General features: G+C 39.3%; 447 protein-coding genes, 2 tRNA genes, 1 other RNA gene, 3 pseudogenes, 3 riboswitches and 8 other annotated features (2 of these 464 cut by a window edge). Of the genes and pseudogenes, 90 read left to right on the top strand and 363 right to left on the bottom strand.

From position 1 onward, the window contains the following. Positions 1-564, bottom strand: partial view of a lipoate--protein ligase family protein gene (locus tag C0966_RS09405; protein WP_274855146.1) — the 5' portion only. It extends 273 nt beyond the left edge of the window; only the first 564 of its 837 coding nucleotides appear in the window; it begins with the start codon at positions 562-564; its stop codon lies off the left edge, out of view. A gap of 183 nt (positions 565-747) precedes the next feature. Between C0966_RS09405 and C0966_RS09410 the strand changes: the two genes are divergently transcribed. Continuing rightward, the gene (locus tag C0966_RS09410; RefSeq protein WP_274855147.1) at positions 748-1,128 is read left to right on the top strand and encodes a rhodanese-like domain-containing protein; all 381 of its coding nucleotides are present in this window, start codon (positions 748-750) and stop codon (positions 1,126-1,128) included. Positions 1,129-1,163: 35 nt separating this feature from the next. Beyond that, positions 1,164-1,739, top strand: a complete 576-nt coding sequence (locus C0966_RS09415; protein WP_274855149.1) for a nuclease-related domain-containing protein — start codon at positions 1,164-1,166, stop codon at positions 1,737-1,739. A 103-nt stretch (positions 1,740-1,842) separates the two neighbouring features. On the opposite strand, the gene gcvPB is transcribed toward C0966_RS09415, so the two are convergent. The 3 genes from gcvPB to gcvT are packed head-to-tail and all read right to left on the bottom strand — an operon-like array spanning position 1,843 to position 5,770. Then, complete coding sequence (gene gcvPB / locus C0966_RS09420; RefSeq protein ID WP_274855150.1) at positions 1,843-3,306, bottom strand: aminomethyl-transferring glycine dehydrogenase subunit GcvPB; 1,464 nt, start codon at positions 3,304-3,306, stop codon at positions 1,843-1,845. Then, complete coding sequence (gene gcvPA, locus C0966_RS09425; RefSeq protein ID WP_274855151.1) at positions 3,299-4,645, bottom strand: aminomethyl-transferring glycine dehydrogenase subunit GcvPA; 1,347 nt, start codon at positions 4,643-4,645, stop codon at positions 3,299-3,301. The genes gcvPB and gcvPA overlap by 8 nt, the downstream gene beginning before the upstream one ends. A gap of 18 nt (positions 4,646-4,663) precedes the next feature. Further along, positions 4,664-5,770, bottom strand: coding sequence for a glycine cleavage system aminomethyltransferase GcvT (gene gcvT, locus C0966_RS09430; RefSeq protein ID WP_274855152.1), 1,107 nt, complete (start codon positions 5,768-5,770; stop codon positions 4,664-4,666). 231 nt (positions 5,771-6,001) lie between these two features. Then, positions 6,002-6,094: riboswitch (glycine riboswitch) on the bottom strand. Positions 6,095-6,268: 174 nt separating this feature from the next. Between gcvT and C0966_RS09435 the strand changes: the two genes are divergently transcribed. The 9 genes and pseudogenes from C0966_RS09435 (at position 6,269) to C0966_RS09475 (ending at position 13,490) form a co-directional block, all read left to right on the top strand. Beyond that, the gene (locus C0966_RS09435) at positions 6,269-7,966 is read left to right on the top strand and encodes a DEAD/DEAH box helicase (RefSeq protein WP_274855154.1); all 1,698 of its coding nucleotides are present in this window, start codon (positions 6,269-6,271) and stop codon (positions 7,964-7,966) included. Further along, entirely contained in the window at positions 7,935-8,726 is a 792-nt protein-coding gene (locus tag C0966_RS09440) for a YqhG family protein (RefSeq protein ID WP_274855156.1), read from the top strand. Before C0966_RS09435 ends, C0966_RS09440 begins: the two co-directional genes overlap by 32 nt. Before the next feature lie 536 nt (positions 8,727-9,262). Then, positions 9,263-10,305, top strand: a pseudogene (locus tag C0966_RS09445) (protein prkA); the annotation flags it as partial. A 45-nt stretch (positions 10,306-10,350) separates the two neighbouring features. Beyond that, entirely contained in the window at positions 10,351-10,911 is a 561-nt protein-coding gene (locus tag C0966_RS09450) for a hypothetical protein (protein ID WP_274855755.1), read from the top strand. Positions 10,912-10,943: 32 nt separating this feature from the next. Further along, positions 10,944-11,087 carry a hypothetical protein gene (locus tag C0966_RS09455; protein ID WP_274855158.1) on the top strand — a complete coding sequence of 48 codons (144 nt, stop codon included), beginning with the start codon at positions 10,944-10,946 and terminating at the stop codon, positions 11,085-11,087. Between the two features lie 24 nt (positions 11,088-11,111). Further along, positions 11,112-11,531 (top strand): DUF444 family protein, encoded by a 420-nt coding sequence (locus C0966_RS09460; RefSeq protein ID WP_274855160.1) that lies wholly within the window; start codon positions 11,112-11,114, stop codon positions 11,529-11,531. 95 nt (positions 11,532-11,626) lie between these two features. Beyond that, complete coding sequence (locus C0966_RS09465) at positions 11,627-12,271, top strand: DUF444 family protein (RefSeq protein WP_274855756.1); 645 nt, start codon at positions 11,627-11,629, stop codon at positions 12,269-12,271. Beyond that, positions 12,252-12,815 carry a SpoVR family protein gene (locus C0966_RS09470; protein ID WP_274855162.1) on the top strand — a complete coding sequence of 188 codons (564 nt, stop codon included), beginning with the start codon at positions 12,252-12,254 and terminating at the stop codon, positions 12,813-12,815. The genes C0966_RS09465 and C0966_RS09470 overlap by 20 nt, the downstream gene beginning before the upstream one ends. Then, entirely contained in the window at positions 12,816-13,490 is a 675-nt protein-coding gene (locus C0966_RS09475; RefSeq protein WP_274855757.1) for a SpoVR family protein, read from the top strand. It abuts the gene before it with no gap. Positions 13,491-13,579: 89 nt separating this feature from the next. Here C0966_RS09475 and C0966_RS09480 read toward each other — a convergent pair whose 3' ends face one another. From C0966_RS09480 to comGA, 9 genes are read right to left on the bottom strand one after another with little or no spacing between them, the layout of a single operon-like run. Further along, positions 13,580-13,756: a YqzE family protein gene (locus C0966_RS09480; protein WP_274855164.1), complete on the bottom strand. Its 177-nt coding sequence runs from the start codon at positions 13,754-13,756 to the stop codon at positions 13,580-13,582. A 49-nt stretch (positions 13,757-13,805) separates the two neighbouring features. Next, positions 13,806-14,303: a shikimate kinase gene (locus C0966_RS09485; protein ID WP_274855165.1), complete on the bottom strand. Its 498-nt coding sequence runs from the start codon at positions 14,301-14,303 to the stop codon at positions 13,806-13,808. A 13-nt stretch (positions 14,304-14,316) separates the two neighbouring features. Then, positions 14,317-14,700: a competence type IV pilus minor pilin ComGG gene (comGG, locus tag C0966_RS09490; RefSeq protein ID WP_274855168.1), complete on the bottom strand. Its 384-nt coding sequence runs from the start codon at positions 14,698-14,700 to the stop codon at positions 14,317-14,319. Then, positions 14,697-15,170: a competence type IV pilus minor pilin ComGF gene (gene comGF / locus C0966_RS09495; RefSeq protein ID WP_342456728.1), complete on the bottom strand. Its 474-nt coding sequence runs from the start codon at positions 15,168-15,170 to the stop codon at positions 14,697-14,699. Before comGF ends, comGG begins: the two co-directional genes overlap by 4 nt. Then, the gene (locus C0966_RS09500) at positions 15,121-15,450 is read right to left on the bottom strand and encodes a hypothetical protein (RefSeq protein ID WP_274855169.1); all 330 of its coding nucleotides are present in this window, start codon (positions 15,448-15,450) and stop codon (positions 15,121-15,123) included. The genes comGF and C0966_RS09500 overlap by 50 nt, the downstream gene beginning before the upstream one ends. Beyond that, complete coding sequence (gene comGD / locus C0966_RS09505) at positions 15,425-15,874, bottom strand: competence type IV pilus minor pilin ComGD (RefSeq protein WP_274855170.1); 450 nt, start codon at positions 15,872-15,874, stop codon at positions 15,425-15,427. Before comGD ends, C0966_RS09500 begins: the two co-directional genes overlap by 26 nt. Further along, a complete protein-coding gene (gene comGC, locus C0966_RS09510) occupies positions 15,871-16,182 on the bottom strand; it encodes a competence type IV pilus major pilin ComGC (protein ID WP_274855171.1) in 312 nt (103 codons plus the stop codon). Before comGC ends, comGD begins: the two co-directional genes overlap by 4 nt. A gap of 16 nt (positions 16,183-16,198) precedes the next feature. Further along, on the bottom strand, positions 16,199-17,230 hold the full coding sequence (gene comGB / locus C0966_RS09515; protein ID WP_274855173.1) for a competence type IV pilus assembly protein ComGB: 1,032 nt from the start codon (positions 17,228-17,230) through the stop codon (positions 16,199-16,201). After that, a complete protein-coding gene (comGA, locus tag C0966_RS09520) occupies positions 17,217-18,287 on the bottom strand; it encodes a competence type IV pilus ATPase ComGA (RefSeq protein ID WP_274855175.1) in 1,071 nt (356 codons plus the stop codon). Before comGA ends, comGB begins: the two co-directional genes overlap by 14 nt. A gap of 153 nt (positions 18,288-18,440) precedes the next feature. Here comGA and C0966_RS09525 point away from each other — a divergent pair. From C0966_RS09525 to C0966_RS09535, 3 genes are all read left to right on the top strand, one after another. Beyond that, positions 18,441-18,512 (top strand) — tRNA-Gln (locus C0966_RS09525). 134 nt (positions 18,513-18,646) lie between these two features. Then, on the top strand, positions 18,647-19,348 hold the full coding sequence (locus C0966_RS09530; protein ID WP_274855177.1) for a helix-turn-helix transcriptional regulator: 702 nt from the start codon (positions 18,647-18,649) through the stop codon (positions 19,346-19,348). Between the two features lie 83 nt (positions 19,349-19,431). Further along, positions 19,432-19,677: a DUF2626 domain-containing protein gene (locus C0966_RS09535; RefSeq protein ID WP_274855178.1), complete on the top strand. Its 246-nt coding sequence runs from the start codon at positions 19,432-19,434 to the stop codon at positions 19,675-19,677. Positions 19,678-19,712: 35 nt separating this feature from the next. Here C0966_RS09535 and C0966_RS09540 read toward each other — a convergent pair whose 3' ends face one another. Both C0966_RS09540 and C0966_RS09545 read right to left on the bottom strand, forming a co-directional pair. Further along, complete coding sequence (locus tag C0966_RS09540; RefSeq protein ID WP_274855179.1) at positions 19,713-20,822, bottom strand: class I SAM-dependent methyltransferase; 1,110 nt, start codon at positions 20,820-20,822, stop codon at positions 19,713-19,715. A gap of 217 nt (positions 20,823-21,039) precedes the next feature. After that, a complete protein-coding gene (locus C0966_RS09545) occupies positions 21,040-21,675 on the bottom strand; it encodes an MBL fold metallo-hydrolase (protein WP_274855181.1) in 636 nt (211 codons plus the stop codon). A gap of 78 nt (positions 21,676-21,753) precedes the next feature. On the opposite strand from C0966_RS09545, the gene C0966_RS09550 reads away from it, so the two are divergent. Beyond that, positions 21,754-22,248 carry a hypothetical protein gene (locus C0966_RS09550; protein ID WP_274855182.1) on the top strand — a complete coding sequence of 165 codons (495 nt, stop codon included), beginning with the start codon at positions 21,754-21,756 and terminating at the stop codon, positions 22,246-22,248. Between the two features lie 109 nt (positions 22,249-22,357). Continuing rightward, positions 22,358-22,531, top strand: a complete 174-nt coding sequence (locus tag C0966_RS09555) for a DUF2759 domain-containing protein (RefSeq protein WP_004437837.1) — start codon at positions 22,358-22,360, stop codon at positions 22,529-22,531. A 57-nt stretch (positions 22,532-22,588) separates the two neighbouring features. Here C0966_RS09555 and C0966_RS09560 read toward each other — a convergent pair whose 3' ends face one another. The 5 genes from C0966_RS09560 to C0966_RS09580 form a co-directional block, all read right to left on the bottom strand. Continuing rightward, positions 22,589-23,737, bottom strand: a complete 1,149-nt coding sequence (locus C0966_RS09560) for a hypothetical protein (protein ID WP_274855185.1) — start codon at positions 23,735-23,737, stop codon at positions 22,589-22,591. Positions 23,738-23,987: 250 nt separating this feature from the next. Then, positions 23,988-25,175, bottom strand: coding sequence for a M14 family metallopeptidase (locus C0966_RS09565; protein ID WP_274855186.1), 1,188 nt, complete (start codon positions 25,173-25,175; stop codon positions 23,988-23,990). Between the two features lie 164 nt (positions 25,176-25,339). Beyond that, a complete protein-coding gene (locus tag C0966_RS09570) occupies positions 25,340-27,238 on the bottom strand; it encodes an LTA synthase family protein (protein ID WP_274855187.1) in 1,899 nt (632 codons plus the stop codon). 360 nt (positions 27,239-27,598) lie between these two features. Beyond that, complete coding sequence (locus C0966_RS09575; protein WP_274855188.1) at positions 27,599-28,576, bottom strand: ROK family glucokinase; 978 nt, start codon at positions 28,574-28,576, stop codon at positions 27,599-27,601. Then, positions 28,569-28,799, bottom strand: a complete 231-nt coding sequence (locus C0966_RS09580; RefSeq protein WP_004437851.1) for a YqgQ family protein — start codon at positions 28,797-28,799, stop codon at positions 28,569-28,571. Before C0966_RS09580 ends, C0966_RS09575 begins: the two co-directional genes overlap by 8 nt. Before the next feature lie 162 nt (positions 28,800-28,961). On the opposite strand from C0966_RS09580, the gene C0966_RS09585 reads away from it, so the two are divergent. Continuing rightward, positions 28,962-29,837, top strand: coding sequence for a hypothetical protein (locus C0966_RS09585; protein ID WP_274855190.1), 876 nt, complete (start codon positions 28,962-28,964; stop codon positions 29,835-29,837). On the opposite strand, the gene C0966_RS09590 is transcribed toward C0966_RS09585, so the two are convergent. The 6 genes from C0966_RS09590 to C0966_RS09615 form a co-directional block, all read right to left on the bottom strand. Continuing rightward, complete coding sequence (locus C0966_RS09590; protein WP_274855191.1) at positions 29,803-31,359, bottom strand: rhomboid family intramembrane serine protease; 1,557 nt, start codon at positions 31,357-31,359, stop codon at positions 29,803-29,805. The two genes, C0966_RS09585 and C0966_RS09590, sit on opposite strands and share 35 nt — an antisense overlap. A gap of 426 nt (positions 31,360-31,785) precedes the next feature. After that, on the bottom strand, positions 31,786-32,367 hold the full coding sequence (locus C0966_RS09595) for a 5-formyltetrahydrofolate cyclo-ligase (RefSeq protein WP_274855192.1): 582 nt from the start codon (positions 32,365-32,367) through the stop codon (positions 31,786-31,788). Between the two features lie 50 nt (positions 32,368-32,417). After that, complete coding sequence (rpmG, locus tag C0966_RS09600) at positions 32,418-32,567, bottom strand: 50S ribosomal protein L33 (protein ID WP_274855193.1); 150 nt, start codon at positions 32,565-32,567, stop codon at positions 32,418-32,420. 76 nt (positions 32,568-32,643) lie between these two features. After that, entirely contained in the window at positions 32,644-33,237 is a 594-nt protein-coding gene (locus C0966_RS09605) for a hypothetical protein (RefSeq protein ID WP_274855194.1), read from the bottom strand. Positions 33,238-33,317: 80 nt separating this feature from the next. Next, a complete protein-coding gene (locus tag C0966_RS09610) occupies positions 33,318-35,726 on the bottom strand; it encodes a glycosyltransferase (protein ID WP_274855195.1) in 2,409 nt (802 codons plus the stop codon). 1 nt (position 35,727) lies between these two features. Then, positions 35,728-36,405, bottom strand: coding sequence for a DUF4912 domain-containing protein (locus C0966_RS09615; protein ID WP_274855196.1), 678 nt, complete (start codon positions 36,403-36,405; stop codon positions 35,728-35,730). Between the two features lie 326 nt (positions 36,406-36,731). Here C0966_RS09615 and C0966_RS09620 point away from each other — a divergent pair, with 326 nt between their 5' ends. Together C0966_RS09620 and C0966_RS09625 are read left to right on the top strand one after the other, a co-directional pair. Next, positions 36,732-37,121 carry a hypothetical protein gene (locus C0966_RS09620; protein WP_274855197.1) on the top strand — a complete coding sequence of 130 codons (390 nt, stop codon included), beginning with the start codon at positions 36,732-36,734 and terminating at the stop codon, positions 37,119-37,121. Further along, entirely contained in the window at positions 37,114-37,617 is a 504-nt protein-coding gene (locus tag C0966_RS09625; RefSeq protein ID WP_274855199.1) for an aminodeoxychorismate lyase, read from the top strand. Before C0966_RS09620 ends, C0966_RS09625 begins: the two co-directional genes overlap by 8 nt. Positions 37,618-37,685: 68 nt before the next feature. Here C0966_RS09625 and phoU read toward each other — a convergent pair whose 3' ends face one another. The 15 genes from phoU to C0966_RS09700 all read right to left on the bottom strand — a co-directional run bounded on the left by phoU (position 37,686) and on the right by C0966_RS09700 (position 55,826). Next, a complete protein-coding gene (gene phoU, locus C0966_RS09630) occupies positions 37,686-38,345 on the bottom strand; it encodes a phosphate signaling complex protein PhoU (RefSeq protein WP_274855201.1) in 660 nt (219 codons plus the stop codon). A gap of 78 nt (positions 38,346-38,423) precedes the next feature. After that, positions 38,424-39,224 (bottom strand): phosphate ABC transporter ATP-binding protein PstB, encoded by an 801-nt coding sequence (gene pstB, locus C0966_RS09635; protein ID WP_274855759.1) that lies wholly within the window; start codon positions 39,222-39,224, stop codon positions 38,424-38,426. A 68-nt stretch (positions 39,225-39,292) separates the two neighbouring features. Beyond that, the gene (pstA, locus tag C0966_RS09640) at positions 39,293-40,171 is read right to left on the bottom strand and encodes a phosphate ABC transporter permease PstA (RefSeq protein WP_274855202.1); all 879 of its coding nucleotides are present in this window, start codon (positions 40,169-40,171) and stop codon (positions 39,293-39,295) included. Next, positions 40,171-41,121, bottom strand: a complete 951-nt coding sequence (gene pstC, locus C0966_RS09645; RefSeq protein WP_425535924.1) for a phosphate ABC transporter permease subunit PstC — start codon at positions 41,119-41,121, stop codon at positions 40,171-40,173. The genes pstA and pstC overlap by 1 nt, the downstream gene beginning before the upstream one ends. Positions 41,122-41,193: 72 nt before the next feature. Continuing rightward, entirely contained in the window at positions 41,194-42,171 is a 978-nt protein-coding gene (locus C0966_RS09650; RefSeq protein ID WP_274855204.1) for a PstS family phosphate ABC transporter substrate-binding protein, read from the bottom strand. Between the two features lie 262 nt (positions 42,172-42,433). Beyond that, on the bottom strand, positions 42,434-44,602 hold the full coding sequence (locus tag C0966_RS09655) for a peptidoglycan D,D-transpeptidase FtsI family protein (RefSeq protein ID WP_274855205.1): 2,169 nt from the start codon (positions 44,600-44,602) through the stop codon (positions 42,434-42,436). Between the two features lie 185 nt (positions 44,603-44,787). After that, a complete protein-coding gene (locus C0966_RS09660; RefSeq protein ID WP_274855206.1) occupies positions 44,788-46,011 on the bottom strand; it encodes an MFS transporter in 1,224 nt (407 codons plus the stop codon). A gap of 154 nt (positions 46,012-46,165) precedes the next feature. After that, on the bottom strand, positions 46,166-46,405 hold the full coding sequence (locus tag C0966_RS09665) for a hypothetical protein (protein WP_274855207.1): 240 nt from the start codon (positions 46,403-46,405) through the stop codon (positions 46,166-46,168). Between the two features lie 36 nt (positions 46,406-46,441). After that, positions 46,442-46,711: a hypothetical protein gene (locus tag C0966_RS09670; RefSeq protein WP_274855208.1), complete on the bottom strand. Its 270-nt coding sequence runs from the start codon at positions 46,709-46,711 to the stop codon at positions 46,442-46,444. Between the two features lie 63 nt (positions 46,712-46,774). After that, complete coding sequence (locus C0966_RS09675) at positions 46,775-50,029, bottom strand: cation-translocating P-type ATPase (protein WP_274855210.1); 3,255 nt, start codon at positions 50,027-50,029, stop codon at positions 46,775-46,777. Positions 50,030-50,040: 11 nt separating this feature from the next. Beyond that, positions 50,041-50,415, bottom strand: a complete 375-nt coding sequence (locus C0966_RS09680; RefSeq protein WP_274855211.1) for a glycine zipper domain-containing protein — start codon at positions 50,413-50,415, stop codon at positions 50,041-50,043. 108 nt (positions 50,416-50,523) lie between these two features. Beyond that, complete coding sequence (locus C0966_RS09685) at positions 50,524-52,653, bottom strand: RNA degradosome polyphosphate kinase (protein WP_274855212.1); 2,130 nt, start codon at positions 52,651-52,653, stop codon at positions 50,524-50,526. A gap of 36 nt (positions 52,654-52,689) precedes the next feature. Continuing rightward, positions 52,690-54,231 carry a Ppx/GppA phosphatase family protein gene (locus C0966_RS09690; protein WP_274855214.1) on the bottom strand — a complete coding sequence of 514 codons (1,542 nt, stop codon included), beginning with the start codon at positions 54,229-54,231 and terminating at the stop codon, positions 52,690-52,692. A gap of 217 nt (positions 54,232-54,448) precedes the next feature. Continuing rightward, a complete protein-coding gene (locus tag C0966_RS09695; protein ID WP_274855215.1) occupies positions 54,449-55,057 on the bottom strand; it encodes a superoxide dismutase in 609 nt (202 codons plus the stop codon). 286 nt (positions 55,058-55,343) lie between these two features. Further along, positions 55,344-55,826 carry a DUF456 domain-containing protein gene (locus C0966_RS09700; RefSeq protein WP_274855216.1) on the bottom strand — a complete coding sequence of 161 codons (483 nt, stop codon included), beginning with the start codon at positions 55,824-55,826 and terminating at the stop codon, positions 55,344-55,346. A 206-nt stretch (positions 55,827-56,032) separates the two neighbouring features. On the opposite strand from C0966_RS09700, the gene C0966_RS09705 reads away from it, so the two are divergent. After that, a complete protein-coding gene (locus C0966_RS09705) occupies positions 56,033-56,800 on the top strand; it encodes a DUF1189 domain-containing protein (RefSeq protein WP_274855217.1) in 768 nt (255 codons plus the stop codon). Positions 56,801-56,819: 19 nt separating this feature from the next. On the opposite strand, the gene C0966_RS09710 is transcribed toward C0966_RS09705, so the two are convergent. Next, complete coding sequence (locus C0966_RS09710; protein WP_274855762.1) at positions 56,820-58,532, bottom strand: methyl-accepting chemotaxis protein; 1,713 nt, start codon at positions 58,530-58,532, stop codon at positions 56,820-56,822. 98 nt (positions 58,533-58,630) lie between these two features. Then, positions 58,631-59,908: an MFS transporter gene (locus C0966_RS09715; protein ID WP_274855219.1), complete on the bottom strand. Its 1,278-nt coding sequence runs from the start codon at positions 59,906-59,908 to the stop codon at positions 58,631-58,633. Positions 59,909-59,940: 32 nt separating this feature from the next. Here C0966_RS09715 and C0966_RS09720 point away from each other — a divergent pair, with 32 nt between their 5' ends. Both C0966_RS09720 and ispG read left to right on the top strand, forming a co-directional pair. Beyond that, a complete protein-coding gene (locus C0966_RS09720; RefSeq protein ID WP_274855221.1) occupies positions 59,941-60,267 on the top strand; it encodes a hypothetical protein in 327 nt (108 codons plus the stop codon). 115 nt (positions 60,268-60,382) lie between these two features. After that, on the top strand, positions 60,383-61,492 hold the full coding sequence (ispG, locus tag C0966_RS09725) for a flavodoxin-dependent (E)-4-hydroxy-3-methylbut-2-enyl-diphosphate synthase (RefSeq protein ID WP_274855222.1): 1,110 nt from the start codon (positions 60,383-60,385) through the stop codon (positions 61,490-61,492). Between the two features lie 64 nt (positions 61,493-61,556). Here ispG and C0966_RS09730 read toward each other — a convergent pair whose 3' ends face one another. After that, positions 61,557-61,922, bottom strand: a complete 366-nt coding sequence (locus C0966_RS09730; protein ID WP_274855224.1) for a hypothetical protein — start codon at positions 61,920-61,922, stop codon at positions 61,557-61,559. 190 nt (positions 61,923-62,112) lie between these two features. Here C0966_RS09730 and C0966_RS09735 point away from each other — a divergent pair, with 190 nt between their 5' ends. After that, on the top strand, positions 62,113-62,688 hold the full coding sequence (locus C0966_RS09735) for a hypothetical protein (protein ID WP_274855225.1): 576 nt from the start codon (positions 62,113-62,115) through the stop codon (positions 62,686-62,688). A 10-nt stretch (positions 62,689-62,698) separates the two neighbouring features. Here the strand turns inward: C0966_RS09735 and C0966_RS09740 are convergent, their stop codons facing one another. The 5 genes from C0966_RS09740 to C0966_RS09760 all read right to left on the bottom strand — a co-directional run bounded on the left by C0966_RS09740 (position 62,699) and on the right by C0966_RS09760 (position 67,223). Further along, the gene (locus tag C0966_RS09740; RefSeq protein WP_274855227.1) at positions 62,699-63,121 is read right to left on the bottom strand and encodes a Fur family transcriptional regulator; all 423 of its coding nucleotides are present in this window, start codon (positions 63,119-63,121) and stop codon (positions 62,699-62,701) included. Between the two features lie 5 nt (positions 63,122-63,126). Next, positions 63,127-63,978: a metal ABC transporter permease gene (locus C0966_RS09745; RefSeq protein ID WP_274855228.1), complete on the bottom strand. Its 852-nt coding sequence runs from the start codon at positions 63,976-63,978 to the stop codon at positions 63,127-63,129. Further along, positions 63,953-64,765, bottom strand: a complete 813-nt coding sequence (locus C0966_RS09750) for a metal ABC transporter ATP-binding protein (RefSeq protein ID WP_274855230.1) — start codon at positions 64,763-64,765, stop codon at positions 63,953-63,955. Before C0966_RS09750 ends, C0966_RS09745 begins: the two co-directional genes overlap by 26 nt. A 128-nt stretch (positions 64,766-64,893) precedes the next feature. Beyond that, positions 64,894-65,775, bottom strand: a complete 882-nt coding sequence (locus tag C0966_RS09755) for a YitT family protein (RefSeq protein ID WP_274855233.1) — start codon at positions 65,773-65,775, stop codon at positions 64,894-64,896. 215 nt (positions 65,776-65,990) lie between these two features. After that, positions 65,991-67,223: an IS4 family transposase gene (locus C0966_RS09760; RefSeq protein WP_274853102.1), complete on the bottom strand. Its 1,233-nt coding sequence runs from the start codon at positions 67,221-67,223 to the stop codon at positions 65,991-65,993. A 288-nt stretch (positions 67,224-67,511) separates the two neighbouring features. Between C0966_RS09760 and C0966_RS09765 the strand changes: the two genes are divergently transcribed. Further along, positions 67,512-67,766, top strand: a complete 255-nt coding sequence (locus tag C0966_RS09765; protein WP_274855764.1) for a DUF2624 domain-containing protein — start codon at positions 67,512-67,514, stop codon at positions 67,764-67,766. 88 nt (positions 67,767-67,854) lie between these two features. Here the strand turns inward: C0966_RS09765 and C0966_RS09770 are convergent, their stop codons facing one another. Next, on the bottom strand, positions 67,855-68,748 hold the full coding sequence (locus tag C0966_RS09770; RefSeq protein ID WP_274855234.1) for a deoxyribonuclease IV: 894 nt from the start codon (positions 68,746-68,748) through the stop codon (positions 67,855-67,857). Positions 68,749-68,762: 14 nt separating this feature from the next. After that, positions 68,763-70,079 (bottom strand): DEAD/DEAH box helicase, encoded by a 1,317-nt coding sequence (locus C0966_RS09775; RefSeq protein ID WP_274855235.1) that lies wholly within the window; start codon positions 70,077-70,079, stop codon positions 68,763-68,765. A gap of 223 nt (positions 70,080-70,302) precedes the next feature. On the opposite strand from C0966_RS09775, the gene vrrA reads away from it, so the two are divergent. Together vrrA and C0966_RS09785 are read left to right on the top strand one after the other, a co-directional pair. Next, the gene (gene vrrA / locus C0966_RS09780; RefSeq protein ID WP_274855237.1) at positions 70,303-70,890 is read left to right on the top strand and encodes a VrrA/YqfQ family protein; all 588 of its coding nucleotides are present in this window, start codon (positions 70,303-70,305) and stop codon (positions 70,888-70,890) included. Between the two features lie 137 nt (positions 70,891-71,027). After that, complete coding sequence (locus tag C0966_RS09785) at positions 71,028-71,981, top strand: 4-hydroxy-3-methylbut-2-enyl diphosphate reductase (protein WP_274855238.1); 954 nt, start codon at positions 71,028-71,030, stop codon at positions 71,979-71,981. Positions 71,982-72,102: 121 nt separating this feature from the next. Here the strand turns inward: C0966_RS09785 and C0966_RS09790 are convergent, their stop codons facing one another. The 41 genes from C0966_RS09790 to gpr form a co-directional block, all read right to left on the bottom strand. Then, entirely contained in the window at positions 72,103-73,218 is a 1,116-nt protein-coding gene (locus tag C0966_RS09790) for a Nif3-like dinuclear metal center hexameric protein (RefSeq protein WP_274855239.1), read from the bottom strand. After that, entirely contained in the window at positions 73,215-73,928 is a 714-nt protein-coding gene (locus C0966_RS09795; protein WP_274855243.1) for a tRNA (adenine(22)-N(1))-methyltransferase, read from the bottom strand. Before C0966_RS09795 ends, C0966_RS09790 begins: the two co-directional genes overlap by 4 nt. Before the next feature lie 166 nt (positions 73,929-74,094). Next, entirely contained in the window at positions 74,095-74,463 is a 369-nt protein-coding gene (cccA, locus tag C0966_RS09800; RefSeq protein ID WP_274855245.1) for a cytochrome c550, read from the bottom strand. Between the two features lie 201 nt (positions 74,464-74,664). After that, positions 74,665-75,804: an acyl-CoA dehydrogenase gene (locus tag C0966_RS09805; protein WP_274855247.1), complete on the bottom strand. Its 1,140-nt coding sequence runs from the start codon at positions 75,802-75,804 to the stop codon at positions 74,665-74,667. 98 nt (positions 75,805-75,902) lie between these two features. Further along, positions 75,903-76,430 carry a hypothetical protein gene (locus tag C0966_RS09810; protein ID WP_274855248.1) on the bottom strand — a complete coding sequence of 176 codons (528 nt, stop codon included), beginning with the start codon at positions 76,428-76,430 and terminating at the stop codon, positions 75,903-75,905. A 104-nt stretch (positions 76,431-76,534) separates the two neighbouring features. Then, entirely contained in the window at positions 76,535-77,662 is a 1,128-nt protein-coding gene (gene rpoD, locus C0966_RS09815; protein WP_274855249.1) for an RNA polymerase sigma factor RpoD, read from the bottom strand. Between the two features lie 40 nt (positions 77,663-77,702). Beyond that, complete coding sequence (gene dnaG / locus C0966_RS09820; RefSeq protein WP_274855250.1) at positions 77,703-79,505, bottom strand: DNA primase; 1,803 nt, start codon at positions 79,503-79,505, stop codon at positions 77,703-77,705. A 55-nt stretch (positions 79,506-79,560) separates the two neighbouring features. Then, complete coding sequence (locus tag C0966_RS09825; RefSeq protein WP_274855251.1) at positions 79,561-79,986, bottom strand: YaiI/YqxD family protein; 426 nt, start codon at positions 79,984-79,986, stop codon at positions 79,561-79,563. A gap of 288 nt (positions 79,987-80,274) precedes the next feature. Beyond that, entirely contained in the window at positions 80,275-81,093 is an 819-nt protein-coding gene (locus C0966_RS09830; protein ID WP_274855766.1) for a pyruvate, water dikinase regulatory protein, read from the bottom strand. Positions 81,094-81,130: 37 nt separating this feature from the next. Further along, positions 81,131-81,763 (bottom strand): helix-turn-helix transcriptional regulator, encoded by a 633-nt coding sequence (locus C0966_RS09835; protein ID WP_274855252.1) that lies wholly within the window; start codon positions 81,761-81,763, stop codon positions 81,131-81,133. Between the two features lie 437 nt (positions 81,764-82,200). After that, positions 82,201-83,583: a glycine--tRNA ligase gene (locus tag C0966_RS09840; protein WP_274855254.1), complete on the bottom strand. Its 1,383-nt coding sequence runs from the start codon at positions 83,581-83,583 to the stop codon at positions 82,201-82,203. A 294-nt stretch (positions 83,584-83,877) separates the two neighbouring features. Continuing rightward, positions 83,878-84,630 (bottom strand): DNA repair protein RecO, encoded by a 753-nt coding sequence (gene recO / locus C0966_RS09845; protein WP_274855767.1) that lies wholly within the window; start codon positions 84,628-84,630, stop codon positions 83,878-83,880. Positions 84,631-84,661: 31 nt separating this feature from the next. Beyond that, positions 84,662-84,805, bottom strand: a complete 144-nt coding sequence (locus tag C0966_RS09850) for a YqzL family protein (protein ID WP_274855255.1) — start codon at positions 84,803-84,805, stop codon at positions 84,662-84,664. 163 nt (positions 84,806-84,968) lie between these two features. Beyond that, positions 84,969-85,889, bottom strand: a complete 921-nt coding sequence (gene era / locus C0966_RS09855; RefSeq protein WP_274855256.1) for a GTPase Era — start codon at positions 85,887-85,889, stop codon at positions 84,969-84,971. Next, positions 85,882-86,274, bottom strand: a complete 393-nt coding sequence (locus tag C0966_RS09860) for a cytidine deaminase (protein ID WP_425535942.1) — start codon at positions 86,272-86,274, stop codon at positions 85,882-85,884. Before C0966_RS09860 ends, era begins: the two co-directional genes overlap by 8 nt. A gap of 268 nt (positions 86,275-86,542) precedes the next feature. Further along, positions 86,543-86,935: a diacylglycerol kinase family protein gene (locus tag C0966_RS09865; protein ID WP_274855259.1), complete on the bottom strand. Its 393-nt coding sequence runs from the start codon at positions 86,933-86,935 to the stop codon at positions 86,543-86,545. Continuing rightward, positions 86,913-87,383: an rRNA maturation RNase YbeY gene (gene ybeY / locus C0966_RS09870; RefSeq protein ID WP_274855260.1), complete on the bottom strand. Its 471-nt coding sequence runs from the start codon at positions 87,381-87,383 to the stop codon at positions 86,913-86,915. Before ybeY ends, C0966_RS09865 begins: the two co-directional genes overlap by 23 nt. Then, the gene (locus C0966_RS09875; RefSeq protein WP_274855261.1) at positions 87,380-89,572 is read right to left on the bottom strand and encodes an HD family phosphohydrolase; all 2,193 of its coding nucleotides are present in this window, start codon (positions 89,570-89,572) and stop codon (positions 87,380-87,382) included. The genes ybeY and C0966_RS09875 overlap by 4 nt, the downstream gene beginning before the upstream one ends. Before the next feature lie 137 nt (positions 89,573-89,709). Beyond that, a complete protein-coding gene (locus C0966_RS09880) occupies positions 89,710-90,675 on the bottom strand; it encodes a PhoH family protein (RefSeq protein ID WP_274855262.1) in 966 nt (321 codons plus the stop codon). 2 nt (positions 90,676-90,677) lie between these two features. After that, a complete protein-coding gene (yqfD, locus tag C0966_RS09885) occupies positions 90,678-91,865 on the bottom strand; it encodes a sporulation protein YqfD (protein WP_274855263.1) in 1,188 nt (395 codons plus the stop codon). Between the two features lie 15 nt (positions 91,866-91,880). After that, complete coding sequence (gene yqfC, locus C0966_RS09890) at positions 91,881-92,165, bottom strand: sporulation protein YqfC (protein WP_274855264.1); 285 nt, start codon at positions 92,163-92,165, stop codon at positions 91,881-91,883. A 68-nt stretch (positions 92,166-92,233) separates the two neighbouring features. Beyond that, entirely contained in the window at positions 92,234-92,716 is a 483-nt protein-coding gene (locus C0966_RS09895) for a hypothetical protein (protein WP_274855265.1), read from the bottom strand. 42 nt (positions 92,717-92,758) lie between these two features. Next, complete coding sequence (floA, locus tag C0966_RS09900) at positions 92,759-93,754, bottom strand: flotillin-like protein FloA (protein ID WP_274855768.1); 996 nt, start codon at positions 93,752-93,754, stop codon at positions 92,759-92,761. A gap of 18 nt (positions 93,755-93,772) precedes the next feature. After that, positions 93,773-95,104, bottom strand: coding sequence for an NfeD family protein (locus tag C0966_RS09905; protein ID WP_274855266.1), 1,332 nt, complete (start codon positions 95,102-95,104; stop codon positions 93,773-93,775). A gap of 155 nt (positions 95,105-95,259) precedes the next feature. Continuing rightward, entirely contained in the window at positions 95,260-95,706 is a 447-nt protein-coding gene (locus C0966_RS09910) for a GatB/YqeY domain-containing protein (protein WP_274855268.1), read from the bottom strand. Positions 95,707-95,721: 15 nt separating this feature from the next. Then, positions 95,722-95,895, bottom strand: coding sequence for a 30S ribosomal protein S21 (rpsU, locus tag C0966_RS09915; protein WP_004435817.1), 174 nt, complete (start codon positions 95,893-95,895; stop codon positions 95,722-95,724). A 224-nt stretch (positions 95,896-96,119) separates the two neighbouring features. Beyond that, entirely contained in the window at positions 96,120-96,992 is an 873-nt protein-coding gene (locus C0966_RS09920; protein ID WP_274855270.1) for an IS3 family transposase, read from the bottom strand. After that, positions 96,986-97,306, bottom strand: a complete 321-nt coding sequence (locus C0966_RS09925; RefSeq protein WP_274855271.1) for a helix-turn-helix domain-containing protein — start codon at positions 97,304-97,306, stop codon at positions 96,986-96,988. The genes C0966_RS09920 and C0966_RS09925 overlap by 7 nt, the downstream gene beginning before the upstream one ends. 219 nt (positions 97,307-97,525) lie before the next feature. Next, positions 97,526-98,191, bottom strand: coding sequence for a deoxyribose-phosphate aldolase (gene deoC, locus C0966_RS09930; protein ID WP_425535943.1), 666 nt, complete (start codon positions 98,189-98,191; stop codon positions 97,526-97,528). Positions 98,192-98,354: 163 nt separating this feature from the next. Then, a complete protein-coding gene (mtaB, locus tag C0966_RS09935; protein WP_274855273.1) occupies positions 98,355-99,707 on the bottom strand; it encodes a tRNA (N(6)-L-threonylcarbamoyladenosine(37)-C(2))-methylthiotransferase MtaB in 1,353 nt (450 codons plus the stop codon). 8 nt (positions 99,708-99,715) lie between these two features. After that, the gene (locus tag C0966_RS09940) at positions 99,716-100,465 is read right to left on the bottom strand and encodes a 16S rRNA (uracil(1498)-N(3))-methyltransferase (protein WP_274855274.1); all 750 of its coding nucleotides are present in this window, start codon (positions 100,463-100,465) and stop codon (positions 99,716-99,718) included. Positions 100,466-100,559: 94 nt separating this feature from the next. Further along, a complete protein-coding gene (gene prmA, locus C0966_RS09945; protein WP_274855275.1) occupies positions 100,560-101,498 on the bottom strand; it encodes a 50S ribosomal protein L11 methyltransferase in 939 nt (312 codons plus the stop codon). A 20-nt stretch (positions 101,499-101,518) separates the two neighbouring features. Beyond that, complete coding sequence (dnaJ, locus tag C0966_RS09950; protein ID WP_274855276.1) at positions 101,519-102,655, bottom strand: molecular chaperone DnaJ; 1,137 nt, start codon at positions 102,653-102,655, stop codon at positions 101,519-101,521. A 151-nt stretch (positions 102,656-102,806) separates the two neighbouring features. Continuing rightward, the gene (gene dnaK / locus C0966_RS09955; protein ID WP_274855278.1) at positions 102,807-104,639 is read right to left on the bottom strand and encodes a molecular chaperone DnaK; all 1,833 of its coding nucleotides are present in this window, start codon (positions 104,637-104,639) and stop codon (positions 102,807-102,809) included. 35 nt (positions 104,640-104,674) lie between these two features. Further along, positions 104,675-105,289, bottom strand: coding sequence for a nucleotide exchange factor GrpE (gene grpE / locus C0966_RS09960; RefSeq protein WP_274855279.1), 615 nt, complete (start codon positions 105,287-105,289; stop codon positions 104,675-104,677). A 154-nt stretch (positions 105,290-105,443) separates the two neighbouring features. Further along, a complete protein-coding gene (hrcA, locus tag C0966_RS09965) occupies positions 105,444-106,475 on the bottom strand; it encodes a heat-inducible transcriptional repressor HrcA (protein ID WP_274855280.1) in 1,032 nt (343 codons plus the stop codon). An 86-nt stretch (positions 106,476-106,561) separates the two neighbouring features. Further along, positions 106,562-107,701 (bottom strand): radical SAM family heme chaperone HemW, encoded by a 1,140-nt coding sequence (gene hemW, locus C0966_RS09970; RefSeq protein WP_274855281.1) that lies wholly within the window; start codon positions 107,699-107,701, stop codon positions 106,562-106,564. An 88-nt stretch (positions 107,702-107,789) separates the two neighbouring features. Beyond that, entirely contained in the window at positions 107,790-109,625 is a 1,836-nt protein-coding gene (lepA, locus tag C0966_RS09975; RefSeq protein WP_274855282.1) for a translation elongation factor 4, read from the bottom strand. 255 nt (positions 109,626-109,880) lie between these two features. Next, positions 109,881-110,222: a YqxA family protein gene (locus C0966_RS09980; protein WP_274855283.1), complete on the bottom strand. Its 342-nt coding sequence runs from the start codon at positions 110,220-110,222 to the stop codon at positions 109,881-109,883. A gap of 16 nt (positions 110,223-110,238) precedes the next feature. Continuing rightward, the gene (gene spoIIP, locus C0966_RS09985) at positions 110,239-111,447 is read right to left on the bottom strand and encodes a stage II sporulation protein P (RefSeq protein WP_274855284.1); all 1,209 of its coding nucleotides are present in this window, start codon (positions 111,445-111,447) and stop codon (positions 110,239-110,241) included. 68 nt (positions 111,448-111,515) lie between these two features. Further along, entirely contained in the window at positions 111,516-112,640 is a 1,125-nt protein-coding gene (gene gpr / locus C0966_RS09990; RefSeq protein WP_274855285.1) for a GPR endopeptidase, read from the bottom strand. A 212-nt stretch (positions 112,641-112,852) separates the two neighbouring features. Between gpr and rpsT the strand changes: the two genes are divergently transcribed. Continuing rightward, complete coding sequence (rpsT, locus tag C0966_RS09995) at positions 112,853-113,119, top strand: 30S ribosomal protein S20 (protein WP_274855286.1); 267 nt, start codon at positions 112,853-112,855, stop codon at positions 113,117-113,119. A gap of 37 nt (positions 113,120-113,156) precedes the next feature. Here the strand turns inward: rpsT and holA are convergent, their stop codons facing one another. Continuing rightward, on the bottom strand, positions 113,157-114,188 hold the full coding sequence (gene holA, locus C0966_RS10000; protein ID WP_274855287.1) for a DNA polymerase III subunit delta: 1,032 nt from the start codon (positions 114,186-114,188) through the stop codon (positions 113,157-113,159). A gap of 354 nt (positions 114,189-114,542) precedes the next feature. Between holA and C0966_RS10005 the strand changes: the two genes are divergently transcribed. Further along, complete coding sequence (locus C0966_RS10005) at positions 114,543-114,677, top strand: YqzM family protein (RefSeq protein WP_274855289.1); 135 nt, start codon at positions 114,543-114,545, stop codon at positions 114,675-114,677. Between the two features lie 161 nt (positions 114,678-114,838). Here C0966_RS10005 and C0966_RS10010 read toward each other — a convergent pair whose 3' ends face one another. From C0966_RS10010 to C0966_RS10020, 3 genes and pseudogenes are all read right to left on the bottom strand, one after another. Beyond that, positions 114,839-117,151, bottom strand: a complete 2,313-nt coding sequence (locus C0966_RS10010; RefSeq protein ID WP_274855290.1) for a DNA internalization-related competence protein ComEC/Rec2 — start codon at positions 117,149-117,151, stop codon at positions 114,839-114,841. Positions 117,152-117,156: 5 nt separating this feature from the next. After that, positions 117,157-117,615: pseudogene (locus C0966_RS10015) on the bottom strand (ComE operon protein 2); the annotation flags it as partial. 135 nt (positions 117,616-117,750) lie between these two features. Beyond that, positions 117,751-118,368 carry a helix-hairpin-helix domain-containing protein gene (locus C0966_RS10020; RefSeq protein ID WP_274855291.1) on the bottom strand — a complete coding sequence of 206 codons (618 nt, stop codon included), beginning with the start codon at positions 118,366-118,368 and terminating at the stop codon, positions 117,751-117,753. A gap of 87 nt (positions 118,369-118,455) precedes the next feature. Here C0966_RS10020 and comER point away from each other — a divergent pair, with 87 nt between their 5' ends. After that, complete coding sequence (gene comER, locus C0966_RS10025; protein WP_274855293.1) at positions 118,456-119,292, top strand: late competence protein ComER; 837 nt, start codon at positions 118,456-118,458, stop codon at positions 119,290-119,292. A 108-nt stretch (positions 119,293-119,400) separates the two neighbouring features. On the opposite strand, the gene C0966_RS10030 is transcribed toward comER, so the two are convergent. The 8 genes from C0966_RS10030 to C0966_RS10065 all read right to left on the bottom strand — a co-directional run bounded on the left by C0966_RS10030 (position 119,401) and on the right by C0966_RS10065 (position 124,515). Continuing rightward, complete coding sequence (locus C0966_RS10030; RefSeq protein ID WP_274855295.1) at positions 119,401-120,150, bottom strand: class I SAM-dependent DNA methyltransferase; 750 nt, start codon at positions 120,148-120,150, stop codon at positions 119,401-119,403. Then, positions 120,147-120,503, bottom strand: coding sequence for a ribosome silencing factor (gene rsfS, locus C0966_RS10035; RefSeq protein WP_274855296.1), 357 nt, complete (start codon positions 120,501-120,503; stop codon positions 120,147-120,149). The genes C0966_RS10030 and rsfS overlap by 4 nt, the downstream gene beginning before the upstream one ends. Positions 120,504-120,507: 4 nt before the next feature. Beyond that, on the bottom strand, positions 120,508-121,074 hold the full coding sequence (yqeK, locus tag C0966_RS10040; protein ID WP_274855298.1) for a bis(5'-nucleosyl)-tetraphosphatase (symmetrical) YqeK: 567 nt from the start codon (positions 121,072-121,074) through the stop codon (positions 120,508-120,510). After that, on the bottom strand, positions 121,064-121,630 hold the full coding sequence (locus C0966_RS10045; protein ID WP_274855299.1) for a nicotinate-nucleotide adenylyltransferase: 567 nt from the start codon (positions 121,628-121,630) through the stop codon (positions 121,064-121,066). Before C0966_RS10045 ends, yqeK begins: the two co-directional genes overlap by 11 nt. A 101-nt stretch (positions 121,631-121,731) precedes the next feature. Then, positions 121,732-122,022, bottom strand: coding sequence for a ribosome assembly RNA-binding protein YhbY (gene yhbY / locus C0966_RS10050; RefSeq protein ID WP_274855300.1), 291 nt, complete (start codon positions 122,020-122,022; stop codon positions 121,732-121,734). A gap of 5 nt (positions 122,023-122,027) precedes the next feature. Further along, positions 122,028-122,861, bottom strand: a complete 834-nt coding sequence (gene aroE / locus C0966_RS10055) for a shikimate dehydrogenase (protein ID WP_274855302.1) — start codon at positions 122,859-122,861, stop codon at positions 122,028-122,030. Positions 122,862-122,889: 28 nt separating this feature from the next. After that, positions 122,890-123,996: a ribosome biogenesis GTPase YqeH gene (gene yqeH, locus C0966_RS10060; protein WP_274855303.1), complete on the bottom strand. Its 1,107-nt coding sequence runs from the start codon at positions 123,994-123,996 to the stop codon at positions 122,890-122,892. Positions 123,997-123,999: 3 nt separating this feature from the next. Next, positions 124,000-124,515 (bottom strand): YqeG family HAD IIIA-type phosphatase, encoded by a 516-nt coding sequence (locus C0966_RS10065; protein ID WP_274855304.1) that lies wholly within the window; start codon positions 124,513-124,515, stop codon positions 124,000-124,002. Positions 124,516-124,953: 438 nt separating this feature from the next. Here C0966_RS10065 and C0966_RS10070 point away from each other — a divergent pair, with 438 nt between their 5' ends. Then, positions 124,954-125,094 (top strand): sporulation histidine kinase inhibitor Sda, encoded by a 141-nt coding sequence (locus tag C0966_RS10070; RefSeq protein WP_004435887.1) that lies wholly within the window; start codon positions 124,954-124,956, stop codon positions 125,092-125,094. Between the two features lie 79 nt (positions 125,095-125,173). Here the strand turns inward: C0966_RS10070 and C0966_RS10075 are convergent, their stop codons facing one another. Then, complete coding sequence (locus C0966_RS10075) at positions 125,174-125,965, bottom strand: phosphatidylserine decarboxylase (protein ID WP_274855306.1); 792 nt, start codon at positions 125,963-125,965, stop codon at positions 125,174-125,176. A 124-nt stretch (positions 125,966-126,089) separates the two neighbouring features. On the opposite strand from C0966_RS10075, the gene pssA reads away from it, so the two are divergent. Further along, positions 126,090-126,629, top strand: a complete 540-nt coding sequence (pssA, locus tag C0966_RS10080) for a CDP-diacylglycerol--serine O-phosphatidyltransferase (protein ID WP_274855308.1) — start codon at positions 126,090-126,092, stop codon at positions 126,627-126,629. A 50-nt stretch (positions 126,630-126,679) separates the two neighbouring features. Here the strand turns inward: pssA and sigK are convergent, their stop codons facing one another. From sigK to C0966_RS10245, 33 genes are all read right to left on the bottom strand, one after another. Continuing rightward, on the bottom strand, positions 126,680-127,399 hold the full coding sequence (gene sigK / locus C0966_RS10085; RefSeq protein ID WP_274855309.1) for an RNA polymerase sporulation sigma factor SigK: 720 nt from the start codon (positions 127,397-127,399) through the stop codon (positions 126,680-126,682). Between the two features lie 396 nt (positions 127,400-127,795). Continuing rightward, entirely contained in the window at positions 127,796-128,056 is a 261-nt protein-coding gene (locus C0966_RS10090) for a YrhC family protein (protein ID WP_274855310.1), read from the bottom strand. 137 nt (positions 128,057-128,193) lie between these two features. Beyond that, entirely contained in the window at positions 128,194-129,330 is a 1,137-nt protein-coding gene (locus tag C0966_RS10095) for a bifunctional cystathionine gamma-lyase/homocysteine desulfhydrase (RefSeq protein ID WP_274855311.1), read from the bottom strand. Then, the gene (cysK, locus tag C0966_RS10100; RefSeq protein WP_274855312.1) at positions 129,331-130,254 is read right to left on the bottom strand and encodes a cysteine synthase A; all 924 of its coding nucleotides are present in this window, start codon (positions 130,252-130,254) and stop codon (positions 129,331-129,333) included. Between the two features lie 15 nt (positions 130,255-130,269). Further along, positions 130,270-130,974: a 5'-methylthioadenosine/S-adenosylhomocysteine nucleosidase gene (gene mtnN / locus C0966_RS10105; RefSeq protein WP_274855313.1), complete on the bottom strand. Its 705-nt coding sequence runs from the start codon at positions 130,972-130,974 to the stop codon at positions 130,270-130,272. 15 nt (positions 130,975-130,989) lie between these two features. Further along, positions 130,990-131,628: a class I SAM-dependent methyltransferase gene (locus tag C0966_RS10110; protein WP_274855314.1), complete on the bottom strand. Its 639-nt coding sequence runs from the start codon at positions 131,626-131,628 to the stop codon at positions 130,990-130,992. Positions 131,629-131,856: 228 nt separating this feature from the next. Further along, complete coding sequence (locus tag C0966_RS10115) at positions 131,857-132,537, bottom strand: DUF1510 family protein (RefSeq protein ID WP_274855315.1); 681 nt, start codon at positions 132,535-132,537, stop codon at positions 131,857-131,859. A gap of 112 nt (positions 132,538-132,649) precedes the next feature. Then, positions 132,650-134,407 (bottom strand): peptidoglycan D,D-transpeptidase FtsI family protein, encoded by a 1,758-nt coding sequence (locus tag C0966_RS10120; protein ID WP_274855316.1) that lies wholly within the window; start codon positions 134,405-134,407, stop codon positions 132,650-132,652. Between the two features lie 92 nt (positions 134,408-134,499). After that, positions 134,500-134,973 carry a transcription elongation factor GreA gene (gene greA / locus C0966_RS10125; RefSeq protein ID WP_274855317.1) on the bottom strand — a complete coding sequence of 158 codons (474 nt, stop codon included), beginning with the start codon at positions 134,971-134,973 and terminating at the stop codon, positions 134,500-134,502. A gap of 154 nt (positions 134,974-135,127) precedes the next feature. Next, positions 135,128-135,763, bottom strand: coding sequence for a uridine kinase (gene udk, locus C0966_RS10130; RefSeq protein ID WP_274855318.1), 636 nt, complete (start codon positions 135,761-135,763; stop codon positions 135,128-135,130). 4 nt (positions 135,764-135,767) lie between these two features. Then, the gene (locus C0966_RS10135) at positions 135,768-137,036 is read right to left on the bottom strand and encodes a peptidase U32 family protein (RefSeq protein WP_274855319.1); all 1,269 of its coding nucleotides are present in this window, start codon (positions 137,034-137,036) and stop codon (positions 135,768-135,770) included. A 17-nt stretch (positions 137,037-137,053) separates the two neighbouring features. Next, on the bottom strand, positions 137,054-137,983 hold the full coding sequence (locus tag C0966_RS10140) for a peptidase U32 family protein (RefSeq protein ID WP_274855321.1): 930 nt from the start codon (positions 137,981-137,983) through the stop codon (positions 137,054-137,056). A 4-nt stretch (positions 137,984-137,987) separates the two neighbouring features. Continuing rightward, the gene (locus C0966_RS10145; RefSeq protein WP_274855322.1) at positions 137,988-138,626 is read right to left on the bottom strand and encodes an O-methyltransferase; all 639 of its coding nucleotides are present in this window, start codon (positions 138,624-138,626) and stop codon (positions 137,988-137,990) included. Between the two features lie 468 nt (positions 138,627-139,094). Beyond that, entirely contained in the window at positions 139,095-140,228 is a 1,134-nt protein-coding gene (gene mltG, locus C0966_RS10150) for an endolytic transglycosylase MltG (RefSeq protein WP_274855323.1), read from the bottom strand. A 267-nt stretch (positions 140,229-140,495) separates the two neighbouring features. Continuing rightward, on the bottom strand, positions 140,496-140,783 hold the full coding sequence (locus C0966_RS10155) for a DUF1292 domain-containing protein (RefSeq protein WP_274855324.1): 288 nt from the start codon (positions 140,781-140,783) through the stop codon (positions 140,496-140,498). A 12-nt stretch (positions 140,784-140,795) separates the two neighbouring features. Continuing rightward, positions 140,796-141,212, bottom strand: coding sequence for a Holliday junction resolvase RuvX (gene ruvX, locus C0966_RS10160; RefSeq protein WP_274855325.1), 417 nt, complete (start codon positions 141,210-141,212; stop codon positions 140,796-140,798). A 2-nt stretch (positions 141,213-141,214) separates the two neighbouring features. Next, positions 141,215-141,481 (bottom strand): IreB family regulatory phosphoprotein, encoded by a 267-nt coding sequence (locus tag C0966_RS10165; RefSeq protein ID WP_004438128.1) that lies wholly within the window; start codon positions 141,479-141,481, stop codon positions 141,215-141,217. A gap of 92 nt (positions 141,482-141,573) precedes the next feature. Further along, positions 141,574-144,207, bottom strand: a complete 2,634-nt coding sequence (alaS, locus tag C0966_RS10170; RefSeq protein ID WP_274855326.1) for an alanine--tRNA ligase — start codon at positions 144,205-144,207, stop codon at positions 141,574-141,576. 347 nt (positions 144,208-144,554) lie between these two features. Further along, positions 144,555-145,643, bottom strand: a complete 1,089-nt coding sequence (locus tag C0966_RS10175; RefSeq protein ID WP_274855327.1) for an AI-2E family transporter — start codon at positions 145,641-145,643, stop codon at positions 144,555-144,557. A 129-nt stretch (positions 145,644-145,772) separates the two neighbouring features. Then, the gene (locus C0966_RS10180) at positions 145,773-145,907 is read right to left on the bottom strand and encodes a YrzQ family protein (RefSeq protein ID WP_274855328.1); all 135 of its coding nucleotides are present in this window, start codon (positions 145,905-145,907) and stop codon (positions 145,773-145,775) included. A gap of 31 nt (positions 145,908-145,938) precedes the next feature. Then, the gene (locus C0966_RS10185) at positions 145,939-146,130 is read right to left on the bottom strand and encodes a hypothetical protein (RefSeq protein WP_274855329.1); all 192 of its coding nucleotides are present in this window, start codon (positions 146,128-146,130) and stop codon (positions 145,939-145,941) included. Positions 146,131-146,141: 11 nt separating this feature from the next. Then, a complete protein-coding gene (locus C0966_RS10190) occupies positions 146,142-146,618 on the bottom strand; it encodes a PRC-barrel domain-containing protein (protein WP_274855330.1) in 477 nt (158 codons plus the stop codon). Positions 146,619-146,739: 121 nt separating this feature from the next. Then, positions 146,740-149,157 (bottom strand): SF1B family DNA helicase RecD2, encoded by a 2,418-nt coding sequence (gene recD2 / locus C0966_RS10195; protein ID WP_274855331.1) that lies wholly within the window; start codon positions 149,155-149,157, stop codon positions 146,740-146,742. A 33-nt stretch (positions 149,158-149,190) separates the two neighbouring features. Next, complete coding sequence (locus C0966_RS10200) at positions 149,191-149,856, bottom strand: tetratricopeptide repeat protein (RefSeq protein ID WP_274855332.1); 666 nt, start codon at positions 149,854-149,856, stop codon at positions 149,191-149,193. 119 nt (positions 149,857-149,975) lie between these two features. Further along, positions 149,976-151,091: a tRNA 2-thiouridine(34) synthase MnmA gene (gene mnmA, locus C0966_RS10205; protein WP_274855333.1), complete on the bottom strand. Its 1,116-nt coding sequence runs from the start codon at positions 151,089-151,091 to the stop codon at positions 149,976-149,978. A gap of 31 nt (positions 151,092-151,122) precedes the next feature. Next, positions 151,123-152,268, bottom strand: coding sequence for a cysteine desulfurase family protein (locus tag C0966_RS10210; protein WP_274855334.1), 1,146 nt, complete (start codon positions 152,266-152,268; stop codon positions 151,123-151,125). A 25-nt stretch (positions 152,269-152,293) separates the two neighbouring features. Further along, positions 152,294-152,713, bottom strand: coding sequence for a cysteine metabolism transcriptional regulator CymR (cymR, locus tag C0966_RS10215; RefSeq protein ID WP_274855335.1), 420 nt, complete (start codon positions 152,711-152,713; stop codon positions 152,294-152,296). Further along, positions 152,710-153,402: a YczE/YyaS/YitT family protein gene (locus C0966_RS10220; protein WP_274855336.1), complete on the bottom strand. Its 693-nt coding sequence runs from the start codon at positions 153,400-153,402 to the stop codon at positions 152,710-152,712. The genes cymR and C0966_RS10220 overlap by 4 nt, the downstream gene beginning before the upstream one ends. Positions 153,403-153,535: 133 nt before the next feature. Next, on the bottom strand, positions 153,536-154,822 hold the full coding sequence (locus tag C0966_RS10225; protein ID WP_274855337.1) for a replication-associated recombination protein A: 1,287 nt from the start codon (positions 154,820-154,822) through the stop codon (positions 153,536-153,538). Positions 154,823-154,931: 109 nt separating this feature from the next. Beyond that, positions 154,932-155,121: non-coding RNA, 6S RNA (gene ssrS / locus C0966_RS10230), on the bottom strand. Positions 155,122-155,184: 63 nt separating this feature from the next. Next, positions 155,185-156,960 (bottom strand): aspartate--tRNA ligase, encoded by a 1,776-nt coding sequence (gene aspS, locus C0966_RS10235; protein WP_274855339.1) that lies wholly within the window; start codon positions 156,958-156,960, stop codon positions 155,185-155,187. Between the two features lie 13 nt (positions 156,961-156,973). Continuing rightward, positions 156,974-158,245 carry a histidine--tRNA ligase gene (hisS, locus tag C0966_RS10240; RefSeq protein WP_274855340.1) on the bottom strand — a complete coding sequence of 424 codons (1,272 nt, stop codon included), beginning with the start codon at positions 158,243-158,245 and terminating at the stop codon, positions 156,974-156,976. A gap of 77 nt (positions 158,246-158,322) precedes the next feature. Continuing rightward, positions 158,323-158,561, bottom strand: a binding site (T-box leader). Positions 158,562-158,645: 84 nt separating this feature from the next. Then, positions 158,646-158,897, bottom strand: a complete 252-nt coding sequence (locus C0966_RS10245; RefSeq protein ID WP_274855778.1) for a hypothetical protein — start codon at positions 158,895-158,897, stop codon at positions 158,646-158,648. Positions 158,898-159,017: 120 nt separating this feature from the next. On the opposite strand from C0966_RS10245, the gene C0966_RS10250 reads away from it, so the two are divergent. Further along, entirely contained in the window at positions 159,018-160,571 is a 1,554-nt protein-coding gene (locus C0966_RS10250) for an SH3 domain-containing protein (RefSeq protein WP_274855341.1), read from the top strand. A 168-nt stretch (positions 160,572-160,739) separates the two neighbouring features. On the opposite strand, the gene dtd is transcribed toward C0966_RS10250, so the two are convergent. The 7 genes from dtd to C0966_RS10285 all read right to left on the bottom strand — a co-directional run bounded on the left by dtd (position 160,740) and on the right by C0966_RS10285 (position 170,689). Continuing rightward, positions 160,740-161,180 carry a D-aminoacyl-tRNA deacylase gene (gene dtd / locus C0966_RS10255; RefSeq protein WP_274855342.1) on the bottom strand — a complete coding sequence of 147 codons (441 nt, stop codon included), beginning with the start codon at positions 161,178-161,180 and terminating at the stop codon, positions 160,740-160,742. An 11-nt stretch (positions 161,181-161,191) separates the two neighbouring features. Next, positions 161,192-163,387, bottom strand: coding sequence for a RelA/SpoT family protein (locus tag C0966_RS10260; protein WP_274855343.1), 2,196 nt, complete (start codon positions 163,385-163,387; stop codon positions 161,192-161,194). 244 nt (positions 163,388-163,631) lie between these two features. Next, positions 163,632-164,144: an adenine phosphoribosyltransferase gene (locus tag C0966_RS10265; protein ID WP_274855344.1), complete on the bottom strand. Its 513-nt coding sequence runs from the start codon at positions 164,142-164,144 to the stop codon at positions 163,632-163,634. Further along, positions 164,135-166,501 (bottom strand): single-stranded-DNA-specific exonuclease RecJ, encoded by a 2,367-nt coding sequence (gene recJ, locus C0966_RS10270; RefSeq protein ID WP_274855345.1) that lies wholly within the window; start codon positions 166,499-166,501, stop codon positions 164,135-164,137. Before recJ ends, C0966_RS10265 begins: the two co-directional genes overlap by 10 nt. Positions 166,502-166,816: 315 nt before the next feature. Beyond that, positions 166,817-167,761 (bottom strand): cation diffusion facilitator family transporter, encoded by a 945-nt coding sequence (locus tag C0966_RS10275; RefSeq protein ID WP_274855346.1) that lies wholly within the window; start codon positions 167,759-167,761, stop codon positions 166,817-166,819. A 182-nt stretch (positions 167,762-167,943) separates the two neighbouring features. Further along, the gene (secDF, locus tag C0966_RS10280) at positions 167,944-170,211 is read right to left on the bottom strand and encodes a protein translocase subunit SecDF (protein ID WP_274855347.1); all 2,268 of its coding nucleotides are present in this window, start codon (positions 170,209-170,211) and stop codon (positions 167,944-167,946) included. A 181-nt stretch (positions 170,212-170,392) separates the two neighbouring features. Continuing rightward, positions 170,393-170,689 carry a post-transcriptional regulator gene (locus tag C0966_RS10285; protein ID WP_274855348.1) on the bottom strand — a complete coding sequence of 99 codons (297 nt, stop codon included), beginning with the start codon at positions 170,687-170,689 and terminating at the stop codon, positions 170,393-170,395. Positions 170,690-170,812: 123 nt separating this feature from the next. Between C0966_RS10285 and spoVB the strand changes: the two genes are divergently transcribed. Further along, complete coding sequence (gene spoVB, locus C0966_RS10290) at positions 170,813-172,375, top strand: stage V sporulation protein B (RefSeq protein WP_274855349.1); 1,563 nt, start codon at positions 170,813-170,815, stop codon at positions 172,373-172,375. Between the two features lie 67 nt (positions 172,376-172,442). Here the strand turns inward: spoVB and C0966_RS10295 are convergent, their stop codons facing one another. After that, positions 172,443-173,090, bottom strand: a complete 648-nt coding sequence (locus C0966_RS10295; protein WP_274855350.1) for a DUF421 domain-containing protein — start codon at positions 173,088-173,090, stop codon at positions 172,443-172,445. 190 nt (positions 173,091-173,280) lie between these two features. Between C0966_RS10295 and C0966_RS10300 the strand changes: the two genes are divergently transcribed. Next, the gene (locus C0966_RS10300) at positions 173,281-173,673 is read left to right on the top strand and encodes a TIGR04086 family membrane protein (protein ID WP_274855351.1); all 393 of its coding nucleotides are present in this window, start codon (positions 173,281-173,283) and stop codon (positions 173,671-173,673) included. 119 nt (positions 173,674-173,792) lie between these two features. Here C0966_RS10300 and C0966_RS10305 read toward each other — a convergent pair whose 3' ends face one another. The 16 genes from C0966_RS10305 to nadB all read right to left on the bottom strand — a co-directional run bounded on the left by C0966_RS10305 (position 173,793) and on the right by nadB (position 189,972). Next, positions 173,793-174,416, bottom strand: coding sequence for a TetR family transcriptional regulator (locus C0966_RS10305; protein ID WP_274855352.1), 624 nt, complete (start codon positions 174,414-174,416; stop codon positions 173,793-173,795). Beyond that, positions 174,397-175,638 (bottom strand): MFS transporter, encoded by a 1,242-nt coding sequence (locus C0966_RS10310; protein ID WP_274855353.1) that lies wholly within the window; start codon positions 175,636-175,638, stop codon positions 174,397-174,399. Before C0966_RS10310 ends, C0966_RS10305 begins: the two co-directional genes overlap by 20 nt. Before the next feature lie 282 nt (positions 175,639-175,920). Continuing rightward, positions 175,921-176,202 carry a preprotein translocase subunit YajC gene (gene yajC, locus C0966_RS10315; protein WP_274855355.1) on the bottom strand — a complete coding sequence of 94 codons (282 nt, stop codon included), beginning with the start codon at positions 176,200-176,202 and terminating at the stop codon, positions 175,921-175,923. Between the two features lie 26 nt (positions 176,203-176,228). Continuing rightward, positions 176,229-177,368 carry a tRNA guanosine(34) transglycosylase Tgt gene (gene tgt / locus C0966_RS10320; protein ID WP_274855356.1) on the bottom strand — a complete coding sequence of 380 codons (1,140 nt, stop codon included), beginning with the start codon at positions 177,366-177,368 and terminating at the stop codon, positions 176,229-176,231. A gap of 38 nt (positions 177,369-177,406) precedes the next feature. Then, a complete protein-coding gene (gene queA, locus C0966_RS10325; RefSeq protein ID WP_274855357.1) occupies positions 177,407-178,435 on the bottom strand; it encodes a tRNA preQ1(34) S-adenosylmethionine ribosyltransferase-isomerase QueA in 1,029 nt (342 codons plus the stop codon). Positions 178,436-178,474: 39 nt separating this feature from the next. Then, positions 178,475-178,681 carry a DUF2905 domain-containing protein gene (locus C0966_RS10330; protein WP_274855358.1) on the bottom strand — a complete coding sequence of 69 codons (207 nt, stop codon included), beginning with the start codon at positions 178,679-178,681 and terminating at the stop codon, positions 178,475-178,477. Beyond that, the gene (ruvB, locus tag C0966_RS10335; RefSeq protein ID WP_274855359.1) at positions 178,665-179,678 is read right to left on the bottom strand and encodes a Holliday junction branch migration DNA helicase RuvB; all 1,014 of its coding nucleotides are present in this window, start codon (positions 179,676-179,678) and stop codon (positions 178,665-178,667) included. The genes C0966_RS10330 and ruvB overlap by 17 nt, the downstream gene beginning before the upstream one ends. A gap of 67 nt (positions 179,679-179,745) precedes the next feature. Continuing rightward, complete coding sequence (ruvA, locus tag C0966_RS10340; RefSeq protein ID WP_274855360.1) at positions 179,746-180,354, bottom strand: Holliday junction branch migration protein RuvA; 609 nt, start codon at positions 180,352-180,354, stop codon at positions 179,746-179,748. Positions 180,355-180,551: 197 nt separating this feature from the next. Continuing rightward, on the bottom strand, positions 180,552-181,109 hold the full coding sequence (locus tag C0966_RS10345; protein WP_274855362.1) for an intercompartmental signaling factor BofC: 558 nt from the start codon (positions 181,107-181,109) through the stop codon (positions 180,552-180,554). A gap of 372 nt (positions 181,110-181,481) precedes the next feature. Then, positions 181,482-182,210, bottom strand: a complete 729-nt coding sequence (locus tag C0966_RS10350; protein ID WP_274855363.1) for a YebC/PmpR family DNA-binding transcriptional regulator — start codon at positions 182,208-182,210, stop codon at positions 181,482-181,484. Between the two features lie 233 nt (positions 182,211-182,443). Further along, entirely contained in the window at positions 182,444-183,211 is a 768-nt protein-coding gene (locus C0966_RS10355; protein ID WP_274855364.1) for a YhcN/YlaJ family sporulation lipoprotein, read from the bottom strand. A gap of 116 nt (positions 183,212-183,327) precedes the next feature. Beyond that, positions 183,328-184,317, bottom strand: coding sequence for a phosphotransferase (locus C0966_RS10360; RefSeq protein ID WP_274855365.1), 990 nt, complete (start codon positions 184,315-184,317; stop codon positions 183,328-183,330). Beyond that, on the bottom strand, positions 184,292-186,265 hold the full coding sequence (safA, locus tag C0966_RS10365) for a SafA/ExsA family spore coat assembly protein (RefSeq protein WP_274855366.1): 1,974 nt from the start codon (positions 186,263-186,265) through the stop codon (positions 184,292-184,294). The genes C0966_RS10360 and safA overlap by 26 nt, the downstream gene beginning before the upstream one ends. Positions 186,266-186,458: 193 nt before the next feature. Further along, a complete protein-coding gene (nadA, locus tag C0966_RS10370; protein ID WP_274855367.1) occupies positions 186,459-187,565 on the bottom strand; it encodes a quinolinate synthase NadA in 1,107 nt (368 codons plus the stop codon). 12 nt (positions 187,566-187,577) lie between these two features. Continuing rightward, positions 187,578-188,414, bottom strand: coding sequence for a carboxylating nicotinate-nucleotide diphosphorylase (gene nadC / locus C0966_RS10375; RefSeq protein WP_274855369.1), 837 nt, complete (start codon positions 188,412-188,414; stop codon positions 187,578-187,580). Beyond that, a complete protein-coding gene (gene nadB, locus C0966_RS10380) occupies positions 188,383-189,972 on the bottom strand; it encodes an L-aspartate oxidase (protein ID WP_274855370.1) in 1,590 nt (529 codons plus the stop codon). The genes nadC and nadB overlap by 32 nt, the downstream gene beginning before the upstream one ends. A gap of 108 nt (positions 189,973-190,080) precedes the next feature. On the opposite strand from nadB, the gene C0966_RS10385 reads away from it, so the two are divergent. Beyond that, the gene (locus C0966_RS10385) at positions 190,081-191,226 is read left to right on the top strand and encodes an IscS subfamily cysteine desulfurase (protein WP_274855371.1); all 1,146 of its coding nucleotides are present in this window, start codon (positions 190,081-190,083) and stop codon (positions 191,224-191,226) included. 39 nt (positions 191,227-191,265) lie between these two features. Here the strand turns inward: C0966_RS10385 and pheA are convergent, their stop codons facing one another. The 30 genes from pheA to C0966_RS10535 all read right to left on the bottom strand — a co-directional run bounded on the left by pheA (position 191,266) and on the right by C0966_RS10535 (position 218,466). After that, positions 191,266-192,138, bottom strand: coding sequence for a prephenate dehydratase (pheA, locus tag C0966_RS10390; protein WP_274855372.1), 873 nt, complete (start codon positions 192,136-192,138; stop codon positions 191,266-191,268). 177 nt (positions 192,139-192,315) lie between these two features. After that, positions 192,316-192,771 (bottom strand): ACT domain-containing protein, encoded by a 456-nt coding sequence (locus C0966_RS10395; protein WP_274855374.1) that lies wholly within the window; start codon positions 192,769-192,771, stop codon positions 192,316-192,318. A 23-nt stretch (positions 192,772-192,794) separates the two neighbouring features. Continuing rightward, complete coding sequence (gene obgE, locus C0966_RS10400; RefSeq protein WP_274855375.1) at positions 192,795-194,084, bottom strand: GTPase ObgE; 1,290 nt, start codon at positions 194,082-194,084, stop codon at positions 192,795-192,797. Between the two features lie 58 nt (positions 194,085-194,142). Next, positions 194,143-194,679, bottom strand: a complete 537-nt coding sequence (locus C0966_RS10405) for a sporulation initiation phosphotransferase B (protein WP_274855376.1) — start codon at positions 194,677-194,679, stop codon at positions 194,143-194,145. Between the two features lie 166 nt (positions 194,680-194,845). Further along, positions 194,846-195,136, bottom strand: a complete 291-nt coding sequence (rpmA, locus tag C0966_RS10410; protein ID WP_274855377.1) for a 50S ribosomal protein L27 — start codon at positions 195,134-195,136, stop codon at positions 194,846-194,848. 13 nt (positions 195,137-195,149) lie between these two features. Continuing rightward, on the bottom strand, positions 195,150-195,479 hold the full coding sequence (locus C0966_RS10415; protein WP_274855378.1) for a ribosomal-processing cysteine protease Prp: 330 nt from the start codon (positions 195,477-195,479) through the stop codon (positions 195,150-195,152). A gap of 12 nt (positions 195,480-195,491) precedes the next feature. Beyond that, positions 195,492-195,800, bottom strand: coding sequence for a 50S ribosomal protein L21 (gene rplU, locus C0966_RS10420; protein WP_274855379.1), 309 nt, complete (start codon positions 195,798-195,800; stop codon positions 195,492-195,494). Positions 195,801-195,813: 13 nt separating this feature from the next. Further along, positions 195,814-195,891: a sequence feature (ribosomal protein L21 leader region), on the bottom strand. A gap of 107 nt (positions 195,892-195,998) precedes the next feature. Next, positions 195,999-197,495 carry an Rne/Rng family ribonuclease gene (locus tag C0966_RS10425; RefSeq protein ID WP_274855380.1) on the bottom strand — a complete coding sequence of 499 codons (1,497 nt, stop codon included), beginning with the start codon at positions 197,493-197,495 and terminating at the stop codon, positions 195,999-196,001. Positions 197,496-197,537: 42 nt separating this feature from the next. After that, the gene (locus C0966_RS10430) at positions 197,538-198,410 is read right to left on the bottom strand and encodes a M50 family metallopeptidase (protein ID WP_274855381.1); all 873 of its coding nucleotides are present in this window, start codon (positions 198,408-198,410) and stop codon (positions 197,538-197,540) included. Next, on the bottom strand, positions 198,403-199,176 hold the full coding sequence (locus C0966_RS10435) for a M23 family metallopeptidase (protein WP_274855382.1): 774 nt from the start codon (positions 199,174-199,176) through the stop codon (positions 198,403-198,405). Before C0966_RS10435 ends, C0966_RS10430 begins: the two co-directional genes overlap by 8 nt. 216 nt (positions 199,177-199,392) lie before the next feature. Next, entirely contained in the window at positions 199,393-200,199 is an 807-nt protein-coding gene (gene minD, locus C0966_RS10440; RefSeq protein WP_274855383.1) for a septum site-determining protein MinD, read from the bottom strand. 1 nt (position 200,200) lies between these two features. Further along, complete coding sequence (minC, locus tag C0966_RS10445; RefSeq protein WP_274855384.1) at positions 200,201-200,881, bottom strand: septum site-determining protein MinC; 681 nt, start codon at positions 200,879-200,881, stop codon at positions 200,201-200,203. A gap of 281 nt (positions 200,882-201,162) precedes the next feature. Further along, the gene (mreD, locus tag C0966_RS10450; protein ID WP_274855385.1) at positions 201,163-201,678 is read right to left on the bottom strand and encodes a rod shape-determining protein MreD; all 516 of its coding nucleotides are present in this window, start codon (positions 201,676-201,678) and stop codon (positions 201,163-201,165) included. Then, positions 201,675-202,559 (bottom strand): rod shape-determining protein MreC, encoded by an 885-nt coding sequence (gene mreC, locus C0966_RS10455; protein WP_274855386.1) that lies wholly within the window; start codon positions 202,557-202,559, stop codon positions 201,675-201,677. The genes mreD and mreC overlap by 4 nt, the downstream gene beginning before the upstream one ends. A gap of 24 nt (positions 202,560-202,583) precedes the next feature. Next, a complete protein-coding gene (locus C0966_RS10460; protein WP_274855387.1) occupies positions 202,584-203,606 on the bottom strand; it encodes a rod shape-determining protein in 1,023 nt (340 codons plus the stop codon). Positions 203,607-203,760: 154 nt separating this feature from the next. Further along, complete coding sequence (radC, locus tag C0966_RS10465) at positions 203,761-204,432, bottom strand: RadC family protein (RefSeq protein ID WP_425535944.1); 672 nt, start codon at positions 204,430-204,432, stop codon at positions 203,761-203,763. Between the two features lie 79 nt (positions 204,433-204,511). Further along, on the bottom strand, positions 204,512-205,084 hold the full coding sequence (locus C0966_RS10470; RefSeq protein WP_274855389.1) for a Maf family protein: 573 nt from the start codon (positions 205,082-205,084) through the stop codon (positions 204,512-204,514). A 402-nt stretch (positions 205,085-205,486) separates the two neighbouring features. Beyond that, on the bottom strand, positions 205,487-206,536 hold the full coding sequence (locus C0966_RS10475) for a stage II sporulation protein B (RefSeq protein ID WP_274855390.1): 1,050 nt from the start codon (positions 206,534-206,536) through the stop codon (positions 205,487-205,489). A 117-nt stretch (positions 206,537-206,653) separates the two neighbouring features. After that, positions 206,654-207,133 carry a type II secretion system protein gene (locus C0966_RS10480; protein ID WP_274855391.1) on the bottom strand — a complete coding sequence of 160 codons (480 nt, stop codon included), beginning with the start codon at positions 207,131-207,133 and terminating at the stop codon, positions 206,654-206,656. Beyond that, positions 207,102-207,917: a type 4a pilus biogenesis protein PilO gene (pilO, locus tag C0966_RS10485; RefSeq protein ID WP_274855392.1), complete on the bottom strand. Its 816-nt coding sequence runs from the start codon at positions 207,915-207,917 to the stop codon at positions 207,102-207,104. Before pilO ends, C0966_RS10480 begins: the two co-directional genes overlap by 32 nt. Beyond that, positions 207,914-208,588, bottom strand: a complete 675-nt coding sequence (locus C0966_RS10490; protein ID WP_274855393.1) for a fimbrial assembly protein — start codon at positions 208,586-208,588, stop codon at positions 207,914-207,916. The genes pilO and C0966_RS10490 overlap by 4 nt, the downstream gene beginning before the upstream one ends. Before the next feature lie 2 nt (positions 208,589-208,590). After that, the gene (pilM, locus tag C0966_RS10495) at positions 208,591-209,580 is read right to left on the bottom strand and encodes a type IV pilus biogenesis protein PilM (RefSeq protein ID WP_274855394.1); all 990 of its coding nucleotides are present in this window, start codon (positions 209,578-209,580) and stop codon (positions 208,591-208,593) included. An 11-nt stretch (positions 209,581-209,591) separates the two neighbouring features. Further along, positions 209,592-210,344 (bottom strand): prepilin peptidase, encoded by a 753-nt coding sequence (locus C0966_RS10500; protein WP_274855395.1) that lies wholly within the window; start codon positions 210,342-210,344, stop codon positions 209,592-209,594. 8 nt (positions 210,345-210,352) lie between these two features. Then, positions 210,353-210,781 carry a type IV pilin protein gene (locus C0966_RS10505; protein ID WP_274855396.1) on the bottom strand — a complete coding sequence of 143 codons (429 nt, stop codon included), beginning with the start codon at positions 210,779-210,781 and terminating at the stop codon, positions 210,353-210,355. A 107-nt stretch (positions 210,782-210,888) separates the two neighbouring features. Then, positions 210,889-212,094 carry a type II secretion system F family protein gene (locus C0966_RS10510; RefSeq protein WP_274855397.1) on the bottom strand — a complete coding sequence of 402 codons (1,206 nt, stop codon included), beginning with the start codon at positions 212,092-212,094 and terminating at the stop codon, positions 210,889-210,891. Between the two features lies 1 nt (position 212,095). Then, positions 212,096-213,136 (bottom strand): type IV pilus twitching motility protein PilT, encoded by a 1,041-nt coding sequence (locus C0966_RS10515; protein ID WP_274855398.1) that lies wholly within the window; start codon positions 213,134-213,136, stop codon positions 212,096-212,098. Positions 213,137-213,151: 15 nt separating this feature from the next. After that, complete coding sequence (locus tag C0966_RS10520; protein ID WP_274855399.1) at positions 213,152-214,813, bottom strand: GspE/PulE family protein; 1,662 nt, start codon at positions 214,811-214,813, stop codon at positions 213,152-213,154. 21 nt (positions 214,814-214,834) lie between these two features. Beyond that, positions 214,835-216,202, bottom strand: coding sequence for a VanW family protein (locus C0966_RS10525; protein WP_274855400.1), 1,368 nt, complete (start codon positions 216,200-216,202; stop codon positions 214,835-214,837). A gap of 19 nt (positions 216,203-216,221) precedes the next feature. Further along, positions 216,222-217,010, bottom strand: coding sequence for a PRC-barrel domain-containing protein (locus tag C0966_RS10530; RefSeq protein ID WP_274855401.1), 789 nt, complete (start codon positions 217,008-217,010; stop codon positions 216,222-216,224). Positions 217,011-217,050: 40 nt separating this feature from the next. Further along, positions 217,051-218,466, bottom strand: coding sequence for a hypothetical protein (locus C0966_RS10535; RefSeq protein ID WP_274855402.1), 1,416 nt, complete (start codon positions 218,464-218,466; stop codon positions 217,051-217,053). 159 nt (positions 218,467-218,625) lie between these two features. On the opposite strand from C0966_RS10535, the gene C0966_RS10540 reads away from it, so the two are divergent. The 3 genes from C0966_RS10540 to C0966_RS10550 are packed head-to-tail and all read left to right on the top strand — an operon-like array spanning position 218,626 to position 221,919. Beyond that, positions 218,626-219,144, top strand: a complete 519-nt coding sequence (locus C0966_RS10540) for a type IV pilus modification PilV family protein (RefSeq protein WP_274855403.1) — start codon at positions 218,626-218,628, stop codon at positions 219,142-219,144. Next, entirely contained in the window at positions 219,128-219,700 is a 573-nt protein-coding gene (locus tag C0966_RS10545; protein WP_274855404.1) for a hypothetical protein, read from the top strand. Before C0966_RS10540 ends, C0966_RS10545 begins: the two co-directional genes overlap by 17 nt. 14 nt (positions 219,701-219,714) lie before the next feature. Further along, entirely contained in the window at positions 219,715-221,919 is a 2,205-nt protein-coding gene (locus tag C0966_RS10550; protein WP_274855405.1) for a hypothetical protein, read from the top strand. 35 nt (positions 221,920-221,954) lie between these two features. Here C0966_RS10550 and C0966_RS10555 read toward each other — a convergent pair whose 3' ends face one another. From C0966_RS10555 to C0966_RS10565, 3 genes are all read right to left on the bottom strand, one after another. After that, on the bottom strand, positions 221,955-224,819 hold the full coding sequence (locus tag C0966_RS10555) for a VWA domain-containing protein (RefSeq protein ID WP_274855406.1): 2,865 nt from the start codon (positions 224,817-224,819) through the stop codon (positions 221,955-221,957). Positions 224,820-225,028: 209 nt separating this feature from the next. Then, positions 225,029-226,336 (bottom strand): bifunctional folylpolyglutamate synthase/dihydrofolate synthase, encoded by a 1,308-nt coding sequence (locus C0966_RS10560; protein WP_274855408.1) that lies wholly within the window; start codon positions 226,334-226,336, stop codon positions 225,029-225,031. Between the two features lie 85 nt (positions 226,337-226,421). Next, a complete protein-coding gene (locus C0966_RS10565; protein WP_274855409.1) occupies positions 226,422-229,067 on the bottom strand; it encodes a valine--tRNA ligase in 2,646 nt (881 codons plus the stop codon). A 49-nt stretch (positions 229,068-229,116) separates the two neighbouring features. Further along, positions 229,117-229,347, bottom strand: a binding site (T-box leader). Between the two features lie 166 nt (positions 229,348-229,513). Between C0966_RS10565 and C0966_RS10570 the strand changes: the two genes are divergently transcribed. After that, entirely contained in the window at positions 229,514-229,705 is a 192-nt protein-coding gene (locus C0966_RS10570; RefSeq protein WP_274855410.1) for a hypothetical protein, read from the top strand. A gap of 20 nt (positions 229,706-229,725) precedes the next feature. On the opposite strand, the gene ysxE is transcribed toward C0966_RS10570, so the two are convergent. The 8 genes from ysxE to hemA form a co-directional block, all read right to left on the bottom strand. Continuing rightward, a complete protein-coding gene (gene ysxE, locus C0966_RS10575) occupies positions 229,726-230,760 on the bottom strand; it encodes a spore coat protein YsxE (protein WP_274855411.1) in 1,035 nt (344 codons plus the stop codon). 80 nt (positions 230,761-230,840) lie between these two features. Further along, positions 230,841-232,127: a stage VI sporulation protein D gene (gene spoVID / locus C0966_RS10580; protein WP_274855412.1), complete on the bottom strand. Its 1,287-nt coding sequence runs from the start codon at positions 232,125-232,127 to the stop codon at positions 230,841-230,843. Positions 232,128-232,261: 134 nt separating this feature from the next. Next, positions 232,262-233,551, bottom strand: coding sequence for a glutamate-1-semialdehyde 2,1-aminomutase (gene hemL, locus C0966_RS10585; RefSeq protein WP_274855413.1), 1,290 nt, complete (start codon positions 233,549-233,551; stop codon positions 232,262-232,264). Positions 233,552-233,573: 22 nt separating this feature from the next. Then, a complete protein-coding gene (gene hemB, locus C0966_RS10590) occupies positions 233,574-234,551 on the bottom strand; it encodes a porphobilinogen synthase (RefSeq protein ID WP_274855414.1) in 978 nt (325 codons plus the stop codon). Between the two features lie 19 nt (positions 234,552-234,570). Beyond that, on the bottom strand, positions 234,571-235,344 hold the full coding sequence (locus C0966_RS10595; protein WP_274855415.1) for a uroporphyrinogen-III synthase: 774 nt from the start codon (positions 235,342-235,344) through the stop codon (positions 234,571-234,573). Further along, a complete protein-coding gene (gene hemC / locus C0966_RS10600; protein ID WP_274855416.1) occupies positions 235,341-236,276 on the bottom strand; it encodes a hydroxymethylbilane synthase in 936 nt (311 codons plus the stop codon). Before hemC ends, C0966_RS10595 begins: the two co-directional genes overlap by 4 nt. 20 nt (positions 236,277-236,296) lie before the next feature. Next, entirely contained in the window at positions 236,297-237,130 is an 834-nt protein-coding gene (locus tag C0966_RS10605) for a cytochrome c biogenesis protein (protein ID WP_274855417.1), read from the bottom strand. 14 nt (positions 237,131-237,144) lie between these two features. Continuing rightward, a complete protein-coding gene (gene hemA / locus C0966_RS10610; RefSeq protein WP_274855418.1) occupies positions 237,145-238,491 on the bottom strand; it encodes a glutamyl-tRNA reductase in 1,347 nt (448 codons plus the stop codon). Positions 238,492-238,750: 259 nt separating this feature from the next. Here hemA and C0966_RS10615 point away from each other — a divergent pair, with 259 nt between their 5' ends. Continuing rightward, entirely contained in the window at positions 238,751-239,236 is a 486-nt protein-coding gene (locus C0966_RS10615; protein WP_274855419.1) for a LiaI-LiaF-like domain-containing protein, read from the top strand. 55 nt (positions 239,237-239,291) lie between these two features. On the opposite strand, the gene yihA is transcribed toward C0966_RS10615, so the two are convergent. From yihA to C0966_RS10725, 22 genes are all read right to left on the bottom strand, one after another. Next, the gene (yihA, locus tag C0966_RS10620) at positions 239,292-239,873 is read right to left on the bottom strand and encodes a ribosome biogenesis GTP-binding protein YihA/YsxC (protein WP_274855420.1); all 582 of its coding nucleotides are present in this window, start codon (positions 239,871-239,873) and stop codon (positions 239,292-239,294) included. Further along, on the bottom strand, positions 239,870-242,197 hold the full coding sequence (gene lon / locus C0966_RS10625; RefSeq protein ID WP_274855421.1) for an endopeptidase La: 2,328 nt from the start codon (positions 242,195-242,197) through the stop codon (positions 239,870-239,872). The genes yihA and lon overlap by 4 nt, the downstream gene beginning before the upstream one ends. A gap of 142 nt (positions 242,198-242,339) precedes the next feature. Continuing rightward, positions 242,340-244,010 carry an ATP-dependent protease LonB gene (gene lonB, locus C0966_RS10630; protein ID WP_274855422.1) on the bottom strand — a complete coding sequence of 557 codons (1,671 nt, stop codon included), beginning with the start codon at positions 244,008-244,010 and terminating at the stop codon, positions 242,340-242,342. Positions 244,011-244,172: 162 nt separating this feature from the next. After that, the gene (clpX, locus tag C0966_RS10635) at positions 244,173-245,438 is read right to left on the bottom strand and encodes an ATP-dependent protease ATP-binding subunit ClpX (RefSeq protein ID WP_274855423.1); all 1,266 of its coding nucleotides are present in this window, start codon (positions 245,436-245,438) and stop codon (positions 244,173-244,175) included. A 322-nt stretch (positions 245,439-245,760) separates the two neighbouring features. After that, positions 245,761-247,065 (bottom strand): trigger factor, encoded by a 1,305-nt coding sequence (gene tig / locus C0966_RS10640; protein ID WP_274855424.1) that lies wholly within the window; start codon positions 247,063-247,065, stop codon positions 245,761-245,763. A 169-nt stretch (positions 247,066-247,234) separates the two neighbouring features. Continuing rightward, entirely contained in the window at positions 247,235-248,260 is a 1,026-nt protein-coding gene (locus C0966_RS10645) for a tetratricopeptide repeat protein (RefSeq protein WP_274855425.1), read from the bottom strand. A gap of 85 nt (positions 248,261-248,345) precedes the next feature. Continuing rightward, positions 248,346-248,936: a 3-isopropylmalate dehydratase small subunit gene (leuD, locus tag C0966_RS10650; RefSeq protein ID WP_274855427.1), complete on the bottom strand. Its 591-nt coding sequence runs from the start codon at positions 248,934-248,936 to the stop codon at positions 248,346-248,348. Positions 248,937-248,951: 15 nt separating this feature from the next. Beyond that, positions 248,952-250,364, bottom strand: coding sequence for a 3-isopropylmalate dehydratase large subunit (leuC, locus tag C0966_RS10655; protein WP_274855428.1), 1,413 nt, complete (start codon positions 250,362-250,364; stop codon positions 248,952-248,954). Between the two features lie 147 nt (positions 250,365-250,511). Further along, positions 250,512-251,624 (bottom strand): 3-isopropylmalate dehydrogenase, encoded by a 1,113-nt coding sequence (gene leuB / locus C0966_RS10660; RefSeq protein WP_274855429.1) that lies wholly within the window; start codon positions 251,622-251,624, stop codon positions 250,512-250,514. 25 nt (positions 251,625-251,649) lie between these two features. Continuing rightward, positions 251,650-253,188, bottom strand: coding sequence for a 2-isopropylmalate synthase (locus C0966_RS10665; protein WP_274855430.1), 1,539 nt, complete (start codon positions 253,186-253,188; stop codon positions 251,650-251,652). After that, entirely contained in the window at positions 253,175-254,197 is a 1,023-nt protein-coding gene (gene ilvC, locus C0966_RS10670) for a ketol-acid reductoisomerase (RefSeq protein WP_274855431.1), read from the bottom strand. Before ilvC ends, C0966_RS10665 begins: the two co-directional genes overlap by 14 nt. A 35-nt stretch (positions 254,198-254,232) precedes the next feature. Next, on the bottom strand, positions 254,233-254,751 hold the full coding sequence (ilvN, locus tag C0966_RS10675) for an acetolactate synthase small subunit (RefSeq protein ID WP_274855432.1): 519 nt from the start codon (positions 254,749-254,751) through the stop codon (positions 254,233-254,235). Further along, positions 254,748-256,463: an acetolactate synthase large subunit gene (ilvB, locus tag C0966_RS10680; protein WP_274855433.1), complete on the bottom strand. Its 1,716-nt coding sequence runs from the start codon at positions 256,461-256,463 to the stop codon at positions 254,748-254,750. The genes ilvN and ilvB overlap by 4 nt, the downstream gene beginning before the upstream one ends. Before the next feature lie 84 nt (positions 256,464-256,547). Beyond that, positions 256,548-256,808: a binding site (T-box leader), on the bottom strand. Positions 256,809-256,812: 4 nt separating this feature from the next. After that, entirely contained in the window at positions 256,813-257,718 is a 906-nt protein-coding gene (ilvE, locus tag C0966_RS10685; RefSeq protein WP_274855434.1) for a branched-chain-amino-acid transaminase, read from the bottom strand. Between the two features lie 573 nt (positions 257,719-258,291). Continuing rightward, positions 258,292-258,368, bottom strand: a tRNA-Arg gene (locus tag C0966_RS10690). A gap of 133 nt (positions 258,369-258,501) precedes the next feature. Next, entirely contained in the window at positions 258,502-259,023 is a 522-nt protein-coding gene (locus tag C0966_RS10695) for a metallophosphoesterase (protein ID WP_274855436.1), read from the bottom strand. Then, positions 259,020-259,631: an XTP/dITP diphosphatase gene (locus C0966_RS10700; RefSeq protein ID WP_274855437.1), complete on the bottom strand. Its 612-nt coding sequence runs from the start codon at positions 259,629-259,631 to the stop codon at positions 259,020-259,022. Before C0966_RS10700 ends, C0966_RS10695 begins: the two co-directional genes overlap by 4 nt. Then, the gene (gene rph / locus C0966_RS10705; protein ID WP_274855438.1) at positions 259,632-260,402 is read right to left on the bottom strand and encodes a ribonuclease PH; all 771 of its coding nucleotides are present in this window, start codon (positions 260,400-260,402) and stop codon (positions 259,632-259,634) included. Between the two features lie 131 nt (positions 260,403-260,533). After that, on the bottom strand, positions 260,534-261,613 hold the full coding sequence (locus C0966_RS10710; RefSeq protein WP_274855439.1) for a GerMN domain-containing protein: 1,080 nt from the start codon (positions 261,611-261,613) through the stop codon (positions 260,534-260,536). 382 nt (positions 261,614-261,995) lie between these two features. Then, complete coding sequence (racE, locus tag C0966_RS10715; protein WP_274855440.1) at positions 261,996-262,793, bottom strand: glutamate racemase; 798 nt, start codon at positions 262,791-262,793, stop codon at positions 261,996-261,998. Between the two features lie 10 nt (positions 262,794-262,803). Further along, positions 262,804-263,262 carry a MarR family winged helix-turn-helix transcriptional regulator gene (locus C0966_RS10720; RefSeq protein ID WP_274855441.1) on the bottom strand — a complete coding sequence of 153 codons (459 nt, stop codon included), beginning with the start codon at positions 263,260-263,262 and terminating at the stop codon, positions 262,804-262,806. Between the two features lie 254 nt (positions 263,263-263,516). Next, complete coding sequence (locus C0966_RS10725) at positions 263,517-263,741, bottom strand: helix-turn-helix domain-containing protein (RefSeq protein WP_274855442.1); 225 nt, start codon at positions 263,739-263,741, stop codon at positions 263,517-263,519. 326 nt (positions 263,742-264,067) lie between these two features. Here C0966_RS10725 and C0966_RS10730 point away from each other — a divergent pair, with 326 nt between their 5' ends. Then, positions 264,068-264,388, top strand: coding sequence for a helix-turn-helix domain-containing protein (locus C0966_RS10730; RefSeq protein ID WP_274855271.1), 321 nt, complete (start codon positions 264,068-264,070; stop codon positions 264,386-264,388). Next, positions 264,382-265,254, top strand: a complete 873-nt coding sequence (locus tag C0966_RS10735; RefSeq protein WP_274855270.1) for an IS3 family transposase — start codon at positions 264,382-264,384, stop codon at positions 265,252-265,254. The genes C0966_RS10730 and C0966_RS10735 overlap by 7 nt, the downstream gene beginning before the upstream one ends. A 68-nt stretch (positions 265,255-265,322) precedes the next feature. On the opposite strand, the gene sdhB is transcribed toward C0966_RS10735, so the two are convergent. From sdhB to C0966_RS10750, 3 genes are read right to left on the bottom strand one after another with little or no spacing between them, the layout of a single operon-like run. Then, positions 265,323-266,090, bottom strand: coding sequence for a succinate dehydrogenase iron-sulfur subunit (gene sdhB / locus C0966_RS10740; RefSeq protein ID WP_274855443.1), 768 nt, complete (start codon positions 266,088-266,090; stop codon positions 265,323-265,325). Positions 266,091-266,096: 6 nt separating this feature from the next. Continuing rightward, positions 266,097-267,854, bottom strand: a complete 1,758-nt coding sequence (gene sdhA / locus C0966_RS10745) for a succinate dehydrogenase flavoprotein subunit (RefSeq protein ID WP_274855444.1) — start codon at positions 267,852-267,854, stop codon at positions 266,097-266,099. Between the two features lie 56 nt (positions 267,855-267,910). Next, positions 267,911-268,519: a succinate dehydrogenase cytochrome b558 subunit gene (locus C0966_RS10750; RefSeq protein ID WP_274855445.1), complete on the bottom strand. Its 609-nt coding sequence runs from the start codon at positions 268,517-268,519 to the stop codon at positions 267,911-267,913. Between the two features lie 357 nt (positions 268,520-268,876). Between C0966_RS10750 and C0966_RS10755 the strand changes: the two genes are divergently transcribed. Then, on the top strand, positions 268,877-269,332 hold the full coding sequence (locus C0966_RS10755; RefSeq protein ID WP_274855446.1) for a YslB family protein: 456 nt from the start codon (positions 268,877-268,879) through the stop codon (positions 269,330-269,332). Between the two features lie 70 nt (positions 269,333-269,402). Here the strand turns inward: C0966_RS10755 and C0966_RS10760 are convergent, their stop codons facing one another. From C0966_RS10760 to zapA, 21 genes are all read right to left on the bottom strand, one after another. Then, positions 269,403-270,632: an aspartate kinase gene (locus tag C0966_RS10760; RefSeq protein WP_274855448.1), complete on the bottom strand. Its 1,230-nt coding sequence runs from the start codon at positions 270,630-270,632 to the stop codon at positions 269,403-269,405. 158 nt (positions 270,633-270,790) lie between these two features. Further along, positions 270,791-270,970, bottom strand: a riboswitch (Lysine riboswitch). A gap of 69 nt (positions 270,971-271,039) precedes the next feature. Next, complete coding sequence (uvrC, locus tag C0966_RS10765; protein WP_274855449.1) at positions 271,040-272,812, bottom strand: excinuclease ABC subunit UvrC; 1,773 nt, start codon at positions 272,810-272,812, stop codon at positions 271,040-271,042. Next, a complete protein-coding gene (locus C0966_RS10770) occupies positions 272,805-273,698 on the bottom strand; it encodes a hypothetical protein (protein WP_274855450.1) in 894 nt (297 codons plus the stop codon). The genes uvrC and C0966_RS10770 overlap by 8 nt, the downstream gene beginning before the upstream one ends. Positions 273,699-274,531: 833 nt before the next feature. Beyond that, on the bottom strand, positions 274,532-275,461 hold the full coding sequence (locus tag C0966_RS10775) for an FTR1 family iron permease (RefSeq protein ID WP_274855451.1): 930 nt from the start codon (positions 275,459-275,461) through the stop codon (positions 274,532-274,534). A gap of 42 nt (positions 275,462-275,503) precedes the next feature. After that, on the bottom strand, positions 275,504-276,262 hold the full coding sequence (locus tag C0966_RS10780) for a hypothetical protein (RefSeq protein ID WP_274855452.1): 759 nt from the start codon (positions 276,260-276,262) through the stop codon (positions 275,504-275,506). Positions 276,263-276,281: 19 nt separating this feature from the next. After that, positions 276,282-277,133, bottom strand: a complete 852-nt coding sequence (locus C0966_RS10785; protein ID WP_274855453.1) for a glycosyltransferase family 2 protein — start codon at positions 277,131-277,133, stop codon at positions 276,282-276,284. Then, entirely contained in the window at positions 277,126-278,595 is a 1,470-nt protein-coding gene (locus C0966_RS10790; RefSeq protein WP_274855454.1) for an ectonucleotide pyrophosphatase/phosphodiesterase, read from the bottom strand. The genes C0966_RS10785 and C0966_RS10790 overlap by 8 nt, the downstream gene beginning before the upstream one ends. Further along, the gene (locus tag C0966_RS10795) at positions 278,592-279,521 is read right to left on the bottom strand and encodes a lysylphosphatidylglycerol synthase transmembrane domain-containing protein (RefSeq protein ID WP_274855455.1); all 930 of its coding nucleotides are present in this window, start codon (positions 279,519-279,521) and stop codon (positions 278,592-278,594) included. The genes C0966_RS10790 and C0966_RS10795 overlap by 4 nt, the downstream gene beginning before the upstream one ends. Next, on the bottom strand, positions 279,505-280,455 hold the full coding sequence (locus C0966_RS10800) for an NAD-dependent epimerase/dehydratase family protein (protein WP_274855456.1): 951 nt from the start codon (positions 280,453-280,455) through the stop codon (positions 279,505-279,507). The genes C0966_RS10795 and C0966_RS10800 overlap by 17 nt, the downstream gene beginning before the upstream one ends. Before the next feature lie 137 nt (positions 280,456-280,592). Next, the gene (locus C0966_RS10805; RefSeq protein ID WP_274855457.1) at positions 280,593-281,798 is read right to left on the bottom strand and encodes a hypothetical protein; all 1,206 of its coding nucleotides are present in this window, start codon (positions 281,796-281,798) and stop codon (positions 280,593-280,595) included. A 382-nt stretch (positions 281,799-282,180) separates the two neighbouring features. After that, positions 282,181-282,495, bottom strand: a complete 315-nt coding sequence (gene trxA, locus C0966_RS10810) for a thioredoxin (protein WP_274855458.1) — start codon at positions 282,493-282,495, stop codon at positions 282,181-282,183. 179 nt (positions 282,496-282,674) lie between these two features. Further along, complete coding sequence (locus C0966_RS10815; protein ID WP_274855459.1) at positions 282,675-283,670, bottom strand: electron transfer flavoprotein subunit alpha/FixB family protein; 996 nt, start codon at positions 283,668-283,670, stop codon at positions 282,675-282,677. Positions 283,671-283,689: 19 nt separating this feature from the next. Then, a complete protein-coding gene (locus tag C0966_RS10820; RefSeq protein ID WP_274855460.1) occupies positions 283,690-284,463 on the bottom strand; it encodes an electron transfer flavoprotein subunit beta/FixA family protein in 774 nt (257 codons plus the stop codon). Positions 284,464-284,599: 136 nt separating this feature from the next. Then, positions 284,600-285,373: an enoyl-CoA hydratase gene (locus C0966_RS10825; RefSeq protein WP_274855461.1), complete on the bottom strand. Its 774-nt coding sequence runs from the start codon at positions 285,371-285,373 to the stop codon at positions 284,600-284,602. A 50-nt stretch (positions 285,374-285,423) separates the two neighbouring features. Then, entirely contained in the window at positions 285,424-286,020 is a 597-nt protein-coding gene (locus tag C0966_RS10830; protein ID WP_274855770.1) for a TetR/AcrR family transcriptional regulator, read from the bottom strand. Between the two features lie 219 nt (positions 286,021-286,239). Beyond that, positions 286,240-287,943: an AMP-binding protein gene (locus C0966_RS10835; RefSeq protein ID WP_274855462.1), complete on the bottom strand. Its 1,704-nt coding sequence runs from the start codon at positions 287,941-287,943 to the stop codon at positions 286,240-286,242. 296 nt (positions 287,944-288,239) lie between these two features. Continuing rightward, entirely contained in the window at positions 288,240-288,644 is a 405-nt protein-coding gene (locus C0966_RS10840; RefSeq protein ID WP_274855463.1) for a DUF350 domain-containing protein, read from the bottom strand. An 18-nt stretch (positions 288,645-288,662) separates the two neighbouring features. Then, the gene (locus C0966_RS10845; RefSeq protein WP_274855464.1) at positions 288,663-291,020 is read right to left on the bottom strand and encodes an endonuclease MutS2; all 2,358 of its coding nucleotides are present in this window, start codon (positions 291,018-291,020) and stop codon (positions 288,663-288,665) included. 22 nt (positions 291,021-291,042) lie between these two features. Next, positions 291,043-292,773 (bottom strand): DNA polymerase/3'-5' exonuclease PolX, encoded by a 1,731-nt coding sequence (gene polX, locus C0966_RS10850; RefSeq protein ID WP_274855465.1) that lies wholly within the window; start codon positions 292,771-292,773, stop codon positions 291,043-291,045. Between the two features lie 73 nt (positions 292,774-292,846). Further along, a complete protein-coding gene (locus tag C0966_RS10855) occupies positions 292,847-293,389 on the bottom strand; it encodes a CvpA family protein (protein ID WP_274855466.1) in 543 nt (180 codons plus the stop codon). Between the two features lie 6 nt (positions 293,390-293,395). Then, positions 293,396-293,656 carry a cell division protein ZapA gene (zapA, locus tag C0966_RS10860; protein ID WP_004438750.1) on the bottom strand — a complete coding sequence of 87 codons (261 nt, stop codon included), beginning with the start codon at positions 293,654-293,656 and terminating at the stop codon, positions 293,396-293,398. Positions 293,657-293,874: 218 nt separating this feature from the next. Between zapA and rnhC the strand changes: the two genes are divergently transcribed. Next, positions 293,875-294,801: a ribonuclease HIII gene (gene rnhC / locus C0966_RS10865; protein ID WP_274855467.1), complete on the top strand. Its 927-nt coding sequence runs from the start codon at positions 293,875-293,877 to the stop codon at positions 294,799-294,801. A gap of 158 nt (positions 294,802-294,959) precedes the next feature. Here the strand turns inward: rnhC and pheT are convergent, their stop codons facing one another. From pheT to C0966_RS10880, 3 genes are all read right to left on the bottom strand, one after another. Beyond that, positions 294,960-297,374, bottom strand: a complete 2,415-nt coding sequence (gene pheT, locus C0966_RS10870) for a phenylalanine--tRNA ligase subunit beta (RefSeq protein ID WP_274855468.1) — start codon at positions 297,372-297,374, stop codon at positions 294,960-294,962. Between the two features lie 21 nt (positions 297,375-297,395). Then, positions 297,396-298,433, bottom strand: a complete 1,038-nt coding sequence (pheS, locus tag C0966_RS10875; RefSeq protein ID WP_274855469.1) for a phenylalanine--tRNA ligase subunit alpha — start codon at positions 298,431-298,433, stop codon at positions 297,396-297,398. Between the two features lie 60 nt (positions 298,434-298,493). Further along, positions 298,494-298,742: a binding site (T-box leader), on the bottom strand. A gap of 76 nt (positions 298,743-298,818) precedes the next feature. Beyond that, complete coding sequence (locus C0966_RS10880) at positions 298,819-299,571, bottom strand: TrmH family RNA methyltransferase (RefSeq protein ID WP_274855470.1); 753 nt, start codon at positions 299,569-299,571, stop codon at positions 298,819-298,821. A gap of 117 nt (positions 299,572-299,688) precedes the next feature. Between C0966_RS10880 and sspI the strand changes: the two genes are divergently transcribed. Beyond that, entirely contained in the window at positions 299,689-299,895 is a 207-nt protein-coding gene (gene sspI / locus C0966_RS10885) for a small acid-soluble spore protein SspI (protein ID WP_004438763.1), read from the top strand. A 72-nt stretch (positions 299,896-299,967) separates the two neighbouring features. Here the strand turns inward: sspI and C0966_RS10890 are convergent, their stop codons facing one another. Continuing rightward, positions 299,968-301,053: a M42 family metallopeptidase gene (locus tag C0966_RS10890; protein ID WP_274855471.1), complete on the bottom strand. Its 1,086-nt coding sequence runs from the start codon at positions 301,051-301,053 to the stop codon at positions 299,968-299,970. 71 nt (positions 301,054-301,124) lie between these two features. Further along, the gene (locus C0966_RS10895; protein WP_274855472.1) at positions 301,125-301,613 is read right to left on the bottom strand and encodes a dUTP diphosphatase; all 489 of its coding nucleotides are present in this window, start codon (positions 301,611-301,613) and stop codon (positions 301,125-301,127) included. Between the two features lie 119 nt (positions 301,614-301,732). Here C0966_RS10895 and C0966_RS10900 point away from each other — a divergent pair, with 119 nt between their 5' ends. Further along, on the top strand, positions 301,733-302,137 hold the full coding sequence (locus C0966_RS10900; protein WP_274855473.1) for a sigma-w pathway protein ysdB: 405 nt from the start codon (positions 301,733-301,735) through the stop codon (positions 302,135-302,137). Between the two features lie 50 nt (positions 302,138-302,187). Here the strand turns inward: C0966_RS10900 and C0966_RS10905 are convergent, their stop codons facing one another. The 24 genes from C0966_RS10905 to C0966_RS11020 all read right to left on the bottom strand — a co-directional run bounded on the left by C0966_RS10905 (position 302,188) and on the right by C0966_RS11020 (position 327,936). After that, on the bottom strand, positions 302,188-302,760 hold the full coding sequence (locus C0966_RS10905) for a TVP38/TMEM64 family protein (RefSeq protein ID WP_274855474.1): 573 nt from the start codon (positions 302,758-302,760) through the stop codon (positions 302,188-302,190). A gap of 62 nt (positions 302,761-302,822) precedes the next feature. Then, positions 302,823-303,095: a DUF1294 domain-containing protein gene (locus tag C0966_RS10910; protein WP_274855475.1), complete on the bottom strand. Its 273-nt coding sequence runs from the start codon at positions 303,093-303,095 to the stop codon at positions 302,823-302,825. Between the two features lie 71 nt (positions 303,096-303,166). Then, on the bottom strand, positions 303,167-303,526 hold the full coding sequence (gene rplT, locus C0966_RS10915; RefSeq protein WP_274855476.1) for a 50S ribosomal protein L20: 360 nt from the start codon (positions 303,524-303,526) through the stop codon (positions 303,167-303,169). A gap of 31 nt (positions 303,527-303,557) precedes the next feature. Further along, positions 303,558-303,758, bottom strand: coding sequence for a 50S ribosomal protein L35 (gene rpmI, locus C0966_RS10920; RefSeq protein ID WP_274855477.1), 201 nt, complete (start codon positions 303,756-303,758; stop codon positions 303,558-303,560). Between the two features lie 16 nt (positions 303,759-303,774). Then, on the bottom strand, positions 303,775-304,293 hold the full coding sequence (infC, locus tag C0966_RS10925; protein WP_185762590.1) for a translation initiation factor IF-3: 519 nt from the start codon (positions 304,291-304,293) through the stop codon (positions 303,775-303,777). A 53-nt stretch (positions 304,294-304,346) separates the two neighbouring features. After that, positions 304,347-304,476 (bottom strand) — a sequence feature (ribosomal protein L20 leader region). Positions 304,477-304,747: 271 nt separating this feature from the next. Next, a complete protein-coding gene (gene thrS / locus C0966_RS10930; RefSeq protein ID WP_274855479.1) occupies positions 304,748-306,682 on the bottom strand; it encodes a threonine--tRNA ligase in 1,935 nt (644 codons plus the stop codon). A 411-nt stretch (positions 306,683-307,093) separates the two neighbouring features. Beyond that, positions 307,094-307,924: a putative sporulation protein YtxC gene (gene ytxC, locus C0966_RS10935; RefSeq protein ID WP_274855480.1), complete on the bottom strand. Its 831-nt coding sequence runs from the start codon at positions 307,922-307,924 to the stop codon at positions 307,094-307,096. A gap of 323 nt (positions 307,925-308,247) precedes the next feature. Continuing rightward, complete coding sequence (gene dnaI / locus C0966_RS10940) at positions 308,248-309,177, bottom strand: primosomal protein DnaI (RefSeq protein ID WP_274855481.1); 930 nt, start codon at positions 309,175-309,177, stop codon at positions 308,248-308,250. A gap of 16 nt (positions 309,178-309,193) precedes the next feature. Continuing rightward, entirely contained in the window at positions 309,194-310,591 is a 1,398-nt protein-coding gene (locus C0966_RS10945) for a replication initiation and membrane attachment family protein (RefSeq protein ID WP_274855482.1), read from the bottom strand. A 46-nt stretch (positions 310,592-310,637) separates the two neighbouring features. Further along, entirely contained in the window at positions 310,638-311,120 is a 483-nt protein-coding gene (gene nrdR / locus C0966_RS10950; RefSeq protein ID WP_274855483.1) for a transcriptional regulator NrdR, read from the bottom strand. A 220-nt stretch (positions 311,121-311,340) separates the two neighbouring features. Beyond that, positions 311,341-311,721 (bottom strand): adenosylmethionine decarboxylase, encoded by a 381-nt coding sequence (gene speD / locus C0966_RS10955; RefSeq protein ID WP_274855484.1) that lies wholly within the window; start codon positions 311,719-311,721, stop codon positions 311,341-311,343. A 319-nt stretch (positions 311,722-312,040) separates the two neighbouring features. Then, positions 312,041-313,072 carry a glyceraldehyde-3-phosphate dehydrogenase gene (locus C0966_RS10960; RefSeq protein WP_274855485.1) on the bottom strand — a complete coding sequence of 344 codons (1,032 nt, stop codon included), beginning with the start codon at positions 313,070-313,072 and terminating at the stop codon, positions 312,041-312,043. A 248-nt stretch (positions 313,073-313,320) separates the two neighbouring features. After that, positions 313,321-313,923, bottom strand: coding sequence for a dephospho-CoA kinase (gene coaE, locus C0966_RS10965; RefSeq protein WP_274855486.1), 603 nt, complete (start codon positions 313,921-313,923; stop codon positions 313,321-313,323). A 20-nt stretch (positions 313,924-313,943) separates the two neighbouring features. Next, positions 313,944-314,579 carry a sporulation membrane protein YtaF gene (ytaF, locus tag C0966_RS10970; protein WP_274855487.1) on the bottom strand — a complete coding sequence of 212 codons (636 nt, stop codon included), beginning with the start codon at positions 314,577-314,579 and terminating at the stop codon, positions 313,944-313,946. Positions 314,580-314,685: 106 nt separating this feature from the next. Next, positions 314,686-315,510, bottom strand: coding sequence for a DNA-formamidopyrimidine glycosylase (gene mutM, locus C0966_RS10975; RefSeq protein WP_274855488.1), 825 nt, complete (start codon positions 315,508-315,510; stop codon positions 314,686-314,688). Between the two features lie 14 nt (positions 315,511-315,524). Then, on the bottom strand, positions 315,525-318,158 hold the full coding sequence (gene polA / locus C0966_RS10980) for a DNA polymerase I (RefSeq protein ID WP_274855490.1): 2,634 nt from the start codon (positions 318,156-318,158) through the stop codon (positions 315,525-315,527). A 117-nt stretch (positions 318,159-318,275) separates the two neighbouring features. After that, a complete protein-coding gene (hflC, locus tag C0966_RS10985; protein ID WP_274855491.1) occupies positions 318,276-319,211 on the bottom strand; it encodes a protease modulator HflC in 936 nt (311 codons plus the stop codon). After that, entirely contained in the window at positions 319,204-320,169 is a 966-nt protein-coding gene (hflK, locus tag C0966_RS10990; protein ID WP_274855492.1) for an FtsH protease activity modulator HflK, read from the bottom strand. The genes hflC and hflK overlap by 8 nt, the downstream gene beginning before the upstream one ends. Positions 320,170-320,416: 247 nt before the next feature. Then, on the bottom strand, positions 320,417-322,183 hold the full coding sequence (pnpS, locus tag C0966_RS10995; RefSeq protein ID WP_274855493.1) for a two-component system histidine kinase PnpS: 1,767 nt from the start codon (positions 322,181-322,183) through the stop codon (positions 320,417-320,419). After that, positions 322,180-322,896: a response regulator transcription factor gene (locus C0966_RS11000; protein WP_274855494.1), complete on the bottom strand. Its 717-nt coding sequence runs from the start codon at positions 322,894-322,896 to the stop codon at positions 322,180-322,182. The genes pnpS and C0966_RS11000 overlap by 4 nt, the downstream gene beginning before the upstream one ends. A gap of 226 nt (positions 322,897-323,122) precedes the next feature. Further along, positions 323,123-324,061: a malate dehydrogenase gene (gene mdh, locus C0966_RS11005; protein WP_274855495.1), complete on the bottom strand. Its 939-nt coding sequence runs from the start codon at positions 324,059-324,061 to the stop codon at positions 323,123-323,125. A 123-nt stretch (positions 324,062-324,184) separates the two neighbouring features. After that, positions 324,185-325,456 carry an NADP-dependent isocitrate dehydrogenase gene (gene icd / locus C0966_RS11010; protein ID WP_274855772.1) on the bottom strand — a complete coding sequence of 424 codons (1,272 nt, stop codon included), beginning with the start codon at positions 325,454-325,456 and terminating at the stop codon, positions 324,185-324,187. A 333-nt stretch (positions 325,457-325,789) separates the two neighbouring features. Then, positions 325,790-326,908, bottom strand: a complete 1,119-nt coding sequence (gene citZ, locus C0966_RS11015; RefSeq protein ID WP_274855496.1) for a citrate synthase — start codon at positions 326,906-326,908, stop codon at positions 325,790-325,792. Positions 326,909-327,474: 566 nt separating this feature from the next. Next, positions 327,475-327,936, bottom strand: a complete 462-nt coding sequence (locus C0966_RS11020) for a DUF441 domain-containing protein (RefSeq protein ID WP_274855497.1) — start codon at positions 327,934-327,936, stop codon at positions 327,475-327,477. Positions 327,937-328,135: 199 nt separating this feature from the next. Here C0966_RS11020 and ytvI point away from each other — a divergent pair, with 199 nt between their 5' ends. Further along, the gene (gene ytvI / locus C0966_RS11025) at positions 328,136-329,257 is read left to right on the top strand and encodes a sporulation integral membrane protein YtvI (RefSeq protein WP_274855498.1); all 1,122 of its coding nucleotides are present in this window, start codon (positions 328,136-328,138) and stop codon (positions 329,255-329,257) included. A 51-nt stretch (positions 329,258-329,308) separates the two neighbouring features. Here ytvI and C0966_RS11030 read toward each other — a convergent pair whose 3' ends face one another. The 8 genes from C0966_RS11030 to dnaE all read right to left on the bottom strand — a co-directional run bounded on the left by C0966_RS11030 (position 329,309) and on the right by dnaE (position 340,195). Further along, on the bottom strand, positions 329,309-329,695 hold the full coding sequence (locus C0966_RS11030) for an FxsA family protein (RefSeq protein ID WP_274855499.1): 387 nt from the start codon (positions 329,693-329,695) through the stop codon (positions 329,309-329,311). A gap of 122 nt (positions 329,696-329,817) precedes the next feature. Then, positions 329,818-331,578 carry a pyruvate kinase gene (gene pyk, locus C0966_RS11035; RefSeq protein WP_274855500.1) on the bottom strand — a complete coding sequence of 587 codons (1,761 nt, stop codon included), beginning with the start codon at positions 331,576-331,578 and terminating at the stop codon, positions 329,818-329,820. A 37-nt stretch (positions 331,579-331,615) separates the two neighbouring features. After that, on the bottom strand, positions 331,616-332,575 hold the full coding sequence (gene pfkA, locus C0966_RS11040; RefSeq protein ID WP_274855502.1) for a 6-phosphofructokinase: 960 nt from the start codon (positions 332,573-332,575) through the stop codon (positions 331,616-331,618). A gap of 234 nt (positions 332,576-332,809) precedes the next feature. Beyond that, on the bottom strand, positions 332,810-333,787 hold the full coding sequence (gene accA / locus C0966_RS11045) for an acetyl-CoA carboxylase carboxyl transferase subunit alpha (protein WP_274855503.1): 978 nt from the start codon (positions 333,785-333,787) through the stop codon (positions 332,810-332,812). Continuing rightward, positions 333,772-334,647: an acetyl-CoA carboxylase, carboxyltransferase subunit beta gene (gene accD / locus C0966_RS11050; protein WP_274855504.1), complete on the bottom strand. Its 876-nt coding sequence runs from the start codon at positions 334,645-334,647 to the stop codon at positions 333,772-333,774. The genes accA and accD overlap by 16 nt, the downstream gene beginning before the upstream one ends. A 185-nt stretch (positions 334,648-334,832) precedes the next feature. After that, entirely contained in the window at positions 334,833-335,396 is a 564-nt protein-coding gene (locus C0966_RS11055) for a FadR/GntR family transcriptional regulator (RefSeq protein ID WP_425535945.1), read from the bottom strand. Between the two features lie 69 nt (positions 335,397-335,465). Next, entirely contained in the window at positions 335,466-336,704 is a 1,239-nt protein-coding gene (locus tag C0966_RS11060; protein WP_274855507.1) for an NAD(P)-dependent malic enzyme, read from the bottom strand. 125 nt (positions 336,705-336,829) lie between these two features. After that, complete coding sequence (gene dnaE / locus C0966_RS11065) at positions 336,830-340,195, bottom strand: DNA polymerase III subunit alpha (RefSeq protein ID WP_274855508.1); 3,366 nt, start codon at positions 340,193-340,195, stop codon at positions 336,830-336,832. Positions 340,196-340,460: 265 nt separating this feature from the next. On the opposite strand from dnaE, the gene C0966_RS11070 reads away from it, so the two are divergent. Next, positions 340,461-340,799: a YtrH family sporulation protein gene (locus C0966_RS11070; RefSeq protein ID WP_274855509.1), complete on the top strand. Its 339-nt coding sequence runs from the start codon at positions 340,461-340,463 to the stop codon at positions 340,797-340,799. Further along, positions 340,796-341,299, top strand: a complete 504-nt coding sequence (gene ytrI / locus C0966_RS11075; protein WP_274855510.1) for a sporulation membrane protein YtrI — start codon at positions 340,796-340,798, stop codon at positions 341,297-341,299. Before C0966_RS11070 ends, ytrI begins: the two co-directional genes overlap by 4 nt. Positions 341,300-341,476: 177 nt before the next feature. Here ytrI and C0966_RS11080 read toward each other — a convergent pair whose 3' ends face one another. After that, positions 341,477-342,415 (bottom strand): DHH family phosphoesterase, encoded by a 939-nt coding sequence (locus C0966_RS11080; RefSeq protein ID WP_274855511.1) that lies wholly within the window; start codon positions 342,413-342,415, stop codon positions 341,477-341,479. Positions 342,416-342,654: 239 nt separating this feature from the next. Here C0966_RS11080 and C0966_RS11085 point away from each other — a divergent pair, with 239 nt between their 5' ends. Next, on the top strand, positions 342,655-342,966 hold the full coding sequence (locus tag C0966_RS11085) for a YtpI family protein (protein WP_274855512.1): 312 nt from the start codon (positions 342,655-342,657) through the stop codon (positions 342,964-342,966). Positions 342,967-343,031: 65 nt separating this feature from the next. Here the strand turns inward: C0966_RS11085 and C0966_RS11090 are convergent, their stop codons facing one another. The 3 genes from C0966_RS11090 to C0966_RS11100 all read right to left on the bottom strand — a co-directional run bounded on the left by C0966_RS11090 (position 343,032) and on the right by C0966_RS11100 (position 345,522). Then, positions 343,032-344,351, bottom strand: coding sequence for a CBS domain-containing protein (locus C0966_RS11090; RefSeq protein ID WP_274855513.1), 1,320 nt, complete (start codon positions 344,349-344,351; stop codon positions 343,032-343,034). Positions 344,352-344,458: 107 nt separating this feature from the next. Further along, on the bottom strand, positions 344,459-344,707 hold the full coding sequence (locus C0966_RS11095; protein ID WP_274855514.1) for a hypothetical protein: 249 nt from the start codon (positions 344,705-344,707) through the stop codon (positions 344,459-344,461). Positions 344,708-344,841: 134 nt separating this feature from the next. Then, positions 344,842-345,522, bottom strand: coding sequence for a metal-dependent hydrolase (locus C0966_RS11100; RefSeq protein ID WP_274855515.1), 681 nt, complete (start codon positions 345,520-345,522; stop codon positions 344,842-344,844). A gap of 163 nt (positions 345,523-345,685) precedes the next feature. Here C0966_RS11100 and C0966_RS11105 point away from each other — a divergent pair, with 163 nt between their 5' ends. Continuing rightward, positions 345,686-346,783 carry a M24 family metallopeptidase gene (locus C0966_RS11105; protein ID WP_274855516.1) on the top strand — a complete coding sequence of 366 codons (1,098 nt, stop codon included), beginning with the start codon at positions 345,686-345,688 and terminating at the stop codon, positions 346,781-346,783. Between the two features lie 230 nt (positions 346,784-347,013). Here C0966_RS11105 and ald read toward each other — a convergent pair whose 3' ends face one another. The 4 genes from ald to C0966_RS11125 form a co-directional block, all read right to left on the bottom strand. Further along, positions 347,014-348,135 (bottom strand): alanine dehydrogenase, encoded by a 1,122-nt coding sequence (gene ald / locus C0966_RS11110; RefSeq protein ID WP_274855517.1) that lies wholly within the window; start codon positions 348,133-348,135, stop codon positions 347,014-347,016. Between the two features lie 350 nt (positions 348,136-348,485). Next, positions 348,486-349,025, bottom strand: a complete 540-nt coding sequence (locus tag C0966_RS11115; RefSeq protein ID WP_274855773.1) for an HPP family protein — start codon at positions 349,023-349,025, stop codon at positions 348,486-348,488. A gap of 255 nt (positions 349,026-349,280) precedes the next feature. Next, positions 349,281-350,675, bottom strand: a complete 1,395-nt coding sequence (gene argH, locus C0966_RS11120) for an argininosuccinate lyase (protein ID WP_274855518.1) — start codon at positions 350,673-350,675, stop codon at positions 349,281-349,283. Then, positions 350,672-351,877 carry an argininosuccinate synthase gene (locus tag C0966_RS11125; RefSeq protein ID WP_425535925.1) on the bottom strand — a complete coding sequence of 402 codons (1,206 nt, stop codon included), beginning with the start codon at positions 351,875-351,877 and terminating at the stop codon, positions 350,672-350,674. The genes argH and C0966_RS11125 overlap by 4 nt, the downstream gene beginning before the upstream one ends. Positions 351,878-352,266: 389 nt before the next feature. Between C0966_RS11125 and C0966_RS11130 the strand changes: the two genes are divergently transcribed. Next, complete coding sequence (locus C0966_RS11130; RefSeq protein ID WP_274855519.1) at positions 352,267-352,578, top strand: hypothetical protein; 312 nt, start codon at positions 352,267-352,269, stop codon at positions 352,576-352,578. A gap of 38 nt (positions 352,579-352,616) precedes the next feature. Here C0966_RS11130 and C0966_RS11135 read toward each other — a convergent pair whose 3' ends face one another. The 10 genes from C0966_RS11135 to sppA form a co-directional block, all read right to left on the bottom strand. Next, a complete protein-coding gene (locus C0966_RS11135) occupies positions 352,617-353,129 on the bottom strand; it encodes a MogA/MoaB family molybdenum cofactor biosynthesis protein (protein ID WP_274855520.1) in 513 nt (170 codons plus the stop codon). Further along, on the bottom strand, positions 353,126-353,968 hold the full coding sequence (locus tag C0966_RS11140) for an EcsC family protein (protein ID WP_274855521.1): 843 nt from the start codon (positions 353,966-353,968) through the stop codon (positions 353,126-353,128). Before C0966_RS11140 ends, C0966_RS11135 begins: the two co-directional genes overlap by 4 nt. Positions 353,969-354,094: 126 nt before the next feature. Beyond that, positions 354,095-355,282: an acetate kinase gene (locus tag C0966_RS11145; RefSeq protein ID WP_274855523.1), complete on the bottom strand. Its 1,188-nt coding sequence runs from the start codon at positions 355,280-355,282 to the stop codon at positions 354,095-354,097. Positions 355,283-355,592: 310 nt separating this feature from the next. Then, entirely contained in the window at positions 355,593-356,576 is a 984-nt protein-coding gene (locus C0966_RS11150) for a class I SAM-dependent methyltransferase (RefSeq protein ID WP_274855525.1), read from the bottom strand. 473 nt (positions 356,577-357,049) lie between these two features. Then, positions 357,050-358,282, bottom strand: a complete 1,233-nt coding sequence (locus tag C0966_RS11155) for an IS4 family transposase (RefSeq protein ID WP_274853102.1) — start codon at positions 358,280-358,282, stop codon at positions 357,050-357,052. Positions 358,283-358,509: 227 nt separating this feature from the next. Next, positions 358,510-359,010, bottom strand: a complete 501-nt coding sequence (gene tpx / locus C0966_RS11160; protein WP_274855527.1) for a thiol peroxidase — start codon at positions 359,008-359,010, stop codon at positions 358,510-358,512. 318 nt (positions 359,011-359,328) lie between these two features. Beyond that, positions 359,329-359,817 carry a GerW family sporulation protein gene (gene ytfJ / locus C0966_RS11165; protein WP_274855530.1) on the bottom strand — a complete coding sequence of 163 codons (489 nt, stop codon included), beginning with the start codon at positions 359,815-359,817 and terminating at the stop codon, positions 359,329-359,331. Between the two features lie 17 nt (positions 359,818-359,834). Further along, entirely contained in the window at positions 359,835-360,530 is a 696-nt protein-coding gene (locus tag C0966_RS11170; protein WP_274855775.1) for a DUF2953 domain-containing protein, read from the bottom strand. An 87-nt stretch (positions 360,531-360,617) separates the two neighbouring features. Then, on the bottom strand, positions 360,618-361,190 hold the full coding sequence (locus tag C0966_RS11175; protein WP_425535926.1) for an RDD family protein: 573 nt from the start codon (positions 361,188-361,190) through the stop codon (positions 360,618-360,620). A 13-nt stretch (positions 361,191-361,203) separates the two neighbouring features. Next, complete coding sequence (gene sppA / locus C0966_RS11180; protein ID WP_274855531.1) at positions 361,204-362,214, bottom strand: signal peptide peptidase SppA; 1,011 nt, start codon at positions 362,212-362,214, stop codon at positions 361,204-361,206. A gap of 150 nt (positions 362,215-362,364) precedes the next feature. On the opposite strand from sppA, the gene C0966_RS11185 reads away from it, so the two are divergent. Further along, positions 362,365-363,165, top strand: coding sequence for an NAD kinase (locus C0966_RS11185; RefSeq protein ID WP_274855533.1), 801 nt, complete (start codon positions 362,365-362,367; stop codon positions 363,163-363,165). An 82-nt stretch (positions 363,166-363,247) separates the two neighbouring features. Here the strand turns inward: C0966_RS11185 and rarD are convergent, their stop codons facing one another. From rarD to ezrA, 6 genes are all read right to left on the bottom strand, one after another. Further along, the gene (gene rarD, locus C0966_RS11190) at positions 363,248-364,180 is read right to left on the bottom strand and encodes an EamA family transporter RarD (protein WP_274855534.1); all 933 of its coding nucleotides are present in this window, start codon (positions 364,178-364,180) and stop codon (positions 363,248-363,250) included. Between the two features lie 198 nt (positions 364,181-364,378). Continuing rightward, entirely contained in the window at positions 364,379-365,965 is a 1,587-nt protein-coding gene (gene mbcS / locus C0966_RS11195; RefSeq protein WP_274855535.1) for an acyl-CoA synthetase MbcS, read from the bottom strand. Between the two features lie 239 nt (positions 365,966-366,204). Continuing rightward, positions 366,205-366,411 carry an alpha/beta-type small acid-soluble spore protein gene (locus C0966_RS11200; RefSeq protein ID WP_004438929.1) on the bottom strand — a complete coding sequence of 69 codons (207 nt, stop codon included), beginning with the start codon at positions 366,409-366,411 and terminating at the stop codon, positions 366,205-366,207. Between the two features lie 105 nt (positions 366,412-366,516). Next, positions 366,517-367,725, bottom strand: a complete 1,209-nt coding sequence (gene thiI, locus C0966_RS11205) for a tRNA uracil 4-sulfurtransferase ThiI (protein ID WP_274855539.1) — start codon at positions 367,723-367,725, stop codon at positions 366,517-366,519. A 1-nt stretch (position 367,726) separates the two neighbouring features. Then, complete coding sequence (locus tag C0966_RS11210; RefSeq protein ID WP_274855540.1) at positions 367,727-368,869, bottom strand: cysteine desulfurase family protein; 1,143 nt, start codon at positions 368,867-368,869, stop codon at positions 367,727-367,729. 216 nt (positions 368,870-369,085) lie between these two features. Next, complete coding sequence (gene ezrA, locus C0966_RS11215) at positions 369,086-370,774, bottom strand: septation ring formation regulator EzrA (RefSeq protein ID WP_274855542.1); 1,689 nt, start codon at positions 370,772-370,774, stop codon at positions 369,086-369,088. Between the two features lie 186 nt (positions 370,775-370,960). Between ezrA and hisJ the strand changes: the two genes are divergently transcribed. Then, entirely contained in the window at positions 370,961-371,773 is an 813-nt protein-coding gene (gene hisJ / locus C0966_RS11220; protein WP_274855543.1) for a histidinol-phosphatase HisJ, read from the top strand. An 18-nt stretch (positions 371,774-371,791) separates the two neighbouring features. Here the strand turns inward: hisJ and refZ are convergent, their stop codons facing one another. Next, positions 371,792-372,427, bottom strand: a complete 636-nt coding sequence (gene refZ, locus C0966_RS11225; RefSeq protein WP_274855545.1) for a forespore capture DNA-binding protein RefZ — start codon at positions 372,425-372,427, stop codon at positions 371,792-371,794. A 154-nt stretch (positions 372,428-372,581) separates the two neighbouring features. Here refZ and C0966_RS11230 point away from each other — a divergent pair, with 154 nt between their 5' ends. Further along, the gene (locus C0966_RS11230; protein WP_274855546.1) at positions 372,582-373,061 is read left to right on the top strand and encodes a GAF domain-containing protein; all 480 of its coding nucleotides are present in this window, start codon (positions 372,582-372,584) and stop codon (positions 373,059-373,061) included. 195 nt (positions 373,062-373,256) lie between these two features. Here the strand turns inward: C0966_RS11230 and C0966_RS11235 are convergent, their stop codons facing one another. Beyond that, a complete protein-coding gene (locus C0966_RS11235; RefSeq protein WP_274855547.1) occupies positions 373,257-375,149 on the bottom strand; it encodes a sensor domain-containing diguanylate cyclase in 1,893 nt (630 codons plus the stop codon). Between the two features lie 502 nt (positions 375,150-375,651). Here C0966_RS11235 and rpsD point away from each other — a divergent pair. After that, a complete protein-coding gene (gene rpsD / locus C0966_RS11240) occupies positions 375,652-376,254 on the top strand; it encodes a 30S ribosomal protein S4 (RefSeq protein WP_274855548.1) in 603 nt (200 codons plus the stop codon). Between the two features lie 312 nt (positions 376,255-376,566). Further along, complete coding sequence (locus C0966_RS11245) at positions 376,567-378,027, top strand: aldehyde dehydrogenase family protein (RefSeq protein WP_274855550.1); 1,461 nt, start codon at positions 376,567-376,569, stop codon at positions 378,025-378,027. A 90-nt stretch (positions 378,028-378,117) separates the two neighbouring features. On the opposite strand, the gene tyrS is transcribed toward C0966_RS11245, so the two are convergent. Further along, the gene (gene tyrS / locus C0966_RS11250; RefSeq protein ID WP_274855551.1) at positions 378,118-379,377 is read right to left on the bottom strand and encodes a tyrosine--tRNA ligase; all 1,260 of its coding nucleotides are present in this window, start codon (positions 379,375-379,377) and stop codon (positions 378,118-378,120) included. 61 nt (positions 379,378-379,438) lie between these two features. After that, positions 379,439-379,655: a binding site (T-box leader), on the bottom strand. Positions 379,656-380,011: 356 nt separating this feature from the next. On the opposite strand from tyrS, the gene C0966_RS11255 reads away from it, so the two are divergent. Next, the gene (locus C0966_RS11255) at positions 380,012-382,894 is read left to right on the top strand and encodes a transglycosylase domain-containing protein (RefSeq protein ID WP_274855553.1); all 2,883 of its coding nucleotides are present in this window, start codon (positions 380,012-380,014) and stop codon (positions 382,892-382,894) included. Positions 382,895-382,946: 52 nt separating this feature from the next. On the opposite strand, the gene acsA is transcribed toward C0966_RS11255, so the two are convergent. Then, positions 382,947-384,665 (bottom strand): acetate--CoA ligase, encoded by a 1,719-nt coding sequence (acsA, locus tag C0966_RS11260; RefSeq protein WP_274855555.1) that lies wholly within the window; start codon positions 384,663-384,665, stop codon positions 382,947-382,949. Between the two features lie 212 nt (positions 384,666-384,877). Here acsA and C0966_RS11265 point away from each other — a divergent pair, with 212 nt between their 5' ends. From C0966_RS11265 to C0966_RS11275, 3 genes are all read left to right on the top strand, one after another. Then, positions 384,878-385,510 (top strand): GNAT family N-acetyltransferase, encoded by a 633-nt coding sequence (locus C0966_RS11265; RefSeq protein WP_274855557.1) that lies wholly within the window; start codon positions 384,878-384,880, stop codon positions 385,508-385,510. Between the two features lie 143 nt (positions 385,511-385,653). Beyond that, the gene (locus C0966_RS11270) at positions 385,654-386,301 is read left to right on the top strand and encodes an acetoin utilization AcuB family protein (RefSeq protein ID WP_274855559.1); all 648 of its coding nucleotides are present in this window, start codon (positions 385,654-385,656) and stop codon (positions 386,299-386,301) included. Then, the gene (locus C0966_RS11275) at positions 386,298-387,479 is read left to right on the top strand and encodes an acetoin utilization protein AcuC (protein ID WP_274855561.1); all 1,182 of its coding nucleotides are present in this window, start codon (positions 386,298-386,300) and stop codon (positions 387,477-387,479) included. The genes C0966_RS11270 and C0966_RS11275 overlap by 4 nt, the downstream gene beginning before the upstream one ends. Positions 387,480-387,575: 96 nt before the next feature. On the opposite strand, the gene ccpA is transcribed toward C0966_RS11275, so the two are convergent. Beyond that, entirely contained in the window at positions 387,576-388,574 is a 999-nt protein-coding gene (ccpA, locus tag C0966_RS11280; RefSeq protein WP_274855563.1) for a catabolite control protein A, read from the bottom strand. A gap of 412 nt (positions 388,575-388,986) precedes the next feature. Here ccpA and C0966_RS11285 point away from each other — a divergent pair, with 412 nt between their 5' ends. Beyond that, positions 388,987-389,307, top strand: a complete 321-nt coding sequence (locus C0966_RS11285) for a helix-turn-helix domain-containing protein (protein ID WP_274855271.1) — start codon at positions 388,987-388,989, stop codon at positions 389,305-389,307. Continuing rightward, complete coding sequence (locus C0966_RS11290) at positions 389,301-390,173, top strand: IS3 family transposase (protein WP_274855270.1); 873 nt, start codon at positions 389,301-389,303, stop codon at positions 390,171-390,173. Before C0966_RS11285 ends, C0966_RS11290 begins: the two co-directional genes overlap by 7 nt. A 79-nt stretch (positions 390,174-390,252) precedes the next feature. Here the strand turns inward: C0966_RS11290 and C0966_RS11295 are convergent, their stop codons facing one another. Beyond that, positions 390,253-391,329: a bifunctional 3-deoxy-7-phosphoheptulonate synthase/chorismate mutase gene (locus C0966_RS11295; protein ID WP_274855566.1), complete on the bottom strand. Its 1,077-nt coding sequence runs from the start codon at positions 391,327-391,329 to the stop codon at positions 390,253-390,255. Between the two features lie 219 nt (positions 391,330-391,548). Between C0966_RS11295 and C0966_RS11300 the strand changes: the two genes are divergently transcribed. Next, positions 391,549-393,735: a cell division protein FtsA gene (locus C0966_RS11300; protein ID WP_274855568.1), complete on the top strand. Its 2,187-nt coding sequence runs from the start codon at positions 391,549-391,551 to the stop codon at positions 393,733-393,735. Positions 393,736-393,818: 83 nt separating this feature from the next. Here the strand turns inward: C0966_RS11300 and C0966_RS11305 are convergent, their stop codons facing one another. The 8 genes and pseudogenes from C0966_RS11305 to C0966_RS11340 all read right to left on the bottom strand — a co-directional run bounded on the left by C0966_RS11305 (position 393,819) and on the right by C0966_RS11340 (position 402,742). After that, positions 393,819-394,385 carry a YtxH domain-containing protein gene (locus tag C0966_RS11305; protein ID WP_274855570.1) on the bottom strand — a complete coding sequence of 189 codons (567 nt, stop codon included), beginning with the start codon at positions 394,383-394,385 and terminating at the stop codon, positions 393,819-393,821. Positions 394,386-394,399: 14 nt separating this feature from the next. Then, positions 394,400-394,885 (bottom strand): DUF948 domain-containing protein, encoded by a 486-nt coding sequence (locus tag C0966_RS11310; RefSeq protein ID WP_274855571.1) that lies wholly within the window; start codon positions 394,883-394,885, stop codon positions 394,400-394,402. Positions 394,886-395,136: 251 nt separating this feature from the next. Then, entirely contained in the window at positions 395,137-396,438 is a 1,302-nt protein-coding gene (gene murC, locus C0966_RS11315) for a UDP-N-acetylmuramate--L-alanine ligase (RefSeq protein WP_274855573.1), read from the bottom strand. Between the two features lie 262 nt (positions 396,439-396,700). Then, on the bottom strand, positions 396,701-399,301 hold the full coding sequence (locus C0966_RS11320; RefSeq protein WP_274855575.1) for a DNA translocase FtsK: 2,601 nt from the start codon (positions 399,299-399,301) through the stop codon (positions 396,701-396,703). Positions 399,302-399,561: 260 nt separating this feature from the next. Next, positions 399,562-400,359 carry a DUF1444 domain-containing protein gene (locus tag C0966_RS11325; RefSeq protein ID WP_274855577.1) on the bottom strand — a complete coding sequence of 266 codons (798 nt, stop codon included), beginning with the start codon at positions 400,357-400,359 and terminating at the stop codon, positions 399,562-399,564. A gap of 99 nt (positions 400,360-400,458) precedes the next feature. Beyond that, positions 400,459-400,776, bottom strand: a pseudogene (locus tag C0966_RS11330) (thioredoxin family protein); the annotation flags it as partial. Positions 400,777-401,011: 235 nt separating this feature from the next. Continuing rightward, the gene (locus tag C0966_RS11335) at positions 401,012-401,521 is read right to left on the bottom strand and encodes a DUF84 family protein (RefSeq protein ID WP_274855579.1); all 510 of its coding nucleotides are present in this window, start codon (positions 401,519-401,521) and stop codon (positions 401,012-401,014) included. A gap of 147 nt (positions 401,522-401,668) precedes the next feature. Next, complete coding sequence (locus C0966_RS11340; RefSeq protein WP_274855581.1) at positions 401,669-402,742, bottom strand: M42 family metallopeptidase; 1,074 nt, start codon at positions 402,740-402,742, stop codon at positions 401,669-401,671. 240 nt (positions 402,743-402,982) lie between these two features. Here C0966_RS11340 and C0966_RS11345 point away from each other — a divergent pair, with 240 nt between their 5' ends. Further along, entirely contained in the window at positions 402,983-403,297 is a 315-nt protein-coding gene (locus C0966_RS11345) for a PepSY domain-containing protein (protein WP_274855583.1), read from the top strand. A 71-nt stretch (positions 403,298-403,368) separates the two neighbouring features. Here the strand turns inward: C0966_RS11345 and trmB are convergent, their stop codons facing one another. Beyond that, positions 403,369-404,007, bottom strand: coding sequence for a tRNA (guanosine(46)-N7)-methyltransferase TrmB (trmB, locus tag C0966_RS11350; RefSeq protein WP_274855586.1), 639 nt, complete (start codon positions 404,005-404,007; stop codon positions 403,369-403,371). A gap of 170 nt (positions 404,008-404,177) precedes the next feature. Here trmB and C0966_RS11355 point away from each other — a divergent pair, with 170 nt between their 5' ends. Further along, positions 404,178-404,456: a YtzH-like family protein gene (locus C0966_RS11355; RefSeq protein ID WP_274855588.1), complete on the top strand. Its 279-nt coding sequence runs from the start codon at positions 404,178-404,180 to the stop codon at positions 404,454-404,456. 5 nt (positions 404,457-404,461) lie between these two features. On the opposite strand, the gene C0966_RS11360 is transcribed toward C0966_RS11355, so the two are convergent. From C0966_RS11360 to thpR, 5 genes are all read right to left on the bottom strand, one after another. Beyond that, complete coding sequence (locus tag C0966_RS11360) at positions 404,462-405,235, bottom strand: phosphotransferase family protein (protein ID WP_274855590.1); 774 nt, start codon at positions 405,233-405,235, stop codon at positions 404,462-404,464. A 213-nt stretch (positions 405,236-405,448) separates the two neighbouring features. Beyond that, positions 405,449-407,599: a type I pullulanase gene (gene pulA, locus C0966_RS11365; RefSeq protein ID WP_274855592.1), complete on the bottom strand. Its 2,151-nt coding sequence runs from the start codon at positions 407,597-407,599 to the stop codon at positions 405,449-405,451. Beyond that, positions 407,596-407,763 carry a hypothetical protein gene (locus C0966_RS11370; protein ID WP_274855594.1) on the bottom strand — a complete coding sequence of 56 codons (168 nt, stop codon included), beginning with the start codon at positions 407,761-407,763 and terminating at the stop codon, positions 407,596-407,598. The genes pulA and C0966_RS11370 overlap by 4 nt, the downstream gene beginning before the upstream one ends. 12 nt (positions 407,764-407,775) lie before the next feature. Further along, positions 407,776-408,756 (bottom strand): nuclease-related domain-containing protein, encoded by a 981-nt coding sequence (locus tag C0966_RS11375; protein ID WP_274855596.1) that lies wholly within the window; start codon positions 408,754-408,756, stop codon positions 407,776-407,778. 51 nt (positions 408,757-408,807) lie between these two features. Further along, on the bottom strand, positions 408,808-409,380 hold the full coding sequence (gene thpR, locus C0966_RS11380) for an RNA 2',3'-cyclic phosphodiesterase (protein ID WP_274855598.1): 573 nt from the start codon (positions 409,378-409,380) through the stop codon (positions 408,808-408,810). Between the two features lie 217 nt (positions 409,381-409,597). Between thpR and cysK (C0966_RS11385) the strand changes: the two genes are divergently transcribed. Continuing rightward, complete coding sequence (gene cysK / locus C0966_RS11385) at positions 409,598-410,530, top strand: cysteine synthase A (protein WP_274855600.1); 933 nt, start codon at positions 409,598-409,600, stop codon at positions 410,528-410,530. A gap of 159 nt (positions 410,531-410,689) precedes the next feature. Here the strand turns inward: cysK (C0966_RS11385) and pepV are convergent, their stop codons facing one another. From pepV to C0966_RS11410, 5 genes are all read right to left on the bottom strand, one after another. Continuing rightward, positions 410,690-412,114, bottom strand: a complete 1,425-nt coding sequence (pepV, locus tag C0966_RS11390; RefSeq protein WP_274855601.1) for a dipeptidase PepV — start codon at positions 412,112-412,114, stop codon at positions 410,690-410,692. A gap of 116 nt (positions 412,115-412,230) precedes the next feature. After that, positions 412,231-412,773, bottom strand: coding sequence for a DUF3231 family protein (locus tag C0966_RS11395; protein ID WP_274855602.1), 543 nt, complete (start codon positions 412,771-412,773; stop codon positions 412,231-412,233). A gap of 437 nt (positions 412,774-413,210) precedes the next feature. Next, entirely contained in the window at positions 413,211-414,491 is a 1,281-nt protein-coding gene (locus C0966_RS11400) for an IS110 family transposase (RefSeq protein WP_274854009.1), read from the bottom strand. A 125-nt stretch (positions 414,492-414,616) separates the two neighbouring features. Next, complete coding sequence (locus C0966_RS11405; RefSeq protein ID WP_274855603.1) at positions 414,617-414,925, bottom strand: hypothetical protein; 309 nt, start codon at positions 414,923-414,925, stop codon at positions 414,617-414,619. 100 nt (positions 414,926-415,025) lie between these two features. Then, complete coding sequence (locus C0966_RS11410) at positions 415,026-416,297, bottom strand: M48 family metallopeptidase (RefSeq protein ID WP_274855604.1); 1,272 nt, start codon at positions 416,295-416,297, stop codon at positions 415,026-415,028. Between the two features lie 415 nt (positions 416,298-416,712). Between C0966_RS11410 and C0966_RS11415 the strand changes: the two genes are divergently transcribed. Further along, the gene (locus C0966_RS11415; RefSeq protein WP_274855605.1) at positions 416,713-416,934 is read left to right on the top strand and encodes a DeoR family transcriptional regulator; all 222 of its coding nucleotides are present in this window, start codon (positions 416,713-416,715) and stop codon (positions 416,932-416,934) included. 191 nt (positions 416,935-417,125) lie between these two features. Here the strand turns inward: C0966_RS11415 and C0966_RS11420 are convergent, their stop codons facing one another. Continuing rightward, positions 417,126-417,845 (bottom strand): pseudouridine synthase, encoded by a 720-nt coding sequence (locus tag C0966_RS11420; protein ID WP_274855606.1) that lies wholly within the window; start codon positions 417,843-417,845, stop codon positions 417,126-417,128. Positions 417,846-418,025: 180 nt separating this feature from the next. On the opposite strand from C0966_RS11420, the gene C0966_RS11425 reads away from it, so the two are divergent. Further along, positions 418,026-418,217, top strand: a complete 192-nt coding sequence (locus C0966_RS11425) for a hypothetical protein (RefSeq protein ID WP_274855607.1) — start codon at positions 418,026-418,028, stop codon at positions 418,215-418,217. A 44-nt stretch (positions 418,218-418,261) separates the two neighbouring features. On the opposite strand, the gene C0966_RS11430 is transcribed toward C0966_RS11425, so the two are convergent. Next, on the bottom strand, positions 418,262-419,896 hold the full coding sequence (locus C0966_RS11430; protein ID WP_274855608.1) for a putative polysaccharide biosynthesis protein: 1,635 nt from the start codon (positions 419,894-419,896) through the stop codon (positions 418,262-418,264). 245 nt (positions 419,897-420,141) lie between these two features. Here C0966_RS11430 and C0966_RS11435 point away from each other — a divergent pair, with 245 nt between their 5' ends. Next, complete coding sequence (locus tag C0966_RS11435; RefSeq protein ID WP_274855609.1) at positions 420,142-421,419, top strand: NAD(P)/FAD-dependent oxidoreductase; 1,278 nt, start codon at positions 420,142-420,144, stop codon at positions 421,417-421,419. 28 nt (positions 421,420-421,447) lie between these two features. Here C0966_RS11435 and C0966_RS11440 read toward each other — a convergent pair whose 3' ends face one another. Next, complete coding sequence (locus C0966_RS11440) at positions 421,448-421,630, bottom strand: sporulation protein Cse60 (RefSeq protein WP_274855610.1); 183 nt, start codon at positions 421,628-421,630, stop codon at positions 421,448-421,450. Between the two features lie 162 nt (positions 421,631-421,792). On the opposite strand from C0966_RS11440, the gene C0966_RS11445 reads away from it, so the two are divergent. Together C0966_RS11445 and C0966_RS11450 are read left to right on the top strand one after the other, a co-directional pair. Further along, positions 421,793-422,134: a DUF485 domain-containing protein gene (locus C0966_RS11445; protein ID WP_274855612.1), complete on the top strand. Its 342-nt coding sequence runs from the start codon at positions 421,793-421,795 to the stop codon at positions 422,132-422,134. Between the two features lie 23 nt (positions 422,135-422,157). Beyond that, a complete protein-coding gene (locus tag C0966_RS11450; protein ID WP_274855613.1) occupies positions 422,158-423,693 on the top strand; it encodes a solute symporter family protein in 1,536 nt (511 codons plus the stop codon). 97 nt (positions 423,694-423,790) lie between these two features. On the opposite strand, the gene C0966_RS11455 is transcribed toward C0966_RS11450, so the two are convergent. From C0966_RS11455 to leuS, 3 genes are all read right to left on the bottom strand, one after another. Continuing rightward, positions 423,791-424,105: a rhodanese-like domain-containing protein gene (locus C0966_RS11455; protein WP_425535927.1), complete on the bottom strand. Its 315-nt coding sequence runs from the start codon at positions 424,103-424,105 to the stop codon at positions 423,791-423,793. A 16-nt stretch (positions 424,106-424,121) separates the two neighbouring features. Continuing rightward, on the bottom strand, positions 424,122-424,664 hold the full coding sequence (locus tag C0966_RS11460) for a DUF3267 domain-containing protein (RefSeq protein ID WP_274855614.1): 543 nt from the start codon (positions 424,662-424,664) through the stop codon (positions 424,122-424,124). Positions 424,665-424,765: 101 nt separating this feature from the next. Continuing rightward, positions 424,766-427,183 carry a leucine--tRNA ligase gene (leuS, locus tag C0966_RS11465; RefSeq protein ID WP_274855616.1) on the bottom strand — a complete coding sequence of 806 codons (2,418 nt, stop codon included), beginning with the start codon at positions 427,181-427,183 and terminating at the stop codon, positions 424,766-424,768. Positions 427,184-427,325: 142 nt separating this feature from the next. Beyond that, positions 427,326-427,551: a binding site (T-box leader), on the bottom strand. 443 nt (positions 427,552-427,994) lie between these two features. Between leuS and C0966_RS11470 the strand changes: the two genes are divergently transcribed. Further along, positions 427,995-428,807, top strand: coding sequence for an alpha/beta fold hydrolase (locus tag C0966_RS11470; RefSeq protein ID WP_274855617.1), 813 nt, complete (start codon positions 427,995-427,997; stop codon positions 428,805-428,807). A 101-nt stretch (positions 428,808-428,908) separates the two neighbouring features. On the opposite strand, the gene C0966_RS11475 is transcribed toward C0966_RS11470, so the two are convergent. Both C0966_RS11475 and C0966_RS11480 read right to left on the bottom strand, forming a co-directional pair. Further along, a complete protein-coding gene (locus C0966_RS11475; RefSeq protein WP_274855619.1) occupies positions 428,909-429,088 on the bottom strand; it encodes a glycogen biosynthesis protein GlgD in 180 nt (59 codons plus the stop codon). Next, complete coding sequence (locus C0966_RS11480) at positions 429,072-429,362, bottom strand: YtzC family protein (RefSeq protein ID WP_274855621.1); 291 nt, start codon at positions 429,360-429,362, stop codon at positions 429,072-429,074. Before C0966_RS11480 ends, C0966_RS11475 begins: the two co-directional genes overlap by 17 nt. Positions 429,363-429,560: 198 nt before the next feature. Here C0966_RS11480 and C0966_RS11485 point away from each other — a divergent pair, with 198 nt between their 5' ends. Beyond that, positions 429,561-430,523, top strand: coding sequence for a TIGR01212 family radical SAM protein (locus C0966_RS11485; protein WP_274855622.1), 963 nt, complete (start codon positions 429,561-429,563; stop codon positions 430,521-430,523). Positions 430,524-430,526: 3 nt separating this feature from the next. Further along, entirely contained in the window at positions 430,527-431,099 is a 573-nt protein-coding gene (locus tag C0966_RS11490; protein WP_274855624.1) for a class I SAM-dependent methyltransferase, read from the top strand. 343 nt (positions 431,100-431,442) lie between these two features. Here the strand turns inward: C0966_RS11490 and C0966_RS11495 are convergent, their stop codons facing one another. Together C0966_RS11495 and C0966_RS11500 are read right to left on the bottom strand one after the other, a co-directional pair. Beyond that, the gene (locus C0966_RS11495; RefSeq protein ID WP_274855625.1) at positions 431,443-432,525 is read right to left on the bottom strand and encodes a tetraprenyl-beta-curcumene synthase family protein; all 1,083 of its coding nucleotides are present in this window, start codon (positions 432,523-432,525) and stop codon (positions 431,443-431,445) included. Between the two features lie 13 nt (positions 432,526-432,538). Next, positions 432,539-433,342, bottom strand: coding sequence for an alpha/beta hydrolase (locus C0966_RS11500; protein ID WP_274855626.1), 804 nt, complete (start codon positions 433,340-433,342; stop codon positions 432,539-432,541). Positions 433,343-433,490: 148 nt separating this feature from the next. Between C0966_RS11500 and C0966_RS11505 the strand changes: the two genes are divergently transcribed. Both C0966_RS11505 and C0966_RS11510 read left to right on the top strand, forming a co-directional pair. Further along, a complete protein-coding gene (locus C0966_RS11505) occupies positions 433,491-434,006 on the top strand; it encodes a gamma carbonic anhydrase family protein (protein ID WP_274855627.1) in 516 nt (171 codons plus the stop codon). 141 nt (positions 434,007-434,147) lie between these two features. Then, complete coding sequence (locus tag C0966_RS11510) at positions 434,148-435,017, top strand: C39 family peptidase (RefSeq protein ID WP_274855628.1); 870 nt, start codon at positions 434,148-434,150, stop codon at positions 435,015-435,017. On the opposite strand, the gene asnB is transcribed toward C0966_RS11510, so the two are convergent. The 3 genes from asnB to C0966_RS11525 form a co-directional block, all read right to left on the bottom strand. After that, a complete protein-coding gene (asnB, locus tag C0966_RS11515) occupies positions 435,014-436,918 on the bottom strand; it encodes an asparagine synthase (glutamine-hydrolyzing) (protein ID WP_274855629.1) in 1,905 nt (634 codons plus the stop codon). The genes C0966_RS11510 and asnB overlap by 4 nt on opposite strands. A gap of 304 nt (positions 436,919-437,222) precedes the next feature. Further along, entirely contained in the window at positions 437,223-438,422 is a 1,200-nt protein-coding gene (gene metK / locus C0966_RS11520) for a methionine adenosyltransferase (protein ID WP_274855631.1), read from the bottom strand. A 385-nt stretch (positions 438,423-438,807) separates the two neighbouring features. After that, a riboswitch (SAM riboswitch) is annotated at positions 438,808-438,933 on the bottom strand. 90 nt (positions 438,934-439,023) lie between these two features. Continuing rightward, positions 439,024-439,407: a thiol-disulfide oxidoreductase DCC family protein gene (locus tag C0966_RS11525; protein WP_274855632.1), complete on the bottom strand. Its 384-nt coding sequence runs from the start codon at positions 439,405-439,407 to the stop codon at positions 439,024-439,026. A 209-nt stretch (positions 439,408-439,616) separates the two neighbouring features. Here C0966_RS11525 and pckA point away from each other — a divergent pair, with 209 nt between their 5' ends. Then, positions 439,617-441,203, top strand: a complete 1,587-nt coding sequence (gene pckA / locus C0966_RS11530; protein WP_274855633.1) for a phosphoenolpyruvate carboxykinase (ATP) — start codon at positions 439,617-439,619, stop codon at positions 441,201-441,203. Between the two features lie 78 nt (positions 441,204-441,281). On the opposite strand, the gene C0966_RS11535 is transcribed toward pckA, so the two are convergent. After that, the gene (locus C0966_RS11535) at positions 441,282-441,524 is read right to left on the bottom strand and encodes a DUF2584 domain-containing protein (RefSeq protein WP_274855634.1); all 243 of its coding nucleotides are present in this window, start codon (positions 441,522-441,524) and stop codon (positions 441,282-441,284) included. A 218-nt stretch (positions 441,525-441,742) separates the two neighbouring features. Here C0966_RS11535 and C0966_RS11540 point away from each other — a divergent pair, with 218 nt between their 5' ends. From C0966_RS11540 to C0966_RS11550, 3 genes are read left to right on the top strand one after another with little or no spacing between them, the layout of a single operon-like run. After that, complete coding sequence (locus tag C0966_RS11540) at positions 441,743-442,735, top strand: ABC transporter substrate-binding protein (RefSeq protein ID WP_274855635.1); 993 nt, start codon at positions 441,743-441,745, stop codon at positions 442,733-442,735. 33 nt (positions 442,736-442,768) lie between these two features. Next, entirely contained in the window at positions 442,769-443,548 is a 780-nt protein-coding gene (locus C0966_RS11545) for an ABC transporter ATP-binding protein (RefSeq protein WP_274855636.1), read from the top strand. A gap of 13 nt (positions 443,549-443,561) precedes the next feature. After that, the gene (locus tag C0966_RS11550) at positions 443,562-444,335 is read left to right on the top strand and encodes an ABC transporter permease (RefSeq protein WP_425535946.1); all 774 of its coding nucleotides are present in this window, start codon (positions 443,562-443,564) and stop codon (positions 444,333-444,335) included. Positions 444,336-444,369: 34 nt separating this feature from the next. Here the strand turns inward: C0966_RS11550 and ytkD are convergent, their stop codons facing one another. After that, positions 444,370-444,855, bottom strand: coding sequence for an RNA deprotection pyrophosphohydrolase (ytkD, locus tag C0966_RS11555; protein ID WP_274855639.1), 486 nt, complete (start codon positions 444,853-444,855; stop codon positions 444,370-444,372). Between the two features lie 162 nt (positions 444,856-445,017). Between ytkD and C0966_RS11560 the strand changes: the two genes are divergently transcribed. Next, a complete protein-coding gene (locus C0966_RS11560; protein ID WP_274855640.1) occupies positions 445,018-445,899 on the top strand; it encodes a DUF6612 family protein in 882 nt (293 codons plus the stop codon). 160 nt (positions 445,900-446,059) lie between these two features. On the opposite strand, the gene C0966_RS11565 is transcribed toward C0966_RS11560, so the two are convergent. Then, positions 446,060-446,377 carry a hydrolase gene (locus C0966_RS11565; protein ID WP_274855642.1) on the bottom strand — a complete coding sequence of 106 codons (318 nt, stop codon included), beginning with the start codon at positions 446,375-446,377 and terminating at the stop codon, positions 446,060-446,062. A gap of 188 nt (positions 446,378-446,565) precedes the next feature. Here C0966_RS11565 and C0966_RS11570 point away from each other — a divergent pair, with 188 nt between their 5' ends. After that, positions 446,566-446,823, top strand: a complete 258-nt coding sequence (locus C0966_RS11570; RefSeq protein ID WP_274855643.1) for a DUF6154 family protein — start codon at positions 446,566-446,568, stop codon at positions 446,821-446,823. 132 nt (positions 446,824-446,955) lie between these two features. Here C0966_RS11570 and C0966_RS11575 read toward each other — a convergent pair whose 3' ends face one another. The 4 genes from C0966_RS11575 to C0966_RS11590 form a co-directional block, all read right to left on the bottom strand. Next, entirely contained in the window at positions 446,956-447,303 is a 348-nt protein-coding gene (locus tag C0966_RS11575) for a thioredoxin family protein (RefSeq protein WP_274855645.1), read from the bottom strand. A 118-nt stretch (positions 447,304-447,421) separates the two neighbouring features. Further along, positions 447,422-447,682, bottom strand: coding sequence for a metal-sensitive transcriptional regulator (locus C0966_RS11580; RefSeq protein WP_274855646.1), 261 nt, complete (start codon positions 447,680-447,682; stop codon positions 447,422-447,424). Further along, positions 447,661-448,092 carry a sulfurtransferase gene (locus C0966_RS11585; RefSeq protein WP_274855647.1) on the bottom strand — a complete coding sequence of 144 codons (432 nt, stop codon included), beginning with the start codon at positions 448,090-448,092 and terminating at the stop codon, positions 447,661-447,663. The genes C0966_RS11580 and C0966_RS11585 overlap by 22 nt, the downstream gene beginning before the upstream one ends. Positions 448,093-448,218: 126 nt before the next feature. Beyond that, entirely contained in the window at positions 448,219-448,659 is a 441-nt protein-coding gene (locus tag C0966_RS11590; RefSeq protein ID WP_274855649.1) for a Dps family protein, read from the bottom strand. A gap of 151 nt (positions 448,660-448,810) precedes the next feature. Between C0966_RS11590 and C0966_RS11595 the strand changes: the two genes are divergently transcribed. From C0966_RS11595 to cotJC, 3 genes are read left to right on the top strand one after another with little or no spacing between them, the layout of a single operon-like run. Continuing rightward, on the top strand, positions 448,811-449,059 hold the full coding sequence (locus C0966_RS11595; RefSeq protein ID WP_274855650.1) for a spore coat associated protein CotJA: 249 nt from the start codon (positions 448,811-448,813) through the stop codon (positions 449,057-449,059). Continuing rightward, complete coding sequence (locus C0966_RS11600) at positions 449,056-449,316, top strand: spore coat protein CotJB (RefSeq protein WP_274855651.1); 261 nt, start codon at positions 449,056-449,058, stop codon at positions 449,314-449,316. Before C0966_RS11595 ends, C0966_RS11600 begins: the two co-directional genes overlap by 4 nt. 18 nt (positions 449,317-449,334) lie before the next feature. Continuing rightward, positions 449,335-449,904: a spore coat protein CotJC gene (cotJC, locus tag C0966_RS11605; RefSeq protein ID WP_274855653.1), complete on the top strand. Its 570-nt coding sequence runs from the start codon at positions 449,335-449,337 to the stop codon at positions 449,902-449,904. A gap of 283 nt (positions 449,905-450,187) precedes the next feature. Here cotJC and C0966_RS11610 read toward each other — a convergent pair whose 3' ends face one another. Beyond that, positions 450,188-450,661, bottom strand: a complete 474-nt coding sequence (locus tag C0966_RS11610) for an S-ribosylhomocysteine lyase (RefSeq protein ID WP_274855655.1) — start codon at positions 450,659-450,661, stop codon at positions 450,188-450,190. A gap of 140 nt (positions 450,662-450,801) precedes the next feature. Here C0966_RS11610 and yidD point away from each other — a divergent pair, with 140 nt between their 5' ends. Next, positions 450,802-451,032: a membrane protein insertion efficiency factor YidD gene (yidD, locus tag C0966_RS11615; protein WP_274855657.1), complete on the top strand. Its 231-nt coding sequence runs from the start codon at positions 450,802-450,804 to the stop codon at positions 451,030-451,032. Here the strand turns inward: yidD and C0966_RS11620 are convergent. Then, positions 451,029-451,592 (bottom strand): beta-class carbonic anhydrase, encoded by a 564-nt coding sequence (locus tag C0966_RS11620; protein ID WP_274855659.1) that lies wholly within the window; start codon positions 451,590-451,592, stop codon positions 451,029-451,031. The genes yidD and C0966_RS11620 overlap by 4 nt on opposite strands. A gap of 223 nt (positions 451,593-451,815) precedes the next feature. On the opposite strand from C0966_RS11620, the gene C0966_RS11625 reads away from it, so the two are divergent. After that, positions 451,816-452,853 carry a metal ABC transporter solute-binding protein, Zn/Mn family gene (locus tag C0966_RS11625; RefSeq protein ID WP_274855660.1) on the top strand — a complete coding sequence of 346 codons (1,038 nt, stop codon included), beginning with the start codon at positions 451,816-451,818 and terminating at the stop codon, positions 452,851-452,853. A 153-nt stretch (positions 452,854-453,006) separates the two neighbouring features. Next, the gene (locus C0966_RS11630) at positions 453,007-453,165 is read left to right on the top strand and encodes a DUF1540 domain-containing protein (protein WP_274855661.1); all 159 of its coding nucleotides are present in this window, start codon (positions 453,007-453,009) and stop codon (positions 453,163-453,165) included. Positions 453,166-453,270: 105 nt separating this feature from the next. On the opposite strand, the gene C0966_RS11635 is transcribed toward C0966_RS11630, so the two are convergent. The 5 genes from C0966_RS11635 to C0966_RS11655 form a co-directional block, all read right to left on the bottom strand. Then, positions 453,271-454,749, bottom strand: a complete 1,479-nt coding sequence (locus tag C0966_RS11635) for an o-succinylbenzoate--CoA ligase (protein ID WP_274855663.1) — start codon at positions 454,747-454,749, stop codon at positions 453,271-453,273. A 126-nt stretch (positions 454,750-454,875) separates the two neighbouring features. After that, positions 454,876-455,694, bottom strand: coding sequence for a 1,4-dihydroxy-2-naphthoyl-CoA synthase (menB, locus tag C0966_RS11640; RefSeq protein WP_274855664.1), 819 nt, complete (start codon positions 455,692-455,694; stop codon positions 454,876-454,878). 138 nt (positions 455,695-455,832) lie between these two features. Beyond that, a complete protein-coding gene (gene menH / locus C0966_RS11645) occupies positions 455,833-456,654 on the bottom strand; it encodes a 2-succinyl-6-hydroxy-2,4-cyclohexadiene-1-carboxylate synthase (protein ID WP_274855665.1) in 822 nt (273 codons plus the stop codon). Next, positions 456,654-458,402, bottom strand: a complete 1,749-nt coding sequence (gene menD, locus C0966_RS11650) for a 2-succinyl-5-enolpyruvyl-6-hydroxy-3-cyclohexene-1-carboxylic-acid synthase (protein WP_274855666.1) — start codon at positions 458,400-458,402, stop codon at positions 456,654-456,656. Before menD ends, menH begins: the two co-directional genes overlap by 1 nt. Beyond that, on the bottom strand, positions 458,402-459,805 hold the full coding sequence (locus C0966_RS11655; RefSeq protein WP_274855667.1) for an isochorismate synthase: 1,404 nt from the start codon (positions 459,803-459,805) through the stop codon (positions 458,402-458,404). Before C0966_RS11655 ends, menD begins: the two co-directional genes overlap by 1 nt. 376 nt (positions 459,806-460,181) lie before the next feature. Between C0966_RS11655 and C0966_RS11660 the strand changes: the two genes are divergently transcribed. Continuing rightward, on the top strand, positions 460,182-461,114 hold the full coding sequence (locus C0966_RS11660) for a 1,4-dihydroxy-2-naphthoate polyprenyltransferase (protein ID WP_274855669.1): 933 nt from the start codon (positions 460,182-460,184) through the stop codon (positions 461,112-461,114). A 60-nt stretch (positions 461,115-461,174) separates the two neighbouring features. Here the strand turns inward: C0966_RS11660 and C0966_RS11665 are convergent, their stop codons facing one another. After that, positions 461,175-461,373: the final stretch of a glycogen/starch/alpha-glucan phosphorylase gene (locus tag C0966_RS11665; RefSeq protein ID WP_274855671.1), read on the bottom strand. It continues 2,213 nt past the right edge of the window; only the last 199 of its 2,412 coding nucleotides appear in the window; the start codon falls outside the window, past its right edge — the gene reads right to left on this strand; the stop codon is at positions 461,175-461,177.

The raw sequence follows: 461,373 nt of genomic DNA on the forward strand, positions 1-461,373 counted from the left end.
AAGATCCAGCAAAATCGAACCATGCTGCAGAATAACGCCTTTTTGCCTTGTCTGCGCACTTCCGGCTACTTTTCTTCCTTCGACCACAAGCTCATACCAGCTTGGTGCATCAAAGCAAACCGAAGATCTCGGATTTTTTAATGATTCTTTCTCTTCTGCCGTTTTTGGAACAGCAAAATAAGCTTCAAGCCCTAAATGATGGAACCCTTTTAAAATTCCTTCGGAAATGACCCGATAAGCTTCAGTGACCGTTTTCGGCATTTTCGGATGATCTTCAGAAACGATCACACTGTAGGTTAACTCATGCTCATGAAGAACTCCTCTGCCGCCGGTAGGCCTGCGGACAAAGCCAAGATTGTGCCTTTTAACCGCATCTAAATCAATCTCTTTTTCAACCTTTTGAAAATAACCGATTGACAATGTCGGAGGATTCCAGCCGTAAAATCTGATCACCGGAGGAATCTTTCCTTCACTGTGCCAATCAAGAAGCGCCTCGTCCAAGGCCATATTAAAAGCCGGTGATCCGTTGCCTGTATCAATAAAACGCCATACTTCTTTACTCATATGTAACCCTCTTTGTATTATTATTACTACCTTTTAAGTCTATCAAAATTCTCTCTTTAAACAAAGCAAGTCACACTTGCCTATTTTGAGTACGCAAAGATTTTTCGCCGATTTTCTTTACTCAATAGAGCCGTGGCTTATATAATTAAGAATGGCTTAGCATAGTGAAAGGAGCAAGATGGATTGGATACGCTATATTTTATTTTAATCATCGCTGGTGCTATCATTGTTTACTCAGTTATTACATGGCTTTATCAGCGAAAAATAGTTAAAACATTAACAGAAGAAGAGTTTCGCCAAGGGTATCGCAAGGCACAGCTTATTGATGTACGTGAACCGAATGAGTTTGAGGCCGGACATATTCTCGGTGCAAGAAATATTCCGCTTTCTCAGCTGAAAATGAGACTGAAGGAAATCCGTCCGGACAAGCCTGTTTATTTATATTGCCAGAACGCCATCCGCAGCGGTCGTGCTGCACAAATTTTGTATCGTAAAGGCTATAGAGATTTATACCATCTTGAAGGCGGATTCAAAAAATGGACCGGCAAGATTAAAACAAAATAATTGAGTTAAAGGAAACCGGGCTTTGCCCGGTCTTTTTGGTTAAATCCATTCTGGAAATTGACACCTTGTTTCTAACTCCCTCTTTCGCAGTTGTTTTTGAAGTGAAAAATATTGCAGGAAGCTTGAAGTTTATTGAAACCCCTCCACAATTAATCCGTACTAGTGCTGACGGACAGATAGATGGCTTTGATAGTCCGGCGGCACAAGTAGAGCGCAACGTTGAATTATTGGAGGAATGGATTCATATCCGCGGTATCCATCTTCCTGTATATGGAGTCGTTGTCTTTGCTTATCCAAAGCAGATCGTTGAATTAGCCCCTGTGAAAACAAAAGTTTTATTCCCGAAATTAATTCCTTCATATATTAAAAGCCTCTATGATAAACCTAGTAAATTGAAAAAAGATTCGTTCAACTGGTTATCCACTGAAATCATGAGCAGCCATCGAAACTATATTCCCCCACCCATTTGCGAAACGTATCATATCCCACGCAGCGACATCCGTACTGGAGTTGCATGTGAATTTTGTGGCAATCTTGGAATGATAAAAGTTTTAAGGAATTGGCGTTGTTCAAGTTGTGAAAATTATGAATACCACTTTGAACGGAAGTAAACTCCACTGAACGAGAGTAAATGCACCTTGAACGAGAGTAAACTCCACAATTCAGCCTCAAAAAATTAGGCATGGCGCGTGGCACCATGCCTAATTTTGAGTGTTATGATTGTTTTACATATCGAAGAATAGGTTTTCGGGCAGCCAATGCTTCATCTAACCGGCCGACTACTGTTGTATGCGGCGCTTCTTGTACGATTTCCGGATTTTCTTCCGCTTCTTTTGCGATTTGAATCATCGCATCAATAAACGCATCGAGCGTTTCTTTCGATTCTGTTTCAGTCGGTTCAATCATGATGCACTCTTCCACATTTAACGGGAAGTAAATGGTCGGCGGATGATAGCCGAAATCAAGCAGGCGCTTTGCAATGTCAAGCGTACGCACTCCAAGTTTCTTTTGGCGCTTCCCGCTCAATACGAATTCATGCTTGCAATGTCTATTAAACGGCAAATCATAATATTCTGCGAGTCTTCTCATCATATAGTTCGCGTTTAGCACGGCATATTCACTGACAGCTTTTAAGCCGTCCGGCCCCATTGAACGGATATATGTGTAAGCGCGAACGTTGATTCCGAAATTCCCATAAAACGGTTTGACGCGGCCAATCGAATGCGGACGGTCATAATCAAGAACATATTCCTCGCCGCGCTTCATTACTACAGGTTTTGGAAGAAACGGAATCAAATCCGCTTTTACCCCTACCGGTCCTGAACCCGGACCGCCTCCTCCGTGCGGGCCTGTAAAAGTTTTATGAAGGTTTAAATGAACAACATCAAATCCCATGTCTCCGGGACGAGCTTTCGCTAAAACGGCATTCAAGTTCGCACCGTCGTAGTATAACTTTCCGCCTGCGTTATGGACAATTTCCGCCATTTCTAAAATATTCTCTTCAAATAAACCGAGTGTATTTGGATTTGTTAACATAAGAGCAGCTGTATCTTCGCCAACTACGCGTCTTAAATCGTCCAAATCGACAAGTCCGTTTTCATTCGATTTAACGGTAATCGTTTCAAACCCGGCAACAGTAGCAGATGCGGGATTCGTTCCATGAGCGGAGTCAGGAACAATGACTTTCGTCCGCTTTGTATCCCCGTTTGCTTTATGGTATGCCCGGATCATCATCAGTCCTGTCCATTCCCCATGAGCGCCTGCGGCCGGCTGAAGCGTCACTTCATCCATGCCGGTAATCTCCTTTAAATGCTGCTGGAGGTCGTACATTAATTCCAGCGCACCCTGGACGGAACTTTCGTCCTGAAGCGGGTGAATGTGTGCAAAACCATTGAAGCGGGCAACGTTTTCATTGATTTTCGGATTGTATTTCATGGTACAAGATCCAAGCGGATAAAAACCGGAATCCACCCCGTGATTGCGCTTTGATAAAGCTGTATAATGGCGCATAATATCCAACTCGGAAACTTCCGGCAGATCAGGCTCTTCTTCACGCAAATACCCGTCCGGCAGAAGGTTGTTTACATCAATTTCCGGAACATCCATTTCAGGAAGGCTGTATCCAATGCGGCCCGGCGTGCTAATTTCAAAAATCAGCGGTTGATCTTGTTTATGCATGGAAATCCCCCAATTCTTTCACGAAAGTATCAATCTCTTCTTTTGTTCTTAATTCCGTTACAGCGATTAACATGTGATTTTCCAGATCTGAAAAATCACGGCCGAGATCATATCCGCCAATAATTCCCTTCTGTAAAAGAGCCTTGTTTACCTCTTTTACAGGCTTATTCAGCTTCACGATAAACTCATTGAAAGCAGGACCTTCAAAGACGACCTCAAAACCATTTTCTTTAAATGCCTCTTTCGCATAATACGCTTTTTGCATATTCGCTAAAGCCATCTCTTTTACGCCTTTTTTTCCTAAAGCCGTCATCGCAACAGAGGCTGCAAGTGCATTAAGGGCTTGGTTCGAACAAATGTTGGAAGTCGCTTTATCGCGGCGGATGTGCTGTTCGCGTGCTTGCAAAGTCAGAACAAAACCTCGGCGCCCTTCCTCATCCACTGTTTGGCCGACAAGACGCCCGGGCAATTTTCTCATCAGTTTGCTTGTAACGGCGAAGTAGCCGCAATGTGGACCGCCAAATGCTGTTGGTATGCCAAACGGCTGGGCATCACCGACAACGATATCGGCACCGAACTTTCCAGGAGGCGTTAATACACCGAGTGCCAACGGATTGCTCGATACGACAAACATCGCTTTTTGGCCATGAGTGATTTCCTCAATCTCTTTTAAAGGTTCTATGCGGCCGAAGAAATTTGGATACTGTACAATGACAGCCGCCACCTCATCTGTCACCATATTTTTCAGTTGCTCAATATCTGTGATCCCGTCTTTATAGGGAACTTCGACTACCTCAATATATTGTCCTTTCGCATATGTCTTTACGACTTCTTTTGCTTCTGGATGAACTGCTGAGGAAATAACTACTTTCTTTCTTCTTGTCTGGCCAGCGCTTAACATAGCGGCTTCCGCAAGAGCTGTTGCGCCGTCATACATGGATGAATTGGCTACTTCCATTCCGGTTAACTCGCAAATCATTGTTTGGAATTCAAAAATAGCCTGAAGTTCACCCTGAGAAATTTCCGGCTGATACGGAGTATACGCTGTATAAAATTCTGAACGGGAAATAACATGATCTACAATGACCGGCATGTAATGATCATAGACACCTGCTCCGAGAAAAGAAGTATTCTTCTTTAAATCTGCATTTTTCTCTGCTAAAAGAGCTAATTCCTTCATTAGGGATGATTCTGATTTTGCCGGTTTAATGTTATAGTCGCCCTTAAAGCGGACGCGTTCTGGAATATCGCTGAACAGATCATCAATAGAAGATACGCCGATTGTTTCCAACATTGCCTTTTTGTCCTGTTCTGTCATCGGTAAATAGCGATGCTTCATCGTTTGCTTTCCTCCCTGTTACTTCTTTTCCCTTTTATAAAATGGTGTTGACACGATAACTGCTTTTAGGCGCTTGCCGCGGATTTCAACTTCGACTTGATTACCAAGTTCTGCTTCCTCCGCTTTTACTAAAACAAGGCCGATATTTTTCTTCAATGTTGGGGATTGTGTACCGCTTGTTACTTCCCCAATATTTTCGTTTCCTTTATATACCTGATAACCGTGGCGCGGAATCCCTCTGTCGATCATTTCTACTCCGGCAAGCTTTCTCGGCACCCCGTTTTCTTTTTGCTGTTTTAATGCTTGTTTGCCAATAAAATCAGCTTCTTTATTAAGCTTCACGGCAAATCCGATGCCTGCTTCAAGCGGGCTTATCTCAGGGGAAAGCTCCTGCCCGTATAGTGCAAGGCTTGCTTCAAAGCGCAGCGTATCACGTGCTCCCAATCCGCATGGCATTACGCCGAATTCCTTTCCGGCCTCCAGGATCTCCTTCCAAAGAGCAGGTGCATCGATTGCATCACAATAAATTTCAAATCCGTCTTCACCGGTATATCCGGTTCTTGAGACAAGCGCTTTTTTACCGTTAATGTTCACATCCTGCTGAAATTCAAAAAAGCCGATATTGCTTAGAGTTGTTTCCGGTGTCAGCTTTTGAAGGACTTCTTCTGCAAGCGGACCTTGCAAAGCCAATTGAGCTGTTTGTTCAGACAAATTATTAATTTCAACATTTTCATCTAAATGGTCTTTGAGCCACTCGAAATCCTTTTCAATATTCGCAGCATTGACAACAAGCAAATAGCGATCTTCATCCAGCTTATAAACGAGAAGGTCGTCAACAGTGCCGCCGTTTTCATAGCACATCGCCGAATACTGGGCACCTCCGGTCTTTATTTTGGAAACATCATTCGTTAACATTTTTTGTAAATACCCAAGACTTCCAGTCCCTTTTACTTCAATTTCTCCCATGTGAGAAACATCAAATAATCCTGCCTTTGTCCGGACGGCTTCGTGTTCTTCTTTAATGCTTGAAAATTGGACAGGCAATTCCCAACCGCCAAAATCAATGGTCTTGGCACCGTATTCCTTGTACGACTCAAATAACGGTGTGCGCTTAAGCTCAGACATCATAATCCCCCTTCATCCAACAAATTAATGTTAGTTTACCCAGAATTTGATTCAATTAAGAAAAATGCAAGCGTCTTAGTCAACCCCGATGAGCGAAGGTACTAGACAAACAAAAAAGGACAGAAAACCCCCTCAAAACATGAGAAGGTCTCTGTCCTTGCACCTGAAAGTTTACCATAGCGGCTTTCCTCTTTGGTGGCTCCATTAATGGCGGAGCACTCTCCAGAGCAGCGTCAAACAAGAGTTCTTTTGCCTGAGAGATTCACAAATCAGCTTTGCTTGCTCCTTCGGCGCTACAAATGTAGTCTCTCCCCTTGTCGTCATTCGCATTTATAAAATTTTCCATTATGGCCATACTACACTTTACGGATAGCTTTTAGATGTTACATTTTAAAATGATTGTTAATATGCAAATTTCTAAACTTTCAAAGCTAATCTTATCCTACCATTAAAGAGCTTGATTGAGCAATAAAATTTTTAGTAAAGGAGCAATTTGTCATGACGGTGCAGATTGAATTCGATTCCTCGTGGCAGGATGAATTTTTGCAACGAATTACTGATGACGGCCCCTGGGGAAACTGGGAGCTATTTAAGCTGGCCGTTGAAGTGGAAAAACATACTGTCATCCCTGAATTCGAAGGTCTGCAAGCTCCGAAGCACCTGCCGAATTTAACTCCACTTCCCCATCAGCTTGAAGTGGCCAGACAAGTTGTTGAAAACATGCATGGCAAAGCCATTTTGGCTGATGAAGTAGGTCTGGGAAAAACAATTGAAGCGGGACTGATACTGAAGGAATATATGATTCGGGGACTTGTGAAAAAAGTGCTTATTCTTGTTCCGGCTTCACTTGTAACCCAATGGGCGAGTGAGCTGAATTCAAAATTCTTTATCCCGGCCATCACCCAGCGAAAAAGCTATGTATGGGACCAATGTGATGTTGTTGTATCTTCGATCGATACAGCCAAAAGAAGTCCACATAGGGAAATGATTTACGAGCAGGATTATGATTTGATTATTATCGACGAAGCTCACAAGCTCAAAAATAATAAAACAAAAAACTACGAGTTTGTTCAAAAATTAAAAAAGAAATTTTGCCTGCTATTAACAGCTACACCCATTCAAAACCGGATTGAAGAAATCTTTCATTTAGTTTCTTTATTAAAACCGGGTCATCTTGGCAATGAATCAGCATTCTTTGAAAAGTACAAACGGAACTCACGGTCTCTTAATGATGATGAACACCTTCGTGAGCTTGTAAATAAAGTTATGATTCGAAATCGGAGAGCCGACACAGGAATTGAATGGACAAAACGGCATGTAGAAACAATACCGATCGAGTTTACAAAAGAAGAACGGGAGCTTTATGAAGCAGTAACAGAATTGAAGAGTGAAGGAAACTGGGTCAACTCAAGCCAATTTTCAGTTATGACCCTGCAGCGGGAGGCTTGCAGCAGCAGGGAAGCTGTCTTTCATACATTAAGAAATATGCTTGAAAAGCAAGAATCTCCTTCAAAAGCTTTTCAAGAGCAAATACAATATTTAGTCTCAAAAGTCGAAGCTGTAAAAACGAACTCGAAAGCAGGAAAAGCTCTTGAACTTATTCAAAAAATAAATGACAAAGTCATTATTTTCACGGAGTACAGAGCCACCCAATTGTATTTGCAATGGTTTCTAAAACAACACGGCATCACCTCTGTTCCATTTAGGGGAGGCTTTAAACGCGGCAAAAAAGACTGGATGAGAGAGTTATTCCAAAATCAAGCCCAAGTGTTAATAGCGACGGAAGCAGGCGGCGAAGGTATTAATCTTCAGTTTTGCAATCACATCATTAACTTTGATCTTCCGTGGAATCCGATGAGATTAGAGCAGCGGATTGGGCGGATTCACAGGCTTGGCCAGGAAAAAGATGTGATCATATACAACTTTGCTACAAAAGATACGGTTGAAGAACATATATTAAAACTGCTATATGAAAAAATTCATTTGTTTGAAAAAGTGATTGGTGAGCTCGATGATATATTGACGAAGCTTGAGTTTGGAAATATCGAAGATCATTTAGTAGAAATATTCGGACGATCAGCTTCTGAAGGGGAAATGAGAATAAAAATGGAAAACCTTTCTTCGATGATTCAATTAGCAGAAGAAATAAAAGAGGGTGAGCTTCGTGCAGCAACAGGAAATTCATCAATTTCTTGAACGATATTTTCATGCCAATGGATGTGAAATAACAGAAAACGGCCCAGGGCACATGACCGTTCAATTAACAATTGAACTTGATAAAGAACTAATGAACAGACCTTTTTACTGGCATTATCTTGAAAAGACCGGCGGAGTTCCAAACCCGATGAAGCTTACGCTGATTACAAATCCGCAAGTAGTTCCCGAACAATTTAAAGGAGAAAACATTTATTTCGGCTCACCCCGGCTTCATCAAATTTTCAAGTCAACGAAAAATCTTGCCGGATATATCAGGCTTTACGAAAACCGAAGCATGAAACATCAGCAGCAAACACCTTTGCTTCCGTGGCTTGGCATAAATGTAAAAATATCATATCAGTGCGACCGGAAACGAGATATTTTCAAATCAATCGGTTTGCAGTTAATTAACGGACAATTGATAGAAGATTTTCATGACAAACTATTGAAAATTCCATTAACTCCAAAAATACCGGATTATTCATTTACCCTTTCCCCGCTCGTCATGCCAAAAAGCGGAATAAAAAGAATAGAAAACTATATAAGATACAATCTCGGGCAGGAAGACCATGCATGGGCAGTCGAGGCAAGACAGCGTTGGCAAAAGGATTTGGATTTATTAGATCATTTTTATGAAGGCGAAGAAGAAAGAGAAAGTTATGAAATCGAAAAAAAATCTTTGCAAGAACAATATGAACCGAAAATAAAAATATCTATAATTAACGGCGGGTTATTTTACCTTACGGATCAAGCCATTTAATAAAATAGACTGTCTATATATTGTAAAATCATATAACCAAAAACAAAAACACCATTGGTTTTACTCATACCAATGGTGTTTTCTATATAAAAACGATTATAAACAATTGAAAAATCTTATGCCTTTTATGCGAATATGATTAAAATTGGAAATGAATTGTTTTATAAAAAGATATAGTTGGCAATAATTATTAGTAAAAGAAGATAATGATGCCAAAGCATTTAAAAATTTAAACCTTATTTTTTTATTTTATCAAAAATCGACATCTATAGCAAGCACTTTTTAAGAAAATTTTGTTGATATTCTCTTTTTTAATATTTTGTTGAACTTACAAACGAACTGTTCTTTTTTCAAACATCATAACCCTAACATCTGGATTCTTAACACAACGAGAATGTTCGTTGTGTTTTCTAGTTTTCAGTTCTATCGAATATCGGTGGATTTTATCATTTCTTGAAAATTTTAAATAACAAAAAATTTTACGGCAAAATAAGGATTTGCGATTTTCTGATTAATAATTAAGGAGTTGGAAAAACATGTATTTAATAAATAAAGTAAAGAAGTATCAAGAAAATAATGATGAGTTGAAATGGAATGGTACATTTGCTGAATATTTGGAGTTAGTCAAAGAACGCCCTTACATCGCTCAAAACGCTCACTCCCGCATTTATAACATGATTATATCAAGCGGAGTATCAGAAAACAGCAAAGGTCAAAAAATATACAAATTCTTCAATGATGAAATTTATGGATTAGAACATGTTTTTGAACGCTTGGTTGAAGATTATTTCAAACCCGCCGCATTCGGTTTAGATGTAAAAAAACGCCTTCTATTATTAATGGGGCCTGTCAGCGGCGGAAAAAGCAGCATTGTAACATTATTGAAAAGAGGATTAGAAGCCTATACACGAACAGAAGAAGGTGCTGTCTATGCGATTAAAGGTTGTCCAATGAATCAAGAACCTCTTTTACTATTACCTCATCATTTACGCAAAGAATTCGAACAAGAAATGAATATGAAAATCGAAGGAGAACTAAATCCATATACCCTAGCAATGGTAAAAGAAAAATACAACGGAAATATCTTAGATGTAGAAGTCGAACGAATTTTCTTCTCTGAGCAAGAACGAGTGGGGATTGGCACTTTCTCCCCTTCTGACCCTAAGTCACAAGATATTTCCGAGTTAATTGGCAGCATTGACTTTTCAACCGTCACTACATTTGGGTCAGAATCAGACCCAAGAGCATATCGTTTTGATGGAGAATTGAATATCTCCAATCGTGGGTTGATGGAGTTTCAAGAAATTTTAAAATGCGATGAAAAATTTTTATGGCATTTATTGTCCTTGACACAAGAAGGAAACTTCAAAGCCGGACGTTTTTCTCTTATTCATGCTGATGAATTAATCATCGCACATACTAACGAAACAGAATATCGTTCGTTCATTGAAAACAAAAAAATGAAGCTCTCATCTCTCGTATGATTGTTGTGAAAGTCCCATACAACCTATCCATAAACGAAGAACAACGCATTTATCTTAAAGCGATTAAACATCCTAATTTAAATGTAGAGTTTTCGCCAAATGCATTAGAAGCCGTTTCTAGTTTCAGCATTTCAACACGGTTGGAACAAAAAAACGAAACGATTCCCACGGATGTCCGTCTACAAGTATACAATCATGAAGAAAATAAAATAACAACATTTAAAGATATCCAAAGACAATATCTTAGAGATGGAATGCTTGGCATCGACCCTCGTTATATCATCAATCGTATTTCTAGCAGCATCATTCGCCATAATGGTATTGTCGATGAATTTCATCTGTTAGAATCCATTTTGGATGGATTATACGAATTACCTGGTTTAAAAAAGGACGAAAAAGAATTCTACGAAAAATCGGCACAAAACACCATTAAAAAATATGAAGAGAAATTAAAAGAATCTTTTACTAACTTTATCTTTTCTTACAACGAAGACTTTGCTCAAACTTTTGCAACCAATTATTTCAAAGAACTCGTTAAATTTATTGAAAATGGTGAAGGCGATGAAATAATTTTAAAAGAAATCGAAGATATCATCGGCATTTCTAATGTAGAAAGAAGAGAATTTCGCGAAGAAATTTATCAAAAAACTGAAAACATGAAAAAACAAGGAAATAACGATATGGCGTATTATAATTACTAAGCCCTATTAAATCAGGCGTTGAGAAATTAGTATTGGAACAAACCATGAAATTTCTATCTACTGATTCCAACAAACTGTATGATATTGCTGAAAAATACAGCAAAGAAAATAACTGTTCATTAGATATGGCAGCGAACCTATTGAATCGTTTTTTTACCATGACCGGAATGCGTTGATTAATTTAAAAAAAGGTGAGGGAAATGATTAGTAAAAAAAGTTGGAGTCATTATCAAAATCCCTATTTCGACCAAATAAAACACGAACGTAAAATAAAAAAAGCCATTCAAGAAAACCTCTCCGACATGATCGGAGAGGAATCAATTTTGATTTCAGGAGAAAAGAGCATTAAAAAAATTCCGATTAAATACATTCAGCAACCAAAAATCCAATATGCTTTTGATACGAAAAATCAAATCGGAATGGGCAACGGAAATGCCAAAGTTAGAGATTCATTTTCAATAAACGAAAACAATCATGCAGGTTCAGGTTCAGGAGCAAGCGATAAATCAGGAATTGATTGGTATGAAATCGAAATGAATTTTGAAGAAATCGAAGAAAGTTTATTTGACGAATTGGAATTGCCTCTTATTGAAAAAAAGAACTGGTACATCAAATCTTAACCAAGTCTTACGAATTCAAAGATGTGCGTTCTCACGGGCTACAAAATAACATTGATAAAAAGCGAACATTACTGCGCAATTTAAAACGAAATGCCATGAAAGGAAATCCTGTATTCGGACAAATAACAAAGGAAGATATCGTATATAAATCATGGGTGGAAAATGTAAAAGAACTAGGAAACGCTGTAATTTTTGCGTTAATGGATATTCCTGGAAGTATGGGGGTTTTTGAAAAAAGCGTAGCTCGAAATTTCTATTTTTGGGTTAAACGTTTTTTAGAAACCAAATATAAACAGGTAGAAATCATCTACATTGGACATCACTCAGAAGCGAAAGTATTAACGGAAGAACAATTTTTTTCCAAAGGAGAATCAGGAGGAACCGTTTGTTCAAGCGCTTACCGATTAATGAATGAAATCATTCAAGAAAAGTACCCTCCTGAATCCTATAATATATTTGGATTTCATGTAAGCGATGGAGACAACTTATCCACCGATAATGCTGACTGTAAAAGACTGATTGAAAAACTTTGCAAAGACATCGTTATGTTTGGATATGTAGAAATAAACCCTAACCAACGACCCTCATCGCTTAACAATGTTTATAAAGAGCTGAAGTCGCTGGATAATTTACAACAAGTTCAAATCGTAGAAAAAAAACAAGATATATATCAAGTGTTGAAACAATTTTTTCCAAGAACAAACAAAGGGGAATCTAAAAATGAATTATTCATTGAGTGAATTGGAAACATCCAAATACGAAATTCATCAATTGGCAGATGATTTCGGTTTGGATTATTATGAGATGATTTACGAAATTGTACCAAGCGATATCATGTATGCGATTAGCTCCTACGGAATGCCTTATCGTTTTTCACATTGGAGTTTTGGAAAAAAATTTGACAGACAACAAAAAATGAGAAAGTTAGGTTTGATGAAAATTTACGAATTAGTCTTCAATACAAACCCATGTTATGCTTATTTGTTAGAAGACAATAGCTTATTAGAAAATAAATTAATTATCGCCCATGTCTTGGCACACTCCGATTTTTTTAAAAATAATTTTACATTCCAATCAACGGATAAACATATGATACACATCATGAAACGTCATGCAGAAATCATTCAAGAATATGAAAAAGAATATGGAGAAGAAATCGTAGAAAAAACATTAGATGCCGCTCTTTCCATCGAAGAACATATTCCTATATTAGAGACACTTATTAAAGATAGCCCCCATATGGATGATTGGCAACGGGATATTTTTAAAATTGTCAAATTGTAAATACAATACTTTTTTCCTCAAAAACGTACAAAAATTATCAACGAAGGGTGGGCAACCTATTGGCATACAAGAATCATGCGAGAACTAAATATTGATGCCAAGGAAATCTTAGATTACACCAAAATGCATGCAGGAGTAGTCAAAGCGAATCCAACATCATTAAATCCTTATCTTTTAGGCTACAAGATGTTCCAACGCATTGAAGAATTATATGGCATAGAAAAGTTATTTGAGGTGAGAAGCGAATGCCACGACGTATCCTTTATTCGTCAATATTTTGATGCAACAGTGGCAGAAAGATGTAATATGTATTTATATGATTCCGATTATCACGATGGAATCATTACAACTATGGATGCAGAGAAGATTAAAAATCAACTCCTAAGAGACCTTGTTAACGGCGGATTTCCTTATATCGAAGCATCATTTGAAGAAGATGGTTTTCATTTATACCATGCATACGAGGGACGACCAATAGATATTGGTAAATGCGAAAAAGTATTACATTTGTTAGATCCTTTTATTCAGCAACCTGTATTCCTTCATACGAAAAATGAAATTTTCCAAGATATCGTCTACACACGAGTAAAAGAATCCTTTGAATTTTCCTTTAATCAAAAATTTACTTCGCCAATCACAGACGATAATCAATTTAAACATACCTTCTTTTTTTAATAAAATCCTCACGCGTATCTAATCTAAAGATGCTTTTCTGATTTAACAGAGTTAAAAAAAGGAAGCAGGTCGTGTAGGCTGCTTCCTTTTTACCTTTTTCTGATTATTGACGCAAAGAGGTATGGCAAGATACCGAACCAGCGATATAAGAACGTTTCTTTCTTTTCTTTCTTTTCCGCACGAATTCGTTTCCGGTCTTCTTTTGGCTGGTCAATATATTTGACTACTGTTTGCGTAATGTATTTCACATAATCATTCGTTTTCATCGAACACACCTGCCTTCACTCTGTCGTTAACAAGTATGTCCAATCATTCTTATGTTAAACCTTTTTCTATATCTTTTATAATCTCGTTGATGTCCTTTCCGGTTGTATCAATTGTAAAATCGGCTGCTTCCATATAAAGCGGGAGGCGCGCTCGAAAAAGCTTTTCTATTGCAGCTTTTTTATTCGTCTTTAGCAATGGCCTGGAATCATCATTTTCGATCCGTTTAAAAATTTCCTCAGGTTCGGCGTACAAAAACACGACAGCCCCATTTTCCTTCATCCACCTGCGGTTTTCATCCTTTAGTACAATGCCTCCACCGGTTGTAATGATCGAACGATTTACTGGCAGCTGTTTCAATATCTCTGTCTCAAGAAGGCGGAAAAAATCCTCGCCATTTTCTTCGAAAATCTGATTAATGCTCTTTTTAACTTTTTTTACAATTTCCTCATCCGTATCAAAAACAGGCCAATTCCATTTAACACCAATCGATTTTCCAACCGTCGTTTTCCCTGAACCCATAAAACCGATTAAATAAATAGATTTCATTCTATAACCCCTGTCAGTTTTTTTCTACCCATTTTATCATTTTCATAAGGTCCTTGTCATAAAAACCAAATCCATGAAACTCTTCCCCTGAATCCAGTTTTAATTGGAAAGCCGCTTGAATGATACTGCTCGTTACATGGTTTACTTTATAATACACTTTTCCATGCGTATATTGAAAGACTCCCTCTGTATGAAGATCAGTATTTTCTTGCAGCATCGCTTCCATTTTTTTCACCGAACTCATCATGTAATATTCTTGCTTTAAAATGCTTTCTGTTTCTCGCAAAAGTTTTTTCTCAGAAAGATATTGTTCCGCATGAACGAGTAAAAAAACAGACAATACAAGAAATAAGCTATATGACAACGGAAATGTAAAACCATGCTCATTTTTGATCATTCTGCAACCTCCATTTCGATAAACGAGAGAATTGCCGTTGTTTTCTCTGTTCCTCCTTTATCCGTAACAGTAATTTGCACTCCATTTTGGAGCTTTTGAAAATGAATAGATTGAACCTGTTGAAGCAAAATTTCATGACCTAAAAAATCAACCCTTCTTCTCAAGTTCTCTCCATACATTTCATATAAAATGAGTTTTCCGTCCTTTTCCAAAAAAAGTTTGCTTCCGCTAATTTGAAGACGATCGCTCATTCTTATTTCTTTTTTTACTTGGCTGACAAAAACCTCCCATTCCATCATAGCCAAACGCCTATTCAAGCTTTCTTCATGAATGACAATCTTGAAAAAAATTGGTACGAACGAAACAATGAGGCAAAATATCGAAAAAGCGAACAGCATCTCTAGCATCGTATATCCTTTGTTATTCAATCGCCTCGCATTTTTCGACCGGATGCTGAAACCTTTCCTCAAAATTTATACACACCTCTCTATCATTCTTCCAAATAATTTCGTATTTATATCCATATCTGTTAACGGTTTTATTTCCCGGAACGGATCCATCTGCTATTTTAGCCTGAACTTCTTCATAAAGAAGATGGACAGCTCCCGTTTCCATCCTTACTTTCATAGATTGGTTCGTAAGCTTCATGATAAACGGGAGCAAAAAACCAATTGCAAGAAGCCATATCGATAAAGATAAAAAAAGCTCTCCAAGAAAAAAACCTTCACTCTTTCGTATCTTTCGCAACATAAAATCGCCCCTCGCCAAGCAAAAAAGTCATACGGTATATTTCTTTCCCGATTGTGATATAAATGGATCCAAAACGGTCAATTCTCCCGTCGTATGTGAATTTGAAAGACAGTTTTAACGACCCCTCCCGAACTTTAATTAGTTTTGAATAGGATCTATCAATGATGATCTTTCCATTTAAATAATCGTGAACAAAATAACGATGCTCATCAGCCAAAAAATGTACTTGAACTTGTCGCTGTTGGGAAATCGCATATTGCTGAGCATAATAAAGATCAGCTTTTAAGCGGGTGAAAAAAAGTGTTTTTTCGATAAAGTGATAATGGGGTTTTACCGAGAATACGGCGATGGACGAAACAATGAGAAAAATAGACAATACGAGCAATATTTCTGCCAAGGTAAAACCTTTTTCGTCTATTCTCATGAAGAGCCATCCTTCACAGCTACAACACCGTTCGTAATTGTAATATCTTTCCCGTTCGGACATTTATCTTCTTTTGGATTCAGATAACCTTTTGAAATTAGGTCATTTACAGTTTGCGGATAAGCTTTATGTTCAATTTCGTATGCCTGGACTTGGGACTGGACCATTTTTACAAATGCTTCACAGCCTTTATTGTTAATATTGTCATTGTGTTTTGTAATATTTGGGATCGTAATAAGCAGCAAAATCGAAATGACGAGCAAGACAATCAACATTTCTATTAGCGTAAAACCTTTTTCATTTTTCACTTTGTATTTCTCCTTTCTAAAATCCATCTAATAAATGAAACATTGGCAATAAGACAGCCAAATACATTGACACAATCATCAGTCCAATGAGGCTGTAAAGCAAAGGCTGAATAATTTTCATCCATCTTTCTGTTAATGACTCTAATTTTGTCAAGCAATATTGACTAAAAAAGTAAAGTTCCTGCCCGAGTTTGCCGTTATCCTGGCCGTGTTTCGCAATTCTCGATAGTTCATGCTCAAAAAACGGCAAAGAAGCCAAGATCGTTTCAAGCCTCTCTCCTGTTGTAAGCCTTTTTTTAATTTCAGTGCCGACTTCTTTATAGAACGGCTGTCTCATATTATTTTCAAATAGGTTTAATGCTTCAAAAACAGAAATGCCTCCGGTTAACAAATAACTGAATTGAACGGAAAAATAGTGAGTATAAAGAAGTCTAAATACGGGGCCGACAAGTGGAAGACGAACAATCGATCGTTTTTGTACAAGCTGATTTTTTTTGCGGAAATACGAATAATAGTAAAAAAAGGCTAGGAGAAGAAGACTGAAGAAAACGAGAAAAACAATCGGGCCGGCATCGCCTAAAAAGTATACAATTCTTGTAAAAAAATTCGTTTTCAGCTGCATTGTTTGAAAAAGAGAAGTAAACTTAGGGAGCAGTATTCGTTCGACAAAAATGAACAGAAACAGAGTAACTAGCATTAACAAAAGAGGATAATACAAGAGCCTAATAAGCCGTTTAAGATCTTTTTCTCTTTTTAAGACCATCTTACTTCCGTCAAGAAAAGCTTCCGACAACCCGCCATGCTGCTCGGCAAAATAAACATACCCTATTAAGTTTTTATTGAAATTCAGCTTTGAAAGAATTTCATATAGAGGATAGCCTTCCTTTAAATCCATAAGGCATTTCTCTATTTGTTCTTTTTTATTTCCTTGTAGATAAAAAGACATTGATTCTATTGCCTCTGATAACGGATAGCCTCTTGCGAGAAGTTCACCGATCCGTTTTAAGAACAAAGCTTGTTCTTCAACCTTCCATTTAGAGCGGTTCATCATCATACACCCATTTCTCATATTCTGATTCCTTAATATAGCCAAGAGCAATTCCTTTTCTGATAACCTCCTTTAACGTACGGTACGAAATTTCACATTCTTCTCCATTTGCTCTTCTCATAACAGAAGATAGAGCCCTGCCGTGCAAAATTTCGAAAACACTGGCTCTTTTCCACCTTCCGTATGAAAAGCAGTAAGGAGAACACTCTCCCTCGCAAAATGGACAGGTTAATTCGACAAGACGCTGGGCGGTAACCGCTACGAGCGTTTGTTCTACTTCTTGCCAATTTACACCAAATTCCATCAGCCTATATATCGCTCCCTTCGCATCCCTTGTGTGCATTGTGCTCAAGACAAGATGTCCCGTTAAGGAAGCCCGTACGGCAATTTTTGCTGTTTCCGCATCTCTTATTTCTCCTACCATGATAATGTCAGGGTCATGCCGCAATATCGCTTTTAACCCTGCAGCATAAGATACTCCCGCTTTTTCATTTACTTGCACTTGCAATACGGATTCAGCATCTTTTTCAATAGGATCCTCTAACGTAATTACATTTCGATTAAATAAATGGGAAGTTTCATTCAGGAGCGAATAAAGGGTGGTTGTCTTGCCGCTTCCGGTTGGTCCGGTGAAAATAATCAAGCCATGAGCATGTTTAAGAAGCGCCAATAGTTTTCGTGTAATACTCGGAAATAAGGATAATTGATAAAAAGGAATTTGCTTTTGCTGGGGAAGTATACGGATGACAAGACTTTCACTGCTGTTTGCAGGGAGGGTGGATAAACGAAGGCCGATTGTTTCATCATCAACTATGAAGGAAAAAGCTCCGCTCTGGGGACGCCTTCTTTCTCCGATATCCATTAAAGCCGTAAACTTAAAATGAGATATGAGTCTGTCACATTCTTCTTTCGGAAGGTAAAGTCTTGGAACTAGCCGGTTACCCATTCGCAGCTGAATGAGGGTATCTTTTTTTCTCGGGATGATGTGAATGTCTGTTGCTTGATTTCGGACAGCATCTCTTATGATTCTGTCAGCCAGACGTTTTATTGAACTCACAATGTAATGCACCACCTTTTTAATTAGTTGATTTGTACTTCGACAAGTTTCCCCGCAATTCCTTCTCAATCGGCAAATTTTTTTGAATAAATAATACCCTTTTTCAAATAATAATAACTGCACCTTGGGAAAAACGAAGAATAATAATATGATTGGGCTATAGCCAAGCGGTAAGGCAACGGACTTTGACTCCGTGATGCGCTGGTTCGAATCCAGCTAGCCCAGTACTTGTTCAATGTTTAGACATTAATTTGTGAACATTTTCTAAACTTATAGTGTTAACAGTGTTAACCTCATTCCAATGTTTTTATGGCTTTATTATAATGAAAGTAACAATATTGGTCCCGAGGTGAACAAACGTGGAACAAACATTGCGCATTACAAATGTTTTATCTGATCCAACACGATATTACATTTATCAATACATTACAAAACAGCATCAAGAAGTAACCGTTCAAGAAATTGCGGATGGCTTTAATATTCATCCAAACGTTGCAAGGCTTCACTTATCCAAGCTTGAAGATGTTAACATGCTTGTTTCCGAAACAAAAAAAACAGGTAAGGGAGGCAGGCCGAGCAGATATTACCGTATATCCGACAATGTTATTCAATTGCATTTCCCATATCGTGATTATCAGCTTTTAGCGAAAGTGGCAATACAAACAATGCTTTCTCTCGGCGAAGAAGGGAAGAAAGCACTTTATATGACCGGAAAAAAATTTGGAACAGAATTGATTGAACAGGAAATTGCAAAGGCTTCCCAAAGCGGAGCAAGCCTGGATTTTGAACAAAAGCTGAATATACTTAAAAATGCAGCAACAGTAGCTGGCTTTATTCCTGAGTTTGAAGTGAATGAAGAAAAAAAGAAAATTTATTTTCAAATTTTTAATTGTCCATTCAAAGAAATAGCGGTTAATAACACTGAGATCGTGTGCAGCATGCATTATGAATTTTTGAAGGGAATGTTTGAAACATTGTTTGATTCAGTTGAATTCGTTGAAAAAGAAAATATGTTCAACGGTTGCCAGTCATGCTCATATCAGGCACTTATCACAAACTAAATGGAAACGGTTATTTACTTTTCATTTACAGTTCATTTATAATATTGTATTGATGGACTTGTTTGGTTAAAGGAGGGATACATATGGACCGTATGTACAGAGTTCTGGGATTTTGGACTGGAATCTTCGCAGTTATGTTCTATTTAGGAGACATGTATACAACGTCTCTGATTTTCTTCGGTCAAACAGGATTTTTCTTATTGTTAAGCTACTTAAAACTGTCCGAGCGTACGTATATGTATATTTTTGGTGCATACCTGACTATTTTCTTTGCAGGGTTCACCTATTGGACAACTTTTATGATGGTGCCCGGCGCTGGCGGCCATTAATCAAGAGAAGCTGGACAGAAAAAAAGCAATGGAGGTTATCCATTGCTTTTTTTGTTGAATGGAAAAAGCTGTTCGGGTAATAAATGAAGATTCTTTTGTTGAATAATGATATGAAAGGACCCGCTCATCCCATCCGGTAAAATCAGACTTCGAATTGCTCGGTTTCGTTTGCTCGTTTCGGAGAAAGGGTTGGGATCATAACTTTCTTCAAGCTCCATTAATAATCCAATCGACAGAAGAAATTCATCCTGCCTTTGTTTTATAAGTAAATGTAAGCCTAATTCCTCTCCTTCTCTTATAAGAGCATCAAAGTGAACATGGCTGGTAATATCCATTTCTCCGGGATTCTCGAGCACATTGTAAAACATCTTATGATCGTAATATCCCCTTAAACTTCCATTCCTTCTGTATGGCTCCATCCATTCGTCGGTTGTATACCCATAATCTGCAGTTACGACTAATCCTAGTTCCATCATATTTGAAATACCGGCTAACATTCGTTCCATTTCAAGGGGGATTTCGATTCGTTGATTTTCGTTCAGAACAAGTTGATTTTTTTTGAGAAATCGATGGATTTGTTCATTTTCGAGCGGTACTTTTTTCTCTATCAATTCATTGTGTTCAGCTGCAACCATTATTTCATATAACTGTCCGTTATTTCTTTCGATCACATGCACAGGAAGAGCGTCAAATAACTCATTGGAAAATACCATGCCCTTAAAAGGTTTTATTTCCTCCAAGTTGGAAATTTGTTTTACATGTGGAAAATTTGTTAGCAAGTCTCTTTGTTTCTTTAAATGATACGGGCTTGCTTCTGCGATAAAATATTGAAGAGGCAACTGATGCTCCCGGTGCCATTCTTCCAAAAATGCCATAGCAAATCTGCCGTTTCCGGCACCAATCTCGCAGACAGAAGCTGGCAAATCATATTTTTGAACTAGTTTTTTATACCATTTAGCAATCGCTCTTCCATATATATCGGAAATATTGCTTGTTGTTATGTAATCTCCTTTTCGTCCGATTTTTTCGTCTTCTCTCATATAATAACCATGTTTATGATGATAAAGCGCCTCAGCAATATATTGTGCATAGGAAATCATTTTTTCAGGCTTGCTTTGAATCAGCTTCTTAAGATAATGAAACATACTGGCTCCTTTTTAATTTTCACTATTGACATAGTGTTTACTTTATCATATTGTTAGGATAGTAGCTTAACTATATCCCCTCCCATTATAAGAATAGAACATCCCCCAGAAAAACCCTTCTCCGGTGAGAAGGGTTTTTCTATTTTGATTGGCTTGATTAAAGAATCATATCGATTTTTCTTCCTTGAAAATACAGGCAAATGGAAAATACAGTTGATCAAAAGCCATGCAAATATGGATTCGAATCCATTTCACTTCCGATATCAGTATCAGGCCCATGCCCAGGCAATACAATGGTTTCTTCCGGCAGAGTTAACAATTTATCATGAATGCTTTTCAATAATTGTTCATAGTTTCCGCCAGGCAAATCCGTTCTTCCAATACTGCCATTAAATAGTGCATCGCCAGAAACGACAAAACCCGCATCTGCAAAATAAAAGGAAACACTACCAGGAGAATGCCCCGGAGTTTCATAAACATGAAAAGAAAAATCTCCTACACTCATCTTCCCTTCACTTGTCAGAACATGGTCTGCCGGTTTCATTCTGACCAACTTTCCTAACATAAAGATTTGTGAACCGTTGAGTGCCGGATCAATTAGCCACTTCGCCTCTTTTTCGTGAATATACGCTGGAACCTGAAATTCATCTCTTATGTCATCAAGAGCCCCGATATGGTCAAAATGAGCATGAGTAATCATAATCGCTTGCGGCTTAAGGCCTTTCTCTTTAATAAACTTTATTAGTTTTTCGGCTTCTTCTCCCGGATCAAAAATCAAACAATTTTTTTTCTCATTGTAAACAATATAGCAGTTTGTCTGCAAGGGTCCAAGAGAAAGTTGAAACCATTCCATTAGAGCACCTCCAATTGCTGGAATACAATCTCTATTTTACACTATTCATAAGATAATGAAAGAAAGGAACGCACTAAAATGAAATTTATGATCGGGATCGAAGCTAGTGCATTAATTGATGAAATACATGGTTTTCGAAGTCTGTTGATGTCAGAGACGAAAATCGTGGATGTTTATGAACTTATTTTTATTTTTGACAACCTTATCGAAGCTGAGTTAGCAAGAGAAATACTGAAAGAAGGGGAGATTTTTGAAGAATGGCACGATTTAATCGTTTTTTCCGAAGGACAGGAAGGAGAAAGCTTTTTTGATTATGGTTTTATCTCAGATAAAAACGAGAAATTCTTATTTAAGGATTTACTCTGTGCTTTTTCAATCTGTTCCAAGGATGAAAAGATGATTGAAATGGCAAACTATCAATTAGATGAGCATCTCGTTTTTAAAACGAAAACAAAAGAAGGGGAGATTTATTTTACCGACAGACAACACGATGAACTTGTTGAACGAATTTGTCAAGCATATGACATAGAAGCGTCATTTTTAGACCTCGACAAATTAGCAAAAAAAAGATAAAATATAATCGAATTGTACACTTGATGTATACATATAAGTTCCAAAAACGTTATAACAAAAATTTTATGGCATTTACCTGATGACAATACAGTAAAGGGGGCTTCTTATAATGGGACTTGTTATTATTTTTGGTTTAGTAACATTGCTTGCCGGTTATGCAACTTATAGCACACTACGAAACAAAAATTTCCTTGGATTCATTTTTGCAGGGGGTACTTTTGCTGTAATTGGCTGGTTTACAATCATGACTGCAATCCATCATGGTATTCCTGTTGCACACTAAGAATTAATTTTGAAAAAGACTGCCTTTGCCGGGCAGTCTTTTTTACTGTACGACATGTTAACCGCCGTTCTTTAAAAGCGAAAAAACAATTTTCTTTCTTACATCGATGATTTTTTCGAGATGATTGCCATACAAACACAATTTCCCATCAGCCGAACAGCTGACCGGTTCATTTTCCCCGTTTTCCAAGATGATTGTTTCTTTGCCTGTTTCGATGTCAATAGATACGAATTGAAATGTTCCTGAATACGTGTCTGCCTCACCGCCTGATAACGGACGGAAAGTATAGAAACGCTTAAGTTCAGGACTTAAATCGAAGTATGGAACAAGCCAATCGGAATATCTAGACAACAATGGAACAGTTGCACTCGATTTTAATTTCAAATTGTTAGAATAAAAAGCATAAACGCCTTTATCATCTGAATCTTGTGAGAGGCCAATTGTCATTATATATTCTTTAAAAGCTTTAGCCAAAAAGAGATCTGTTAAGATTGTATCGATTTCCCCTCTTTGATATCGAACCTTTTTTAGGGGAGCTAAAAGGGAAGGTTGATCTTCGTTCCAATCCAAATAGATTAATTCGTCTTCTGTCAGCCAGCTGGCAAATGGCTCTGCAAGCTGAATCTCGGATAACTCATTGTCTTTTATGTCTAAAATGTAAGTATGAAAATCCCACTCCTCCGTAAACGATGACACAAAAAGGATATTTTCATTATATGGGTTCCATTCAAAAGCGAGCTCATAAGATTCGATGTTTTCAGAGGCTAATTCCTCGCCTTTATCTGTCAGGATTGTAATCATTCCCTCGTATGAAGAACGGGAAGAATGGATTAATATTCGTTCACGTGAAGAACTGATATATACTGCCACAATCGGTGATTTGCTCTTATATAATAAAGTGCTGCGCCCGGTAGGGAGATGATATTTATAAACATTTGACCCTTGCTGTATATTTGAAATGTAGACAATTGTTTTATTGTCCAGCCAACCGATTGCTCTATCAAATTCACCTTCAGGAATTTCAAGAGGAATGATATCAAAGCCTCCTTCCCGTGTTTCTTTAGGCAAATTGTTGCTCGGTTTTACAGCGTTTTGCTTATTCTCTTTTTTTTCGGATGAGCATCCAAAAAGCGTTAATATGGAAATGAATACGATAAGCAATAAAACACTTCGATATCTTATTGTCTTCCTTTGCAAACTTTTCATTTCCACATCACCTTTATTAGAACTATTTATCTGTACGTAATCTTCTTTAAAATGTTTCAGTTACATTTGAATAAAAATAGGGTCAGACCCTCCCCAATACAAATATATAGACAAACTTTAATAAAACCATTCTATATATTGTCATATTGTCTTGCTTGAGGGAGTCAGACCCTTATTTGATGTTTTAAAACCGTCAGATGATTTTTGCAATGCTAATTCATTTTATTAAGTTATTTGAAGAAAAACAAGCCTACATGTATAAAGATGCAAGAAAAATTCCCAAAACATCCTCATAAATTTCATCGAATTGTGATAGAGGTAATGGGTTCACACCCTTTCCTAATTCAATCGTAAAACCGGGGCGGCGAAATTCCTGGATAAACCAATCTCTATAACCCGCATGGCTGTCAATGTAGCAAACCGCTTTATATCCACTGACCCTTTCGAATTCATCTGCCAATCTTTTCGATTCAGGAGGTTCAAAACCTTCATATCCCCAATAAAATTCTTTCCCTTGCGTATGGAAAGCAAGCATTCTGTCAAATGGAAGGCTTCGGGCCAGATTTTCCATTGCGATGGCCTCCGGTTCGGTAAGCGGGGCATCACCAGGATAATCTCTTGGTGAAGGAGCTTTTGGTTTCTTTCTCTCTTTTTCAATTTCCCATTTTGCCAAATATTGATTATTAAGGTCTATGCCGCGTATATTTGCCTTCCAATCGTTAAAATCAGTGCTGCCATTATTCATTTTGATGACACTCTCTCTGAATTCTCCCGGAGGACCGTTTAAAACTAAATTGACCCCATCCGGATTAACCATAGGAATCAGCGTTAATTCTACACTATTATAAAGAGGAAGGGTAGAAATCCCTCTAATCAAGGATGAATTTGTTAAAGAAAGGAGGTAAGTGTTTAAATAACTCATTAAAATCGAAGTCGTGATCCATTCATTCGCATGGAATGAAGCATTCATCTGAACCTTTTTCGGTCCATTCCCGAGCCTTATTTCTTGGATAGGCAATCCAAGCACGCTTTTTCCTACCGAATTTATATTAATAAATGGATATATTTTCTTTAATTGGTTTAAATCATCCTGTAAAACATGATAATCATATTCTCTCTTTCCGTTTACAATGGGAGAAGTGACCCTGACCGGCAAAAGAATGTTTTCTCCCGCCTTTAACTGATTAGGATTGACATTTTGATTTAAGAGCATCAAGGCATCAACGGACATGTTGCCGATTGCTGAAAGCTTCCAAAAAGTATCTCCTCGTTTGATTGAATAGAATTTATCAATATATCCCGGAATTTGTATTTCCTGCCCAACTTGCAAATTTGCAGGATTCAGATCAGGATTTGAATCTGTAATTAAATTTAGTGGAATTTGAAATAGCTGGCTATAATACCAGAAAGAATCACCGGAACGAACTCGAACTTTCATGTTCCCCCTCCTTCCATCATTAAGAAATTTATGATGATAAATGAAAAAAATTACCTTCTTTTCTTTTTTCGTTCAAATAATTAATTACTGCAAATAGTGCTTTGGAAATCAAAAAAAGGGGCTGACCCAAAAGTTATTTTACTTTTGGGTCAGCCCCTTCAACTTTAACTATTCGATATTTTTATTTTGTCGTTATCTTTATTTCGGTACTCTGTCTTTTCATAGAACCGCAATAAGTCTCCATAAATAATTTTATCAGAGTATTCGAGTTCATTTTTTGCTTTTTCCATATACGGTTCACATGCGTTTTGATTTGCTGCAGGTTCACCTGTTGCCTTATCATAGCATGTTTCACGCGTATACACATAGTCTTTCGTAATAAAGCTACCATCTCTTAAAACCGTAAAATCCATTTTGTTTTTAGAGAATAAATCTGAACCGAATTGAATGTCTTGTTTCGTATCAATTCCAAGCAAATGCAGAATTGTCGGCTTTAGGTCGATTTGCCCTGAAACAGTTGAAATCGTTTTGCCTTTATGTCCAGGAATATGAATAATGAGCGGAACCCTTTGCAGCTGTGTGCTGACAAATGGAGTTACCTCCTGTCCAAGGTATTCACTCATCGCCTTATTATGGTTTTCTGAAATGCCGTAATGATCTCCATAAAGAATAATAATCGAGTCTTCATAAAGCCCTTCATCTTTCAATTTTTGGATAAAGTGCTTCAATGCTTCATCTTGGTAACGTACCGTTGTAAAATAATTATTTACCGTCTTATCATTTGAAGTATACGGTTCAATTAACATATCTTCTTTTTCTAATTCAAAAGGGAAGTGATTCGTTAATGTAATCAATTTTGCATAAAAAGGCTTTGGCATTTCTTTTAGATGCTGTACGGACTGTTCGAAGAATTCCATGTCCTTTAAGCCCCAGCCAACTGTATTTTCCTCATTGATTTCATAGTCGTTCATATCATAGAAACGCTGATAGCCAAGTGATTTATACATAATATCTCTGTTCCAGAAACTTTTGTTGTTCGCATGCAATGATGCAGTAAAATAACCGTTCTTATTCAGTATTTCCGGAGTTGCTGTATATTCATTTCCCGAGTGGGTAAAGAATACAGCACCGCGGCTTAATGGATAAAGTGAGTTCTCCACAATAAACTCGGAATCCGATGTTTTCCCTTGGCCTGTTTGATGATAGAAATTTTCAAAGTAATAGCTTTCCTTAATAAAATCATTTAAAAACGGCGTAATTTCCTGGCCATTCACTGTTCGATTGATCACAAAGCTTTGGGTTGATTCCATCGATACTAAGATGACATTTTTTCCTTTCGCAATACCGAACATGTCATCGTTTGGCTGCTTATAATTAGCACGAACATAGTTGTCGATATCCGCTAATTCACTTCCGTCAGCAAATGCGCGCTGAGCAGACGATTTTGACTGAAGAAAAGCATCATAAATATGGTAATTGTAAGTTCCGATATTTTTTATAAGCATTTCACGGTCAAATGTCCGTGTCAAAAGCTGAGGGCGTTCAGTTTCTGCAAGGCCCAGATTAAAGAAAGCGATAGCAATTGAGATTAAAAAATATGCGCGTCTGTCCACCTTTGAATACTGGCGGCTTCCAACAAAATTTGGTTTGAATTTGACAATTAAAGCGAGAATAAAAAAGTCAGAGAAATACAATAAATCGCTTAAATTCAATAATTCATTTACACTGCTTCCAAGATCACTCATATTGCTTGTTTGAAACAAGACCGGAATGGTCAGAAAATCATTAAAAAACCGGTAAAACACAACGTTTGCAAACAAAACGGCAGAAACTAGAAAGCTAGTAATCAAGATATAGCGATTTTGGTTTTTTTCTTTTAAAAATAAACTTAGGCCAAAAATAAATAACAGGAAGCTTAATGGATTAATAAAGAGAATAAATTCCTGCTTCCAGTTTTCAATTTTTATTTCAAAGCTAGTTTTATAGACAATGTACGTTTTTAGCCAAAGGAGAACTGTTGCAATCGCAATCAACGATACCTTTGACCACTTTAGTTTACGCATTATTTTTACCCTCCCTGTTACATGGACAGATGTGGATCTCATTTTTTATATATTTTCAATTTCTTGGCAAACAATTATACAATATCTTAATACTTTTTTTACAAAAAATCAATTCATTCTTAAGACAATGATTATAGAATTATATATTAGCCGTATTCTCATACCCAAATAAATAGACGTTTGAAATCGAAAAAAGTTTCATGTTCGTCCATTTTTTGCATCCGTCAAAATCCTTTGAAGAATTTTGCAGTTAACAAATAAGGGCCAGATCCCTCCGATGCAACATATAGACAAACACAAAAACCATTCTATATATTGTCATTGTCGGAGGGAGTCAGACCCTTTATGAATCAGCACCATTTACATTTGGTCAATTTTATTTTTAACGAGCCAGGCTGCTCCAATAACACCTGCATCATTACCAAGTGTTGCAAGCAAAATTTCGGTGGATACAGCCACTCTTGGAAAAGCAAACTTCTTAAAATATTCTTTGACCGGTTTTAATAGGACTTCACCGGCTTTCGAAACACCGCCGCCTAAAACGATCTTTTCAGGATTAAGGGTATTTGCTGCACTGGCAAGCGCTAAACCGAGGTGATAAGCTACCTCATCGATGATTTCATTGGCAAGCGGATCGTGATTGCGCGCACAATCAAAAACATCCTTTGCAGTAATCGTACCATTTTGCGCTCTTCTTTCTGCCAATTTCCCTATATTTTCTTTCTCGGCAAGCTTTTCATTTGCAATACGGACAATGCCAGTTGCCGAAGCAATTGTTTCAAGACAACCCGTTTTTCCGCAATTACACGGAACTCCGCCTACTGGTTTTGAAGTAATATGTCCTATTTCACCGGCAGCGCCGCTGATACCGTGAACGATGTCTCCGTTGGCGATAACGCCTCCTCCAACACCGGTTCCAAGTGTTACGCAAACTAAGTCTTTTGCTCCGTTACCGGCCCCTTTCCACATTTCTCCTAGCGCAGCGCAATTAGCATCATTATCAATCACCGCCGGCAGGAATGTTTCCGTTTCCAATAAATCTTTTAAAGGATAATCATTTTCCCAGCCAAGATTTATAGCTTCGTATACGATTCCTGTTGTTAAATTAACAGGCCCTGGTGCTCCCATTCCGATTCCAATCAGCTTGCTTTTTGGGTGACCGAGTTCTTCCAGCTTTTGATCAATCGCTTTTGCAATATTCGTAGTAATTTTTTTTCCGCTGTCAGATTTGTCAGTCGGGATTTCCCATTTGTAAAGAATTTCACCATTCATTGAAATAAATGCAATTTTTGTCGTCGTTCCACCAAGATCCACCCCGACAATCCACTTTTCAGCCATGTTCCTCACCCTTTTTTCTTTTCAGCTTTTTGTCTTTTTCTCTTTCGATTTCATTTCTTAATAGCAAAAGTGCTGATTGGAACTCTTTTGTCTCAATAAGCTGCGACTGGTAAAGTTCTTTTAATTCGGTTTCCATTAATTCCAAATCAGCCAGCCTATCCCCAATATAAATCAGCGAGCCGTATTTCATTAACAACTGTTGGATATCGTAGATTGATTTCATTCTGAATACCTCTAAATCTCAAATTAAAACAATTTCTTCACGAATAAAGTATAATCCAAACAAAAAGATGGCTCAAGTAAACATATTGCGGCAGGCCTGTCACATATATTCATTATCAGGGACAAACCTTGCTTCAATTCTGTTTTTAAAGAGGGTTTTATCATGAGGAAACATCTATTTCTTTTCATTACGATATTTGTTATCGCTACATCAACTTTTCTCCTAAATCGCGGACAGCCGGTAAAAGAGAGCATTACCTTTTTTCCGATTGATCCAAATGTCGTCTTTTTGAACGCTTTTACAAAATTGAATTTATTGGATGAAAAAAAACCGGATCAGTATTCTGTCGATTGGAAGATTGGGTCAACACTTGAACGGGAAGCTTATTTACGGCAGGATATTGGCTTCTTATATGCTAACGGTCGATTAAAGGGGAAAATGGGAAAGTGGAAACAAAATACAGCACATCTTTCTCAACAACAAACGATTTATGATAAAGATAGCAGCCATTTAGAAGCAGTTTCATTTCATCATGCCGAAATCCATTATGATAACAAACAAATTTTTAGCGCCCAAACGATGTCTGCGGACCATTTGTATGTCATTCATTCATCATTCAGTCCATTGCAGTCTTTTCGTACTCCGGAAACAAAAGAAGAAACGGAATGGAAAACCACGATTGACAAAATGACAAATCAAGGGCTGGATTCAAGCTGGACAAATGCAATCGAAAATTTTTCGATAAGGCGTGATCAATATATTATGATTCCGTTGACAAATTTAATCGATTACAATAACCGTCCCTTGCCGGGATTTACGAAACATGAGTCAGAGCGAATCCTTGGCAACCTGTGGGAAGGATTGTATAAAAATTATTTCCTAGGAATTAAAAAAAGAGACGGCACAGTCGTTGAACCGGAAGACAGCATCGTCCCTCTTATTTTGCTGGCAAAGAATAAATCCCATTTACTCACCGTAACGGAAACTCGTGACGGGGAACCGATTATGCTTCGCCAGCAGATTCCCCGGAGCCGTTGATTTTTCTCAATAAGTCTTTATACTCTTTTTGATCAGGTTTTATCCTTGCGGCATTTTCGGCATGATTACGTGCAGCTTCGATATTATTTTCATCATAATAAATTAACGCAAGATTGAAATGCGCTTCATGAAAATCCGGTTTCATTTTAATGGCCTTTTGCAAATGTTCCTTGGCATCATTGAAATTTCCTAACTTTATCTCCGTATATGACAAAAGAAAATAAAGATTTTCCGTCGGTCTGTTTTCATTTGCATAATTATTTAACAGCTCAAAAGCTTTATTATAGTTTTCTGATAGGATGTACTCTTGGGCAAGGACGAGAACAGACTGCTCATCAATGTTTTGGGTCGCATCTTCATATCCATACTTTAATAAACCGGTTGCAGCAAAAAAAGCAAGTACAAGAAATAATCCTTGAAAAAGTATTTTCTTTTTTCCAGGAAAATGAACAATTCCGGCAGCCAAAAAACCGCCAATCAGACCCCCGATGTGGCCGGCATTATCAATCCCTGGAAGCGTAAACCCTAATGCCAAGTTAATCCCAAGTACAACGAGAATATTCATGCCCATTGTCCGGAAAAATAGACCGGGATGAATAACTCCAAAATAAAGCAAAGCTCCAAAACAGCCAAAAATGGCCCCGCTGGCGCCTGCTGATAAGCTTGGACTGAATACAAAGCTGGCAAGCGAACCAGCAAACCCGGCAAACAAATAAATAAGCAAAAACCGGACACTTCCATATATTCTCTCGACAACTGTTCCCAGGTAGTATAAAGAGAGCGTATTCATCACTAAATGTAGAATTCCAATATGAAGAAAAATAGGAGTAAAAAAGCGCCACCATTCTCCTTCAATGATCAACGGATTAAATTTTGCCCCAAATCGAATGAGCGTTGATGTATTTGTACTTCCTCCGTTTAGCGTCAATAACAAAAATACAGCAATTTGCAAAAGCATAAAAATATATGTAAAGAATGGCTTCCCGATATTGAAAACATCTTTTTCAGCTTTCGCATTTGCTTTTGCTGCCTCTAATGCAGATGCTTTCACTGCTTCAATTTCGCTTTCCGTATAGTCATCCTTTAAATCAAAAATTAATGAATCGTGAAAATAATGCTCAAGATTTTGTAAAGAACTTTCGGTATTATTTTTTTCAATTAAGAATGTCGTAACATTTGTTCGATCACTATGCGGACTTGTAAAAGGTTTTTCGATCCGGAACAGGTAATCGTCTACAGGCGGATAAGGGGTTACATACACATTGACAACAGAAAGATGTCTCATACCGAGCTGTTTTCTCATTCTCTCACCGTTCATTGCAGTTAATTCGATATCTCTCTGGATCCAATTGCTCCAATCAATATCATATCTTAACAATCTTATGATTTGAGCTTGTTTATTCTCCAGTTTTTCAAGCCAAAGCTCATTTTGGTCAGCGGATAATTGAATGATCCTATACTGTTTTTTCGAAATGAGGAAGTGTGCCAACCTCCAAAAAAGATAATCCTCTCTAAGACTCAACTTTCCCCCTACTTTCTGCATTTCATCTCTTATGCCTAAGAATTATGTTTTGCAAATGCGATCGTGAAAATTTGCTTTCATGCATTTTTTCCTTATTAAAATTATTATAAACGAAAAAATGCAATAACTTTAATTAGACTTTTCTAAAAAATAAAAAGACCTGTTCGGCCTTTTTAATTCTTTCCATGACTTGGAAAAACTGATTGAATGATTTTATTTCGTACGCCTGGAACATTCATAAATATCCTTAATAAGAGACGGCGAATAAAAGAGTTTCCAAAAAGCAGATTAATCAACCGATATCGGTTTTGGTAAACAAAATACACCGCAGTTCCTATCATTAATATAGATGTAAGCATTCGTATCACTTTTCATCCCTCCGTTCTTATTTTAAGAAAGAAGGGAGGTTTTTATCCTGTATACTGATTAGCACCTTTTTCCTCCATTAATCTCAATAACCTTTTTATCCGTAATTAGCTTCATGACAGGAATATCATGTTCTTCAACTTGAAAGTGATCAATCAACTGCTCTTCAAATGCGAGAGAAACCGTTTTTCCGTTGAAATTTGTTAAATAACGGTCATAATACCCCCCTCCGTGTCCAATCCTATAACAATCGTACGTAAATGCGACACCAGGAACAATCATAAGGTCAATTTCATTGGCGTTGACAGCTTCTGTTTGGTCTGCTATCGGCTCATATAAATTGAAAAAACTTGATTCAAGTTCGGAAAAACGTGTTAAAGTACGAAAAACCATCTGCTTGCTTTCGGAAATGCATTTTGGAACAGCGATCTTTTTTCCGAGTTCCCATCCTTTTCTGATAATTTGCAGTGTATCTGCTTCGGGCGGATTTGACACAGTAATGGCAATTGTTTTTGCATCTTTCCAATACGGATCGGAAAATAACCTTTGTGCAATTTGGTAAGACTTATCTTCGTATTCAGGTTTTTGCATATTTGCGAGCTTCTCTTTTACTGCTTTTCGGATCATTTGCTTCGTTTCCATTATCATCTCTCCCGAGTTAGCAACAAAAAAGCAGCAGGTATCCCCGCTGCTTATTTTGTTTCACGATGTAATGTAGAGCGTTTTTCTCTTGGGCAATATTTTTTTAGCTCAAGACGATCAGGATTATTGCGTTTATTTTTTGTAGAAATATAGTTGCGATCTCCACATTCAGTGCAAGCTAACGTAATGTTCACACGCATGTTTTACTCCCTCCAACCTGTGAAAACTAGTTCGTTCATACGACTTTTCTATAATACCACTTTTTAAAAGGAATTGCTAGTGTGTTTTTAAAAGTGCATTGTTCAAGTTAATAAGCTTTTTCCTTTCCTTGCCGCAAATAACCCATGAACTCCCATATTGTGTTTCATGTCCTTGCAAAATCAAGTTGAGAGAAAATATGCTTGCGACCGATCCTTTCGCTAAAGGCATATAGCGAAGAATGCCTTTTTTCTCACAGCTCCATATGTTTTCAGCTGGAACAGTCCTAATTGGATGAACGGTAGTTGATTCGGTTCCATTTCCGTTTGTTTTGCCGTTAATTAAATACATTCTTTTATCGACATGATGAAAGATGACTTTTTCTGACGGAGAAACAAATGCAAGTTGATCATCCGATATACTTTCATTGCTATACACCATTAGCAGCTTTACTTCCTTTACATCTAAAGAATGATTCGTGATCATGATATCATATAAACAAATTTCTGATTGAAGGTCTGTTCTCTTTATTTCAAACGATACATCTTTTTCTTGGATAAATATTCCAAAATCATGCTGCGCCCAATATGTTCTTCCTTCTATCCATAAACCTGGAATCATTCTAAGTTTTAATCTCTCTCCTTTATCCCCTGATATGATTAACCCTTTCATCCTTTTCTCCCCCGTATTTTTGTAGTCAGTTTTCTTTCTGAAAGAATTCTCCGTTGGATTTTCTTAAATCACTCTATATCTCATATCTTCATATTTAACAAAACATCCTCGTATGTTCTTTTCGTTTCTTCCGCAATTCTCGTCCAGCTGAATAGACTTTCAACAACTTTTCGTCCGTTTTCACCGATTTCTTTCGCTCTATTCCGGTCTTCAAGTACAAATTCAAGTTGTTGTATTAAACTTAACGAATTGCCCGGATCCATAAATAGACCTGTTTTATACGGCTGAATAATGCCTCTTAATCCGCCGGTTTCTGAAACAATGGTTGGTTTGCCAAAACTCATGGCCTCAAGGGCTACAATGCCAAATGGTTCATAAAGACTTGGAAAAACAGCTGCTTCACATTGCGTTAAAAGTGCATCCCTCTGTTCATCCCGGATAAACCCAATAAAATAAACAAAATTTTCCACATTGTTATCTTTTACCTTTTGCCGGTATTCTTCAAGCATAGGACCTTTTCCGGCAATCACAAAATATAGTTCATCACTTCTTGCTTTCATCTTTATTGCGGTTTCAATAAGTGTATCAAATCCTTTTTCTCTTACCATTCTTCCAATAGAAAATATCATTTTTCTTTCATGAAAAACCGGCAGGCCATCCAATAATCCATGAAAATTTAATTGGTCTTCTTGTTTGAATACACCATTAGGAATAATCGCAATCTTTTCTTCACAAGTATTAAATACATTCTTCAATTCATCCTTCATATGTTCACTGCAAACAATGATTTGATCGGACGCTTGAAGGAGAAGTTCTTCTTTCTTATGAATAAAGTGCTGCATGTCTGTATAGATACCATTATTTCTTCCGTGTTCGGTAGCATGCATTGTTGTAATTAACGTAATATTCAAAAAAGTTTTTAAAGAAATTGCAGCAGAACCAACGAGCCAGTCATGGGCATGAATAACTTTAAAATCATGAACAGCTGCAAGCTCCTTTGCTTTGTTTGCCATCGCTAAATTAAGCCCTGCCACCCATGCTAGAAAGTCATGATCCTTTTCGTTCAATGGGGCAACCCTGTGGATGAAAACCCCTTTTCGCTTTTCAAAAGAAGGAAGATCCGAAGTTTGTGCGGTGATCACATGGATTTCATAACCTAATTTTGCAAGGCTTTCCGAAAGCCCGTGTACATGTCTGGCAAGTCCTCCAACAATGTTCGGAGGAAACTCCCATGTCAGCATTAATATTTTCATGCCTTGACTTTTCGATTCCATTGATAAATTGCTTTTAGCTTCTTTGATCCATCCTTTTAACGAAAGGTTTTCTAAGATCGAAAGTGATTTTTCCATTTCATCCAGTTCATCAGCCTGCCTTTTGCCAGTCAACATTTCTTTTAATTTATAAATTGATAATATATGCTCTTTTGCCGCATCTTGTGTTTTCTCGCTGCTTGCTGCTGAACCTGATAACAAAAGCCAACGTTTAAGCATCTGTTTCAATATTCTTTTTTCAAAAGAATTCTCAATCAACCTTCCCATCTTTTTAATTTCTGTTTCGATCAAAAAGCTTTCTTCCAAAATTGTTGATTCTTCCGAAATGAGCGGTGAACAGCTTTCAGTTATTGAAAAAGACGAACAAATATGAACATTTTCCGCTGTTTTCCCGAATTCTGTTAAAAATTTTGAAACTTCCATCGAAACGGATGAGTTGATCGCCATATTTTTTGCGAAATCAAAAAAGTTTTCTATTTCATCAGATAATAGGTTTTCGGCTACCACAAACACTTGACTTGACTTATTATTAAGAAATTCATTGTCACATAGTCCGACTGAAATTCCTCCTTGCTTTACCTCTTTCTGTATCGGAAAAAATATTAGACCGTGCGGAGAGCGTATCGGTTTTTTTCCATTTCCGGAGGGTGTCGGGTCGGCAAATTTAATCGTATCTTCATTGATAAAACTGTATTGAATTCCCTCATTCATAAGAAATAGGTCAAGCCCAGGCTCAAATGCTCCTTTAGGAAACCAAAATCCTTGCGGACGAACCGAGAAACAACTTTCCAATATGGATAATCCTTCGTGAATATGGGCTTGAATGCCGGCAGAAGTTGCGATAAACGGCAAGATTGCCCCTGTTACAGGCACTGCAAGAAGATCAATTTTTTCTAGATTGATCATATTACTCACACTTTTGATAACACTTTGATCCCATTTTTTCCAAATATCAATTAAACCTGGAAACTGATCTGTTTCTTTTTCTAAAAATTCCGTCATTTTATCTTGAAATATTGCTTGTCCGGCAACTTCATAATAAATAGGAGGGATCGCCAAATATATTTTTACGTTTTGCGGTCCATTTTCAAGTTTAGACAATATTTCTATTAATTTTGCTGTAAAAACAAATAACTCATTTCGTACATTCGAGTTGATTTTTATGCTTATTGTCGGTATATCCATATATACAATGGGCAAAAAGAAAGGTTTCATCATTTTAGTCCACCATGCCTTCTTTCGTTTCATAAAAGCTGTAAGTGCTTACATGTTCAACCCACTTAGGAGCATTTCTCCGGCTGCTTTGAAACCATTCAAGTTCTTTTGCCAATTCCCCCGCCTGTTCAACATCTGATCTAGGTACATGAATTGCATTTGACCGCAGAAGCGGTAAAAAATGATGATCCGATAATTTAATGCCTAATTCGGCGCAATAACATCTGTTTGGCTTTAATCCTTTAATAAACCAGCTTTTTTTATTATCCGGCAAGAAAATTTCAAATACATCGTGTGCATTGCTCCCATTAAACAGAATGCAAGTCACGTCATATAATCTAAGCACAAGCTGAAAATCAGCGAACGGCCTCTGATAATAATGAGAAATCAGTTTTTTCTGTTCTTCTGACAAGCGCCAAAAACTGTAAAGTTTATTTGGGGAAATGAGCCAAATACAGAGGTGATCCTCTTGATGGACATGTTTATATTTGTTTGCAATAGACAATGGTTTCTCTTCCTTTTTATTTATTCGAGAGCCAGTGTCATGGCGTAAAGGTTCAGATTTCTTTTTCATATATTTCTTCCATTGATATTGAACTTTTCCGACAGTCGTATTCAGCCGGGCAGCGATTTTTCGAAATGACAGGCCTTTTCTGCGAAGCTTAACAATTTCTTCAATCATCTATACAGGCACCTCATTTCTATAAACTATATTTTATATGAAAATAAACCGTTAAGATTCTTTATATTTATGTTAGCATTGACCGAATGGCTAAACAATGAACGCATTTTGTCGGAATTTGTTTATATCTGTTCTGACAAGTGTAATGGAAGAAAATAATTTGATTTCAACAATAATAGAGCAATCTTTTCATATTTCGACAGTATCATTTTATGAAAATCTGATTTTTTACGACCATTTCCTTTAATCAAAAATCCTCGAAATTTGTCACATGTATGGTAAAATAATATTGCAGTTGCTACGTCTATTATTTCGAGGTGTAATTCATGGAGTGGATTTTTGCAGGACTCCTGACATTTTCAGTTCTTCTCTTATTCATATCATTCTTTATCAGTGATCCATATGAAAAGGTCCGTGAAGAGATCGATGAGCTTTCCATGCATCAAATGAAAGAGCTTTATCAAATCAAAAAGAAATTAAAAATTTTAGAAGAGGAATTGCTGATCAGCGACGAAGATATCAAAAAGACATTTACAAGACCTAAATTTCCTAAAAAAAAGAAAGAGATACATGCCATCATTCGCAATCAAGTTCTTCTATTGGCACAACAAGGTCTTTCTGTAGAACAAATCGCAAAGCAATCTTCGTTAACCATTGATGATGTAAACAGAATCTTGCACGATTTTTTTAAAAACCGGGGAGAAAACGATGAATAAAAGAACGGTCAGAGCGTTTGCCTTAGGAATACTTTTTTCTGTAAGTCTGATTGGAACGTATTATTATTTTTTTCAAAATGAAAATGGGTCGATAAGTAAAGCAAAGCAAACACTTGAAGATAAAGGATTTATTGTGCTGTCACAATCTGAATTTACAAAATTACAGAAACATTCACATCGAAAAAGCGAAGCGGAACAATATCAGGAAACCGCCGAAAATGCTGAGAAAAGTATACATACAAATAATGATCATGTACAAGCTTCATCAGTTGCTGAGGAAAATAAAATAATTTCTTACGAGTTAAAAATAACGGACGGGATGAATACCGAACAAATCGCTACCATTCTGGCAAATGTTCGGATTATCGAAGATGCCGAAGATTTTGAGGAATATTTAAGTAAAAACGGCTACAGCACGAGAATACAACTTGGAACTTTTCTTTTAACAAATGAAATGGATTACAGCCAAATTGCCAAGATTCTGACAAAAAGTTAACAGGGTCAGACCCATCCAATATTGTCATTGATGGATGGTGTCAGACCCTTATAAGACAGCCTTTTCATTTAATTATTTAAGTCAAAGCGTCTGCCTTTTACAAGGTAAAAAATACTTTCAGCAATATTGGTGATATGGTCTGCCGACCTTTCCAAATACCGGGATATAAAAGATAACTGGGTTATTTGCGGGAGAAATTCAGGCTTTTGCTGGTTTAACTGTAATAAATCTCGAATTGTTTGACCATATAAATCATCTACTTCATCATCCATTTCAGCCACCTTTTTTGCTTTCACAACGTCCTCCTCATTAAAAGCTTCCAGCGACATCCTTAACATTTCAGTAGTAATTTCATGCATTCTCTTGATATGTTCAATTGGCTTCACTAACGGCTCGTTTCCGATTCGAATGGCTGATTTTGCGATGTTGACCGCGTAATCAGCTATTCTTTCAATATCAGTTGCAATTTTGATTGCTACAATAATGCGCCTTAAATCGATGGCAACAGGCTGTTGTTTTGCAATGAGCAGTATGGCCAAGTCATTGATTTCTTCATCCAAAATATCGGCTTCTGTATCATCTTCCATTACTTTGATTGCTAATTCAATGTTCTTTTCTTCCAAAGCCTTAACTGCTCGCGCCAACGCTTTATTTGCAAATTCTCCTAATTCAATAAGTTTGTTTTGCATTTCTTTTAAATCATATTCAAATCGTTCCCTAACTACCATGTTAAAAACTCCCTTCGTCCTCTTGATATTGAAGAAAAATCGTGCGAAACGTGAAATTTCGCACGATTGATCCGATAATTAGCCAAAACGACCTGTAATATAATCTTCCGTACGCTTATCAGAAGGGTTAGAGAAAATTTTATTTGTATCAGAATATTCAACTACTTCACCATTTAAGAAGAATGCAGTCTTATCGGAAATTCGGGCAGCCTGCTGCATGTTGTGTGTAACGATAATGATGCTGAAATCTTTTTTCAATTCTTGGACAAGCTCCTCCACCTTTAAAGTTGAGATTGGGTCTAAAGCAGAGGTAGGTTCATCCATTAAAATAACATCCGGCTCAATCGCGAGACAGCGTGCAATGCAAAGGCGCTGCTGCTGGCCGCCAGATAAATCGTATGCATTTGTATGAAGTCGGTCCTTTACCTCATCCCAAATCGCAGCTCCTCTAAGACTCTTTTCAACGATTTGATCAAGAATCTTTTTGTCGCGGATTCCATGAATCTTTGGGCCATAAGCAACATTTTCGTAAATTGACTTAGGAAACGGATTTGGTTTCTGGAATACCATTCCTACTTTCGTACGAAGCTCTTCTACACGATAATCGCTATCAAATATATTTCGGCCGCGGTAAGAAATTTCTCCGGAAGTTCTCACCCCGGGCACGAGTTCAATCATTCGGTTTAATGTCTTAATATACGTCGATTTTCCGCAACCAGACGGACCGATAATAGCTGTTACTTCATTTTCGTATATATCAAGATCAATATTCTTTAATGCGTGATTGTCACCGTACCATAAGTTTAGTTGTTTTGTTTGATAAACAGCCATTTTTTCCTTTTTTGGCATGTTTACTGACTCTTCCTTGCGAATTGTCATTTTTTCTTTTTCAATAGTTATGTTCATTTTGGAAGCCTCCTTCATTATGAAAAGCAAAAATGCCGTCTCTAAAATCTTTTTTGAAACTTATTGCGAATCAATACCGCAACAGAATTCATTAAGATCAATAATGCAAGCAATACGATGATCCCTGCGGCCGCCAATGCATGAAACTCTTCCTGCGGGCGGCTGGTCCAGTTATAAATTTGCATCGGAAGGACTGTAAACATGTCAAAAACCGTTTTTGGCAAAAAGGCCAAGAAAAGCGGCAGCCCGAGAACGACAAGGGGAGCTGTTTCTCCTATTGCACGGGATAAAGCCAAAATCCCTCCGGTTAAAATTCCCGGAATGGCAGCCGGAAGAACAACTTTGACAATTGTCTGCCATTTCGTTGCTCCCATTGCGTACGAAGCTTCCCTTAATTCTTTTGGCACTGACCTGATTGCTTCCTGAGAGGCGACGATAATAATCGGCAAGATAAGCAGGCTCATTGTCAATCCTGCAGCAAGTACGCTTCTTCCTAGCGCAAGTGCACGTACGAACACCGTTAATCCCAATAGTCCAAATACAATCGAAGGAACTCCGGCAAGATTCGATATGTTCACCCGGATTAAATCAGTAAAAAAGTTTTTCTTTGCGTATTCCTCTAAGTATAAAGCAGTTCCCACACCGAGAATGAGAGATACCGGGGCTACAACAGCCATGAGCCAAATCGATCCTATTAATGCAGTGTAGACCCCTGCCTGTTCTGGCTTTCGTGAAGGCAAGCTTTGTAAAAATTGAAGATCCAAATAACCAAATCCTTGAGTGAATATCCGATACAATAAAATGCCAAGGACGAGCAAAGCAAACATTGTGGCTGCAAAAAACAGTGCCCTAAAAATTTGATTCGAAACCAGTCTTGGTTTCATCCGATTTATGACTCTAGAATGATCAATTAATTTCATTAATATTCCTCCCTAAAACGGCGAGAGATAAATTGTGCAAGCAGGTTCATTGCAAGGGTAAATACAAACAATGTTGTACCGACAGCATATATACTGTAATAAATAGTAGTGCCGTAGCCGGCATCGCCCTGACTGACTTGAACAATATATGCTGTCATTGTTTGAATCGAACTTGTTATGTTCCAGTCTAAGTTCGGTGTTGAACCACCCGCTACTGTTACAATCATTGTCTCCCCAATTGCTCTGGAAGTTGCTAAAACAATAGAAGCAATGATCCCGGAAATAGCGGCCGGAAGAACGACTTTCATTGAAACTTCAAACTTTGTTGAACCTAATGCAAGCGCACCTTCACGCATCGAATTCGGAACGGAAGACATCGCATCTTCTGATAATGATGCAATCATAGGCGTGATCATAATTCCGATGACAATTCCCGGGCTCAGCGCATTAAAGACTTCCAAGGAAGGAATAAGATCTCTTAAAATCGGTGTGACAAATGTCAAAGCAAAGAATCCGTAAACGATCGTCGGGATTCCCGCTAACACCTCAAGTATCGGCTTGATAATCCGTCTGACTCGATCAGAAGCATATTCACTCAAATAGATGGCTGAAGACAATCCAACCGGAACAGCAACCAACACTGCGATGATCGTAACTTTTAGAGTTCCGGAAATTAGCGGCATTATTCCATATGATCCTTGAGTTTCAGAAAATGGATACCATGTTTTCGCTGTAAAAAACTCAACAATTGAAACTCGGTTAAAGAATGTAAACGTTTCAAAGATTAATGTAAATACAATACCGAGCGTTGTCAAAATGGAAACTATTGCAGTCAGCAACAAAAGAAAAGGTACAACTTTATCAGCAACCCTATTTGCACTTTTCTTTCTTTTCTTAGCCTCAATCATTTCTTGTACGGAAATGGATTTATTTGTTGATTGGTAGGCCAAAATAAAAACCCCTTTCATCCACACAACAAGATGAGAAGCTAAAATGAGCTTCCCATCTGTCAATTGTTTATCTTACTTTAGACCTTCTAGTGTTTCAAGACCTTTTTTATACTCTTCATCCGGTAATTTTACGTAGCCAACATCTTCAGAGAATTGTGCGGCATTTTCAAGCGTAAATTTCACGAAATCATAAACTTCCGGCTGTTCTTTCACTGCTGAATTTTTTACATAAGTGAAAAGCGGACGAGAAAGCGGTGAATATTCTCCACTCTCAATTGTTTCGTTTGTTGGTTCTACAGGACCGTTTCCGCCATCAATCGGAACAACTTTTAACTTATCTTTATTTTCTACATAGTAGGCATAACCGAAATATCCGATTGCATTCTTGTCGCCTGTAACGCCTTGTACTAATACGTTGTCATCTTCAGATAGTGTAGCACCTTTAACGATAGGCGCACCACCAAGAACTACTTCATCGAAGTAATCGTAAGTACCGGAGTCAGTACCAGGAGAATAGAATTTGATTTCCTCATCAGGCCAGCCTTGGCGAACATCTGACCATTTTGTAGCTTGGCCAGTCCACATTTTCTTTAATTCATCAAGCGTTAAGTGGTCTACCCAGTCATTATCTTTGTTAACAACTACAGAAAGACCGTCATATGCTAATTTAAATTCAGTGTAGTCAATTCCTTTTTCTTCAAGATGCGCTTTTTCTTCATCTTTAATTGGGCGGGAAGCATTGCTTAGTTGTGTTTCACCTGCGATAAAAGCTTCAAAACCGCCGCCTGTACCGGAGGATCCAACAGAAACTTTAACTCCAGGCTGTTCCATTTGATATTCTTCAACAACAGCTTCCATAATTGGATATACTGTAGATGAACCGTCGATTTTAATTTCACCTTGAAGCTGCTTATTTTCTTCACCAGCTTGTTCTTCTTTTGTGCCGCCGTTTCCATTGTTTTGGTTTTGGTCAGCATTTCCACAAGCTGCTGTGAATGCTAGCACTCCGCTTATCATCGCTGAAAGTGCTAAGAACTTAAAGCTTTTCATTCCTTTATTCCCCCTAAGAGATTTCGTTGTTTTGTCCTACATGTACTAGCATAATGTTCAACTATTAATTCGGTTTTAACAAATTGTAAAGGTTTTGTAAATTAGGGTTGAATACTGGAAAATTGTGTCGAAAAATATGATGAAGAATTTTTATGAATATATTACTACTTATTTCTTTAGAAGAAATTTATGATTTATATATCCAAATTTAAAAAACTGCCTCAAGATTTGAGACAGTTTTTATTGTAAATAACTATTCCCCTTATTCATTTTCTTTGCGGATCACTTCTTGTCCTTCTTGGACATCTTCAATGTTTTCTACTTTTTGAACCGTGTTTTCAGCATTTTTATTTTCTTCTTGGCGTTTTTTCTTTAGATCAAAATATGCATCCATGACTCTTTCGCCAATTTTCAAGTTAGCCTTATGGTCATAATTTCCTTGAAAAGCCCATGGCACTAAAACAGCCATGGCAATTTCGGGGTTATTGGATGGTGCATATCCGACTAAGCTCAAATTCATTACTTCAGGCGGTTCTTTTCCAAATTTTTTTCGGTCCGGTCCGTCATAAAACGCTTCTGCGGTACCGGTTTTACCTGCAGGAGAATAATTTTTACCGCCAAAGTACCCCACTGCAGTACCCTTAGGCTCCTGCATGACTTGCCTGAACCCTTCTTGGACACGCTCAATCCATTCTGTTTTCATGTCAATCCGGTTCAAAACTTTTGGTTCAATCTCTTCAATAATTGGACCGAGTTCGTCATTTTTCATGACGGGTTCTCTAATTTCTTTTACAATATGCGGCTGAAGGCGGTAGCCGTTGTTGGCAATCGTTGATACGTATTGAGCCAGCTGCATATTCGTATAAGTATCATACTGACCGATGACTAAGTCAAGAAGGAAACCTGGTTTTTTGTCCGCTCCTTTAAAACCTACCATTTCATTTGGCAAATCAATTCCTGTTCTTACTCCGAGGCCAAATTGGCTGAAGGATTGGCGAATCGTATCAAAAGCTTCTTCTTTCAGAGGCAGCGGCTGATCATATTCATACCGCCCATCCCCGATTTCCACGGCAATTCTAAACATATAAACGTTTGAAGATCTTCTTAATGCATAAAGATCATTAATAAGCCCCATCGTTTGCCATGATTTTTTTACTGGTGTTCCCTTGATTTTCATTGGTGTATCTAAAAGATATTCACCCGGCTGAATCGCACCTGTTTTGTATCCTGTTAATACAGTTGCCCCTTTCACGGCAGAGCCAACATTGTAAGAAGTTGTAATATTTCCAAGGGCATCATCCTGCAATTCTCTTTTTCCGGTTTTTTCATCTTTTACAATGCGTTTTCCGGCCATTGTCAGGATTTCACCGGTATTCGGGTCCATCAATACTACATAAGCCCTGTCAAGCAGTGAAGTTCCCGGATAGCTTTTTGCCTTCCATAATTCTTCTTCAATAATTTTTTCAACAGCAAGCTGAAGGTCCATATCGATCGTTAAAACGAGATCTTTTCCCCTTTGCCCCTCGGAAATTACTTCTGTTTTTAATACATTGCCGGCTTTATCCGTTATTTTCTTCACTTTTGCTTTTTGTCCGTGAAGAACATCTTCATACTGCATTTCAATATAGCTCTTCCCTACACGGTCATTGCGGTTATAGTCTTTTGATAAATAGTAATCCAATTGCTCCTTTGGAAGCCCTTCGTCCGATGTAGACACATCACCGAGAACGGATCTCAATGTTTTACCAAAAGCATAATAACGGTCCCAGTCTGTCGTTGTATCCACACCCGGCAGCTTTTCAAGGTTTTCACTGACGACCGCAAATTCTTCAGGTGACACATCTTTATTTTTCACAATCTGCGGAGTCAATGCATAACCGCTATTAAATTCACTGTAGATGGCAAGAACTTCTAAATCATCTTTTGATAATTGGTTTAGTTCTTCGTCTGTGATCCGTTCTAGTTGAAGTTTATATATGTCTTTATCGTCAAGCTTTTTTTCTTCAAACAGTTTCCATTCTTTATCCGTAATTTTTGCTTTCGCTTTTTCAGGATTCTTCAAAATCCAAAAATCCTTTTTATCCAGCTCTTGTACTTTGGAATAATCCTTGTGAATATACTTGGCAAGCTTCTCTGCCACTTTCAGCATCTCTTTTTGGCTTGTTCCTTGACTCTTTGTATAAGTGATTGCATTGAGAGGAATGTTGTCAACGACCACTTTCCCATTGCGGTCGAATATTTTGCCGCGCGGCACCGGATTGTTTACTGTAATATCTTCGGTTCGTTCAATTTCGCGTTTAAAATCATCGCCATATACGATTTGAACAACTCCAAGCCTTAAAATTAGCATTGAAAATAAAAGAAATACAGCAAAAAACAACATATTTAACCGAAACGGAACATGTGTCTTCTTTTTTTTCTTTTTATTCAATTTATCCCACACTTCCTTATGTTAATGCTTGCTCTCGACATTTATTGTATATAAATTAAGAGTAATTTTCTATTACGGAAATTTTTCACAATCCGGTTGCTGAAAAAATAGAAAGAAAAAACGGGAGAATGGATACTCCCGCTCAAATAGAAATTCAATTAAAACTCCGCACAGCATGGGTCTTTCTACCCGTTAATGCGGGAGAAATTGATGTTTCGGACAAACAAATAAATACATGAATGCCCCGCACCCAGCAGCATTAACAGTACCGGAATGCTCTTCTCTTCGTTAAAAAAAGTAATTGCCAGCAAAAATAGTAGAATAGAAACAATTCTCCCCGCGTTTAGAAAAATTTCCCTTACAACAATATATTCAATTCTCATTTCAGCTGCTTTCCATCCTTTACCGATCACATCATAGGTAAGAGACATGTACGGAACAAGCAAAATCGGATAAGCGATAGCAATCGTGGCTGCATAAAACAAAAGCTTCGGATACGTAACATTAAAAGCAATTAAGAATATGGATGCATAAAGAAGGATTCCGCCCAATAAGATTGCTTTTTTCCGATGTTCTTTTTTTATAACTCTTGAAGCAGTGTAATATCCAAGAAACGCAATTCCTGAATTAATAAGGCCGAATGTTCCAAGTGCAAGTTCGCTCCCCGTCGAAATAAAAACAAACATAGATATAACAAATACGAACGTTCCCTCTCTTAAACCTTGAAAAAAATGTGCATTCGTGATTAGGCGCCAATTCTTATTGTATTTTCTCTCGGAAAGTATGCGTTGAAACCAATAACGCCCCTTCGAAGGTCTTCGTTCTAAAAAAAAACTCAATACTACTGCCGCAGAAAACAATGTTAACGAAAGTCCAAACACTACTGAATAACCTGTAAAATTTTTTAGACGGGAAATAACGTAACCCGCAAGCATAGGTCCGATCATACCGCCAGCAGAAGTTAGAATTCCGAGAAAACCATTAAAAAAATCCCTCGTTTCCGGTTCTGTAATTTCAAATGTCAAGACGTTAAATGCAAGCCAGTAAAATCCATACCCGATCCCTAAGAGCCCTCCGAGCAATAAAATAAAATCCGAGGCATTGGGCCCAATAACTAAAACAAAAATATAAAATAGAGCTAAAAAAATAACTCCTATTCTAAGAACAATTACGCGGTCCACTTTTTTTGCCCAACCGCCTGCAATGATAAAGGTAATCGGTTGTAATACAACGATGGCAAGGTTATACAGTCCTATATCGGAAAATTGTCCCGATTGTTTCCATAGATAAATATTAACAAACGTGTTGGAAAGCGATATGCTTAAAGAGTATAATCCACCGATTAATAATAGCAATGTCAAATCCCTATTGAGTTCAACATCTCCAATCAACAATTTTAACTTACTCATAAAAAAACTCCCCTTTTTACTCTAAAGGGTAGTTTCTAACAAAACGAAAATACATATGCACTTTTCGTAAAACTAAATATTTATATTCTTTACCATTTTTGAGGGAACTGCTCCACAACGTACTTTAAGGGGCAGTTCCATTTTATAAAAGTTCTTAAAATTTTTTCAGCCTTGCAAAAGAGATTAGGTTTAACAGATTTATCCTATTTTCTTTACCTATCGTTCTTACTCGTCCAAAAAAAGTTCCAAGAAACTGTTCCCAAAGGAATCCAATTGTGTTTTTGGAAGCAGGATCATCACGAATCAAACGAATGGTCGCATGCAAAGCCTCATCCAAATGCGAAAGCGCCTGTTTTAGATGGATAATCACCTCGTTGTCTTGCTTATTCTCCACTCTACCCCTCCTCTATTAACGAACATCTCTTCTTTTCTAATGATAAACGCGATTTTGATTTTCCGCCTTATGCACTTCACCATCAATAAATATATCTTTATCCAGGCTTTTTCTAATCCGTTCAAATTTAACCTCTGCTGCAATATCTTCAATTCCTTCTTTAGCCGTAACGATTAAGTATTTCATTTGCCTCGAAAGATCCCAGATGATAGGGCGCAGAGTGTTTCTAACTACAGGAACTAAGGCTGTGGTTGCGATGGCAAGTGCCGAGCCTACAACAATGCGCTGTAAATTTCGTTCAAGCATAAATAGACCTCCTTAGTAAAGTTATTTATTTTTTGATCATTTTTTTCTGTTTTTATACCCTTGTTATGCCGTTGCTCGATTAACTTTACCAATTAAAGGATATATCGGTTTGTTTATCCATAAATTTGATAACGGTTTTGCGAGTCGGGCTGAAGCTACTGCAACTAAAAGAATAGGACCCCAGTTCCAAAGAGGCAGAGGAGCTGTTTTAAAAATTGCTGCTAATGGCGGGATATAAATAACGCTTAGCAGTGCCAGCCATGAAATTCCAAGGGCACCTATCAGGAAGCGGTCTTTTGTCACATCTTTTATTGTTTCCTCAGAATCTGCTTGTCTCCATGAGAACGTCTGTATCAGCTGTCCTGCTACCAACGTTGAAAATGCAACTGTTTGGGCTGCAGCCAATGACATTCCGGCTCCCAGACCCCAAATAAAGAGACCGAGCGATCCCAATCCTAAAATGGTTCCGCGGGTTACGACTTGTTTGTATAAAGTGCCATCAACAATTTCCTGTCGTTTTGTTTCTTTTGTTTTATTGCCGGGATTTACAGCAAGGATCATAGCAGGTAAAGCGTCAGTCAGCATGTTCATTAATAAGATTTGAACTGGCACGACCGGAAGCGGCAGACCCGCCATTACAGCCAAAGAAGTGACAAGAATTTCAGAAAGGTTTCCGCTCAACAAGCATCCAATTGCTTTTCTTATATTTCCAATAATGGTTCTTCCTTCTTTCACTCCGTCAACAATTGATCCAAAATGATCTTCTTTCAAAACCATATCGGCGGTTTCTTTTGTTACTTGGGTGCCTGTTTGGCCCATAGCAATTCCGATATCTGCCTTTTTAATTGCCGGAGAATCATTAACTCCATCACCTGTCATCGCAACGATATGCCCTTTTTGCTGAAGAACCGTTACGATTCGAAGTTTGTGCTCCGGAGTTACTCTTGCATAGATGACAATATCTTCAATAATCGTTTTCAACTCTTGATCCGAAATCAGATCAAGCTCTTGGCCTGTTACTACTTTCATTCGATCATCGTAAATTCCGATTTTCTTTGCAATGGCCAAAGCAGTAAGCGGATGATCTCCGGTAATCATAACCGGTTTAATCCCCAATTTAACTGCTTCACGAATGCTTTTTTCCACTTCTGGTTTTGGTGGATCCATCATACCTGCCATACCTACATATATAAGCTTGCTATCTATATCCTGTAAGCAGTCATTATTGACGTGCTTGTCTAATTTCCGGTAAGCAAAACCTAATACTCGCAGAGCCTGCCTGGCAAATGCGTCATTTTGTTCCATAATCTGTGTGCGTACCTTTTCATTTAACGGATAGATCTTTCCGTTTTTCTGATAGTGTGAGCAATTGTTCAACAGTTTCTCAACAGATCCCTTTGACATGACAAAACATTGTTCTTCTTGATTATTTTCATGGCAAACGACACTCATCTTTCCGCTGTTTGAGTCAAAAGGTATTTCTTCAACACGCTTCCAGTGGTTATGGTTTTCTGCTAACAAGCCTCGTTTAGCTGCAAGTGAAAGAAGAGCTCCTTCAGTAGGATCACCTTTTACATTCCACCGTCCCTCTTCATGAAACAGCTGTGAATTATTGCAAAGCAGTCCGATTCTTAATATTTGATCTACATCTTTCGAAGATGTTTCAGACTGATCCATTCCTATAATTGTTCCTTCTGGATTATAACCATCACCAGTTACTTCATATTCCATGTCTACTGTTGAAATTCGTTTAACCGTCATTTCATTTTTAGTTAAGGTGCCGGTTTTATCAGAACAAATAACTGTCGCTCTTCCTAGAATCTCTAAAGCGGACAGCTTTCGTACCAGTGCCTTTTTCTTAGCCATGCGGAATATACCCGCTGTAAGGGCAAAAGTAATGGTTATAGGCAGCCCTTCCGGAATGGCCGAAGCTGTTAAAGCAACAGATGTTGCCACCATTTCCGTTATAGGCATTCCTCTTAATAGACCTGTAATAAAGACAATGGCACCAACGGCAAGAGCACCTTTCATAAATTTTTTGCTGATGGCTGTAACTTGTTTTTGAAGCGGGGTTGTATGATCTTCATCTTCTGTTAATAGAGATAGAAGGTGCCCCATTTCAGTATATTTGCCTATTTGCACAACCACTGCCTTGCATTTTCCTCGGGTTATGTGTGTGCCCATATAAAGCATGTTGGTTCGGTCTGTAACTGGCACGTCCTCGTTTATGTTCATTTCCTTCTTTTCAACGGGGAGCGATTCGCCCGTTAACGCGGATTCGTTCACTTCCAAGTTCCATGATTGAATGATCCGGAGATCAGCCGGCACGCGATCACCAGCTTCAAGTTCAACAATATCTCCCGGAACTAAGTCATGGGCTGCAATTTCGTTCACAGCGCCATCACGGACGACACTGCAGTTAGGAGGGACAAATTGGCTCATTGTTTCCACTGCCTTGTCTGCTTTTCTTTCCTGGATTGTACCAATCCCTGCATTTATCAAAAGAATCGAACCCATGATTAATCCATCAAACAAATGACCTGTAAAAGCACTAAGAAGTGCTGTGGCTGCGAGAACTTGTGTTGTAAATTCCTTGAATTGGCCGACATATGTTTTCAGCCAATGTGGGCGTGTTTTCGAAACAAGCTGATTTTTGCCATATAAATGAAAAGCCTTATTTACCTGCTCGGTGTTAAGGCCGTTATTTTTATCAATATTAAAATATTTTAAAACTTCATCTGCATTCTTTGAATGCCATGGAATATTAGCGGCATTCGCATCATTCTCGTGATTCCTGTTAGCAATTTTAAACCTCTGTTCTGTCCATATTTTTGCTCTGGACATAAACGTCAATGATAAAGCATCCCCGATCAGATTAACAAGAGGTGCACTAATGATAAGTGGCATTGCAATCATAGAGCCTGTCAAATTCCACATTTTAGTTATGTTAGTATTCTGTTTTACTATCTTCTTTAAGTCATTGCCAACTTGCATCGTCTTTGCGATGCCAGGTATCTGTTTAAACGTACAGTACGGATAAAAAGAAACTACTTTATTTTTTTCACTAACAGGATCTTTTATCACGACGAGTACATCTTCACGTCGATTGATCTTAAGGTCATTATGGGAGATCAGTTGAACCCCATAATCGTTTAAGTGTTGATTAAGTATATCCAGATCAACGTTCGATTCATTGTTTACAAATGCAACTTTTCTGCCTTTTAAGAGTGTTAATAGCGGAATGCACTCTTTACGAACGGTTCCATCAACAGAAATAAGAGAAGCATCCTTAAAAACAACCGTTTTCGTTTGAGTCAATTGATAAATTTTTAGTATAAATTAGTAGAAGGTTCGTTTTCAGATAACTTAGGCCTTTCATTTTGCAGCAGACGGCTGCTATTCAACATTTGATTGTTAAAAAGAATATTACCTGCCTGATAACCAGCATAATTCCCAATCCGGTTTCCAATTATGCTTCCGATAATAGATCCTATGATCGTTCCTGCACCCGGCAAAACGGCGGATCCAAGAATCGCTCCATATTCAAAACCAGCCATAATGCCTAAACTCCCTGTAACATTTTTGGAAGTTTGAATGGCATACTCTTTTTTATCCATTTTGCCGGAAGCAACGGCTTGAGTGTCCTGTAATTGTGCCATTCCTCCTGAAATTATTCCAGCCCAAAGTGAAACCCCTTTAAACATGAACCATCCTCCTTTCACTGTATAATTTGTCCAAAAAATCTAAAATTATGTCAGCGGTTGAAAATATTTAAAGAAAATCATTCCTTTTGATCATTTTTATTCAACTCACTATTCTTCATCATCAGCTACTTCGTATGCCCATCCAAAAAAAATCATTTGGCTGTCTATCTCTTCGTCATCTGGATTTTTCTTTACATAAGAATAACATCCATATTGGTCTTGTTCCCGGGCTTTTACATTATCACTTAAAAGTACGGTTAATATTTGTTTAAGCCTCTCCTTAAGTTCTTGATGATAAACGGGGAATGCAATTTCAACTCGTTTTTCCATATTTCGTGTCATTAAATCAGCTGAGGAAAGAAGGATTTTTTCATCACCGTTATGATGAAAATAATAAATACGGCTATGCTCTAAAAAACGTCCAACAATGCTGCGGACTCGGATATTCTCGCTGGCCCCTTCAATACCCGGACGAAGACAACATATTCCCCGAACGATAAGGTCAATCTTTACACCAGCCTGTGAAGCTTCATAAAACTTCAATATTAATTGCTTATCTGTTAAAGAATTCATTTTCGCTATGATCCTGCCATTCCCAAATTGTTTATGAAACTCAATTTCTTTGTCAATCAGCCGGATGAATTCATCTCGAATATCGAAAGGGGATACAGAAAAATGGTGAAAGTCTGGCTTTTCCATGTAACCGCTTAAATAATTAAAAAAATTGGTTGCATCGATTCCGAATTCTGGATTTGAGGTAATGAATCCTAAATCGGTATAGACTTTTGCTGTTTCTTCATTATAATTGCCAGTTCCCAAATGAACAAAACGTTGAATATTACCATTCATTTTGCGAACGATGAGCGTGATTTTGCTATGAGTCTTTAATAATATCTTCCCGTATATAACATGGCAGCCTGATTTTTCAAGCTCTTTTGCCCAATGTACATTATGTTCTTCATCAAATCGTGCTTTCAGTTCAACAAGGACAAGTACTTGCTTTCCTCTTTCTGCTGCCTTTTTTAGATTTTCAATGATAGGAGAATTTTCACTGACTCGGTAAAGAGTTTGTTTAATGGCCATAACATTAGGATCCTCAGCAGCACACCGTATAAAATCAATAACAGGTTCAAAAGATTCATAAGGATGATGAAGCAGGATATCTTTTTCAGCTGCAACATCAAAAATATTCTGTTTCTTCCCGCTTATTTCATTGATCAGATCCTTTGATGGCTGGGGAATTAATGTTTCAAAAGTCAGATGTTCCTTTAATGGAGCAATTTGTTTATAAAAACTAAATAAAAACGTTAAGTCAAGAGGACCGTTTAAAAAATATGTATCCTTCTCGTATATTTCCAATTCACTTAATAAGTAAGCAAGAATTTCCTGATCAATGAAATGATTTGATATTTCCAACCGGACAGTTGCTCCCCAATTTCTCTTTTTTAACTCTTCTTCGATTTCTTTTAATAGGTCTCTCGCACCCTCTTCATGTATTTCTAAATCTGCATTCCTCGTAATGCGAAATTGCGTCACGGATTCAACGTGCAGCCCGCGAAACAATTTATGGACAAAGTGGATAATGAGATCCTCAATTAAGACAAAAATTTTTTTATCACTTTCGATTTTATTTGGAACTTCTACGAATCGTTCAAATCCTCTTGGTATTTGTACAATTGCCAATTTTTTTTGGAGAGTTGATTCTTCCCTCTCATCGGATAAAACCACTGCAAGATTCATACTTTTGTTAGCCAGCAAAGGAAAAGGCCGGTAAGCATCAATAGCCATTGGTGTTAAAACAGGAAAAATAACTTGATCAAAATGTTGTTCCAGGGCAATTAAAGCTTCTTGCGGGAGATCTCTAATTGGAAGAAAGTAAATATTTTCTTTTTCCAACAAGGATAATAGATGTTTAAACGTTTCGTATTGCGTTTGGACCAATTCATGGGTAATTTTCGCAATTTCAGTTATTTGTTGTTTCGGAGTTAATCCGGCCTTATTTTCAGGTTTTGTAAACCCTGCTTTTATCTGATCTTTAAGACCAGCCACTCGAACCATAAAAAACTCGTCCAAATTTGAACTAAAAATAGCCAGGAATTTGAGCCTTTCAAGTAAAGGATTCCGTTCATCAATTGCTTCTTCCAAGACTCGTTTATTAAAAGCCAGCCAGCTAAGTTCCCGGTTATTAAAGTAAGCCGGTTGATTGAAATCATTATACTCTGTCAAATTCCATCTCACTTCTTTCACCACTGGGATTTATATTTGTTTAAAAAATTAACTCAGCCATTTAAAGTCTAAAATTATCGATTTTCCAAGAGCATTTTCTAAGTGCTTGATCTGTTTTTCCGCTTCCTGCTGCTCCACAGTCCAGCTCTTATTGCAATAAAGCTCTAAATGAATATGATCTTTTCCTTCTAATAGACGAAGACCCTGTACAATTTCTCTTTTGGTGCTGTTTAGAATAAATGAAAATTTTAATAGTGCACCAAAAACCCTTAATTTATGTCTTTCTTGTTTCGTAAACCATTCTTTAAAAGGCTGAACATTTTGTTTAAAAGAAGTCTTTGAATGATAAGAAGTTAATAAAGCAATTTTTATACGATCACGGTGGGAAACTCCATCCATATTTCTCGTCGATAAAATATAAAATGTATGCTGGCTAGCAGAATCTCTTTCGATAAACTCTCCTAAATTGTAAATATAACTGGCGCATCGCAAATCATGTATATCGTTTTCATTAACTTCAAATATCCCAGTTTTACGTAATGAATCCAAAAGCATCATCACTGTTTTTGTAACGGCTGACCTTTTTTCCAAATCTATTTCATATTCAACAGCCAATTGACGCAGACTTTTTTCTAACGGGAGCTGATTATTGTATTCATAATTATTATCGTCTCTTATTTCATTAAATAAAATTCCTTCTCTAATCCCTTTTTGGCTGAATTGAAAAAATGGTGCATCCACAGTCTGATAAATTGTCAGAAAAACTTCAATAGCAGGAATAATTATATCTGCTCGTTCTTTTGATAGGCCCTCGACGTTTTGGAGTTCCGAAAAGGATAACGATGTTAATTTCTCTTTTACCGTTAAAATATCTTTTAAATTTATCTCATATTGATGGATCGAATCAATTGGATAACTCTTCATTGCCTGGTCAATCTTCCCTAAATTTCTGGCACTCCCGCCAATCCCAACAATCGGCAGCCGGCAATTTTCCAACCAATCAATTTCCAGAAATTTGGATTGTAAAAATGCTGCCAAATTGTTCATCTCATCACTAGTAGGAACTTTTTCTTTAATAAATTGTTTTTTTAATGTTAATGCCCCAAAAGGAAAACTATGAGAATGAACCATTTTTCGATTTAAAAATTGGGTGATTTCTGTGCTTCCTCCGCCGATATCAATCGTAATTCCATCTTGTATCCAAGTTGAGTGAATAACACCAAGGAATCCATAAAACGCTTCTTTTTCGCCGGATAAAATATCAACAGAAAGCCCAATTTCATCCCTTATCGATTTCTTAATTTCTTCTTTATTTTTTGCCTGCCTAATCGCAGCTGTAGCAAACACTTTAATCAATGTTCCTTTATGCAAAGACACAATCTCTTTAAATAACTTTAAAGTGTTTTTCAGAATTCTCAGACCCTCGGAAGTTAATATTTGTTCATTATTTAGATAATTTTGAAGACGGGCTGAAACTTTTATATTTTCGATTTCCTTTAAAACGTATTCCTCTTTATGCAGGTAAATAACTAATCTAATCGTGTTGGATCCTATATCAATAATGGCTAATTTCTTTTCCACTTTTTTCATCCTTGTTTTTTAATGTCTTCTGATTGAAGAAAGTATGTAATGTATATTATTTATTATTTAAGTTGTCATTATAACAAATCGTCTATAAAGAAAATCATGAACGAAAAAGAGGCTGTCTCATTAGGGTCTGACCCCTAGGCTTTTGAGACAGCCTTTCTTTTTGAACATTTTTCATTTGGCAAAATACAATATTCTATCTGACTTTTTTCTGCCGTTATTATTTTGCAGCGCTGTAACGCTTAGCAACTTCATCCCAGTTAATCACATTGAAGAATGCGCTGATATACTCAGGACGACGATTTTGGTATTTTAAGTAGTAAGCATGTTCCCATACATCCAAACCTAGAATTGGAGTTTTACCTTCCATTAACGGAGAATCCTGGTTTGGAGTGCTGGTTACTTCAAGTTCGCCATTGTTAACAACAAGCCATGCCCAACCTGAACCGAAACGAGTTGTAGCTGCTTTTGTGAATTCTTCTTTAAAGCCTTCAAAGCTTCCAAATTTACTGTTAATTGCATCAGCCAATTCACCAGTCGGCTCACCACCGCCGTTTGGAGATAGAATTTGCCAGAATAAAGAGTGGTTTGCATGACCTCCTCCATTGTTGCGAACAGCAGTACGAACAGCTTCAGGTACTGCATCAAGGTTGGAAATAACTTCTTCGACAGTTTTAGAAAGAAGCTCTTCGTTTCCTTCTAAAGCATTGTTTAAGTTTGTTACATAAGTGTTGTGGTGTTTTGTGTGGTGGATGTTCATTGTCTCTTTGTCGATATGAGGCTCTAATGCATCATAAGCATAAGGTAATTGTGGTAATTCAAATGCCATTTTTCATTTCCTCCTTATGTAAAAAAATAGTTTTTTTGCTTTAGAACATTTTTCATTTGTAAAATTCTGAAAAACATAATGATTCTAAAGCTCTTTAAGTTAAGATTACCAAAGTTGGGCAATCGTTTCAAATGAAATGCTTATACAAGAATCATGTTTTTTGTGTTCCTTATAAAGAAGAGACAACGACAAACTTTCAATTCCCTTCACCTTAAAAATTATACAGGCAGAACGTTTTTTTCTATCGCTATCATTTTTCAAAATCGTACCGGTTCCAATCATCTTTCTAGACGACTGCTAACACAAAATAGATAATCATAATTGCTTGGATGATCCCTTTTACAAAGACACTGCTAATAAAACCGACAACAGACCCAAAACCGATTTTTACGGCATCTTTAAAATCTTTTTTATTTACAAGCCACTCAGCGATGATCGCTCCCAAAAACGGGCCGATTAAAATGCCAAAGATCGGAATGATAAATGGTCCGACAAGAATCCCGATTGTGCTTCCCCAGACCCCTGCTTTTGAACCGCCGTACTTTTTTACCCCAATTAAATTTGCAATATAATCTGCAATAAAAAGAAGAACCACGAACAGGCCTTGTATCAGCCAGAATAGCCAGTTGAACGGTTCGAACGAAAAGAAAATCCCGTACAACAAAAAACCGCCCGCGATAAACAGTACGCTAGGAATGACAGGATAGACTAAGCCAATAAAAGCAACAACAAACATAAAAATAATAATTGTCCAATAAATGTACTCCATACATAACTTCCTTCATTGATATAGTGAAAACCAAGTAGAGCTTCCCCTTTTATTAAATATCTTACCATAATCTTGCTCCACTAAAACAACCTAGGCAATATTTTGATGGCATTATAACTGCTTCCGTCAAAATATGCATAACTTGTACAATAGCCACGATAAAGCTAAAATAAAATGGTGAAACTTATGTAAAGGCGTGTCATGTTATGAATCTTTTTAAGCAATTGTTTAAGAGCCTGTACTCTCCAAAAGATATCGCTCTTTACCGTTTTCAGGGAATTGGAAAAACGATCCTTTATGTTTTCTTATTAACTTTGTTATCAGTGATCCCAAATGTCTATTATTTCTCAGCTGCTGTCATTAACGGATTAGAAGCAGCCCAAACTGCAGTAAAGGATCAGTTTCCAGAATTCACGATTGAAAGCGGGAAGCTTGGGGCTCGGCAAAATGCACCTATTTTCATCAATCGTGATGATTTTGCGATTATTTTTGATAGTACCGGAGAAATTAACGAAGACGATTTTTCCGAGGAAGAAAATGCAATCGCTTTTTTGCAGAATGAAATCATTTTTATAGCAGGCGGAAATATTCAATCATATCCGTATTCAATGTTTTCTTTTCCAATAACGAGTTCCGATCTTCAAGAATTTTTGGATACGATTGACTCGGTAACTTGGATTATGCTCGTGATTATGGCAATCTTCATTTACATTTTTTCAGCCGGTATGAAATTTATTGAAATTTCCATTTACGCTGTATTTGGGCTTTTGTTTAAAAATATGACAGGCAAAAAATTGCAGTACGGTCACTTATGGAGAATGTCAGCGTATTCTGTGACATTGCCGACGATCTTTTTCACGATTATGGCAGCACTGCAAACTTCCGTATTAAATGGATTTCTTATTAACTGGTTTGCCTCACTGATTGTACTGTTCCTTGCGATTAAAGAGGTTCCAAAACGAAAGCAAAACTAAAACGCGCCAAAAGCGCGTTTTAGTTTTGTTTCGAAAAATGAAATTGTCTTGTAATTTTCTCAAGTGACTCCGACAGTTTTGTTAATTGCTCGCCTGCAGCATGGCTTTTCTTTACTTTTTCCATTTGTTCATGTGATGCGGCCATCATTTCTTCAGCACTTGCCAGCGTTTCTTGAGAGACAGAGACAAAATTTTCTGAAGTCTTTTCCATTTTCGGCAAAGTTTCATTTAAAACATTCAATTCCTCTTGAACCCCCATAATCATTCCGCTGACAGCTTCTATCTCTAACATTAAAGAATCAAAAGCTTTCTGGCTGGTGGTTGCTGTATCAATATAGCTCTTTACATTTGTTACCATTTTTTGAAATTCACTTGTTGCATGATATGAAATGGATTCCATTTCTGAAATTGTTTTTGTAATATGCTCAGTAGCTTCGGTCGATTGCTCGGCAAGTTTCCTGACTTCGTTTGCCACCACGGCAAATCCTTTCCCCGCGTCTCCTGCTCTTGCTGCTTCAATCGTTGCATTTAAGGCAAGAAGTTTTGTTTGCTCGGCAATTTTCTGAATTAATGTCACCACATTGGCAATGGAAGCTGAATAATTATTGACTTCCTCAACTGCAGCCTTAACTCCTGTAAAATCATTCTCAAAGCCGGTAATCATATTTACCATTTTGCCAACGCTCTTTTCACCGTTTTCAGCGGACTCGTTCATTACTCGAGTTTTTTCGATAATTTGATCCATGTGATTAAATATTGTGTAAATCGAATCTTTCATTTCTTGAAATCTTTGAATGCTTTCTTCAGAACTTCCAGCAGTTTGTTCCGCCCCTATCTTAACAACATGGATTGCTTCAAGAAGCTGTTCATTTTCTTCAAGAACCTGATCGGACACTTCCCTGAGCTCTTTTCCGGTTGTTGAGAGATTTTTCGTTGTATTTGAAATATTGGATAAGAGCTCTTTCATTTGGCCAATCATCGCATGGAAGCTTTTCACTAGTGATGTAATTTCAGGAGTTGTCGTTTTGACATCAACATGTAAATCTAAATTGCCTGTCCTTGCTTTTCTCATAACCTCCCGAAGATCGGAAAGCGGCTTTGTTAAACTTCTAACAAGAAGGATTATAGCTAGCGAAGTCAGCGAAAGGCTTATGACAACCAAAATAAATATGTATTTTGCCATCTCGAGAATGTTTTTCATATAATTCTGTTGCGGGATTGCAATGACATAAATTCCATTTAATTCTTGCACCTTTTGAAAAGAGATTGTATAAAGTTCACCATTTATATTCTCGTGGAGAATCCCATTTTGTTTTTTTCGGATCTTTTCAAGCAGCGGTTCATCGAATTTCAACTTTGTGTTTTTATTTATGTTAAAAGGTTTTATTTCTTTATCGTCAAGAACAAAATACTCTCCCTTTAATCCATCTTTGGCTAATTCCGAATCCTGCCCCTTTATTACTTGATTCATCCTTTTGAAAAACTTCTCTTCGTCGCCTACATAGATCATCATCAAATTTTGAGCAATTGCATAAACAGTCTTAACTTCTCGTTCCAATCTTTGTTCCATCAATAAAATTGTTGTCTGCTTTGATTTCATAAACGATATGTAAGCAACGGAAGAAACCGTTAGAAGCAGTAGGCTTAAAATTAAGATTAACAAACGGGCCTGTAAAGTAATCTTTGTTAATATTTTGTTAATCCTATTCTCTTTTCTAATCCGAATGTTCATCCAAGGCAAAAAAATACACCCCTCCCATAATATACAAAAATATTATCGCAAAAAAATGTTAAGAAATTGTAAAGAAACAATGAGATTTTCATAAAACATTACCTTTGACCCTGTCGTAATAATTGTATCATGGAAAAATAGTCTTTTCGATTTAAAAAAACGAAATAGAGAAAACTTGCCAGGAGGATTAAAGCGGGATAAATAAAAATTCTTTCAGCATCATCCATCCAGCCCTCGAAAACAACCGGCCCTAATGCTACGCCAAGAAATCGAAATGTTCCATACAGGCTGACCACAAATCCCCGTTCCGAGTCCTGGACCGATGAAGTAACAGCCGTATTGATGGAGGGCAAAATAAACCCCATACTTCCAAATGCCAATGTGATGAAAAATAATAAAAATGAAAATGAGTGAAGCAAAATTAAGACAATAAAACAACCAACCATCAATATGTTTCCAAGAAAAAGAAGCCTATTCAAGTCTTCTCTGTTTGTTTTAAGCCGTTTCCCTGTCCAATAAGAGACAATAGTCATAGCGCCAAGCGGAAACAAAAAAGTGACTCCTTTAAAAAATCCATCAATATTGTACGTTTCTTCAATTAAAAAAGATAGATAATATAGCATACCGAACATGACAAACATGCTGATCCCTCCCGAAAGATACAGAGGAAAAAGGAAGTTCCTTTTCTTATTAAAAGTTTTTAGAATTTTGATTGAATATTCTTTAATCGAAAAGAAATCCTTTCCGCTTTCGGCTTTTGGAACATATTTTTTTATGCCCCAATAAGAAACAGCTGCCGTAACAGGAAACAAATAAAATGCCAGAAACCATGACTTCAATGCAGCCAGAGCCCCGAGCACGGGCGCGATCACCTTGCCGGCTCCGTTATAAACTTCCAATACACCGAGTACTTTGCTGCGATTTTCGATGAAAATATCGCCAACGAGAGCCATAGCAAGCGGTGTCGTGCCTGCAGCTCCGAATCCTTGAATGATTCTCCCTGTTAACAACACTGAAAAACTTGTTCTGTTTGAAGGAATCAGCCCGCTTAATCCGCAAATTAAACTTCCTACTATTACGAGAAGCAGTGACAAAAGGATAATAAGTCTTCTCCCCCACCGATCGGAAAGAAATCCGATAAATGGGATAACAATTGCTGCTGGGATGCTGAACATACTTAAAATAAGCCCTGTTTCAAAACCTGACAGATTGAGACTTCTCCGAATTTCCGGAAGAATAGGAATAAGCATCGAATTTCCTAGTACCATGACAAAGGGCAAAAGACCGATATAAAAAGTTAACAAACTTTCTTTTTTCATTGATTTTTCCTCCAATATTTGAAAAGAAGGTCTACAATAACTTGGACAAGCATACATATTGGCAAAACCCCTTTTTGGAGGATTGCAATATGAAGCGTTTGATTGGATTACTGGGTGGAGTATTAGTGATTTATGTGATTTATTATGACTTAAATCATGGAACTCTACCCTCTGTAAAAGAACAAAAAATTGAAGCTTCCAATACAGAACAGCCATCCATGCCATATTTTGAAAAACATGTTGAGCCTGGAGATACTGTATTATCAATTGTTGAAAAAAGAATAAATGGACCCCTCCCTGTTTCTATTTCCAAAGTAATTAAACATTTTCAATTGCTAAATGATGGAATGAGACCGGAAGATATTCAAATAGGGAAAACTTACAGATTTCCGGATTATGAAAAATACAGCCTGTAATAACTATTCAAAAGAGACGATGATTCTTGTCAATGCAAGTTGTTCACTGATACAATAATTATATGGACTCTCAAAATTATTTCGAATCCATTAATGATAAAGGAGCGAATCACCTTTGAGTGAAATTATACATCGTACAAAAACCCGGCCGATCAAGGTTGGAAATTTAACGATTGGCGGAAATAATGAACTTGTTATCCAGAGCATGACAACAACGAAAACTCATGATGTTGAGGCAACAGTTGCGGAAATAAAACGCCTTGAAGACGCCGGATGCCAGATTGTCCGTGTTGCATGCCCGGACGAAAGAGCTGCAAATGCAATTGCAGAAATTAAAAAGAGGATCAATATTCCGCTTGTTGCCGATATTCATTTTGATTATAAATTGGCCCTGAAAGCAATCGAAGGCGGGGCAGACAAAATCAGGATCAACCCCGGGAATATCGGAAAACGAGAAAAAGTGGAAGCAGTCGTAAAAGCAGCGAAAGAACGGGGAATTCCGATTCGTATCGGAGTAAATGCCGGTTCACTTGAAAAGCGCATTTTAGAAAAATATGGCTACCCTACTGCTGACGGAATGGTTGAAAGTGCTCTTCACCATATCAAAATTTTAGAGGATCTCGACTTCCATGATATTATCGTGTCAATGAAAGCCTCTGATGTAAACCTTGCCATAGAGGCTTATGAAAAGGCGGCAAGAACTTTTGATTATCCGCTTCATCTCGGCATCACCGAATCGGGAACATTATTTGCCGGAACCGTGAAAAGCGCTGCAGGGTTAGGTGCCATATTAAGCAAGGGAATCGGAAATACTCTTAGAATTTCTTTAAGTGCAGATCCTGTTCAAGAAGTAAAAGTCGCAAGAGAGCTGTTAAAAGCGTTTGGACTTTCATCAAATGCCGCAACTCTTATTTCCTGTCCAACATGCGGACGAATTGAAATTGATTTAATCAGCATTGCAAATGAAGTCGAAGAATATATCGAAAAAATAAAAGCTCCGATTAAAGTTGCCGTGCTTGGCTGCGCCGTAAACGGTCCCGGAGAAGCTCGCGAGGCAGATATCGGCATAGCCGGAGCCCGCGGAGAAGGACTGCTCTTCCGCAAAGGAAAAATAGTCCGTAAAGTACCTGAAGAAACAATGGTAGAGGAATTAAAGAAAGAAATTGACCTAATTGCCGAAGAATATTTTGCTAAGCAAGCAGAACAGACTGTCGAAAAAGTGTAATAATAACTTGAAAAGCCCGGCGGGTAAATCGCCGGGCTTTTGCATACTCCTATTTTTGAAAAGCTTAGAAAAACGGCCTGATAAAAATACCGAAAATAATTGAGACAGCACCGATGCCGATTGCCCAGCTGCCTAAGCTTTCTGCTCCTCTTCTGCGTGCAATAAAACCGAGAATAATCCCTGCTGCTCCGAATAATACCGGCCAAACAAACAAAGAAATGATAGAAAGCGCCAGGGCGGCAAGTCCAATTCCCCGCCCGCTTGCAGTTTCTTCATCCCTCTGCACTTCATTATCCCGGTCACGTCTTATCGTGGCAGGTGCAGCAATTTCAGCAGCGGTTTCTTCGATATAATCTGTATCCCCGAGGCGATTTTCCTCGCCTATTTGATCACGGTAACGATTATCGGTCGTTTGTTTCTCGTCTGCCATGTTCATCCCTCGCTTTCAGATGTGGAGCATTTATATTGTTTGCGAATCACCTCTGTTTCAATATGTTAATTTTTTCATATCATTGTATCTAAAAGGAATATGATCAAAATAACACTTTGGCCATTTTTTCTAATCTGTTAAGATAGTAGTAATGAAATAGGGGTCTGTCCCTCATAAGGAGATATGCAAAATGAAAAAACGGTTTGGTATTGATATTGACGGTACTGTCACACACCCAACTTCCATGATTCCTTTTTTAAATAAAGCATTTAACATGAATATCACGCTTGATGATATTAAACAGTATGATCTTACACCTCTCGTCAATCTGCCGGAAGAAGAATTTGCAGAATGGTTTCTTACCATGGAGCCTGTCATTTATTCCGAATCGCCTTTAGCCGAAGGTGCAAAATCGATTTTAGAAAAATGGCAAGGGAAACATGAACTTTATTTTATCAGTGCACGGGGAAATCATCTTCTCGATGTCACAGAACAATGGTTTACAAAACAAGGAATCACCTATGACCATATTGAATTGATTGGTTCACATGATAAAATTGATGCCGCAAAAAAATACAAAGTAGATATATTTTTTGAAGATAAACATGACAATGCAGTCATGATCCATGAAGAATGTAAAATCCCGGTTATTTTATTTGATACTCCTTATAACCGTGAACCGATCCCGAATGGTGTTATCCGGGTTACCAATTGGTTTGAGGCATACACGTGGGTGGAAAATTGGCTGAATGCGGGCGGGGTCTGACCCATTGAAGTCAGCCCCAAACTTGCAAACATTCAGGACACCGTCCATATATTTCGAATTTATGCCCGGATACATCGTATCCTTTTAAATTCTCATTCAAACTGTTCATCGGGCACATATCAATTTCTTTTGTCTTTCCACAATCGAGGCAAATAAAATGGTGGTGGTGTTCATTGCGGGAACAAGTAAATCGAAAATTTTTTTCACCTGACAGTTCAGTCGTTTCTAAAATACCAAGGTCGGCAAACAAAGATAAATTCCGGTAGATCGTGTCAAAGCTAAGTCCCGGGTATCTGTCCTTCAATCCTTCTAAAACATCTTTTGCAGTCAAATATTTATCGCTTTCAGCAAACAGCTGAAGCATATCTTCTCTTTTTCCCGTATATTTATATCCCTTTTCCTTTAACAGCTGCAAAGCTTGTTCTACATTCATTCCTCTCACCTCGTTAAAACAGGTCGAACAATGGCAAATTTTTTTATTAAAATCGATACAATTAATATTAATACGGCAATTATTACAATTGTTCCTCCCGGAGCGAGATCAAGATAATACGAAATTATTAAACCGCCAAGAACCGATATTTCCCCAAAAAGTACTGAAAACAGAATCGTCTGCTTAAATCCTTTTGCAATCCGAATGCTCGCGGCGACAGGCAATGTCATTAAAGAGGAAACTAAAAGAATGCCGACAATTCTCATGGAAACCGCTATAACAAGTGCAACCATGATAATAAAAATAAAATGGACGCTTTTTGCCGCTATTCCTGATGCTTTTGCGTATTCTTCATCAAACGAAAGCAAGAATAACTCTTTATAAAGAAGAATGATGACAGACAATACAGTAATACTAATGGCTGCAATTATCCAAAGATCCGTCTTGCTTACGGCGCTCACACTGCCGAATAAATAGCTGAAAAGGTCGGTTTTAAAACCATCAGCAAGGGAAATAAATATGACTCCTAACCCAATCCCTCCCGACAAAATAATCGGGATTGCCAGTTCCTGGTAGTGTTTGTAAACAGACCTCAGTTTCTCAATAAATAAGGAGCCGGCTACAGAAAAGGCCATTCCCATGTACAAAGGGTTTAAGCCGTAAAAAATATTAAACTTCTTCTCAAGGAATAAACTGGCGGCAATTCCGGCAAGTGTCACATGGCTTAATGCATCAGCGATTAAAGACAAGCGCCTGACAACGATAAACACTCCTAAAAGCGGTGCGATTACACCAATAACCATGCCTGTAAGAAAGGCATTTTGCAAGAAATCATATTGTAAAATTCCCGAGATCATTGTATGCTCCCCCGTGATGATGTTGTTCATGATTATGAGTCAAAACATGAACGTCATGACCGTAATAGTCGGAAAAGTCATTCAGTCTCAACTGTTCAAATTCACTTGTTCTGCCATGAAAATGGAGATGCTTGTTCAAACAGGCGACGTGCGTTACTTTATCAGAAATGGTCCCGATATCATGGGTGACAAGAAGGAGTGTAATGCCCATTTTTTTGTTTAATTCATCCAGCATCTCATAAAATGAATAAACATTTTGAGAATCTACCCCGACAGTCGGTTCATCTAAGACAAGAAGTTCTGGTTCACTTACAAGCGCTCTTGCGATAAAAACACGCTGTTGCTGCCCGCCTGATAGTTCTCCAATGTTTTTCTTAAGAAATGAATCCATTCCGACAGACTGCAGTGCATGAATCACCTGATTTTTATATTGTTTTTTCATAAATTTAAACATGCCAATCTTCTTTGTCAGTCCGCTTGCTACAACTTCATATACGGTTGCAGGAAAACCGGTGTTGAATGAATTAGCCTTTTGAGAGACAAATCCGATTTTCTGCCAGTCTTTAAATCGGCTTATATCCTCTCCAAAAATCGTGATTTCACCATGCTGCGGCTTCAAAAGCCCTAGAAGGAGCTTTAGAAGCGTTGATTTTCCTGATCCGTTCGGACCGACAATCCCAAGAAATGATCCTTTTGGGATTGAAAGATTTATATTTTCGAGAACATTTTCCTTTTCATAACGATAGGAAAGATTTTTTATCTTCACAATTGGTTCAAGAGTATCCATTTGGATCACCTTCAAATTAAGAATCATTCCGATTTATCAAAATGAAGTATACATGATAATTGACTAATTGTAAACAAACAAGACTTCACCCATAAAAAAAGACGATCTCATGTTGATCGCCTGAATTTTTAGTGAATAGCTGATTTAAATCTCGCACCTTTTGTTTCATGAGTATCCATGATTGTTAAAAAAGCGTTTGGATCTATATCATCAACAATCGATTTCAATTTGGTCACTTCAAGGCGAGTAACAACAGCATAAATCACGTCTTTTTCGTTATCAGTAAAACCGCCCTTGCCTTTAAGCTTTGTCGTTCCTCTTCCTAAACGGTAAAGAATCGCCTCAGATACTTCTTCATAGTAATCAGAAACAATAATAACAGCTTTTGTTTCATCCAAACCTTGAATAACAGTGTCAATCGTTTTAAATGCAATATAGTAGGCCATTACGGAATACATTGCTTCTTCGATACCGAAAACAAATGATGCCCATCCAAAGATAAAGATATTAATGAACATGATAAATTCACCAACGGAAAAAGGGAGATTTTTCGTCAGCAATATTCCTAAAATCTCTGTTCCGTCTAAAGAACCGCCATGCCTGATCACAAGCCCTACCCCCACGCCGAGTATTAAGCCGCCAAAAACAGCAGCCAAAATAGCCTGATCTGTAAATGGCTCGATGTGATGAAGAAGCGATTCAACTACTGCTAAACATATGATTCCAAATAATGACGAAACCATGAATGTTTTCCCTATTTGCTTATAACCGTAATACATAAAAGGGAGGTTAAGAATGACCACCAATGTTCCAAAGTTGAGGAAGGGGACACGTTCAGATAGCAAGGAATTGAGAATCAATGAAACACCAATGATTCCTCCATCAATAATGTTATTCGGGATTAAAAACAGTTCAATGGAAGTTGCTGCAAGCGAAGCACCGATAACGATCCATATTAAACGATAAAACAGATGAATGAACGTTTCCTTCTTATGTTTTTTCTTGATCATATTCTTCTCCTTTTCAATTAAAATATATGCAGGCTCTTCTTTATCTCACTAGCGTTGCACAAAAAACATAAGAAAAAGTCAAGAGTATAAAATTGGGATTATTTTAAATAATATCCCAAAAAATGTATGGTTTGAATATTCTGATTTTATATTTCTGAGTATTTAAGAAAAAAAGGATAAGGGGACCTATTTGAAGGTAGTCCTTATCCAGATTTTTACAAATAAATAGGGTCATATGTTAAATCATCTAAATGCTGTACATCTCCTTTTTCAAACTGTGCTAGGGTTTCAATGAAAATTTGTTCATGGTTAAGTGGCCTTCGTCCATATGATGATCGATCAGGTGTTTTAAATAGTTCTTTTATAAATTCGAAGAAGCTTTTTGACCAATATTCTTCTATAAATTCAAACATCTCAAGGAGCGTTCCCTGATAACTTACTTTTTTCTTCATCAATAAAGTTAAACAAAAAGTAATCATGGCTATGTAAATTTGGTTGAAAACAGCATTCGCGCTCTTTCCATAACATCTTTTAATGATTAAATGCTGCTTCATCCACTTGAAGAAAAGTTCAATTTGCCAGCGATTACGGTAAAGTTCACTAATTTCTTGTGCACTCATTTTTGCATCATTGATGATGATAGATAGGGTATTTCCTTGACTATCTTTCGTTTCTATCAGTCTAACGGGATATTTCATCCTTCCCAGTTTTACTATTGCTTCCCGAGAAATGTTTGACGACGGGTCAACGGGAAGTTCTTCAATGACATGGATGACAGTGTTTTCCTTGATACGAGTACAAAATCGAATATTATGACGGCAGTACTCATCGAACTTTTTAAAATCAAAGTAACCCCGGTCAAACACATGGAGCGCATCCTTATCGATTATCATTAAACCATCTAACTGTGTGACATCTGCTGGTCTAGCAGGAGTAATCATGATTTTGTCTGGGAAAGTTTCCCCTTCATGAAATACTACTCGAGTATGGATTTTAACTCCAGCTTTTGTATTTCGAAAATCAGCCCATCGATACTGGCTAAGGCATAAGGAGATGGTTGTTGAATCAATAAGATGGATTTTTCCTAGTAAATCATCGCCCTTTTCTTTTCCGAATTCCCGATAGATTTGTTCAACCAAGTGATGCAAAATAACTTCAAAAATCTCCGGGGGTAGATCGGAGAGTTTGCGAGAAAGTTGAGATTTACTAATACTTTTTAAGCCAAGTTCTTTCTGTAATTTCTTTTTGTTTTTCACCTTGAAACTGATTTTTTTTAGGCTATCAAGCTGCTTCAATTGGGCATATATAAAAAGTTTCGTAAATGTTAGGCTATCCAGCTTTTTCACATATTTATCAAGCTTCATCTGATCAATCATTTTTAAAAAAACTTTTTCATCCATTGGTTGGATGTATTCCTTAAATACTGTTTTTATGGTATTCTTGTCCATAGAGGTCTCCTTATAATTGGGATTTGGACAGGACTACCTACCTTCCACCTAATTATAAGGTTTTTTTATGCACTTTTGAACAAAAAATACCATTAATTACAAATTATTCAATAAAAATTTTATGGGAAAAGCCTTGACAAATTAAATTTTATTTAATGCAACGCTAGTGTCTTTATCTCTATATTAAAGGAAGCTTAATATAATTTTTCCAATGAACATGTACAGAGCCTAATTGAAAGGCACGATTCCGGAAACACCTTCATAAGTTACTATGGAGGGGTGATGAAAGTGAAAATTTTTGAAAACATAATTAATCACAAAATTAATACGATAACAACTGATGAATTACTTAAGTATGCTAAACAATTTCATATTAAAATCACGAGGCAGCAGGCTCATGACATTGCAAATTACTTACGAGGAAGAAATATAAATATCTTTAATGGAACTGATCGAATAATGGTCATAAAGGAAATTGCCATAATTGCCGGACCTGAAACAGCCAAAGAACTGAACAAACTCTTTGTACAATTTACAAAATAGGAAGGCAAGGGTCTGACTCCCTCCAAACAATAGCAATATTTTTGAATGGTCTTATTGTTGTGTTGGAAGAGTCTGACCCATTTGCAAGTTATCCTCGCATGATAAGATCGAGAAGATTTTCTTCAAACACTTGATTGCGGAGCATTTCAATTTCATGCTTGTAAGGAGGTTTTTTATTATTTTTATCTTCTCCGACATAAGGAGTTTCAAGAATTTTAGGTATTTCCTTCAGTTGAGGATGATGAACAATGTAATTTAATGCTTTAAATCCAATATGTCCAAATCCGATATTTTCATGGCGGTCTTTTCTCATTCCCTTTTCATTCTTGCTGTCATTAATATGCAAAACCTTTAAACGGTCTAACCCGATAATCTTATCAAATTCTTCTAACACTCCATCGAAATCGTCCACTATATTATAGCCCGCATCATGCGTATGGCAAGTATCGAAGCAAACAGACAGTTTATCGCTATAAGTGACGCCGTCAATGATCATCGCCAGCTCCTCAAACGATTTCCCGCATTCAGAGCCTTTTCCTGCCATCGTTTCAAGAGCAATTTGTACATTTTCTTTACCTGTCAACACTTCATTTAAGCCTTCAACAATTTTTTTGATTCCGACTTCGACTCCTTCTCCGACATGAGCACCCGGATGGAGAACAATTTGTTTTGCACCAATGGCTTCTGTTCTTTCAATTTCAGATCGCAAAAAATTCACACCAAGCTCAAATGTATCAGGATTGACAGCATTTCCAATATTGATTATATACGGAGCATGAACGATAATTTCCTCAATCCCGTGCTCTTCCATATGCTTTCTTCCGGCCTCAATATTTAAATCTTCAATTTTTTTCCTTCTCGTATTTTGCGGTGCACCTGTATAAATCATAAATGTATTGGCACCGTATGAAACAGCCTCTTCACTCGCAGCGAGAAGCATCTTTTTTCCGCTCATTGAGACATGTGATCCTATTTTTAACATCTTTTTTCTCCTCTTTATTTATTTTTTCGTTGAAGTCTTTTCTGGCGTTTCTTTATATTTTCTATTTCTTCCATCATTTTCTTCTTATAGCCTGGTTTCACTTTTTTCGGTTTTCGGACAAGTAATTTTGCCTTAAACTCTGCTTCATTTTCCTGCTTTTGACGGTTCTTTCGTTTATTCCGGTCCCCAATTTCAACAAATTCGCCTCTTTGAATATCTACATTTTTGAAAGTAATCCCCATTTTTTCAAGCCGGTTTAACGCATCTTCATCAGATGGATCATAAACGGTCAGAGCGGTTCCGGAATAGCCTGCTCTTGCAGTGCGGCCAACCCTGTGGATATAAAAATCCAAATCTGCCGGCAATTCAAGATTAATGACATGGCTTACTCCTTCAATATCAATTCCTCTTGCCGCAAGGTCTGTCGCAACAATGTATTGAAATTCAAGGTCCCTAATCTGCTTCATCATTTTTTTTCGTTCTCTTGGAGTTAAGTCTCCATGAATTCGTCCGACCTTTAACCCTTTTTCAATCAAAGCATCCGCTGCTTCATCTGCCATTTTTTTTGTATTGGCAAAAACGATCGCCAAGTAAGGATTAAATAACATTAATGCTTCATAAACAATATCAATTTTCGGCCTGTGTCTGGACGGAATGAGGTAATGATCAATTTTTTCCGCAGCAATATGTTTTGGTTCAATATGAATAAATTTCGGATTTTCCATATATTTTTTGATGAAAGGTTTTAATTTCTCGGGAATGGTGGCAGAGAATACAAGCATTTGCAAATCTTTCGGCATTCTTGCAGCAATTTTATCGACATCTTCAATGAATCCCATATCAAGCATCAGATCTGCTTCATCAATGACAAGGACTGCAGCAGTATGGACAAATAATGCCTGCTCATTTACAAGGTCGTTGATTCTTCCGGGAGTCCCGACAACAATATGAGGCTGAGCTTTTAGTCTTTCAATTGTCCGCTGCTTGTCTGTTCCGCCAATAAAACATTTTGCTGATATTCTTTCATTCTCATCGCTATGTTCAGTTATTTTTAAAATTTCATGGTAAATTTGGTTTGCCAGTTCACGAGTAGGAGCTGAAATAACAGCTTGGACTTCCTTTTTCTTCGGATCAATTTTTTCGAGAATCGGCAAAATATAAGCATGGGTCTTTCCCGTTCCTGTTTGTGATTGCCCGACTGCGCTTTCCCCTTTTAATACTGCGGGAATAAGGCGCTCCTGGATTTCCGTAGGTTCATAAAATCCAAGGTCCTTTATGGCATCTATAATAAACGGTTTAAAATGAAAACGCTCGAATTTCGTTTCTTTCATTTTGTGTACTCCTTTTGTTGTTTCATTACGTTCCGGACTCGTCCATCCTGTTATTATAATAAAGATTCTTGCAAATCTCCACTGGTGCTTTATTATTATTTTCATCATTCTTCATCGCAACAATGATTTTTTTCATTTCATCTATAATCCGCTTCTGTTTAAACCAAAACTAAACATGCGCATATGTTAACTAAGAGAGACGTTTAGAAAGGAGGCTGATTTTATGCCACCAAGACCAAGAGGACCTTTTTCGATGGGAATAGGACCTCGCAATATGCATTCTTCTCCTGTTTCCCCTTTTGGCCCGATGGGGGGAAGAGCCCGGCAAATGAGAAGAGGAGGGCTTCTGGAAAAATTATTTGGACGTGGAAACCGGAATGGCCCGTTTCAAGGTTTACAACCCGGGGGATTTCCAGGAATGAATCCTGCCTCAAGATCTTCGGCTGCGGGCGGAGGATCCTTGTTAAAAACATTGAGCAATCCCGAAGCCATAAACGGATTCTTGAATAACACACAACAAGTACTTAAAGCTGCCCAGTCTATAGGGCCGATGATTCAGCAATACGGACCTTTAGTCAGAAATTTGCCGGCAATGTGGAAGCTTTATAAAGGTTTAAAGAACGCTACAGCTGAAACGGAAACGTCCGATCATGAAAGTGTCGAATCGAAAGAAAATAACGACTTGGAAGAAAGTACGGATAAAAAATCACAAAAACATGTGAAAAATAAAAAAACAGCTGCGAAAAAGAAAACGGTTTCTTCAGTTAAAGAGCAACCTAAAAGAGAATCTGTTCCCAAACTTTATATTTAATGAACCAAATGCTGTCAAGGCATTCATTTTATTCTTAGCGATCTTTGCACTGATATTTTTGTAATATCTCCCCATCTCTTATATAATAAAAACTATAGATAAAGGACCTTATTTTGTCCTTTAAGGGGAGGAAAAAAATGAATGTCATAAAAATATCACCGCGCGGATATTGCTATGGTGTTGTAGATGCAATGGTTATCGCACGAAATGCGGCATTGGATAAATCTTTGCCAAGACCGATTTATATATTAGGAATGATTGTCCACAATAAGCATGTTACTGATGCTTTTGCGGAAGAAGGCATCATCACACTCGACGGAAATAACAGAAAAGAGATTATTGAAAAGGTGGATAAAGGAACTGTTATTTTTACTGCTCATGGAATTTCTCCCGAAGTTCGTGAAATTGCAGCAAAAAAAGGGCTGGTTACGATCGATGCAACTTGTCCTGATGTAACAAAGACTCACGATTTAATCCGCCAGAAATCGGCTGAAGGTTATCAAATTATTTATATCGGGAAAAAAGGGCATCCCGAACCAGAAGGTGCTGTCGGAGTTGCACCAGAGCATGTACACCTTGTCGAAACGGTTAAAGATGTTGAAAATTTATCAATTACAGCCGAAAAAATCATTGTTACAAACCAGACGACGATGAGCCAGTGGGATGTAGCGGACATTATGGAAAAAGTAAAAGAAAAATACCCGCAAGTCGAAATGCACAAAGAAATTTGTCTTGCTACCCAAGTAAGACAAGAGGCTGTCGCAGAACAGGCGAAAGACGCAGATGTTCTTATTGTCGTCGGTGATCCAAAGAGCAACAATTCGAACCGTCTGGCCCAGGTTTCAGAGGAAATTGCCGGCACGAAAGCTTATCGGATTGCTGATATTACAGAATTGGATATTGAATGGATTAGAAATGCTTCAACAGTTGCCGTTACAGCAGGCGCTTCCACTCCTACACCGATAACAAAAGAAGTCATTGCGTTTTTAGAACAATTTGATCCGGAAGATCCATCTACTTGGAAAAAAGAAAAGAAAGTTCCTCTTCATAAAATATTGCCAAAAGTAAAAAAGACTGAAGCGAAAAGCTAAAGGACTGACTCATAAGGGTCTGACACCCTCCAGCAATGACAATATTATAGAATTGTTTTACAGAGTTTGTCTATATATTGTAATGGAGGGGTCGGACCCTTTGCTTATGGGTCCGTCCCTTTTAAATAAATTGAAAAGGATCAGTATGAACCATTGAAGGCATAATCGAAACTTGCCATCCGTTTCGTTCGCACATTTTAGCCAGAATATTCGCAACGCCCTTTTTCATCACTTTTTCAACATTATGGCCGGGGTCAACGATGTTTACACCCATCATCATGGCATCATGGGCGGTGTGATAGTACATATCACCGGTTACATAGACGTCGGCTCCCTTAAATTTAGCGTGGGACAAATATTTGTTTCCATCACCGCCGACGATGGCGACCTTTCTGATTTTCTCGTTCAAATCCCCGACAACCCGGACTTTATCAACTTCCAGGACGTTTTTTATGTGTTCAGCAAATTCTTTTAACGTCATTTCTTCGATATTCCCGATTTTCCCGAGTCCCAAAGTTTCTCCTTTATTCTCTAAGGGATAAATATCAAATGCAACTTCCTCGTAAGGATGGGCTTTTATCATTGCATTCAACAGTTTTTTCTCAATGTTTTCAGGATAAATGGTCTCGATTCTGACTTCATTCACAGCTTCAAGCTTTCCTTGCTGCCCAATATGAGGATTTGTATTTTCTCCCGGCAAAAATCGCCCTGTTCCGTTTGCGGAAAATGAGCAAAAGCTATAATTTCCAATGGCTCCTGCTCCGGCTCTGCCCAAGGCATCTCTAAGTTCGTCTGCATTTTCCTCCGGAACGAAAACAACTAGTTTTTTCAGTTTTGTTTCGAAAGTCGGATGAAGAATTTCTGTATTTTTAAGGCCGATTGCTTCGGCAAGCATATCATTGACACCGCCTTTTGCGATATCAAGGTTCGTATGGGCTGCATATACGGCAATATCGTGTTTAATTAATTTTTCAATTAACCTGCCTTGATATGTTTCCCCGGTTATTTTTTGGAGAGGCCAGTAAATTAATGGATGGTGGGCTATAATTAGCTGAACATTATTTTGAATCGCTTCGTCAACAACTTCTTCAAGAACATCAAGGGCAATTAAGACATTTTCAACACGCTTATTTAAATTGCCAATTTGTAAGCCGACTTTGTCCCCTTCCATTGCATAGTTTTTTGGAGCAAATTGTTCAAATAATTCAATGATTTGATAACCGTTTACTATTTTCATTTTTGTCTTAAGGCCTCCTCAACTAAGCTGATTTTATGTAGAAGCTCTTCTTTTTTTTGGCGATTTTCCGGCTTGTCGCCCGCTTGTTCCAATTGATGTAAAATCCGTTTCCAGTTCGCTTTTTCAAAAGTCCATTTCTTTTTGAATATCTCATTTTGCTTTTTTTGCAGCAATGGCCCAAGAAGCAATCCGCTTTCTAATTTCCCATTATAGCCAGTATAGGGATCACCTTTTTCTGCTGCTAAAACCTCGTAGATCTTTCCGTCCTCTTCAAGAATTTCTTCAGAAATCAGCATCCATCCATTTTCAAGAAACCATTTGCGTATGGAGATAGCCCCTATATTCGGCTGAAGAATCAGTCTTTTAACATCGGACAGCTTTTCTTTGCCTCTTTCTAAAATGTTAGCAATGAGTGTTCCGCCCATCCCGGCGATCGTCACACAATCTACTTCTCCTGGTTCGACCACTTCCAGTCCATCACCTTTGCGAACTGAAATACTTTTCGTCAAACCTTCTATCTGTACTTGCTTTAATGCCGACCGATACGGGCCTTCAGCGACTTCTCCTGCAATGGCAAACGTAGCGATCCCCTTTTTCACTGCATAACAAGGAAGGTAGGCATGGTCAGAGCCGATATCCGCAAGTCTTGACCCCATAGGGATAAAACGAACAACGGTTTGTAAACGTTTAGAAAGATGATCTGAATTCATGATTTCACCACTTTGATAATGTTCGTTCCTGTAACTCTTTTTTTACGCAAAGAGTCTAATAAACGTTAAACTAAAATTAGGGGAATAAATTTCCTTCTGTTTTCCTTTCATAAGTATAGAAAAAGTCCTTTACAATTGCAAAGGACTTCTCGTAACAAACATATTATTATTTTAATCCTGCGAGCCATTCAGCCATTTCAGCTGCTTTCTCTTGAGGCACCAGCCCCGGAGGCATAGAACCTTTTCCATTTACAACAATATCAGCAATTTCTTCTTTTGAATGTTTGTCACCGACACCTTTAAGTGCAGGTCCTACTCCGCCTTGATACTGGTCGCCGTGACATCCGACACAGCTTTTCTTATAAATATCTTCCGGTTTTGCAGCTGCAACTTCCTCTGTTTTTTCCTTATCTCCGCCCTCAGCTTCTTTCGCGATTTCCTTAGCATCACCAAGGCCTTTAAAAGATAGCAGGAACATGAGACCGATACCGAAAACCATGATCAAAATGAACGGTATGATCGGATTACGATTCATGATTTAACCTCCCTTATGTAAGAACATTTACGAATATAATTATAAAATACAAACAATTTATATTGTACCTTAAGAATCTTTCAAGGAAAAGCCCTAATGTGAACTTTGTCATAGTATGTTCAGAAAATAGACAAAAACTTCATCAAAAAGATGAAGTTTCTTCACGAAAACATTATTGGAGTCGTAAATCGTAAATCATCATTAACAGCCAATCAGACGGGCAATGACCATCCGCTGTACTTCAGAAGTTCCTTCTCCGATTTCAGTCAACTTTGCATCCCTCATGTATCGCTCTACATGGTAATCTTTCATGTATCCATAACCGCCATGGATCTGAACAGCTTGGTCTGTTACTTCCATGCTAATTTCCGAAGCATATAATTTACACATTGAGGCCTCCTTCGAAAACGGCCTGCCCTGATCCTTCAGCCAAGCAGCCTTATACACCATATTCCGTGCCAGTTCAATCTTCATTGCCATATCTGCAAGTTTAAATTGTATCGCCTGGAATTGAGAAATCGTTTTTCCGAATTGTTTTCGTTCTTTGGCGTATTGCAACGCTTTTTCATACGCCGCCCGGGCAATCCCTAAGGCCATTGCTCCGATACCGATCCGTCCCCCATCTAATGTTACTAAAAACTGTTTAAATCCTTTCCCTCTTTTTCCGAGCAACATATCTGTTGGAACGCGCACGTCTTCAAGGACAAGTTCCGTTGTGTTCGAAGCATTCAGGCCCATCTTTTCATAATTATCTATGACAGTAAATCCCTTGGCATTCGTTGGAACAATGATTGCACTTATTTCTTTATTTCCGTCATTTTCACCTGTTACGGCTGTCAATGCTAAATGTTTTGCGAAACTTGCATTTGTAATAAAACATTTGTTTCCATTTATCACAAATTCACCGTTCTCTTCGATCGCAGTTGTTCTCGTACCTCCTGCGTCCGATCCGGCATTTGGTTCAGTTAGTCCAAATGCACCGAACGATTCTCCAGTACAGATCGGCACAAGAAATTTCTGTTTTTGCTCTTCAGTTCCAAAAAGGTGTAAAGGTGCACCACCAAGTGAGATATGGGCAGAATACGTTATCCCAGTTGATGCACAAGCACGGCTTAACTCTTCTGTTACGATCGCAAAACTGATGGAATCCGCACCGCCGCCTCCGTATTCTTCAGGAAAAGGCAGTCCCATCATTCCCATATCGGCAAGCTTTTTAAAAATTTCCAAAGGAAATTCCTTTTTCCTATCTCTTTCAAGTGCACCAGGCGCTACTTCTTCTTCAGCAAATTCCCGTATTGTACGGCGGATCATTTCCTGTTCGGCAGTGAAATCAAAGTTCATCATCATCCCCCTAAAACATATTATTGAAATCGCTTTCATATTATTATATTAGGGATGAATAAATGTTCATAACATTTAAAATTTTATAATTTATTTTATTATAATAAAATAAAAATAATTAATATGATTAACCCTAAATAACCTGAAATCGTAAAGTACGGCAGCTTTAGTTTCCAACCGGTTAAAAACCAAAAAAAGCAGTTTAGGATAACGACAACAGCAAGCGGCAGCTGATTTTCAGGGTATACTCCCGAGATGATTTCAACTGAAGAAAATAACAAAATAAGAGCTGTTGCGATTAAAGGGAATTGATAAGACATTTTTTTTGCAGAAAAATAAAAAATTCCTGAGAGACCAAAAAGAACAAAAATTGCCACGAAACCCATTTGCAAAATGAAAGACAATTCAGTAAAATATATGACAAATAAAGAAAATAGAATAAATAGGAAATAAATGACATTGTGAAAACGGATTCTTTTTTTTGAATGCCTATTTTCTCTTTCTTTCGGCCGATTCCCTTCGGTATATAGCGTTAATAAAAAGTCACAGTATTGTTCGGGAAGCATTCGGTTTTCCTTCCAATATAAGATTTCTTTCACTATGATATTTTTACGGTTTTCATTCATTCCGTTCACACTCACTATGTATAGATTGGCAGCTTGAAAATTTTTTTGAAAATAAAAATAGTTTACTTCTATTGTAAGAAGTAAACTATTTCATGACAATCTTTTTATTCAAGGAAATCTTTCAACCGTTTACTGCGGGAAGGGTGTCTAAGCTTGCGCAGTGCTTTCGCTTCGATTTGGCGAATCCGTTCTCTTGTAACGCCAAATACTTTTCCGACTTCTTCTAACGTTCGTGTACGACCATCATCCAGGCCAAAGCGAAGCCGCAAGACGTTTTCTTCCCGGTCCGTTAATGTATCTAGTACATCTTCCAGCTGTTCTTTTAACAGTTCATATGCTGCATGATCAGATGGTGATGTCGCATCCTGGTCTTCAATAAAATCACCGAGGTGTGAATCATCTTCTTCACCGATCGGAGTTTCTAAAGAAACAGGTTCTTGTGCTATCTTTAAGATCTCGCGCACCTTTTCCGGAGTTAAATCCATATCTTCCGCAATTTCCTCCGGTGTCGGTTCACGGCCAAGATCCTGCAAGAGCTGCCGTTGAACACGAATTAATTTGTTGATTGTTTCCACCATGTGGACAGGAATTCGGATGGTTCTTGCCTGATCAGCAATTGCGCGTGTAATTGCCTGGCGGATCCACCAAGTTGCATAAGTGCTAAACTTAAACCCTTTACGATAATCAAATTTTTCAACGGCTTTGATCAATCCCATATTTCCTTCTTGAATTAAATCCAGGAAAAGCATTCCGCGGCCGACGTATCGTTTTGCAATGCTTACAACAAGGCGAAGGTTTGCTTCAGCAAGACGGCGTTTCGCTTCTTCGTCTCCTTGTTCGATTCGTTTGGCCAGTTCGATTTCTTCTTCTGCCGATAAGAGATCAACACGCCCAATTTCCTTTAAGTACATACGAACAGGATCGTTAATTTTTACTCCGGGAGGAACACTTAAATCGTTTAAATCAAATTCTTCATCTTCTTCTATTTCTAAATCTTTGAGATCCGGGTCGGACTCCTCATTATCACCGACAAGCTCTACCCCTTGATCTCCAAGGAATTCATAAAATTCGTCCATTTGATCAGAGTCAAGCTCAAAATTGGACAATTTTTCGGCAATATCATCATAAGCAAGGACACCTGTTTTCTTTCCCTGCTCTGTTAATTGTTCTTTTACTTGTTCCATGGTCATATCTGATTCGACCTCTTTTGAACGGGCTGATTTTTCAGCCATATGTCCCCCTCCTTCCAAAATCAAGGTGATCACTTTCAATCTATAGCGATTTGCGTAATTGGACAATTTCCATTGCAATTTCTGCTGCTCTGGCAAAATCCTTCTTACGTTCAGCTTCCTTTTCTTCAAGTTCTTTTTCTTTTATCTTTAACACTTTTTGATAATTCAACACCTGTTTGATATAATCTGACATTTCCTGATCACTGATCTCATCGTTAATTGACATCATGGCGATATCGGTAACGATTCTTTTTAATTTTTCATCTTTTAAATAGTTAATGAAGGCGCTTGAATCAGGCGGATGTCCATCTTCGTAAAAACCAAATAAATAAGTTATGATTGCTTGGTGTTCATCAATGTTAAAGGTATGTCCTTGAAGCAGCTCCTGAACTTTGTACGCAACATCGCTATTTTTAAGCATGTGTGCTATTAAGCACCTCTCTGCTGTATGATAAGCAGGCCTTAACTGATCTTTTTGAATAGCGGAAACGGAATGCATTATTTGCATGTTTCTGCTTTTTCCCTGTTTAATCCTCTTTTCAGTAATAGAAACCTGCTGTTTTAACGCTTCTAAAGAAAGGGAAAATTCGGCTGCCAGCTGCCTCAGATAATAGTCTTTTTCAACCGCTTTATCAAGCATGCTGATCTCTTTCAATACTTCTTCGATGTATTGGAGCCGTTCTCCTTCAATTTGAAGGTTTTTCCCTCTTCGGTAGTAGAGAAGCTTGAATGACATGAAGGTCATGCTTGCCCCTATTACATCATGACGAAATTTATCTCCGCCGTATGTTTTGATGTAGTCATCAGGGTCCAAACCTTCGGGCATGAGAGCAACTTTGATCTGGCAGCCTGCTTCAGATAGCATAGTAGCCGCCCGGTAAGCAGCTTCAATACCTGCATGATCTGAATCAAAACAAATGGTCACGGATTGGACATGACGGCGGATAAGTGCAACGTGCTCTTCTGTTAAAGAAGTTCCCATCGTTGCTATGCCGTTTTCCACCCCTGAACGATCCGCAGCAATCACGTCAGCAAACCCTTCAAAAAGAACGGCTTGCTGTTGCTTTCGGATACTTGGACGAGCCAAGTGAAAATTATATAATATTTTGCTTTTATTAAAGATTGCTGTCTCGGGACTGTTTAAATATTTGGGCTCATCAGACCCCAATGATCTCCCGGAAAAAGCAATCGTATTTCCATTCCGATCAAATATTGGAAACATAATTCGATCACGAAAGCGGTCAAAATAGCTTCCGTCATGTTCCCGTCTGATAATCAAACCGGCTTTCTCCAATAATGAAGGTGAAAATCCTCTTTTTGTCAAAAACTTATAGACAAAATCCCAGGAATTTAATGAATAACCGATTTGAAATTTATCTATTGACTCTCTTGTAAAACCTCTGCTTAACAGATATTCCAGTGCGTGCTGGCCGTCTTTTGTATTTACAAGCAAATGATGGTAAAATTTTCGTAAGAGCTCATGAGCTTCCATCATTTGTTGAAATTCTTTTGGAATAGATTTTTCTTTGGTAACGTCAGATGCTTCTATTTGCAGGTCAATATTCGCCCTCTCGGCAAGCTTTACGGCTGACTCCAGGAATGACAATCCTTCCACTTCCATTAAAAAAGAGAACACATTTCCTCCTGCACCGCATCCAAAACAGTGATAAAGTTGTTTGTCAGGTGAAACAGAAAATGAAGGTGTATTCTCACCGTGAAACGGGCATAAGCCAAAATAGTTCCGTCCCTGCTTTTTCAATTGAACATAGTCACTAATCACATCAACTATATCAATTGATTGTCTTATGGCATTTATTTTTTCTTCAGCGATTCGTTCTGCCATAATAAGGACAACTCCATTTTACAATATGGTATTCTATACATATTAATAAAACCCTTCATAATTTCGACAAAATTTTCGTCAATTGTTTCACAAATTTTAATCTGTCATTTTGTGTGAAAGGTTTTGGACCTTTTGAATAGATCCCTCGGCGGCGGGCTTTTGCGGAAAGATATCGCAAATCGAGTGCCGTATTCATATTATGTTCTTCATAAAGGGTTCCCCTCGGCGACAGGGCATAAACCCCTTTTGCCAAAAGAGCAGAAGCTAATCCAATATCCTGGGTAACGATGATATCACCGGACTTCGCCCGATTCATAATGAATAAATCAACCGCTTCTTTTCCGGAATCTACATATTCCCAAAAAGAACCTGCCGTATCAGCTTTATAATGATCATAGGAAGCAATAAAGATTGGTTTAATTGAATAGAAAGACGCAATTTCGACAATTTCATTTTTAACCGGACATGAATCCGCATCCACAAGTATTGTCGGAAGGCCTATTTTATTACTACTAATTCTACATCCCTCCGTATATTCCTTCTTTCAAAGGATAACTTTTTGAATTTGAGATATGTCGAATTTTTTTCCTATCATTTCCTTGACATCTGACAATAAATAGTTTATTCGTTCAGATGAAGATCTAAACCTTTTCTGATACATTTTTATCACAATTTTTTATTATAGTATATAAAAGTTCATAATTCCATTATTTTATCTAAAGAATTACTTTTCCCTAAAAAAGAAAGAGCACGTATCAAATGATATGTGCTATCTGCCTAGTGTTTTTTTCTGGTAAATGTTAAATATCACATTCGCAGTTTCTTCAACTGCTTTGTTTGTTACGTCAATAACTGAACATCCTATTTTTTCAACAACTTTCTCAAAATACGCAAGTTCCTCTTTAATCCGTTCGATATTCGCATAGTTTGCCTGGTCGTTTAACCCTAATGATTTTAATCGTTCGCGGCGTATTTCGTTTAAGGTTTCCGGACTGATTTTAAGTCCAAAGCATTTTTCCGGCTTTACAAGAAAAAGCTCTTCGGGTGGATCGACTTCAGGAACAAGCGACACGTTTGCCACCTTTAGCCGTTTATGGGCTAGATATTGAGATAAAGGGGTTTTCGATGTTCTCGAAACGCCAATAAGGATAATATCCGCCTTTAGTATCCCGCGCGGATCACGGCCATCGTCATATTTAACAGCAAACTCAATCGCTTCTATTTTCTTAAAATAATCTTCATCCAGTTTTCTGACAAGTCCCGGTTCAAAGAGAGGAGTTTTTCCGTACAACATTTGAAGCTGATCCATGAGCGGGCCAATTATATCGCAGGAATAAAGCCCTTCCTCATCAGCCCTTTTTTTTAAATAACTTCTCATTTCAGGCTTAACAAGCGAGTAAGTAATCATTCCTTGGTCTAATTTCGCAAGGGCAATGACTTCATCTATGTTTTCTTTATCTTCTATGTAAGGAAACCTTTTGATTGTTACATCTGCAGCGTTAAACTGGCTGAGTGCGGCCTTTGTAACCAATTCAGCCGTTTCGCCAGCAGAGTCAGATACAACATAAATAATTGGAAATTTGTTCATCACTCATGACAATCCCCTCTGACCGAAATTCTATTCTTTATTCATCTTTTGCAAGTGACACAAATGCTTCTGTTATATTCGTTTTTGTAACTCTTCCTATTACTTCAAATCCTTTTTCTGTTTCTTTCACCACAGGCATAGCATCAATTTGTTTCTCAATCAGCTTTATTGCTACATCAATAAGCAAATCATCTTTCTGGCACATAGTAATGTTCGGCATCCTTGTCATAATAATATTGACCGGCAAAGTAGTTAACTCCTGTTTTCCGATGCTTGCCCTCAGTAAATCTTTCCTCGACAGAACGCCAACTAATAAAGATGACTTGTCGACGACAAATAATGTTCCGACATCCTCAAGAAACATTGTCACAATTGCATCGTATACAGAAACATTTTCAGGTACCACTACGGGAATGGATTGATAATCCTTTACATAAATTTTTTTCAAATTTTCAGTAAGAAGCTGAGTTCCAGATTTACCTGTATAAAAATACCCCACCCTGGGCCTTGCGTCAAGGTAACCGGCCATCGTTAAGATTGCCAAATCAGGACGAAGCGTAGCCCTTGTAAGACTTAGCTGCTCTGCTATTTGCTCACCGGTAATCGGGCCTTTTTCTTTTACAATCTGCAAAATTTGTTCCTGGCGTTTGTTCAGTTCGATTGTACTCACCACCTTATTAGAAAAGCTGAAGCGCCGCGCTTAGGCCCGACAAGCGCTGGAGGTCCTGACAGAGAAGTCGCTTTTTGACTTCACTGGCAGGACCGAAGCGACCTCGAGGGCCTAGGCGCTGAGGCTAGACAAATAGAAAAGCTGAAGCGCCTCGCTTAGGCCCGACAGCTGCTTGCGATTCTGCCAGGGAAGTCGCTTTTTGACTTCACTGGCAGGACCGAAGCGACCTCGAGGGCCTAGGCGCTGAAGCTGGGCAAATAGAAAAGCTGAAGCGCCTAGGCGCTGCAGCTGGATATTCAAGAGAAAAAATGCTTAAAAGGTTATACTATTACAATAATATTATATACTAATTCTTTCTTTTGAAAAGAGTCTTGATTCAATGAACCAATTATTTTTCCAAAAACTTAAAAAAGTACGGAAAAGCTCCGTACTTTTTGTTAAAATTGAATTTTTTCCTGTATAAAACTTGCCAGTTCTGCTATCGGCACGCGTTTTTGTTCCATTGTGTCCCTGTCTCTGACGGTAACCATCTTATCGTCTTGAGAATCAAAATCGTATGTAATGCAAAACGGAGTTCCGATTTCATCATGGCGCCGGTAGCGCTTGCCGATCGAACCTGATTCATCGTAATCAACAAGAAAATGCTTTGATAACTCTTCGAAAATTTGTTTAGCTTCCTCAGAAAGCTTTTTAGACAACGGAAGAACAGCCGCTTTATATGGTGCAAGTGCCGGATGTAAATGCATCACTGTTCTTGTTGTGCCGTCTTCAAGCTTTTCCTCTTCGTAAGAATCGATCAAGAATGCAAGTGTTACCCGGTCAGCTCCCAGTGACGGCTCAATACAATACGGGATGAATTTTTCATTCGTTTCCTGATCTAAATAATGGAAATCTTCACCGGAATATTCCATATGCTGTTTCAAATCGTAGTCTGTTCTTGAAGCAATACCCCAAAGTTCTCCCCAGCCAAATGGGAATTTGTATTCAATATCTGTCGTTGCATTGCTGTAATGGGATAACTCTTCTTCAGAATGATCGCGCAAGCGGATATTTTCTCTTTTCATTCCTAAAGAAAGCAGCCAGTTTTCGGCAAACTCCTTCCAATATTCATACCATTTCAGCTCTTCACCCGGCTTGCAGAAAAATTCCAGTTCCATTTGTTCAAATTCTCTTGTACGGAAAGTGAAGTTGCCCGGCGTAATTTCATTTCTGAAACTTTTGCCGATTTGAGCAATACCAAATGGCAGCTTCTTTCTCATTGTGCGCTGAACATTTTTAAAATTCACGAAAATCCCTTGAGCCGTTTCAGGACGGAGGTAAATTTCGTTTGCACTCGATTCTGTAACCCCTTGAAATGTTTTAAACATTAAATTAAATTGGCGGATGCCGGTAAACTCTTTACTGCCGCAATCAGGACATGCAATATCATGTTCCTTGATCAAAGACTCCATTTGCTCAAATGGCAGTCCGTCAACAACCATTTCAATTCCTTTCTCATCAAGTGCATTTTCGATTAATTTATCAGCCCGATGTCTTGCTTTACAATTTTTGCAGTCAATCATCGGATCATTAAAGTTGCCGATATGTCCTGAAGCTTCCCACGTACGGGGATTCATCAAGATGGCAGCATCTAGGCCTACATTATATGGGGACTGCTGAACAAATTTTTTCCACCAAGCCTGCTTTATGTTGTTTTTCAATTCAACGCCAAGCGGACCATAGTCCCACGTATTTGCAAGACCGCCGTAAATTTCTGAGCCTGGAAAAATAAAGCCCCTGTGCTTTGCATGTGAAACGATTTGATCCATTGAAACATCCATAAATATCGCTCCTTTTTTCATAAAATTAACGTAAATAAAAAAACTCCCGTTCCTATGCGTTTTGCATAGGGACGAGAGTTACCCGCGGTTCCACCCTATTTGCTGTAAAAACAGCCACCTTACGTGCCGAGTAGGCACCGTCATTGCTCCGGAACGCCTTCCTTAACTTTCTATACCCCGGCTCACACCATCCCGGGTTCGCTTTTATAGAAGCGGTTAAGTACTCCTTTCCATCACAGCAACATATTAATTTACTTTGAATCTTAGCTGATAGATTTTAACTTGTCAATATGATCACAGCAACTCGCGCATTTTATCAATTTGATGCAAAAACTTCTTCGTCTTTAAGTGCAAACCTGAGTATTCGTCATAATAGGCGGAAATCACTTTTTTCAACTCGGCTTTTGTTTCCGGTTTAACAGATATATTCCCAAGCCTCGAAAGGTCAAAATAATAGAAAAGCCTCAGTAACTTAGATGTTGCGGCGGAAATTTTAAACGCATAAGGATCTTTTTCAAGACACCGGTGGCAAATAAATCCTCCTTCCCGGATTGAAAAAGAAAAATGCCCATCCGTGCTGCCGCAAATGGTACAATGATTTAATTCAGGATATAGCCCTAATGAATTGAGCATTTTCATTTCATATATATTCGTTAAAATATCAAGATCATACCCTTCATTCATAAATTGCAAAGTTTGAAGCAGCAATTCAAAATGATAAGGATTTAGTTTTTTTTCCTCAATGCTTTTATCAGTTAGTTCCACAATATAGCTTGCATACGCGGTTAAAAAAATATCCTCTCGAATTGAACGCATTGAGTAAATTATTTCGCCTTGCTGCAAGCTGCCAAGGCCGCTGCCTTTTTGGATTAAAAAGTAGCCGTATGTAAAAATTTGGGTGACGGCAGAAAGGCGGCTGTTCGTCTTTTTTGCCCCTCTCGCCATCACACCAATCTTTCCCCATTCGCGGGTAAATAAAGTTACAACTTTATTCGTTTCACCATAATCTGTTGTCCTTAAGACGATGCCCTCACATTTTTGAAGCATCACAAGTCACCATCCATTATTCGGGACAAACTTATGAGATGGGAAAATCAACTTCTGTTAGCTCGTCTTCCATACTTACGGGTGTTTCTTGTTTTTCCTTCTCCAGTTCTTTAAAGAGAAGATATGTGTCAATATCACCTGTTTGCGAAAAAATCTTCCAGGTAAAATCCAACATCGAAAACCCCACCTTTCGAGCAATTTTTCTCTCCCAAATCCTCTACAATTATCATAGCCTGTCAACCAAAAATCATGAGACGAAAAAATTGTTAATTCAAATCATGCATAAACGGAGAATTTCCTTAATAATTTAGTTAGGGTTGATAAAAAAGTGGAAAAGGTTAGTACTCATCTTCACGAAAACCATAATCGCGAAGCTGTGAAATCTTATTGCGCCAATCTTTTTGAACCTTTACCCACAGTTCGAGAAATACTTTTGAGCCAAGCAGGTTTTCAATGTCCACCCTGGCTCTTTGGCCGATTTCTTTCAGCATTTTTCCTTGTTTGCCGATAATGATTCCTTTTTGGGAATCCCGTTCAACGATCACTGTTGCCATTACATGGATCACATCGCTGCCTTCACGTCGTTCCATTTTGTCAATAACAACTGCAAGTGAATGAGGCACTTCTTCTCGGGTTAAATGAAGGGCTTTTTCTCGAATCAATTCAGAAACAATAAATCTTTCCGGATGGTCGGTTACCTGATCAGCCGGATAATACCGAGGCCCTTCAGGCAAATATTTTTTAATCTGTTGTAAAAGCGCTTCCACGTTATTCCCTTGAAGTGCTGATATCGGAATGATTTCGCTGAATGTATACTTTTCTTTGTAAGATTCAATTAAAGGCAGCAGCTCATCAGGATGGATCTTGTCAATTTTATTGATAACAAGGAAAACGGGCGTTTTTATTTGTTGAAATTTCTCGATGATGAATTCTTCACCCCGTCCGAAACCTTCTTCAGCATTAACCATAAATAAGACGAGATCGACTTCTTTTAAAGCATTAATTGCAACCTTCATCATAAAATCGCCTAATTTATGCTTCGGTTTATGGATGCCTGGTGTATCTATAAATATGAGCTGTGAATCATGTAATGTGAGCACGCCTTGTATTTTGTTTCTTGTTGTTTGCGGTTTATCGCTCATAATGGCAATTTTTTGGCCGATTACACGGTTAAGAAAAGTTGATTTTCCAACATTCGGCCTGCCGATAATGGAAATAAACCCTGATTTAAACTCTGTGCGTTCTTCTCTGTTATTCATGTAAATCCTCCGGTGAAAATGCTCCTGGTAATAGCTCTTTTACAGTTAGTTCTTTTATATCGCCATTTAAATTTGTTAAGACTACTTTCATATCTTGAGGGCAAAGCTCAGAAATGACCTGACGGCATGCTCCGCACGGCGGCACCGGACGTTTCGTGTCCGCAATGACGGCTAAAGCCTTAAATTTCCTGTCTCCTTCTGAAAGAGCTTTAAATAACGCTGTTCTTTCTGCACAATTTGTAAGGCTGTATGCTGCATTTTCGATGTTGCAGCCATGGTAAACCTTGCCGTCATCTGTTAACAACGCTGCCCCCACTGCAAATTTAGAGTAAGGAACATATGCTTTTTCTCTTGCTTTTTTTGCTTCTGTAATTAATTGTTCCATAATCAAAACAATTTCTTCCTTTCCATAAAGAAGACTGCCTCCTCACTATTTTACCTTATTTTTTCGTTTATTTCATTGCTTATAGCAAAATCGCGATAAATTTTTTGAATTTTCTAAATATATTTTAAGATGGAGTGTTGTTGCACTGTACATTTTATCGAAACAGAGGAGCGATTTCAAATTTGCGTAAAGAAATGGCTGACTCATAAGTAAAGGTTCAACTCCCGTCGGAGGGTGTCAGACCTTTATGAGCCAGCCTCTATACAACTTATAAAAAATTCAAGATTTTTGGCACAAACACGATCAGCCCGATGATTGCTGACATCACTGCATAGATTAGGACAGCGCCGGCCGCTGCATCTTTCGCCTGTTTTGCCAACGGATGAAAATCATCTGTTACAAGATCGACAATACGTTCGATCGCTGTATTAAGAAGTTCGAGAGAGAGCATTCCGCCAATCGCCACAATCACTGCAACCCATTCTAGAGCGGACAGTGAAAAAATGAATCCGGCAATGATAACGCCTACAGCAATAACGAGATGGATTTTCAAATTCCTTTCATTCTTTATTGCCGAAACAATGCCTTCATAAGCAAAGACAAATGACCGCAATAGACTACTGAAAAAGAACTTAAGATTACCGTTTGAGCCCAAACTCATCCAATATTTTCCTTTGCCTAGAAAACATTTCTTTTTCTTGTTCCTCGGTTTCATGATCATATCCCAAGAGATGGAGAAATCCGTGTACAGATAAAAAACCGAGTTCCCGCATGAACGAATGTCCATATTCCTCTGCCTGCTCTCTTGCCTTTGGTACAGAAATAATGATATCCCCGAGCACTCTTGGTAAACTTGCTCCAATAAGCTCCACTTCTCCTTCACCCAATTCCTCCATGGCAAAAGAGATGACATCTGTCGGTCTGTCCTTATCCCGATATTCCCGATTTATCTCCTGGATTCGTTCATTTGAAACGAAGGTTACCGACAGTTCACAGTCCTCTTCCAATTGTTCACTTTTTGCAGCAAAAAGCAATAATTCTTCAATACGAAGTATTTCCTGTTCTGTTATGCTGTTTGTTTCATCAATAGTGTCAATAATTAACCTCATGCTTGTTTCACCTTCTGTTTTGTCGTTTCAGGATACTCGATCCTGGAGTGAAAAATCCCTTTTAATGTTTCACACAAAGAGTGTGCTACTGTTTCAAGTTCCTTTAACGTAATGTCACACTCATTCAGCTGACCATCCTGCAGGCGGTCAGAAATGATATTGCGAACGATGGACTCGATCTGTTCATTTGTCGGGTGCGTCATCGATCTTACTGCTGCTTCAACACTATCAGCAATTCCAATAACGGCAGCTTCCTTCGTCTGGGCTTTTGGACCAGGGTAACGAAATTCTTCCTCGTTCACTTCTAAACCATTTTGCTTTGCTTTGTGATAAAAAAATTTCAATAAAGTTGTACCGTGATGCTGTTCTGCTATATCTATGATTTCCTTCGGTATCCGATGCTTTCTTAATGTCTCAGCGCCGTCCGTGGAATGAGCAATAATAATATTTTTGCTTGTATGAGGCGGCAATCGGTCATGCGGGTTTTCAATATTCATCTGGTTCTCAATGAAAAATTGCGGCCGTTTCGTTTTGCCTATATCATGATAATAGCAACCAACTCTGGCAAGCAAACCGTTAGCTCCAATTGCTTCACATGCCGATTCGGCCAGATTCGCGACCATCAAACTATGATGATACGTACCCGGGGCTTCGGTTAAAATTTTTCGAAGCAGCGGATGATTAGGGTTCGACAATTCAATTAATTTCATCGTCGACAATATTCCAAACCCTGCTTCAAAAAACGGAATCAGTCCTATTGTCAATACAGCAGATGAGATCCCGGAAACTAGAGCCGCAATAAAGTAGAAGCTGAATTCCAGTCCTGAATAATGACCGTTTCTTAAAAACATTAATGACAAGATAATAACAATATTTACCGCAGCTGCAAACAGCCCGGCTTGCAGGATTTTTGAGCGGTGGTTATGCTTGCTTAAAAATAGAATTCCTGCAATGCCGCTGCATAAAATATAAATGCCAATGGAAATATGAAGTGATCCGGTAATTCCCTCATTAAAAATAATACTTCCGCAAATGGCCATAGTAATCGTCATAAACACGGCCAATCTTTCGTCAATTAATATTTTTATAAGCATAGATGCCATCGCTGCAGGAAATAAATAGCCTATTTCCGAATATTCAAACTCCTGGAACAAGCTGATGATTTTCATTATAATAATGGACAACATAAAAATCAGGCTAAGCATGAGCAGATATGTTCGTTTTCTAACAGTTTCAACATCAAGCTCATGAAAATAATAGTAGAGCGCAGACAAAATAACAGTAATAATAATGGCCAGGCCAAGGAAGGGCTGGATCGATTTATCATTATCGAGCATGCCGACAAGCTCAAGTTGCCGGTAAATATCCCGATTTATCAATTGCCCTTCTTCAACTATAATTTGCCCTTGGAGAATCTTTACAGGTTCTATATCTTCGATCGCTTGGCGCCGAAGTTCCTCGGTGGCAATCGGATCATAAAACTCGTTCTGAATAATGGCATATCTCCCCAGCTCTATGGCTGCACTTTTAATATTCCCTGAAAGACTCGTAAATTTTAATTCTTCTTCCAAGCGTTTTTTTGCATTTTCGACCTCATCTGCCGGTATCCTCTGGCTCATGACGTTATTAATTGCAGTTACTGTTAAATCCTTGGCAATGGATAATTCGTCTTTCGATGCCTGTAATAGCGATATAAACACTTGATCTGATAAATCTTTTGTAACACTTTCGGTCAGTTTTTCTTTTAACCTCGCCAACTTTTCTGAAGTGCCCGGCTCCGAAACGGCCTCCAGTTTTTCTCCTTTTTTCACCGCTTCTTCATATTCTTTTTTCTTCTTGTCCATTTCCTCTTTAATTTCCCCGTTTAATTCCGATACAGAATCAAAAATCGAAGAGATTAAATCAACCCTGTTTTCAGCATATTCTTTTTTTAGAGTATAAACATCCTGCACTTGATCGCTGGCTTCTCTGCGCTTCTTTTCTGTGCTTTCTTTGTCCTCAATCGTTATGGGCGACCGGATTGTTTGTTCTGCAACTGAAAAAAGCTTGATATCAAGTTTTTCCGGTTTGACATTGCTGTACATTGACGCATATAGAACAATTCCCAAAATAACAAATAAAAGCACTCTGAAAAAAGTAATATCCAACAAATTTCTTATTCTTGCCAACTGTTGCTGGAGTTTTTGCATCTCTCTCCCTCCTATCAAGGCGAGAAAATTGTCTGCCAGATAAGCAAACAAAAAAGTATGAATCTAATTATGTAAAATGATAACAGTTTTTTCGCTAACTTTCATCCTCAAAAATAGCCGTCCGGCATTCCGAACGGCTATTTATTCTCTGACTTTTCATATGCTTCAATAATTTTTCCAACGAGGGGATGACGAACAACGTCACTTTGTTCCAAATGGATAAAAGCAATTCCTCTCACATTTTGTAAAATTTCTTCAGCAACAATTAATCCAGATTTTACGCCTCTTGGCAGATCAACTTGTGATTTATCGCCGGTAATGACCATTTTTGATCCGAACCCCAATCGAGTTAGAAACATTTTCATTTGCGCTTGAGTCGTATTTTGCGCTTCGTCTAGAATGACAAAAGCGTCTTCCAGCGTTCTTCCCCTCATATAGGCAAGCGGAGCGATTTCAATTGTTCCCCTTTCAATCAGCCGCAGGGTATGTTCAACACCCAATATATCATGCAGGGCATCATACAACGGGCGCAAATATGGATCAACTTTTTCTTTTAAATCTCCCGGCAAAAATCCAAGATTCTCGCCTGCTTCTACTGCAGGCCGAGTGAGAATAATCCTTTTCACATTGCCGCTTTTCAGTGCATTGACTGCCATCACAACTGCCAAATATGTTTTTCCGGTTCCGGCAGGACCAATCCCAAATACTAAATCATGCTTTCTTATGGCAGTAATATATTGACTTTGACCGAGTGTTTTCACCCGGATCGACTTTCCTTTTGCATTTTTCGTAATTTCTTCTTCATATAAATCTTCAAAATAATCAAGTGTTCCTCTTTGTCCCAATTGCAGAGCATACATCACATCTCTTTGACTAACGGTAATTCCTCTTCGAATAACGGTTACTAATTTTTCGAGAATCTCGCTAACCATTTCCACTTTTTCGGTATCACCCGAAACAAATACTGTTTCCCCGCGAGTTACAATTGAAACATCAAGCTCTTGTTCAATTATTTTCAGATTCATGTCGGAGTTCCCAAACAAAGCAATTGCTTCATTTGGATTTTGTAATTGGATATCGATTGTTTTCAACTCTTCTGCCATTCTCAATCTCCTTGGATAATTGGTTGTCCTTGTGCAATGTTTTCTATAATTTGAAAGTGGATTACTAAATTTACTTTACCATTCTCTATAGATTGGTGCAAAATTTTTTCGCCTTTAATGACTGCATCTTCAGGGAGACTGTTTTTAAGGTCGTTCCTCGCCGCAATCATTGCCATCCTAATTGCATCCTCATTTGAATAAATTCTAGTTACCTTTTCACTTTCTCGAATTGTTTCAGTTTCAATTGATAAAGGCAGTGTCCATTTTAAAAACCGAAACTTTTTTTCGCGCCGATCTTTTTCATACTCTGGATATTCCGGTTTTTTAAAGCCCCATACATGAAGTCGCAAGCTCCCTATTTTTAAATAGTATTTCCTATTCTCGTTTCCGTTAAATACTTGGAAAGTACTTTTAAGGGGTAGTTCTACCTCCGACTTGTACCATGTTTCTCCTAAAATTTCACCTTTAGCTGCAACGTTGACTGTTTGCCCTTCTTTTCCATACGTTCCGGAAACAAGCAGCTGTCCGGGCAGTACATGGTCATGGACTTTGACGATCGGAACTCCTTTTTCAACAAACATGTCCACAATAACAGCCTTTTTTTTCGCTACTAAATGTCTTGGACTTAAATATTCAGGTTTTTCCGGTTCATTTTTTTCTACAATTTGGAAATGAAAGGTTGTCCCTTTTAATTCCACGCCAACCCATGTAATCGCCTGAACCTTATTCGTTAATTCACGCTGGATTGATTCTACATCATCCAAAAGTAATTGAAGTTTGCCAACTTTTATTCCCATTTTGTTTAATTCTTTTCTGATTTGATGTTCTGTAGCAGGGCTTGCACCTTTTATTTCAATACCCCAAATTGTATTTGATAAATACAAGATGAGGGTAAAAAACATGATGATACCGATGATAAATCCGCTGTTTTTCCATAGTCGCTTCAATAAGAAGGGAAGTCCGCCGCCATGTAAAAATTCAATCTTGCATTCGCTTTTTCTTGCCGCAACCCGCAATTTGTTCACATCAGGGAGCCGCATTTTAAATGTAAGCGCGGCAGTTCCATGTCTTTTTACATTCCAAATCAATATTCCACTTTTTGTTAAATGATTGATGAATCTTTCAATTCCTATGCCTGTTGCCTTTACTGTTATGATTCCGAAATAAAACATCATCCAATGGTTCTTCATCTTCTTCCCCCTGAATTATTCATTGATATATATAACTTGGTCTATTTTTCCTTCCAACAAAATTTCTTCCGGGAAGATCGTTTTTATGACAAAATCATTTCCTTTTATAAGAAGTTGTCCCTGCTTTAACAACAGGCGAAGCTCTTTATCTGAAAAGGCCAATAGCCCCTGGTGGTTCTCAATATAGATATGAATTTGTCCGATCATAGTTATTCGGGGTAAATCCATCATGACATCTTGAGGTAGATCCATTTTTTTCGTCATCCAATTTCTAATTGTCTGGCCCCATTTTTTTGCCATAAAAAAGAACCCCCTTTCATCTCATATGTATGAAATAAAAGGAAGTTCTAGCACATTAAAATGATTGGTTATCTTCTTTTATAGTTATAAGGTCTTTTGGAGCGTGGAGGCCCTAAAATTTCCGACAAAATAATTCCATTCAGAAGATTTGACTCTTCTGTAGAAAGTAATTGATTCACATGATCTTGGCCGGCATTACTGAAACTCAAGTGACTATTTTCAACTGAATTTCGGATTTTCTTTGCCTTCTGTTCAATCACAGATTGCTGTTTTTTTAAAGCAATAATCTGTTCTTCTGCTTTTTTCTTGTGATCAGCATATTTTGCTTCAATTTCATCTGAAAGGTCTTTTCGCTCCCGCTTTCTCTTTTCGCTTTCCGGTCTATTATTTTCTTTTTGGATTGTTGCATCTTGTTTCCTCGGGTAAGGCAAATCACCTGCAGTAAATGGTTTTGCAGGACTCTGTTTCTTTTGGTCTCCGCTTTGATTTTTAAACTGGCTATAAATGCTTGAAATGATGCCAATAACAATGGCAATAATAATGGTTTCCATTAGAGGCTCTCAACCTCCCTTCCCGAAGGTTGGTTATTTCTCTTAATCATTTTTGTTGCTGTCCTTTTTATCGCCAGTTATTTTTCCAATTGAATTTCTCATTTCTGTGTCGGCTGATATATTCTGAATATTCATATAATCCATAACACCGATATTCCCTTGACGCAGTGCTTCTGCCATGGCAAGAGGAACGGTGGCTTCTGCTTCTACAACTTTTGCTCTCATTTCCTGAACGCGGGCTTTCATTTCTTGTTCCTGAGCAACTGCCATCGCCCTTCGCTCTTCTGCTTTTGCTTGGGCAATTTTTTTATCAGCTTCCGCCTGATCCGTCTGCAGCATTGCCCCGATATTTTTCCCGATATCCACATCAGCGATATCAATTGAAAGAATTTCAAAAGCAGTGCCCGCATCAAGTCCTTTTGTAAGAACGGTTTGCGATATCATATCGGGATTTTCCAGCACTTTTTTATGGTTATCAGATGAACCGATCGTGGAAACGATGCCTTCCCCAACACGGGCGATGACCGTTTCTTCTCCGGCACCCCCGACCAATCGATCAATATTCGCTCTAACAGTAATTCTTGCTTTCGCCTTTACTTCAATTCCATCCATAGCTACCCCGGCAATAAAAGGAGTTTCAATCACTTTTGGATTAACACTCATTTGCACAGCCTCGAGCACATCGCGGCCAGCCAAATCAATCGCTGCTGCTCTTTCAAAGGATAAATCGATGTTGGCCCGCTGGGCGGCAATTAATGCATTTACGACCCTGTCGACATTACCCCCTGCCAGGTAGTGGCTTTCAAGTTGGTTTGTGGTTACATTCAAACCGGCTTTATGGGCTTTAATTAACGGATTTATTACCCTGCTTGGGATTACACGGCGAAGCCTCATCCCAATTAGCGTAAAAATACCGACACGGACTCCGGCAGCCAGCGCGGAAATCCACAGCATAACCGGAACAAATGTTAACAGAACGGCAAGTAAAATGATTCCAAGTGCAACGAAAACTAGTATCATCGCAGTTGCTGCATCAATCATTGGAAATCCTCCTTATTAACCATCATTTTTTGAGTCAGAAATTTCCCTGACAACGATTCTCGGACCTTCTGCTTTAACGACTCTTACTCTTGCATTTTTTTGAATAAAACTGCCCTCGGTGACAACATCGATCCGTTCATCATTAATCACAATCGTTCCGGATGGGCGCAGGGCTGTTAACGCATAACCTTCAAGGCCAACCAGTTCCGTACGGCTTTTATTAGAGACATAGCCTTTTTCCGTACTGGTTGAATCTGTTAAGATAATCCTCTTAAATAGTCTCATTTTTTTACCAAACACCTTTACCAATAAAATAGATGCAAGGATCGATACGCCAATTGCAATCAACAATGATATTCCCATATGAACGACATTCTCAGCAGACAAAAACAGACTGGCGATAATTGAAGCAAATCCAAGTATGCCGGCAATTCCTCCGGCAATAAAAAATTCCAATAAAATGAGGCCGATTCCGATTACGAATAATATGATCGTTTCATATCCCGCTAAGCCGGCTACTAAATGGCCGTAGAAAAACAGCAGCAACGCCGATAAGCCCATAAATCCAGGAATGCCAAATCCCGGAGAATATAGTTCCACAACGAGTCCAAGGCTTCCGATTGTTAATAAAATAGGAATGACAATCGGGTGGGTAATAAATCGGGCAACTTTCTCAGCAAAGCTTTCATCAATTGTCCGAATATCTGCTTGAGAAAGCCCGAGCTTTTTAATCAATTCATCCAAATCTTTGACAATTCCTTCAGCATATCCCGCTTCGATTGCCTGGTCAGATGTAAGTGTCAACAAATCATCCTTTCCGTCTCCGTACTTAGGCAATTCAACTTTTTCATCAGCCATTGCAAGGGCATAAATGGGATCCCGGCCATTTTTTTTCGCAGCACTCTGCATTGCGGCAAACCAGTAAGATTCCGCTTTTTTTCCGGCCGCATTCCCATTTTGGTCGATAACTGCCGCGGAACCGATTGTTGCACCCGGTACCATGTAAATTTCATCCGCATTCAGCGAGATGTAAGCTCCGGCAGATAACGCTTTGTTGTTAATAAAGGCTATTGTTTTTATTTTTGAAGAAGACAGCAATTTTCCTATTTCAGCCGCCGCATCAACAGCACCACCGGGAGTATTCACTTCAAAGATCACAGCACTTGCTCCTGCCTCTTCTGCCTCAGAAACGGATCTTTTCAAAAAAGCATACAACCCTTTTTCTACCGTTTCCTCAATTGGTACGACAAAGACTGTTTTATTCTTTGCAAACCCGTTGAACGGGACCAGCATTAGTAATAATCCGGCTGCAAACAAAAGGACGGCAAGGGTTCGAACCTTTTTCACTTTTTCGCCTCCTTTCCATATATATCTATTGTATGTAATCCTATTTACGATTTATTTTAAGAAAAGTTCCAATATAAATAAAAATTATGGTTGAATGATCGAGTATTAAGCATAAAAAAAGACGCAAGCAAATGCTTGCGACGAGTGCTCTTACTTTATGAAAGGTGTTTTTGTACAAGTTTATTGACAAGTGAACCATCTGCTTTGCCTTTTACTTTAGGCATAATTGCAGCCATCACTTTCCCCATATCTGCTTTTGATGTGGCACCTGTTTCAGAGATTGTTTGTTTAACGATCTCTGAAAGTTCCTCTTCAGAAAGCTGCTTTGGCATATATACTTCTACAAACCGTAGTTCAGTACGTATTTTCTCAACGAGGTCTTCACGACCGGCTTTTTCGAATTCCTGGAGGGAGTCCTTGCGTTGTTTTACTTCGCGAGAAAGAACGGTTAACTCTTCTTCTTCGGATAATTCTTTTTTCCCAAGCTTTATTGTTTCATTTTGCAATGAGGCTTTAATCATCCGAATAACAGAGAGTTTGTCTTTTTCCTTGCTTTTCATCGCTTGTTTCATATCTTCATTTAAACGCTCGAGAAGACTCATTAAATACACCCTCTCTTACCACTTACGTTTTCTTGCAGCTTCAGACTTTTTCTTGCGTCTAACGCTAGGCTTTTCGTAGAATTCGCGCTTTCTGGCTTCTTGTAAAGTACCGGTTTTTGATACAGTACGTTTGAAGCGACGAAGAGCATCTTCGAGCGATTCGTTTTTACGAACGATTGTTTTAGACATTCTCTTTCCCTCCCTCCGAACACAACACACTAACATGCTACATGTAAAACCATGTACCATGCCATTATAATATAATGATGAAACAAGGTCAACTGTCATTCGCCCCGTTTATAAAAATCTTCGGATATTTCTATATAGAAAATTTAGCAGGAAAGTTAAAAAAGACGCTGACCCATAAGTTGCACTAGTACCTGTCAAGTAGACACGTATAAAAGAGTGACCCCTTACGCGGTACGAGTTCTGTATTCCACCGGACTCATACCGTATTTTGTTTGAATCCGTTTTTCGTTATAATAGTTTATGTAGTCAACAATGGCTTGTCGCACTTCTTCAACGGTTTGTGGCGAACTAAAACATGGCATCTCACATTTGAGATGCCCGAAGAAGTTCTCAATACACGCATTGTCCCAGCAGTTGCCCCTGCGAGACATGGATTGTGTAAGTCCCATATTGGCTACCATTCTGATGTATGTAGGATTTGTGAAATGGAAGCCTTGATCACTATGGAGGATGGCTCCTTTCGCAAATCCTTTTTCTTTTAGTTGGTGCAGTGTTTGAAGCACAAGCCTCATATCTTGGGTGGTGCTCATATTGTAGGCGACGATTTCATTGTTGTATAAATCTTTCACCGCACATACATACATCCAGCGTTTGAACGGCTTTTTGACTTCTACATACGTGATATCTATACAAAATTTCTCTCCTGGTTGATGAGCCTGAAAATCTCGATTCAAGAGATTAGGAATATCAGCATGTGGCTGCTTTCTTTTCTTAAACTTCTTTTGGCGAATTTTACACACAAGCCCATATTTGCGCATGATTCGTGAAATACACTTGTGATTAACAATTAACCCATAGCGCTTTAGTAAGGCCGCTTTGATTCGCTTTTTGCCGTAAGTTCCTCTTGATTCCACAAAAATTTCAGCTATTAAATGATACAGCTCTTCATCTCTAATATCTCGGATTCGATGGTCTCGTTCCTTTTTCCACTTGTAGAAGCCTGAACGTGAAACATTGGTAACCTGGAGAAGAAGAGTTACAGGAAATTGATCTTCATAAGTAGCGATAAATTCAAATTGTTCCTGTTTCGTTAACACCCCCTTTTCTGTTCTAAGAGCTTTTTTAAGTATAAATTCTCGGCTTTTAATAATTGATTTTCCTCTTCTAATGTGAGAGAAGTTTTACGTGGTCGACCTTTGCCCATTCCTTTTTTGGCTCCGCGCTTATCTCTTAATCCCTCCTCCCCCAATCTTTCGTACTTATTCACCCATTCATTAATCAATCTTTTATTCTTCACTTTCAACATTTCTGCAATTTCTGTACGTGAATATCCAGAATAATATAGTTGAATTGCTTGCATTTTTAATTCAAAGGAATAGGTAAAACACTGATTACGAAATTTTGGTTCCATAAAAAATACCTCCAAAGTAGACATAATGTGATTCTAACACTCCCATTTTAGGGTCATGTTTTTTTCTGTGTCTACTTTAGAGGTACTATATCAAGTGCCCGGCACCCGTCTGCAGTTACTAAATATTATTGATCACGTTTTTTAGCAACTAAGTGTGCCCGGCTATTAGTTACAGGTCAGCCTTTTCCAAGCAAATATATATTGTTTGTGCTTTTACTTTTAATAATCAGATTCGCTTGTTAATCCTTTTACAATTGATACTCCAGAACTTGCACCGATTCGAGAAGCTCCTGCTTCAATCATGTTTTTTGCATCTTCCGCGCTTCTTACTCCTCCAGAAGCTTTCACACCGATATCCGGTCCAACTGTCTTACGCATAAGTTTGACATCTTCAACGGTTGCACCGCCGGTTGAAAAGCCTGTTGAAGTTTTCACATAGTCTGCACCCGCTTTTACCGCAAGCTCACATGCACGTACTTTTTCTTCATCGGTTAACAGGCAGGCTTCAATGATTACTTTAGTCAGAGCTTTCCCTTTTACTGCATCAACAACGGCACGAATCTCTTTTTCAACATAATCGTTATCGCCGCCTTTTAAAGCTCCGATATTAAGAACCATATCTACTTCCGCTGCTCCGTTTTCAACCGCATTTTTTGCTTCAAATACTTTTGTTTCCAGCGTCGTTGCTCCGAGAGGGAAACCTATGACTGTAACAACATTAACACCGGTGCCATTCAATTGTTCACTGGCAAATTTCACCCAGCCGGGATTTACGCAAACAGAAGCAAATTTATATTCTTTTGCTTCTTCACAAAGTTTTCTTATTTGTTCTTTTGTTGCATCAGCTTTTAATAATGTATGGTCAATCATTCCAGCAATGTCCATATTCAAAAGTAGTTCTCCTTTCAAAACAATGAGTTGTACGTACCTCTATAATCATACCACTATGGATTCTAAAATCAACAATGGACTACAAAATATATTTATTCCCATTTTGCTTATACGAATTCGATAAAAGGAAAAGGAATTGCGTAATACAATTCCTTTTTTAAATCACAGCCTTTTCTTGTTCATGAACCTCATCGAGGACTTTTACAAATTGACCTTCATTATACGGATATCCTGCTTTTGTAATCTTTACTTTTACAATCTTTCCAACCATATCTTCTGAAGCAGGGAAAACAACTTTTAAATAGTTATCTGTATATCCTTCGTAAAGTCCGCTTTCAGGTGCCCCTTTATAACGCTCTTCCGGAATAACTTCGAGAACTTGGCCTTCAAATTGAGAAGCGTATTCTTTGGCAAGTTGATCAGAAAGAGCAATTAGTCGGTGGACACGTTCATTTTTGACCTCTTCATCAATTTGGTTCTCCATTCTTGCAGCAGGCGTACCTGTTCGTTTCGAATATGGAAAAACGTGAAGCTCGGAGAATTTATGTTCTTTTACAAAATTGAAAGTTTCCATAAATTCTTCTTCCGTTTCACCCGGGAAGCCAACAATTACGTCAGATGTAACGGCTAATCCGGGTAGAGCTTCCTTGAGGCGGTTTAGCCGCTCAGCAAAAAACTCCATTGTATATTTTCTGCGCATTCTTTTTAATACTGTATTTGATCCTGATTGCAGAGGTATATGCAAATGTCTGACAATTACTTTGGACTTGTCCAATACTTCAATCACTTCATCGGTAATCTGGCTGGCTTCGATGGATGAAATACGAAGGCGTTTTAAGCCTTTTACTTGGGCTTCTAAATCTCTTAATAACATGGCAAGATTATAATCCTTCATATCTTCTCCGTATCCGCCTGTATGAATGCCTGTTAAAACAATTTCTTTATAGCCGGCATCCACAAGCTGCTGGGCTTGGCGGATCACCTCCTTAGGATCGCGGGATCTCATCAGTCCGCGGGCCCAAGGAATAATGCAGAATGTACAGAAGTTGTTACATCCTTCTTGAATCTTTAATGAAGCACGAGTCCTGTCAGTAAATGCAGGTACATCAAGTTCTTCGTAAACACGGTTTTTCATAATATTGCCTACAGCATTGATTGGCTGACGCTCTTTTTTATACTGCTCAATATAATCAAGCATTTTCACGCGGTCTTGTGTACCGACGACAATATCAACACCCGGAATTGCCAGAATTTCAGCCGGTGAAGTTTGCGCATAGCAGCCTGTAACGCAAATAACAGCATCCGGATTTTTTCTAATCGCACGGCGAATTACTTGCCGGCTTTTTTTGTCACCTGTATTCGTAACAGTACATGTATTAATCACATAGACATCTGCTATTGCTTCAAAATCAACTCGTTTATAGCCTTGCTGCTTAAACAGCTGCCAGATGGCTTCCGTTTCGTAATGGTTTACTTTACATCCTAATGTATGAAACGCCACTGTTGACATAGTTGTGGTCACCCCAATAGTTCAAAATGATAAGAAACGGCTGATAATGCGTATAATGGCGCCGTTTCTGTCCGCAATATTCTTGGCCCTAGCCCGCAGCTTTCAAATCCGTTCTCCTTCAAAAGAAGGACCTCTTCCTCTGACAAACCGCCTTCCGGGCCAAAAACAAAAAGAATTGATTGCCCTCTTTCCATTTTATTCAATGTTTTCGAAAGAACCGAAGATTCTCTTTGTTTCGCATCTTCCTCAAAAGCAACTAATTTTTTGTCATAATTCTTGCTTAATTTTATCAATTCAGTTAGCGAAACAGGACTTAAAACTTCCGGAAGCTTATGCCGATGGGATTGCTCGGAAGCTTCTTTCGCAATTTTTTTCCATCTTTCGACTTTCCTGGAAGCTTTCTTATCATCCCATTTTACAACCGAACGGGTTGCAGTAAAGGGGATAAACTCCCATGCTCCGAGTTCTGTGCCTTTTTGGATAATCCATTCGAGTTTATCCCCTTTAGGCAATCCGCTCGCGATTGCAACTCGGACGGGCAACTCAGATGTTCCATCAATCCATTGTACAACGTTTGCAATCACTTGTTCATCGGTAATTTTTGCAATTTCGCAAACCGCACTGATTCCATCAGGATCGACACAAACTATGCTGTCGCCTTCTTTCATTCTCATAACCCGTGCAATATGATGAAGGTCGTCCCCTGTAATCGAAAAGCGGTTTTCGATTGCCGGATGACTAACAAAGTATCTTTGCAAACGATGCACCTTCCTTCATTAAATATTTTTCTATTCATGTCATAATCATAATTGAAAAATAGATATCTCCCGAAAGTTTCACACTCTTAAGATATCATTTCTTTCTGGCAATAATTGCAACCCAATCTTCCATCTGAATCGTTTCTTCAATTTCAAAACCGGATTCGATGATCGCATCTTTAACATCTTGCTTTTTTTGCTGAATAATTCCTGATGTTATAAAATAACCGCCTTTTTTAACAATCCTCGCTGCGTCATTTGTAAATCGAAGAATAACCTCTGCTAAAATGTTGGCTACGACAACATCTGCCGGATCTTCAATTCCATCCAACAAGTTATTTTGGAAAACTGATACGATATGCTGGACCTTATTTAATTTCACATTCAAGCGCGCGGCACTTACTGCAACATCGTCTAGATCAAGCGCTTGAACATGTTCTGCCCCAAGCAGTGCAGCCGCGATTCCGAGCACCCCTGAACCGGTGCCGACATCAATGACGCGGTCCCCAGTTTTAACCGTACGCTCAAGGGCTTGAATGCACATAACAGTAGTTGGATGCGTGCCTGTTCCAAACGCCATTCCCGGATCCAATTCTATAATAAGTTCATCGCTGTGCACCGGAGTATAATTTTCCCATGTTGGAACAATCGTAAATTTTTCTGATATTTTAACGGGATTATAATACTTTTTCCAAGCGGTCGCCCATTCTTCTTCATTTATTTCACTGATGGTAATTTTATTTAAGCCGATGTCGATGTTGTATAAAATAAGATTATTGATCGCTTCTTTTATTTCATCAACCGTTTCTCCTAAAAAGCTGTTAACCGGCAGGTATGCTTTCACAATTACGCCTTCATCAGGATAATCATCCGGATTGAGCTGGTAGATTTCACCGAATCGGTCTTCTCTTTCTTTTATCAAATCATTCGGATCTTCGATCACTACACCGCTTGCTCCTGCTTCATGCAAAATATTCGCAATTGGTTCAATTGCCTCATTGGTCGTATGAATACTAATTTCTGACCATTTCACGATCTGCCAACTCCATTTCCTTAATCACCTTTAAAGGCTCGTTTTACCTTCGAAAAGAAATTTTTTTCATGTTCTCCCTGAGGAACTTGACCGCTTATTTCAGCAAATTCTTGGAGCAGCTGCTTTTGTTTCTCTGTTAGTTTTGTAGGGGTGATAATCCGAACGTTAACAAACTGGTCACCTATGCCATAACCCCTGACATTTGGCACTCCCTTGCCTCGCAGTCTGAATCTTGTACCTGTTTGGGTACCTGCAGGAATTTTCTGCTTAACCTTTCCGTGCAAAGTAGGAACTTCAATCTCATCGCCTAATGCCGCTTGGACGAAAGTGATCGGCATTTCACAATAAATGTCATCTCCGTCACGTTTGAAAAATTCGTGGGGTCTGACATGAGCCACTATATATAAGTCCCCTGGAGGACCGCCATTAATACCCGGTTCTCCTTCGCCTGCCACTCTTACCTGCTGGCCGTCATCAATGCCTGCCGGAATTTTCACAGAAATCTTACGGCGTATCTTAACCTTTCCAGTTCCGCCGCATGTTGAACACTTTTCTTTAATTTCCTTACCTGTACCGCTGCAATAATGGCAAACCCGTCGATTGACAATTTTACCAAAAGGTGTATTTTGCTCAGTACTTAACTGGCCTGTGCCTTGGCAATGTTTGCAAACTTCGGGTTTTGTTCCTCGTTTTGCCCCAGAACCGTTACATGTGTCGCAAGTTTCCTCACGAGGAATTTCAATAGTGGTCTCTTTTCCAAAAACAGCTTCTTCAAAGTCAAGGGTCATCGTATATTGCAAGTCTGCACCCTGTCTAGGCGCATTCGGATTTCTCCGTCTTGATCCCCCTCCAAAAAAAGCGTTGAAAATATCTTCAAAGCCTCCAAAGCCGCCGAAATCAGACCCGCCAAATCCATCAAAGCCTCCAAAGCCTTGGTTCGGATCGGCATGGCCGAACCGGTCATATTGGGCGCGTTTTTGATCATCACTTAAAACTTCATAGGCTTCCTTTATTTCCTTGAACTTTTCATCGGCATCCGGCTCTTTGTTTATATCAGGATGATACTTTTTGGATAGTTTTCGGTACGCTTTTTTTATTTCGTCCTTAGTTGCATTTTTGCTCACTCCTAGGACTTCATAGTAATCCCTTTTACTCATGATTACCACTCCCCGATCCTTTCACATAAAGGTAATTGTAACACTTCTTAACAAAAAGGTGCAACTAGAAGCTTATACAAAGAAAAAGCCAAAGCCAAGAAGGACCTGACTTTGACCTTTTCAAAGAAGTATAGGAAAAAGAGGGTACATTTTATTTGTCGTCTTTTACCTCTTCAAACTCGGCATCTACGACATTGTCATCTTTTTTCGTTCCATCTTGCCCTTGAGCATTTTGCGCCGCTTGAGCTTGTTTCGCTGCTTCTTCATAAAGCTTGACTGTTAAATTTTGTACAATTTCTTGCAGAGCATCCTTTTTAGCGCGGATTTCATCGAGATCGTTTTTCTCGATCGCTTGTTTTAATGCATCCTTCGCTTCGTTAGCTTTTGTAACTTCTGCTTCATCCACTTTGCCCTCAAGATCCTTTAATGTTTTTTCAGTTGTAAATACTAACTGATCAGCTTCATTCCGAAGTTCCGCTTCTTCTTTCCGTTTTCTGTCTGCTTCAGCATTCTCCTCTGCTTCTTTTATCATCCGCTGAATTTCCTCGTCAGATAAGCCGGTAGACGATTTGATTGTAATCGCCTGTTCTTTATTTGTGCCCAGGTCTTTTGCACGGACATTTACAATACCGTTCTTATCAATGTCAAAAGTTACTTCAATTTGCGGAACCCCACGAGGTGCCGGAGGAATGTCTGTTAATTGGAAGCGGCCCAATGTTTTGTTGTCGGCAGCCATTGGACGCTCGCCTTGAAGCACGTGAATATCAACAGCTGTTTGGTTATCCGCCGCAGTTGAGAAAATTTGCGATTTTGATGTCGGAATCGTCGTATTTCGTTCAATCAATTTCGTAAATACGCCGCCCATTGTTTCAATTCCAAGGGAAAGCGGAGTTACATCAAGCAATACAACGTCTTTTACATCACCGGAAATGACGCCGCCCTGAACCGCAGCTCCCATTGCTACAACTTCATCAGGGTTAACACCTCTATGAGGTTCTTTTCCGATTTCCTTTTTGATGGCTTCCTGTACAGCCGGTATACGCGTAGAACCGCCGACAAGAATGACTTTGTCGATGTCGGCCGGAGTAAGTCCAGCATCTTTTAATGCCTGACGAGTTGGTCCCATTGTTCTCTCAACAAGGTGGGCGGAAAGCTCTTCAAATTTAGCTCTTGTCAACGTAACTTCCAAGTGAAGCGGTCCAGATTCTCCTGCAGTAATAAACGGCAGTGAAATTTGCGTTGTTGTCACGCCGGACAAGTCTTTTTTCGCTTTTTCAGCTGCATCTTTCAAGCGCTGCAATGCCATTTTGTCTTTCGAAAGGTCAATTCCATTTTCTTTCTTAAACTCGTCGACAAGATAATCAATGATCACTTGGTCAAAGTCGTCGCCACCCAGGCGATTGTCACCTGCAGTCGCTTTAACTTCGAATACACCGTCACCTAATTCAAGAATCGACACGTCGAATGTTCCGCCGCCAAGGTCATAGACAAGAATGGTTTGATCTTCTTCCATTTTATCAAGACCATAAGCTAATGCTGCTGCAGTCGGTTCGTTTATTATTCGCTCTACTTCAAGTCCGGCAATCTTACCGGCATCTTTCGTTGCCTGGCGCTCTGCATCATTAAAGTATGCAGGAACGGTAATAACCGCTTTCGTCACCTTTTCGCCAAGGTAGTCTTCTGCATAAGATTTTAAGTGTTGAAGGATAATAGCAGATATTTCTTGTGGAGTATATTTCTTTCCTTCAATTTCCACTTTGTAATCGGTGCCCATGTGGCGCTTAATGGAAATAACCGTATTAGGGTTTGTAATCGCCTGGCGTTTTGCTACTTCCCCTACCAAGCGCTCGCCGTTTTTAAATGCGACAACAGAAGGAGTCGTACGGTTTCCTTCCGGGTTTGGAATCACTTTTGGTTCGCCGCCTTCTAAAACGGCAACACATGAGTTTGTCGTACCTAAGTCAATACCGATAATTTTGCTCATGTTCTTAACCTCCCGATATTCTATGTAGTACGCGCTTATTGATTGACTTTGACCATTGAAGGGCGAATCACGCGGTCTTTTAACATATAGCCCTTTTGAAATTCTTCGACAACAATATTGGAATCATAATTTTCGTCTTCCACCTGCATGACTGCATGATGCAAGTTCGGATCAAATTCTTTTCCCACAGCTTCAATCGGCTCGACACCTTCTTTTTTAAGGGCATCAAGCAAACTGCGGTATACCATCTCCATACCTTGCAACAATGATTTCGCTTGCTCATTATCTACTTCGAGCTTTAATCCTCTTTCAAAATTATCGATAACAGGCAGAAGATCGGTTACTAAGCTTTGTGCTCTATATTTTTGACTCGCCTCAAGATCCATTCTTGAACGGCGGCGGAAATTTTCAAAATCAGCTTGAAGACGCAGATAACGATTACTTGCTTCCTCTAATTTTGCCTCCAATTCAGCTATTTTTGCATTTGCTGCTTCGAGTTCATTTTCTTTGCTTTCATCCAGCGCTTCTTCAGCTTCGTTTTCTGCAAAAACAGGTTCAATTGTTTCTTCTGTTAAGCTTTCTTCAGCTGGATCATGATGATCAGTTGTTTGTTTCGTTTTCTCTTCGGCAATGTTTTTTTCTTCTGTCACATTGCTCACCTCCTTAAAAATATAAACATGAAACCAGGTGATAAAGAATGATTCAGGCTAAGCATTTTCACCTTATCATTCACTTACTATAAAAACACATGGAAAGGTAAGGGTGCGTGCGTATCCACAGCACCCTTACTCAATATTTCCAGCGTTAGTTACTTTGATACAGTCTTGTCAGAGCAGCTGACAAGTCTTTGCTGATTAAATCGAGCAAGCTGATTACCCGGGAATATTCCATTCTTGTCGGTCCAAGGATCGCGATTGTTCCAAGCTTTTCTTCCCCGACGGTATAAGTAGCAGAAATGAGGCTGCAATTTTTCATTGCAGAATACTTATTTTCCCTGCCGATTTTCACGCTTATTCCCATAGGATTTTTTGGGATCAGTTCATATATTCTGTCTTCCTCTTCAATTATTGCCAAGAGATCACGAATTTTATCAATATCATGAAACTCCGGTTGTCTCAACATGTTTGTCTTTCCGCCAAAAAACAGTTTTTCATTTGCCGGTACCTTGAGTGTGTCGGCAATCGTATGAAGCAAAAGATCGTAGCTCTTGATATGCTGTCGCAATAGCGAAGCTACTTCCTTGTAAATTTTTTCGTTTAAGTCGACAATCGGAACACCGATTAACCTTTCATTTAAAATATTGACCAGCTTTTCCAGTTCACTTGAGTCAATTGATGGGGGCAAGTGAAACATTCGGTCTTCAACGTGTCCGGTATCAGTCACGATAATTGCAATTGCCGTAGTCTTATTTAAAGGAACAATTTGAATTCTTTTCAGTTTATTATCTCTTACTGCCGGACCTAAAACGATGGCAGTATAATTCGTTAAATCTGATAAAATTTGTGCTGATTTTTGGACAATTATTTCAAGCTCGTAAATCCTCTCAGCAAAAATTGATTTAATCTTTTGCACTTCTTCTTGCCGCAATTTTTGCGGTGAAAGTAAATGGTCAACATAGTACCGGTAGCCCTTTTCTGACGGGATTCTTCCCGATGAGGTGTGGGTTTTTTCAATATAACCCAGCTCTTCAAGATCTGCCATTTCATTGCGGATCGTAGCCGAACTTAAAGAAATCTCTTCTTTTTTCGACAAACTTCTAGAGCCGACCGGTTGCGCAGATCGAATAAAATCATCAACAATCACTTGAAGAATTAAAAGTTGCCGATCTGTTAACAACTGACATCACCTCTGTTAGCACTCTTATTAAACGAGTGCTAATTCTAACTATTAAATTATCAAATGAAGGGGGATGATGTCAACGATTAGATTACGCCGATAAATGATTGAAATACTTCATTCCCGAGAAGCCTTCCATTTCTTGTTAAATGTATGTTATCGTCTGCCACTTTGATGAGACCTTTCGCTTCGAGTACCTTTATTTCTTCTTTGAATAAATTAAGAGGATCGCACCCATATTTTTCAATAAATTGTTGAATCGAGACTCCGGTTGTTTTTCTTAAACCAAGAAACATTTCTTCTTCAATTTTTTCTGTTTCCGTTAATGTATGGCTTTCCATAATCGGCAATTTTCCTTCTTCGATTCGTCCCATATATTTTTTCAATGGACCGAAATTGGAAATCCTCTTGCCGTTAATATACATGTGTGCCCCTGCACCAAACCCGTAATAATGCTCATTATTCCAGTAAGTAAGGTTATGCCTGCTCTCAAATCCGGGTTTTGCAAAGTTGCTTATTTCATATTGTTTAAATCCATGTTTATCCATCTCATCCATAAGCATTTCATACATGGCAGCTTCCATATCTTCACCGGGTAAGGGCAATCTTCCTTTTTTCATTAGATTGTAAAAAACCGTTTTCGGCTCGATGATTAAAGAATAGCCGGAATAATGAACGATATCTAATGAGAAAGCGGTCTTAAGCGTTTCTTTGAAATCATTGATTGTTTGTTCTGGCAAACTGAAAATTAAATCAACATTAATGTTTTCAAATCCTATCTGTTTTGCCAGCTCGACAGAATGAAAGACATCCTTTGCACGGTGAACCCTGCCGATTTTTCTTAACAGCTCGTCATTAAATGTTTGAACACCAAAACTCAACCGATTAACCCCGGCTTCTTTCAATATTTCTAATTTTTCTTTTGAAAGGTCTCCAGGATTTGCTTCAAAAGTAAACTCCGTATTCATATCGTATGAAAGATGCTCCTGAATCAATTCACAAAGCTTTCCTAATTGCACTTCGTTTAAGGCAGTTGGTGTCCCTCCGCCAACATAGATCGAATTCAAGTGTTGATTCGGGAACTGTTCCAGTGTTAGCGCCATTTCTTTTCCGAGCGCTTCGAGGTATTCATTCACCGGCTGCCCTTCTAAAAAGAATTTATTAAAATCGCAGTAATAACATATGTGCTCACAAAAAGGAATGTGAATATAAGCGGCTTTAATCAAAATCAACACAACCTTGTTTTAAAAATTATCATATAAAAAAGGCTAGAACTGCTTTGTTAAAGCCAACTCTAACCCGTTTCAATGATTGTTATTTTTTCGAATTGTTGTCATCCATTTTTAAAACTGCCATAAACGCTTCTTGCGGAACTTCAACAGATCCTACTTGCTTCATGCGCTTTTTCCCTTCTTTTTGTTTTTCAAGAAGCTTGCGTTTACGGGAAACATCGCCGCCATAAAGTTTGGCTAAAACGTTTTTGCGCAATGCCTTAATTGTAGAACGAGCGATAATTTTGTTTCCGATTGCGGCCTGAACCGGAACTTCAAATTGCTGGCGGGGGATCAGGTCTTTTAATTTTTCAACGATGACTTTTCCGCGATCATAAGCAAAATCCCTGTGAACGATAAAGCTTAAAGCATCGACCCTTTCCCCGTTCAATAAAATATCCATTTTTACAAGCTTGGACGGTTTATATCCGATTAACTCATAATCAAAGGAAGCATAGCCTTTTGTGCTTGATTTTAGTTGATCAAAGAAATCGTACACAATTTCAGCTAACGGAATTTCGTATACAATACTTACACGTGATTCATCCAAGTATTGCATATCAACAAAATTTCCGCGTTTTTGCTGGCAAAGCTCCATGATCGCTCCCACATAATCATTTGGAGCCATCATCGTAGCTTTTACATATGGCTCTTCGATATGGTCAATTTTTTGCGGATCAGGCATATTTGTTGGGTTGTCCACTTTGACTTCGGAGCCGTCAGTCATGATGACGTGGTAAATTACGCTAGGCGCAGTCGTAATTAAATCGATGTTAAACTCCCGTTCGATCCGCTCCTGAATAATTTCCATATGAAGAAGGCCAAGGAATCCGCAGCGGAATCCAAATCCTAAAGCCTGGGAAGTTTCAGGCTCGAACTGAAGGGCAGAGTCATTTAATTGCAGCTTTTCTAGTGCATCGCGCAAGTCATTGAATTTGGCACTGTCAATTGGATACATGCCGCAGTACACCATCGGATTTAATTTGCGGTAGCCCGGCAATGGCTCGGTAGCGCCATTTTTAGCATTTGTAATCGTATCCCCGACCCGTGTATCGCTAACATTTTTGATAGAAGCGGTTAAATACCCGACATCCCCGACAGATAATTCATCAACAGGAACAGCTTTCGGTGTAAAGACGCCTACCTCTGTTACCTCAAATTCTTTTCCGGTAGCCATCATTTTAATTTTATCTCCGACTTTTACCGTACCATCAACGACGCGGATATACGTAATAACTCCGCGGTAGGCGTCATACAGTGAATCAAAAATTAGAGCTTTTAAAGGTGCATCAGGGTCTCCCTCAGGGGCAGGAATTTTTTCAACGATTTGTTCTAAAATCTCTTCAATCCCGATTCCGGCTTTAGCACTTGCCAAGACCGCTTTAGAAGCATCAAGCCCGATGACTTCTTCAATTTCGTTTCGAACTCTTTCCGGGTCTGCGCTCGGAAGATCGATTTTATTGATGACCGGCAGAATCTCCAGATCATTATCAAGGGCCAAATAAACATTTGCAAGCGTCTGGGCTTCGATCCCTTGTGCGGCATCGACAACAAGAATGGCTCCCTCACACGCCGCTAAACTTCGGGAAACTTCATAAGTAAAATCGACGTGCCCAGGTGTATCAATTAAGTGAAATGTATAGACTTCTCCGTCTTTTGCTTTATATTTCAGCTGAACGGAGTTTAATTTAATCGTAATTCCTCTTTCTCTTTCAAGATCCATTGAATCCAATAGCTGATCTTTCATTTCACGTTCGGTTAACGCATTTGTTTTCTCTAGGATGCGGTCAGCTAAAGTAGATTTCCCATGGTCGATATGAGCGATGATCGAAAAATTACGGATTTTGGATTGTCTTTTCAGCCTTTCTTCTCTGTTCATATCGTTCACTCCTACTATTCTCGCACATATACACTTTTTTGATTATATCAGCACCGTTATGAAGATTCAATCAAAACTCAAGTTGCAGCGGCTCATTTGAAATTAGGTAATAATAAAGTACAATTTTGGAAAAACAGATAATAATTTTCGGAAAAATAACGATAATTTTGAGAAAATGAATGACAATTTTGCAAAAACAGACCGCAATTTTGAAAAAAAACTGTCTAAACAAAAAACGGAACCATGTTGATTCCGTTATTCATTCGCTTTTTCAGTTATGAATTTAATTATACTATTGACAACGCTTGTAAACCATTCAGCAATTTGTTTTCCTATCGATGAAAAGAAATTATAAGCTTTCATTTCTTCAAGCTGTTCTTTTTTCTTTTCCAGATCGTGGCTTGTTATATTATTTCCTAAAATGGAAGCTTCAAGCTCTCCGTTTTCCCTTGTTTTGACCGTGAAAGCATTGTTAAAACTCCGATCATCGTAGCCTTTCATCTTGTGAATTCCTTCATTGGCCTGCTGCATTCCAAAAAGAACGCACAGAAACATGGCACTTGCAATGAGAAAAGTCTTTAGCATAAATAATTTCATAACCGATCACCTTTTACTAATTCTTTTCAGCCGGTTCACTGGCAGGTTTATTTACTCGCTCAGCTTGCCAATAGTATTCACTAAATACATCTGCCAAAGCTTCTGCCGAACGGTTCAATTCCTCGAACGTATTATCTATCCCGCCGAATTCAATTAAAATTGCATTTTCGGATAAATCTTGATTGAATTTCCCGTTCGTCCGTGCTCCTTTTAATTCAATAATTCCGCGGCTTAAGCCTTTGCCGTATTTTTCATCAAGCAATTTGTGAAGCTCATTTGCCAGTTTAAGATTTTTATCATAGTTCGGATTTTCCGCACCTATTACAAATGCAATCTTTGCATATGATTTCCCATTGATATCAATTGTCGTGTACTTTTTTCTCCGAGAATCTCTGTGAATATCAATTAAATAAGTTAGATCGCGGTTCCCCGCCAAGGCAGCCTGGACAACTTGTCTTGACTCCTGATAGGACTGAGCATATGACCAGCCCTTCTTATTTAAATTCCCTTGAATATCCGCTTTTTCTACTTTCGTTCCTATGCCTTTAGATTCTAATTCTGCCTGCAGTTTTTCGCCAACTTTCGTTATATTAATTTTTGAATGGTAAGCCATATCCGCATCCGTTACTCCCTTTAAATACGGGAGAAAGGATTCTCGATTATGAGAGAAATAAATATAGACAACTTTTCTGTTTCCTGTATTAATCGGAGGTGCGGCCCCTTTCCCTTTGCTTGTAGATTCATCTAAACCTTCTGTATTTTGCAATGCAGCTTCCCTTTCGGCTTTTAATACTTCAATTGGCGGAGAAGATTCAATTGGCATATTTGTATAGTTTGTCCCTTCCCCTGCCACAAGAATTTTACTGTCAAATATAGAAAAGCCCGGCAGCTCCCTTCCAAGCAGACTTCTTGGATCATCGAGGCTAATATTTGTTGACAGTTTGAAAAGTGCACTTGAAAGCTTTATAGAACTTGCATTTTCGGGCAGTCCTTGCAAAAAATAATGGTTTTCCCAACCTAGCAACCGATAAAGAAATTCTCCTGTAATATTTGTTGCCGCATTATTTACGGACGATGAAGAAATTCGGTACTCAGGTTTCAGCGATGTCAAAACACCGCTAATGGAAAAAGACATAAACATAAATAATAGAATGGATGCTGCTGCTTTCAGCAAGGTTGTCCCTTTCACTGAGACCACGATCCCTGCCTGTCTGATCTGTTTCATTGTTCCACCTCCCGGCAAGTCTAGTAAAACATATGACTTTGCTAGAAAAGATAGAACATGCATTTTTCTTATCTCGTATAAAAACCTCTGTTTTCTTCATTCACATTCTTATGAAGAGCGGAATTTAATCCGGTAGCCAATAAATTTGCCATATCCTCAATAAATACATCTACTTCTTTAGGCGTAACCATTAAATTGTGGCCGAGCGGCGATAAAACCTCGTGAATAAGCTTGCGTTTTTCTTCGTCGGGAAGCGTTCCGACGATACCGAGAAACGTCTTTCTCTGATGTTCCTCAGGCAAATCCTCTTCCGTCAATTTTCTCTTTTCCCCAAACGTCATACCTGCCGGGGCAAGAGATCGGGACGGTCTGTTTCCTTCTTTTAATTCCCGCCCAAAATGCTTTAATATAAAGTCAATTGTATCACTTGTAATTGATACCGCATCAACAACGGTAGGAACCCCGATGGCAATGACAGGCACACCCAATGTTTCCTTGCTTAATTCTTTCCGTTTATTTCCTACACCTGAACCTGGATGGATTCCTGTATCTGAAATTTGGATCGTTGAATTGACCCTTTCAATTGACCTCGATGCAAGGGCATCAATTGCAATAACAAAATCAGGATTCGTCTTTTCAACTACTCCGTAAATAATGTCGCTCGTTTCAATTCCCGTTAGTCCCATTACTCCTGGTGATACCGCACTTACTGAACGATATCCTTCTTCAACATTTTCCGGCTGAAGTTCAAAGAGGTGCCTTGTAACAAGCAAGTTTTCACATACAAGCGGTCCGAGAGCATCAGGCGTGACATTCCAGTTACCAAGTCCGACAACAAGACAGGATGCACCTTCAGAGATACCGGTTTCTTTTAAAAAATGTGCAAACTCTCGGGAAAAAACATCTGATACTTTTTTTTGCAGTTCGGTATCTTTCTGCCTAATCCCAACAACTTCTATCGTCAAATACCTGCCCGGTTTTTTGCCAATTGTTTTTTCCCCATCTTCCGTAATTTGAACAAGAGAAAGTTTTATGCCGTCTTCCTCTTTCTCCTTAATCATGACACCATCGATATTGGAAATATTTTCTTGTTGATTCAAACTGGCATTTCGTTCAGTTAATGCCATTTCCCGCGCTTCTATTGCCAGGTCTGTACGGACGGAATATTTACTTAAATCAAGCGATTCTTTCATGCAGATCCCCACTTTCGAGTTTTAAACTAATTCCTATCTTTTCCTTTCTTTTTCAAAAACATTCATTCAGCACGATTGTAATAATGCAAATTCATAAGAAGTATTGCATTATTGACAGGCGTTTGATAGAATATCTTTTGTTCTCAACAATTGCTAATGAATGTGAAAGTCGAGTTAATATAGTCTCGATGCTTTTTTAGGAGGTGAACGAAATGCCAAACATTAAATCTGCCATTAAGCGTGTGAAAATAAGTGAAGCTAGAAATGCTCACAACACTGCAATCAAATCTTCTATGCGTACTGCCGTGAAAAAAGTTGAAGCTGCAATCGTTAATAATGATGTAACATCTGCAAAAGAATTTTTAGTAGATGCTGCGAAAAGGCTGGACAAAGCAGCTGCTAAGGGTCTTATCCATAAAAAAGCTGCTGCCCGCAAAAAATCTCGTTTGATGAAAAAATTAAACTCATTAAATGCTTAAGTTGGCATTAAAAAACGACCCATATCGGGTCGTTTTTCTATTTCCATTTGGCATGGTCATGCAAGCGGAATAGAATGAGTTCAATTAATAATTCTTTATCCATGCCGCCCGTTTTCATCTTATAATCGGCTTCTGCCAGCTGTTGAATGATAATGCTTAGCTCATGGTCAGTAAAAAGCTTTGCTTGTCCGGCCGCCAACTTAACACGGAAAGGATGAATTTTAAGAAAACCGGCGATTTGTTGCTGCCCGTAGCCTCGCCTTGCCAGTTCTTTAACCTGGTAAATCAGACGGAATTGTCCAGAAATAATCGATAAAATTTTGATTGGCTCTTCATTTTGTTTTAAAAGATCATAATAAATCTTGAGCGCCTCGTCGATCTTACGATGGACGACTTTATCCACGAGTGTGAAAATATTTTGTTCTAATGACCTTGCTACAAGCTTTTCGACGATCGAAACATCGATTCTTTTCCGATCTTCTACATATAAAGCTAGCTTGTCTATTTCACTTGTAAGCATAAACAAATTTGTCCCGGCAAGTGAAAGGATGACGTCAACGGCATCGTCGTCAATTTCGACTCCGTTAAGGGCGGCTCTCTCCCTTATCCAATATTTTAATTCCTTTTCATTGAGTTTTTTTGCTTCAAGGGTTACTGCTTTTCTTTTTAGCTCTTTGACGATTTTTTTCCGTTCATCCAGCTTTTCATACGGGGCGGAAAAGACGACTACTGAATAAGGAGCTGGTTCCTGCAAATAAGCCTCCAGCTTTGAAAGGTTATGCTCAACCTTTTCTTTTGTTTTTTCTGATGTTAAAAAAACCGGGTTATTAAGAATGATCAGCCTTTTTTCCCCCATAAACGGGAAGGTTTCAGCATCTTCGATGGCTGTTTCAATCGATGTTTCCTCAAGATCATAGGATGAAAAATTAAATTCCTTTTCTTCTTCTTCCAGAACATGGGACAATAAAAGCTGCTTCGTTTCATTAATAAGAAATGATTCTGGGCCATATAATAAATATAATGGTGAAATCTGCCTTTTCTTAATTTTCTTCCATACTTCCAACACCAATGTCCTTCGCTCCGTTCCATTCATTTTCACTAACATTTATCGTAAAGAAGCAAGGACGTTTTGGCAAGAACCAATGCGGAATGCTCCTCGAAAAGCTTCCGCTAATCTTTTTTCCACAAATGCAAAGGGAATTGGCATTCTCTCGCTTTGCCAATTCCCGATCTATATTGAACGCCGCTAAATGAGGCCTAGGATACTCATATGACGGCGGTACACCTTAAGTACTAATTATTTTTGCCTTTTGAATGTAAACTATTTGTGACAACTCTTGTCATTAAAGGAAAAGAAGGCGGAGAACGCTAGATTTTTTTCTGCATATCGCTTATACTAAAAAGGAAATAGGAGGGGTAGACTGTGAACGAATTTGAAAAGAACGTCCAATATACGGGTAATGATGCCGTTGATTCAGCTGTAGGTTTTATTGTTTCTTTCGGATTTTTTACAACGATGTTTATTATCGCAACAGTCATCAAAGTAATCGGTTCTTAATTTCGTACGGCTACATAAAGAAATTCCACATCGGCGCTTCATCCCCGGAGACTGCATTGTTTCATGCAGTCTCTTTTCATTTTACATTTCTTTACGCAATTTGAATTCGAATTTGTGTCTACCATGTGTAAGGAGCAAAATGGTTCGAGTAATAATACATACTATGGAAGAACAACTGAAAAGGTTCCGCGATTACCCTGAAATGAATACGTTACGGCGCCTTGTTGATCTGTTCGAAAAATTTTTATTTGATGCTCCTCTAATCGATTCATGACTTCTTCGTGAGGGTGGCCAAACCTATTTTTTTCGCCTGCAGAAATGACCGCTGCTTTAGGTGTAAAATGCTTCAGCAGTTCTTCGGAAGTTGACGATTTGCTGCCATGATGACCAACTTTTAAAACGTCTATCGCAACATGTTTGTAGTTCTTTACCAGTACTTCTTCTCCTTCTTTTTCAAGGTCGCCTGTAAACAGCCATTTCAACCCGCCTATTTTTGCTAATAAAACAATTGATCCATTATTTCTGTCTAACGATTGATTTTCAACAGGAAGAAGAATTTGAAATAAACTGTTCCCGCTTTTCCATCCTTCTTTTCCTTTTGCAAACTTTACTGGTATGTTTTTTTCTTCTGCCATTTTAATGATTTTCCTTTCCAGTTCGGATTTCTCCGGAGTTAAAGGAAGCAAAATTTCTTTTACTTTCATCTCTTCAAGTAATGAAGGTGCCCCCCCGATATGATCTTGGTCTCCATGGGTAAGAATCAACTTGTCAATCGTTGTGATTCCTTTGCTTTTTAAAAAAGGAACAACGATATCTTTTCCTACTTCAAAAGCTTTTTTTCTTTCCTGCCATTTCTCTTTTTCAAACCGTACAGTTCCTCCTGTGTCAATTAAGAATGTTCCTTGCCCGCGAGGCAGCCTAATGAATATACTATCTCCTTGCCCGACATCAATAAAAGTCACCTCTCCACTCGGCGAAAAATAGTTAATCGTTCCATGAATAATCAATGGAAAAGCAAGAATCCAAACAATCCTCAAGAAAACTCCCCTTTTTTCCCATAAATAGAAAAATAATAATATTGTTAGCACATACAGCAAAAGAACAATCAGACTCGGCCGGCCTAATGTTACAGTTGCATACGGCAGTTTTGACAGTTTGTCTGCAATCCCATTTGAATATGTAACAAGCGCATCGAAAAAATTTAAAAGGGGTGCTGCCAGTTTCAGAGAAATAAAATGGACGATTAATGCCAGCAAAGCAGCAGGGGTGAAAACAAAGGTATATAAAGGAACAAAAAGGAGGTTTGCCAGCAATGATATAATCGAGATTTCATAAAAATGAAAGAGGACGATCGGGAGTGAAGAAAGTTGGGAAATAAATGTGGTTGCCAGAAGCGCCAAAATATGGCTTTTGAAGCGCGGCAAAATAGAAGATGCAGATACAATTAAGCAATAGCTGACTGTAAATGAAAGTTGGAACCCGACATCGTAAATGATGAATGGATTAAGTAATAGGTAGCCCATCAAGGCGAGGCTTACTGCATCAAGCGGAGAGAACCTGTGATTGAATGTTAATTTAAAGCTGATAAGCACCAGCATCGTCATGATGACGGCACGTATGACAGAAGGAGAAGCACCCGTTATAATACTATACACAGGCAAAACAACGAGGAGAGCATTTTGCATCCTTTCCTTTGTTATGCCGACCCGTAATCCGATAAGGAAAATCATGCCTGACAAAAGACTGACCTGGAGGCCTGAAATTGCCAATAGGTGGACTATGCCAATTTTTTCATATGTTTCGAGTATTTCCGGTTCATATAAATTTCTCTCGCCAAAAATTAACGCAGCAGAAACTTGTGCTGCATTGTCCGGAAAGAAATGTTCAATGTACGAAATTCCTTTTTGCCGCAGAATTCGGAGGGGAATGAGAAAGGAAGATTGAGGCTTGCACGTTTGAAAATGTATAGCATCTATTTTTAAAACCCAGTGGATTCCTTCCCGATTTAAATACTTTCGGTAGTCAAATGCATTTTTATTTCGCGGTAAGACCGGTTCCTCAAGCCGGCCGGCTGCCATACATTGTTTGCCAAGGAGAAAACCGGGCAAGGCTTCTTTCTCACCTTTTGACGACACTTTATACCTTACAGCAAACTCTTCACCGGTTTTTTGATCAGCCGCATAAGTCTTCATCAAGTCGCCATCTACATTCAATTCGTTATTGAAATAAAGTTGAAAATTTGTTTCATCACCTGAAAAAGTAGTTTTCATGTACATGGAAGATCCTTTTGCAGAAAGAAAGAACATGAAAAAAACCGCAAAAATTAAAGAAATTTTGGATTTTGAATAAGATTTTCCTTTAATAAGAAATAAGACATAAACAGCAAACAAGAGAATAAATAAACTCTTATTTTCCAATGCACAAAGTACTCCGAGCATTGAAGCAATGACAAAGTAGATAACTTTTCCGTTCATGTTTCTTTTTCCTTCTTATAAAAATCAATCGAAATATCTAAATTGTCCACTTGTATTACGTTTACCTTTGCTTTTTCAAAAAGCTCAATTGCGTACGGATGGTTTTTATAATCCTTTGCATAATACACTGTTTTAATCCCTGCCTGAATAATAGCCTTGCAGCATTGAAGACACGGAAAATGTGTAACATAGATTTCCGCTCCCGAAGTAGGAACACCAAACTTTGCACATTGAAGCAAAGCATTCATTTCCGCATGAATGGTTCTCACACAGTGGTTGTCTATGACATAGCAACCTTCGTCAATACAATGTTCCCCGCCGGCAATCGAACCATTGTAACCTCCCGCGATAATTCTTTTATCTCTCACAATTGTTGCACCGACCGCAAGACGGGTGCATGTGCTTCTTAATGCAAGCAAATGGCTCTGTGCCATGAAATATTGGTTCCAGGAAATACGTTCCATTTAGAAATCCTCCCCCATGAGCAAAAGATATTTTGGACATGTACTCCATCAGTTTAATCTGAATAAGGAAAAAGCGTCAATAAGCGCAAGCACCCCGATTAACACCGACAAACACTGAAGATAGACAGAGCGCAACTAATTGACCGTAATCAAATTTTTTAATTTTTCAAAAGTCTTTTCACCGATTCCGCTTATATTTTTTAGATCTTCGATTGTTTTAAACGGGCCGTTTTTTTCCCGGTATTCAATAATTGCTGCTGATTTAGCGGGTCCGATTCCCGGCAATGTTTCAAGTTCGCTTGAGTCCGCACTATTGATATTAACGAGAGGGCTCTCCCCGCCGGTGGCGATGGTTGAGTTCCCAGAAAAGCCTTCCGCTTCTTCACCTATTTTTGGTATATAGATAACCATTTCATCAGCGATGCGCATTGAAAAGTTCACTTTTGAAGCATCCGCATCACTCGTTAATCCCCCTGCCTTGTCAATTAGATCAATAACTCGCTCTCCCTCTTCAGCCTTATATACCCCTGGAGTTTTAACAGCTCCTTTAATATCTGCCATAATGATTTTTTGAGTTGTACCTGCAACTTCTTCCTTTTGTGGTTCCTCTTGATCTGCCATGGACCATTCCGCTTCGTCTTCCTGCAGAGTTTTACTGTTTTCTAAAGGGGCCATCCAATAAAACACACCGAAAAGAAAAGCAGCTGACCCTAAGATGACATACATCTTATATTCTTTTAACCATTCCTTCACTTGTAATCAATCCTTTCCTAAAGTCATATTTTTAAATTTATTTCATATTGTTATATGAGAGTCCGCTCAAGATGGAGGGATGGAACAATGAAAATCGGGATCATCGGAACTGGAAATATGGGGAGAATTTTGGCAGAAGCAATGCTTGATGGAAAAGCCGTTTCTCCTTCATCACTGATTATCACAAATAGAACATTGTCCAAAGCGATAGAAATTAAAGCAGCTTATGAAGAAATTATTGTAAAAAACAGTGCATTCGAGGTTGCAAAACAATCAGATGCTGTTTTTATATGTGTTAAACCACATGATGTTTACGGGGTGCTTGAGGATATATTGCCGGTACTATCTCCTGACAAATGTGTGATTTCGATCACCAGCCCAATCAGCACGGAACAATTGGAAAGGGTTGTGCCATGCTCTGTTGCAAGGGCAATACCAAGCATTACAAACAGAGCCCTGGCAGGAGTCATTTTAATAACCTTCGGAAAACATTGTGATGAAAAATGGAAAAGACAACTATATCATTTATTTTCAACTTTTTCAGAACCGGTGGAAATTGAGAATGAAATAACAAGGGTCGCATCAGATATCGTAAGCTGCGGGCCGGCATTTTTCAGCTACCTTACCCGCCGATTCATTTCGGCAGCTGTAAAGGAAACCGAAATCCCGGAAGAAACAGCAGTAAAACTCGCCAGCGAAATGCTGGTCGGTTTAGGAGAATTATTAAAGAAAAGACATTATTCTTTGCAAACATTACAAGAGAAGGTGTGTGTAAAAGGCGGTATTACTGGTGAAGGAATTAAGATTTTAGAGAACGAGCTGGGAGAAGTTTTTGAACACTTGTTCCAAGCGACACATGTAAAATTTGAGGAAGATTTGGAAAAAATAAACCGGCAATTTCCTAACCAAATAAATTCGGCATAAAAGACAAAATTCCTTCCTAAATTACATGATTCACCAAAAACTTTAATATTGAAGCTGTTGGAAAAAACGAAAAGCCACCACATATTATTTTGCAGGTGGCTTTTTTATTTAATCATTCTTTCTTGCAATAAAAAAGATTCTTTCTGAATTGTCGCTAGGTTGGCTATCATAAAAATCAGCAAAGATGTCCAGAATCTCAAACCCGGCTTCTTTCAGCCAATTTTCATACTCATGAACAGAAAACGTTCTCTGGACATGAAGTTCTTCAAAGCGGTCATATTGACCGGTATCTTCATCCAATACGAAGAAAACGAGATCGTGTTCAATGCTGTTAGGATAGTTTCCTTTATAGCATTGCCATATGTAAGAGATGTCATCTTCAACGAGGGCGAATGTTTCATTCAAAAATATTTGATTCATTTTATAGATGGAATGAACATCAAAGAGCAATAACCCGCCTTTTTTCAGATGATGTGAAACACTTTTGAAAGTATTCATGACATCTTCTTCTGTTTCCAAGTAGTTTAAAGAATCACAAAAAATACAAACGGCATCAAATTGGCCAAGCCCCTCCAGTTCAGCCATACTTTGCTGGAAAAACCGAATTAACTGCCCGTTTTCATCTGCTTTTGCCCGTGCTACCGTCAGCATATCAGAGGACAAATCGACTCCGGTTACACGAAATCCTGCCTTGGAGAGGCGAACGGAAAGTTCACCTGTTCCACAGGCTAGATCCAGCAGTTCTTTTCCTTCAACTTTGTACTGTTTTAATTTGGCAAGGACGATCTCCACCCATTTGTCATATGGAGCATCCTTCATTAAATTATCATACAAGTAAGCAAATCTTTCGTAACTCATTGACTTAGCTCGCTTTGAATATTCTCGATCGGGGCATCACCCCATAGGCGTTCCAGATTGTAATAGCTTCGTTCATCCCGGTGAAAAATATGGGCGACTACATCACCAAGGTCAACTAGCACCCATTTGGCTTCATCAAAACCTTCCATTCTTCTGACAATATATCCTGCTTCCTCTACTTTTTCCTTCATTTCACGTGCGATCGCCTGAACCTGTTTATCTGAATTTCCGTGGCAAATAATGAAATAATCAGCAACGATAGAAATTCCTTTCATATTTAAAACAACAATATCTTCTGCTTTTTTATCATCAGCCGCTTTCACTGCGGTCAATAATATTTGGCGTTCATTCATTCAATCAATCCTCCTTAATTGTTACAAGGCTATTGTATGTTAAAAAAGTATCAGGATAAATTGGCTGATTTTTTTTCAATAAGAAAATGATTGTATTTTGAATTGATTGGATTAACGCTTTATTCAGATCTTCCTTCGCAAGTATCCTTACTTCTTCTACCCCCGGAAAATTTCTGCCGGGTTCAATATAATCAGCGAGATAAATGATTTTATCAAGCAAGGTCATTTTCGGCCTTCCTGATGTATGGTAACGAATCGCATCAAGTATTTCAACATCAGTTACACCGGCTTCTTTTTCGACTAAAAAGGCGCCAACGGGTGCGTGCCATAGTTCGGTATTATAATCTAAGAGATCTTGTGGCATGCCCTGATTGATAATAATTTCCCGCATTTCATCTATCGGGCGAAATTTAGCATAATCATGAAATGCAGCCGCAAGCTCTGCCTTATTTTTATCTGCCCCATATTGTTCAGCAAGAGCAAGCGCAGTTTCCACTACGCCTAAAGTATGCCGATAACGGTGTTCTGTCAACTGTTCCTTAACTAGCTTTAAAGCAGTATCAAGATTCATATAGCTTATTCTCCTCTATATATTTTCTAACTGATTCAGGCAAATAATATCGGATTGATCTACCTTCTTTTCTCCGTTCCCTGATCATACTTGATGATATTTCTATTTCAGGAACATCCACTTTATGAATACGGAAATGGGTAACATCACTATATGCCGGTCTTTTTACTCCGACAAATTCCACAAGCTGCAGAAGTTCGTTTATTTTATGCCATTTTGGCAAATATTCAATCATATCTGCTCCGATAATAAAATAAAAAGAATAATCAGGATAAATTTCCGTTAACTGCTTCATTGTGTCATACGTATATGACGGGCCGTTTCGTTCTAATTCAATTGGCTCAATTCTAAAATTCGGGTTGCCGTCTATTGCCAATTCAAGCATGTTTATGCGATCGTCATTTCCAATCGATGATTTCTTTTTATGAGGGGGTTCTTGATTTGGCATGAACCAAACTTCATGAAGCTGTAACGATTCCAATACTTCATTTGCAATCAGAAGATGTCCATAATGAGGCGGGTCGAATGTTCCTCCCAGAATGCCGATCTTTTTCAAAGGAGCTCCTCCTCTTTCGCTTTATCCCGCTTTAACGGGCGGTATGATATCGCCATTCAAGTTCATGGGAATAAAAGAACCCCACTGAAGGAAGTTTCACTTTATGGCAATTGAATTTGTTTATTTTCTTTAGATTCCTTGTACAGAATAATCGTATTTCCAATGATTTGTACGATGTCTGCACCTGTTCCCTCTGAAAGCTGATTCGCAACCGTATTCTTATCATCCTCACAATTTTGCAGGACACTTATTTTCATTAATTCCCTTGCTTCAAGAGCATCGGAAACTTGTTTGATCATGTTTTCATTTACTCCGCCTTTTCCTACTTGAAAAATAGGATTCAGATGATGTGCTTCAGATCGTAAATATCTCTTTTGTTTTCCTGTTAACATTATTTTCATTTTCCTCCCAGATGTTTCAATACAATTTGTTTCATTCTTTCTGTATCGGGAAAAATGCCTGTCCATTTTTCAAAAGCAAACGCTCCCTGAAACACGAACATATCCAAGCCGTTTTGAGTGCCTGCTCCTCTTCGCTTAGCATCTCTCAAAATGGCAGTTTCAAGCGGATTATAGATAATATCACTTACAAAAGCGCCAGTACCCAGATTTTCAAGGTTCAATGGAGAGGCATCCATATTCGGTGACATCCCTACCGAGGTTGTTTGGATAATGAGATGATAATTGCTCAACCTTTTTTCGGCTTCTTCCCTCGGATATATGTTCGATTGAACGGAAAATGGACATGCTTCTATAAGCTGTGCTGCTTTTTCGGCTGTTCGATTACAAAAATCAATATGCTTTACACCTGCATGTGCCATCGAATAGTAAATCGCTTTTGCGGCTCCGCCCGCACCAATGATAAGGACTCTCGTACTTTCCAAAACGGCAAAATTTCGTTTAAGCCCTTCTAAAAAACCACGGCCGTCTGTATTAAATCCAATCAGCCTGCCATCTTTATTAACGACCGTATTCACAGCTCCAATGGCTTCTGCCAGAGGATCAATCTCATCCAAAAAAGCCATGATTTCCGTTTTATGAGGAACGGTTACATTAAATCCTGAACAGTTAATCGCCTTTAATCCTTTAACAGCTGCTTCAAGATCTCCCCTTTTAACATGGAAAGGGTGGTAATGGGCATCAATTCCGTAAACCTTAAATAAATCATTGTGCATCAAAGGAGACATCGAATGGGAAATCGGATCCCCTATAACCCCAAATAATTTCTTCACAGCCCTTCTCCTCCCATTCAAACTTTGATTAAATAAGCGACTTTCTTAGCATAACATGTACACCTTTTGGAACGTAGGCAGCTACTTTCGCTCCCGGTTCATTGACGGTTACCCAGCCTAGTCCCGAAAAGACAATATCTGTTTTTCCTTCCTTAATCACAAATTCATGGCGTACAAGTTTTGGAAACGAATCTATTTGTTCTTTACGAGGCGGAGAAAGCATTTCACCTACATGGTTGTTGTACAATTCAGAAGCGTTCTCTAATTTGGTGCGATGAATCAAAAGCTCGTTCGAAAGATAGCATGTAAATGACCGCCTGCCTCCTGTTAAATAATCAAAACGTGCCAAACCGCCGAAGAACAATGTTTGACCTTCGTTTAATTGATAAACTTTTGGTTTAATCTCTTTCTTTGGCGTAATGATTTTTAAGTCACGTTTATCAACATAATGGGCCATTTGGTGATGATTAATAATTCCGGGCGTGTCCATTAAAAATTTATCATCATCTAATGGTATTTTAATAATATCAAGCGTCGTTCCCGGAAAATGGGAAGTTGTAATAATGTCTCCTTCGCCGCTGACTTCTTTAATGATTCGATTAATAAAAGTCGATTTGCCGACGTTTGTACAGCCGACAACATATACATTTTTCCCTTGCCTGTATTCATCTATGGCTGCAGCCGTTTCTTTTATAAAATGTCCTTTCGCTGCACTGACAAGAAAAACTTCTTCAGGTTTTAAACCGAGCTCCCTCGCTTCTTGTTTCATCCAATGAATTAGTTTATTGTGTTTTACAGATTTCGGAAGCAAATCTACTTTATTGCCAACGAGCAAGATTTTATTTCCTCCTGCAAAACGGTGCAATCCGGGGAGCCAGCTTCCATTAAAATCAAATATGTCTACAATTTTTACGATTAATGCATCGCTTTTTCCAATCTCATTTAATATTTTTAGAAAATCATCATCAGTCAGATTGACATCCTGAATTTCATTATAATGCTTTAAGCGGAAGCAGCGCTGGCAGATTACCTGGTCTTTTTCTAATGCTGATTTCGGTGCATATCCCAATTCTTGCGGGTCTTCCGTTTGGATCGTTACCCCGCAGCCGATGCATAAATACTTTTCGTCACTCACAAATTAATCCTCCCATGTTATCATGCCTTTTTTTCTGAACCAGCTGAGAATTCCTCTTTCAACTTTTCTGTTAAACCGTGTTAAAAATCCGTCAGTTGATGCTACCGGAACGACTAAAATCGTGTGGAAACCGCTCCAGTTGCCTCCTAATACATCGGTAAGCAATTGATCTCCAATGACAACGGTTTCTTCCTTCCTCAGCCCCATTTGCGATAACGCTTTTTCGAAGGCCCTGCCCATAGGTTTTCTCGCCTTATAAATAAACGGAATATTCAATGGATCAGCAAACGATTTTACCCGTTTCTCATTATTATTCGAAACAATCGTCACTAAAATATCATTTTTTCTCATCTGATCAAACCATTCAATCAGTTTAGGAGTTGCATTAGGGCGGTCCCATTCAACAAGTGTGTTGTCAAGGTCTGTAATAATTCCCTTCACTCCTTTTTCTTTTAAGCTCTCTGGTGTAATTTCAAAAATACTTTTTACATGCTGATCAGGCAAAAAATGCTTTAACAAAATCACTGCACCTCATTACTATTTATCTCATGCTATCAATCATACCGTTATCATCATAACCAATTTAATCGGCAGTTTCAAAATGAATATAAGCATTTCCCGTTTGTTTGTTAAAAACAATTTTTTATAGGGATATTTTCGGCAACATTCCCTAAAAAATAGGTACATGGAACTAGAAAATAAATATTTTTCGACAAACTTATGTTTATTTCAACACTTGTGGATAACCTTATGCACATTTTACACATTGAATTGTATACTATTTTCCAATTTATAAACAACTTAATCACAGGTTATCCACTACATACTGTGGATAAGAGAACGGTTGTTCTAGATGTATTAATTTGATAGAGTAAGGATACAACATGTAACTTACCAATATATGTGTTTCAAATTCGTTTAGAACCTGCTATTTTAAATTGGAGGTGAATGGCTGACATGCACAGACTGTCGGACGAATTACTAATTGAATCATACTACAAAGCACTTGAGTTAAACCTTAGCCAAGATTTTATTCGCCTCATTGAAAAAGAAATTAAACGGCGTTCATTGTCTCACAAAATTAAAGTGTCATCATAAATAGCCCAATTGCGGGCTTTTTCTTTTGCTCTCCAACCAATACAAAAAAATGGTGAATAAGTTATTATTTTGCGCCATTTCATTCACTAGCTTTCTTTAAATATCCGATCTTCTCCCCAACTTTAATATGAAATGGCGGCTTGATCGATGGCAATATTTCGACAGAGTCTTTTTCAAACAATAAAACGACCGTTGAGCCAAATGAGAAGTAAGCCATTTCTTCTCCTTTTGTTAAATAATCCTTATTGTGAATGGCTTCAATCGAATTTACAAACATAGCTCCAACTTTAACCAGTGCCATTAATCCTGCATCATGCTCAATTTCTGTAACCTTACGGAAGTTTTTAGATAATGGAGCCTTTCCATATTTTAAACCAAGTGCATTTACAGGATAAGATTTGTTTCCGAGTGTCCATTGATTCGTTATTTTCCCTGTTACCGGACTGTGAATGCGATGATAATGACTCGGGCTTAAATAAAAAATCATATAAATGCCATCGACGTATTTGCTTAATGAACCGTTACTCCCCAGCATCTCAGAAATAGAGTAGATCTTTCCCTTCACTTCAATCATTTTTTCTGGAGAAATATTGCCGATATCTTCGATTACGGCATCAACCGGGCTTGCAATTGACAAATGATCGGGATCAATGTGCCGGCTCCCTTCTTTTAATTTACGGATAAAGAAATCATGCAGTGTCGGATATTCTTTCAACGCTTTTTCAATTTCTTGCAAATTTATTTGATAAACTCTGGCAAACGATGGAATGATAAAGCGGCTAGCCTTTGAGCCTGCAAATTTTTTTAGAAGGTTTGACGTCCATCTTCCGTTTGTAAGCTCAATAAACAAACGATAAATTCTTGAAATCAACAAGATTACCTCCAACTTGTGTTGAAATACTCTTTACGTACAGTCATAAAAAGCTTAAAATAAAATATTATTATATAATAAAATTACAAGGTTTGCTTCCTTCTTATTTAAAGGGGTGAAAAGAATGTTTTTATCTGATGTTCTTGATCAGACAATCAAAAAAATAAAAGCACAAACAGCCAACGTTTTAACGTTAATGAACTTGGCTTTAGGCGGTTTTGCGATTATTGCTGGAATAAATGGCAATTTAAATTTAAGCTTATTGCTTATTTTTGTTGCCGCTCTTGCTGACCGATTTGATGGAATGGTAGCCAGAAAGTTCAATATTGAATCTGAACTTGGCAAACAATTAGATTCTATGAGTGATATTATATCATTTGGAGTTGCACCTGCACTATTAATATATAAAGGAATTTTATTTGAATTTGGAGCACCCGGAATGTTCTTTACTGTTTTTTATATAGGCTGTGGAGCATTTCGTTTAGCACGCTTTAACATAAGTGAAAACAACGGATTTTTTACCGGTCTTCCAATAACGGCAGCCGGTTGCTTGGCTACGGTAAGCTTCCTTGCCATCCCGTATCTTCCGCCGCAAACATACCTATTTCTTATGATTACCCTTTCCTTGTTAATGGTTAGTCCGTTTAAACTCAGGAAAGTTTAGATTCGTTAAAAAGAGGCTGATCCTTAGGTTTGGATCAGCCTCTTTGCTTTCTAATTGCTGTTCTTTCGTTTTTCTTTTTCCGCACGATAAAACTCATGAAACATTTTCATTAAGGCCCTCTTCTCAATCCTTGAAACATAGCTTCTCGAAATCCCGAGTTCTTTCGCAATTTCCCGCTGTGTTTTTTCTTTTTGAAGATCTAATCCGAAGCGGCCGACAATCACTTCTTTTTCCCGTTCATCTAAAACATCAATATATTCCTTTACTTTTTCAAGTTCCATATTCAATTGAATGGTATCAATTACATCTTCAGATTCTGATTTCAGGACATCAATCAGTGAAATTTCATTCCCTTCTTTGTCCTGTCCAATCGGGTCATGTAATGAAACGTCCTTTTTCGTCTTTTTTAATGCACGAAGATGCATTAATATTTCATTCTCGATACATCTTGCAGCATACGTGGCAAGTTTCGTTCCCTTTCCTTCCGAATAGCTCTCAATAGCTTTAATTAAACCGATTGTACCTATTGAAATAAGATCTTCTGCATCCTCACCGGTATTTTCAAATTTTTTCACAATATGAGCGACCAGCCGCAAATTGTGTTCAATCAGCATATTGCGGGCATGTGTATCACCATCAGCCATCAACCGCAAGTATTTGCGTTCTTCAGCGGCTGACAGCGGTTGAGGAAAGGCATTGTTTTTTACATACGAGACAAGGAAGACAATTTCCTTAACTAAGTAACCAAGTGCCGTTAAAATTCCGGACATTTATTCCACCCCCGCTTTATAGGAATTTCGCCTATAACTAATTCCTATGTAAAACAAAGGTTGATTGTGTCTGTCCCAATGAATTTATTGTATTAATAAAAAAGCACCAACCTATTCTGGTTGATGCATCTTTTTTCATGCAAGTAACCTTTTAAGTTTTATGATTCAGCAGTAACTTCTGCTGCAATAATACAGCCAATTGTGCCAGTGATCAAAAATGCCATAACGATCATGAACATATTCTGCACCCCTCTTGAAATGTTCGAATTCTAATTCGAATTTACCACATTTCCAAGCGATTAATCCTAGAGGGATGTGAACATTTTGTTACTCTTATCATTTCATTTATACGCTCCCACAAAAATAGTAAAAACGCCCTGAAAGTTACAGGACGTTTTACTTTTTCATTAAATATTCACGGCCTTCTTCCATTTCCATCAGCCTTGTTTGGCATTGGTTTGAGAATATAAAGAACAAAACAGAGCCTGCCAAAGATCCGCTCGTTGCTGCCATCATCATATATAAATCCTTCATGACTTTTGTCTCGGACGGTATCACTACACCTAAATAAAAATAAGCACCTACTGCTAACAGAACAACTGCAAAACGTCTAAAATCAACCATTTTTTCGTATAGCTGCTTAGCGTTATGATTCATTTCTACATCACCTGCGCTTTTCTGTTAATCTCTTTATCTACTTTAACATGATTAACAGTATCATTGGTGATGTAATTAATAGTATGGATGGAAACTATTAAAAAACGAACCTCTCATGAAAAGAGGTCCGCTTTCAATTATTTATTTAATGCTTGCTCTAAATCCTCAATTAAATCATCCACATCTTCAAGGCCGACCGAGATACGAACTAAACCGTCCGTAATCCCTAGTTCCGCACGCCGTTCCGGAGGGATGGAGGCATGTGTCATTTTCGCAGGTACAGAAATTAAACTTTCTACTGCTCCAAGACTTTCTGCCAATGTAAAATAGTTAATATTCCGAAGAAGCGTATCAGCTTTTTCCTCACTGCCGACATCAAAGGATACCATTCCGCCGAAGCCTCCGCTTTGTTTCTTGGCTATCTCATGGTTTGGATGTGATTCAAGACCTGGATAGAATACTTTTTTTACAGCCGGATGCTCCTGAAGGAATTGAACAATTCTTCTGGTAGATGATTCGTGCTCTTCCATTCGGATTCCGAGCGTTTTGATTCCTCTCATTAACAGCCATGAATCTTGCGGACCCAACACTCCTCCGGTTGAGTTTTGAATAAAGTGCAAGTCTTCTGCCAATTTGTCGCTGTTTACAACAACTAGTCCGGCAACAACGTCGCTATGGCCGCCAAGGTATTTTGTTGCACTATGAAGAACGATATCCGCTCCAAGTTTGAGCGGCTGCTGCCAGTATGGAGTTGAAAATGTATTATCAACAATCGTCAGCAAATTATGTTTTTTTGCTATTTCAGATGCGGAAGCGATATCAGTAATTTTCAGCAAAGGATTCGTCGGTGTTTCAATATAAATAGCCTTCGTATTCGGTTTGATTTCTTTTTCAATGTTTTCAAGATTGCTCGTGTCGACAAATGTACTGTCAATTCCGAAACGGTTTAGAACCTTTGACATGACCCGATATGTACCGCCGTATACATCATCGGTTAAAAGTACATGGTCCCCGCTGTTAAACAGCATCATGACTGCAGTAATGGCTGCCATCCCGGAACCAAACGCAAAACCCGCTTTCCCGTCTTCTAAATCTTTAATAAGTTCTTCAAGTGCATGGCGGGTCGGATTTCCAGTACGGGAGTATTCAAAGCCTTTGTGGCCTCCAATCCCTTCCTGTTTGTATGTGCTCACTTGATAAATAGGCACTGAAACAGCACCTGTTAACGGATCCCCTGAGATTCCTCCATGAATAAGTTTTGTCTTCTTGCGCACTTAAACCCCTCCTTGATAAATCTTCTTGCTTAAATAACGCTCGCTTCCATCAGGGAAGACCACGACAATATTCGTGCCTCGCTTGGCTATTTTCGCTTCATCCAGTCCCGCTTTCATTGCAGCACCCGATGAACTTCCGACAAGCAGACCTTCTTTCGCAGCCAACTCTTTCACAAGTTGAAACGCATCTTCATCAGAAACAGTATGAATGGCATCAAAATAAGATGTATCCATATAATCCGGCAAAAACTCCATGCCAATCCCTTCTGTTTTATGAGGGCCAGGTTCACCGCCATTTAAAATGGAGCCTTCAGGTTCGACAATCACGGTTTTAATCTCACGATTTTGTTCTTTTAAATAACGTGCGGTCCCCATAAATGTTCCGCCTGTTCCCGCTCCGGCAACGAATACGTCTATCCGTCCATCCATTTGCTCCCATAATTCCGGGCCTAGCGTATGATAATATGTTTCCGGATTGGCAGGGTTGGCGAATTGCTGCGGACAATACGAGCCGGGAATTTCTTCAAGAAGTTCTTTTGCTTTTTCAATCGCGCCTTTCATCCCCTCACTTGTCGGAGTATGAACAATTTTAGCTCCCAATGCTTTCATCAGCTCTTGTTTTTCAAGACTGAATTTTTCGGGCACACAAAAAATAACGTTGATTCCTTTATTTATTGCCGCAAGAGCAAGTCCAATGCCGGTATTTCCGGCAGTCGGCTCAATTAATGTACCGCCTTCTTTTAATTTTCCACTTTCGAATGCATCTTTAAGAAGCGCTAGTCCGAGACGGTCTTTTACACTTCCCCCCGGATTAAAAAATTCTAATTTCGCAAACAGCCTGACTCCTTCAGGAACCGGAAAATGGGTAAGCTCCATGACGGGAGTGTTTCCGATCAATTCATGTACACTTTTATAAACCTTCATTTTTCTCCCTCCGATTTAATTTTTCTCTTTAATGGAGGAAACGATCTTCATCACGAGTGTAGCTGAATTAACTGCAGCTTTTTCCAAATATTGTTGAAATGATACATTTGATTCTTTCCCGGCAATATCAGATAAGGAACGAATGACAACAAATGGGCAACCGAACTGGTAAGAAACTTGGGCAATTGCCGCTGCCTCCATTTCAACTGCTTGAAGGCCGGTAAATTTATTCCGAATCACTTCGACCCGGCCGGGATCATTCATAAAAGAATCTCCGGTTGCGATTAAGCCTTTCACGACTTGTATATCCTTAATTTCTATAGCAGCTGTCTCGGCAATTTGTACTAATTTATGATCTGCTTCAAATGCAGCAGGCAATTGAGGAACCTGGCCGTATTCATAACCGAATGCGGTTACATCTACATCATGGTGGCGCACTTCGGTTGAAATCACTACATCCCCAACATTCAGCTCCGGGTTTAAGCCGCCGGCAGATCCTGTATTAATAACATAATCAGGTTTAAATCTTTCCAAAAGAATGGAAGTGGACATAGCCGCATTCACCTTTCCAATTCCGGAGCGCAATAAGACTACATCCACTCCGTTCAACATCCCGGAAGTAAACTCGCATCCGGCAATTGTTTCAACGCTTCGTTCTTCCATCTTTTCACGCAATAAAGCTACTTCTTCTTCCATAGCTCCGATAATTGCTACTTTCATCCTTTACCCTCTCTTTTAAAGTTTTTCGGCCTCCATAATCCAAACAAAGTCATTGGCTCGCTCAAAGTTGGCTGAGAATCCGTTTTCTTCAAGCATGCTTCTTAATTTTGGAATCGTTGTATAGTATTCTCTTTGCAAGTCTTCTGCCAGATTATGAAAACCTTTTGATAATGCATCTGCGATCGCTTCTTTATAAGCATCTTCAGATTCATACATTGTATCGGCAAATACTATTTTACCACCCTCTTTAAGATGCTTTCCATAGCCAGCAATCGCCTGGCGCTTTTCCTCATCTGTTAAGTGGTGAAATGCATAAGTACTGACAATTGTATCAAAAGAGCGGTCCTTCGGGTAACTTAGAAAATCACCATCCATGATTTTCGCTTTATTGCCAAGTTTTTCTCTCGCAATTTTTCTCATTGAAGGAGAAGGCTCAATTCCGGTAACCGTCAAGCCTTTCTCCAAAAGCTTCAGGGTAAGGTTTCCGGTGCCTACTCCAAATTCAAGTACATGACCATAAGCCCGCTTCGCTACTTCTCCAAGAATTTTTTCGTAATGTAAAAATACTTCTTTATATTCTTCATCATGGCCAGTCACGCTTGAATCATAAGAATCAGCCCAATGCTCAAACAGCTCAATAAATTCTTTCCCCATTTATTCCACGCTCCATATGATTACTCATAATTCCTATGAGTATACTATGATTTAAAACGTAACTTGTTCTCAATTTATCATAAAGAACCCTTATTAAGCAACTACAACATTGCTGGAAAATAGCTTTTCTTCGTGCGATGATTCACTGACAAAGCGTTTCTTGTGAAACTAGCCATAGAATAAGAGGATGGATTTCCATCCTCCCTGCAATTTTCGTTTGCTTGATCCTTAGCCTTGCAGTTCTTCCACCTTGACAGGCTTCCACCCTTGGCCGTCTACCCACTCTATATACACTTTGTACTTTCGTTTATCGCTTTTTGAAGATACTGTACCGACTGATTTATTAGGTCCGTTATTGCCTAAAAACCATACGGTCATATTGCTCTGTTCAATTCCGGTAGCATAAGATATGGCTTGGAGCATTTCTTGCCAGTCAACTGAGCTTTCATCATAAACAGCAGCCGGATGTTCACCGGTTTGCGTGGTGCCAATAGGCTTCCAGCTAGGGTTTACGATTGTCGCCTTGACATCCGGGCTGCTGCCCCCTTCTGTTACAACAGGTTCACTCTCTTCAGTTGAAGTGTCATCGTCGGCTTCTTCAGCTGAAGGTTCCTCTGATTCTTGTTCATAACCTGACTCTTCCTGACTCTCTTCTTCGTATTCTGCTTGTTCATCATTTTCTCGACTTACAGAACGTTTCCCATCATTTTTAACTTGATTTGTTTCTCGTCTCTGTTCTTGATTCCCTGCAGCTTTTTCATCATTTCCTCCAAAGAAAATATTGAAGGAAATGATAACAATAAGAAGGAGCACGATTCCAATTAAACTATTTAAAATGAGATTTGTTTTGCGCCTCTTTTCCCGAATTTTTGACCGGGATACGTATTCATTTTCATTTCCGCCTTTCAAAAGTGTTCCCTCCCTTTTATAAGGATGTCAACATTCTATCATGTCTTTACGGAAACATGAAGAAATTTAACATAAACGTAATAGAGAGAACAGGGTCAAAAGGGATAAGTTTTTATAAACCATGATCATAGTCATAGATCGCTTTTACCATATCGGCAAACAGAGAGTTTACCCCTCCTGTATCATCATAAACTCCGAGATTGACAGTGACGAGTACATATTTTGGGTTTTTATACGGAAAGTACCCTGCAAACCATTTATTGTGAAGCTGTTTGTCATTTTCATAAATGGCTGTTTCAGCTGTGCCTGATTTACCGGCGACCTCATATGGAAGGTTTTGAAGCCATCTTCCGGTCCCATTCTCATTAACAATAACTTCCCGCAATAATTTCTGAAGCTTCATCGCTGTATAAGGAGCGATTGTTTCTCCTTTTATATTTTTTTTTGGAAACTCAAGCATCGTCGTGCCATTTTTATATTCAATTTCTGTTGCCACTCTAACCATTTCTTTTTTTCCGCCTCTTGCGATCGTTGCCATCATGTTTGCAACAGCGAGCGGGGTGGCACGGACTTCATGCTGTCCAATCCCAGAAAGAGCAACAAAATTATCGTCTTTTTTTTCTTCTTCATCCAAAAAGACTCTCCCGGAATCTTCATCTTTCAGTTGTTTAAAATTTTCAAAGTGATAAATATCTCCTTCCCAACCGGTCTTTCCGGTTAAAGAAAGCCGTTCGGCGTAATCCTCCAAAATATCGGAATCAATGTTTTTCAATTCTTTAGCAATCGTTCCAAACGTATTATTGCAACTTCTCGCAAAGCTTTCCGTAAAATTAAGCATTCCATGCTGGAATTTTTCATCAGGCTTACCGTTTATTTTCTTGTTGCAGTCAAACTTTCTTGAAGGATTATCAAGATTATAATCAATAGCAGCTGCAGCAACTACTGTTTTAAAAACAGATCCGATAATCTCTTGTTTCAGCATTCTGTTTGTGATTCCATTTTGATCATATGGATTATTCTTGTTAATACTGGGACGAGATACCATTGCAAGGACACTGTTTGTTTCAACATCCAATAAAACAAGTCCGCCTTTTTTTATCCCTTGTTGATCGACAAGTTTTTCAGCAATGGACTGCAAGTCTTTATCAACTGTTGTTTTTATATTTACCGGATAAAAAGGATTTGCCGGTTCGACATACTTTACATTTATGCCAAAAAGGGGAGCACCATCTCCGTCAACATGAAATACTAGCTTTGATTTTCCTTCAGGCAGCAAAAATTCATCGAAGCTTTCTTCCAATCCTGAAATGCCTATAAGTGTCCTCGGCGACAAGTCTTTATCCGGGTATCTTTTTTGCAATTCAGATGCATTTTCTCCTGTCAGCCCGAGTAATTGTTCTGCAAGTGTGTTCTTGAATTCACTTTTTCGCTCAACCGCAAAAACACCCGGGATTTTTAGAGCATTAATTTCCTCCATTTGTTTGAAAGTAAGCTTCACTGGTTTCGGATCGCCAAAGATAAAAGGATCATCAGCTGAATCCACTTCCCGGATAAGCGTATTTTTAGAGACATGAAGAATACGGGCCACTTCCTCTGCATTCCAGTTCATTTTTTTCAGAAACGGAAACAAGACGAGGACAGGAATTTTTTCATAGTTGATCGGTTCACCGTTTCGATCGACAAAATTTCCCCTTCCATTATCAATAACCATTTCCTGTGACCTTTGCTCAACGCTCGCTTCCAATAAGTTTATCTTTCGTTTTGAGAAGCTTTCAGTCTGGAACAGTTGAAGTTGCATAAGCCTTCCCATCAAGAGTCCTATGGCAGTTAAACAAATAATGATCCAGATTTTCGCCCGCTTTCTCCACATAAAAAACACCTCGTCAAAAGTGTTGACGAGGCACCTCATTTTCAAACCTGCTAAATGGAAAACGCCCGCACATATCAAGCGTTTTCAATATACTATTTTATCGATATGATCCGGACGTTCATTTCTCCACCAGGAGTTTGAACCGTTACTTCTTCGCCGACTTTGCGGCCAAGTAAGCTTTTTGCAATCGGCGAATCATTTGAAATCTTGCCTTCAAACGGATCAGCTTCTGCGCTTCCGACGATTGTATAAGTTTCTTCATCGCCATCCGGAAGCTCAACGAATGTAACAGAGCGTCCTAATGTTACTGTATCGCTCGCCATTTCATCTTCTTCAATAATTTTTGCATTTCGGATCATATTTTCCAAAATTGTTATACGGCCTTCAACAAACGCCTGCTCTTCTTTCGCTGAATCATACTCTGAGTTCTCTGAAAGATCACCGAAACTGCGGGCAATTTTGATACGCTCCACAACTTCTTTACGTTTAACCGTTTTTAAATGTTCAAGTTCCTGTTCTAGTTTTTCTTTTCCAGCTTTCGTCATCGGGAATACTTTCTCTGCCAAACCACTCACTCCTTCTAATATCCACACAATCCCCCATAAGGATGTGTAATCATTTTATGTAGATGTACTTGCCTTAACACAAATACACAGGAGCGCGTCCTAATTAGGGCGCGCGCAGTAAACGAATGTGTTTAATAATATTATTGCTATTGTTTCATAAAAATGATTTTTGTTCAAGAATTGTTTGAATTTTTGTGACCATTAAATCGATCGCCACAAAATTGTGGCCGCCTTCCGGAATGATAATATCAGCATAGCGCTTTGTCGGCTCAATAAATTGATTATGCATTGGCCGGACTACATTGACATATTGTTCAATGACAGAATCCAATGTCCGCCCTCGCTCTTTAATATCGCGTGTGAGCCTTCTGATAATTCGAAGGTCCGCATCTGTGTCCACAAAAAGCTTAATATCCATTAAATTGCGGAGCCGTTCATCCTCGAGTACTAATATCCCCTCGACAATAATCACATCTTTCGGCTCAACGCGGATGACTTTATTTGAACGCGTATGAAGCGAATAATCATATATCGGCTTATCGATTGGCTCATAATTAATAAGCTTTTTTAAATGCTCAATTAACAGATCATTATCAAAAGCCAGCGGATGGTCGTAATTTGTTTTTAGCCGTTCTTCAAAAGGCAAATGGCTTTGATCTTTATAATAATAATCTTGCTCGATGATTAAGATCGAATGCCCTTTGAAGTGTTCATAAATTGATTTTGTTACACTCGTCTTTCCGGAACCGGAACCTCCGGCAACTCCAATTACAACAGGTTTGCGATTCAAGGGGTTAAATCTCCTTTCGCATCATGTTGTATGGGTAAACTGGTTTATCTACTTTAAACTTAACAATTTGAAGCGGGTGGCGAGCCGCATCAAGCTCATTGCCATCTTCATCCCAAATTTTATCAATAACTTGTGTAAAGTTTTCAATTTCCGGTCCGAAAAATTCTACCTCTTGTCCCGGTTTAAAATGATTGCGCTGCTGCAAAGTAACCATATGTGTCTCAGAATCATAATCCAAAACAAGTCCAACAAAATCAAATTTTGTCTTTTTGCTATGATCGCCGAACATTTGTTCTTGAAACCCGGGAATTCCTTCAAAAAAGGCCGGCGCTGTATCACGGTTTGCACACTTATCGAGTTCTTCAAGCCATTCTTTTTGGATGACAAAATTATCCGGGTCAGCGCAATAAGCATCAATCACTTTTCTGTATACACTTGTAACGGTTGCTACATAGTGAATCGATTTCATTCGTCCTTCAATTTTTAAGCTGTCAATTCCCATTTCAATCATTCGAGGAATGGATTCGATCAGTTTCAAATCTTTAGGGCTCATCGAAAATGGAGCGTCTCCATTTTTAAACAAAGGAACTTCATTATTGCCTTCCAATTTGTAAAGGTCATAATCCCAGCGGCATGACTGGCTGCAGCCTCCGCGGTTTGAATCTCGTGCAGTCATATGGTTGGACAATGTACAGCGTCCGGAATATGCAATGCACATTGCCCCGTGAACAAACATTTCAATTTCAATATCGACTTTTTCTTTAATTTCTTGAATTTCTTTCGCACTTGTTTCACGGGCGAGAACGACGCGCTCAAGTCCTTCTTCTTTCCAATACTGCACTGCTTTCCAGTTTGACAAAGATTGCTGTGTACTTAAATGCACTTCAATTTCCGGTGCAACCCGGCGGCATGTTTCGATAATAAGTGGATCAGCCACGATAATTCCGTGAATTCCGGCTTCTCTTAAGCCGATAAAATATTCTTCAAGACCGTCGATATTTTCGTTATGGGCATAGATATTGGTTGTGACATAAATTTTTGCCCCATATTTATTGGCAAATTCTACTGCTTCTTTCATTTCTTCTAATGTGAAATTGTCGGCATTTGAACGTAATCCGTATTCTTGTCCGCCAATATACACGGCATCGGCACCATAACGAATCGCTACTTTCAATTTTTCTAAATTTCCGGCCGGTGCAAGCAGTTCAGGCTTTTTCACGATCACGCGCTTTCCGTCGACAATTTGTGATATTCTGTCTTTCACGGCTGTCATAGCGCATTCCTCCTTCATTAATAAACGGTTTCTTTAAAGAAAAATCCTGTGTCAAGAGGACGGTTGGCGGGCTGAATTTTTTCAATTTGGGCCAACAGGTCATCTTTCACTTCTTCATATTGATCTGGGTCTTCAACACATAGGTCAATGGCTTTTCTGTACAATTTCGTGACTTCAATAATATAGTCAGGGGTTTTTAAAATCCCGTCAATTTTAAAAGAATCAATGCCTGCCTCAATCATATCCTGCAGTTCATCAATGATACAAATGTCGTTCGGGCTCATAATATGAGTGCCGTTTTCATCTTCAAAAATCGGATACTTATTGTCTCTTTCCTTATCATGCAAAAACATATTTTTTTCTTGAATGCGATTTTCGATTTTCATCATTTTGCCCTGGTACTCAAAGTAATTCCCTATTAGAGAACGTTTTGATTGGAACATCGCCGTCATGCCATGAACTTGAACTTCGATCTCAACTTCAGCATGTTCTTTAATTTCGATAATTTCCTCCATATTAATTTCTCGGGCAAGTACTGCGCGTTTCGCGCCTTTTCTTCCCCAATAATTGCACGTATACCAGTTCGTTGCAGTCGTTTCTGTATTCCAATGAAGTTTCATGTCAGGAGCTGTTTCACGGACAGCCAATAATACTGCCGGATCGCCAAAAATGATGGCATCTGCATTCGAATCCTTTAAAAATTGGACATAATCATTCAGCTCGTCCACTTTGTCATTATGAAAGATCGCATTCATGGCGACATATACTTTTTTATCCTTTGAATGAGCTAGTTCTATCGCTTTTTTCACATCTTCTCTTGAAAACTCGCCGGCAAGGCGCAAACCGTAGCGCTGTTCTCCGACGACAAAAGCATCCGCTCCTGCTTCAGCAAGAGGAATGATATCATTCACGCTCGTCGGCGTCACTAATAATTCTGGCTTTTTCATTGTTTCACCTCTTCTTACTTATCGCGATTCCGTCACCAACCGGAAGAATGACGGTATGAAAATCCGGATGGCTCATCAGCCAGCGGTTAAATTGATCTATTTTTTTCACAAGACTGCGTATGCGTTTGTTTTCAATTTCTGTTTCACATACAAGTCCTTTAAACAGAACATTATCTGTTACAATCATTCCCTTTTCATTAAGAAAAGGAGAATACAGATCAAAAAATCGTTGATATTGGCCTTTTGCAGCATCGATAAAAATGGCATCAAACGGACCGAGCGCTTTTATTTCATCCCCTGCCTCTAGTGCATCACCTTTAATCAGTGTGATTTGTGAATCTTTTCCGGCTTTTTTTATATACTTTTCAGCAAGGGAAAATCTTTCTTCGTCCCTTTCAATTGAAACGATCTTCGTCTCAGGAAGTGCGAAGGCCATTCTTAATGCCGAATAACCGATTGCTGTTCCCACTTCAAGGATCGATTTCGGCTCTTGTATTCTAAAAAGCTGCAGCATTGCTTCGATTCCGAGAGCCTCCATGATCGGTATATGATGATTTTCAGCAAATTGCTCCATTTCCGCCAAAACCGGAGGCCGTTCCGGAAGCAATTGCTCTATATAACCATGCAGCTTATCACCATCCAAGCTGCTCTCACCTCTATCCTGCCTAAAAGCATGGCTGCTTTTAGATTTATCTTTTAGACATGAAAAAATAGCGCTCACAGAAGGATTAAGCTCAAAACTAAGCTCTTTTACCAGCCAAAAAGCTGAAATCCTTAAGGTCCGTGGGTAACGCTATTACAGTGTATATTTATATACTTGAACCATTTTAACATAAATGCCGGGGGAATGCGAATTTTTCTCGCTGATAATAAAATAATAAATTTCAAACCCTGTGTATTACTTTGAATCGAGTTTTTCCTAATCTGGCTCCACATGGAATGCTTCGGAAGCGATACTTCGCACGAAGAAAAGCGTTAGCTTTTCGAGGAGCGCCCAGCCCCTCGAGGTCACAAGCCAAATCACTCCAGAGTCTATCGACTCTTGCGTGATTCGTCTTGTGCTTGTCGGGGCTAAACGGGGCGCTTGCGCCTTTTGTTTTCCCCCAATAAATTATTTATTGGTAATATGTTCAGCCTTTGCCTTATTATGTTCATCCAGCGTTTTTGTAAAAATAACGTCTCCGTCAGCTGTCGCAAGGAAATACAAAAAGTCTGTTTTTTCCGGATTAAGGGCTGCTTCGATAGAAATCGTCCCCGCATTGGCGATCGGTCCTGGCGGGAGGCCTTTATGTTTGTATGTGTTATAGGGAGAATCGACTTCCAAATCCTTATATAGGACCCGTTCTTGATGCTTTCCTTTCGCATACAGAACCGTCGGATCTGTCTGAAGCGGCATGCCTGTTTTAATCCGGTTATAGAATACACTAGCGATTCGGTCACGGTCTGCTTTTTCCGTCGCTTCTTCTTCGACCAGGGAAGCCATCGTTAAAAGTTGATGGACTGAAAAATGCTTTTCTTCCATTTGCCCCTCATATTCTTGTAACACAGATTTCGTTTTATCCAGCATAACAGTTACAATTTCTTCAACAGTCGGATTTTCTTTATAAAAAGAATAAGTTGCCGGGAATAAGTATCCTTCAAGAGGATATTTGACATTTTTATTTAGGATTTCGTCTGTTAAAATATCGGGATACTTTGCCATCATTGCTTTGACGAAACTCTTATTATTCAGTTTATTAAAAACTTCTTCTTCATTCTTGTTTGTTTTTTCCGCAATAATACCTGCGATCTGCTTTAATTGTTTTCCTTCAGGTATCGTAATCTTTAAAACAACTTCCTGCATTGCCTTTCCGGTTTTTAATCTTTCAATAATTTCCGGAATGCTCATAGAAGGTTTCAATTTATAATCCCCGGCCATGAATCCTGACTCATTTTTAAATTTTACATAATACTTAAACACTCGGGCATCTTTAATAATTCCGTTATCCTCTAATATTTGTGCGATACCGCTTACAGAAGAACCTATTGGAATTTCGATATTTTTTTCCGCTTTGCTGCCGGGATCAGCAGGCTCTAATGCAGACTTGATATAAAAATACCCGCCTGCTGTTACTCCTCCTGCAACTAAAAATAATACAACCGCGATAATGAACACGATTTTCCTGACGATCCTTGCTTCAGATTGCAGTTCCAGCAGGTTTTGGCGAATGATTTCTTTTTTCGTTTCTTTCTTGTCCGTTGACATCCTTTTCTGCTCCCCTCCATATATCAAGGGTTTGCTTTGAAAATGTAACCCCTATTTCCATCCTAATCGAGCTGTCCGGCATTATAAGCTTCCGCTTTACATACATTTGAACCATTATACTATAATTTCTTATTTCATTCGCAAAAAATATACAAAATGTATTTGTTTGTTTGAAAGTTCGACAGCTATATTTGACCACATCCATGACAATTTTGTCAAAAAGGTTCAAAAAAACCGGCCTCCTTTTCAAGGGCCGGTTTTCCGCAACTATTCTTCTTCCTGTTCTTCAAGGAATGTATTTAGCACTTCTTCAATCATATCCCATTCTTCTTCAGTTTCAATCGGCATCAATTCGCCTTCTTCACTTTCTTGACCTGGAATGAAGGCAGAAGCATGAATTTCGATTTCATCATCGTCATCCCCATCTTCGCCTACCGGGTAATAAAGCACATATGATTTTCCGAATTCTTCTGAATCAAATGTAAATAATACTTCACAAAGCTGCTCATTGCCATCTTCATCAATTACTGTAATATTGTTTTCACCATGATCCATTTTTCTCACCTCTTAACGTATACTGTCCAAATATCCTTGCAATATCATGGATGCCGCCATTTTATCAATGACTTTTTTGCGTTTTTTTCGGCTGACATCAGCTTCAAGTAAAACTCGTTCCGCAGCCATTGTCGTTAAGCGTTCATCCCATAAAATGACCGGTATGCCGAACCTTTTTTCTAATTCACTCGCGTAAAATTGGCTTGCCTCTCCCCGCGGGCCTATCGTTCCATTCATATTTTTCGGCAGTCCGACAACGATTTTTCCAACATCGTTCTCTTTTATTATTTTGCCAACCTCATCAAAACCAAACTCATTTTCATCTTCATTAATTTTGATCGTTCCAAGCCCCTGTGCTGTCCATCCCAGTTCATCACTTAATGCAATGCCGACTGTTTTTGAGCCGACGTCAAGACCCATTATGCGCATTATTATCCCTCTTTATGCTGTTTTAAGTACGATTTTACCAGTACTTCGATAATTTCGTCGCGTTCAAGCTTACGGATAATATTTCGCGCATCTCTGTGTCTTGGAATGTATGCCGGGTCACCTGAAAGAAGATAACCGACAATTTGATTGATCGGGTTATATCCCTTTTCCTGAAGAGCTTCATACACTTGTAAAAGCACTTCATTTACATCATGCTCAAAAGGCTCTTCAGGAAAATCAAACCTCATTGTTTTATCAAAGGAGCTCATCTAATGCACCTCGCTTCTTGGTTACCAGCGAAAATGGCAAAAAAGCCACACTGTTAACTGTTACCTACATTTTACACTAGTTTGAGCCGATATCAAACGGATTTTATCCATTCTTCAACAAATTGAAGAGCACTGTCAATCTTATTCGGATCTTTTCCGCCCGCTTGAGCCATATCAGGACGGCCTCCGCCTCCGCCCCCGCAGCGAGTCGCTACTTCTTTTACTAGTTTGCCTGCATGGTACCCTTTTTCGATTAAATCTTTTGTTATACCAGCAATAATATTGACTTTTCCATCATGAACACTCGCAAGAACAACGATTACAGAACCGAGTTTTTGCTTTAGATCATCTGCCATATTACGTAAATTGTTCATATCAGCTGCCTGAACTTTTGCAGCAATAAACTTTATGCCATTTACTTCTTTCGCACTGGAAGCAAGGTTTCTTGCTTCAATATTTCCCAATTTTGCAGAAAGCGATTCGTTTTCACGCTGGAGCTGTTTCATTTCAGCCAGTAATGTGTCAATTCTCGCTGCAACATCACGCGGATTTGTTTTTAATTTGCTAGCGGCTTCTTTTAAAATGCCAATTTGCTCATTTAACAATTGGTATGCAGCCTCGCCTGTTACTGCTTCAATCCGCCGTGTACCTGCTCCAATGCCGCTTTCTGAAACAATTTTAAATAAACCGATCACAGAAGTATTCGGAACATGGCACCCGCCGCATAGTTCAAGGCTGTAATCCCCTACTTGGACTACACGGACAATATCTCCGTATTTTTCGCCGAAAAGAGCCATAGCTCCCATTGCTTTTGCTTCATCAATTGGTTTATAGTCAATTTCAACATCGAAATTTCTCCAAATCTTTTCGTTGACAATCGTTTCAATTTTTTCTAATTCTTCAGGTTGAATTTGGCCAAAGTGAGAAAAGTCAAAGCGAAGCCTGTCCGGTCCGACGAAAGACCCAGCCTGATTGACGTGGTCTCCAAGAACATCTTTTAATGCCTGGTGCAATAAATGCGTTGCTGTATGATTTTTAATTATTTTGCCGCGGTTGTGCTCATTAATGGCTGCTCTTACTTGCTGACCTTTTTTAAGGGTTCCTTCTTTCACAACAGCACGATGTAAATGCTGTCCGTTAGGCGCTTTTTGGACATCATTTACTTGAACAACAAGACCATCGGAGACAATTGTTCCTTCATCGGCTATTTGTCCTCCGCTTTCTGCATAAAAAGGAGTGACATCCAGGATGAATTGAACTTCGTCGCCGGCTGTTGCTTCTTCAACAAGCTGGCCGTCTTTCACAATCACAAGAACGGTAGCATTTGCTTCGAGCTGATCATAGCCGATAAACTTGCTTTCTTCCTTAATGTCGCCCAATACTCCTCCCTGCACCTGCATGGATCCTACATCTTGGCGGGCAGAACGGGCGCGCTCACGCTGATTTTCCATTTCTTTTTCAAAACCTTCGTGATCAATCCCCATGCCTTCTTCTTCCGCATATTCTTCGGTAAGTTCCACAGGGAAACCATACGTATCATATAATCGGAACACGTCCAGGCCTGAAATGATTCTGCTTCCTTTTTCTTTCTCTTTCTTGATCACATTTGCCAAAATCGCTAAGCCCTCATGTAAAGTTTCATGGAACCGTTCTTCCTCATTTTTTATTACCTTTTGGATAAATTCTGTTTTCTCTTGGACTTCCGGGTAGTAATCATTCATGATTTCGCCAACTGTCGGAACAAGTTCAAACATGAACGGGCGGTCAATATTAATTTGCTTTGCATAGCGAACTGCCCGGCGAAGCAATCTTCTTATCACATAGCCTCTTCCTTCATTAGAAGGCAATGCGCCGTCACCAACTGCAAATGTAACTGTCCGGATATGGTCAGCAATCACTTTAAATGCCACATCTTTTTCCTTATCTCGACCGTATGATTCACCGGAAATTTTTTCAGTTGCTTTAATGATCGGCAGAAATAAATCAGTGTCAAAGTTGGTAGGGACATTTTGAACAACGGATGCCATGCGTTCAAGACCCATTCCGGTATCAATATTCTTTTTCGGAAGAGGAGTGTATGTACCGTCGGGATTATGGTTAAATTCAGAAAAAACAAGGTTCCATACTTCTAAATAACGATCATTTTCGCCTCCGGGGAATAATTCGGGATCATTCGGATCATCCCCGTACTCAGGGCCTCTGTCATAGAAGATTTCTGTATTAGGTCCGCTTGGCCCTTCTCCGATATCCCAGAAATTCCCTTCCAGACGAATTATTCTGTCTTCCGGAATACCTATTTTTTTATTCCAAATTTCAAATGCTTCATCATCCTCGGGATGAATGGTCACGGATAATCGATCCGGATCGAACCCAATCCATTTTTCATCCGTTAAAAATTCCCAGGCCCATTCAATTGCTTCTTCTTTAAAATAATCACCGATCGAAAAATTTCCAAGCATTTCAAAAAACGTATGGTGGCGGGCAGTTTTTCCTACGTTTTCAATATCATTCGTTCTAATGGATTTTTGAGCATTCGTAATCCGGGGATTATCAGGAACAACCCGGCCATCAAAGTATTTTTTTAATGTTGCAACACCGCTGTTAATCCAAAGAAGAGAAGGATCATCATGTGGAACGAGAGATGCACTCGGTTCGACAGCATGTCCTTTTTCTTTGAAAAATTCAAGAAACATCCTGCGGATTTCAGAACCGGTTAATTTTTTCATTAAGAATCATCTCCTTTTCTAAATTATTAGTTTGTCATTTTCACAACATAAAAAGCTCTCATCCCCTGACAGGGACGAGAGCTGAACTCGCGGTACCACCCTGATTATGGATACAAAATATGCATCCATCTCTCAAATCACCTTAACGCGGTTAAACGGCAGGGGTTAGCTGCACTCCGGATTAGCTTTCTGTTGCCCTTCATCTGGAATTCCTTTCAGCCCGGGGGAATTCCTCTCTTCCATGCATTTGCATTCAGATGGACTGCAACATACTTGATCCTTCTTCATGTTTTCATCTATACCTATAGCCGAATTATAAAGAGTGGATTTACGTTTGTCAATCTTACTCATCGATTCGGTTTTGTTTCCATTTCACGATTTGCTCTTATCATGTGGTCTTTTGCATGTAATAAGGCTACTTTTAAGACCGCTAACACTGGCACCGCAAGAATCAATCCTAATATTCCGCCTATTTCACCTCCGGATAGCAAGGCAAACATAATCATTAATGGATGCATATGAAGACTTTTTCCGACGATCAGCGGTGATAAAATATTCCCTTCTAAAAATTGCAGCGAAAAAACGATAATAATGGCAATTAGAGCCATTTTTACAGACATGGTAACAGCGATAATAACAGCCGGAACCGCGCCGATGATAGGGCCGAAATATGGAATAACATTTGTAATTCCGACAATTAATCCAAGAAGAAGCGGATACTTAATCCCTGCAAACCAAAATAACAATGCAGCACATGAACCAATGATCGCACATACGAGCATTTGGCCGCGTATGTAACCGCCCAGTGATTTATCTACATCCCTTAAAAATAATACCCCTTGTTGCCTCCATTTTCTCGGCGTTAAATACCATACTGCTTTTTTCATGACATCATAATCTTTTAGCATATAAAAAGTGATAAAAGGAATGATTGCGATCATTAAAAGAGAATTGACAATTTTGACGAGACTGTTTACTGTTTTTGACAAAATCCGATCCAATGTTTTTTCAACCGCTAAAATGCTGCTATCAATTTTTTCTTGAAACCCATTTGGCCATGCATGAGTCTTGTTTTGTATTTTTTCAATCCATGTTCTATATTGTTCAGCAACTTCAGGAGCATGTTCTGTTAAATCTTTTAATTGCAAGATGATTGCGGGAATGGCTTTGTAAAGTGTAAATCCTGCGCCCCCAAAAAATAAAAAATAAATGATGGCAATGGCAACTCCCCTGTGAAGCCCTGTTTCATGAAGCTTTTCAACTACAGGATGAAGCAAATAAGTAATAAAAGATGCAATCATAAAAGGGGTTAATACCGATAACACGATCTTAATAACCGGTATCCACACTTCTTGAAGTTTTATGAACACAAAGATTACAATAAACAAAAGAAGGAGGAATCCTAGCCGGTAAAACCATTTCATTTTAATATCCAAACAAATCCCCTCCTCTTCATATTGTTGTTGGACGAAGAAGATTTATTCTTTTAGTGCAAAAAACCCCTGCCAAAAAGTTTGACAAGGGTTAATCAATTGTTCTTCATTAAGCCGGATCGTTATTTTTCTTTAAGAAAGCACTTTTGTAATTCGTTTCTGTAAATTTTTTATTTTTCGATTGGAGATCATATTGTTTTTCTGCGCATAATTATAGGCAACCATACCGGCGCCTAATGCAATGGCTGAGGTCAACATTTTTTTCATTTTTTCTTTCACTCCATCCCGAAAAATTAAATTATAGACTTAAACGGCGATCTTCTTCATCGAACAAATCATCCAGAGAGCTTAATGACCCATCTTCCTCCACTTGATGGGTATAAATAATGTTATTTGAAACTGACAGCTCTATAAAGCAGCTCCAGCAATAATATTGATTAATACCAATTTTTCCAATATCCTTGCTCTGGCAATTCGGACACTTAAACACGGAACGACACCTCACGTAGATTTTACATTAACAATGATGGTATCCTTCCCGATCGCAGGGGGGGCAACGGTTTTAACGACACGCTTCCCTTCCGTTATGTCCGAAAAGAACCCATCCGTTATTTCATACCCTACGATTGTGCCCACTTCTTCCATAAAATATACATCTTCCAATAATCCAAGTTTATCGCCTTCATTCGACATAATCATTTTGCCTGTCAAGCATTGCTTATGTTCTAATGTATAATCAGGCGGAAAATTTATAGGTTCCAATACCTTTTTATCTTCAATCATTACCCCATCCAAGCCGAAGGAAGAGACATTTTCTATCTGGACAGTGAATGTTTTTCGAAAAAGATTGCCTTTTTTAATTAATAATCCTCTTACAATCCCGTTGCTCGAAATATTTAGATCATAAACATGGCCAATTTTTTCGCCGCTTTTCAGTTCATATACAGGGAGCCCTTTTAATAATGAATATGTCCGCAAAGATATCATCCCACCTTTCCGAACATTTTTAGTTTCCGTTGTAAAGACGATTTCATAAGATAAAACATTTTCCAAAAAGAAAAGCAAAAAAAAAGCGCACTTAAAGGCGCCTGTACAACTTTTATCCTTCTTCTTCCACCATAAAATCATAAGGAGTGATATTTTCCATTCCGATCATCGGATCCTCATTCATCAACATCTCTTCGAAAGAAACTAGAGGTTCGGCATTTTCATTCTTTTCTGTCAGCTCAAGTGCAGGAATTTGCTCTTGAAGCTTTTCGCATAGTGAAGTATTGCGTTTTTGATCATCTGTTCTTTCTACACCCATTCTTAAAGCATCTTCTTCACCGCACAAAATAAGAAACTGTTTGCTTCTCGTAATAGCTGTATAAATTAGATTTCTGCGCAGCATTCGGTAATAGCTTCTTACGACAGGAAGGATCACGATTTGAAATTCGCTTCCTTGCGCTTTATGAACAGAACAGCAGTAAGCATGTGTAATTTGGTTAAGGTCCTGGCGGGTATACGTAACTTCTGTCCCTTCAAAAGAGACCACGATCATATCTTGTTTTTCAGTATTTTCTTTGGCATAGAAAATCGATACAATTTCTCCGATGTCTCCGTTAAAAACATTGCTTTCCGGCTGGTTTACGAGCTGAAGAACCTTATCGCCAATCCTGTACTTCACATCCCCGAAAGAGATCTCTTTTCGTGACCCTTCAGGATTCGGATTGAAAATTTCCTGCAATAATACATTCAAGCGATCAATTCCTGCAGGTCCCCGATACATCGGAGCGAGTACTTGAATATCCTTTGCTGAATAGCCTTTTTTCTTCGCATTTAAGGCGACCTTCTCGACAACTTGGGCAATTTGTGCAGTAGTACACTTTATAAACGAACGGTCAGGCTTCGGTTCCGATATTCCTTCAGGCAGTCTGCCATTTTTCATTTCGTGGGCAAGTTCAATGATGGATGACCCTTCAGCTTGGCGATAAATATCTGTCAAACGCACGGTAGGAATTCTTTCCGATTGCAGCAAGTCTTTTAATACTTGCCCCGGTCCCACCGATGGTAATTGGTCTTCATCACCGACAAGGATTACCTGAATTTGTTCAGGCAATGCCTTAAATAATTGATTGGCAAGCCACACATCGACCATAGATGTTTCATCAACAATGAGCAATTTTCCTTCAAGAGGATGATCTTCATTCCGATCAAAGCCTTCCGTGCCATTCCAGCCAAGCAGGCGATGGATGGTCACTGCAGGCAATCCCGTCGATTCACTCATTCTTTTGGCAGCTCGGCCGGTTGGGGCAGCCAGCAAAAACGGGTATGGCTCGTCCTTTCGGTAGTCCTTAGGGTCCAATGAACAGCCGTGCAGTTCGGCATAAAGCTCGACAATTCCTTTTATAACAGTAGTTTTCCCGGTTCCGGGCCCGCCCGTTAAAATCATCATCGGCGACATGAGCGCTGTTTGGATCGCTTCCTTTTGTGTCGGGGCATACTGTACACCAAGTCTTTCTTCCAATTTTCCTAGTGCCAGCAGGAACTCTGATTCAGGAAACTGGTTTTCGTACTCAGTTTGCGATAAGATTCGCTTTATATTTGTTACAAGACCCTTTTCTGCAAAATAAAGGGAAGGCAAATAGATCCTCTTTTCTTCACCAATGATTTTCCCTTCTTCTTGAAGCTTCATAATTTCATTGGAAATATCAGTATAATCAATTTCTTCAGGCTGGTTTTCTTCAAGCAGCTTCTTGACCCTTTCCAATAAATCCTTTGCGTTCAGGAAGACATGTCCTGCTTGCAGGCTCTCATTTTCCAGCGTATATAAACAAGCAGCTCTTATCCTGTCCGGATGGTTTCCTGTTATGCCGAGCTTAAGCCCGAGCTCATCTGCCCGGCCAAAACCGACACCTTCGATATCTTCCACGAGCTTGAAAGGATTAGATTGAATGATGTCAAGGGTTTGTTCCTTATAAACCTGATAAATTCTCATTGACAGCTGCGGACCGAAGCCATATTGATTTAAAGCAATCATTATTTGTTCCAGCCCTTGATGCTCCATGAGCGTATCATACAACATCTTTGCTTTATCCGGAGGAAGCTTTGGTACTGAATCAAGCAGTGACGGCTCATTTAAAATCCTTGAGATGGCATTTTCGCCAAGAGTGGCAACAATATTTTCAGCAGTCTTTTTGCCAATGCCTTTAAAAAGTTCACTTGACAGATAATTAATGACACCTTGCTTGGACTGAGGCATTTCTTTCCTGAAATGATTTGCCTGGAACTGAAGCCCGAACTTCGGGTGCTCCTTCATCTGGCCAAAAAATGTATAAATTTCTTGTTCATGAAGGCGGGGAAAATAGCCTGTAATAACTGCTTCTTTATCTTCATAATTCTCATTTGTTTCTTCCACACGTATACGCAATACAGTGTACAAATTTTGATCATTATGAAAGATTGTAACAATATGTTTGCCTTTTATGTATTTTTGGCCGTCAGCAAACAAATCAAGTGTGTTTTGTTTTTCCGCCATTGTTTCCCATCCTTCTTCGAACGAAATTAACAATTAATGGAGATTGGAATCTCCTTTTTCAATCAATTTTTTCCCATAACCCGCGAGTATATGATCCGGTTGAATAGCAAGAGCTTTTTCAAACATGGCAAGTGCTTTTTCTGCGTTTTCGTTGTAACCGTACGCAACTCCGAGGTTGTAAAATGCATCTGCATGGTCCGGGTCAATGTCAACGCAACGCTCAAATTGCACAATTGCTTCATCAATAAAGTTCTTCTGGGCGAGGCAGAGCCCATACTGAAACCTTGCTTCTGCATCCATTTCATTTAATTCAACGCATCTTTGCAAATAAGGCAGTGCAAGTTTCGGTTGTTCCAACTGAACAAGCGTCATTCCCAGCATAAAGAAGTTATCACTTGATTCAAGGCCCTTTTTCATTGCTTTTTCAAACATATTTTTGGCCTCTTCAAAACGCTGCATTTCATAATATAAATTTCCGACGCTGTAATAAGCTGTTGCGGCATTTTCATCAAGCTCGATCGCTTTTTGAAAAAAATTGAAAGCCTTGTCCGTTTCGCCAATTGCTGAAAGCAAATTTCCAAAATTTATATACGCGATTGGATCTTTAGGATTTTCTTCAATTGCTTCAGAGAAAACTTTGGCAGCTTCTTCCCACTTGCCTTCTTTCATATATTGAATCCCGATTGCGTTTTTATCCATGATTGTTCACGCTCCATTCTATTTGAAAGTATAGCATATTTCTTCGGGGCTTTTTAAGGATCAGATACTCAAAACAAAAGGCTGACTCTAGCTATTGAGTCAGCCACTTCTTTTTTACATTAACCTACATAAGTAAGCAATTCGCCATTTCTAAATATTTGGTCTATCGTACCGCCGCCAAGACATTCTTCACCGTTATAGAACACTACGGCTTGTCCTGGTGTGACTGCTCTTATTGGTTCATGGAAAATCACTTTTGCTTTGTTTCCTTCCATGAGCTGAACAGTGACTTTGTTGTCAGGCTGGCGATAACGGAATTTCGCTGTGCAATCAAACTCCTGCGGCTTTGCATGTTTAGACACCCAGCTTACATTTGTTGCAATGATCGAATCTGAGTAGAGGTGTTCATTATCGAATCCTTGGCCAACATATAAAACATTTCGTTCTAAGTCTTTGCCGATGACAAACCAAGGTTCGCCTGAGCCGCCAATTCCCAGTCCATGTCTTTGGCCAATTGTGTAATACATTAAACCGTCATGTTTTCCTTTCACTTCTCCGTCCATTGTTTCCATATTCCCAGGCTGAGCAGGAAGATAGTTGCTTAAGAATTCTTTAAAGTTTCTTTCCCCGATAAAGCATATTCCCGTACTGTCTTTCTTTGAAGCAGTTGCTAGACCCGCTTCTCTGGCAATTTCCCTAACTTTTGACTTTTCTAAATTGCCGATCGGAAACATTACTTTCTCGAGTGTCTCAGAAGTCAGCTGGTTTAAGAAATACGATTGGTCCTTATTTTCATCAAGGCCCCTGAGCATTTTATGCTCTCCGTCCCGGTATTCAACTCTTGCATAGTGCCCGGTCGCTAAATAATCGGCACCTAAATGAAGGGCATGATCAAGAAAAGCTTTGAATTTAATTTCTTTGTTGCACATGACATCAGGATTTGGAGTTCTGCCTGCTTTGTATTCGTCTAGGAAATAAGTAAATACTTTCTCCCAATATTGCTTTTCAAAATTTACGGCATAGTAAGGGATTCCAATTTGGTTGCAGACGCGGATGACATCCTCGTAATCCTCCGTTGCAGTACATACGCCATTTTCATCTGTATCATCCCAGTTTTTCATAAAGATTCCGATGACATCATACCCTTGCTCTTTTAATAATAATGCCGCAACCGATGAATCCACCCCGCCTGACATTCCGATCACAACTCTTGTATCCTTTGGCGCTTTTTCCACTGTTCTCACCTCGCTGTGCCAAACATTTATCTTATTTGTTTGTCATTCTTTTGACGATTTTCGCTGTTTCGAGTGCCGCTTTTTCAATTTGTTCAGTTGTATTATAAAGTCCAAAACTGAACCTGATCGAATTCCTGATTTTCTCTGAATCTTTTCCGAACATTGCTACGAGCACATGTGATGGATCAACAGATCCTGCTGTACAAGCTGAACCGCTTGATACTGCAATTCCCGCCAAATCCATATTCACAAGCATCGCTTCCACATTTGTTCCGGGAAAGCTTAAGTTTATTACATGCGGCATTGAATTTTCAAGTGAACCGTTAATGCTGAAATCAATGCCTTCTTCTTGAAATTTTTTTATGAGGACATTTTTCCATTCTCGATATTTCTCCCGCCTTGCATCCATCTCTTGCTGACTAATGATGACTGCTTCTTTAAAACCGACAATAGAAGCAACATTTTCAGTCCCGGCACGGCGTTTTCTTTCCTGCTCTCCGCCGAAAATGCGCGGTAAAAGCTTAATGCCATCACGGATGTAAAGAAATCCGATCCCTTTAGGGCCGTTAATCTTATGAGCGGAAACGGACAATAAATCGATCTTGGCTTCATTTACATTTATTTTTTCCAGCCCATATGCTTGTACAGCATCTGTATGAAAAACAGCTTGGTGTTCGGCTAATACTTCCCCTATTTCTTGAATAGGCTGCAAAGTTCCAACTTCGTTGTTTCCATACATGACGGATACAAGAATGGTGTCATCCCGCAAATTCTTTTTAAGATCGCGGGCAGAAACTTTGCCTGTCTCATCAACAGGCAAATATGTGACCTCAAACCCGCGGTTTTCAAGCTCTTTACATGTATTTAGAACGGCATGATGTTCAATTTCAGTTGAAATAATATGCTTGCCTTTGCTTTTATAAGCTTCAGCAATACCAATTAATGCTAAATTGTCAGCTTCTGTTCCGCCGCTAGTAAAAATGATTTCATTCGGCTTGGCGCCAATGCTTTTTGCAAGTACATCTCTCGCCTCATCTACCAAAAGCCGCGCTTCACGCCCAAAAGAATGAATGCTGGATGGGTTGCCGAAATTGGAATTCATGACATTTACTACAGCTTCAATAACTTTTGGATGCATCGGCGAGGTTGCCGCATGATCCAAGTAAATTCGTTCCAAAAGTGCCACCTTCTCTTCCTGTCAATTAAATATAAAACATATAAGAATCCGTTTCGCCATCGCCTGTATAATTCGATAAATCTTCTAATGTTGTATTATCAAGAACTTCTTTTACTGCATCCCTGATTCGAATCCATAATTCCCTTTTAGCCGGCTCTTCGTCTTCAATCCCTTCAACCGGACTGATCGGGCCTTCTAACACACGGATAATATCTCCTGCTGTAATTGTAGAAGGTTCTTTCCCCAAAACATATCCGCCATATGCCCCTCGGATACTTCTAACCAACCCGGCATTTCGTAAGGGCGCTATCAATTGCTCTAAGTAGTGTTCAGATAAGTCGTTTGTTTGGGCAATCGTTTTTAGGGAAATCGGACCTTCTCCATGTCGTTTTGCCAACTCGATCATAATCGTTAATCCATATCTGCCTTTTGTAGAAATTTTCATGCCCCTGCACCTCGATTCGTTTCTTCTCTAGTTTTCATGCCTACCATTATCTCTCTTTTTCTTAAATAGTTAAGCCACCAGTCTGTCAGCCGCTGACATTGAGGTAAAGTAATCCCGACAATCGGTCCAATTGCCATTGTGAATAATATTGTTCCCAAAAATACAGGGCCTTCAAGCTGCCAGCCGATAATAAGGACTATCAATTCTATTCCTGCCCGGACATTTCTCACTTTCCAGCCTGTTTTAGACGTTATGGCAATCATTAGGCTGTCCCTTGGCCCGGCACCTAATTGCGCCGATATGTAAATTCCTATTCCATACCCATTTATGATGACTCCGCATACAAACATAATCATTTTTCCTGTTAGCGTATGAGGAGTTTGCAGAAACGGGAGCATTAAATACATATCGATGAACAGGCCGACAAGCAGCATGTTTAAAAACGTACCAGACTGAGGCAATTCTTTTGAAATAAGAGCGGACACAGTCAAAATAAAAAAACCGACAATGATCGACCAGCTCCCAATTGTCAGTCCAAGCTGATAATACAATCCGACATGCAACACATCCCAAGGCATAGCTCCTAAATCAGCTTTGATAAGGAGTACGATTCCAAACGACATAATGAGTAATCCTGAAATATAAACAATAAACCTTGGCATAACTTGGCCTGTTCTTTTTTCTCTCATTGGTTTAAATGGCTCCTGTTTTCTAACATTTATCTAAACATTCATTTTATCAAAATTCTTAGTATGAAGATAGGCTTTTGCCATTATAGCACATTGTGATCGATCATGCATTTTCATTTTTTCCATAGGGACGTCATTTCCGGTTTTTAAATTCTTCAAGTTTTTTATAGATAGCGGCAAGCCTTTTTTCTTCGCCGGCTTCGATCGGTTGATAATATTTTGTTCCCTTCAAATTGCTTGGGAGGTAGTCTTGCTGAACCCAACCGCCAAAAGTGCCAATCGGGTAATCGTGCGGATACTTATAGCCTACATGTCCTAACTCTTTAGAGCCGGCATAGTGAGCGTCTCGAAGATGTTTAGGGATTTCGCCCACTTTACCTTTTCTAATATCGTCTATCGCTTTGTCTAAGGCCTTATACGCTGAATTGGACTTAGGGGACAGGCACATTTCCACCACAGCAACAGACAAGGGGATGCGGGCTTCCGGTAAGCCTAAACGCTCACTAGCTGTGACGGCTGCCAGCACATTATTTCCAACAGACGTATTCGCTAAACCGATATCTTCATAAGCAATGACTAACAATCTTCGATTTACTGCTGTTAAATCGCCTGTTTCAAGTAAGTGTGCCAAGTAATATAGGGCGGCATCTACATCGCTTCCCCTAATGCTCTTTTGAAGACTGGAAAGAAGATTATAGAAATTAGAACCTTTTTTATCACCATATACACCTACATTGCCAATCATATCGTTTATCGTTTCATCTTCTACAATATAGGTATCGTTGTCTTTTCTGGAAGCATATACAATCGATTCTAATAATGTTAATGATTTTCTGGCATCTCCATTTGATCCGAATGCAATTTTTTGTATGTGTTCATCAGTAATTTGAATGGATAATTTTCCTAACCCTTTTTTCTCGTCATGTAAGGCACGTTTAAGCAGTTCTTGAAGATCTTCTACTGTTAAGCGTGTTAATTGCTTAATTTGTCCGCAACGACTTCGTATAGCCGGATTGACATCGTGAAAAGGATTTTCGGTTGTCGCTCCAATTAAGATGATATCTCCTCGCTCCACATGCGGCAATAAATAGTCTTGTTGCGCTTTGTTAAAACGGTGGATTTCATCTAAAAACAAAATGACTTTCCCCGTTAGACGGGTTTCTTCCACAACATTTTCTACATCTTTTTTGCCTGCTGTCGTTGCATTCAAAGCAATAAAAGGGATTTTCGTCGTTCCTGCTATAGCGTAAGCAATTGAAGTCTTGCCGATCCCCGGTTCACCATATAATAACATTGAAGGAACATACCCATTTTTAATCATTTTATATAAACTAGTATGTTTTCCGATAATATCTTTCTGGCCAACAATTTCATCAATGTTTGTTGGTCTCATTCGATACGCAAGCGGTTCTCCATTCAATTTCCTAACCTCCAACACTGTCCTAAGAAAATTATATACTTAAAAAAATAGGAAACAATATAAAAACTCCACGCGCTTTGCGTGGAGTAATAAATATAATTATGTTTGACAGAGTCCCAATCGTGCCGTCGTTTATGATGCCTTCGTTTTGAACCCGCTCTCCGCAGGTGGGTGCCTTGTTCCGGGCTTATGTAAGTCCTCTTCAAGGAGGCATTTACGCAGCCCGAAAACCCCAGGCTCCCGAAGTTATTGTTGTTCGGTCAAAACTTCAGGATTACCAACGAACACATCAGGACTCTTTATCTGTTGACTGTATATTATCATATTTAGCCAATTCATTTCAAGAAAACAGAAATAGGAATTTACTCACTTTTTTTGACATTAAGTGACAAATGCAGTTCATCCAGCTGGGCCGAACTTACTTCTCCAGGAGCTTCTGTTAACAAGCAGCTAGCACTTGCCGTCTTTGGAAACGCAATGGTATCCCGGAGATTTGTTCTCCCTGCCAACAGCATGACAAGTCGGTCAAGACCAAGCGCAATCCCACCGTGAGGCGGCGTTCCGTATTCAAATGCTTCAAGCAAGAAACCAAATTGTTCTCTTGCTTCTGATTCACTAAAGCCTAGTACTTTAAACATTTTTTCCTGGACGGTTCGTTCAAAAATTCTTAATGAACCTCCTCCAAGCTCATACCCGTTTAAAACGAGATCGTACGCTTGAGCCCGGACAGCATCCGGATTTTGGTCAAGAAGCTCAATATCTTCCCTGAATGGCATCGTAAACGGATGATGGGCTGCATAATAACGGCCTTCCTCTTCATCATATTCCAATAAAGGCCAGTCAGTAATCCATAGGAAATGGAATTTGCTCTTGTCAATCAAATCCAAGTCTTTTCCGAGCTTTGAGCGAAGTGCTCCGAGGGAATCTGCTACAACTGATTTTTTATCTGCAACAAATAACAAAAGGTCTCCTTTTTCAACTTCCAAGGCTGCATGAATCGCGTTTTGTTCTTCATCAGACAGGAATTTTGCAATAGGACCTTTCAGACCTTCTTCTTCTGCCTTAAGCCAGGCCAAACCCTTTGCTCCATAACGGGAAACAAATTCTGTTAATGAATCAATATCTTTCCTTGAATATTTGACACTAGCTCCCTTTACATTAATCGCCTTCACTTGGCCGCCATTCGCTACAGCATTCGCGAAAACTTTAAAGCTTGAATTTTTGACGATCTCAGATAAGTCAATTAATTCAAGCCCAAACCGTGTATCAGGCTTATCTGTTCCGTAACGGCTCATTGCATCATGATAGGTCATTCGCGGAAAAGGCGTCTCAATGTCCATCCCTTTTACATCTTTCATGACCTTTTTCATCATTTCTTCCATTAAAGACATGATGTCTTCCTGACTCATGAAGCTTGTTTCGATATCGACCTGTGTAAACTCCGGCTGCCGATCTGCCCGCAAGTCTTCATCCCTGAAACAGCGGGCTATTTGATAATATCTTTCGACTCCTCCAACCATCAACAGCTGTTTAAAAATTTGCGGAGATTGCGGAAGAGCAAAGAATTCACCTGGATGAACACGGCTCGGAACAAGATAATCGCGTGCTCCTTCCGGGGTGCTTTTTGTTAAAATCGGTGTTTCAATATCTAAAAATCCTTCACTGTCAAGAAAATCACGAATCGCTTTTGTGACTTGATGGCGCATTTTTAATGTTTCAAACATGATAGGACGCCTCAAGTCCAAGTAACGGTATTTTAAGCGAACTTCTTCTGATACATCTGTATGGTCGGCAATGACGAATGGAGGATTTTTTGCTTCATTCAAAATTGTTACTTTCTCAGCTTGAATTTCCACTTTCCCGGTTTTTAAATTTTCATTAATCGTGCCCTCTTCACGGGCCACAACTGTTCCTTCTATATCCAGCACATATTCAGAACGGATTTTTTCAGCCGCCTCTAACGCTTCCTTTGATATATCCGGATTAAAAACGACTTGAATAATTCCTGTCCGGTCGCGAAGATCGACAAAGATTACTCCCCCTAAATCACGGCGCTTTTGAACCCATCCTTTCAACGTTACTTTTTTACCGATTGCTTCTTCTGTTACTTCACCGCAAAAATATGTCCTTCCGAACATTTTCGATCCTCCTCTATTGATAAATCTCTTTAAATTTTTCAACGAATGAAGCTAGTTCCAGCTCCACTTGCTCACCTGATTCCATGTTTTTCACACTAATCTTATTTGCTTTTAGTTCATCATCGCCTAATACCGCTACGAATTTAGCATTCAAGCGGTCGGCAGCCTTGAACTGTGCTTTTACTTTCCGGTCAAGATAGTCTCTTTCAGCGGAAAACCCTTCATTTCTTAACTTGTATAGCAACTTCACCGTATAATCTTTTGCATCTTCGCCTAATGAAACAAGATAACAATCAAGTTTTTCATTCAACGGAAGTGTGACTCCTTCAGCCTCAAGTGCCGCAATAAGCCGTTCAATGCTTAATGCAAATCCGATGCCCGGAGTTTCCGGCCCCCCTAATTCTTCGGCAAGACCATTGTATCTTCCGCCGCCGCATAAAGTTGTAATCGCTCCAAACCCTTCTGCATCGCTCATAATTTCAAATGCAGTGTGGTTATAATAATCAAGACCGCGCACAAGGTTGGAATCAACTTCAAATTCAATATTAAGGTCGGTTAAATATGCTTGTACTTTTTCAAAGTAGGCTCGGGATTCATCATTCAAGTAATCGAGAATCGACGGTGCCGTTTTCATTAATTCATGGTCGCGGTCTTGTTTGCAGTCAAGGATCCTCATCGGGTTTTTTTCCAGCCTGTTTTGGCAATCTGAACAAAATTCACCGATTCGCGGCTGAAAATGGTTAATTAACGCTTCTCGGTGAGCACTGCGGCTTTCTTTGTCGCCGAGGCTATTAATAACCACCTTTAATTTCTTTAAACCAAGTTCTTTGTAAAGAGAAACGGCTAAGGAAATGACTTCAGCATCAATTGCCGGGTCAGCGCTTCCCATCGCTTCAACCCCAAATTGCACGAATTGGCGGTACCGGCCTGCCTGCGGCCGTTCGTAGCGAAACATCGGCCCCATATAATATAGCTTTACAGGCTGGCTCGCATTTCCGTACATTTTATTTTCTATAAAGGACCTTACGACTGGAGCTGTACCTTCCGGACGCAATGTTAAGCTTCTCTTTCCTCTGTCCTCAAACGTGTACATTTCTTTTTGGACAATATCTGTTGTATCCCCAACACCTCTAAGAAACAATTCAGTATGCTCAAAAATGGGGGTCCTTATTTCTTGATATTGAAACCTGCGGCATAATTCCCTGGCTTTCATTTCAATATATTGCCATTTTTCTACCTGGCCGGGCAGAATATCCTGTGTTCCTCTTGGTATACGGATTGACATGACCATCCTCCTGTTCATTTCTTTTGATATGTATAAGTGAAAAATAAAAAACCCCCGCTCCCTTGTTTCATTAAAAAACAAGGGACGAGAGTTTGTTTTTCCCGTGGTGCCACCCTAATTGAAGCGCAAAAGTGCACTTCCACTTTTAGCAGTTAACGCCTGCGCACGTTCTTCTCCTAATAGAGGACAAACCTTTTTCAGAGAGAAACCTACGGAGTGTTCTTTCATTAAGTCATCATGCAGAAATGTTTTCAGCCAAGACATTTCCTCTCTTTTCATGTGGGTCTTAATTACTCTTCTCCATCATCGGTTTTTCTAAAACTAGCTTTTTTAATTACATTATCATACGGAGAATCGTGTCGATTGTCAAGAGTGATTTAACTGAGTACAGGAGAATCCTTTACGAACGCTCCAGTCTTTTTTTCAGCTTTCTGACATTCCTGATTGACAAACCGAATTCAGAAGCCAATTCAAACATATTTTCATTTTGCTCTTTTTGAATAAAATCATGAAAATCAACACCGAGAATTTGATTTTCTCCTAAACTTGCAGACATTCCTTTTTCACTGAATCTCATCGTGATCACCTTTCGTTCATTTGTCACTGTATATTGTTCCCATGCTTCCGCGAAAAATATCGTTCTTTTTTCCATATTCTTGATCATTCGTTTAAAAACGATAGGATGTTTGTCCGATATTAACAATTAGGGAATGATTTTTCCATGTGTGTCCGCTAAAATAACAATAAATAACAGAAGAATGGAGGGAGCTATTTGCTCAAAAAAAGAGCAGTTTTTGTTCTGATTTGCTTCATTCTGCTTTTCGGCGGAATCGGACCTGCACCTGTTCCCGCTAAGAAGAATCAAGAAAACACAGGAATGGTGACGACGGACGGATTAAGGGTGCGGAAAGGACCGGGAACAGACTTTAAAGTCATCGGATCACTAAATAAAGGCCAAGTGATAACCATACTTGAAACAAATGAAAACTGGGCAAAAATCCAAACTTCTTTTGGTGTAGGCTGGGTTGCCAAGGAGTATGTAAGCTTTCAAACAACAAATCTTGCTATAACGGACAAGCCTCCCGTATCGAAAAAAAATAATGGAAAGATTACGATAAACTCATTAAACGTCCGTAGCTCTCCTTCTTTACATGGAAGTATTATCGGAAAGCTCCAAAGAGGAGAAGAAGTAACGGTTCTTTCACAAAGAGGAGATTGGACAGAAATCAGCTTTTCGGGGAAATCAGCATGGATCAGCAGCGAATATGTACTCGTTGAGAAAAAAGGCAGCAAGAAAAAATCAACAACACAACTTTCTTCTAATCTTGCCGGTGTGATCGGAACTGTCACAGCCACAACCCTGACTGTCCGTGACAAAGGGAACCTAAATGGAAACATCATCGGTTCTGTTTCAAAAGGACAATCGTTTCAAATCGATGAAGAAATAAATAACTGGGCTAAAATCGAATGGAAGCCCGGGAAATTCGGCTGGGTTGCCAACTGGTTTCTCGATAAAACTGAAGCAGGCGGCAATAAGTCTGAAGGACAAAACGTAAAGAACAGTACCTTAACAATAATCCATAACGGAACAAATCTTCGAAAAAGCCCAAGTGCCCATTCTGAAATCGTTCGGCGAGCAAACGAAGGAGAAACATTTCAGATTGTCAGTTTGCAAAATGATTGGTATGAAATCCGCCTTCAAAATGGAACAACTGCATTTGTTGCAGGTTGGATCGTTAGTGTTAAAGGCAACACGCCGCAAGTGGAAAAACCTGGTGCAGACATGCATTTGAAAAATAAAACGATCGTCCTGGATCCGGGACATGGGGGAAGGGATAATGGAACGACGGGAATAAGAGGAACACTGGAAAAACAAGTAACACTTAAAACCGCAAAGTTATTATATGACAAAATAAAGGCATCCGGGGCAAATGTCATTCTTACAAGAAACGATGATACATATATCTCTTTAAGCTCGCGGGTCAGCACCGCAAAGTATCATAATGCGGATGCATTTATCAGCATTCACTATGACAGCATTAAGGACCGCAGCATACGCGGAATTACAAGTTATTATTATCACTCATTCCAAAAACCTTTAGCTGCATCCGTCCATTTAGCAACAATCAGCCAGACAAAAATGAAAGATCGAGGTGTTCGTTTCGGCGATTACCATGTGCTCAGGGAAACGAACAAAAATGCCATTCTGCTTGAGCTCGGTTATTTAAGCAATCCTGCAGAAGAAATGCTCGTTACCTCGGAACAATACCAGGAATCAGTATCTTCAGGTATATTTCAAGGTCTGGCAAGATATTTTAAGCATTAAGAAAGAGGCTGACCGGAAAGGTAAGAAGCTATTACCTATAGGTCATCCTCTTATTAGAATGAAATAAAATCAAAAAATCCATATAATAATTATTTATTGAACGCCGAATTTTAGAAAAGAAAAAAACAAAGAAATGATTTACTATTTCTCCGTTTTTAAATGATCATCCTATTTGCTTTCAACAATCAATGTTACAGGTCCGTCATTAATTAACTGGACATCCATCATTGCGCCGAATTTTCCCGTCTCGACCTTCAGTCCTTTTTCCCTGAGAAACGCGTTAAAAGCTTCATAGATATTTAAAGCTTGCTCAGGTTTTGCCGCTTCCATGAAGTTGGGCCGCCTTCCTTTCCGGCAATCTCCATACAATGTGAATTGAGACACAGACAGGATTTCACCACCGACATCCAAAAGCGATAAATTCATCTTTCCGTTTTCATCCTCGAATACTCGAAGATTAGCAATTTTGTCGGCAAGAAATTTGGCATCCTCTTCCTTATCATGATGGGTGACTCCGACAAGGAGAACGAGACCTTTGCTTATTTCTCCAACGATGTTTCCATCTACCGTCACTTTTGCTTCTTTGCTTCTCTGCAAGACAACTCTCATGATTGCTCTCCTTAGTTCATAATCCTTCTAACTGCATAAATATCAGGAATTTGTTTAATGCGATCTACTACCTTTTGAAGGTGGCTGACATTATGAATAGCAATGGACATAATAATCGTCGCAACTTTATTTCGATCTGATTTTCCGGAAACTGCAGAAATGTTTGTTTTTGTTTCATTCACAGCCTGAAGAACCTCATTTAACAGCCCTCTCCGGTCATATCCGCTTATTTCGATATCCACATTATATTCTTTCCGATCATTGAGTCCTGTTTCCCATTCAACCGGAATAAGCCTCTCCTTTGCATCACCCGTATTAATATTCGGACAATCAGACCGGTGGACAGAAACTCCTCTTCCTTTCGTAATAAAGCCGACAATTTCATCTCCCGGAACCGGATTACAGCATCGTGAAAGCCGAATTAATAGATTGTCAATACCTGATACGCGAACACCAGATTCCCGTTTTTTGACAGATGGAAAAGATTTTAGTTCATTAACCGCATGAGAAATAGTTGTTACCTGTTCTAGATCACGCTTCTTCCGCCATTTTTCCGTTAATCGATTCGCAACTTGAAGAGCGGTAATACCGTTGTACCCTACTGCTGCATACATATCCTCTTCATTGGCAAAATTAAATTTTTCTGTAACTCGCATAATATTTTCGGCGGTCATAATTTCTTTTATATCGAAATCCATGTTCCGGATTTCCTTCTCAACCATTTCTCTTCCTTTTTCAACATTTTCTTCTTTTCGCTGCTTTTTAAAGAACTGGCGGATTTTATTTTTTGCCTGTGACGTTTGGGCGAGTTTCAGCCAGTCCTGGCTCGGTCCATAGGAATGTTTGGAAGTTAAAATTTCAACAATATCTCCCGTTTGCAATTTATAATCAAGTGTAACCATTTTCCCGTTTACTTTAGCGCCGATTGTCTTATTTCCAATTTCAGAGTGAATTCTGTAGGCAAAATCAATCGGTACGGAACCGGCAGGCAGTTCAATGACATCACCCTTCGGTGTAAACACGAAGACCATATCTGAAAACAAATCAATTTTTAATGATTCCATAAATTCTTCTGCGTTCGCAGTATCATTTTGAAATTCGAGAATTTCACGGAACCATGTAAGCTTTTCTTCAAAGGAAGAATTCTCGTTTACTGATTTCCCCTCTTTATAAGCCCAGTGAGCAGCAATTCCGTATTCGGCTATACGGTGCATTTCAAACGTGCGGATTTGGACTTCCAGAGGGTCCCCTTTTGGGCCAATCACTGTCGTATGAAGTGATTGGTACATATTCGGTTTCGGCATTGCAATATAATCTTTAAACCGCCCCGGCATTGGCTTCCAGCACGTATGAATGATGCCAAGAACAGCATAACAGTCTTTTATGCTGTTTACGACAATTCTGACAGCAAGAAGATCGTAAATTTCATTAAACTGTTTATTCTGAAGAGCCATCTTTCGATAGATACTATAAATATGCTTTGGCCGGCCGGAAATTTCCGCTTTAATGGAAACTTCATTAAGCCTGTTTCGGACCTCTTCAATCACTTCATCAAGATATTGCTCCCGCTCTGCCCGCTTTTTCTTCATTAAATTGACAATTCGATAATATTGCTGAGGATTTAAATATCTTAATGCCGTATCTTCGAGTTCCCATTTTATCTTTGAAATTCCAAGACGATGTGCGAGCGGAGCAAAAATTTCGAGCGTTTCATTCGAAATACGTCTCTGCTTTTCAAGAGGCAAATGCTTAAGTGTCCTCATATTATGAAGGCGGTCGGCAAGTTTAATTAATATGACGCGAATATCCTGAGCCATCGCTACAAACATTTTTCGGTGGTTTTCAGCTTGCTGCTCTTCGTGCGATTTATATTTTATTTTTCCGAGCTTTGTTACACCATCGACAAGCATGGCCACTTCATCGTTAAAAGCTTCTCTCATTTCCTCTAACGTTACATCTGTATCTTCGACAACATCGTGAAGAAAGCCGGCGGCAACCGTAATCGGATCCATCTCCAAGTCAGCAAGAATCCCCGCCACTTGGATCGGATGGATAATGTAAGGTTCTCCGGATTTCCTGTATTGGTCTGAATGAGCAGCTTTGGCAAACTCGTAAGCCTTTTTTACCAGGTTCACATGCTCTTCATTTAAATATTTTCGAGTGCAGTCGATGACTTGTTCGGCGGTTAACACTTGATCATTCGCCATGGAATCACCTTTGTTTTCTTTCATGTATTTTAAATGCTCAAAGCTTTAAATTAAATTGTTACAATCATCATTCCGCTTATCTTGTGATTGTTTACTATTATCGAAAAAAAATCGAGAGATGTAAAGTGAAGAATGCTTTTTTTTTTGTGTAAAAATAAAAATTTGTCGAAAACTGTCATTTCGAATAAATTTTCAAACAGCTTCATGTAAAAAGAGCACTACAAATCGAGTGCTCTCTTCATCATTAATACTGCATTAAAGTTAAAATATCATAGCCTTCAAGCTTTCTGCGTCCTTCCAAGTAAGTCAGCTCAATTAAAAATGCTATTCCGGCCACAACTCCCCCGAGCTTTTCTACTAATTTAACAGTCGCTTCAATTGTGCCGCCAGTCGCAAGCAAGTCATCTGTAATTAAGACTCGCTGACCGGGCTTGATTGCATCTTTATGAATTGTTAATACGTCTTCTCCATATTCAAGACCATATTTGACTTTTATTGTTTCACGAGGAAGTTTTCCATCCTTGCGGACAGGCGCAAAACCGACTCCCAATGAATATGCGACAGGGCAGCCGATAATAAAGCCTCTTGCTTCAGGACCTACGACAATATCTATATTCTTTTCCCGCGCATATTCAACAATCTGGTCTGTTGCATATTTATATGCAGCACCATTATCCATCAATGTAGTAATATCTTTAAATTGAATGCCAGGCTTTGGCCAATCAGGAACAATCGTAACGTATTGTTTTAAATCCATTCTTTCATTGCCTCCTCATTTTTCACCGACTCTTGGAAGACCTTGTCGAACCAGCTTTTTAACTGCTGAAACGAAGAATATAACAAATCATTTTCCAGAGTATATTGTGCCAGCTTATTTTGATAAGTTTTTGAATCTGTTAGATCGCGTTTGTTAATATTTTTTTCTAGTGTAATGAAACCATTGTTTATTGTAACAAAATTCAATTCAAAAAACACCTGAGACATAAATTCAATTGTTTCTTTCGTCCAGCCTCTGTATTTGGCAAGTTCATCCCCATGGCGTTTAAGATCAAACGTTCCTTTTTTTGCTAAAAAAGCATAGAACCACTTGAAATGGTCCCTCGTCGGCATGGTACTAAAAAAGTCACTGTCTTCTTTATAGAATTGGGCGAATATTCGGGCAGGCTTTTTGCCAGCTAAAAGACTTTCCAATATTTCCCTGGATGGCGGCAGATCAGCCAAGACGAGATTTAAACCGTCAATATCCATCTTTACAGCTTCTTCACATGAAGTTATCAGATGGATTTCATCATCCAGCACCCCTTTAAATTTTGGCACATTCTCTTTGTTAAAAACGACCCACTTTCGATTTTCCCGCGGAACAAACTCTGTTATTTTATCAAAGCGCTTAAGACCGCGAAAATCAAAGAGCTGCCACGATTGAACAGCTAAATCTTGAAGATAAACTTGCGGTTTGCGGATATTGTTCCACTCATTAATGGCCAATTCTCCAATTACCGATAATTTTGAAAAAGGGGAAATATGTTCATATAAATGCCCCATCCCAAAACCGACGCCATCAAGCGATGCTCCATCATTTTCAATAGTTATTTTCAGATGGCTTTGATCGGAGCCGATTTTTCGAATGGCTGCAATATTGGCATTTTCTATCAGCACTTTCGGTTTTGGATTATCCACGCCGTAAGGAGCAAGCATTTGCAATTGCTCGATCGCGGTTAAACTAATATCGCTTAATTCAATTTTTCCATCCAAATTGGTTTTCCGGATAAAATCTTCTTCTGTCAACTGTTCTTTTGCCAATGCATTAAGCCTGAAACGAAGCTCATCCACATCTTCGAGATGTAAAGTCATCCCTGCTGCCATTGGATGACCTCCAAAATGCGGCAAAATATCTCTGCATGCAGAAAGGTTTTTAAACAAATCAAAACCGTCTATACTTCTTGCAGAACCTTTTGCCAACCCTTTTTCAGTGTCAAAACTAAAAACAATCACGGGTCTGTAAAACTTCTCCACCAGTCTTGAAGCAACAATTCCAATCACTCCGGAATTCCAGCCTTCTTTTCCAATAACAAGAACTTGATATTCTTCAGGCGGATAAAAGCTTTCAACTTCTTTTACGGCTTCTTCTGTAATCTCATTCACAAGCTCTTGCCGTTCCTTATTTAACAGGTCGATTTTTTCAGCAAGCATTTCAGCTTTACGCTGATCTTCTGTTAATAATAAATCGACGGCCGATTCTGCGCTCTCGAGCCTTCCGGCGGCATTAAGCCGCGGAGCAATGACAAAGCCGATCGTTTCTTCATCAATCAATTCCGGTTCGATGCCGCTTAATTTGAGCAACCTTTGAAGGCCGATGTTTTTCGTTGCTTTCAATTGTTGAATTCCTTTATGGGCGATCAGGCGGTTTTCTCCTTTAAGAGAAACTAGATCTGCAATCGTTCCGATTGCTGCAATTTCAAGAAGGTGTTCCGGCACATTTCCATAAAGTGCGTGGGCAAGCTTAAAAGCTACTCCTACACCCGCTAATTCACGAAATGGATATGTACTGTCTTCCCGTTTCGGATGAATAATCGCCAAAGCTTTGGGAAGAACGGGTCCTGGTTCGTGATGATCAGTAATGATTAAATCGATGCCAAGGTCACTGGCAACGTCAGCTTCGTGAAGGGCCGAAATACCTGTGTCAACCGTTATTATAAGCTTAAACCCTCTTTTTGCTGCCAGCCTGAAAGCCGCTTCATTTGGACCATATCCTTCAGTAAAGCGGTTTGGTATATAATATTCAACATTTGCCCCCAAATCTCTTAATGTCATCATCATAACGGAGGTGCTGCTGACTCCATCAGCATCATAGTCGCCGTATACTAATATCGGCTCTTGCCTTTCGATCGCGAGGCGAATCCTTTCAACAGCTTTATCCATATCCTTTAATAAATAAGGATCATGAAAAGACTGATCTTTTGGAAAAAGAAAATACCGTGCACTTTCCACGGTATCGATTCCGCGATTAACAAGCAACGATGCTACCAGGGGAGTAATGTTTAAATCTTGTACTAACTTTTCTGCTTTCTGCCGGTCAGATTGTCGGACAACCCACCTTGTTTTTGACTTTAACATACGTTCACCCCTTAGCTTTTCTATTATACAAAAGGGGGCAGACAGATTCAACGAAAAGCTGAAGCGGCTCCATCAAGGTGAATCGAAATGCGAATAAGTAAAACCGGGCGGTCCCGGTTTTTTGTTTGGTTAGTCCTTAAAATGTGTTCGACGGCTCATATTTTGGATTAAAGGCTCAAATGCGTAAACGACGGCTCATTTATCATAATTAAGGCTCCTATTTAAAAACGACGACTCAGATTTCAAAATAAAGGCTCATTTACACAAGCGACGGCTACTAAATTCCTTGATCATGTTTCAAAGCGAGTAAATCCATCATCTTTCAGCTAAGAACTCTCTATTTTCGATAGCTCTATTTTCTTCGTCATTATCTGCATTGTATGGATTAATATGAACCAGCACATTGTGGACATTGGCAACTTCCAGAAGCTTTTTCTTTACTCTCTTGCCGACCCGATGGCCTTCTTCAACGGTCATTTGCGGGTCAACTGATATTTTTAAATCAATAATGACGTAGTGGCCATGCTCTCTCGCAAGTAAAGTGTCAATTTTTTTCACTTCAGGCACGTTTTCAACTATTTCTCGAAGTTCCTTGGTATCCTCGTCGTGCAAAACATGGTCAAGTGTGTTATGAATGGATTCTTTCCCAAGATCCCATGCCATTTTTAGTACCATAATTGATACAATGACTCCTACGAAAGGATCGGCGTAAACAAGCCATTCAATCCCTAGCTTTCCGCCGATGATCGCGGCCCCAATGCCAATAAGAGCAGCAATGGAAGAATACACATCAGACCTGTGCTCATACGCGTTGACTATCAGTGCATCACTATTTAATTTCTTTCCTAAATTGTATTTATAGCGAAACATCCACTCCTTTATGATGATAGAAATAATCACTGCTACCACAGCGATCATTTTGGGCGATTCGATCGGTTCAAAAAATGCTTCAACCGAACTTTTACCTATTTCAATTCCAACTAGAAGGAGAAATATGGCAACGATGATCGCTGCAACCGATTCCGCTTTCCCATGACCATATGGGTGATCTTCATCAGGCGGCCTTTTTGCAGCCCGCAATCCGACATACACAGCTAACGAACCGGCTATGTCAGAAGCTGAATGCACCGCATCCGCAATGAGAGCTTTACTGTTGGCATAAATTCCTATCACATACTTTAAAATAGCCAGAATAATGTTTCCTGCAATCCCAACTATCGCTGCAAACTCAGCTTTTTTAAATCGTTCATGATTATTCAATTGCAAACTTCCTTCCCATCTTGATGTTGATCCTATTTTGTCCAGAAAAGCGATAAGAAGTTCATTACTTATATAAAAAATCGCAAGAGCCTTGTCAGAAGCTGGTGCTGGATCGTTTGCATCGATCAAAAAGATCAATTTTTGAAGCAAACAAAAAAACAAACCGCGGTAAATACCGCAGTTTAAACTTGAGGTTCATCTGAAAATTTTCTTTTTTCTTTGTAAGTGATAATGACACCTTTTTTCTTTAGCTCTTTATGTTTCCATTCAACCCATAATTGTGCGGCAATAAATATCGATGAATAAGTTCCTACCACAAGACCAATGACTAATGCGATCGAAAACGGCCGGATCGATTCGCTTCCGAAAATCCAAAGGGCAACAACTGTGAGAATGACCATCAGCACAGTATTAATGGAACGCCCAAGAGTTTGCCGGATACTTGTATTCACGACATTTACTATTTCTTCATACGATTTTATCCGCTTCCTCTTTTGCATATTCTCGCGCATCCGGTCAAATGTTACGATCGTATCATTGATTGCATAACCAACAATCGTTAAAAGAGCCGCAATAAATGTAATGTCTACTTCCAAACGCGTAATGCTGAAAAACGGAATGACAAAGAATGCAGCGTATAATAACGCAATAACTGCCCAAACTGCCATCGGAAGCTCAAATCGAAACGTTACAAACACAATAAGCCCTAAAGAGGAAAGCAATAACGCGATGAGAGCATTTTTGGCAAGCTCCTTACCGACTGTCGGCGTAACCGTGCTGACAGTTGTATCTGCATCCAACGTTTTATCAAAATGCGTTTTTAATTCTGCAATTTCTTCTTTGGATAAAACTCCCTTAAAACGTGCAACACCAATATTTTTATCTTCACCTGATATCACAATATCATCTGTTTTCAAGTTTAATTTTCCAAGCTCTTCTGAAACCTTTACAGTTGTCAAAGGTTCTTTTGAAAGAATTTCCACACGGGTGCCGCTTGTAAAATCAATACTGAGATTCAATCCTAATACAGAGAGGACAATGATCCCTGCTACTAACAGAATTCCGGACACGGCAAAGAATTTTCTTCGATATTTGACAAAGTCGAATCTGTCAAACTTTGTCGGCAAGTCAAGAGTATCAAAATTCTCTGAGATATCTTTAATCTCACTCTTTTTGACGCCAAACCAGCCGGGTTTATTATTGAAAAGCCCGCTGTTCACCCATAAACCGAGGAGCCATCTTGACAAGTATACATTTGTAATAAAACTAATTAAAATACTGATAATTAAACTTGTCGCAAATCCTTTTACAGAGCTTGTTCCATAGAAGAATAAGACCACTCCGGCTAAAAGTGTTGTAAGGTTCGCGTCCGTCACAGTTGAGAATGAGTTTTGGTTTCCTGCTTTAAACGCTGATTTGATCGACCTTCCAACCTTTATTTCTTCTCTTATGCGCTCATATGTAATGATATTGGCATCGACAGCCATCCCGACACCTAGGATCAACGCAGCGATACCCGGCAGAGTTAAAACAACATTCATCCAGTCGAATATTAAAAGAGTCAAGTAAGTAAATACAGTTAATGTGATCGCGGCGATAAATCCTGGAAAACGATAATAGAAAATCATAAACAAGTAAACTGCCAGAACTCCAATAATACCGGCAATGACCGTTTTTTCCATTGCCTGTTCCCCAAATTGTGCACCGACTGAGGTCGAATAAATCTCATCAAGCTTCACAGGGAGAGCTCCTGCGTTTAACAGGGATGCCAGTGTTTTCGCTTCTTCAATTGTAAAATCTCCGACAATCGAAACAGTATCTTGGTTAAATACTTGGTCTACACGCGGTGCAGATAAAAATTTCGGATCTTCTTTCACCGCTTCCGCTTTGAAAGAATCATTTCCTTCCTCAAAGTCAAGCCAGATGACGAGAAGATTGTTCCCCGGACCCATGTTTACTATTTTTTCTGTTACTTCCTTAAATTTTTCGGCGCTTTTCAGTTTCAAGGAAACGCTTGGTCTTCCCTGTTCATCAAATGTTTGCTTTGCTCCGCCCTCAGCGAGGTCAGTACCGTCCATCAACTTTTTATCATTCACATCACGAAATGAAAGGTTCGCTTCTGTCGCCAGAATTTCACGGGCTTTATTTTGGTCCTTTACCCCGGCAAGCTGAACGCGGATTCGATTTTTCCCTTCGATTTGAATATTCGGCTCGCTGACGCCAAGCACGTTTACACGTTTATCTAACGCTTCAGCCGTACTTGCAAGAACTTTTTCATTAATTTTTTGTCCTTTTTCAGCCGGACTTACTTCATATAAAATTTCAAATCCACCTTGAAGATCAAGACCGAGTTTAATATTATCCAATATGTTTTTTGTCGTTGCTCCCATTACAGTACCAAATACGACAATAAAGATAAGAAAAGCAACGACGCGACCTTTTTTTACCATTATGTATAAATCCTCCTTAATTATAAGCCGCCAAAAGACAATGTATAGACCTTCACCAATGGATAGGCCAAACATTTCAGTTATAAAGCGAAAAAAATTTGTTAAATGTTTAACAAAGTTAACGTTTTTATTATGAAACAGAATAGGAATGCTGTCAATTTATCTCATTTAATCAGTAATTTTATTTCAGCAGTTCTTTTCTAGCTTCTTCATCATCCAAATCAAAATCAGCCATCATAAAAGCTTCAACAGTGGCAAAGTTCATAAATTCGTTCACCTGAACAGACAAGATTTCCTGGACAATTTGATAGAGATGAGGTTCTTTTTTCATTTTTTTCCATTTCTTTTTTATCAAAAACTCCCATAATTCCTGTTCAGTAATTTTTTCATAACCGAGCATTCGAAATTCGTTCAATTTGCTTTCCAATGCAGGTTTTACTAAGGTGCGAAAACGATCATATTCATGGCCGACTTCCATTTTCAGCAGCCTCCTCACGAATTCTTTTTCTAAAGTTGCCCCATCCTTGTCATGCTTTGTCCACTTATCTGCATATATTTAATTGTATATGATTACACGTATTTTGAGAAGGCAGGGAAAAGGATGTCTAAGTTTGTTAAGGGAACGATTATTTTATTATTAGCGGGTCTGGTGACAAGAGTTTTAGGCTTTATCAACCGGATTGTAATTGCCCGTTTCATCGGCGAAGAAGGAGTTGGACTTTATATGATGGCCTTTCCGACTCTCATGCTCGTCATAGCCATTACGCAACTCGGGCTTCCTGTTGCCATATCAAAAAATGTTGCGGAGGCAGAAGCAAAAGGAGATTTTCAAAAAGTAAAAAGGATTCTCGTTGTCTCACTCGCAACAACTATTTCTTTATCAGTTATATTTACTCCATCACTTATCATCCTGGCTCCGTATTTATCTGAAACTCTTTTTACTGATCCGCGGACCCACTATCCTTTGCTGGCAATTGCACCGATTGTTCCGATCGTTGCTGTTTCTTCCGTAATCCGCGGTTATTTCCAGGGAAGGCAAAATATGAAACCGGCTGCCGTTTCACAAATCCTTGAGCAAATTGTTCGAATTACGCTCATTGCAGTGTTGACAAAAACATTTCTACCGTATGGGATTGAATATGCAGCTGCGGCAGCCATGTTTGCGTCTGTTATCGGTGAATTAGTTTCTCTCATTTTTTTAATGACAACCTTTAAGATAAAAAAAAGATTTCCGCTCAGGAAAAAGTTTTTTTCGTACCTTCAATCTGGAAAACCTGTGTTTTACGAACTGATGAATGTTGCACTTCCGACAACTGGAAGCCGGCTAGTCGGCAATATTTCCTGGTTTCTTGAACCTATTGTTGTCACACATAGCCTTGCACTTGCCGGTGTAGCGGCTGTGGATGCTACAAAACAGTATGGGGCATTGACAGGATATGCATTACCGCTTCTCGTCTTACCATCTTTTATTACATATTCCCTGTCAACCTCGCTTGTACCGGCAATCAGTGAAGCAAATTCGCAGAATAATATGGGCTTAATTGAATATCGCCTTCAGCAATCTCTTCGATTTTCTCTAGTAACTGGCGGGCTTGCAGTTGTCGTTCTTTACGTTTTATCGGAAGAACTCATGCAAATTATGTACGGTTCAAAAACCGGTGCTCCGTTTATTAAATTGTTGGCTCCTTTCTTTCTGTTCTACTATTACCAAGGGCCATTGCAAGCAGTGCTGCAAGCACTCGACCTTGCAAGAGCAGCCTTGATTAACAGTTTAATTGGAAATGTAGTAAAAATTGGGGTTATTTTCCTTCTTGCAAGCCAGCCGGGATTCGGGATTTACGGTGCCGCTTTAGGAATCGTTGTCGGATTCGTCCTTGTCACAATGCTTCACTTTGCAACCGTTTTAAAAACGATTTCATTCACATTCTTCATTCGCGACTATGTTAAAATATTTATTGTCATGGGGATTGCAGGCTGGGGCGGCTTTTGGCTTATGGAAAACAGATTGCTTGAATCTCCGCTTTTTGTAAAAATAATGGCATCAGCAACCGGGATGACATTTATCTACTTTATTCTTCTGTTATTGTTTGGATTATTAAAAAGCGATGAAATAAAACGAATCCCATGGATAGGGAAACCTCTTTCCAAACTTTCTTTCAGATAAATTGTAAGCACGCGTGAATCGTTCAGCGTGCTTTTTAGGTCGTTTTGCAAAAATAATCAGGTTGATTTTATTGCTGGTCTTTAAGATCAATAAAAAACTGTCCGTCCTGAAAGCTGCAAAATGAGATCTCTTTTATATCCTTATAACCCATATGACGCAATTCCTGCCGAAGCCATAAATTCGTTTTATTAATCTTTCTAAGGTTTTCTTCTTGGATGGCCCCGTCGATAATAAGCGGCATCGTGATATTTACTTGATTATCATCTGTTCTTTCAAACACTGAAAGGTTCCCGGACGGCTCTAATATAGCAAATTCGACATCGGCAATATTTTGAATCTGATTTTCTCTTAATTGGAGCATCAAATCATCAAAATTATACCGCTGTTTTCTCATTGCTTCTTCGTCTATTTTACCTCTGTTAATAATAACTGTCGGCCGGCCATCAACGATATCCCGAAATTTTTTGCTTTTTAATGAGAGTAACGCCAAAACAAATTGGACGATCATTAATAACCCCATCGGCAGAATCGTATGAATAAGAGGATCTTCTGTATTTTCAATCGCCACGACAGCCAACTCCGCAACCATAATGTTTACTACGAGATCTAATATGCTCAATTCACCAATTTCTCTTTTGCCCATCAGCCGAAAAATAACAAAAATCAATCCGTAAAGGAATAAAGTTCGAAAGATGATGAGAATGTATTCTTCCATATCAGACTCTCCCTTCAAGACATTCAAATTTACTTTTTGACGAAAAGACAGAAATATGATGTGCAAGTTTTACCAATACAAGATATAATTTTTATTCTAATTCTGTTTTTCTTGAATATTCATGTACTAGAAACAAGCTGTTTATATTCAACGGCTTGGCATATTGCCGTTCGGCGTGGAAAAGGAGAGGGTGAAAATAGAGACAAAAAATTTCGGTACGGCTGTATTGTACGGGGTTATCGCAATATTCTTATTCGCAATTATTAGCAGCTTAATCTTTTCTCTTATTTTACGGTTCACTTCTGCCCAAGAGTCCGGAATCCAAATGTTCGTAACAATCATATCTTTTACTGCACTGTTTATCGGCGGTTTTATTTCCGGGGGAAAAGGGAAGCAAAAAGGGTGGCTGCTTGGAGGATTAACGGGCCTCTTATATTCAATAATCGTTTTCTTGTTCCAATTTCTTGGCTTTGACAGTCTGTTTACACTGAAACAGCTTATTTATCATATCTGTTATGTGCTTGTGGCAATGATGGGGGGAATTTTAGGGGTAAATTTGTCGTCAAAATCAAGAAATTCCTAAAAAGAAGCAAGCGATAAACATAACTGTACTAAAATGGTTAGAGGATATTATGTTCAATATAAGAAATAAGAACATATATCCTCTTTTTAATAGGACATAGAATACAAAAGAGAACATAATCATTCGGTCTGTTCTACTCCTAACAAGTTTTTTAGCGTTTGACGCAAGGTATTCATTTGTTGTTGTATTTTTACTTCATCTGTACCTAAATAAATTGCTTCCATAATTAGTCCATCTAAAAAGGCCACTACAAAACGGGCGACTTGAGAAATGGGAATATCCGGCTTAAATTCCTCTTCGTCAACTCCTTTTTGAAACAAAAGCTCAAGTACTTCCACCGCTTTTTGATAGCGATTGGATAAAAAAGCATCTTTAGTCTTTTCACGCAATTCAATCATGTAATACTCAAGAATTACCGGAGTCAAGCTTTCATCTACTTCCTTAATTTCTTGTTCTTGAGCCTCCAAAAACCGAAGAACTCCTTCCCAAGTTGATGAAACATTTTGATGCAAAAGATCAATCTCTTCTACTTGTTGCTTATCAATAAAATTGATTAATTCTTTAAACAAATCTTCGCGATTGGAAAAGTATAAATAAACCCCTCCCCGGCTCATTCCTGATTCATCAACGATATCTTGCATAGTTGTCTTTTCAAATCCTTTTCTTTTAAAGACACGAATAGCTGCTTCTAAAATTTTGCAACGACGATATTCACGGTGTTCTTCAGAAACTTTCGGTGACATCTGACTCCTCCATTTCCATTTTTCTATTGCTTAACAATAACAAACCAACAACAAGCAGTAAACCGCCGGAAACGATAAAGACGGGGATTATTCCAAAGAAAGTAGCTAAAATTCCTCCACTCAAAGGACCGACAATGGTAGCAAAAGTACTTACACTATTGATCACACCAAATACCCGACTCGTTAAATTCTCCGGTGTTTTCTTCTGGGCAGTTGCTTGAAATGGTACGATCACTGCGCCAGCCATGCCTCCACCCAACAAGGCAAGTAATGGACACCAAACCCATACCAATCCTAATTGAATTTGTGTAAAGCAGGCCAACAAACCAAATGCGATTCCTATGCCCATAGAACCGATGGACATGGCCGGGATCGCAGGAACACCGCTTCGGCTGCTTAGCCATCCTGCTACAGCAAGAGTCCCCAGTCCAGTTGCTCCCATAATTACACCAAATAACTCCGTCGTTCCGCCTGGAATGAGGCGAAACAATGTAATGAGCTGTGCATCAGCTAAAGTTATGACAAACATCGCTAAACTAAATACAAAAGTTCCATACATTAAAAAGGAGGTTCTCTTAATAAATGAAAAACCTTCTTTCATCTGAACCAGCATAGGAATACTGTCTGATTTAATTTCTTCGCGATACTTTTCTTGCCGCTTTGGTACTCCTAATAAAAACAGGGCAGAAAGTAAAAATCCTCCTGCATTAATATAAAATGCAGACATAGTTCCAAATACTGCAACAAGTACTCCTCCCACAGCCGGGCCAATAATTCGGCAGCCATAATCAATCACGGTGCTGATTCCAACTGCTTGATCCATTTGTTCAACAGATACAATCTCACGTAATTTTCCATTTTTTGCAGGAGTAAAAATAGCTTCAAAGGTACCTTTAAGTACAAGCAGAAGATAAATTTGCCACGTGGCTGTAGTAAATACGATTGAAAACATAATGACTGCACGTGCGATATCTGACAACATCATTAAAGACTTTCTTTCTAATCGATCAGCAAACAAACCAGAAATCGGGCCAAATACAACAGTAGGAACACTTGTTGCCAATACGACCATAGCCATTTCCAATGGTGTCGCATCTTTTTCAAAACCGAATAAGGCAAGTAAAGCTAATATTACAATACCTTCACCAAGTGCAGAAGCAAATTGAGCTGTAATTAGAAAAAGGAAAGAACTGTTTTTCCATATTTGCTTTTTTTGATTCATGAATATCACCTCTTTAAAAAATAACGACGTCGTTGTCATTATTATAAAAGACATTAGTGTCGTTTTCAACCATTTTTTGTTAAAAATTCATGTTTTACTATCTGTATTTTTTTTTTCATATGTTCAGCCACCAATTTACATTGGATGTAGCCCATTGATCATTCAAGTCCAAACAACAAAAGGTAAGCACATATTAAACATGTTAAACATGTCTAATATGTGCTTACCTTTATTTGTTAAAACTTTTTAGATTTTAGATAATAATACGATCTGCTGCATATTTTATTTTCCTGATCCTTCGCCGGCCGGCTGGATTACTTCGCGAACTGCCGCACGGTCATATGTAAGACGGCTTCCATCTCCGCATTTGATAACGATTGTATCTTCGTCAAGCGCATCGACAATTCCATGAAGGCCGCCAATTGTCACGATTTTATCACCTTTTTTCAAATCGTTTTGCATTTGCTGAACCGCCTTTTGGCGTTTTTGCTGCGGGCGGATGAGTAAAAAGTAGAAAATCACGAACATTAACAAAACCGGGATTAAAGAACCGATTGCTTCCATCTTTATTTCTCCTTTCAAGCTGTATTCTAAAAGTTTTTAGCATTCGGTTTGTTGAAACCGTATTTTTCAAAAAACTCTTCTCTGAAGTCTCCAAGCCGATCTTCACGGATCGCTTGTCTGACTTGCTCCATTAATTTTAGCAGAAAATATAAATTATGGTAAGTTGTAAGACGAATTCCGAATGTTTCCTCACTTTTGATCAAATGGCGAATATATGCACGTGTATAATTGCGGCAAGTATAGCAGTCACAATTTGGATCTAAAGGTCCAAAATCACGGGCATACTTGGCGTTTTTCACGACAAGCCGGCCTTCACTTGTCATTAATGTACCGTTTCGGGCGATTCTTGTCGGGAGTACGCAGTCAAACATATCAATTCCGCGAATCGCTCCGTCAATCAGTGAATCCGGTGAACCGACACCCATCAAATATCTCGGTTTATTAGCAGGCAATAGCGGAGTCGTGAATTCAAGAACACGGTTCATCACATCCTTCGGCTCCCCGACTGACAATCCTCCGATCGCATAACCAGGAAAATCAAGTGAAACTAAATCTTTAGCACTTAGCCTTCTTAACTCCTCGTATTCTCCTCCTTGAACGATTCCAAACAACCCTTGATCATTCGGACGTTTGTGAGCCTTCAAGCAGCGCTCCGCCCAGCGTGAAGTGCGTTCAACCGACTTTTTCATATATTCAAAGGTCGCCGGATATGGAGGACATTCATCAAATGCCATCATAATATCGGAACCAAGGGCATTTTGAATTTCCGTCGCTTTTTCAGGTGATAAAAACAATTTATCTCCATTTAAATGGTTGCGGAAGTGAACTCCTTCTTCTTCTATTTTTCGAAACTCGCTTAAACTGAACACCTGAAACCCGCCGGAATCCGTCAAAATCGCACGATCCCAATTCATAAATTTGTGCAGTCCGCCGGCTTCTTCTATAATTTCATGCCCGGGGCGAAGCCATAGATGATACGTGTTGCTTAATATAATGCCTGCTCCCATTTCTTTCAGTTCTTCAGGCGACATCGTTTTAACGGTAGCAAGCGTTCCTACCGGCATAAATGCGGGTGTATCGAAAGAGCCATGCGGCGTATGGACTCGTCCTAACCGAGCTCCTGTTTGTTTATCTGTTTTGATCAGTTCAAATCGTATAGCAGTCAAAATCCGTTCTCCTTCCAATTACAGCTTAAAATCTACAATTAAAGTATTAACATTGCGTCTCCAAAACTAAAAAAGCGGTACCTTTCCTGAACGGCAAGGTTATAGGCACGAAGAACATTCTCCCTGCCTGCAAGAGCGGAGACAAGCATGATCAGGGTTGATTTAGGCAAGTGAAAGTTAGTGATCATGCCATCAATCGCTTTAAACTCATATCCCGGATAGATGAAAATGTCTGTCCAACCGTTTTCAGCCGCGAATTTGCCATTGTGTGCCGAAGCAATCGTTTCCAACGTTCTCGTTGAGGTTGTTCCGACCGTGATAATTCTGCCGCCTTGTTTTCGGACTTCGTTTAATAAAGCGGCTGTTCCTTCAGACATTTGATAAAACTCTGAATGCATTTCATGTTCATCGACATTCTCAACATTGACCGGCCGGAAGGTTCCAAGGCCTACATGAAGTGTAATAAAAGCAATATGTATACCCATCTTCCTTAGTTCTTCCAATAGCTCTTCCGTAAAATGGAGCCCTGCGGTCGGTGCAGCAGCCGATCCTCTTTCCCGGGCATAAACCGTTTGGTAGCGGTCTTTATCTTCAAGCTGTTCTTTAATATAAGGCGGAAGCGGCATTTCACCAAGCTTTTCGAGCACTTCATAAAAAATCCCGTCATAATAAAATTCAAAGATTCTTCCGCCATGCTCTGTCGCACCGACACAAACGGCCGAAAGAACGCCATTGCCAAATTCGATGCGCGTTCCTTCTTTTACGCGCTTAGCCGGCTTCACGAGCGTTTCCCAGCGGTCTCCATCTTGCTGTTTCAAAAGCAGAATTTCCACTTTCGCTCCTGTATCTGTTTTTATGCCGAACAGTCTTGCTGGAAGAACTCGCGTATCATTTAATACGAGGCAGTCTCCTGCTTTCAAGTATTCCTTAATATTTTTGAAAAAATCATGTTTGACCTCGCCTGTCTCTTTATTTAATACCATTAATCGGCTATCTGTCCGATTTTTTAACGGCGTCTGTGCGATTAATTCCTCAGGCAGGTCAAAGTCAAATAATTCTACTTTCATTGTTTTCACCTTTTGTCTTTCAGAAAAATTGATATGCATTTACCGAAAACGTCCGATAAAGTAAAAAATAGCTGACAGTAAAATACTTAATAAAATCGACGTTGTAATCGGAAAATAAAAAGTTGCATTTTCTTTTTTAATGATAATATCTCCCGGAAGTCTTCCTATTGAAATAAATTGCATGAAAAATCCGCCGATAAAAATAATCGCACCGATCATCATAAGCATTTTAGGCAAACCTGTCATTTGTAGGCACCTCCATATGAAAATGGCGATAAACTAATTCAGTAACCATTCTTCCCCTCGGCGTTCGTTGAAGAAAACCGATCTGTAATAAATATGGTTCATAAACATCCTCGATCGTATGCGGTTCTTCGCCGATTGTTGCTGCGATCGTTTCAAGGCCGACCGGGCCGCCCCTGAATTTTTCTATAATACCTTTTAATAGTTTATGATCAATATGGTCAAGACCAAGACGGTCTACCTGCATGAATTCTAATGCTTTATCGGCAAGCTCCGCATTGATGGAGCCGTTCCCAATTACTTGGGCAAAATCCCTTACGCGTCTTAGCAGTCTGTTTGCAATTCTTGGTGTTCCCCTTGATCTTCTGGCAATCTCGCTCGCAGCTTCTTGATCAATTTTCGTTTCCAGCAAACTTGCGGTCCGCGTAACAATATTTCTTAATTGCTCTTCTGTATAGTATTCCAATCTGCTTAGAACTCCAAACCGGTCTCTTAAAGGCGCCGACAAAGAACCTGCTCTCGTTGTAGCACCGACTAGCGTAAACGGCGGAAGATCAAGGCGGACGGAACGGGCGCTCGGCCCCTTTCCAATGACAATATCAAGGCAAAAATCTTCCATTGCCGGATATAATACTTCTTCGATTGATCTTGGCAGCCTGTGAATTTCATCAATAAAAAGAACATCACCCGGATTAAGCGAAGTTAAAATGGCTGCCAAATCGCCGGGCCTTTCGATCGCCGGGCCTGACGTTGTCCGTAAATTGACTCCCATTTCATTGGCAATAATCGCTGCCAATGTTGTTTTTCCAAGTCCGGGCGGGCCATAAAGGAGGACATGATCCAATGTCTCCTGGCGAAGCTTGGCTGCTTCAATAAAAACTTCCAGGTTTGCTTTTACTTTATCTTGGCCGATATACTGTTTCAACGTTTGCGGACGCAAACTGAGTTCAAAAGACATATCTTGAACATCAGCTTCACTAGAAATAATCCTTTCTTCCATCCGTATCACCCTTTTGAATTCACTTCATACTGGATTTATCAGGCTGAAATGATCCGTGCTAAAAAACTTATTTCAAGAGCTTTTGCAAAGCTTTTTTTAAATATTGATCTGTTGAAAGCTTTTCCTTTTTTAATTCCGGAGAAATTTTATTAATTTCTTTTTCCGAATACCCGAGTGCTTTTAAAGCGAGAACCGCTTCCTCAAATTCTGCAGAATAGCCTAGTGATCGCTGTTTATCATCAGATGTAAATAAATTTGGAATCGAATCAGGCACAAGATCGTGCAGTTTCCCTTTTAAATCCAGAATCATTTGTCTTGCCGTTTTTTTACCAACCCCAGGGAATTTTACAAGAAAAGCTTCATTTTCATTTTCAATTGCCTGAACAACTTGTTCAGGCTCTCCTGAAGCAAGAATCGCAAGGGCTCCCTTCGGACCTATTCCGGAAACGTTAAGAAGTTTCGTAAAAAGTGTTTTTTCTTCCCTTGATCGGAAACCGTATAAAGCCATTATATCTTGTCTGACATAATGATAGGTATAGACACGAACTTCTTTACCGCTTTCTTTTGAATAGAGGAATGGATTCGGAGTTGCAATTTGATAACCTATGCCATTATTTTCAATAACGATGTACTCAGGGCCGACGAATTCAACAGTTCCTTTAATAAATTCAAACAATGACCTTCTCTCCCCTGTTTTGCTGTACCTCATTGTATCATACAATTTTTACTGATACGAAAAAATTGGTTGTTATTTTTAATTGTTTATTATGGACACATTCAAAGTTGAATCAAAAAAACTATCAGTGTTTAATGAACTTTTGTACAAGATATAAATAACAAGAAAGAGGCTGACATTGATCGCCAGCCCCTATTTTATGATTGATTTCCTTCTTTTGAATAGTTTTTAAAAGATTCAAGTACTTCTTCATACCTGTCTTTTGTTTTTATGGGAATTCCCTTTTTGAGCTGCTCCCATTTCGCGCTCTCTAATTTCCCTAAATCAATATGGAAAAATGATTGTATTATATTTGAATGTCCGGGTTTTCCATTATATATTGTTAAGATTCCATCATCTGTTATGCCAAAATATCCGTTTGCTTTTAACAACGGTGAAATATCGTCAATCTGTTGCCGGAGAACAACTTGATTTTCCGACATATCCAGCAGCTGCCATTCCTTGTATTTTGCCCAAAAATCTTTCATTGACCAAATCGTTTCGATTACTTTCTCTTCACTTATTTCCCCGTCTAAATACTTTCTTTCTAAAATGACCGTAATTTTGACAGGGCCGGGTGTGATGTCATTGTCATTTTTTTTTGTTTCTTGAGCAGATGCTGATCCGTCCACAGGCGCTCCATATTGCGGAATATAAAGACCAGAAACAAATACCGCTAATAAAGTGAACACGTTCATTGCCCATTTGGTTCTCATCAATGATCACCTCGTTTAAGATACGGAATTCCCATCCGCTTTTCAATTTATACACCCATAGTCTCACCATTTTATTCAAGTTTATACCTGAGGTCAGGCCCGCACTACGTTAAAGCGTTAATGTATTGAGGGTCTGGCCCGCACTACGTTAAAGCGTTAATGTATTGAGGGTCTGGCCCGCACTACGCTAAAGCGTTAATGTATTGAGGGTCTGGCCCGCACTACGTTAAAGCGTTAATGTATTGAGGGTCTGGCCCGCACTACGCTAAAGCGTTAATGTGTTGAGGGCCTGGCCCGCTGTGCTTTAAAGTGTTAAAGTGACATCATGTGATAAAAGCAGTACACCGGATGGTGCACTGCTTCTACTTGTAGTTATGCTTCTTCATAGTTGTGGTAGATGTCTTGTACATCTTCATCATTTTCGAGCATGTCGAGCAATTTTTCCATTTTCGCTGCCATCTCTTCATTTAATTGTGTATAGGTTTGAGGAATCATCGTGATTTCTGCTTCCTCAAATGTAAAGCCTGCTTTTTCCAAATTTTCTTTTACTTCCGTGAAATGCTCAGGGTCGGTATAAATTTCGAAAACTTCTTCGCTTGTTTCCATTTCTTCAGCCCCCGCTTCAATTGCTTGCAGGAGCATTTCATCTTCATCGATATCTAACTCTTCACGGTCGATAACTAAATAGCCTTTCCGGTCAAACATGTATGAAACGCTGCCGCTTTCACCAAGATTTCCGCCATTTTTCGAAAAAGCAAGTCTAATATTGGATGCTGTTCTGTTCTTATTATCCGTCAGACATTGCACCATGACAGCCACTCCGCCCGGACCGTATCCCTCATATATGATTTCTTCAAATTTTGCCGAGCTTCCGACTCCGGTTGCTTTGTTGATGGCACGCTGTATATTTTCATTCGGCATATTAACTGCCTTCGCTTTATCAATAACTAAACGCAAACTCGGATTAGTAGCAGGATCGCCTCCGCCATTTTTAGCTGCAACATATATATCTTTCGCAAACTTCATAAAAATTTTTCCGCGCTTAGCATCTTGCGCATTTTTCCGACGTTGAATGTTTTTCCACTTAGAATGTCCTGCCATTCTAAATCCCCTCTCATCTACAAAATCCTTATTTAATATATCATACTTTCATACTGAAGAACAGACGCTGCCCCTTGTCATTTATATGAAAACAACGGACGGCTATATAATTTTCCATTAAAAAAAGGGTCAGACCCCTCCAATACACAACATATAGACAAACTCTGAAAAAGCCATTCTATATATTGTCATTGCCGGAGGGAGTCAGACCCTTATGAGTCAGCGCTTCTCATCTAATCGTTGTTGCGATCTTGAAAGCGATTTTTCATCGATCGCAACATGTTTTTTATATCGATATCGATTTGTTCACGCGGACCGCCGTCTCGAAGATCATTATCAATGTTACGAATACGGCTGAAAGTTCCTTCATCAGTTACTACAGTACAGGACCTACCTTTTAAATAAGGCTGCACAGCTTTACGGATGTTTCGCTTTGTTACCTCTTCCTTACTGTAATCTGTTAAATCGACTGCGATTAAAACATCGCTGCCATATACAACGGAACGGACATCTTCCACATTACGAACAGATGCCGTAACATCCCCGATTTTATCGGCCAGCTCTCCTTCATAAGCCGTATAGTAAGAGCTGTTCGGCTGTCGGGTGTTATCATCTAAATGCCCATGATAATTCGCATCACTTCGGCTGAATCGATTGTCACGCTGGAAAAAATTACGATCATAATTTGCCAGCGGTGCAGAACGATTTTGCGGATTTCCATTTTCGTCTTTTACCTGGAGCATTCTCATTCTTTCCCTGCGGGCATCCCGGTCCTCTGCACCAAAGGTATGGTCCATCATCTCAGTTATCGGTCCATCATTATCGTTTAGAATATTGACGTTGCCATTTCCCCGTTCATGATTTTCATTTGAGTAATACCCCATTGGCTGTCCACGGTCAGAATTCCGGTCTTGTACGGCAGCTTCATCATCATTTCCGCATCCGGTAATCCCTGTTGCTAAAAGGGCTGCAAAGGAAACGATTAAAATTTTTTTGTTCAAGCGAAAAACCCCCTTCGCTAACATTATGAGCAAGAAATATGCTCATTTTTATAGTGTGAGCGTAAGAGGCTTTTCATTCTGACAGTTAAGTCCAATTCAATTGCAAATCCCCTTCTTCATTTTACCATTTTTTCAAGTTCTTTTATAAAACGCTGTCGCAAATAAAACTGATCAACTGTCATTATATAGACCTGTCTAACTTTAATATGATTGTTTAAGCTCTTTTCTCTTACTAATCGGTTCCATTCGCGAAAAATGTCTGTCGGAAACATCAAAGCATAAAGAAACGCTTTTTCCTTTACATAATCTTGCATTTCTGGATAAACCATTAATTCCTTTGCCGACCAATTTAAAAAGGGCAAAATTCTGTTTGCATATTGCAAAATATCAGTGCTTACAGGGCCTTTACTAATTAAATCAAAATCAATTAAATACAGCATATTTTTTTTTGTTCGAATAAAATTATGATGGGCAACATCACCGTGAAGAATTACGTAAGGGGATGAGTAAAAATAATCATATTCTTTTTCAAGATGATATAAGGAAAAATTAGCCCAATCCAATATTTCATGCAAGATGTTGCCATCAACAAAATGTTTAACAACCGAAAGATTTTCGGAAAATAAAGCCTTTCTTTCTTTCCATTTTTCCAAAAGATCAAAAGAAGGGAGAAGTGATTCGTAACGTTTTATAAGCGACGATGTTATACGGTGGTAGTCACAAAGCAGATTTAATCCTTCACTCCTGTTTTTATGACTGCGAAATGAAAAAGATATTGGATGGGGTTCAATATATTGTAAGCATCCGTAATAATTTTGCTCAAAAAATAATGTTTTTTCTTTCGTAAAAGAATAAAAAGAGTACGTATTTAAAAACCCTTCTTTTTTTAAAGAATCAGTAAAAGCTTCCTGAAGTTTCAAACGCTTAAGCTTGGAATAACCTTTTAAAATAAATTCTGTTTCATCTGTTTTTACATAATAAACATTTTTGCGGATAGGCCTAAACTCTTTAATCTTAGAGGGAATTTGTTTTTTCAAATAGGTGAGGAGACGATTTTTTAAACAATCGTCTCCTCCTGCCTCACCCTTCATATTCACTGCTTTCATCTTCCGTTCTCGGTAAGCCGTAAGGACCGCTGCCTATCTGGCCAGGGTAACCATAATTCATATATGGCGGCTGGGCAAACCCATATGGCTGGGCAAAATGCGGCGTATAGATTGGTGTTGTTCCTGGTGCAGGTCCGTACGCAGTGCCAAAAGGAACTCCCTGTGATCCAGGTCCTCCACAGCCGCAGTCATCAGAAGCGCCTTTTACTCCCTGAACAGGTGCTTGATGCGGCATTTGCGCATCCATTTCAGGAGACTCCATTGCTTCCTGAACCTGTGGCATTGGCATTTGGTAATCCATTGCTCCATGAACTTGCGGCATTGGCATTTGGTAATCCATTGCTCCATGAACTTGCGGCATTGGCATTTGATAATCCATTGCTCCATGAACTTGCGGCATTGGCATTTGGTAATCCATTGCTCCATGAACTTGCGGCATTGGCATTTGATAATCCATTGTTCCATGAACTTGCGGCATTGGCATTTGGTAATCCATTGCTCCATGAACTTGCGGCATTGGCATTTGGTAATCCATTGTTCCATGAACTTGCGGCATTGGCGGATAACAATATGGAACCGGTCCATGAGGAGGGCAATGTCCAAATCCAGAACCAGGCATTATTGGTGAAACAGCGGTGCCAAAAGGCGGACATGGTCCAAACGGCATATGGTGAGCCGGCATTGTATACATTGGCATTTGATAAGCTGGCATCTGTGCTGGTATTTGATAAGCCGGCATCTGTGCTGGCATTTGATGTGGCATTTGGGCTTCCATATCCGGATATTCCATTGCTCCTTGAACTTGAGGCATTAATGGCATCTGATTATCCATAGTTCCTTGTACAGAAGGTATCTCAGGCATAAATGGAGATGATTCATCAAAATCCATGCTCTCAAATTCAGGCATCACGCTATACTGTACTGGCATTTGAGCAGCCGGCGATGTATGATAAGGCATTTGACTCATCGGCATAGTTGACGCTCCCTGCACACAAGGGAAAGGCGCTTCTTGCGGCTGATAACCTCCCGGATAATTATATCCTGATCCAGGCAATGCAGGTAAAACGGGATTATAATTTGGAGGATAAGGATACATTGGCTGCTGAAAACCTCCTTGTTGTGTTGGCATAGTATGAGGAAACTGTTCTTCCTTTATAAAAGGACCCGTGTCATCTTTTATCATTTCCGGAAAAATGTTATCAGGTTTAGGTGGAATTTGTGGTACAGACATATCGGCCATATTTTGCATATAGTAGTTCTGAATGTCCATTTCTGGGATGACTGGTTGAGGCATTTTTGGAGAATAAGGTGTTTTCGGTTTTTCTAGTTTTGGCATTTCTTGTATCGGTGAAATGGGCATTTGTTTTTCTAATTTTGGCAATTCTTGTATCGGTGAAACTGGCATTTGTTTTTCTGGTTTTGGCAATTCTTGAATTGGTGAAACTGGCATTTGCTTTTCTGGTTTCGGTTTTTCCTTTATCGGTGAAACCGGCATTTGCTTTTCTGGTTTCGGTTTTTCCTGTATCGGTGAAACCGGCATCTGCTTTTCTGGTTTCGGCTTTTCCTTTATCGGTGAAACAGGTTTCGGCTTTTCAGCTTTTGGTAATTCTTTTTTCGGTGCAATTGGTTTCGGAGCTTCTTCAGGCATTACCTGGGGCGCTTCCTCAACTGGCAAAGGCTTCGGTTTCTCTTTTGCAAACGGATGCTCAGTGATCGGCATTTCCTTCTTTGGACCCATTTTGATATATGCTTCCTTTTTCCCTCCAGCCGTCGGAGCTTCTTTTTTAATTGTTCCGCCTCCTGTTGGAATTTTTATTTTCATACCGGGCATAATCATATCAGGGTTGCTGAGCTGTGAATTCATCTTTTTCAGCTCTTCAAAATTTACGCCGTATTTCTTGGCGATTTTCCAAAGAGTGTCCCCTTTCTGAACGATATGGATTTTCACTCTGAATTCCCTCCTATGGCATAAGTCCATACATTGTATGTCAAAGTGGGCAAATTGCTAACAATCTACACAAAAACTTATGCACTTATGAAACAAAATATGATCTTTGGACGTGAAACTTTATTTGAAGGCTAATAAAAGGGTCTGATCACTCCCATGGAGGAATCAGACCCTTATGAATCAACTATTTTTCTTAGGACAGCTCAAGCATCCGTTCAAGAGCAAGTTTTGCTTTAACAGCAACTGAATCGTCAACTTTAATAATGTTGTGTTGTTCACCGTTTTCAATCGATTCTAAGCACCAGACTAGATGAGGCAGATCGATTCGATTCATAGTCAAACATGCGCACATATACGGATTTAAAGAAATGATATGCTTGTCAGGATGCTGCTGAATTAACCGGTTAACAAGATTATGTTCCGTGCCGATTGCCCAGGCCGAACCTTTTTCCGCCTGTTCAATTTTCTTGATAATATAATTCGTGGAACCGGCGTCATCCGATAATTCAACCACTTCTCTGCTGCATTCAGGATGAACGATAATCTTCATGTCCGGATATTGTTCTCTGACTTGTTTAATATTTTGAACTGTAAAGTTTTCATGAACGGAACAATGTCCCTTCCAAAGAATTACTTTAATATGCTCTATCTCCCCATCGTATTCGAGAGAATCTGTAATAGGATTCCACACCGCCATTTCATTTAATTTTATCCCTAAATTATAAGCAGTATTTCTTCCTAAATGCTGATCCGGCAAAAAGAGAATTCTTTCTTTTTGTTCGAATGCCCACTTCACCATTTTTTCAGCATTTGATGATGTTACTGTTGCTCCTCCGTTTTCCCCGACAAATGCCTTAATAGCTGCGGTAGAATTGACATAAGTTAATGGAAGAATTGTATCTCCGAAAAGTTCGGTTAATTTTGCCCATGCTCTTTCCGTCTGATAGACGTCTGCCATATCGGCCATGGAACAGCCGGCTCGCATATCAGGCAAGTATACTTTTTGATTTTCTGCCGTTAAAATATCTGCTGTTTCAGCCATAAAATGAACACCGCAAAATACGATGAATTCAGCGTCTTTGTTTTCAGCTGATATTTGTGCAAGTTGCAAAGAATCTCCTGTCGCATCTGCAAATTGTATAACTTCATCTTTTTGATAATGATGACCTGGAATAAACAATCTACTTCCCAATTTTCTCTTAATTGCTGACGCCCGTTCTTCAAGTTCCGTAACAGTCATGTTTAGGTATCTGTCCGGAATCATATTCCCCTTTGTTTGAACTGCATCTAAAATATTCACCATAAATCCCCCTTAGAAAACGTTTACTTTTACACTTATATCAAGCGATTTTATCGTATGAGTCAAAAAACCGAGAGAAATATAATCGACCCCAGTGTCGCGATAAGCAGCTATGTTTTCTAACGTTATTCCTCCAGATGCTTCCGTTATAATATGTTCCGGCACAAATCTTTTCCATGCCTTGATTTCATCCGGATGGCGATTATCAAACATAATTACATCAACACCTGCTTGAACGGCTTCAATAACTTGTTCTTTCGTTTCAGTCTCAACTTCAATTTTCACCATATGTCCGAGATTTTCTTTTACAGCTGCTACTGCATTTGTGATTGAACCAGCAAAAGCAATATGATTGTCTTTGATCATGACAGCATCATATAAGCCAAAACGGTGATTGTAACCGCCGCCGCATGTGACTGCATATTTTTCAAACATTCGCAAACCGGGAGTTGTTTTGCGAGTATCGCAGACTTTTGTATGGTCACTATTTAAAATTGAAACGGCTTCTCTCGTTTTCGTTGCAATCCCGCTCATTCTTTGAATAAGGTTTAACACAACCCGCTCGCCTTTCAACAGGTCGGAAATATTGCCTGAAACGGTTGCCAGCCTTTGTCCGGACTCAATAGGAGCTCCGTCACTAGTGAACATTTCCAATTTGGAAGCGGGATCAAGCAATGTAAAACCTGTACGGATTATCTCTTCTCCGCAAAAAATTCCGTTTTCTTTTGCCAAGAACACAATTTCTCCGTTTCGGCGTTTCCCAAAAATAAGATCACTCGTTACATCTCTGTCACCAATGTCTTCAATGAAAAATTGTTCAAGTTGCAACCGCAGTTTTAATTGGTTCATCTTTTTCGTCCTCTTCCCATATTCTTCGTTGAATGATTTGTCTGCCTTTCCAAGTGTGATCATCCTCATATGGATAATCACTGCGGAAGTGTCCGCCGCGGCTTTCAGTCCTTTTTAATGCTGAATCAGTAATCAGCCAAGATGTAATAAGCATAAATACTTTCGTAATTTCTTCAGGAGGCAATTTGTCTAAATTGGCATAAGACAAATTGTGGACATCAAAAGATTCAAGCCAGTGCTTCTGTTCGGACAATGTCTCTTTCGTTCTTACAATTCCTGTATTATCCATCATTCTTGTTTGCATCTCTTGAATTTGAGGCAAATTCAAGCCCGGTGTAAAATTCGCTTTGAACTCTCTAGGATTAAGTTGTGAATTTATTCTTGCAGCCTTGTCACTATTTAAAAGTCGAGCAAGCCGTTCTCCATACACAAGCCCTTCAAGCAAAGAATTGCTTGCCAACCGATTGGCTCCATGTATTCCGGTGCATGCCGCCTCTCCAATCGCGTAAAGTCCATCAACACTTGTACGTCCATAAAGATCTGTCTTTATTCCTCCCATTAAGAAATGGCTCCCGGGCGCTACAGGTAATAAACCGTCCTCAATAGATACTCCGTTTCGTTCACACAAGGATGTAATCGTAGGGAACCGCGATTTAAAATGGCTGATCATTCGTATATCAAGAAAGATCTGTTCCCCTTTTTTTAAATAATCATAAATAGTTTGGGAAACAACATGCCGCGGTGCAAGGTCCTTTAAGGGATGAACATCGTCCATAAACGGAAAGCCGTCTTTTGTTACAAGCCTTGCTCCTTCTCCGCGAACAGCTTCGGAAATAAGCCCTCTCGTCTTTCCATCTTTAAACAAGAGCGTTGGATGGAATTGAACAAATTCCATATCAACAAGTTCTGCACCTGCTCGATAAGCAAGCGCCAATCCGTCTCCAGTCACTGTTTCAGCATTTGAAGTGAAACTGTACAGTTGGCCGCATCCTCCGGTAGCAATAACGATACAATCGGCATAAAAATATTCAATGTTCCCGTGCTTGTCTTTTCCTTTTACTCCAATGCACCGTTTTGACTGCTTGTCTATTAGCAAGTCATAAACAAACACATTTTCTGTAATGGACACATTTTCTTTCAATTGGCTTAGCAAAAAATCTACAATTCTGCTCCCGGTTGCATCACCGCCCCCGTGGACAATTCTTTTTTCGCTGTGTGCTCCCTCCATGCCAAGAAGCAATTCAGCACGTTCATTTTTATCAAACGAACAGCCCGAAGCAAAAAGATTTTGGATTAATTCCGGTGCTTCTGATGTCATCTTGAAAACGGCTTCTTGATTGTTATGATACCTTCCTGCCTTTATCGTATCAACATAATGCTGATATGGACTGTCTTTCTCACCCAGAGCAGCCGCAACACCGCCTTGGGCAAGATAAGAGTTTCCATTTCTTACATGCGACTTTGTGATAATTCTGACATTTATTTCAGATCGAAGGTTCCTTGCCAGCTGTAATGCTGCCACGCCACTTCCGATAATGATTACATCTGAATAACTCATCCAGTTTTCACCTTCCTTTGAACAGGTGTCTTGACACTTATATTTACATAGATTTAATATATTGACAAGTATTTTTTACAATAAAAAGTTTGAAAGTTGGGAAAAATCATGAAATATTTTGATTACGCCGCGACTTGTCCGCTTGATGAAGAAGCAGCACAAATTTTTGTAAAAGCTTCGCAAAATTTTTTTGGAAATACACAAAGTCTCCATGATACAGGAAGCACTGCTGCTGCTTTACTCGAACAGTGCCGTTTGAAGTTATCTCAACTTCTAAAAGTTGAAAAAGAAGGGATTTTTTTTACAAGCGGAGGTTCGGAAAGTAACTTCCTTGCCATTCATGCACTTTTATCAGCAACAAGAAAAAAAGGCCGGCATATTATTGCAGGCCTGGCCGAGCATTCCTCAATTCATAGCTCATTAATGCGGCTCGAAAAAGATGGCTGTGAGATTTCCTACCTTCCTTTTAACAAAGATGGGATTATTGACCTTGAAAAATTACAGGACGCGATACGGGAGGATACAGTCCTTATCACTATTCAACATGCAAATCCGGAAATCGGAACCATTCAGCCGATTGAGGAAATTGGCTTACTTTGTAAACAAAACGAAATTTTACTTCATAGTGACTGTGTCCAGACGTTCGGAAAAATTACATTAGATAATTTAATAAAATGGGCGGACAGCTTTTCTATATCGAGTCATAAGTTTTACGGTCCAAAAGGGGTTGGAGCTGTTTATGTCAATCCGTATTTAGCATGGAAAACTTTTTATCCTGCGGCTGTACATGAAAAGGGTTTCAGGCCTGGAACAGTAAATGTACCGGGAATAGCGGCTATGGTTGCTGCAGCAGAAAAATCTTATGCGAATCAAACTGATTATACCAAAAAGTTTTTAAAACTGAGGGATGCATTTAAGCATTCCATAAAAGAAATTAGCGACCGGATTACCATTCATGAAGCGAATGATCCGGATATGCAGCTTCCGTCAATTATCGGGTTGAGATTACATGGATTGGAAGGCCAATGGGTGATGCTTGAGTGCAACAGGCGGGGATTTGCCATTTCAACCGGAACAGCGTGCCAGATAGGCTTGCAGTCTCCTTCGAAAACGATGCAAGCACTCGGAATCGATAATAAAGAAGCAAAGGAATTTATCCGTATTTCAGTTGGAAGAGAAACAACCGAGAAAGATGTCGAGTCTTTAGGCCAAACCCTAGTTGAAATTGCCCGTCAAGCAAGCGTTAAAAGCTGACTTTTTCATTTTATCTCAAGCATAAGTCAAAAGGATCCGCTAACAGGATCCTTTTGCTGCTTTTTTCAGTTGAAAAGAAGGGTAGCTTCCCAGAACTTTTACTTTGCAGCCGAGAGCTTCGAGTTCTGCAATCGCACCAGGAATTAATACATCATCCATTTTCATTTCAATATCAATAATAAAGAAATAATTACCGAGCCCTGTCTTCATCGGGCGGGATTCGATTTTTGACAAGTTCAGCTTTCTCCAGGCGAATGCAGATAAAACTTGATGCAAAGTTCCTGCCTGGTCTGTTGGCAAAGTGACCATGATCGTTGTTTTAAAACTGTCGGGAACAAGTTTTATGTCAAGTTTATCCTTGTTACTTTTTGATAAAATCACAAAACGTGTATGGTTATGCCCGAAATCGTGAATGTCTTCTTTTACAATAATCAATCCATATTCTTTTGCCGACAGAGCATTTCCAATCGCGGCAGCCTTTATTTCAGGATGGTCTTTGACATATTTCGCAGCTGCAGCTGTAGAAGTTGTCGTTTCACAGCGGACTCCCTTGAATTGCTGGTGCAAGAATCGATGGCACTGGGCAATGGCATGTGCATGGCTGTAAATCAATTCGATTTCTTTCCATCTGTGCTGATTTTCCTTATGTACCATAAAATGCTGACGAATCGGCAAAGTTGTTTCACCGACAATTGGCAGCTCTACTTCATGTATCAAATAATCAAGTGTGATATTAACGGACCCTTCCAGGGCATTTTCAAGCGGAACAAGGCAGAGATCAGTTTTCCCCTCTTCAACTGCGTCCATACATTCCGGAATTGTTTGAAAGGGTATCGATTCGGCGCTAGGAAATATTTCCCTGACAGCCATATCCGTGAATGTTGCCCTCGGCCCCAAAAAACCAACTCTCAACAAAATCTCCTCCCAAGACTAAATTGAGGGTCTTCCCCTCATCGCGTTAACGCATTAAAGCAGCGCCTTATCTTTAAACAATACATCACTTTATCACTTTATAAAAGTAAAAGATCAATTTTTCACGAAAGAATGAGATTAAATAAAACAAAAAACAGCCGGGAATCGGCGGCCGTTCTACGCACCTGAACCCAGCACTTCAACTTTATCAACAAATTCAAGCCTGCGGAGACGTGTTAAAAGCTCATCAATTTCAATTTCCATTTCCGTTACATTCAGCGATAAAGTTACGTTTGCCCTTCCCTGTAATGGAATCGTTTGATGGATCGTAAGAACGTTGCATCCAGCCGAAGCGACGACACTTAATAGCTGTGAGAGCGTCCCGGAGCGGTCTTCGAGGTGAAAAAACAGTGTGATCAACTTCTCTTTCACAACTGTATGGAAAGGAAAGACTGTATCTCTGTACTTATAAAATGCACTTCGGCTTAGATCAACACGCTTAACAGCTTCCCAGACAGACTCGGCTTTTCCCCTTTCAATCATTTCCTTTGCTTCAAGGGTTTTTTTCATCGCTTCCGGAAGAACATCCTCGCGGACTAAATAAAATTTCTTATCAGATTTATCATGTCTCATTTCTCCACCCCGTTAATCAAAAGCTATTCAATAAACTCGAACTCAAAATCGAACAGCTTAACTGTATCTCCGTCTTTTGCTCCTCTTTCACGCAGAGCATCATCTACACCCATGCTGCGGAGCTGGCGAGCAAAGCGGCGAACAGATTCATCTCTAGAGAAATCAGTCATCTTAAAGAGGCGTTCAACCTTTTCGCCGGAAAGAACGAAGCTTCCGTCCGGATCACGGGTAATCGTGAACTCTTCCTGTTCTGTTTCGTGTTTATACAGAACCCTGTGCACTCCGGTCTTTTCTGTTTCTTCCATCAGAGGAAATTCCGGAGTTTCTTCAAGTTTATCGGCAATCGCAAACAATAGATCCCGCAAACCCCGCTTGGTAATTGCGGAAATTGGAAAAACAGGATATTGATCCGTTAACTTTTTCTTGAATTCAGCAAGGTTTTCCTCTGCATTTGGCATATCCATTTTATTGGCGACAATAATTTGCGGTCTTTCCGTTAATCTTAGATTATATTCCTTTAGTTCATTGTTAATCGTTACATAGTCTTCATATGGGTCGCGCCCTTCAATCGCAGCCATATCGATGACATGGACAATGACCCTTGTTCTTTCAATATGCCTTAAAAATTGGTGGCCGAGGCCAACGCCTGAATGGGCCCCTTCAATTAAACCCGGTAGATCCGCCATGACAAAACTTCTGCCATCCTCTGTTTCAACCACACCCAAGTTCGGCACAATAGTTGTAAAATGGTATTCTGCAATCTTAGGCTTTGCTGATGAAACGACGGAAAGGAGTGTCGATTTACCGACGCTTGGAAAACCGACAAGACCGACATCTGCCAAAAGCTTTAGTTCTAAAATCACTTCTCTTTCCTGTCCAGGTTCACCATTCTCGGAAATTTCAGGAGCAGGATTTGCCGGAGTAGCAAACCGGGTGTTCCCGCGACCGCCTCTTCCCCCTTTGGCAATGACTGCCCTCTGGCCATGTTCTGTTAAATCAGCAATGACTTCCCCCGTTTTTGCATCGGTAACAACTGTTCCGGGCGGCACCTTCACAATCATATCTTTCGCATTTTTTCCATGCTGGTTTTTTGACATGCCATGCTCCCCGCGCGGAGCCTTAAAATGCCGCTGATACCGGAAATCCATTAGCGTCCTCAGGCCTTCATCAACTTCAAAAACGACGTCTGCTCCTTTCCCGCCGTCTCCGCCTGCGGGACCGCCCTTTGGCACATATTTTTCCCGGCGGAAAGCGACCATTCCATTACCGCCGTCTCCGCCTTTTACATATATTTTTACTTGATCGACAAACATTTTTTGTTCCTCCAAAAAGTTGACTTATCCTTAGATGAATCATTCATATCTCAATTCCCTATGCATTAGGCAAAAAAACAGCAAGTGCAAGTTCCTGATCAGAGAACTCCTGAACCTCAACTTTTAAAGATGAGTTGTTTTCAGCCAAAAATGCTGAGATTTTTTCTTTATCTGTTATTATCCCGCTAAAATCAAAAAAGAAACAAGTGCCTTTCTCACATTCTTCAATGGAAACTGACAGATGATTGTTGTGGAATGTTTCAATTGAGTTGTTTAAGCTCGAAAAAAACGACCTTGTCCATTCCGTAATTAATTGATCATTCCCTGCTAGTGTTTCCATATCATCCATTACTTCATATTCAAGTTGAAAGGCCTGATTTTCCCAATTATATGTAAGAAGGAGCGATGCAAATTCAGTTATTTCAAGGTTAGACAGCTTTGCCTCATGTTGTGCTTCTACGACAATTTCATTAATGATTTCGATGGCCCTGTCAATTTTGTTCAGCTCCAGGTTTCCTTTTATTAATTGAAGTTTATTTAACCAATCATGCCGGACATGCCGAAGCACCTCGACAATATTCCAGTCTTTTTTCATAAAAAAACCCCTACATAGTTATTAAGTGACAGAAGACTGCTTGCTGATAGTATATCAAAAAAGTGTGAACGCGTAAGCAAGATTACACATAAATGTCAAAATTGTTTTTTTCGAAAGATAAAAAGAAAACTCTAACCATAAGAGGTTAGAGTTTTCTTTTATCGGCTTACGCCTCTTTTGCAACCGGGTATACACTCACTTTCTTGCGGTCACGACCAAAACGCTCAAATTTAACGACACCGTCAACTTTCGCATAAAGAGTGTCGTCGCCTCCGCGGCCTACGTTTACACCCGGGTAGATTTTCGTACCGCGTTGACGGTATAGGATCGAACCGCCAGTTACAAATTGACCGTCCGCACGCTTAGCACCAAGGCGCTTCGCGATTGAATCACGGCCGTTCTTTGTAGAACCTACTCCCTTTTTAGAAGCAAAAAATTGAAGATCTAATCTTAGCATTTGTTTCACCTCCCTATTTGAAGGTAATTTTTATGTGCTCTCCGTAATCTCTTTCAATCGTTTGCAATGAAACGACCATGCCTTCAAGAAGGATTTGTACTTTCTCTTGTGTTTCTTTTGGGATATCCATTGGAAAATCACATCGGAGAAAGCCGGAATCTCCTTGTTTGATGACAGGTTCAATGCCAGTTAACGCAATCACTGAATTGACAGCGCCAAAAGATACAGCAGAAGCACCTGCACAAACAATGTCATTGCCATACCCGGCAAATCCGGCATGTCCACTCATTGTAAATGATTGAATTTGTCCGGATTCTGTACGATTAATCGTAATCTTAATCATCGGATAACAACCTTATGCGTTGATTTTTTCAATCACAACTTTTGTGTAAGGCTGACGATGACCTTGCTTTTTGCGCTGGTTTTTCTTCGCCTTGTACTTGAAGACAATGATTTTCTTTTGACGGCCTTGCTTTTCAACTTTCGCTGTAACAGTAGCGCCTTCAACTAATGGGCTTCCTACTTTTACATTATCGCCGCCTACGAAAAGAACCTTGTCAAAAGTAACTGTGTCGCCGACTTCGGCGTTAAGCTTTTCGATGTAGATCGCTTGACCTTCTTCTACTTTTACTTGCTTACCGCCAGTTTCGATAATAGCGTACATGAATTGCACCTCCTTATTGACTAAGACTCGCCATCACAGGTGTTTGCAGCAACAAAATCTTAATACCTGTTCTGTGCGGTTGTAGCACGGGTGCGCTACAAACATAACATGAAAATACTATCACGATTCTTTTTGAGTGTCAAGAGGAAGGTCAGACCCCTCAAATACTACATCTTGACAAAAATAAATAAAGTGATTCTATCTATTGTCATTGTTGGAGGGTGCCAGCCCCTTAAAAGTCAGCCTCTCAAAGCGTTTGATATGATAAAAGGGTTTCGGAGAATCATCTGTGATCTCAAATTTTATTTTCAATCCAAGCAGTTCTTCAAGCCGGTTTTGGTTAATATCATTTCCACCGGCAAAAACATCGGCTACCTCTCTTGTTGTTTCAATTAACACACCGTCATAATCAGAATGCCGGTGTTCCCAAAGTTCCCTTTCAAGCCGAAAAGCAACCGTTTCAGGGCTTAATACCCTGCCTGTTCCTTCACAAACCGCGCATTTTACGGTTAATGCCTCGGAAATGGCCACCTTCGTTTTCTTCCTTGTCAGCTGCAAAATTCCAAGCGGAGTAAACCCAATCACTTTTGTTCTTCTGTCATCTTTTGTTAACTCGCATTGTATTTTCTGAAGGACCCGTTCCCGGTCTTCCTCTTTCTTCATATCAATAAAATCAATCAAAATAATTCCACCAATGTCCCTAAGCCTTATTTGGCGCGCAGCTTCTTCTGCAGCTGCTAAATTCACGGAAACAACCGTATCATGCAAATCATTTTTGCCTGAATATTTCCCTGTATTTACATCAATGACTGTAAGTGCCTCCGCTTCATCAAAAATAAGGTAGGCCCCATTTTCAAGCCAGACAATACGCTTTAATGCTTTTTCGATCTGGTGTTCAATTTCCCAGGCACTAAAAATATTTTCTTTGCCTGTATATAATGTTACATTCATATTAATTTTTGCAGCTTTGACATATTGGTCGATTTTATTCTTTAGCCTAATATCATCGACAACAACTTCTCCTCTGCCAATCGTTTTTATTTCCGAAATCAATTGTTCATAAAATAAGTCTTTTTCAAAGAGAAGTGCAGGTTTTTTCCTTGAGGCGGCAGTCCTTTCAAGCTCCTGATACATATTTCTAAGCTCCTCAAGTTCGTTAGCTATGACTGCTTCTGATTGATTTTCTGCACTAGTTCTAAAAATGAGCCCTTCGTATTCTGTTTTTATCTGTTTTCCGAACCGTCTCAAGCGATCCCTGTTCCTCTCATCAGCAATTTTTTTTGATATTGCTACATACCGGCCACTTGGCATATAAATAATATTCTCGCCTTGAAGTTCGATAATTCCGGTAAGCCTGGGCCCTTTTGTTCCGGTAGCATCTTTCTCCACTTGAACGAGAATTTTTTCACCTTGGTGAACAAAAGACGATATAGACCGGCTGTTCCGCACCTCTTTCGGTTCATCCGATTTTACAAACGCCGGCAATTGATCTCTATGCAAATATCCTGACTTCTCTTCGCCAATATCTACAAATGCCGCGTTCATTCCAGGGAGAACTTTTGATACAACTCCAAGATACAAATTTCCAACGATTGAATGGCTTTTAGGCTGCTCGATAAAAAATTTTTCAATTGTTTGTCCGTTAAGAAGAGCAAACCGCTTTTCCCTCGTGAGACTGTTGACAATTAATTTCATCAAAATGTTTCCTCGCTTTGAATCCTGATCATGATTATTATTCTACCATTTATAAGTGTAAAGCAAATCTCCGACTTTCGCAGAGGTCATTTTTTCAGAAAAATAGGCATGAAGCAGTTCATTTTCATCAAGAGTTCCCTTTTCCTTCCCGTTCTTTTCAATAATAATCGGGTGTTTGCATCCCCTGTGAAACCGTTCCAGAATCTTGATGACCAATTCATCTTCCCTGACTGTAATCGGCTTTAAAGAGCGGATATTACTATTCTTTCCGTAATATCTTTCCAGTAAAAAACGGATAAATACAAACCGCATTTGCTTCCATTCATTATAAACGGAATATGCCAAGAATGCGATAACGATCCAAACATTCAAATTCACAGGGGCCGTTAATAAAGTAATAAAAGTAAAAAGAACGATGGAGCCAATTGAAATGAGTAAAGTAATTTTGTGTGCATCCGGAAACGAATGTCTTAATGAAAACATTAAAAACAAGAGTTTTCCTCCATCCAGCGGCCAAATCGGCAGAAAATTAAATATCAAAATCATAAAATTAAATTGAATAAATAAACCGTACAAATAATCCGGCAACAAGGAAAGTTCATTAAAAAGAAAAGCCAAGCCCATCATCCAAATATGTTGAAGAGGACCTGCAAGAATAATAGCTGCTTCCTCCATTAATGGGCGATTTCCGTGTTCTTCAACCTCCGCCACGCCGCCAAAAGGGAGCAAAGAAATTTTCTTAATCCTCCAAGAAAACAACGAAGCTGCTGCAGCATGTCCCATTTCATGAATAAAAATAATCAACAGGAATAGGCAAAGCTCAATAAATCGTGCGGTCAAAACCGCAATTGCAATGACAACCCACAAAAGTGGATGAATGTGAATATACGAAAGCATGGAAATGATTTTATTCAAAGCGGATCACCTGAATGGGGTCAATAAAATCATCCCCTTTTTTTATTGCAAAATAAAATGCCCCTTTTGTCTCGTCTTTCCCTTCCGAAACCGTTCCGACCGGCGTGCCTTTTTCAATGTACTGATATAAGATTACGTTGATGTTTTCTAAGTTGCCATACCATGACTCGCTTTCATCACCATGCTTAATTATCACGGTTTTGCCAAATCCTTCTTTTTCACCGGTAAAACGAACATATCCTTCACTCATCGCTTCTACAACAGCACCCTTACCGGTTTCAACCATAATCCTTTGTCCGTTCGCATCAAAATCTTCAAGTATTTTCCCGGACGCTGGAAGTGCATAATCCTGATTTGATTCCGTTTGGCTTTTCTCCCTTTCATCTGTAGAGGGCAGCAGCGCAAGGGGTTTTCCGAATTGTTTTTCATACCAGTCCGATACAGCAGCAAATTGAAAATCTTTTTCCATAGAATTTTTCACAAAATTGCGCGCCGGTTCTAACATTTCAGATGGATTGCGAAAAATAATCGCAATAATCAATACTAAACAGGCCGAAAACAAAATTTTCAACATGACAATCTCTTTTCGAAAAAGAGGATGCTCTCCTTCTCCCGGTCCGCCTTCAAAAGTGGAAAGCTTTTCAAAGCCATATTTTTCTTCGTCTTCAGCCACGAAAAAACGGTTTTGAAAATCCCGGGCTGCCCGGTCCTTCTCTTTCTTTCTTTTTGCAATTCTTCTCCGGATATCGTCAGCTCTAGAACCCATTCTCTCCCCACCAATCACTTTTAAAATTTGTACAAGTGTATGAGTGGTTCATTAAGAAAATGACTGTTAAAAAGGGAAAAAGAAAAGAGGCTGACACATAAACAAAGGGTCAGACCACTCCAATACAATATATAGACAAACACTAATAAAACCATTCTATATATTGTCTATTTTGGAGGGAGTCAGACCCTTATGAGTCGGCCTCTTCCTTGATGATTATGAACGAACTCCAAAGAATTTCTTGATCTTCGAGAAGACGCTTTTGCTTTCTTCTTCTAACTGTTGCAGCGGGACAGATTCACCTAAAATCCGACGGGCAATGTTGCGATATGCAATAGAAGCTTTGCTGTTTGGATTGAGGGCAATCGGCTCCCCATGATTGGAAGCTTTAATCACTTCATCATCATCGGCGACAATTCCGATTAAATCGATGGACAGATGAGTTGTAATTTCATCCACATCCAGCATTTCTCCGTTTTTCATCATGTGTGTACGAATACGGTTAATAATTAATTTCGGCGGTTCAATATTTTCTTCTTTTTCTAATAACCCGATAATGCGGTCTGCATCCCTTACGGCTGACACTTCAGGAGTGGTAACAACAATAGCTTTGTCTGCACCTGCTACGGCATTTTTATAACCTTGTTCAATTCCGGCAGGGCAGTCGATAATAATATAGTCATAGTCTTGTTTCAGTTCCATTACGAGATTCTTCATCTGTTCGGGAGCGACGGCTGATTTATCGCTTGTTTGTGCAGCTGGGAGCAGAAATAGCAAATCTTCAAAACGCTTATCTTTTACAAGGGCCTGATGAATCTTACATCTTCCCTCTACAACATCAACAAGATCATAAATAATCCGGTTTTCAAGCCCCATAACCACATCCAAGTTGCGAAGGCCGATATCTGTATCTATAAGACATACACGTTTACCTTGAAGAGCCAATGCCGTCCCTAAGTTTGCTGTAGTTGTCGTCTTTCCGACCCCGCCTTTTCCCGATGTCACTACTATTGCTTCTCCCATATTAGCGTCCCCCTTCCAATCTTGTTAACTCTGGTCTGAGATGCATTAATGCTTGTATTCTATCAACGACAATTTGATTGTTTTCATCTATGTATGCACATTCCATTTCCCGAGGTTCTCCTTCAGGATACTGATCGGGAGCACGGTTGATACAATCACCTATACGAAGCTGGGAAGGTTTCATGACGAAAGCCGCAATGATTGCCTGCTTATTCCCTAAACAACCGGCATGGGCAATACCTTTTAAGGCGCCCATGATAAAAATATTTCCTCCTGCCATTACGGTTCCGCCCGGGTTCACATCTCCAATCAAGAGAAGATCCCCAGGAACCTCGAGGACTTGTCCGGACCGAACGATCTTTGCGACAGTCACAATTTCACTTTCTGATTTTAAGCGTTCAGCTTCTTCAATCGTCATTACATTTGTTTCAATTTCTTCGACAACAAGATTTTTTTTATAGCGAATAAGCTCTTTTATTTCTGCTTTTTGTTCGTCCGTTAAATATCGATTCCCAACTTTTACTTTTACCGAGATAAGCTGGCGGTCCTCATTAGCCCGGTACGCAACAGAAAGCTTCTCATTCAGTTCCTTCTTTAAATCATCATAAGAACAGGTATCATCCAAGTAGAGGGTTAAACCGGACTTAGTGCCTTTAATTGTTACATTTTGTAATTTTTTCATAGCAGGATGTTCACCTCAAATTAGAAAGCAAAAATCGCCTCGCTTAGCCCCGTCAGGTTAAAGTAAAAAGAAAAGCGGAAGCGGCTCCTTCATCCCAGACAAGCATAGAAAAAAATATGCGGAGTTCGCTTCTTTACAAAGCAAAAATCATATTCTTTCACAACCAAAAAGACCCTTTTCCTGTTCCCACAAAAAAACGAATTCGACAGAAACTGCTTTTTTTCCTCTTTTTCATATAAGAAAATAAGGCCCTTTGGAGCATCTTGCAAAAATCCATAGAATCATTCTGTCAGATGCTCCGCAAATTTTTCATATTGTCTTTTCAAAGGGTATGCAGCAATAATCGAAAATACGAGATTTAAAATGATAGTAGGAAGAAGCCTTAATGAAACAAATTGAGGAAAGTCCATATCGGTTCGATGAATTAAAAAATTCATTTCGTACGCTCCCAGTTCAAGCAAGGCTACTCCAATAATCGATACAATTGTTACGATCACAATATTCGTTTGAAGAACCTTCATCATTTTCGACACTACGTAAGCCATCAGCGGAAAAAGGAACAAATAGATTCCCAGAATTTCCGTATAAAACACATCAAATAAAAGCCCGAAGACAAATCCGTAAATGATTCCATATTGTTTATTTCCGTAAACCGTCAAGAAAAAAATTGCAATGATTAAAAAACGGGGAACTAAAATTCGGTCACTGGTAAAAGTTCCATCAGGCAATAGTTGGACAAAAACACTTTCAATTACAAAAAATGCTGCCAACATAACAGGAAGAAGGAAGCGATTCACAGTTCCTCCTCCTCTTCATTATCATCAATATCACTTACATCTGGCTTTGTCATCTTTCTTTTTACAACCATCACATGGCTAATATCGTAAAGATTAGCTGACGGTTTTACATAGGCCGTTTGTGTTAAGCCGTATTGGTCGGGAACGACATCCACTACTTTTCCAATTTGCAGCAATTTTGGAAAAACGCCGCCCAAACCGGAAGTAATCACATTTTGGCCTTTCTTTATTTTCGCATCATAAGGGATTTCTTTAAGCAGTAATAATTTTTTCTTCTCGTCATACCCTACAATAAAGCCGTAAAAATTTTTTTCACCTTGAACAACCGCTGAAACCCGATTTTTAGGATCCATTGCGCTTAGCAGTTGAACAGTCGATGTGAACTTACTTACACTTTTTACTTTTCCAATCAGCCCTTGGGATGTTATAACAGCCATATCGGCTTCAATTCCATCTGTTTCACCTTTATTTATAATCAACAGTTCATGCCAGCGATCAGGGTTCCTTGCAATAACAGTCGCCTGGGCAGGATCATAATCCCGTAAAGAGTCTTTTTTTTCAAGAATATCTTTCAACTCTTCATTCTCTTTCTTTAACTCATGTACTTCTGCTTCCAGACGGGCCAGATCATCAAGACGTGCTTTCAACTCTTTGTTTTCATTATATGTATTTTGCAAGTCCTGCAAGTTTTCGATGAAACCGGCAATAGATTGTGCTGGCCTTGAAACAAGGGATTGAACCCAGCCGGTTGTATCTTTGATCAGCTGTTCCGGCCAGGTGAGTTGTTTCCGATCCCTTAAAGAAAACCCAATCAATGCCACTAGAATAATGATGCTGACAAGTAACACAATCAGTCTTTTATTCAGGAAGAACTGTGGCATGATTTACACCTCTGTTTTTCTGCATTAGCGAGATTCCTTCGCTTTGTTCTTAAATAAATCGATATGGTCAAGCGCCTTTCCTGTTCCAATTGCCACACAATCGAGCGGATTTTCTGCAATTAAGACAGGCATTTTCGTTTCCTCGCTGATCACCTTGTCCAAATTGCTGAGCAAAGCCCCGCCGCCTGTAAGCACAATTCCTCGGTCCATAATATCCGCTGCTAATTCCGGCGGTGTTTTTTCCAGCGTTACTTTTACAGCATCAACTATTGCATAAACCGTATCATGCAAAGCACTTGCAATTTCTTCAGCAGTAATTTCAATCGTTTTTGGCAGCCCTGTCAACAAGTCACGGCCGCGGATTTCCATGTTTTCAATTCCAACCGGATCGCCGGCAGAGCCAATTTCTACTTTAATCGTTTCTGCAGTACGCTCACCAATCATTAGGTTGTAATTTTTACGGATATAGTTAATGATCGCTTCATCCATTTCGTCACCGGCAACGCGGATGGATTGGCTTGTAACAATTCCTCCTAAAGAGATGATCGCCACTTCTGTCGTTCCGCCGCCAATATCAACAACCATGCTCCCGGTAGGTTCCCAGACAGGCAGATTGGCGCCAATTGCCGCCGCAAATGGCTCTTCAATAGTAAATGCATCACGCGCCCCTGCCTGGCGGGTTGCATCGATAACGGCACGTTCTTCAACAGCAGTAATTCCGGATGGAACACAAATCATGACATATGGCTTTCCCGCAAACCAGCCCTTGTTTTTCAGTGCTTGTTTAATATAATATTTCATCATTGTCGCAGTGGTCTCAAAGTCAGCAATTACGCCGTCCTTCATCGGCCGGAGAGCCACGACATTGCCCGGTGTCCTGCCGATCATGTTTTTCGCATCATTTCCGACCGCAACAATTTGCTTTGTGTCCGTTTGTATTGCAACAACGGAAGGTTCTCTGACAACAATTCCTTTCCCTTTTATGTACACTAGGGTATTCGCTGTACCTAAATCAATTCCAAGATCTCTTGTTCCAATTCCAAACATAATTGTATCTCCCTTTCTGATACTTTTGCAAAATAAAATTAGGCGATTTATAATGAATGGTTTCTAATTGTTGGTTATAATGGTTGATTTGCTGCTTGCAGCCAGCAAAAATCATAAATAATATTATATCGCAACGTCAATTAAAATCATAGTGTCATAAATAACCTTTTTCCTTTAAACTCACATATTTATTTTCTCCGATTACTAAATGATCGAGGAGGTCAATTCCAATGATTTTCCCGCACTCGGCAAGCCGTTTTGTGACCTCAATATCCTCTCTGCTTGGTGTAGGGTCTCCCGAAGGATGGTTATGAGCGCAAATGATTGATGCAGCAGACCTGCGGAACGCCTCTTTAAATACTTCCCGCGGATGGACGATAGATGCATTCAAACTCCCAATAAAAATCGTTTGTTTATGAAGCACCTGATTTTTCGTGTTTAAATAAAGGCAAACGAAATGTTCCTGTGACAAAAACCTCATATCATTCATTAAATATTTTGCCCCGTCTTCCGGAGAACGGATCACATAACGATCATCATAACAAAGGTTTGCAATTCTCCGTCCCATTTCAACAGCAGCCAAAACTTGAATTCCTTTCGCTTTTCCAATTCCCTTAATTGCCGTGATTTCTTCCAGTGTCGCATCTTTAAGGAGCCTTAACCCCTCAAAATGAGTTAACAGCCGGTTTGCTAACTGTAATACCGATTCCTGCTTCGTACCGGTCCTTAATAAAATCGCCAATAATTCATGATTGGATAAACTTTCCGGACCGCTCTGGATGAAGCGCTCCCTCGGCCGTTCGTCCTCAGGAAAATCCCGAATCATTAAAGATTGTGTATCCAAATTCATTCCTCCTTAATGTGTCAAAGGGAGCTTCCGAGGAGTTGATTTTTAGTTATGCTTTTTAATAAGGCAACGAATATCCTGCCTTCCGAAGTTCTCGAACCGTTCTTGACACCGGCAGGCCGACTACATTGAAATAATCTCCGCTGATTTGTTTGACGAGCATGCTTCCAAAGCCTTGAATTCCATAGGCTCCCGCCTTATCAAACGGTTCCCCTGTGCTGATATAAGCTTTGATTTCCTCATCGGTCAGCTCCCAAAATGTCACATCTGTTTTTTCAAAAAAAGTTGCGATTTTTTCAGGCGAGACGATGGCCACCCCTGTAAAAACAGAATGAGTTCTGCCAGACAATAATTTCAGCATTCCGTAAGCTTCTTCCTTTGTTTGCGGTTTTCCAAGCACCTGTCCGTCGACAACAACAATCGTATCGGAGCCAATAACAAATGAAGATGGGTTTCTTTCGGCAACAAAGCTTGCCTTTCGAAACGCCAATTCCATTACAATCTCTTCCGGTTTCATTCTTGGTTCATAGCTTTCATCAACTTTGCTGCTGGAGATTTCAAAATTTAAGTGAAGATTTTCAAGAAGTTCTTTTCGCCGTGGAGAAGATGAGGCTAAAATGAGGCGTTGCATAAAAATCACCTTACCTTTACAATCGCATCAATTCGGGAGATACAAGATAATCGTATCAAACTTTCTCTTATCAAACAATTTATAACATATATAAAAACAAACAAAATTTATAAACACCCACCCCCCTTAAAATGGAAAGAGGCTTTATTTTAAAAGATAACCAACAAAAAAGGCGGTGTGAGCGAATCCAGGCTATAAATATTTAAAAGCTCAACATGTATCTTGCTAAAGATAGGTTGACACTTCTATTTTGGTTTGCGCAGCTCCGCCCCATTTCCACAAAAAAAGTCTGTCGAATGATATTCAAACAGACTTTTGATATTTTGTCTTATTTCCCAGAAAATATGCGGAAATTATCTTTTTATCGGAATGATTGCTGAGAGACAAATGTTTGAAGTCTTTTTACAGGCTTTGATAGGCAGCAAGAAAAGAAAGGAGTTCATTTTGCAGTTCTTTTGCAGTTTCTTGTTCAGGAGATTTTTGAATGGCATTTGCTTTCTCAATTGCATTTACGAGATTACTTCTAACTTTTTTTACATTTTTATTTTTTAGGGCGGTCTCTTCTATTTGTAAAATTGCTTTTCCCTGATTATTGAGGCTTTCAGCAGTTTCCTTGGAGACAGAGTTGGTCAGGGACGCTTCTGATGCGGCTTTCGCAAGTGTTTCATAAAGAGGGGGGGCTGACTCAAGAAGCTTTCTCTCTGTTTCTTGTACTCCGCTCAGTTGTTTGCCGCCAAAATCAAGAGGCTTTGCAAAAACGTTGATCTCGTCCTTTTTCAATCCACTCCCGATTTCCTTTGCATTTTCCATACTGTCTGCCACACTCAAATATACAAAAAATTTTCCGTTCAAATTCACGATATGGACCGGAGCTCCTTTTTGTTCAACTGCAGATTTCGCTTTTTCTGCTGCTTCACTCGTTGAATAAACGCCTTCCTGGACAATAAAAGCAGAAATAGGCGGTACATTGACCGAAGCAGTTCCACCTGCAGGTTTTGCTTCATCGGCTGAAGGAATAGGTTCTTCAATTTCTTCTGCCGTATTATCAGAGATGACGGGCTTTAATATGATAAGACCAAAGCTGACTCCTAATAGAATGGCAAGAAAAATGGAAAAAAAGATAGAGGTGAAAATTCCTCGCGATGAATTGTTTTTTTGATTTGCATTTCCGCTCCATCCTTTGTTCTTATTCTTTATTGTCTCATCTGCAATTTTTTTTTCTGCCACTTTCGGTTCATCAGACAATTCTGGAAGAATCCAATCGAAACTCTCTTCTAAAGATTCTTCAGCAGCTGCCGTTTCATTTCTTGTTACGTATTCATCCTTATCCAAACGATTGTTATATCCGGTCTTTTTTTCTATTTCAGCGTCTTCCGAATGGGCTTCTTTAAACGGACGGTCTTTACCGTTTATTTTGATCGTAATCGTCTGTCCTTTTTCACGCTTGTCCACTTTCCATCCTCCCATCATTAATCATCCGTTCTAGTTTGTTACATCCTATCATATCGGCAAAAAAAAATAACAAGACTTTTGTCGTCTTGTTATCGAATGCTTTCGTCAAATTTTTTGCTAGTTTGGTGAAATTAAATCTGTGGACAGTTCGTCTATCGGTATTGCGGTATCCAAGCCGTTTTTGGAGCAAAGATTTCTTTTTTCACCTTTCAGACATACAGCGGCAACCCGGGTTCCGATTATTTCCACATATGACTCTTCCGATGGCTGCAAATAGTTCCCGGTATCGGGGTCTGTAAAACTGTCAATAAATTGGCGATCAGCCAACTCTTTATATGTAATTCTCTCTTTTGGATTGTTACCTTCAGCAATTTCCTGTCTGATATAAAAAGTTGCCGCTTCCTTCAATGCAAGAGCATTCGCTACAAATGCCCTGTCCTTCGTATTCTCAATTACCTTTGTCATAACCGTAACAGCGATAGCGGAAATGATCCCGAGGATCACGATAATGGCCAAAAGTTCAATTAGAGTCATCCCCTTGTCATTATGAATCATTCCGCTCCTCTTACGGTTGACCGTCTTTGTTATTTTTTTCATCTTTATCCACATCCGAAAATCCGCTGAATGGATTTTTCTTGTTGGAAATTCTCGGCGTATCCAAAGGCGGCAATTCTTTTTGCAAATCTTCAAGTTTTGGATAATAATAGGCTGCGATCGTTATTTCAAATTCAATCGGTTTTTGATCCTGGTCAACCTTATAAATCTCTTTCGGTGCAGTGAAACTTAAGTTCTCTACTTTAACAATCCGCTGCAAAGATTGAAGTGAATCGATAAACTTTTCCATTTCGAAATACGTATCGGCTTCGCCTTTAATGGTGATCGTTGTTTGCTTTATTCCATTTGGCAATGTTGCATCTTCGTTTGAAGAGGTTGCTTCATTATTCTCTTCTTTGTTCGCTTCATTATTCTGTTCATTATTGTTTGCATCAGCATTATTTTCTGCCGTATCTTGAGAATCATCTCCGGTGCTTTCGATCGTTTCATCTACTTCTGTACCGTTTAATCTAATTTCGCTAATATATGTATCAGAAACGATTTCCGCTTTCTCAATATCGAGCAGCAATTGATCTAAAAGCCGTTTAACCGGGACTTGCTTTTGAAGCTCCATCGTGCTTACCACTGTTTCTTCTTTTATTTGGCTTAACCGGCTTTCAATAATTGCTGTTTGCTGATTCAACATTTTCAGTTCTGATTTATTTCTATCAATCTTTTGTTTTAATGGTGCCAAAAACAGATAATAACTTCCTGCAAAAATTGTGATGAATAAAAAAAATATTAGGATTATAAGCAATATTTGCTTTTTTGAAAGGTGAAGGTTCACGGGGAGTCTCCCCCTTCCTCTTCGCCATTATTTCGTTTCGCTGATTTTTCGATTTCTAATTTATATGATTTTTTCAGTTCTGCGACATTTAACCTCAGTTCATATTTGGCATAATAACGCGGGAAAAATTCTTTTTTTGCTAATTCTATTATTTTATCGTCTGAAAGATTCGTATTGTTATTAATAATTTCCCAGTCCCCTGCTTTTTCATCTGTAATGACCGCCTCATCTATCCATTTATAATTCAACAAAGAGTTCAAATAATAAGCCGCTTCACTTTTCGTATCAAATTGGACGACTTGGTTGATTTTGTTTCCCTCTTCAAGTTTAAATTCAGTAATAAAACCTCTTTCCGGGAGTACTTTCGTTAGCTTTTGCATAACAAAAACAATATTATAAGGCTGCTCTTTTGCCCATTTAATGGCATTTTCGAGTTCCTGCACAGAGTTAGAGGACTGGAAATCAGCGAGCTTTGTTCTTTCGGCTTCCAAAATTTCATTCGTTAATTGAATTTCTTTTTCAACATTTTCAAGTTCCTGTTTCTTTTCGTTCATTTGCCAGAAAAAAAGGGAGGCACCGATAAGGACCAATCCTAAGAATGTGCCTAAGACAATAAAAAAGGAAAGGTTTCTCGGTTCTTTTTTCGGAAGGAGGTTGATCTCAACTAGCATGCCTACACCTCTTTTAATCCTAAGCCGACAATCAAGTGAAACGGAGAAAATAAATGGCTGTCATCGGAAGTCTCGAAATAACTGCTATCAATTTTGACTGTCGGAATATCAAATCGCTCGTTGATTTCATCAAATACATCATGAATCCATGGATGATCCCCGTCAATCAGTATTTTTGTAATTTGCCGGTTTCCTTGATTAAGAGTATAGCGGTAAAAATTCATGACTCTTTCTGCTTCTTTATAAATGTCTTCGAACGGATTCAACACTTCTGAGCGGTCGCCTCTATAGCTGTATTCTTTGTCTCCGGAAGAGTAATGATCCCATTTTGAAATATCAATATCCATCGGCAGATGCCTCATAAAGACAGGTATATAGCCTTCAAAGATGCTGATATTAACTGCTTGTAAATCTATTTGGACCATCATTAAATTTTCATCTTGCGAGCGATTGCCTTGTTCAAAGTACAACCTGTACAATGCCAAACATGAAATATCTGCTGTGACAGGTTTTAATTTTACATTTTCAAACAAATTGGCATAATCAGTTACAATATTTTCCGGAGCTGCAAATAAAAGAAGATCTCGTTTCTCTTTATCTGAACGATTGATCGGAAAATAGTCAAATACAGGGTCATCAAACGGCAAATGAATGCTCGTTCCGAGTTCCATATATAAGTACCCTTTTATTTCATCATCTTTAATATCCGAAGGGATCGATATTTTTCTGATGACAACAAATTGGTCCGGTACGAGAAAACGAATCGGCCTTCTAGCTATTTTCCAGTCTGCTATGCATTCTTCGAGTATCGATTCAAGCATCTCAAAATCTTGTATTTTGCCGCCTTTTATTAATCCCGGCGGCAGAATACGTTCGCCCCATCGGGAAACGACAGGCGGATGGGCTTGTTTTAGTTCGGTAAACCGAATTACATAATCTTTCATTATTAAATTAACTGTCCGTTTATTCCCGAACTGAAAAAGCATTCCCATGATGAAAACCCCTAAATGAAAGAATTTAGATACCAGTAAACGATTGTGTCGCCGTAGAAATATGCACATAGAGTTCCCAATCCGATAAACGGTCCAAAAGGGATTGGTTTTCCTTTTTCTAGCTTTCCGATCAAGCGCCCCACAAGGCCGAAAACGGCACCGAACAATGTTGCAAAGAAAAAGGAAAGAAGGACAGGCTTTGTTCCAAGCGCAAAGCCGATAACAGCAAATAATTTAATGTCTCCTCCGCCCATGCCGCCATTACTGATCACTGCAATGAAAAGCAACAGACCAAAGCCGACTACAGCCCCCGCAATCGAATCCCACCAGGGGATGAGCGGCAGGAAGATCCGTTCTAATAAAAAAATCACTGCAAATACAAGCAGGACTTTGTCTGGAATAATCATATATTTTACATCTGACACAAAAACGATGACAAAAAGAGAAATAAGCGTCCAAGCGATGAAGAGCTCAGGTACCCAACCGATAACAAACGGGGCAAAAACAAATAAAACTCCTGTCATCAGTTCAACAATTGGATATAAGGGAGAAATAGACGCCTTGCAGCGTCTGCATTTCCCCCCTTGTATGATATAAGACAAAACCGGTATCAATTCAAGCAGCCCTAACGTATGGCCGCAGCTCGGACAATGCGAGCGCGGCTTGACAATGGATTGCTTTAAAGGCACCCGAAGACCGACGACGTTGAAGAAGGAGCCGAGCATTAAACTAGTAATGAAAATATAAATATATAAAAAGCTCATTTTACTCTTTATGACCCGATAGTTCTAGAACCTTTACCTTTATCGGCGTCAATCTGCTTAATTGTTGCATTTTTGAAGGTCAGTTTTACATCACCTACGTCTTTAGTTGCATTTAATTGAAAAGTTGTTGATTTTCCATCTGAAGTAACTGTAACTTTAAAATCAGCATCTAAATTTGGTTCATCTATATAATTCTCTAAATCAGTTTTTTCTAGCGGTTTTGCCGGTATTCCATTAGCAGCAACATACGTTTTCGCCGCATTTAGTACTTGAATGGCGTCGGCTTTCACTGCATCTTCTTTCGATTTTTGAATAATCCCCCCGATACTCGGCACCGCAATCGCTGCGATAATCCCCAAAATAACAATTACCGCCAAAAGCTCAATTAACGTTAACCCTTTTTGGTTTTTCAGTCTTTTCCCTAATTTTTGCAGCATAACTATCTCCCTTTCCATAGTAATATTGAACTAAATAATTCTCTTACACTATTATACTAGAATTCTGAAGCATATAAAGGTGAGTCTGTTAAAAATTTGTAAAATTATTAGCCAACTTGTTGATAAATCTCGAACATTGGAACCATGATCGAAGTCACAATTGTTCCGACTAAAGCGGCAAGGAAGACGATCATTAGCGGTTCAATCAATGACTTTAATTGGTCGGTAGTAGTTTCGACTTCACGTTCATAAAAGTCAGCTACTTTTGCAAGCATCGCATCAAGTGATCCCGATTCTTCCCCGATCGCGATCATTTGCGATATTAATGGCGGAAAAGCCCAATGTTTTCGCATCGGTTCTGTCAGTGATTTTCCTTGTTCAAGAGATTCACGTGATTGGCGGAGCACTTTTGCGATTACCTCATTTTCGACAATGTTTTCAACAATAGCAATGGCTTGAAGAATCGGCACTGAACTAGCAAAAAGCGAACTGAGCGTTCTCGCCATTCTTGCCAAGGCCGCTTTTTGAAGCAGCTTCCCGAAAATCGGAATTCTGAGGAGAAAATAGTCTAAATAATACTTCGTATTTTTATTGTTTCTGATCACACCGATTCCGATAATACAGGCAATAAAGAATAAAATGAACAACCACCAAAATTTTTGCATAAATTCACTGGAGTTCAGCACAAACTTTGTGATTGCCGGAAGTTCACTGCCAAAATCTTTAAACATTTCAACAAACGTCGGAACAACCTTTACTAACAGGAAAATAACAACAGCTATGGCAATCAGGCCGACAGTAATCGGATAAGCAAGCGCTGAAACGACTTTTTGCTTTGTAAAATGCTGTTTCTCAAAATGGACGGCTAATCTTTCAAGTGTGTCATCCATATTTCCTCCGGCTTCCCCGGCTTTCACCATATTGACAAACATGCTCGAAAAAATCTTTTTATGCTTTGCAGCTGCCTCCGACAGCGGGTTTCCTTCACGCAAGTCTTGTTCAATCGCAATAAGCGCTTTCTTTAACGCTTTGCTTTCGGTCTGCTGCGCTAATATCGATGTGGCCTCAACGACTGGAACTCCTGCCCTTAACAGCGTTGAAAACTGCCGCAAATAAATGACAAAATCCTGCAGCTTAACAGGATTTCCGAACGTAATTTCCTTCGTCCACAGTGTTTCGGGAATTTCATTAATTTCAAGAATTCGAATGCCTTTTTGCTTTAATTGAAGCATCGCTTCTCTCTTTGAGACAGCTGTAATAATTCCTGACTTTTTCCCTTTTAGGTCGCGTCCGCTATATTTGTAACGGGGCATGTTAATTCACCTTTTCCATCATATAAGGCTTCGCTTCTTCAGCCGACACTTGGCCCGACTCAACAAGCTCTTTTATGCTCGCATCTAACGTATGCATTCCTTGGGCTCTCGATGTTTGCATGATGTTGACTATTTGGTGGATCTTCTTATTTCTGATTAAATTTGCAACTGCAGAATTGTTTATTAAAATTTCAGTTGCGGCTTTTCTTCCTTTTTTGTCCGCTTTCGGAAATAAGCGTTGTGAAATGATCGCCACAAGAACGGATGCAAGCTGAATTCTTATTTGGTCTTGCTGTGAAGACGGAAATACATCGATAATTCTGTTAATCGTGTCCGGAGCACTTGCCGTATGAAGCGTACCGAACACAAGATGCCCTGTTTCCGCTGCAGTGATGGCAGTTTGAATCGTCTCAAGATCACGCATTTCTCCGACCATGATGACATCAGGATCTTGTCTGAGCGATGCCCTTAATCCGTTTGCAAAATTATTTGTATCAAACCCGACTTCCCGCTGGTCAATAATGCATGTTCCATGCTTATGCAAATATTCAATTGGATCTTCGAGAGTAATAATATGCTTTCGCATTGTTTGATTCATATAATTGATCATCGCTGCAAGTGTTGTCGATTTGCCGCTCCCTGTCGGTCCGGTGACAAGAACGAGTCCTTGAGGCTTTTCGGCAATTTTTGCCAGGACAGGCGGCAGATCCAGTTCTTGCAGTGTCGGAATTTTTGTCGGAACGATGCGGATGGCCATCGCAATGCACGACCTTTGAAAATACGTATTGATTCGAAAACGGGAAACTCCGGGAATGCCGTATGAGAAATCAAGCTCCCCTTTTTCCTTAAATTGTTCCCACATAGTTTCCGGAATGATTGCTTTTGCCATTCCTTCCGTATCGGAAGGTGCGAGCGGGTCCTTTCCGTATCTTTTCAATTCGCCATGAATGCGAAAGACTGGCGGAACCCCGACGGTAAGATGGATATCCGATGCTTTTAATTCAAAGCCGGCACGAAGCAAATGATCAATTTTGTTTTTCATGGCTTGCACTCACTCCTAATCATGGATGGCGACGCGTAAAACTTCTTCTGTCGTCGTAATGCCCTGCTTCACTTTTAATAAACCGTCATCGATTAAAAAGATCGTTTTGTTTTTAATTGCCAGTTCTCTTAATTTCGAAAAAGGTTCTCCATTCATGATGACTTTTCTCATGTCATCATCAACAACAAGTACTTCATGAATGGCGATCCTTCCTTTATAACCGGTCATGTTGCAAGATGCACATCCTCTGCCCCTCATCACTTTCTCAATCTTCAAACCGCGTCTTCCGAAAATTTCAATCTCCCGTTTCGTCGGAAGCTGCGTTTCCGCGCAATCGCGGCACACTTTCCGGACGAGGCGCTGGGCTACAATGCCGTTTATGGAAGCAGCAACAAGGAATGGCTCGACTCCCATATCCAACAGCCTGGTAATTGATCCTAAAGAATCATTTGTGTGAAGTGTGCTGAGTACAAGGTGCCCTGTTAAAGACGCGCGAATTGCCACTTCAACCGTTTCTTTATCGCGAATTTCCCCGACCATAATGATATTCGGATCCTGCCGCAAAATAGCTCTGAGCCCTTTAGCAAATGTCATGCCGACATTCGGGTTTACTTGAATTTGGTTTATGCCTTCGAGCTCGTATTCGACAGGATCTTCGATGGTGATAATATTCACTTCTTCGCTGTTTAAGCGATTCAAGGCTGCATACAGAGTAGATGATTTTCCTGAACCGGTAGGCCCTGTAATCAAAACAATCCCATTCGGTTTTTCAATCATGCCGATAAATCTGTCCAAGTTTACTTTATTAAACCCCAGGTTGTGAATATCATTCAATGCGCTGCTTAAGTCTAACAGGCGCATAACAATTTTCTCGCCGTATACGGTCGGCAGTGTGGATACCCTAAGATCGACAGGATGAAAATCCAAATTCATCTTAAACCGCCCGTCCTGGGGAATGCGATGCTCCGTAATATCAAGATTCGCCATTATTTTAATTCTTGCCGTCAAAACACTTTGCATATGCTTTGGCAGAACACGTTCCGTTCGCAGCACACCATCAATTCTGTAGCGAATGACGACCTTTGTCTCCTGCGGGTCAATATGGATATCGCTCGCTTTCATCGCTGCGGCGGTCGATAAAATCTGATTAACGAGACGAACAACAGGGGAATCTTGATCGACAATTTTTTCTTCTTCCACTTCCTGACCTGCCGGTGCGTCCGTTAGAAGCTCCTCGAAACCCTCATCCATGTCGTAGTACTTGTTGATCGCTCGAAGAATATCATCTTTCGTGGCAATCGCCGGTTCAATTTGAAAGCCGGTCGAAAGCCTTAAATCATCAATCGTGTAAAAATCCATCGGGTCCGCCATGGCGATAAATAGCTTTTCCCCGTCTTTCTTAAGAGGAATAATAAGATTTCTTTTTGCGATTTCCTTTGGAACAATATGAAAAAGTTTCGGGTCAAAAGGATAACGATATAAACTCACATGAGGAATCCCAAGCTGAAACTCTAAAACTTCTATTAATTGCTGTTCGGTAATATAGCCCCGTTGGAGCAAGGCATCCCCTAGCTTTTGATCTTTACTCTTTTCCTTAAGTGCCGTTTGCAGTTGTTCTTCTGTTATTAAACCTGCTTCAACTAAGAGATCTCCCAGCCTTTTACGTGTTTGTTTCATATCAATCCCTGCTTTATTTCCTTATTTTTCGGTTTCGTTAGGTTTTCCCCATAAATCGTTTTCCTTTTCTATCTTTTTATCAGTTTGATCTGATTGGTCTTCACCGCTGCCGCTTTTTGGAACAGAAGGTTCCTTTGGCTTATCGGCATTTTCAGCATCGGACACGGAAGGTGTTTCCGGTGATCGCACAGTATTTTGATCATCAAGATTGTTTTCATTTTTCGTTGGCGAAGATTTATCAACAATTAAACTTCTGCTAATCACTTTCGGAACGGGTGGATAAAAATCTTCAGAAATCTGCTCTTTTTTCAAAACATTTCCGTTCTTGTCAACAGTTTCCCGAATCACTTTCACTAAAATACCATCTTTTCCTTCATCAAGTATTATATTTTTGCCAAAAGGAAGCTGCGCACTATATTGAATAATAGTCTTAGGTTTAAACGTTTGTTTATCTTCAGTTTTTACGTTGTATTGATAGGCAAACGTTGCCCCTTTTAATGATACATAGAAAAGATTATCAATCATTTTAAATTCTAATAAATATTTTTCATTATTCGGATTCGTAAACACAAGATCCATATTTTTATATTGATTAATTTTTGCCTCATACCCTGCATCTGTATATGACGGCAATTCTCTGCCGATATGGCGTTCAGTAATGGCAAAATTTGTCGGAAGCGCTGTTTTATAAACCGCTGTCGCAATCATACTTAATGCTTCCGAAGAAAAAAAATCAGTATTCCTTTCCTTGACAGTTTTTAAAATAGAAAATTGTGATTGCGGAGCGATCTCAATGGAAGGAAATTGCTCTGTCCATTTCCGCAAAATCTCCACATTTTTGTCTGCTTTTATCGCGGTTTCAGAAATTACTTCATTTTTTTCTCTTGCCAAAAAATATTGATCAATCTTAATATTATGATCCCCTTCTTCAAGCATAGAGGCAAACATGAGAAGATCATGGATTAACCGTTCAAAATCAAATGTATCAGCATGAATTTCTTGCAGCGTGAATTTTTCTATAAATGACCTCAAAGACTCTTCGTCAATTTTTACAATAAGCTCGTTTGTCTTTCCGTTTTCAACCTTGTCGATCGATTTCTTAAGGTTAAAAAGAAAATAATCCAAATCCATTTTCTTTACGGTTTCTTTATAATGAAACGATACGGTTGTATTTTCATACCACTCTTTTTGTTTTTCAATTAAGAGATTAAGAGCTTCAGTTTTTGATAAACCGGAAAGTTCAATTTTGCTTATCCTCGTGTTATTTTCAAACGTATCTTTCGAAGTGAATTTATCGAACGCTTTTGCACCAAAATGAGAAAAACTGAATAGAAAGGCAGTACAAAAAACCAAGACGAGAAATAGCTTAGCAGTCTGAGGATTCCTCACAACGGGTTTCCTCCCTTTATCATGCTTCTACATTCATAGACAATTCAACAACAACACTTGGGCCCTCTTCCTGGGCTTTAATAATATCTTCCCTTGTCAAGACTGTTCCCTCGGCTATTATGACATTTCCTTGTAAATCTGTAATATCTTTCGTAACTCTTTTCCCATTCAAAAGTTCAATCTGCTTATCTTTCAAGACTTGAACTTCTTTATCATCTTCTAATAGCTTTTCAGTAACAGCTGAATCCTTTTCTAATTCCGAAATAACTTGATCATTTTCTTCTGCAATCGGCTGAAGTTCTTTAGCAGCAAGCAGCTGCTCGGAGCTTTCCAAAAACCCGTCGACAGCTTCCTCTTTCACAATGATCATATCTTTTCCATACGTCAGGACAAAGTCAGAAGGAAGAACTGCATTTCTATTTCCTAATTGAAGGTCCAAGCCAAGGATTTGCCCGTTCTCTTCATCGGCATAATATTCAAGAACTTCGCCAAGCAGCTCGCCTTTTCTTGTCATAACCTTCGTATTCGTAATTTTAATTTTTTTATGTACCAATTGATTTGCAATCGGTATTTCATTCAAATCAATAACTGCATTTTCGCTTTCAACTGTCACCGCATAATCGCCAATACCAACAATTTTTTTAAACGGTATTGCTTTTACACTTGTTTGCCAATCCTCATCATCAATTGTTAAAAAGTCAATAGAACCTTTTTCCGGATTTATGACTAGCGTCTTTACTTTTCCAATTTCCCGTCCGTCCGCAATGCTTATAATCGGCAAACCTGTTATTTGCGTGCTTTTTTTCATGATTTTTTCAACACCTAACCTTTTGCTCACGAAATTTAATTCATTGATTAAAATAATGCGTTTGTAAGAATTTAATTTCTTGCAATATTATTGGAAATTCTACATATTTCGCTTCAAGATCATTCAGAAGACTTTTCAGTTTTTCAAATTCTTTATTGGAAAGGTAATGCTGAATAAGCAAACTTGCAAACGTATAATATTCAGATAATGGAAGCCCAGGGTGCATATAGTCTTTTACCAATTGTTCATATTTATTCTTATCGATCATCTTTCTTGCAATTTCAATTTGCGAGAGCATGATTTGGAACATCTGTCGCTGCAGCTTTTCCTTTGCTTCATCAATCGGTTCCTTTTGTTCTTCTTGAGTTAAAGTTTGTTCTTCTTGAACAAGAACGTTTACACTTTCTTCATTCGCCGCCGTGTTCTCTTCTATTTGTTCTTCTTCATTTCCGAAACTATTTTGATCAGAAGGAATCATTTCCTCCATTGTTCCCGATTGAGGATTTAGAGGAAGTTCCTCCTCATCAAGAAGTTCAATTTCTTCCCATACCGGTGCATCAGGAATTTCAGTATGATTTATTTTCTGTTCTTCAAAAAATTCGGTCTGAATCTTTTCATCTCTTATGTCTTCATGCCCAAGTTCAGATTCCATAATGATTTTTTCAAGTTCAGCCATGTAATCCCCTTCATTTTTAATGTTTTCCTTACTCGTTCCTTCTTCATCAAAAACAATTTGATCATCTGTTTTCTCGTAAATATCATTCGTATCTTTTTCAAAGTCTAGTAATAACGAATCATCTAAATAAGGATTCTCTTCTTCTTCAACCGATGAAGGTACTATTTCTTCAATCATTTCTGTGTTTCGTACATAAATGTCATCGCTCTCTTGAAAGCTTTCGGCAGGTTCGTTTTCAAGAGTAGGGAGCGGTTCAATCTCGTCATTCTTATTTTCAAGAAATGCGAGAGGTTCAATTTCATCATTTTCACTTTTTAAAGATTCGCTTATTCCATTCACGTCATTTTCATTTTCAAGAGAAGCGCTTCGTTCAATCCCATCGATTTCATCTCTTTGCGAAACATTCAAAATATTTATCGTTTCCTCTTTTTCGATTTTTTCGCTCGGGGAATGTACTTGATATGAGTGAGATTGAAACGTTCTCACAAGTTCATTTGTTTCTAACGAATGATCAATCTCGACTGTTTCTTCAACAGCTTCAAACAGAGCTGGTCCCATTCTTTTATTTAAGAGATAAGTTATTAAAATGATAAGTACGAAAAGCATTGATATCGTTTTCAATAAATCTAAAGTACCATAAGCCAGCAACCCAAATGAAGATAGTAAAAAAGAAATGATTAAGACTGTTAATTTCCCTTTTTTTGAAAAGCCGGCAGGAATAAAATAAAGAATAGGTACTAAAAAAACGAGTGAAAGTACGGAGAATAAAAATAAAATCATGTTTCACCCCTTCCGTAATATTATAAAAGAATTATTTTTAGAAGTTTTTGTTAATTTTTGACGGTTTTTTTACGTTTTTACTTATTTCGACCTATTAGGACAGATTTAGACTACAAGTATTGTATAATAATATAAGATTTTTTGAAAGAAGGGGGCAAAATGAATCTAAAAAAAATCCTCGATAGTTCAAAAGGATTTACTTTAATCGAAATTCTGACATCCCTTACTATTTTAGGAATTATTTTAATCGGTTGTATGAAATTTTTCACACAAGCATATTCCTATACGAATATGAATCAAAAGAAAACAGCAGCCATAAATGTGGCAAGAAATGCGATGATGTATATCGAAAATGAGAGCTTTATTGAAATCCGTGAAAAATTTAAAAAAAATCCGGAAGAAGAACTAACCTTAATGATTTGCTCTAATTCAGAAGATAAAGATGAACCGAATGATCCATACGGTAAGTTTTGGAAAGGAGAAACTCCAGGTCCATCGTGCTCGCCAATTACGATTAACAATGTAAAATATGATGTAAAAATTCAGGCTAATTCAGACAAAAACGATTACGATCGCAATTACATTCTGCCAATTACAGTAAAAGTAGAATGGGCCATAAATGGGAAGGTGAACGAGACCGAGATTGAAGGGGTAATGAAGAGTGAAGATATTCGATGAAAAAGGGGTAACTTTATATGAACTTCTCGCAACCTTTACGATCACGATGATTGTACTCCCGGTTATTTATGGTGTTTTTTCTTCCGGTATCAAATTATACAATAAAATTCAAATTGAGGGGCAGCTGCGGGATGACGCAGACTATGCTGCAACAATGATTATGAATACTTTTCATTCATTCCCTTTTGATTATGTGGAAGGATGCGGGGATAATTGTATCGAGCTTATTGATAGCCAAAAAACCAAAATCAAAAAATTTGAAAAAGGACAAAGCGGATTTTTTTACGATATTAATAAAGAAAAACAAGGTAATGAAAAGAAAATTATTATCACTTTAACAGATCAAAATAATCAAGAAAAAACCGAGATTACTATTGACGGAACTCCCTTGGAAGGAATTGCTGACTTTAAAGACTCAACGATTTCGTTTACATGCTATAAAGAAGACTTAGACAGCAAGGAAAAATGTGAAAGCGGCATCATTCATCTTGACTTTATTTTGGACCATGAAAGATTGGAAAAACCGCTGCACTTAAAGAGCGAATTTGGATTCTAAAAGGGGGAAACAGCATGCTGAAAAATGAACGTGGAAATAGTTTAATAATCGTTTTGTTAGTTTCCCTTGTTTTTACGACTCTCGGCCTTGCCATTATTGCTTCTTCCATAGGTGGAGCAAAGAGGGTTGAAACGAGAGAAAGCGACATCCACATAACATATAATGCAGTGGAAATAATCGAAAAGATGATAACTGATTTGGCAACCACAATAGGGACATTTGAATTGGAATGGGAAGCAGGCGGTATCGAGAACAATATAAGTGATTACGAGAATAAATTAGAAGAAATATTAACGAAAAGTATTGAAAAATATGAAAAAAAAGATTCTGTTGATTGTTTAACGGTGATAGACATTAGCGGCTCCTCTCCTGAATATGTTAATCCTTCATCAAGGAGTTGTTTTGAGTCAATCGGCAAAAACTCAATAATTGATAAATTAGATACTTATGAAATAGATACGAATGATGATTTTACAAGAGTTTTTGAAATTGTGCTTGTCACAAAAAATCCGATTGAATATGAAGGAAAAATTACGAGGACCATTAGAAAAAGGTTCATCCTTTCCCCTTTGCCGAGTTTTCTTAAATATGCAGTGGGCTCTTATTCCGAAGAGAAAAATAATGGCTTGTTCTTAAATGGTTCTGCAAATATATTAGGAAATGTTTATGCAAACCAAATGTCGATCAATGAAAAAGCAAAGTACCAAAAAAGGAACGGTGATTGGTCAGAACAATCAACACCGATGAGTTCGATCAATGGTGACATTTTTAGCAGTACAGCAAACCTTCTTGACCTCATGAAAGAAGAAAATTTTTATAAAGGGGAAATTCCGGATCTTAAGCATGACAGTCAATTTATTAACATTGACTTCGAACGGACGATGAATGATCAGACGAACAAAATATTAAAAACAAATGAACTTTCCACTGAAAGATATGGAAATGGGACTGATTTTTCTGAGCAGTTGAAAGATGAAATTTCCGGCCTATCCTTCTTTTCTGGTTCTACTGATGAAAATGTCGGCATCCAAAAATTAGAGAACCAACAAAATCCTCTATCTTTAACCGGAGGATCGGCAAATGAACTTAAAGACAGCTATTTAATCGAAAGCACAGAAGAACCAATCCCGGAATATTTTGACGGTGATCTCGTTATCAACAGTAAATATAATCCAATTGCTTTTGAAAAAAAACTGGCCGTGAATGGGGACTTATATATAGTAAGCTATAATGATATCGAGTTTCTGGAAAATGTACATGTTTCAGGGAAGCTACACATTCTCAACTTTGGCGGGAAAATATCCTTTCAGAAAAATATCATAAGTGCTGATTCGATTAATGTACAATCTTATGAAAGCGACACGAAATCTAAAGGATTAGAAATCATTGGGAAAGTCGTTACAGGCGGGGATTTGAATTTAGAAAGTTATTATGATATCGAGTTTCTGGATCATGTTTATATCTCAGGGAAGCTTCACATCATCAACTTTGACGGAAAAATAGCATTTGAGAATAATATCATATGTGCTGACTCGATTAATATAAAATCTTACGCAGACAACAAAAGCGATAGAGAAACTAAAGGGTTAAAATTTAATGGGGATATCGTTACGGGCAATGATCTTTCTGTTAAGGCGCTGAATACTGCTATAGAATTTAACAATATTATTATTGTCAATGACAATTTAAAAATAACAGGTGATGAATCAGACGATGGACTTGAAAATGATGAGATTATATTTGATTCCGTTGTATATGCAGGAGGTAAGGCATTTTTATCAAATGTAAATATTTTAGGAGCGGAAGATAATGAGAAACAGCTTGTGTTGATGACGAAAGGCGAGCTTGAAATAACGAGAATGAATGAGTTTGATTACTTTCAGGATAAAGACGAAAAGGAAAAACCGTACTTGCCGTTTCGCGACGATAGGATAAAACCTCTAAAAGCATTTTTCTACACAGAAGATAATGCTGTATTGTACGGCGTTGGATCTCTTTTTTACATTAACGGAGGAATCTTCGCAGAAGAAAAGCTGGAAATCAACGCTGTACGCGGTGAAGTAAGCGATGGCGGTGATGACTTGAATTTCTCCATTCAAGATGACAAGTTTTCCAGATTTATTGTTGAGTACGATAAAGATGTATTACTTAATAAATTTGATGCATTGCCGATCGTTAACCATGTGCAAATTTTTTCAGATGAATTAATCTTCGAATAAAAACAGCTGCCCTTTTTGGAGGCAGCTGTTTTTATTTACCATCGTCCGGCGTCTGGTGACCCGTCATCTTCATCATCGGTAGAAGCTGTTATTACTTCAAACAGCGCAGATGCATGCGGCTGATTGCCATTGCGTTGCTCCTCAGCAGTTACTGTTACTGTTGAATAGCCGACTTCCTTTCCGATTAAATACCATATACCATTTTCATTGACAACTTGAACTTTATGATCCATTTCTGAAACAACATGATCAATTTTCTTTTGTGTCGCATTGTCAGGATTGAAAATGAGCAAATCTGTCAACGGGATTTTTTCGCCAAGGCCTAATTTAAAGACCGATTTCTTAAATTTAAGTTCTTCCAGTGGTATATATGGATCTTTAACTATAATCGGAACAGTCTTTACAATATTTGATCCGTCTTTTGTTCGTACAACCAGCACAGTCTCGCCTTCTGTCTTTCCTAAAATCCGGTTTGTGTCAGTGAAATCGGCAACTGTTCGGTCTCTAATTTCAAAGTCTAAAGTCTTATTCGTCGCTTCTTCAGGTTGAATCTTCACCGTAAAGGATGCAGTACTTCCAACATCAATTTCAATAGGGTCCGGTTCAATCGTAATCGATTCAATTCGATTTTCAATCGTAATAACTTTTTCAACTATCAAATCTTTGATTGCAAAACCGCCTTCTGCTTTCACTTTAATTTTGTTCACACCCGGTTTTGTTATAGTTATGGTGTCATCAGGAGAAAATTCAACCCATGTACCTTTTTCGTCTCCATTTTCAATTAAATGGGAATACTTGACACCTTTTCCTGCAACTAAATTGCTTAGTTTTATATCAATCGGTTCATTTGCAGAATCGCCATTTTTGTACAGCCGGCCGGTTTTGTTTCCTCTTAACTCATAGTCAGGCTTTAAATAAGCAAATGCAATATCGTTATCATAATAAGTGATTTTGATCGTTGTGTTAGCCGATCCATCCTGAAAAACCATCTCTTTGATTGCCTTGTTTTTCAGTCCATAATTATTAGGATATTCGGTTTGTGCAAGTTTTTTGCCATTTTCATCTAAATTTAACTTCGTGATAATACCTGATGAATCTCCGTCATAAGCATTGTTTGGAAACTCTCTCAATCGTACCTTCGAGTTGATGACCTGATTAGAAGCAGGTATTGTTGTTTCCTGATGTCCGAATCGGCTGTCCTTGTATTGAACAGTTGCCAGCGGCATCTTCACATTGCTTAATGCCCAATCTGCTTTAAGCGTGATCGCTGCTGTTAACTTATTAGGATTAAACACACCGTTCGTATAGTTTATGCTTGAAGGAACCATGATTACTGCAGCAGGTGTGCCTGAAACATTTTCAATACTTACTCCAGCAGTTGAAACGGCTGAAATCCCTTCAGGAAGAGGCTGAATGATTTTTATGTTTGTAATTGAGCCAGACACACGGTTGTCCACAAGACCGTATGGTTCCAAGTCATACTGAACTGTAAATTCGTTCGTGCGCTCTGTAGAATTTGAAATCTTAATTAAATTATCCGGGGTATTTTCGACACCCTTTAAAGTCATCGTACCTTTAAAACTCGGCGGTGCATCATCTTTTACTTCTATCGTAACCGGAGAATAGGTTACACTGACTTTTTTACCGGATAAATCATTATACGTCATTTCAATATTATTGAAAGTATATGTCCCTGTCTCTGAAAAACTTAACGGAAGCGTTAAATCAATCGGCTGGGGCGGATTCTGATTAATTGGATAACTAAAGTTAAAGTTAAAGATGGCAATATTATTTTCATCAACCCTTGCATCTGATCCTTCCATTACCTTAACTTTTCCGTTAAATCGGCTTAAATCCACTTTTATTTCGCCGCTGATTGATGGCGTATCGATATCTTTTGAAATTTCTTCAAAAATTGGAGCAATATTTTCTTGTGAAGCTTGTCTTGCCGTTACCCCGGTTATAGCAGACAGTTTTCGCAAGTAATCCATATCTACCTCAGAATCGTTGCCAAAACCTATTGAATACAGTTTAATATTTTTTTCCGCCAGCTTTTCAGACATCGATATTCCATGCTGCCTAATCGCTGCTATTGTATCTTTAACATTTATGTTCTTAAAGTGCTGCTCGCCATTCAAGTAATAGTAAACCTTACTATACATTTTGGATCCTTGTCCATAAAGTTCATAATGAACAACAATATCCTCTGTAACGGTTTTGTAGTCATATACCGGTTCATCCCAGCAGACAAAGAAGAAACATTTTTTTTCAGTACCAACTTGCACCCGTTTTTTGTAAGTTATTTTCTCTTTAACGTTAGAAAAAGTAGGTTCTCCGTCAGTCATAAAAATGATATATTTGTTGTTATTTCCGCCTTCAAGCATTTCTAGCGCTTTTTCAAATGATTGAGTATAGTTCGTTCCACCGGACGCTGATAAGCTGTTGGCAGTTCGATAAATTAAATCTAAACTTTCTTTTCCATTATTTGGTGAAAAATAAACAATTTTATCGGTTTCCACATCCGAGCTAAATGGGATAAACGCAAAACGGTCGTTTGGTCCGGCATTCTCTTTGAAAAAATTAGTTGCTTCTGTCATTGCATCTTTAGCACTTTGAAATTTTTTCGGATTTTTTCCTAATTCATTCATAGAACCTGATTTGTCAAAAATAAAAACGACATCAATCGGTTCCCTGTCGGCGCTTGTCGCTTTGCCTTTCGGTGCAAGATGAAAATTCAGACTTCCTTCTGCGTTTCCTGTTTTTGGTTTTACAATAACATTTTGGGAAGGGTTAACATTCAATTCAACAGATGGCGTTTCTTGTTGGGCAGAGCCCCTTAGTGAAAAAGAAAAAACAATCAATAATGTAAAAGTTAAAAACGTAAAGCAAAATCTTTTCAAACTGCCCCCTCCTCTCCACGCATACCACTCTCTTTTTAACCGAACTTTTTTACTACTATTATACCAAATTACCTATCTGTGCCAATCTGCAAAAAATAAATATTTTGTAAACGATTAATAGCCCTATGTTAGAAAACAAAGGGCTTATCAAAAGTCACGTTTCAATTAACATTTTAGCAAATTTTCAATTTTTTCCACTGGATGCCAAGTCAATTTCTCAATAGATCAACAAGTTCAGACCTTACCTCGGAAAGAAAATAAAGAGATCCGGTAATTACGAGAACTTCTTGTTCTTTTAATTGCTCAATTTCTGTTTGCAAAAAAGCTTTCCAATCTTGAACAGCATGTTTATTTACCGACTTGCTCAACTTAAGCAGTTCTTGAGAGGATGCTGCTCTTGGGAAATCAAAATCAGTAAACGTGATTTTTTCAGCAATTCTGTCCAACTTTGCAATCATGTTATCCAGTTTTTTGTCTTTTAAAGCTGCGAATAAAATCTTTATTTTTTTCTCTTTAAAACGGTTTTTAATTTCATTTATAAGAGCTGTAATTCCTTCTTCATTATGGGCTCCATCGATGACAACAAATGGGTTTTCGGAAAGAATCTCAAATCTCCCCGGCCAGCGGGCTGATAATAAGCCTTTTCTTACATGTTTTTCTTCAATTTGAAAAGAATAATATTGTACAAGCAGTTCTGAAGCCATTACCGCTAAAGCAGCATTTTCGATCTGATGCTGACCAATCATTTCAATTTGCATTTCTGGGAAACTTTTAAACAACGTTGAAACTGTAAATCTTTCCCCTTTAGGCAATGAGGAGCAGTCTTTGATCAGGATGTCGTTCCCCAGTTGAAAAAGAGAAGCTTTTTTAGAATCCGCTTGTTCTTTAATTACATTTAAAGCTTCCGCTTGCTTGGCAGCGGTTGCGACCGGCACACCGTTTTTTATAATGCCTGCTTTCTCAAAAGCAATTTCGCGCAGGGAATGCCCCAATATGTTCGTGTGATCCATCCCGATATTTGTGATGATTGAAAGAAGCGGATAGATAATATTCGTTGAATCAAATCTCCCGCCAAGGCCTACTTCAAAGATGACGATATCGACCGGATTTACTTTTGAAAAATAATAGATTGACATCGCAGTGACCACTTCAAATTCCGTCGGCCCGCCGAGTTCGGTCTTTTCAAGCTCTTCTGCCAGCGGAAAAATAACATTGGCAAGCTCGATAATTTCCTGATCAGTAACTGGTTTTCCATTTACGCTGATGCGTTCATTGAATTGTTCAAAATACGGCGATGTAAATGTACCGACACTATATCCGGCATTCTGTAATATAGAACGAAGAAATGTTACCGTTGACCCTTTTCCGTTTGTTCCGCCAATATGGACGGTTCTTATTTCTCTTTCAGGATGATTTAGTTTTTCCATCATCCACTCCATTCGTTTTAATCCCGGTTTCATGCCGAGCCGAAGACGTGAATGAATCCAGTTAAGAGCTTCGCTATATGTATGAAACATATTACCATCTCCTTTTGTTTAGGAACAAAGCGGAAGACGAATCCAAAAACCGGATTCGCCTTCTCATTTAATAAGTGTTTTATATTTATTCGCCTTTCAGTTCACGAATACGGGCTTCGACAGCCTCTCTCTTTTCTTTATAATCTTTTTCTTTTGCACGCTCTTCTTCAATTACTTTTTCAGGCGCTTTTTTCAAAAAACCTTCATTGCTTAATTTTTTCTGTACCCGTTCGACTTCTTTATTCAGTTTCTCAAGTTCTTTTTCAAGACGGGCAATTTCTTCTTCAATATTAATGAGTCCTTCAAGCGGAAGAATAATCTCCACTCCGGTTACAATCGCTGTCATAGCTTTATCCGGAATTGCGATTTCGGTTGCTACTGTTAATTCTTCCGGATTACAGAACCGCTCAATATAAGCACGGTTTTTTTCGAGAACTGCCTGAACATCGTTGTCTTTTGCTTTAAGGAGCATTTTAATTTTCTTGCTCATCGGTGTATTCACTTCAGCACGAATGTTACGAACCGACCGAATGATGTCTACAAGAAGCTTCATCTCTTCCGCAGCTTGTACATCATTCAATTCAGGCCTTACTTCAGGCCATTTTGCAATTGTGATCGACTCTCCTTCATGCGGAAGGTTTTGCCAAATTTCCTCCGTGATAAACGGCATAAACGGATGGAGCAAACGCATTATATGATCAAGTACGTAAGCTAAAATGGAACGGGTTGTTTTTTTCGCCGCCTCATCTTCCCCATATAATGGGAGCTTCGCCATTTCGATATACCAATCGCAGAAATCATCCCAAATGAAGTTGTAAAGAACGCGGCCCACTTCACCGAATTCGTAGCGGTCAGCCAGGCGGGTAACCGTTTCAATTGTTTCATTTAACCTTGTTAAAATCCATTTATCAGCAACAGACTTTTCACCGCTTAGATCGATTTCATCAAATGTTAAACCATCCATGTTCATTAATGCGAATCTTGATGCGTTCCAAATTTTATTTGCAAAGTTCCACGCAGCTTCAACTTTTTCAATGCTGAAGCGCAAATCTTGACCGGGTGAACTTCCTGTAGCCAAGAAGTAGCGAAGCGAGTCAGCACCGTATTGATCGATCACTTCCATCGGATCAACCCCGTTGCCAAGGGATTTACTCATTTTGCGCCCTTGTGCATCGCGAACAAGTCCATGGATTAATACATCTTTAAATGGGCGCGTTCCTGTAAACTCGACTCCTTGGAAAATCATACGGGATACCCAGAAGAAAATAATATCATAACCGGTTACAAGACAATCAGTCGGATAGTATCGCTTGTAATCTTTTGAATCAGTATCCGGCCAGCCCATTGTCGAGAACGGCCATAACGCAGAACTGAACCATGTATCTAAAACATCTTTGTCTTGTTCCCAGTTTTCAATATCGGCAGGCGGTTCATGATCCACATAAATTTCCCCTGTTTCTTTATGGTACCAGGCAGGAATGTGGTGGCCCCACCAAAGCTGACGCGAAATGCACCAGTCACGAATGTTTTCCATCCAATGAAGATATGTCTTTTCAAAGCGTTCCGGAACAAAGTTTACTTTGTCTTCCCCTTTTTGAAGTGCAATCGCTGCATCAGCGAGCGGCTGCATTTTTACGAACCATTGTGTTGAAAGATAAGGTTCTACGACCGCACCGCTTCGTTCAGAATGTCCGACAGAATGAATGTGTTCTTCAATTTTGAAGAGAACTCCCTGTTCCTGCAAATCTTTCACAATTTGTTTTCGGCATTCAAACCGGTCCATGCCTTGATACTTGCCGGCCTTTTCATTCATCGTACCGTCTTCATTCATGACCAGGATACGTTCAAGGTTATGGCGGTTTCCGATCTCAAAATCGTTCGGGTCGTGGGCTGGGGTGATTTTTACAGCCCCGGAGCCAAATTCCATATCAACATATTCATCGCCGATAATTGGAATTTCCCGGCCGACAATTGGCAAAATGACCGTCTTCCCGATCAAATGCTTGTAGCGCTCATCTTCCGGATGAACAGCAACAGCAGTATCACCAAGCATCGTTTCCGGACGGGTCGTTGCGATTTCAATATAGCCTGAACCGTCAGCAAGAGGATACTTCATATGATAAAAGGCACCTTGAACATCTTTATAGATAACTTCGATATCGGAAAGTGCAGTTTTCGTCGACGGATCCCAGTTGATGATATATTCCCCGCGGTAAATCAAGCCCTTCCGGTAAAGACTGACGAACACTTCACGAACAGCTTTTGACAAGCCTTCATCAAGTGTAAAACGCTCGCGGCTGTAATCAAGGCCGAGTCCAAGCTTTGCCCATTGCTGGCGAATATGTTCAGCATACTCTTCTTTCCATTTCCACGTTTCCTCAACAAATTTTTCCCGGCCTAAATCGTAGCGGCTTTTGCCTTCATTGCGCAGTTTTTCTTCAACTTTTGCCTGAGTGGCAATCCCGGCATGATCCATTCCCGGCAGCCAGAGAACGTCATAGCCTTGCATCCGTTTCATCCGTGTAAGAATATCCTGTAAAGTCGTATCCCACGCATGGCCAAGGTGCAGTTTACCTGTCACATTTGGAGGTGGGATTACAATCGTATAAGGCTGTTTCTTCTCATCATCTTTCGCTTCAAAAAATTTTCCTTTCAGCCACCATTCATAACGACCCTGCTCGATCGCTTTAGGGTCATACTTGGTAGGCATCGTCACTTCCTTTGTACTCATTTCTAAAGTTCCTCCAATCCATCCAAAAAATAAAAAACTCCATTCGCCATAAAAGGACGAATAGAGTGAATTTCGCGGTACCACCTTTTTTCCAACCAAAATATTGATTGGCTCTCATTCAGATAACGGTTTTCCCGTCTTCCACTACTAAGAAAAAAATCCGTTCGCAGAAGATGCTCAAGGGCGACCTTCCGAAGCACCCGCTTAGGAAACCTCTCAGCTGTTGGCTTCCCTCTCTTAAAGCTGTTTTCTTCGTACTCTTCCCTGTCTTTGCAATATCTATTCAATTTCTATTAGTTATACTACGGAAAAAGGCAATTCTCGTCAATAAGAATAACCTAATTTTTTATATAATATACATTTTACAATAAGATTTTTCGAAAGACACGTTCGGCAGGGCGAAAACATAGAATGAAGATAAACGAACATAAAGGGGTTGAGCTTAATTGAGGAGAAGATACAACCCGTATACACTACCTCCATGGTTGAAAACACTCAGAAACGTCTGCAACCAGTTTATCATCCCATTTTGCGTATTCCAAGGAATTCGAACGATTTTACTCCCGACAACATTTGATGTTCTGCTGTTAACGATCTTTGTTTTACTGGCACTTGCTCTCCATTTTGACATCATATAGAAAAGCCCTGGAAGAAGTATCTATTCCTGGGCTTTCTCTTGGGCTTCTTTTTTTCTTTGTTCTATTTCTTCAATCCTCATAACGACATACTCCGTATTTTTTAATTGCCAATAATTACACTGGAACTGCTGGACAAACTTCCGTTCATTTTTTCTTGCTTGTTTTTTGAAATAATTTTCTGCGGTGCGGATGATTTTGCCGGGATGAGCAAGATATGCAAGGAATAAAAGCATCTCGTCCTCTTTAAAAGGAAAGTATTTAAAATAAGTGTAAACCAAGTCAACGTTATCTTCACCCTGTTTTGGCAAGCTATTTAATGATCTTGAAAGGAACGGGAGCAAATCATGAAAGGGAGAGCCGAACTTCGATCTTTCAAAATTAGTAAAATATCCGTATCCCCTTTCATCGAAAAGAAAATGTTCAGCTGAAACTTTCCCGTGAACCAAAACAGAGCGGGCTTTTTCTTGGTCTTTTGTTTTTTCATACCAATCTTCCAGCTTTCGTTTCGAAAACAAAAGCGCCTGGCTTATTTCATGGAAGTAAAGGCAAAACTGCAATTCAAACGGGGACATGTACCACTTTTTTTCGCTTGTCTCCATAAACCCTTCAATAAACTCTTTCTCTTTATCCCACTCTAGCAATGTATTTTCATAATGTTCTTTTCGTTCTTCTTTATTAATGTTTATTTCTCGAGCTGATAAAATATGGAGCCGTGCTAATTCCCGGACAAGCTGTTTATTCCTTTCAGATTGGTTATCCCTTTCTTCGTTAGGCATCCACGGCATTAAATAATAAAGATGATTTTGATGCAGGACCGCATACCGCCCATCAGCAGAAGGATAGATTGGAACAATCCGGTTATAGCCTTTTTGATATAAAAATTGCACATGGCGGATAAAATCGGTGCCGTTTGAAGGAGGTATCTTTTTAAGAGCGAAAACGCCCTTATTTGAATAGATCTTTTGGACTCTGCCAAAATCCTCTACAAAATAAGGTTCAACTTGATATGCTCGTAAAATTGGTGCAACTTCTTTTAATCGACTTTGATCAATCATTACTTTCAACCTCCAAAAGGTGAAGACAAAAAGAAAAAAGCCTGAGCAGGTTGATTGAACCTGCCCATCTTTTTTAATTATTATTTTTGCTTTACTGCCACTGGTATATATAGGACTTGCCCCTCATATACATCCTGATTAGCTTCCAAATGGTTTACCCGAAGCAATTGGGCAATCGTAATGTCGTACCGTTCGGCTAGCTGGTCGAGTGTTTCACCCTGCTGAACAATGCAGACTTTCAATTTAGCATGCCTTTCCTCTTCTTTTCTCGCGAGAAACTCTGTGATTGAAAGAGACTTCTTTTTCGAAAGTTTCTTTTTTTTCTTCTCTGCTTGCTCCGGTGAAGATTCGCTCTCATCCGCTTCCTCTAAAACAGGTTCTTGTTCCTGCTTAACTTCTAATTCTGCTGTTTCTGTTTCTTCAGCAATTTCTTCCTCTTGATTGTTTTCGAAAAGTTCTACTGCTTTTGGTGCAGGAGCTTCGTTTCTTTGTGAAGAAAAAGAAATCTCAGGGGTAAAAACTCCAAATTCTACAGGCACTTCTTCTGGCGCTTTTTCGGCACTTTCGCTTTCCGGTGTCAATTCAAATATTGAATCTGAAGAGGCTTCCTGTTCCTGAATAGGCTGCTGATCCAGTTCTGCTTCAGGCTGTTTTCTTGCCTCTGCTTCAAACGGTTCATATACATTTTCTTCTTTTTCCTCTTCTTCCGAATCTAAATAAGGAGAAAATCGGGAAAGGAGCTGTAATTCTTCTTCACGTTCTTCAAATACATCTTCAGCTTCATTTAATTTAAATTCTTTTCCTTTATCGTCTTCTTCATATAATTCAGTTACTTTTTCTGCTTCATCATCTTCTTCCGCAACCGGAGTGTAATCATCGCGGACAGAATCGTCTTGCATGAATTCAAGTTCTTCATCCGAAACAGGCACTTTTTGCTGTTCGCCGTACAAGCCGGATATTTTTAAATCAGCAGTTAATTTCATGCAACTTCTTTCCGGAAAAAGATAATCAAACGATTCCACAACTACGTCGATATCATAAACGCTTTGAATGCGGTTATTTGGAATGGAGATATCTACCGGAAACCGATGCAAAAATTCACAAATTCCTTCTTCACGTTCTTCAACGGAATGGATAAACCGGGCGGCTGAAACAGTTTCTTCTTCTACAGTTTCTTCTGTCTGATATCGTTTATATTCTCCCGACAATTCCAGAGTGCCCTGAATTGTCACATACTGTTCATTCTCCTGAATCGTTATATTTGGGTCAAGAGAAATCGATACTAGCTCTTCGACTTCCTGTCCTTTTTGAAACCAAACCGATTCTTCCAAAGAAAATCGCAAACTCGATAGATTCCCTTGAGACAAAGCGACTCCTCCTTTCATATCCTCCTACGTATAAACTCAATGTCATTTACACTTTATGAATCGCCAAACTGTTTTATGATAAAAAAGAAAAGCACACTCATGATCATTCGTGAGTGTGCTTTTAAAAACAGAACTTATCCCCTTATTTTGGAAAATGCTTTTTCAGCAGCGTGAATAGTCTTTTCAATATCTTCATCGGTATGGGCTGTTGATAAAAACAGACCTTCAAATTGGGATGGAGGCAAGAAGACGCCTTCGTTTGCCATTTCTTTATAAAATGCTGCAAAATAATCTAAATTTGATGTTTTTGCTTTTTCATAATTGATTACTTCTTCATTTGTAAAGAAGAAACCAATCATTGATCCGGCTCGATTAATCGTATGCGGAATTTCATATTTCTCTGCAGCTCTTCTAAATCCTTCTTCAAGCTTGTCAGCTTTCCGTTCAAATTCTTTATAAGAATCAGGAGTCAGCTGGCTTAGTGTTTCATAACCTGCCGTCATTGCCAGCGGATTTCCGGAAAGAGTGCCAGCCTGATAAATAGGGCCGCTAGGAGCGATTCGTTCCATAATTTCCGCTTTTCCTCCATATGCACCTACAGGAAGTCCTCCGCCGATAACTTTTCCCAAACATGTGATGTCAGGTGTAATGCCGAAATACCCTTGTGCACAGTTATATCCTACGCGGAAGCCTGTCATTACTTCATCAAAAATTAACAATGCTCCGTATTCGGTTGTAATTTCCCGCAAACCTTCTAAAAATCCCGGAAGCGGCGGAACGACGCCCATATTGCCGGCAACAGGTTCCACAATGACTCCGGCAATATCTTCACCGAATTGTTCGAAGGCGTATTTTACGCCTTCAAGATCATTATAAGGAACAGTAATCGTATTTTTGGCTACCCCTTCAGGTACCCCCGGGCTGTCAGGAAGACCTAGCGTCGCCACACCTGAACCTGCTTTAATTAATAGGGAGTCGCCATGCCCATGATAGCAGCCTTCAAATTTTAAAATCTTATTTCTTCCGGTAAACCCTCGTGCCAGGCGAAGAGCACTCATCGTTGCTTCTGTTCCGGAAGAAACCATCCTGATGATTTCGATAGACGGAACCCGTTCTTTCACAAGTTTTGCCAGCTCGTTTTCAATTAGTGTCGGTGCACCAAAGCTTGTTCCAAGCTCCGCGACTTTCTTAATGGCTTCTACGACACGGTCATTTGAATGCCCTAGAATAAGCGGGCCCCATGAAAGAACGTAATCAATATATTCATTTCCATCAATATCATAAATTTTTGAGCCCTTCCCTTTTGCCATAAAAATCGGATCCATTTTTACCGATTTAAAAGCGCGTACAGGACTGTTCACTCCGCCCGGCATTAAGGTTTGAGCTTCTTTAAAAGCGGAAATCGATTTTTCGTAAGAGCGCATAAACCCTTCCCCTCTTTTCGTCTTATTGTTCTCTCAGCCAGCGGGCTGCATCTTTGGCATGGTATGTAATAATCAAGTCCGCACCCGCACGTTTCATTCCCGTTAACATTTCCATTACTACATTTTTCTCATCAATCCAGCCATTTTGGGCAGCTGCTTTCACCATTGAATATTCACCACTAACGTTATAAATCACAACAGGCAGTTTAAAGTTGTTTTTGACGTCACGTACAATGTCCAAGTATGGCATACCCGGCTTTACAATCAGAAAATCTGCGCCTTCTAGTGTATCGGATTCAGCTTCCCGAAGCGCTTCAAGCCTGTTGGCAGGATCCATCTGGTAAGTTTTTCGGTCGCCGAATTGCGGTGTGCTGTCAGCAGCATCACGGAACGGCCCATAAAAAGATGAAGCATATTTTACCGCGTATGACATAATCGGAACATTTTCAAAACCGGCTTCATCCAGGCCATGACGGATCGCAGAAACAAAACCGTCCATCATGTTTGAAGGAGCAATAATATCAGCACCGGCCTTAGCCTGGCTTACGGCTGTTTTCGCAAGCAGATCAAGAGAAGGATCGTTTAATACTTTTTCTCCTTCAATTACGCCGCAGTGGCCATGGCTTGTATATTCACACAGGCAAGTGTCTGCGATTACAATAATATCCGGAAAATGCTTTTTAATATAACGGATTGCTTCTTGAACAATCCCGTGATCATGATACGCTTCTTTTCCGAACTCATCTTTTTCCGCCGGAATGCCAAAAAGCAAAACCGATTTAATTCCAAGGCTCACTACTTCAGTCATTTCTTCGTGAAGGTGATCGAGGGACATTTGAAAAACTCCGGGCATAGATGAGACTTCATTTTTTATATCGTTTCCTTCCACAATAAATAGCGGGTAGATTAAATCTTCCAATCGCAAAAAGTTTTCTCGGACAAGCGCGCGCATATTAGCTGTTTGTCTCAGACGGCGATGCCGGGTAAATTGAAGATTCATAATAGCACTTAACCTCCAGTTAATTGTTAATTTCAATATACTTCACAATACCTTTCACCATTTCCTCGATTGTAAAAATTTTCGGAACAACATCTACTTTAAGTCCGAGAGAGGAAGCTTTTTCTGCCGTTACAGGGCCAATACAGGCGACAATACAATCTTTTATTTTTTCAAAACTATTGTTCTCTTGAACAATTTTCATAAAATGACTAACTGTCGATGAACTCGTAAATGTCAGTATATCCAGTTTCCCGTCCTGTATGATATCTACCAGTTGCGTACGGCTCGTTTCAGGAAAATATGTTTCATAGATGACAACTTCTTCGACATATGCTCCTCTTTCCTGCAGGGAAGAAGCAATATAATCCCTTGCTAAGCTCCCTTTAGGAAGCAAAATCCTTAACCCTTTCATTACATATGGCAAAAACTCATTAACGAATCTCTCGGCTACATATTCAGAGGGCCGAAAGTCCGCTTTATAGCCTTTCTCATTCAGAGTTTGTTCCGTTTTTTCCCCGATTACAGCAATCTTTGAAACAATCTTTCCGTCACCTAAGAATGAAAAGAAAATATCAACAGTAACACTGCTCGTAAAGATAATCCAATCATAGGTATCCAAATTTCTTAATATCTCTCGGATTGCTTCTGTTTCAGAAACAGGACGAAAGGCAATAAGAGGTATTTCTACCGGAATTCCTCCATAGTCTCTTACAAGCTCTGCAAAGGATTTTGAGTGATTTTTCCCTCTTGGAATTAAAACGCTTTTACCTCGTAAAGGAAGAGATTGACTCATACGCTTTCCTGCTCCCGCTTCACTTTTTCTATTAAAGCTTTGGCCCCTTTTTCAATCAGCTTATCAGCCACACATTTCCCTAATTCTTCCGCATTATAGCCGGCAATCTGTTCCTTATAAATTTCTTTGCCGTCTGGAGAAGCAACGAGCCCGGTCAAAACGATTTCATCGTTGTCATTGATAAAAGCATAACCCGCAATTGGAACTTGACAGCCTCCTTCCATTTTTTGCAGAAATGCTCTTTCTGCGCGGACCGCTCTTGATGTTTTATCAGAAGTTAATTTTTCAAATAATTGCAGAAGCTCACTGTCATCACTGCGGCACTCGATTGCCAAAGCCCCCTGGCCAACAGCAGGAAGGCAAAAATCCGTGTCTAAAAACTCAGTTACAACATCAGAAGCCCAACCCATTCTCGACAAGCCTGCAGCAGCTAAAATGATCGCATCGTATTCTTCTGTTTCCAGTTTCGCCAATCGCGTATCAATGTTTCCTCGTATCCATTTTATTTCCAGATCAGGACGCTTTGCCAGTATCTGAGCCCCCCGGCGCAGACTGCTTGTTCCAATTCTCGCGCCAGGTTTTAGTTCTTTTAAAGGGATATGATTTTTCGAAATCAGAGCATCCCTATGATCCTCTCGTTCAGGAATACAACCAATCATAAGGCCTTCAGGAAGAACTGCAGGCATGTCTTTCATACTGTGAACTGCCATATCAATTTCCTTATTCAGCATTGCTTGTTCAATTTCTTTTACAAACAAGCCTTTTCCCCCAACTTTTGAAAGGGTAACATCTAAAATCTTGTCCCCTTTTGTCACGATTTCTTTGACTTCGAAATCAAAAGATGGGTCAAGCTTTTTTAATTGCTCGATAACCCAGTTTGTTTGTGTAAGTGCCAGTTTGCTTCGCCTTGAGCCAACTATTATTTTTCTCACGACTTAACTGCCTCCTAAAATTACGTATACCAAAAATGGAATGTTGACAATTTTCCGAAAAGGAAAAAGTTAATCAAAACAATCAAAAATGAAGCAATGTTCCAGAGGGCAAGAGATTTACCGAACAATCCTTTCGCTACCCGCAAATAAAGATAAATACTGTAAACTGTCAGGACAACAAACGACCCGATCACTTTTGTATCATACCAATGCATGTCAGGAACTTTTATGTATGCCCACTGCATTCCTAAAATCAGACTCAATATCAGCATTGGTACCCCGATGACATTTAATACATATGACATATATTCGAGCTTTGATAAATCGGCGATCCGAACGAGTCTTTTCCCCCACTTTTTCCTTTTGAGCAAATCATATTGAATCAAGTAAAGAATCGAAAACACAAATGAGATGGAGAATGCCCCGTACGATAAAATAGCCATTGTTATATGGATAAAGAGAAGTTCTGAAACGAGTTTCTGTGCCATCACTTCGGATTCAATCTGTACTGGTGCAAAGGTATGAATGGCTATAATGATAAACCCTAGTATATTCGTAAAAAAGACAATAAAATCAACGCGCAATAACCGGTTGATGCCAAGCGACAAGGTAATTAAAACCCACGCATAAAAATAAAGCCCCTCAAATATAGTCAGAACGGGGAATCTTCCAGTCTCCAACATATATAAAAACAAAAAAAGCGTTTGCAAAACCCATACAAATGCAAGTAACCAGAAGGCTACTTTGTTCGCCTTCCGGTTATTGTGAAGAAAATCAATAAAGTATAAGAGGACGCTAAAGGCATACAGAATAACGGTCAGTTCATGCAACCTTGTCATATAAATATCAAACATTGACAGAACCCCTTTTATGATTGAAAGGAAGCCCGTTGTGAACGAACCATAACCCGATTAGATTCAGCTGCTTTCATCTCTTGCTGCTCGGCAACAAGCTCTTCAATATTAAAGATCTTAACGAAAAGATCCAGTGCATGGCCTGCATCCGGCTGTCCCGCAAGCTCCTTAACTTGCAAAATCGGATCTTTCAGCAGCTGATTGATGATGCTTTTCGTATGCTTATTCAGCACTTTCTTTTCACGTTCAGTTAAGTTTGGCAACTTTCTTTCAATGCTTTTCATCGTTTCAGCCTGAATGCCGAGCGCTTTTTCGCGGAGCGCCGAAATAACGGGAACCACTCCCAGCATATCAAGCCACTTCTTGAATTCAACAATTTCGCCCTCAATCATAATCAAAATGTTAGCGGCCGCTTTTTTTCGTTCCTGCATATTTGCTTCAACAATTCCTTCAAGATCATCGATATCATACAGGAATACACTTTCCAGTTCGGCAATTGCCGGGTCCAAATCACGCGGAACAGCGATATCAACCATAAACAGCGGCTTTCCTTTTCTCATCTTTTCAACATTTTCCATCATTTCTTTTGTCACAACAAAATCATTTGATCCGGTTGAACTGATAAGTATATCCGCATCAACAAGTGCGCATTGAAGTTCCTGCAGTGTCCGGGCCTGTCCGTTGAATCGATTCGCCAGATCTTCCGCTTTCTCATAGGTGCGGTTGATCACCGTTACCTTGCTTGCTCCATTCCCATACAAGTTTTGAATGGCAAGTTCACCCATTTTTCCGGCGCCCAAAACTAGTACGTGTTTGTTTTCAAGAGAACCAAAAATCTTTTTCGCAAGCTCAACTGCTGCGTAACTTACAGAAACAGCATTTGCACCGATTTCTGTTTCGGAATGGGCACGCTTGGCAAGTGTAACCGCTCGCTTAAATAATTCGTTAAATACCGTACCAACAGTGTTTTTTTCTTGTGCCAGCAAGAAACTGGATCGAACCTGTCCCAATATTTGCGTCTCGCCCAATACCATTGAATCCAGTCCGCAAGCTACTTTAAACAAATGCTCAATTGCACCGTCATGCTCATATATAAACAAATATGGAGAAAATTCATCTTGATTAATTCCAAACCATTCAGACAAAAATTCCTTAATATAATAGCGGCCAGTATGGAGCTGATCCACAACCGCATATATTTCCGTACGGTTACACGTAGAGAGAATGACGTTTTCCAATATGCTCTTTTTCTCTTTAAGTGTTTTCATCGCATCCCCAAGGTTCGCCGGATTAAACGTCAAACGCTCACGGATTTCGACAGGGGCTGTTTTATAAGTTAGTCCGACAGCTAGAATATGCATTTTTAAGTTGACACCCCCAAAAATCAATAAGTCGCTTATATTATTATAACACTTCCATATTTGCTTTTTAGAACGAATTGTGAACAGAATTCGAAAAGTTGTCATCATATTTATGGAATGAATCTAACAACGAAAAGCTGGACAAAGGTAATATTTTTAAATAAGATTTTTTTAGCAATTATCGACATGATCTCCCTTTTGTACAGTACCAAATATAACTTGCAAATTCAAGTGATCGTTATTGGAAGTGGTGAAAAGAGTGAAAAATCAACGTATTTTCCCTGGTATCATCTTAATTGGCTTCGGGGCTTATTTTTACCTTCAGCAAGCCAATATTACGGTATTTCAAGAGTTTTACACATGGCCAACATTACTGATGATTGTCGGTCTGGGCTTTCTGGGACAAGGCTATTGGGCAAAAGATTATGAAGCGATCTTGCCAGGTGTTATTTTGCTCGGATTCGGACTGCATTTTCATGTTGTAAACCGCCTGGCCATATGGCCCGATCATATTGGCGCCTTTATCATGATTATTTCTTTAGGCTTTTTTCTGCGCTATCAAAAAGTTGGTACAGGATTATTTCAAGGCGTGCTATTCTTGATTCTTGCAGCATTACTCCTGTTTTACGACAAGATTACCGGCTGGTTCGGCCATCTTGAAAACAACGTTTCCATGGCGTGGAAATTTTGGCCGGCTGCCCTTGTGTTGATCGGATTTTATTTAATCATTTTTAAAAAAAATTAGAGACAGGTCTATTTTTTCCTGTCTCTTCCTTTCATAAACAATCATTTGGTTTAAATTACATATAACTTTCAATAATGGACCATGCCCTTTCTTTTCCTTCACCCGTCTCAGATGAAAAAATAACGGAATGGTCATTTGGATCCAAATTTAATGTTTCTTTTGTTATTTTTAAATGCTTTTGCCACTTCCCCTTCGGAATTTTATCCGCCTTCGTGGCAATGACGATACAAGGGATTTCATAATGCTTTAGAAAGTCATACATCATCACATCATCCGCAGTCGGCGGATGCCGCAAATCCACAATTAAAACAACAGCCTTAAGCTGTTCTCTTGAAGTAAAATACGTTTCAATCATTTTCCCCCATGCTGCACGCTCGCTTTTTGAAACTTTTGCATAACCGTAACCGGGAACATCGACAAAATGGAACGCTTCATTAATTAAGTAAAAATTCAATGTTTGGGTTTTCCCTGGTTTCGATGAAGTTCTGGCCAAGTTTTTCCTGTTTAGCATTTTATTGATAAACGAAGATTTCCCTACATTCGATCTGCCGGCTAATGCAAATTCAGGTAAAGCCTCACCGGGATACTGGTCAGGCTTTACCGCACTAACAACCATTTCTGCACTGCTTATTTTCATTGAACCTCACCGCCGCCAAGGGCGTGTTTGAGTACTTCATCTACATGAGAGACTAAAACAAAATCGAGATCGTCTCTTACACTTTCAGGAATATCATCAATATCTTTTTCATTTTCCTTCGGAAGAATGATTTTCGTTAATCCGGCACGATGGGCGCTTAATGTCTTTTCCTTAACGCCGCCTATTGGAAGAACCCGTCCTCTGAGTGTAATTTCTCCTGTCATTCCGACTTCTTTTTTAATTGGCTTTCCGGATAAAGCGGAGACAAGAGCCGTTGCGATTGTGATGCCGGCAGAAGGCCCGTCTTTCGGAACCGCACCTTCCGGAACATGGATATGAATATCATACTTTTCATGGAAATTTTCATCAATCCCAAGCTCTTTTGCTTTTGAACGGACATAGCTGAAAGCGGCCTGTGCTGATTCTTTCATGACATCACCGAGTTTTCCGGTTAAGACAAGCTTCCCTTTTCCTGGTGACAATGAGACTTCTATATGCAGCGTATCTCCGCCAACCGTTGTGTAAGCAAGGCCGGTGGCAACGCCAATCTGGTCTTCCATCTCGGCCTGTCCATAACGAAATTTCGGCTTTCCTAAAAACTCTTCAACATTCTTCTCGGAAACAACAACACGTTTCTTCTCTCCTGAAACGATAATTTTAGCTGTCTTACGGCAAATGGCGGCAATCTGGCGTTCCAATCCGCGCACTCCGGCTTCCCGGGTATAATGGCGGATAACATTTTGAATCGCATCTTCGCGGACTTGAAGCTGCGATTTCGTTAGCCCGTGTTCTTTTATTTGCTTAGGCAATAGATGGTCTTTTGCAATATGGATCTTTTCAAGCTCTGTATATCCGGCAATTGTAATAATTTCCATTCTGTCTCTGAGCGGTCCCGGGATCGTCGATAAATCATTTGCCGTTGCAATGAACATTACTTTTGAAAGATCATACGGCTCTTCAATATAGTGGTCGCTAAAATTATGATTTTGCTCCGGATCAAGCACTTCAAGCAAGGCAGCAGACGGGTCGCCGCGAAAATCACTCGACATTTTATCGATTTCATCAAGAAGAAACACCGGATTTATTGTTCCGGCTTTTCTCATCCCTTGGATGATTCGGCCGGGCATTGCTCCTACATAGGTGCGTCGATGCCCTCTTATTTCCGACTCATCGCGGACACCGCCGAGAGAAATTCGAACGAATTTACGATTTAATGAAGTTGCGATCGAACGGGCCAAACTTGTTTTCCCGACTCCGGGAGGCCCGGCAAGGCAAAGAATAGGGCCCTTTAGTGAACGGATCAATTGTTGTACGGCTAAATATTCTAAAACCCGCTCCTTCACTTTTTCAAGGCCATAGTGGTCTTTGTTCAATATTCTCTCAGCTTTATGAATATCAAGGTCATCGTCTGTTTTCTTTGTCCAAGGCAATGAAATAAGCCACTCAATATAGTTTCGGATCACTGCGCTCTCGGCTGAACTTGAAGGTACTTTTTCGTATCGGTCGAGTTCTTTTAAAGCGGTTGCTTTGACATGTTCAGGCATGCCTGCTTGCTCAATTTTTTCAGTAAGCTCGGCAATTTCTCCGGTTTTTCCTTCTTTTTCTCCCAATTCTTTTTGAATGGCTTTCATTTGTTCGCGCAAATAGTACTCTTTTTGCGTCCTTTCCATTGAACGTTTTACGCGCTGTCCGATCTTCTTCTCTAAATTCAATACTTCTTTCTCATTATGAAGAATTTCAATAATGCGGTTCATTCTTTCTTTAATGTCAACTATCTCAAGAATTTCCTGCTTTTCTTTTAGCTTTAGCGGAAGGTGTGAGGAAATGATATCCGCCATTCTTCCCGGCTCCTCAATGTCAGCAACAGATGAATACGTTTCAGCAGAAATTTTTTTGGACATTTTTATGTACTGCTCAAAGTAGTCAAGCATTGTTCTCATTAAGGCCTGATCTTCCGCATCTTTTGTTTCTCTGTCTTCATATGTTCTTAATGAAACCAGATAGTAATCGACTTCATCAAAGAAAGAAATGACTTCGGCACGCTTTAAGCCTTCCACTAAAACTCGAATCGTACCATTAGGGAGTTTCAGCATTTGCTTTACTTTTGTTAATGTTCCCATATGAAACACGTCTTCTTCTGTTGGATCATCTATTGATATGTCTTTTTGTGTTGTTAAAAATATTAGATGGTCATCGACCATTGCTTTTTCAAGGGCCTGAACTGATTTTTCACGTCCGACATCTAAATGAAGGACCATTGTCGGATAAACAAGCACTCCCCGAAGCGGCAGGAGGGGGACGATGATTTCTTCTTTATATGCCAATATCATTGCACCTCCAATGGAATCTTATATATATGTAATTACAGGATAATTCTTTGTACAATTCTAACTTATTTACTAGAGAATGAGCAAACAAAAACTTCGGTTTGTCAAAAATGTCTGGCAAACCGAAGTCTCGGTTGAACTATATGCTTTCTTTCTTAGCTAATTCAATCGAAGCAGGAATGGCCTGATCCCCCCGGGGCATCCCGTTCACAAATACAAGATCAAACACCTCATTTATATGAGTAACCGGAACAATTTCTATATCTTTGATTTCATTTAAAATGGATTGCATATTTTCTTCCGGAATAATCACCATTTTGGCGCCTGCTTTTTTCGCTGCGACAACTTTCGGATACACTCCGCCAACCGGCTTTACATTGCCATGAATGCTGATTTCTCCAGTCATAGCAATCGTGTTTTTAACCGGAATTTTATAAATCGCAGAATAAATAGCAGTAGCCATGGCGATGCCTGCAGACGGGCCGTCGATCGGAATTCCGCCCGGGAAATTCACATGAATATCAAATTCATCAGCCGGTACTCTCATGGAACGGAGAACAGTAATCACGTTTTCAATTGACCCTTTTGCCATGCTTTTTCGTCGGATCGATTTCCCGCGGTCGCCGATGCTTTCCTCTTCAACAATTCCGGTAATATTGATAGATCCTTTTTCTTTGGCGGGTATGACCGTCACCTCAATTTCAATGAGCGCCCCAGTGTTCGGGCCGTAAACGGCAAGTCCGTTTACAAGGCCAATATCAGATTTAGGGTGTATTTTTCTTTCAATTCTTGGACTTAACTGGCTCGAATTGATAACCCATTCTATATCTTCATCTTTAATGTAATTTCGGTCTTCATTAATGGCCAATCCGGCAGCCGTTTGCACCATGTTTACTGCTTCACGCCCGTTCCTTGCATATGTTGAGAGAATATCGAGCCCTTTTTCCGTTATTGACAAGCGGACTTTTTCAGTTGCTTTTTTTGCAACGGTTGTAATTTCTTCCTGGTTAAGCTCCCTGAAAAAAACTTCCATACATCTTGAACGGATTGCCGGCGGAATCTCGCTTGGAGTTCTCGTTGTAGCGCCGACAAGGCGAAAATCAGCCGGTAGACCGTTTTTGAAAATATCATGGATATGAGTAGGAATTTGTGTATTTTCTTCATTATAATAGGCACTTTCAAGAAAAACTTTTCGATCCTCCAAAACTTTTAAGAGCTTATTCATTTGAATAGGATGAAGTTCTCCTATTTCATCAATAAACAAAACTCCTCCATGCGCATTTGTCACCGCACCTTGCTTCGGCTGCGGAATGCCGGCCTGCCCCATCGCTCCTGCACCTTGATAAATCGGATCGTGAACGGATCCGATTAGCGGGTCAGCGATCCCTCTTTCATCAAATCGGGCTGTCGTTGCGTCTAATTCGATAAATACTGATGAACGCTGAAAAGGAGATTTCGGGTTTTTCTTAGCTTCTTCCAGCACAAGCCTTGCTGCAGCAGTTTTTCCCACTCCAGGCGGTCCGTATATAATGACATGCTGAGGATTCGGTCCGCAAAGAGCCGCCTTTAATGATTTAATTCCATCTTCTTGTCCGACTATATCTTCAAAACGGGATGGGCGTACTATTTCCGATAATGGTTTAGTCAATGAGATTGATCTCATCTTTTTCAGCTGCTCCATTTCCTTTTTTGACTCTCGGTCTATGGAAACTTTTTGTGTTCGCTGGCTTCTCAACAAATTCCAAAAATAAAGTCCGATGATGATTCCGAAAAAAAGTTGAATAAATAAGGCAATCCCCGTCCAACTCATCGCGTACCCTCCTGCATAAAATAAAGTTCTATCTGATATATGGTAGTATCTCCGGCACTGAGTTGGAATAATCAAGAATTTGGAGAAAAAACCTTATCATATAAAAAGACCAAACCCTGCACTAGGATTTGGTCCATTTAACAAATGCTCATCTACCCCCGCTTAAGCTGAAGTTTTTCTTATTTCGTCAATCACTGTTCCATCATTCAGAATCAGCTTCGGTGCGCTGTTGTTAGCAACAGTTTCTTTTGTAATGATGCATTTTGTAATATCATCCCTTGAAGGAAGTTCAAACATTACATCAAGCATAATACCTTCAATAATCGAACGAAGTCCGCGAGCTCCTGTCTTGCGCTCGATTGCTTTTTTCGCGATTTCTTGAAGTGCGCCGTCTTCAAATTCCAATTCCACACCATCAAGTTCAAGCATTTTTTGATATTGTTTTACCAATGCATTTTTTGGTTTCGTTAAAATTTCTACTAAAGCATCTTCATCTAACTGCTCAAGGCTTGCAATAACAGGTAAACGCCCTACAAATTCTGGTATTAATCCGAACTTCAATAAGTCTTCCGGAAGAACTTTTGAAAGAAGTTCTTTTTCATCTACTTCAGGAAGTTTTGAATCGCCGCCGAATCCGATGACTTTTTGTCCTAAACGCCTTTTAATAATTGGTTCAATGCCATCGAATGCTCCTCCGCAAATGAACAGGATGTTTGTTGTATCAATCTGAATGAACTCTTGATGTGGATGCTTGCGCCCTCCTTGAGGCGGCACGCTTGCAACCGTACCTTCAAGAATTTTCAATAATGCCTGCTGTACACCTTCTCCGGAAACATCCCTTGTAATTGAAGGATTCTCAGATTTACGGGCAATCTTATCAATTTCATCAATGTAAATAATTCCTTTTTCAGCTTTTTCAACATCATAGTCTGCCGCCTGGATCAGTTTCAGCAAAATGTTTTCAACGTCTTCGCCGACATACCCTGCTTCTGTCAGTGAAGTCGCATCAGCGATGGCAAAAGGTACATTTAAGATTCGGGCCAATGTTTGGGCAAGCAATGTTTTACCGCTTCCTGTCGGTCCGATCATGCAAATATTGCTTTTTGAAAGCTCGACATCATCAATCTTGCTGTTGGAATTAATCCGTTTATAATGGTTGTAAACAGCAACAGAAAGTGATTTTTTTGCTTGATCCTGCCCGATGACATATTCATCAAGAATTTCACGAATTTCTTTTGGTTTCGGCACATCTTTGAACTCTACTTCTTCCTCAGTACCTAGCTCTTCCTCCACAATTTCAGTGCATAATTCAATACACTCATCACATATATATACACCCGGACCGGCAACTAATTTTCGGACCTGATCTTGTGTTTTACCACAGAAAGAACACTTTAGCTGTCCTTTTTCATCATTAAATTTAAACATTTAATTCACCCCTTCGAGAACTTCTATATACACATGTGGATCACAAGCGAACTATTTTTATTATTCAGCCTTCTATAAGAAAAAATCTAGCAGTTATGTATTGCATTGTATCACATTTTTTAGGTAGACAGGTACTAATTACTCTTAAATAAGTTTAGTTGCAAAACTTTGGCATGGCATTCACTGATAAAAAAATATGTACTAATTCATCTTATCCAGAAACACGCTGCTTAAATCCTATATTTTACAACTTTATAATATATGTATATGTATAAAACAAGGCACGATTGCATCGCGCCTTGCTTTTTGTAGTTATTTTCTATTATTTTTCTACGGGTTTGCTTTCAACTGTTTTGCTGTTTTCTACAAGGAAATCGATCGCTTTTCGATTTTGAAGATCTCCTTTTATACCATCAAGGCTTCCTATAGCTTTTTTAATGTCATCTACTGACATGTTATACATATCTGCCATTTTTTGCAGTTCTTCGTTTACTTCTTCATCTGTTACTTCAATATTTTCTGCTTTTGCAATGGCTTCAAGAGTAAGGGCAACACGAACGCGCTTTTCAGCTTCTTCTTTCATTTGTTCGCGAAGAGCATTTTCATCCTGACCTGAGAATTGGAAGTATAAGTCAAGGGTCATGCCTTGCATTTGCAGACGCTGTTCAAATTCATTCAACATGCGATCCACTTCATTCTCAACCATTACTTCAGGAAGATCAATTTCTGCATTTTCTGCTGCCTTTTCAACAACTGTATCACGAACGTGGTGCTCAGCCTCATGCTGTTTATCATGTTCTAAGCGTTCTTTGATTTTTGCTTTCAACTCTTCAAAAGTTTCAGCTTCATCATCCACGTCTTTTGCAAATTCATCATCAAGCTCAGGAAGGACCTTTGTTTTCACTTCATGAACTTTCACTTTAAATACTGCAGGTTTACCTGCTAATTCTGCCGCATGATATTCTTCAGGGAATGTTACCTGAATTTCTTTTTCTTCCCCTGCAGCTGTACCTACTAATTGCTCTTCAAAGCCAGGAATGAATGAACCTGAGCCAAGTTCAAGAGAATAGTTTTCTCCTTTTCCGCCTTCAAACGCTTCCCCATCAACAAATCCTTCAAAGTCGATCACAACTGTGTCGCCATTTTCAGCAGTTCCTTCTTCTTTCACTACAATCTCAGCATGGCGCTCTTGAAGAGCTTTTATTTCATTATTTACATCTTCGTCTGTTACACTTGTATCAAATGCTTCTACTTCAATTCCTTTGTATTCACCAAGTTTCACTTCCGGCTTTACTGTAACAGTTGCTTTGAAAATTAAGCTTTTGCCCTTTTCAATTTGTTCAACATCAATTTCAGGGCGGCCAACAGGCTCAATACCAGTTTCTTCGACCGCATTTACAAATGCATCAGGCAATAGATAATCAATTGCATCCTGATAAAGAGATTCAACGCCAAAGCGCTTTTCAAAAAGGGAGCGAGGCATTTTTCCTTTACGGAAACCAGGAACGCTGACCTGTTTTACTACCTTTTTAAATGCGAAGTCTAAACCTTCGTTGAATTTTTCTGCATCTACTTCGAATGTAAGAACCCCGCGGCTCCCTTCTAATTTTTCCCAATTCGCAGACATACCGTTTTTTCCCTCCAACAAATCTATTATCATTTTCAATGATCGAAAATCGTCTGAATATGTCTTGTCTTGCAAGTCATAATCCATTGTTTTCATATAAAATTATTCTGTTTGCATATTACAACCATTACATTATACCATACGTTTACATTGTTTCAACAGCCCAAGCCTAAATAATCGGATAAGAAATTTCTTCTACTTCCCTGATAATTTTCATAGCCTTTTTTATATCTTCTGGGGAAGCATTATATTTTTCAGCAAATTCGCCAACTGAATGCGCTGATCCAAAGTATTCCGATCCTATAAAATGGTAGGCAGCTGCCCAAACGGAAGGATTACTTGGACCGAAATCAAATGGATACATAAGAAAGAAATGCCGCTCAATTAACGTTTTAATATTTTTAAACAAAACCGGATCCTCGTTTTCGAGTGTATCTTTTAACATATAAGTGATCTCGAACATTTTGTTTTGTTCCCGAATATCCGCTAATTTAACTGGAATAAAGTATTCTGATCTGCCAAATTTATAAACACGGACTTCTTTTTCATATTCCTGCTCTTTTAAAATGTTTAGCAGCATTGTTTTTAAGAAAGGATGTCCTTCCTCCGAAATGAAGTAAGTTTTTATTTCTTCAACAAATGGCCGAATGTTTTGCTTCGATATCTTTGCAACTTTTAGTATTTGCTCTTTAGGGTCATTACTTGAAAACAAATTGTTTTTATTCTCTTGTAATGAGTGCAAATTTTCTTCTTCATCCCGCTTTTCATTTTTACCCTTGAACATTTTTTTACTTAAGTGGAGCATTCTTGAAAACTGTTCAAACTTCTCCGGCGGGATTTCCTTTTCTTCCAGAAGGGCTTCGATCACAGCTGCTATTTCTTCATATTCATTCAACTGAACGAGAATGCTAATATACAATTCAACAATCTGAAAATAGTCGCCGATTCCCTCATTTAGCATCTCCTTCGCCAGCATTTTTGCCTCTCTAAGATTTCCCGATTCAAAATAGGCAAGGACAAGTCCAATATGAATTTCGGTGTTCTTCGGATCAAGATTCTTTGCTTCAGAAAATAAATGGATCGCCTCGTGGTATTTTTTTTGCTGCAGTTTTTCCAATCCTTTTTCCTTTAACCTTTTTTCCAAATCGGGAAACAGTATTATATTCCCTTTATTGCTAAGATCCCGTCTTTTCATACTGTTACCGCCTTACTAATTTAGTTAAGGATAGTTTAGCACGAAAGGAACCGTGAAAAAAAGATTCACAGTAATAACTGTGAATCTAAACATTTAATGATTTGTTTTCGTAGGCTTTTATATAATCCTCAAGCTGTAATGTAATTTCAATTTCATCCCAGCCGTTTAGAAGTAGTTTCTTCCAATACGGATGAATATCGAAAGAAGCTTTGAACCCTGATTCATCGGACACATATTGTTCTTCAAGGTTAATGGTTAATGTGTACGGCTGGTCTTTGGCCTGCTCAAGAAGATAAGCAACATGTTCTGCTTCAAGAGTTATAGGAAGCATTCCGTTTTTCAAACAATTTTGATAAAAGATGTCAGCGAACGATGGAGCAATAATCGCTTTAAAACCATAATCCAACAGCGCCCATGGTGCATGCTCCCTGGAAGAGCCGCAGCCGAAGTTTTCATTGACAATTAATATTGTTGCTCCTTGGTTTTCCGGAAAATTCAATTCAAACTCCGGGTTCAAAGTGCCATCCGGCAAAAAGCGCCAATCATAAAATAAAAATTCCCCAAATCCGGTCTTTTCAATCCTTTTTAAAAATTGTTTAGGAATTATTTGATCCGTATCAACATTTGCTCGATCAAGTGCAGCTGCTTTTCCTTTAAATTGTTGAAATCCGCTCATTGGAAATCCTCCTTTCTAGACAGCCTCTGTGACAGCTAATTTACGAACATCCACAAACCTGCCGTAAATGGCAGCCGCGGCAGCCATGGCCGGACTTACAAGATGAGTACGGGCGCCTGCCCCCTGCCGTCCTTCAAAGTTTCGGTTTGAAGTCGAGGCACAATGTTCTCCCGGAGGAACTACATCGGAATTCATGCTTAAACACATACTGCAGCCGGAATCTCTCCATTCAAATCCTGCTTCAATAAAAACCTTGTCAAGCCCTTCCTCTTCCGCCTGCATTTTTACTTGTTGCGACCCAGGCACAACAAGAGCTCTTACCCCTGGATGCACACGTTTTCCTTTCGCAATTTCTGCAGCCGCCCTTAAATCTTCAATTCGAGAATTCGTACAGGAGCCAATGAATACATGCTGAATCTCAATATCTTCAATTTTCGTTCCTTCTGAAAGACCCATATATGATAAAGCTCTTTCTATTGATTTCCGTTCTGTCTCTGTTTTTGCTTCACTTAAATAAGGGATATGTCCGGATATTGGCGAAGTCATTCCCGGATTCGTTCCCCAGCTTACCATCGGTTCAATATCGCTCCCGTTAATGGAAAGTACTTTATCATAATGGGCATCAGGATCTGATGCGAGTTTCTTCCATTGCAATACCTTTTCTTCAAAGCTTTCTCCCTTCGGTGCATATTTTCTGCCTTTTAAATAAGAAAAAGTAGTTTCATCAGGGCTGATTAAACCTGCTCTCGCACCACCTTCAATTGACATATTGCATATCGTCATCCGTTCTTCCATCGACATATTTTCAATAACTTCTCCGCAATATTCAATGATGTACCCTGTTCCAAACCTCACTCCAAATTTAGCCAAAATGTACAAAATTACGTCTTTTGCGCTAACCATCGGAGCAAGCTTTCCATTTATTTCAAGCTTTAATGTTTTTGGTTTTGTTTGCCAGAGCGTTTGTGTTGCCAATACGTGCTCCACTTCACTAGTTCCAATACCAAATGCAAGAGCCCCAAAAGCGCCGTGAGTGGATGTATGGCTATCTCCGCAAACCACCGTCAAACCGGGCTGCGTTAATCCGAGCTCAGGTCCGATCACATGGACAATTCCCTGCTCCGGACTATTTAAATCCGCTAACGGAATTCCAAACTCTTTACAGTTTTTTTCAAGTGTACTAATTTGGTTTAAAGCCACTTCATCATCAATTTTAAACCGGTTAATTGTCGGAACATTATGGTCCATTGTCGCAAACGTCTTGTCAGGTCTTCTCACCTTCCGGTTTTTGAGCCTCAAACCTGAGAAAGCTTGAGGAGATGTCACTTCATGAACGAGATGAAGATCAATATAAAGCAAGTCCGGCTTTCCTTCTTCGCGATACACGACATGTTGTTCCCATATTTTATCGATAATCGATTTTCCCATGTCGATCCCCCTCTGTTGTAGTAAAAAATTTGATGAAAACAGGGGCTTAATTTTTAGGGTCTGGCTCCCTCCGAAAATGACAATAAGAATGGTTTTTTTGTTTGTCTATATGTTGTATTGGAGGGGTCTGACCCGCCCCTATTCTTCCTATGCATGAGCGTTCATGATACTTAATGTTGCTTCATTATCTAAGAGAACCGCTTTTATTTTTTCTACCATCTCTGTAGTGGTAATAACTTTCGCGCCGGCTGAATCGAGATCTTTTGTTCTGTATCCTGCATCAAGAACTTGATTAACAGCGTTTTCTACAGCTTTCGCTTCCTCTTCCAGCCCAAACGAGAGGCGAAGCATCATGGCGGCAGATAAAATCATAGCAATTGGATTCGCGATATTTTTGCCTTGTATATCAGGAGCTGATCCGTGAATTGGTTCATATAAATAAGGGCCTGTAAGTGAAAGGCTTGCCGACGGAAGCATTCCAAGCGATCCGGTCAAGACGGATGCTTCATCACTCAAAATATCTCCAAACATATTTTCAGTTACAATGACATCAAACTGTTTCGGATTTTTAATTAATTGCATCGCAGCATTATCAACAAGCATATGCTGAAGTTCTACGTCAGGGAATTTTTTTGCAATCTCTTCAGCGACTTCCCGCCACATTCGGCTAGTTTCAAGAACATTTGCCTTATCTACCGATGTAACCTTCTTCTTTCTTTTTTTTGCTAGCTTGAACGCCGTTTCAATCACGCGTTCCATTTCTTCCCGATGGTAAAAGAGCGTATCAACAGCGGCTTCCTTACCGTCTTTGCTCAAACGCTCGCTCGGTTTTCCAAAGTATAAGCCCCCTGTCAACTCCCTTACCATCAGCATATCCACATCCTCGATCACTTCCGGTCGAAGCGGCGAGGAATCAGCAAGACTTTTGTAATAAGTTGTCGGTCTTAAGTTCGCATACAAATTTAATTCTTTGCGAATCTTTAACAAACCTTGTTCCGGCCGAAGATGGACAGGAAGATGATCCCATTTTGGACCTCCAACCGCTCCAAGCAGAACTGCGTCGCTTTCCTTACAAATCGTAACCGTTTCTTCAGGTAATGGGCTTCCGGTGGCATCGTATGCTTCTCCCCCAATCTTTCCATAGGAAAATTGGAATTGTATGCCAAATCGTTCTCCAACTGCTTGTAAAATCTGAATTGCACCGGCAGTTACTTCCTTTCCAACCCCATCTCCAGGCAATACAGCAATTTTTTTTGTCATCGGAAATCTCCTCCGTTAATTTACATTAATTGCTAGTAACCACTTCCGATTTCTCTTCTACGTAAATGACACGATTGACTGCATTTAGATAGGCTTTGGCTGAAGCTTCGAGAACATCCTGAGCCAGCCCTCTTCCACTTGTTTCTTTGCCTGCATAGCGCATTTTGACATATACCTGTGCAAGTGCATCCCTGCCGGCTCCAACTGATTGAATTCGATAATCAAGCAAATTAATTTTTTCATTCATACATTTTTCAAGTGTGTTATATAACGCTTCAATACTGCCTGAACCGGTTCCGGCTTCTTGGATTATTTCATTATCACGGCCAGAAAGTGTAACCGTAGCCGTCGGTACTTGATTTGTTCCATATTGGATCTGAATCGATATCAAGTCGTAAAAACGGGCTTCTTTTGAAAGTTTTTCTTCTAATACAATTGCAGCTAAGTCATCGTCAGTCATTTCTTTTTTCCGATCCGCCAAATCTTTAAAAACTTTAAACAAATGGTTAATATCTTCATCAGGCACTGCCAAACCGAGTTCCATTAAACGATTTTTAAATGCATGGCGGCCCGAATGCTTTCCAAGTACAAGTGAATTTGATTGGAAACCGACAAGATCAGGAGAAATAATTTCGTAAGTAGTCTTTTCTTTTAGAACACCATCTTGATGAATGCCTGATTCATGAGCAAACGCATTTTTCCCAACAACCGCCTTATTTGCTGGAACAACCATTCCAGTTAATTTGCTGACAAGGCTGCTTGTTCTGCTTATTTCTTTTAAATTTAATCTTGTCTCTGCATTAAAATGATCTTTTCGAATATAAAGTGCGACAGCCAACTCTTCAAGGGCTGCATTACCTGCCCGTTCGCCAATTCCGTTTATCGTCCCTTCAACTTGTGTGGCGCCATTTTCGACTGCAGAAAGGGCGTTGGCAATTGCTAATCCGAGATCATCATGGCAATGGGACGAAAGCTCGACTTTATGAATGGAAGGAACGTTTTCTTTTAAATAACGGAATATATTTCCATATTCATGCGGGGTACTGTAGCCGACTGTATCCGGAATGTTAATGACATGAGCGCCGGCTTGAATAACTTCTTCTACAATTTCAGCAAGATAAGGAAGCTCAGTCCGGCTGGCATCTTCTGCCGACCACTGAATAATTGGAAATTTCTTTGCTGCATACTTAACGGCCGCTACCGCCGTTTCTTTTACTTGTTCAGCCGTTTGTTTGAGTTTATATTGGCGGTGAATCGGCGAGGTTGCAATAAATACATGCAACCTCGGCTCTGCACCTCCTTTTAATGCTTCCCATGCTGCATCAATATCCGACATAACCGATCTGGCTAAACCTGTAACGGAACAGTTTTTTACTGTCTGAGCAATTTGCTCTACAGAAGTAAAATCGCCTTTTGAAGCGGCAGGAAAGCCGGCTTCGATAATATCGACATTCAACCGTTCAAGTTGTCTGGCAATCTCAAGCTTTTCTGATTGATTCAGATTAACGCCGGCAGATTGTTCCCCGTCTCTCAATGTCGTATCAAAAATTTTAATTTTTCGCACTTGCGACCACTTCTTTCTGTTTGTCTTTATTGACAAATGGCATCATTTTTCTTAATTCTCTTCCGACTTTTTCAATTGGATGTTCTTTTTCGCGCTCATTGATGGCGTTAAAGACAGGACGGTTTGCTTGATTTTCTAAGATCCAGTCTTTCGCGAATTTTCCTTCTTGAATATCTTTCAACACTGCTTTCATTTCTTTTTTCACTTGATCATTTATGACACGCGGGCCGCTGACGAAATCACCCCATTGAGCTGTGTCTGAAATGGAGTAGCGCATACCTGCTAATCCGCCTTCGTACATTAGATCCACGATTAATTTAAGTTCATGCAAACATTCAAAATAAGCGAGTTCCGGCTGATAACCTGCTTCTGTCAGCGTCTCAAATCCTGCCTTAACAAGAGATGTAAGCCCGCCGCATAGAACAGCCTGTTCTCCGAATAAATCCGTTTCTGTTTCTTCTTTAAATGTTGTTTCAAGAGCCCCTGCGCGTAAAGAACCGATTGCTTTTGCATAAGCAAGCGCAAGCTCCTTTGCTTCTCCGCTAACATCTTGGTAGATCGCAAACAAAGCAGGAACTCCGGCCCCTTCTTGATACGTTCTTCTTACTAAATGACCTGGGCCTTTTGGTGCGACAAGCAACACATCACAGTTTTTTGGCGGAACAATTTGGTTAAAATGAATGTTAAATCCGTGGGCAAACATCAATGCCTGGTTTGTTAAATTTGGTTCGATTTCTTCTTTATACACTTTTGGCTGCAATTCATCAGGAAGCAAAATCATAACCACATCTGCCTGTGCTGTTGCTTCACCAACCGAATAAACTTTAAAACCGTCTTGCTCAGCTTTCTCCCATGATTTCCCTTTCCTTAATCCGATTACAACTTCAACTCCGCTGTCGCGCATGTTTTGTGCATGGGCGTGTCCTTGAGAGCCGTACCCGATCACTGCTACTTTTTTCCCTTTTAAATAAAGTTCATTTGCATCTCCGTTATAGTACATTTTTGCCATATTTCTTCTTCCTTTCCTATTTAAAATTTGTATATTTAAACAATTGAAATTGTTTTGACTGAATTTGCTGAACGCTGGATTCCTCTTGGGAATGCCGTCGTTCCCGTTCTTGCCAGCTCTTTGATTCCATATGGTTTTATCAATTCAATGAATGCCTCCACCTTATCGGTTTCACCGGTTATTTGAATAACCAAGCTGTCTTTGCTTACATCGATAACAGATGCCCGAAACGGCTGAATAAGCGAATATATTTCACTTCTTGTATGAGGTGGAGCAAGAACTTTTATTAACGCAAGTTCCCTGGCTACAATCGATTGATCACTCATATCAGTGACTTTTATGACATCAATTTGCTTGTTTAATTGTTTCGTAATTTGTTCGACGACCCTGTCATTATCTACGTGAACGACACAGGTGATTCTTGAAACCCCTTCTTGCTCCGAATGTCCGACTGTAATGCTTTCGATATTGTAATTCCGTTTAGAAAATAGATTGGTAATTCGGTTCAAAACACCTGGACGATTTAAAACTGTTAAGGATATAATCCGCTTCACTCTTTAACACCTACCATTTCATGTATCCCTTTTCCTGGTGCGATCATCGGGTAGACATTTTCATCAGGATTTACACGGAAATCAAGAAGAACCGGCTCCCGAGTATGCAAAACTTCGTTTAGGATTTTTTCTGCTTCTTCTTCGGATTGAATTTCATAACCTTTTATTCCGTAAGCTTCCGCCAATTTTACGAATGAAGGAAGTGTCGGAAACTTACTATGTGAGAAACGGGATTGATAAAAGATTTCCTGCCATTGCCGGACCATTCCGAGCGCTTGGTTGTTAAGAATAATGATTTTTATCGGAAGCTGGAGTTCAGCAATAACTGCAAGCTCCTGGCTGCACATTTGAAATCCGCCATCACCTGAAATTGAAAGGACGCATGCATCCGGGTCTGCCAGCTGGGCCCCAATACTTGCGGGAAGCCCGAAACCCATTGTTCCTAAACCGCCAGACGTTACCCATCTGTCCGGCTTTTTGAAAGGATAATACTGAGCTGCCCACATTTGATGTTGTCCAACATCGGTGACAACAATTGCTTCACCATTCGTTTTCTCATACAGCATCTCCATAACTTTTTGCGGTTTTAGTGTAGCATCTTCCTCATAGTGGAACGGATGCTTTGTTTTCCATTCCTGTATAGTATTCAACCATTCCTTGTTCTCTGGCGGCCTTCCTTCTTGAGCAATCAGTTGGGTTAATGCCTCCTTGGCATCGGCAACAACCGGAATTTGTGTTGGTACATTTTTGCCGATCTCTGCAGGATCGATATCAATATGGGCCACTGTCGCTTTAGGGGCAAAATGCTGCAGGTTTCCGGTAAGCCGGTCATCAAAACGGGCTCCGATATTGACGAGTAAATCACATTCATACAGTGCCATATTCGCTGAATAGCAACCATGCATACCTGCCATTCCTACAAACAAAGGGTGGTTTGCAGGAAATCCCCCTAAACCAAGGAGCGTATGGACAACAGGGATTTGCTGCTGTTCGGCATATATCTTTAATTCTTCTGATGCTTTTGCATGGAGGACACCTGCACCGGCTAAAATAACAGGACGTTTTGCACTGCTTACAGCCTCTGTTAATTTTCTAATCTGCAAATAATTCGGCTGCGTATTCGGCTGATATCCCGGCAAATTGACTTCAACATCATCCGGAACATATGCAACAGACGCTGCCATATCTTTCGGAATATCGATTAAGACCGGACCCGGTCTTCCGCTTGAAGCAATATAAAATGCTTCTTTTACGATCCGAGGAATGTCTTCAATGTTGCGAACCTGGTAATTGTATTTGGTTATTGGTGTCGTTATACCGAGAATATCTGCCTCCTGAAATGCGTCTGTCCCGATTACGCTAGTTGCTACTTGCCCTGTGAATACAACAAGCGGTAAAGAATCCATCATCGCATCTGTCAATCCGGTTACAATGTTAGTTGCACCAGGACCCGATGTAGCAATGACTACCCCTGGTTTCCCGGTGATTCTTGCGTAACCTTCGGCAGCATGAATTCCTCCTTGTTCATGCCTCGGGAGCACATGTAAGATCTTAGAATCGTAAATCTTGTCGTAAATCGGAAGGACAGCCCCGCCCGGATATCCAAATATCACTTCAACATTTTCCTTTACCAGTGCTTCGAGCAATAATTCTGCGCCACTCATCGCCTTTTTTTCAGCCTTTTTTTTCGTAAAGGCAGTTTCCTGCAACATTTTTGAGACCTCCTATTAATCACTGATTAAAAAATAAATTAAAAAAAGCCCTTCCATCCCCTAAACAGCCCACTTCACTTGGGCCTAAGGGGTGAAAAGGCTTTGAAACCTGTTCCACGGTACCACCCTTATTCACGCAACGTATGCGTGCACTCATGAACAGCAAACATTTTGCTGCTCGTTTTGATAACGGGTGCCGTGCACCCGACCGGCCCTACTTGAATTCTCTTTCAAGCCAATGCTCGGAGGTGAGTTCATTTTATGGTGCCATTGCCAGTTCTCAGCTTCTCCGGCTCTCTGTTAATGGCGGTCCATAAAACTACTTATCCTCTTCAACGCTTTAGATTATTCAGCTAACATGTGTGGTTTCCTGTTGATAATTTACTTTAAGTCCTTCTTTAACTACCCGTTCCCTGAATTTTTCCAATAATTTTTTCGTGTGGACCCCAGGTACACCATCGCCAATGACTCTGCCATCCACTTTTACGACTGCAATAACTTCAGCTGCGGTTCCTGTAAGGAAAACCTCATCTGCTGTATAAACATCATGTCTTGTAAACGGCTCTTCTTTCACCTCGTAGCCAAGCTCCTCAGCAATATCCATTACAGCGTTTCTCGTAATACCTTCAAGTGCTCCGACATAACCGGGCGGTGTTATGAAAACCCCGTCTTTGACGATGAAAATGTTATCTGCCGAGCCTTCAGCGACATAGCCTTGATCATTTAGCATGAGCGCTTCTTTCACGTTCGCCAAATGGGCTTCGATTTTTACGAGTACATTATTTAAATAGTTTAATGATTTTACTTTCGGGCTTAATACATCCGATCTGTTTCGCCTTGTAGCTACTGTAACTATTTCCAGTCCTTTTTCATATAATTCTTTAGGATAAATAGTCAACGGTTCGACAATGACAACAACGCTGGCTGATTTACAATTATATGGATCTAAACCGAGATCTCCTACTCCTCTGGAGACAACAACCCGGATATAGGCATCTTCGAACCGGTTTCTTTTCACTGTTTCAGCGATAATTTTTGTTAACTCATCCTGAGTATGAGGAATTTCAAGCATAATCGACTTTGCCGATCGGTAGAGGCGATCCAAATGCTCTTTCATACGAAAGATATTGCCGCTGTATACACGTATCCCCTCAAAAACTCCGTCTCCGTACAAAAACCCATGATCATATACTGAAATTTTGGCGTTCTCTTTTGTCACATATTCGCCGTTTAAATATATCCATTGTTCGGACACGAAAAACGCACCTCCATACTGTAATAAACGAACACTTTAAACTGTTAAATTTATAAATTGTAAAAAGATGAAAAACGGAAGTAACCATAAACCTTATTACTTGCCGTTCAAATTGTGATTATTTTACATCATGAGTAAGTACAGAAACGGTTTTTGCCGATCTTTATTGACAGAAAGTTCGGTTTATTTGAGGACTATCTTACGCTCATTTCATCTGAGAGTCAATAGTCTTTTTATGAATTATTCGATAATTTTGATATATCATTTTCTTTGTATCCGCTTACAATGTTGACATGCTAATATTTCTTCGTGTTGAAAAATTTTTAAAATTTTTATTTGATCGGGGAGGTATTTTGCATTCGTGCCAAAAGGAAAAACGCAGCTTAATATAATAGAAAAAATCCGTCATTTATGTTACGTTTCCTCACAAACAATAAAACGCTTTCAATTTTGGTTGCCGAAGAGGAAGATCGAAAAAAATATAATAAAAAACCGTTATGCAAACGAAAGTTCCAGCTGACAGGCCGGAACTTTCATTAAACATAACGGAATATGTTAGTGTATGTAGTTAGATGGCGTCCCAGGAGAGATTCGAACTCCCGACCGACGGCTTAGAAGGCCGTTGCTCTATCCAGCTGAGCTACTGGGACACACATAATCATATCAAAGACAAGTTTTATTATATTAGCGTAATAATTAAATGTCAACACCAAACTGAAATATTTTTTTAAAACAATGGAACGAGGGAAGAAAATCCGCTTCCCTCGTGTTCCAATGACATTTCTATCTTTTTGGAAGTGTAAATTCCGAAAATAAATCCTGCATTTCCCCTGATTCAATATCATACACTTGCAAATATACTGACTCTCCGGACAACTCTATGATTACGTATGTTCTTTCTTTTCTCATCCTGGGCAATAGAATGCTTCCCGGATTAATAAACAACAGATCATCAATCTTTTCAGCACCAAGAACATGAGAGTGTCCAAAGCAAATAATATCCGCGTTCAATTCTTTTCCGCGAAACCTAAGATTCATTAAAGACGATTTTACGGAGTAGCGGTGTCCATGCGTAACAAATATCCGTCTACCACCTGCTTCTTCAAGCCTTTCCTCAAGAAACCCGCTGTCAAAATCACAATTTCCTCTTACCGCCCGAAAGCGTTCAATAATTGGATGAGATGTTGAAAGTTCGGAGTCGCCGCAATGGAGCATCATGTCCACTTCATCTCCGTGCTTTTCAAGCAATTTTTCCAGCTCTGCAACAGACCCGTGACTGTCACTGACAATCAAAATTTTGGTCATGGCCTTTCTTTCCTTCCTAAAAGGGTATCAAGCTGTTTTTTTAATTTTCTTAATGCATTGGCACGATGGCTGATTTGATTTTTCTCTTCCGGAAGCAGTTCTGCCATTGACTTCCCTTTCTCCACTACATAAAAAACCGGATCATAGCCGAATCCGTTCGCACCCCTTCTTTCTTTCAAAATCAATCCTTCACATGTACCGGAAAATGTAAGTGTCGGCTGATTTGGAAATGCAACGGCAAGGGCACAATAAAACCTGGCAGTCCGTTCATCATCATTGACGCCTTCAAGCTCTTTAAGCACTTTGTCAATATTGGCTTCATCGTTTTTTTCCTCGCCTGCATATCTTGCCGAATAAATGCCCGGTCTGCCGTCTAAAGCATCAATCATTAATCCTGAATCATCAGCAATGACCATTTTTCCTAATTGCTTGGCAACAGACTCAGCCTTTAATATAGCATTTTCCTCAAAAGTTGATCCTGTTTCCTCAACATCGCCAATTTCAGGATAATCGAGAAGGGTTTTTACCTGAAAGCCCTTTGGCTCGAACATTGTTGCAAACTCTTTCGCTTTTCCTCTGTTTTTTGTAGCAATAATAACCTCTTTCACCTAACTTTTCCCCTCTTTAGCTTCTCTATTTCGTTTGATTAGGTTAGAAATTTCATCTCCAAGCACTTCTTTTTGAATTTCAAACAGTTCCATAAGCCCTTCCTGCGCAGCTTTTAAAAGATCCTGCAATTCTCCGTAGGAAAATGTAGATTCTTCACCCGTTCCTTGCAATTCAACAAATTCCCCGCTGCCTGTCATTACTACATTCATATCTACTTCCGCTTTTGAGTCTTCCACATAATTCAAGTCTAATACAATTTGTTTATTTTCGAGAATCCCTACACTTGTTGCAGCAAGAAAATCAGTTACGGGATACTTTCCGATCGACTTTTTTTCATAAAGCTTATATAATGCCATAGCCATTGCTACAAACGCACCGGTAATCGCTGCGGTTCTTGTCCCGCCATCCGCTTGAATAACGTCACAATCAAGCCAAATTGTTCTTTCTCCAATGTTCTCTAAATCAACAACTGCCCGTAAAGCTCGGCCGATCAGCCGCTGAATTTCCATTGTGCGGCCTGATACCTTACCTTTTGAAGATTCCCTTATGTTTCTTTGTTCAGTCGCTCTAGGAAGCATCGAATACTCTGCCGTTATCCATCCTTTTCCTTCCCCGCGCATGAATGGCGGAACCCTCTCATCAATACTGGCCGTACAAATAACTTTCGTGTCACCAACTGTAATAAGGACCGAACCTTCGGGATGTTTCAAAAAATTCGGTTCAATATGTATCGTTCTTAATTGCATTGATTCTCGGCCATCAACACGCATTTATTTTCCTCCTTCAGTTTGGCAATGTCTAATTTAAAAAGACTGCCAAACTTTTTTCAGCATTAAAGAAGAGGCGGCATGAAATGCCTACCTCTTACGTTGTCATAATATAGTATAGCAAAAAAGATTTATTAAAAACTACCTGTGTTGACTTTTTCAGGACGGGATACAGGTTCTGTAAGCTTTTTTCCATTTTCATTTACTATTTCTGTTTTTCCGTCCACCGTAATTGACACGCTTTCAATTCCTTTCTGTTCTGTTAAAGAAAGAACGAGAGAGTTCAACACATGCTGGGAAATCATTTTTTCTTCAAGGCTGCCATAAATAGCTTCATTGAAATTTAAAGTAACATTTCCGTTTTCCACTTTTGGATGGTCCAAGAGTTTTGTATCCGGATTGAATTCGCTTAATAGCGGAGAGGCATATCCCGGTCCTTTAATCAGCTCTGTAACAGCCGCAACAATGCCGTCTTTAACCTTATTTTCTACACGCCGGGTGACCGGAACATAATAATAAGAATCTTCATCCCCGCCAAGGTAATAGACGGTTACAGCTTTCGAATTTGTAATATCTGCCACTCCGGCCGTATCCATATTTATACCGTCTTTTCTGCTTAACTCTCCGCCGATTGGGGTTCCATTAACCGGCATCTCTGTTAACTCTTTTCCATTCATTTGTATTTTGACATTTTCAACAGAATCAAATTGGGTTAACGTCCATGTAACAGCCTGCAGGACTTTTAATTCATCCTCAGGTTTATAGTTGGCAAATTCTTTTGAGAAATCAACAACAGCAGTTCCATCTTTTATTTTTACCGTCATTTTCGTATCAGCCGGCAATACAGCCCTGAATCCATTAGGAAGAAGTTCTGTAACCGGCCCTTGTTCAACCAAGTATTCGAGCGCTTGTTTCGCTACACTTTCTGTTCTTGGAAGAGCCAATGTTTGCGGAACTACATAGCCTTCTTTATCAATTAAGTAAAGCTCGGTTTTTACTGTTTCTTCCGCAGCTTTCTCTTTTCCGTCAGTTGTTTTCTCTTTAACAGTATTTTCATTTTCTTCTGTTAAAGCTTTTTCTCCCTCTTCTAAATAACTGACGTCTTGAGGCGGATCTATTTTTGTTTCTTTACTTCCGAAAGATCCGCAACCGGACAAAATTATTGATAATACTAAAGCCGCTAATACAAGGAGCGTTTTTTTATTTATAGACATAATAATATCCCTCCTGATACAGTTTGTACTACATATATACGAACTTTCGAATAAAATAGACCGTCTTTCGCAAAAAAATTGGACATTCTTATCAGAAATTTTTTGCATTATTTTTGAACAAAAAACGAGCATGAGTTTTAAACTCCCAACCCTACCATGGAAATAGGTTTCATTATAATACATAACCAACATAATAAGGCGGTGTGAGCGAAGCCAAGCTCTAAATATTTACAAAGCTAAACAAGTATCTTGCTAAAAATAAGTTGCCATTTCTATCTTTGTTAGCGCAGCTCCGCCCCTTTTCCACAGAAAAAAGCTGACTCAAATGTAAAGGGCCAGACCCCTACAATAGAGGGGGTCAGACCCTTATGAGTCAGCCTTATTATCCAAGCTTTATCATACTTACGTTTTCAATCGGTTTTTCAAGCCACTGGGAAGCAATTTTTTTGAAAATGCCAGTCGAGCCTGTCGTAAAAAATTGATGGATTGGCTCTTCATTGCTTTCGCAAAGGAGCCCGTTGTGATGAAGAATCGTACTTATTTCCCTTGCCGTTTCTTCACCTGAGCTGATGACATTTACGCCTTTACCCATGAAATTTTTAATTAAAGGCTCTAAAAGAGGATAATGGGTGCATCCTAATATGAGCGTATCAAGGTCTTTGTTTTTTAAAGGCTGTAATGTCTCAGCTACAATTTTTTTTGCAACCGGTCCGAAATATTCACCGCTCTCAACAAGGGGAACAAATTTCGGACAAGCAAGGCTTTTGACGGTTACATGGCGATTTATCAATTTCAATGCCTTCTCATAGGCCCTGCTTCTTACCGTTCCTTCTGTTCCGATAACCCCGATTTTCCGGTTTTTTGTTACTTTTATCGCAGTTCTCGCTCCGGGGTGGATAACCCCGATGACCGGAATCGGCAGCTCGCGGCGAATTTCATCGAGTGCAACAGCTGTAGCCGTATTGCATGCGATAACAAGCATTTTTATATTTTTCTCAAGCAAAAATTTGGTCATTTGCCATGTAAATGTTTTTACTTCTTCACTTGTCCTTGGACCATAAGGACACCGAGCTGTGTCCCCTAGATAAAAAATCTGTTCATTCGGAAGCTGGCGCATGACTTCTTTTGCTACTGTCAATCCGCCAACCCCCGAATCAATGATGCCTATTGGTTGTTTCAAAAATCTCGCCTCATTCTTCACGCATGTCTTGATGCAATCTTATTAAATTATTTTTCAGCGCAATTACTTCTTCAACTGAATAATTTTTTAAAACTTCCTGCAAATATGCCTGTCTTTTTTTAATTACTTCTTCGATGATCCTTCCGCCTTCTTCCAAAAGATGAATGCGGACGACTCTCCTGTCATTTGGATCCTTTACGCGCATTACAAGTTTATTTTTTTCCATCCTGTCAATGAGATCTGTAGTTGTGCTGAATGCAAGATACATCTTATTAGAGAGTTCACCGATTGTCATGTCTCCTTCTTCGAAAAGCCATTGCAGCGCCACAAACTGGGGAGGAGTAATAGTATAATTGCTTAAAATTTCTCTTCCCTTTTGTTTAATAATGCCGGATATGTATCGTAATTCTTTTTCAATATCTGCTACAATTTCTGCTCCATCGTTTTTTCGCAAATCTTCCAGTCTCATCTCAACACAACTCCCATTTACGCTTTCACGAATCTCACGGCTTCTCTTATTTTCTATCTTTTTTCACTAAATTTCAAGAAGGAAAAATTGGCTTTGTTTTTTAGTTTGCGAAAGTTCGTTTCATTGGTTATAAAAACCCGAATAATTATCTGAATTATTTCATAATTAAAAATATAAGGATATAAAAAATCATGTCATGGGTTGTGCAAGAATAAATGATTTAACCGGCTTCCCGAAAGGATAGCCGGTTTTGATTAAAGCTTTAGTTCTCCCATTCGAAGGAGCTCTACAACAGCTTGTGAACGCCCCTTGACACCAAGCTTTTGCATTGCATTTGAAATATGATTCCGAACCGTTTTTTCGCTTATAAATAACTCACTAGCGATTTCTTTTGTCGTTTTATCCTGTACTAACAGTTCGAATACTTCCCTTTCTCTTTTCGTGAGTAATGGTTTGTGCGAATATTCATTCTCCTTCAAGTATTGTAACCCTCCTTGCCTTCGCCAGCTATGAACCGCGGGGTGGGTATATATTTAGTCACCATATCATATGTGAATTAACGGAACAGAGTGACTATATTCGCTGAAAGGATGGGGGTTTTATGAAAAATGTGCAAAAGCTTATCCGCTAATCTTAACTTGTTGATGATCAGCTAACAGTTTTCTCATGCTTTTTGACTTATTAAACACAAAAAGAGGCTGACCCAGTTAGTTGATATAGTACCTCTAAAGTAGACACAGAAAAAAACATGACCCTAAAATGGGAGTGTTAGAATCACATTATGTCTACTTTGGAGGTATTTTTTATGGAACCAAAATTTCGTAATCAGTGTTTTACCTATTCCTTTGAATTAAAAATGCAAGCAATTCAACTATATTATTCTGGATATTCACGTACAGAAATTGCAGAAATGTTGAAAGTGAAGAATAAAAGATTGATTAATGAATGGGTGAATAAGTACGAAAGATTGGGGGAGGAGGGATTAAGAGATAAGCGCGGAGCCAAAAAAGGAATGGGCAAAGGTCGACCACGTAAAACTTCTCTCACATTAGAAGAGGAAAATCAATTATTAAAAGCCGAGAATTTATACTTAAAAAAGCTCTTAGAACAGAAAAGGGGGTGTTAACGAAACAGGAACAATTTGAATTTATCGCTACTTATGAAGATCAATTTCCTGTAACTCTTCTTCTCCAGGTTACCAATGTTTCACGTTCAGGCTTCTACAAGTGGAAAAAGGAACGAGACCATCGAATCCGAGATATTAGAGATGAAGAGCTGTATCATTTAATAGCTGAAATTTTTGTGGAATCAAGAGGAACTTACGGCAAAAAGCGAATCAAAGCGGCCTTACTAAAGCGCTATGGGTTAATTGTTAATCACAAGTGTATTTCACGAATCATGCGCAAATATGGGCTTGTGTGTAAAATTCGCCAAAAGAAGTTTAAGAAAAGAAAGCAGCCACATGCTGATATTCCTAATCTCTTGAATCGAGATTTTCAGGCTCATCAACCAGGAGAGAAATTTTGTATAGATATCACGTATGTAGAAGTCAAAAAGCCGTTCAAACGCTGGATGTATGTATGTGCGGTGAAAGATTTATACAACAATGAAATCGTCGCCTACAATATGAGCACCACCCAAGATATGAGGCTTGTGCTTCAAACACTGCACCAACTAAAAGAAAAAGGATTTGCGAAAGGAGCCATCCTCCATAGTGATCAAGGCTTCCATTTCACAAATCCTACATACATCAGAATGGTAGCCAATATGGGACTTACACAATCCATGTCTCGCAGGGGCAACTGCTGGGACAATGCGTGTATTGAGAACTTCTTCGGGCATCTCAAATGTGAGATGCCATGTTTTAGTTCGCCACAAACCGTTGAAGAAGTGCGACAAGCCATTGTTGACTACATAAACTATTATAACGAAAAACGGATTCAAACAAAATACGGTATGAGTCCGGTGGAATACAGAACTCGTACCGCGTAAGGGGTCACTCTTTTATACGTGTCTACTTGACAGGTACTAGTGCATAGTTTTGGATCAGCCTCTTTTTGTTAAACTTCGTCGCTTCCAAAGAAATTGCGGAAGGCCTGGATTGTTGTATCTCGGTTTAACGCTGCAATTGAAGTTGTTAACGGAATGCCTTTAGGGCATGATTGAACACAGTTTTGTGAGTTTCCGCAGTTGGCAAGACCTCCGTCGCCCATAATCGCTTCAAGTCGTTCAGCCTTATTCATTGCACCTGTTGGATGGGCATTAAATAAGCGAACTTGCGATAATGGGGCAGGTCCGATAAAATTTGACTTGCTGTTTACATTTGGACATGCTTCAAGGCAAACACCGCATGTCATACACTTAGATAACTCATATGCCCACTGGCGTTTTTTCTCAGGCATGCGCGGACCAGGTCCAAGGTCATATGTGCCGTCAATCGGAATCCATGCTTTCACTTTCTTCAGCGAATCAAACATGCGGCTCCGATCAATCTGCAAATCGCGGATAACCGGAAATGTCCGCATTGGTTCTAGGCGGATCGGCTGTTCAAGTTGATCTATAAGAGCTGTACAAGATTGGCGCGGCTTTCCGTTAATGACCATCGAACATGCTCCGCACACTTCTTCCAAACAGTTCATATCCCATGTTACCGGTGTTGTCTTTTCACCTTTCGCATTCACCGGATTCCGGCGAATTTCCATTAATGCGGAAATAACATTCATATTTGGACGGTATGGCAGTTCAAATTCTTCTTGGTAAGGGGCTGACTCAGGATTATCTTGGCGTGTGATGATGAAACGAACCGTTCTCGTTTTAGTCTCAGACATACCTTATTATTCCCCTTTCTTTTTCGAATAATCGCGTTTGCGAGGCTTGATTAAGGAAGTATCTACATCTTCGTAATGGAATGCAGGCGCTGAATTTGCGTCCACAAACTTCGCCATTGTTGTCTTCAAGAAATTTTCATCATCACGTTCAGGGAACTCAGGTTTATAATGGGCTCCCCGGCTTTCATTTCGATTATAGGCCCCTAATGTAATGACCCGTGCCAATTGCAGCATATTTTTCAGTTGTCTTGTAAAGACTGCACCTTGGTTGCTCCATTTAGCAGTGTCATTAATATTGATATTTTCATAACGCTCCAACAGCTCAACAATTTTCTCATCTGTTTTTAACAGCTTATCATTGAATCGGACAACGGTTACGTTATCAGTCATCCATTCACCAAGCTCTTTATGGAGGACGTAAGCGTTTTCTGTTCCATCTAGAGACAAAATATGATTCCACTTTTCTTCTTCTTGCTTCACATATCGGTCAAACAAAGAAGAAGAAATAGCATCAGAACTCTTTTCTAAACCGCTAATGTATCTAACCGCCTTCGGACCGGCAACCATGCCGCCGTAAATCGCAGATAATAACGAGTTTGCTCCAAGGCGGTTTGCACCATGCTGTGAATAATCACACTCACCTGCTGCAAACAATCCCGGAATATTTGTCATTTGATCATAATCAACCCACAGTCCGCCCATTGAATAGTGAACGGCAGGGAAAATTTTCATCGGAACTTTGCGAGGGTCTTCGCCCATAAATTTTTCATAGATTTCGATAATTCCGCCAAGCTTAATGTCAAGCTCTTTTGGATCTTTATGGGAAAGATCGAGATACACCATGTTTTCACCGTTGATTCCAAGTTTTAAATCAACGCATACATGAAAGATTTCCCGTGTAGCAATATCACGCGGAACAAGATTTCCGTATGCCGGATATTTTTCTTCGAGGAAGTACCATGGCTTTCCGTCCTTATAAGTCCAAACACGCCCGCCTTCACCGCGTGCAGATTCACTCATCAGGCGAAGTTTGTCATCCCCGGGAATCGCTGTCGGGTGGATTTGAATAAATTCACCATTCGCATAGTAAGCTCCCTGCTGATATACGATCGAAGCAGCTGAACCGGTATTAATTACAGAGTTTGTTGATTTTCCGAAAATAATCCCCGGACCGCCAGTCGCTAAGATCACCGCATCAGCCGGAAATGATTTGATTTCCATGGAAGTTAAGTTTTGAGCAACAATTCCTCGGCAGATTCCTTCGTCATCCAAAACTGCTCCAAGAAATTCCCATCCTTCATATTTCGTAACGAGGCCTGCCACCTCATGTCGGCGCACCTGCTCGTCCAATGCATAAAGCAGCTGCTGTCCGGTTGTTGCTCCCGCATATGCTGTGCGGTGGTGCAATGTTCCACCAAAGCGTCGGAAATCCAACAAGCCTTCCGGAGTACGGTTAAACATAACACCCATCCGGTCCATTAAATGGATAATCCCTGGCGCAGCTTCACACATCGCTTTTACAGGGGGCTGGTTAGCAAGGAAATCTCCTCCATAAACCGTATCGTCAAAGTGTTTCCATGGAGAGTCGCCTTCCCCTTTTGTATTAACAGCTCCATTTATTCCGCCTTGGGCACAAACAGAGTGAGAACGTTTAACCGGTACTAGAGAAAACAACTCCACCGGAGTTCCTGCTTCCGCAACTTTGATCGTTGCCATTAAGCCAGCCAGACCGCCGCCGACTACAATAATCTTCCCTTTACTCATTGAGGTTCACTCCTATTCGTAGTCCGTCCATTTTTCATTCTATTATCTTGATTTTTTTAAATAAATGCTGTTAGGGCACGAATTCCAACAATTGAAAGAGCTACAAAGATTCCTAACGTTACGTAAGTAGAGATTTGTTGGGAACGAGGCGATACTGTTACTCCCCAGCTGACCAGGAATGACCATAATCCATTCGCGAAATGGAAAATGGCAGAAATAACACCAATAACATAAAACCAGAACATGAACGGAGTTGATAAAATGTTCTCCATCATCTGGAAGTTAACTTCTGCTCCTAGAGCTGCAGCAACGCGTGTTTCCCAAACGTGCCATGTAACGAAAATAAGTGTAATGACCCCGGAAACGCGCTGAAGCAAAAACATCCAGTTCCGAAAAAATCCAAATCTGCTTACATTATTTTTCGCAGTAAATGCGATATAAAGTCCGTAGATTGCATGAAACAAGAGCGGCAAATAAATCACAAATATTTCGAGGAAAAGACGGAATGGCAGACTCTCCATAAAATGAGCAGCTCTGTTAAAAGATTCTTCTCCTCCAGTAGCAAAATGGTTTACTACAAGATGTTGCGTAAGGAACAGCCCTACCGGAATTACCCCGAGCAATGAATGCAGCCTGCGGTTAAAAAATTCTCGATTTCCTGCCACGAACTTATCCTCCTTGGTTTTTGACTGATGTTCAGGTTCTCTCTCCGCTCACCACTATCGGAACGCAACCTTATCATCATTGTATAAATATTTTTTACATTTATGTGACATGTTCATTTTACTCTCATCGACAAAGAGCGTCAAGAAAACGGATACAAAAATCCATAAAATTTTTTTGAAATATGTTGATATTGAGAATAATATAAACAAAAGCTTTTATTCCAAATTAAAATCTGATAATTCTATTATATTAAAATAACAAAAAATTCTTTTTGACTTCCTCTCTTTTTCAATAAATATATGCTAATTTTGCGGGTAAATTGTATATAATATATTCATAGAAAGAGGGGAAGAGCATTGAGTGAATTATTAGCGACAATAAAAGAAGAGGACGCAGATTCTCCTGTTGTTTCTGCTTTCGGCTATGAATTAATACGTGACATTCTTCTGCCTGAGCTGCTTGGAAAAGATGCATCCGATATTTTGTATTGGGCCGGAAAACGATTAGCAAGGCAATTTCCGTTAGAAAATTTCGATGAAATGCGTGTTTTTTTTCAGAAAGCAAGCTGGGGAACCTTGATTATTACAAATGAATCCAATAACGAACTTGAAGTAGAATTAACAGGCGGCATAATTTCTCAAAGACTGCAGTCAAAAAAAGATATTTCTTTTCAGCTTGAAGCCGGTTTTATCGCCCAGCAAATCGAACAGCAAAAACAAGTGATTGCTGAAGCGTTCGAACACCCGCATAAAAAGGGATCAAAGGTGCAATTTACGGTTAAGTGGGATAAGAAAGACATCGTAAAGCCATGATTTTATTAATAAAGGGTCTGACCCTTTGTTTGAGTGTCAGCCCTTTTGTATTTCTTTTTGAAGATCTGCGTTACGATTTAACAGCCGATCCCGACAATTCAAATGCTTGATGAATTGCTTCTGCTGCCTTGACCATCTGGCTTTCTTCAATCACTGTCGATACTTTAATTTCTGATGTACTCACCATTTTTACTTGTATTCCATTTGAAGCAAGCACTTCAAACATTTTAGCAGCGACTCCGGGGTTAGAGATCATTCCTGAACCGACAATTGAAACTTTTGCTAATCCCGTTTCTGATTCAATCCCTTTGTAGTTAAGCAATTTCTTATTGTTTTCGAGGACGGCCATTGTTTCTTCTAAATCGCCACTCTTAATCGAAAAAGATAAATTTGTTGTTTCAGCTTCAGTTACACTTTGGATAATGATATCAACATTAATGTGATGTTGAGCAAGTGTTGTAAAAATAGTGGATAAACTCGTTAACGAGTTTGGCAATCCTAAAACTGTTACTCGTGTGATTTCGTCTTCAAATGCTACTCCCCGGACAACAAGATTTTGTTCCATTGTTACTTCCTCCTCAATGATCGTTCCTGCTTCTCGTTCCATACTGGAGCGCACCTCCAAAGGAACCCCGTAATTTTTGGCAAATTCTACTGCTCTCGGATGAAGGACGCCTGCCCCAAGATTCGCAAGTTCAAGCATTTCATCATAAGAAACAGAAGAAAGTTTCCGAGCAGACTTTACATAGCGCGGATCGGTTGTAAAAACCCCTGTAACATCGGTGTAAATGTCACATTTATCGGCTTTCAGAGCTGCAGCGAGTGCTACGGCTGTCGTATCGGATCCACCTCTGCCAAGAGTCGTAATTTCTCCTTGCTCATCAATACCTTGGAAGCCGGCTACGACGACGATTTTTCCTTCATTTAGCTGTTTTTGAATTTTTTCGGTTTCGATATTGGTTATTCTTGCATTCCCGAAAACAGGCTCAGTTTTGATGCCTGCCTGCCATCCAGTGAAGGAAATGGCTTCATAGCCTTTTTCTTTCAATGCCATAGCCAAAAGCGAAATCGTCACCTGCTCTCCGGTTGTAAGAAGCATATCCATTTCGCGCTTTGCTGGATGTGCAGAAATTTGTTTTGCTAAATTGACAAGCTCATCTGTTGTTTTCCCCATTGCCGAAACAACCACAACAACGTCATTTCCGTTCATTTTTTCTTCAATTACCCGATTGGCAACGTTTAAGATGCGCCGAGCGGAGCCAACAGATGTTCCTCCAAACTTTTGGACAATTAATCCCAATTTTTTCCCCTTCTTTCTATAAAGTTCATTAAAGGAGTGCCGCCATTCTATAAATAATTAGTTTTCACTATGAAGCTGTTTTTAAATTAATAAAATAAAAACAGCAATGAGATAGCTACCTCATTGCTGTGAAAAACGTAAGAAAAAATACGCAGACACAGTGAGATAGCTCTCCAAGGCGGCAACGCCCTGACAATCCGGCATCTCTTAAATGCAGGACCAGCAAAGAAAAAAATGAGTTTTTCTTCACTTCGGCGAACATTCCCTTTCAAAGCTTTTCATTGAAGCCCATTCTTCTCTAAGCTTTTACTGATGAAGTTCGCACCTCTATCTTCACTTTAATGCTCTAAAGTGATTAAACTATAAAATTTTTTTCAGTATAACATACGCCCCAATTTATGACAATGTCATTCCTGCAATTTTTTCATCAATTCTTTTGCGACATTTGACGGAATTCCGGCGGAAGTAAAGTCCTCCATTGTTGCTTCTTTCATTTTTTTTACGGAACCAAAATGTTTGAGAAGCAGCTTCTTCCGTTTCTCACCAATACCCGGAATGTCGTCCAATAACGATTGAAAAGCACTTTTTCCCCGCAATTGGCGGTGAAATGTAATCGCAAACCGGTGAACTTCGTCTTGGATCCGCTGCAGCAAATAAAATTCCTGGCTGTTCCGTTTTAGTGGAACAACAGCAAGTGGATCTCCAAATAATAGTTGCGATGTTTGATGTTTTTCATCTTTTGCTAGTCCGGCAATTGGCATTTCTAAGCCAAGTTCATTCTCAAGCACGTCCCTGACAGCTTCAACATGGCCTTTCCCGCCATCGATAATAATCAAATCCGGCAAAGGAAGATTTTCTTTCAATACTCTTGTATATCTTCTTCGGACAACTTCCCTCATTGACTCATAATCATCAGGTCCTTGTACAGATTTAATTTTATACTTTCGATATTCTTTTTTCTCAGGTTTGCCGTCAATAAAGACAACCATAGCAGAAACAGGACTTGTTCCCTGAATGTTCGAATTATCGAAAGCTTCAATCCGGCGAGGTGTATAAATTCCAAGCTGACTGCCTAAATTTTCAACTGCTTTTATTGTTCTCTCTTCATCCCGTTCAATGAGCGAGAACTTTTCCTGCAAGGCAATCTTCGCATTTTTCTCAGCCAATCTTACAAGCTCTTTCTTTTGGCCCCGCTTCGGCCTTATGACTTTTACTTCCAGTAGCTTTTCCGCCATGTCCGCATCTACTGTGTCTGGAGCTAGTATTTCTTTTGGTTTAAAATGATTTGGTTTCGTATAAAATTGCCCCATAAATGTAAGAATTTCTTCCTCAGGTTCTTTGTAGAGCGGGAACAACGAAACATCCCGTTCGATCAATTTTCCCTGCCTAATAAAAAATACTTGAACGCACATCCAGCCTTTTTCTACGGCATATCCAAATACGTCCCGGTCGGTGAAATCGGTCATCGTCATTTTTTGTTTTTCCATTGTCGTTTCAATATGCGCAATTTTGTCGCGGTATTCTTTCGCCCGCTCAAAATCAAGCTCTTCGGCCGCTGCAGTCATTTTTTCAGCCAATTCCTGTTTGATCTCTTTATAGCCGCCATTTAAGAATCGGGTAATTTCATCGGTAATTGTTTTGTATTCTTCTTCATCAACTTCTTTTACACAAGGGGCAAGACATTGTCCCATATGATAATACAAACAAACCCTGTCAGGAAGGGTAGAGCACTTTCGCAGCGGATAAATCCGGTCAAGCAGTTTTTTTGTTTCATTCGCGGCTTGAACGTTAGGATAAGGTCCAAAGTACTTTCCTTTATCTTTCGTTACTTTTCTTGTCGTGATAAGCCTTGGATGCCGCTCGCCGGTTAATTTGATAAACGGGTAGCTTTTATCATCCTTCAGCATGACATTATACTTTGGATCGTGTTTTTTAATTAGATTCATCTCAAGGATTAGAGCTTCAATATCTGAAGATGTAACGATGTATTCAAAGTCTTCAATTTCATTTACAAGCCGAAGTGTTTTGCCGTCATGGGAACCGGTAAAATAGGAGCGGACCCGATTTTTCAGCACTTTTGCCTTGCCGACGTAAATAATCGTTCCTTGCCGGTCTTTCATTAAATAACAGCCGGGCTGATCCGGCAAAAGTGCAAGTTTATTCTTTATTGTTTCATTCATCATGTTCACCCCCTGATGTATGTTTCCATTTATATAACGTAATCTCGTTATAAACCGGATCAAATAATTCATTTGATTGAAAATGTTGTACTTTCACAATATTGTTTTCAACATCGACACCTTGCTGTTTAAAACCTTGGACAACCTTATCTGTAAGTAATATTTCTTTATCGGAATAATATCCGGCATCATGCACAAATATATTGTAAGTTTGAACACGTTTATGAGAAAAGGGAACATTTAAATAGTCAAATACCCTTGTTTCCTCCCAAGTATAAACGATAAATGGATTTTTATAATGATTCAAAAACTCTGCCGTCTTGTATATTGCAGGCTTGTGAGTTGCCTGTTCTTTTATAAGTGATGCTGCATTGAAGCATTGCAAGCATAAAATAAAAATACAAAGGAGTACAACTGGCATATGGTTTCTCTTTGCCAGTACAACGATAAATATATAAAAAAGAATTAACATTGCTAACGGGAGAATATGTCTCGGTTTATCAATGTTTTGAGCAAAGAGAGCCCATAAAAAATAACAAAAGCCCAATATAAAAAGAAGCTTGAACTGAATATTTTGCTTAACATTGTTCCATTTAAAGCTAAACAAAAAAAGAATCGCAAGTAAGAAATAGAAAACCAACAGTATTATAGAACGTGAAAGGATTCCTGTCCAAAAAATGTTCTCGAAAATGAAAATTCTCAAGCGTTCAACAAAATTTAGATCAACCGCCGTAACAGCCCCTCCCCAGCTTTGAAAATGCCCGCTTGTAAAGGCAAGGGCCAGCTTTATAAATGGTTTTATGCCGCCCTCCGAAATAGCTATAGCTAAAACCCAAACAAACTGAAATAAAAAGGCAATGATGGTATTAACAAAAATTTGTTTCATTGAAATATGTTTTTCTTTCCATTTTCTATAAAAAAAATAAAATAGTCCTATTGAAAATGGAAAATAGGATAACCGAATGCCAAGAAGAATACTCAACAGAAACATCGGCAGGACGCCGGCAAGCGGATGCCTGCTTTTCAAGGCAGTTTGCAGACTAAAAACATACCACCATAATGCTGAAAGTGCCGCTCCTTCTGACATTGGCTGATTAACCATTGTGAGACAATAGCTTCCCGTATATAAAATGGCTGTCATAATCAAGCTATATTCTCTCGTAAGATATTGTCTGCCCAAAAAATAAATAGGTATAAGGGCACTGCTGAAAAAAAGGATATTAAAAATAGTCAAGGCTTTTGCAGGATTTTCGATCCAAAGATGAACAAATTTCCCACCAAGAATAAAATATGGATATCCCGGAAAGTGGGGCTGCATCGCCATGATATCGTACCTGTCCAATCCGAGAGCAAAATCAACCTGATCCCAAGTAGAAGCAAATGAATTTATATATATCAATTGAAACCCGAGCATGAAAATAATAGCGAGTAAACTAATGATTTGAATAAATATTGTAAATAAATCTGTTTTACTCGCAAATTTATTGTTTCTTTTCATACATTCTTCACCGTCTTATCACGTTAAATATGTCGATGTCATAAAAATGATAACAAGTAAAAATCAAGATTTTCTATAGTGGGGCACTTTCACAAAAAGAAAACAACCTTGCCAAAATTTGAATATGACAAGGTTGCTTTGAGTGAAGATTCGGAGAAGAATATCGACCTTTACAAAATTCCTCTTAAGAATCAGCCTCTACAACATTTTGAAAATATTTGTTACTTTGCCTGCGGTTTTAATAATTTCACATTACTTACCGTTTCTTTGTTTTCTTTTTTCTCATGGGCATCCTTTTGCCGATACCAAGTTAAAAGGTAAATGCCGGCTAAGTATCCAACATATGCGATTATTTCTTCGATGGACGGCATAGAGGAATAGCCAAATAATGCTTTTAAGAAAATACCGATATCCCCTGAAAGCACTGGAGCAACTCCATGATCGCGAAGGTAATGCTGATAATCAATAGGATGTTCAGGAAGAAACCACGTAATATCGTAAACATGCGGAAGAACGCTTCCAATCATATTCAAATCCTGCATCATGGAAATGGCCTGAACAATCAAACCGGCAGCAATTAATATAATGAATACACCGGTTACTTTAAAGAATGTTTTTAGCGGAACGCGCATTGTTCCTTTAAAAAATAAGTATGAAACAATTGCAGCGATGACACCCCCGGTAATTGCGCCCCAGCCTTGCATTGCAGCACCGATATTTCCGCCGGTAATCGCCGCAAAGAAAAAGACTGTTTCTACACCTTCCCGCAAAACGACAAGGAAGGAATGAAACACCATGCCTACAATGTTTCCGGTTGAGATAAAATGATTCATTTTACCTTCCATATTGCCTTTTAAATCGCGGCTGTGACTCGCCATCCAAAACACCATTTGAGTTAGCAATAAAGCAGACACTAACATAATACCTATTTTTAAGTACATTTCACTTCCCATGGCGGCAAAACCGGTAAACACTACTTGGAACAGCATCGCAACACCAACGCTTGCAAGAACCGCTAATCCTGCACCAAGCCAGACATATTTTGTGTATTTTTGATGATCCATCCTTTTTAAATAGGTTGTGATAATCCCAACAATCAGTAATGCCTCTAATACCTCACGAAAGGTTATTAGCAATGCTTGTATTTCCAAAGTATGTTCTCCTCCCCGTCATGTTGTCAACGAATAGTATCCCTATTTTTTTCTTTGGCGAAACGCAAAACCAACGACTCCTGCAATAATTCCCACAATTACGAGAAGCGGAATCCAATTTCGGATATTCGATATATCAGTCCAGTCCTTCTTCCCGGTGTTCATTCCACTTTCATTTTCACTTTCTGTGAAATGGCCAACTTCCAAGCTGGCTAGATCAAATTCTTTTTGAAGGGTGGTCAAAATCGTTTCCTTGCTTGCTTTAAAGGCCTTAATATCAGATTCCTTTTTCCCCACTCCAAAAAGGCCAGGATTTCCCAGGGAATTTAAAGCATTATCAAACTCAGCTTTCAGTTTTTTATCCGTTTCAGTGTTTTTAGATTCAACTATAGGAGATAAAGCTTCGTATGTAGCAAAGGCCTTAGCCAGAAGTTTTTTGCTAGTATCATATTCAGAAAAATTTCTTTCTATATTTTCCAATCGTCTTGCAATGTTTAAAACAAGCAATTTTTCCATATTCTCAGTAACGTTCTTTTTATCTTTCTTTTCTAAGTTCTTTAAAATGATTTCTGACGTTTCGGGCCCCATATGCATATCAACTTCTTTTTTTACCGTTTCAAATACATCTTTTGCCGAAGTAAAATCCGGAGGGTTTTTATCTAATTGTAGCATCATTTCTTTGTACACTTCAGCAAGCTTTTCTTCATTCGGATCACCGTATGAATAAGCAAATGTATGATTGATGTACATATTATTGATAATGAATATCAATGTCAAACAAAAAAACAAGTATTTTTTCATTCGTCTCCCTCCTACACTGTTAATGATAATGATTATCATTGTTTATGTCAATGTGCCGTTCCAAATTATTCACAAAATTATCATATTTTTGTTTAAAACCGCTATTTTTTGTCAAATTATTTTTGTTTACTTGTTCCAAATACTCATTGGTACTTTGATCAATTCTCACCTTTTTGACAGGGCGCAGCATTTCTTTCATAATAGCCGGAAGCACAGACCTCAAATATTTCTTAAATGTAATAAACGATTGCCCTGTTGTCCGTACTTGATAGCGAATCGGAACTTCCTTTACCCGAAACCCTTTTCTGACTAAATTTAAAGTCAGCACCTGTGCATAGTTATAGTCATGGATAATTTCAGCATGTTCCATTGCCTGTCTGGAAAAAGCCCTCATGCCCGATTGGCCGTCATATAACCATTTCCTTAATAAGACCGATTGAAGAAAAGTAAAAAAATAATTCCCTAAACGCCGATGGAGCTTCATTCCATGAATCGTTCCCAAAAAGCGGGATCCCATTGTGTAATCAGCTTCCCCATCAATAATAGGTTGTAATAAATCAGGAATTTGTTCAGGAGGATACTCGCCGTCGGCATCGATCATAACTCCGATATCTGCACCTCTTTCATAACATTCCTTTAACCCCGCACGAACCGCAGCACCAAGTCCTCTATTCTTCTCAAAACTTACTATATATTCTACTCCTGTTTCTTTCGCTATATTCACAGTTCTGTCCTTTGAACCGTCGTCAATCACAAGCACTTTCACATCGATCTGGGGGTGAAAATGACGAGGAATGCGTTTTATGACATCCCCGATCGAAGCTTCTTCATTAAAAGCAGGCAAAAAGACAATGACATGTTGTTTACGCATGTTTAACCTCATCCTTTTCTTCATTCATTGCATCAAGGAGCACTTTCCCCCTGCTGTGGCTTGGATATGGAGCTCCAAGCAAATAAGCAATGGTTGGTGCAACTGACACAAGGCTATGTTTCTCCTCTACTTTTTTTCCTTTCGCGATATTCGGACCATATAAGAAGAACGGAACATATCGCTCTCCTTCATCTAAATGGCCGTGGCCGCCGATCCCATCTGCTTGTCCATGATCCGCACAAATGAGAAGAGTCGTATTATTCATCTTTCCTTCCCGTTCCAGCCATTCGACAAATTGTTGAACGTGTGTATCAGCTTCCTCGATTTTTTGCAAATATTCATCGTACAAAACGCCTCTGCTGTGTCCTGTTTGATCAGTGGCAATCAATTGAACGACCAATAAATCAGGATCCTGCTCTTCCATGATCTTTTTCGCTCTTTCGATAATATTTGCATCGGCTTCATCATTATTCATAACTGCCGTTACCGTTTCGACATCATCGCCCATCGAGTCGACTAAATGGGCAATTCCCAAAAGCCTTCCCGTTTTCCCGATCTTTCGCAGCGAATCAAAGATGCTTTCCACTTTAATTCCAAGCTTCCAAACCATATTGGATGTAATCCCGTGTTCAAATGGATATGTGCCCGTAAACATGGAAGTGAAGCATACAACCGTTCTTGCGGGATAGACGGTTTCCATATTCATATACTCCGTTCCATTCTCCTTTAAATAGTCCAAGAATGGAGTATTCGCTTCATAAAAACGTTCTTTCCGCATTCCGTCAATCACAATGACAATAACTTTGTCTGATATTCCTTTAACAGGAATTGGGGCATTATTCGTATATTCCTGATAGATGGCCGGCTTCCAATCAAATAAATTCCGATGAAGAATCAAAGCAAAAAGAAAAACGAATCCATAAAAACCGAACAATTTTAACACGTTTCCATCCAGCCATAAAGGGGTCTCTTGATAGATCATTTCCCAAACAGACAGGATGAGGAAAAACTTCGGGAGCTGCTCCTGAGCGTTTCCACTGGTGGAATCACTGTTTTTTAATACAAGCTTCCAAAAACGGGTAAAATTCAGCCAAGACGTTCCAATTCTTAAATGATAATAAAGCGTTCCCCAGAAAAAGACGGTAAAAAAGAAATAAAGCCCTGCAGAAAAGAGAAGGAGCGGAACACTCACTTCTTTCCAAATGATCAGGAAAACAACGAACGGGATCCACAAATAATTCCGCAAAAATAACGGAAAGTCATATATAAAATAAATGGCTAAAAGAGGAACAACAAATAAAAAAGCAAGAAACAGATCTTTTGCAGCTGATAAATCGTTTAGATCGCTAATATGAAACAGAAGCATCGTTCCAAACACGAAAATCGGTGTAAACGGCTTTCCTTCATTTAATAAATTCCAGCATCTAGCTGCAAACTTTTCAAACTTTGACGCACTTTTCACTTCCCCTTCACTCCTTTCTGTCTTATCCAGCTTTTTAGTACATTGATTGGAACAGGGAATATGCAAATCGCGGCAAAACCGGCCAGATAAGAAAAAATAAATTTTAAGCCATGCGTTAAAATTGCAATCGTATACCCTTCTTTAAATGAAAAACCGATGAACCCAAGAGCGAAAGACATGAATGCTTCATAATTGGCAATGCCGCCAGGTGTAATTTGAAACACCTGGCCTGCAATGGTTACACTGTTCGCCCAAACTGCACCCGGTAAAGAAATTTCTTTATTAAGGGTAAAAATAGTCCCATAGAGAACAGCTGCTTCCAGAATCCAGCTTGCCAATGTCAATAGAAAAACCTGTATGCCATTCATTCCTGAAAGCGCACTTTTTAATATAGCGACATGACGATTTATAAAAATAGGAAACTGCTTTTTTAACAGCGGCAAGGCAATGAAACTTATCACCAGCATAAAAAATAGAGCCCAAAAAGGAATGCGGTAGTGTATATGAAAAGCGAAAATCCCGATCAAAGCAATTCCTGATAAACAAAGCATATCTAATACTCGTAAAACAAATACAGAATGCAATGATTCTTCAGCCGTTATATGTTGATCACGGGCAGGCAGCACTCCTGCCCTCGCCAAGTCTCCTACTTTTACCGGAAGGATATGGTTGAGAAACAGGCTGTAAAAGAGACCTGCGAGACATGATAAAAAGCTGGGCCTTCCTTTCAAATATATTTTCCATGCGAACGCTTTTAAGACGAAAGACAACAAATAAACAAGCAGGATAAGGAAAATGATAGACGGCTTTTTCCAAAGTACTTTGCTGCTTTCCCATAAGTCCCCGAAATCAAAAAAATTGTACGTTAATGTGATAAAAACAAAAAGAATGAGAATAGATGGAACATTCTTAAAGAAGTTTTTCATTTTTCATTGCCCATTCAACTGTTTTTGAAAGGCCGGTTTTAAAATCCATTTGAGGATTATAGCCTAATACACGATTGGCTTTCGAAATATCCGCCCATGTTGCATGAACATCGCCTTTCCGCTCGGCTTCCCAATTCACTTTCATGTTTGGAAAAAATGGTTTCAACTCACTTAATAGCATCTCCATCGAAATAGCTTTGCCGGATCCAAGGTTGAGAATTTCACTTTTATCTAACTTCGTCATGGCAAGGTAAATCCCGTTAATAATATCATCTATGTACGTATAATCGCGGCTGCTCCCTTTTCCAAACACTGTTATTTCTTCATGACGGAGCAGCTTTTTAATAAAAGAAGCAATCGCCATATCCGGACGTTGCCATGGGCCGTAAACGGTAAAAAACCTCAATATTTTTACTTTAAAACCGTAAAGATGTTCATACACATGACAAAAGGATTCTGCTGCATATTTTGAAGCGGCATATGGAGAAATCACTTTCCCAACCGCCATATCTTCCCGTAAAGGAATTTCTTGTTGATTTCCGTAAACGGAAGACGATGAAGCAAATATTACTTGGTTTACTTTCGATTCTCCTGAGGCTTCCAGTACATTAATCGTTGCTTTTATATCATAGTCTACATATTCAAGAGGGGTTGAAATCGAATATGCTACCCCAGGCAATGCCGCTAAATGAATAACCGCTTCGGGGGAAATTTGCTTAAATAAGGACATTGTTTTCTCTCGATCCAATAGATTGACATCGAAAAATTGAAATGATCCAAAGTCTTGAATGTTTTTAAGATGCTGTTGTTTCCTTTCAGGAGAGTAATAAGAATGCAGGCAATCGATAATAAAAACTTCATCATTTTTCTTCATGAGAAGCTGTGCAAGATGACTTCCGATAAAACCGGCTCCGCCGGTTATTAACACCTTCATTTCTACACCTCATTTGTTGAACTAAACCAAAAGCCATTTTATCATAATCGGGATGAAGTTCCCATGTTTCTCCCTTCTAGCTTCTCTAACATGAAGAAAGCCGCATTATTTTGCGGCTTTTCGTTTTACTTCATACTCTATTGAAGCAATTGCTCTACTGCTTGTAGAACAGCATCGCTGTGTGCTTTTGCGTCATCTTTTTTGTTTTCGCTAATGTTGTTGTACCATTCTTCAGCATGTGTGAATGTTTCTTTTGCTTTTTCTTCACCGAGCTTATTCTTTAATTGTATTTCAAGTGCTTTTACAAACATATTTCCTTCAAGGGCTTCCGTTTTTGCTTCTACTACATTATTTTCTTCTAACGCTTTCGGAGCTTTTTCATAATAGCCTTTTATTTTTCCAACGATCGCTTTTGTAAATAAAGCATTTACGTCTGCTGCTTTGATCGTTTTCGGGTCAGTCGCATCAAGCGAGAAAATTTCGTTCAGTTTTGCCGCTGCAGCCTCATCGCCGCCTGATAAAGATTCTTTAATCGCCTGCAAGAATCCCCATGCTTCCGCTTGCATAATTTTCAACTCGGCTTCATCTTTACCTTCTTTCACTGCGGCTTCAATTTTTTCCGCATAAGAATTGGCTGCTAAATAAAAGCTTTTGTAAATGGATTTATCTGTTAATTGAACGAGAACATTAAAGTCTTCTGCTTTATTTGCTGTTAATGCTTCTTCCTGCGCAGAAAGACCTGCATTAATATTTTCGACAATGCTTGATTCACTGGTTAATTGATAGTAATTATCTCGCTTTTCAGCTGTTGGAATAAAGATTTCATTTGCAAGATGTTTTACTTGTTCGAAAGCAAGCTTTGCATCTTCTTGTTTTCCTTCATTAATTGCAGCAGCAGCTTCTTTTTGCAAAGCCTTTTGTTTTTGATAGAAGTATGATTGAGTCGTTTTGTCCACTAATTGTTTTGCTAGTACCGGATCTAATTCACCGGATTTTCCTGCCTCAATCGCTGTTTGGATTGTTTGATCATACTCACCATTAATTTCACTTACCGCTTCTTGCAATCCGGATTTATATTTTTCTAAAACACCATCCCAATCAACTTCTTTTCCTTCTTCAGCTTTTTCAAGCTCTGTTTTCATCTCTGAAAAAGTTGTTACTTGCTTTGCTGTATCTGTATCTTCAATTTTGATTTCTTTTGTTTCTTCTGCAGTTTCTCCAGATTTTTCCTGGACTTTCTCTTCAGGCTTTTCTGCAGTATCACCACCTGCATTACATGCAGTTAATACCGTGCTTGCAATGAAGAAGCTTGCAAAAATGCGTCTTAATTCTTTCTTTTTCATATGTATCCTCCAACAATCATAATAATTTTTTCACTGATAATGATTTTCATTAATAATTATAAAGAGAATGATTTTCAGTGTCAACGAAAACTTATAAAAAATTGTGGCAAATTATGAACAAAAGGCGCAAGCGCCCCGATTAGCCCCGACAAGCACAAGACGAATCACGCAAGAGTCGATAGACTCTGGAGTGATTTGGCTTGTGACCTCGAGGGGCTGGGCGCTGGAGCCAGATTACGACAAACTCATTTCAAAGTTATACACAACGATGAAATTTATAATTTCCTTTACAAAGAAAAAACTGACCTTCAGCCGCTTTATAGCAACTTTGGGTCAGCCTCTAATTAAAGATTTTAATTTCGCCTATTCAACATCTTTTTAATTAAGCGTGTCTGTTTATTACTTCTGCAAGAGCTTCTTTTGGCTGGAAACCAATAACTTTATCCACTACTTCACCGTCTTTAAAAAGGATTAAAGTAGGAATGCTCATTACGCCAAACTTAGCAGCTGTTTCTTGATTATCGTCAACGTCAAGTTTAACGATTTTTACTTTGTCTCCCATTTCTTGATCTAGCTCTTCCAAAACAGGAGCAATCATTTTACAAGGGCCGCACCATGGAGCCCAGAAGTCTGCAAGTACTAATCCAGAACTTGTTTCAGCAGCAAATGTTTGATCTGTAGCATTTACTATCGCCATTTTACATGCCTCCTAAGATTTAATAAAATACTAACGAAAGTATATCACCGTTTATCATTTCTTTCTAATGATTTGCTTCGTATTCAATTTACCCTTATTTTCAACAACTATTCTTCCCATAGCATAGCCTTCTTTCAAAACAAGAAATCACGCAGCAACGGATCTGACCCTCATGATTATTAAGAGCGAACTTTTAACTTTTTAAATTCTTCTGTAAGCATCGGAACAACCTCAAATAAATCTCCGACAATTCCATAATCAGCGACTTTAAAGATGTTTGCCTCCGGATCCTTGTTAATTGCTACAATGACTTTCGAGTTGGACATACCGGCTAAATGTTGAATGGCTCCTGAGATTCCGCAAGCGATATAAAGATCAGGTGTTACCACTTTACCGGTTTGGCCGATTTGCAAAGAGTAATCACAATAGTCAGCGTCGCACGCACCGCGGGAAGCACCGACAGCACCGCCAAGTACTTTCGCAAGTTCTTTTAGAGGCTCAAAGCCTTCTGCGCTTTTTACTCCGCGCCCGCCGGCAATAATTACTTTTGCTTCTGATAAATCGACGCCTTCACTTGTTTTGCGCACAACTTCTTTAATAATCGTACGCAAGTCTTTAATTTCGACGCCTAACGAAGTAACCTCTCCATTCCGTGAATCATCCTTTTCAAGTGGGGCGATATTGTTAGGACGTATGGTTGCAAAGATTAATCCGTCAGTCACAATTTTCTTTTCAAAGGCCTTTCCGGAATATATTGGTCTTGTGAACACTAGGTTGCCGCCTGCTTCTTCAATTCCGGTAACATCAGAAATCAAGCCGGAATTTAGTTTACTGGCAATTTTCGGTGATAAATCCTTACCCAATGCCGTATGTCCGAAAACAATTCCTTCTGGATTTTCTGATTCAATTACTGCCATTAATGCTTGAGAATATCCGTCCGGTGTATATTGTTTTAATTTTTCATCTTCAACGACAACTACGCGGTCAGCTCCGTAATGGATCAATTCAACACCTAAAGCGCTTACAGCATCGCCCACTAATACTCCGACTACTTCGCCGCCTTCAGCTACCGCTTTTGCAGCAGCAATGGCTTCAAAAGAAACGTTGCGTAATGAACCATCACGGACTTCGCCTAATATTAATACTTTTCTCGCCATTTGTTTTACCTCCTGCATAGAAATGTCAAGTTCACGTTTAGACTACTTTCGCTTCAGTGTGTAGAAGATGAACGAGCTCTTTCACTTGATCTGCAATTTCCCCTTCAAGAATCTTTCCTGCTTCTTTTTTAGGCGGCAGATAAATTTCAATCGTTTTTGTCTTTGCTTCAACATCATCTTCATCGAGATCAAGATCATCAAGCTCCAATTCTTCGAGCGGTTTTTTCTTCGCCTTCATGATTCCCGGCAAAGATGGATATCTCGGTTCATTTAAACCTTGCTGAGCAGTGACAAGAAGCGGAAGTCTTGTTTCAATGACTTCTGAGTCTCCTTCTACATCTCTGACAACGGTTACATTGCTTCCATCGATTTCAAGCTTTGTAATCGTCGTTACGTACGGAATGTTTAACAATTCAGCTACGCGGGGTCCAACCTGTCCTGAGCCGCCGTCAATTGCAACGTTTCCGGCAAGAATTAAATCAACTTCTTTGTCTTTCAAATATTCAGCCAAAATTTTAGCAGTTGTAAATTGATCGCCATTCTCAACATCATCTTCAGTATTAATTAATACAGCTTTATCGGCTCCCATTGCCAATGCTGTACGCAATTGCTTTTCTGATTCTTCATTACCGACGGAAATGACAGTTATTTCGCCGCCGTGGGCATCGCGGACTTGAATCGCTTCTTCAATTGCGTACTCATCATACGGATTGATAATGAACTCGGCGCCATCTTCATTGATTTTGCCGCCGGAAATGGTGATCTTTTCTTCAGTGTCAAATGTTCTCTTCATCAATACAATGATGTTCATGTTTCCCCCTCCTAAGTAATTAAACATTTCATCAGTTCGAAAGATTAAAAAAAATTTAAGACAAACAATATCAGACAACTAAAAAAACATGCCAGTGGAAAGACAGAAATTCACGACCGCATGTTATGCCAATCATTTACTTTCCTTTAAATGAAGGCTCTCTCTTTTCAATAAATGCACGAATGCCTTCTTGCCCATCTTCGGATACAAACACTTTTCCGAATAGCTCGGCTTCTTTTTTAACTCCACTATAAAACTCTTCCGATTTTGCATAGTTTAATAGCTGGATGGCCGCTTTAATCGAAACAGGGCTTTTCTTCGCAATTTTTTTCGCAATCCGGTATGCATGGTCAAGCAACTCGCTTTCAGGATATGCATGGTTGGCAAGCCCATATTGGACTGCTTCTGTTCCGGTGATCGGCTCGCTCGTAAACATCATTTCCGCTGCTCTCGCAATTCCGACATAGCGAGGAAGGCGCTGCGTGCCTGCAAATCCTGGAATTAAGCCAAGCTGCAACTCTGGTAATCCCAGCTTTGCATTTTCGCTCACAAGGCGGAAATGGCACGCCATCGCAAGCTCAAGCCCGCCGCCAAGAGCAGCACCATGTATGGCTGCAATAATTGGTTTGCTGAAGGTTTCGATTCGTTCAAATAAATTCTGGCCATATTCAGCCAGATTGGCGAAGTCGTCTCCCGTCTGAATCGTAGTAAATTCCTTAATATCTGCTCCCGCAGAGAAAAACTTTCCCTCTCCATGAATCACAATGACTCTAATATTGTCATTTGATTCCACTTCGTCCAATACAGCTGATAATTCTTTCAACAGGCTTGAAGAAAGAGCGTTTGCCGGCGGCCTCTGAATTGTAATGGTTGCCACCATATCTGAATGCGACCAACTTATGTTTTCCACTTTTATCCCCTCCTTAATTGCAAAAGCTACCCCTTTGATCTGAACAAAAGCTACCCCTTTGATCTGAAACCTCTGCATCCGTGAATCAGCAATTCGTGGACTTTTTCAGAAAGAGCGGTCAGATCGTATTTTTGATCATTCATGACCCATGTTGTGACAGTTTCATCTATGGTTCCAAAAATCATTTGCCTTGCTAACCGGATATCTAAAGCACCGGAAAATTCTCCGTTTTCTATTCCTTCGATTAAGATTTTATCGACTACTTTTAAATATCTTTTCAACACTTCGTTAATCTTCAGGCGAAGGTCTTTATTCGATTGTCTAAGTTCCAGCTGGGTAACAATGGCAAGATGAGGATCATCGGCAAGCATTTTAAAATGATTTTCAATCAAAGTTAATAACTTCTCTGCCGCTGTCTCTTTTCCTGCAATTTCTTCCTCAATTTTTTCTACAAAATAGCCCATTTTATCTTGAAAGAGAGAAATAAGAATGTCCTCTTTGTTTTTGAAATATAAGTAGATCGTTCCATCCGCTACTCCGGCTTGTTTGGCAATTTTCGATACTTGTGCTTGATGATAGCCATTTTCAGCTATGACGATCACTGCAGCATCGATAATTTGCCGGTATTTTGGTTTGTTTTTCTTCAACACTTTCAACCCTTCCCTCTACTCAGCGCCTCAGCTAAATCTTCTTCAATACATTTGACTTTGTTAGTAAAATGAATGAATAATCATTCATATTTTTATAATAATTCTGTCAATTTTATATGTCAATATAATATCATATATTTATTCTGGTATACTACATAATAATGAGACAAGCACTAATTATCAAAAAAGAAATTGCCGATAAACGGCTTCAAAAGTTTAAGCCTGTTTCTTTTGATCTTCTTCCATCTTCTTTTTCTCTTCATCTACTAAAGCTCTTCGCAAAATCTTACCGACAGCTGTTTTTGGAAGTTCATTTCTGAATTCATACGCTCTCGGAACTTTATAAGCTGCGAGGTGTTTTCGCGCAAATTTATCCATTTCTTCAATTGTAATTGAAGCTCCTTCCCGTAACACGATGTACGCCTTAACAGTTTCTCCTCTGTAAGGGTCAGGAATTCCAGCCACCACAACCTCCTGAACATCCGGATGTTCATAAAGGACTTCCTCAACCTCGCGCGGATAGATGTTAAATCCTCCGGCAATAATCATATCCTTTTTCCGGTCAACAACGTAAAAGTATCCATGCTCATCCATATATCCGAGGTCTCCGGTTAACAGCCATCCGTCACGCAGCACTTGGGCTGTTTCCTCCGGCTTGTTCCAATAGCCTTTCATAATCTGCGGCCCTCTGACTGCGATTTCTCCAATTTCCCCCGGAGGCAGCTTTTCACCTGTTTCAATCGAAAAAATGCATCCATCTGTATCCGGCCACGGAACACCGATACTGCCTTTTACTCTTGGACGGTCCCAAAGAAAATTTGAATGTGTTACAGGGGATGACTCAGTCAATCCATAGCCTTCAACAAGCTTTCCTCCTGTCACTTCCTCAAATTTTTGCTGTACTTCCAGCGGCAACGGAGCCGACCCGCTAAGGCAGGAATCGATCGATGAAAGATCATATTTTTTAAGCTCAGGATGGTTTAACAATCCGATATAAATTGTCGGAGCTCCCGGAAATAACGTGGGCCGCTGTTTTTGAATCGTCTTTAATGTTGTTTCAGCATCAAATTTCGGTAAAAGAACCATTTTATATGCCTGCATGACAGAGAGAATTAGAACCGTTGTCATTCCATACACATGAAAAAATGGAAGGATTCCAAGGACGACTTCTTCCCCGCGCTTGCATTTATAAAGCCATGCCTGGCACATTACAGCGTTAGCTACGAGATTTTTATGTGTAAGCATAACACCTTTCGGAAAACCTGTCGTTCCGCCCGTATATTGGAGGAGTGCAAGGTCTTCTTCGAAATTCAATTCATACTCTTTTACCCGTCTTGACGGCTGTTTTAAAATTTCCGTTAATAAATGATGATTGCCTTCATGTTTGACATCAACAACAATTCCATAATGCTTTTTTTGAATAAATGGATAAATAAGGTTTTTCGGAAAAGGCAAAAAGTCTTTGATAGCGGTTACAATTATATGCTCTAAATCCGTATGAGGCATTACTTTAGATACCTTTGGAAATAAAATATCAAGGGTGATGATGGCTTTAGAGCCGGAATCTTTCATTTGATATTGAAGTTCCCGTTCCATGTACAATGGGTTTGTTTGGACTACGATGCCACCGGCCATTAAGATTCCATAATAAGCGATAACAGATTGAACTGTATTTGGAAGCATAATCGCAACCCTGTCACCTTTTTTTATGCCGAGTTCCTGTAAATATCCGGCAAGTTTAACTGCAGATTCTAAAAGTTCTTTATATGTGATTTCTTTCCCCATAAAATGGATCGCGCATTTTTCGGGAAAATCTTGAGCAGCATTTATTAAATATTGTTGCAATGGTTCACTGTCGTAGGTTAATGATGAAGGGATTTCTTCCGGATAACTTTTTAGCCAGGGCCTATTCTCTGACATACTGTCCCCTCCTTTTTCACTAATTTTTTGAACATTCTAACTCTTTCCATTTAATTATAATACAACGGTCATTCCATTACAATTAGAATAACCAATACCAATTTCCAATATCACTGTGGTTCCGCTACTTTTTTGAGAATAGAAAAAGCCGCTCTTATAGAGAACGACTTTTGAAAAAGTAATTAGAATAGGGATTTTATGCAAAAAACATTAAATAAATGACCCCGATTGCTGCAAATGCAACACAAAGAACGAGCAGCACTTTTGCTAACGTCTCCAACTCGCAAACTCCCTTCTTATATTCCCGCACCGATAACGTAAGACAGCCCTATTGATATAACCATTGAAATAAAGCCGACTGCCCGGTTATCATTTTGAATTTCCTCATCTATTCTAAATTTAGGAGTTAAAAACTCATAGATAAAGTACCCTGCCAGCAATAGAGCAAACCCGAACACTCCCCAGCCGATCATCGAAAAAAGACTGTCATGCTGAATAATAGAATGGCGGAATATATTTGCTATCCCAAATATTTTGCCGCCTGTTGCCATTGCAACAGACAAGTTTCCCTTTTTGATTTCCTCCCAGTTTTTGTAATTTGTGACAAGCTCAAAAACAGTTAAAAATACAATCGAACATAAAATAACAACGCTGTAATATGCAGCTATTTGTACATATTCATTCTCCCAAAATCCGTTCATATTGGTTACTCACCGCCATTATTTAAATTCAACAACTGTAACTCCTGTTCCGCCTTCTCCCGCCTCACCGAAGCGGATTTTTTTTACGGCACGGTGATTTTTTAAATATTCCTGAACTCCTTGCCTTAGTGCACCGGTTCCTTTGCCGTGAATGATGGATACCCGAGGATATCCTGCCAATAGCGCATCATCGATGTATTTTTCAACTTTTAACAATGCATCTTCATATCGTTCGCCCCGCAAATCAAGTTCAAGGCTGACATGGAAGTCCCTCCCTTTTACAGTTGCAATTGGTTTTGTTTCTGCCGGTTTCGGACTGTTGATCAATTCCATGTCCGATTCCTCTACTTTCATCTTTAAAATTCCAATTTGCACCTGCCACTCCGAGTCAGAAATTTTCTCAACAAGATGACCTTTTTGGTTGAAACTTAAAACCTTAACCTCATCCCCAGGCTTGAAGACGTGTTTTTTATCCTTGAGCTTATTCCCTCTGCTGCTTTCTCTTTTTTCAGGCGCAGCTTCATTAAGTCTTCTCTTTGCTTCGATCAACTCATGTTCTTTCACTTCGGCATGTTTTTCAATGCGCATTTTCCTTAATTCCCTGATGATCTCTTCCGCTTCCTGCTTTGCTTTTTCCACAATGACCCGGGCTTCTTGTTCCGCTTTTTCATATAAAGAGTCCTTATATTCATAAAAAGCGATCATTTGCTTTTGTAGATCTTTATGGAGCTTTTCCGCTTGCTTTAACAATTCACTTGCTTCTTCAAGCTCTGCTTCCGCCTGGCGTCTGCTTGATTCAAGCGAAGCGATCATGTTTTCAACTTGGCTGCTGTCAGTTCCTACATAAGAGCGGGCATTGTTGATCACTTTCTCATCAAGACCGAGCCGCTTTGATATTTCAAACGCATTGCTTCGCCCCGGCACTCCAATCAAAAGCTTATAAGTCGGACTTAATGTTTCAATATCAAATTCGACGCTTGCGTTTACGACTCCTTCCCGATTGTAGCCATATGCCTTTAATTCAGGATAGTGGGTTGTTGCAATTACTTTTGCACCGCGTTTATAAACTTCGTCCAATATAGATATTGCCAGCGCGGCACCTTCCTGCGGATCGGTTCCTGCTCCAAGCTCATCGAAAAGAACAAGGCTGTTAAAATCGACCTTATTTAAAATGTCAACAATATTTACCATATGGGAAGAAAAAGTACTTAAACTTTGTTCGATTGACTGCTCATCACCGATATCCGCATATACGGATCCAAAAACAGCCATTTCCGAACCGTCTAAGGCCGGAATTTGCAAACCCGACTGAGCCATAAGCGTGCAAAGGCCGACAGTTTTTAATGTGACCGTTTTTCCACCTGTATTTGGTCCGGTAATAACGATTGTAGAAAAATCTTTTCCTAATGAAATATCATTCGGTACCACTTCATCAATTGGGATTAAAGGATGGCGCGCTTTAATTAAAGAAATCCTTCCTTCATTATTCATGAGAGGCTTTGACGCTTTAATTTTTCCGCTGTATCGCGCTTTTGCAAACATAAAGTCCAGTTCTGCCAAAACAAGAACAATGGTTTCCAGCTCACCGCTATATTCGCCGACTTTTTGGGAAAGTTCATGCAAAATGCGTTCGATTTCCTGTTGTTCTTTCACACGGGTAGCTTGAAGGTCATTATTTAATTGTACAATTGCCTGCGGCTCAATAAACAATGTTTGTCCAGATGAGCTCTGGTCATGAATGATCCCGCCGTAATACGTGCGGTACTCCTGTTTAACAGGGATAACAAAGCGGTCATTTCGAATCGTTACAATGGCATCAGAAAGCATTTTCTGTGCATTTGAAGAACGGATCATGCTCTCCAGCCGTTCACGGACACGGGCTTCCTTTGTTCGCAGCTGCTGTCTTAAAGACCTTAATGTTTCACTGGCACCATCAAGGACTTCACCGCTTTCATCGATTGCATGTTTGATTGCCTCTTCCAGTTCTGCCAGCACGATGATCCGTTCAGCGTATTTTGCTAAAATCGGAAGATCATTTGTTTCTTCATTCAATTCTTCAATGAATCTTTTTAATTGGCGGCTCGCATGAACGGTACTCGCTACTTGAATTAATTCTTGAGGGCTCAAAGACCCGCCAATTGCCGCTCTTTTCGTATGGGGGCGTATATCGAAGATTCCCCCGAGCGGTACATTGCTCTTTAACCGGAGCACTTTAACTGCCTCATCTGTCTCTTCTTGAAGTTTTACGACTTCGTGAAAATCAGAAGACGGCAGCAGCTGTTTCACTTTTTCTCTTCCTAATGAGGATGAAGCATGTTCAATAAGCTGTTCTTTTACTTTATCAAATTCCAAAACCTTTAATACCCGTTGATGCATGGAGATTGTTCCTCCTTTTATCTCATTGTTGCTTTTCATTCCGGCGGTACAGAAAATCAAGCAATTTATTTATGTCTAAAGCATTCAGCACAGAGCTTTTTTGAATCCATCCTTTTCTTGCAGCTGATACTCCGATTTCCATATGGGAAAGAGTGTCCATATTATGCGCATCCGTATTGATAGCGATCATGACTCCTTTTTCTTGAGCTTTTTTCAAATGCTCTGCAGCCAGGTCGAGACGATTCGGGTTTGCATTAAGCTCGAGCGCCGTATTTGTTTCCTTCGCCAGTTCAATCAGCATATCGATATCGACTTGATAGCCTTCACGCCGTCCGATCAACCTTCCCGTTGGATGGGTGATAATATCGACGTGAGCATTTAAAAGAGCTGTTTTGAGTCGCGACATGATTTTTTCTTTCGGCTGAGAAAAAGACGAATGAATCGAAGCGATGACAAGATCCATTTCTGCAAGCAATTCATCGTCATAATCTAGTGTACCGTCAGGCAATATATCCATTTCCACACCGGAAAGAATCTTGATATCATCATACTTTTCGTTCAGTTTTTTTATTTCCTCTTTTTGTTTCCTCAGTCTTTCAGGTGTTAACCCATTGGCTACTTTTAAATACCGGGAATGATCTGTTATAGCTAAATATTGATAGCCTCTTTTTCGGCATGCTTCCACCATTTCCTCTATCGAGTGGGCCCCATCGCTCCATGTCGTGTGCAAATGGAGGTCACCTTTCATATCTTCAAGGGAAATGAATTGCATATCTGTTGTAAATTCATCAACTTCCCGGCCATCTTCCCTAATTTCCGGCGGAATAAAAGGCAGACCGAAATGATGATAAAATTCTTCTTCAGTAGAAAAGGTAAGTATTTTCCCAGTTTTCGTATTTTCGACACCATATTCGCTTATTTTTTCGCCCCGTTCTTTAGCCAGCTGCCTCATTCGCACATTATGTTCTTTCGAGCCTGTAAAATGATGGAGGGCAGTCGCAAATTGTGCAGGTTTCACAAGCCGGAAATCAACAGAAACATCGTAATCGTAATCAAAAATAAGTGAAACCTTTGTGTCTCCTGTCGCTATTGTTTCTTTTATGTTCGGAAGCGTCAGTAATTTTTCCTTAACAGAGATGGGTTCATTTGTTGCGATAATAAAATCAAGATCTTTCACAGTTTCTCTCATTCTTCGCAAGCTTCCGGCCCTTGAGAATTTTTCAATTTCCGGGAAGTTCGCGAGCTTTTCTTCAATCGATTCAGCGATCGGAATCATAAAAGCAACCGGCAGGCGTTCAGGTTTTGACCCTGATTTTTCTAATTCCGCAAGGATTTTTTCTTCTGTTTTTTTGCCAAAGCCGGCCAATTCTCTTACTTTTCCTTCGCGGCATGCTGTTTCCAAATCTCCGGCGCTTTCAATTCCTAGTTCTTTATAAAGTTTGGCAATTTTTTTGCCGCCAAGACCCTGAATTTGCAAAAGCGGAATTAATCCTTTCGGAACTTCTTCCTGAAGTTCCATAAGGACAGAGGATTTTCCTTCTTGTACATACTCTTCAATAACTGCTGCCGTACCTTTTCCAATCCCTGAAAGTGATGTAAAATCTTTAATCTCTGTTAAACTCCTGTCATCAGCTTCCAATGCAGCAGCTGCCTTTCTGAACGCCGAAACTTTAAATGGATTTTCTCCTTTTAATTCCATATAAATAGCAATTGATTCCAATAAACGAATGACATCCTTTTTATTTACACCCATTCGTGAACACCGCCTTTTGTCCTCTATCCTCTATTTTTACCATGAAAAGAAAAACTTCTCTGCAAAAGAGAAGTTATGCCGAAACATATTCAATCCAGAGTTCTTTTATTTGCTGCGAGAGAATGGGAGTATTTTCAACTATATTTTTCGCAAAAAAAGAATTGGCGAGCGTCTCCTGGATTGCTTCGATTGGCAACAGGGCAGCTATATATAATAAAATGAACATAATAAGATAGACTTCCGCAAAACCAAGAAATCCCCCTGCAAAAATGTTCAACTGTCTTAAAACCGGCAAATGAGCAACAAAATCGAGCATGGAACCGATGATTTGCAGCAAAATTTTTACAGCAAAAAAGATCGCGGCAAATGCAATCGCCCGATAAAATGCATTTTCTAAATTCTCATTTTCTAGCAGCATCTTTAAAGGAGAATCGCTGCTTAGAGCAGGATATGGAATCCACAAGGTCAGCTTAGGAGCAAGCTCTTCGTAATACATCCTTGCGATAATAAAGGCTATAATGAAGCCGGTAAGGTGAATTAATTGAAGGATAAAGCCTCTCTTTAACCCTATTAAAAATCCGAAGACTAAGATAATAAATATAGCGAGATCCAGCATGACTTTTCAGTCCTTTACTCTTTTTAATTCGTTTTCCAGCCTTTCTAGCCGATCCTTTATTTTTAAATAATCATTTACAGCATTAACTGCAGTTAATACGGCTAATTTGCTAGTATCGAGTGAAGGATTCTTGGAGCTGATTTCACGCATTTTATCGTCAACAATAGAGGCAACCAGGCGAATATGACTTGTGCTTTCATAGCCTACAATGACATATTGTTGCCCGTATATTTCAACTGTAATACGATTTTTTTGTGCATCTGACAACACGAATGCCCCCTTCGTAAGAATCCTAATCTATACTATAACATGAACCGAAAATCGTGGAAAGCTAAAGCATTTGAAGGAAGTTCCCGGATTTTTCAGGGCGGACTTTTAAAATGTGTTTTGCCTTCATAATCGGAAAAGGAAGATTTTTCTGTCGTGCACAAGTGAAAAGGAATAATTTTGTAAATTTACATGTTTTATTTGAAGGAGTGTTAATTTTGAGTAATGTTGTGTTGAAAAAAGACAGATTAGAACTTGAGCAAATAAGAAAATACTATGAAAATTATTTAATAGAAAAAGTACCCCAGGGAGGGCTATTTTCTGCAAAAACCGCAAACTGTACCATTACAGCCTATAAATCCGGAAAAATTATGTTTCAAGGAAATGGTGCGGAAGCGGAAGCGAAAAGATGGGGTGAAGTGGAACAGCCCGTTTCTTCAAATCCTGCCGTCGTTTCTGGAAACCTACCTTCTGAAATAAGCTCCATGTCTGTTATAGGCTCCGATGAGGTAGGCACCGGGGATTATTTTGGCCCGATTACAGTGGTTGCAGCTTATGTAAAAAAAGAAGATATTCCGCTTCTGAAAGACTTGGGTGTAAAGGATTCAAAACATTTATCAGATGAGAAGATCATTAATATTGCTAAACAGTTAATCAATATTGTCCCTCACAGCCTGTTGACTTTGCACAATGAAAAATATAATCAATTGCAGCAATCAGGGATGTCACAGGGGAAAATGAAAGCATTGCTGCATAATCAGGCGATCGGCCATGTTTTAAATAAAATTGCCCCTGAAAAGCCGGAAGCCATTCTCATCGACCAGTTTGTCAAAGAAGACATCTATTTTCAGCATATTAAGAACCAGCCGGCCATACAGAGAGACCTGGTTTATTTCAGCACGAAGGCAGAGGGAATTCACGTCTCTGTCGCAGCTGCTTCCATCATCGCACGCTATGCCTTTATCCGACACTTTGAAAAATTAAGCGAAGCTGCAGGGTTTACGCTCCCAAAAGGGGCAGGCCAACGGGTTGACGAGGCAGCAGCAAAGTTAATCAAAGGAAAAGGCCGGGAGTCACTTTCAAAATTTGTGAAACTCCATTTTGCAAATACGGAAAAGGCAATCCAATTGTCGAAAAAAATGTAACTTTAGCACTTTAAAGCAGCGCGGGCCAGACCCTCAGTGCGTTAACGCGTTAACGTAGTGCGGGCCTGGCCCTCAATACATTAACGCATTAACACATTGAAGTCCGGCTCTCATATAAAGCACGAATAGAGGCAGCCACAATTGGCTGCCTCGTGTTATTATCCGCGCAAAACGGCTCCTGCCTGTTCTTTCACTGCTTGTAATACTTTTTCATGTGCCTTGCTGACGTCCTCATCTGTCAACGTACGTTCCGGATCATAATATTTTAGAGAGAACGCAATCGATTTCTTTCCGGACTCCATATGCTCGCCTTCATAAAGGTCAAACACTTGAACTTCTTTCAGCAAACTTCCGCCTGCTTCTTTAATAATGTTTTTAAGCTCTCCTGCTGTTTTCTCTTTATCAACCACGAGCGCGATATCCCTTGTAATCGACGGGAAGCGTGGGATCGGTTCATAATGCAGCGGAGCAGTTTCAGCTTCTAAAATCATTTTTAACGACAACTCAAATACATACGTTTCTTTTAAATCCATTTCTTTTTGAATGTTTGGATGAATTTGTCCAATAAATCCTGCTCTATTGCCTTTTAGATATACTTCTGCCGTTCTTCCCGGATGCATGCCTTCTACGTTCGCTTGGCGGAACTCAATGTCGTTTTCAAGGCCAAGACAAGCGAATAATCCTTCAAGAATTCCTTTCATAACAAAGAAGTCAACCGGTTTCTTTTCCCCTTGCCAAGGATGAACATGCCACAATCCAGTTACAGCAGCTGCTGCATGCTCCCTTTCTTCCGGTAATTCGTCTGAACCGCTCGCTAAAAATACAGAGCCGATTTCATATAGAGCAACACTGTCAATCTGACGGGCGAGATTATATTTTAAAACTTCAAGAAGCTGCGGCACGATGCTTAACCGAAGCCTGCTTCTGTCTTCACTCATCGGCATTGCAAGCTTAATTGGCTCACGTTTTTCCAACGCGTATTGACCCGCTTTTTCTTCGCTCGTTAACGAATAAGTCACAGCCTGGTAAAGACCGGCACCTTCCAAGAAACGGCGGACAATCCGTCGTTTCTTTTGATAATCAGTAAGTTTACCAGGAGTGGAAGCACTAATAGGCAAAGTTTTTGGCAAGTTATCGTACCCGTATAATCTTGCAACTTCTTCGATCAAGTCTTCCTCAATCGTAATATCTCCGCGGCGGGTCGGTACGGTAACTGTAATCTGCTCATTATCTCTAGTCGTTTCAAATTGAAGGCGTGCAAAAATTTCCTCAACCTGTTCCATCGTTAAATCGGTGCCAAGCACTCTGTTGATTTTCTCCATCGTAACCGAGACGACAGCCGGTTTTATATGCAGATTGTCTGCTTCAACTGCTCCTTCCAGCACTTCGCCGCCGGCGTATTTTACCATTAAATCAGCCGCTCTCTCTGCTGCCTCCCTTACTCTGTTTGGATCGACCCCTTTTTCAAACCGAGCGCTTGCTTCGCTTCGCAATCCGTGATCCTTAGAAGCTTTTCTAACGGTTGCTCCATTGAAATAGGCGGACTCTAAGAGAACTGTTGTTGTATCAGCCTGCACTTCCGAATTTGCGCCGCCCATAACTCCCGCAAGTGCAACCGGAACTGTTCCGTTTGTAATCACGAGGTGATCAGAAGTTAATTCCCGTTTTACACCATCAAGTGTTTCAATGATTTCCCCGTCTTTCGCACGGCGCACGAGTATTTCTTTCGAACCGAGGCGGTCATAATCGAATGCATGAAGCGGCTGGCCATACTCAAGCAAAATGTAATTCGTAATGTCGACTACATTATTATGAGGGCGGATTCCTGCAGCCATTAACCTTCCTTGCATCCATAATGGTGACGGGCCGATTTTTACATTTTTAATCACTTTTGCTACATACAGTGGATTTTCTTCGACAGCCTCCACACTTACTTTTATATAATCGGATGCTTTCTCAGATGAAGGTTGAATTTCAATGGCAGGAAGTTTTACCTCTTTTCCTAAAATTGCCGCAACTTCATAAGCAACACCCAGCATGCTTAAACAGTCAGAGCGATTTGGAGTCAGACCGAGCTCAAGCACTTTGTCGTCTCGATTAAGAAGAGCTATTGCATCCTCCCCTACTTGAGCATCGTTCGGAAATACGAAAATTCCTTCAGCATATTCCTTTGCAACGAGTTTGCTTTCGATTCCAAGCTCCTGAAGGGAACAAATCATGCCATTTGATTCTTCTCCGCGCAGCTTTGCCCGCTTGATTTTAAAATTGCCCGGAAGCACGGCACCAACTTTGGCAACAGCCACTTTTTGGCCTTTGGCGACATTTGGCGCTCCACAAATAATTTGGACCGGGTCACCTTCGCCGATATCCACTAAACATTTACTTAATTTATCTGCATTCGGGTGCTGTTCCCGCTCCATTACATGGCCGACAACTACACCTTTTATGCCTTCGTTCAGCGTTTCAACACCTTCAACTTCAATGCCGCTTTTCGTGATTTTCTCAGCCAGTTCTTCTGCTGTAATTCCTGATAAATCCACATATTCCTGCAGCCATTTATATGATACGAACATGTCTAATCCTCCTGTTTCAATTTATTCAATAACTGAAAATTGCTTTAAGAAACGAATATCATTCGTGTAAAAATGGCGAATATCATCAATGCCGTATTTAAGCATCGCAATTCGTTCAGGTCCCATTCCAAATGCAAATCCGGTATATTTTTTCGAATCAAACCCAGCCATTTCAAGAACATTCGGATGAACCATTCCTGCTCCTAGAATTTCAATCCAGCCTGTTCCTTTACAAACGCTGCAGCCTTTGCCGCTGCATATTTTACAAGAGATATCCATTTCTACAGAAGGTTCAGTAAAAGGAAAGAAACTCGGACGCAAACGAATTTCGCGGTCTTCGCCAAACATCTTTTTCGCGAATACTTCAAGCGTTCCTTTTAAATCGCTCATTCTGATGTTTTCATCAACAACAAGCCCTTCGATCTGCATAAATTGGTGGGAGTGGGTAGCATCGTCATTATCCCTCCGATACACTTTACCTGGACAAATAATTTTTACCGGTCCTTTGCCTTGATGTTTTTCCAGTGTCCGGGCCTGAACAGGTGATGTGTGGGTCCGCAGCAAAATTTCTTCGGTAATATAGAAAGAATCTTGCATATCACGAGCAGGATGCCCTTTCGGGAGATTCAAAGCTTCAAAGTTATAGTAGTCTTTTTCCACTTCAGGACCTTCTGCAACGGCATAACCCATGCCGATAAATAAATCTTCGATCTCTTCAATAATCCTTGTTAACGGATGATGGTTGCCGATTTTAACAGGCCGGCCGGGAAGTGTTACATCTATCGATTCTGAAGCAAGTTTTTGCTGGATCGCCGCTTCTTCAAGGGACTTTTGTTTGCTCTCAATCGCGGAACTGATTGAATCACGCACCTCATTTGCGAGAGCCCCCATCACCGGCCGCTCTTCGGCTGATAATTTGCCCATTCCTTTAAGAACTTCCGTGATCGGGCCTTTTTTTCCTAGATAAGATACACGAATTTCATTTAACTCTTTCAGGTCAGAAGCTTTCTCGACTTTCGCCAGTGCTTCTTTCTGCAATTCTTTTAACCGCTCTTGCATCAAAATTTCCTCCTTTTTACTGTTAGCGTTTTTCCACCATATAAAAAACCTCGCTCCCAATAAAGGGACGAGGTTCAGGATTCGCGGTACCACCCTTCTTAACACGCTTAGCAAAATAACAGCTACAGCGTGTTCGCTTCATTCAGATAACGGCATATGCCGGTGCATCTTTACATTCCTTTTTGGAATGGTCCCGATGCCAACTCCGGAGGTGAACTTCACTTTTTCTTCCCATAAAAATGCTTCCAGTCTAGGCATTTCCTCCCTGAATGGTGAGAAAAAGCTACTTTTCTCCATCATCGTTTTTATGTATGCATTTTTGCTGTCTATTATAGTATATTCTTGTCATTGTTTCAAACGGTTTTGAAAAATATTGTGCCCACTTTTATCCCCGCAAATAATACAGCAATATTCCCGTTGCAACAGCAACGTTTAGCGATTCGCTTTTTCCGTGGATCGGGATAAAAAGATTTTCGTCAGTTTTTGTTAATAATTCTTTATTTACACCGCTTCCTTCGTTCCCGACAAGTAACCCAAACGATCCTGCCGGTTTGACTTCCGTGTAGACTCTAGCATTGTCGAGGGCTGTTCCATAGACAGGGATCTTCTCTTGATGAAGCCTTTCTATCCACTCAAACAAATCCCCTCTTACAACAGGAAGGTGAAAATGGCTCCCCTGCGCGGAACGAAGAACTTTAGAATTATAAATATCAACACTGCCGTTACCGACAATGACTGCGTCTACTCCTGCAGCATCCGCTGTTCTGATCATTGTCCCTAAATTTCCAGGATCCTGGACAGCATCTATTAGCAGAAACCTTTTCCCTTTAACTTGATCTTGATCAATTTTTACTTGGCGGCACACGGCTAAGACACCTTGAGGAGTTTCTGTTTCCGTCAAGGTGTTGAAAATTTCATCTGTCACCATGGTGACTGGAATCGAACCGTAATTCAAGCGTGACAGTAATTCCGCCTTTTCGTTCATTATTAAATTTACTACGCTTCCGGCTTTTAAGGCCTCTTCAACGAGATGGTGGCCTTCGACAAGAAATGTTCCTGTCTTGTCCCGCTCTTTTTTTGTTAAAAGCTTTTTCCATTGCTTCACTTGCGGATTTTGAACTGAGTGAATGTGTTTCAAACACTGTCTCTCCTTTTTTCGAAATCAGTTCCCTTATTATAACTTAACTGCTTTACATATTAAATTCAAAAATAGAAAGGATAATAACGATAGGAATTTTGAAAGGAGCGGGAAAAAATGAATTTAAATTTGCGGAAAGCCATTATCCAAAATGTTTCCGGCAACTCACAAGACGAATTAAGAGAAACGATTGTTGACGCCATCAACACCGGAGAAGAAAAAATGCTGCCGGGTCTCGGCGTACTTTTTGAAGTAATCTGGAAAAATTCCTCTGAACAAGATCGCCAGGAGATGCTGCAAACGTTGGAAAGCGGTTTGAAATAAGAAATAATAAAACTCCTTTATTTAATTGTACGCATAGGAAACCCCCGGCCTTTCGCCGGGGGTCCTGTCTTTTTATTCAAATGTAATTTTCTCAACCGTCTCTTTATCAAGACGTTTGATCACTTCAACGATCAATTTGACTGCATTCTCATAATCATCGCGATGAAGGATTGCAGCATGTGAATGGATGTAACGGGTCGGAATTGTAATCGATAATGACGGCACACCTCTATGAGTGAGATGAATAGCACCGGAATCGGTACCACCGCCGGCCATTGAGTCAAATTGATAAGGAATGTTGAGTTCATCAGCAGTATCGGTTACAAAGTCGCGAAGACCTTTATGAGAGACGATGCTAGCATCATAAAGAATTATCTGCGGGCCTTTCCCCAATTTGCTTAATGATTCTTTTTCAGAAATGCCCGGAGTGTCTCCGGCAATCCCAACGTCTACTCCAAAAGCAATGTCCGGCTCAATCTTTTGGGCAGAAGTGCGGGCGCCGCGTAAACCGACTTCTTCTTGAACCGTTCCAACTCCATAAACGACGTTTGGATGATCCACGTCTTTTAATTGTTTCAGCACATCGATCGCAATCGCACAGCCGATGCGGTTATCCCATGCTTTAGCAAGAAGCATTTTCTCATTATTCATAACAGTGAACTCAAAATATGGAACGGCCATGTCCCCTGGGCGTACGCCCCATTCCATTGCTTCATCACGGCTTGAAGCTCCAATATCAATAAACATGTCTTTTATTTCTACCGGTTTTTTTCTCGCTTCCGGAGGAAGAATATGGGGAGGCTTTGAACCGATTACACCGGTGATGTCTCCTTTACGGGTCACGATTGTCACCCGTTGGGCAAGCATTACTTGAGACCACCAGCCTCCGACAGTTTGAAAGCGCAAAAATCCTTTGTCATCAATGTGGGTGATCATGAAACCGACTTCATCTAAATGGCCGGCAACCATAATTTTAGGTCCTCTGTCTTTTCCAACCTTCTTCGCTATTAAACTTCCCAGCCCATCGGTTGTTACTTCATCTGCATAAGGAGCTATGTATTTTTTCATAACTTCGCGTACTTCGCGCTCGTTGCCGGGAATGCCTTTCGCATCGGTTAAATCTTTCAGCATTGTTAACGTTTCATCAAATTTGGCCATAATTTCGCTCCCTTAATATGTATTTTCCTATCATTATACAAGAAGCTTTTGAAAAGCAACAAAAAATTCTGCTAATATCCTTGTCGCTGTCTTTCATAATTTACTTCATTTTTTTCAATATATGCTTGTTCAATTTGCGCCGGTGTAAAACCAAGAAGATTTGCAAGTTCTAAATAACCTCGAAACATTAATTGATAATGATGAATGGTACGAAATTGTTTAAAATTAACAATTAATTGATAAACTCGTAAAAACTGTTCATTTAGAGAGGTTGTTGTCTTTGATTGCGGCAATTCAATTTCTTGTTCAAAACCGCAATCGATCCCGAGAGATAGGATAAAATGGATCCCGTCTACAAACTCTTCTAAAACGATTTTGTGAGGAGACGACGGTTTTACACTCCAAAACTTAAAACAGCGTGTCTCGTTTGCCAATTCTCCCAATTCAACAAGAAGAGCAAGCACTTTCCGGTCAAATAAATTCTCATCCAATAATTGATGCTTACTTTCAATATGCCGATCTAAAGCTTTTTGCATTTCAAATAGTTTATGGAAATCCATCCTTTGAAACCCTTTCAAGATTATTTTTGTATAAGAAAATTATATCAAATTACAAAAATGATGAAACTTTTTTAAAGTTTATTCGTAAATAAAAAAAAATTTCATTGGAGGAGCATGTAATGATGTGGATGCTGCGCTTCCTATTATTTGTACTTATCATTTTTGCCGTTTATAGCATGATTAAATATTTATTAAACCCGAAGCGAAAGCTGGAACTTGCCCATGAGCAAAAACGTTTTTATTTTTTTGATGACCAGAATAATGTTCATAAAAATTTTTTGCTTACCTATAAAGGTGTATTATTTGAAGGAGAAAAATACTTGGGAACAACAGAAAATGCCTTTGAGGTTGTGTCCATCTTTATATGGCCGCGGAGCACTGCTGCACTAAAAGGTTTGGTTAGAGATGACTTTCTCTTCATTGAAAAAAAGATACGTGAGCACTATTCTAGTGCAAAAATTGATTGGAAAAGTCCTGTAAAAGAACTTTTGGAAAAAAGCCATCTTCCTGAAAATCCTAAATAAACAACAAAAGGTAAACAACGTTCGAAATGAACCCGAACGTTGTTTACCTTTTATGCCGTAGCTTTAAAAAATTCCCCCCATTTAATATCCGTCACCCTTTCACGTAAAATATATACAAGAACGGAAAGGGCAAAGAGAATCACAATCATCATCGAAGGGGTAAAGCGGCTGACAAATTCCCCAAATACTGTGTAAAAAAACGCAGGAGGAAAGTTTGTGAACCATGAACTTCTCATATACTCTTTGAACGATTTCGATCTTTCAACCAAACAAAAGCTTAATAAATGATAATGAACAAATGGGATCAACCGTAATACAGCGATTTGTCCTACGGTCAGATTGCGATATTCTCCAAACCAGCGCTTTTTAATAGTTGATAGCTTTTGATGGGTTTTCGGCATTTTGTTAATAAAGAAGTAAAAAAATAAACTTGTAAACATTAATCCGACAAGCGAGAAAATCGTTCCCCAGATCGTTCCAAACAGTGCGCCTCCAGCTATACAAACAACAGCTACCGGTATGAATAAAAACTGCCTTAATAAATGAAAAAGGATAAATGCTACAGGTGCGAAAACTCCCCCGGCTTCAATCATAATAAAAAGGATGGAGCATTTATCGTCCATACTGCCACCTACCTTCGCTGTTTCACATGATGTTATTACAGCTTATAGAAGCGTACGGGCTGTTATGACAAAAGCGCCAAAAAATAAACAATAAATATTCCTTGTAAAAGAGCAAGAACCGGAAATCCAAGTTTAAATGACAGGTGTTTTGTTTTATGCCTGTAAATCCGCATTCCCATTGTCATTCCAATTGCTCCCCCAAGGAAAGCGATTGCCCATAATGTGTTTTCACTGATACGATATTGTTTATGCTTTGCTCTCATTTTATCGATACGCATGAGCAAAAGTCCGATTATGTTCACAGAAGCAAATGCCCAAAATATGAATTTCTCCATGGCTACGGCTCTCCTTGCTTAAATATGTAAACAGCCATCCTCCACATAGAGAATGGCTGCTATCGAAATAATTATTTGTTAAATTGCTGTTTCGCGACATTTGCTAATTCAGCAAACGCTTTTTCGTCAGAAACGGCTAAATCTGCAAGCATTTTGCGGTTCACTTCAATACCTGCAAGCTTTAAGCCATGCATTAAACGGCTGTAAGAAAGACCGTTCATACGGGCAGCTGCGTTGATACGAGTGATCCAAAGTTTGCGGAAGTCGCGCTTTTTCTGGCGACGGTCGCGATATGCATACATTAAAGATTTCATTACTTGCTGATTAGCAACTCTATATAATGTATGTTTAGAACCGTAATACCCTTTAGCTAATTTTAGAATTTTTTTACGACGTCTGCGAGTAACTGTACCGCCTTTTACACGTGGCATGTGATTTCCCTCCTAGATAAATCTTTCGAGATTACTTGATGTTGTCTAATAAGTGACGAATGCGTTTGAAATCGCCTTTAGAAACAAGCGCTGCTTTACGAAGTTTACGTTTTTGTTTAGTCGTTTTATTAGCAAATAAGTGGCTTGTAAATGCGTGTGAACGTTTTAGTTTACCAGATCCAGTTTTCTTGAAACGCTTGGCAGCGCCGCGGTGAGTTTTCATTTTTGGCATTTGGTATTCCTCCTTGTTACTTGTCGTTTTTAGGTGCTAAGACCATAAACATGCTTCGGCCGTCCATTTTTGGATGTGACTCGACTGTTGCAATTTCTTTGCAAGCTTCTGCAAAACGAACTAAAACACGTTGGCCAATTTCTTTATGTGTAATCGCACGACCTTTAAAGCGGATCGATGCTTTCACCTTATCGCCTTTTTCCAAGAATTTAATCGCATTCCGAAGCTTTGTGTTAAAATCATGCTCTTCAATTGTCGGACTAAGACGAACTTCTTTAACGTTGATGATTTTCTGATTTTTACGCGCTTCTCTTTCCTTTTTTTGCTGCTCGAATTTATATTTTCCATAGTCCATAATACGGGCTACCGGAGGCTTCGCATTCGGCGCAACTAATACAAGATCAAGATTTACGCGTGCAGCAATTTCAAGTGCTTCGTTTTTTGATTTAATTCCTAATTGCTCGCCATTTTGGTCAATAAGGCGGACTTCACGGGCACGGATACCCTCATTTAAGATCATGTCTTTGCTAATAATTAGACACCTCCATGGTTTGTTTAGCGAATACAGCGTTTGGAAAAAGAATGATGAAAAATAAAAAAGTGCGGATGAATACACCCGCACTGCAAAAAGACACAAATAGCCTTTAAGTTTTGCGCAAAACCTGTCAACAGCCTATAGCGTCAATCAGGTGAGAAGCGGGTGCTTCTTCTTTTCCACAAACTTGTATTCAATTTACTTAATTTACTATATCACAAACCATAGATGAGTGTCAATCAAACATCTTTTAATCACAACGAATTGTATTTTAACAGAAGGCTTCACATAATGCAATAACTTTTTGTTATTCCATTTGTGCGTTTGCCTAAAAGAACGTTTTCTTTTCTTTTCATTAGCTAAAGATAAATACCCATTTCTATCTTTGTTAACGCAGCTCCGTCCCTTTTCCTCAGAAAAAGAGAGGCCATCGAAAGCCTCTCCGTTTTTTTCATTATGATAGCTTCACTTCTTCTTTCAAGGATGAAACAAAGTCTGCGAACGCAACAGTTTCCGATTTTTGTTCGCCGTATTTCCGGACATTTACCGCATTGTCTTCCACTTCCTTATCGCCGACTACAAGCATGTAAGGAATTTTTTGCATTTGCGCTTCGCGGATTTTGTAGCCGATCTTTTCATCACGGTCATCCAGTTCGACACGGAATCCTTCCGCCTGCAGTTTTTCCTGTACCTGTTTCGCATAATCATAGTGAGCATCAGGTGAAACAGGAATCACTTGTACTTGAACCGGTGCAAGCCATGTCGGGAAGGCTCCCTTATATTCTTCAATTAAATAGGCAACAAAGCGCTCCATTGTGGAAACTACGCCGCGGTGGATAACAACTGGACGATGCGGTTTACCGTCTTCACCAACATACGTTAAATCAAAACGATCCGGAAGCAAGAAATCCAATTGAACAGTTGATAAAGTTTCTTCCTTGCCTAATGCTGTTTTGACTTGAACGTCAAGCTTAGGACCGTAGAAGGCTGCTTCTCCCTCTGCTTCAAAATACTCAAGGCCAAGTTCGTCCATTGCCTCTTTTAACATGCTTTGGGCTTTTTCCCACATTTGATCATCGTCATAATATTTTTCTTTGTCTGCCGGATCACGGTAAGAAAGACGGAAAGAATAGTCTTTTATATTAAAATCTTTATAAACCTCTAAAACAAGACGGACAACACGCTTAAATTCGTCTTTAATTTGGTCAGGGCGGACAAAGATATGTGCATCATTTAATGTCATCCCGCGAACGCGCTGCAGTCCGGAAAGGGCGCCTGACATTTCATAACGGTGCATGGTGCCAAGCTCCGCAATTCTAATCGGCAATTCGCGGTAGCTGTGCATGCTGTTTTTATAGATCATCATATGATGAGGGCAGTTCATCGGACGAAGAACAAGCTGTTCATTGTCCATTTCCATGACCGGGAACATATTTTCCTGATAATGATCCCAGTGGCCGGAAGTTTTATATAATTCCACACTTCCCATGATTGGAGTATAAACATGATCATAGCCAAGGCGAATTTCTTTATCAACGATGTACCGTTCGATCACACGGCGGATTGTCGCACCTTTTGGAAGCCAGAGCGGCAGACCCTGACCAACTTTTTGTGAGTTTGTAAATAAGTTTAATTCTTTTCCAAGCTTGCGGTGGTCACGCTCTTTCGCTTCTTCCAGAAGCCGCAAGTGTTCCTCAAGATCTTCTTTTTTAAAGAAAGCTGTGCCGTAAATGCGTTGAAGCATTTTGTTTTTGCTGTCCCCGCGCCAATAAGCGCCGGCAATGCTGAGCAGCTTAAATTCTTTAATTTTTCCGGTTGAAGGTACATGAACACCGCGGCAAAGATCGAAAAATTCACCCTGCTCGTAAATGGTTACCTTCTCGTCAGCCGGAATCGCTTCAATTAATTCAAGCTTGTATTCATCGCCAATTTCTTTATAAAGCTGCACTGCTTCTTCACGGCTCACTTCCTTGCGGACAATTTCAAGATTCTCATTGACGATTTTTTTCATTTCTTTTTCGATTCGCGGCAAATCTTCCGGAGTCAAAGATTCCTCAAGATCGATATCGTAGTAGAAACCGCCTTCAATAACAGGCCCAACACCAAGTTTTACATTTTTGTACAAACGCTTTATAGCCTGAGCCATTAAATGGGCTGTACTGTGGCGAAGCACTTCTAATGCCTCGTCACGGTCAGGAGTAATAATTTCTATTTCTCCGTCTTCTTCGATCGGACGGCGAAGATCATACATTTGGCCGTTTAATTTACCGGCAATCGCTTTTTTCTTTAATCCCGGGCTAATGGATGCCGCAATATCTTCCGTTGTCGTTCCTTTTGGAAACTCCTTCACTGCTCCATCAGGAAACGTAATTTTCACAACGTCTGACATAATTTTTTTTACCTCCTTTTTTAATAAAAAATAAAAAACCCGCCCCTGTAATAAGGGACGAGTTGATTACCCGTGGTTCCACCCAAATTCCCACCGGCCAAGAATCTTTCATCAGGCTCGATGGCTTTGATACAGAATAACGGTCTGCGGCCGTCAGCACTTACTAGTGATTGATACTATTTCCATTCACGTTCAAAGCTGAAGTTTAGAGGTGGTAAGCATTCCAACCGTGTTGGGAAAGTTTCAGCCTTGCTTTCCCTCTCTGTGAACCGTGAAAGAATACCCTTGTCCTCATCATTACTTTTAGCAAATAATCTTATTAATTATTATGTACGTTATTATAGTGCGAAATTTTCGGAAAAGCAAGAGCTGCTTTCATTTCTCTTCAGCTGTAAATGAAATCATGCTAATTTATCCATTTAAGTCGGAAACAGGTTTAATTGATACACGTTCTTCAAATATATTTACAATTGTCCGGATTAACGGTTGGTCCGGTTCTTTTGTATAAAGGAAGATCGTAGCAGGTGCAATCGACAACAGTGGAGCAATCGTAGCAGAATCAACATAAACAGGGTGATTAAATAGCAGTTTCCTGTCTATCATTCTTGCAAGATCTCCTCGCTTAATCTCATCATATTGTTCATCAAAAAAGGTAATTCCATCATCGATTAACAAATGAAGATGAGAAATTTTTGACCTTTTCATCACCAAATATTCCCTTAATGTATGGACAAATATCTGGTATTCCTGCTCCATTTTGTATTCATCAATCGACACTTGCACATATTTCTCAAGTAATTCCCAAAATGACCTTAGTCGAAACTTAACGAATGAATCAAACGAAAAAGAGAGATTTTCATGAAAAACTTGATCTATTGCATGAATTAACATAGTATCCAGATCAGTATCTTTAAAAAAGAATTCCAATTCCTCCCGTTTTCCTTCAAAAATAGAATGGATAATGTCAAGAATTTGCTGCTGCTCTTCAGGATCCTCAAAATAGTAATGATCTGCGATAATCGTTCGCATCCAGTCATCACGTTTCTTATAAGTAATAAATTCATAGAAAGCTTTTTTGATAGCTCGCAAAGTATCGTTCGAAAGCGAATTTATTGAAACTTTTGCAATATGTCGATCTTCAAATAGAAGAATATTTTTTTTAGCTTCAGAGGATAAATGGAGCTGTAATGCCTTGTACAAGTTTGATGCGTCTTCATTATTTTGGAAGATGATTTCGATCAACCAAATCCCCCCTTATAACGTGGAGAAACAAATCTTTGATTTAATGTATATGGAGGACTCGGTCAAAATAGAAGTCTCACAAGGAGAAATTATTTCAAAAAACGTGCATGAGTTTTAAACTCCCAACCCTAACATGGAAATAACTTTCATTATAAAACAGAACCAACATAATAAGGCGGTGTGAACGAAGCCAAGCTCTAAATATTTACAAAGCTAAACAAGTATCTTGCTAAAGATAAGTTGCCATATCTATCTTTGTTAGCGTAGCTCCGCCCCTTTTCCACAGAAAAAGAAAAAGGCCGCCATAAAGGAGACCTGAAAAATTATGCTCTTCGATTTGGGCCATCAACTTTTACGGGCGCTGCAAGATATTTGATCCGTTCCATTATTCTTGCAGCTTTTATCTGTTCTTCTTCACCGCGCTGACTATGGGCAAGGTGGTGCTGCAGTTCTGTCAGATTAAAATTGGAGGTAAAGAAAGTTGGTAAATTCTCCATCATCCGGAATTGAAGAATGGTTCCCAAAATCTCATCTCTTGCCCAGCTGCTCATCGTTTCTGCCCCAATATCATCCAGCATTAAAATCGGAGCTTTTTTCATAATCTCAAGTTTCTCGTTTACCGTTTGATCGCCAATCGAATTCTTCATTTCACGGAAAAATTCTGGAACATAAACAATCAATGAACTTATCTGTTTTTTAGCCAATTCATTGGCAACGGCACCTAATAAATACGTTTTTCCCGTTCCAAATGGCCCGTACAAATAAAGCCCTTTCTGTTTTTCTCCGGGACGGTATGTTTCAACGAAGTCTTTTGCGAGCTTGATTGCTTTGAGTCTTCCTTTATCCAGCTCAAGCTCACCGAGAGAAGAGTTAAGAATCTCTTTCGGCACATATATGCTCTGGATTAACCGTTCTTCTTTTCTTCGTTTGTCGTATAACCGTTTGCGAGGACAGCGGTCATAATTGATATCGATTGTACTGCCGGCCAGCACTAAGTGGGGGTGGTAGCCTTTCATAATATTTTTGCAGCCTTCAAGACTTGGGCACTCTTTGCATTCTTTGCTTTGAGTACTGTACTCATACAACTTCGTTAAACTTTTTTCAAGAATCTCCGGGGTAATGGAACCTCGATTTTCAGCCAAAAATGCTTTTACATATGGATCTTGATAAATTTCTTGTTTCATTAATTCATATCGTTTTTGGAAATCCACATTATTTGCAAGTTTTTTTAGAGTATCATTAATATTTTGCATTTAAAGACTCACCCCCTCACTTATACTTTTTGAGTTCCTCTTCCAATTTACGCTTTTCGGCTTCGAAATCAAAATCATCATCTTCATCATTTTTCTCATCGGCCGTTTGTTTTTGAACGAACCATTCCGGCAGCAATTCCGTGCGAACAGGTTTCTTAGTCCTTTGAGAACCGGCAGCAGCTTTCTTACCTTGAGCCCATTCCATATATTGTTTATGCTCATTTTTGGCAAGTTCCATAGCGTCTTTGACCGTTTTTATTTTTTTGCGCGCCCATTGGCTGGCGACTTTTTCAATATAGCCTTTTACAAGCTTCATATCTGTCTTTAGCATAACATATTGAATAAGTACATTCACAACTCCCGGAAGAAGCTTTTGATTAAACATAATTTCTTCAATAACTTTTAAATCGGCATTTGAAGGCTCCGCTCCGTCTGAAAGGTCTTTTAAGAGCTGTCTTGGTGAAGTTGTTTCCAAATAGCGGATGAGCTCTTCTTCCTTTGATTTCGGTTCAGAACTGCCCGAATGGTAAATTGCCGGTTGCACCCGGTCTACGAGCGAAGGGAGCTGATCATTATGTTCAAATTGATACCAATCTCTTGCTGCTTTTCTTAGTTCTTCAATATCAATTTCATTATCTGCTGTAACAGCACTAATGACAATATTTTTCATTTGAATCGCATCGATTCCGTATAGAAAAGCTAAATTGCTGATTGCTTCTTTTACTTTTTTATTTAAAGCTGTTTTCGGAACGAGGGATTCCTGCAAGCCTGCTTGCAGCAGTTCAAAGTTAAATGTTGATTCATCAATTTGTATTCCTTCCTGTTCTTTCCTTCCAATAAAAACATGGCCATCAGCAGGAAGAAGATCATTGGATGCTTCTTTGTTCATTTGAAAAGCGGAAGGAGGAACAGATGCAAAAATATCCTGAAATGGCTTTGTAATTTCTTTATAATCATTCGGTTCGGGAATTTTTTGATCACTAAAAAAACGCTTTAAGCGGTTGAACTGATTTTTTCCGATTTTACGGTACAAATATATATTTAGCATCCCATCTAAAAAAAACTGTTCCGGTGTCAACGGAGGCTGGAGCTCATAAATAAACGACCGATAATCATCATCATGACGGACATAGCATTTCATTAATCCGATTCCTTCAAGCTTCAAGCGGGCCAGATAAATCTCTTTCAGGTTCATACCCATCAAAGTCATTAAACTGTGATGAGAAGAAGATTCGGACCAAAGCCGATTTTCTTCCAATTCAGCCCATAATGTCATGTATAAACTAAAACATACAGGTCCAATTAACGGCTGATATAATAAAGTCAATACTTTGCGGTCATAATCATGAAGAAGCCCGTTCGCGCGAACGTTATATCGGTCAACAGGTAAAATTTCTTGCCAGTGCAGCGCCATCTTTATTCAAACCTTTCAGTAAAAAAATCCATCATTGAAAAAAGAGCTAAAGATCATCTTCAGCTCCGTTATGACTGTTATTCTTAATCAGTTCTTTTAATTCTTCAATGAAAACATTAATATCCTTAAATTGACGGTAGACAGAGGCAAATCGCACATATGCCACTTCATCAATTTTGGCAAGCCTGTCCATCACCATTTCACCGATCGTCTCACTTTTTATTTCCGACACACCTTGACAGCGAAGTTCTTTTTCTACTTCTTGGGTAATATCTTCTAATTGATTAAGTGCAACAGGCCGTTTTTCACATGCTTTTATAAGGCCTCTTAATATTTTTTCCCGGCTGAATTCTTCGCGTGTTCCTTCTTTTTTAACGACAATAAGAGGAATTTCTTCTACTTTTTCAAACGTTGTAAAACGGTACCCGCAATTTTCACATTCCCGTCTTCTGCGAATTGACCGCCCCTCATCAACAGGCCGGGAATCTAAAACACGAGTACTGCTATTTTGACATGAAGGGCATTTCATACAATCAGCTCCAGCAATGGATTAATAAAGTAAACTATCACTTATTAATATCTTATAAAAAAGAAAATGTTAGTACAAGTAGTACTCGATTTTTTCGCGTTTTTCGCAGATCCCAAATATGTAGATTCACCATCAAACTGTTTATAATAACAATTTACATATTTTTTAGTAATTAAAAAGAGGTGTATTAAATACACCTCTTATCATTCATTTTCAATTATTACAATGCTTGTGCCTGCGCTTGTTTCACTTTAACAGGACCCATTCCGCGCGGGATTTCAATATTCTCGCGTGTTTGGGCTCCTAACGCTTCTGCAATATAATCAGCAGCAATGTTAGGATCTAAATCGCCGCATGTATAAACATCAATGCTGGCGTATCCGTGCTCAGGAAAACTGTGAATTGTTAAATGAGACTCGGAAATAATAACAACTCCGCTCACACCCTGCGGTGCAAATTTGTGGAATGCTACCTCGCGGATTTCTGCACCAGATTTTAATGCAGCTTCAACGAAGATTTTTTCAATTTGCTCCATGTCATTTAGCTTTTCAAAATCGCAACCCCACAATTCTGAAATAACGTGACGACCCATTGTTTCCATAATTAAAGCTCCCCCTTTAACTTTTTTGCTAATTTTCCTGAAATTTATATTCGAAACTGGTATCCAAACTACCACGGGGGAAAGTTAGTCCAAAGAGGTCCTAACCCTTTAAGTAGCTATCGTTACCTTATTTCAAGAAGTTCACGATGATTAGTATACTTTGTTTAAATTTTTTTTGCAACACATGAATAAATTTTTTTTATGATAATTATTGTTAAAAATGAATTGAACCCCATTTCCTCAACTTTACGAAAAAAAAAAAACTTACCGGTATCCGGTAAGTAAATAGGTAATTGGGGAAGTTAAATAAACAATTTGATTAGCCAACTTTTATTGCAGAACTGGTGAACATTTCCTTTGCAACAAGATTTGCAAGATCAACAACTCGGCAAGAATAGCCCCACTCGTTGTCATACCATGCTAACACTTTCACTTTATTAGCGCCGATCACCATCGTTGAAAGACCGTCAATGATAGCTGAATGTTCATTTGTATTAAAATCGATCGAAACAAGCGGATCATAAGTAATATCAAGAATTCCACTTAATGAACCATTGGATTCTGAAAGAAATGCTTCATTTATTTCGTCAACAGTAACTTCACGTTTCAAGTCAACAACCAAATCAACGAGAGAAACATTTGGTGTTGGTACGCGAAGAGCTATGCCGTGCAGTTTTCCTTTAAGCTGCGGCAGCACTAATGACAAAGCTTTCGCTGCACCGGTGCTCGTTGGTATGATTGACTGCCCGCATGCTCTTGCACGACGCAAGTCCTTGTGCGGATTATCAAGATTCTTTTGATCATTTGTGTATGCATGGACAGTCGTCATAAATCCGTTTATGATTCCAAATTTTTCATCAAGCACTTTTGCCACAGGTGCTAAACAGTTTGTCGTACATGATGCATTCGAGATAATATTATGTTTATCAATATTTAAAACGCTTTCATTTACTCCCATAACAATGGTTACATCTTCATCTTTCCCAGGGGCCGTCAAAATTACTTTCTTTGCACCTGCATCAAGATGAAGACTTGCTTTGTCACGTGAATTAAACTTGCCTGTTGCTTCAATCACAATATCGATATTTAATTCTTTCCATGGAAGTTCTTGCGGATTTCGATTATTTAATAGTTGGATTCGTTTTCCATTTACAATCAACGCATTTTCATCAGGAATGACTTCTCCGTCAAATTTTCCGTGTGTTGAGTCATATTTTATCAAATGGGCCAGCGTTTCAGGAGGATAGCTTGCATTAATGGCCACAATTTCAAGGTTATTTTCAAGGATGGCTTTTCTGAACACCATTCGACCAATTCTTCCAAAACCGTTAATCGCTATTCTTGCCTTCATTTTACGTCCCCTTCCGCATTAATGTTATACTTTTCAAAAACAATTTTGTTATTAGTATAACATATTAGTCCTTGTATGTGTTATATAAAATACAAAATTTAAAAATATTTTTCTATCCGAATGATTTGTATGATTATGATGTTGATTGTCTGGTTTTAGTATGTCGTTTTTCATTAAGGACATACGAAGGGAAATCGAAAAAACCTTATGAAAATAAAAAAGAGAGGAATACAATCCCTCCCTTTCTGTCATTCTGTATAGCCCCATTCAGACAAAATCCGCATAAGCTGTTTTCGTGTTTCTTCAATCGTTCCGTTGTTATCGATCACAGCATCCGCTAACGATATTTTTTCCTTTAAAGGCATTTGTGAATTGATTCTCGCTTTCGCTTCCTGCTCTGTAAAATGGTTGCGCTCCATTAGCCTTTTTAGCTGGATCTCTTCATCTACATATACGAGCAAGGTTTTATCGACCATATTTGTCAGCTCGCTTTCAAACAAAAGGGGAATATCCATAACAATCATTTTTTCCCCACGAGCTTCTGCGTCTATTTTTTTGGAAAGCATTTGCTCACGGACAGCCGGATGGACAATCGTGTTTAAAAGCATCCGCTTTTCACTGTTGTGAAAAACAATCGATCCAAGTTTTGCCCGGTCAATGGTGCCATCGCTTTGTAAAATTTCCGGACCAAAATGCGAAACAATTTCATGATATGCCTTTTTACCTTTTTCAACAGCGAGGCGGGCTTCAACATCTGCGTCAATAACCGTAATTCCAAGATTTTTTATCATATTTGAAACGGTGCTTTTTCCACTAGCAATGCCACCTGTTAATCCTACGACTAAAGCCATATCCGATTCCTCTCTTAAAACTACATTTTCCAAATTCCTATGAATATTAGCAAGACACCAGGTATGAAAGTAAACTTTTGTACCCATGTGCTGTTTGAAAACAACGCACCGGTTTTCATCCCAACGTACACAAATAAGGAACTCATAACAGCGACGGTCACTGCTAAAAAAACCGGAGAATACCCGAGCATCGCAGCACCGACCCCGGCTCCAAAAGCATCTAATGATAAAGCGAGCCCCAGCATAAATGCTTCGATGCCGGTAATTGTTCCAGACCGGTCAAAATCTGCAGACATAGGTTTACGAAGAATATTAATTACAATACCTAATGATTTAATTTCAAAATTAACTATTGTTTTTTCAGTTGGAGAAACATCCTTCAATTTTTCCGGCCGAAAAAATTGAAACAAGACCCAGCCGCCGAGAAAAATCAGAATGATGCCCCCTAAACTTTCTGAAACTTCTGGTTTAAGAAGGTTTTCAAAAAAATGACCGATTCCCATAGCTGCCAAAAGAGTCACGGCTGAACAGCATGCTAAAACGGCAATCGATTTTAATGGGATTTTCATTTTCTTTAATCCGTAAGTAAAGCCAACACTAAAACTGTCAAGACTGACAGCAAAAGCTAGTAATAGAAGTGAAATCAACTGCGCCATCTTATGAGCTCCTTCCTGTCAATCGCTAAGCATAGTATATGAAAGAAGCCCATTTAATGTGCAATGAGAATCAGAAAAACGGAAGCACCGCTTTTCATTCCTTATTTCATTTTTGGCAGTTTGCGCAGTAATGTGTGCCCCTGCCGCCTACAACTGACTTCTCAAGCGGTGAGCCGCAAATCTTGCACTCCTCTCCTTCCCGGCCGTACACAAAATGTTCTAACTGAAACATACCAATCTGTCCTTGGGAATTGACATACGATCGAATCGTACTTCCTCCTTTGGAAACCGCTTCAGATAAAGTTGCGATAATTTCCCTGTGAAGGCGCTCGATTTCCTCCCCAGTCAATGAATTGGCTTCCCGTTCCGGATGGATTTTCGCCCGAAACAGAGCTTCATCGACATAAATATTTCCAAGCCCGACAACGATTTTTTGGTCCAAAAGCGCTGTTTTCACTTTTCTGTTCGTTTTGCCGAGTTTTTCGGCAAGCGAATTGATCGTAAAATCATCAGAAAAAGGCTCCGGTCCAAGCTGATTTAACGGAGGATATTGAAATTCAGTTCCTTTTTTATACAAATGCATTGTTCCAAATTTACGAACATCTTTATATCGCAGCTCTGTCCCGTCAGAAAAATGAAAATTGACATGTGTATGTTTTTCGATTGGGTCATTCTTTGAAAACAAAGTGTAGCGCCCTTCCATCCGCAAATGGGATACAAGCGCATAATCATTTGTATAAAAAATTAATAATTTACCTCTTCTCCCGATCTGTACAATCGTTTGGCCAATTAGAGCATCCTTAAACTGTTCAACTTCTTCAGGGTGTTTAATCATTTTCGGCCAAAAAACAGATACACGGTCAATCTGTTTATGAAGAACTAGGTTTATTAATGTCCTTCTTATTGTTTCTACTTCCGGAAGTTCCGGCACTCTTGTCCCTCCTTTTATTTCGCGTCGAACCAGGTAGGGCCGAAAGAATAATCCACTTTTAACGGCACTTTTAATTCAACAGCATTCTCCATAACATCCGGTACAATTTCTGTGAGTTTTTCAATCTCATCTTTTGGCGCCTCAAATATTAATTCGTCATGCACCTGCAGGAGAAGACGAGTTTTCAACCCTTCAGCTTTCAGCCGTTCTGCCATATCAATCATTGCTTTTTTAATAATATCTGCAGCACTTCCTTGAATAGGCGTATTCATTGCCGTTCTCTCTGCAAAGCTTCGAACGTTAAAATTGCGGCTCGTAATTTCCGGCAAATAGCGGCGGCGATGAAGAATCGTTGAGACATATCCTTTTTGCTTGGCATCTTTCACGATCTCTTCCATATATTCTTTCACGCCGGGATAGCTTTCAAGATACCTCTCAATGAATTTCGCCGCTTCCTTTCTCGTAATGCCGAGGCTTTGGGATAAGCCATAATCACTGATACCGTATACGATGCCAAAATTGACGGCTTTCGCATGGCGGCGCATATTGGAAGTCACTTCATCTTTTTCGACATGAAAGACTTCCATCGCTGTTTTTGTATGGATATCCAAACCCTCTTTAAAAGCCTGGATCAATTTTTCATCATTGGCGATATGAGCGAGCACCCGTAATTCAATTTGCGAATAATCGGCGGCAAAAATTACCCAGTCTTTTTCAGAAGGGATAAATGCCTGACGTATTTTCCGCCCTTCCTCAAGCCGGATCGGGATGTTCTGTAAATTCGGGTCGGTAGAGCTTAACCGTCCTGTCTGTGTTAACGCTTGGTTAAACCTTGTGTGGACTTTCTCTGTTTTCGGGTCAACTACCTTCAAAAGACCTTCAATATACGTAGACTGCAATTTTCCAAGCTGGCGGTAATGAAGAATTTCCCTTACAATTTCATGCTCCTGTTCAAGCTTTTCTAATACATCGGCTGAAGTCGAATAACCGGTTTTTGTTTTTTTCATCACCGGAAGTCCCAGCTTCTCAAATAAAATAACGCCAAGCTGTTTAGGAGAGTTGATATTAAACTTTTCACCGGCTAAATCATATATTTTATTTTCAATTTCCTTTAGCTGCTCATTGATTTCATGACCCATATCACGAAGGCGGTTTATATCGATCTTAACCCCCTGGTATTCCATATCTGCAAGAATGAGCGACAGAGGCATTTCAAGTTCCTTAAATAATTCATATTGCTGGTTTTCCTTTAACTCTAATTCAAGTTTCCCCTTTAATGCATCCATTGCAACCGCTTTACGGACAAGGTGCTCTGCCAGTTTTTCTTCTTCAGGAATTTTCCGTTTAGCCCCTTTTCCGTAAAAAGCTTCATCTGATTGAACACTTGTAAATTTGTACCTTTTTGCAATTGAAGCAATATCATCAATGGATTCGGACGGGTTAATTATGTAGGATGCCAGCAAAAAGTCGAACTCCACGCCTTTTAAATGAATTTGATGGTGCCGGAGAACAACTTCAGACCGTTTTGTATCGTAAACGGTTTTCTTTTTCGTTTCATCTTCTGCCCACTCTTTGAAAACCTCTGATTTTAAGGCAATTTCTGCAGGAATAAAAAATTTTCCCTTTTTATTGACAACTGAAAATCCGATAATGTCAGCATAATGGTAGTTATCCTCGAGCACTTCAACATAAAAGATATTATTATCAGTAAATATGTTTGATTGAACATTGGACACAATTTCAAATTCAATTTCTTCCATCGGCTCTGTTTCTTCTGACTCAGATTCTCCGCCAAGCTTGTCTAATAAAGAATTAAATGCCAGGTCTTTAAAAAGCTTGATGACCTTGTCTTTTTGGAGACCCTCGTATTCAATCTCCTCCAGTTCAAGGTCTACCGGGGCTTCTGTCGTAATCGTGGCCAACTCTTTGCTCAAGAGCGCTTGGTCTTTAAATTCCTCCAGCTTTTCTTTCAATTTTTTTCCGCTCACTTGATCGATCGAGTTCAGCAAGTTTTCAACCGTTTCAAATTCAGCAAGCAGCTTAATCGCTGTTTTTTCTCCTACACCCGGAACACCGGGGATATTATCTGAAGCATCTCCCATTAATCCTTTCATATCAATAATTTGTTCAGGTGTCAGCCCATATTTTTCTTTTATATGGTCAGGAGTGTATTCTTCAATATCGGTTATTCCTTTGCGAGTAATACCGACCGTCGTTTTCTCTGAACAGAGCTGGGTTAAATCTTTATCTCCGGAAATGACTTTGACTTGAAACCCTTCTTTTTCCGCACGTTTTGAAAGTGTACCGATAATGTCGTCTGCTTCATAATTTTCCAATTCATACTGGCGAATCCCGAAAGCATCCAGCAATTCACGAATAAATGGGAATTGCTCCGATAACTCCGGAGGCGTTTTCTGTCTTCCTCCTTTGTATTCGCTGTACGTTTTATGGCGAAAAGTTGTTTTGCCGGCATCAAAGGCAACAAGTATATGGGTCGGCTTCTCATCTTCTAGTATTTTCATCAACATCATTGTAAAACCGTAGACTGCATTCGTATGGACGCCTTTTTCATTATTTAATAATGGAAGCGCAAAGAATGCCCGGTATGCAATACTGTTGCCGTCTATTAATACGAGTTTCTTCTCCACCCAAAATCCTCCTTCAAAAATACATCTATGATTGAACAAAAAACCGTTATTTTCCCTTCTTTATTCTATCACGATAAGAATTAGAAAGGAAAATAACGGCTAGATGCTTTATTGTTATTATTTTGTATATCCCATTAGCAAGCGTGCATATGGGGAATCGGACGGAAGAACAATGACCGTCTCTCCGTTGATTGTTTTTTTATATGATTCAAGCGTACGGAACATAGAATAAAAGTCAGGATCTTTCGAAAAAGCTTTGTTGTATATTTTGGCCGCTTCTGCTTCGCCCTCAGCACGGATCGACTCTGCGTCAGCCTGGGCTTTTGCCAGAATTTCCTTTACTTCACGGTCTGTTTCCGCTATAATCCGGTTTTTTTCTGCGTCCCCCATGGAAAGGTATTCCTGCGCTTTCGATTCACGTTCCGAAATCATTCTCGTATATACAGATTGTTCATTTTCTTCAGGCAGATCTGTCCGCTTCATTCTTACATCTGTCACAACAATTCCATAGTTATCTTTTGATAACAATTCATTTACTTTTTCTGTAACGCGATCATTCAATGATCCTCTTGATGACTTTTCATCATTGATAATCTCATCATAATTTAATTGTCCCAGCTCAGCACGGACAACTGAATAAATAAACTCTTCCATACGCGTTTCTGCATTCTCAACCGTTCTGGCATTTGTGATCATTTTTTTTGGATCTTCAATTCTCCAAATCGCATAGTTATCAATCAACATCCGTTTTTTGTCTTTTGTATTGATTTCTGCTTCCGAAACATCATACGTCATCTGGTACTTTGGAAGAGTCGTGACGCTTTGGACGAACGGAATTTTATAGCTTAATCCGGGCTCTTTTTCTATTCTTACAACTTCACCAAATTGACGAATGACTTTATATTCCCCTTCTTTTACAATAAACAAATTCGTGAAAACAAGAATGAGAACAGTAATAAGAACGACCAAGAAGATTCCAATTCTAATATAATTTCGCCACTCGAAACCATTTCCAGTCCGTTCATTCATATTCACTACTTTTTTATCACTCATTGTTTTCACTTCCTTCCTCTTGTGCTTTCGGCTTCTCTTTTTCCAGAGGGCGAATAGGGAAATACTTCAATGTATTGCCATCATCATTCATAATATAAATCTCTGTATTTGGCAGCACTTGTTCGATTGTTTCAAGTACGAGCCGCTGCCTTGTAATATCAGGGTTTTTCCTATACTCTTCATAAAGCTTGTTAAATACAGCTACATCCCCCCGGGCCCGTTCAATCCGGGCAGCCTTATCACCTTCAGCAGTGGAAATAAGTGCATCCTTTTCCCCTTGTGCTTCATTTTTTCGTTTGTTTTCATATTTCTTTGCTTCGTTTATCTTTGTATTCATCGTCTCCCGTGCGTCCGTTACATTTGTAAAAGCTTTTCGGACTTCATCATTCGGGAGTTCCACGTCCTGAAGCTTTACGGCAAGGACGGAAATGCCAATATCATACTTATTAACGAGAGTAGAAAGCAAATCGCGGACTTCCGCTTCAATTTCTGCTTTTCCCGATGTTAATGCGTCATCAATTTTAGAACTGCCGATAATGCTTCTTAACGAAGCAGATGTAGCATCATATAAAATTTCTTTCGGATCGTCAGAGTTATACAAATATTTTTCAGGGTCCGTAATTTTCCATTGGACGACCAAATCGGCAAGAACGATGTTTTCATCCCCGGTAATCATTTTTGTCTCTTCAGGAAACTCTTTAATTTTCCCGTCCTTTTCTTCATAGCCAAATTGGAGACTGAACGTTTCTTTTGAAAGTTTTTCTACACTTTGAATCGGCCATGGCAATTTAAAATGAAGCCCCGGCTCAGTCAGCCCTTCCTCAACTTTACCGAATGTTAAAATGACAGCCTGTTCAGACTCATCTACTGTATACCAGGTTGAAAAAGCAATGATACATAAAATGACAACAAGAAAAACAAGGCCTACACTTGTATAAATCCTCTTTAAGCTAATCATGCCTCTCCCTTTCTTTCAAAAGATTTTGTCTCTTTTTATACGAAAATATGTAAAAAAGGTTTCAACATTTTTACATTATTTAAATTTTCCGATAAAAACGAAAAGACGAAAGCGGGGTCTGCTTTCGTCTTTTCGTTGGCTCCTTGGATGAAGGGGTTTTCAGTAATAAGTTTAACAAGTCTATGTTAAGTAAAAATAAACCGGATGTTAAAGATCTGTAAAATTCCAATTCCCTTCAAAGAGCCTTTTATAATTGTAGGGTTTTATGAAGTTCAATCGTAAATTCCGTCCCTTTGCCAAATTGGCTTTGAACAGAAATATTGCCTTTATGCGCTTCCACCAAATGTTTGACAATCGCAAGCCCTAAACCGGTTCCTCCGGAATTCCGGCTCCTTGCTTTATCCACCCGGTAAAACCGCTCAAATATTCTCGGGATTTCATCTTTATTAATTCCAATTCCGGTATCCTTTACTTTAACAGTTACTGTCTCTTTATTTTCGATTATTTTCACTGTAACCATTCCGCCATTAGGAGTATAAGTAATGGCATTATTAATAAGATTAATGAAAATTTGCTTTAGGCGATAAAGATCTCCCTCAACTGTAATATGTTCTCCGGAAGTTTCCAGCATTAAAGAAATGCCTTTTTCATTCGCCTTGCTTTCGAGAATGGTAATAACTTCATTTAACATCATAACAAGATCAACAGACTGGATGTTCAATTTAAACCCTTGCTGTTCAATTTTTGATAAATCCAATAGATCTTGAATAAGCGTCTGAAGGCGGCCGCTTTCTTGTAAAATGATATTGAGAAAAGCTTCAAGAGTATTTGTATCATTCATCGCTCCATCTAAAAGTGTTTCTGTGAATCCTTTAATGGAGGTAATCGGAGTTTTGAGTTCGTGTGAGACATTGGCTACAAAGTCTTTTCTCATTTGCTCAAGCCTTTTTAATTCCGTTATATCGTGAAAGACAAGCAAAATTCCCTTCCACACATCATTTGTGCCGATAATAGGTGCTCCGTAAACTTCAAAATGCCGCCTTTCAATTGCAAGCGGAATGAGCATTTGCCTCTTAATTTTTTGTTCAGTCATAAATATTTCTTCAATTAATTTCGATATTTCTTGATGCTCAATAACTTCATAATAAAGCCTGTATAAATAATCGCTCGGATTTACATTGAAAATCTCTTTGTATGCCCTGTTAATTAAATTAATATACCCCGTGCTGTCAATTAGTATAAGGCCGCTTCCCATATTCTCGATTAGTGTGGTCAATCGGTCCTGCTGCATTTCCTGGGTCTTCATCAGTTCCTGAAGGTTGCGGGCCAGGACGTTGATAGACGCGCTTAACATTCCCGTTTCGTCCATATGATCTTCGTAAGTCCTGGCAAGATAGTTTCCTTTCGCCAACTCCATCGCAACATTTGTAGCAGATTCAATCGGTTTCGTATAACGGGTCGTAATCCGTGACACTAACAAAATGATGACAATGAGAGCCATTCCGAGACTAGCAATTAAGAGCATCCAAATTTGCCGGTATATTTTTTTTAGTTCATCTATTTGCGTGCTAAGAAATACATACCCTTCTTTTTTTCCATCTTTATGAATCGGACTCCAGTAATATCGTAAATCATATCCTCCATCTACTTCATAACCATCTTTAGTCCTCGAATGTTTCTCTATAATATCACGGATAATTTCCGCATGTTCCCTAATTATTGTATTTGATCGTTCTCCGCTGTCATAAAGAATGGCTCCATCCAGATCAACAATAGTTATTCTTGATTCAAGCATATTGCTAATGGAATCAACTTTATGTCCATCGAAACTGTCAATTCCCCCGTTATCCTCAATATACAAAGTTAACAGGGCGCTTTCAATTTTCAGTCTTTCATTAAACGATTTTAAATAATAGCTTTTAAAAAGCTGCCCCAGCAACAAGCCGAGGCCAATTAACACGGCAACAATAAGGGTGATAATAGAAATGAGGAGTCTTGTACGGAATTTGGTCATTCCCCTTTCGGCTCCTCTAATTTATACCCTAGTCCGCGGATTGTTTTAATGTAGACAGGTTTTTTTGTGTTTTGTTCAATTTTCTCTCGTAAATGGCTGATATGTACATCAACAATCCGGGTATCCCCGGCAAAATCATAGTTCCATACGGCACTTAGCAATTGATCCCTCGTTAACACTCTGCCCTTATGTTTAGCCAAATATAGGAGCAGTTCAAATTCTTTAGGTGTCAATTCAAGTAGTTCTTCCGCAAAAAATGCTTCATATTGATCGGGATATATTTTCAGGTCAGCAATCTTTATAAAACCATTCTCTATGAATTCATTTTCTCTTACCTCAGGCTGATATTGAGACCTCCGCAAAATTGCCTTTACTCTTGCTATCACTTCACGGGGACTAAATGGCTTCGTCATATAATCATCAGCACCGAGTTCAAGACCGAGAACTTTGTCAAACTCATCATCTTTTGCCGTTAACATCAAGATGGGTGTCATCATTTTTTGCTGTCTTAATTGTTTACAAACTTCAATTCCATCTAGTTTAGGAAGCATCAGATCTAAAATGATCAAATCTGGATTTTCATTAAGAGCCAAATCTTTTCCATCTTCTCCATCCATGGCGGTTATAACATCAAAGCCTGCCTGCTCCAAATTGTACTGCAGCAATGTTACAATTGATTGTTCATCGTCGACGACTAGCACTGTTTTCTTCATACAAGCCTCCGGTAATTCGTATTAACCCCTATCTTTTATCCAAGTTCCTATTTTTATTATAATATATTTTTCTTCCTGCAAAAGTAGCCAAAATGAGAAAACACATTACATAAATGTAAACAAGCTGTCCTCAAGAAGATGGCGGCGCTTCAATACTTCCATTTCCAAGCATTCAAAAAGAATAAAAAAATCCGGGGGAAATCCCCCGAATGTTTAATGTTTCAAATTAAACCAATACAGCCATTACATTGCGGACAGATTGAGCTGATTTATCTAAAGCAGCCTTTTCTTCCTCTGTCAATTCAAGTTCGATCACTTTTTCTATACCGTTAGCACCTAAAATTGTTGGAACGCCTAGATAAATTCCTTCATAACCATATTCTCCTTCAAGGTATGCAATAGCCGGAAGAATTCTGCGCTGATCTTTTAGAATTGCTTCACACATTTCAACAAGAGAAGCAGCAGGAGCATAATAAGCGCTTCCGTTCCCTAAAAGGTTTACGATTTCACCGCCGCCTTTGCGTGTGCGTTCAACGATTTTCTCAAGACGATCCTTTGGAATGAGAGTTTCAAGAGGAATTCCTCCTGCGTAAGAATAGCGAATAAGGGGAACCATATCGTCTCCATGACCGCCCAGTACGAAACCTGTAACATCCTTAACTGAAATGTTCAATTCCTGAGCAACGAAAGTTCGGAAACGGGCAGTATCAAGTACACCAGATTGACCGATGACACGGTTTTTAGGGAAACCTGATTCTTTAAACACTGTATAAGTCATCGCATCAACCGGATTTGTCAATACAACGATGTAGCAGTTTGGGGAATATTTCACAATTTCCTGTGTTACACTTTTCATCACTTTCTGGTTTGTTTGCACTAAATCATCACGGCTCATTCCCGGTTTCCGTGCAATTCCAGCTGTGATAACAACGATATCGGAATCTTTTGTATCTTCATAATTGGAAGTTCCGATAATATTAGCGTCGAATCCTTGAACCGGGCTTGCTTCAAGCATATCTAACGCTTTCCCTTTAGTAGGATTTTCCATTTGCGGAATATCAACTAAAACAATATCCCCAAGTTCTTTTTGAGCTAAAAGGAATGCTGTAGTAGCTCCGGTAAATCCTCCGCCGATCACAGAAATTTTTTTGCGTTTCATTGTCATGGTGTGATCCCCCTTATCGCATTAAATAAAATAGATTGATTTCATACTTATACATTTTACCTTAAACAGGTAAAAGTATTATATGTAAAGGCTGCTCTTCCAAATGAACAGCCCAAAAAATGATTATCCCATATTTTTGATTAACTCATTTCCAAATTCTGAAGTTTTTACTTCAATTGCCCCTTCCATTAACCGAGCAAAATCATACGTTACAACTTTGGAAGCAATTGTTTTCTCCATTGATTTTATGATTAGATTTGCTGCTTCATTCCATCCTAAATGCTCAAACATTAATACTCCGGAAAGGATGACCGAAGAAGGATTTACTTTATCTAATCCTGCATATTTAGGAGCTGTACCATGTGTTGCTTCAAAAATAGCATGACCTGTTTCATAGTTAATGTTTGCTCCGGGAGCAATTCCAATGCCTCCAACTTGAGCAGCAAGTGCGTCGGATATGTAATCTCCATTTAAGTTCATTGTTGCAACAACATCAAACTCGCGCGGACGAGTCAGAATTTGTTGAAGAAAAATATCAGCAATTGCATCTTTTACAATGATCTTTCCTGCAGCTTCTGCCTCTGCTTGTGCTTTGTTTGCAGCTTCTGTCCCCTGTTCTTCTTTAATGCGGTCGTACTGAGCCCATGTAAATACTTTGTCGCCAAATTCTTTTTCAGCAAGCTCGTAACCCCAGTTTTTAAATGCACCTTCAGTGAACTTCATAATGTTCCCTTTATGTACAAGAGTTACGGACTTGCGGCCTTCTTTAATCGCATAATTGATGGCTGCACGTACAAGGCGGGATGTTCCTTCCTGTGAAACAGGCTTAATGCCGATGCCTGAAGTTTCAGGGAAGCGGATTTTATTGACGCCCATTTCATTTTGAAGGAAATGAATTAACTTCTTAACTTCGTCAGTACCTTTTGCATATTCAATGCCAGCATAAATATCTTCAGTATTTTCACGGAAAATAACCATGTCTGTATCTTGCGGTCGTTTTACAGGTGATGGCACTCCTTCAAACCAGCGTACAGGACGCAAGCACACAAACAAATCTAATTCCTGGCGAAGAGCAACATTCAGCGAGCGGATTCCGCCCCCTACAGGTGTTGTTAAAGGTCCTTTGATGGCAATTAAATATTCATTGATCGTTTGAAGCGTTTCAGCAGGAAGCCACTCTCCTGTTTGATTAAAAGCTTTTTCTCCGGCAAGCACTTCTTTCCATACAATTTTCCGCTCGCCATTATAAGCTTTCTCAACCGCTGCGTCCAATACTCTTTGTGCAGCTGCCCAAATATCCGGGCCTGTTCCATCTCCCTCAATAAATGGAATAATCGGATTGTTTGGTACGTTTAATACACCATTTGTTACCGTGATTTTTTCACCTTGCATGATTTATTCTCCCTTCTATAAGAGCATAGTGCCCCAAGACATTCCCATTATTTATATTTTTTTTCTATAAAGTATGCCGAATAAGGAGGCTGACTTTAAAGGCCTGGCTTCATCAATGACAATATATGGATTAGATGATTTTTTGTGTATATTAGGGGGTCAGGCCTTTTCTATTGAGTCAACCTCAATTCAGCTTACCTTAGAGGAAGCCCGGAGCAATACTGGTTAAAAAATCAGAATCAAAGGTTAGAAGGCTTTGCTTCTAACCTTTTTTCCTTTCTATTTTATTACATCAATTTTTCGCGAAAAAGTAAAATTTTCAATAAAAAAAATCTTTTATCCTCTTTGCTCAATTGGAATAAATTTTTGCATTCCAGGACCTGTATAGTCAGCACGCGGGCGAATTAAGCGGTTGTTTTCATATTGCTCTAAAATATGGGCGAGCCAGCCGGAAATACGGCTTACAGCAAAAATTGGTGTAAATAAATCATGGTCAATTCCTAAGCTGTGATAGATAGATGCTGAATAAAAATCAACATTTGGAGGAAGGCCTTTCTCCCCTGTCACAATGGCTTCAATTTTAATGGACATTTGATACCAATGAGGTTCACCAGTAAGCTCTGTTAACTTTTTAGACATTTCTCTTAAGTGTTTTGCACGCGGATCTCCTTTTCGATAGACACGATGCCCAAAGCCCATGATTTTTTCTTTCTTCGCAAGCTTTTCACGAATATATGGTTCAACATTTTCCAACGAACCAATTTCTGTCAGCATTTTCATTACCGCTTCGTTTGCCCCACCGTGCAATGGGCCTTTCAGCGCTCCAATTGCAGCAGTAACACCGGAATAAACATCGGATAAGGTTGCAACACAGACCCTTGCTGTAAAGGTAGATGCATTTAACTCATGATCGGCATGAAGAACAAGCACCTTATTGAATGCTTCAACAGCAATATTCTCCGGTTCTTTTCCATTTAGCATATATAAGAAGTTAGCTGCAAAGCTTAAATCCTTCCTTGGTGCGACCGGCTCAAGCCCTTTGCGTACACGGGCAAATGCAGCGACAATTGCAGGTATTTTCGCCTGAAGGCGGATTGCTTTTCTATAGTTAGCCTCTTCATCCATAAGATCAGCTTCTTCATCGTATAATCCCAACAGTGATACAGCTGAACGAAGAGCAGCCATTGGATGAACCTTGTCAATTGGATACATTTTGAAATGATCCAAAACCTCTTTTGGAAGTTCTGCGTTTTCCATCAGCTGGGTTTTTAATTCTTCCAATTCAGATTTAGTAGGAAGTTTGCGATGCCATAAAAGATAAATTACTTCTTCAAAACTAGCATTATCCGCTAAATCATCGATATTATAGCCAACATATGTCAGTGTATCATCGATTATTGAACTTATAGAAGAAGTTGTTGCAACAACCCCTTCAAGACCACGTGTAACTGTCATACTTAATCTCTCCTTTACTTAAGTAATCTCCCCTTAACCCATTGTCTGTAAACCATATTCACCGAAATAATCCATTTTCAGCTTTACAGAAATAGTTTTCGTCTATCTATGGGGCCAAAAAAGATGCTTAAAAGTTCCTGAATTAACAGACCATTTTGAGGGTAAGTGTGTGCCTGAATATCGAAGCCTTTCAACGGATCTTATTTCCGTGGCTCCGAGCGCTTGCTCAGAAAAATATCCAAAAAAAGAAAGTGCTTACATTTTTCTTCTTTATAACAAAAAGCGACGAATTATTATTCTAATTTACATTTTTACATATTTCACATTTGTTAAAGAGGCGCTTACTATTCCTATTATAAACAATTATCAGACTTTTGTGAACGAAAAGAATAGAAAATGTGAAAAAATTATTATTTTTTTAGAAAAGCTGATATGCCTATCATTTGTATACTTGAAGTTAAAAATATTGCTATTTCAAAAAAATAACACTTCAAAATTATGGAATTAGGCTATGAATTCATTCCTGCCCTTCCTGCAGGCAGAATGAATTCGCAGCCGATTACCAATTAATTCAGAAAATCAAAAATTTTCATTGCCATATACGCAATTCCGGCACCGATCAGCGGTCCTACCGCCACTCCTTTAAATAGAGATACGGCAATGATCGTTCCTAAAACAAGAGCAGTCGTGATGTGAGGATCTTCTGCCAATAAAATAACCCCGCCTTTTGCAAGCAGCGCCACTGTAATTCCCGATATTAGTGCTATCCATGCATAAGGCGATTTGAAAGCCCCGGACAAATCCTTGAAGCCGATTTCTCCGCTTGCTATAGGTGCAAGGACAGCGAGCGTGATAATGGTTACACCCCAGTTTATTCCTTTTGATTGAAGAATTGAAAAAGCGCGCATACCAAAAGGAAGCAATTTTAATAAAAACAACACAGCTAAAGCAATTAATAGTGAATGATTTTTTGCTAATAAACCTATTCCAAACAATAAAAGTAAAAATAAATATGGTTCAAATGTCAAGTTTATTCATCCTTCCGACATTTATCTTAGCATAAGACCCCGGCAGTTCCTTTAACATATGATATAAAAACCAGCAGCATTTTTTATATTTAGTGAATCCTTTCAATGGTTATTGTCGTAGGAATGAGTGCAGATGCGGTTTTCCGATACAGATGATAAAATATTTTTAAATAAATTCCGCAAATAAGGAGGTACTTAATTGAATCAGACGTACATATTTCGAACACTACGTTTTTTATACGTAATTGGAATTGTCTTCTTAAGTTTAGTTGCAATATATTACATATCAACAGTCACTTATCCTTTTCTTATAGCACTGGCACTTGCCTTTCTAATTAACCCGCTTGTTGGCTTTTTTGAGAAAAAGGCCCGAATGCCGAGAGCTCTGGCTGTTTTAATTGTTCTGATTCTTATTTTTGCCGTTTTTGCCGGATTAATCACGCTGCTTGTCGCCGAAATTGTATCAGGTACTGAATATTTAGCAAAAGTAGTTCCAACACATTTAGATACAGTAATTAATTATATTGAACAATTTTTTGCTGCTCAAATTATTCCTCTTTATAACCAGTTGTCGAGCATGTTTAAAAACCTGGATGCAGGCCAGCAAGATACCATTCTCATGAATATTGAAAATGTCGGAAAAAAATTCGGAACAACTGTCGGAGCGTTTATCCAGAACTTTTTTGAAAAGATTCCAAATATCTTATCATGGTTTCCAAACGCAGCTACAGTGTTCATATTTTCTTTGTTAGCAACATTTTTTATCAGCAAAGATTGGCACAGGCTTACAGCACTTGCCGGCAGGCTCCTTCCAAAGCGGGCAAAATCGAGTGGAAAAACAGTTTTTGCAGACTTAAATAAAGCTTTGTTTGGGTTTATAAAAGCACAAGCAACTCTGGTTTCCATTACAACTGTTATTATATTAATCGGCTTGCTAATCCTGCGTGTCGATTATGCGATAACAATTGCCTTAATTGCCGGAATTGTTGATATTATCCCCTACCTCGGAACAGGCGCCATTTTCGTTCCATGGATTATTTATGAGGCAATTGCCGGAGAAATGAGCCTGGCAATCGGTCTTGGAGTCTTATATATTGTGGTTATTGTCCAAAGGCAAATTATGGAACCTAAAATTCTTTCTTCAAGTATTGGACTAGATCCGCTTGCCACTTTAATTGCCTTGTTTGTCGGATTTAAGCTGCTCGGATTCCTTGGATTGATTGCAGGCCCGGTAACCCTCGTCATTATCAGCACTTTGCATCGCGCAAATGTGTTTAGGGATATTTGGTCGTTTATTAAAGGCGAAGAAAAAGCGTCTTAAATTATGATTAAAATTTAAAGGCAGACTTTGTATGGAGTCTGCCTTTAATACTTACCGGATTATCGTTACATTGCCTTTATCGATCCATCTTTTAAATGCTTTTATTAACAGCATCTTAAAAAACTTTCTCGTTGGAGGGGCAAGTAATAGAAACCCTGCCATATCTGTTATAAATCCAGGTGTCAAAAGCAATGTTCCTCCTATTAGAATACAAATACCGTCCAATAAGGCATCGCCGGGTATTTGCCCGTATCGGAGCTGTTCCTGTGCTTTTCGAATCGTCTCAAGCCCTTGGCGCTTTGCTAAGTATGCCCCGAGCACTCCTGTAAAAATAAGTAAGAAGATTGTCGGCAACACTCCAATCGTTTTACCGGATAATAAAAGAAACGCTATTTCTAGAGCGGGAACGATAATAAGAAATAATAGGAAATAACGCATTCGGCACCCTCCACGGACATTTTACTTTGTCCAATTTATTATATGCCTCTATAAACAATAACATCAAATGAAAGAAACAAAAAGAGATGAAGCATTAACCCCATCTCTCGTGAAATCAAATATTATAATACGCTTGCGTGACCGTTGTAAATGATTCCTCGTGCTGCGTCAACAGTAATTTCTTGCCCGTCTTTTAGAATTTTTGTTGCATTTTCAGCACCGACAATAACAGGAATGCCGAAATTTATACCTACAACCGCGCCATGGCTTGTCAATCCGCCTTCTTCGGTAATAAGGGCGCTGCACTTTTCAATAGCAGGTATCATTTCCCGGTCGGTACCGATCGTAACTAGAATAGAGCCTTCTTTTACTTTACTTAAAGCTTCTTTTGCATCGCGGGCGATCACGACTTTTCCATACGCAGATTTTCTGCCGATCCCCTGTCCCTTTATCAAAGAATCGCCTACTACATGAATTTTCATAAGGTTGGTCGTTCCGCTCTCTCCAACTGGAACGCCTGCAGTTATGACCACTAAATCGCCATTGGTGACAATACCGCTGTTTAGACTTTCCTGAACAGCAATTTCAAGCATTTCATCTGTTGTGGTAGCTTCTTTTCCAAGTAACGGATAAACTCCCCAAACTAAAGCCAGACGGCGGCGGACAAAGTCGTTTGATGTAACCGCCACAATCGGCACCTTTGGCCGATATTTCGAAATCATCCTGGCTGTATGGCCGCTTTCAGTAGGAGTAATAATTGCATTTACATCCAGATTTAATGCTGTATGCGCAACAGATTGGCCGATGGCATCTGTAATATTGTGCTCATTGTCTTTGCTGCGTTTCGATAAAATTTCCTTGTGATTTAATGCAGATTCAGCTCGTGATGCAATATTATGCATTGTCTGGACAGCCTCTACAGGATATTGTCCAGCGGCCGTTTCACCTGAAAGCATAATTGCATCTGTTCCGTCAAAGATCGCATTTGCTACATCACTTGCTTCCGCGCGTGTCGGCCGTGGATTTCTTTGCATGGAGTCAAGCATTTGCGTTGCAGTAATAACCGGTTTTCCAAGGGCATTACATTTTTTGATCAGCTTTTTTTGGACTAGAGGAACTTCTTCAGCCGGAAGTTCAACTCCGAGATCACCCCTTGCAACCATTAAACCGTCCGATACTTCTAAAATTTCATCAATATTGTCTACCCCTTCTTGATTTTCAATCTTCGGGATAATATGAATATTCGTCGCATTTCGCTTTTCAAGCAATTGGCGGATTTCAAGCACATCTTTTGCTCTTCTGACAAATGAGGCCGCGATAAAGTCTATGCCTTGTTCAATGCCAAAAATAATGTCGCTTGCATCTTTTTCTGTAATTCCCGGAAGTTTGACAGATACTCCCGGAACATTAACGCCCTTCTTATTTTTTAAAATGCCGCTGTTTAAAATTTTTGCATGAATTTCATTATTTGCATGATCAATTTTTGTTACTTCAAGCCCGATTAACCCGTCATCCAGCAAGATTTTTGAGCCCTTATGAACATCGTTAATTAAACCTTGATATGTAACAGAAAATTTTTCAGGCGTTCCCAAGACTTCATTCATAGAAATAATTATTTCCTGTCCGGCTATTAACTCGATTGCACCGTTTTCCATATCATGCGTGCGTATTTCTGGACCTTTTGTATCAAGGAGGATTGCAATATTTTTGCCGGTTCTTTCTGCTGCTTCCCGAATGTTTTTAATCCTCTGGGCATGTTCTTCGTGGTTCCCATGTGAAAAATTCAGACGTGCAACATTCATTCCCGCTTCTATTAATTGTGTAAGCTTCTCCAGGCTTTCACTTGCGGGGCCAATCGTACAAACGATTTTCGTTCTGCGCATTTTTTAATTATACCTCCTATAAATAATGAAGGACTTATTATATTGAGAGCTCCTTGGATAGCTTGCACAATTCTAGGTCGAGCATATGTTCTTCGGAAAATACTTCATTAAAATCATAATCTACGACCTGGTTTTTTCTGATTCCTACTGCACGTCCGCCTTTTCCTTCAATGAGAAGCTCAACAGCATGTGCTCCAAGACGGCTTGCAAGCACGCGGTCAAATGCACTTGGCGATCCCCCGCGCTGAACATGTCCAAGAACAGTAACCCAAGTAGCAAAACCGGTTGCTTCTGTAATTTGTTTGCTAAGCTCTTCGCCGCTGCAAACCCCTTCGGCTACAATGATAATACTGTGCCTTTTGCCGCGTTCATGACTTCTCTTTAAACGGTCAGCAATTTCATTCATGTCATAATTTTCTTCCGGAATCACAATCGCTTCAGCCCCGCCGGCAAGTCCTGCCCATAATGCAATGTCCCCGGCATTTCGGCCCATTACTTCAACTACGAACGTCCTTTCATGGGAAGATGCTGTATCACGAATTTTGTCAATCGCATCGATAACAGTATTTAAAGCTGTATCAAATCCGATCGTTTGCTCTGTTCCTGGTATATCATTATCAATTGTACCCGGAACGCCTACACACGGAAAACCAAGTTCTGTGAGGGCTTTTGCTCCTCGGTAAGAACCGTCCCCTCCGATAACAACGAGTCCTTCGATTCCGTGTTTCTTTAATTGTTCAACGCCTTTTTGCTGTCCTTCTTTAGTCTTAAATTCTTCACAGCGGGCAGAATAAAGCATTGTTCCTCCGCGGTGGATAATATCACCAACAGAACCGAGCTCAAGTTTTTTGATATTTCCGTTAATTAAACCTAGATAACCGCCGTACACACCATAAACTTCCAGGTTGTGATAAATCGCTTTGCGCACTACAGCGCGAATCGCAGCATTCATTCCTGGTGAATCTCCGCCGCTCGTTAGAACACCTATTCTTTTCATAATGCATCACCTCTAGTTATTTCAAAAGTATCTTTAATAGATTAAAAAGCTTTTAATGTGTTTGGGCTGCAAGAATTGCTTTCTTAATTGTCAATAAAATACCCTGTAATATTTCTAAAATAACACGAAGTACTTTGTCTCACAACAAATTCCTAAAATTATTCATATAGACAGAATTATCGGGATAATGCAAACGATTTCTAATAAAAAACGCGCGGATAAAAGTGTAAGTTTCTAATTTACCTCTGCATGTTCAGCAGCAAATGAATATTCCCCGATCGCTTTATATTTCCGATAACGGTGAACGACTAGTTCTTCATCTGACATTTTAACCAGTTCTTTTAAAGATTTCATTAAAATTTGGTCAATATATTCTGATTGTTTTTTAACATCTTTATGTGCTCCGCCTTTTACTTCAGGGATAATTTCATCAATAATACCGAGTTCTTTAAGATCAGGTGCAGTGATTTTCATTGTTTCAGCAGCCCTCTTCGCTTGTGACGCATCTTTCCATAAAAGCGCGGCTGCACCTTCAGGAGAAATAACCGAATATGTGGAGTTTTCAAGCATATGAATATGATTGCCTACACCTAACGCCAAAGCCCCGCCGCTTCCTCCTTCTCCAATAACGATACATATGACAGGCACTCTTAAACCGGCCATTTCAAAAAGATTACGGGCAATCGCTTCACTTTGTCCTCGCTCTTCTGCTGCCTTTCCGGGATATGCCCCTTTCGTGTCTATAAAGCATATAATCGGCCGTTTAAATTTTTCCGCTTGCTTCATTAACCGCAATGCTTTTCGATATCCTTCGGGATGGGGCATACCAAAATTGCGGCGGATATTTTCCTTCGTATCTTTGCCTCGTTGATGTCCTATTACCGTCACCGGCAGACCGTGATATTTAGCAATGCCTCCTACGATCGCCTCGTCATCTCCAAAGTTGCGGTCACCGTGGCATTCAAAAAAATCAGTGAAAAGATGCGAAATATATTCTAAAGTAGTAGGACGGTCCGGATGGCGGGCAATTTGGACCCGGTTCCAAGGATTTATATTTTCATAAATTTCTTTTTCTAATTTTTCCAGCCGCTCTTCCAACTTCTCAATTTCGGAAGAGAGGTCAACGTCCGTGCTTTTCGTAAACTCTTTCAGTTCGGAAATTTTTTTCTTCAACTCAATGACGGGTCGTTCAAATTCTAATTCTCCAACCATTTCACTTCACCTCCTGCATGAATATCCAGTATCGTGGTGATTTTCTCTTTTAAATCAAGCCGTGAAATGACAGCATCAAGCTGGCCATGTTTTAAAAGAAATTCTGCTGTTTGGAAGTCTTCGGGTAATTCTTCACGAATCGTTTGCTCGATTATTCTTCTTCCGGCAAAACCAATAAGTGCCCCAGGCTCGGCAAAATTATAGTCTCCTAAAGAAGCAAAACTTGCAGATACCCCGCCTGTAGTCGGGTGCGTCATAATAGAAATCGTTAATCCTCCGTTATCGCTGAAGCGTTTTAAAGCGGCGCTTGTTTTTGCCATTTGCATTAAGCTTAAAACACCTTCCTGCATGCGCGCTCCGCCGGATGCAGTAAAGATAATAAACGGGATAAAAAGCTCATCCGCTTTTTCGATCGCCCGAGTAATTTTCTCACCAACAACGGAACCCATACTTCCCATGCGGAAATTGGCATCCATAACTGCAATAGCCACTTGGAAGCCATTCACTGTTCCAGTACCTGTAACAACCGCTTCATTCATTTTTGTTTTTTCCCGGTCTTTTTCCAGCTTCTCAAGATAGTCAGGAAAATTAAGCGGGTTTTTTGAAACCATTTCACCATTCCACTCTTCGAAACTGCCATCATCTAAGAAGCTTTGCAAACGCTCTGCTGCATTCATCTGATAATGGTAGCCGCAGTTAATACAAACTTTAAGATTTTTGGAGACCTCTTTTGTATACATGATTTTCTTACATTTAGGACATTTTGTCATAATTCCTTCCGGAACATCTTGTTTTGCAGCTTCAGATGGAATGGTGGCATATTTTTTCTTTTTTGATTTTGTAAAAATGTCTTTAAGCAAGGTGAAACCTCCCTCACAGGTAGCAAATAGACAAGCTGAAATCCAGTATTTCAACACATCATTTATAAGTCTAGTTAGTGATCAGACCACTAGTGTGAAAGTAAAGCGCTTCATACTTAATTTCATATCACAGCCTGTCTTACAATATAGAGGAATAACCATACAATTACTGTTACATCTTGTCGTCATGGATTCGACAACTTTCTAAGCTTTCGGTATGCTTGCAAAATTTCATCTTGATTTCTTGAGAATATCGCATCAATTAATGACAGGTAATCATTTTTTTTTGCATCGTATTTGTTCAAACCAAGAGAGTTATAATAATCTTTAAGTATTATCCAAATTCTAAAAAATAAGTAATTTTGTGCGAGCTGAACAATTTTCAAAAAAAAATCGTCATCATTGAACTTAGAGGACTTTGCCCAATTAGAAAAATTGCTTAGCTTTTCTTGATCAAACTTTAATAAAATGAGGCGCAAACAATCTATTTCAATCAAATATTTCGTTTCAGACACATCGCGTTTTGCTCTCTCGTCTTGTAAGATAAACGTGCTTAACAGTTCAACTAATTGATGTCCACTAAAATCGCGGATAAATGTGCCTTCTCCTCGTCTAGTTTCGATTAACCCTAATAGTTCTAAAGCACGCAGAGCCTCCCTTACGGAGGAGCGCCCAACATTCAGGCGCTCAGAAAGCTCACGTTCGGAAAGGATTTTATCTCCTGGCTTTAAACCGTTGGATTCAATCATCGCTCTAATCTGCTTTACAATCTCTATATAAACTTTAGAATTCCCCCGAGTTTGAATCACGTTACCCGATCACTCACTTTTTCCAATAGTAGTAAGCAGGCGAGTTTTTTCTTTAACCTCCTCAGGATCAACCTTGATCCTCGCAACGCCGGTTTCCATGGCTGCTCTCGCAACGGCAGCTGCTACTTCAGAGGCTACTCTTGGATCGAACGGTCCAGGAATGACGTAATCAGCATGTAATTCATCTTCTTGAATTAACCCTGCAATTGCCTCAACCGCCGCAACTTTCATTTCTTCATTTATTTGAGTTGCCCGGACATCAAGAGCTCCGCGGAATATGCCAGGAAAAGCAAGAACATTGTTGACTTGATTTGGATAGTCGGATCGGCCCGTTCCCACGACTTTCGCCCCTGCCGCTTTTGCTTCTTCCGGCATGATTTCCGGATCAGGGTTTGCCATTGCAAAAATAATCGGATCAGGGTTCATTGATTGGATCATTTCCGCAGTGAGGGCTCCCGCAGCAGAAACACCGATAAAAACATCGGCTCCTTTAATCACCTCAGCGAGGCTTCCCTTCAAGCATTCCCTGTTTGTGAATTTCGCAACTTCCTCCTTAATCGCGTTCATTCCCTGCTGACGGCCTTCGTAAATGGCCCCTTTTGTATCGCACATAATAATATTGCGAATACCATAGCTGTAAAGAAGTTTAATAATCGCAATTCCGGCTGCCCCGGCTCCATTAGCAACTATTTTTATCTCATTCATTTCCTTTCCGACCAATTTTAATGCGTTTACAAGACCTGCAACTGTAACAATGGCAGTGCCGTGCTGGTCATCGTGAAAAATCGGGATATTTGTTTCTTTTTTCAGCCGTTCTTCAATCACAAAGCAGTTCGGCGCGGCAATGTCTTCAAGGTTAACTCCGCCAAAAGTCGGTTCAAGGAGCTTTACTGTCTCAACAATTTTGTCCACATCTGTTGTATTTAAACAGATTGGAAACGCATCGACACCTGCAAAACTTTTAAAAAGGACCGCTTTTCCTTCCATTACGGGCAAGGCTGCTTCAGGTCCGATATTTCCCAAACCAAGAACAGCAGTGCCGTCGGAAACGACTGCAACCATGTTTCCTTTCATTGTGTAGTCATAGACAGCTTCCGGCTTATTATAAATCACTTTACAAGGCTCAGCCACTCCAGGAGAGTATGCAAGGCTGAGCTCCTTTGCATTCCTTACTTGAACTTTTGATTTCGATTCTAATTTTCCTTTATTAATGCGATGCATATGCAACGCTTCTTCGCGTAAAGTCAAATATTATCACACCTTCGATTGTTAAGGAAACATTAATTTATGACTCTGTTTATAATCCCGCTTTCGAAGTGGTCAGACCACATTAGCCTCTTTATCATATATCACAACTTTATTAGCTGTAAAGATTATTTCCTCAAGATAACATTGCTCTTGCCCAAAAAATCTTTCAGTTCATTCAGACATTCTTCCGACGGATCGATTCTGTCTCCGTCAGACAGCAATACGGTTTTTTCAATCCGATCGTAATAAAGAACAATTCTTGTTTTACCTTTATATTTCTGAATGATCGATTTTAAAATTTGCAGCTGTTCAGGCGACTGCTTTTCTGTTTTGATTTTTAAATATAAAGTAGGACCTTCTTTTTTCAATCGGTCTTCAATATGGCGGATATCCTTTGCATTTTGAATAATGAACTGCATGTTTCCTTCGCGTTCTTCAAGCTTTCCTTCAAACAGTAAAATACTCCCTTGTTTTAAAAGCCCGCCGATTTTTTTAAAAGGGGCAGGAAAAACAACCCCTTCAATTTCCCCGCTCGGATCGCTTAAAGTCAAAAACGCCATCGCTTCGCCTTTTTTTGTCCTAATTCTTTTTAGATCTGTAATATAGGCGGCAATAGGCACGGACCTGCTGCCGGGAGCCAATTCTGCCAGCTGTTTTATTCCTGCTCTTTTCAGAAGATCTTCATATAAAGAAACAGGGTGTTTTGATAAGTAAAAGCCTAATACTTCTTTTTCAAATGCAAGTTTGTCTTCTATGTTGATGGGATCCACCTGCATATATTTTGGTTTCAGTGAAAACTCTTCCTCTGCAAACAAATCAAATTGATTCGTGTCATCAGGTTTTACGAGCTGGGCATGTTCCATTGCAATATCAATTGTGGCAAGCAAAACGGCCCGGTCTTGTCCAAACTCATCAAAACTTCCCGAATGAATGAGAGCTTCAAGAGTTTTTCGATTAACCGCCTTTGGAGATACTCGCAAACAAAAATCAAATAAATCATCAAACCGTTTTGTTCTTCTTGCTTGAAAGATTTCCTTTAATGCCGCTATTCCTACACCTTTAATACTTGCGAGGCTGTAGCGGATTGCCCCGTTTTCGACTTGAAACGAATAACCGCTTTTGTTTATTGAAGGCGGGAGAATCTTCATGCCCATTTGCTTTAATTCGCGAACATATTGCGCGATTTTTCTTTCATTTCCGGAAACAGATGTAAGAAGGGCCGCCATAAAATGAAGCGGATAATGTGCTTTTAAATAGGCAAGTTGATAAGCGATAATGCTATATGCAACTGCATGGCTCCGGTTAAATCCGTAATTGGCAAATTTAACAATCAAATCATAAATTTGATGAGCCGTTTGTTCGCTGTAGCCTTTACTTATCGCCCCTTTCACAAAATGATTCCGTTCTTTATCCAGGACATCGCGCTGTTTTTTTCCGACAGCGCGCCGAAGGAGATCCGCTTCCCCGAGAGAAAAACCTGCCATTTTTGAAGCAATCTGCATAATTTGCTCCTGATAAACAATAACGCCGTACGTGTTTTTTAAAATCGGCTCAAGATCCGGGTGCGGATACTCTATTTTTTGACGCCCGTGCTTCCGATCGATATAAAGCGGGATATTTTCCATTGGACCGGGGCGGTAAAGGGCATTAACCGCAACAATATCTTCAAAGCTCGTTGGCATTAAGCGGGTCAGCACTTTACGCATTCCCTCTGATTCAAGCTGAAAAATTCCTGTTGTATCTCCCCTGCTTAATAGCGCAAAGGTTTTCGGGTCATTCAAAGGAAGGTCGTGAATATTCACCTTTGTTCCTGTTTTTCTTTGAATGGAACCAATAATTGCTTCAATTAACGATAAATTTCTTAAACCGAGAAAATCCATTTTTAACAACCCGATGTCTTCAAGATGTTCCATTGAATACTGGGTTAAATAAACTTTTTCATGGCCGCTCTGGATCGGGATGACATTAATGAGCGGCTCTTCGCTTATGACAACTCCGGCAGCATGTGTTGATGTATGCCTCGGCAAGCCTTCCAGCTTCAAGGCTGTTTCAAACAGTTTTCGATTATAGTTCGATTCATTCACAAACGTTCGAAGCTGTTCTGATTCCTTGTATGCATCCTTCAAACTGACTCCCAGCCTTGATGGAATCATTTTTGAAAGCCTGTCCAATTCTTTTGTATTAAGGCCAAATACCCTTCCCACGTCTCTGAGCGCCGCCTTAGTCGCCATCGTTCCAAATGTAATAATTTGCGCAACATGAAATTCGCCGTATTTATCCACAACATATTCAATTACTTCATCGCGGCGGTTGTCAGGAAAATCAATATCGATATCAGGCATGGAAATCCGTTCGGGATTCAAAAACCGTTCAAAAAGCAGCTGATGCTTAATCGGATCAACATCTGTTATGTAGAGAACATAAGCCACGATTGAGCCGGCTGCAGATCCCCTGCCAGGCCCTGTTAATATTCCCCGGTCGCGGGCAAACTTCATAAAATCCCACACAATCAGAAAATAATCACTGAATTTCATTCTCTTAATTACGCCGAGCTCATACATTAAGCGTTCTATATGCTCTTGTGTTTTATTCTTATATCTCTCGTTCAAACCTTGCAAACAAAGCTTTTCAAGATAACTGTCTGCCGTTTCGCCTTCCGGCACCGGATACTTCGGCAAAAATTGTTTATCCATTTCAATAAAAACATTGCATTGTTCAGCAATATGGATCGTATTTTCCAACGCATCGGGATATTCATAAAATAACTCTGTCATTTCTTCTGCTGTCTTAAAATAAAATTGATCGCTGCCGAGCTGTTCGCGACCCTCATCCTGAAGTTTTTCACCATTTTTGATTGCCAGCAGACATTCGTGGGCAAATGCATCTTTCTGCTCTAAGTAATGGACACGATTTGTAGCAACAATCCCGATTCCGGTTTCTTCCGTAAGACTTGCCAGTTTCGGAATCAATTCCTGCTCGGGCTTGATCCCATGGTTTTGCAAGCTAATATAGAAAGAATTTTCTTCAAATAGACCTGCAAGAGATAGTGCTGCCTGCTTCGCTTTTTCCGATTCATTATTTAGTAAATAGTGTTCAATTTCCCCTTCCATCCCAGGCGTCAATGCAAACAGTCCTTCTGCATAATGCCTGAGCCACCTAATCGGAATTCCTTGTGGAGATTTCGTTTGAACAACACTTGTTATTTTTAATAGATTTTGAAATCCGGTTTGATTTTTTGCCAATAACACAAGCGGAAAAGAGCTTGATTCAGTTAGTTCGCTTAAAACATCCACTGTCAGCCCTATAATTGGTTTAATCGAATGCTTTACACACTCTTTATAAAAAGCAACAGCGGCATACATGACATTGCGGTCGGTTAATGCCACTGCCGGAAACCGCTTGTTTTTTGCTTCGCTGACCAATTGTTCGATCGTAATTGTGCTGGTGAGAAGACTGAATGAACTATATACATGAAGGTGAATAAATGACATGTTTTTCACACCCTTACTGCTTCTTCTATATCTAATTATAGAACTTCATTTCTGAAAAAGAAAATATGTTCTCATTTTCGCAAGGGGTTGATAAATAGTGGGAAGTGGTCGATATATTCGAAAAGCGGTCGATAAACGATGAAAACTGGATGATAAACCTTTGAAATTCTTGGGACATAAAATGTAAGAAACATATTCATAATAGTTTGTCCATATGATGAATTACAGGGGTCATTCCAAAAATGAGATAGGGATGGATTTATCTATGAAACAAGAACCGTTTTTTATTGGTCTAATTGAAACTTATTTTATTGCTCTCGGAGTTTTGCTTGGAGGCGCGTTAATCGGCGGAATGGCTGCATTTTTAACAGGGAAGCCCCCGTTGACAGAAATCTACCGTATTGCCACTTCTATTCGAATATGGGCCATTATTGCAGCGATTGGCGGAACATTTGATACTGTGTACAGCTTTGAGCGGGGTTTGCTTGATGGAGAAACAAAAGATATTTTTAAACAGTTCTTGTTGATTCTTTCCGCACTCGGCGGTGCGCAAACCGGTGCTTTACTCATAAACTGGTTGACGCAGGAGTATATTTCTTCATGAGAATTCCTCCATACTACCGGCAGACAGGCTGGCAAAGATTTCTCGCAGGTATGGCAATCGGCGGATTTATTAGCTGGACTATTTTTTTATATATTTTCGGCTCATGGCAGGAGATTCAAAGCAAGGAGATACAGCGGCAGAAAGATGAAATTGTGGATCTAAAGAAGGCAGTGAAGATTTGGCAAGAAGATTTTAATAAGCTGAATGAAAAAAATCAAGAACAGTTAACTGTTCAAAATTTTAAAGTTAAAATTACAAATTTCGAAAAATATAAACTTGATCTGTTAAGTGTTTCTGAACTTGAAGAGGGAATAAAAGAGGATATCGATTTGGTTATGGCTAAAGACCTCGAATCCGTTTATAATAACAGGGACTTAATCAAAAAAGTCATTGAAAATAAAGTATTTATATTAAACGATAAACGATACAAACTGCAAGTAAAAGAAATGATCATCTATACTACATTGGAAATCCAGCTGCAGTTAATTCTGGACGGCTGATATAATACCGGAACTGACTCATGAGCAAGGGGCAGCCCCCTCCACACAACATATAAACAATACTAATAAACCATTCTATATTTCTTTGTCGGAGGGGGTCAAACCCTTATGGCATTGTTAACAAAGTCCCCAGAAGTCTATACTTCAAGACGTGAAAAGGATAAGTAAAGGTCTTTCTCACTGGTGCATGCACGCTTGATCCATATCTTTTAACACTGATTCCTTTTCATCCCATGAGTAAATAGAAGCTCCGGCAGCAAGCGGATGGCCGCCTCCTTTATATTTTCTGGCAACACTGTTAATAACAGGACCTTTTGACCGCAGCCTAACGCGAATTTGATCCTCTTCTTCAATAAAAAAGGCCCATGCCAGAACTCCTTCAATATTTCTAAGCGAACCAACTAAGAGAGAAGCTTCAGCTGGTCTCACTTTATATTCTTCAAGCAGTTCTTTTGTTAAAACCATTGATGCGACTCCGCTCGGGCGAATATCAAAGTTTTGTAAAATATACCCGTTCAATTTCACGACATTCGGCTTAAGTTCATACATCTGATCATACAATTCCGTACGGGAAAAACCGTAGCGGATCAATTCGCCGGCATAGCCGAACGTTTTTTCGGTCGTACTCGGATAAAGAAACCTTCCGGTATCCCCGACAATTCCGGCATACAAAAGCCTAGCTGCTTTATCTGTCATTTTCAGACCTTTCTCTTTGCCAAATAAATAAAACTCATAAATCATTTCACTTACAGAGCTTGCATCCGTATCAACCCAAATTAAATCCCCGTACGGGTCCTCATTCGGATGATGGTCAATTTTTATCAATTTATCACCAAGGTGATAGCGGCTATCACAAATCCTCTCCGTATTTGCAGTGTCGCAAATAATAACGAGCGCACCTTTGTAAATTTCATCTGGTATCGTATCAAGTCTATTCAGATAATGAAGAGTAGGTTCTTCCTTTCCAACTGCGTAAACGTGTTTCTCAGGATAAGATGCTTTCAGAATTTCTACCAATCCTCCCTGAGAACCGCAGGCATCCGGATCAGGACGCACATGGCGATGGACAATAATCGTTTCATATTGCTCAATAGCTTCTAAAATTTTCTCTTTCATCATTTTGCTCCTTAATAAATTGATAATCAAATATTCCAACACTTTAACGCATTAACGTAACGCGGGTCTGGCCCTCAACGATTTAACGCGTTAACGTGGTGCGGGTCTGGCCCCCGTTGATTTAACGCATTAATACATTAAAATATATCGCGCATAAAAAGGACAGCTTCCTGTATAGCATTTCCCTTACAAAATCGTTACAATAGTAGAAGATTGTCGAAAATGGAGGAATTGAAATCATGCCTGTATTAGTCATTCTAATCATTATGTCTCTTTCTTTCTATGTATTTTATAAAATTAAATACATTAGGTCCACCCGCCCTGCTGAAAGGCAATGGATTTCAGCCAAATCGAGGATCGCCCTCGGTTTATTTGTTGGGTTGTTCGGCTTAAATCAACTGTTCCTTTATCACACAACAGTCACCTATATTGTTGCCGCTCTGTTTATCATTGTCGGAGGATTAAGTGTCTGGAGCGGCATAAAAGCATATAAATTTTTTCTTCCGCACGTTGTCAAAGAAGCTGAAGAGCTTTCAAATAATAAAATTTAAAAGGGACTGTATCATAAGGGTCTGACTCTCTCTATATGTTGTATTGGAGGAGTCTGACCTGTTTATTAATTTCTGTCAATAAGCTGGCACATCATCATAGCCTTTCCTACAAGCACCCCTTCGTTAAAGACCTCGACATCGACTTTCCCGAATTTTCGTCCTACTTCGAGAACTCTCGGATAAACCTCTAGCTTGCTTTCAATTTGCACTGGTTTAATAAAATAGGTCGTCATGTTCTCGACAACTAAATCTCCTTTTTTATAGCTTCTAAGCACTCGGTTTGCAGCTTCCGTAACAATTGTGGTGAATACTCCGTATGAAAGAGAACCAAGATGGTTCGTCATTTGCGGTGTTACTTCACAACGGAAAGCATTTTCGCCTTTCGTATTACCCTCGATTAAAGTTAATTGGCTTGTGACAATATCATCGAGCGTTTCTCCTACCTGTGGCTGCCGTTGTATCATTTGCAGCGCTTTAAGAACATCTTGCCTGCTGATAATCCCTTCAAGCTTATTGCTGTCATCTACAACTGGTAAGACTTCAATTCCTTCCCAGACCATGATATGTGATGATGAAGCAACACTCGTTTTGCCGCTAACTGTTATCGGATTTTTTGTCATGATTTTCTCAATCGGCGTTTCCGGTGGATGACCGATAATATCTTTTGATGTTACCATTCCTTGTACCTTCATATTATGATCAACGACAGGAAAACGGCTGTGCATGGTTTCGTTGTTATATTTATACCAATCTGATACAAGATCACTCATTTTTAAGTATATCGTCTCCGAAAGCGGTGTAAGGATATCTTCTACGAGGACAATTTCTTTTTTGATCAGTTGGTCGTAAATAGCGCGGTTGATCATCGTTGCAACGGTAAACGTGTCATAGCTCGTTGAAATAATCGGAAGCTGAAGCTCATCAGCCAGTTTTTTTACGTCTTCTTCCGTATCAAATCCGCCTGTTATAAGGACGGCAGCTCCAGCTTTAAGGGCAAGCTCATGGGCTTTTGTCCTGTTTCCGACAATTAACAGGTTTCCTGCCCCTGTATACCTCATCATAGCTTCCAGCTTCATCGCACCGATAACAAATTTATTTAGAGTCTTATGCAAACCGGCCTTGCCGCCCAATACCTGGCCGTCGACAATGTTTACAACTTCCGCAAAAGTCAGCTTCTCAATATTTTCTTTTTTCTTTCGTTCGATACGAATTGTTCCGACCCGTTCAATCGTGCTGACATACCCTTTGATTTCCGCGTCTTTGATTGCTCTGTACGCCGTTCCTTCACTTACGTTAAGCGCCTTGGCGATCTGGCGGACAGATATTTTTTCCCCTACCGGCAGTTCATCAATATAACGCAAGATTTGTTCATGCTTTGTTGCCAAGACCTTCACCCTTTATTTAAATTTTCCACATATCTATAAGTTAATTATAAGGTGAATGTCTATTTGAATTCAATTCGATAAAGTAATTAGTGCAAAATATCATTCATTTAATCGTTATAAGAACGGGCTTTCGTTCCTGCCGGTTTTCCATGAATCATTCGCTTACCGGTCTTGGCTGTTTTAGGCAAATATAATAAAGCTGTCAAATTTCCGGAAATGACTATGAGAGAAAATGCCAACCAGACCCGGGCAAAAATCCCCTCAATCCCTTCAGCAAAAACAGATAAATTCGGAACAGCATAATATATCAGGAGTGAACACATTAACAAACAAAGCAAATACCGATTCTTCTTCATCCTTTTCCCTCCTCTTACTGCTTGTTCTATTTTTATGCGAAGGGAAAGGAAAAAAGTAGTCCCATTGTCCGCAGCAATTGAGATCCAGAATGTAAAAAACGTGCGGCTTACATTCGCTGCACGCTTTTACCTAATTAGAGTTCAATTGCTTCCCCTGCACGAAGGACTTTTCCGCTTACACCTTCTAGCAAGTCAATAAATTTTTGCGGATCCTGCTTGATCGGTGGAAACGTATTATAATGGATCGGAACCACTGTTTTTGCATTGAGCAATTTTGCCGCATAAGCCGCATCCTCAGGCCCCATAGTAAAATTGTCGCCGATTGGCAAAAATGCGAGATCAATCGGATGGCGCTCTCCAATCAGCTTCATATCTGAAAACAAGGCCGTATCTCCTGCATGGTATACCGTCTTTCCTTCAGCCATAAAAAGAACGCCGGCAGGCATTCCGCCGTAAATAATTTCGTTATTTTCCGTAATGATACCGGTTCCATGGAAAGCCGGAGTCAATTTAACTTTGCCAAAATCAAATTCATATGCTCCCCCAATATGCATTGCATGAGTATTCAAACCTTGCCAGCTTAAATATGTAGCTAATTCAAAATTTGCGATAACAAGAGAGCTATTTTTCTTTGCAAGTTCGATTGTATCCCCAACATGATCACCGTGGGCATGAGTGATAATAATTACATCAGGCTTGACATCATCTGCCTTCAAATCAGTTAAATCATTTCCAGAAATAAATGGGTCGATGAAAATTGTTTTTCCATTCGTTTCAATTTTTACAACAGAATGGCCGTGGTAAGAGACCTTCATTTTTACCATCTCCTTTCAAAGTTGCTTTTAACATTATACTACATTAGATATTCAATTCGTTCTTTTCACTTCTCTCTATACCCAAAATGGCAGTGATTTAAAAGTTTACTTTCATGCCGATTTTTTGCTAATCTCTAATCATGAACATATTTAGGAGGTAAAAATGAATCAACGAATTGAAAAGTTATCACAATGGATGAAAGAAACCGGCGTAGATGTATGCTTTTTAACGTCGCCGGATAATGTGTTTTATTTGAGCGGTTTTTTAAGCGAACCGCACGAACGGATGCTTGGCCTGGCTGTATTTCAAGAAGAAGAGCCATTTTTAATTTGTCCCGGAATGGAAAAGAATGACGCAAAACGTTCCGGATGGAACTATGAAATTATCGGGTACAGTGATATTGACAACCCATGGGAACTTGTACATAAAGCCATTCAAAACCGACTCGCAAAAGCGAATAAAATAGCGATTGAAAAAGAGCATATGAATGTTGATAGGTTTGAGCAAGTTTCGTCGATTTTCCCGGAAGCAAACTTTGTTTCCGCAGAAGAAAAGCTGCGCAAACTCCGAATGGTAAAAGATGAAAAAGAATTGAGCATCATCCGGGAGGCGTGCGCCTTAGCCGATTTTGCCATTGAAACCGGCGTTGCAGAAATAAAAGAAGGAAAAACGGAGCTGGATATCATTGCTGCCATTGAATATGCCCTCAAGAAAAAGGGCGTAACCGACATGTCATTTTCAACAATGGTATTAACAGGGGTTAACGCTGCTTCGCCACACGGAACTCCCGGCTTAACAAAAATTCAAAAAGGCGACCTTGTCCTCTTTGACCTTGGTGTGATCGTTGACGGCTATTGTTCAGATATTACAAGAACAGTGGCTTACGGCGACATCAATGAAAAACAGGCAGAAATTTACGAAACGGTGTTAAAAGCCCAAAAAGCTGCGCTGAAAGCAAGCAAACCCGGGGCTTTATGCTCAGAAGTTGATCTTGCAGCGCGCCGAACGATTTCAGAAGCCGGCTACGGGGAATTCTTCCCGCATCGGCTTGGCCACGGGTTGGGAATCAGTGTTCATGAATATCCTTCTTTAACCGAAACAAACAATCTTGCTCTTGAAGAGGGAATGGTTTTTACAATTGAACCAGGCATTTACGTTCCAGATGTTGCCGGCGTGAGAATTGAAGATGATGTTGCAGTGACTTCAAACGGAATTGAGATTTTAACGAAATATCCGAAAGAACTTCAGATTATAAAGTAAGACATACAGCACGAATTAAAATCGTAGTATTTTTGAAAAATCGCGGTTATATGAAAATTATCGCTGTTATTTTAGAAAAATCGCGGTTATCCAGAAAAAATCGCTGTTATTTTTAAAAAATAGCTGTTATCCGAAAATAATCGCTGTTATTTGATAATGATCGCTGTAAAATCGAATTTGTGCCATCAAAAAAATCCGGGGCGAGCATGCCACCGGATTTTTTACTCTTTTTACAATTGTTCAAGAATTGTTTTTGTGTCAGCATATTCAAGATTATGCGCTTCCGCAACCGCCTTGTAAGTAACATGGCCATTAAGCGTGTTAATTCCTTTCAGAAGGGCTTCATTATCAATGCATGCTTGCTTATAGCCTTTATTAGCAATTTGAATGGCATATGGAACGGTAACATTCGTTAAAGCAATTGTAGACGTGCGCGGAACAGCACCGGGTATATTAGCAACTGCATAGTGGACAACACCATGCTTTTCATAAGTTGGGTTATCATGAGTTGTAATCCGGTCGGTCGTTTCAAAAATACCGCCTTGGTCAACCGCAATATCGACAACGACAGATCCTGGTGTCATCGATTTGATCATTTCCTCTGTCACAAGTTTAGGTGCTTTTGCACCAGGAATAAGAACAGCGCCAATGACAAGGTCCGATTCTTTAACTGCTTCTCGGATGTTATATGGATTGGACATAAGCGTCGTAACATCTGTTCCAAAAATATCATCAAGCTGGCGAAGCCGATCAGGATTTAAATCAATGATCGTTACTTTTGCACCAAGCCCGATCGCCACTTTAGCAGCATTTGTTCCGGCCACACCGCCGCCGATAATTGATACTTTTGCTCTCTGCACACCTGGGACGCCGGATAACAAAATTCCTTTTCCGCCATTAACTTTTTCAAGGAATTGCGCGCCAATTTGAGGGGCCATCCGTCCGGCTACTTCACTCATCGGCGTTAATAAAGGAAGCGCACCGTTAGCCAATTGTACAGTTTCATAAGCAATGCCAACTACTTTCTTTTCAATCAAGGCTTTTGTTAAATCAGGTTCCGGAGCTAAATGTAAGTATGTAAATAAAATTAAGCCTTCACGGAAATAGCGGTATTCGCTTGGAAGGGGTTCTTTTACCTTCATAATCATATCCATCGACCATGCTTCTTCAGCCGTATCTACAATTTTTGCCCCGGCCGAAACATAATCTTCATCTGTAAAACCGGAACCGATTCCGGCTCCTTTTTCAATATACACTTCATGGCCGAAATGTACTAAGTTAACAACACCTGCAGGAGTCATTGCCACACGGTTTTCATTGTTCTTTATTTCTGCAGGCACTCCAATTCGCATATTTTGTAACCCCCTTAATAATAAAACCAAAACCGATTATAATATAACACCTTTCTCGGAAAAAAAGTAAGAAAAATTTTCTAAACTCTCGAATAAATGAAAGCACTTACATTTTACCAGAAAACGATTCACATCTTCAACTTCCTACAATAAAGTCGGATTATAAAAATAATTATGAATCTACTAAAAAAATTCTCTGTTCCATATCAGAAAAAGCTGTCTTATTCAAGACAGCGTCCTTTGCTGCTGATATAAATTAAATAAAAAATAGATAACAGGGGAGCATCATGTAAGTTGGGGTAAACGATAAGAAAAGGAATTTACTTGTTGTATTAATGTCTACGAAAATTTCATATCCAGAATATCGGATATTCTCTATTTTTGCGCAAATTATTGATTAATACTGCTATTAAAACAATGACTATTGAGCCAATTAATATGGGTGTGAATAGGTAACTCCATTTGTACGATCCAACTATCACAACAATTGGGTCTGCCCCTGCTGGCGGATGAGTCGTTTTTGTCAACATCATGAATGCGATAGCTAATCCTACACCTAAAGCGATCGTCCATGGTTCATTACCGAAAAAATGGTACACCGTTAAACCTACTAGCGAAGAAATAAAGTGTCCGCCTATAATATTCCTCGGCTGAGATAATGGTGCATCCCATACACCAAATGCTAACACACAACTTGCTCCAAATGGGGCTATTAACCAAGTTGCAGGAGTGATCTTTGTTAATACTGCCAAAACTAAAATAGTAATAAATCCTCCAATTAGTCCGGTCATTGCATCCTTTATATCCACTTTTAAAGGACTCCTTCCCTTCCCCTTCATTTTAGCCCAATAATTAGGACGAGATGGATGCAATACTGCCACTTTCTTCATCGCTGCGTTATTTGCAGATCTCATCTGACCTAACCTCCTTTCGTTTTGTTCCATATATCTAAATTGGCTTACTTAAATTAAATAAAGCACAAAAATTTATCGACTATTCAGTAAACTGAATTTTCTGAAAAATAAAAGCAAATTCAAGAGGCCATAAGTCGGCCCCTTTATATGTAAACAGAGCTCTTGCGATTTTTTCTAAAAAAGATATTAATACATCTGGACCAATTTGTCCAGCTGCAAGCACGCATTCCATTACTGGATTGCGTGCTTTTCAGTTTCAAGACATTTTTTTGCTTTGTCGATGGCCTTATAGATTTCGGCAAAGCCTGTTCCTCCAGCACTATTGCGCCGTTTAACAGCATTGTACGGGTTTAGTGCATCGTAAATGTCTTCTTCAAATAAAGGGCTTGATGCTTTAAATTCCTCTAATGTTAAATCAGCTAAAAAGCAGCCTTTTTGGACACATGAAAGCACAAGCTTTCCTACAATTTCATGTGCTTCACGGAAAGGAACCCCTTTATCCGCAAGATAATCAGCAAGCTCTGTCGCATTTGAAAAATCATTCTTTACCGATTTCTCCATCTGTTCCTTATTAACCTTCATTGTGCGGATCATGCCGGCAAAAATCTTCAATGAGCCTGTTACGGTTTTGACCGTATCAAACATCCCTTCCTTGTCTTCTTGCATATCTTTGTTATAAGCAAGAGGGAGCCCTTTTAAGACTGTTAGCAGCCCGACAAGATTGCCGTAAACCCTTCCCGTTTTCCCGCGAATAAGCTCCGCCATATCCGGGTTTTTCTTTTGCGGCATAATGCTGCTTCCGGTTGAAAAACTATCATCCAGTTCAATAAAGCGAAATTCCTGGCTTGCCCATAAAATAATCTCTTCACTGAATCTTGATAGATGCATCATTAGAATCGAACTGTCTGATAAAAATTCAAGGATAAAATCGCGATCGCTTACTGCGTCCAAACTGTTTTCATAGATGCCATCAAAACCAAGCAGCTCTGCGCTGTACTCCCGGTCGATCGGAAAAGTCGTTCCTGCAAGCGCACCAGCTCCAAGCGGCGATTTATTTATTCGTTTCAGACTTTCTGAAAATCGCTGTTTATCTCGTTCCAACATCCAGAAATATGCCATTAAATGGTGGGCAAACGAAATCGGCTGTGCCCGTTGAAGATGGGTATAACCGGGCATAATCGTTTCAACATTTTCTTCTGCTTTTTCGAGTAAAACTTCCTGAAACTCGCTGATTAAATCAATGATAATTAACACTTGTTTCCGCAAATATAAATGCATATCAACAGCAACCTGGTCATTACGGCTTCTCGCTGTATGCAATTTGCCGCCAACCGGCCCGATTTCCTCTGTCAGCATGCTTTCCAGATTTAGATGAATGTCTTCAAGCTTAATAGAATAAGAGAGCTCTTCATTTAATGCCTTTTCTTTTAATCTATTTAATCCTTCGATAATAAGCGTGCCTTCATCTTTTGTAAGAATGCCGCATTTCGACAGCATGGCGGCATGTGCAATGCTTGCTTCAATGTCTTCGAGCACTAATTCTTTATCGAACGAAATGGAAGCCCCGAACTCATCTACCCATTCCTCGGCAGATTTCGTAAATCTTCCGCCCCAAAGCTTTTTCACACTGTCACCTTCTTGTTGTTTACGATGCTTTGCACTTTTGTCGGAAGTCCCCACAATTTGATAAAACCGACAGCTGCACTATGGTCAAATGCATCATCTGATGTATAAGTAGCAAGCTTTTCATCATAAAGCGAGTACGGTGATTTTCTTCCTTCAACAATGGCGTGGCCTTTAAAGAGCTTGACTCTCACTGTTCCCGTTACATGCTTCTGCGTTTCTTTTAAAAATGCAGCGAGAGCGTCCTTAATTGGAGAGAACCACAAGCCTTCATAAATCACTTCGGAAATTTTCTTTTCAATGATCGGCTTAAAGTGGGCAACTTCTTTGACAAGCGTCAAATCTTCAAGTTCTTTATGCGCTTTAATCAATGTCATCGCTCCGGGACACTCGTATACTTCACGAGATTTGATTCCGACGAGGCGGTTCTCAACATGATCAATGCGGCCTACTCCATGTTTTCCGGCTAAAATATTCAGTTCTAAAATTAATTGTGCTAAGGAATAATGTTTCCCATTTAACGTGACAGGGATCCCTTCTTCAAATCCGATTTCTATAATATCCGGAACATCGGGTGTTGTTTCAAGGCTTGCGGTTAATTCATAAGCTTCTTCTGGAGGCGCAGCCCATGGGTCTTCTAAAATTCCGCATTCATTGCTGCGGCCCCACAAATTCTGGTCAATTGAAAACGGACTGTCCAGATCAATAGGAATTGGAATTCCATGTTTCTTCGCGTATTCAATCTCCTCTTCACGCGACCAGCTCCATTCACGTACAGGAGCAAGCACTTGAAGATCAGGATTTAATGCATTTATAGACACTTCAAATCTTACCTGGTCATTCCCTTTACCTGTACATCCGTGCGCTACGGCAACCGCTCCTTCTTTTTCGGCAACTTCAACAAGTTTTTTCGCAATAAGCGGACGGGACAATGCCGACACAAGCGGATATTTTCCTTCATATAAAGCATGCGCCTGAAGCGCCATTAAGGCATATTCATTTGCAAATTCCTCTTTGGCATCAATAACATATGATTGAACGGCTCCAACTTTTAGCGCCTTTTGTTGAACAAATTCAAGATCCTTTCCTTCACCTACATCCAAGCAGCAAGCGACAACCGAATACCCCTGCTCTTCCAGCCATTTAATTGCTACCGAAGTATCAAGACCGCCTGAATATGCGAGAACAACTTTTGGTTTAGACACGATGATTCCTCCTCATTATACGAATAAATATACAACTATGTATATTTTTATTCACTAATTGGTATTTACTTTAACAACTTTTACGAAAAATTTCAATAGTTATTCTAAAAAATGTATAGAAATTAATTTCTATACAGAAATTTTCGGAATTAAATGAAAATAAATAAGTAAAAAGGTGTGAAATAATTACAAAAATTGGTAATGAATATTTGCAATACGTGATTGCAGATTTTAAAAGGAAAATAGCTGAAGAAAGATAAATGGGAATCTCTAAGCATTTCAAAAGGACAGTCACAGCAATTTTGACAGCAAAAATTGAACAACCTATAGATGCTTCCATTTATATGTAATAAAATAAAGATAACAATTCAACATGGGGGCTTAGCACGGTGGAACACTTTACAGAAGATAAAAGACTTGGGATTCCTGTTCCTGATCTTTCCAGAGATTGGGACGAATACAGCCGAGAAACACAGCAATCGATCCTTTTACAATGGGAAAAAATTCGCGGCAGAATTCCCGATCGAATTGCAGAACTTGAGAGCATCATTAATAAAAAACAAGCAGAATTATCGGACGAAAGCGATTTCAAACGTTCATGTCAACTGAATAGTGAAATAGCCGACCTGGCTTCGATTATAAATGACTTATGGCTTTGGTACAGAACAAATCAAGATGTTTCCCAAAAGGTGCACCAATAGAAACTCCCTCTTAAGCTGCAAGAGGGAGTTTCTATTTTCTATAAATCTTTTCGCAATTCCCTGACGACATGTCCAAGTTCAGGCAGAATTAATTTGTTCATTGCTAGCCGAACGGCACCGGTTGAACCGGGAGTTGAAAACACAGCCTTATCTTTGATTACCCCTGCCACTGCCCGGGATAATATTGCAGCTGAGCCGATGTCTTCCTGGTAACTGAGCATCCGGAACAGCTCGCCAAAGCCGGTGATTTCTTTGTCAAACAGGCTGCTGACTGTTTCAATCGTTACATCACGTTTGGCAATGCCAGTCCCGCCGTTTGTCAGGATCACATCAATATCCGGATTCTGACAACCTTTCAACACTTCTTCCCTGATCGCAATCTCCTCGTCTTTTACTATCACGTAATCAATGATCAAGTGGCCGGCACCTTCAAGAAGCTCGATCATCAATTTTCCGCTTTTATCTGTTTGCTTGTCTCGTGTATCACTTACGGTGATCACTTTGCATTTTACTTTTCTCGGCGCCTCTTTCTTATGTTCCGTTGTGCTCATTGAAAACCCCCTCTTTTTTCTAATAAATATCTCATCTGATAATATTTTTGGGCAAAATCAGTGACTTTTCTTGTTAATTGATAATTGACTCCGGCCCCGATTGTCATGCTGATAAAAGGGATGCCTTGAACAGAACGGTTTTTAAATAATAGAATTAGAATTCCCTTCAGAACCTGCTTAAGAGGATGTTCAAGCCATGTAACATCTGTCAGCTCTTCTTTCCCTTCATAAAAGTAAAAATCATTTACATTTTCCAAATCCGCCATTAATTCTTCCCATGCCTGCCCCTGCAGCCTGGCAGGCAAAGTTGCCGCATGAAAAACTTTTAGAGACGTCATCATTTCAAAAGGCGTATTGACTTCAAAACTGTAAGTCATTGCTATCAGCTGAACTGCCCGAAGGTTAATGACAGCCATTGCCGGAAGATCGGTTCCAAGCAACAGAACACTCCCAGTTCCTGATAAACTTCCTTGCACTAATGAATATAGCCGATGACGTGAAATTTGCTGCTGTGCTATGTAACGAAGTTGGTCTATATGTAGTTTTTTCAGGTCAGATATTGTATGAATATCTTCGTGGAAAACCCGGCCTGCCGTCAGAATTCGTTCCTTTGCATCGTTTTGCAATTGCGATCCCTGGATAAGAGCATGAAGATGAAAAAGCCAATTATCCAATACGGAAAAGATTTGTTTTTGTGCTTCATCCGGAAGCAAATCAAACGACCGCTCCAAAAATTTTTCATAAGTTGCCTCTAAATCGTTTCTCTCATAACTGTACAGCTCGCTTTCCCAATCTCTTATTTCATTTAGAACTTCTTTTTCCCGTTCTGTTAATTCCATGGAAAAAAAGCCTCCCGGTTACAGCATATTTACTTAAGTATAGCATATCATTGGTGTTATTTTCCTCAGGTCTTAAAAATAGAAAAAAAGACAAAAGGCAATACCTCTTGTCTTTTTTGGATATGCTTATTTTGTCAGCCGTACGACATCCCGGGCAATCATGACTTCCTCGTTTGTCGGGATGACCATGACTTTTACCGGAGAATGTGGATAGTTGATGAATGCTTCTTCTCCGCGAACCTTATTCAGAGAAGGATCCCAGTATACCCCCATAAATTCAAGGCCCTTTAACACTTTTGCACGGATAACATCACTGTTTTCACCAATTCCGGCTGTAAAGATGATTGCATCTACGCCGTTCATGCGGGCTGCGTACAATCCGATATATTTATGAATGCGGCTCGCGAATACTTCAAGTGCAAGCTCAGCACGCTCATTTCCCTCAGCAGCTTGCGCTTCAATATCACGAAGGTCACTTGAAAATCCGGAAAGACCTAGCAAACCGCTCTTTTTGTTTAATATATCGAGAACTTCGTCAGCTGTTTTTCCTGTTTTTTCCATAATGTATGGAATGAGCGCCGGGTCAATGTTTCCGGAACGTGTTCCCATCGTTATCCCTGCAAGTGGTGTGAATCCCATTGATGTATCAATTGATTTTCCGCCTTCAATGGCTGCAATACTTGCTCCATTTCCGAGATGACATGAGATAAGGCGCAATTGCTCAATCGGCCGTTTAAGCATTTCAGCTGCGCGCTGAGAAACATACTTATGAGAAGTTCCATGGAATCCGTACTTGCGGATGCCGTATTTTTCATAATACTCATAAGGCAAGCTGTATAGGAAAGAGCTTTCCGGCATTGTTTGGTGGAATGCTGTATCAAATACTGCAACAGCAGGAACATTTGGAAGCACTTGCTGGAATGCTTTGATACCGGTTACATTTGCCGGATTATGAAGAGGTGCGAGTTCTGATAATGCCTCAATTTTTTTCAAAACTTCTTCAGTAATTAAGACAGAATCATCAAATACTTCTCCGCCATGTACAACACGGTGTCCGATTCCTTCAATTTCATCCAGTGATTTAATGATTCCAAGTGCAGTAAGCTTATCTAGCAATAGCTTAACAGCTGCTTCGTGGTTAGGAATATCTCTAACTTCTTTTATTTTTTCACCGTTAACGGTAATATTAAATATCCCATCATTGAGACCAATCCGTTCAATAAGACCCTTAGTGATGACTTCTTCACTCGGCATTTCAAATAATTGAAATTTTAATGAGGAACTGCCGGCATTAATAGCAATAATTTTTGACATTTACTACCGCTCCTTTTATATAGCAACATCTATAGTACGATGCCTATTTTAGTACAACGTTAGTTTGTACATTTGGCACCAAATATATCTTCCAACATCACATTAAATCACTAAAATTTATACTTTTCAAGGTAAATGTGATTTGCTGAACAAAGTAAATATATTCTGATATGAACAAATTTACTAAATCATTTGCAAATTTAATAGAACGATGCTACCTATTTCTGGAATTATCTGCTGTCCTCATTTTTTGCGGGAAATTTACAAAAATAATTAAAAGCCCTGCATCTCGCAAGGCTTCATAAAACATTTATTTATTCTCATTGATCCAAGTTTCAATTTTACGAAAGATGTTATCAACCGCTGCTGCATTTGATAGTGTCGGTAATTCTGCAAGCAATACTTGCTTCGGAGGTTTTACTTCCTCCCCTTTTTTCTGAACGATAAAAATGCTTTTGGAAGCATTTTTATTCTTAAACATCGATAACGGAAGTTGAAGAACACCCTGGATGACCAAATGCTCCTTTATAAAATCATGGAGCTGTGAAGCCTGATCACTTTCGAAAAGTCCGTTCGGAATTAAGAGAAACATATATCCGCCAGGTTTTAAATACCGGGTGCTTTGTTCTATAAACAAATGATGGGCATATGAGTGTCCGGACTTTGCCTTTAATTCGTATTCTGCAGCCCGCACATCATCCGGATAAAATCCAACAGGCAAATCACAAATAACAGCATCTTGCGGATCAACAAATAACGGCTGAAGGCTGTCCTGGTTGAAAAACTGAATTGGATGGGATTGAAGATTTGCATTTACAAATGCCAATCTTATTAACAGATCGTCGATATCAATTCCTGTCGCTTCAATCGCTTTATTTGGCTGCATGTTAAGAACTGTTGTTAAAAGGTTTCCGGTGCCGACTGCCGGATCCAGTATTTTGAAAGAATGTGCTTTTATAAACTTGTTCACTAAATAACCAAAAAGCATGCCAACTGCATCCGGAGTCATTTGATGGTTCGGCTGCACATTTTCTTTCATCCCTTTTAAGATCGCTAATTGGTACGCTTTCCGGATCTCTTCATTGCTATATTTTTCTAAATGAATCTGTTTATAACTTTTTTCAAGTCTTTTAACCGTAATTTCACTTAATTCTTCTTGCAGAACAGTATCTTGAAAGAGATTTTCCCCGGTCTCAGCCAAGGCATCCAAATATGTAATCGATAATTCTTCTTGTAGTATTTGTGCTGTTTCGTTAAAAACGGTAAATAATTTCTCTACTGCAGAGATACTCAAAACAATTCCTCCCGCTCAATTTCTATTTTTTTATTGTAACGGGCTTTTTTACGTGATACAAGTTTAACGAATCAAGAACAAAAGGCGCAAGCGCCCCGTTTAGCCCCGACAAGCACAAGACGAATCACACAAGAGTCGATAGACTCTGGAGTGATTTGGCTTGTGACCTCGAGGGGCTGGGCGCTCCTCGAAAAGCTAACGCTTTTCTTCGTGCGAAGAATCGCTTCCGAAGCGTTCCTTGTGGAGCCTGATTACGACAAACTCATTTCAAAGTTATTCACAAAGATGAAATTTATAATTTCCTCACTAGCGTTGCACAAAAAACATAAGAAAAAGTCAAGAGTATAAAATTGGGATTATTTTAAATAATATCCCAAAAAATGTATGGTTTGAATATTCTGATTTTATATTTCTGAGTATTTAAGAAAAAAAGGATAAGGGGACCTATTTGAAGGTAGTCCTTATCCAGATTTTTACAAATAAATAGGGTCATATGTTAAATCATCTAAATGCTGTACATCTCCTTTTTCAAACTGTGCTAGGGTTTCAATGAAAATTTGTTCATGGTTAAGTGGCCTTCGTCCATATGATGATCGATCAGGTGTTTTAAATAGTTCTTTTATAAATTCGAAGAAGCTTTTTGACCAATATTCTTCTATAAATTCAAACATCTCAAGGAGCGTTCCCTGATAACTTACTTTTTTCTTCATCAATAAAGTTAAACAAAAAGTAATCATGGCTATGTAAATTTGGTTGAAAACAGCATTCGCGCTCTTTCCATAACATCTTTTAATGATTAAATGCTGCTTCATCCACTTGAAGAAAAGTTCAATTTGCCAGCGATTACGGTAAAGTTCACTAATTTCTTGTGCACTCATTTTTGCATCATTGATGATGATAGATAGGGTATTTCCTTGACTATCTTTCGTTTCTATCAGTCTAACGGGATATTTCATCCTTCCCAGTTTTACTATTGCTTCCCGAGAAATGTTTGACGACGGGTCAACGGGAAGTTCTTCAATGACATGGATGACAGTGTTTTCCTTGATACGAGTACAAAATCGAATATTATGACGGCAGTACTCATCGAACTTTTTAAAATCAAAGTAACCCCGGTCAAACACATGGAGCGCATCCTTATCGATTATCATTAAACCATCTAACTGTGTGACATCTGCTGGTCTAGCAGGAGTAATCATGATTTTGTCTGGGAAAGTTTCCCCTTCATGAAATACTACTCGAGTATGGATTTTAACTCCAGCTTTTGTATTTCGAAAATCAGCCCATCGATACTGGCTAAGGCATAAGGAGATGGTTGTTGAATCAATAAGATGGATTTTTCCTAGTAAATCATCGCCCTTTTCTTTTCCGAATTCCCGATAGATTTGTTCAACCAAGTGATGCAAAATAACTTCAAAAATCTCCGGGGGTAGATCGGAGAGTTTGCGAGAAAGTTGAGATTTACTAATACTTTTTAAGCCAAGTTCTTTCTGTAATTTCTTTTTGTTTTTCACCTTGAAACTGATTTTTTTTAGGCTATCAAGCTGCTTCAATTGGGCATATATAAAAAGTTTCGTAAATGTTAGGCTATCCAGCTTTTTCACATATTTATCAAGCTTCATCTGATCAATCATTTTTAAAAAAACTTTTTCATCCATTGGTTGGATGTATTCCTTAAATACTGTTTTTATGGTATTCTTGTCCATAGAGGTCTCCTTATAATTGGGATTTGGACAGGACTACCTACCTTCCACCTAATTATAAGGTTTTTTTATGCACTTTTGAACAAAAAATACCATTAATTACAAATTATTCAATAAAAATTTTATGGGAAAAGCCTTGACAAATTAAATTTTATTTAATGCAACGCTAGTGTAATTTCCTTAACAATAAAAAAACCCCGGTCAACACACGGGGCCTTCAACACTTTGAATTACTTTGCTTGTTTAACAGCTTCGATTGCTGCTTCATAGTTCGGATGGTTCGTTGCTTCACTCACATATTCAACATAGGTGACTGTGTCATTGGAATCAATAACAAACACAGCACGGGCAAGTAACCGAAGTTCTTTAATCGCTACTCCGTACGCTTCACCGAAAGAAAGATCGCGGTGGTCGGAAAGTGTTTGGACATTTTCAATTCCGTTGGCTCCACACCAGCGTTTTTGAGCAAACGGCAAATCAACACTGATTGTTAATACTTTCACGTTATCAAGCTTTGAGGCTTCTTCATTAAATCGTCGTGTTTGTGCATCACAAACTCCAGTGTCAAGAGAAGGAACAACACTGATTAAGCGAACCTGCCCTTTTGTATCCGCTAAAGTTACTTCAGACAAATCGTTAGCTAATACTTTAAAATCAGGGGCTTTGTCTCCAACCTTTACTTCATTTCCTAACAAAGTGACAGGGTTTCCTTTAAAAGTGATTGATGCCATGAACTCATCCTCCTTAAAACAACATTTGTACAGTGTAAATCATATCTTTTCAGACTCTTTTTTGCAATTAAAAGGTTATATTTTCATAAAAAACATTCATGATTTTTTACCCCAACCCTAACATGGAAATAAGTTTCATTTTAAAACATAACCAACATAATAAGGCGGTGTGAGCGAAGCAAAGCTCAAAATATTTACATAGCTAAACTAGTATCTTGCTAAAAATAAGTTGGCATTTCTATTTTTGTTAGCGTAGCTCCGCCCCTTTTCCACAAAAAAAGTTAACCTTCATAATTGAAAGTTAACTTAAATCAAATCTTAAAATTCCAAATCTTTTTTTGGTCCGTTATTTGGGTTTTGCTCATACTCTTGATAATGAGTTTTATTCGAATGATCATTTTTCTTATCAAACATTTGCCGGATTTTCTCAACAGCCTGCGGTGCAAGATCCAATATTTTTTCATAAAGGTGTGTACTTTCATCAAGGTGGAGCATTTTTACACCTTGCGAATTGACAATCAAGAAAGCAATTGGCGTAATTGATACACCGCCGCCGCTTCCTCCGCCAAAAGGATGCTTAGATTGGCCTTGTACCGTTCCCTGTTCCTGTGAGGACCCTGTTCCTGATCCGTCTAATACAAATTCGCTTCCGCCTGCCGCGAAGCCAAAACCTACTTTTGAAACAGTTAAGATTACGCTTCCATCAGGGGTTTCAACGGGATCACCAATTATTGTATTCACATCAATCATTTCTTTCAAACTTTCCAACGCTGTTGTCATTAATCCTTGAATAGGATGATCGGACATATCTGCATCCTCCTTTTCTAGACAGATTTTGTTTTATCTCCAGAAAAGACGGACAGAGCCTTTGATCGAAACTTGGGTTTTCCGCCTTTCCAATATTTAACCAGTTTTATTCCTGCTAACATAGCATGCCCGATTCGAAATTGAAACATACATCTGAGCGTCGTTTGAGAATATGCTCTTTGAAAGTTTGGCGTAATGTTTATTTTCGGCATTACTTTTAGTTTCATATTGAGGCTTATAACACCAACAATGCTCCCCTTTACTGCCCAAAGCGCTCCAATAAGCATACCGGTGTAGGCTGCATCGCCGATCCCGGCAACGGTGAACCATTCGAATTCCTTGATCGTTATTTTTTTCAATAATTTGCGGATGATTTTATGAAGTCCAATAACATGTGTAAGAATCTCTTTTATATCTTTAAAAATGTTGAGCAAATCTTCTGCCGAATATTGCTTCGTCTCTTCTTTACTCGGCTTCTTCTGATGTCCCATCTGTTTTTCTTGTTTCAAAACGATCGTAGGGGAATTCTCATCTATTTTTATAAGAGGGATTTTCAGCTTGTATCTAAAAAGGCCAAACCACGCTCTTAATTCCAACTTTAAATGGTCGTTATCCTGAACATGATCATAACTCAAATATATTGTTAGTCTTGTTGCAAGAACGATCATCAATAAAAAAAGCAGAACCGCTAAGGCAATGACCAACCATTTCACTATGTTCACAACCTTTCAGCCTGCTAGTATCGTCTTAAACAAAAAAAAATAAACCTGCCGTCAGTAAATTTTGGCAGGTTTAATTTTTTATCTTTCGTGTATAACTGTCGTATCTGCAAACAAATCATGAAGCCCTTGTTTTTTCGGAAGAAAGGCAACAATTACATAACCGACGACAACAGTTGCGGAGATAAATCGCCCAATACATTCCCTGAACAGGACCGTTCCCCAGCTTAATTTGCCGCCGTCAAGATCAATGACTTTCAGTCCAAAAACCATTTTGCCCAATGTCTGGCCGAAAAACTTAGTCATTAATAAAAAGTAGCCATAGAATGTAATTGCAGTTGCGATTGAGATTGGTGCAAACATGCTTATTTCATGAAGCGGCAAATCAAAAAGCCTGAATAACGGGTTGACGATCATTCGATCAATGCTACCGATTACAAGCAGATCAAGAAGGTATGCCCAAAACCGCATCCAAAATCCTGCATAACGGTAAATCGATTGCTCTGCTTGCATATTTGCTTGTTTCAAAGCGGAAGAGTTTGATTCCTCTGTTAAAGCCGAGAAGTTCTCATTGATGCTTTGTCCGGAAGGTGCTCCCGTGTTATTTTGTTCAGAATCAATATGATCCTGATGCACTGAATCGTTAAAATTCATTTCCTGTTCCCCCTTACTCAGCATATAGATACATCAGTCTGGGAGAATTCGGCTGTGATAGTAATTTCATGAGGCCGGACATTTCCATGTCTTCTCCCATTAATTTACGGGCACCCATGCTGAATAATGAGCCAAATCCAAGATTTTCTGAATAACTGATAACTTGAGCACCTTTTAACTTATGGTCTTTTTTCAAATTCTCAACAACATCATCAAAATAGCCAAAACCATCAATTAGATTTAAATTCTTTGCTTGGCGGCCGTCATAAATTCTTCCGTCGGCAATTTTCTTCACTTCTTCAACCGGAATTCCGCGTCCTTCAGAAATTACTTTTACAAATCCCTCATAAGAATTTTCAATCATCGATTGCAAAATTTTACGTTCTTCATCCGTCATTTTTCTTGTTGGACTCATAATGTCTTTATATGGTCCGCTTTTAATCGTAACAAAGTCTACGCCATACTTTTTAGCAAGGCCGGCATAGTTCACCCCTTGTATAATGACCCCAAGAGAACCTGTTAATGTTTCAGGGCTGGCATAAATCTTATCAGCGGCTGCAGAAATGTAATACCCGCCTGATGCTGCCATTGACCCCATTGAAACGTAGACAGGTTTTTTCGTTTCTTTTTGGATTTCTACAATTTTATCGTGAATTTCCGCACTTTCAACTACTCCGCCGCCGGGAGAATTAACCCTAATAATGATCGCCTTAACAGTTTTATCTTCTTTTACATGATCAAGCTGTTTCATAAAAGCTTGATGATTGTACCCTCCGCTCTCAAATAATGTCATTGTTTCACCGGTATCTTGAATAACTCCATTTACATTCAGTACGGCGATTTTCTTAAATTCGTCTCCTTCTTCGATCACTTCTTCTAAAAACATTTCGTCATTCATCGGAAACAAATCCTTCAATGAAGTTTCAAAATCTTTAATTGCAAATGCAGATAAAAAATTAATGATTACCGAAACAAAAAATAATCCAGCAGCGATTCCGAGTGCTGCCCAGCGTTTTCCATTCATGCTGTTAATACCTCCCTTTTATAGTTCACAATACTGTTACGTTCTAAATATCAAATTGTTTCAAAAAATGTTACACTAATTTTAGATTAATATTTTATCAAATTGGGTAATATTTGGAAAGATACGAATAATTATATGGAGGTATGAACCATGCCTAATCGCCGCAACTTGTATTTCTTCTATAGAAGGGATGAAGAGTTACAGGAAAAATTAGATCCCCTTTATGACTTAGCGAGAAAATACGATTTCACCGTTGTTAAAGATTATCGGGATGCGAACATTATTGTCAGCATCGGCGGGGATGGAACCTTCTTGCAGGCTGTCCGTAAAACAGGTTTTAGGGGAGATTGTTTATATGCGGGCATTTCAACTACCGAACATTTAAGCATGTATTGCGATTTTTATATTAACGATACTTCCAAAATGGTTGAAGCAATGACAAATGAACAAATTGAAGTCAGAAGATACCCGACGATTGAAGTAACGGTTGACGGTGAATCAAATTTCCTTTGCTTAAATGAATTCAGCATTCGTTCTTCCATTATTAGAACGTTTGCAATGGATGTTTACATTGACGAGCTTTATTTTGAAACATTCCGCGGCGACGGAATGATCGTAGCCACACCAACCGGAAGCACCGCTTATAATAAATCAGTAAACGGATCGGTCGTTGATCCTTTGCTTCCTTGTATGCAAGTGAGTGAAATCGCTTCCATGAACAATAACAGCTACCGAACTCTTGGATCATCTTTTATTTTGAGCGGAGACAGAATATTAACCTTAATAGTTGTTCCTGATGGAAACGAACATCCGACAATGGCAATGGATAATGAAGCATTAAGCATTAAGCATGTGAGAAAGATTGAAGTGAAATTAAGTGACAGGATCATTAAAACTGTAAAACTTAAAGACAATTCATTTTGGGAAAAAGTCAAAAGGACATTTTTGTGAAAACAAAGGCCGACCCCTTCAATACAACATAAAGACAAAAGATTCTATATAATCGTCATTGCCGGAGGGAGTCGGACCCTTATTATATTTCCATACCTTTTCCTCTTTTCAGTCTTAATTCTAATGCGGCGGCCAGTTTTGTCCGCGACACAGAATAGATGGTTAGTGCTGCCCAAATAAAAGTGAATGACAGCAAATGAAGTTTTGTGAACTGTTCGCCGTACACAAAGATCCCTAATATCAATGTGATAGTTGGCGCAATATATTGAATGAAACCAAGCATCGATAATTGTATCTTTTGTGCTCCCTTTGCAAAATAAAGTAATGGGATGGCCGTTGCAGCGCCTGCTCCAATTAAGAGAAGGCCAGTAGGCAGCGACCCGTTCAAAAATGAGCTTTCTCCCTGAATAAACAGAATTCCGATATATACAAGAGCGAGAGGAGTGACAGCCATTGTTTCCAAAGTCAGACCGATCGCAGAATCCACTTTAATTAATTTTTTTGCCAGTCCATACAAGCCGAAAGTAACGGCAAGCATGATGGCAATCCACGGAAAACGGCCGTAAGATAATGTCAAAATAAGAACACCGATTAAAGCCAGGAAAAACGAAAAGTATTGGGCGATAGACAGACGTTCTTTTAATACAAACATCCCAAGCAATACACTGACAAGAGGATTAATATAATACCCTAAACTCGTTTCAATCATTTGGCCATTGTTAACTGCCCAAATATATAAAAACCAGTTGACGCTTATAAGAAGTGAGGCTGCACCAAGCGCCATAAATTGTTTTTTATTTGCCGAGAGTGCACGGACGGTAGCGGTAAATGCCTTCCATTTGTTCGTAACAAGCAGTACAACAAGCATAAAAACAAAAGACCAAAATACCCGGTTTGCCAAAATCTCATGTGCCTTCACATGACCAAGCAGTTTCCAGTAAATCGGAAGGATTCCCCAAAGAAAATAGGAAAAAGCGGCATACAAAGCTCCCATCTGTTGTTCATTTTTTATCATTGTGTTGTTCCTCAATTCTTTCTAGTCTCGAAATAATTCTATTATAAATCGAAAGAAAGAATGCCGCCAACTTTTTTTATTGGGATTTGCAACCTCATAACGTTAACTAAAAAAAGGAAGGGTCAGACCCATCAATATTTTCTAATTATCAATTTCTCCGCCAACATGATCGAAACATTCAAATATATAATTGCTGTTTTAAGATTTTTTGAATGCTTCCATTTCTTTTTGACGCAGTTCAACTCGCCTGATTTTTCCGGATGTCGTTTTCGGCAGCTCAGATATAAATTCGATTTTTCGCGGGTATTTATACGGGGCAGTCAGTTTTTTAACATGTTCCTGGAGTTCCTTCACGAGATCAGGAGTGTCTTTATCAACACTATCACGTAAAACAACAAATGCTTTAACGATATGGCCGCGAATTTCATCAGGGCTTGCAACAACGGCACATTCTTTTACATATGGATGCTTAACAAGTGCATCTTCGACTTCAAAAGGTCCAATTGTATAACCGGAACTGATAATAATATCGTCTCCCCGGCCTTCAAACCAGAAATAACCGTCTTCATCTTTTTTCGCTTTATCACCAGTAATATAATAATCGCCGCGGAATTGCATAGCCATTCTCTCAGGATCTTTGTAGTAGTGTTTAAAAAGGGAAGGGGTTTCAATGTGAACAGCAATATCACCGACTTCACCAACAGCGCATGGCTCTCCCTTTTCATTAATGATTTCCACTCTGTTACCCGGAGTGGGCTTACCCATAGAACCAGCTTTCAATTCCATTCCTTTTGTGACACCGACCAGCAATGTATTTTCCGTCTGTCCATACCCGTCCCGGACATCCACATGAAAATGTTTCTTGAACGTATCAATTACTTCCCTGTTTAGCGGTTCTCCGGCCGATACTGCACTGCGCAGCTTCGGCAGCTTATACTCGTACAGGTTATCGACTTTTGCCATTAACCGGTATTCAGTTGGAGTACAGCATAAAACATTTACTTCATATTTTTCGAGGAGATGCAAGAATTTATTTTGTTCAAACTTTCCGTTATAGGAAAGACCGGTTGCACCTGACCCCAATACAGATAAAAACGGGCTCCAAATCCATTTTTGCCATCCCGGACCGGCTGTTGCCCAAACCATATCACCCTCTTCAATCCCGAGCCAATTGGCGGCTGCGATTCTTAAATGGGCATATGCCCAGCCGTGTGTATGAACAACTCCTTTTGGATTTCCAGTTGTTCCGGATGTATAAGATAAAAAGGCCATATCATCCTTAGACGTATCTGCCAGAGGGAATTCATCTGAAACCTTTGTCATTGCTTCATCCAAATGAATCCAGTTATCCGAACTTCCGCCAATCACAAATTTGAGTAAAGACCGAGCTTCTTCAATTCCTGAAAACTGGTCCACATATTGGTAATAGCTGACAATCCCTTTCGCATCACCATGGCTGATTCGGTATTGCAAATCTTTTGTACGAAGCATTTCAGAACTGGGGATCACAACAAGACCGGCTTTTAAAGCAGCTAAATATACTTGGTATGCCTCAATTAGACGAGGAACCGTAATGAGAATAATATCTCCTTTTTGTAAACCGCTATTTAAGAAAACGTTTCCAATTTTATTTACATTTTTCATTAATTGCGCATATGTTATCTCTTTTGTTTCCCCTGCTTCATTTTCCCACTTTAGAGCAAGCTTCTCCGGATCCTTTGCAAACCGCTCTATTTCGGATACTAGATTGTATTTTTCAGGTGCAATAAAATCCTTCAATTTCATCAAAATTCCCCCTAACAATATTTTTCTATTCAAAATCTCTTAGTTCTCCGTAAAAGACATTATACTAAATTATCAAAAAATTTAAAATTATTTTTTTAGAAAAGGAAATTAGAAACAAGGACGCGCGAAATTTTCGTGGATGTCTATTCAAGGATAAAAATTGGCCAGGCGCTGCAACATAATTAAAAAAGGAGCAGGTATTTAAACCCGCTCCTTGTAGCCATTGTATTTATTTTTTATTATTTAGAGAAACCTCCGCCTAATTGTTGTTCAGCCATTTGAACTAAACGCTTAGTGATTTCTCCCCCAACTGAACCGTTAGCGCGAGAAGTAGTATCTGCACCTAGGTTAACTCCAAATTCAGTTGCGATTTCGTATTTCATTTGGTCTAGAGCTTGTTGAACTCCTGGAACCAGTAATTGATTTGAACTGTTGTTTCGTGCCATGTGATATCACCTCCTTATGGGTATAGAGTGTGTAGAATCACATGGCTTCATTCTATCGAAAGATTGGTAATTGTTTCACAAAATAGCAATAAACATTTTGATCTGTTAAAAAAGATGATCAAATGTTTCTTCAGCTTGTTTCGCATTAGGTTTTATATGAATGACTTCGGTTTCGTTTACAGCTTTTGTAATATATGGTTCGAAATCAATATAACTTTCATAATGATGAACCTTATCTCTTCGCGGTTTTGTTTTTGGCGATGAAGGAACAAAAACGGTACAGCAGTCTTCATACGGGCGAATCGAAATATCATGAGTTCCTATTTCACGTGAAATTTCAATGATTTCTGTTTTATCCATAGTAATGAGCGGCCGAAGTACAGGTGTATTCGTAACTTCGTTGATCGCAAACATGCTCTCAAGTGTTTGGCTCGCTACTTGGCCAAGGCTTTCGCCTGTTATTATTGCAAGACCGTTATGCTTCTTACGAATTTCATCAGTAATTCGGAGCATCAATCGCCTTGTAACTGTCATGGAATAATTATCAGGCACCTGTTTTTGGATCAATTGCTGGATCTCTGTAAAAGGAACAACATAGAGAGTCATAAAGCCGCTTACTTCGGAAAGTTTTTCAGCAAGATCAATCACCTTTTGCTTTGAACGCTCGCTTGTAAATGGCGGACTGTGAAAATGGACAGCTTCCACTTCCAGGCCTCTTTTCATTGACAAATATCCGGCAACAGGGCTGTCAATTCCTCCTGAAAGCATAAGCATCGCTTTGCCGCTTGACCCGACAGGGAGTCCGCCTGCACCGCGAATATTCTCGCAAGTCAAATATGCAGCTTCTTTTCGAATCTCAATCTGCATGTTTATATCAGGATTTTTTACATCTACTTTCAGCCCCTCAATATTTTTTAAAAGATGGGCTCCGAAAGTATGGTTGATTTCATCTGTAGATAAAAAGAACGTTTTGTCCGCTCTTTTTCCAGTAATTTTAAAAGTATTTCCCGGCTTATATAAACTCTTAAACAAGTCAAGAACCGCTTCTTTCATTACATCAATATCTTTTTCAACCTTGACAGCGGGACTAAAAGATTGAATGCCAAACACGCCTTTTAAACGCGAAATAATTTCTTCGCTGTTTTCTCCATTTAATAAAACATACATTCGATCCCGGCTTGCTTCTATTTTCACATTAGGAAAATCTTTTAATACTCTCTTAATGTTCATTTTTAATTTTTCAACAAACTTGTTCCGGTTTCTGCCCTTTGTCGACATTTCTCCGTAGCGAATGAGAATTCGGTCATAGTTCATATCAGTTCATTACCTCTCCTAGTTGTTTTATTGTCTGTTTTATTTTGTCAGCCGCATACAATGCTTCTTCCATTGTATTTTCATATGACAAGCTAATACGGATCGCACTGTTTGCTTCTTCATCAGGTACACCCATTGCCATTAATGTTTTACTCGGAGATTTCTTTTTGGAAGAACAGGCACTGGTCGTTGAAACGTATATATCTTGGTCTTCAAGAGCATGAACAAACACTTCAGCTTTAAACCCTCGGACGGAAAAATTAAGAATGTGCGGGGCTGACCCTTCCTTCGGTGTATGAACCTTAACGCCATCAATTTTTTCAAGTTCATTTCTTAATGTATTCTTTATCGCTTCCATTTGATGTATGCCGGTCTCCCTTTTTTGAAGAGTTAAGCGCAAAGCCTTCGCCATGGCAACCATTCCGGCGACATTTTCTGTTCCGCTCCGCGTATTCAACTCCTGGTTTCCGCCCGACAACAGCGGCGATATCCTTACTCCATCCCGAATAAACAGCGCTCCCGTGCCTTTCAAGCCATGAAATTTGTGCCCGGAAATCGTACATAAATCAATTCCGCATTCATAAAAATTAAGCGGAACTTTTCCAACTCCTTGAACATGGTCAACATGAAAAAGGATTTTCGGATACTCTTTTATCATCGTTCCGATCTCTTTAATAGGCTGGATTGTTCCAACCTCATTATTGATATGCATAACGGACACAAGAATCGTATCGTGGCGAATCGCCTTCTCTACTTCTTTCGCATTTACCCTTCCGTCCGAATCAACCGGAACAAAAGTCACATCGAAGCCGAGTTGTTCAAGCTGATTGATGGACTCCGTGACAGAAGGATGTTCAATTGAAGTGGAAATAATATGGCGCCCTCTTCCCCTATACATGAGCGCCGTTCCCTTAATCGCTAGATTATTGCTCTCCGTTCCACCGGATGTAAAATATATCTCGCTATCTTTTACATTTAAAAGCCTGGCCACCTGAGACCGGGCCTGTGTTAACAATTGTTCAGCCTTTCCGCCAATATTATGCAGGGAAGATGGGTTGCCAAAATATTCTGTTGAAACTTTAACGAACGAGTCAATTACTTCTTCATATGGTTTTGTAGTTGCGCTATTATCAAAATAGATCATGGCCTTCCCCTTTCTAATACGGTAATGCAATTGTTAATCTTAGCACATTCTTCATTCGTTGAAAATGATACTGCTTTACGAGTTTGATGACGGATTTTTCTTTTGTAAACAAAAAAATGGCATAAATGCTATTCTTCATTATTGTGGACAAATTCGTTCTGATTAAAGATAAAAGCATGACAAAAGACAGGTTCACACTGCGAACCTGTCTTGTTTTTATTCTTCTGAAAGCATGGCTTCAATTTTCCTTAAAGCGCCCGGTTCTATTTCTTCGATTGAAGCGGCCGCTTGTTCAATGGCCTGCCGATAATCGTAGTTACGAAAGGCTGTTTCAGCCTCTTGCAAACCTTTCTCTACAGAAGGATAACGGCTTCGATAACGGTTGCCGTATTGAATGACTTTCTCCGCCAATTTTGCATTCTCGACTAATTCAATTGTTGAATCCATTAATTTATTAACAGTCAATACGGCAACCTCAAGGTATTTCCGGACAGAATTAATATTCAGCGGCTTTTCTTCAAGTCTGTCTATCACATTTTGAATACTTTCCTTCGCATCTTCCAATAAATATTGATATTCCTGAGATAAGCCCGGAATATTGCTTTTTGATACAAGGCGGATCATTTCTCCGACTTTTTTTGAAAGATCTTTTACTTGCTCCCGTGCTTCCATTTCATCTTTTCGCAAGGCCAGCAGTTTTTCTTCAAACTCCCTTTGTTCATCACGAACCTGATCCAAAACTGCTTTCATTTCCTGCAATTCTTCACTTAGAACGGTTTGTGCAGTATCATTTTGTGCGAGACGCTCTAACAGAAGCTCATACCTTTTTTCTAAATGGGCTAATCGTTTTTCAGAACGCGTTAAAACCTCCAGTTCCTGTTCCTGCAGGTGATAGCTCTCTTGGACATGGTCTGATTCCAATTTCAGTTTTTCATTTTCTTCCAAAGTGATATCAAGAATCTCCTTAGCTCCCTGTACATTTTGGCTGATAAAATGTTTTGCGTGTACTTCTTTTTCAAGAAGGTCGAATAAAAGCTCAATGCCTTCTTTCAACTCTTCAATTCCTTTTTGAACTTCCTCAATCTCAAGCTTTTCAATGTAGGATAAATATACTTCAAGCTGTTTTTCAAATCTTTCTGTCTCTTTCTCCAATGGAATATGGTCAAGAACATACCCTTGTGAGGCCATTTCCCGGTAGCCTTCCTTTAATTCTTTTATTTGCGAAGGAAGGCTAGTCTGGCATTCCAACAATAATCTAGGAATGTCATCCATTTTTTGTTTGATTTTTTCAAGTCGTTCCTTTATAAACAGAACGGTTTCTCGTGCCTCAAGGTAATTTCCATTTTTTGTTTTTTCATCAAACTCTTGAAATTTGCCTATGATTTCATCAAGCTTTCGTTCAAGCTCATTCTCTGCTCTCCCGAAATTATGCCGATGTGCAAGCAGGGTTTTCTTGCTCTCCCGATAAAGTTCCTTTAACTCTTCTATTTCAGTTCTGTTTTTTTCCTCGCTGCCGACGAGATCATTCAGCTCGGTGAGAATGCATTGTATCTTCTCTTCTGTCTTTGAAAGCTTTTCTTCAATAAGCGCAATAATTTCCTTCGCCTTGCCGAATCTATATTTATCAATATACTCCTCGGCATCAAACAAGAGCTCTTCTACATCAGGCAAATCGGTTGTAACGATCTCATCCCATTCATGACGCCATCTTTCAAAAAGTTCCTCTGTTTGGCCGGTCATATTCAGTTGCTTTATTTTTGACATTTCGTCAAGTACGGGGCGGTCCATTATGTCGATTTTCCATGATTCAAGACGGTCTATTTCTTTATAGTATTTTTTTCTTATAAAAAAACCGGTCAAAAACAAACAAAAAATAATGATGAGTGCACCAATTATGTATTCCATAATAAACCCCCAGTTTCAACACCGAATTTGGAGCAGTTTTAGTTTTTATTTTATATAAATATTTTACGAATGTTCATTTCAATGTTTTTATGATACCATGTAAACGACAATTTTTGACTATTATTTTCTTTTTTTTTGATCAAAAAGCTTCGACATTTAGTTTTTTACAAGAGGAGGGAGACAAAGTTGAAAAAAGATGGGCATATACATACTCCATATTGCCCTCACGGATCAAAAGATTCTTTTGAGGAATATATTGAACAAGCTATTTCGCTAGGGTTTGAGGAAATTACATTTACTGAGCATGCTCCATTGCCAAAAGGTTTTATCGATACAACCCCGACAAAAGACAGTGCGATGGATTTGAACAAACTTGAATCTTATCTCGATGATCTTGACCAGTTAAAGAAAAAATTCGAAGGGCGTATAAAAATAAATACCGGGCTGGAAGTTGATTATATTGAAGGGTACGAAAAAGAAATTCGAAATTTTTTGAATGTTATTGGAAAAAGGCTTGATGATGCCATTCTTTCCGTCCACTTTTTAAAATTCAATAATCGTTATGATTGTATCGACTACAGTCCAGGGGAATTTGAAAAAATAGCAAAAAGCTACGGGGGAGTAGATGAAGTCTATAAAAAATACTACGAAACATTAGTGCTTTCGATAACCTCGGATCTAGGGCCATTTAAACCGAAACGAATCGGCCACATTACACTGATCCGGAAATTCCACCGTAAATTTCCGGCTTCGCATGAATTTAAGAATGAAATTGAAAATGTCCTTAATACAATAAAAAAATATAATTATGAAATTGACTATAACGGGGCAGGAACAATAAAACCTCTTTGCCGGGAGCCTTATCCGCCTGAATGGGCTGCGGAAAAAGCCATACAAATGGGCATTCCGCTTGTCTATGGATCGGATGCCCACCATCGAAAAGAACTTGGCCAAGGCAGAGAAAAAATGAAATTTCTTAAAACGGGGCTGACTCAATAGCAAATGGGTCAGACCCATTTAATTGATTACTGCCTCTTTTTTTACCTCTGACGGAGGCGTACACAAAACTCCGTCAATCCACTGAAAAATTTCCTGCAAATATTTTTTTGCAAAGTATTTTTCATGAAGAAAAACATGCAATACTTCTGTTACATAGTGGGTATTTAAGAAAGGCATAGACAAGAGGCTTTTAAATTGCAAAATCAGATAAGAAACAGAATGGCTTCTAAACTCCTTTTGTTCCATTCCTTTTTCAATAATTTTATGAAATAAGTAGCGCTCTTTGACATAATAGGTAGACATAATTTCCCGGACAACTTGTGAATCGATTGACATTTCCCTGAGTATAAACCTAGTTAAATGGATGTTTTTACATTGGAATTCGATAACGTTTGTGGCTATTTGTTTCAGGCAAAACGCAGCACCCGCATCTAGCAGGGAAAAACCTTTTTCAATTTCGGCCAGATAATTTTCGAAAAATGCCGTAAAACAGTACTCTAATAACCCGTGTTTATTTTGAAAATAATAAGAAATATTGGCTGGGTTAACATTCGCTTTTTCTGCAATATCCCGCACCGATGTACCGTTATATCCCTTTGTATTGAACAATTCAATGGCTGCATTCACAATTGCCTCTTTTGAATTTTTTCGCACCCGGCTGCCCTCCCTCTCCGCCATTTTTCAGTCATACATTACCATTCTTTATTTCTCGTACCATTTCCTTTAATTAATTCTCGACAAAGTCTCCTCTTTTTCTGCTGTTTTTGATAGAATTTATATTAAAATCCCTGAAAGCAAGGTGAAAACGGTGTTTCAAGTCGAAAAATATCGTGGTTCTAAAGAGGAAAACTATGAGCTTGTTATTAAGCAGCTTAAGTCTCTCCTCGAAGGAGAAACAAATCGAATTGCAAATTTAAGCAATGCTTCGGCTTTATTAAAACAGTTTTTAGACCGTACAAATTGGGTAGGTTTTTATTTGATGGATGGAGAAGAGCTCGTTCTTGGTCCGTTCCAAGGTCTTCCTGCATGTGTCCGCATCCCGCTTGGAAAAGGAGTTTGCGGTACATCCGCTCAATTGCGGAAAACAATCAGGGTAGAAGACGTCCATCTTTTTCCTGGACATATTGCATGTGACCCTGCCTCCCAATCAGAAATCGTTGTGCCCATGATCAAAAACGGAGAATTATTGGGAGTCCTCGACATCGATTCGCCGGAAAAAAGTCGTTTCGATGAATTGGATCAGGAGAAATTAGAAAAATTTACAGAAGTGCTCGTACAATATTTATAAGTAAAACCGGGCTAAATCCTAAAAGCCCGGTTTTTTTGTGTTTATATTGAAACGAAAGCTCATACATGTAGAACAACAGCTCATAAACGAGGTTAAAGACTCATAATTTAGAAGAAATTGATTTTTTCGGATCTGCTTTTTTGCAATTTTTTGAACACTCGAACTGATTTGTCATTCTACCATACATCCTAAATCTTAAACCTTCAGTCCGGTGTCTTCTTCTTGTATAACCACCTTGTTTTTTCCTGTACCCTTTGCTCTATAAAGTGCTTTGTCTGCACGTTTAAACAAGCTTTTTAAAGTATCATCGCTTCCGGATGTCCAATAAGAAACACCGCAGGAAATCGTTATTGGCGGGTTGGTGTTTTCGGACACCTTTTTGACCAGTCTTTCAGCAATTAAAGCACCTTTATCGATCGAAACTCGCGGCAAATAAATGGCCAGTTCTTCACCGCCCCATCTGGCGCCAATATCCGTGTTCCGAATATTGTCAAGTATCATATTCGCCACCTGAACAAGAATTTCGTCCCCAACTTGATGGCCATATGTATCATTAATCAATTTAAAATTATCAATGTCAACTAAGATAAATGTACCCATATCATCCTCTGCCATAGAAAGATGAATGCGCTCATCCAAATAATTGCGGGAATATAGCTTCGTCAGATGGTCAGTTACAACCATTCTTTCAAGCTCCTCCCGAAGCATCGAATTGGTTAATGCAAGTGTTGAGTGGTGAATCAGCGATTGAAGCAATTTAAATGTTTCAAACGAAAAATGATAAGGATCACGATGCATAACAAGCGTAAACCCTTTCAATTTTTCGCTTTGTACCATCGGAACAGCCATAATGGACCTGAACCGTTCACTTATGATTTCAAGCTGCAGATTCAAATCTCCGATAAAAAGAGAGTCTTTTTCTTTTTGAATTTTATTTTTTATATATTTAATATAATGATTTGCCGGCTCCGTAAAGAAAAACGAAGTGCTTCCTTTCACAACTTCATATTTCTCATCGTCTTCGAGAAGAATAATAAATCCGACTTCCTGTGCATCAAACGAACTAATGATCTGCTCAGACATAAATGTCATCATTTCAGTCAGCCGCAGGTTTGAATTAAGCCGTTGTGACGTTTCATTAATCAATTGAAGGTCGGCGATTAATTTTCTTGATTGCTGGTACAGCTGAGCATTTTCAAGTGCTCCGCCGGCTGTATTTGCAAGAAGTGTAATAAATTCAACCTCGTTCTTCGGAAAAACAAGAGAATCCGGCGCAATAACCTGCAAAACACCGTACACACCCTGCTTTCCTTTTAAAGGTGCATAAAGCACGGACCGTTTCTCCTGTAAAGAATCTTCAATTTGGATTGTACCCGTTACATATGCCTGCATGGCAGCAATATTTTCACTATCATACTCTAAATCCTTAATCGGCAGATCTCCATGGCTGTTATTATCATGGGACAGAAGCAAATAATATGTAAATGTCGGATAAACTTCCTGCAATGTGTAAATGATCTCTCCTAAAACATCATCTATTTTCATTGAAGAGTGAAATTTCTCCGTCACCCGGAAAAGCTGCTGATATCTTTTTTTTTCGATCACAATTTTTGTCAGTGATTGAATTTTAATGAGAAAAATCCCGCATTGCTCGCTTAATTCTTTTAGAAATTCATCTGAAAAGTGCTCAAAGCTGGATGGAATGTCTTCTTTTAAAGTTAATAAGCCGAAACAATTAGCTTCTCTGCGAATGAATAAGAACAGATCATCCGTTTCAAAACCCGGAATCGGAAGATGATCACGGTAAACCGAGCTTTTTTGGGCCAATTTTTCGAACTCGGCACATGAAATTTTCCGGGGAATAAACGTTTGTTTGAAATTTCTGTTCGTTGAAGACTCTACGACAAGCTTCTTGTTCCATTCATTACAGCAATAAAAATTCACTTCAGAAGCCTTCGTTAAACTTCTGATAGCACCAAGCATTTCTTCAATTAATATATCATAGTTTAATAAGCCTTTGTCGGGATCAATCATATCAAATAATCGGCTTTTTAATTTCAGAATCATATGGCTTTCAAGCAGATCCATTCCATCATCACCTAATTATCTCTGCAGAGTTAAAAATTATGATCTATATCAAAAATTCTTTTCCTATAACCCTTATTATATATATGAATGAGTAAAATTTCCTATAAAAAATGTCTATTCCCTTACAAAAGTTACAATTTTACACCATTTATTTCAATTCGATCACTCTTTTTCACAAAAACTGTAATTTTTATTATATCATATCTTTTTTCATCATTTCTTAAATATGAAAAAATATTTCGTATGGCCGACGATGCAATCGCCAAAAAAACCTTGACTTTACATTTTGAAAAACTATATAATATTCTTTGTGTAAAATATTGCAGCCTGTGTGAACACCTTAGTGTATCATTTTGTTCCTCGCAAGAGACAGTCTCTGCGATGGTGTATTGGGTAACCCTCTGCTGCTGGGGCGAAGGTACATGAAAACAAAATGTGCACGATTGTTGTTTCACAACTGTTTTTATTTTACCTAAATAAAAACATAAAGGAGGAGTCATTCATGGCTCGTTATACCGGTCCAAGCTGGAAAATTTCCCGCCGTCTTGGTATTTCCCTGAGCGGTACCGGGAAAGAATTAGAAAAGCGTCCTTACGCTCCTGGACAACATGGTCCAAACCAACGCAAGAAGCTTACTGAATATGGATTGCAATTGCAGGAAAAACAAAAGCTTCGTCATATGTACGGAGTAAACGAACGCCAATTCCGCAACCTTTTTGACAAAGCAGGAAAAATGCCTGGTATCCACGGTGAAAACTTCTTGATTCTTCTTGAATCACGTTTGGACAACGTTGTTTACCGTTTAGGCTTGGCTCGTACTCGCCGTCAAGCTCGCCAGCTTGTAAACCACGGACATATTTTAGTAGATGGTTCTCGCGTAGATATCCCATCTTACCGTGTAACACCTGGCCAAACAATCAGCGTTCGTGAAAAATCACGCAACCTTGACATCATTAAAGAAGCGATTGAATTAAACAACTTCGTTCCTGACTTCTTAACTTTTGATGCTGACAAACTAGAAGGAACATACACTCGCTTGCCGGAGCGTTCTGAACTTCCTGCTGAAATTAACGAAGCTCTTATCGTTGAGTTCTATTCTCGTTAATAGCACGAAAACCAGCCATGTTTGGCTGGTTTTTTTTTGCACTCAGGAGTTCCAAATTTGCGGGAGAAAGCAGGAAATTTGAAATTATAAGGAAATGGTATTAAGATATGTTCGAAAACGTTTACAACCAAGGGAGGTTTTTTATTTAATAAAATCTGAGAGCATAAGAATTGAATTGATCTTCATTTTATGAAATGGTCTTTATAAAGATACGAGATTTTAAAGATCTCTCGCAGGTTTAATCCCTGTCTTAGACCACCTGGAATGAAATAACTACGCAGATCTTTCATCAAAGAAGGGAGTATTCATTGTATGAAACAATATCTTGAACTAAACAAAAGTTTTATTAATGGTGAATGGGTTGAAGGATTAAGTACGAAATCCATTGATATTTTAAATCCTTATGATGATTCTGTTATTACGACAGTAAAATTAGCCACAACAGAACAAACAAAGGAAGCTTTTGAAGCGGCGCAACAAGCACAGAAAAAATGGGCGAAATCTTCTGCAGAGGAAAGAAAAGCGGTCATCCAGAAAACAATAGAGTATCTTAAAGAGAATAAAGAATCAATTTTAGAGGCCCTTGTAGTAGAAACAGGCAGCTCATATATAAAAGCGGAAATGGAATATCTAGTTTCGTTAGATGAATTAGTAGAAGCGGAAAAAATGACAGAAGAGATTTATACGTATAAAGAACTTCCTTCTCCTATCGAAGGAAAAACGAATCGAATTTATCGATTACCGCTGGGAGTTATTTCATCGATTTCTCCATTTAATTTCCCGTTATTTATATCGATGAGAACCATTGCTCCTGCGATTGCATTAGGGAATGCTGTCGTTCATAAACCGGATTTGAAAACTGCCTTAACCGGAGGCTCGATTATTGCAGCAGCGTTTGAATATGCCGGATTGCCAAAAGGTGTACTTAATGTGGTTTTAACGAATTCGAGAGAAATCGGAGATGAAATGTTAACAAATCCTCATGCTAAGATGGTCAGCTTTACCGGATCCACAGAGGCAGGAAAGCGTGTCGGAGCTGTTGCCGGTGGAGCTTTAAAACGGGTGGCATTGGAATTAGGCGGAAATGGCCCGTTTGTCGTGTTGAGCGATGCTGATGTAGATCGCGCAGTGGAGGCAGCAATATTTGGGAAGTTTTTACACCAAGGCCAAATTTGTATAATTGCAAATCGATTCATTGTTCATAAAGATGTGTATGATGAATTTGTACAGAAATTTGTGGAACGAGCCAAAGAGGTACCGTATGGAGATCCACGCAATCGTGAAAATGTGATTGGACCGATTATTGACCAACGCCAGTTAGAAAAAGCATTAAAAATAATTGAAGATGCAAAAGCAGATGGAATTAAGGTAGCATTGGAAGGAAAACGAGTTGGAAATATCTTAACTCCAACTGTATTTGTAGATGTAGATAATGATAGTAAGTTGGCTCAAACGGAAGTGTTTTCACCGATTGCAATGATGATAAAAGCGGAAACAGATGAACAAGCGATTGAAATGGCGAATAGAACCGAATATGGCTTAAGTTCGGCTGTATTTACATCTGATCTTGAAAAAGGAACAAAACTAGCTTTAGAGATTGATAGCGGAATGACGCATGTAAATGACCAATCGGTTAACCTTCAAGCGAATATGCCATTTGGAGGAACAAAAGAAAGTGGATTAGGCCGTTTCGGAAATCCATGGATTGTAGAAGAATTTACAGTGACAAAATGGGTTTCAGTCCAACAACAATACCGAAAATTTCCGTTTTAATAAATAAAAATCACCTAGGTTCAAGTACTGTAGCAAGATCCAATATTATTTTTAATGAACAAAGCCTTCCGGAATGGAAGGCTTTGTTCATTAATATTTAATAAGGAAATACTTCTTTTTGCCACGACGGATAATCGTAAATTGCCCTTCTATCCGATCTTGATCTCCAAGTACATAACCCACATCAGTAATTCGCTCACCATTTACATAAATTGCTCCATTTGAGACATCTTCACGGGCCTGGCGTTTTGAAGGGGAGATTTTTGCGGCCACAAGCAAATCAATAATTCCAATTTCTTCACCTGAAGTATGCTCATATGATGGCACATCTTTAAAGCCCTGCTTAATTTCTGCCGCAGATAAATTTTTCACGTCGCCGCTAAACAGCGCTTCGGAAATCTTTATTGCTTGCTGCAGCGCTTCTTCTCCGTGAATCAGACGTGTCATCTCTTCTGCAAGCGCTTTTTGGGCTTTGCGTAAATGAGGCTCTTCCTGTACAGATTTTTCAAGCTCCTCAATTTCTTCACGGGAAAGGAACGTAAAGTATTTCAAGTATTTTACAACATCTGCATCAGCTGTATTAATCCAGAATTGATAGAACTCATAAGGAGATGTTTTCTCCGGATCAAGCCATACTGCTCCACTTTCCGTTTTTCCGAACTTTGTTCCGTCTGCTTTTGTAACAAGCGGGATAGTTAAACCATATGCTTTCGCACCTTCCGGTTGCATTTTTCGGATAAGTTCAAGTCCTGTCGTAATATTGCCCCACTGGTCACTTCCGCCAATTTGCATTTTACAATTATGGTGTTCATACAAATGCAAAAAGTCCATCGCCTGTAAAATCGTATACGTAAATTCTGTAAAAGAAATGCCTGTTTCAAGGCGGGAAGCAATTGTGTCTTTTGCCAACATGTAATTAACGCCCACATGTTTTCCGTAGTCACGAAGGAATGTGACAACATCCATTGAACCGATCCAATCATAGTTATTTACAAGGATCGCTCCGGATTCGCCCTCAAAATCAAAGATTCTTCGAAGCTGTTTTTGGAGTGCTTCCACATTATGCCGGATTGCTTCAATCGTTTGCAGCTTTCTCTCCTCGCTCTTTCCGCTTGGATCGCCGATTAGTCCTGTTGCCCCCCCGACAAGTACAATCGGGCGGTGTCCTTCATTTTGAAAACGCCGCAGCGTCAAAAACGGCAGCAGATGCCCGATATGCATACTGTCTGCAGTCGGGTCAATACCGCAATATAATGAAATTTTCTCTTTATTTAAGATTTCTTTAATTCCTTCTTCATCGGTTTGCTGATAAATGATTCCTCTCCATTGCAAATCTTCCAGTAAATTCATGACTGCCATCCTCCTTAAACGATATTTTTACCTGTAAAAACAAAAAAGCCCCTGCATCAAAAGCAGGGACGCAAAACATGCGCGGTACCACCCAAATTGAGGACATATGTTGCCCTCCACTCATTAAAGGTAACGGCTTAACCGTTTACTGCTACTTTCATCTTTCACAGCAAATGCTCAGGGAGGTAATTCATGCTTCTATATGTACCGGCTCACATCAGCCGCCGGCTTTCTGAAACAGGGATAGAACCACTACTTGTTCCCGTCATTGCTTAATCATTATTAATTTACGATAAAGTGAAACTTCCGTCAGTGGGGGTTATTCGAAGTACAGGATGTACGAGTGCCGACAAAGACATAAGGACGTGGCGCTTTAAGTAGGCGTTCATCCCCCACTGATGGTTAGTTGAACCAATCGGGCTTTTACGGGCGGTTATCCCCCACCTAGCTTCTTCGATTCCTCTATAGCTTAAAGTGGGGGGCTTACTGCCCGTTAATGCGGGATAAAACATTCTTATCATACTTCCCATGTAATTGTCAATCTCATACAGGAAATTTCAGAAAAATGTTGAAGCTTGTCATCTTAGAAACTTTGATATGCTATAATGTATGTGATTTTAGGGGGACTGATCAAATGAATGATAAGCAAATTTGGAAGGAACGATTTAGATCGTGGCTTAGTCTTCTTTCAAATAAAAGAACGATTAAAGGAGCACGAATCACTTATCAGGTTGCATGGAATTTATTTCTTATTTTTTTAATTGTGATTGTGCTTGGAAGTGCATTTGCCGGCGGAGTCGGTGCCGGCTATTTCGCTTCTCTAGTAAAGGATGAGCCTATCCGCTCTTACGAGAACTTGAAAAAGGATATATATAGCTACGAAGAAACTTCGGAGCTTTATTTTGCCAATAATGTCTATTTAGGCAAGCTGCGGAGTGACATTGATCGTGAAGAAGCAAAGCTTGACGAGGTTTCCGAACATTTAATTAATGCGATCATAGCAACCGAAGACGAATACTTCTACGAACATGACGGCGTTGTTCCGAAAGCAATCATTCGCGCAATTTTGCAGGAAGTGACCAATTCACCAACGCAAACAGGCGGAAGCACACTGACGCAGCAGTTAATAAAAAACCAAATTTTAACAAATGAAATTTCGTTTGAACGGAAAGCAAAAGAAATATTATTGGCGCTCCGGTTGGAGAAATTTTTCGATAAAAAGGAAATTTTGGAAGCGTATTTAAATGTTGCAACGTTTGGCCGCAATTCTTCGGGAAGAAATATTGCCGGCGTCCAAGCAGCAGCCAAAGGTATTTTTGGTATTAATGCAAAGGATTTAAACCTGCCCCAGGCTGCTTTTATAGCAGGACTTCCCCAGAGCCCGTTTGCATACACCCCTTTCACGAATAAGGGGGAAATAAAAGAAAACCTTGAACCGGGCTTAACAAGGATGAAAACGGTTTTAAAAAGGATGTATGATAGCGGGAAAATCAATCAGAAGCAATACGAAGAAGCCCTTGCCTATGATATTACGAAAGATTTTGCTCCATACATTCCAAGCCCTCAGGAAAAATACCCGTGGCTGACGATTGAAATTGAAAAGCGGTCCGTAGAAATTTTGGCAAAGATTTTAGCGAAAAAAGACGGATATGAAGAAAAGGATCTTGAATCTGATCAAAAATTGCGGGAAGAATATATGGCGATTGCCGACCGGGATCTTCGCCAAAACGGATACGAGATTCATACGACAATCGATAAGAAAATCTATGACGCAATGCAAACAGTAAAAGATCATTATCCTTATTACGGCCCTGATAAACCTCAAGAAATAACCGATCCTGCAACTGAGGAAAAAAAGACGATCATGGAGCCTGTAGAAGTCGGAGCCATTCTAATTGAAAACAAAACAGGCAAAATTATCAGTTTTGTCGGCGGCCGAGATTATAAGCGGGAACAGTTAAACCATGCAACAAGTGCTGTCCGTCAAAATGGATCTACAATGAAGCCCCTTCTCGTTTATGCACCGGCTTTTGAACTTGGAAAAGCTGCTCCAGGTACGATTTTGCCTGACGTTCCTTTATATCTTGCTCCAGGATTGAACCGGCCTTGGCCAATGAACTACGATCTCCGCTACAGCGGCTTAGTATCAGCAAGGCACGCTCTGGCAAAATCATATAATGTTCCTGCTGTTAAATTGTACAAAGATATTATCGGGCATAGACCTGCTGATTATTTAAAAAAGATGGGCTTTACATCGTTAATTGAAAAGGATTATACAAACCTGGCAACTGCAATCGGTTCATTGGAAAACGGGGTAACGGTTGAAGAAAATACAAATGCTTTTGCAACATTTGCAAATGGCGGAAAATTCATCGATGCCTATTTGATTGATAAAATTGTTGATAAAAACGGAAATGTCATTTACCAGCATGAAGTGAAACCGGTAGAAGTTTTCAGCCCGCAAACCGCTTATTTAACACTTGATATGATGAGAGACGTCATTACAAGCGGTACTGCAGCTTCCTTAAACAGCAGATTAAAATTCAGGTCCGATTGGGCAGGAAAGACTGGAACAGGGCACGAATACCATGATGCTTGGTTTGTCGCAACCAATCCAAACGTAACTTTTGGAATTTGGACCGGTTATGATACGCCGAAATCATTAAAAAGCGGCGGTTTAAGCTACAGCTTAAGGAACTTATATTTATGGGCCGATTTAATAAATGCTGCTTATGATATAAATCCTAAGCTTGTGAACCCGGATGAACAATTCAAGATGCCGGGCGGTATTGTAAGACGGTCCTTCTGTGCAACATCCGGTTTATCGCCTTCCGATGCTTGTGTTAGAGCAGGCCTCGTGGAAACAGATTTATTTAATGCCAAATATGTGCCGACAAAAGTTGATGATAGTTTAATAGAAGGCAAATTTGTCCGTGTAGGCGATAAAAAATATTTAGCTTTGGATTCAACTCCTGCCGAATTTGCTGAATCAGGATTAATCCTGAATCCTGATTACATTGAGAAAATATTCGGTATAAAGGCTGATCCACAACAGCTTATTCCAAATAAAGACCGTTGGTCAAAAATTTTAGTTCCTCAAGATAGGCTTGCAGATAACGGACGGAAACCTGGAGCCTTAAATATAAAAAATTCAGGCAACACGATTGTATGGTCAAAACATCAGGATTATGATGTCATCGGCTACCGTGTCTATAAAAATGGGGCAAAAATTGCAAGCATAAAAGCCGGCTCTTCTTTATCCTTTAACGCAGCTGTTGGCAGTTATTATGTGACAGCAGTTGATATAGCCGGAAATGAATCTCCTCCTTCCAACATCATTGAAATCGGAAAAAAACCTGAAGCAAGTCCTGAAGTTCCCGCTGAAGGGAAAGATCCCGGTAAAGGAGATGGCGGTTCTACCGGCGGAAATGGCCAAACCCCACCTGGAAATAGAAACGGCGGCAGTACAGGTGAAGCCCCTTCAAGTGAAAACGTGAATATCGGAACAGGTCAATAGCATACAAAAAGCTGAACCGTTGATTACAGCGGTTCAGCTTTTTTACATTTAATTAATCTTCCATCGTTGATAAATCTCCTGTTGGCAAGTTAAGCTCCCATGCTTTGAGGACACGGCGCATGATTTTTCCGCTTCGGGTCTTTGGAAGTTTATCGCGGAATTCAATTTCTCTTGGAGAAGCGTGTGCAGCCAGACCAGTTTTAACAAATTGGCGGATATCCTCTTTCAGCTCTTCGGTTGCTTCATACCCATCCCGCAAGGCAACGAACGCCTTTATAATTTCACCGCGAACAGGATCCGGTATGCCGATTACCCCTGCTTCGGCAATAGCCGGATGTTCAACAAGCTTGCTTTCCACTTCGAATGGGCCAACACGTTCACCGGATGTCATAATGACATCATCGACACGGCCTTGGAACCAGAAATAGCCGTCTTCATCCATATAAGCAGAGTCACCGGAAATATACCAGTCTCCCGGTAAAAAGTAAGATTCATATTTTTGCGGATTATTCCAGATGGCATACATCATGGAAGGCCAGCCTTTTTTAATTGCCAGATTTCCCATCCGGTACGGAGGCAATTCATTGCCTTGATCATCAACAATCGCAGCTTTAACGCCAGGAATTGGTTTCCCCATCGATCCCGGCTTTATCTCCATGCATGGATAATTACAAATCAGATGCGCACCGGTTTCTGTCATCCACCATGTATCATGAATACGAAGATTAAATACTTTCATCCCCCATCTTATTACTTCAGGATTAAGAGGCTCGCCAACGCTCAAAATGTGGCGGAGACTGCTCAAATCGAACTTCTTAACGATTTCATCGCCGGCACCCATCAACATTCTAAATGCAGTCGGTGCACTGTACCAGACAGTCACTCCAAATTCTTCAATCATTTTATACCACGTTTCAGGGTTAAAGCGGCCGCCGATAACCACATTTGATGCGCCTGTAAGCCAAGGGCCGAATATACCGTATGAAGTTCCCGTTACCCAGCCAGGATCAGCAGTACACCAATAAGTATCCTCCTCTTTTAAATCAAGAACCCACTTTGCAGTTTGATATTGTTGAAGCATTGCATTATGGACATGCAACACGCCTTTTGGCTTCCCGGTTGAACCTGAAGTATAGTGGAGAATCAGCCCGTCTGTCCGGTCGACCCATTCAATATCCAATTGTTTGCTTGCTTCGGCAAGCCTTTTATTAAAATCAATATATGGCCCCTGCTCTTCAATGTTATTGCCGACAAGGAAAATAGTTTTTAGTTCTGGAAGTTCATTCACAGGAACTCTTCCAAGAAGTTCAGGAGTTGTCACAAGAACTTTTGCTCCGCTGTCTTCCAGGCGGTCGCGGACTGCACCTTCCATGAAAGCTTCAAAAAGCGGTCCGACGATAGCTCCAATTTTAATAGCGCCAAGGAGTGCAAAATAGAGTTCAGGAGAACGAGGCATAAAAATAAACACCCTGTCGCCTTTTTCAACATCGCCATAAGTTTTAAGGATGTTGCCTGCTTTATTTGAGTATTCTTTCATTTCTTTAAACGTATATTTCTCATTGCGGGAACCGTCCCGGTAATAAAGAGCAATCTTATTTTTTCTAAAAGATTCTGCATGGCGGTCTATCGCTTCATAAGCCATATTCACCCGACCGGTTTCATACCATGTAAAGTGTTTCTCAGTTTCCTTCCAATCAAACCGCTCATACATTTCTTCATAATTTTCTAAATTATGGGTCCCCTTTATCACTGGCAGCGTTTCGACTTTCATGCCGTATCCCCCTTTTTCATAAATTTGTCCTTATTATATTACAAATTCCTAATTTTTAAAATATTCTTTGTATAATAATTAAATTATACTCTATCAATGATTATTGCTGATATTTTAACAAATTAAAGAATATTAATTGAAAACGCTTTAATATAAGAGTTTTTATGTATAATATTATTAACCATTATTTGTTTTTTCGGGTGGGTGACTTAATGAAACATAAAAAAACTTATAACGCTTTGGAACTGAAAACTCCTCATGGCGACTTAATCATAGAGGGCCCAATTACTCCTGAAAAACTGGCGGACTATGAATTTCATAAAGACCTTGTTGCTTTTCGGCCACCTCAACAGCAGCATAAAGCTTTAATAGAAATTGCCGGACTGCCCGAAGGAAGAATTATTATTGCAAGGCACAGGCAAACAATTGTCGGATATGTAACCTATTTATACCCCGACCCGTTAGAAAGATGGTCGGAAGGAAATTTGGACAATCTGATCGAGCTCGGAGCAATTGAGGTAATCCCAAAGTTCAGAGGATATTCTGTCGGAAAAAATCTTTTAAGAGTTTCTATGATGGATGATGCAATGGAAGATTATATTATTATAACAACTGAATATTATTGGCACTGGGATTTAAAAGGAACAGGATTGAATGTCTGGGAATACAGAAAGGTCATGGAAAAAATGATGAATGCCGGCGGCCTGCAATATTATGCGACCGACGATCCTGAAATTTGCTCCCATCCTGCAAATTGTTTAATGGCTAAAATCGGAAGCCGGGTGAATTTTGAATCCATTCAAAAATTTGACCGGCTGCGCTTTAAGAATCGATTTATTTATTAAAGAAAAGCGGAAGCGGCTCGCTCAGCCCCGACAAGCATAAGACGAATCACTCAGGAGGTTATTAAACCTCCGGAGTGATTTGGCTTATGACCTCGAGGGGCTTGCCGCTGCAGCTGGACAATAAAAGATGGAGGTGATATTAGATGCTAGTTGAAGAAATTATGAAAACAAATGTGGTAACATTATTTCCTGATAACACAATTGCGGATGCTATTTCGCTTATGCGTGAAAAGAAAATCCGTCATCTTCCCATCGTTAATCAGCAAAATCAATTAGTCGGTTTAGTTACTGATAGGGATATTAAAGAAGCTGCTCCATCAATATTGGAAGAAGCAGAGCGGAAAGATATAATGGAAAAACCATTGGAAAGTATCATGAAAACAGATATCATCACCGGTCATCCTCTCGATTTCGTTGAAGAAGTCGCTGCCCTGTTTTATGAACATAAAATCGGATGCCTGCCCATAATGAAAGACAACAGGCTTGTAGGTATTATTACGGAAACAGATCTGTTTCACACTCTTGTGGAATTAACAGGGGCCCATCAGCCTGGCTCGCTAATCGAAGTAAAGGTTCCAAACAAAGAAGGGATGCTTTGGAAAATTGCCAATGTCATACACAGCCATAACACTAACATCCAGAGCGTTCTTGTTTATCCTGATAAAAAAGAAGAAGGATACAAAATTTTGGTTATAAGGGTGCAAACAATGAATCCTATCAATATCATTAACGATCTCAAAAAAGAAGGCCTCCGGGTATTATGGCCTAACTTTCCGGGGATCAAATCATGAGAGACAATGCGGTCTTTGTATATTCTGAAGACTTGCTGAACTATAAATTCAGCAATCATCACCCTTTTAATCAATTTCGCTTAAAACTGACATTGGATTTATTAATAAAACTCAATGCAATAGATGAAAAACAGATCGTCCGTCCCCGTTCTGCAACCGAAGAAGAACTTCACTTGTTCCACTCCCCCGAATATGTCGACGCTGTGAAAAAAGCAGGGAAGGGGCTGCTTGATAAAAATATCGCTGAGAACTACGGGCTTGGCACTGAAGATACTCCAATCTTCCCAAATATGCATGAAGCAAGCTCCTTGCTTGTAGGAGGAACGTTAACTGCAGTCGACTACGTTATGGAAGGAAAAGCAACACATGCACTCCATCTTGGCGGCGGCCTCCATCATGGATTCAGGGGAAAAGCTTCGGGATTCTGTATTTATAATGATAGTTCTGTTGCGATTAAATATTTGCAGAAAAAATATGATGCACGGGTTCTCTATATTGATACAGATGCCCACCACGGGGATGGTGTGCAATGGTCATTTTACGATGACCCAACAGTCTGTACATTGTCAATACATGAAACAGGGCGTTATCTCTTTCCAGGAACAGGAAATGTAAATGAAAGGGGGCAGGGAAAAGGATACGGGTACTCTTTTAACATTCCGGTGGACGCATTTACAGAAGACGAATCATGGCTCTATGCTTATACAAATGCTGTCCGTGAAGTTGCAGATTTTTTTAAACCTGATGTACTTCTGACGCAAAATGGGGCAGACTCGCATTATTATGATCCGCTTACACATTTATCAGCTACGGTAAAAATTTTTCGGGAAATTCCGAAACTGGCACATGAAATTGCCCATCAATATTGTAACGGCCGATGGATCGCCGTAGGTGGCGGAGGCTATGATATTTGGCGAGTTGTTCCAAGAGCCTGGGCATTGATCTGGTTAGAAATGACAGAAAACTCCAATTGTTACGGCAGTTTGCCTGAGGATTGGATAAAAGCATGGCAGGAAAAAGCGCCGGTCGCTTTACCGTCCGAATGGGATGACCCTGAAAATCTGTATCCTCCCATCCCCCGTAAGCCAGAAATTACAGAAAAAAATGCTCAAACGCTTGAAAATGCGCTTTATCCTATCCGCAACCGAAAAAAATCCGAGACAAAAAATGAATCATAGTAAACAAATAACGACGGGGCAATTCATGCTCCGCCGTTATTTGTGAAGTCAGCCTGATCATATTTCGGATCAGTAATTATTTTAGTGATGCTTTTTTTATTTTGTTGAGTTCCGGAATTCAATTCGATGCGGCAGTATGACAATTTGCTCTGATACCTCTTCTTTATTCATCAGCTTTGTTAAAAGCCGCATTGCAACCGCTCCAATATCATACAATGGCTGGACAATTGTTGTAAGCTGAGGCCTTACCATTAATGTTAATCTCGTATTATCAGAACTGACCACTTCGAAATCATCGGGGATTTTATAGCCTTTATCCTCGGCTCCGTGAATAACTCCAAGTGCCATTTCATCGGAACCGACAAAAATTGCAGTCGGTTTTGAATCCATTTCAAGCAATTTTTCTATCGCTTCAATGCCCGAATCATAAGTGTAATCGCCCTCAATAATAAATTCTTCACGATATGGGATTCCGGAATTTTCAAGTGCCCGTTTGTATCCTGCAAGCTTTTTCTCCTTATTGATTGGCTCATGAAGAGGACCGATGACAAAAGCAATCTCCTTATGGCCTTTTTCAATAAAAGATTGAACAACATCATAAACTGCTTGATCGTAATCAATATTTACTGATGGAATTTTTTCCGTTTCTTCAATTGAACCTGCCAATACAATTGGTACAGGGGATTTTTCAAACTCTTCGACATGCTCGGAAGTGATATTTCCACTCATAAAGACAATTCCATCCACCTGTTTTCCAAGCATCGTATTAAGCAAATGCAATTCCTTTTCTTTGTTTTGGTCAGAGTTGCTCAAAATAATATTGTATTTATACATGGTGGCAATATCTTCGATACCTCTTGTAAGCTCAGCAAAAAATGTGCTTGAAATATCCGGGATGATTACACCGACAGTTGTCGTCTTTTTACTGGCCAATCCCCTTGCCACAGCATTTGGACGATAGCCGAGCCGTTCAATGACTTCCATGACTTTCTTTCTTGTGGCAGGTTTAACATTCGGGTTCCCGTTAACGACCCGTGAAACTGTTGCCATTGATACATTTGCTTCTCTTGCAACATCGTATATTGTTACATTCATGAAACCCACTCCTTCATTTGATCCACACGCATCTTTTTTCTTTATTTTACTGCAATCATAGAGTAATAAACATATTTCTCTAAGATTGTGATGCGCTAAACAAGTCTAATTATGTATTCTAATCATACGACAGTCAGGAAAATGCCGCAATCACAAGCCGATAATTTTAACAACAATGTTACAAAAATGTGAAAAAATTTCGATAAAAAACAAAAAAAGCTGACCTAAAATTAAGGGCCAGGCGCCCTAGTTGCTAAATATTGAAAACATAATCAAGGTTTCTACAATATTTAGCAACTGAAGACGGGAGCCGGACACTTGATATAGTACCTCTAAAGTAGACACAGAAAAAAACATGACCCTAAAATGGGAGTGTTAGAATCACATTATGTCTACTTTGGAGGTATTTTTTATGGAACCAAAATTTCGTAATCAGTGTTTTACCTATTCCTTTGAATTAAAAATGCAAGCAATTCAACTATATTATTCTGGATATTCACGTACAGAAATTGCAGAAATGTTGAAAGTGAAGAATAAAAGATTGATTAATGAATGGGTGAATAAGTACGAAAGATTGGGGGAGGAGGGATTAAGAGATAAGCGCGGAGCCAAAAAAGGAATGGGCAAAGGTCGACCACGTAAAACTTCTCTCACATTAGAAGAGGAAAATCAATTATTAAAAGCCGAGAATTTATACTTAAAAAAGCTCTTAGAACAGAAAAGGGGGTGTTAACGAAACAGGAACAATTTGAATTTATCGCTACTTATGAAGATCAATTTCCTGTAACTCTTCTTCTCCAGGTTACCAATGTTTCACGTTCAGGCTTCTACAAGTGGAAAAAGGAACGAGACCATCGAATCCGAGATATTAGAGATGAAGAGCTGTATCATTTAATAGCTGAAATTTTTGTGGAATCAAGAGGAACTTACGGCAAAAAGCGAATCAAAGCGGCCTTACTAAAGCGCTATGGGTTAATTGTTAATCACAAGTGTATTTCACGAATCATGCGCAAATATGGGCTTGTGTGTAAAATTCGCCAAAAGAAGTTTAAGAAAAGAAAGCAGCCACATGCTGATATTCCTAATCTCTTGAATCGAGATTTTCAGGCTCATCAACCAGGAGAGAAATTTTGTATAGATATCACGTATGTAGAAGTCAAAAAGCCGTTCAAACGCTGGATGTATGTATGTGCGGTGAAAGATTTATACAACAATGAAATCGTCGCCTACAATATGAGCACCACCCAAGATATGAGGCTTGTGCTTCAAACACTGCACCAACTAAAAGAAAAAGGATTTGCGAAAGGAGCCATCCTCCATAGTGATCAAGGCTTCCATTTCACAAATCCTACATACATCAGAATGGTAGCCAATATGGGACTTACACAATCCATGTCTCGCAGGGGCAACTGCTGGGACAATGCGTGTATTGAGAACTTCTTCGGGCATCTCAAATGTGAGATGCCATGTTTTAGTTCGCCACAAACCGTTGAAGAAGTGCGACAAGCCATTGTTGACTACATAAACTATTATAACGAAAAACGGATTCAAACAAAATACGGTATGAGTCCGGTGGAATACAGAACTCGTACCGCGTAAGGGGTCACTCTTTTATACGTGTCTACTTGACAGGTACTAGTGCAACTTTTGGGTCAGCCTCTTATTCCAATATTATTTCTTATACTCTTGTAAAAACAGATTTCTTAATTTCGCGGTAGAACTCATCAAATTGCTTCAAATCCATTTGCTGGGCAGAATCTGAGAGCGCTACTGCAGGGTCAGGGTGAACTTCTGCCATTACTCCATCTGCTCCAATCGCTATCGCCGCTTTCGCTGCAGGGAGCAACAAGTCTCTTCTTCCGGTAGAATGTGTAACGTCAACAAAAACTGGAAGGTGGGTTTCCTGTTTTAAGATTGGCACCGCTGAAATATCAAGAGTATTTCTTGTTGCCCGTTCATATGTGCGGATTCCGCGCTCACAAAGTATAATTTGTCCATTACCATGAGCCATAATATATTCCGCTGCATTGATAAATTCCTCAATCGTTGCCGCTAATCCTCTCTTTAATAGAACAGGTTTATTTACAGCACCTGCCGCCTTTAACAAGTCAAAGTTCTGCATATTGCGTGCGCCTATTTGAATGACATCAATATATTGAACAGCCGTTTCAATATCAGCCGGATTCGTGATTTCGCTGATTACAGCTAAATCAAATTCATCCGCAACCCGCTTTAAAATTTTCAAGCCTTCTAGCCCGAGTCCTTGGAAATCATAAGGCGATGTACGCGGTTTGTATGCCCCGCCGCGCAAAAGCTTCAATCCTTTTTCTTTTACTGATTCAGCAACCGTCGCCACTTGTTCGTATGATTCAACTGCACAAGGACCGAAAACAAAGTGCGGATTTCCGTCGCCAATTTTCTCACCCTTTAGATCGATCACTGTATTTTCCGGTTTTTTCTTGCGGGAAACAAGCAATGCTTTTCGATGATCATCTTTTTGCAATTCCAAGCCTGCCTTGAAAATTTCTTTAAAAATATGTTCTATTGTTGAGTTTTCGAATGGTCCGTCATTATTTTGTTTAATTAAATCAAGCATTTTGCGTTCACGCACCGGATCATAACGAAAAACTCCTTGAGTCTCCTTCACGCGGCCAATTTCTTGGACAAGTCGTGCTCTTTCATTAATTAATGATAAAAGCTCCAAATTCAATTCATCGACACGCTGGCGCAACTGATCAAGTTCTTTATTGCTCATCTTCTTTCCGTCCTTTCAAAAAAATTATAAGCCAATAATCATGTTATGCAGAGTTGTGAATATTCTTTATCGACCTATGAAAATATGATACATTTTCTATATAATTAGGGTTTATTATAAATGAAATAAGTTTAATTGTCACGAAAAATTTCTTTAATGATTAAACGCTTTTAAGTATTAAAGTATTATATAACGATTGTAAAAGAGGGTGTATTCATTTTGCAAGAAAAAAAGAAACTTTTTGCTCTCGATATCGGAACTCGCTCCGTTGTAGGAATTATTTTGGAGGAACACGATGGTCAATATCACGTCATTGATATTCTTGCAAAAGAACACACAACACGTTCGATGCTGGATGGCCAAATTCATGATATCCTGTCAGTCTCAAAAATCATAACTGAAATAAAGGAGCAGTTGGAAGAACGTCACGGAAGCTTAAGAAAGGTGTCGGTTGCTGCTGCCGGCCGTGCTTTAAAAACGGAGCGGGCAAAAGCAACTGTATCGATCAAAGGAAAACCGCTGCTTCAAAAACAGGATATTCTTCATCTTGAATTAAGTGCCGTACAGCAGGCGCAAGCGTCTGTTGCCGAAAAAAATAATGGGGAAAAAAGCTATTATTATTATTGTGTCGGATACTCGGTTCTATATTACCGACTTGATGGAGAAGAAATAGGAAATTTGATTGACCAGCAAGGGGAAGAAGCTTCTGTTGAAATTATTGCAACATTTCTCCCTAAAGTAGTCGTGGAATCATTAATTTCTGCTCTCAACCGCTCCGGTTTGGAAATGGAAGCTTTGACATTAGAACCGATTGCGGCGATTAATGTTCTTATCCCTCCTTCTATGCGAAGGTTGAATGTTGCATTAGTTGATATTGGGGCAGGAACCTCTGATATTGCCATAACGGACATGGGCACGATTATCGCTTACGGGATGGTGCCGATTGCCGGCGATGAAATTACAGAAGCGATCAGTGACCAATATTTGCTTGACTTTCCTCTTGCTGAAAAAGCAAAACGAGAATTACATACAAATGATCGGATAACAATTACTGATATTCTCGGTTTTGAAACAGAAGTTTCGAGGGATGAAGTCATCACCCACATCTCTCCTGCTCTCGACAAACTTGCAGAATCAATTTGTGATGAAATTCTTCAGCTAAACAATGGAAAGCCGCCAAAAGCAGTTATGCTTGTCGGGGGCGGAAGCTTAACACCGGAGCTTCCAAAAAGGCTGGCCGAAAAACTAAATCTTCCTGAAAACCGAGTCGCGATCCGCGGAATAGAAGCAATTTCTTCCCTAACCATTTCCGAAAAAATCCAAAAGGGGCCGGACCTTGTTACCCCTATCGGAATCGCGATTGCTTCCCAAAGATCACCGGTACAATATAGTACAGTATATGTCAATGAACAACCTGTTCGTTTATTTGAAATAAATAAATTAACAGTAGGTGATTGCCTGCTTGCCGCTGGAATAAAAATGAATAAGCTTTACGGGAAACCCGGTATGGCATTGATTGTTACGCTTAACGGACAGAACATCACGATTCCCGGACAGTTGGGCGAAGCCCCGACCATGTTATTAAACGGGAAACCATGTTCTTTTGACGATGAGATTAAGAATGGCGACAAAATAACTGTAGAAAAAGGCAAAGACGGCTGTGCTCGTGATGCAAAAATAGCCGATTTACTTGATCATATTCCAAATAAGAAAATTACGATTAACGGCAAGCCCTATGAAATTTTTGCAACTCTTACTTGCAATGGCGAAAAAACAACGCCAGATAGAAAGGTAGAAGACAGGGATCAGATTGTTTGTACAATCCCGGAGACGATTGAAGAATTGCTGAAAGAGCTTCAACTTCATGACCTTCTTTTTCAACTAAGACCTTTCCGATTGAAGATCAATGGCAGAGAGACATTCCTTCCGAATCTTGCAGGGAAATTATTTCGGAATGGAATTGCCGTAAAGCCTCAAAGCACTTTTGATGATCTTGATGACATAATAATTGAACAAAAGAAAACACTAACTGTAAAGCAATTGGCAGAGATGAAGCATTTTCAATTAAAACACATAATACCGGTAACGTATAATGGGGAAAAAATCTATTTATCAAAAACAGTAACCGATTTTTACAGAAATGGCGAAAAGCTTGGAGAAGATTCGATTCTGTTAGATGGAGATGAAATTACAGTCGAACAGAAGAAAATGGAGCCATTTCTATTCCAGGATTTATTTAAACATGTTGAAATTACGATGCCGAAAAATTCGGGCGGAAAGTTTGTTTTGCTCAAAAACGACACACCGGCAACATTCTACGACCAAATCCACCCTGGCGACGATTTAAAAATTGTCTGGCCATTGGCACAAGAAAAAAATAGCCCTGCCGGCAAAGAGCAGGCATAAAAAATAACAGCCTGTGAATGATTAGGCTGTTATTTTTTTAACTAGTTTTTCAAGAGCAGTATTGAAAGCTACTGCAATGTCTATTACTGATTTAATTTTCTTTCCATTTCATCGAACGCTTTTTTTGTTTCTTCAAGCTTTTGCTGAATATCAACATCAGACCAGTTTCCGTAGCTTTTCGGTGCATCGATTATTATTGTCTTAGAAGGAGTTTCCGGTACATTTTTTTCTCGAGTTGCTTCATCTTTTTGTGCGGTGTTCATGTTTTTCACTTTATTTAACAAATTAGTAGATTGCTGTGTAATTGTTCCTGTTAACGTGATGGTTTTTTCTTTCGCGACAGAAGCCAGCTCACTTCCTTTTGTCATTGCTTGATCTCGTAACTGAACTGTTTTTTCTTTTGCCGCTGACGCCAGGGAATTTCCTTTTGTCATAGCTGAATCACGAATTTGGCCGGTTTTATCTTTTAAAACCAATACCTGTTTATTTAAATTGTTGCGCATTTCTTTCCCTGATTTTGGAGCAAAAAACAGAGCAGCAGCTGCACCTATCACCCCGCCAATAATCGCACCGATCATAAATTCCTTTGAACCTGAACTGTACTCGCTTCTTTCATTCGTTTCATTATAGTTCCGATCTCTTTCTCCCATGTTTTCTACCTCCATTAATATCTTGACCTTTCCTTTTCTCTCAACGCTTTATCAGACGGATGGATACCCCTGTTAGAGAAATTATTCTGTTTTTTTCTTGCCTTCCATTTATCCTTTAACTCGAGCAATACATTGCCCAATTGTACAACCTGTGATATCTTGTCCTTATTTTGTTCAAGCTTTTGGTTCACCGTTGAAGTAATGTTTTGGAGCGATTGATTAAACTTTTGAACAGAATGGCCAACATCCTTCACAGCCTCAATAACACTGTTTAAGCTTTCTGATTTTTTCTGAATATCATCCGCAAGGGAATTCGTTTTATGGAGCAGTTCTGTTGTCTCCCTCGTTACACCGCCCAGCTGTTTTTCTAAGCCGGATAAAGTCCGTGAAACATTGTCTAGCGTAGTTTGCAGCGATTTTAATGTTATTGAAAGAAAAATAACCAAAATGAGAAATGATATCGCAGCAACTATTGCGCTTAAATATAAAAGAATTTCCACTATATGTACCCCCAGTGTTTGAAGTTAGTCTATTTCTTAACCTTGGATATAAGTCATAAACCATCTTCTCAATTAAATATTTCAATATAATAGTGACAATTTCCTGCACAAAAATCAATAAAGAGTGTTTTCTCTACTTTAAAAGCTTGATGAAAACTGAAAAGCCAGGTGCGTGATTCACACCTGGCTTCTAAGGATGATTTTATCAGCATTAACGGACAGTAAAATTCTCCACTGTTGATAGTTTCACTTTATACTTGCAGCTGCTGTTCGTAAGCTGATTGGAATTTCTGGATATCACCGGCACCCATAAATAGAATTACACTGTTTTCATGTTTCTTTAAAGGAGCCGTATCATCCTCTGTAATGATTTCCGAACCGTTAATTTTCTTCTGCAAATCTTCAATGGTCAGTTTTCCATGGTTTTCCCTTGCTGAACCGAAAATCTCGCATAAATAAACTTTATCAGCCTTATTTAAGCTTTCAGCAAACTCATCCAAAAATGTTTGCGTTCTCGTAAATGTATGTGGCTGAAAAACAGCAATAATATCTTTTTCGGGGTATTTCTGTCTTGCGGCTTCAACGGTTGCTCTTATTTCTGTCGGATGATGTGCATAATCATCAATGATAATTTGTGATCCGACTTTTTTCTCCGAAAATCTTCTTTTTACCCCGGTAAAAGTCTGAAGCTGTTCAGCAATAATCTCCGCTTCAATCCCTTCGTAATGGCAAATGGCAATCACAGCCAATGAGTTTAACACATTATGATCGCCAAATGAAGGGATTTTAAAAGTGTTGTAATAAGTATTTCTGACAAAAACGTCAAAAGTAGTGCCCTCGGTAGTTTTCACAATATTCCTAGCCTGAAAATCGTTTTCTTCTCCAAATCCGTAAAATACAACCGGAACTTTCGCTTGTATTTTTTGAAGATATTCATCATCACCCCATGCAAAAATGCCCTTTTTTACTTGCCAGGCCATTTCCTGAAATGCAGAAAAAACATCTTCTATATTGGCATAATAGTCAGGGTGATCAAAATCAATATTTGTCATGATTGCATAATCGGGATAATATGAGAGAAAATGCCTTCTATATTCACAGGCTTCAAACACAAAATACTCAGCTTCCCGATCGCCCTTACCCGTACCGTCTCCAATTAAGAATGAAGTTGGCTTTGCTCCCTTCATTACGTGAGCAAGCAATCCAGTTGTTGATGTTTTTCCGTGTGCCCCTGTGACAGCAATACTTGTGAAATTTTCCATAAAACTACCCAGAAAACGATGATATCTGATAATTGGAAGTCCGATTTTCATGGCCTCCTCAATTTCCTCATGCGTATCAGGAAAGGCATTTCCTGCAATCACTGTCATGCCAGGCTTAATATTATCCCTATTAAACGGAAGGATCTTTATTCCAGATTGTTCAAGGGCTTTTTGAGTAAAAAAACGCTTTTCGACATCGGAGCCTTGAACATGGTAATTCATGTCATGGAGTATTTGTGCGAGTGCACTCATTCCAGACCCCTTTATACCTACAAAATGGTAAATAGTCATATAAAGAACCTCCAACCACGTCTATCTGTAACACAGTATATGACATTTATCTTATTTTGCTCATTGCATACATTTGTTAAAGCATTTTCACATTAGACTATTATAGCATTTTTTTAAATAAAAAACTAATTTCCGGGAATTAACTCCATTCAACTATCGCTCAAAGAAAACATCCTAAAATCTCCTCATTAAGCTTAAAATGGCCCACCTGAAGTCATTTTTACAGTAAATAACATGCAAATAAAGAATATCACTTCTTAATTTATTGTACTAAATCTTGTATTGACTGAAGATCGCTTTCTGTTATAAGGACATCGCGCGGCTTGCTCCCCCTTGCTTCAGAAATAAATCCTTGCTGTTCCATCATATCAATTAAGCGGGCAGCCCGATTATAACCTATCTTAAACCGGCGCTGAAGGCTTGACGTTGAAGCTGCGCCCTGTTCAATAACGAACTCGCAAGCTTCAAAAAACAGTTCGTCCTCTTCTTCATCCACTTGGGCTTTCTTTAGCAATTCTCCCTGTTCAAATAAATACTGTGGTTTTTGCTGCTTGCGTACATGAGCGACGACCGCATCAATCTCTTTATCGGAAACAAATGTTCCTTGCAAACGCACAGGCTTTGAAGATCCGTTTTCCAAAAATAGCATATCACCCCGGCCGAGAAGTTTCTCTGCTCCGCTTATATCGATAATCGTTCGAGAATCAATCTGCGACGATACAGAAAAAGCGATCCTTGTCGGTACATTTGCCTTAATTAAGCCTGTAATGACATCAACAGACGGGCGCTGGGTAGCGATAATTAAGTGAATTCCGCAAGCCCGCGCTTTTTGTGCAATTCGGCAGATCGCTTCCTCTACATCAGCAGGTGACATCATCATTAAGTCGGCCAATTCATCAATGACAATTACAATATATGGAAGTTTTTCGGAGTAGCGTTTATCCTCAATTGCAAGCTCATTAAAGCGGTTAATATCTCTTACTCCAGTATGGGCAAACAGCTCATAGCGACGTTCCATTTCATCGACAGCCCACTTTAATGCAGCCGTTGCTGCTTTCACATCCGTTATCACTGGGCTTACGAGATGCGGTATTTGATTGTATGGTGCAAGTTCCACCATCTTCGGATCAATGAGAAGAAGCTTAACATCTTGCGGATTCGCTTTGTACAACAGGCTTATAAGTATTGAATTAATACATACACTTTTTCCTGAGCCTGTTGCCCCGGCAATAAGCCCATGCGGCATCTTTTTTAAATCGGTTACAATCGGTTTTCCGGAAATGTCCAAGCCAAGCACCGCTGTTAACGGGGAGTCATTTTCAATAAACTCCCTGCTTTGAATAATTTCGCTTATTAAAACAGGACGGCTCGTTTCATTCGGCACTTCGATACCAATCGTATGTTTGCCCGGAATTGGTGCTTCAATCCGTATATCCCTGGCAGCAAGGCTTAGCTTAATATCATCTGATAGATTTGTAATTTTGTTCACTTTCACTCCGGGATCGGGCTGAACCTCGAAACGTGTAACTGACGGTCCCTGTGTCACATTCACCACTTTCGCCCCGACATTGAAGTTTTCCAGCGTTTGATTCAGCAGATGTTTCTGTTCTAACAGCCAACCTGTATTAGATGATCCAGCCACAGGCGGACAAAGCAGGCTTACAGGTGGGAGTTCATAAGAATTTTTTTGGTCAGAACCTATTGTACTTATATTCTCTTGTTGTTGGCTTTGATAATGTTCAATCTCCTGACTTTTCTGCGGGAATGATTGATTATGATTGGCAGAACGTTCTTTTTGCTCTCTTTTTGCCTGTTCCCTTAATTGAAGCTTTCTTTTGTCGTCTTTTAGCATAATCACATTAAAAGGAATATGTGGCCTTCTTCGTTCTGGCACCGCAGCTTGTTCGGAACTTTCTGGCGGCAAGTCCTGCACAATCGGTTCTTTCTCTTGAGCTGATGACATTATAGGCGGTTCATTTTCTATTACATCATCCTCTTGATTATGATCTATTTGCCCGGATGTTTTTGTTTTATCATCTTCGGTAATATCTTCTACATGCTGAATTTCATTTGCATCGAATAGAACACTCTTTTCATCGGTGTTGCTTTCATTCTCTTTGTAATTCAAGGTTGGTTCAGTCTGATTGTCGTGCGAATACGCACTACTGTGCGTTGATTCGGCTTTTTCATCACGCTCGGTATATGTATTGTCTGACATACCAGGACTATGCAGGCGTTTATCATTCATCTCTTCGTGCTCAGAATGTGTTGAAACATTTTGAACCTCTGAATGCTCCTCTTTAAGATTCTGATCATGAACCGTTTTGTTGCGATATAGTCCTTCAAGCCCGGTTAATTCGTATTCCACTATTTCTTCTTTGCTTCGGCTTCGCCGCCCAAATCCGTATATAGGAGAAGGTATTTCCGTCGGTCTGAATGGCTGGCGGTTTTTCATCGCTACTTCCTGCTTGTTTCGATCCAATCTTGTTCTTTCTTTCGATTCAGGCTCAAAGATTTGTTCGGACGATATACCCGTAGCAGAAATGTTCCGTTCTGCTCTCGTTCTGTCTTTCCATTCAAACCTATTCGGTCTTTCCGCTGGCAGTTTAGATACGGCCGGATCATTTTCGTTTCGACTTCTTACCCTTTCCCTTCTTTGTATTCTTTCATCTTGATCAGGAATAAGAGGAAAACGAAATTTACCATTTGGATATTGATAGGCGATTTTTGCGTCAACTTCCTTGCTTCCGGAATTTTGCTCTCGGCTGGATTCTTTTGCTTGATAGCTGTCCCCTTCATCAATATATTCAAATTCTTCATCATCATTTTTAAACATTTGGAAAAGCTTCTTAATCCAACTCAATCAGATCACTCTTTCTTCAATCACTATCACTTCTATTTTATCAGTAAATCTTAAAATATCGAGAAAATTTACGAGAATGAGCCTTAATAAAGAGCAGTTGGTTAATTTTAAAAAAATAAAGTCTTACTTTTTTCTTAGCAATTAACATAAGATGGACTATTTTTTTCAAAGTGGTAACGAATATTTCAAATTTCTTGCATAAAAAAGGAGAAAAAAGAAAAACATGGCTGCTTGCCATGCTTTTTACTGTATCCAAAAAATCACGGCTTTTTTCGATTCTTTCCTAAAATAAAGATCGGTTCAAGCTCTTCATTCTCATAAAAGAACGACAAGGCTGTTATCGGAACATAGCCGCTTGCAAAAAAGCTCATGGTCATCTGTGCAAGAACATCGAAGCCTGTATCATTTTGAATGTCACCGATAATCAACACATCCTGGTGAGGAACCGATACCGTCATCCTGCCGGTGATTTTTTTCTCCATGTCCTTTAAAAACGATTTATTTAAAATTCTGCTTGCGTCATATCCGTCGTTTGAATTTAAAAAGTAAAAAGTATTGCCGGCCACTTGATCTTCTTTCATGGTTACAGGCAAAGTCCTGACATTAAATAAAGCCGTTTCCCTGACCCTGTCCGCGTCCCATTGTTCCTTTTTCAGCAAATTTTCATCAATAAGCCGGTACGTTTTTCCGAGATCCAAAGCGTAATAAATTCTTGTTTCTGCTGTATGGTCATCATAAAAAAACGGAACCCCTTCTTCGGCTTCCGTTGGAAAGGAAGTGGAACGGATAACAGGAAAAATGCTTTTTTCTTTTCCGGAAAGCTGAACATCATGTTCCATTGCCCTCAAGCCTTCCTCTACATAATACACTACTTCATCGATGGCTTTCTCTTTTTGAAGTTGCCACTTCGCTATAATTCCGGGCAGCGAAACGGTAATTCCTTTACCAGTTTGTTTGTTTTCAATTCTCAGCTGGTCTTTTTCACGATCAAAAGAAAATATGCGGTCCGGCCGGCTTAACCGTTTTTCAAGTTCTTTTCTCATTTCCTTGCTGTTCATTTTTTCCCTCCTTCATAAAAATAACTTTTAACTGCCTGCTTTTCATTCCCAATCGTACAACAAAATCCCCCCATCTCAAAAGAGACGGAGGGTAAGCTATTATTTTAAATTTGAAATAAAGGTTTCGACTTCTTCTTGAGTTTTTCGATCTTTGCTGACGAAGCGGCCCATTTCGCGGCCATTTTCAAACGCGATAAAACTCGGGATTCCAAATACATCCAATTGACCGCATAAATCAATGAATTGATCGCGATCAACATGTACAAATGTAAATTCAGTAAATTTTGCTTCAATTTCCGGAAGCGCCGGTTCGATTGCCCGGCAATCCGGACACCAGTCCGCCGAAAAAACAAAAAGATGTTTTCCGTTATTTTTAAACTGCTCAAATTGCTCTATTGATTCTAAGTTTTTCACTTTCTTTCTCCTCCTGTATAAATCATTATGTCACCGGACTTGATTCAGCCTTTTTTCCTCATATACTCCGATAATAGCAGGCTAATTCCCGCAGGTCCAATAAAATGCAATATAGCAGCCTTCACACATACCTCCGGTCCAAAATCCGTTGTTAATAATTTTAACACATTAACGCTTTAACGTAGTGCGGGTCTGGCCCTCAATAAATTAACGCATTAACGCAGTGAAGGATCGCCGCTTATTTTGTCTTATATTCGAATTGGCCTATGAGCAGGTGCATGATGTGGGAAAACATGCTTGCACGATCGATTCTGCCGTTTGTAAAGATTCCGACCGCTCCTTCACTTTTACGAACGTCTGCTTTTTGAGCGAAAGTATCCATTACCGGGCCCAGTTCTTCACCAGATCGGAGTCTTTCAGCAATTTCTTCAGGCAGCAAAATTCGGGCACCGCCGGCAATAATCGGTAAAGAATTGGGCGTGATAAGCGCTCCCCAATTACATAGACACAATCCGAAGCTTGTCTCCTGAACGCCTCCCTCAAGGCCAATCCCGATGTCGCCTTCACCGGCCTCTAATGCACGAATAGCCCGATTTACAGCTCCTTTAATCGTTTCTTCATCACTAAAAGGCTGCTCGCTTACCCCTGAGGGAACGTCAACTGTCATAAATTCAGCTTCATAGCCGGAAAACGCACTTTTAACTGCAGCAACTTTTGCAGGGTTTTTCGTACCGATCATGATCTTCATTCTTCCATCTCACCTGCCTAAAGACCAGTATTTATTTTTATCGATCACTTTTGAATTTTATCGACCACTTTTGGTTTTTTATCAACCACTTTCTGAATATATCGACCAGTTTTGATTTTTATCGGCCAGGAACATGTTTCCCTTCAGTCAACCGTTTTGTTTAATCGTCTCAACGGTAGAACGGTCACATGCTTTTACTAGTTTTACAAGCAGCTCTTTTGCGGCCGCGTAATCATCGACATGAATGATCGATGCATGAGTATGAATATACCTCGCACAAATTCCAATTACGGCGCTTGGAACACCTTCATTCGAAAGATGAACGCGGCCGGCATCTGTTCCGCCTTGAGAAACAAAGTATTGATAAGGAATTCCGTGTGTTTCTGCCGTATCAAGAACAAATTCTTTCATTCCCCGATGCGTTACCATCGAACGGTCCAAAATGCGAAGCAACACTCCTTTTCCTATATGGCCAAATTCTCTTTTGTCACCTGTCATATCATTAGCCGGGCTTGCATCAAGGGCAAAGAAGAGATCCGGCTTGATCATATTTGCAGCAGTTTGCGCCCCTCTTAACCCGACTTCTTCCTGCACTGTCGCACCGGAATATAAAATATTCGGCAGTTTTTCGTTTTGCACTTCCTGAAGAAGCTCAATGGCAAGGCCGCACCCGTACCTGTTGTCCCATGCTTTCGCCAAAATTTTTTTGTTATTGACCATCGGAGTAAACGGGCAGATCGGCACGATTTGCTGCCCCGGTTTAATCCCTATTTTTATCGCATCCTCCTTGTCATCTGCCCCGATATCTATAAACATATTTTTTATTTCCATTGCCTTATTGCGTTTTGCATCATCTAAAAGATGCGGAGGAATTGAACCAATTACGCCGATAACTGGACCATTTTCCGTAATAATCTGCACCCGTTGAGCCAGTAAAACTTGGCTCCACCATCCTCCAAGAGGCTGGAAGCGGATCATTCCATTATCCGTAATGGAGGTAACCATAAAACCTACTTCATCCATATGGCCGGCGACCATTATTACAGGGCCTGACTCGTCGCCCCGTTTCACTCCAAAGATGCTTCCAAGTCTATCTTGGACAATTTCATCTGCATATTGGCTAAGCTGTTCTCTCATAAATTTACGGACTTGATGTTCATTGCCCGGCGCACCGGGAAGTTCCGTTAGTGTCTTAAAAAGCTGTAATGTGTGTTCATTCATCATCCTTAGACTCCTTTATTTAACCTTTTTTCTAGACTATCTTTATATGTATAGTGTTTATTTTACAGAACTTTCACACGGTCTACCACTTCTTAGGGAGCGATTGTTATGCTAGTTTTTACAAAATATTCTGGATTAAATTATGTTTCGCGTTAAAAATTTTGGTATGATTAAGAAGAGAAAAATGGGAACCTTATTTTTCCTGTAGCTATTGAGCCTTTACTAATTGGAGGTATACATATGAACTGGAAAACTTTCTTGTTGGGAGTTAGTGCAGGTTTTATTGCCGGTTACGCAGCAAAAGAACTTCTTGATCAAAACAATACAGTTTCCCCCGAAAAAGTTTTAGAACATGTAAAATCCGAGTTTAAGAAACAAGGCCCGATCAGCGGTTCCTGGATTCAGATGAAAACTGAACCTTACGAAAAGAAGATGCTGCGATATAACGTATATAAAGGTGGAATATTCAGAATGGCAAATGGAAAAAACGAGCAGATTGAATTCATCGCTGATGCATCCACCGGAACCATTCTCGACGCGTATCAGACATCATAATATTTGAAAATTTTTCCGGAAAGCAGCAAAAAAATCCCCTGAATTCAAGGGATTTTTTTCTGTTGAAACATTTATCGGAATTTTACTTCACAGCGGTAAATACGGTTTCCTTTTTCAGAAAATTTTTGTTCATACTCTGTCATTACATTGCCTTCAAAGTTGCTTTTATGCAAATCCAAGCTGACATCCTTCAGCAATAACCCATATTCGGAAAAACTGACCAATGAGTATTCAAACAAACCTTGGTTATCTGTTTTAAAATGTATTTCCCCTTCATCTACAAGAATATCTTTATATAAATCAAGGAAGGATTTATATGTTAGTCTCCGCTTTTCGTGGCGCTTTTTTGGCCATGGGTCGGAAAAATTAAGATAAATCCTCTCTACATCCCCTTTTGCAAAGTATTCCTTTAAATTTGCCGCATTTACGTTTAAAAGCTTAACATTTGGCAGCTCTGCTTCAATCAGCCTGTCCAATGCGGATACAAGAACACTTTCCTGCAATTCAATACCAAGGTAATTAATATTTGGATTCTTTCTTGCCATTTCAGTAATAAACCGGCCTTTTCCTGTGCCGATTTCGATATGAAGCGGCTGGTCCTTTTCAAATGCTTCTGTCCATTTTCCTTTATAATCCTCCGGAGATAAGATCACGTATTGAGGATATTGCTTTAGTTTATCCTTTGCCCAAGGCTTATTTCGTAATCGCATTGTGACACCTCTATAAAATAATATCGTTCAAACCATACCATGCAGCATGATGAAAGTGCAACATTTTATTGTGATGCCAATTGAAATCGAGCAAAATCCAATGTATAAATGCAAAAAGGAATTCACAACATATAAGTGAATTCCTTCATAAACTGAAAGGATGATTTTAAATGCCGTTAAACCACCAAGATCAAGTAAATTTATTAACAGATATATTAAGCAATCACCAGTTGGATTGCTGCGGGTCTGTTTCCGAATGTGAACAATTGGAACGATTGGTAAAATCATTAATGGTTAATAATAACGTAAATGAAAATATAAAAACGGTTTTACAAGAAATCTATGAATACAGCCGGCATGGAATTCAATCATCTGATTTAGACCGGTACATTGAATCAAACCAAGAGCGGTTAGCCCAATGGGTAAACAATATGAATCAATTATTTTAACAACTTTATAAAATAACATCCAAATACTGAATCCATTTTTCCATTTCGTCAAAGCGTTTTTTATTTTTATACCATTGGATCGAAGTTAATGTTTGAGCATGAACATACCACTTCATTCTCAGTTTTAAATCTTCTGTCAGTTCCGTTCCGTACCGATTTAACCAGCTTTCCCATTCATTCTCAGGGATATACCAGTACAAAAGAAGGCCCAGATCTATCGCCGGATCAGCAATCATCGCACTATCCCAATCGATTAAATACAACTGGTTGTCGTCAGAGAGCAGCCAGTTGTTATGGTTTACATCGCAGTGGCAAACCACTTTTTCATCGCAATGAATGTTGGCAACTTCTTTTCTTAAAAAATCTCTCGCATTGTTAACCGCCGGAAGTTCAAGCAGATTAGAATCCAATTCTTTCTCAATCATATGAAGAAGGGTTTCCGGTTGAAGCGGTGATTTTCCGAGCCTCGTTAACATACCGAGCAAAGGCTTAGATTGATGAATTTTCCTAAGAAGCTTTGCTACCCTGGTATCGTTCATCTCCGGAGGCTTTAATTCTCGCCCGTATAACCATTGCTGGGCAGTGATCACATCTCCGTTTTCCAATCTCTTCGTCCAAACAAGTTTTGGGACAATTCCCTCCGCAGATAAAACAGCCAGGAATGGAGAAGAATTGCGCTTTAAAAACAACTTTTGTTCTTGATGCTTGGCAATAAATGCTTCCCCTGTGTTCCCCCCAGCGGGAACAATCTCCCAATCTTGTCCAAATAAATGTTCCAAAATTGTTCACCTTCAATTTATTCGACAACAGCGGAAATTGGCTCCTTTGCCAAATACAGCCGAATCATCTCTGAATGTATTTATCCTCGAAAAGATAAAAAAGACAGCTATTGAAAATAACTTTAACAATAGCTATCTTAATAAATATTATCTCCATTTGACTTATATCGTCAAGTAAATCATGTTTTTAAAAATAGAGGAAAACGCTTTTAATTATTTTACCAGTACATATGAACTAACTGGTTTTACCTCGATTTGCTGCTGGTTGATTGATAAGAAAGGCTCGGCTTTCGCGTTCTCATGATCCGCCAATACTTCCCATTTTCCATCCATAGGCAAATCAATTTTTTGTACCTTTCGTGAAGGATTAAAAATCACTAAGATCATTTTCCAATGTCCAAATTCTTGAACATCCGCATAAAAGCAGCCGATCACCGGCTTTGGATAAGGAAGAAAACGTATATGCTTTCTTATCAAATCCGCGCGGTGAAAACGAAAAGCTTGATGCGATTTTCTGATTGAAATGATCCCTTTAATATATTCGACATTGTCGGCAAACTGTATTTTACGGTCCCAATCAAGCTGGTTGATTTCATCAGGGGACCGGTAACTATTTCCAACTCCTTTTTTCGTTCGGAAAAACTCCTGTCCACTGTGAAGAAATGGAATTCCTTGTGATAACAAAACCATCACCGTTGCCAATCTGTGATGCTTTTGCTTTATTTCTTCATCTGTTTCTTCTTCACAAATGTTGATTTTATCCCACATCGTATGATTGTCATGAGATTCCACATAATTCACTGACTGAACGGGCTCGGTAAAAATGCCTTTATCCAATTTTTCAAAGCCGATACTGCCAACAAGTAATTGTTTGGCAGACTCGTAATAATACTCGTTGCCGAGCGCATAGCCGCGGTCATACAAGTTAAAGGTGCTTCCCTTGATTGAATCCCGAAACCAATCATTAAATTGCCCGATTCCCGGCAAATATTTTTGGTTGCGGATATTTGCTTTTTTTTCAGGAGGAATTGGGGTGTTTAAGTCCCAGCCTTCACCGATCATGATGACTGTTTCATCAATTTTGGAAACCGCTTTTCTAATCTCATTCATTGTCTCAATATCAATGATTCCCATTAAATCAAACCGAAACCCATCGACATGGTACTCTTTCAACCAAAAAAGGACAGAATCGATAATAAATTTCCTCACCATCCGCCGTTCGGTTGCTAAATCATTTCCCACTCCGGTGCCGTTTGATGGCATTCCATACTCATCATGCCGAAAATAATAGCCGGGAACAATTTTTTCAAATGAAGACTGTTCACGAATATACACATGATTATAAACAACATCCATAATGACCCTTAACCCTTGTTTTTGAATGGAAAAGATCATTTCCTTTAATTCCATTATTCGTTTATAAGGATCATGTGGATTCGTCGAATAGCTTCCTTCGGGAACATTAAAATGCAAGGGATTATAGCCCCAATTATATTTGTTGGCCGGTTTTAATTCATCTACACCTTCAAAATCATGAAAAGGAAGAAATTCAATATGAGTAATACCAAAGTCTTTCACGTAAGAAAGGCACGTCGGCAGCCCGTCTTTTCCGGTTGTACCCGTTTCTCCGGCTCCAATATACATTCCCTTATGTTTCACTCCGCTATTTGGATGAATGGTAAAATCACGAATATGAGTTTCATAAATCACCGCATCAACTGCATGCTTAAATGGCGGTAAAGAAGGTTTTTCCCGGCGGGTCTTTGCCAAGTCAGCAACGACTCCCATTTTACCGTTAGCCGTTGAAGCAACTGCATAAGGGTCAACAGCTTCTTTCCATTCAAGATTTACGCAAACAAGGTATGAATATTGATAACATTCCAAATCCCGATGAACTTCAGTAAACCAAACACCAGATCCCCCTCTTTCCATCGGAAGCGGCTGCAATTCGTTTCCCCCTGGCTCATGAAGCTTCAATCTTACCTTTACTGCTGTAGGAGCCCAAAGTTTAAAAACTGTTTTTTCTTTGGAATAGGTAATTCCAAGGTCGTTTCCATCATAATAAAAACGCTCATCAAAGGTCTCAGTTCGAATGACCGCACCAATTTGAAGGTCTGTTTTTCCCCCGTGTTCATCTATAATCCAATATTGTTTTCCAAATTCCAGTTCTATTTCAGAATAACAAATATATTTTATCGATTCTTCCAGCTTCACAGTTTCGGTTATAGTAAGCTCACAGTTTATTTCTTCATTCGTTAAATGAAAACAAGAAGAAGAGCCGCCGTGATAGGAATTGGGGAGTAAAATCGTTATGACTTGCAAGTCATCTAGATAAGCAAAAAATTGCCTGTCAATCGCAATCAAAAAAGAATCATCTCCTTTTCATCCTCTGCTTCCGCTATCTTATATTCTTTCATTAAAATAGGGAGGAAAGCCTGATGAACTTCAATTTGTATAGGAGCAGAGCCAACGATTTCTTCATCAGAATGGAAAAGTAAGATAAATGATATCTTTTTCCAAAAGCCCATCTTTACTGACTCCTATTCGATATTTTTCTCTTCATCAAAGATTTCCCATTCCATTCTTCGCATGGACGTCGTCTGGCAATACTCAAGAAGCATTTGGGCTGCTTTTAATTGCTTATGCTTCAAAGGAGAACGCAATCTTCTCAAAGATGTAAACCATTCATCAAGATTTCTTTTTTCCACGAGGCGTACATCATAAGGTACTTCTTGGTAATCAATATATCCATTTCTTGAAAGAACCACTTTACGAATTGGAAGATCGATTTCATGTAAGCGGAAAAGCTTTTGAATGATTTTCTCCGTCCGGTTCAAAGCAAGTAAAGGGTTTAAGATTTTTTTCTCTGTATTTTCGTAGCGCTTTGACCAAAACCGATTTTTTGACCCAATAAATACAGCGTGATTTTCTTCTTCCAAAAATGATATACACCACACATCAATAGGGGTTACCATGATAATTTCCAGTTCAACCGGCGCCTCTTTTAACAGAAAGACCGGATTATATAGAACGAGAAATGTGTCCGGGAAGCGCTGAAGGAAGAATTTTAGCTTTTCATCATAATAATATTTGTGATTAACCATTGATTTTTCAGTAAGTGTTGAGCTGGCCCATTTCATTTGAAAACGGAAAAGCTGATCGAGGAATTGCTGCTTTAATTCTTCGATGGAATTTGGGCGAATTGAAAAAGAAGCTGTAAATTGAAGCCCAAAATCCTCCTCTTGTTCATTTTCCTCATCTCGGACAATAATATCATCCTCGTTTTCTTTTGATCTTAAACGAAAAATCCACTTTATTTTATCTATAATCGGCTGTTTTTCATCTTCCAACAATATGGACAAATCCTTTTGGCTGTTTTTGTTATTTACATCCCCATTCTCCCAAATGTCTTTTAATCGCTCCCACTGCTGCCTTTTCAGACGAACAAATCGGGAAGGATATAAAAAGATATCTTGTTCATATCTAGAAACGTAATCTTGAAGTTTGATCAACTGTCCCATCGACATTGCCTTCCTTTAAATTCTTTTATGTTTTGAAGTATTTATACCAATTTATTCAGTTAAAAGCGGAAATGTGGCAACCGCTTCATATTTTGGGGTTTTCTCGAGGCGGGTCCGGTATAAAACCACTTCTTCTGCTTCAAATGTAATCGGCTTTTCTTCAACGCTATTATTTATTGATAAAAAGGATAATGAAAAGGAAGAAGAATCGGTCCATTTTCTGGCTAATGTAATATGGGGAGAAAATGGCCTCGTATCAAGATGAAAACCTGCTTTTTCACATGCGGTAAATACAAGGTTCCTCAATTGATGAAGGCGTTCTTCTTTATTAACTCCTGCCCAGAGAATTCTAGGTGAATCCTTTCTGCCAAAAGTTCCAAAGTGCTGAATTGTCAAAGAAAAAGCACTGGACCCGTCAATGTATTTTTGAACCAGCTCTTTTGTTTTATTTAATTGGCTTTCAGATGCATTGCCCAAAAATGCAAGTGTAAGATGATAATCTTCAGGGTGAACCCACCTCGCAAACTTAAGCTCGCTCTTCAATTGCTCTGCTTTTTCGTGCAACAATTTTTTTGATTCTTTTGACAATCGAACCGCTAAAAAATAGTGTTCGTTTTTCTCCATTCGTTGAATTCGCCCTTTCGAAAATACGTTTTTACCTATTTTAGCAAATCTTTTTACAAATTGGCAGAAATGAGAGACTAGTGAGATTATCGAATAATCTCAGAGAAATAAACCACTTTTCATCTTATTACGCGTTTATAAAGGATGAATTAATTTAACATTTAAACTACAATACAAATATATTTTAATTTATTGAACAGAACAGGAATGGTAAAAAATGAGAGTCGTTGAAAATATAGCAGATCTAATCGGAAATACACCTCTCGTAAAACTTAATCGGCTTGGCCCGAAAGATGGAGCAACTGTCTATTTAAAACTTGAGTTTTGCAATCCAAGTAAGAGCGTTAAAGACCGCGCAGCTTATCATATGATTTCAACAGCTGAAAAAGAAGGTAAATTGAAACCAGGCTCCGTGATCATTGAACCGACAAGCGGTAATACCGGCATTGGACTTGCCATGAATGCAGCCGCAAGGGGATACCGTGCGATTATCGTAATGCCGGATACGATGACGCAAGAAAGGATAAACATTTTGAAAGCGTATGGCGCAGAAGTTGTTTTGACACCTGGGGATGAAAAAATGCCGGGAGCCATAAAAAAGGCAAAAGAGCTTGCTGCTGAAATTCCCGGAAGCTACATTCCTATGCAGTTTGAAAACGAAGCGAATCCGGAAGCTCACCGCCAATCAACAGCACTTGAAATCATTGAATCTATGAAACAAATCGCGAAGCCGTTAAAAGCTTTTGTTGCAGCTGCCGGGACAGGTGGAACCATTACAGGAACTGGGGAAGTCCTTCGCGAGTATTACCCTGATCTAACTGTTCATGTAGTGGAACCTGCAAGCTCTCCGGTGCTTTCAGGCGGAAAGCCCGGCAAGCATAAGCTCGTCGGTACAAGCCCGGGATTTATTCCTGAAATTCTCAATCAAAATGTGTATGATAAAATTCATTTAATTAAAGATGAAGAAGCGTATGACATAACACGGCGCCTTGCGAAAGAAGAAGGAATTCTTGTCGGCCCTTCATCAGGTGCAGCCTGTTTGGCTGCGATTGAAACGGCAAAACTGCTTTCACCGGATGATGCAGTTGTGTGCATTGTTAGTGATACAGGTGAACGATATCTATCGAGTGACTTATTCGAATTTGATTAAGAAAGTAAAAAAAAATGGGTCAGCCCTCCTCTGGCAATAACAACATATAGAATATTTCTTATGTTGTATTAGAGGGGTCTGACCATACAAAAAGCAATGTTATGGAAGTATGGTTCACTCTTGTCTGATAGGTATATCACCTGACATCCAGCGTAAATTTCACTTAGCTGCTAATTCGTAAATGGCCTGTGCATAAATAGCGGTTGCCTTTAATAAGTCATCAATAATGATGTACTCATCTTTTTGATGGGCAACATCCGGCCTTCCCGGAAACAGCGGGCCAAAAGCAACTCCGGACTTTAAAGAACGCGCGTACGTTCCGCCGCCAATTGAAAGCAGCTCTGCCTTCTCACCTGTTTGTTCCTCATATACCTTCTTTAATGTTTGGATAAGAAAATCTTTTTCATCAACATGATGCGGCTTTGAATCAGAGAAATTTTCAATTTTAAAGCCCTCTTTTTTAAGCAGTTGCTCTAGTTGGTCCTTCTTTTTTTTCATATCAGCAGTTACCGGATACCTCAAGTTGATTCCAAGCTGTCCTCCCCGTTCCTTTGTATAGCTGATTTTTCCAACGTTAATCGTTAAGTCCCCTGTTATATCATCAGAATATGGAATGCCAAGTTCCCGTCCGCGCGATTCTTTAGAGAAGTACCTTGTTACAAAAGAAAAAAAGTGCTGCGCTTTCGGATCGATTTTCCATTGGGATAAAAATTCTGCCAGAAGCAATCCTGCATTCACTCCATTGTCCGGTTCCATGCCATGGGCTGATATCCCTTCCAATTCAATGATTAATTCACCGTTATCCACATGGCACTTTCCTTCGAGTTTTCTCTGTTTTAGAAATTCATCAAACCGCTGGATTATTTCTGTTTGACGGTCATGAACGAAGAGCCCCGCTTTCGCGAAATCAGGAACCATATTGTACCTTCTCCCGGAAGTAAATCGAGCTACTTCAATTTTCACATCATCACCATGATTTGCATCATCCTCAAAAGATTGGACAATATCAAAATCAGAAATACCTTTTTCCGCATAAATGATCGGGAAATCTGCATCAGGGGCAAAACCCATGGAAGGCATTTCTTCATATTTAAAATATGTATCCACACAGCGCCAATTGCTCTCTTCATCTGTTCCGATAATCATCCGAACCCGCTTTTTTAAAGGAAAACCGAGTTCTTTTACGATTTTCATAGCATAGTAAGCGGCCATTGTCGGACCTTTATCATCAATCGCGCCGCGGGCAAAAATTTTCCCGTTCCGGATTTCAGCGCCGAATGGGTCGCTTGTCCATCCATCCCCTTCTGGCACAACATCGACATGGCATAGGATGCCGACGAGTTCTTCCCCTTCACCGAATTCCAAGTGTCCGGCAATATTTTCTACATTTTTTGCCTTGAATCCGTCTTTTTCTCCGAGTTCAAGCATAAAGGATAGCGCTTCCTTTACCCCCTGACCGAGCGGAGCATCCGGAGTACTATTTTCTTCATCTAAGACACTTTTAATTTTTAATAACTTTTGTGTATCATAAATCAGTTCGCCTTTTCTTATGTCAACTTCTTTCATCCAATCAATTGCTTCCACACTTTTTCCTCCTTACTGCGTTCCATATATTGCATATGGTAAATCTATCATTTCATTATTATAAATATATTCCCGCTTAAATGCTTTTAAAAAGAAATAAGGCTGTTCTCTCAGCCTTATTTTATGTGAAGCTCCTGATTATAATATGGCGGAACGTTGATCCAGCCCTTTTCTTCCATCATTTTTTTGTAGGAAACAGAAAAGGCCACTTTCGTCATTTGAAATTTTAAAAACTTATATCCGACGTCTGTCCGAACAGATTCTGTCAAGCCTCTGACTGCGGCGGTAATGCCTATCACCAAGTTATAGGCGATGATATTGGCGATTTCCTCATCTGACATTTTCGCTCCGTCCGGAACTGTCCGATAATCTCCGATCACTTTTTCAGGAGTCATATTCGGATTCGGGATTCCTTCTTTCTTAAAAAAATCTTGCAACTCTTTGACCATCGGTCCATGAACATCATGGATCAATTCATTGATTTTCTTTTTTAAGTCTTTGTCCTGGCAAATGTTATAAGAGACTTGTTCAACTCTCATATTCTGTTCGGACGCGACCAACAAAAACCATAAATTCATCACTTCACCCACATGGAGAGGCTTAACTTCATTATCAGTAAATTGTGCAAAGGCGTCTTTGACAATTTGGAAAACGTTCATCTTTATTTCCTCCCTCTATATACTCCCTCTATATACTTTAAAATTCTCCCGAATACTCACGTTTTCTCTAAATTTCATTAACACCTAATAGTTGATCCACCGAAAATCATGGTTATAAATTGAATTTATTTAAATTTCTTACAGATGGGGGGCCATTCTACCAACCAAACTGGTATTGTTTGGTAATAACAGTTATGACCGTGCGCAAAATCTCCACTCATCTCACGGTCGCTAACCCTCCCATGTATCACCGGATTGGGATCCATACATTCCTTCGTCCTGCGTATCCATGAGGTGGAGGTCGGATAAGCTCCTCAGCTGGGTCATAAGCCCGTATGGTAAAAATAAACTCCGACTCGGCACTATTGGTGTTTGTCTTTAGAAATACTTGAAGTATTCGATAGTAATTTGATTAACAAATTGGTTAATAAATCGGTTTAAGCAACTTGTAATGTAATTTGAGGCAAGCCTTGCAATAATTTTGAACCATCAAATTCACACTGTTTTTGACCAATGACAAATAAGACACGTAATAGCTTACAACACAAAGCGATGAGAGACTGTTGCTTTTTTAAAGGCCTTTCAGATCGTTTTGTATAGTATTGATGTAAAGCTTTAAAAGTTGGATTATGGGCAACGAGTGGCCGAATCGCTAGGTACAGAGCTTTACGCAGCCTGCTTCGTCCCCGTTTCGTTATTCTGGTTTGTCCTTTAAATTTTCCAGAACTATGCTCACGTAATGAAAGGCCTGCCAGATTAACTAATTGCTGAGGGTGACTGTACTTTGTGAGATCACCCACTTCAGCGAAGAATAGAGCGACTGTTGTAACACCTAACCCAGAAATATTCATCATTTGCTTAGCACCTGGGATCGTTTCTACAAGAGCTTCTAGCTCCTGATCCAACTCTTCCAACTGCGTTTGATAAAGCTCATATTGGTCAATCAGATATTCCATTTCACGTTTGGCAAACTGAATCCCGATTTGAATTCCAATGCTCTTTTTGGCCGTTTCCACTAGTTTCGTTGCTCGCTTCATTCCAACTCCTCGTTGTACAAATGGCTTCCACTTTGAGAGAATCTCTTCAGGTGTCATTTCTTTAATTTGAGAAGGAAATGGAAACAGTTTTAGCGTGCAAAGAGCTGCTTTTCCTTCCCAATCCCCGAAAACATCGAAAAACTCCGGAAAATAACGTTGAATCAAATTTTGAATACGTCCTTCTGTGATGGCAAGCTGTTGAGTGAGCTGATCTCTTATTTTGACGCCTTCTCTTAGTTCCGCGTAAATGCCGTCTAAGAGATTTGGTACGGAGTATCGGCCGTCTTTAATCAGCTGTGCAATCACTCTGGCGTCTTTTGTATCGTTTTTTGTTGGAGAGTTGTCATCAAGCTCTTTGCTTTTCTTTACATGCATCGGATTGACTAGCACAAAGTCATAGCCCTTTGCGGTAAGAAAATAAGCGAGATTTAACCAGTAAGGCCCGGTTGGTTCAACCCCAAAAATCACATGGTTCTTATCATTTTCTTTTTGGTGTCGATTCACCCAATCTAAAAGCATTTGGAAACCATGTATGCGATTTTCAAAGATCAAGCGTTTTCCAAATTCAATTCCTCGATCGTCTTGTGCCCGTGCCACGTGTTTGTCTTTGGCAATATCAATGCCGATTATTAATGTTGATGGTGTGATTTGCGAGATTTTTCGATTTTGAGTATAATTCATTATTGAGTCCTCCTTGGCAACTTATTAATTCGGGGTCAATGTATTGACACCCTGTACTATACCAAGAGGGCTCTTTTTGTTTCAAACCTCAAATTTCTTCATTACAGGAATGCTCCTCATATGATTTAAAAATATTTTTCCCTGTGAGGACACAAATATCCATTTAAACTTATAAATTTCTTGTGAGAAGGTAGCCAATTAATATGAAAAAGACTGTCAGTGCGATTGCAATCGCAAACATACAAAGAGTCACTTTTCTCCCCGCTGTAAAAAACTCCTCCATGTCTCCGTATTTTTTTGTTAACTGGTGGGAAGCAATGATTTTTTCCCAAATATAACATGACAGAACCAAGGAGAAAGAATATATCAGATAATATGATTGGAAAATTTCCTTCATAACCGGCTTTTTTTATATCAACATACAATAAACTCATCTTGATCCCTCCTCCGTCCTTAAATACGGACGAAATTGGAAAAGGTTTATTTTTTTCATGAAAAAAGCTGCTTAAATAAATAAGCAGCCCAAACTTTTTTTCATTTTAATAACTCGATTATTTCCTCGTTTTTATATTCTACAGCATAGTCATAAGCTGTATAACCATCTGAATCCACGTATGAAGTATCAGCCCCGTATTCAAGAAGCAAAGCCACAAGCTCGGCATCTTCCATAAAAACCGCTGTTATCAAAGGTGTAGACCCATATACATCTACAGTATTCGGATCAGCTCCCTTCTCGAGCAAGAACTTCGCAGCCTCATATTGGCCGTCAAAGACCGCCCAGTGAAGAGCGGTTGAGCCTTCACTATCTTTTTCATTAATGTCTGCACCTTCTTGAAGAAGCTTTTCCATTAACTCGATGTCATTGTCACTGGCTGTCTTCATAAGAGGTGTAGCTCCCTCTACTTCCATTGCAGTCTCAGCCCAGAAATCCAATTTTTCCAATGCCTTTACTCCAAACCAGACTGCCGCAGAAAGACCGGAAATGATTACAATAGAAGCGATCATGCCGAGCCATATCTTTCTTTTTGGCTCCCGGATTTCGGGAACCGAATCAGCCGCAAAAAATTTCGTTAATTCATACAACCTTTTTGGCAAATGGGGGTGGGTTGACAATTTTTCATTCAGCCATACAAAAAAACCTGATTCTTTTTCAATTTGTTCCATATATGCCTCTTGATTTACTTTGGAATAAAGCTCTTTTCCGATTGCCAGCATCGTTAAAGCATTTTTCGAAGCTTCAAGAGAATTTACATAATATGCAGCGTACCGGTCACAAGTATACTCGCAAGCTCTTAAAAAAGCATCGCCAAGAAACGGAATCCACATCGCCGGTAAAAGCAGAAAGCTGATCGTAACATGCTTTCTTCTCAAATGGGCAAATTCGTGCGCCAGAACAAATAAGACTTCCTTTTCCGCATCTCTTTCGATCAGTTCAAAAATGCCCGAATAAAGAACAACCACATTGCGGCGGAAAAAACGCGTTGCGAAAGCATTTAAAATTCCTTCAGACTCGACAATGTAAATGTCCGGTATATTTATCAGTCCCATATCTTTCGCTGTTGAAACTGCCTTATGGTACAGTTCGGGAAACTGCGATTCTCCCAATTTCACACCATTCCGGCGAATTCCTGCAATCATTAAGCTGTGTAAAAAGATAGATAGTAAGATCAACGCCACACCAATAATAATTCCGATCAATGAAAAGGCCAGAAATATATACGTTAAAATCCCAAATAAAAGAACAAATGCAAAATAAACATTTTCCTTTGGATAAACAAGATTATTACGCAGCTGATTCTGATTCATTATTTCAACAGCAATCCTTTCATAAGTATTAAAATATAAAATCACCTGTAAATTATATACAATTTTAACATTTTTGAAAACCGGAAACTTTTTCAAAGGCAATAAACATAATAGCCAGGCCTTTCCCATACGAATTATAGTATGCACTCAAAAAAGGGAGAATCAATGATTCGATAAAAGAATACAAAGGTATATTAATATTTCGTAAATTTGTACTTATCGGTAGAAATTATCTGAAAATATGGTTAAAATAAAAATACAAGGAATGGTCTTATTAGATTTACCGGACATGGTAAAGAAAAGGGGTTGTCTGAGGAAAAGAAAACAGCTACATAGCTTGAAGACATGTTTCTTGATGCAAAAGTCGGTTGCAGGAATATGCCAAAGGTTTGAAAAAAGGATAGGGAGTGGTTTTTTGAAACCTTCAACTAACCGAATGTTAAACCGTATCAAATCCGTCTACTTGTATATTTTGAACAATGGAACTGTAACGACTCAAGATCTTGTAGAAGAATTTGGTATAACTCCTCGTACCATCCAAAGAGATTTGAATGTCTTGGTTTATAATGACTTAGTGAAAAGTCCAAGCCGCGGTAAATGGACAACAACGCAAAAGAAGGTAAAAATGACTTCATAAAATGAAAATAATGACAGGAAATATGAAGGAACTGCCCAAATGATTCGTTTGTTTATACCATGAGGGCCAGTTCCTTATTTATTTAACAAAAATTTTTTTCAAGAGGGGCACTTCCCAATGATTTTATCAAATTAACGGTCCAAACTGTCAAAAGCTCATTAACCAATAAATTCATAAACGTCACGTCGTCCTTATTGAGATTGATATTCCCTTAATTGTTGCAGTTCTTCATCTGTCAGCTCGCGGTATTCCCCTAATTCAAGAGTCTCATCCAGCTTTAAAGGGCCCATGGATATTCTCTTTAAATAAATGACTCTTTTCCCTACCGCCTGAAACATTCTTTTGACTTGATGAAACTTTCCTTCTGTAATCGTTAATTCAATATCTGAAGTTAAACCGGACTTTAATATTTTTAATTCCCCGGGTTTCGTCTTATACCCGTCATCAAGAGTGACACCGTTTTTAAATGCCTCTCTATCCCGTTCTGTTACCTCCCCGTCGATTACGGCAAAATATGTTTTAGGGACATGCTTTTTCGGCGATAACAGTCGATGTGCAAGCTGTCCATCATTCGTTATTAATAAAAGTCCTTCCGTATCCTTATCAAGCCTTCCGACCGGAAAAGGCTCGAAGACAAGATCTTCCATTTCCAACAGGTCAATAACTGTTTCATCTTGATGATCTTCTGTTGCCGACACAACACCCGGCGGCTTGTTCATCATTAAGTAGATGAACTTTTTATATTCAACGGTCTCACCATTTAATGTCACGACATCATTTTCGGGGTCAACCTGCTGCTTGGCATCTTTTACAATTTGGCCGTTTACTCTAACAGCCCCTTCCTTTAATATCTTTTTTACTTCTTTTCTGCTGCCAAATCCTAAATTTGCTAACATTTTATCGATTCTCATTCTCCACCTCGCAGAAAAATATATCATCCATAAGACTCCCGCCTCAATGGCGGTAATAACAAACTTGCATCAGCGGATAAAGTTTCATTTTATCTGGGCGTCTGTCCGTTGCCTTACATTGTATAATCCATAGACTGATACCGTAGTTTCAAAGAAAATGAATAAGGAGTGTGTGCTTGAATGGATAATTATTATCGGCAGCAAGGAACTGGTTTCCCTCAATTTCAAGGATGGCAGGATATCTACCGTCGCCTGGACAGATTAGACCGCAGGGTTGACAGACTTGACCAGCAAGTGGACCGCTTAAACCGCCGACTTGACCGGATCGAACGCCGACTCGGAATCAGGGAAGAAGAATACTATCATTACTAAAACATAAGAAGGTGGTCTCGCTTAAAAGCGGGCCCTTCTTCTTTTTAGATTGGCAGACGAAGTTTTCTCTTTAGTTTGTCAATTCTGCTGCCAAATAATAAATAAATGAGTTTCGATCGATGACCTAAATAAAAGACGATTCCTGCCCCAAATACTGCACAAACCATAACGATGATTAGAGACTGAAATCTTGTTTCCGGCGACAAAAACAATACCGAGAAACGATAGACAAATTTTGTTGCAATATACATAATGGCCGTAAAAATAGCAATAAGCAAACTTCGTCTCGCCACAAAACGAAACGGGTAACGAGCAAAATATTTAATGACAAACAAATTAATGATAATGGCCCCGGTATAGCCGAGTGCCGTTGCTAATACAGCCCCCTGTGTCTCCATTAATTTTATAAGCGGAATATTTAAACTTAATTTTATCAATAAACCAACAAGCAAACTTAACACCGTGAAGCGCTGCTCATTAATTCCTTGCAAAATCGCTGCGGTAACAGAATAAAGAGCAAATAATATCGCAACCGGAGAATATGATTTTAACACCTCTGTTCCAAGATCCGCATGTCCGTAAAAAATAGTGTAAACCGGCTCAGCCAAGAGTGAAAGGCCGATAGCGGCGGGCAATGTCAAAAAGAGAAGCACTTGAAATGTTTGATTAAGCTGACGGTTTAAGCTGTTCCAGTCTTTTTCCACAAATGCTTTCGTAACGCTTGGAACCAGTGTTAATGAAAAAGCAGTCGCCAGCGACACAGGGATAATCACAAGCTTGTGTGTTTGGAAATTAAGAACAGAAAATGCTGACACTGCTTGATTTTTATCAAATCCAAGTGACAGCATTGCCCTTGTGAATGTCAGCTGATCAATAAACTGGAACAAAGGATTGGCTATACCGACAAGAACAAACGGAGCGGCATACGTTAATATTTCTTTATACATTTCTCCTAAAGTAATATCCATCGTACCCTTATCCTGCTCAAGCAGCTTGTCCAAATGAGGTTTTCGTTTAAACCAGTACCAAACTAAAACAGCCAAGCTCCCGATTGCTCCGATAAAAGCGGCAAATGTTGCCACACTGACAGCAGTTACTAAGCTGCCATCGAAAACATTTAAGACAATGTATGCTCCGGCCAATAGGAAAACAATTCGGACAATCTGTTCAACAACCTGTGAAACAGCTGACGGGCCCATTGATTGATGCCCCTGAAAAAATCCGCGGATCAAACTCATAAATGGAACAACGATTAATGCAAAACTTACAGCTCTTATTACGGTCGTAACATCTTCTACTTTTATTTTATCAGCACCTGATGAACTTCCTTTTTCATTTAACATGATTTCAGAAAGAGCAGGTGCGGAAAAGTAAAGTATTAAAAATGATATGATTCCGCTCGCCAACATGACAATGAGTCCAGATTTAAAAAGCTTTCTTCCTACAGCATATTCGCCGAGAGCATTATATTTTGATATAAATTTGGAAACAGCAAGCGGAACACCTGCTGTTGCAATGCTGATAAAAATCGTATATGGTACATAAGAAAATTGATAAAGCGCAGTCCCATAGTCTTTTACAATTGCATAAAACGGAATAACATAAAAAAGGCCGAGAACTTTCGAAATAATCGTTCCCAGTGTCAATATGAAGGTACCTCTTAACAGCTTTGATGACATATAATCCCTTCCTAAAAAGAAAAATAACTCCGACAATGTATTTTATCATAAACTCGAATGGAAGCTGAACTTATCCTGAATTTTCATGTTTTTTTCACACAGCCATATCAGTAGTTTACCTTTCTTTTTCCACATATGCTACCCGTCATCTTCCTCCCGCAAAAACTGTTTCGTTTTCAGCCTGTTTGGAAATGTTTTATAATGAAAAGTGTTTTGAAAGCGAATAGAGAAAAGTTGGTGAAACGATGAGTTTTGATGTGATCGTCATCGGCGGAGGCCCCTCCGGCTTAATGGCTGCGATTGCAGCAGGTGAACAGGGTGCCAACGTGCTGTTGATCGATAAAGGAGAAAAACTGGGCAGAAAGCTGGCGATTTCCGGCGGCGGGCGCTGTAATGTGACAAACCGTCTTCCTGTAGAAGAAATTATCAAGCATATACCCGGAAACGGGCGCTTTTTATACAGTGCATTTTCGATTTTCAACAATGAAGATATCATTTCATTTTTCGAAGGACTCGGGGTAAAACTGAAAGAAGAAGACCATGGAAGAATGTTCCCGGTCAGTGATAACGCGCAATCCGTAGTAAACGCCTTATTGAAAAAATTGGACGATTTGAAAGTTGAAATAAAAACGAATTCACCGGTAAAAGATATCCACTTTGACGACGGAAAAACAGCAATTGTTGAACTAAAGACCGGGGAAATGATAAAAGCGCGATCCATTGTCATTGCAGTCGGAGGCAAGTCGGTTCCTCAAACAGGTTCAACCGGAGACGGTTATGCTTGGGCTGAAAAAGCAGGCCATACCATTACAAAATTATTCCCCACCGAAGTACCTGTCACATCATCAGAGCATTTTATTCAAAATAAAACGCTTCAAGGCCTTTCGTTGCGCGATGTATCATTAAGCGTTTTAAACCCGAAAGGCAAACCGCTGATCACCCATCGAATGGATATGATCTTTACGCATTTTGGAATCAGCGGACCGGCAGTACTCCGCTGCAGCCAATTCGTCGTTAAAGCGATGGACAAATGGAATCTGCCGGAAGTTACAATGAGCCTTGATGCCATTCCAGATAAGAAGGAAGAAGAACTTTTTCAAGAGATTGTTAAACTTATCAAAGCGGAACCGAAAAAAGCGGTTAAGAACACACTAAAAGGGCTTGTTCCGGAAAGATACCTTTTGTTTTTGTTAGAAGAAAATAGTATTGATCCATCCATACAAGGTGCGGCTGTCTCACACGAAAAACTTCGCAGCTTTGCCCATAGCTGCAAACAGTTCAAAATTAAAGTAAACGGAACTCTCCCGATTGAAAAAGCGTTCGTTACCGGCGGCGGAGTTTCCGTCAAAGAGATCGAACCGCAAACGATGGCTTCTAAAAAAATGCACGGGCTTTATTTTTGCGGGGAAATCCTTGATATTCACGGATATACCGGCGGCTATAACATTACAGCAGCACTTGTTACCGGCAGGCTTGCCGGCCTGAATGCTGCCATTTATGCCTTGAAAGAGAACCGGCCGTAAAACTTGGCCGGTTCTTTTACGTTTCGGCTTATACCCGATAAATCACCATCGCAGTAAAACAGTAAATTTGCCCCTCTTCATCTTCTTTAATGGCGGCGGCATTGTACTTAATGTCAACAATTTTGTGCTCATCCAACTGTTTCAGAAAGTAGTTCATTTCAACTTCCAGATCGGCTTCGTGCTCCTCATCAAACAGTTTCACTTGAATCAACAGACTCTCCCTTTCTAAACTTTTTAATTATTTTATCCAAATATTTTAAATTTTATAATATTATTAAAATTAAAATTTACAAACTTTTCAGATAATATTATAATAATTGCTATATCTATTTTGTGGTACAATGAAGAAATTTTTTCAAAAGGAGGAACTTTAATGGCTGTTAAAATAAGTGCTTTAAGCCAATCTAAGCAAAACCAAAATGCCACATCGCTGAACTACTCTCAAATTGCTCAATCTTCTTTATTTAAACGCCTTTTAAGAAAAAAAAGAAATTTTATTCTGCCTTTTTCTTTATTCTTTCTGGCCTTTTATTTTACTCTTCCAGTTTTGACAGCATACTCTGACATCTTAAACACTCCGGCATTTGGCCCAATCAGTTGGGCCTGGGTATTCGCTTTTGCACAATTTATCATGACTTGGTCCCTTTGCATTATTTATACAAAGAAGGCTTCTGAATTTGACAAAATCGTTGAAGAAATTTTTGAAGAAAATTAAAAATAAAAGGGGAAATTCAATTAATGAACCTACTTGCATTTTGGCTATTCTTGATTATCGTCGGATTAACACTTGTGATTACGTATTATGCGGCTAAAAAAACAAAAACAACGAGTGATTTTTATACGGCTGACAGCAGGTTGACAGGTTGGCAAAACGGTCTTGCCATCGCCGGAGATTATATGTCAGCTGCATCTTTCCTCGGAATTGCCGGGATGATTGCTCTTACAGGCTTTGATGGATTTTTTTACAGCATCGGTTTTCTGGTTGCCTACCTTGTTGTCCTATATTTTGTTGCGGAACCCCTGCGCAATCTTGGCAAATATACAATGGCTGATATGATCACAGCTCGTTTTGATAATAAAAAAGTACGCGGTGTCGCAGCCTTGAATACGATGGCGATTTCCACTTTTTATATGATTGCCCAGCTTGTCGGAGCAGGCGGGCTGATCAAGCTTTTGCTTGGAATTGATTATATTTATTCTGTTCTTATTGTAGGAATTTTAATGACCATTTACGTCGTGTTCGGGGGGATGACTGCTACCAGTTGGGTGCAAATTATTAAAGCCGTTTTATTAATGGTTGGAACTTTTATAATTTCCGTGATCGTTTTTGCCAAATTTGATTTCAATGTAATGAAAATGTTTGCGGAAATGAAGTCTTCAACACCTTTGGGAGAATCGTTCCTTAACCCGGGCAATAAGTTTAAGAACCCTCTCGATATGATGTCACTGAATCTAGCTCTTGTATTAGGAACTGCCGGACTGCCGCACATTCTAATCCGTTTCTTTACGGTAAAAGATGCGATTACGGCACGTAAATCAGTTGTTTACGCAACATGGATTATTGGAATTTTTTATGTGATGACGATTTTCCTTGGATTCGGAGCAGCAGCATTCGTAGGTTTTGATAAAATTACCGCTGCCGATGCAGGCGGAAACATGGCAGCGCCGCTATTGGCTAAAGCTTTAGGCGGGGACTTCTTATTTGCTTTCGTTTCCGCAGTAGCTTTTGCCACAATACTGGCGGTTGTGGCAGGTCTGGTTCTTTCTGCTGCATCTGCATTTGCCCATGATTTTTACAGCAATATTATCCGCCGCGGCCAGGCAACGGAAAAAGAACAGGTTGTTGCGGCGCGCTGGGCATCAATCGGGGTGGCGGTCCTATCCATTTTACTGGCTTTATTTGCACAAAAATTAAATGTTGCATTCCTTGTCGCATTGGCGTTTGCCGTTGCAGCTTCCGCGAACTTGCCCGTAATTTTATTTACAATCTTTTGGAAGAGATTTAATACAGCAGGAGCTGTTACGGGGATGCTGTTCGGCTTAATCAGTTCTCTCGTTCTAGTGGCAATCGGTCCAAATGTTTGGTTCCCTGAGGTCGGGAAAGCGATTCTTGTTGGCGAGCCTCTTTTCAACTTGGCTAATCCGGGCATTATCTCGATTCCTCTCGGATTTATCGGAGCGATCGCGGGTACCCTGCTTACCTCGAAAAAAGAAGATGTGAAAAAATTTGATGAAGTTTTGGTGAAAGCGAACACCGGCATTCATATTCAATAAAGTCGAAGGATGGAGATTGGAAAAACCTCCATCCTTTTCCTTGTCCATCGCAAGCAGCTATCTAGGTTAACCAGGGTGCTTGCGCTTTTCGATGTATTTACTTAAATTCCACTTCGCCTTTCCATTCAATCATGCCGCCCACCATATTCCGCACCTTAAATCCCTGATCTTGTAAATAATAGCAAACAATTTCGCTGCGATGGGCGGCACGGCAAATAATAATGTACTCTTTCTCTTTATCAAAATAGTCCAGGTTTTCCGGAATATCGCCCATTCGAATATGCTTTGCACCTGGAATGATCCCTTGAGCTACTTCATAATCTTCTCTTACATCGACCATTTCTAATTTTTCTCCGGCTTCAAGCTTCTTTTTCAATTCCTCCGGAGTTATAATTTCTATTCTTTCGATCATTATCACCCTTACTTATTTATTCATAAACAAAAAATTGGGGTTTCACTGGGTGATCCTTCACCATTGCCTCATCCGAAAATTTTCGTAGTTTTATATAGTAGGCAAAATCTCCCGCACAGCCGCCAATTAAAAACGCTCCAAGCAGTGATAAAAACATGACATTAAAAATGATTCCCAGCAGGAATGGAATAGCCCCTGTAATAAAGAAAGGCAGCATAAGAGCAAACCTCATATCCTTTACTTTGATCACATTTTTGCTATGAGCATATGCAACGCCTTTTTTCCAATCAATACCCCATGCAATCTTATTCCAAGGGACTTTTCCGGCATACCGAAAACCTATTATATGCATAATCTCATGTACAATAATACCAATTAAGAAACAAACAATAAAGAACAGAAAACTGCCAAGTGTAATTTGAAAATCTGATTTGTTATGAAGAAATCCATGCATTATAGCTGCAATGATGATCAAACCAATTGTTAAGGCGAATGAAACGATTGTTACGGCCAAAACAGAAAAGGTCACGACTGTCTCACGTATATTTTTGATTTCCACTTTATCCCCCTATTCAGCTGTTCTTTAAAAAACTATACGAAAAAAATAGCTGATTTGTTCCAAAAAAAATCCCCCGTATTGGAAACCGGGGGATGAACATGTTAATTTGCGACAATATTTACGAGTTTTCCTGGCACAGCAATGACTTTCCGAACGGTTTTTCCATCAATTTGTTCTTTAATTTTATCATCGTCCATCGCAATTTGCTCTAATGTTTCTTTCGTTGCATCAGCAGGCACGAACAGCTTTGCTTTTACTTTTCCGTTTACTTGAACAACGATTTCGATTTCATCATCCACAAGCTTTGCTTCATCATATGCCGGCCAAGCTTCATAAGCAATCGTACCGCTGTGTCCAAGCTTTTCCCAAAGCTCTTCAGCAATATGCGGACATATTGGAGAGAGCAATTTCACAAAACCTTCCATATAAGCTTTCGGAAGAACGTCAGCTTTGTATGCTTCGTTAATAAATACCATTAATTGAGAAATCGCAGTATTAAAGCGCAAGCCTTCAAAGTCTTCCGTCACTTTTTTAACTGTTTGATGGTAAACTTTTTCAAGGACTTGAGCATTGTCGGTTTCTTGAATTTTTGGATTGAGCGATCCGTCTTCTTCTACAAACAAGCGCCATACACGGTCAAGGAAGCGGCGGGAACCATCCAGCCCATTTGTTGACCAGGCTTTGGAAGCGTCAAGCGGACCCATAAACATTTCATATAATCGGAGTGTATCAGCCCCGTGGCTTATTACGATATCGTCAGGGTTGACAACATTCCCTCTTGATTTGCTCATTTTTTCATTATTTTCACCAAGAATCATACCTTGGTTATACAGCTTTTGGAATGGCTCTTTTGTTGGAACAACTCCAAGATCATATAAGAATTTATGCCAGAAGCGTGCATATAGTAGATGAAGAACGGCATGTTCTGCACCGCCGATGTAAATGTCAACCGGAAGCCATTCTTTCAGTTTTTCAGGATCTGCTAACGCATTTTCGTTCCTTGGGTCAATATAACGCAAATAGTACCAGCAGCTTCCCGCCCATTGCGGCATTGTATTTGTTTCACGACGGCCTTTCTTTCCTGTCACTGGGTCGACAACATTTACCCATTCCTCGATGTTAGCCAAAGGTGATTCACCTGTGCCGGACGGTTTGATTTCTGTTGTTTTTGGAAGGGTCAGCGGCAGCTCTTCTTCCGGAACAGCCGTCATTGTACCGTCTTCCCAATGAATGATAGGGATTGGCTCACCCCAATAACGCTGGCGGCTGAACAGCCAATCACGAAGGCGGTATGTTACCTTCTTCGTGCCGATTCCTTTTTCCTCAAGCCAACTAATCATTTTATTGATTGCTTCTTCCTTATTCAGACCGTTAAGAAATCCTGAGTTTACATGCTCTCCGTCTCCGGTATAGGCTTCCTTCTCAATATTTCCGCCTGCAACTACTTCTTTAATCGGGAGACCAAATTTTTTCGCAAATTCATAGTCACGCTCATCGTGGGCCGGCACTGCCATAATCGCACCTGTTCCATAGCTGGCAAGTACATAATCCGCAATCCAGATCGGCATTTTCTCGCCGTTAGCCGGGTTGATCGCATAAGCGCCCGTAAATACACCTGTTTTTTCCTTTGCTAAATCAGTCCGCTCAAGATCGCTTTTGCTCTTGATTTGATCGATGTACTTTTCAACTGCCTCACGTTGCGAATCAGTTGTAATTTCTTTTACTAATGCATGCTCAGGAGCTAGCACTGCGTAAGTTGCCCCGAAAAGTGTATCCGGGCGGGTTGTAAATACGGTAAATGTGCCGTCATGACCTTCGATGTTAAAGGTAATTTCTGCACCTTCAGAACGGCCGATCCAATTGCGCTGCATTTCTTTAATGCTTTCCGGCCAATCCAATTCTTCTAAATCTTCCAGCAAGCGGTCAGCATAGGCAGTAATTTTCAGCATCCACTGTTTCATTGGACGGCGTTCGACCGGATGGCCGCCGCGCTCACTTTTCCCATCAATGACTTCTTCATTTGCCAAAACAGTTCCAAGTGCAGGACACCAGTTAACAGGCACTTCATCAATATAGGCAAGTCCTTTTTCATAAAGCTTTAGGAAAATCCATTGTGTCCATTTATAATAGTCCGGATCTGTCGTATTGATTTCACGATCCCAATCATAGGAAAATCCAAGCGATTTAATTTGCCGGCGAAAATTATCAATATTGTGTTTCGTGAATTCTGCCGGATCATTTCCCGTATCAAGGGCATACTGTTCAGCAGGCAATCCGAATGCATCCCATCCCATCGGGTGAAGAACATTATATCCCTGCATCCGCTTCATGCGCGACAAAATATCTGTAGCGGTATATCCTTCCGGATGGCCGACGTGAAGCCCTGCACCTGAAGGATATGGAAACATATCGAGAGCATAAAATTTCCTTTTGCCTTTTTCTTCGCTTGTTTTAAAAGTTTTATTTTCTTCCCAATATTTCTGCCATTTCTTTTCAATTTTCTGATGATCAAAGCTCATTGTTTTTCCTCCTGTTTACTGAATTGTATTTAAATCGTTATGGTGAGATCGTTTAAATCAGCTTTATTTAAGGGGTGCAAAATGGTGTTTTTCGACCATACTCATTAACAAGACCTTTAAATATAAAAAACCTCTCATCCCAAAAAGGGACGAGAGGATTATGTATAGTTCTCCCGCGGTACCACCCACATTAGTGTGCAACCACACTCACTTCATTCATCCTTAACGCGGAAAACGGCAAGCATTACTAACATTTTCACACTTGCAACTCAAAGGCGAGTTCATGATGTGCCCGGCTGGCTTGCACCGACCGCCAACTCTCTTATACGGGCGAGTCCACCATTACTACTCCTTTTCACTGTCTTTCTCAATATTAACTATAGGGATATTGATATTGTAATAAATTTCCCTTCAGGATGCAAGCGGGCCAATCATTAAGGAGCCTGTAATGGATATTATAATCTCCATTAAGGAAAAGGTGACAAAGAAATTAGGAAACAGCTTGAGAAAAGATGATTTCCAATGAGCTTTACTAAAAAGTCTTCTCTAAATTGAATACATTCGTACTGACAAACATACACATAGCTTTTCAAGATACGCGAAATCCACAACGAAATTGGAAAACACCTTTTTTAGCTTGTTTCTTTAATGATCCGTTAATGTTTATGTAAAATGATCTTTTCAAAGCTTCCTTTTCACTTGTGGAAAATGCTTTTTGATCAATCAAGAACTTGCGCTTTAATATTCTTTACCTCAAAAAGGAATATTGACAAAAAAATCTAATATTTTAATGAATAGTAAAAAGGAGGGAATGCCATATGCCATTTATACAATTAAAAACGATGTTGAACTGTATTATGAAGATTCAGGTTCAGGAACCCCGGTTATCTTTATTCACGGAGTTTGGATGAGCAGCCGTTTTTTCCATAAACAAAAAGATTATTTTAGCAAGGAATTCCGGTTCATATCTTTAGATTTGCGGGGACACGGCCAATCCTCCCATGTCCATAAAGGACATACGATTTCTTCATATGCAAAAGACTTGCATGCATTTATAGAAAAACTTCAATTGAAAAATGTTGTTCTTGCAGGCTGGTCCATGGGTGCATTTGTTGTTTGGGAATACATTAAGCAATTTGGAGAAGAAAATATTATTGGAACTGTCATTATTGATGAACTGGCCTCTGATTTTAAATGGCCGGATTTCCCAATCGGAGCTTTTACGTTTGAAACACTGATTCATTTTATGCAGGAAATCCAGAATAACCGTGAAAACTTTGTAAATGGCTTTATTCCTCTTATGTTTAAAAATGAATTAGCTGAAAAAGATCTAAAATGGATGATCGATGAAGTGACGAAACTGCCTGAATCCATCGCAAGTGCTATCCTGTTCGATCAATCGATTGTTGATTACCGCCCTATGTTATCTTCGATTCAAAAGCCAGTATTGCTGTGCTTTGGAAGAGAAGAAAAATTAGTACCGGTTGCTGCCGGCGAGCATCTGCATGAAAACATTCCAAAATCCGAGTTAGTGATTTTTGAAAAAAGCTGCCATTGCCCATTCCTGGAAGAAACCGAGCTTTTTAATGCGACTGTTTCCAATTTTATAAAGAAATTAAATTAGATCATTTTCAGTTTTTTCCGAAGGGAACATGGGAACTTGTTAATATGAGCATTTGAATAAACATCTTTCACAACTGAAGCCCGCCATAAAGGCGGGCTGTTTTATGAAGACTGTTCCGGTTCAGGGTGAAATTTTGATTTGACAGGTTGCCCGCCTCGTTTTTCATAATTTTTCTTCGATTGTTTTACCGGATCAAAGTCTTTTCCAAGCTCTATGTCTTGATTGTTAAAGCCATTTCTCGTTTTCTGTTCGGGATTATTTCGTTTAGAACGTTTTTTCATTCAGCGGCTGCTCCTCTCTCAAAAGGATCATATCGTTTTGCAATTGCTGAATCTGTAACCTCTTCCGATGAAGCTGTTCACGCTGCTGGGCATTTGCGCTATGGGCAAGGTGTGCCAGGTCGTTATAAGTCGTTTCCAACTGCTGCAGCGCAGCTGTATAGCCATCCTTGTCAAAATGCTGTTGTTTCCGGCCATCTTCGTAATGTTTTTGGGCTAATCTGATTGTATCCTCACATTGCTGAAGAAAGTCCTCCATGGATTCACGCGTAGCCATGATTAGTCCCCCTCTAATGATTCCATCATGATATTGAAGCACACGCTTCATCTTTATTTTGTTCCACTCTCCCCTTATTAAAACTGAACAGCTTCGATAATTACTGCCAATTCACTCGCAAGATTTTCATTTGGATAATCAATTTCTTCATGTTAAAATTCTTTTTATGTCAACTAATGAAATCGAGAGGTGTCTGATTTGAGTCAGAATAACCCTTTTCCATATGCAATTGACGATAAACGCTATCATACATGGAATTACCATTTGCGCCAAATTTTTGGCCATAAAGTTTTTAAAGTGGCTTTAGATGGAGGATTTGATTGCCCAAATCGCGACGGAACTGTGGCATATGGAGGATGCACCTTCTGCAGTGCTGCCGGATCCGGTGATTTTGCTGGTAACCGTGCAGAAGACTTGCAAACCCAGTTCATTAAAGTTAAGGAAAAAATGCATCGAAAATGGAAGGACGCAAAATATATGGCTTACTTCCAGGCATTCACAAATACACATGCACCTGTGGAAGTTTTAAAAGAAAAATATGAAACAGTATTAAAGCAGGAAGGAGTCGTCGGACTTTCGATTGCAACAAGACCTGACTGCCTGCCGGATGATGTCGTCGAATATTTGGCTGAGCTTAACGAACGGACTTATTTATGGGTGGAGCTCGGTCTGCAAACCGTTCATGAACGCACTGCTCTTATAATTAACCGGGCCCATGACTATCAATGTTATGTGGACGGAGTCAATAAACTTCGAAAGCATGGAATCCGAGTTTGTTCACATATCATTAACGGGCTTCCGCTTGAAACTCCGGAAATGATGATGGAAACAGCACGCGAAGTAGCCAAGCTGGATGTTCAAGGAATCAAAATTCATTTGCTTCATCTGCTAAAAGGCACTCCGATGGTAAAACAATACGAAAAAGGAATGCTCGAATTCCTCTCTTTTGACGACTATGTAAACTTAGTATGTGACCAGTTGGAGATTTTACCGCCGGAAATGATTATCCATCGAATTACGGGAGACGGACCGATTGATTTAATGATTGGACCGATGTGGAGCGTTAACAAATGGGAAGTTTTAAATGCGATTGATCATGAGCTGAAACGCAGGAACAGCTGGCAGGGCAAATATTACAAAAAGAGTTTGGTGGAGGCTTAAAGCATGAAACTTGAAAGAATTTTGCCCTTTGCAAGAACTTTGCTGCAAAAAGCAGTGAGTCCAGGAGATGTTGCGGTGGATGCCACATTAGGAAACGGGCACGATACATTATTTTTGGCAAACCTTGTCGGTCAGAACGGAAGAGTTTACGGTTTTGATATACAAGAGGATGCATTGGCTGCCAGTAAACAGCGATTAGCAGAGCACAATCTTATTGACCGGGTCACTTTTTTTCATAAAGGTCATGAACATATCCTGGAATCGATTCCTCCGGTTCACTACGGAAAAATAACCGGTGCGATCTTTAATCTCGGCTACCTGCCGGGCGGCGATAAGTCGATTGTAACAAGACCGAAGACGACAATCTCTGCAATCGAACAATTGCTGGAAATAATGGCTCCGGAGGGGATCATCGTCCTGGTGATTTATCACGGCCACCCGGAAGGAGCAGTTGAACGGGATTATTTGCTTCGCTATGTTGAAAAGCTTGATCAAAATGCAGTGCATGTGCTGCAATACAGGTTTATCAATCAAAAAAACAACCCGCCGTTTATCATCGCCATTGAAAAAAGATAGCAGACAGGCACTTTCATAATTGAAGGTGCCTGTTTTTTATGCTATTTGCCGTCTGGTATATGGAGTAAAGAAAACCCGAACTAAGACCAGTCCTATTTATTCATTTATTGAAATGGACGCTCATAAATGTGATTCGACGGCTCATATTTCAGAATGAAGGCTGATAAAATGAAATAAAGGCTCATTTATCTAAACGACGACTCATATTTCAAATTAAGGGCTCATATTTCAAATTAAAAGCTCATATTTCCAAACGACGGCTCATAAATGAAAAAAAGGTTCATAACCTGCCCTTAATTTATGCTTTCTTTGTAATAAACAGCCGGAAACACCGGCTGCCAAATTATTTCATAAGACTAAGTGGGATCCACTTCTGTATTGCGCGGTATGCCCTCCCATTTAAGTAAAAGAACAAACTGATTGATCCGCCTTTTTTAATGAGCTCTCTTGCAAGCCTCCTGATACATTTTTGCTTCCGGACTTTTTCGTCGGATAAGTATACTCCAAGGAGGCCGCGGTTAATTAACTGATGGAAACGTTTATTAGGGAGTTTTTCCGTATGCCTGTCAGCTTCTTCGATAAAATGCTTCAGTCTGTTGAACATTTTTTCCTGGTTTTCGTAATAAAAACAAAAGTTAAGATCTCCTCCGGCACGGTCTTCTTCTTGGTCAATCAAATAATCCAAAAGGATATGCAAACCTTGTATGTATGGAAAATACCCATTCTTAATATTTTCTGCATCCTCAAGTTTAAAGTCGTCTCTCATTGCATAAGAGACTAAGCAAAAAATTCCCAACGTAGAGCCTGAACAAGCTGAAAATTCATACCACTCCATTTGTGGAATTTTTTCTTTATTGCAATTGAACCAGCTTTTAAGCCTTGGGATTCGTTCCTCCGTATTTACATGCTTATGAATTTGGAGATCACAATAATACCGGCATAATTCAAGCAAATGTTGGCTGATGGCATGATAGTGAGTTACTTTCATTAATACCGATCGGCATGTTTCTGCCAGGTCGGCCAAATAATTTCCGTCATCTTGCTCTTCCCGAAAACGATAATAGTTTTTTGGAACCGCGTTTAAGCTTAATGCATCAGCCATTGACTCGTGCAGCGCAGCAAAATCATATGGATCAAGAGATGTGCTTCGATCGCACAAATTATCCAAATAATCACTGATTGTTTGATAAGCAACAATAAACCGGATTGCTTCTTTATACCGTTCATTAGCTGCGAGGGCAAGAATAGCACCGCCCTCACAGTGGAATGTTTTATGTTCAATACTCGAGAGAGCTTGTTTTCTTAATTCAGGATCCGGGATTTCTTTCGCCCGTTTTTTCCAATAGTCCAATTCACAATGAACTTCCGGAAGAATTTTTCTGTACACTTTTGCCATTAAACTGATCGGTTCGCTTGGGATGAACACATTCTCACCACCCTTAGACCAGATAGCCAAGAGATTTTAACTGGCTGTTCACAAAATCCTTTGCATATTCAAACACGTCATCACGTTCAGGTTCATTAAAAATTTCATGGTAGCAATTTGGCCATTCCTTGAAATGCTTTTCAGAAAGCGGCACTTGATTAAACCAGTCTCTTACATTCACCTTGTTGACAATTTTATCTTCTCCGCCCTGCATGACAAGCATCGGCAAATCTTGTGTTTCTTCCATTTTCTCAAAGGCAATCTTAATGGCTTTTACTAGTTCACGGTACCATCTTACAGAAACCTTTGTAACGTATAGTGAATCGTTAAGATCTGCCTCTCGGACATCCGGGTTCCGTGTCGCAATATCAACGGTAATGCCCGCTTCAATTCGAAACGACGGAATGACAAGGTTCAATCCATGCGAAATAGCATTTAGAAGCTTTGACGGGTACTTCACAAGGCCAAGGCACGGAGAAGATAATATCACGCCGGCAAGGTTCAACCGTTCTTCCTGCAGCAGCCTAATTGCAATTAACCCTCCCATGCTGTGCCCGAGCAAAAATACAGGCAAGTCATAGCGGTAAGCAGCCTGCACCCAATCTTTTACTTCAAAAATATATTCATCAAAGGAATCAATATGGCCCCTTCTTGATCTTGATGTCATTCCCTGGCCCGGTAAATCCCCCATAATGACATGAAATCCGGATGAACGCCACATTTCAATGAGCCAGCCGTATCGGCGATGGTGTTCCATCGCTCCATGGACAATAACAATAACCGCTTTTGCTTCCCCATCAGCTTCCCATTTCCACATAATTGTTCCTCCTGCCACGATCTAATGAATGAAATATAAAAGAAATATATCACAATTATATTTAACAATAATCAAAAAAGCTTTGACAATCATATGCACTTATTCGGTACAATCAAGTTAAAATATTTTTTAAAAGGAGTTGCTGCATATGATCTACCCTTACAATAATAAGTATCCTAAAATTGCAGACTCAGCCTATATCGCCGATTATGTAACCATAACAGGCGATGTTGAAATCGGTGAAGAATCAAGCGTATGGTTTAATACAGTTATAAGAGGCGATGTTGCCCCTACTATTATCGGAAACAGAGTAAACATACAGGACAACTCCGTACTCCATCAAAGCCCAAACAATCCGCTTATCATCGAGGACGAAGTAACTGTAGGCCACCAGGTTGTTCTGCACAGCTGCATCATCCGAAAAAAAGCGCTGATCGGTATGGGTTCCATTATATTAGATCAAGCTGAAATTGGAGAAGGGGCATTTATTGGCGCTGGCAGCCTTGTTCCCCAAGGAAAAAAAATCCCTCCAAATACACTTGCGTTCGGAAGACCTGCAAAAGTCATCCGAGAATTAACTGCAGATGACATTGAAGATATGAAAAGAATCTCGAGAGAATATACAGAAAAAGCGCAATATTATAAATTTTTACAAAAAGATTAAAATCCGAACTAATTGCATGAATATTTTTATAGCTTTCCTATATATCAACAAACTTATTCAAGCTGAAGCTTTTTACTTACTTAACATATCCTAAAATGGGGCCGATATAGAGAGTAGATCGTGTGAATTAGGTGATGTTTCATGAATGGCTTATATATTGTAATCGTGCTCCTTTTAATCTTTTTTCTCCTGCTTGTTATTATATTTTTAAAAGGAACAAACATAGTGAAATCTTCCATTATGTTTTTATGTGTGTTTGTTGCCGGAGCTTTTGTTCTTGAAAATACGAAATACGGACATGCCGCCAAAGCAATAGAGTCCATTAAGAGCTGGATTCAATCACCGGTTCCGAAAACAAGCACTTACCTCGAGAAAAACTTCGATGTTTCGATTATAAAGATCAAAGATAAGGTTCTTCTCGATGCACCGGTTATATCTCAAATGCCTGAACTGCCGAGGGGATGTGAAGTCACAAGCCTGGCAATGCTTTTGCAAGATGCCGGAATCGATGCTGACAAAATAACACTTGCTAAAGAAATTAAGAAAGACGCGACCCCATTCAGCATATCAAACGGGAAAATATTTTTCGGCAATCCGAATGACGGTTTCGTCGGAAGTATCGAAAATTACAAAGAACCCGGGCTTGGTGTCTATCATAAGCCGATTAAAGAACTAGCTGATGACTACTTGCCCGGCCGAATCACCGATCTTACGGGAGCCGACTTTCAGGAGCTGAAAATTCACCTTTCTGATGGCAGGCCCGTCTGGGTCATCATAAACAGCCAATATAAAAAGCTTCCCGACAGCCAGTTCCAAACATGGCATACCCCGACAGGAAAAGTGAAAGTTACCTTTAAGGAACATTCAGTGCTTATCACAGGATATGACCATCATTTTGTTTACTTTAACGACCCGCTTACAGGCGAGAAAAACAAAAAAGCACCCATAAAGGATTTTAAAGAATCCTGGGTGCAAATGGGAAGTCAGGCAATCACCTATCTTCCCAATTAATTTTCAGCCGTTTGCAAATGCTTTTTCATTTCGTACTCTTTTTGGAAAGAGTACTTTTTTTCAACATATACAGCATGCCAAATCATAAACATAAGAACCGTCCAAATTTTCCGGCTGTGATCGGCTTTATCTTGGCAATGGTCGTCAAGAAGCTTTAATAAATAGTTTTTGTTAATTAAATGATCCGTGTTGCTTTCGCGGATCGTTTTTTTCGCCCAATCGTTCATTTCATCCTTCAGCCAGTGGCGGATCGGCACCGGGAATCCGAGTTTTTTGCGATTCAGCACATGGTCAGGCACGATTCCTTCGGCAGCTTTGCGTAAAATATATTTCGTTGTTCCATTTGCCGTTTTTAAGCTGGTTGGAATTTTTGAAGCAACATCGAACACAGCCTTATCCAAAAACGGAACACGAAGCTCTAATGAATGGGCCATTGTCATTTTATCAGCTTTTAACAAAATATCGCCGCGAAGCCATGTATGGATGTCGATGTATTGCATACGGTCAACAGGATCGTAGCCGGCACTTTCTTCATACAACGGCTTTGTTACATCTGTATAGTTTAGACCTTCATTATATACGTTTAAAAGATTACGTTTTTCCTCTTCTGTAAACATTTTGGCGTTGCCTATATAACGCTCTTCCATCGGAGTGAGGCCGCGTTCAATGAAGCTCTTTCCTTTCATACCCTCCGGCATTATTTTGGCAATGACTTTTAAAAACGATTTTCCGGCTTTAGGGATTTTATCAAACACTTCAAGTGATTGCGGTTCACGGTAAATGTTATAGCCGCCGAATAATTCATCTGCTCCTTCACCGGATAAAACAACCGTCACATGCTTTCTTGCTTCGCGTGCAACAAAATATAATGGAACGCATGCAGGGTCTGCAAGCGGATCATCCATATGCCACATAATTTTCGGAAGTTCGTTCATATATTCTTCAGGCGAAATCACATAGCTGATGTTTTCAACGCCAAGCTTCTCAGCCGTCTCTTTCGCTACATCAATTTCACTGAATCCATTGCGTCCAAACCCTACTGAGAATGTCTTTATTGCAGGATGAAACTCTTTTGCAATCGAAGCAATAAGGGAAGAATCGATTCCACCTGAAAGGAATGAACCGACAGGCACATCGCTTCGCATGTGAATTTTTACTGAATCAAATAAAACATCTCGAATTTCTTTAATAAATTCATCTTCTGATTTATGAACAGGGTTGAAAGAAGCCTTCCAATAACGCTTAATTTCCATTGGCGAGCCGACTTTTTTGATAAAATAATGGCCGGGCTCAAGTTTTTTTATTCCTTCAGACAACGTATTTGGTTCTGGCACAAATTGATACGTTAAATAATGCTGCAATGACTCGTAGTTTAATACATCGTTCTCAATTGCTAATAGAATACTTTTCTTTTCAGATGCAAAGAACGTTTTGTCACCATCTTCAAAATAGAAGAAAGGCTTAATACCAAAAGGATCGCGTGCACCGTACAGGGTTTGCTCCTGTTTATCCCAAATCACAAATGCGAACATGCCGCGAAGCTTTTCAACCGCCTTTTCTTTCAAATGGCTGTAAAGGGCAACAATAACCTCTGTATCAGATTCTGTAGCAAATGTAAGCCCTTCTTTAAGCAGCTCTTCGCGAAGTTCAACATAGTTATAAACTTCTCCGTTAAAAATGATCCAATAACGTTCATTTTCATAACTTAAAGGCTGGTGGCCGGATTCCAGATCAATGATGCTCAAACGACGGAAACCGAATTGTATATGGTCATCAAAGAAATAGCCGTCATCATCCGGTCCGCGATGGGTAATAATATTATTCATATTTTTAAACAGCAGTTTTTGTTCGTTGCGATATTCTTGTGCTTTCTCATGTACACAACCAATAAAACCACACATTATGTACGTCACCTTCTCCGTTTTTTCGAAAATAATATAAAAAATTATTACCTGTAATCATTCGTCATTCAACAAAAACATACTCTCTAATACTACCACTATTCACATTAAAAATGCACTTAGAACACAAAAAAATCGCCGGGAAAAATCAGGTATTAATTGAAGTTTACACGAATTTATATCGAAGTAAACCCCAATTGACAGCTCTCTAAAAAACGAGCATGTAGCTCCGCCCCTTTTCCACAAAAAATAGACGGAGAAATAAAACGGGAGTTACATAATTCAATGCAACTCCCATCGAATGTTAAATTTGTGCCTGTTGCTTTAAAGCTTCTGCTTTATCCGTACGCTCCCAAGGAAGGTCGATATCATTGCGTCCAAAATGGCCGTATGCTGCAGTCTGTTTGTAAATCGGACGGCGAAGGTCTAGCATCTTAATGATCCCTGCAGGGCGAAGGTCAAAGTTTTTGTTGACAAGGTCAACAAGAACATCTTCACTAACTTTTCCTGTACCAAATGTATCAATTGAAATCGATACCGGCTTGGCAACTCCGATCGCATATGCAAGCTGAACCTCAACTTTTTCTGCAAGTCCAGCAGCTACGATATTTTTCGCAACATACCGTGCCGCATAAGCAGCTGAACGGTCAACTTTTGTAGGATCCTTGCCAGAGAAAGCACCGCCGCCGTGGCGTGCATAACCCCCATAAGTATCAACGATAATTTTGCGACCTGTTAGGCCGGCATCCCCTTGAGGGCCTCCGATAACGAATCGGCCTGTCGGGTTGATGAAGTATTTTGTATTTTCATCGATTAATTCTTTTGGAACAACCGGGTCAATAACATATTCTTTAATATTACGCTGAATTTGCTCAAGTGTAATTTCAGGATGATGCTGAGTAGAAATAACGATTGTATCGATGCGTACAGGCTTATCGTTTTCATCATACTCAACAGTCACCTGAGTTTTTCCATCCGGACGAAGGTAAGGAAGAATCTCTTCTTTCCGCACTTCCGTTAATCGGCGGGCAAGCTTATGAGCAAGAGAGATTGGCAAAGGCATAAGCTCTTTTGTTTCGTTGCAGGCAAAGCCGAACATTAATCCCTGGTCTCCTGCTCCGATCGCTTCGATCTCTTCATCAGTCATTTGGCCTTCACGAGCTTCAAGAGCCTTGTCAACACCCATAGCAATATCAGGAGACTGCTCATCAATAGAAGTTAATACCGCACATGTTTCAGCATCAAAACCGTATTTTGCACGGGTGTAGCCAATATTTGCAACTGTTTCACGAACAATTTTAGGGATGTCTACATACGTAGAAGTTGTGATTTCTCCGGTAACCAACACCAAACCAGTAGTTACAGATGTTTCAGCAGCAACACGAGCATTCGCATCTTTTGCTAAAATGGCATCTAAGATTGCATCCGAAATTTGGTCACAAATTTTATCGGGATGACCTTCAGTTACTGATTCAGAAGTAAATAAACGACGTTTTTTTGACAACTGACTTCCTCCTTTATTTCATAATATAGAGCGAGGTTACAGGAAAATGGAAGCGCCTCGCATTAGTCCCTGCAGGCATAAGACGATCTGCGAGGAGGCATCTTTTCAGCCCCGCAGCAGGGCGGCTTATGACCCCCGAACCTGTGCACTGGGGGCTTGACAACTCACAAATCGTATTTCCATAACCTCAATTGATACGGTACTCATTCCCATTAGTATGAAATAAACATGGCAGTTTTATGATGCCTTAACTAAATTTTTTCCGGCATTATTGCCATAGATTGTTTTTGTCAAAACGAAAGACTGCATGCCCTTTGAAATAAACAAAATAAAAAACCTTCCCGCACATGAGGAAAGGTTGAAAACGTCAGGTTTGCGCCTTTCACTCTTATCGTTCAAGGACTTTATCCTTGCCTCAGGTTAGCACCTTTTCTCTAGACGTCTGTATTTCATCATAGAGCAGGTTGCTGGGTTTCATCGGGCCTGTCCCTCCACCATCTCGGGATAAGAGAGTATCCGTTCAAGGTTAAATCATATCTCATTGTGTTAAACGATGTCAATTGTTTTTTTTGCCTAAATTCTGCGCTGGACCTATGTTTTTCTATAGGGAGCAACTTCCGCTGTCGCAATTTTTCCGCAGAAATTTATGCCTGTTTTTTGCCACCCATTTATAAATGGGACTCCCAATCCTGTCAACGAGGGGAGCATGGATCAAAATCCCAAAGAAAAACGTTGCAGGTAAAAGAACAAGCAAGCGCCTTACTGCATAAAATCCTTTATAGATTTTGTTGGACGGAGTAACAATATGAAGTTCTTTCCTTAAATCTTCTTTTCGAAACGGAAAGCAGCTTTGCTTTTTCTCATACTCCTGAAGGGAGATCCACTCAACTTTGCCAAGCCAATCGAGTTTGTTGAATATTCTCTTTGTTTCCTGGCATAATGAGCATGTTTGATCGTACAACGCAATGGTTTTCAAGATGATCATTCCTATTATTTGTTAAACATAAGACTTGGGCAGATAAATCATAATTTATGTCTATTTTAACATACTATTTTAAAAACAGTTCAAAAGTACATTTTTTAAAATATTATTGAAACTTTCATATATAGTATAGACTAATTATTTAAAAGTGTTATACTAATTGATATGTAACCACTTACAAAAAACAAATGAAAAAGGAAGGTAATCATCAGATGAATTCTGTTACGATTCCGAACGAGTTGACTGATTTGTTAAAAGGAAGTAATGTTCAAATTCAATTGTCCGTCCCTCAATTAGTGGAAAAAGTGTTATACCGTAAAGAAGGGGCTTTAACATCAACCGGAGCAGTTCGTGCCACAACCGGGAAATACACCGGGCGTTCGCCTAAGGATAAATATATCGTGGAAGAAGCTTCTACAAAAGATAAAATCGATTGGGGCTCTGTTAACCAGCCAATTTCTGAAGAAGCATTTAATAAACTATATAATAAAGTAATAAACTACTTAAAGGAAAAAGAAGAAATATTTGTATTCAAAGGATTTGCGGGAGCTGACAAAAAGTACCGCATGCCGATTCAGGTAATAAATGAATATGCATGGCACAACCTGTTTGCCCATCAATTATTTATCCGCCCTACAGAAGAAGAATTGTTGGAGCATCAAGCGGAATTCACCGTGATTTCCGCTCCAAACTTTAAAGCAGATCCTGCAGTTGACGGTACGAGATCTGAAACCTTTATCATTATTTCTTTTGAACACCGTACCGTATTAATCGGCGGAACTGAGTATGCAGGAGAAATGAAAAAATCAATTTTCTCTGTCATGAACTATATGCTTCCTGAAAACGGAATTCTACCCATGCATTGTTCTGCAAATGTCGGCAGTGAAGGAGATGTTGCTTTATTCTTTGGCCTTTCAGGTACAGGAAAAACAACATTGTCAGCTGATCCAAACCGCCGGCTTATCGGTGATGATGAGCATGGCTGGTCTCCAAATGGCGTATTTAATATTGAGGGGGGCTGCTATGCGAAATGCATTAATCTTTCCCGTGAAAAAGAACCGCAAATTTTTGATGCCATTCGTTTCGGCTCAGTTCTAGAAAATGTTGTGATTAATTTAGAAACAAGGGTTCCTGACTATGATGACAGCACGTTAACAGAAAATACACGTGCAGCATATCCGATTCAAGCGATTGACAACATCGTTGATCCAAGCATTGCCGGCCATCCGAACACAATTATTTTCTTAACAGCTGATGCTTTCGGAGTACTCCCGCCGATTGCAAAACTAACAAAGGAACAGGCAATGTACCACTTCTTAAGTGGCTATACATCAAAGCTTGCCGGAACGGAGCGAGGAATTACTTCTCCGCAAGCAACGTTCTCAACTTGCTTTGGATCTCCGTTCCTCCCTCTTCCGGCAACTCGCTATGCAGAAATGCTTGGCGAAAAAATCGATGAGCATAACGCAAACGTATTTCTAGTCAATACAGGCTGGACCGGAGGCGAATACGGCACAGGCTCGCGCATGAAGCTCGCTTATACGCGCGCGATGGTTCAAGCTGCTCTGGAAGGTGAACTGGACAACACGGAGACCGTTAAAGATAAATTCTTTGGTCTGGAAATTCCTTTACATGTTCCAGGCGTTCCTGATGAAGTCCTTCAGCCGAACAAAACGTGGAAAAGCCAGGAAGCGTATGAAGCAAAAGCAAAAGAACTTGCTGATAAATTCCGCGAGAACTTCAAAAAGTTTAAAAATGTTCCTGCTGAAATTGAAGAAAAAGGCGGTCCTATCCTATAAAATTTGAAAACCAGGCGTAGATCAAACGCCTGGTTTTATTTCGTGACTATAAAAAAGCAGGTATATGACATGCCCTGCTCAATTTATCGTATTTAATGAAATTAACTGATATGTCAGAACCGTCCTGTTTTCCTGCCATTCTACTTTTTTAATGACCGCCGTGCCGCTTGAACCGCTATCAACCGTTTTTCTTACATCAACTGGAATATCCAAAGGATAAAGCCGATATCCTTCCTTCTCCAGTGTAAAATAATTATCTTTTATCCGGATTTCTTTTCCCTTTGTAATAATCATCGTATTGAGTTCCAATGGCATTCCCATCGATCTCTCTCCTTTGTAATATCCTTATCGTTATCTTATCATTTTTCAGATTCATTTTTCATCCTTGCATCATCCACCTTCTCCCGCATGAAGAGGCAGGAAATCCCCTACGAATGGAAGTTTTATGTCTATAGGCATTCACACATTTTTCTCCGCTTCATACGATATGTTAGGTCAAAAATAAGCTCATATTTATCTGTCAAAGGGAGGTTACCTGAATGAAAAATTGGGTTAAAAGTTGTTTTTCCTTCTTGCTGATTGCCATATTCATTATACCTTTAGCAGCATGCAATAAGGAAGAAGTTCTAAATGTGAAAATCGCGGAAGTTACTCATTCTATTTTTTATGCTCCGCAATATGTTGCATTGGAAAAAGGCTTTTTTGCAGACGAAGGCCTTAATGTCGATCTGACTACGACTGCAGGTGGAGATAAAACGATGACTGCGCTATTATCCGGAGGCGCTGACATCGCCCTTGTCGGCGCTGAAACATCGATTTATGTTTACGCTCAAGGCTCCAACGATCCGGTTATCAATTTTGCCCAGCTTACACAAACAGACGGAACATTTCTCGTTTCACGAAAAAAAATAGAAAACTTCTCCTGGGATCAATTGAAGGGAAGCACCTTTTTAGGCCAGCGCAAAGGCGGAATGCCGCAAATGGTCGGTGAATTTGTGTTAAAGAAACACGGCATTAACCCGAAAACAGATTTGAACTTAATCCAAAATGTTGACTTTGCAAACATCGCTCCGGCATTTGCATCGGGAACAGGAGAATTTGTCCAACTTTTCGAACCAACTGCAAGCATTTTTGAAAAAGAAGGAAAAGGTTACATCGTTGCCTCATTTGGAACGGAATCCGGGCATGTTCCATATACCACTTTCATGGCAAAACAAAGCTATATGAAAAAAAACAAAGAGGCAATTGAAAAATTCACACGCGCTATCTATAAAGCTCAAGCCTGGGTAGAATCTCACAGTGCGAAAGAAATTGCAGAAGTGATCAAGCCGCACTTCGAAGATACAGACCTTTCAATTATTGAAACAGTTGTTGACCGATATAAGAGCCAAGGTTCTTACGCAACCGACCCTATTCTGGATGAAGAAGAATGGAATAATCTCCAGAATATTATGGAGGAAGCAGGAGAACTTCCGAAACGGATTGAACACAAAACCCTTGTAAATACAGACATTGCCAATAAAGTTAAGTAAGAAAAAATTAACAAAAAATGAGGAGGCCGGCAAATGGATTTCTTATCAATTAAAAAAATTCATCACACATATTTCACAAAAACATCGGCTGCCACGGCCCTCTCCGATGTTTCGCTCGAAGTGAAGGAAGGAGAATTTGTATCCTTCCTCGGCCCGAGCGGGTGCGGCAAAACGACTTTGCTTTCAATTATCGCCGGTTTAATAAATCCCACTGAAGGATCAGTGGCATTAAAAGGAAAGCCTATAAAGAAAACGAACCGTTCAATTGGATACATGCTTCAGCAAGACTACTTATTCCCCTGGAAAACGATTGAAGAAAATATTTTAATTGGCTTAAAGCTTTCAGAAAACTTAAATGAATCTACGAAAAACTACGCATTCACATTACTTGAGCAAATGGGATTAAAAGGTGTGGAAAAACAATATCCAAAACAGCTGTCAGGAGGCATGAGGCAAAGGGTCGCCCTTGTCCGCACGTTGGCGACCGAACCGATGCTCTTGATGCTCGACGAGCCATTTTCAGCTCTCGATTATCAAACAAAACTAAGACTGGAAGATTTAGTGTCGAATACATTAAAAACGTTTGGCAAAACAGCGATCCTGGTTACGCACGATATCGGTGAAGCGATTGCCATGAGTGATCGAGTATTTCTTTTTACGGCACGCCCTGGGAGTCTCCACAAGACCTTTATCATTCCTGATGAACTCAAGAAACTATCACCGTTTGAAACCCGTAATCACGAAGCTTTTTTACAGATTTTCCAAGATATTTGGAAGGAGTTGGAATCCCTTGCACCAGTCGAAAAATATTAAACTCCTCCACAAAATGTATATTCAATCTTTAAAAAAGGAAAAACGGTGGGTTTTATTTTATCAAGCGGCTATTTTCATTTTATTCTTCACAGCGTGGGAAGTTTCCAGCCGGCAGCAATGGATCGATCCGCTCATTTTTAGCTCACCATCAAAGGTTTGGGAACTGCTTATCAAAAAAGTTAATGATGGTTCTCTATTTGTCCATATAGGGTTTACACTTTCGGAAACTGTCTTTGGCTTCATTTTAGGAACACTGCTTGGAACAATGCTTGCAGCATTTTTATGGTGGTCCCCGAGGGCTTCCAAGGTATTGGATCCATATTTAGTTGTGTTAAACGCAATGCCGAAGGTTGCTTTAGGACCAATTCTAATTGTTGCACTTGGTCCCGGATTAACTTCCATCATCGCAATGGGTGCCATTATTTCCGTCATCATCACGACAATCGTTGTCTATACATCCTTTAAAGAAGTGGACCCTAACTATTTAAAAGTGCTGCAAACCTTTGGCGCCTCCCGCTTCCAAATTTTTAAAGAAGCGATTTTGCCTGCTTCCTTTCCCGTCATTATATCAACGTTAAAAGTAAATGTCGGATTGTCCTGGGTCGGTGTGATCGTCGGAGAGTTTCTTGTTTCGAAACAAGGGCTCGGCTATATGATTATTTATGGATTCCAAGTGTTTAATTTTACGCTTGTACTGCTTTCCTTGCTTGTGATTGCAGTGTTTGCAACCATTATGTATCAGCTCGTTGAATTATTGGAAAAGAAATTGATCAAAAATGGTTCATAAAAAGATAACGGCAGGCATCATGTGCGTGCCGTTCTTACTTTTTTGCCAAACTGTTTCTTATTTCGTTGATTTTATCTAAACTTTTTTTTACAACATCATCTTTCATAATAAAGCTGAATTTCTTTTCAAATCGGCTTTCTAAAAGATTTCCATCAAATAGGACCGGCCCGTTTGTTTCGAGGTAGTCATCCTTTTCTTTAAGCTTTTCCACCTCACCATAAAATACCGTTTTTACAAATGGCTGACCGGGATCTGACACATAGTACTCTCCGACAAATTCAAGTCTTTTTAATACTCCGCCCGTCTCTTCATAAACTTCTCTCCGAGCAGACTGTTCGAGAGTTTCTCCTTGTTCAGTCTTACCGCCGGGAAACTCAAGCCCGCGTACCTTATGATTCGTTAAAAGCCATTTATTTTTATATTCGCATATAACAAAGACATGTTTACTTGTTAGCGGAAAATAATTGCGTTTGTAGCTGAATTGAATAACATGTCCTTTATAGTCACGAAACTCTTCCATAATATTCCTCACCTGTTATTTGTCGTTTCTCAAATGATTATATATGAAAAAATATTGAGCCACTAATGAATTGTCAATCATCTAGTAAATTAGTATGATTTTCCTTTTTACTGAATCTTCAGGGCTATGAAATCGTACTTAACAAATGAGAACAAATAAGGAGTGAGGATATTGAAAAAGACACTTTCGATGATTGCTGCGTTTTTGATTTTGGTTATGCTTACTGCATGTAATCAAACAGCCAAAACAGAAAATGAACCGTCCGATGGCAATAATACTCAAGAGGCAGAAACAAATGAGAAGAACAAAGAATTAACATTACAGCAAGTATTGAAAAAAACGATCGAAGCATCTGAAAGCTTAAATAGCTTCTCTGTAAAAATGAATATGGATCAACAACTAAACGCCGGCCAGCAGTCTGATCAAATGAATTTAAAATCCGTCATCAATATGGATGTCACCACAAAGCCTATGGCATTTTATCAAAAGATGAATATGACCATGGAAGGTTCAGAAGAATCCTTTGATACTGAAAGCTATTTTACAGAAGAGGGCATGTACTTTTATGATGCAGCCGGAGGAAAATGGATGAAATTCCCTAAAGAAATGTCCGATCAATTAGTTCAATTATCAGGCGAGCAGTCCAATCCTGCCGTCGGATTGAAAAAGCTTCAAGAAAATGTAGAAGACTTAAAATTTGAGCAGGATGGAGAACATTACATGATTAAATTAAAAGCATCCGGTGATAAATTTAATGACTTCATTAAGAAAACCGTTCAAGAAACATTGCCTCCGCAACTTGCTGAGAACGAGGGTGCTCTGGAAAATATGAAAATCAATGCCATTGAATATGAGTTTCAAATTGATAAAAAGACATTTTATCCGACGATTTTAAATATGATGATGGATATGGAAATAAGTGCAGAAGGCCAAACGATCAAAATGCTTCAAAACCTGAAAGGCGAATACTCTGATTACAATACTATAAATAAAATTTCTGTTCCGCAGGATGTCATAGAAAATGCAGTTGAGATAGAAATGTAGCTATCTTATGTTAAAAAGGTTACAACACGCTAAGAGGCTGACCTAATTCTAAGAGCCAGGGACCTTTAGTTACTCTAAATATTGAAAACATGAGCAATGTTCTACAATATTTTATAACTACATTCAGGAGCCAGGCACTTATGGGTCGGCCTCTTTCTGTTTAATCATTTAAGATTCCCATATTTTCAATATGATGTTTTGCTTCATCGTCCCCAAGCTTATAAATCAAGCCATATATTTTTTTAATGGTTTCATCATATGCATCATTTTCCCTATCATAGTGGTATTGAACATAAGGAACATGAGCCCGAAAAAAGTTTTGCCATTCCGTTGAATAATTTTGATCAAAATACTCCCTTAATAAGGTAATTTCCTCATCATTCGCCTGAATTTTAAAATTCCAAGTAGAAGCTGTAGAACTTTGTGAAATTTCACCGCTTCCGAGATCTATATAGTACGTTTTTTTCTTTTGTTCCATTTTCACAGCCCCTTTTCCCTCTTTCCTTTTCGTTTCCCACATTTAAGACTGATTTATTCATCCTGCCTAATTTTTATATCATCGAATTGAATAAAGAATATATTTTTCATAAAAGGGTATTGAATAAGTATAATGATGGATTAGTTTACGAATTCATTTAATCCATTCAAAGAATGCGAGGTGGGAAATTGAAACTTGTAGATGAGCTTTATGAACTATACCGAAATAAATTGACCGGAGATGAAGAAGATATTGATATGCTGGCATTCGCCTTTCTCGAGGAGACAAGCTACGAAGATTTACTAAACATCATTCATGAAATGGATAAACAAGAACTTTATGATTTAATGGGTCTTTACTTAATCGAGAATTTAAAAGGTAAGTTTGCACAAGAAGATTTCGGGCAGAAACGCTCGAGCCCTTATTATCCGCGCAATATCCATTAATTTCTTTACATATCAAAAATATAAAATTTTCGGATTAGATAGAAATACTATGAAAAGAAGCTGACCATTGGAAAACGGTTCAGCTTCTATCTTTACCTTTCAAAAAACGAAAATTTAATCATTGCCACATAATTATTTGCTATCATTCAATGTATAAAGGTCATATATCTTCTTTATTTTTTCCTTGAATTGATCTAAGTGAACAAACCGAGCCTCTCTCACATATTCTTTTCCATCTACAAATAAAAATAGAGCAGGTACAGTAAAAACCGAAAAATACCCTGCTATCTCATTAACGTTATCTGCATTAATATGACCTAGTTGGATAAGGGGAAATTGATTCATCAAATTTCTCACTTGTGGTAATAAAGCATGGCAGACACTGCAATTCGTCCTTGAAATGTATAGAAAACTTAGGTGATGTTTTTTTATAAATTTCTCCACCATTTCCAATGAAGTCAATTCTTCGATTTCTCTCATTTTTTCCCTCCAACAACATGATCAGAATCCTCACAAATACGATTACCCGTATGGGTATAAATTTTTAAAAATATAAAGTTCGTCAACCCTCATCGAAAAAGTAATTGATGAACTTTTCTTATCTGCTTTTGATTAATAACTCAACTGCTTCTTTTACAAGGTGTTCGGTTCCTTCTCCTTTCTCAATACTTTCTCTCACACAATGTTCAAGATTCGTGCTGACTATAACACCTATTGTACGGTCAATAGCATTTCTTGCAGCAGACAGTTGAATAACAATATCTCTGCAGTCTTTCCTTTGTTCCATCATACTTAATACACCTTTAATTTGCCCTTCAATTCGCTTTAAACGATTTTTTATGCTTTTTTCGTATTCCATAATCTAACACCCCTCTTTTCTGTTTTTTTACACGGACATTCTGTTATTTCATAACTGGTAATGTCAAACCCATTTCCTATTAAAAAGCGCAGCCCCAAGTTCAGTTCTAGTTTATCAGAAGCTATTACATGGATTTTGCTACGTGGAATCTCTTTATAAAAACGTTTCAGATACGCATAAGGGATGTTCAGCGAATCGGTGTGTGAATCGCTCGTAGTTTCATTGTAATCCCTGATATCTAATATCGTAATATGATTGTCCGTCAAACCATTTTCTTTTTGTATACAAGGTATGCCTTTAACAGGATAGTAACGTTTATACATACTCGCTGCTAAAAGCATGAATGATAATATGAATAAATAGAGAATCAAAAACACCACCCTCCAAAGGTATTGTTGTGCAGCAAACATTATATTATACCCATACGGGTATTGTGTCAATTGTGATGTAAATGAAAAGCATACACAAAAAACGAAGGCCGACTTGTAAAAATAAGAGTCCGCCTTCGTTTTAATTATAGTCTTTGCACGATTTTCTTATTGTTCTAAGTATGCATTGAACATCCAAACATGTTTCTTCAAACTTTTCTTAATTGAAATCAGCATATCTGCCGTTCCTTCGTCATCAGCTTCTTCAGCAAGATGAATCGCATCTTGAAGCTCGCCAAGCATTTTTGAAAAATCCTCGCTAATCGTTTTTACCATATCTTCTTCTTTTTCAATCCCTGTTGCTTCTTTAATGGATGAAATTTCAAGGCATTCTTTCATCGTTGCCACCGGTTTTCCTTTAAGGGCTAATATGCGTTCTGCCAAATCGTCAATATAAACGGCAGCCTCGTTATACAGTTCCTCAAATTTTTCATGAAGAGTAAAAAAATGGCGGCCTTTTATGTACCAGTGATAATTGTGAAGCTTTACATACAATACGGTCCAGTTTGCTACTTGTTTGTTTAGAGCTTGTATTAGTGATTCACTCATGATATCAACCTCCCTTTTTAAGATACCCAAATTTTTATAAACAAAACCACTTGTCCACAATCATTTGGCACCGCTTCTTTTTCGTTGTCATTAGGACAATCTAACGATGAATAAAATTGTAATAAATCTTTTTTAAAATGAGGTGTGTCAATTGACTGATCAACGAAATAAAACCTTTACAAGTTTAAAGGCGTACCGCCCCTTTCATAGCCCTTATGATCCGTGCAGACCTATTGGAGTAAAATATTATTCCACTCCTCCACATCTTTATATGGGATTTCAGCCCCCGAATATGCAGCAATTCTCGCCTCAAGAAGCGTTAAAAAAGGGGACCTTATGGCCTGCTTTTTGGGATTATTACGAAAACCCGTATGAAGCAAAAGGGAGGAACACAGAATGAAACAAATGCCTCAGGAATACTATCAACGTTTAGAAGAAATACAGGCCATTGATTTTGTTCTTGTGGAATTGACTCTTTATTTAGATACACATCCGGATGATGATCAAGCGAAACAGCAGTTTAATCAATATGCAAAATACAGCAAACAACTCAAACGTGCTTTTGAATCGAAGTTTGGCCCCCTTCAACAATACGGGAACAGTTATACGGATGCAAATTGGAGTTGGGGAACGGCCCCTTGGCCATGGCAAATATAGATAAGGAGGAGAGAAACCATGTGGATTTATGAAAAAAAGCTTCAATACCCGGTTAAAGTCAGTACTTGTAATCCAACGCTCGCCAAATTTTTGATCGAGCAATACGGAGGAGCTGACGGAGAATTAGCCGCGGCTCTCCGTTATTTAAACCAGCGATATACGATTCCGGATAAAGTAGTAGGATTGCTGACGGATATCGGGACGGAAGAGTTTGCACATCTTGAAATGATTGCGACGATGGTTTATAAACTGACAAAAGACGCGACACCGGAACAATTAAAAGAAGCAGGGTTGGGCGATCATTATGCCAACCATGATGGTGCTCTATTTTATCAAAACGCAGCAGGAGCCCCTTTTACGGCTACATACATTCAAGCAAAAGGAGATCCGATTGCTGATCTCTATGAAGATATTGCAGCCGAAGAAAAGGCAAGAGCCACGTATCAGTGGCTTATCGATTTGTCAGATGACCCCGACTTAAATGACAGCTTGCGATTCTTAAGAGAACGGGAAATCGTCCATTCACAGCGTTTCCGCGAAGCAGTAGAACTATTAAAAGAAGAAAGGGATCGTAAGAAGGTTTTTTAATATAAATTATTTAGTTCTGTGCAAAAACCTTAAATTGAGATTCAATGTGTTTCTTAAACGTAATACAGCTTGTTTGTTTAACAAAGAAAAAAGGGTCTGACTCCCTCTGAAAATGACAATATATAGAATGGTTTTATTAGTGTTTTTCTATATGTTGTATTAGAGGGGGCTGACCCTTTGCTTATGAGTCAGCCTCTCTCTTAAAGAATATTATTTTGAGTAATTTGTTTCCATAACAAACATCACTGATTAGATATTTTACAAAGATCATTTCTTAATTTCTTTACGCAAATACTTGCTTTAAGTCTTCTTTGCTTTGTTCAAGCCAGAAGCGCATTAATCGTTTTGCTCCCTCAAGATCATGCAGCTTGGCCTGACCGCATTGTCTTTCATTCGCAGCAGGCACTTCAGTCACTTCAACTGCTTCCTTCATTGTATCTTCGAGAAGATCAATGATTTCGTCTACAGTCGGCTCTCCGCTCACAACGAGATAATAACCAGTTTGGCAGCCCATAGGAGATATATCGATTATATCAAAATGATCATATTTCTCCGCGTGTTTGCGGATCGTAAATGCAAGCAAATGCTCCAGCGTATGGATCGCATCAGGCTTCATTGCCTGTTTATTTGGCTGGCAAAAACGAATATCAAATTTATTGACAACACCGTCGCTTCCCACTTTATGAACACCGCAATGTCTTACATAAGGGGCTTTTACAGCATTATGATCTAATTCAAAGCTTTCTACAGAAGGCATTTGATTTCACTCCTTTTTTTCATCTAATATTATCATAACGTAAATTCCGACTTTTTTCATCTACTTACAATGAAATTCACAAATTTAGACGAGAAGGACAAAATATGATATTTTACTTTTAGCAAAAGGAGGACTTAACAATGATCGGCAAACTGTTAATTGGAATGATCCGCTTTTATCAAATTGTGATTTCACCTTTAAAACCCCCGACCTGCCGTTTTTATCCTACATGCTCCCATTATGGGCTCGAAGCAATCAGGCGCTTTGGGCCTTTCAAAGGAGGTTGGCTTACCATCAAACGTATTCTCAAATGCCATCCGTTCCATCCCGGAGGATTCGATCCTGTTCCTGATAAAAAGCCGAAACGTTAAACCCCATAGCCATTTGCAATCAAGTCAAGCTTTCCTGTCTTCGGATCAATAACCAAACCATGGACGGGAACATCTTTTGGCAAAAGCGGGTGGTTTCTTATCACATTAACGCTGTGTAATACACTTTCATGAACATTTTCAAAGCCCTGAAGCCATTCATTTACTTTTATTCCCGAATAGTTTAAGGTATCAATCGTTTCTTTCTTAATGCCTCTGTCATACATGTTTTTAATTACGTCATCCGCTTTCATTCCGCTCATTCCGCAATCATAATGGCCGATTACAAGCACTTCCTCTGCCTTCAATTGATAGACCGCAACGAGCAAGCTCCTCATGATGCTTCCAAACGGGTGCGTAACCAATGCACCTGCATTTTTAACAATCTTCACGTCACCATTTCCTACATTAAGTGCTTTCGGAAGCAGCTCAATTAATCTTGTATCCATACATGTTAAGATTACCAATTTTTTATTTGGAAATTTCGTTGTTTCAAACTCTTTATATTTTTCCTCAGCAACAAATTGTTCATTGTATTGTAATATTTCATCTAGCAGCTTCAAATGATTCTTCCTTTCCGCGAAAATGATATCTATTCATCTTATTAGAATACAAAAAACACATGAAGTAAACAATTTTTTTCTCTTGCAATTTCATTATTTCTTTTGTATGATACTTTTTGTAATAAATCGTAACGATTACGCATTAACTTTTAATCTATGAAACATATTTTTTTCTCTATTAAATCGTAATAAATACGGTTTACAAATTAGAAAGGAGCAGTTCATGAAAAAGCTTATTGTACTTATATCCTTATTATTACCAATGAGTTTATTATTATCGGCATGCGGAAATGAAGCTGATTCAACCAATAAAAAGAATGATAGCAAATTAACGGTCTATACAACGATTTATCCACTTGCTTATTTTACAGAAAGAATCGGCGGAGATTACGTTTCCGTAGATTCGATTTATCCTGCCGGAGCGGATGAACATACATTTGAGCCTTCCCAAAAAGATATGATGAAATTAGCAGATGCCGATCTGTTTATTTATGTTGGCTTAAATCTTGAAGGCTTTGTTAATAAAGCGAAAGATATTTTAAAAAATGAAGATGTTTCGTTAGTAGCTGCTGGTGAACACATTACCTTTGATGAATCCAAAGCTGCTGAAGGGGAAGAAGAAACTCATGCAGGTGAAGAGCATGCTACAGAGGAAGAGCATTCCCATGAAGACGAACATTCACATGAAGAAGGGGATTCGCATGAGGGAGGACACGATGATGGCCATCACCATGGGGATATCGATCCTCACGTGTGGCTCGATCCATTGTATGCTAAGCAATTAGCGGAAGAAATCAAAAATGCCCTGTCTGAAAAACTTCCTGAACAAAAAAGTGTATTTGAAAAAAATTATACAGAACTGGCAAAAGAATTGGATGAACTTCATCATGATTTCGAAGACACGATCCACTCAGCCAAACACCATGAAATAATTGTATCCCATGCAGCGTATGGTTATTGGGAAAAGCGATATGGTTTAGAGCAAATTAGTATCTCTGGTTTATCCACTACTAACGAGCCTTCACAAAAAGAATTGGAAGAGATTATAGCTGTTGCAAAAGAACATGATTTAAAATATGTTTTAGTTGAGCAAAATTTCAATTCGAAGCTGAGTGAAACTGTTAAAAAAGAAGTCGGGGGGAAAGCGTTAACTCTTCATAATTTAGCGACTCTGACTGATGAAGATATAAAAAATAACAAAACATATTTTACGATCATGAAGCAAAATATCGAAACATTAGACAAAGCTTTAAATGAATAGATTTTTCAAAGCCTCCGTTAAAATCGGGGGCTTTTATTATTTGTTTTAAAAAATGATACGATTTATCACAATGGTTTCCTTTTTCTGTTACGTATGAACTTTCTTATCGTATGAGATTCTAATCTTGTATCAACATTAAAGGGGTGATACAACTTGGCAAAGGATGTACTTTGTGAAGTGAACAACTGCGAGTACTGGGCACAAGGAAACCTCTGCAGTGCAGAGAAAATTTACGTTGTCAGCCATAAAGGAAAAACGGCAGATAAAAGTGAAGAGACAGATTGCAAAACATTTAAACCAGCTGGCCTTTAATATTTAATGAAAATCAGGCAGAATGAAATTTCTGCCTGATTTCTCGTATTTTTTACAGGATCCAGCCGGGCTCTGTGGATACATCTCGTCACCGCTTGCTCCGAATTAAAACAGGTCAGGCAATTTTCTTCTTAAGAGCTTTTTAGCCGCATTGCGCGGAAGTTCTGAAGCAAATATGATTTTTTTCGGAACTTTATATTTCGCTAGCTTTTCAGTGCAGAAGCTGATGACTTCCTCTTCTGAAAGCTGCGATCCGCTTTTCCGTACAATAACAGCTGCAGGAACCTGTCCCCATTTCTCATCAGGAAGTCCGGTTACTCCTGCATCGATTATATCGGGATGAGACAACAGCACTCCTTCAATTTCTGCCGGATAGATGTTTTCCCCGCCGGAAATGATCAAATCTTTGCGCCGGTCGAGGACGTATAGGAACCCTTCTTCATCCATATAGCCAATATCTCCTGTTGCAAACCAACCATTTTGGATCGAATCCTCTGTTCCCTGATTCTGATTTATATACCCGATTGTCACATTAGGGCCTTTCACATAAATTTCTCCCTCTTCATACGGTGCTGCTTTTTCTCCTGAAAAATTCACAATTTTTACCTCTGAAGGGAATAATGCTTTTCCGGCGGAACCTAGTTTCGACAAGGCATGCTCAGGGGCAAGTGTCACAATTTGTGACGCCGTTTCCGTCATACCGTATGTTTGAAAAACTGGAATTCCTTTTTCAACACATTTTTCAAGAAGAGAAAGCGGAGCAGGCCCGCCGCCTAATAACATGCAGCGAAAGGACTCCGGCAAAGTTTTATCCCTTAGAGAATGGATCATCCGTTTTAGCATGACGCTTACGACTGACATGATCGTAACATTATGCTTTTGAATGTCTTTTATTGTTTCTTCCTCATCAAATGATTCATGAAGGACGATTGTCATTCCGTAAATCATGCTTCGTACAAGGATTGAATAGCCGCTGATATGAAACAATGGCACTGCACACAGCCACGTATCTGTCTCTAATAATCCTAAATTCAGGGCAGAACCTATCGCACTCCACCAATGGTTACCGTATGTTTGCAATACTCCTTTCGGATGGCCGGTAGTACCGGAAGTATACATGACCGTGCAAACATCATTCATATGATATTCATCAAGAATTTCAGGGGATGAGCCTTTTCTTTGGAAAAGATTTTGCTTAGTTATAATCGTAAGATCATTTATTTTTCCAATGATTTCATTTATATGTCCATCAAAAGCCTCTTCTGTTATCAAATAAGATGAATGTGAATCGTTAAGCTGCCAAATAATTTCCTCAGGCGTTAATCGGTTATTAAGAATCACCGCTTTGATTCCAAGCATCTGCAGCGCAAACAAAATAAAAACGGTATCCTGGTGGTTTTTTAGAAGCACTCCGGCAAACTGGCCTTTTTTCAAACCAACTTCTGAAAGCTGGCCGGCTGTTTTAACAGCAAGATAAAACAATTCCCGAAACGTAATGGAAGAATCGCGGAAGTGGATGGCGATTCGATCGGGGGTAAGGTACGCGCGCTTTTTCAGCCAATTTGGTATCGTTTGTTCCATCATGCTGATACTCACCTTTCTTTAAAGACCACTAGAATGGGAAGCATTTTGATAATAAAACAGCCTGATGGAAGGCCATCAAGCTGTGATGAAAAGTAAACTATATCAAACTCACGTCATTTTAAAACATCAAGGAAAGCGAGGGAACTTGCCGAAGTCAGGTTTGCGTTTTTCTTTAAACGCATCTCTTCCTTCTTTCGCTTCATCTGTTGTGTAGTATAAAAGCGTTGCATCCCCTGCAAACTGCTGAAGACCCGCAAGACCATCTGTGTCTGCATTAAATGCTGCCTTCAAGAAGCGAATAGCAGTCGGGCTTTTTTCAAGAATTTCTTCACACCATTTAATGGTTTCCTCTTCAACTTTTTCAAGTGGAACAACAGCATTGACAAGCCCCATTTCGAGTGCTTCCTGTGCATTATATTGACGGCATAAATACCAGATTTCCCGTGCTTTTTTGTGTCCGACAATTCTTGCAAGGTATCCAGACCCATAACCTGCATCAAAGCTCCCGACTTTCGGTCCTGTTTGTCCAAAAATGGCATTATCCGCAGCAATCGTTAAATCACATACCACATGCAGCACATGGCCGCCGCCGATTGCATACCCTTTAACCATCGCGATGACAGGCTTTGGAATTACACGGATTAAGCGCTGCAGATCAAGAACATTTAAGCGCGGAATTTCGTCTTCTCCTACATAGCCGCCATGTCCGCGCACCTTTTGGTCGCCCCCGGAACAAAACGCCTTATCCCCAGCACCGGTTAAGATAATCACTCCAATGTTTTGATCATCGCGAGCATAAGCAAACGCATCGATTAATTCCATTACTGTTTTAGGACGAAAAGCATTATGTACTTCCGGACGGTTAATTGTAATCTTTGCAATGCCGTTATACGTTTCATAAATAATATCTTCATACTGACGGCCAGGCATCCATTCAACTGCCATCTTAAAACCTCCTCTATTTTTTAGCATTTGATAAGACGGCTCTTCAAGCAGCGTACTTGTATTATGAACGTACTATCTGCATTTCCACTAATAGTATGATGAACCAATCAGATCATATTCCCAAATTGTCGAACTCGCTCAATTTTGCCCTATTGAATGAGATAAAAACCCACTTACTATTGTACCAAATTTTTTAGGTTCTTCCACATGTATTGCATGCCCACAGCCATTAATATTGATCCATCGACAATTTTTGATCTTTATTTTCATCTTTTTGGCAATTTCGCAAAACTTTTGGTCGAGAGAACCGGTAATCAATAACGTTCCATGCGATAAATATTCAAGCTCATCCCACCACGAAGGCTGGGCTCCGGTTCCCATACCGATTAAACTGTTAGCAAGCCCAATTTTAGAATTTTTCAATCTTTGCTCCCTTAGATGATCACGAACGGACTTTGGAAGTGTCTGCTGTGATAGGAAAAGGGGGATATTTTCCCAGTAGGAAATAAACGGTTCTATCCCTTTTTCAAGAATAAAAGCAGCTAATTTCTCATCTTGAATTCTTCGTTCTTGTCTCTCTTCTTCAAGCATTAGACCCGGGGATGAACTTTCCAATATTAATTTTCTGACCCGATGTGGATACCGTACTGCAAATGTTAAAGCAAGTCTTCCTCCCATGGAATATCCTAAAATATCTGCCTTTTCAATCCCTAACTGTTCCATTAAAGAATGAAGATCATCTGCCACAGACAAAATATGATAACGATTCGATTCTTCAGGGCTTTCCGTTTTGCCGTGACCAATAATGTCGATCATGATGAGCCGTGAGTGGTTGCTCCAGCTTTTACAGAACGGATTCCATGTAGAAGAATCCCCGGTGAATCCATGAAGCAAAATCAGCGGAAATCCATCTCCACATGTGTCAACATTGTAATGAACACCATTTAAAACATATTTCATCATGAAACACCATTGATTTTATTGCTTATTTCCCGGGAAACATAATTCCACAATTTTCGATGCTCTGTTACGTTTCTGTCTCTGGCTGTCGGAATTTCCATTACGGTCAAACCAGAATCATTCATATTCCGCAAGAAAGTGGACTTAAATTGGTCCCAGGATGTAATTTTTTCGAATTTTCCGTTATACATGCGAACTGCATGTTCAAAGTTTAAATCAATCGGCGTTCCAAATAATAATTCAAAGTTTTTAGGATGGCTTGCTTGAGGAAGGAAGGAAAAAATTCCACCTCCGTTATTATTCACCAGCAAAATTTTAATATTAATATCATATAGTTTCGCAGCAAGCAGGCCATTTAAATCATGAAAAAAAGTAAGATCTCCAACTATTAAGTACAACGGCTGCAAAACAGAAGCAGCTCCAATCGCAGTTGAAATGATTCCGTCGATTCCATTTGCGCCTCTGTTTGCCATGATTCGAATGGATTTATCGGTAACATGGAAAAATGTATCCAAATCTCTGATTGGCATACTGTTTCCAACAAACAGTGTGGCTCCGTCAGGAATTAAATCCGATAGCTGATAAATAAGCTTTCCTTCGCTTAATTCCTCTATTTCGTTAATTTTAGAAAGCTCGGTCTTCGTCAGATCATTTATTTCAAGCCATTTATCTAAAAATGGATGGTGATTCTTTTCCGAAACATACTTTGCAATCGATTTGCAGAATTCAGTTTCATTGCAATGGATCATATTGGTTGCTGCTGCCGGGTCTCTCCAGCCGGCACCGCCATCAATCACAAACTGCGGAACATCCATGTTTTCTTTTATAAAAATAGATAACGCCTTAGAAACAGGCATAGCCCCAAACCTGATGATGATATCCGGTTTTAGCGCTTTTTTGCAGTCAGAATTTCGTAAAAATGTGTCGTAGGCGTCAATAATAAAATCTTTAGAATGTTTACCACTTCTTAGCTGTGACAGTGGATCAGCTAAAATCGGAAACTTTAATGCGCTTGCTAGTTTCGTTATGTTTTCAGCAAACAACTTGTCATTCAATGGACCGCATACAATAATGCCATTGTCATATTGAGTGAATATTCCTGCCAGTTCCTTATATGTTTCTTCTGAAAGAGTAAGCTCACCCGTTTCAACAGAAACGTAGCCATCCGGCCGCTCGGGAAGATCAAATAAATCTTCCTTTCCTAAATTGGGAACAAGCGGCTCTCGAAATGGAAAATTTAAGTGTACAGGGCCAGATGGCGAACGTAAAGCGATTGCAGCAGCACGTGCACAAACTGAACGGGCATAGCGGATCATTTCATCCGTTTTTTCCGGCGGAGCCATTTCCACAAACCATTTCACATGATGCCCAAATAAATGAATTTGGTCGATTGCTTGCGGCGCTCCTACATCTCGAAGCTCATGCGGCCGATCGGCAGTCAAAACGATGAGAGGGACCCTTGAATATTGTGCTTCAATAATGGCAGGGTAATAATTAGCTGCAGCCGTTCCGGATGTACATAATATGGCTACCGGTTTTCGCAAAGACTTTGCAATTCCAAGGGCAAAAAAAGCAGCTGACCGTTCATCTATATGAATATGGACGCGAAGATCGGGATGCTCCGCCATCACCATTGCCATAGGAGTAGACCTTGAACCAGGACTGATCACAACATCTCGAACCCCTGTTTTTACTAATTCAGCAACAAAAGCAGAAACATATGCAGTTAAATTTTCTTGATGATCCACTATATTCTTCCCCCAAGAGCCGAAAGCATCGGCCGAAACTTTATGGCTGTTTCTTTGTATTCACTTTCTGCATCAGAATCTGCAACTACTCCGCAGCCGGCAAAGAGCGAAGCTTTCTTTCCCCGGATTAATCCTGAGCGGATTGAAACGGCAAAATCACCGTTGTCTTTATAATCAACCCAGCCAAGAGGAGCAGCGTAAAAACCCCGATCCAACTTCTCTGCTTCCCTTATTTTGGCCATTGCTTCTACTTTCGGGAAGCCGCCCAAAGCAGGTGTTGGATGCAGCTTTTCGACAAACCGCAATAGAGAGTGATTTTTTTTATTTTTGCCGACAACTGGTGTGTAAAGATGCTGAATATCCCTTATTTTTAACAATTTCGGTTTGTCAGGCAAAAATACTTCATCACAAATTTCCTTCATTGCTTCCCGAATCATTTCTACTACATACTGATGTTCGATTAAATTTTTTTGATCGTTTAAAAGTGCTTCTCCCAGCAATTCATCTTCTTCGACTGTTTTTCCCCTGCTAATTGAACCGGCAACGCATGCTGAATACACATCTTTTCCGTTTTTCTTTACAAGCCTTTCTGGAGAAGCACTTATAAAACAGTCACCATTTGATTCAAATGCATAGACAAAGCTTTCCTTTTGTTCTGTTAACAGCCTGGATAGGACGGTTTCCACTTTGACTTCCTGATTGAATGTAATCCTAAGGTCCCTGGCGAGCACCACTTTTTTTAATTTCCCGTCTTTCAAATCCTTAACCACTTTCGCAACAGTTTCTTTCCATTCATTAGGATTACTTTCATTTTCATGTTCTATTTCCGGCAGACCATAATCGTGATCTATATGAATAGATGCTAAAATCTCATCTCTTTCCCTTGTAATTTTTTCTATAATTGATGGGTGATCATGTTGCGTGCATACAATATTAGTAGTAAAAAATGCTTGTCCATTAATGATGCTCAGCATATAAATTGGAATATGAAAAAGTGAATTGGAAAATTTGGACCAAAGTTCTGTTTTTTCTTTCAAAGGATCGAACGAAAATCCACCAAACATAATTGGGCCAATGCCACATTGATCGTACTCATTGTGTATGACAGAATCATCAATAAAGCGCTTCCACTCTGTTTCAACATGAAAAAAACGGTCAGAAGCCTGATCCGATTGAATTTGTTTACATATACCTAAGCCAACTAAAATCATTTGACCAGCAGGATCTTTCCAAAAGAAACGTTCGCCTAAAAATTTATCTCTTCCAGCAGCAAATAAAGAAAGGGGTTTGATATTGCTGATTTTTTGGACTTCGCTTACCAGAACAGGACGTCCTAATTCTCTAGTTTTTGAAATTGCCTTTTCTATCATTTCTTTTAGTTCCGAATCTTGAATTGTAACCAAAAAAATCCCCCCAATAACAGCCCTTCAATGACTGTTATCCATTCGTTATAAACTTCTTCTAAGATACACCTCAAGACAATCACATGTCAATAAAAGCAGTATTTTAAACCTAGTTTTTTCCTTATTATATAAATGACTCTTCTCCCCTATTCACCAAATTGGAGAAACTTCCATGATAGTACTCATTCCAAAGAAACAAACCTATTCCCCTCTGGCAGGTGTAACCAGATTAGCGAAAAAAAGTCATTGACACCTATTATTTGTTACCCTACACTTAAAATTGTAACAATTTATTCACATATTTTGACACTGTCGTCTTTTTCCGCTAAAATAGAACAGTTTGTATCAATTACTACACAAAGGGAGAGACAGAACAATGCAATCACAAATGCAGTCAAGTTCTTCACCTGCAATTGAAAAACAAAACTGGAGAATTTGGTGGCAATTAACCCGCCCGCATACATTAACTGCTGGTTTTGTTCCTGTTTTACTTGGAACGGCGCTTGCGATTCAAATAACCGATATTCACTTTGGCTTGTTTTTTGCAATGCTTTTGGCAAGCCTTCTGATCCAGGCAGCAACAAATATGTTTAATGAGTATTATGATTTTAAGAGGGGCCTGGATAACGAGCAATCCGTTGGAATTGGAGGAGCCATTGTCCGTCATGGAATCCATCCGGGCACCGTAATGGCCATTGCTTTGGGACTTTATGGAATCTCATTGCTTTTAGGCGTCTATATATGCATGAACAGCAGCTGGTGGCTTGCTGTGATCGGTCTTATTTGTATGGCTGCCGGCTATTTATATACAGGAGGCCCTTTCCCAATCGCCTATACACCGTTTGGAGAAATTGCCGCAGGATTTTTTATGGGGTTATTGATTATTTTAATATCCTTTTATATACAAACCGGAACAATTACAGTTACAAGTGTGCTTATAGCCATCCCGATTACCATTCTCGTCGGAGCTATATTGCTAGCTAATAATATAAGAGATTTAGATGGCGATAAAGAATTTGGCCGGAAAACACTGGCCATTCTACTTGGACGGAAAAAAGCCATTTACCTGCTCGCAGGAATGTTCATTTTTTCCTACGGATGGGTTTTTGGACTAATTTTTGCCGGAAAAGCTTCAATATGGACAATTATTGTCATTTTAAGTGCCCCTAAAGCGGTCAAGGCGACTAAGGGGTTTATTGGAAAAACAGCTCCTGCCCAAATGATGCCGGCCATGAAGGCGACTGCACAAACAAATACAATCTTCGGACTTTTATTATCCATTGGCTTATTCTTAGGCTACATTCTATAATTTGAAACAATATCAGCGGGAGTTTTTACCCCCGCTGATCTTTCATGCTCTTACATTGACTTACGAATTTATCATTGGCTTAGTGGCATTGATTTTCCAAATATCATTTGCATATTCCTCAATCGTTCGATCGCTTGAAAAATAGCCTGAATGCGCGATGTTCATCAAACTCATCTTCAGCCATCTATCTTGATCTTCAAAGGCCTCGCCTGCTTTCTTTTGAATATCTACATACGAAGCAAAGTCCCGAAGAACAAAA

The sequence above is a fragment of the Bacillus methanolicus genome, assembly GCF_028888695.1.
Taxonomy (GTDB): domain Bacteria; phylum Bacillota; class Bacilli; order Bacillales; family Cytobacillaceae; genus Bacillus_Z; species Bacillus_Z methanolicus_B.

Excerpts from the sequence above, each read along its gene's own strand:
- C0966_RS09750 (WP_274855230.1), bottom strand. The coding sequence starts at position 64,765 with ATGGATACTCTTGAACCAATTGTGAAGATAAAAAATCTTTCCTATCGT.
- C0966_RS09785 (WP_274855238.1), top strand. The coding sequence starts at position 71,028 with ATGAATGTCATAAAAATATCACCGCGCGGATATTGCTATGGTGTTGTA.
- yqfC (WP_274855264.1), bottom strand. The coding sequence starts at position 92,165 with ATGGCAAAAAAATGGGGCCAGACAATTAGAAATTGGATGACGAAAAAA.
- menB (WP_274855664.1), bottom strand. The coding sequence starts at position 455,694 with ATGGCAGTTGAATGGATGCCTGGCCGTCAGTATGAAGATATTATTTAT.
- recJ (WP_274855345.1), bottom strand. The coding sequence starts at position 166,501 with ATGTTAAAGTCAAAAACAAGGTGGGTTGTCCGACAATCTGACCGGCAG.
- C0966_RS09925 (WP_274855271.1), bottom strand. The coding sequence starts at position 97,306 with ATGGAACCAAAATTTCGTAATCAGTGTTTTACCTATTCCTTTGAATTA.
- C0966_RS10295 (WP_274855350.1), bottom strand. The coding sequence starts at position 173,090 with ATGGAAGAATACATTCTCATCATCTTTCGAACTTTATTCCTTTACGGA.
- C0966_RS10120 (WP_274855316.1), bottom strand. The coding sequence starts at position 134,407 with ATGTGGAGAAAGCGGGCGAAAATCTGGATCATTATTTGTTTAACTGCC.
- C0966_RS11535 (WP_274855634.1), bottom strand. The coding sequence starts at position 441,524 with ATGGGAATGCCATTGGAACTCAATACGATGATTATTACAAAGGGAAAA.
- C0966_RS10605 (WP_274855417.1), bottom strand. The coding sequence starts at position 237,130 with ATGTTTGATATTTATATGACAAGGTTGCATGAACTGACCGTTATTCTG.
- C0966_RS10285 (WP_274855348.1), bottom strand. The coding sequence starts at position 170,689 with ATGGAAGTCGGCCATGAATATGATCGTTTTCGCACCTTAGTAAAACCT.
- C0966_RS10470 (WP_274855389.1), bottom strand. The coding sequence starts at position 205,084 with ATGCAACGCCTCATTTTAGCCTCATCTTCTCCACGGCGAAAAGAACTT.
- clpX (WP_274855423.1), bottom strand. The coding sequence starts at position 245,438 with ATGTTTAAATTTAATGATGAAAAAGGACAGCTAAAGTGTTCTTTCTGT.
- C0966_RS11030 (WP_274855499.1), bottom strand. The coding sequence starts at position 329,695 with ATGCGTTATTTCCTATTATTTCTTATTATCGTTCCCGCTCTAGAAATA.
- cysK (WP_274855312.1), bottom strand. The coding sequence starts at position 130,254 with ATGAAGGTTTATAAAAGTGTACATGAATTGATCGGAAACACTCCCGTC.
- C0966_RS10855 (WP_274855466.1), bottom strand. The coding sequence starts at position 293,389 with ATGCTGGATCTCGCTATATTTATTATCTTAGTCTTCGGATTTTTAATA.
- C0966_RS11080 (WP_274855511.1), bottom strand. The coding sequence starts at position 342,415 with ATGAAAGAGAAAATTTTAGAAGCTATTGAGCAATATGAAACGATTATT.
- C0966_RS10395 (WP_274855374.1), bottom strand. The coding sequence starts at position 192,771 with ATGAGACATGATAAATCTGATAAGAAATTTTATTTAGTCCGCGAGGAT.
- C0966_RS11335 (WP_274855579.1), bottom strand. The coding sequence starts at position 401,521 with ATGAAGATCATGATCGGTACGAAAAACCCTGCAAAAGTTGCTGCAGTT.
- C0966_RS10310 (WP_274855353.1), bottom strand. The coding sequence starts at position 175,638 with ATGAATCAAAAAAAGCAAATATGGAAAAACAGTTCTTTCCTTTTTCTA.
- C0966_RS09485 (WP_274855165.1), bottom strand. The coding sequence starts at position 14,303 with ATGAAATCTATTTATTTAATCGGTTTTATGGGTTCAGGGAAAACGACG.
- trxA (WP_274855458.1), bottom strand. The coding sequence starts at position 282,495 with ATGGCGATAGTAAATGCTACAGATCAAACATTTGCTGCTGAAACAAGT.
- C0966_RS10510 (WP_274855397.1), bottom strand. The coding sequence starts at position 212,094 with ATGCCCCGTTACAAATATAGCGGACGCGACCTAAAAGGGAAAAAGTCA.
- C0966_RS09730 (WP_274855224.1), bottom strand. The coding sequence starts at position 61,922 with ATGGCAGACGAGAAACAAACGACCGATAATCGTTACCGTGATCAAATA.
- mtaB (WP_274855273.1), bottom strand. The coding sequence starts at position 99,707 with ATGTCAACAGTGGCGTTTCATACATTAGGATGTAAAGTAAACCATTAC.
- yajC (WP_274855355.1), bottom strand. The coding sequence starts at position 176,202 with ATGGAAGCAATCGGTTCTTTAATCCCGGTTTTGTTAATGTTCGTGATT.
- mreC (WP_274855386.1), bottom strand. The coding sequence starts at position 202,559 with ATGCCACAGTTCTTCCTGAATAAAAGACTGATTGTGTTACTTGTCAGC.
- C0966_RS09745 (WP_274855228.1), bottom strand. The coding sequence starts at position 63,978 with ATGATCTCGGGAATTTTACAATATGATTTCTTGCAAAATGCCTTTCTT.
- queA (WP_274855357.1), bottom strand. The coding sequence starts at position 178,435 with ATGAAAGTAGAATTATTTGACTTTGACCTGCCTGAGGAATTAATCGCA.
- speD (WP_274855484.1), bottom strand. The coding sequence starts at position 311,721 with ATGGAAACAATGGGTCGTCACGTTATTTCAGAATTGTGGGGTTGCGAT.
- C0966_RS11255 (WP_274855553.1), top strand. The coding sequence starts at position 380,012 with ATGAATGATAAGCAAATTTGGAAGGAACGATTTAGATCGTGGCTTAGT.
- C0966_RS11420 (WP_274855606.1), bottom strand. The coding sequence starts at position 417,845 with ATGAGAATCGATAAAATGTTAGCAAATTTAGGATTTGGCAGCAGAAAA.
- ytkD (WP_274855639.1), bottom strand. The coding sequence starts at position 444,855 with ATGGAAGAGTTTCGTGACTATAAAGGACATGTTATTCAATTCAGCTAC.
- C0966_RS11145 (WP_274855523.1), bottom strand. The coding sequence starts at position 355,282 with ATGTCAAAAATTATTGCTATTAATGCCGGCAGTTCCTCATTAAAATTT.
- rarD (WP_274855534.1), bottom strand. The coding sequence starts at position 364,180 with ATGATAAAAAATGAACAACAGATGGGAGCTTTGTATGCCGCTTTTTCC.
- comGD (WP_274855170.1), bottom strand. The coding sequence starts at position 15,874 with ATGAGAATAGACGAAAAAGGTTTTACCTTGGCAGAAATATTGCTCGTA.
- accA (WP_274855503.1), bottom strand. The coding sequence starts at position 333,787 with ATGGTTGGAGAATTAGAATTTGAACGACCCGTCATTGAGTTGAAGAAA.
- C0966_RS11345 (WP_274855583.1), top strand. The coding sequence starts at position 402,983 with ATGAACTGGAAAACTTTCTTGTTGGGAGTTAGTGCAGGTTTTATTGCC.
- cccA (WP_274855245.1), bottom strand. The coding sequence starts at position 74,463 with ATGAATCGTAATCCGATCATACCGTTCATTTTGATCATGGTTTTCGGT.
- C0966_RS10645 (WP_274855425.1), bottom strand. The coding sequence starts at position 248,260 with ATGAAAAGACGGGATCTTAGCAATAAAGGGAATATAATACTGTTTCCC.
- ruvX (WP_274855325.1), bottom strand. The coding sequence starts at position 141,212 with ATGCGCATAATGGGTCTTGACGTCGGCTCAAAAACAGTCGGCATTGCA.
- citZ (WP_274855496.1), bottom strand. The coding sequence starts at position 326,908 with ATGACAGTTACACGTGGTCTTGAAGGGGTTGTTGCAACAACTTCTTCT.
- hisS (WP_274855340.1), bottom strand. The coding sequence starts at position 158,245 with ATGTCAATCCGTATACCAAGAGGAACACAGGATATTCTGCCCGGCCAG.
- C0966_RS10550 (WP_274855405.1), top strand. The coding sequence starts at position 219,715 with ATGCTGAAAAATGAACGTGGAAATAGTTTAATAATCGTTTTGTTAGTT.
- C0966_RS11600 (WP_274855651.1), top strand. The coding sequence starts at position 449,056 with ATGAAACAAATGCCTCAGGAATACTATCAACGTTTAGAAGAAATACAG.
- yqfD (WP_274855263.1), bottom strand. The coding sequence starts at position 91,865 with ATGAAGAACCATTGGATGATGTTTTATTTCGGAATCATAACAGTAAAG.
- hemA (WP_274855418.1), bottom strand. The coding sequence starts at position 238,491 with ATGCATATTCTAGCTGTCGGACTAACTTATAAAACAGCCCCTGTCGAA.
- C0966_RS10135 (WP_274855319.1), bottom strand. The coding sequence starts at position 137,036 with ATGACAGCCGTGAAAGACAGAATATCACAAATTGTCGACGGAAAGCGC.
- C0966_RS09660 (WP_274855206.1), bottom strand. The coding sequence starts at position 46,011 with ATGAGTAAGTTAAAATTGTTGATTGGAGATGTTGAACTCAATAGGGAT.
- C0966_RS11400 (WP_274854009.1), bottom strand. The coding sequence starts at position 414,491 with ATGAATTATACTCAAAATCGAAAAATCTCGCAAATCACACCATCAACA.
- C0966_RS11490 (WP_274855624.1), top strand. The coding sequence starts at position 430,527 with ATGAAACTTGAAAGAATTTTGCCCTTTGCAAGAACTTTGCTGCAAAAA.
- C0966_RS09500 (WP_274855169.1), bottom strand. The coding sequence starts at position 15,450 with ATGTTGCGAAAGATACGAAAGAGTGAAGGTTTTTTTCTTGGAGAGCTT.
- mtnN (WP_274855313.1), bottom strand. The coding sequence starts at position 130,974 with ATGAAAGTAGCAATTATCGGAGCTATGGAAGAAGAAGTAGCTTTATTG.
- nadC (WP_274855369.1), bottom strand. The coding sequence starts at position 188,414 with ATGAACCAATTAAAACTGCGGTTGCAACTTGAACAATTTTTCATTGAA.
- pstB (WP_274855759.1), bottom strand. The coding sequence starts at position 39,224 with ATGACAATTCGCAAGGAAGAGTCAGTAAACATGCCAAAAAAGGAAAAA.
- C0966_RS10010 (WP_274855290.1), bottom strand. The coding sequence starts at position 117,151 with ATGAACGGAAAAGTTATCTACTTTGTCATTGCTTCAATGCTCGGAGTA.
- pnpS (WP_274855493.1), bottom strand. The coding sequence starts at position 322,183 with ATGACCAAATTCCGTACAAGACTCCTCATTTCTATTATCACCCTTATT.
- C0966_RS09850 (WP_274855255.1), bottom strand. The coding sequence starts at position 84,805 with ATGTTGGATTTTACCTGGAAGATTTTTTCGCAAACAGGTGATATTGAC.
- dnaG (WP_274855250.1), bottom strand. The coding sequence starts at position 79,505 with ATGGCAGAACGAATCGCTGAAGAAAAAATAAATGCCATAAGACAATCA.
- C0966_RS10835 (WP_274855462.1), bottom strand. The coding sequence starts at position 287,943 with ATGTCAGAGAATAGGCCCTGGCTAAAAAGTTATCCGGAAGAAATCCCT.
- C0966_RS10520 (WP_274855399.1), bottom strand. The coding sequence starts at position 214,813 with ATGAAACAAACACGTAAAAGGCTGGGAGATCTCTTAGTTGAAGCAGGT.
- dnaJ (WP_274855276.1), bottom strand. The coding sequence starts at position 102,655 with ATGAGTAAAAGGGATTACTATGAAGTCCTAGGAGTGAGCAAAAATGCA.
- ytrI (WP_274855510.1), top strand. The coding sequence starts at position 340,796 with ATGAGAATTCCTCCATACTACCGGCAGACAGGCTGGCAAAGATTTCTC.
- secDF (WP_274855347.1), bottom strand. The coding sequence starts at position 170,211 with ATGGTAAAAAAAGGTCGCGTCGTTGCTTTTCTTATCTTTATTGTCGTA.
- C0966_RS10140 (WP_274855321.1), bottom strand. The coding sequence starts at position 137,983 with ATGAAAAAGCCAGAATTATTAGTGACGCCGACGAGCGTGAATGATATC.
- C0966_RS11660 (WP_274855669.1), top strand. The coding sequence starts at position 460,182 with ATGCAATCACAAATGCAGTCAAGTTCTTCACCTGCAATTGAAAAACAA.
- thiI (WP_274855539.1), bottom strand. The coding sequence starts at position 367,725 with ATGAACTATGACCGAATTCTCATTCGCTACGGAGAAATGTCGACAAAG.
- C0966_RS10900 (WP_274855473.1), top strand. The coding sequence starts at position 301,733 with ATGATGTGGATGCTGCGCTTCCTATTATTTGTACTTATCATTTTTGCC.
- dnaI (WP_274855481.1), bottom strand. The coding sequence starts at position 309,177 with ATGCAAAATATTAATGATACTCTAAAAAAACTTGCAAATAATGTGGAT.
- C0966_RS09435 (WP_274855154.1), top strand. The coding sequence starts at position 6,269 with ATGACGGTGCAGATTGAATTCGATTCCTCGTGGCAGGATGAATTTTTG.
- C0966_RS11265 (WP_274855557.1), top strand. The coding sequence starts at position 384,878 with ATGAAACATAAAAAAACTTATAACGCTTTGGAACTGAAAACTCCTCAT.
- C0966_RS09755 (WP_274855233.1), bottom strand. The coding sequence starts at position 65,775 with ATGATCAAGAAAAAACATAAGAAGGAAACGTTCATTCATCTGTTTTAT.
- sspI (WP_004438763.1), top strand. The coding sequence starts at position 299,689 with ATGAATTTAAATTTGCGGAAAGCCATTATCCAAAATGTTTCCGGCAAC.
- cysK (WP_274855600.1), top strand. The coding sequence starts at position 409,598 with ATGAGAGTCGTTGAAAATATAGCAGATCTAATCGGAAATACACCTCTC.
- trmB (WP_274855586.1), bottom strand. The coding sequence starts at position 404,007 with ATGCGATTACGAAATAAGCCTTGGGCAAAGGATAAACTAAAGCAATAT.
- C0966_RS10505 (WP_274855396.1), bottom strand. The coding sequence starts at position 210,781 with ATGCTGCAAAAATTAGGGAAAAGACTGAAAAACCAAAAAGGGTTAACG.
- C0966_RS11185 (WP_274855533.1), top strand. The coding sequence starts at position 362,365 with ATGCCTAATCGCCGCAACTTGTATTTCTTCTATAGAAGGGATGAAGAG.
- C0966_RS11410 (WP_274855604.1), bottom strand. The coding sequence starts at position 416,297 with ATGAATCAGAATCAGCTGCGTAATAATCTTGTTTATCCAAAGGAAAAT.
- nrdR (WP_274855483.1), bottom strand. The coding sequence starts at position 311,120 with ATGAAATGCCCTTCATGTCAAAATAGCAGTACTCGTGTTTTAGATTCC.
- ezrA (WP_274855542.1), bottom strand. The coding sequence starts at position 370,774 with ATGGAATACATAATTGGTGCACTCATCATTATTTTTTGTTTGTTTTTG.
- C0966_RS09910 (WP_274855268.1), bottom strand. The coding sequence starts at position 95,706 with ATGAGTCTTCTCGAGCGTTTAAATGAAGATATGAAACAAGCGATGAAA.
- sdhA (WP_274855444.1), bottom strand. The coding sequence starts at position 267,854 with ATGAGTAAAGGGAAGATTATTGTAGTCGGCGGCGGTCTGGCTGGCTTA.
- C0966_RS10795 (WP_274855455.1), bottom strand. The coding sequence starts at position 279,521 with ATGAAAAACTTCTTTAAGAATGTTCCATCTATTCTCATTCTTTTTGTT.
- C0966_RS09700 (WP_274855216.1), bottom strand. The coding sequence starts at position 55,826 with ATGGAGTACATTTATTGGACAATTATTATTTTTATGTTTGTTGTTGCT.
- C0966_RS11470 (WP_274855617.1), top strand. The coding sequence starts at position 427,995 with ATGCCATATGCCATTTATACAATTAAAAACGATGTTGAACTGTATTAT.
- C0966_RS09465 (WP_274855756.1), top strand. The coding sequence starts at position 11,627 with ATGAAAGGAAATCCTGTATTCGGACAAATAACAAAGGAAGATATCGTA.
- C0966_RS09805 (WP_274855247.1), bottom strand. The coding sequence starts at position 75,804 with ATGAACTTTGATTTCACTGCCGAACAGGAAATGATCCGCCGTACAATA.
- C0966_RS09625 (WP_274855199.1), top strand. The coding sequence starts at position 37,114 with ATGAATAAAAGAACGGTCAGAGCGTTTGCCTTAGGAATACTTTTTTCT.
- C0966_RS11425 (WP_274855607.1), top strand. The coding sequence starts at position 418,026 with ATGGATAATTATTATCGGCAGCAAGGAACTGGTTTCCCTCAATTTCAA.
- C0966_RS10405 (WP_274855376.1), bottom strand. The coding sequence starts at position 194,679 with ATGAAAAAAGACTGGAATATTGTCGAGGTGCTTCGGCATGTCCGGCAT.
- C0966_RS10535 (WP_274855402.1), bottom strand. The coding sequence starts at position 218,466 with ATGATTTTATTTTTATTCTCCGTACTTTCACTCGTTTTTTTAGTACCT.
- spoVB (WP_274855349.1), top strand. The coding sequence starts at position 170,813 with ATGTCTAAGTTTGTTAAGGGAACGATTATTTTATTATTAGCGGGTCTG.
- dnaK (WP_274855278.1), bottom strand. The coding sequence starts at position 104,639 with ATGAGCAAAATTATCGGTATTGACTTAGGTACGACAAACTCATGTGTT.
- lonB (WP_274855422.1), bottom strand. The coding sequence starts at position 244,010 with ATGAGTTGGACGGGGATTGCCTTATTTATTCAACTTTTTTTCGGAATC.
- C0966_RS11210 (WP_274855540.1), bottom strand. The coding sequence starts at position 368,869 with ATGATCTATTTTGATAATAGCGCAACTACAAAACCATATGAAGAAGTA.
- C0966_RS11095 (WP_274855514.1), bottom strand. The coding sequence starts at position 344,707 with ATGAAGAAGAATCGGTATTTGCTTTGTTTGTTAATGTGTTCACTCCTG.
- comER (WP_274855293.1), top strand. The coding sequence starts at position 118,456 with ATGAAAATCGGGATCATCGGAACTGGAAATATGGGGAGAATTTTGGCA.
- C0966_RS10305 (WP_274855352.1), bottom strand. The coding sequence starts at position 174,416 with ATGTCACCGAAAGTTTCTGAAGAACACCGTGAATATCGTCGTTGCAAA.
- tpx (WP_274855527.1), bottom strand. The coding sequence starts at position 359,010 with ATGGCATCAATCACTTTTAAAGGAAACCCTGTCACTTTGTTAGGAAAT.
- pckA (WP_274855633.1), top strand. The coding sequence starts at position 439,617 with ATGAATTCTGTTACGATTCCGAACGAGTTGACTGATTTGTTAAAAGGA.
- cymR (WP_274855335.1), bottom strand. The coding sequence starts at position 152,713 with ATGAAAATTTCTACAAAAGGCAGATATGGATTAACGATTATGATCGAG.
- C0966_RS09620 (WP_274855197.1), top strand. The coding sequence starts at position 36,732 with ATGGAGTGGATTTTTGCAGGACTCCTGACATTTTCAGTTCTTCTCTTA.
- C0966_RS11285 (WP_274855271.1), top strand. The coding sequence starts at position 388,987 with ATGGAACCAAAATTTCGTAATCAGTGTTTTACCTATTCCTTTGAATTA.
- yihA (WP_274855420.1), bottom strand. The coding sequence starts at position 239,873 with ATGAAAATAAGCAGTGCAGAAATGGTTGTTAGTGCGGTAAAGCCTGAC.
- C0966_RS09775 (WP_274855235.1), bottom strand. The coding sequence starts at position 70,079 with ATGAAAGAAACGAAATTCGAGCGTTTTCATTTTAAACCGTTTATTATA.
- pheS (WP_274855469.1), bottom strand. The coding sequence starts at position 298,433 with ATGCAAGAGCGGTTAAAAGAATTGCAGAAAGAAGCACTGGCGAAAGTC.
- C0966_RS11405 (WP_274855603.1), bottom strand. The coding sequence starts at position 414,925 with ATGAGTTTATTGTATGTTGATATAAAAAAAGCCGGTTATGAAGGAAAT.
- C0966_RS10155 (WP_274855324.1), bottom strand. The coding sequence starts at position 140,783 with ATGGATCATGGTGAAAACAATATTACAGTAATTGATGAAGATGGCAAT.
- C0966_RS09650 (WP_274855204.1), bottom strand. The coding sequence starts at position 42,171 with ATGAAAAGCTTTAAGTTCTTAGCACTTTCAGCGATGATAAGCGGAGTG.
- C0966_RS11235 (WP_274855547.1), bottom strand. The coding sequence starts at position 375,149 with ATGGATCTGCTTGAAAGCCATATGATTCTGAAATTAAAAAGCCGATTA.
- C0966_RS11525 (WP_274855632.1), bottom strand. The coding sequence starts at position 439,407 with ATGATCATCTTGAAAACCATTGCGTTGTACGATCAAACATGCTCATTA.
- C0966_RS11500 (WP_274855626.1), bottom strand. The coding sequence starts at position 433,342 with ATGTGGAAATGGGAAGCTGATGGGGAAGCAAAAGCGGTTATTGTTATT.
- obgE (WP_274855375.1), bottom strand. The coding sequence starts at position 194,084 with ATGTTTGTCGATCAAGTAAAAATATATGTAAAAGGCGGAGACGGCGGT.
- C0966_RS11175 (WP_425535926.1), bottom strand. The coding sequence starts at position 361,190 with ATGAATTTTAACGATTCAGTGCATCAGGATCATATTGATTCTGAACAA.
- cotJC (WP_274855653.1), top strand. The coding sequence starts at position 449,335 with ATGTGGATTTATGAAAAAAAGCTTCAATACCCGGTTAAAGTCAGTACT.
- C0966_RS09695 (WP_274855215.1), bottom strand. The coding sequence starts at position 55,057 with ATGGCATTTGAATTACCACAATTACCTTATGCTTATGATGCATTAGAG.
- comGB (WP_274855173.1), bottom strand. The coding sequence starts at position 17,230 with ATGAACCGCTCTAAATGGAAGGTTGAAGAACAAGCTTTGTTCTTAAAA.
- uvrC (WP_274855449.1), bottom strand. The coding sequence starts at position 272,812 with ATGAATGAAACAATAAAGAATAAACTTGCACTTTTGCCGGATCAGCCC.
- C0966_RS10800 (WP_274855456.1), bottom strand. The coding sequence starts at position 280,455 with ATGAAGGTGTTAATAACCGGCGGAGCCGGTTTTATCGGAAGTCATCTT.
- tyrS (WP_274855551.1), bottom strand. The coding sequence starts at position 379,377 with ATGAATTTACTGGAAGATTTGCAATGGAGAGGAATCATTTATCAGCAA.
- ysxE (WP_274855411.1), bottom strand. The coding sequence starts at position 230,760 with ATGATTGATCAAAGTCGATTAAAAGAAGTTGCACCAATTTTACGAGCA.
- C0966_RS09610 (WP_274855195.1), bottom strand. The coding sequence starts at position 35,726 with ATGATGAAACCTTTCTTTTTGCCCATTGTATATATGGATATACCGACA.
- C0966_RS10565 (WP_274855409.1), bottom strand. The coding sequence starts at position 229,067 with ATGAGTACAAAGGAAGTGACGATGCCTACCAAGTATGACCCTAAAGCG.
- ilvB (WP_274855433.1), bottom strand. The coding sequence starts at position 256,463 with ATGTTGCAGGAAACTGCCTTTACGAAAAAAAAGGCTGAAAAAAAGGCG.
- C0966_RS10770 (WP_274855450.1), bottom strand. The coding sequence starts at position 273,698 with ATGAAACAAATTTTTGTTAATACCATCATTGCCTTTTTATTTCAGTTT.
- gpr (WP_274855285.1), bottom strand. The coding sequence starts at position 112,640 with ATGAAAGAATCGCTTGATTTAAGTAAATATTCCGTCCGTACAGACCTG.
- C0966_RS09605 (WP_274855194.1), bottom strand. The coding sequence starts at position 33,237 with ATGAAAGGGTTAATCATATCAGGGGATAAAGGAGAGAGATTAAAACTT.
- C0966_RS11635 (WP_274855663.1), bottom strand. The coding sequence starts at position 454,749 with ATGATGGAACAAACGATACCAAATTGGCTGAAAAAGCGCGCGTACCTT.
- C0966_RS11085 (WP_274855512.1), top strand. The coding sequence starts at position 342,655 with ATGCCTGTATTAGTCATTCTAATCATTATGTCTCTTTCTTTCTATGTA.
- C0966_RS11395 (WP_274855602.1), bottom strand. The coding sequence starts at position 412,773 with ATGAACGTTTTCCAAATTGTCAAAGACGCCTTTGCACAATTTACTGAT.
- spoIIP (WP_274855284.1), bottom strand. The coding sequence starts at position 111,447 with ATGAAACAGATCAGACAGGCAGGGATCGTGGTCTCAGTGAAAGGGACA.
- C0966_RS11435 (WP_274855609.1), top strand. The coding sequence starts at position 420,142 with ATGAGTTTTGATGTGATCGTCATCGGCGGAGGCCCCTCCGGCTTAATG.
- rsfS (WP_274855296.1), bottom strand. The coding sequence starts at position 120,503 with ATGAATGAACGCCAAATATTATTGACCGCAGTGAAAGCGGCTGATGAT.
- phoU (WP_274855201.1), bottom strand. The coding sequence starts at position 38,345 with ATGGTAGTTAGGGAACGATTTGAATATGATTTAAAAGAAATGCAAAAC.
- C0966_RS11590 (WP_274855649.1), bottom strand. The coding sequence starts at position 448,659 with ATGAGTGAATCACTAATACAAGCTCTAAACAAACAAGTAGCAAACTGG.
- C0966_RS09790 (WP_274855239.1), bottom strand. The coding sequence starts at position 73,218 with ATGAAAATAGTAAACGGTTATCAAATCATTGAATTATTTGAACAATTT.
- C0966_RS10415 (WP_274855378.1), bottom strand. The coding sequence starts at position 195,479 with ATGATTAAGATTACGATTAATCGTACAGAATCCGGACAAATTCAATCA.
- C0966_RS09735 (WP_274855225.1), top strand. The coding sequence starts at position 62,113 with ATGAAAAAACGGTTTGGTATTGATATTGACGGTACTGTCACACACCCA.
- C0966_RS10220 (WP_274855336.1), bottom strand. The coding sequence starts at position 153,402 with ATGAGAGAAAAAAGAACAGGCCAAGTTATGCCAAGGTTTATTGTTTAT.
- C0966_RS11505 (WP_274855627.1), top strand. The coding sequence starts at position 433,491 with ATGATCTACCCTTACAATAATAAGTATCCTAAAATTGCAGACTCAGCC.
- recO (WP_274855767.1), bottom strand. The coding sequence starts at position 84,630 with ATGCTTCAAAAATGTGAGGGCATCGTCTTAAGGACAACAGATTATGGT.
- C0966_RS10265 (WP_274855344.1), bottom strand. The coding sequence starts at position 164,144 with ATGGATTTAAAACAATACGTTACGATTGTTCCTGATTGGCCAAAGCCT.
- C0966_RS11375 (WP_274855596.1), bottom strand. The coding sequence starts at position 408,756 with ATGGGACAGTTGATCAAACTTCAAGATTACGTTTCTAGATATGAACAA.
- vrrA (WP_274855237.1), top strand. The coding sequence starts at position 70,303 with ATGCCACCAAGACCAAGAGGACCTTTTTCGATGGGAATAGGACCTCGC.
- C0966_RS09670 (WP_274855208.1), bottom strand. The coding sequence starts at position 46,711 with ATGCTTGAACGAAATTTACAGCGCATTGTTGTAGGCTCGGCACTTGCC.
- mltG (WP_274855323.1), bottom strand. The coding sequence starts at position 140,228 with ATGTCAACGGACAAGAAAGAAACGAAAAAAGAAATCATTCGCCAAAAC.
- C0966_RS10480 (WP_274855391.1), bottom strand. The coding sequence starts at position 207,133 with ATGAAAAAAATAACAAAGACGGTCAACCGTAAGAGGAGCGGAATGATT.
- C0966_RS11510 (WP_274855628.1), top strand. The coding sequence starts at position 434,148 with ATGAATGGCTTATATATTGTAATCGTGCTCCTTTTAATCTTTTTTCTC.
- C0966_RS11575 (WP_274855645.1), bottom strand. The coding sequence starts at position 447,303 with ATGAGAGAAATCGAAGAATTGACTTCATTGGAAATGGTGGAGAAATTT.
- menH (WP_274855665.1), bottom strand. The coding sequence starts at position 456,654 with ATGAAATATGTTTTAAATGGTGTTCATTACAATGTTGACACATGTGGA.
- C0966_RS10945 (WP_274855482.1), bottom strand. The coding sequence starts at position 310,591 with ATGGCGCTGCACTGGCAAGAAATTTTACCTGTTGACCGATATAACGTT.
- deoC (WP_425535943.1), bottom strand. The coding sequence starts at position 98,191 with ATGGACATTGCTGGAATGATTGACCATACATTATTAAAAGCTGATGCA.
- leuS (WP_274855616.1), bottom strand. The coding sequence starts at position 427,183 with ATGAGCTTTGATCATCAGAAAATTGAAAAGAAATGGCAGAAATATTGG.
- leuB (WP_274855429.1), bottom strand. The coding sequence starts at position 251,624 with ATGACAAAAAAAATTGCTGTATTGCCTGGAGATGGGGTTGGAAAGGAA.
- C0966_RS09715 (WP_274855219.1), bottom strand. The coding sequence starts at position 59,908 with ATGTATGCTTGTCCAAGTTATTGTAGACCTTCTTTTCAAATATTGGAG.
- radC (WP_425535944.1), bottom strand. The coding sequence starts at position 204,432 with ATGATTCGGGATTTTCCTGAGGACGAACGGCCGAGGGAGCGCTTCATC.
- C0966_RS11105 (WP_274855516.1), top strand. The coding sequence starts at position 345,686 with ATGAATCAACGAATTGAAAAGTTATCACAATGGATGAAAGAAACCGGC.
- sigK (WP_274855309.1), bottom strand. The coding sequence starts at position 127,399 with ATGTCCGGAATTTTAACGGCACTTGGTTACTTAGTTAAGGAAATTGTC.
- rpsT (WP_274855286.1), top strand. The coding sequence starts at position 112,853 with ATGCCAAACATTAAATCTGCCATTAAGCGTGTGAAAATAAGTGAAGCT.
- C0966_RS10110 (WP_274855314.1), bottom strand. The coding sequence starts at position 131,628 with ATGGGGAAAGAATTTATTGAGCTGTTTGAGCATTGGGCTGATTCTTAT.
- minC (WP_274855384.1), bottom strand. The coding sequence starts at position 200,881 with ATGAAAAAATTACAAAATGTAACAATTAAAGGCACTAAGTCCGGTTTA.
- murC (WP_274855573.1), bottom strand. The coding sequence starts at position 396,438 with ATGACTATTTACCATTTTGTAGGTATAAAGGGGTCTGGAATGAGTGCA.
- C0966_RS10530 (WP_274855401.1), bottom strand. The coding sequence starts at position 217,010 with ATGAAAAAAAGCACGCAAATAACAGGTTTGCCGATTATAAGCATTGCG.
- C0966_RS10260 (WP_274855343.1), bottom strand. The coding sequence starts at position 163,387 with ATGGCGAATGATCAAGTGTTAACCGCCGAACAAGTCATCGACTGCACT.
- C0966_RS10805 (WP_274855457.1), bottom strand. The coding sequence starts at position 281,798 with ATGAAAAAGAAAGAATTAAGACGCATTTTTGCAAGCTTCTTCATTGCA.
- C0966_RS09770 (WP_274855234.1), bottom strand. The coding sequence starts at position 68,748 with ATGTTAAAAATAGGATCACATGTCTCAATGAGCGGAAAAAAGATGCTT.
- C0966_RS10815 (WP_274855459.1), bottom strand. The coding sequence starts at position 283,670 with ATGCAGGAGGTAAAACAAATGGCGAGAAAAGTATTAATATTAGGCGAA.
- C0966_RS11055 (WP_425535945.1), bottom strand. The coding sequence starts at position 335,396 with ATGATTGAATCCAACGGTTTAAAGCCAGGAGATAAAATCCTTTCCGAA.
- C0966_RS10840 (WP_274855463.1), bottom strand. The coding sequence starts at position 288,644 with ATGAACGGATTTTGGGAGAATGAATATGTACAAATAGCTGCATATTAC.
- C0966_RS11450 (WP_274855613.1), top strand. The coding sequence starts at position 422,158 with ATGAACCTACTTGCATTTTGGCTATTCTTGATTATCGTCGGATTAACA.
- aspS (WP_274855339.1), bottom strand. The coding sequence starts at position 156,960 with ATGTTCGGAAGGACATATTTTTGCGGTGAAGTAACAGAAGAAGCAATC.
- rpsU (WP_004435817.1), bottom strand. The coding sequence starts at position 95,895 with ATGTCTAAAACAATCGTTCGTAAAAACGAATCGCTCGAAGATGCTCTT.
- C0966_RS09550 (WP_274855182.1), top strand. The coding sequence starts at position 21,754 with ATGAAATTTATGATCGGGATCGAAGCTAGTGCATTAATTGATGAAATA.
- C0966_RS09705 (WP_274855217.1), top strand. The coding sequence starts at position 56,033 with ATGAATCTTTTTAAGCAATTGTTTAAGAGCCTGTACTCTCCAAAAGAT.
- C0966_RS11355 (WP_274855588.1), top strand. The coding sequence starts at position 404,178 with ATGCCGTTAAACCACCAAGATCAAGTAAATTTATTAACAGATATATTA.
- asnB (WP_274855629.1), bottom strand. The coding sequence starts at position 436,918 with ATGTGTGGTTTTATTGGTTGTGTACATGAGAAAGCACAAGAATATCGC.
- mdh (WP_274855495.1), bottom strand. The coding sequence starts at position 324,061 with ATGACAATGAAACGCAAAAAAATTTCTGTGATCGGCGGAGGATTTACC.
- pilM (WP_274855394.1), bottom strand. The coding sequence starts at position 209,580 with ATGGGAATGCTTTTTCAGTTCGGGAATAAACGGACAGTTAATTTAATA.
- C0966_RS10165 (WP_004438128.1), bottom strand. The coding sequence starts at position 141,481 with ATGAGCTCCTTTGATAAAACAATGAGGTTTGATTTTCCTGAAGAGCCT.
- C0966_RS11585 (WP_274855647.1), bottom strand. The coding sequence starts at position 448,092 with ATGTTTGCTGCACAACAATACCTTTGGAGGGTGGTGTTTTTGATTCTC.
- tig (WP_274855424.1), bottom strand. The coding sequence starts at position 247,065 with ATGTCTGCGAATTGGGAAAAATTAGAAGGGAGCCGCGGGGTTCTTACA.
- ytaF (WP_274855487.1), bottom strand. The coding sequence starts at position 314,579 with ATGGCGCAGTTGATTTCACTTCTATTACTAGCTTTTGCTGTCAGTCTT.
- pstA (WP_274855202.1), bottom strand. The coding sequence starts at position 40,171 with ATGAAATTAATTGATCATTCTAGAGTCATAAATCGGATGAAACCAAGA.
- minD (WP_274855383.1), bottom strand. The coding sequence starts at position 200,199 with ATGGGAGAAGCAATAGTAGTGACATCGGGAAAAGGCGGGGTCGGAAAG.
- leuD (WP_274855427.1), bottom strand. The coding sequence starts at position 248,936 with ATGAGCGGATTTCAACAATTTAAAGGAAAAGCAGCTGCACTTGATCGA.
- C0966_RS11610 (WP_274855655.1), bottom strand. The coding sequence starts at position 450,661 with ATGCCTTCTGTAGAAAGCTTTGAATTAGATCATAATGCTGTAAAAGCC.
- C0966_RS10245 (WP_274855778.1), bottom strand. The coding sequence starts at position 158,897 with ATGGAAAAAAGAACGATATTTTTCGCGGAAGCATGGGAACAATATACA.
- C0966_RS09840 (WP_274855254.1), bottom strand. The coding sequence starts at position 83,583 with ATGGATGTTTCAATGGATCAAATCGTTTCACATGCAAAGCACAGGGGC.
- pfkA (WP_274855502.1), bottom strand. The coding sequence starts at position 332,575 with ATGAAAAGAATAGGTGTTCTAACGAGCGGCGGAGATTCACCAGGAATG.
- sppA (WP_274855531.1), bottom strand. The coding sequence starts at position 362,214 with ATGAATGGAAAACGCTGGGCAGCACTCGGAATCGCTGCTGGATTATTT.
- mbcS (WP_274855535.1), bottom strand. The coding sequence starts at position 365,965 with ATGAAATTGAAGGATTTTATTGCACCTGAAAAATACAATCTAGTATCC.
- C0966_RS09760 (WP_274853102.1), bottom strand. The coding sequence starts at position 67,223 with ATGGACAAGAATACCATAAAAACAGTATTTAAGGAATACATCCAACCA.
- C0966_RS10720 (WP_274855441.1), bottom strand. The coding sequence starts at position 263,262 with ATGAGACTGGAAGATTTGCGAAAAAACGATGGAGCAGAAATTGTAGCA.
- C0966_RS10460 (WP_274855387.1), bottom strand. The coding sequence starts at position 203,606 with ATGTTTGGAATTGGAACAAGAGATCTTGGAATTGATTTAGGTACAGCG.
- C0966_RS10330 (WP_274855358.1), bottom strand. The coding sequence starts at position 178,681 with ATGACAGGTTTGCCTAAAATGCTTATGATGATCGGTGCGATTATTTTT.
- C0966_RS10710 (WP_274855439.1), bottom strand. The coding sequence starts at position 261,613 with ATGTCTATAAATAAAAAAACGCTCCTTGTATTAGCGGCTTTAGTATTA.
- acsA (WP_274855555.1), bottom strand. The coding sequence starts at position 384,665 with ATGAAAGTCGAAACGCTGCCAGTGATAAAGGGGACCCATAATTTAGAA.
- leuC (WP_274855428.1), bottom strand. The coding sequence starts at position 250,364 with ATGGGAAAATCGATTATCGATAAAATATGGGAACAACATGTCGTGTAT.
- C0966_RS10730 (WP_274855271.1), top strand. The coding sequence starts at position 264,068 with ATGGAACCAAAATTTCGTAATCAGTGTTTTACCTATTCCTTTGAATTA.
- C0966_RS09880 (WP_274855262.1), bottom strand. The coding sequence starts at position 90,675 with ATGGCAGAAGAGTTGAAAACAATCGATATCCAATTACAAAATCCAAAT.
- rpmA (WP_274855377.1), bottom strand. The coding sequence starts at position 195,136 with ATGCTAAGATTAGATCTTCAATTTTTTGCTTCTAAAAAGGGAGTAGGT.
- C0966_RS09830 (WP_274855766.1), bottom strand. The coding sequence starts at position 81,093 with ATGAACAAATTTCCAATTATTTATGTTGTATCTGACTCTGCTGGCGAA.
- C0966_RS10845 (WP_274855464.1), bottom strand. The coding sequence starts at position 291,020 with ATGCATCAACGGGTATTAAAGGTTTTGGAATTTGATAAAGTAAAAGAA.
- C0966_RS09540 (WP_274855179.1), bottom strand. The coding sequence starts at position 20,822 with ATGTTTCATTATCTTAAGAAGCTGATTCAAAGCAAGCCTGAAAAAATG.
- era (WP_274855256.1), bottom strand. The coding sequence starts at position 85,889 with ATGAATAACAGAGAAGAACGCACAGAGTTTAAATCAGGGTTTATTTCC.
- C0966_RS11245 (WP_274855550.1), top strand. The coding sequence starts at position 376,567 with ATGAAACAATATCTTGAACTAAACAAAAGTTTTATTAATGGTGAATGG.
- sdhB (WP_274855443.1), bottom strand. The coding sequence starts at position 266,090 with ATGTCTGAGACTAAAACGAGAACGGTTCGTTTCATCATCACACGCCAA.
- C0966_RS10595 (WP_274855415.1), bottom strand. The coding sequence starts at position 235,344 with ATGAGTCAATCTCTTCCTTTACGAGGTAAAAGCGTTTTAATTCCAAGA.
- C0966_RS10200 (WP_274855332.1), bottom strand. The coding sequence starts at position 149,856 with ATGGATAAAAACGCAATCGGGATTCAATATATGAAAGAAGGCAAGTGG.
- C0966_RS10425 (WP_274855380.1), bottom strand. The coding sequence starts at position 197,495 with ATGAAATTAATTGTCAACAGTCTCACGAGGGAAAAGCGGTTTGCTCTT.
- coaE (WP_274855486.1), bottom strand. The coding sequence starts at position 313,923 with ATGGCTTTAGTCGTAGGATTAACAGGTGGCATTGCTAGTGGAAAAAGC.
- C0966_RS09875 (WP_274855261.1), bottom strand. The coding sequence starts at position 89,572 with ATGCAAAAACTCCAGCAACAGTTGGCAAGAATAAGAAATTTGTTGGAT.
- yidD (WP_274855657.1), top strand. The coding sequence starts at position 450,802 with ATGATCGGCAAACTGTTAATTGGAATGATCCGCTTTTATCAAATTGTG.
- C0966_RS09585 (WP_274855190.1), top strand. The coding sequence starts at position 28,962 with ATGAGGAAACATCTATTTCTTTTCATTACGATATTTGTTATCGCTACA.
- C0966_RS10515 (WP_274855398.1), bottom strand. The coding sequence starts at position 213,136 with ATGAAAAACAAAATTGATCATTTGCTTCGTGCCGGCTTTGAATTAAAA.
- C0966_RS11565 (WP_274855642.1), bottom strand. The coding sequence starts at position 446,377 with ATGGAACAAAAGAAAAAAACGTACTATATAGATCTCGGAAGCGGTGAA.
- C0966_RS09595 (WP_274855192.1), bottom strand. The coding sequence starts at position 32,367 with ATGGAAACGAAGCAAATGATCCGAAAAGCAGTAAAAGAGAAGCTCGCA.
- C0966_RS10905 (WP_274855474.1), bottom strand. The coding sequence starts at position 302,760 with ATGGACGATAAATGCTCCATCCTTTTTATTATGATTGAAGCCGGGGGA.
- nadB (WP_274855370.1), bottom strand. The coding sequence starts at position 189,972 with ATGAGTTATTCAGATGTAATCATTATCGGAAGTGGCGTGGCAGCATTA.
- C0966_RS09545 (WP_274855181.1), bottom strand. The coding sequence starts at position 21,675 with ATGGAATGGTTTCAACTTTCTCTTGGACCCTTGCAGACAAACTGCTAT.
- C0966_RS09740 (WP_274855227.1), bottom strand. The coding sequence starts at position 63,121 with ATGAATGTAGAACAAGCTTTGCAGCTGTTAAAGGAAAAGGGATATAAA.
- C0966_RS09865 (WP_274855259.1), bottom strand. The coding sequence starts at position 86,935 with ATGAGTTTGGGCTCAAACGGTAATCTTAAGTTCTTTTTCAGTAGTCTA.
- C0966_RS11270 (WP_274855559.1), top strand. The coding sequence starts at position 385,654 with ATGCTAGTTGAAGAAATTATGAAAACAAATGTGGTAACATTATTTCCT.
- C0966_RS10960 (WP_274855485.1), bottom strand. The coding sequence starts at position 313,072 with ATGAAGGCAAGAATAGCGATTAACGGTTTTGGAAGAATTGGTCGAATG.
- lepA (WP_274855282.1), bottom strand. The coding sequence starts at position 109,625 with ATGAACAGAGAAGAAAGGCTGAAAAGACAATCCAAAATCCGTAATTTT.
- C0966_RS10820 (WP_274855460.1), bottom strand. The coding sequence starts at position 284,463 with ATGAACATCATTGTATTGATGAAGAGAACATTTGACACTGAAGAAAAG.
- C0966_RS10180 (WP_274855328.1), bottom strand. The coding sequence starts at position 145,907 with ATGAAAAAAATGTTGACCTCAGCCATTGCATTAGGCGCCGGTATGGTT.
- hflC (WP_274855491.1), bottom strand. The coding sequence starts at position 319,211 with ATGAGTGATAAAAAAGTAGTGAATATGAATGAACGGACTGGAAATGGT.
- C0966_RS11430 (WP_274855608.1), bottom strand. The coding sequence starts at position 419,896 with ATGTCATCAAAGCTGTTAAGAGGTACCTTCATATTGACACTGGGAACG.
- dnaE (WP_274855508.1), bottom strand. The coding sequence starts at position 340,195 with ATGTCATTTATTCACCTTCATGTATATAGTTCATTCAGTCTTCTCACC.
- pheT (WP_274855468.1), bottom strand. The coding sequence starts at position 297,374 with ATGTTCGTATCATATAAATGGCTGCAGGAATATGTGGATTTATCAGGA.
- comGG (WP_274855168.1), bottom strand. The coding sequence starts at position 14,700 with ATGATCAAAAATGAGCATGGTTTTACATTTCCGTTGTCATATAGCTTA.
- C0966_RS11275 (WP_274855561.1), top strand. The coding sequence starts at position 386,298 with ATGAGAGACAATGCGGTCTTTGTATATTCTGAAGACTTGCTGAACTAT.
- pyk (WP_274855500.1), bottom strand. The coding sequence starts at position 331,578 with ATGCGCAGAACGAAAATCGTTTGTACGATTGGCCCCGCAAGTGAAAGC.
- C0966_RS11000 (WP_274855494.1), bottom strand. The coding sequence starts at position 322,896 with ATGAAGAAAACAGTGCTAGTCGTCGACGATGAACAATCAATTGTAACA.
- C0966_RS10435 (WP_274855382.1), bottom strand. The coding sequence starts at position 199,176 with ATGGGTTCTAGAGCTGACGATATCCGGAGAAGAATTGCAAAAAGAAAG.
- C0966_RS09895 (WP_274855265.1), bottom strand. The coding sequence starts at position 92,716 with ATGGAAACCATTATTATTGCCATTGTTATTGGCATCATTTCAAGCATT.
- C0966_RS09580 (WP_004437851.1), bottom strand. The coding sequence starts at position 28,799 with ATGAAATCAATCTACGATATCCAACAGTTGTTAATGAAATACGGCTCG.
- C0966_RS11475 (WP_274855619.1), bottom strand. The coding sequence starts at position 429,088 with ATGAAAAAACGTTCTAAACGAAATAATCCCGAACAGAAAACGAGAAAT.
- C0966_RS11625 (WP_274855660.1), top strand. The coding sequence starts at position 451,816 with ATGAAAAAGCTTATTGTACTTATATCCTTATTATTACCAATGAGTTTA.
- C0966_RS10030 (WP_274855295.1), bottom strand. The coding sequence starts at position 120,150 with ATGAGTTACGAAAGATTTGCTTACTTGTATGATAATTTAATGAAGGAT.
- C0966_RS11305 (WP_274855570.1), bottom strand. The coding sequence starts at position 394,385 with ATGGGAGAAAGAGATCGGAACTATAATGAAACGAATGAAAGAAGCGAG.
- ruvB (WP_274855359.1), bottom strand. The coding sequence starts at position 179,678 with ATGGAAGAAAGGATTATTTCTAGTGAAGCTGATGTTCAAGATATGTCT.
- C0966_RS11480 (WP_274855621.1), bottom strand. The coding sequence starts at position 429,362 with ATGGCTACGCGTGAATCCATGGAGGACTTTCTTCAGCAATGTGAGGAT.
- hemB (WP_274855414.1), bottom strand. The coding sequence starts at position 234,551 with ATGAATCTTCAATTTACCCGGCATCGCCGTCTGAGACAAACAGCTAAT.
- C0966_RS11445 (WP_274855612.1), top strand. The coding sequence starts at position 421,793 with ATGGCTGTTAAAATAAGTGCTTTAAGCCAATCTAAGCAAAACCAAAAT.
- thpR (WP_274855598.1), bottom strand. The coding sequence starts at position 409,380 with ATGGAGAAAAACGAACACTATTTTTTAGCGGTTCGATTGTCAAAAGAA.
- C0966_RS11070 (WP_274855509.1), top strand. The coding sequence starts at position 340,461 with ATGAAACAAGAACCGTTTTTTATTGGTCTAATTGAAACTTATTTTATT.
- C0966_RS09535 (WP_274855178.1), top strand. The coding sequence starts at position 19,432 with ATGGACCGTATGTACAGAGTTCTGGGATTTTGGACTGGAATCTTCGCA.
- hflK (WP_274855492.1), bottom strand. The coding sequence starts at position 320,169 with ATGATTAGCTTAAAGAGGATTTATACAAGTGTAGGCCTTGTTTTTCTT.
- gcvT (WP_274855152.1), bottom strand. The coding sequence starts at position 5,770 with ATGTCTGAGCTTAAGCGCACACCGTTATTTGAGTCGTACAAGGAATAC.
- C0966_RS10890 (WP_274855471.1), bottom strand. The coding sequence starts at position 301,053 with ATGGCCAAATTTGATGAAACGTTAACAATGCTGAAAGATTTAACCGAT.
- C0966_RS10895 (WP_274855472.1), bottom strand. The coding sequence starts at position 301,613 with ATGGATTTCCATAAACTATTTGAAATGCAAAAAGCTTTAGATCGGCAT.
- C0966_RS09795 (WP_274855243.1), bottom strand. The coding sequence starts at position 73,928 with ATGAATTCAGATCATCTTTCTAAACGTTTACAAACCGTTGTTCGTTTT.
- rpmI (WP_274855477.1), bottom strand. The coding sequence starts at position 303,758 with ATGCCAAAAATGAAAACTCACCGCGGCGCTGCCAAGCGTTTCAAGAAA.
- C0966_RS09810 (WP_274855248.1), bottom strand. The coding sequence starts at position 76,430 with ATGAATGAAAACCGTAAAAATATCATAGTGAAAGAAATCTTATATTGG.
- C0966_RS10345 (WP_274855362.1), bottom strand. The coding sequence starts at position 181,109 with ATGAGAACCAAATGGGCAATGAACGTGTTCACTTTATTAGCGGTATTT.
- C0966_RS10385 (WP_274855371.1), top strand. The coding sequence starts at position 190,081 with ATGAAATATTTTGATTACGCCGCGACTTGTCCGCTTGATGAAGAAGCA.
- C0966_RS11115 (WP_274855773.1), bottom strand. The coding sequence starts at position 349,025 with ATGAAGAAAGTGGCAGTATTGCATCCATCTCGTCCTAATTATTGGGCT.
- C0966_RS10560 (WP_274855408.1), bottom strand. The coding sequence starts at position 226,336 with ATGTTTCATACATATAGCGAAGCTCTTAACTGGATTCATTCACGTCTT.
- C0966_RS10350 (WP_274855363.1), bottom strand. The coding sequence starts at position 182,210 with ATGGCAGGACATTCTAAGTGGAAAAACATTCAACGTCGGAAAAATGCG.
- C0966_RS11545 (WP_274855636.1), top strand. The coding sequence starts at position 442,769 with ATGGATTTCTTATCAATTAAAAAAATTCATCACACATATTTCACAAAA.
- C0966_RS11295 (WP_274855566.1), bottom strand. The coding sequence starts at position 391,329 with ATGAGCAATAAAGAACTTGATCAGTTGCGCCAGCGTGTCGATGAATTG.
- C0966_RS10540 (WP_274855403.1), top strand. The coding sequence starts at position 218,626 with ATGAATCTAAAAAAAATCCTCGATAGTTCAAAAGGATTTACTTTAATC.
- C0966_RS09860 (WP_425535942.1), bottom strand. The coding sequence starts at position 86,274 with ATGGAACAATTAATTACAGAAGCAAAAAAAGCAAGAGAAAAAGCATAT.
- C0966_RS09720 (WP_274855221.1), top strand. The coding sequence starts at position 59,941 with ATGAAGCGTTTGATTGGATTACTGGGTGGAGTATTAGTGATTTATGTG.
- C0966_RS09680 (WP_274855211.1), bottom strand. The coding sequence starts at position 50,415 with ATGTTTAAAGGGGTTTCACTTTGGGCTGGAATAATTTCAGGAGGAATG.
- C0966_RS09470 (WP_274855162.1), top strand. The coding sequence starts at position 12,252 with ATGAATTATTCATTGAGTGAATTGGAAACATCCAAATACGAAATTCAT.
- dtd (WP_274855342.1), bottom strand. The coding sequence starts at position 161,180 with ATGAGAGTTGTCTTGCAGAGAAGCAAAGAAGCAAAAGTGACGGTAGAT.
- C0966_RS11340 (WP_274855581.1), bottom strand. The coding sequence starts at position 402,742 with ATGAATGAACACACATTACAGCTTTTTAAGACACTAACGGAACTTCCC.
- recD2 (WP_274855331.1), bottom strand. The coding sequence starts at position 149,157 with ATGGCGGAAAAACAAAACACACTTGATTTGTTTGCTGACGGCCAAAAA.
- ccpA (WP_274855563.1), bottom strand. The coding sequence starts at position 388,574 with ATGAATGTAACAATATACGATGTTGCAAGAGAAGCAAATGTATCAATG.
- C0966_RS09690 (WP_274855214.1), bottom strand. The coding sequence starts at position 54,231 with ATGAAAAAAGTGGAAAAGAAATTAGCCATTATTGATATAGGATCCAAC.
- C0966_RS11325 (WP_274855577.1), bottom strand. The coding sequence starts at position 400,359 with ATGAACAGCAAGGAAATGAGAAAAGAACTTGAAAAACGGTTAAGCCGG.
- rph (WP_274855438.1), bottom strand. The coding sequence starts at position 260,402 with ATGCGTGTTGATGGCCGAGAATCAATGCAATTAAGAACGATACATATT.
- C0966_RS10090 (WP_274855310.1), bottom strand. The coding sequence starts at position 128,056 with ATGAATCATAACGCTAAGCAGCTATACGAAAAAATGGTTGATTTTAGA.
- C0966_RS11370 (WP_274855594.1), bottom strand. The coding sequence starts at position 407,763 with ATGGGCTTTTGGAAAAAGATATCATTTATCTTACTTTTCCATTCTGAT.
- yqeK (WP_274855298.1), bottom strand. The coding sequence starts at position 121,074 with ATGAATCTTGATACTGCTTTAAAGCTAGTTAAGGAACAGTTGACAGAA.
- C0966_RS09980 (WP_274855283.1), bottom strand. The coding sequence starts at position 110,222 with ATGAAATTATTTATGCTAAAGACTTTTCTCATTGCAAGTGCCATGTTT.
- C0966_RS09575 (WP_274855188.1), bottom strand. The coding sequence starts at position 28,576 with ATGGCTGAAAAGTGGATTGTCGGGGTGGATCTTGGTGGAACGACGACA.
- C0966_RS11550 (WP_425535946.1), top strand. The coding sequence starts at position 443,562 with ATGTATATTCAATCTTTAAAAAAGGAAAAACGGTGGGTTTTATTTTAT.
- C0966_RS11155 (WP_274853102.1), bottom strand. The coding sequence starts at position 358,282 with ATGGACAAGAATACCATAAAAACAGTATTTAAGGAATACATCCAACCA.
- C0966_RS10490 (WP_274855393.1), bottom strand. The coding sequence starts at position 208,588 with ATGCTAGTTGAGATCAACCTCCTTCCGAAAAAAGAACCGAGAAACCTT.
- polX (WP_274855465.1), bottom strand. The coding sequence starts at position 292,773 with ATGGGTGTAAATAAAAAGGATGTCATTCGTTTATTGGAATCAATTGCT.
- C0966_RS10500 (WP_274855395.1), bottom strand. The coding sequence starts at position 210,344 with ATGAGCTTTTTATATATTTATATTTTCATTACTAGTTTAATGCTCGGC.
- C0966_RS09480 (WP_274855164.1), bottom strand. The coding sequence starts at position 13,756 with ATGAAAACGAATGATTATGTGAAATACATTACGCAAACAGTAGTCAAA.
- yhbY (WP_274855300.1), bottom strand. The coding sequence starts at position 122,022 with ATGTTAACAGGAAAACAAAAGAGATATTTACGATCTGAAGCACATCAT.
- C0966_RS10780 (WP_274855452.1), bottom strand. The coding sequence starts at position 276,262 with ATGAAAAAATACTTGTTTTTTTGTTTGACATTGATATTCATTATCAAT.
- C0966_RS10695 (WP_274855436.1), bottom strand. The coding sequence starts at position 259,023 with ATGACCAAAATTTTGATTGTCAGTGACAGTCACGGGTCTGTTGCAGAG.
- gcvPB (WP_274855150.1), bottom strand. The coding sequence starts at position 3,306 with ATGCATAAACAAGATCAACCGCTGATTTTTGAAATTAGCACGCCGGGC.
- C0966_RS11100 (WP_274855515.1), bottom strand. The coding sequence starts at position 345,522 with ATGAAGGTCTCTTACCACGGCCATTCTGTTGTAAAAATTGAAACGAAT.
- rpmG (WP_274855193.1), bottom strand. The coding sequence starts at position 32,567 with ATGCGTGTGAACATTACGTTAGCTTGCACTGAATGTGGAGATCGCAAC.
- rpsD (WP_274855548.1), top strand. The coding sequence starts at position 375,652 with ATGGCTCGTTATACCGGTCCAAGCTGGAAAATTTCCCGCCGTCTTGGT.
- pssA (WP_274855308.1), top strand. The coding sequence starts at position 126,090 with ATGTTTTTATCTGATGTTCTTGATCAGACAATCAAAAAAATAAAAGCA.
- C0966_RS09615 (WP_274855196.1), bottom strand. The coding sequence starts at position 36,405 with ATGATTGAAGAAATTGTTAAGCTTCGCAGAAAAGGCCTGTCATTTCGA.
- rpoD (WP_274855249.1), bottom strand. The coding sequence starts at position 77,662 with ATGGCTGAAAAATCAGCCCGTTCAAAAGAGGTCGAATCAGATATGACC.
- C0966_RS11200 (WP_004438929.1), bottom strand. The coding sequence starts at position 366,411 with ATGGCACGAAACAACAGTTCAAATCAATTACTGGTTCCAGGAGTTCAA.
- C0966_RS09560 (WP_274855185.1), bottom strand. The coding sequence starts at position 23,737 with ATGAAAAGTTTGCAAAGGAAGACAATAAGATATCGAAGTGTTTTATTG.
- ald (WP_274855517.1), bottom strand. The coding sequence starts at position 348,135 with ATGCGAATTGGAGTGCCTGCAGAAATAAAGAACAATGAAAACCGTGTG.
- C0966_RS11540 (WP_274855635.1), top strand. The coding sequence starts at position 441,743 with ATGAAAAATTGGGTTAAAAGTTGTTTTTCCTTCTTGCTGATTGCCATA.
- C0966_RS11135 (WP_274855520.1), bottom strand. The coding sequence starts at position 353,129 with ATGAGCACAACGGAACATAAGAAAGAGGCGCCGAGAAAAGTAAAATGC.
- rplU (WP_274855379.1), bottom strand. The coding sequence starts at position 195,800 with ATGTACGCTATTATCGAAACTGGCGGTAAGCAAGTAAAAGTAGAAGAA.
- rplT (WP_274855476.1), bottom strand. The coding sequence starts at position 303,526 with ATGCCACGTGTAAAAGGCGGTACAGTTACTCGCAGACGTCGTAAAAAA.
- C0966_RS10910 (WP_274855475.1), bottom strand. The coding sequence starts at position 303,095 with ATGGAGAAATTCATATTTTGGGCATTTGCTTCTGTGAACATAATCGGA.
- gcvPA (WP_274855151.1), bottom strand. The coding sequence starts at position 4,645 with ATGAAGCATCGCTATTTACCGATGACAGAACAGGACAAAAAGGCAATG.
- C0966_RS10360 (WP_274855365.1), bottom strand. The coding sequence starts at position 184,317 with ATGAAAGCAGTGAATATGAAGGGTGAGGCAGGAGGAGACGATTGTTTA.
- C0966_RS09565 (WP_274855186.1), bottom strand. The coding sequence starts at position 25,175 with ATGAAAGTTCGAGTTCGTTCCGGTGATTCTTTCTGGTATTATAGCCAG.
- thrS (WP_274855479.1), bottom strand. The coding sequence starts at position 306,682 with ATGTCAGACGTTGTGAAAATTACGTTTCCTGATGGAGCAGTGAAGGAG.
- C0966_RS09555 (WP_004437837.1), top strand. The coding sequence starts at position 22,358 with ATGGGACTTGTTATTATTTTTGGTTTAGTAACATTGCTTGCCGGTTAT.
- C0966_RS09570 (WP_274855187.1), bottom strand. The coding sequence starts at position 27,238 with ATGCGTAAACTAAAGTGGTCAAAGGTATCGTTGATTGCGATTGCAACA.
- C0966_RS11580 (WP_274855646.1), bottom strand. The coding sequence starts at position 447,682 with ATGGAATACGAAAAAAGCATAAAAAATCGTTTAAAGCGAATTGAAGGG.
- C0966_RS09710 (WP_274855762.1), bottom strand. The coding sequence starts at position 58,532 with ATGAACATTCGGATTAGAAAAGAGAATAGGATTAACAAAATATTAACA.
- C0966_RS11455 (WP_425535927.1), bottom strand. The coding sequence starts at position 424,105 with ATGATCGAAAGAATAGAAATTATAACTCCGGAGGAATTGAAAAAGAAG.
- C0966_RS09460 (WP_274855160.1), top strand. The coding sequence starts at position 11,112 with ATGATTAGTAAAAAAAGTTGGAGTCATTATCAAAATCCCTATTTCGAC.
- C0966_RS10785 (WP_274855453.1), bottom strand. The coding sequence starts at position 277,133 with ATGCGTAAACAACATGTCATTGTCTTTTTGCCTGCTTTTAATGAAGAA.
- ytfJ (WP_274855530.1), bottom strand. The coding sequence starts at position 359,817 with ATGTCCGATCATCCTATTCAAGGATTAATGACAACAGCGTTGGAAAGT.
- ilvC (WP_274855431.1), bottom strand. The coding sequence starts at position 254,197 with ATGGCAAAAATGTACTATAACGGAGATGCAAATGAACTTTATTTAAAA.
- alaS (WP_274855326.1), bottom strand. The coding sequence starts at position 144,207 with ATGAAAAAATTAACCGGTTCTGAAATCCGCAGGATGTTTCTTGAATTT.
- C0966_RS11140 (WP_274855521.1), bottom strand. The coding sequence starts at position 353,968 with ATGGAATTAACAGAACGGGAAAAAGAAGTTCTAAATGAAATAAGAGAT.
- hemL (WP_274855413.1), bottom strand. The coding sequence starts at position 233,551 with ATGCGCTCTTACGAAAAATCGATTTCCGCTTTTAAAGAAGCTCAAACC.
- C0966_RS10070 (WP_004435887.1), top strand. The coding sequence starts at position 124,954 with ATGCACAGACTGTCGGACGAATTACTAATTGAATCATACTACAAAGCA.
- ybeY (WP_274855260.1), bottom strand. The coding sequence starts at position 87,383 with ATGAGGTTAATTATTGACACTATTGATGAAACAAACAGCATAACAGAA.